The organism is Flavobacterium sp. PL002, from assembly GCF_054165825.1.
Window position 1 is genome coordinate 3,728,530 of record NZ_CM135110.1, and the last position, 461,373, is coordinate 4,189,902.

Below are 461,373 nucleotides of genomic sequence, written 5' to 3' on the forward strand. Positions count from 1 at the left end.
CGTTCTCAAAGCAAAGACACAATATTCAACAATTTGATAGTAAGAATGGTCGAGTCAGAAAAAATATATCAATCTAAAATTATATGTTCGTAACTACTGACCTCAATAAATTAAAATGCCATTATGATTTCCCGCTAAAAAGAAATATAGAAGAAGGTATCCAATTTAATTTATGTGCAAAAGCAATATTTTTATGGAAAAACAAATCAGATACCTTGTCAATTTGCAAATTAGAAGATTATAAAATAGTTACTTTTGAAGAAATAGAAAAATTAGAAGCTATATGGAGAATAAATAATAAAAAAGCAATGATTAAAAAATTTGGTAAAATATACCCAAGATATAATAAAAACGGTATTTTTAAAACCTATCTTATAGAAATAATTAATGATAACCAATTTGTTATTTACCCTGTAGAATGGAGAGGTCTGGATGATATTGTTAACTAAAAAAAAAATAAGATGAACCGTATTTTAATTAATAGTTGTTTTTTACTTTTTATACTCAATATATTTGGACAGAAAATAGAAAAAAAAACGATTTATATACAATTCAAACTTGACAAAAATTGTCCAAGAAATATGAAATGAATAAAAATCAATTCAATCGATTATTTAGTCCAATTGATTTTATTGAGGCAAGATTAGATTTACTGCACGATGGCTATTTGTATTTTAACGAAGTTAAACAATCAGCAATTGTCGAGGATGAAGATATTGAAGTTAAAAGAATCAAAGAAAAGAATGATGATTTAACAGTTTTAAATACTAGACAAAATAAGAAAACAAAAACAGAAACAAATATTTTGGAGGAAGTTTTAATCCTAAATTACAGCAAAAAGTTTACCAATTCAATTATTAAAAAAGCAATAGAAAAACATTAATAAAAATTATCCAACCGATTCTTTTAGTTCCGAACAATACTCAAATATTGATGTAAAAGTTAATAATGAAACGGTAACAAATATAGACATAGTTAACAACCAATACGAACAAGGATATAATCAGCAATCAAATAGAAATACGAAACAAATAGAAGAGATTAGATGGAATGTAAAGAATGATTATGTGCCAACAAGTATTCGTCAATTTAGAAGCTTAACCTATAACAATCCAATAATGTATGGAAGTTGTTTTAATATTAGAAAATCGAAAAAATTTGTTTATAAAATAAATGAAGTTAAAATATATAATGACAAAACGATATATATAATAAGTTATTCTATTCCAAGAAATCACTATACTTATACTAAAAAGCAAATTCCAGGGAATTATTCAGGAACACTTTATATAAATAAAGATGATTATGCAATTGTTAAAATTATAGAGAATTGGGAGTTTATGGAAAACCCTGAATCTTCAAAATATGATATTTATGGATGGAATGAAAAATACGTCAATAAAGAAATAAAATCAGAAAGCGTAGAAACTAATTTTGAGAAAATTAATAATTTGTATTTTTTAACAAGTTCTGAAATTGAAATATTAGGAAAATTGTATGATATAGAAAAAAATACTTATCAATTAAAAATGTACATTGATTCTAATTGGAGAGATTTCAAAACTGAAAATCCAATCAAAATTTCAAACAAAAAAGAAGTACAAATATTTGAAAAAGTAAAATATAATAAAACCTTTTGGGAGAACTATAAAATAACCGAATAAAATACTTCTGCCAATACACGTTTTGCGAGTAAAGTACTAAAAATTATGTTTATCTTCCGCAATAAATTTTATCTTAGCCGCAAATAATCGGTCACGAAGTTCGCCACTTCTGCATAGCCGCGACACGTTGTGCGATATATTATTAAAATCAGAAATAACAATGAAAACCAGAGTTTTAACTTTACTATTTTGTGGAATAACTACATTAATTTTTGCTCAAAAAACAAACTTCAATATAAAATATTCTGAACAATTAGCAGTTTTTACTTTTATTCAAAATTTATCTGAAAACTATCCAGAAAATGTTTTCAAAACCGAATTTCAAAAATCAAAATATAATGTTGATCAGTTTAAAGATGCAATATCAGAATTTGACAAATTATCAATAGAGTATAGTTATAAATTTGAAGAGTTTCCTGACGGTTCTAAAAAACCAATGCAATCAATAGATTTTTTGAAGAAAAATTTAATCGAAACTGAAAATTTAAATGATTTTAAAATTCGCTCAATTGGAATTGTGACAAACAAAACATTGAATGACCTTACAAAAATCGTTACACTTTTTACTCCTATTTATAATGAATTAATATACAACCCTAATAAAGAAAAATTTGAAAAACAAATTGTAGAAATTACAAAATACTCAACTGAAAATAAAATAGAAAATTATTTTGAAACAGGAATAATATTTTATAATTCAACTTGGGATACCTCAATTCCTTTTAATATTGCATTTTATCCATTACCAAATTCTAAGGGTTTTTCAGCCCAATCTTTTTATAATAATTTCATTAGTGGTATTCAAACAGACCTAGAAGGTTATAAAGACTTGTTTAGTGTAATGTTACACGAAACATTTCACATTATTTATTACGAACAATCACTTGAAATTAAAACAGAAATTGATAAGAATTTTAAAGAAAATAAATCAAAATATAGCAATTATGCTTACTTGTTGTTAAATGAAGCCATAGCCACTTCATTAGGTAATGGATATGTATTTGAAAATATTGATGGAAAAATTGACACACGAGATTGGTATAGTCAAAAATATATAAATCTAATGGCAAAAGAAATATATCCATTGATTAACGAATATATTTCCCAAAAGAAACCAATAGATAAAGATTTCATTGATCGTTACATTACTATTTATGAAGTGAATTTTCCCAATTGGATAAACGAACTCGACAACTTAATGCCTTACAGATATGTTATTTCTGAAAATGAAAATGACTTTAACGTAATTAAGAAAAAATATCGTTATCGTTCAAGAACAGAATATGAAACTGAAATTACAAAAAGTACAATTGAAAAAATGAAAAAAACATCACTTACAAAATTGATTATTGTTTCAAAAAACAACAAGGAAAAATTAAACCTAATAAAAAAAGAATTTAAAGAACTTAATAATTGGGAATTCAATTCAGAGAATGAATTTAATTATAAAATCCTTTTAGAAGACAAAAGCCAATTGATTATTATAAACCAAAAGAAGTCAACAACACAAACGCTAATCAAAAAACTGGAAACAGAAACTAAATAAAAAAATACATCACACAACAGCGATTTTGTGAGATTGCGAAATAAGTGCTAAATTCACGTTTGTTTTTCGCAAGAAATTTTATCTTAGTCGAAAATAATCGGTTACGAAGTTCACCACTTCATGAAGCTGCGAAACATTGTAGGTAATTTAAAAACAGAACTATGAAACAAAAAATATTATTAGTATTATTACTGATTTTTTCAATAAAATCATTTTCTCAAGATTCTAAATTTAGCTTCGAATTGAATTATCCGATTCCTATCGATGATAATGTAGTTGGGAGAAATTATAACGGAATCATAGATGCTGGACTTAAATATCGTTTTGTGAATTTAGATTTTATGAATATTGGTGCTTCATTAAACGCTGGTATGTATAAGAACGCAAAAGACGATAGAGTTCAACCTTTCGATGTTACTACTTATATTTTCATTCCTAGAATTTATGGTGAATTTAATATAAAATCTCTACCCAAACTTCATCCTTCTGTAGGATTGGGTTACTCAATATTGAACATTCGAGCTGATGTAGATAGATTTAATAATCAGAATAATCTTTCTGTAAGTTCAAGTGAAAGCGAGAACGGAATTAATCTGAATTTTGGAATAGCATATGACATAACAGAAAAATTGTTTGCCCAAGTTCAATATGATTTTATAAAAATTGGAGTTGACAATGAAGTGCCTGATATAAAATATAATACGAATATTAATATTTTGAAAATTGGATTAGGTTACCGTTTATAATAAAAACTATCTACAACACCGTATAAAAATAATTGCGGTTTAGTGCTTAATCAAAGGTCGTTGGGTGTTTGTAACGTCTGATTTTCCTTCGGAAAATTCTCGCATATAAACCCGCAACTATTCTTATACATAAACGTTGCACGAGACTTATGCCGTAATGACGCAGAAAACACTTTTGTCAACCAGAAATACATTTCCGTAAGATATTTTAATATTGCGTTTAACCGAACTGTGCGTGCCGAACTTTGTCTGAAAAATGGAATCTGAAAACTGAACTTAGTCAAACTTTGAGCGTAGAAAAATAAATAGACAATAAATAAGATTATTCGAGTAGAAAAATTGAAATCTGAGTTTTATATTAAAATAATGAAAAACATCTTAATTACATTATTTATCTAATACTTCTATATCAATTATTGTAAAAAAAATCCCGCTTCCGCTATTAAATAATTTTGGTTATATTTACAATTTTGGTAATTATTATTGCAATAAGTTATTAATTTAAAGAAGCAAACATTACCATGAATCTAAGCATCAGTTTACCGTATCATTTTATTATTCCTACAATAATTTCAGTTTTTGTTTTAATAGCTGTTTTATATCAACGTAAGCGATTATTTACTTCTATAGACCAAAAATGGCTGTGGACAAGTCTAACAGTTTTTTTAATAGTGTATATTTTAATTATAGGAGGAGCTTGGTATACCACTATTAACTCACAACTAGCGTTAGAAAAATTTGATTTGAATCAAGACGGATTCTTTACAGCAAACGAAATTACCGTAGCACAAAAAGAAGCTTTAGAAAAAGTGACAAGAGATACAGGAAGAAGTTTTTCATTCCTAACTGGATTATTTGTAGCAGGAGTAGTGGGGTGCATCGTTTTCGTTTTCGGAAAATTTATTGTATTTATCAAAACAAAAAAATAATAACGTTAATTGCTATACGTTACCAGTTATCTACTTATAAAATCACGCAGATTTCAGAGATTTTCGCAGATTAATCATAACTACTCTACTAAAATATTCAAAATCTGCGTGCCTTTTTTTTTCAGTACTCAAAGCGTAAAGTCATATATAGTAACTAGTGAGATTAGTGTTTATAAGCCAAGCCTAATTCAATTAACTGGAACAGATTGTTTTGTTCCTCACAATGTTAATTTAATGGTGATTTCAAGAAGTCAATTGGTATTAGTCTTATGAAAAGCTATTAATAAAAAACCACAAACCGACTGTGTTTAAATAGTGCTGTTTGTGGAATAATTATGTAGAAAGTTTTATTACTCAGGATTAGAGTCAGTTTCTTCTATTTTTTCAATTGATTCTTCCTCCTTATTTTTCGAAAATAATTTTTTTATCTTATTTTTAAAAGCACCAAAGAAACCCAGTAATGCAAGAATAATAATTTTCCCAAATTTAGCAACTAGTGCAAAAATACCAACTTTAGTTAATATTTTACCCGCAACTAAACCTCCAATTGTCCACGCAGCAACATTATCTATTGAACTATCGAATTCTTCATATTTATAACCATCATTAAATTGAACAATATCCAGTACTTTTTTAATATCTTTTTGAACTAAAGGCAATTCTGTTTCTGTTGCGATGGCATTTAATACAATCACTCCTTTTCTACCTAGAATTCTAATATTATAATTCAGCGTATTTATTGGTTCGTTACCAAATTTTATTTTTTTAGCCCAGTGTAAAATTTTTCTATCTTCATCATAAAACGGTTTTGCTGCCCATCCTACGATACTTATAGATTCATAACCTTCTTTTTTTCTATCTACATTTTCTGTTTCGACATCTTTTCTCATTTGAATCAATAAATCATCATAATCAATATCATCTGCATCATCATCTTTCACATATCCAATTTCATCGTATTGAACGTTAAAAACATAGCCTTTTTGATCTAATACACCTTGGTTTTCAGGAAGTAAAAGTCCTAGTGTCATATTATCAGACTTTGGATTTCCCCACAAATCAAAAAGTACTCGCTCCGCTTGAGTAGAGTTTAGGTACTTAAATCCTTTTGGAATCGTAATACTCCCTACACCATTAGACAATTTTATTATTCCATGTTCATAGGTGAAAGTTTTTTCAATTGAATCAATTTTTGTAGTATAATCATTTTGTGAATAGCTAGAAAATGACATGATAAAAACTAAGCTGAGTAAAATTATTTTCATATTAATTATTTAAGGTTTGGTTGTATTTTTAACTTTTCCTTTACTTCAAAAGTTATTTTAATTTTGCCAAATGTATAATAATAATCTTATTAATGAAAATAAAAAATTCAATTCAAAATTCGCTGTATAAATTGTAAAATAGGACTTTTAAAGCCAATTTATTTGGATAAATAGAGATTGCTTTGTTCCTCACAATGATAAATTAGTGAGATAAGTGTTTAAAAAAACCACAAACAAGACTAAGTATAAAAGTCTTATTTGTAGTAGCTGTATTTTTTAAAACTATTTCAATTCCTTTTTCAAGAATTTCGCCGTATAGCTTTTTTTGTTTTTTGCAACTTCTTCAGGTGTACCTTTTGCAACTAACTGTCCGCCTCCTTTACCACCTTCAGGGCCTATGTCAATGATATAATCAGCGAGTTTGATTACGTCCATATTATGCTCAATAATCAAGATGGTATTTCCTTTATCTACTAACTTGTTAATCACTTCCATCAGTACTCTAATGTCTTCAAAATGCAAGCCTGTGGTAGGTTCATCCAAAATATAAAAAGTGTTTCCAGTATCTTTTTTAGACAATTCACCTGCTAATTTAATACGTTGCGCCTCACCACCAGAAAGCGTGGTGCTTTGTTGTCCTAGTGTAATATAGCCCAAACCAACATCTTGAATCGTTTTTACTTTTCTATAGATTTTCGGAATCATTTCAAAAAAAGGTACTGCCTCATCAACCGTCATATTCAACACATCCGAAATTGATTTTCCTTTGAATCGTATCTCTAATGTCTCTCTATTAAAACGTTTTCCTTGGCAAGTTTCGCATTCAACGTAAACATCTGGTAAAAAGTTCATTTCTATAGTTCGCACACCTGATCCTTGACAAGTTTCACAGCGACCACCTTTTACATTAAAACTAAAACGACCCGCTTTGTAACCGCGTATCATGCTCTCAGATGTTTTGGTAAACAAAGCTCTTATTTCGGTAAAAACCTCAGTGTAAGTGGCAGGGTTAGAACGCGGTGTTCTCCCTATCGGACTCTGGTCTATCGCAATTACTTTGTCAATATGTTCTAAGCCTTCTATTTTTTTGTACGGCTGTGGTTTTTTGACACCATTAAAATAAAAAGCATTCAAAATAGGGTAGAGGGTCTCGTTTATTAAAGTAGATTTACCACTACCAGAAACCCCCGTCACACAAATCATTTTACCAAGAGGCAAATCAATTGTTACATTTTTTAAGTTGTTTCCAGTTGCTCCAGTTAATTTCAAAAATTTTCCGTTTCCTTCACGTCGCTTTTTCGGAATCTCAAATTTCATTTTTCCGTTCAAGTACTGTGCTGTAATTGTATCTGAGGCTAATGTTTCGGCTGGAGTTCCTATACTGATAATCTCTCCACCAAATTTTCCTGCTTTTGGACCTATATCAATTACATAATCTGCTTGCTCAATCATGTCTTTATCGTGCTCCACGACAATGACTGAGTTCCCAAGATCGCGCAATTGCTCTAAAGAATGAATTAGCTTTTCGTTGTCTCTTTGGTGTAAACCTATACTTGGTTCATCTAATATGTATAAAACACCCACTAATTGTGAGCCTATTTGTGTAGCCAATCGAATACGTTGTGCCTCACCACCAGAAAGTGATTTTGAACTTCGGCTTAAAGCCAAATATTCTAAACCTACATTCATCAAGAAGTTCAATCTGTCATTAATTTCTTTTACAACTTCAGTTGCAATTCTTTTTTGCTTATCAGATAAGTGGTTGTCCAAATCCTTGAACCAAACCGTTAAATCAGCAATATCCATATCACATAATTCGGATATGTTTTTCTCGTTTATTTTAAAAAATAAGGCTTCTTTTTTTAATCGTGAACCCTCACAAACCGGACATTTTATTTCGTCCATGAATTCTTTTGCCCATCTTTTAATAGTTGTAGAACCACTTTCGTCGAATTGGTTTTTTATAAAATGGGAGATTCCTTCAAAATCTATTTTATAGTCTCGAGCAACTCCTAAATCTTTAGAGTTGATCGTGAATTTTTCTTTTCCACCATTCAAAATCATTTCCATGGCTTCTTCTGGAATCGTTTCTACGGCATCAGTATTTTTAAAACCATATTTTTCACCTATAATTTCCAATTGCTTAAAAATCCAAGAGGATTTGTACTCGCCCAAAGGTGCAAAACCACCCGCTTTTATAGATAATTTAGGATTCGGAATTATTTTTTTAATATTGATTTCGTTCACCGTTCCTAGTCCGTTACAATGATCACACGCCCCTTTAGGAGAGTTAAATGAAAATAAATTTGGCTCCGGATTTTGGTACGAAATTCCCGTTGTAGGACACATTAAATTTCTACTAAAATAACGCACTTCATTACTGTCTTGATCAAGAATCATCAATACATTTTCTCCATGATGCATGGCAGTATTGATACTTTCTGACAAGCGTTTTTGATTGTCAGCTGTGTCTTCAACCAGCATGCGATCAACTACAATTTCAATATCATGCGTTTTGTAACGGTCCAGTTTCATCCCAGATGTGATTTCGCGAACCTCGCCATTAACACGTACTTTCAAGAAACCCTGTTTGGCAATTTGCTGGAATAATTCGCCATAATGTCCCTTTCTCGCTCTAATAACTGGAGCAAGGATATTGATGCGTTTATTCAAAAAATCGTTGGTAATTAAATCCTTGATTTGCTCATCACTGTAACTCACCATTTTCTCGCCTGTATTGTAACTGTAAGCATCAGCAGCACGAGCAAATAGCAAACGCAAGAAATCGTATATCTCCGTGATTGTACCCACAGTGGAGCGAGGACTCTTACTGGTCGTTTTTTGTTCAATAGCAATCACAGGCGATAGTCCGTCAATTTTATCCACATCAGGACGCTCGAGTCCACCAAGAAACTGCCTCGCATAAGCTGAAAAAGTTTCTACATAGCGGCGCTGTCCTTCGGCATAAATAGTGTCGAAAGCAAGTGATGATTTCCCAGAACCCGAAAGGCCAGTAATAACCACTAGTTTTTCGCGAGGAATGGAGATATCTATGTTTTTAAGGTTGTGCACACGGGCACCTTGAACTTCAATAGTATTGTCTTTGTCTAACATAATTTTTTGCAAAAAAGCAAAGTTAACCTTTTGATTTATTCTTTCAATAGAACAGTTTAGAACTTTGTGTTAAAATAGGACCTATCAATAGAATAGAATAGTAGTTTGTGTTTTTTTAAGAGCATAATAAGTTGGTGTTTCAATTGCGTTCCCTCCCGCTTTTCGTTACAATCTTGTGTGGCAAAACACTTGCCCCACAAGGATTTTTACTGCAATCTGGGCTATTTATAACTATTTGTGGTTTTTATTACGTTTGGGTATTGCGCATAAAAAAACGCTAATTTGTGGTTAGCGTTTTGTATTTATTCAATAGTCATTGCTTTTAACTTACTTCTGTAAGCCTCTAGAGCTACTGATTTAGAGATAAAACCAAAATATTTCTCGTCTTTTATCACTGGTAAGAAAGCCACTTTAGACCTTTCAAACTTATTCATTACAGTTTCCATGCTGTTAAAAGGGTAAATTACTTCCTGTGGCGTGGCCATAATATCTTTCACTAAAGTGTACTTAACACGATAGCTATTAAAAATAATTTCGCGAATATTGTTAAAATGAACAACACCTAATAAATGCTTCTCTTTGTCAACTACAGCAAATATTACTTGATTAGAATGCGAAATTAAATCAACTAGTTTGTCTAAGTTTTCATCAGGTGAAAGCGTTAAATAATCCGTTTGAATGATAGAAGTAGTTTCTAAGGTAGAAAGTACATTAGTATCTTTGTTACTAGTAAAGGCATGTCCTTTTTGAGCCAAATCTTTTACATCCATAGAGTGCTTCTCAAAACGTTTAGAAATAGCAAAACTTATTGAGGCAACAATCATTAAAGGAAGCATTAAACTATAGCCACCTGTAATTTCAGCAATTAAGAATATTGCGGTCAATGGAGCGTGAAATAAACCACTTAAAATACCAGCCATTCCAACCATTGTAAAATTACTTACGGGCAAATGGGTTAAACCGGTTAGATTAATAATTTTCGAAAAAACAAAACCTACGTACGATCCCACAAATAGGGAAGGAGCAAAATTTCCTCCATTACCTCCTGCACCAAGCGTAATTCCCGAAGCAAAAACCTTTAACATCATTGTTAATCCTACAAAGGCAATTAAAACATAGTTGTTGTCGCTGTACTTACTAAATAAGGTGTTTTCTAATATTTTACCAGGATTACTGTCTGACAATACTTTGATGCTTTCATATCCTTCTCCAAAAAGGGTTGGGAATATAAAAATTAACACCGCCAACATACCTGCTCCCAGCAACGCTTTTTTATACGGATTCAGTTTTAACTTGTGAAAAAAGTGCTCAGTTCTTTGAAAATTTCGAGTATAATAAATAGATAAAAAACCAGTGATTATTCCTAAGATAATGTAAAATGGAATTTTATGGTAATCAAAAACTTGTTGTTGTTTAAAGTTCAGTAAGATAGTTTCATCTAAAGCAATTACTGATACAAGGGCTCCTGTTGCAGCAGCGATCATGATGGGTGTAAATGCTGAGATGCTTACATCCACTAATAAAAATTCTATGGCAAAAAGTACTCCCGCTATAGGAGCATTAAAGGCAGCTGCAATACCTGCAGCTACTCCGCAGCCTATTAATAAGGTTCTGTCCTTGTAACTTAATTTATATTTTTGAGCATAATTAGAACCAAAAGCAGCTCCTGTAACCACAATAGGACTCTCTAAACCCGCTGATCCTCCTAAACCTACTGTTAAGGAACTAGTGAAGATTTGGGCATACATTTGTTTTTTCTGAATAATACTGGCCTTTTTTGCTACAGCATATAAAATTTGTGAGGTTCCTTTTTCAATAGATCCACCTAAAAAACGTTTGACAACAAATACTGTCAAAACTAAACCTGCAATAGGTAAAATACTGTTTATAAAACTTAACTTGAGCATTCCGTTGATGTACGTAGCAAATGAAAAAACCCAGTGCGCAAAAGTCTTTAAAACAATTACAGCAAAGGCAGATGTGATACCAACTAAAATACTAGATAAGAAAATAAATTGTTTTTCTGTCAATATGGATTGTGACCAAGCAATGATACTTTCTAGTTTAGAAATATATTTTTTAAACATTTATTTTTTTTTGAAAGTGCTAAATTACTATTATTTTAAGCGCAAGTGAATTTTTTGAGCGCTTCTTTTTAACGAAATAATATAATATTACTAACGAAATCGTATTCTTAAATCTTTATGAGGGCAATTCTCTTGTTTCAAATACGAAATTCTTAAAAACCAACCGCTTTATCGTCTCCTCTAAAATCAGCTCCTCCTTCTAATTTTCCATTTGGTAAAACTAAAACAGCATCTACTTTTCCGATAACAGGAGTAGTTTTCTCATTGATTAAGTATCCTTTTGCTTTCAAAACATTTAGTGTATTGGTACTAAAAGTATTGGGTTCAAAAGTGATTATATCAGGCAACCATTGATGGTGAAAACGAGGGGCGTTTACCGCTTTTTGCATGTTAAAATTATACTCATAAACATTTAAAATAGTTTGTAACACTGATGTGATAATTGTAGAACCACCTGGCGAACCTACCACCATATATAATTTTCCTTTTTTCTCAACAATTGTAGGTGTCATAGAACTCAACATCCTTTTTGCTGGAGCAATACTATTTGCTTCATTTCCTACTAAACCAAACATATTAGGCACACCCGGTTTAGCACTAAAATCATCCATTTCGTTGTTTAGAAAAAAGCCTAATTCCTCACAATAATATTTAGAACCATAACCCGCATTTAGCGTTGTAGTAGCTGATACAGCGTTTCCAAATTGATCTACAATTGAATAATGTGTGGTTTCCATACTTTCATTATAAGTAATATTGCCTTCTTTTATACTACTTGAAAGAGTTGCTTTATCAATATTAAAATCATCCATTCGGCTTTTTAAATAAGCAGGATTCATAAGTCCTTTTAACGGAATCTTGACAAAATCAGGATCCCCTAAAAAGTAACTTCTATCAGCGTAGGCTCTTCGTTCTGCTTCTACAATTACCTGAATGGCTTCAGGAGAATTGTGTCCCATTTGGCTAAGATTAAAAGGTTCAATCATATTGAATATTTGTGCTAAACAAATCCCGCCACTACTAGGTGGAGCCATGGAGATTATATTTAGATCTTTGTATTTAAATGTAAGTGGCGTACGCCATTTAGCTTCGTAATTAGTTAAATCTTCTTTTGTGATTATTGCTCCTTTACTTTGCAGGTAAGCAATTAAAATTGTAGCCGATTCTCCTTTATAGAATTCGTCACGTCCATTTTTTGCAATCCGTTTTAAAGTAGCGGCTAATGCAGGATATTTAATAGTATCTTTTTCTTTATAGGATTGAGATAAAACACTGTTAGCTCCATTGATTTTGTTCAATTGATCACGGTAACTGGTTAGGCGTTCTACTTGTTTTTTAGTAACAATTACTCCTTTTTCTGCTAATCGAATAACGGGTTCTAAAATAGTTTCAATAGGTAAAGAACCTAATTTTTCATGGACAGCAAAAATTCCAGCAATCGTTCCAGGAATACCTATTGCCAGCGCTGATTTAGTGCTTTTTCCGGGAATAACATTTCCGTTTTCATCGAGAAACATGTCTTTTGAAGCTGCTAAAGGTGCCTTTTCTCTATAATCTAAAGTTCCTACTTCGCCATTTGATTTTCGATACACCATAAAACCACCGCCACCCAAATTTCCTGCGTAAGGATAGGCTACCGCTAGAGCCAGTTCAGTGGCTACCATAGCGTCAAAAGCATTTCCGCCTTTTTGCATGATTTCGGTTCCTATTTTAGAAGCTTCTTCTCGCGCAGAAACCACCATCGCTTTATTGGATACTAAACCCATAGGGCGCACCATTTTTTCATTCGACTTGCAACCAATTATAGCAATGAAGAGTAGTAGTGTTATTTTTTTCATGGTTTATGGTTATTGGTAGCAGTTTGTTTAAGACTGATAAGTTTAAGCGTTTAATTGTTCTTTGACATGCGCTCTTAAATCCTCAAAGAAAAGAGTGAATTCCTTTTCGAATTCGGTGTAAAATTCTCGAAGTTCCTCCGTAGCGAAACGCATTTTGGACTCGTTTTTTGTACGGCGATCCATTTGAGTTAATATGTTTTTTATTCCGTCAACTGTTTGATAACTAGATAACCAGTTTTGCTTTATCATGTAAGGCATCATTCCTATTGTTCTTTCGGTCAATAAAGGTTTATTGTCTTTTAGAGATTGATAAAATTGCTGAATGTACTCTTCAAGATTTTCATTGGAGTAAACCGTCCAGTTTTTGGCTAGAAAATGGTCATAAAAAATATCTACAATCACACCCGCATAATGATGGTAGCGGGAGTGTAGTTTTTTGGTACTTTCTCTAAAAATGGGATGGGCATCTGTGTAAGTATCAATTGCGCGATGAAGAGCAATTCCTTTTTGGATATCCACAGGAAAAGTATCAAAGTTTTTGCCTCGAATTCCATCTGCCATGAAATTACCAATTTTAATGTGATCGTTGTCGTCAGAAAGGTATATGTGTGCTAAAAAGTTCATTCGCCTAAATTATGAATTCTAAATGACTTTTTTAAAGCGTCAATTATTATATTTGTGAAAAATATAACGATAATCAACATTTAAAAAAATAAGAATGACTTTAATAAAATCAATATCAGGAATTCGTGGTACTATAGGAGGTAAAGTTGGAGACAACTTAACACCACTTGATGCAGTAAAATTTGCTTCGGCATATGGTACATGGTTAAAAAATAGTGTGGGAGCTACTAATGATGGTGAAAAATTAAAAGTTGTTGTTGGTCGTGACGCACGTATATCCGGACCAATGATTCATAATTTAGTGGTAAACACATTAATAGGTTTAGGAATTGATGTAATTGATTTAGGATTGTCTACAACACCAACAGTAGAAATTGCTGTACCGCTTGAAAAAGCAAATGGAGGAATCATTCTTACGGCTTCTCACAATCCAAAACAATGGAATGCTTTGAAGTTATTGAACGGAAAAGGAGAATTCTTGAACGGAATTGAAGGAGAGAAAATATTAGTAATTGCAGAAAATGAAGATTTTGATTTCTCAGATGTAGATAGTTTAGGCGAAATCACAGAGAACGATGCGTATATGGACATTCATATTGATGAAGTATTGAACCTGCCACTAGTAGATGTAGATGCTGTTAAAGCGGCTAAATTTAAAGTAGTTGTAGATGGAGTAAATTCATCGGGAGGTATCATTATTCCCAAATTGCTAGAATTAATGGGGGTCGAAGTGGTCAAATTATACTGTGAACCAAACGGGCATTTTCCTCACAATCCAGAACCTCTAAAAGAGCACTTAACAGATATCTCTGAGTTGGTGGTTAAAGAATGCGCTCACTTAGGTGTCGTTGTTGATCCAGATGTAGACCGTTTGGCATTTATTTGCGAAGACGGAGAAATGTTTGGAGAAGAATATACCCTTGTAGCTTGTGCTGATTATGTTTTGAGTAAAACCCCTGGTAATACTGTATCTAACATGTCATCTTCACGAGCCTTAGCCGATGTTACTAACAGACACAACGGAACTTACGAAGCTAGTGCAGTAGGGGAAGTGAATGTGGTTGACTTAATGAAAAAAAATAATGCCATTATAGGTGGAGAAGGAAATGGTGGAATCATTTATCCAGAATCGCATTATGGTCGTGATAGTTTAGTGGGTGTGGCTTTGTTTTTAACACACTTAGCAAACAAAAAAATGACTGTCTCGGCTTTGCGTGCTTCGTATCCTGAATATTACATGAGCAAAAACAAAATCGAGTTAACACCGCAAATTGATGTTGATGCAATTCTTGTAGCCATGACCCAAAAGTATAAAGATGAAAACATTACAACAATCGATGGTGTAAAAATTGATTTTGCTAATGAATGGGTTCATTTGAGAAAATCGAATACGGAACCAATTATACGTATTTATACAGAAGCACCTTCACAGGAAAAAGCAGACACACTTGCTTTAAGAATTATCGACGAGATAAAAGCAGTAGCAGCTATCTAATATTTTATTTACTATTAAAATAGAAAACCCTTTCAAATTAATTTTGAAAGGGTTTTTATATGGAGTTTGGTGTTCTTAATTTGTAGATGGACAGCATTCAAATGCTTTTCTTTTATTTTCATACCAAGCATTCATTCCTTGCGGAAAATGCATTAGTTCTTGCATTTCTCTCATTGCCTTTTTGTGTGCTTCATCTGATTTTTCAATCATTTCTAATGCGTGCTTTTTACTTAATTCTGCCATTTCCTCAAAGGTTGTTGCTTGAAACTTGGCTTCACATGCTCCTCCAAGTTCTTTACAGGTCATCGTTTTCATAATTTTTTATTTTATAATTAGAAAGACTAAAAACTTCAATTCGTAAACAATTGTTGTTAAGATCCAAAACGTTTTTAAGCCTTTTTTAAAGGTTATTTCGTAAATATAAGTAAAAAATAACAGAATAATGGTGATTTTATACCGTTTTAAGTAGAAATTGATAAAAAAGCAAAATTAAAATTTGTATTGCATTGGCGTTTTGATTATTCAATATCAATAAGTTTTTCTCTCTAATTAAAAAATAACCTCACTTACAGCCTTAGCCATTGAGTGAGGTAAATTGTATATGGATAAAACTATTTGTAAAATTATTAGTCCCATTTATTGTATGATGAAGCCGCTAATTTTCCACCGCCTGTGAAAAATAATGCAAGCGCTCCTAACAAATATAAACCAAGTAATTCTACTTGCCAACCACCATTATTATTCAACATAAATATTTCATTAGCATGTACTAAAAACAGAATAAATAAAGTTCCAAAAACATAAGCTGCTGCCGCTAATCGCGTTCTAAAACCTATTAAAATTAAGAAAGGAGCAATGAGTTCTGTGATGTAAACTCCGTAGGATAAAAAAGCTGGTAGCCCTTTATCAATAAGCATTCCTTCAATGAAAGAGGTATGACCTATTTTTGCGATTCCGTGTAATAACATCAATAAACCTACTGCAATACGTAGGATTAATAATCCTAAATCCGTGTTTTTCTTCATAGTTTTTGTTTTTTATTAATAGCACTTTAGGTAATTATAAAGCGAAAATCTAAAATACTATTATTTACTTGATAAATAACCTTTACTAACTTAAAAAAGCAGGTTTTATCTGGAGTTGTTCCATTTTTTTACCCACTAAGGTTTTCTTAGTAATTGGTTTAAAACCCAATTTTAAATAAAGTTTTTTAGCGGCTACATTTGCTTCTTCCACAAGTAATCCAAGCGTTTTTTTGTCGTCAACTACATATTTTTCGATTAAAAACTTTAATAATTGTGAGCCTATTCCTTTTCCTTGTTGGTCTGATTTTACTCCAAAAGTATCAATGTAGACCTCTCCTTCCTGAGTTTCATCTTCAATAATAATTGTATTATTATAATTTGTTTTTAAATACGCTAAAATAGGTGCTCTTAACGCTTCTAAATTTTTTCCATCATAGCAATTTATAGCACCTACGACTTTATTATTTTCGACAGCAACCCAACAATTTTCATAGGAATATTGATTATTCTCCTTACTTACAAAGTACATTAAAAATGCTTTTGCAGCAGCATTATCCTTAGTGCCAATAAAGGCATGAATAATAGTGTCCATAGCGAGAAGTAAACAGCTTGCAATTTCAGGAGCGTCGGCTTTTGTAGCTTTTCTAATTTGCATTTTAATACGTTTTAAAAGTAAAAATAATTAATAATAAATGGGATTACCACCAAACTATAAAAAACTGAATAAATTCAGCACCTTGTTTTTGCCAACACAAAGGCGCTTGTTTTTCATGCATATTTATTTTTAAAGTTTCTACAATATTTATGAACTCATGCCAAGTTTCATTTGTATCTGGATCCATTCCCCATTCCTTTTTAGAGGGTAAATAGTAGTTTTTTTCTATATTATGGAGGCTCATAAAAGTAGCCAAGTTTACATAATAACCCTTAACGGCTTTTTGATAAGTAGGAGCTAGACTCTCTTTAAAATTAAAAGGAATAAACAAGGAAGCGAGTAAACACAAAGCTTGAGAGATATTATTTAGGGCAATAGCGTCAAAAGTTGCTGCTGTTGCTTTATGATGTAACAACGGAAATTGTTTTATTCTTAATTTTTCTAATTTCTCGCTTAAAGAGTCATTTCTGTTGGGGCCAATCCAGTTTTTTAAAGGATTTGATGATATGCTAGGATCTAATAAGTAGAATTTATAGGCTAGTTCTAAGTGAATAAGTTGTTTTTCTTTTAAATCTTCTAATATAAAATCAATTTCGCCAATGGTTTTTTGTTCCTCAATTATTTGTACATTTTCATAAACCACTTTATAATTTGTAGCGGTTTTTATCAACTCCGAAACTATTTTTTCGACTATGTGCCCTAACCTAATATTTGTAGGTAATTCAAAATCCAGCTCATTTTGAAGTTTTAATTGGGATAAATTAAACGTTGGGAAACCAGTAACTGAAGTGTCTAAACTAGTAGTTTTTAAAATAGATTTGATTCTTATTTTTGTATCCATGAATAACACATTTTTTTAACATGGGTTATAAAGATACAAAGTTACCAATTTTAATTTTAGAGATGGGTAATTAGGATTAGAAAGCATTACAGTGAATTAATTTGCTTTAGATTATTGTTAATTAATGAATTGTATTTTATGGTTTATTAAAATCACCTAATGTATGTATGATCTTTTTTTACGCAAATAAATAGGTAAAAATGATTTGTCATTTGGTAAAAACTAACTGTATCTAAATAGTCATTTCTTTAAATTTGTTGCTTTTAAAAACTTAATTAAAATAAATGAAAAAAGTAACCTTACTTGCTCTTCTGCACTTTTGTGTTGTTTCTAAAATTAATGCCCAATTTTCTCCTTTTTTAGTAACTCCTAATCCTACTAAAAATTGGGATTTTCAAGCAAATATGTCAGATGAATTTAATAATTCTAACATTAATTGGACTAATAAATGGTATCTTAATAATGAACTTCCTACTATTAAAGCTTGGAAATGGGATAATAATAAAAACATAAAGATTGTAAACAATAGCGCCGAAATAAAAGTGGCACAAAATGATAATAATATTCCAGTAGATGGAACTTATTTTAGTTCAGGAATATTAAAGAGCCAAGGCACATTTACAACAGGTTATATTGAAGCTAGAATAAAAGGAGCTGTTATTGACATTCCAGGAAGGGATAATGGACGTGGTGTATGTCCTTCATTTTGGCTTTATAGCAACTTTTATCGCAATGCTAGTGAGGGACAAACAGTTTATTCTGAAATTGATGTTGTAGAATTACAGCAATTTGATTATTATGATGGCGAGCAAGATGATGTTTATGATATGGATCATAATTTACATTTAGTACGAAAAATTAACGGAAAAGATGTATGGACTAGACCTAAACAAAGTCCACAAACGCAAAAAAATCACTCCACGGCTTCATTTGATCCATCAAAAGGATATCATATTTATGGTTGTGAAGTGAACACAACAGAAATAATATGGTATGTTGATGGAAAAGAAGTTGCTAGAAAGCCAAATACATACTGGAATAGACCCATGAATGTAACATTGTCTTTGGGGTTAAGGGTACCTTTTGTCAAATTTATTGATAACGTATTTGAGGCAGCGAACCCTGCTGTAGATTCACGTGCCAAATCACAGCTACCAGCCATACCTGTTTCGATGTCAGTTGATTATGTTAGAGTCTGGAGGGAAAAAATGAGGGTGCCAACATTAGAAACGCCAACATTAGAAACCACTAAAGGAATAAATGTATATCCAAATCCTGCAACAGATGTTATCACTATAAAATTAAATGAATTTAAAGGTAAAACAAAAATTTATTTAAGCAACTTAAGTGGGGTTAATTTCTTGACACTAGATACCGATACAGTAGAAACAACTGTGCCTATTGATAATATCCCGAGTGGAATTTATTTTTTAACGATTAAAAATAGTACAGAAAATCGTGTTCAAAAGATAATTATCAAATAAGTAATTATTTTAATTTAAAATTTATGAGGCTATCCGTAAAAGGTAGCCTCTTTAAATTTTACAGAATTGATTTTGATTTAATTTGTGAATTTTATTAAAAAATGTAGAGGAGAAGTTGATTTCTTTTCTAATATTAAAAAAATCATTACTCATTTAGTTTGGTAAAAATAATATCTGTTTAAGTGGATACTTTAATTTCTTACTATTATTGTTGTACTCAAACTACTTTAAAATTAATAATCCTTACATAAACTTCAGCTGGCGTGAGGATTTTTATGAATATAATTTATCTTTTGTTCAAACACATGTAATAGTCTTATATTAACAGCTTGGTTGTTTTACCTTGAGCTATTTGTTTGTTACATTACTTTTTTATGTACCTTTTTCTAGTTGGGACAGAGCGACTGCAAGAAGCTCCTGAATCTACATTGAAAAGGTTCTAGTGCAAGATCATTGCAATGAAAGACGGGTATAACTACTAAAAACTGTAGATTTATAACAACTCTTCTACGTGACGCTTAATGTTTTCGCTTATTTTCTTTGTAGGTAAATCATTGGCATCATACCCAAAAGGATCTTCTATTTCTTCGGCAATTAGTTCTAAACTTGCCAATACATAAAAAGTAAAAATTACTACGGGAATAACAAAATAGCCTAAATTAAAAACATACCCAAAAGGCAATGTCATCACATAAAAGAAGATAAATTTTTTAATAAAAGCACTGTAAGAGTAGGGGATAGGCGTATTTTTTATTCGCTCACAAGCGCCACAAATATCAGTGAAGGATTGTATTTCATGATTCAAAATAATCAATTGATCTCCCGTTATTTTCTTACTATTGTACAAGTCATTAATCTTCTGAAATAATATTTTAGCAACTTGATTTGGACGGTGTTTGTGGTGTTCTATAACAACATCATCAAAGAGTTGCTTGCTAGTTTCTTCATTCTTTAAATGTTTGTTTAGAATCGAAGCGTAAGTCGGAATCACTTTTCTAAAAAAAGTACGATCTGACTCTTCCTGTAAAATAACGGCTAGTTTAAGCGCTAGATTCCGACTGTTATTCACTAAACTTCCCCATATTTTTCTTCCTTCCCACCAGCGATCATAGGCAGTATTTGTTCTAAAGACAAGCAGTAACGAAATAACAAATCCTAACATTCCGTGCATGATAGAGATGTTCTTGACGTGGCTGTCCTCAGGTAGTACCCAATATTCTATTTCCAGATAGGCAATTCCGGCAGAATACAAACCAATGAAGATCATCATAGGAATTAACTTGCGAAAAGTTTCGGCTTTGTGAAAACGAAATATAAAGGTGATCCAGTCTTTTGGGTTGTATGAAATCATTTATTAATTATCGGAGGTTAATTGGATTTAAAAGTGTGAAAATTTTCAATAGGATTACAAATCTAATCTAAAAATTGATAATTCCAGCCAATTCTTTCAAAGCAATTTCAGATAATTTTGCTTGAAACTGTGCATCGCTATAACGTACTTTTGCATTGACATAATTCAATTGTGCCGTTCTAAATTCGATTGTGGTAATGGTACCAATTCTAAATTTATCTAAAGTAATGGCTAAATTTTGTTGTGCAATTTCTTGGTTTTTTTCTTCTAAACGAATCAACTCTAGATTAGTTAAATAAGTTTGATAAGCCGTTGCTAATTGGGTATTTAAAGCTTGATTTTGTTGTGCTATTTGGATACCTGCATTTTCAATTTGGATGCCTGCAATCTTTTCATTTCGTTTTTGAGCAAAACCATCAAACAAATTTAGTGAAGCACTAAAACCATAATTCAATCCTCTTGCTGATGATTGTGTAGTAAAACCCAAACTCGATTCATTTTCGGCAAAATTGTAGCCCGTATTTACTTTTAAAGTAGGGTAGCGAGCTGCTTTTATTTGTTTTAGCGCTAACTCAGCCACTCTTTTACTAATTAACAAAGCTTGTATTTGCGGATTTTGTTTCTCAGCTTCGGTTTTTAAAATGGCAAATTCTAGTTTTTCTGAAATTAAAAATTCATCACTAACTCTAAAATCCATAGGTGTATCACGAGCTAATATTTGATTCAATATTAGTTTAGAATTGGCATATAATTCTTGCTGTCTTAACAAAGCAACCTGATCCGTATTGATGTCTACTTGGGCATTTAAAACTTCTAATTTTGAAGCTTTTCCAATTGTAAAACGGTTTTGTGCCAGCGTAAGCCGTTGATTAGAAATCACAATTGTAGTATCAAGAGCGGATAATTGCTGCTGTTGTTGCACGAGATTATAATAAGCTTCTTGAACATCGCTTATTTTTGTAATAATCGTTAACCGCAACTGTGTTTCGCCTAGTTTTTGCAATTCTTTTAATTGGTCTTTTTTTGCAAACATTTTAAAACCGTCAAAAATAGTCCAGTCTAAACCCACACCATAATTCAAACTATTGCTTTTAGCATTATCTAAGCTTGTTGTAGTGCCATCAGTTCTAGTTTGTGAAAGGTTTTGTAGGTTGTTATTTTGCACTACGGTAGCAGTGGCTTTAGGTAACATACCAGCATTTCCTGCAGCAACATTAGTTTCCTCTATTTTTAAATAGTTTTTAGCGATTTTGATTTCGTAATTATTTTCTAATGCAATTTGCATCGCTTGCTCGATGGTTAAAATCTCTTGTGCATTGGTCATGGAAACACAAGAGAAAAATAAGAGCAAAGTTTTGAATAGCGTTGTAGTTTTCATACGTTTATTTACTTTCTTTTTCATATTCATCAATGTGATCAAATTCAGGATAATGTTTACTCGTTTTAGACCACATAAAATAAAGTGCTGGTATAACAAATAAGGTTAGGACCAAAGAGAAAATAGTTCCTCCTACAATAACAACACCCATACCTATTCTACTTGTTGACGCTGCTCCTAATGACATTGCAATAGGTAATGCTCCTAATGAAATTGCTAAACTTGTCATTAATATAGGACGTAAACGTGCTTCTGAAGCTTCTAGTATTGCTTCTAGTTTTGGTTTGCCTTGTTCCCGCAATTGATTCGCAAACTCAACGATTAGGATTCCGTTTTTAGTAACCAAACCAATTAACATTACGGTTCCAATCTGGCTAAAGATATTCCAAGTTTGGTCAAACAACCACAAGGAGAACAATGCTCCCGCAACTGCCATGGGTACCGTCAAAATGATGATAAACGGATCGATAAAGCTTTCAAATTGCGCTGCTAGAATCAAGAAAATCAATAATAAAGCCAGACCAAAAGCAAACGATGTATTCGAACTACTCTCAACAAAATCTCTGGATTCTCCTCCTAAATCTGTAGTGAAAGTATCATCAAGTACCTTGGCTCTAATTCTTTCCATTGCTTCAATTCCATCACTGATACTTTTGCCTGGAGCTAGTGCTGCTGAAACCGTTGCCGCCATAAAACGATTATTATGATATAGCTGTGGCGGTTTACTTTGTTCCTCTGTACTTACTATATTGTCCATCTGGATTAATTCCCCTTTGTTATTTTTAACATACATCGAGGTTAAATCCAATGGTTTTGAACGGTCTTTTTGATCAAATTGGCCAATTACTTCATATTGCTTTCCTTTTTTCATAAAGTAACCAAAACGCTGTCCGCTCAAGGATAACTGCAAGGTTTGTGCAATATCAATAACCGATATTCCTAAACTCTCTGCTTTTTCACGATCAATGGTTACGTTAATTTCGGGCTTATTGAATTTTAAATTTACATCAGTCATAGCAAAGGTGGGATCATTTCCTGCCTCTTCCATGAATTCTGGAATTTTCTCTTCTAGTTTAGCAAAACTCTGTGATTGTATAATGTATTGAATTGGTAAACCGCCACGTCTACTTACGGATATGGTGGGTTGTTGTGTTACTGATGTTTTAGCATCAGGATATTGCTTAGTCCATTTAGTCAATTTATCTGCAATTTGGTCTTGAGATAATGTTCTTTCTCCTTTATCTTTTAGAGAAAGACGCACAAAACCACTATTTACAGATGAAGATCCAAATCCGGGAGACGTAACCACTAAACTTACTTTTTTCTCTGGAATAGAATCATCAACAAGCTTGGATATTTCTTGCATGAATCGGTCGGTATATTCATAGCTTGATCCTTCAGGCGCAGTCATTCTTAGAATTAAAGAACTGCGGTCATCGTAAGGAGCCGTTTCTTTTTGGAGTAAATTATAAAAAACAAAAATCAAACCAAAACAAGCAATTAAAATAGGGAAGCTTAACCATTTTTTAGCCATAAAACGGCTTAATGATTCAGCGTAAGAACTATTTAATTTTTGGAAATAAGGTTCGGTTGCAATGTAAAATTTAGACTTCTTTTGTTCACCACTTTTCATTAAATACGCATTCAACATTGGCGTAAGCGTCAACGATACAAAAGCCGAAATTAAAACGGCAGCACCTATCACAACACCAAATTCCCGAAACAGCCGTCCAACAAATCCTTCTAGAAAGATTACTGGTAAGAAAACTGCGGCAAGCGTTATAGAAATAGAAATTACTGCAAAGAAAATTTCATTAGATCCTTTAATTGCCGCTTCAATAGGCGTCATGCCTTCCTCTACTTTTTTGAAAATATTTTCGGTGACTACGATTCCGTCATCAACAACTAATCCCGTTGCCAATACAATTGCCAATAAAGTCAATACGTTGATTGAAAAACCAAACAGCCACATAATAAAGAAAGTGGCAATTAACGACACTGGAATATCGATTAAAGGCCTAAAAGCAATGGCCCAATCTCTAAAAAATAAATAGATAATTAATATTACTAAGAATATCGAAATCCCTAAGGTTTCGGCTACTTCTAGTACTGATTTCTTTACAAAAATGGTATTGTCAAGAGCAATGTTTAGTTTGATATCTTTAGGTAAATCTTTCTTTAAAGCTTCAAATTGCTCGTAAAAAGCTTTAGAAATATCTAAATAATTAGCACCTGGACGAGGTACAATTGCTAAACCAACTAATGGTAACCCAGATTGACTTAATTTAGTTTCTATATTTTCAGGTCCTAATTCAGCGCGACCTACATCACTTAAACGAACAACTCTTTCGCCTTCTGAGCGAATAATGATTTTATTAAATTCCTCCGCAGTAGCTAAGTTTCCAACCGTTTTTACCGTCAATTCTGTATTGTCTCCAGTTAATTTACCTGATGGTAATTCAACATTTTGTGCGTTCAAAGCAGCACGCACTTCGGATACTGTTAATCCGTATGATGCAAGTTTTATTGGATCAATCCACAAACGCATCGCGTACCTTTTTTGTCCCCAAATTTGAACCCCACTTACTCCAGGAATAGTTTCTAAACGTTGTGAGATTACATTTTCGGCATAATCACTTAATTCTAGAGGGCTTCGGCTATCACTTTGTACCGTCATCGAAATAATCGCATCACTATTGGCATCAGCCTTAGAGACTACTGGTGCTGCATCAATATCTTGTGGTAAGCTACGGATGGCTTGCGAGACCTTATCACGCACATCATTTGCAGCTTCTTCTAAATCTTTGTCTAAGTTAAACTCTACCGTAATGGAGCTACTTCCTTGTGCACTTGTTGAGCTTATATTTTTAATTCCGTCAATAGAGTTAATGGCTTTTTCAAGCGGCTCAGTAATTTGGGATTCAATAATATCACTGTTGGCACCAGTGTAATTTGTACGTATCGAAACCTGAGCGGGATCAATAGATGGAAATTCTCGTACGCCAAGGTAGGTGTACCCAATAATTCCGAAAAGCACTATTGTTAAGTTCATAACAATAGTCATTACTGGTCTTTTTATACTTAATGTAGATAAACTCATTTAGTTTTTATTTATTTTTTGAAAATAAGGCTTTCGCCAAAGAGCTATTTTTTGACAGTGATTTTTACGGGCGCATCATTTTTTAATGCCATTACACCAGTAGTAATTAAAGTATCTCCTGCTTTTAACCCTGATAAAATAAGTAACGAAGCATCTGTTCTTGTAGCGGTTTCTACCATAATTTCTTTGGCTTTCCCCATATTCGATATGAATACTTTTTTTCCGTTTTGTACTGGAATAACTGCTTGACTAGGTACCACAATAGCGTCTTTAATTACATCTAACGGCAATTCAACATTTGCAAAAGTACCAGGTAAAAGTTTTCCATCTTTATTATCAGTAATGGCACGCACTTGTAGCGTTCTAGTAGTAATTTCTACAGTAGGCTCGATGGCGTATACCTTTGCGGCGTAAGTTTTAGATGATCCAGCGACTTTAAAATTCAAAGCACTATTGTTTTTTATTTGGTTTGCATATTTTTCAGGAATCGAAAAAGTGATTTTAAGTTTACCAATGTTTACAAGATTAGCAACTAAAATACTTGGGGTAATATAGGTTCCTTTAGAAATGGAACGCAAACCAATTATTCCCGAAAAAGGAGCTCTTACCGCTGTTTTAGCAATTTGCGCTTTAATTAATTGTCCTTGCGCTTTAGTCGAAGCATATTCGGCTCTTGCTACATCATATTCTTCTTGACTAATGGCTTCTTTTTGCAATAATAGTTTTGCTCTTCGTTCATTTTCAGCAGCTAAACTTTCTTTTGTGTTGGCTTGGCTTAACTGTGCTCTTAATTCAGTGTCATTGACTTTAAAAAGCAATTGTCCTTTACTCACATTACTGCCTTCTTGAAAATTGATACTTTCAACAATACCAGAAACCTCAGAGCGAATTTCTACTTGCTCATTAGCTTCTATCGAACCTGATAAAGACAAATTGTTGTCAAAACTTTCTGGTTGAACCACAATCCCAGATAGTTGCATGGCTTTAGATTTGCCTCCTTTATCTTTTGGTCCTTCGTCTTTAGCACTGTTTTCATTAATTCGGTAGGCTATAAAAGCACCAAAACCAACAATTAATAGGGTGTAAATAATGTATTTGATTTTCATAATGTAGATAAAAAAGGAATGTATGTGTTTTAATAAATGTTCTAATATGCGCACAAATGCCTGCAAAATGAAACGGCAGACGTGATACAATTATACCTCAAAATAAACTGTATTGCTAACAATCAGTTGGTTATAAAAGAGGTGTAATTTCAGTATCAATTACGTCGTTTATGCAAAGCATTCGATAATACTCAAAATTAGACGTTAAAAGAGGGAAATTGTTTCACTTTTAGTGAAAAAAAGATCAAAAAAAATCAAGTGGGCATTAAGAAATGTAATTCCAGATGTTTTTCTTTTTAGTGAGTTCAATATAAACTGCTCTCAGACTGGCGTGTTCCGGTTTTTCAAGAGGGGCATCGTCCTTTAAAATTTTCATGGCATGGTGTCTGGCGAGACCAAGAATATCTCTGTCCTTAACAATATCAGCAATTTGAAGGTTAAGTACACCACTTTGTTGCGTTCCCATCAAGTTTCCTGGACCACGAAGTTTTAAATCAACTTCGGCAATTTCAAAGCCGTCGTTAGTTCCTACCATGGTTTCCATTCGTACTTTACTATCTGCGCTTAATTTGTGGCTGGTCATTAAGATGCAATAACTTTGATCAGCACCACGCCCCACACGACCGCGCAATTGGTGCAGTTGTGAGAGTCCAAAACGTTCCGCACTTTCGATAATCATCACTGATGCATTGGGTACATTTACACCCACTTCAATCACCGTAGTGGCAACCATAATATTGGTTTTCCCGTCTGAAAAGCGCTTCATTTCGGCATCTTTGTCTGCGGGTTTCATTTTTCCGTGCAAAATAGAAATGGAATATTGTGGCAACGGAAAATCACGAGAGATACTCTCATAACCATCCATTAAATCTTTATAATCCATTTTCTCCGACTCTTGAATCAAAGGATAAACAATGTATATTTGGCGGCCTATTGCAATTTGGTCACGAATAAATTTCCACACTTTAAGACGGTTGCTATCAAAACGATGTACGGTTTGAATGGGTTTTCTACCCGGAGGCAACTCATCAATCACTGAAATATCCAGATCGCCGTATAAACTCATCGCTAGTGTTCTAGGAATAGGTGTTGCCGTCATTACTAAAACGTGTGGCGGAATCACATTTTTCTTCCATAATTTAGAGCGTTGCTCCACCCCAAAACGGTGTTGCTCATCAATCACTGCCAATCCTAAATTCTTGAATTTTACTTTGTCTTCCAGCAAAGCATGCGTACCTATCAGGATTTGTAAACTTCCGTTTTCAAGTTCCTCGTGAATGATTCTACGAGCAGCCGTTTTACTCGATCCTGTGAGTATTTTTATATTTAGATGTAGCTTTTCAGCCAGTTCTGATAATCCTATAAAGTGCTGGTTGGCTAAAATCTCTGTTGGAGCCATTAAGCATGCCTGAAAACCATTGTCCAGTGCTAAAAGCATGGTCATAAAAGCAACAATCGTCTTTCCAGAACCTACATCACCTTGAAGCAAACGGTTCATTTGGGCATTACTACCCATATCGGTACGGATTTCTTTAATCACTCTTTTTTGCGCTCCTGTGAGTTCAAAAGGCAGGTAGTTTTTAAAAAAATCATTAAAATTTTCTCCTACAATAGTAAAAGGATGCCCCTTTATCTTATGTTTCTGAATCAGGTTTTTAGTAATTAATTGCAATTGTATAAAGAACAATTCCTCAAATTTTAATCGGAATTGTGCTTTTGCCAAAGCCTCTGGACTTTTAGGAAAATGAATGTTGATTAAGGCGTCTTTTTTAGACATTAAAATCAACTCAGTAATCAAGTAATCAGGCAGGGTTTCTGTAAACAGCGTGTGTGTTTCTAGGAACAACTGCTGCATCATTTTATTAATTGTACGGTTTGTAACCCCACGATTAGTCAGTGTTTCTGTAGAGGGATAAACCGGTTGCATGGCTGAACGCAGACTTGTTTCATGCTCTTTAAGCAGTTCAATCTCTGGATGCGCCATGTTATAATTGCCGTTAAAGGAAGTACATTTTCCAAAAATCACACAAACTTCATTGATCTTCAACGATTCACGTACCCACTTATGGCCTTGAAACCATACGAGTTCCATTTGACCAGTGTCATCGACAAAATTAGCGACCAATCTTTTTCGGCCTTTACCAAATTCTACCGTTTTTACATTGATAATTTTACCTATTATTTGTACCTCGGCAACATTATTCTGCAGTTCATTAATCTTAAAATAACGTGTGCGATCAATGTAGCGATTGGGATAAAAATTGATCAAATCAGCATACTTATGGATCCCCAATTCTTTACGTAGCAACGCACCCCTGTTAGGGCCAACGCCTTTTAAGTATTCAATAGGAGTAAGTAGGAGGTTGTTCATTTGGATTTTTTTGAAAACAGCATAAAGAACAGCATTTATAAACTAAAATTCTTTATTCTTTTAAAAAGACGAAGATAGTTTTTTGTTTGGAATTTAGAAAATTAGGGAAGATGAAATAATTGTTTTTTGGAGTATTAAAAAAGGATACATAATACCAAAAACAAGCACAATATAGTTCAAACTAATTTTTGTCACCTCGAGCGGAGATGCAATAGTGGTTCTCGACTCCGCTCTAACTGTTTTATAAATAGTAATGGTATAACTACAAGAGTTAAATTTAAAATTCTACAAAGAGTTTTTTTATTAGGAGCAACTCTCGCTATCCGTTACAAGCTTTGCAGTTTCAAACCTTTTTTCTAGATTGGGGTAGGAGCTTCCTGCGGTCGCTCTACCACAACCAGAAAAAAATGGTTTTCTCCTCGCAAAGGCTTTTCACTGCTATCAAGGCTAGCCAGTTTGGGTTTCACGATTATTATTAGAATTTAATTACTAAAGATTTTTTCAGCATGACAATTTAGGCGGATGTTTTTAAAAGAAAACAATGCCGCTCTCAACATAACATTTCGTTCCATAAAACAATAGTTAAAATAATATTAATCTTTCGCAATTGAATTGTGTACAATCTAATTGTGTTTTATCTTTGTACCATCAAACAGAAAAGATGAAAGATCAATTACATATTAGCGAGCAGGTTTGTTTTCCGGTTTATGTTTTTGCAAAGGAAATTATAAATCAATACCGTCCTTTGTTAGAAGCGCTGGAACTTACTTATCCGCAATATTTAGTGATGTTGGTTTTGTGGGAACACAAAGAGCAAACGGTTAATCAGCTGGGAGAAAAATTAAAATTAGATAGTGGAACGCTAACTCCGTTACTGAAACGAATGGAACATAAAGAGTTTGTTTCTAGAATTAGAAGTACCGTTGATGAGCGATTAGTTAATATATCGTTGACTGAAAAAGGAAAAGCACTAAAAGAAAAAGCGGCCTTTATTCCTGGTCAATTAATGGAAGCCATGGATGTAACAGACGAAGATTTGTTACTATTAAAAAATATTATTACTAAAATTTCAAAAAAATAAAGATGAAAACATTGTATACCACACAAGCTACCGCAACAGGAGGTAGAAACGGACAAGTAAAAAGTGAAAACGGAGTTTTACAAGTAGAGGTTAGACACCCAAAAGCATTAGGTGGAGCTAACGAAGATTTTGCTAACCCAGAAATGCTTTTTGCAGCAGGATATTCGGCTTGTTTTGATAGCGCTTTGAACTTGGTGATCAAAAGCGAAAAAATAACTACAGGAGAAACTACAGTTACTGCAAAAGTAAGCATTGGTCAAAATGATGCTGGAGGTTTTGGACTAGAAGCAGAATTACATGCTAATATTCCTGGTGTAACCATGGAAGTAGCGCAAGATTTAATCGAAAAAGCACATAATGTTTGTCCGTATTCTAATGCGACAAGAGGAAATATGCCGGTTAAATTAACGGTATCAAACGACTAAGAATAATAATCAATTTTTAAAATAAAAGAATGGCTTTAATAGAAGATTTAAACTGGAGACACGCGGTAAAAGCGTATGATGCTACAAAAAAAGTAAGTAAGGAAGATGTTGATAAAATTGTAGAAGCAGCTCGTTTAGCGCCTACTTCGTCAGGATTACAAGCGTTTCAAGTTCTTGTAGTTGAGAATCAAGAGTTGAAAGAAAAATTAGTAAAAGGTGCTTTGAATCCAGAGTGTATGAGAGACTGTTCACATGTAATTATTTTTGCAGGATGGGATCGTTATACTGAAGAGCGTATTGATAAAGTGTACAATCACACTACAGATGTACGTGGTTTAGAAAGAGGTCGTTTCAGTAGTTATACTGATATGTTGAAAAAAATGTATTTGGCTCAATCTGCCGAAGAGAATTTTGCTCACATCGCACGTCAAACTTACATTGCACTTGGACTTTCATTAGCACAAGCAGCGGAGTTAAAAGTAGACAGCACACCAGTAGAAGGTTTTGATAACAGCGTTGTAGACGAAATATTAGAACTTGACAAATTAGGTTTAAAAAGTGTTTCTCTAATGTACGTAGGATATGCAGATGCTCCAAACGACTGGATTGGACAAATGAAAAAAGTGAGAACTCCAACAGAAGAATTTGTTGTTGAATTTAAATAAGAAATAATACCAACAATTATTTTTTTCGAAATAGTAAAGAGTCCAAATCAAATGTATTTTTGATTTGGGCTTTTTTCGTTTTCACTATTTATCGAAAATCATTTTTTTAAGATTTATCTTTCTAAAGTAAATTATTTAATGCTATATTTGAACACCACGTAAAAACAAAATTAATCCACAACAAAGAGAGAGTACACTTTCCTTTTGTTGTGGATTTTTGTTTTTTGCTGTGGAAAAGAAAATTTTAAATTGGATAACTATATGATAATTGGTACTTTAGATAAAAACAATAACTGAATTAAAAAAATAAAAAAGATGTACTATTACTACTACTATGACTCTTCTGTTCAACTAAATTTTAAGTTTTTAGATGAAGACGAAAATACAATAAACAAAAGTGAGCAAATTTCACTGATTGATTTTGAAAATCTTATTACCTGTATAAATGAATTGAATAAATGTATTATCGAAAATAGTACTGATGGAAAAACATATGATGGAAAAACACACTCATTGATATTAAAAAAAATATCCTATAATTCTCCTTTAGAATTATCTGTAATTGTCTCTTTAAGTGCTAGTATTATTGGAATTCCTCTTTTAATAATAAAATGTATTGAAATAATAAACAATATTATCAAAGGAAATGAAAATCATAAATATAATATCGAGAAACAAAAGCTTGAAATTGAAAAGCAAAAACTTGAAATTGAAAAATTAAAACTTGATAATAAAGAAAAAAGTAAAAATAGAATTGAAATATCAGATGAAAAAATAGAATCAATATTTGCTCAAATTATTTTATCAAAAAGCTTTGATAAAATAGTGAGAAAATGGAAAAATTTACCTTTTAAAAAAATTAAATATGAAGTGCAATTTAGAAAAGATAATGCTGCAGAAAATAGCGACCGTTAACAACGGTGGCTGTTGCACAACTCAAAAATAAGTAATATTACTCAAAAAATGCAATATTAAAAAATTATACTCAATTGATTTGCAATATCATATAAATCACCTGTTTATTAAAAGTAATAAAAACTAAACAAAAAACCACTTGTGCAACAAGCAGAGCCGTTTCAAGATATTTGGGTTTTAGGCTGAATTTGAAGATGGTTTTGTACTTGGAAAACTTGTGCATAATGGAAAAATCTCGCATCTTTAATCCCAAACATCTTGTAGCGCCAAGACGTTAGCAGTAACATAACAGCAGAATCCTAATAAAATGAAAGAACCATATAATGCAATTTTTCAACATACACTTTTACCCGAAGATAAACGTAATGAAAAGGTTTATATGCATAAATGGCTAAAAAGTGACGGTGATTTTATTGATGAAAATGAAGAAATTTATGTGTTAAGAATTGGTGAATATCAAGGTCATTATTATTTACCAACTCAACCAATTAAAAGTTCTAAAGCAGGCACATTAGAAATTAACAAACTAAAAGGCGAAATTATAAATTCAGACGATATAATTTATAGTATTCATTTTGATGACTCCTACAAAAAGAAATTGGAAGCAACTGAAAAGCAAAAAAAAATTGATGATGAAATAAATACTGTGAAAAGTTTAGTAAACAAACCGATAATTGACATTGATGTATTCACCAACCAAAAAAACGTTCTTTGGCAATATATTGGCGGAGATAGAAGTTCCGCAGTAAAAACTCGTTCATTGGATAATAAGATACAATTCTATTTTTCCTTTAATCATATAAATGATAAAAATCACATAGTTTTTCTAACTAAACCGAATCAATTAGTTTTATCAAAGGACGATAAAATATCTTTTCTATTTGAAAATAATGAAATAATTGATTTTGTTGTTAATGAAAACTCATACAGATCAACTAAAGAAATTTCTCTTATAAATACTGATAAAATTTTTGAAAGTAAAGTTCTAATTACAAATGAAGAATTAAAAATTTTTCAAACTGAAAAATTTTTAAATTGGAAAATTCATATTTCAAAAAATAACATTTCACACATAGGTGGAGAATTATATATTGGTAATCAGTATATAGATAATTCTACTTATAAAACCAAAGTTCATCAACAATTAGTAATAAATAAATTAGCTTCAGAGTTTGAAGAAATTCTTTTAAAAGAAAAACCAGAATTTATAGGATTAAATAATAGAGATATTCTATTTGAAAATAATAAAGTAATTCAAAGTGATGAATGCTACGTTTATCTAATGATAGATTTGACAAATAATTTTCATAAAATTGGAATCTCAAATAGTCCAAAATACAGAGAATTTACGTTGCAAAGTGAAAAACCGACAATAGAATTATTAGCAAGTAAAAAGTTCATAAATAGAAAAATTGCAAAAAGCTTTGAAAATGCCTTACATTCTGCATATTCAGATAAAAGATTGAGAGGAGAATGGTTTAATCTTGATGAAGCTGAAATCAATGAAATCGTTTACACACTAAATAACTAACATGCTACCGCTAACCGTCGTTTGCCAATATGGCAGGGTTTGGCTAAACTTAAAGATGGTTTTGTACTTGGGAAATTTGTGCATAATGGAAAAAACTCGCATCTTTAATGCCAAACATCTTGTAGCGCCAAGACGTTAGTGGCAAGTGCTTGTGAAAAACGAAAATTAAAGAATGTTGAAGAAATATTAGTTAGAATTTTAAAAATAATACAAGGTGAAAAATGCATTTAATAAAAAAGACAGTACGGAATTTATAAGCCGAATTGAAAAGTTATCTAGTACATCAAAACCTAATTGGGGAAAGATGAGCATAGAAAAAATGTTAGCGCATTGTAACGTAACTTATGAAAAAATATACGACAATATTCACCCGAAGCCAAATGCTTTTAAGAAACTGCTACTGAAATTATTTGTAAAAAATGCAGTAGTTAATGAAAAACCATATAAAAAGAATGGGCAAACTGCACCTGAATTTATAATTAAAAATAGCAGGAATTTTGACATCGAAAAAAACCGTTTAATTGATTATATCAATAAGACACAACAACTCGGAGAAAATTATTTTGAAGGAAAAGAATCTCATTCATTTGGAATTTTAACTAAACAAGAATGGAATAATATGTTGAGTAAACATCTTGACCACCATTTGACACAATTTGGAGTTTAAAAATGAAATAAATATAAGCCAGCCACTAACAGCCACGACAAGATATTTGGTTTTTAGGCTTAATTTAAAGATGGTTTTGTATTTGGTAAATAAAAGTGGCAAAACCTTTCCTGCAATTATAAAAGCAGCAGAGAATTAAAAACAAAACTATGAAACAAAACTATTTATTCTTAATCTTATTTCTATTATCAATAACTTCTTCTGGACAAACTAAAATTGATGATTTGCTATCAATTAAGTTTCCTTGTGAGCCAGAAAAAAAAGATACCACTATATCTAACATTCGTTTTTTGTCATTTAATTGTGATTCTTATTCTTTGCAACGAATATTAATTGATTCTCTTTCAAATGACTTAAATAAATTACCGTCCGACTTGAATACTTTAAAAGAATTTTATTTAGGAACTGAAAAAGGTTTTACTAAATCAATGCAAGCAAATGGTTATCGATTACAAAATTCTAGCCAATTTAAGGCTGGTAATTACCTTGGTCAAACTGTTAGCTATTATGGAGAGCAATCAAAAGTCATTGAATGTAGATTTCTAGTTTTAAATGAATATTTATATACTTTGACTTACTTGAATCAAATAAGTTTTAATGAAAAAGATAAAAATGAATTTTTCAATTCAATTGTTGTAAATTCTTCAAAAAAGCCGAAACAAATGCTAGGTAATCCCAAAGAGTATAAAAGAGCCTTTATGTTAGGCCAATTCATGGCATATGCATTATTTGCAATTGGTATAATTTATTTAATTAGATATTTTAAACGAAAGTAACTTCTGGAAATAGCTGTTTTGATTCATAGACTAAGACGAATACTAAAATTAATTAACATTTTAAAAATTGAAAAACAACAATCGCTTTTTTTTGCTTATTTCAAGCATATTATTTTTGACTTTAATAAGTTCTTGTGCAACATATAAAGGTAATTATACCACTAATACAATTACTTTACCATTAGATATTGATCGTTTAAAGGGTAAATGGATTATAGACGAGCCTATATTAGAAAAAATTGATGCATCATATAACTCTAAAGTTATTGAAAGTTATAAAAAATTATTAAGTAGTAAAATCAAAATTTTAAAAGAAATTGGAGAATTTAAAAATACGTATTCTTTAAATAAATCGATTGATGCAGATTTAAAATTACTTGATTTTTATAAAGAAAATACTCAATTTGATTATGTGATAACAACAAAAATGAATTTAAATGTTGATGATGATCATTTAACAAAAAGGTTGCATATAAAAATAATTACTTACAATCTAAATAATAAACAAATAGTATTTGAAAAGGAATATCTTTTTAAAGATGATTTTACGGGGTTTAACGATAGTCCTCTTCCGTCAAATTTAAATAGGTTTCTCCGAATATCAATTAAAGATTGTATTAAAGATTTTAGAAAAGATAAATATTGGAAATATAAATCCTAACAACTAGATCGTACAATAACAATTTGGCGAGATTAGGATTTTAGGCTAAAATTATAATCAGAACTAGTTGTATGTAAACTTTTCTCCATAAGGAGAATTCAAGAATCAATTAAATTTTAAATAAAAATGAATAAGAATATATTGATCTTGATTTCAACCGCCTTAGGACTTTTATCCTGCAAAGAAAACAGTAAATCAACATCGAATGAAAATGAAGAAATTCAAATAACAGATGATAAAAATATTTACAGCAAATATAAATATACAGATTTTGACGGTGGTAGCGTAATGATACATAACAGTCTTCCTAAAGGAGGAATGAAATACACTGATGTAAATGGTCAAGTATATAATTATGCTGTATTTTGGACACGAATAATAAATGAAACAGATAATGCTCTAGAATTGAACATTAATATTCCTTTAAATTCTTACGAAGTTCCTTTATTGCCTGGTAAATACTATCAAGTTTTAATTCCTTCTGAGACTATTACCATTCAAAAAGAACCTTTATTTCTTTATGGATTAAATAATTTAAAATCTTTTGTAGATAAAAATATTTTTAAACAATCTTCATTCAAAAGAACTATCAAAGCAGGAGAATCAAATGGATTTTATGTCGTAATACTTTGCTTGAGTGAAGGAGCGAAAGGTGTCTTGAGAAGTGAACTTAATATATATGATAGTTATGAGCAAGCTTGCCGGAACTCAAGAAATAATCATGAAAAATACATATATACTTTTCTTAACTTTAATCACAATGACAACTTTTGCGCAAAAGAAAACAGAATTTGAAGGAGAAAATTTAAAAATTAGTTTTGGCGAGAAAATTGAAAGTGAAAAGATGAATATAAAATTTTCTCAAGGAACTTGGAATATGACTTTATTTCCTTTGTTTGAAAATAACCGAATAGTGGAAAATACTTTCCCAAAAGAATCTGGAATTTATATTTTAACAATAAATTATTCAAGTGAATTGTATTACAGTGAGATCGTACTATACAAAACCACGCCGAATCTTGAAAATTTATCATTTGATTTTTATCAAGATTGCGGAAGAATATTTTGTCGAATAAATTCAGAGTACGCGCCAGAATTAAATAAAGAAATTGTTTTAAATAAATTTAGTGATGAAGTAAGAGAAATTTTAAAGACAATCGAAAAGTAAAAGCCAGCTCATAACAGCGGTTTGCAAAAATGGCGAAATATGTGGTAAATTCAAGTTTATCTTTCGCAATAAATTTTATCTTAGCCGAAAATAATCGGTAACGAAGTTCGCCACTTCTGCAAGCCGCGACACGAAATCTTTTGTATAGAATAAAAATTGATGACTCAAATAGTAACTATAAATTAAGGGATATGCAAATATATATTGGCAATATTAATTTTAAAAAATGATTGTGCAGTAATAAGTAAATTTAAAATAAGTAGACAAATACCGCTTTACACTAGTTAGAAATTTGTAATTTATCGTATCACATAAGGTTAATATGAAGTACAAAACGAAAGTTCTAAGTAAAACAGAGTAGTATCAAAGTCCCAAAAACATCAATTAACTCCAAAACCAACCTACTAATTATAAATACCCAATGAATATAGAAGTTTCTGCTAGTTTTAAAAAAATGACCACTAGAGCCATTTTATCGATTGTTTTGTTTTTAATTGTTTACATTCTCTTATTGCTTTTATCCATTGGGATTACTGTTTTGTGCGTTATAGGTGCTTTTTATTTAATCACTATTCGGCCTTCATTTATAACTTTAGGATTGGGTGTAGGACTTGCTAGTTTGGGGTTTTTTATTCTCGCTTTTCTGTTTAAATTCATGTTCAAACAACACAAAATAGATCGAAGCCATTTAACCGAAATTACCGCAGAAACAGAACCGAAACTTTTTCAATTTATAGCAACAATTGTAAACGAAGTAGGAACTGATTTCCCGAAAAAAATATACCTATCAGCTGATGTTAATGCGAGTGTTTTTTATGACTCTAGTTTTTGGAGTATGTTTTTTCCAGTGAAAAAAAACCTTCAAATTGGTTTGGGATTGGTAAACGGAATAAGCGAGCAAGAATTCAAAGCAATATTAGCACATGAATTTGGACATTTTTCGCAACGAAGTATGAAAGTAGGGAGCTATGTTTATTTTGTGAATCAAGTAATTTTTAATTTGCTTTATGACAACGAATCATTTGATAAAATGGTTCAAAAATGGGGTAATATTAGCAACTATTTTTCAATTTTCTTGATAATATCTTTAAAAATAATAGCAGGAATTCAATGGGTTTTAAAGAAAATGTATGCCTTTATCAATGTTGCTTATTTAGCACTTTCACGAGAAATGGAATTTCACGCTGATGAGGTTGCGGCAAACGTGGCAGGTATTTCTCCTTTACAAGAATCGTTATTGCGCATGGATATTGTAGAGGCTGCTTATAATGCCGTTTTAGGATTTTATGGAGAAAAACTATCTGAGGATTTTAAAAGTAATAATATTTATGAAGAGCAGCAGTTTGTATTGGAGTTTTTAGCCAAAGACAGCCAATTGCAGTTCAGGGATAATTTACCGGTGGTAACTTTATTAGACATCAGTAAATTTAATAAATCTAAATTGGTGATCGAAAACCAGTGGGCTTCACATCCCTCTGTGACGGATAGAAACGCAAGTCTGGCACGATTAGATATTCACAAGCAAATTTCGAACAATCAATTAGCAAATACTGTTTTTAAGGATATTGTGAAAACCCAAGAAAAGCAAACAGCCAAATTGTTTTATAACATTGAAAATATTGCTGCGTTTGCCGTTTTAACTTTGGAGAATTTTAAAAAGGAATACCCCGAAAAATTTAGAGAAAACTCGTTTAATCCTATTTATAATGGCTATTATGATAACAGCAATATTAAATATTTTGATATAGATACGATAGAAAATCCAACAATAATTCCTGTTTTTGAATCCCTTTTTGATAAAGAAAAAATAGAAATGGTTTATGATCATATTGCTTTACAAAATGATGCTTCTATAATTAAAAATATAGCTAATAAGGAATTGAAAATTAAGTCTTTTGATTACGACGGACATAAATTTAAATCAGACGAGGCAAAGGAGTTATTTCCAAAAATAGAGAAAGAAAGCGTTGATTTGCAGTTAAGTATTACTAAAAATGATATAGCAATTTTTAATTATTTTAAGGCTGTCGCCAAAAAAAGCCATCAAGAAGACAAATTAATTTTAAAGTACAAAGCTTTTTTTGATTTCGATCAAGCCTATGATAGCAATATGAAACTGTATTTAGACTTAATAGAGATGTCTCATTTCATGTCTGAAGTTACGCCTGTGCAACAAATTAAATCAAAACTAAATAGCGTATACATTAAAGAAATTGAGATCAAAAAAAAGATCAAAGAAATGCTTGAAAATGAAATGTACGTTTCGATTTTAACGCCACAAATTATAGCAAATTTCGAAATGTATTTAAAAGAAGATTGGCTTTATTTTACAAAAGATACCTACATTAGCTCTGAATTAGAAATTTATTATAACGGCATAAATAATTATAGTTTTGTACTTTCAAGAGGTTATTTTTTACTTAAAAAAGACTTACTTGATTTCCAGAATCAATTGCTGGTAACGCAAAGTATAGCAGTTTTAAATTAAGACAAAATAGAGAAAGAGTTTACTATAAGTGTTGCGTTTTAAACTATATTTGAAACCAACAAATAGTAAAAAAGCACATTATAATGACTGCAACAATAACCACATTAGCCGAGAAAAAAGTGATAGGCATTCCCATGGAAATGTCTTATGCTGATTATAAAGCGCGGGAATTATGGCAACATTTTATGCCAAGACGCAACGAAGTTCAAGATAGAGTAGGTACTGATTATTTTTCAATAGAAGTGTTTAGTGCAAGCTATTGGGATCAGTTTAACCCAACTGCAACTTTCCAGAAATGGGCTGCAGTTACAGTACCCCATTTTGATACTATTCCTGCTGGAATGCAGTCATTAGTGATTCCTGCTGGCTTGTATGCTGTTTTTATTTACAAAGGTGATGAAAATGGTGCTCCAGCTTTTTTTGAAGCTATTTTCACCTCTTGGTTGCCTAGTTCTCTTTACATACTGGATAATCGTCCGCATTTTGAAATCTTAGGAGACAAGTATAAAAGAGGTGATACCAACTCTGAAGAAGAAGTTTGGATTCCGATACAATTAAAATAATCCGGTTTATCAGTTGTTATCATTCATTACTGCGTGACAATTTTCGTATGTTTTTATGATAACGTTGTATATACTTTAATTTAAATATGCGAAAAAGCCTATATTTGGTTTTTAAATTTTTTATCGAAAGCAATACTTACGATTACTTTTCTATTCAATATTACTAAACATACCTTATAAATAATTTTATGGCTATAGGATTTTCCCCAAATCATTCACAGACTTTTGAAGTTAAAAATTTATCTCCAAAAGAGATTTTGTTACTGTTTGTCGAGATTGCTGAAAATAATAATTGGGCAGTGGCTAACTTAGCTTCAAACGGAATAATTGCCTATACTAATAAGGGAATGTTTTCTTGGAATGCTGAAATTAGAATTGTTATACAAAATACCACAGTGGTTATTAAAAGTACTTCAACAGGAAGTGAAATATTTGACTTAGGGAAGAATAAAAAATTGGTAAAAAAGTGCATAGAACAATTTGAAGCGTTAGATAAGGACTTGTTTAAAGAAGAAATAGCCGCTAAGCAATTACTTATTGAAGATAAAATAACCATTGATGAAGCCCAATTAGTAACAGTTGAAGCAACTTCCTTTACTGAAAAGATAGGTGACTTTTTCTCTTTATTCAAACCAGTAGAAGGCTATTTCATCACTCCAATACTTATAAATTTAAACATTTTCATTTTTGCTCTAATGGTTTTTATGGGAGTCAGTTTTATGGCACCCACAACTGATAGTTTGATTCAATGGGGAGCTAACTTTAGACCCGTTACTTTACAAGGCCAATGGTGGCGTTTACTAACTAATTGTTTTTTACACATTGGTTTTTTCCATTTATTGATGAATATGTTTGCCTTGATGTACATTGGGGCTTTGCTTGAACCATATTTAGGTAAAATCAGGTTTCTTTCGGCTTATTTATTGACTGGTTTATTAGCAAGTGTTACAAGTTTATGGTGGCATGATTTAACCGTAAGTGCTGGCGCATCTGGAGCAATATTTGGAATGTATGGGGTATTTTTAATATTATTAACGACTGATTTAATTGAGGAAAACGCTAGAAAACAATTACTAACCAGTATTGCTGTTTTTGTGGGGTATAATTTAATAAGCGGACTCAGTGGAGGCATAGATAATGCAGCACACATAGGAGGTTTAGTAGGAGGATTATTCATAGGTTATGTCTATACCTACAGTTTAGATACCGAAGATACTCTAAAACAAAAATTAAAATATGTAAGCGCTCTAACTGCTTTTTTCCTGGTGATTTCATTGATGGTTTGTAACAGCTTAAATAATGATATTGTCATTTATGAGAACAAAATGAAAGATTTTGTTGAAATGGAGAAATTAGCTATGGAGGTATATAGTAGATCAAAATACGAAGCCAAAGAAGATTTACTATACAATATTAAAGACAGAGGAATTTACTATTGGAATGAAAATATCAATTTATTAAATGAAGCAGATAAATTGAGTTTACCCAACGAAATTCATGTAAGAAATGAAATGATGAGAGAATATTGTGAATTGAGGATTAAAAGTTTTGACTTATTGTACAAATCAGTAAATGAAGATACAGACAAATACAATGTTGAGATACAAGCTTATGATCAGCAAATACTGTCTATAATGGATAAAATAAAGCAGTAATAATTTAAGCTGATCATTATTAACTTTACGTTTAGTTGAAGCATTTATAAAAATAAAACATGATAATAGATAAAATAGAAAATCAAGGTCTTTATACCAACATTAGTAAGCGCTTAGCAAAAGGTTTTGAATTTATCAATAAAAGCAATCTAGAAACTATTGCATCAGGAACGTATGAAATTGACAATAAAGAAGTTTTTGCGATTGTTATGGAGTACGATACTAAAGAGGTAAAAGATTGTGTATTAGAAGGGCATACAAAGTATATTGATATTCAATATATTATTGAAGGTGTCGAATTAATGGGCGTTACAACTAAAAAGGATCAAAAAATAGTGACTAGCGATGTAGCTAAAGATTATACTTTTTATGAAGGAGAAACTTCTTTAGTAAGTATAGGAGCAGGGATGTTTACGGTATTTTTTCCAGATGATTTACACATGCCTTGCATACAAGCAGGCAAAAGTTCAAGAGTAAAAAAGATAGTGGTCAAATTACAGGTTTAAGTTGGCTTAAATTCAGACAGTGTTTTTCACAATCAATTTACCAGAATAATCGAAATAAAGAGTAAATACCTCCATTAAAATTAATGCATCTTAATAGTATTCTAAGCTAAAAATATTCATTCAATCATTACTTAGCTCACTGTTAATCGCAATTAGTGATTAAGTTTAATTTAAACGATGTTTTGCACATGGAAAATTTGCGCATAATGGTAAAACATAGCTTTTTTGTGAAAAAATCTTTAGTTTATGATGTTCTAAATAAAAAGCCATTAAACATTGCTGCTTAATGGCTTTTATCAAATTAAAATTAACTAATTAATTCTGGGTACAAAATTAAGCTATTGCCATCCACCACCAAGGGCTTTGTATAATTGAATAATGGCTTTGTATTGTTGAAACTTGTTGTCTGCAAGACTTAATTCGGCATCAAGAGCTGCATCTTTAGCAGTTAAAACCTCTAAATAATTTGCCAAACCATAGTTTAATAACTCATCAGAGAAAGAACTTGCTTTAGTTAATGCTGCGGCTTGTTTTTCACGAATAGTAATCTTATAGGTTTCATTATTATATTGTGCTAAAGCATTCGAAACTTCTTTTCCTGCTGTTAGCAAAGATTTTTCAAATTGTAAATACGCTTTTTCTTGATTTGCTTGTGCTACTTCATATTTAGTTCTCACTTGTCTTTGATTTAAAAGAGGTCGTGTTAAACCTGTAATTACATTGGCGAAAAGCGAATTAGCACTAAACCATTCTTTTAAATCGATACTTTGTAAACCACCAGTAGCAGTCACTTTTAACGTTGGATAAAAACCACTTTTGGCAACGTTAGTCATCTCAAAGTTGGTAATCAAGTTGTATTCAGCGGCAATAACATCAGGTCGGTTTCTCAATAAGTTTGCAGGAACACCTAAGGTGATTGCAGGTTGCATATTTTGTGATTCAAATGTACTGCGTTCAATTTTACCAGATGCCTCTCCTAAAAGCGCGCTCATAGTATTTTCTAGAACGATAGCGCTATTTTTTAAATCGGCAATAATAATTTCTGTCGCGTATTTTTGCGCCTCTGTTTGTTTAACACCAACTTCAGTTACATTTCCAGCTTTTTTTAGCGCGATAATAGTCTCAACACTTTGATTTCTATTAATCAAGGTTTTCTCAGCCACTTTAATTTGTGCATCTACTGATAACAATTGGTAATAAGTAGTAGCAATACCGGCAATCAATTCAGTTTTAATTGCTTGATTAGCGGCACCAGTTTGTAAAAATGCAGCATTAGCAGCACGTTTATTGCTTCTTATTTTACCCCAAATATCAGCTTCCCAAGAAAGGCTTCCGTACAATTGGTATTGATCAGTATTCAAATCACTCAAGAAAGATCCTGACTGACTGTTTTTAGATATTTTATTGTGCGTCCAGTCTGTACTTGCAGATAGTGTAGGGAAGTAGCCCGCTTTACCTTGCAACATAGTCGATTTTGCGGCAGCTAAATTTTGCATTGCAATGCGAATATCCAAATTGTTTTTCAATCCCTTATTAATGTATTCTTGCAATAATGGATCAGTAAAAAGCTTGTCCCATGAAACATTTGCTAAAGAAGCAGTGTCAGAGGACACCACTTCATTACGATACAAATTTTCTGTTTTAAGCTCAGGACGTTTATAGTCTTTGGCAACAAAACACGATTGCATTACGGTTGCCGTCACGACTAATAAAGTGACTTTATATATTTTATTTTTCATTTTCTTCTTCTAAAAGTGGAACATCAGCCCCCTGAGTTGTAACAGGAAGTGGTTTTGTACTAATTTTTTCTTGCAAGCTTTGGAAAACAATAAACAATACTGGAATTACAAATACTCCAAGAAGTGTTCCTATTAACATCCCTCCAATAGCACCCGTTCCAATTGCTTTATTTCCTACTGCACCAGCACCTTGAGCTAACATTAATGGCAATAACCCGAAGATGAATGCAAATGAAGTCATCAAGATAGGACGTAAACGTGCAACAGCACCTTGAACAGCAGCTTGAGCGATACTGAGTCCTTTTTTCCTTGCTTCAACTGAGAATTCTACGATCAAAATGGCATTTTTAGCCAATAATCCAATCAACATAATCAGTGTAATTTGCAGGTAAATATTATTACTCACATCAAAGATATAGGCAAAAATATACGCCCCAGCTAAACCAATTGGTAACGAAATCAATACTGCAAAAGGAAGCATATAACTTTCATACTGTGCTGCTAATAAAAAGTAAACAAATATTAAACACAATAAGAAAATATACAAGGTTTGTCCCCCTGCGCTAATTTCCTCACGAGTCATTCCTGAGAATTCATATCCATAACCGATAGGTAATTTTTGGCTGGCTACTTCTTCAACTGCTTTAATGGCATCACCAGAACTAAATCCGTCATTAGGTGCACCAGTAACTTTAACAGAAGTAAATAAGTTGAAACGGTCAATTGCTTGCGGTCCAAAAGTTTTAACTAAAGTCATGTATTGTGATATTGGTGCCATTTCTCCTTTATTATTTCTAACAAGAACTTTATTTAATGACTGAGGATCACTTCTAAACTGTGGTTCAGATTGGTAAACAACTCTAAATTGTTTTCCAAATTTATTAAAGTTGGAAGCGTAAACTCCACCATAATACCCTTGCATTGTTCCTAAAACATCAGCAACAGTTAATCCTGATTTTTTAATTGCAGGAACATTCAAATCAATACGGTATTGAGGATAATTAGGAGAGAAAGAAGTTGCTGCATACTTGATTTCAGGACGGCTATTCAAAGCAGCCAAAAATGCAGTATTTACTTCGCTTAATTCTTGAATAGTTCCCCCTTTTTGATCTTGTAATTGAAATTCAAAACCATTGGTAAAACCAAAACCAACAAGAGTAGGACGTGCAAAATACAATACTTTAGCATCTTTTACGGCTGCAGTACGTTTAAACAATTCTTTTACAATCATTGAGATTTCTTGGTTGGCATCTTTACGTTCAGCCCAAGTTTTTAATTTTACAATCACCATTCCGTAGTTACTACCCGTACCACTAATTAAACTACGACCAGAGATACGCAGGACTTCCTTAATTTCAGGAATATCTTTAATTTTATTCTCGATTTCTAATAATACTTTTTCAGTGTTTTCTAATGAAGTTCCTGGCGGAAGTGATACATCAGATAAAATAGCACCAGTGTCTTCTCCCGGTACAAAAGCCTTAGGAGTGATATTCAATAGTAAAACAAATATTCCAGCAAAAAGTGCAATTCCTAGGAAAGCCAACCATTTTCGTTTAACGAAAAACTCAACGGATCTCTTGTATTTTCTAGTTGTAGTATCAAAACCAACATTAAAAGCAGTGTAAAAACGTTTTAAAAATCCTTTTTGTTTTTCCTCTTCATTATGTGGTTTTAAGAAAATAGCACACAAAGCAGGAGATAATGTCAAGGCGTTAATTGCAGATAATACAATTGATACCGCTAATGTTAATCCAAATTGTTTGTAGAATACCCCAGCCGAACCACTAATAAACGAAACCGGAATAAATACCGCCGACATTACTAAGGTGATCGATATGATGGCGCTACTAATATCGCCCATTGCGCTGTGTGTTGCTTTTCTAGGATCGTGTTCTCCCGCTTCCATTTTAGCATGAACTGCCTCGACGACTACAATGGCATCATCGACCACAATTCCTACGGCAAGCACTAAGGCAAATAGCGTTAATAAGTTGATGGTGAAACCAAACATACTTAGGAAAAAGAATGTCCCTAAAATAGCTACTGGAACTGAAATTGCAGGTATTAAGGTCGATCTCCAATCTTGTAAAAAGATAAAAACTACAATAAATACCAATATAAAAGCTTCAATAAGCGTATGAATTACCTTAGTAATCGACTCATCTAAGAAATCATTAGCATTAATTAAGGTTGTATAATTAACACCTTTTGGGAAGTTAACTTTAGATTGATCCAAAACTTTTAAAGCACCTTCAATTACTTCTTGAGCATTAGAACCAGCTGTTTGTGCAACAGCAATTGCAACAGATTGATTTCCGTTAGTTAAAGTATTACTTGCATAATTTACCGCTCCTAACTCAATTTTAGCAACATCACCTAATTTAAGCACTTCTCCATTAGGTGTTGAGCGAACAACGATTTCTTCAAATTCTTTAGTGTCTTGTAAACGTCCTTTATATTTTAAAGTATATTGAAAAGATTGCCCACTATTTTCTCCTAATTGTCCCGGAGCTGCTTCAATATTTTGCTCTGCCAATAAATCACTAATGTCAGATGGAACTAATCCATAAGCACCCATTACATCAGGCTTAAGCCAAATACGCATAGAGTAATCTTTTTGACCAAAAATCACCGCTTCACCAACACCTGGAACCCTCTTAATTTTAGGTAAGATATTAATGTTTGCATAATTTTGAAGAAAAGTCATGTCATAATCAGGGTTTTCACTATATAAAGAGAAAATCAAGATATTATCACTTTGTCTTTTTGAGGTAGTAACACCAGCTTTAGTAACCTCTTGCGGAAGCAAAGGGGTAGCACGTGATACACGATTTTGTACATTCACGGCAGCTAAATCAGGATTTGTACCTAATTTAAAGTAGATACTTATAGAAGCTGAACCATCATTATTAGATGTAGAAGTCATGTAAGACATGTCCTCAACACCATTAATTTGTTCCTCTAACGGAATTACTACCGAGTTCATTACAACTTCGGCACTTGCTCCTTGATAATTTGCAGTAACGGTTACTGTAGGAGGTGCTATTTCAGGGTATTGTGATACGGGAAGGGATATTAATCCTATCAATCCCAATATAACGATGATTATAGAAACCACCGTTGACAATACCGGTCTGTCAATGAATTTTGAAAACATATTTTGCTATTTATTCAATTGTTAGTTTGTCAATTATTTTTTTGCTGGATTGATAACAGAATTGAAATCAACCACTTCTGGCTTGATAGGAGTTCCTTCAGTGATAATACCAACTCCTTCGATAAGCATTTTATCATTAGGATTTAGTCCGCTGTCTACAACAAAAAATCTTCCTCCTGGAATAGGACGCACGGTGATAGGCACTGCTTTTACTTTATTTTCTTTATCAACAATAAGCGCAATACGCTTGTCTTGCATTTCTAAAGTTGCGTTTTGAGGAATGATGATTACATCCTGCAAATCAGTAGGGATTTGGACTACACCACTTCCGCCAGAGCGCAATAATTTGTTGGTATTAGGGAAACTAGCTCTTACATTAAAAGATCCTGTTTGCATATTGGCTTGACCACTAAAAGTTTGAATTTTACCTTTTTGCTCATAAACTTGACCATTACTTAAAACTAAATTTACCGCAGGCATATTATTAACTTTGTCTTGAAAGCTTTTCCCAGCTGAGTTCATCATGATATCCAGTTGTTGTTTTTCATTCACAGAAAAATAAGCATATACTATACTCACATCAGAGATACGTGTTAATGGCTCAACCGTTTGGCTGCTTACATAACTCCCTAATCGCAAAGGCAAATCACCTACAATTCCGTTTACTGGACTTTTAATTGTAGCATAATTAATTCTAGCAATAATACTTTGATACGTACTCTTTACACCTGCAAGATTGGCTTTTGCAGTAGCAAGTTGTACATCACTTATAATATTGCGTTCAACAAGCGGTTTTAAACGATCAACTTCTACTTGAGCAGCAGTAATTTTAGCTTTAGCTGCTGCAGCCTCTTGTGTAGCAGTTTGTGTCTCTAATTTAAAAAGTAATTGTCCTTTTTTAACTTCTTGACCTTCTTGAACATATATTTTTTCAATATAGCCATCAACTTTCGCACGAATATCGATGTCAGTAATACCTTCTAAACTAGCAGGATATTCAGCTAATAAAGTAGTGTTTGATTTTCCAATTTCAACTACTTTATAGGGCATAACAGGCGGAGCAGTTACGGTAGCTTCTTTTTTACAGGATAGCAAGCTCATTGATACTAAGAGCGCACTTATAAAATATTTCTTTTTCATTTGCGAATATTTACTAAAATTGATTAATTATTTATTTGTTGTTGATTCTTATTTTTAATTTCTATTTTCTTAAACTCAGCGATTGTATTTTGAAGTGATTTTTCTACTTCTAGAATATGATGTTTATAGGAAATGATATTCTCTAAATTGCATTTCTCTTCAGCACAAGAGGCTGTTTTATGACGGTAGTCATGCATTCTATTAATGATATAACTTTCGGCTTCAATCATTTTTAAGTAATTGTTTAATCGGTCACTTAATGGTGCTGACTTAAAGTATTTCTTTCGATCACCTGATAGCGTGAAATAATGAACTTTCTCCATATTAAGGAGTAACTTTAAGTTTGTAGAGATAGAACTTTTACTGGCTCCTAATTTTTCTACTAATGCTTCAAAAGTTAATCCTGATTTGCATCCATCAACAATTAAAACTCCTATAATTCTTGCTGCTAAAGGAGGAACTTGATATAAAGACTCAAAATGAATACCGAACATCTCAATGATCTCTTCTCTTTCTTTTTGTATATTGTCCATACTAATTTTTTTGCAAATATATAAATGGTTCGTAAAACACCGAACTAATCGAACTTAATATTGTGTTAAATTTTAAACGCTTGTTTAATTCTAAAAAAAAGGTAGCTAAAATGCGTTTTTTAATACTAAAAGTAGGTTTTAAAAACACTTTTATATGTAAAATGTATTTTGCTTATATTTGTTGACCTAAAAAAAAGTTATAGTGAGTCAAATCAATAAACTGAAAATATTTAATGATCCTATATATGGATTCATTAGCATACCTAATGCTTTAATTTACGATCTAATACAACATCCTTATTTTCAAAGATTAAGGCGTATCTCTCAAATGGGATTGTCTTATCTAGTTTATCCAGGAGCAAATCATACCCGTTTTCATCATGCCTTAGGCTGTATGCATTTAATGCAAAAAGCAGTGGATGTGTTGCGTTTTAAAGGAGTTAACATCTCTGAGGAAGAAGAAAACGCCTTGTATATTGCTATATTATTACATGATATAGGTCACGGTCCTTTTTCACATGCCATGGAAAGAAGCATTGTAGAGGATGTACATCACGAACAAATTTCGTTGCTTTTTATGAATGAATTAAATGTTAAATTTAACGGTCAGTTAGATTTAGCTATTCAAGTATTTAAAGGAGAGTACCACCGTTTATTTATGTTACAGTTGATTTCTAGTCAGCTGGATATGGATCGAATGGATTATTTAAAAAGAGATAGTTTTTATTCTGGTGTAGCCGAAGGAAATGTGAACTCGGAACGATTGATCCAGATGATGAACGTAGAAAACGACATGCTGGTTATTGAAGAAAAAGGAATTTATTCTGTAGAGGAATTCTTAATGTCGCGAAGATTGATGTACTGGCAAGCTTACTTACATAAAACTAGTTTGGTGGCTGAATTGATTTTGACAAAAATATTAAAAAGAGCAAAGGAGCTGACATTAAAAGGAACTCTTTTACCTTGTAGTGATGCACTTCAGTTTTTTTTACAAAACAAAATTACCCTAGACGCATTCGATACTAAAACTTTAGATTTATTCTCAAGATTGGATGATTTTGATATTATAAGTGCCCTAAAAGCATGGCAATATCATGATGATTTTATTTTGTCATCTTTGAGTAAAATGATCATTAATAGGGATTTATTAAAGATTAAAATGACTAATGACAAAGTTGATCTTCAAGATTTACAACCTCTAAAGGAACGTTTTGCATTAGAGAATAACATTAGTTTGCAAGACGCAGCTTATTTTATTTTTAAAGGAAAAATAAAAAACCAAGCATACAGTAAGGAAGCAGAACCTATTAGAATACTGAAAAAAGACCGCACTGTAGAGGACGTAATTGAGTCCTCTGATCAGCTGAATTTAAAATCATTATCTAAAGCGGTGACTAAATATTACATCTGTTATCCAAAACAACTTGCATAAATGGACATTTAAAATCTATTTTTTTATATTTTTGTCCAAATCAAAAGTTAATCATTTTTTTAAATGTTTAAAGCACTGCGATTACAACGCATCTTATACAATTAAAAATACAATACAATAAGATGAAATTTACAGCAGAACAAATAGCGGGGATTTTAGAAGGTGAAATCATTGGTAATCCAAAGGCTGAAGTGCATGAATTAGCAAAAATTGAAGAAGGAAAAGACGGTTCATTGACTTTCCTATCTAACCCAAAATACAATAACTATATCTATACTACAAAGGCGTCAATAACTATTGTAAATAAGACGTTTATAGCAGAAGCAGAAGTAAGTACAACATTAATAAAAGTAGAGGATGCTTACCTGTCATTCTCTAAATTATTAGAATTTTATGACCAAGCAAAAGGAAATAAAAGCGGAATAGAACAACCATCAGTAATTGCAGAAAGTGCAAAATATGGTGATAGTTTGTACCTAGGAAGTTTTAGTTATATAGGAGATAATGTAGTAATTGGTAACAACGTAAAAATTTATCCTAATTGTTTTATAGGAGATAATGTTGCCGTTGGGGATAATGTTACTATTTTTGCTGGTGCTAAAATATATTCAGAATCTAAAATAGGAAATGGATGTACAATACATTCGGGTTCTATAATAGGTGCAGATGGTTTCGGTTTTGCACCTAATTTAGACGGGAGCTATAAAAAAATCCCACAAATTGGGAATGTTATCATAGAGGACAATGTTGATATTGGTTCGTGTACAACGATTGATAGAGCAACAATGGGATCTACTATTATTAGAAAAGGAGTGAAGCTTGATAATCAAATTCAAGTTGCTCATAATGTAGAGATAGGAGAGAATACTGTTATAGCAGCACAAACTGGAATTGCAGGTTCTACTAAAATAGGTAAAAATTGTATGATAGGTGGGCAGGTAGGTATTGCAGGGCATTTAACAATAGGTGATAATGTGCGCATACAAGCACAAGCGGGTGTAGGAAGAAATATAAAGAGTAATGAAACATTGCAAGGTAGTCCGTCATTTGGTTACAATGATTTTAGTAAATCATACGTACATTTTAGGAATTTACCTAAATTAGTTGCTGAAATAGAAGAATTAAAAAAAGAAATATTAAATCAAAAAAATAGAAACAATGGTTAAACAGAAGACCATCAAAACAGAAATCTCACTAACTGGTGTTGGATTACATACAGGTAAAGAAGTTAAAATGACTTTTAAACCAGCTCCTATCAATAATGGGTTTACTTTTATTAGATTAGATTTAGAAGGAAAGCCAGTTGTTGAAGCAGACGCTAATTATGTAGTAAATACACAAAGAGGAACTAATTTAGAGAAATTGGGTGTTAAAATTCAAACTCCTGAACACGTTCTGGCTGCTTTAGTAGGTTGTGATCTTGATAATGTTATCATAGAATTAAATGCATCTGAGCTTCCTATTATGGACGGTTCTTCAAAATATTTTGTTGAAGCACTTGAAAAAGCAGGAATCGAAGAACAAAACGGAAAACGTAATGTATATGTAGTGAAAGAAGTTATTTCTTTTACAGATGAAGCTTCAGGAAGTGAAATCTTAATTATGCCTAGCGATACCTATTCTGTTACTACAATGGTTGATTTTGGTACTAAAATTTTAGGAACTCAAAATGCCAATCTAAAAAGTATTGCTGATTTCAAAACTGAAATTTCTGAATCAAGAACTTTTAGTTTTCTACATGAATTAGAAGCATTATTAGATAATGGGTTAATTAAAGGAGGAGATTTGAATAATGCAATTGTGTATGTTGATAAAGAAATATCAGCAACTACAATGCAAAATTTAAAAATTGCTTTTGGTAAAGACGATATTAACGTAAAACCAAACGGAATATTAGATAACTTAACATTGCACTACCCTAATGAGGCAGCAAGACATAAACTGCTTGATGTATTAGGTGATTTAGCTCTAATTGGAACTAAAATTCAAGGAAAAGTTATTGCAAACAAGCCAGGACATTTTGTAAACACTCAGTTTGCTAAAAAAATGGCTAAAATTATTAAAATAGAGCAACGCAATTATGTTCCTGTTTACGACTTGAACTTAGAGCCTTTGATGGATATCCATAAAATCATGGCAGTATTACCTCATAGACCGCCATTTTTATTGATTGATAGAATCATTGAAATGTCTGAAACTCATGTTGTAGGGATGAAAAATGTTACGATGAATGAGAATTTCTTTGTAGGTCATTTTCCTGAAGCTCCAGTAATGCCAGGAGTTTTAATTGTTGAAGCAATGGCACAGACAGGAGGAATCTTAGTACTAAGTACCGTACCAGATCCTGAGAATTACCTGACTTATTTCATGAAAATAGATAATGTTAAATTCAAACATAAAGTATTGCCAGGAGATACGTTAATCTTTAAATGTGATTTGATTACTCCTATAAGAAGAGGAATTTGTCATATGCAAGCTAATGCTTATGCTAATGGAAAATTAGTTGCTCAAGCAGAATTAATGGCGCAAATAGCCAAAAAATAAGATATATAAGATTGTATTAAAGACTGTTGAATATTTAATAGTCTTTTTATAATTAATACAAACATAAAAAAAAGCAGATGAATCAACCATTAGCATATGTTCATCCTGGTGCCAAAATCGCCAAAAATGTAGTTATTGAGCCTTTTACAACCATTCATAATAATGTAGTTATTGGTGATGGAACTTGGATAGGTTCAAATGTTACCATCATGGAAGGTGCAAGAATTGGTAAAAATTGTAATATTTTTCCAGGTGCTGTAATTTCAGGAGTTCCACAAGATTTAAAATTTGGTGGAGAAGAGTCTTTAGCAATAATAGGAGATAATTGTACTATTAGAGAATGTGTTACTATTAATAGAGGCACAATAGCGTCAGGACAAACAGTGATTGGTAATAATTGCTTGATTATGGCAGCAGCTCACATTGCGCACGATTGTCACGTAGGTAATAATGCAATTATTGTAAATGGTGTTCTTTTAGGAGGTCATGTCACGATAGGAAATCATGCAGTTATTGGTGGTTTAGCGGCAATTCATCAATTTATTAGTGTTGGTGATCACGCTATGGTTTCAGGTGGTTCATTAGTAAGAAAAGATGTTCCTCCGTTTACAAAAGCAGCAAAAGAGCCTTTGTCTTACGTAGGGATCAACTCAGTTGGGTTGCGTAGAAGAGGTTTTACATCTGAAAAAATTAAAGAAATCCAAGAGATTTATAGAATTTTGTATCAAAAAAATTATAATGTTACTCAAGCTTTAGGAATTATTGAAGCAGAGATGGAAGCAACTCCGGAAAGAGATGAAATTATTGATTTCATTAGAAATTCATCACGTGGAGTAATGAAAGGTTATACAGGGAGTACAATATAATTAAATTTTTATACATCTAAAGTCTAAAATACTGTAGATTATAATTGTTGTTAATATATATATTGAATTTAGTAAAGTGAAACGCGGTTAGTTTGATACAGAAAAAACCAATAAATAATTGGAATTAGCTATATATAAACAACTGTAGTATAAAGAAATAAGTAGTAAAAATAAAATTTAAATAAATAAAAATAAAATGGCATCTACATCAGATATTAAAAACGGATTATGTATCAAATACAATAATGACATTTATAAAATAATCGAATTTTTACACGTAAAACCAGGTAAAGGTCCTGCTTTTGTGAGAACAAAATTGAGAAGTTTAACAAATGGAAAAGTGTTAGATAATACATTTTCTGCCGGTCATAAAATTGAAGAAGTTCGTGTTGAAAACCATAAATTTCAATTTTTGTATCCAGAAGGAGATGATTTTCATTTTATGAATACAGAGACTTTTGAGCAAATTTCGTTAAATAAAAATATTTTAGATTCGCCAGGTTTATTAAAAGAAGGTGAAAATGTAATGGTGAGTATTAATACGGAAACTGATTTACCTCTTTCTGTAGATATGCCAGCATCTGTAATATTAGAAGTTACTTATGCAGAACCAGGTGTTAAAGGAAACACAGCAACTAACGCAACTAAATCAGCAACTGTTGAAACGGGAGCATCTGTAAATGTACCTTTGTTCATAAATGAAGGTGATAAAATTAAAATTGATACCACTTCAGGTAATTACATGGAGCGCGTAAAAGAGTAATTATTTTAGTTATATGAAATTTCCAAAAGTTTATTCTTTAGAACAAATTGCTACTATTATCAATTGCGAATATGTAGGTGATTCTCAATTTTCGGTTACAGGTATGAATGAAATACATGTAGTTGAAAGTGGCGATATTGTTTTTGTTGATCATCCTAAATATTATGATAAAGCATTAAATTCTGCAGCTACTATTATTTTGATAAATAAAAAAGTAGCCTGTCCGGAAGGAAAAGCATTGCTTATATCTGACGATCCTTTTAGAGATTTTAATACCTTAACAAGGCATTTTAAACCTTTTCAGTTTGCAAATGTTTCCATAGCCCCAACTGCTGTAATAGGTGATGGGACGGTTATTCAGCCCAATGTTTTTGTAGGCAATCATGTTGTAATAGGTAAAAACTGTTTGATACATGCTAATGTTGCTCTTTATGACCATACGGTTATAGGTGATAATGTTATCATCCATTCAGGTTCTATTTTAGGAGCCGATGCTTTTTATTATAAAAAGAGAGAAGATGGTTTTGATCAATTACTTTCTGGAGGACGTGTAGTTATAGAAAACAATGTAGGTATTGGAGCACTTTGTACGATTGACAAAGGAGTTACAGGTGATACAACTATTGGTGAAGGAACAAAACTAGATAATCAGGTGCATGTAGGTCACGATACGGTTATTGGTAAAAAGTGTTTGATAGCCTCACAAACGGGTATTGCTGGCTGTGTTGTAATTGAAGATGAAGTGACTATTTGGGGACAAGTAGGAACTACTAGCGGGATAACAATAGGTAGTAAAGCAGTTATCTTAGGACAAACTGGTGTTACGAAGTCAGTAGAGGGAGGAAAAAGTTATTTTGGTACTCCTATTGAAGAATCGAGAGAAAAGCTAAAACAGTTAGCTAATATTAAGAAAATACCAGAGATTTTAACCAAATTAAAATAATATGTCTGTAAAAGAATTTATTCAGAGTTTTTACAAATCTGACGCACTAATTAATAATGAAGTGATGAAAGATTTTCTACATCCTGAAATCATTTTAGACTGGAATAGTAGTAAAGGATTCCTACAGTTAGATCATCAAGGAATATTAGATATAGCTACAGAACTTAGTAAAGCATACGTACGTTCTAAGGTTAGAATAAGTCATATTGTTACGGAAGGTGACACGGTATCTGTTCGTTATTCTCATTTTGTAAAAACAATTGAGAACCCAAGAGAAGAGATGCTTTTAGCCAGTTTCATGGCAATTTGGCAAGTTAAAGATGGAAAATTATACCGCGGATATCAAATGAGTCAATTAACTTAAGATATTTTGATAATAAAAGCGCCCAAAATAATTTTCAAAACCTTACTTTTGCAACACAATTTATAAAAATCACATAAAATATATATCATGAGTGTTTTAGTTAATAAAGATTCCAAAATAATTGTCCAAGGATTTACAGGAAGTGAAGGAACTTTCCATGCTTCTCAAATGATTGAGTACGGAACTAACGTTGTTGGTGGTGTAACTCCAGGAAAAGGAGGGACTACACATTTAGACCGTCCTGTTTTTAACACTGTAAAAGACGCTGTAGACCAAGTTGGTGCTGACACGACTATCATTTTTGTACCGCCAGCTTTTGCTGCTGATGCAATTATGGAAGCTGCAGATGCAGGAATAAAAGTAATTATTGCAATTACTGAAGGTATTCCAGTTGCAGACATGATCAAAGCTAATGCTTACGTAAAAGAAAGAAATGCTAGATTAATAGGACCTAACTGTCCAGGAGTTATTACTCCAGGTGAAGCTAAAGTTGGTATTATGCCAGGTTTTGTTTTCAAAAAAGGAACTGTAGGAATTGTTTCTAAATCAGGTACATTAACTTATGAGGCTGCTGATCAAGTAGTAAAACAAGGATTAGGAATCACTACTGCAATTGGTATTGGTGGAGACCCAATCATTGGTACAACTACAAAAGAAGCTGTTGAGTTGTTAATGAATGACCCAGAAACAGAATGTATCGTTATGATAGGTGAAATTGGTGGTCAACTAGAAGCAGATGCTGCTCACTGGATCAAAGCTGATGGTAACCGTAAACCAGTAGTAGGATTTATTGCAGGAGTTACTGCTCCAGCAGGTCGTACAATGGGTCATGCAGGTGCTATTGTAGGTGGAACTGATGATACAGCAGAAGCTAAAAAACAAATCATGAGAGAATGTGGAATACACGTAGTGGATTCTCCAGCTGAAATTGGTAAAAAAGTTAAAGAAGTTTTAGGATAGTCTTACTATTTTAAATAAAAATAGAATAAGCCTCACATTTGTGGGGCTTTTTTATTATTATACAAAATTAAAGAAATACCTTTGCAGCTGATTAAAAATTAATGCTATTTAAGTTCAAAAAGAATATAGTTAAAATAGCTCTACATTTAATCTATAGTTTTTCATTTTAAAATGAAATCCCGAATTACCCAATTGAGAAATAAAATAAAAGAATATGTATAAAGAATTAGAGAAATTTAAAAGTAACGGTCAATTTTCATTTACAGCAGAAGATAGTTTAGAAGAAAAATGCAATGCTTCTCAAGGAAGTGGTGTTTTTTTAGTTTTTGCAGTAGCAGAAGAGAAAGAGTTGATTATGGTAGGTTCTACAGGAACAGTACAAAACAACGGAACTCTAAAGATTAAGAATGGTGGTCTAAAAGAAAAAATTGTTGAAGGACACCAATTCGCAAAAACAGGAAGAAAATATTCTTGGCCAGCACAAATGGCTAAAGAAGATATTAGTACTTTAGAAGTGGTATGGTATGAAACTTTTAATGAGGATACTAAAGGAATTCCTACTGCAGTAGAAGGACAAGTTTTACAAAATTTCTTAGATGAAAACGGAAGATTACCAAGATGGAATGTAGCTTTTTAAGCTTATTTCTTCAAAAATATAATATATTATAAAAAAGCTTTACTACGGTAGGGCTTTTTTTATGCAATATTTTATGCAAGTCCTTGTATAATTGTAGAAATTATAACTACTTTTGCATCCGTTATCACGAATCTCTAAATGAGATAGCAACCTGCAACAACGAGCAAGGTGCTAAAACGATAAGCCAAATCCTTTGGAAAAAATGTTGTTTTACATTCCCATATTTTAGCTTTGTTTATCTTGATAATTTTAATTTTTTAAAATATATCTATGTCTACATTTTCAAAAAACACCGGGAACCCTTATGCTTTGATTCCGTTATTTGTTTTTATTTTTACTTTTCTAGGTGCTGGAATTATTCTTGATGATTTTTATGCCTTTCCGTCACCAGTTGCTGTGATGGTAGGTATCATTGCTGCATTCTTACTTTATAAAACAAGTACAGATGATAAAGTGGCTACTTTAATTGCTGGCTGCGGAGAAAGTAAAATCATGACCATGTGTTTGATTTATTTGTTAGCAGGTGCATTTGCAGTTGTTAGTAAAGCGATGGGTGGTGTTGATGCCGTTGTAAATCTCGGGATCAATACAATTGATGTGGCTTATTTTCCGTTGGGGATATTCTTGATTGCAGCTTTTTTATCTACTGCCACAGGAACCTCAGTAGGTGCAATTGTTGCTATTGGACCAATAGCTATTTCTTTAGCTGATAAAAGTGGCGCTTCATTGCCTTTAATATCAGGTGCTTTATTAGGCGGATCAATGCTAGGAGACAACCTTTCTATGATTTCTGACACTACCATTGCAGCCACACAATCATTGGGATGTGAATTGAAAGACAAATTTAAAGTGAATTTATTTATCGCTTTTCCAGCTGCATTTATTACTGTTTTGGTTTTCTTCTACTTAGGTTTAAATTCGGATATTGTAACTGTGGCTATTGCAAAAAATGATTTTTCATGGATTGCAATTGTGCCTTATGTATTAGTAATCATCCTAGCATTAATAGGTATTAATGTTTTCTCGACTTTAGTAATTGGAACTCTGTTAGCGGGAATTATTGGCTATGTTGGTGGTTCGTTTACTTTAATGGAATTTACTCAAAAAATTTACGAAGGCTTTACCGGAATGACTGATATTTTCTTGTTATCAATGCTTACAGGTGGCTTAGCGGCAATGGTTGATAAGGCTGGCGGAATTACATATTTATTAGTCCAAATAAAAAAACGCATCAAGAATAAAAAATCGGCACAAGCGGGAATTGGGGCTTTAGTAGGTTTTGCTAATTTGGCTATAGCCAATAATACTGTTTCAATTGTAATTACCGGTCCTATTGCAAAAGAAATCAATGATGAGTACAATTTAAGTTCTAAGAAAACGGCTGCTATTTTAGATATTTTCTCTTGTATCGTTCAAGGAATTTTACCTTATGGAGCGCAAGTTTTATTGATTTTAAGTTTTGCTAATGGTAAATTAGACTTCTTTGATTTAATAGGGAATGCTTGGTATCATTTATTTTTATTAGCTTTTACTTTAGTGGCTATCTATAGTTCGTATTGGGATAAATTAGTAAATAAGTTCTTTAAAATATAGAATATTTTTTAAAACTCTTGTAAAGAAGCGTAAAACAGTAACGGCAGATTCACACTTGTAATTGGTGAATTTGCCGTTACTATTTTAGAACTGTTATACCAATACTATTTCTAAAACAGGCCAATTATTAATTCGAGCAGAGTCGAGAACCACTATTGCTTCTCGCTCGATGTGACAAAAATCAGTATCGACTAAATTGTACTCTTGAGTGGTATTACATGGTTTTTTAATAAGCTGATTTTGTTGTTCTTAATGTACTAATGTTACTGAAGTCAAGAATATTGGTCCTACATGGTTGTGGTAAACACTTTGATACTTGTAACGCCGTAAATCTTGCTGTAAAGTACCAGAATTGTATTTGTTACTGTAGTTTTGGTTTTAGATTTAGTTTCTAATGAGCAAATTAATATATTAAAGAGAGTTATTGAGGCTAAGATTATTTTTTTTCCATAAAGAAATGGGTTTTATGTAAAGATTTTAATTTTACGATAGGGACAATTAGTTTTATTTTATAATGATAAATTTGGGCTTTAGTTCTTTATTATTAGTCTTTTAATATTATATTTAATTTTAAGAGCATATAGAATAGAGAATATTTAATTGTGAGTATGCTTTTTTTACAATGTTATTGAAATTGAAATTTTTTTTAAGAAAGGAAATATTATATATTTGACAAGTCGTTTTTAGCCCTGATAGAAATGGAAATCCTTTTATATTTTTTCTTAAAAATATAAAAGATTGCAATGGATAGCAGGAATAGCTCTAAATAAAAAATAAACTAATTTTTGAATATGAAATTACTAGAAGGAAAAGTTGCCATCATAACAGGCGCAAGTCGCGGAATAGGAAAAGGAATAGCAGAAGTTTTTGCAAAACATGGAGCAAATGTTGCTTTTACTTACAGCTCTTCTGTTGAGTCGGCTTTAGCATTAGAAAACGAATTGAATGCTTTAGGTATTAAAGCAAAAGGATACCAGTCTAACGCTGCTGATTTTAATGAAGCGCAAACGATGGTTGATGCTGTAATTGCTGAATTTGGTACGATTGATATCTTGATAAACAACGCTGGAATTACTAAAGACAACTTATTGATGCGCATGTCTGAGGCCGATTTTGACAAAGTAATTGAAGTCAACTTGAAGTCGGTTTTTAACATGACTAAAGCAATTCAAAAAACATTTTTGAAAAAACGCGCTGGATCAATCATTAACATGAGTAGTGTTGTGGGAGTGAAAGGAAATGCGGGACAAACAAATTATGCTGCTTCTAAGGCTGGAGTTATTGGGTTTACTAAGTCAGTTGCTTTAGAATTAGGATCACGTAACATACGTTGTAATGCGATTGCTCCAGGGTTTATTGAAACAGAAATGACAGCAAAATTAAATGACGATGTGGTTCAAGGATGGAGAGACGGAATTCCGTTGAAACGTGGTGGAACTACTGAGGATGTTGCTAATGCTTGTTTATTTCTAGCGTCAGATATGAGTGCGTATATCACTGGTCAAGTTTTGAACGTAGATGGTGGAATGCTTACTTAATATTTAAAAATTTAATGATTAAAAGATTTTAAGATTCTCTAATTTTTCTATTTTTAAATCAAATAAAAATTATATGACTTTAAACACCGTACTATTAGTTATTCTTTCATTATTAGTTGCTGGAGGTTTGTCATTTTTTCAATATTATTACAAGGCCAAAAACAAATCAAAATTGCATTTGTTTTTGGCTTTTTTACGTTTTTTAGCCGTGTTTGGTATTTTAATACTTTTGATAAACCCTACAATAAAAACAAACACAATACAAACTATAAAACCAGTTTTGCCTATTGTTGTTGATAATTCTAGTTCTATTGTAGCGATGGAAGCTGATAAAAGAGCAACAGAAATATACCGTGAATTAGTTTCTAACAAAGATTTACAGGCTAAGTTTGATGTACAGAGTTATCAATTTGATGCTGATTTTCAAGCTTCGGAAAAATTTGATTTTAAAGGCAAGCAAACAAATCTTGCTCTAGTGGCTAAAAATTTACAAAGTAGCAATAGAAACCTAGTGTATCCCACCATTATTATTACGGATGGAAACCAAACTACGGGTAATGATTATGAATATAGTTTTGACGGAACAAATAAAGTATATTCAGTTATTGTAGGTGATACTACACAGGTTTTAGATCTAAAAATTAATCAATTGAATGTTAATAAATATGCTTTTTACAAGAATAAATTTCCTGTAGAAGTATTTTTAGAATATTCAGGAACTAAAGCTATTTCTAGCACTTTTACGATTTCACAAGGAAATACTGTTTTGAATAAACAGCAAATATCGTTTTCACCAAATAAGAAAACGGCAGTGGTAAATGTACTTTTGCCAGCAGATAAAATAGGAACTACGGTTTTTAAAGCAACATTAACTACGAACGAAAAAGAAAAAAACACCTATAATAATACCAAGCAATTTGCAGTAGAGGTAATTGATCAAAAAACAAACGTAGCGATAGTTACAGCAATCAATCATCCAGATATAGCTGCTTTAAAAAGAGCTATTGAAGCTAATGCACAACGTAAAGTAGCTATTTTTAACCCTAATAGTGATATTGATTTACAAAAATATACTGTGCTAGTTTTGTACCAACCTACAACTGCTTTTAAAAAGATTGTTGAGAGAAATAAATTAGCAGGATTGAATGTATTTATCATCACGGGAACCCATACTGATTTTACTTTTCTAAATCAATTACAGCGCAATTTAGAGTTTAAAATGAGTGGACAAAAAGAAGATTATTCGGCTGTTTTTAACAAGCAGTTTAACTCCTTTACCACCGAGGATATTGATTTTGAAAATTTTCCACCATTAGAAAACACCTATGGTAAGGTTACTACTTTAGGAAATGTATCGGTATTGCTTGGCGCCAAAATAAGAAATATTGAAACCAATGCACCTTTGTTAGCTTTCGCTGAGAATCAAGGCAAGCGGGAAGCCTATTTATTAGGGGAAAATAGCTGGAAATGGAGAATGCAAAGCCATATTGGAACTGATTCCTATGAAAAATATGATGTATTTATTGATAAGACTATTCAGTTCTTAGCATCAAATAGTGTCAAAAAATCATTAGTTGTTAATCACGAACGTTTTTATAATTCAGGAGATGCTATCGAAATTTCAGCTCAATACTTTAATAAAAATTACGAGTTTGATGATAAAGCAAGATTAACCATTACAGTTACAAACACGAAGACAAAGCAAACTAAAAATTACGATTTACTTAAAAGTACTACTGATTACAAAGTAAACTTAGATGGTTTAGCTGCTGGAAAGTATCTTTTTACGGTTAAAGAACTGAATTCTAAAACGGTATACAGTAGTCAGTTTGAAATTTTAGATTTTGATATCGAAAAACAATTTGTAAATCCAAATGTTGAAAAACTAAAACGTCTGGCAACAGCAACAAAAGGAGCTGTTTTTTATCCAAATCAAACAGAACAATTAATTGCAAGTTTGTTAAAAGACGAGAGTTATAAAACGATTCAAAAAAGTACTACTTCCCGTTCGCCGTTAATTGATTGGAGCTGGTTGTTGGTATTAATTGCATTAGTTCTGTCAATAGAATGGTTTGTTAGAAAATACAACGGACTTTTATAAAATGATGCTGATATGGATTTTAGACTTAAAGTTTTTTTGACTGTAGCCAATAGGTTGAGTTTTACAAAAGCGGCAACGGAATTATACATTACGCAACCCGCGGTTTCTAAGCACATTCAAGAATTAGAAGAAGAATATAAAATCAAACTTTTTGATCGTAATGGTAGTAAAATATCGCTTACCCAAGCCGGATTACTATTATTGAGTCATGCTAAAAATGTATTCGAAATTTACCGGGAAATAGATTTTGATATGAGTACTTTAATTCAGGAACAACGTGGTTTGTTGAGAATAGGAGCGAGTACGACTATTTCACAATATATAATTCCGCCAGTTTTAGCTCGTTTTCATCAAAAACTACAAGATGTAAAAGTCACTTTGCGAAACGGTAACACCGAGCAAATTGAAAAAGCATTATTAGATAAAGAAATTGAAATAGGAATTGTAGAAGGGCAATCTAAAAATCAAGCGATAAAGTATATTCCGTTTTTAAAAGATGAATTGGTTTTAGTTTGTAAACGAGATCATGTTTTAGGGTTAAAGAGTCAAATCACTAAGAACGATCTTTTAACAATGCATTTCCTGATGCGCGAGCAAGGTTCAGGAACACTAGAAGTTATTGAATATGCTCTCAAACCGTTTGCTATTACTTTAGATCAATTAATTATCGAAATGCAATTGGGTAGTACTGAGAGTATAAAGTCTTATTTAATGAATTCTAATTGTGTTGCTTTTATCTCTATTCATGCCATTGAAAAAGAGCTTAAAAATAACGAGCTCATGATTCTAGATGTGAAAAATTTAATGATTGAGCGTAATTTTTATATTATCAACTTGCAAGGAAAACCAGCAGCGCTACCAGAATTATTTATAAAAAACATTTTAAATCACTATAACTTAAAGTTATGATGGATTATATTTAACGATTGGTGAAATTGGTTTAATCGTTACATCTTTGTAGTATATAATTAAAACAAGATTGTTTTGAAAAAGGCCACTACAACTAACGCTATATTTAGTATTTTATCTCCAAAAACAGCAAAGATATTATCAATAATTATTTTCATCGTATTACTATTAATTTGTCTCTCTGGTGCTATTAGTCCGCCAATTGCTTTATTGTTGGGTTTGGTTGTTGCAAATATATTTGGACATCCCTTTTTGCAAAACAATCATAAAGCGACAACTATTTTATTACAAGTAGCAGTTGTGGGTTTGGGTTTTGGAATGAATGTTACGAGTGCTCTTGACGCAGGAAAAGAAGGTTTTCTATTTACAATCGCTTCTATTTTTAGTACTTTACTATTGGGTTTTTTTATTGGAAAATGGTTTAAAATTGATAGAAAAACAGCCCATTTAATCTCTTGTGGAACTGCAATTTGTGGTGGCAGTGCTATTGCGGCAATTGCTCCGGTTATAAAATCAGATGAAAAACAAACATCTGTAGCTTTAGGGGTTATTTTTATTCTCAATTCAGTTGCTTTATTTTTATTTCCGGTTGTTGGTCATTGGTTGCATTTGTCGCAACAAGAATTTGGTTTATGGTGTGCGATTGCTATTCATGACACCAGTTCAGTCGTTGGTGCAGCAAACAAATACGGGCCTATAGCATTACAAATAGCTACTACAGTAAAACTTGCCAGAGCATTATGGATTATCCCAATAGCACTGCTTACTGCTTCCTTATTTAAAAATAAAAACAGCAAAATAAAAATCCCCTATTTTATTGGTCTTTTTATTGTAGCGATGTTATTGAATACCTTTATTCCGCAAACAGCAATCGTTGCACCAACTATCGTTTTATTGGCAAAAATTGGACTTACCGTGACACTTTTTTTGATAGGAGCAGGTTTGAATTTTAACAGACTAAAATCGGTTGGGATTAAACCTTTTTTGCAAGGTGTTTTACTTTGGGGATTTATTGCTACTGCCGCTTTGATTTCAATAATGTACTTTAATTAATAGCATGCGGAAAGATTTTCCTCTTTATAATATAATACTGCAAACGTATGTAATCATAAAGTAGCGCGATTAAAAGAAAAAAAGCACCTACTAGTAAAGTTTTTATTTGGAGTAAACTATAAAAATAGCCACCAGATATACAACCAATAAAGAAAAAGCTTATTATTGATAGGCGCAAGTAAATACTAGCATTTAGTTTCTTTTTTTCGTTTGACTTTTTATAAAAAAACAATTGTGATAACTCAATTCCTAAATCAGTAAAAAGTCCTGTTAAATGCGTTGTTCTAACTGTTGATTGGGATATTTTTGTGACCAAAGAATTTTGTATTCCCATGGCAAAAAGTAATGAAAAGGCAATGGTTTTGCCTTCAAAAGACGATAGTTCAGCTGAAATACCTAATGTTCCAACTGTAATCAAAATTATTATTTCTAATGTCACGGGAACGATGTGTAGTAAATGAGGTTTTTTGATTGCTACTAATTCCGCTAAGAAATTGGAAGTAAAAGCACCCATTAAAAAGAAAAGAGTAAACACAAAAAAAGTAACGGCAGCGGCATAATCATGTTTATAAACTTCTTCTGCAAAAAAAGCAAAATGACCAGTAACATTTGTAGTTAATGTTTTTACTGCTAGAACCCCAGTAATATTAACGATTCCAGCAACAAAGGAAAGTAAAGTAGCCAATCGTAAATTATGAATGAATGTTCTGTTTTTTCCCTGATGGCGAAACATAATGAGTATTTATTTTGTTAATTATTGTAATCTTAAACTGCTATTATTTTTAATTATGTAAAAATGAAATACATTTGTAATTCATATAAATAAATGTAATGAAAAATATCAAATTTAAGCCTACGGTAGTCATTTTATCTGCAGTAGTTATTTGTTTCCTAACCGTATCTTGGGGAATTGTAGGACATGAGAGAATCAATAAAGCTGCAGTTATGGCTTTACCTAAACCAATGCTTGCGTTCTTTTATAACCATATCGATTTTATCACGCAAGAATCTACAGTTCCAGATTTAAGAAAATACATATTACAAGATAAAGCCGAAGGTCCTAGACATTATCTAGACATGGAAAATTTTGAGGGATCAGAAGATTATCCTAAGACTATGGCTGATGCCAAAAAGAAATACGACGATAAGTTTTTATCAAAAAGTGGGACTTTGCCTTGGCATATTCAAGACATGATGGCAAGATTGACACAAGCATTTAAAGATAAAAGAAAATCAGAAATCCTTTTTATTGCAGCTGAATTAGGTCATTATATTGGGGATGCACACATGCCATTACACACTTCTGACAATCATGATGGTCAATTAACAGATCAAAAAGGAATTCACTCTTTATGGGAAAGTAGGTTACCAGAACTGTTTGTAAAAGATTATAAATTTACGGTAGCTCCAGCACAATATTATGAAGACGTAGACAAAGCAATTTGGGCAATGATCAACGACACACACAGCTTAGTTCCAGCATTATTAGCAGCGGATAAAGGTTTACGCACAAGTTTAGCGCCAAATCAAATATTTGTAACGGATGCAGAAGGAAATATCGTGAAAAATAAATACAACGGAGTGCGTTACACAGATGAATATGCTGGGAAATTCCATGAAGCTTTAAACGGAATGGTAGAAAGCCAAATGAAAAAAGCAGTTACAGCAACAGCAAGTTTTTGGTACACTGCTTGGGTAAATGCAGGAAAACCTAACTTGGATAACCTTGATGCTTCTTCATTAACAAAACGTAATGCTAAGTTTCTTAAAAAGGATAGCAAGCTTTTCAAAAAAGGAGACCTTTTTGGAATAGAAAGTGATAAAGACGCTGAATAGTTCTTTTATATCAGTATAATAAAAAAGCCTGTGATTAATATTTTCACAGGCTTTTTTAGGTTTATTTTTTATTGTATTTCTTTTCTTTTAATACATCAGATGCTGTTTGATAGAAAGATATTGTTTCATTGATTAAATCCTTCCTTTCTGTCTTAAGTGGCTTTTGATCGTAATACAATTGAAAATCATCTTCAATACCTTCTTTAGGAATCAATGTTAATTGAAATTGTTTTACTTCCTGTTTTGGAGAAAGGATAGTTAATACATTATCTCGTATCATTCCTAAATCTTGATAGGTAGCAATTAACGCTCTAGGTTTATAATCGGCTTTTAAAACATCTTGACCAAAGAATTTACTTTGGTAATTAAAATTAAGTATTCCAAAAACCGTTGGCATAAGATCAATTTGTGATACTAGATTAGTATAATGTTGTGGCGCGATAAACCCTGGACTATAGATCATGGCAGGAATTCGGTATTTATCAACAGGTAACTCCGTTTTACCAGCGCTCGAAGCACAATGGTCAGCAACAATAACAAATACAGTGTTAGCAAACCAAGCTTCTTTTTTAGCCATAGTAAAAAACTTATTCAGCGCATAATCAGTGTATTTTACCCCACCATCTCTGGATTTAGCATCTCCAGGAATATCAATTTTATCATTAGGATAGGTGAACGGTCTGTGATTACTAACAGTCATCCAGTGATTAAAGAATGGTTTTCCTGTATTAGCTTCGGTGTTCATTACTTTTATTGCTTTGTCAGCCATATCTTCATCACAAACACCCCACACATTAGAAAATGTAATCTCTTCAGGCGTTAATGTTTTTTTATCGATAATGTCATAGCCGTTTCCTGTAAAGAAATCTTCCATATTGTCAAAGAATGCGTCACCACCATATAGGTATTTTACTGCATATCCTTTTTCTTTAAAAACACTTCCTGTTGTAAATTTGTCTTTATTATCTTTTCTTTTAACGACACTTTCACCAGCAGTAGGAGGTAAACATAAAGTAACTGCTTCAAGTCCTCGCACAGTCCTGTTTCCAGAAGCATAAAAATTTGTAAAAAGCAAACTTTCTGTAGCAAGTTTATCTAAAAATGGCGTAATATTTTGATCATTACCATAGGCTTTCATAAAATCAGCACTATAACTTTCAATAGTAATTAATACAACGTTTTTATGCATTTCAGTCGCCGCACTTTTTATATCTCGTAACGTAGAAAATCCATTAATTCCAGGTATTTGCTTGTTTAATGTAGCATAAGCTTCGTTATTAGGTATGGTTTTGTAGAATTTAAAATAATCTAACTCACTGTTTACAAAAGCCAAATAAAAGCGATAAATTCCGTTTGCCTGTAATTCATTTGTAAAAGTATTTTGAGAATTTTCTAATTGTGCTAGTTTAGGAACTGCAAATAATGAAAATGCAAAAAGGACAAAATAGATTCCTGAAATTTTAAGTTTTTCAACAAAAGAAGGGATGTTTTGTAAATACGCTTTTGATTTTTGAATAACAAAATAAGAAGCTATCCCAGCAATAAGAAATAAGCCAGAAAATAATGGAATGACAGGATAAGATTCCATAATGTTCCCTATTACTTCATTGGTGTAAACCAAATAATTTACAGCTATAAAGTTATATTTTACGCCAAATTCATTCCAAAAGAAATACTCACTAATAGCATTTTGCAAAATTAATAAGACAAATAAAAAGAGTACAAAACTAAATAACCAAAAACGAATTCTATCTCTATATTTTGGAACAAAAAGTAGTAATCCAAATAAAAAGGTTTTGATCCCAACAAATATTAAACCTATTTTAGGTAATGCACCTCCATATTCATTAAGGATTGATTTTCCTGAAGCGATATAAAGGAATAAGCTTACAAGCAGACCTAAAATAATATATCCATAAGGTTTGTAATATTTATTATTGGATATAAAAATTAAATACAACCATAAAAAGCAACTGGCAATAATAAATACAAAGAAATCAGAAACAATTCCTATAGTAAAAATCTTTAGCGCATCAATAGTCGAAAAACTTGCCTGCGTTATAGGATGAAATAATAACACAATTCTCAAAATAAAACTGACTACAATATAACATATGATTAAGTTATAGAAAGGGGATAATTTTTTTAAAAATGACATAATTATATTTTTGAGTAAAATTAATTAAACTACTGTTTTTTTGAACTTTCAATTCTTAAGTTTGCCTTAAGAAAATTAACGTTAACAATTTTAAACTCTTCTTTATGTTTAATTTTGTTGAATCTATATAAAGCGTAATTTCGCCATTTAATTATTTTAGTTTAAATATACATAAATAACCAATGAAAAAAATACTATCACTTTTATTATTATGCATAGCATCCTTAGGATATTCTCAAGATTGGAAAACAAACTTTGATGAAGCTTTAAGTGATGCTACTACTCAAAAAAAGCCTATCATTTTGGTTTTTTCAGGATCAGACTGGTGCGCACCTTGCATTAAATTAGACAAGAATATCTGGCAATCAGAAACTTTTAAAACTTATGCTGCTGCTAATTATATTTTAGAAAGAGCTGATTTTCCAAGAAAAAAACAAAATCAATTAGCTGGAGAAGTAGAAAAACAAAATCAAGGTTTAGCTGAAAAATACAACTTAGATGGAATTTTTCCGTTAGTAGTTGTTTTAGATTCAAAAGGGGCAGTTTTAGGAAAAACAAGTTTTAAAAATATTACCCCTCAAGAGTATATAGACGAATTAAATGCTTTTATAAAATAAAGGAATGAAACTATTTTTAGTACCTATTTTACTTCTTACAACTACTTTAGGATTTACACAAATAACATATAAAAGAACGCTTTCGATGTTAGGAAGTCCGTTTGAGATGACTGTAGTTGCTAAGGATGTTCCAGAGGCTAATTTATATATTGATATGGCTGTTGCCGAAGTGTCCCGACTAGAAAATTTAATTTCTGATTGGATTTCTACAACTCCTATTTCTGAAGTAAATAGAAATGCTGGAGTAAAACCAGTAAAAGTTCCCACAGAAGTATTCGAATTAGTACAGCGCGCCATCAATATTTCAAAACTTACATCGGGCGCTTTTGATATTAGTTACGCTTCAATGGACAAAATCTGGAAGTTTGATGGTAGCATGAAAAAAATGCCCACAGCAGAAGAAATTAAAAATTCGGTAGCCAAAGTAGGTTATCAAAATATTATTCTAGACCCTACCAACCAAACCATTTTTCTCAAAAATGAGGGAATGAAATTAGGTTTAGGCGGAATAGGGCAAGGGTTTATCGCTGATAAAATAAAGGCTATGTTAATTGCAAAAGGGGTAGTGTCTGGAATTGTAAATATCTCGGGTGATATCAACACTTGGGGTAAACAAATTGATGGTAAGCAATGGAAAGTAGGAATTAAAAATCCATTGAACAAAGATAAAATATTTGCTACATTTCCTTTAGAAGACAGTGCTGTAGAAACCTCTGGTAGTTATGAAAAGTATGTCGTTTTTAACGGAAAAAGATATTCTCATATTATAGATACCCGCACAGGTTATCCTGCAACAGGAGTAATAAGTGTTTCGGTATTTGCATCATCTACAGAGTTAGCTGATGCGCTAGCAACCGGAATATTTGTATTAGGAGTAGATATTGGTATCGATCTAATCAACCAGATAGCCGGTGTTGGTTGTATTTATGTAGAAGAAAATGGTAAAATTACCGCCTCAAAAAATATTGATTTAAAAAAGTACTCAAATGAATAAGATAATCTTTTTAGCGATTTTAGTTTTTACAATGCAGTCTTGCGTAGCTGTAAAAGAGTATGACAAACAATACATTAATGATCCCGATATGAAATTAGCAGCAAAGTCTTCGGAACGTTACGAAACCACTTTTCAGGTGTATCGTGAAGCAGCGGCTGGAGCCAATGGAGGAAAAACAGGTGGTGGTTGTGGATGTAATTAATTTTTGATAATGAAAAAAATACTATTTAGTGCAGTTGTACTTTTTAATCTTGCTGCGTTTGCTCAAGATAACGGTGCATCGACAGCGTTTAAAAAAAGAGTTTTAGAAAATAAAGAGGTAGATTTCCTTTTGAGTTATTACAAACAAGATGGGGTTCACTCAGCGGTTGCTGGAGGAACGGGTTCCGAAAAGTTAACTGATATAGCATCAAATATTATTGTAGCATTGCCACTTAATGATGATGATGTACTTACGTTTGATGTAGGAATATCAGCTTATACATCAGCTTCTTCGAGTAATATTAACCCTTTTAACAGCAGTACTGAAGGGAATACTACCAATTCAGGCGCTTCTGGTTCTAGTAATCCTGGAGCTACAAGCAGTCCTTATGGAACACCTTGGCAGGCTTCCTCTGGGGCTTCAGCTAGTGATCAATTAACATCAGTTACTGCAAATTACAGTCACAGTTCTGACAACCGAAATTTTATATGGAATGCTGATGTTTCATTTTCGAATGAATACGACTATACTTCGGTTGGTTTTGGTGGTGGAATAACCAAATTATTCAATCAAAAAAATACAGAAATAAGTATTAAAGCAAATGCCTATTTAGATCAGTGGCGCCCTATTTATCCAACAGAATTGAGTGAGTATGGCAAATACGGAATCAATTTTCAAAACCAAGGTTATTTAAAGGGAGTAGCAATTTTAGATCAAAACGGGAATGCTACTACAGATTATTTGCCTACTGCTTTTGCAACTTATGATAAAACTAATCGAAATTCCTATTCTGCATCGATTTCTTTTTCTCAAATTCTGACTCGAAAAATTCAAATGTCGGTTTTTATGGATATTTTACAGCAGGAAGGTTTGTTAGGAACACCTTATCAAAGGGTTTATTTTGCTGATAAAGCGAATTACTACATCGGACAGTCACAGTACATTCCGGTTTATAATTCTGAGCAAAATGTAGGAGTATACCAATTAGCTGATGACAATGAAAATTTACCAAGTTCGCGTTTTAAAATACCCATTGGTGCCCGCGTTAATTTTTACATTAACGAATATGTGGTTGCTAAAACCTACTACCGTTATTATCAAGACAATTGGGGAATTCAAGCGCATACAGCATCCTTAGAAGTACCAATTAAGTTGAGTGCTAAATTTACTATTTCGCCACTATACCGCTATTACACGCAAACTGCTTCAGATTATTTTGCGCCCTTTGATACCCATTTATCTACCGAAAAATATTATACATCGGATTATGATTTATCAAAATTCAATAGTCAACAATATGGATTTGGTTTAACCTACACCGATATTTTTGCTAAAGCCAAAATTTTTATTTTAGGATTAAAAACAATTGATTTGAGATTGAACCATTATGAAAGAAATGATGGGTTATCATCTAATATTGCTACGTTAGGATTCAAGTTTGAAATTGAATAAATAGATACAAGATGCACATTTTAATAGTTGAAGATGAAGTAGGAATTATACAGTTTCTACAACAAGGATTAGAAGAGGAAGGATACAACGTGAGCTGTGCTACCGATGGAGGAATGGGGTTTGAATTGATTCAAAAAAATCATTTTGATCTAATATTACTAGATTGGATGTTACCTAAAATGAGTGGTTTAGAACTATGTACAGCCATTAGAAAGAAAGATAATACAACACCAATCATCTTTTTAACTGCAAAGGATACGGTGCAAGAAACCATCGAAGGTTTAAAAGCAGGGGCAAATGATTATATCAAAAAACCTTTTAGCTTTGAAGAACTAGTGGAGCGTATTAAAATTCATTTTAGAAATCAAATAGATATTCAATTATTATCTTTAGGTAGTATTGAAATTAATTTGACAAAACACCTTGTTACCGTTAGCAATCGAGAGGTTTTCTTGACACAACGAGAATTTGAACTACTTTCCTATTTAGTACGCAACAAAGGAAAAGTGTGTACGAGAAACCAAATAATTGAGGACGTATGGGACATTCACTTTGATTATGATACAGGAGTAATTGATGTGTTTATTAATGCTATTCGTAAAAAACTTAATTTAAAAATTGAAGAAGACTACATAAAAACCATACGGGGTGTAGGCTATATCGCTAACGATTAAACATGCAACAACTTTCATTCAAAAATAGAATTGCTTCAAACTATATTATCACAACTGCATTATTGATTTTTGTAGTTTTTTGTGTGATATATTCGGTAGTGCGATTAACTTTCTACAACGATATTGACGGCGACATAGCGCTCGAAGTTACTACTCATTTGAATGAAATAAAGATTAATAAAAATGATTTTCACCTTGTTCATGAAGATGAATGGAAGGAAAGAGAACACAATACTGTTGATGTAAACCCTGTGTTTATAGCTTTTTATGATAAGGAGGGTAGCGTTTTGGAAAAATCTCCTAATCTGAAAAATGAAGTTTTACATTTTGATCCCTCAGCAGCAGATAATGAATTGTATGACACTAAATTATTAAAGAATAAAATAAGACAAATTCAAGTGCCTATTTTTTCGAATAATGTTAGCATTGGGCATATTATCATTGCAATGTCACTTGAAGGACCTACGCTAGTATTAAATCGTTTGGCACAAGTACTTATTATTACCTACCCTTTGATTCTGGTACTGCTATTTTTTATTGCTCGTTTCATCGCAGGTCGTAGCATTAAACCTATTAATGCAATTATTAACACCTCAAATAATATCACTAGAGATAATCTTACCGCACGTATTCCTTTACCACAAAATAAGGATGAATTATACACACTTTCTAAGACGATTAATAATTTATTAGATCGAATTGAAAATGCAATCGATAGAGAAAAACAATTCACCTCTGATGCTTCTCATGAGCTGAGAACACCACTTACGGTGCTAAAAGGGACACTGGAAGTATTGGTTAGAAAACCAAGAAATACAGAAGAATATCTTGATAAAATTACTTTTTGCATCACTGAAATTGACCGTCTCAACCAATTAGTAGATCAATTGCTACTATTAGCACGGTTTGAAAACCAAAAGAAGAGTTTGTCTATCGAAAATTTGTATTTAAACGGTACTTTATTAGACGTGATTTCTAGATTTTCTAGCACTATAGAGAATAAGAACATTCAATTACGAGCAAATTTTAATGAAGATTATTACGTACAAACGGATAATTATTTGTTTTCGATAATTATTAGCAACTTACTTTCTAACGCTATTAAATACTCTGCACAAGATGGTGTAATTGTAATAAATATACAGCGTAAAAATAACAAAATAGAATGTAGTATTGTGGATTCAGGAATAGGTATCGCCGCCGAAGATCTGGAGAAAGTATTCAATCCTTTTTTTCGATCTGATGCTAATGAACATCCACAAATTAAAGGAACAGGTTTAGGGCTTTCTATAGTCAAGAAATTATGTTTATTGCTTGCTATTGAAATTCAGTTTACAAGTAAAGTAAATAATGGTACATCAGTAATTTTAAGCTTAGACGAAGCTAAACTTAAGTAGTTCTTAAGTATCTTCTTAGATTCTTGTTGTATTTTTGAAATATAAAAGAAAGTAAAGATGCTTGAAAAAATTATATCCTTTAGTTTAAAAAACAAACTCATTATATTACTATTTACTCTTGGAATATTCGGTTTCGGAGTTTACTCTATATTCCAAATTTCCATTGGCGCAGTCCCTGATGTCACGAATAATCAAGTACAGGTAATCACCACTTCTGGGAACCTTTCTACCCAAGATATCGAACAATACATTACGTATCCTGTCGAAATTGAAATGGCCAATTTGCCTGGTGTAGTAGAAATTCGTTCTATTTCAAAATTTGGATTATCTGTTGTTACTATTGTTTTTGAGGATGATTTGGGAACCTATCTACCAAGACAATTAATTGCCGAAAAAATCAAATCGGCCTCTGAGAAAATTCCTGCTGGCTTTGGAACACCTACCATGGGGCCTATAACTACCGGACTTGGAGAGATTTACCAATACACTTTAGAGGTAAAACCAGAATTTAAAAATAATTATTCCGTTACCGATTTAAGAACCATTCAAGATTGGGTTGTAAAAAGACAATTATCAGGAATCAAAGGGGTGGTTGAGATCAATACCTGGGGAGGTTATTTAAAGCAATACGAAATAGCAATTAATCCGTCGCAGTTAAAAGCGATGCATATTGCAACAACTGATGTGTTTACTGCCTTAGAAAAAAACAATAATATCGCCGGTGGTGCGTATATTGAAAAAGTAAATCAGAGTTATTTTATTCGTGCCGAAGGTAAAGTGAACAACTTAGAAGACATCGAAAAAATAGTCGTTGCAAGTAACAATGGTTTTCCTATTTACATAAAAGATGTTGCCCAAGTCCGTTTTGGTAGTGCTAATCGCTTTGGTGCCATCACAGGTAATGGAGAAGGAGAGAAGGTTTTAGGGCAAGTAATGATGCTGAAAGGAGCCAATTCTAAACAAGTAATTACTGATGTGAAAGCTAGAATCGATCTAATTGAGAAATCATTGCCGGAAGGTGTGTACATCAACGGATTCCTAGAACGTAGTGAATTGGTTGGAAAAACTACTTTGACTGTTGCCGAAAATCTTATTTTAGGTTGCTTGATTGTGATTTTTGTAGTGGTTTTATTGTTAGGAAACTGGCGCTCTGGATTGGTAGTTGCTTCTGTGATTCCTTTATGTTTATTATTTGCTATTTCGTTGATGAATATTTTCGGAATTGATGCCAATTTGATGAGTTTGGGTGCAATTGATTTCGGAATTATAATTGACGGTGCGGTAATTATTGTCGAATTTATCGCTTTCCAGATAGCCAGTAAATCGTCACAATTAGGACCACTTTCGAAAGAAGATAGGCAACTCCAAATAGACCAAATTACGTACAAGAGCGCCTCAAAAATGATGAACTCCGCTATTTTTGGGCAGTTGATTATACTCATTGTTTTTATCCCGATTCTTTCATTGACTGGAATCGAAGGCAAAATGTTTAAACCTATGGCAATGACTTTTAGCTTTGCTTTAGTTGGAGCCATGATTTTTTGCTTTACTTATGTTCCAGTGGTTTCTTCCCTATTTTTAAAACCAACAATCGAAAATCCGAAATCAATTTCTAGCCGATTGATCCGCAAGTTAAATTCATGGTATTTGCCTATTATTACTTGGGCGTTAATCAATACCAAAAAAGTGTTGTACGGTGCGGGTGCTTTACTAGTGGTAGCAATTACCCTATTTATTACCATGGGAGGAGAGTTTATCCCCACACTTGATGAGGGTGATTTTGTTATTCAACCCGTTCTTAAAACAGGAACTACTTTGACAAAAACAATTGCTACAACAACAAAAATTGAGAAAATAGTACTCAAGAATTTTCCAGAAGTGGAACAAGTAGTAAGCCGTATTGGTGCTGCCGAAGTCCCTACAGATCCTATGAGTATGGAGGAAAGTGATGTCATTGTAAAGCTAAAACCAAAATCAGAATGGGTATCTGCAGCTACAAAGGATGAATTAGCCGACAAAATTAAAGCAGCGATAGAAAAGCAAATTCCGAACATGGAAATCGAATTTACACAACCGATTGAGATGCGTTTTAACGAATTAATATCAGGTACGCGCTCTGATGTGGCAGTGAAAATTTTTGGTGAAGATTTAAATGTTTTGGCTCGAAAAGCCAACGAAATCAAGGTAGCGATTGCAAAAGTAGAAGGAGCTTCGGATATTATAATCGAAAAAACCGAAGGCTTACCGCAAATGACAGTTAGATATGATCGAACTAAAATTGCGAGATATGGCTTGAATATTTCAGATCTTAATGACATGATTGCGCTCGGCTTTGCTGGTAAAACAGTAGGAAATGTGTTTGAAGGCGAGAAACGTTTTGATATGGTGATTCGTTTAGATCAAGCTAATAGAAAAAGTATCAATGACTTAAAAGACCTTTATATTACAGCGCCATCAGGAAAGCAAGTGCCCTTGCAAGAATTAGCAAATATTGATTATACAGAGGGTCCTGCTAAAATTTATAGAGACAATACTAATCGCAGAATTGTGGTAGGTATTAATGTTCGAAATCGTGATTTACAAAGCGTAGTTACTGACATTCAGAGAATTGTAGCTACTCAAGTCAAATTGCCTACGGGATATTATGTGCAATATGGTGGTCAGTTTGAAAACTTACAAAGCGCAAAAGCCAGATTAATGGTTGCCGTACCTATTGCATTATTTTTAATATTTATCTTATTGTATTTTGCTTTTGGTTCTGTAAAAGAAGCTTTGATGGTGTATTCAGCGATTCCATTGTCTGCTGTTGGGGGAGTACTGTTTTTATGGATTAGAGGATTGCCTTTTAGTATTTCAGCAGGTGTTGGTTTTATTGCCCTTTTTGGAATTGCTGTACTAAACGGAATTGTATTAATTGAACATTTTAAAGAATTGAAACACCAAGGAATGAAAAATATTGACGAACTAATTTTAAAAGGAACGACTGATAGATTGCGTCCAGTATTGCTAACCGCGGCGGCTGCAGCATTAGGTTTTTTACCTATGGCTATTTCGTCATCGGCAGGAGCAGAGGTACAACGCCCGCTAGCGACTGTGGTTATTGGAGGTTTGTTTACTGCTACTATTTTAACGATGATTGTATTGCCTATTTTATTCAAGTTATTCGATCAAAATGAATTTAAGAAACCACAATTTAAAGCACACAACAGTACTACTTTAATTATTTTGTTGTTTTTATCAACCTCTTTTGCTTTCGCACAAAACAATCAGTCAGAACTTGATAGTCTCATTGCAAAAGGAATTAGTAATAACAAAGGATTAAAGGCCTATCAATTGCAAGTGGAGAAGTACAAAGCCAATATTAACAGTGCTTTTTCTTTCGATAAAACAAATATTTATTACAATTATGATCAAAATAATGTAGCGTACAACAACGAACCCTTAAAAGTATTTGGTGTACAACAACGCTTTGAATTCCCTACGGTTTATGGTGCTCGAAAGAAAGTAAATACAACCGAATTCGAAAAGGAAAAAGCTAGTTTTGAGATTCAGAAAAACAAACTTTCATTAGCTATTGCAAAAGGATACCACCAAATAGTGTACCTGCAACATCAAGAAAAATTGTATGCCTACTTGGATAGTTTGTACCATACTTTCTCTAAAGCAAGTGACAGACGTTTTGAATTAGGGGAGACCAATTACCTAGAAAAAATCACTGCAGAATCTAAATTCAGGCAAATAAAAACGAAGCTGACGCAAATAGGGAATGAGAAGAAACTAGAGTACAGCGCACTCCAAAATCTAGTTCAAACGAATGATAAAATAGTAATCAATAGTAGCAAAGTTCTTCCATTGCAATTTTTAAGTAATGATGCAAGTAGAAAAGTATATACTGCTTATTTAGAAACGGTTAGTAAGAATTATGAAAGCCAAATTAAATTACAAAAACAAAGTTGGTTACCTGATTTACACTTTGATGTTTTTAGGGGTTCAAATAAAGGAATTTCACAATCTTTAAATGGTTTTCAAGTGGGTATAGCAGTTCCTATTTTGTATACAGCTACGGTTTCTAAATCGAAAGTGGCGCAACTCGAATTGCAAAGTTGGGAGCAACAGAAGCAGAATGAAAATCAAAAAATGGAAAGTTATTTAAATCAGAAAAAGGAAGAATTAGCAAAATATCAGGAAGCGATTAACTACTACAATCAATATGGCAAAAAGCTGTCTGACGAAATTATTAAAGTTGGAAGCATGAGTTATAAACATGGCGAGATTGACTTTTTTCAGTACATCCAAAGTTTAGAAAATGCAACGCTAATTCAAGTAGATTATTTAGATAATGTGCTTCAATTTAATAAAACACAGCTCGATATTCAATACTTAAATTACTAAAACGTCAAAAATGAAAAAAATACTATACATATTCACTCTTTCGATGCTTTTTGTATCTTGCAAAGAAGAAAAAAAGGAAGAAGTGTCAACTAAAAACACCGATTTTATAACGGTTACAGCAGCACAATTTAAATCTGGTGCAATGGCAATCGCCGAGCCTATGGAACAAGACTTTGATGTAACGGTCAAAACTTCGGGAAAAGTAGATGTTCCACCACAAAATAGAGCGCAAATCACCTCGTTTATTGGCGGTTATGTAAAAGCTACTTCGCTATTGGTTGGTGATAAAGTAACTAAAGGGCAAGCTTTGTTAACTTTAGAAAACACAGAATTCTTAGATATTCAAAAAGAATATTTGGATGTTGCAGAGCAAATTAAGTACCTAAAGTCCGAATATGAGCGTCAGAAAACGTTATTTGATGAAAAAATAACTTCACAAAAAAATTATTTAAAAGCAGAGAGTGATTACCGCAGAGCCAAAGGAATGTATCAAAGTTTAAGAGCGAAGCTAGTGATGCTTAATATTAGTCCTTCTAATGTTGAAAAAGGGAAATTAACCTCAGTTATTACTATTTATGCACCTATAGCGGGAGATATTGTGGTTATGAATGCTAATGTAGGTAGGCATGTTTCTCCAGCGGATGTGATCCTTGACATTATACAAACATCACATTTACATTTGGAACTAAATGTTTTTGAAAAAGATATTCTGAAAGTTAAAGAAGGACAATTGGTCAAGTTTACCGTTCCTGAAGCATCAAAAGAAACTTTTAATGCCGAAGTGCATTTGGTTGGAAAATCAATTGAAGGAAATGATAGAACGATCAATGTACATGCTCATTTAGAGGAAAAAATGACTCAAAAATTAATCACAGGAATGTTTGTTGAAGCCAATATTATAGTTGATTCTAAAAAAAGTCTGGCTGTACCAATTGAAGCTTTAATTACCGAAAATACCAAAAAGTACGTACTTTTATTAAAAGAAAACAGAGATAATACGTACTACTTCAAAAAAGTAGCAGTGAGCACTGGCGAACAATCAGAGAAGTATGTAGCAATTAGTGCAAACGATCAAATTAATAGCAAGTCTAAGATACTCGTTAAAGGTGTTTTTGATGTAGCAAATTAATTAGTCTGTAGTACCGATAGATTAAAATTTAAAAGACAGAAACCGAAATCCAGATTAAAAAAAAAGATTTCAAAAAGACAATAAAGTAAATCGAATTACATGACAAACGACAACAGCAAACCAACGCTAACAATTGATAATTATTTAGACAACCATTATATCCATCGCAGCAATTGGCTTAGAGCGGCTGTACTTGGAGCAAATGACGGTATCATTTCTATTTCGAGTTTGGCAATTGGGATAGCTGCTGCAAGTACTACCAGAGAGCCAATTATTTTGGCAACCGTTGCTGGGCTTGTTGCGGGTGCTTTATCCATGGCTGCTGGGGAGTATGTATCAGTCAGTTCACAAACCGATACGGAAAAGGCAGACATTGAGCGAGAAAAAGTAGAACTTAGCGAAATGCCTGAGGAAGAATTACATATCTTAGCTCAAATTTATGAAAAGCGAGGATTAAAAAAAGAAACGGCAATGCAAGTGGCGCTTGAACTTACTGAAAAAGATGCATTAGCCGCACATATTAGAGACGAGTTAGGTATTAATGAAATTAGTCAAGCGAATCCAATTCAAGCGGCATTAGCTTCAGGAGCTTCTTTTACTATTGGTGGCGTTTTACCGCTATTGGTAGTACTTTTTGCACCAGTAAAAGGCATGGAATATTGGCTGTATGGATCAACGATTTTGTTTCTTATTCTTTTAGGTGCTATGTCAGCAAAAACGGGCGGTTCAAGTATCTCCAAAGCAATTTTGAGAATTACAATTTGGGGTACAATTGCCATGGGGCTTTCGGCAGGGGTAGGTTATTTATTTGGTGTAAAAGTATAAACAAACAATTTTAAAATAGTAATTATGAACGACGCGCATTGGCACTTAGTAGTCAATCATTTTCCAATAATAGGAACCATCTTTGGTTTAGGAACTTTGATTGTTGGTTTGATTTTAAAAAATAATTCAGTCAAAAACGCCGCTTATATTTTATTTGTTGTGGCTGCAATTTTTGCATTTGCCAGCATGGCCACTGGTGATGGAGCAGAAGAAATGGTCGAGGACATGCCCAACATAGGCCATCAAATCATTCATGAACATGAAGAATTAGCCGAAAAACTCGCGCTTTTGTTGTATGCTACTGCTGTATTTAGCCTACTCTCCATTTATACCAGTGTAAAAAAGCATAGATTTTCTAAAATAGCTTCTTATATTACCTTATTTCTAGGTATTGGTGCAACTGTAGTAGGAACATTTGTAGGCACATCTGGAGGAGAGATTCGTCACACTGAAATTCGAGACAACAGTGCAAAACAAGCTGTTGAGAACACTATTCCCAAAGATGAGGCAGAGGAAGATTGAAAGCATAATTATTTTTTTAACAAAAAAGCAACATTAAGTTAAACTAAAAATTGCTTTTTAATAAAAAAAGCTTTTATATTTGCAAAAGAAAAAAATAACAAGTCATGTTTACAAATAAATTACATCATCATCATTTTCATTATTGCTCTCAAGCGATGTGTTAATGGTATGCATGTAAATCATCATATTAAAAAACCCGTTTGAGTACATCAAACGGGTTTTTTATTGCCTCAAATTGTACTCAGACATAACTATTAAAAATAAAAAAAAATGAGTACCTTAAAAATTGCAATTCAAAAATCAGGACGTTTAAACGAAGACAGTATCCAAATCCTTAAAGACTGCGGAATCTCTATCAACAACGGAATCGATCAGTTAAAAGCCGAAGCGTCTAACTTTCCTCTTGAAGTTTTATACCTTAGAAATTCAGATATTCCTCAATATTTAATTGATGGTGTGGTAGATATTGCTATTGTTGGTGATAATTTATTAGTCGAAAAAGGAAAAGGAATCCAAGTAGTTCAGAAACTAGGATTTTCTAAATGTAAAGTATCGATTGCTGTTCCTAAAACGTTCGAATACAAGTCTATCAAAGACCTAGAAGGAATGCGCATCGCTACTTCTTACCCAAACACGGTTATCGAATATTTCAACTCTTTTGGAGTAAATGTTGATATTCACCAGATTTCAGGTTCTGTTGAAATCGCTCCTAATATTGGTCTTGCCGATGCAATTGTAGATATCGTTTCTAGCGGAAGTACGTTGTTTAAAAACAATTTGAAAGAAGTTGAAATTATCTACAAAAGTGAAGCAGTACTTGCGGTTTCACCAAAAGTAACTCCAGATGTTCAAAAATTAATTGATACTTTAAAATTCAGAATCGAATCTGTTTTAAGAGCGCGTAGATCAAAATACATCTTGATGAACGTACCAAATGACAAAATTGAGGAAGTAGGTAAGATCTTGCCTGTTTTACGTAGTTTAACCGTATTGCCACTAGCGCAAGAAGGATGGAGCAGCGTACACTCTGTTATCGATAAAGATACTTTCTGGGATGTAATCGATCAGTTAAAAGATGCCGGTGCTGAAGGGATTTTGATCTGCCCAATTGAAAAAATGGTACTGTAGTTAAGTAGTAAGTAGTAATTCATAAGTTTTAAGTTAATTGCAGTTTGTCAAACAATGCTAAACTTTAAACCTGAAACTTTAAACTAAAAATCATGAATAAAATATACAACCCAAAACCAGAAATTTGGTCTGCAATTTTAGAGCGACCTACAAAAACGGTTGACGATATAGAACAAACTGTAAAAGAGATTTTTAAGGAAGTTCAAAAGAAAGGAGATGCTGCTGTTGCAAAATATACTTCGATTTTTGACGGAGTAACTTTTGATAATTTAGAAGTTTCAAAACAAGAAATTGAAAAAGCGGTAGCTACAGTTCCTAGTGAATTGAAAGAAGCTATTCAATTGGCTAAAAGCAACATCGAAAAATTTCATACGGCCCAAAAAACAGCCAAAGTAGAAGTTGAAACAGTTGAAGGTGTACAATGCTGGCAAGAAAAAAGACCAATTCAAAAGATTGGTTTGTATATTCCAGGCGGAACAGCACCTTTGTTTTCAACCGTTTTAATGTTGGCTGTTCCTGCAAATATTGCAGGTTGTAAAGAAATTGTTTTATGTTCGCCACCAGACAAACAAGGAAATATAAATCCAGCAATTTTATATGCGGCCAATTTATGTGGCGTTACTAAAATATTAAAAGTAGGAGGGATACAAGCAATTGCAGCAATGACTTTTGGTACAGAAACAATTCCTAAAGTATACAAGATTTTTGGACCAGGAAATCAATTTGTGACTGTCGCAAAACAATTAGCAACACAGTTTGGTGTAGCAATTGACATGCCAGCTGGACCTTCAGAATTGTTAGTTGTTGCTGATGATGCTGCAGTTCCTGCATTTGTAGCTTCCGATTTATTGTCGCAAGCAGAACATGGAGCAGATAGCCAAGTGATTTTGGTTTCAACTTCTAAAAAATTAATCGATGCCGTTGAAGAGGAAATTCAAATTCAATTAGAGCAATTGCCTCGTAAAGCAATTGCTGAGAAAGCGATAGCCAACTCTAAATTGATTTTTGTCGAAAATGATACAATCGCCTTAGACTTGATTAACGAATACGGACCAGAACACTTTATTGTTTGTACCGCTAACGATGAATTTTACATCAACGGAATAGAAAATGCAGGATCCGTTTTTATTGGGAATTATACTCCTGAGAGCGCGGGAGATTATGCCTCAGGGACTAATCATACCTTACCAACAAATGGTTATGCTAAGAATTATAGCGGTGTCAATCTAGATAGTTTTACTAAGTCAATGACTTTCCAGAAAATTTCTGAAAAAGGAATTCAAAATATTGGTTCTGCAATTGAACTTATGGCTGAAGCAGAAGGATTGCAAGCACACAAAAATGCGGTTACACTAAGACTAAATGCGATTAGAGATGGAAAATAATTTCGATATAAATAATTTAGTTCGCGAGAACGTCAAGACTATGAAGCCGTATTCATCGGCGCGTGATGAATTTAAGGATTTTGATGTGGCTCAAATGATATTTTTGGATGCTAATGAAAATCCGTATCAAAATGGCGTAAACCGTTATCCTGATCCACAGCAAAGCAGTGTTAAAGCTGTTTTAGCGAAGCAAAGAAATCTGAAAGTATCCCAAGTTTTATTGGGGAATGGTAGCGATGAAGTTTTGGATTTACTATTTAGAGCTTTTTGCGAACCTCAAGTTGATAACGTAATTACTTTACCTCCAACATACGGAATGTATGGTGTTTTGGCCAACATTAATGCCGTAGAAAATAGAGAAGTTTTACTATCTCAAGATTTTCAACCACAGATCGAATCAATCCTGGCTGCGGTTGATTCAAATACAAAAATGCTATTTTTATGTTCACCTAATAACCCAACAGGAAATTCATTTGATGATGAAAGCATAGTTACCTTGCTGAAGAATTTCAAAGGATTAGTCGTTATTGATGAAGCCTATATTGATTTCTCAAAAAAGCCAAGTTGGTTAAACGAATTAGATGAATATCCAAATTTAGTGATTACACAAACGTTGTCAAAAGCGTATGGTTTGGCTGGAATTCGTTTGGGGATATGTTACGCTTCTGTAGCAATTATTGCGGTTTTAAACAAAATAAAGCCACCTTACAATGTGAATGAGTTGACACAACAAAGAGCATTAGAAAGACTGGCTGATAAAGAGAAAATACAATTAGAAATTGACTCTATTGTAATACAAAGAGATGATTTACTTAAAGTATTAAGTGAAGTAGAATTTGTGTCGAAAATTTATCCTACTGAAGCAAATTTTGTTCTAATAAAAGTGGATGATGCTAATAAAAGATACAATGAATTAATTCAAAAAGGTATCGTGATTCGCAACCGAACAACGCAGCCTTTGTGTGAAAACACCTTACGTTTAACGATAGGTACAGCGGATGAAAATAAGATTTTAATGGAAGCCTTAAAAGCAATTGGCTAATTAGGAATAGAATTAAATTCATAATTTTATCGCCAAACGTTTTGCGTGAGGGATAGTAGTGGAGCTCTTTTTAGGACGGAGGAACGAAGTCCTAAAAAAGCGGGAACGAATAGCCCGACCCGCAGGGTCACGCCCAAATAAGAATATTAAATATAACTAAGCTACAGGCTCAAAGCGTAAATAAATGAAAAAAGTACTTTTTATCGATCGTGATGGAACGATTGTTTTGGAACCAGAAGGATACCAATTAGATAGTTTAAATAAATTAGAATTTTATCCAAAAGCGTTTCAGTATTTGGCTAAAATTGCAACCGAATTAGAATACGAATTAGTGATGGTGACCAACCAAGACGGTCTGGGAACAGGCAGTTTTCCTGAAGATACGTTTTGGCCAACACAGAATTTCATTTTAAGAGCTTTCGAAAATGAAGGCGTTCTTTTTGATGATATTTTTGTAGACCGTTCGTTTCCAGAGGACAATGCGCCGACACGCAAGCCTAGAACGGGGATGTTGACTAAATACATCGATAATCCTGCTTATGATTTGGCGAACTCGTTTGTGTTAGGAGACCGATTGACAGATGTGGAATTGGCTAAAAATCTTGGAGCCAAAGCGATTTTTATGAATGAATCTGAAGGTGCTGGAAGTTCGGAAATTGCTTCTAAACGGGAAGAATTAGATGATGTGATTAGTTTACAATCTACAGATTGGAAAGTGATATACGAGTTTTTGAAACTAGAAGCACGATCAGCTACGATTTCGAGAAAAACAAACGAAACGGATATCTACATTAACTTGAACCTTGATGGAACTGGGAAAAGCAAAATCGAAACCGGAATTGCTTTTTTTGATCACATGCTAGACCAAATTGCACGTCACGGGCAAATGGACTTAGAAATCAATGTAAAAGGAGACCTAGAAGTAGACGAGCACCACACGATTGAAGACACAGCAATTGCCTTAGGAGAAGTTTTTGCAAAAGCTTTAGGAAACAAGCTAGGAATTGAGCGTTATGGTTTTTGTTTACCTATGGACGATTGCTTAGCACAGGTGGCGATTGACTTTGGAGGTAGAAACTGGTTGGTTTGGGAAACGGAATTCAAACGTGAGATGGTAGGGAAAATGCCAACAGAGATGTTCTTGCATTTCTTTAAATCATTCTCTGATGGAGCAAAAGCAAACATCAATATCAAAGCCGAAGGAGACAACGAACACCACAAAATTGAGGCGATTTTTAAGGCTTTCGCCAAAGCGATAAAAGTTGCAGTAAAACGCGATACTGAGAAAATGATTTTGCCGAGTACGAAAGGGATGTTGTAGCCCCCTAACCCCCAAGGGGGAATAACTAAGTTTGAACTAAAATTTATGGAAAAAGATAACACACAATCCACTTCGACTCCCCCTTCGGGGGCTGGGGGGCTTGTAATTATAAATTACGGAGCAGGAAATATTCAAAGCATCATGTTTGCCATTGAAAGATTGGGATACAAAGCGGTTTTGAGTAATAATCCAGCCGAAATTAAGGCAGCGGATAAAGTGATTTTTCCGGGTGTAGGGGAAGCGAGTTCAGCGATGAAAATGCTTTTGGCGAGTGGTTTGGATAAGTTGATTCCAACATTGACGCAGCCTGTATTAGGAATTTGTCTTGGAATGCAGTTGATGTGTAACAAAACCGAAGAAGGAAATACGAAAGGATTGGGGATTTTTGACGTTGATGTGCTTAAATTTTCATCGAAAGTAAAAGTGCCGCAAATGGGTTGGAATACGATTTACAATTTGAAATCAGATTTGTTTAAAGACATTTCAGAAGACGAGTACATGTATTTGGTACACAGTTTCTACGCTCCTAATTGCGCTGAATCGATTGCTACGACAAACTACGAACTAGAATATGCTTCGGCCTTGCAAAAAAACAATTTCTACGGAACCCAATTTCACCCAGAAAAAAGTGGTGATGTAGGGGAGAAAATTCTTGGGAATTTTCTGCAACTTTAAACTTTAAACCTGAAACTAAAAAGAAATCATGCGTATTATACCAGCAATAGATATCATCGACGGAAAATGTGTTCGCTTATCAAAAGGTGATTACAACACCAAAATTATATACAATGAAAACCCACTAGAAGTAGCCAAGGAATTTGAAGCGCACGGAATTGAATATTTGCACTTAGTAGATCTTGACGGAGCAAAATCGAGCAAAATAGTCAACTATAAAATTCTGGAGCAAATTGCGAGTCAAACGAGTTTGAAAATCGATTTTGGTGGTGGCTTAAAGTCGGATGCCGATTTGAAAATTGCGTTTGAAAGTGGTGCGAACCAAATCACAGGTGGAAGTATTGCTGTGAAAAATAGAGCTATTTTCGAAAAATGGATCGCTGAATATGGTGCTGATAAAATTATCCTTGGCGCAGATGCCAACAACGAAAAAGTAGCCGTTTCAGGATGGTTAGAAGAATCCGATCAGGAGTTGGTTCCTTTTATTCAAGGGTATCAAGACAAAGGAATTCAGTATGTGATTTGCACCGATATCGCCAAAGACGGAATGCTGGAAGGACCTAGTTTTGATTTGTACGCTAAGATTTTGGCGAAAGCCGAAGGAATAAAATTAATCGCTTCAGGTGGAATTTCGACCTTTGATGAATTACCTAAATTAGCCGAATTAGGTTGTGAGGGAACCATTATTGGTAAAGCGATTTACGAAGGAAGGATTTCGATGAAACAACTAGAGCAATATATATTAGAATCTAAATAATTTGAAGATGTGAAAATTTGGAAATGAGGTAATGCATTTTCAAATTTTTTAATTTTCAAATTTTCAAATTAAACGAGATGTTAACAAAAAGAATAATACCCTGTTTAGATATAAAAAATGGACGTACCGTTAAAGGCGTAAATTTTGTAGATTTGCGTGATGCTGGTGATCCGGTAGAATTAGCGAAGATCTATTCGAATGAAGGAGCTGATGAATTGGTTTTTTTGGATATATCAGCAACGGAAGAACGCCGAAAAACCTTGGTGAATTTGGTTCGCGAAGTGGCAGCTACAATTAATATTCCGTTTACGGTGGGTGGTGGAATCTCCTCTGTAGCCGATGTGGAAGTACTGTTGCAAAACGGAGCAGATAAAGTTTCGATTAACTCATCTGCGATAAAAAATCCGCAGTTGATTAATGATTTGGCTAGTAAATTTGGAAGCCAATGCGTGGTTGTTGCCATTGATGCCAAACAAATTGACGGGCAATGGATTGTGCATTTAATGGGTGGAAAAGTACCCACAGAGCTGAATTTATTTGACTGGGCCGTTGAAGTAGCCGCGAGAGGCGCAGGAGAAATCTTGTTTACCTCGATGGATAACGACGGAACAAAAAACGGTTTTGCTAATGAAGCTTTGGCTAAATTATCAACTTTAGTTAATATTCCGATAATTGCTTCAGGTGGTGCTGGAAACATGCAACATTTTGTAGATAGTTTCACCGAAGGAAAAGCAGATGCCGCCTTAGCAGCAAGTGTCTTTCACTTTAAAGAAATTGAAATTAAAACGTTGAAACAAGAACTTAGAAATAATAATATAGCAGTAAGACTTTAGGAGTAAGTCATAAGTAGTAATGATTAAGTTATCACTATTTAATTTGAACCACTTTGCCACCGATACTTAATACTTACAATTTAATACTTAATACTTGATAATGAACATAGATTTTTCAAAAAGCGCACACGGATTAATTCCGGCAATTATACAAGACAGCGAAACTAAAGCCGTTTTAATGTTGGGTTACATGAATGCAGAGGCGTACCAAAAAACAATTGATACTCAAAAAGTTACTTTTTTTAGTCGCTCCAAGCAAAGACTTTGGACAAAAGGCGAAGAAAGTGGTAACTTTTTGAATTTGGTTGATATAAAAAACGATTGTGATGGCGACACTTTGTTAATTCAAGTAAAACCTGTTGGTCCAACTTGTCATACAGGTGCAGATACTTGCTGGCAAACAGAAAATAAAGGAGATTATGGATTTATTTCTGACTTGGAACAAACTATTGAAACAAGAAGAGAAAATGCTGATTCTGAGAAAAGTTATGTGGCTTCTTTATTCAAATTAGGAATGAATAAAATCGCTCAAAAAGTAGGTGAGGAAGCAGTAGAAGTGGTTATTGAGGCAAAAGATGATAACGACGATTTATTCTTAGGCGAAAGTGCCGACTTGTTATTTCATTACTTGATTTTGCTTCAAGCAAAAGGATTTAAAATCAATGATGTAGTCAACGTCTTAAAAAGTCGCCAAAAATAAACGATTACTTTTCTTCAAACACAACAGATAAACCCAATAATGAACGGATTCATTATTGGGTTTTCTTTTTTTACAATTTTGAAATTCTTACATTTACTCTAGAATTTGAATTAGTGATAAGTAAACTACATTCATTTAAATGTTAAATAGAATAAAGGAAATCCTTTTTTATAATAATAAGTATGAAAACAAAGAACATTAATGATTTAAAAGACTTTTCAGGAACTGTTTTAGTACCTGTTTTTGAGACTAGTGCAAAGAATTTAATTCCGATACAGTTTGGAACTGTTTCAATTTCGTCTAAAGTTTTTTATGGTAAAAAAGACAGCTATTATTTAGCTGAGGACAATGACAATATCTATCTATTTATAGGATTAGGAAAAAAGGATATTGATTACAAGTCTTTAAAAACAATTTTCCGCAGAGTTGCAGCTAATCAAAAAGAAGCCTTTACTAAATGCGTTGGGGTATCATTTCCAACTGAGTTCAAAGAACAAGAAGTAGAAGCCGCTATTTCGGGACTTTTATTAGGTACGTATAGTTTGGGTCATTATAAAAAAGAAGTCGATCATCCTTTTCTAGATCCAGAATTTGAATTGAAAATTTTAGCCACAGTTGATTTTTCGATTACCATAAATAAAGCTATAAAAATTGCTAGAGCACAATTAGAAACATTGTCGTTAGTTGATTTACCACCTAATAAAGTTACCCCAGGATATTTAGCTAAATGGGCTAAAGATAGAGGAAATAGATATGGTTTTAAAGTGAATGTTTTAGACCGTGAAGCTTGTGAAGTTGAACAACTTGGTGCTTTTTTAGCGGTGGGAAAAGGAAGTAATAATGAGCCTCAGTTTATCATTATGAATTATGAGCCAAATAAGCCAACAGAAAACTTAAAACACATAGGCTTAGTGGGTAAAGGGATCACTTTTGATACAGGTGGAATCAATATTAAAACGGCTGGAATGTTAGACATGAAAAGCGATATGGCTGGTGGTGCTGCTGTTTTTGGTGCAATGCAATTAATAGCCGACTTACAATTGCCTGTAAAAGTTACTGCAATTGTTCCTTGTGCAGAAAATTCAGTGAGTAGTAAATCATTCTTACCTAGTGATGTTATAAAAAGTTATAGTGGGAACTCCATTGAAATAATTGATACAGATGCAGAAGGGCGTTTGATATTAGCAGATGGATTGTCTTATTTGATTAAGAATTTCGATCCAGAATATATTGTAGATATTGCAACACTTACCGGAAGTAGCATAGGTACATTTGGACACGAATGTGGTGCTTTATTTACTGATAATGAAATTATTGCTGATGCTTTACGAAAAACAGGAGATAGTATAGGCGAAAGATTGTGGCCATTACCATTATGGGAGGCTTATACAGAAGACATAGAAAGTGCTATTGCAGATGTTAAAAATTATAGCGGAAAGCCTGTTGCTGGTGCTATTAGCGCTGCAAAATTTTTGCAATTCTTCACTAATAAACATACTGCATGGGCACATCTTGATATAGCAGGAGTTGCTTATGGAAACGATGAATTTTCTAAAAGTAAGCATGCTAGCGGTTATGGGGTGCATTTGTTAACTAAGTTTATCGAGAATTTGTAATTAATATCTAAAACTAGTATAAAATAGTTCAATCTAGTTTTTGTGACATTGACGGGAGTCGAGGGACATTAATAATTCTTGACTCCGCTTAAACTGATAATAGATTTTTCATAAACAGTAGCATTACAACTGGTGTGAAATAATCTTCAGTTTTTAATTTATTTAATATATTCCTTCATGAAAAAAAATAGTTCTCTAGCCTTAATTGCATTTTTAGCTTACACTGGTATAAGTGCACAAGGATTGCTAAATAAGTCGGATGTTGCTTTTACCAGACAAGATTCTTTGCGCGGTAGTATTACTAAAGAGCGCGCTTGGTGGGATGTTAAAAATTACCATTTAGACATTAAAGTAAATCCTGCAGATAGCACTATTTCAGGATCTAACACCATTAAATATCAAGTATTAAAAGAGTACAATAAGATGCAGATAGATTTACAAAATCCAATGCAAATTCTTAAAGTTACTCAAGACGGTAAAGCTTTGCAATTTACTAAAGAAGGCAATGCTTTTTTTATTTCATTACTAGCGCCTCAAGCTGTGGGAAGTACTAAAGAAGTCATTGTTTTTTATAGTGGTAAACCTAAAGTTGCCGTAAATCCACCCTGGGATGGCGGAATTACTTGGAGAAAAGATGCTAATGGAAAATTGTTTATTGCGTCGTCTTGTCAAGGACTAGGTGCAAGTGTGTGGTGGCCTAATAAGGATCACATGTATGACGAGGTTGAAAACATGTTGATTAGTGTAAATGTTCCTGGAGATTTGATGGATGTATCCAATGGTCGTTTGCAAAGTGTGAAAAAGCTGAAAGATGGCACTAAAACTTACAATTGGTATGTTTCAAATCCTATTAATAATTATGGAGTAAACATAAATATTGGTGATTATGTCAACTTCTCTGAGAAATATCAAGGAGAAAAAGGTGTTTTGGATTGTGACTATTATGTTTTGAAAGATAATTTGGCTAAAGCCAAAGAACAATTCAAAGATGTTCCTAGAATGTTAAAGGCATTCGAACACTGGTTTGGTCCTTATCCATTTTATGAAGACAGCTACAAACTTGTAGAAGCACCGTATCTAGGCATGGAACATCAAAGTTCAGTAACCTATGGGAATGGGTATAAAAATGGGTATGGAGGTAGGGATTTAAGCGGAACAGGATGGGGCTTAAAGTTTGATTTTATCATTATTCACGAGTCGGGGCACGAGTGGTTTGCTAATAATATCACTTACAAAGATATTGCCGACATGTGGATTCACGAGAGTTTCACTAATTATTCTGAAAGCCTTTTTGTAGAATATTACTATGGCAAAGACGCTGGAGATGAATATGTACGTGGAATTAGAAAAAACATTGAAAATGACAAACCCATCATAGGGCATTATGATGTGAACAATGAAGGTTCTAGTGACATGTATTACAAAGGTGCGAACATGTTGCATACCATCCGTCAGATTGTGAATAACGATGAAAAATGGAGAACAATTCTAAGAGGTTTAAACAGTACTTTTTACCATCAAACGGTAACTACTAAACAAATTGAAGATTATTTAAGTACAGAAGTGGGTAGTAATTTACAAACGGTTTTTGATCAATATTTAAGAGACGTAAGAATTCCAACTTTAGAGTATTTTTTTCAGGATAATAATTTAGGATACCGCTGGACAAACTGCGTTAGCGGATTTAATATGCCAGTTAGAGTACAAATTGACGGTAAAGATACTTGGTTAAAACCCACCACTAATTGGAACGGAGAAGCTGTTAAAAGCGGAAAAGCAAAATTAGTAATTGATCCTAATTTTTATGTAGCAGGATTTGATATAACAGAATAAATTTAGCTAATTTTACAAAGGAATTCAAAAAAATAAACGGTACTATTTTTAACTATTTTATGAAAAATACAATTAGCCACCTATCTCTTTTTTTTCTTATTGTAAGCGGCATAGGCTTAGCGCAAAATAGTGTGTCAGTTTTAGATAAAAAAATCAAAGCTCCTATAAAAGCTTTAATTATCGAAAAGGATACATTGGTTTTAGAAAAATCAAGTACAATGCTTGACGAAGCAGTTTATTGGGATATTATTGCGACTTCATTAAAAGAAACCAGTAATCAAGAAGACCAAGAGTTGTTTTTAATTTCAGAAATTGAAAAACTGACTCCAAGCGAAATGATTGGTTTTCGTTTAAGAACTGATAAGTTACTCTATGATACCTATGATCAACAATTGTGGTGCGCAGCTTATATAATGAATCATGGCTGTTCTGACGGAGGTTTTGAGTATTTTAGATGTTGGTTAATTTCAAAAGGGAAAGATGTTTTTTATGCTACGAAAGCAAATCCGGATTCGCTACTAAAAGAAGTGGTTAAAGACCAAGAAGTATATGAGTTTGAAGGATTCTGGTATGTTGCTATGAATGCTTTTAAAAACACTACCCAAAAAGAGCTTTTCAGTTATATTGATTATGAAAAGTTTAAGACGAATGACGAAAACTATCCAATTTTAAAATTTACATGGAATGTAGATGAGCCAGAAACAATGGCAAAAATTTGTCCAGTTTTATATAAAAATCTATGGAAGAAATAATTGTCCAATAAATTATCTTAAAAACGGTTTGCTTTAGTATTGTAACTATTGCAAACCGTTTTCTTTTTAAGGCTGTAATTTATTAATCTAAAGTAGTGTTCAAACTCTTGTTTTAGCGTTGTAAAAACTTTATTACAACAAGTTAATTTGATTTAATTAGTGGAGAAGCCATATAATCTTTGAAAATTTAGTTTAAAACAATTGCAATTGGCTTTTTAAACGCTCCTGCAGCATACTCATCATACGTTTGTTTAAGTTGGATGTATTGTTAGCATACGTTCTATATTCTTCAATGGTGAATAATCCTACAACTATTCCTTTGAGTGTATTTCTGTATTTGGTATCTTTTTGAATACTATTTTCTATAAAAGTATTTTTTTTCTCGGTTGTGTAATTAGCAAAATCGCCTTTATTTTTTGCTATATAATTAGAAAAAGAAGCTATAAATAATTCATTTTGTAATTTTAGTATAGGGCGAAGGACTTGATTTTGAAATTGCTCTTCTTGTGAGGACTCAGTACCTACAGATCCTATGGTTTCTGTTCTAAACTCTTTTATAAAAACATCTCTATTGCTCATCTTTTTTTTATAAAATTAAGCATTTTTTGACTTCTAAATCTTATTTTAGCAATACTAAATTATTAAGATGAGATTTCACACTAGAAAATGGGTAAAACCCGAAGACTTAAATCCAAACGGTACATTATTTGGAGGACAATTATTAGCTTGGATAGACGAAGAATTAGCGCTTTACACCATCATACAATTAGAAAACTCTAAAGTGGTTACGAAGCACATGTCTGAAATAAATTTTAGAAGTTCGGCTAGGCAAGGAGATATAATAGAAATAGGTATTGATGTAGTAAAGTTTGGTAATAGCTCGCTAACGCTAAAATGCGAAGCTAGAAACATGATGACTAGAGAAACTATTATTAGTATTGATAGTACTACAATGGTGAACCTAGGTGAAGATGGAAAACCTAAAGCACATGGGAAAAAGGAAATAGAATATGTAAAAAACAGGTTGTAATAAGATAAAAAAGATAGCTTTAGGGCTATCTTTTTTATATATGTTTATTTTTTAAGTAATTCGTAATCAGTTTCTAGTATGGCATATTCATAATTATCAGACCATCCTGATTTTAGAAGTAAAACCTGTCGGCACTTACCTTCTTTAATCATGCCTACTTTTTCAAGCACTTTGATAGATCCAATATTAGCAACAGCACAACCTGCTTGAATCCTGTGTAAGTTTAGTTTATTAAAACCAAAATCTAGAATTGAATTCACTGCCTCAGTAGCGTAACCTTTTCCCCAATGATCTGGTTGTAGTTTGTACCACACTTCAGCTCTTCTGTTTTTTTTAGGCCATAATTTAAGACCTAATAAACCTATGAATACTTTATTACTAATTGTTTCTATAGCAAAGGTGTAGCTTGTTACTTCTTGTTGCTCATTGGCTAAAAGCCAAGATTCAATTAGAGTAGCTGTCTGTTCAATATTTTCAGGAATTCCTAGAGTATTAAATTCATCTACTTCTGGTATAGAATGCAATTGATGAATGGCTTCTAAGTCTGAAAATTCAATTAATCGCAATTTTAATCGGCTGGTATGTAACTCCATATTTTTTAGTTTAACTAACAAAGTTCCCTTTAGATGGCAGTTCGAATATTTCTAAATCAAAATAACCTACTGAAGCAAAGATATGATCAAATACGTCCGACATTACGTATTCATAATTCTCCCATCTTTTATCACTAGAGAATACATAAATTTCGATAGGCACACCATGAGCAGTAGACTGTAACTGGCGGCACATCAAGAGCATGTCTTGATTTAATGATGGATGGTTGCGTAAATACTGTGTAATGTATTTTCTAAACAAACCTAAATTAGTCATGTTACGACCATTAAGGGCTAGTGATTTATCGACAGCATTATCGGTATTGAATTTTTCGATTTCAATTTTTCGAGTATCAATATAGGCGCTAATCAAGTCAATCTTTTTTAGATTGTTCAGCTCCGTATCAGTCAAGAAACGTATGGTACTTGGTTTTATTAAAATATGTCTTTTAATACGCCTACCGTCTGATTTTAACATTCCTCTCCAGTTTTGAAAAGAGTCTGAACTCAAGCTATAAGTAGGAATTGTAGTGGTGGTATTATCAAAATTCTGAACTTTTACCGTAGTTAAGTTGATTTCGATAACATCTCCATCGGCGCCAAACTTTTCCATCGTAATCCAGTCACCAATGCGTATCATGTCATTAATAGACACCTGCACACTAGCAACAAAACCAAGTATAATATCTCTAAAAATCAAGATAATCAATGCCGAAACTGCTCCTAAAGTAGTTAAGAGTTCTTTGATTTCAAAATCAAATAATTTAGAAATAATCACAATAACTCCTACCATCCAGAGCACAATCATAATAACCTGAATGAAGCTATCAATAGGCTTATCGCTGTATCTTGGTTTTTGTTTTAGGTAATCACGTAAAGCGTTAAAAACCGTTCTTACGATCCATAAAACTAAGAATACAATATAAATCCCTACGAGTTTTCCAAAAACACTCTCCCAATATTCAAATTTATCCAGAATTACAGGAACTGATTTATAGATAAAAAGTAGCGGAATTAAATGTGCAATGTATTTGGCTGTTTTATTGGTAACCAAAAAATCATCAAATTGTGTTTTAGTATGTTGCGCTATAAATACAATTATAGTAACCAGAATCAATCTAAAAATGACATAGATACTGTAGGCTAATAAACAAAGCAACGCAATGTTTAAAACCAAACTTAAGTACGAAGAAAAACTATATCCCATTCCCCATTTCCTGAATAAAGGATAGAGGTAAGTGAATATTTTTCCGATCAATTTATACATTTTTTAGGTTTTTTTGATCAGTTTTTAGGTATTTGTATTCTACATAAAAAGTTCCAAAAGGAATTAATGAGGCTGCTAAGATGATTCCAAAAGTTGTTAGCGACCACTGCATTCTTTTTTTCAATAAAAAAGCCAATAATATATACCCAATAAATAATACACCATGACTCATACCAATAGGATATAATAAGGTGTGGTACAATTCAAAATATTTAGGCTTGATAAAAAGCATATTCGAAAATAAAACCAAATAGGATATTCCTTCAAGGATAGCAGTAATCTTAAAAATCTTAAGCATGAATTTTTGTTTAGGTAATAAAGTACAAAATTAAGTATTATGATTCATTATAATGGTATTCCTAGCTAAAGTAATTTACTTTTGTAATGGATATAAAAAGGCTATCATGAGTAAACGCGATTTAAAAAAATACTTAGGTGAACTAAACAAGGAACAACTGGAAGAACAATTAATAGAATTGTACGAAAAATTTAGTCCGGTAAAAGTATATTATGACTTTGTTTTTAATCCAAAAGAAGAAAGCTTGCTGCAAGAGGCCAAACTCAAAATTTCGCAGGAATATTTTCCGCAGCAAACGGGGAGGAAAAAGAAAAAGGCAAAAATGCGTCGCTCAGTAGCTCAAAAAATCATAAAACACTTTGTTTTGTTAGGAGTAGACCCCTTTGTAGTGATTGATGTAATGCTTTACAATATTGAGATCGCCCAAACCTTTGCTTCAGAAAATACCATAAAACAAGAACTTTTTTATAAAAGTATGCTCAATTCCTTTGAACAAGCCTCTCAATATGCGGTTGCAAACGGGGTCTTAAGTGATTTTAAATCAAGACTTCATGGGGTTTATGAAGAAGTGCGCAGCCAAAAATGGAAAAACACACCGCAATTTAAAGCGGTTCTTGAAAGATTATAATCATAAAATGGCCCATAAATCAAATTTATTTAAACTTACTACTATATTTTATCGATTTTACTACACATAAACTGTTTTTTAGGTGTATTTTTGCAAAAACCCAACAAAAACAATGTTTGAAAATACTATAGAAATAGAAAAAGAAGACAAAAAAGAAGCAAAAAAAGAACTTTATTCGTATCAACAACAGGACATCGATGCCATTTTTGAAAGAATAGACAATGCACCTAAGCAACATCACTTACTCTACCAACTTCCTACTGGTGGTGGAAAAACTGTGATTTTCTCAGAAATTGTACGCCGTTATCTGGCTAACAATGATAAAAAAGTGGTGGTATTAACACACCGAATTGAGTTGTGTAAGCAAACCTCAAAAATGTTGAAAGGTTTTGACGTTAAGAATAAAATTATCAACAGTAAAGTAAAGGAGCTTCCAGATCAAAACGAATATTCTTGTTTTGTAGCCATGGTAGAAACCTTAAAAAACCGTATCAATGATGAAAAATTACATCTAGATAATGTAGGTTTAGTTATTATTGATGAGGCGCATTACAACTCTTTTAGAAAATTATTAAGTTCGTTTAAAAACGCTTTTATCTTAGGAGTAACCGCGACTCCTTTGAGCTCAAATATTAAATTACCTATGCATCAAAGCTATGATGAGTTAATAGTAGGAGATACTATTAGTTCATTGATAGACAACGGTTTTTTGGCTAAAGCCATTACCTATAGTTATGACGTAGGACTTACATCATTAAAAGTAGGTATCAACGGAGATTACACCGTAAAATCATCTGATGATTTGTATACTAATATGGCCATGCAAGAGAAATTATTGCATGCTTATACTGAGAAATCATTAAATAAAAAAACCTTGATTTTCAATAACGGGATCAATACGTCTTTGTACGTTTATGAAACTTTTAGAGAAGCAGGATATCCTATTCGCCACTTGGATAATACAAGTAGTACTGAGGAAAGAAAAGAAATTTTACATTGGTTTAAGCACACTTCAGATGCTATTTTAACCTCGGTTGGTATTCTTACCACAGGTTTTGATGAGCCTACAGTGGATACTATTATACTAAATAGAGCAACAAAATCATTGACATTATATTACCAAATGATTGGTCGTGGTTCGCGTAAATTACCTAACAAAGATATGTTTACGGTAATTGACTTAGGGAATAACGCCGCTCGTTTTGGACTATGGAGTGAGCCTGTAAACTGGCAACATATCTTTAAATCACCAGAGTTTTATCTGGAAAATTTACGTGATGATACTGAGATTGAATTGTATTTTAAATATGCAATGCCACCTGAATTAAGAGCAAAATTTAGTAAAACAGCCGTAGTAGATTTTGATGTAGACGAAGAGCATAAATTAGCCATTGCACAAAATTCTCGATCTAAGGTAGTACTTGAAAAATCGCTGGAGCAACACGCGGCAATGTGTGTTGATAATACAGAGACATTGCAAGAAGCGAAATCACTAGGTAAAGAATTAGACGATGATATTGACTGCCGTATCAAGAGGTATTCTAAATGTTTAAGCCAGTGTAGTAAAAATTACCGCGAATGGCTTGTAGACGATTACAAACTTAAAATGGTCTTATTAATTGGGAAAAAGTATCGTGAGAAAATCATGAACGAACCTGATGACGAAGAGTAAAATAAGGAGCTTCCCAATAGTTATCGGGAATGCTACCTAGTTCTGCCTCTCGAGACGGACTATCACGGCTAGAAAGATTGAAAACAAAACAACTATTTTTTATAAAATAACAAATCCAAAAACATGTCAAAACAATTCTCAGATTTAGGAATTTCGGCACCAATTTTAAAAGCGCTTACCGAATTGAAAATTGTTGCGCCAACAGAAATCCAGCAAAAAGCAATTCCGCTATTGTTAACTAATAAAACTGACGTAGTAGGACTTGCCAAAACAGGAACAGGTAAAACAGCTGCTTTTGGATTGCCACTTTTACAATTAATAGATACTAAAAGTAATGTAGTACAAGCAGTAATATTAGTACCAACTAGAGAATTAGGCCACCAGATTTTTAAAAACTTAGAGGAATTTGCTAAATACCTTCCTGAAGTAGCTATTGCAGCCACTTGTGGAGGAATTCCTATAAAACCACAAATAGAACGCCTTACAGCACCTACACATATTGTAGTAGCAACACCAGGTCGTTTAATAGATTTAATTTCGCGTAAAGCAATCAATCTTAAAGAAACTAATTTTCTCGTTCTAGATGAAGCCGATGAAATGGTAAGCATCTTAAAAGAAAGCCTAGACGAGATCGTAGCCGAATTACCTAAAGAGCACAAAACATTATTGTTCTCAGCAACCATGCCAGGAACAATAAAGCAATTAGTACAAAATTACTTGAACAAAAATGTAGTTCAAGTAAGTGCAAATATGGAGACAGTAGGAAATCAAGGAATTGATCACGAATACATTGTGGTGGATCCTATCGAAAAACTAGATGTTTTAATGCATTTCTTGAATTCTAAAGAAGGAGAACGTGGTATCATTTTTTGTAAAACTAAAGCTGCTGTAAACAAACTGGCTAAAAATTTAGCAATAAACCGTTTCTCTTCAGGCGCATTACACGGTAGTTTATCACAAGGAATTAGAGACCGAATCATGGAACAATTTCGTGAAGGACACATCAATATTTTAGTCGCTACAGATCTGGCTGCTAGAGGAATTGATGTAAAAGAAATCTCTTATGTAGTAAATTACCACTTACCAGATGCTTATGAATCGTATGTGCACCGTAGTGGGAGAACAGCAAGAGCAGGAGCAAAGGGACTTTCATTAACGGTTTTACAACCAGAAGAAGAAAAAGAAATAGCTGATTTTGAAAAAGAGCTAGGAATTAAATTTGCAAAATTCAAGAAACCATCTGCTTTAAGTATCGAAGAAAATAATACTTTGCTTTGGGCAAAACAGATTTTTAAAACCAAACCCAATCATGAAGTGGACGCGGAATTAAAAACAAAAATAAAAACTGTTTTTCATCACCTAACCAAGGATGAATTAATTGAAAAATTACTAGCTAATTATTTATTGCAAAATAAAAATGAACCGGTAGAAAAACCAGTTAAAAGACAAAAAATGAAACAGTAAATTTTACTGTTTTAATAAATTATTGAACCATTACACTACTTTAAGAAGTTTGTAATGGTTTTTTTATGCACTTGTCTTAAGTAAATATGAGAAAAGTTGTGTGTATTTAATATTATCGATAAGTTGTGCAATATGCTAAAAATTGAAAATAAAAATATATATTTGACAAAAAATAAACAAGAAATTAAGTACAATATTTTAAAATTTAACAAATAAATATAAAAACAAGTATCAATTAAATAACAAATTAAACAAAACAAATTATGGGATTATTAGACAACAAATTGACAATAAATTACATTCCTGGAAATGTAACAATCGAACAAATTAACGAAGCTATTCAAAGCAAGTTAAAAAACAAGTACAAAGTCGAATTATTAAAAAAAGGAAGTGTAGCTGCTCAAGCATTTGGTGGCAAATCAACTGATGGAGTATTTATCGTAAAAAACGCATACCACAGAACTTTTATTACGTTAAGTTTTATCTCAAAAGAAGAAAGTCAACAACCAGAAGATCAAACAATGGTTTCATTTGACAACGATGGCTTAAAATGGTGGCTTAAAATTTTAAGTAAAGAAGTCGGTTTTATTGGAGGATTCATACTTAAAACAATGTATGGTAAGAGTAACGATTATTATGAAGATATAGAAAATGCGCTAAAAGATAAATTTGAATTAAAACAGCGTGAAGAAAATTTTGGTATTTCTAAACTTTGGAAAAAAGATTAATCATAAAAAAAAACTAAATGACTTTTTTAGAAGCCCAAGAAATAGTTTATAAGGAATGTGATAGAGAAAAACGGATTACCATTCGCAATCTCATCATTATTGCACTACTCGTTATTGTTTTACTAGGAGTACTCTATACCTATGCGTTGCCACAAATAATGGCATATTTTAACAATATCCATCAAGAGGCTACTTCAGGCATTGCAAAAAATTATTTAAAATGGGTTATACCTTTGGTTATCTTTTTAACTATTTTTTATCCAGCTAAAGAGCTATACAAAGTACTTAAAAGAAAGAAAGATGCTGAAGAGGTTTTTGCTAAAATAGAAAATGGAGAAAAGTGTACTATAATTGGAGAAGAAACACGGTATTTAACGACTATTCCATTGTATTATATTAAGTTAAACTTAAACCCAATACACGCTATTTCGCTATATTTTAGTAGTGCAGCAAAAACCTACGATTTGCCAATTATTGAAAGTCTTTCCCCTCAAATAAAAATTATTTTAAGAGGGGGGAATTTAGAAAAATCGAAAGCTATTCTAAACCGTATTTATGGGGAAGATACTAAGCTAGATCCTAATGAAGCAGAAGTTGCTTTACCAAGTTTAACTGCTTTTGAAACCTATTCAGAAACAGCATTTACAGACGAATTAAAAGCTTTGGAAGGTGGTAGAAAAAAGTCAAAATTATTTTTATACGGCAGCATTTTGGTTTCGGTTGCCTTTATGGTTTATATGATTGTTTTTGCTGACATTAAGAATAACCCCAAAACTATTTTTATAGCAATGGGTGCGATTTTTGCATTATCAATTGTATATTATATATACAATATGATTAAAGCAAAAACTCAAGGAAACATAGCTATTGGTTGCGATTTCTCTGATATAAAAAATGCTATACTTGGGCGTGTTGTGTCATTTATCAATCCTAATTTTGAATACAATAGAAACAGCCATATTGGTTATCCTGAATTCATGCATTCTAAGCTTTTTATAGACAAAGACTATAAACTTACTGGTGGCGACCAAGTATATGGTACACACGTAGGTGTACCTTTTCAAATGTGTAATTTATACGTAAGTTATCGTCCGCAATTGCGAAATGAAAAAGAAGCAGACGACAGCGTTTTTGCAGGTAATTATTTTGTAGCGCGCTTCAATAAAAAATTCAAATCGCCTATTTATATCATTCCTAAAAAAAGTTTTTTTGCCAATGTTAAAGACAACGATATTTCGACTTACATAAACGATTATGGTACTAAAATAAGATTAGAAGATCCTGAATTCGAAAAACAATTTACGGTATATTGTGAAGATCAAGTCATGGTTCGTTATGTACTTACACCAGCCATGATGGAGCGTTTAAAAACAGTAAACACCAAGAGCAAAGGCAATTTATATATAGCAATAAACGACCAAAACATAGTATTGGCAAACAACCAAACCAACCAAACTGCCGAATTAGACGCCCCAACAGCAGCAATGTTTACCAAAATGGATCAAAATTTAATCAATACCCTTTTTAAAGACATAGTAAGTAATTTAGAAATGGTAGAAACCTTAAAACTGAATATTAATATTTGGACATAAATAATAAATACTAACAATTAATTCAAAAAAATGAAAAAAAGAGCAATTTTATTGGCAGTAATTTTAACTGTAACAGTCGCATTTCAATCGTGTAAAGATGGTGCAAAAGATAAAGAACAGGACAAAACTGTAGTAACCCCAGAAGCACAAGAACTAAAAGAATTTATGCTAGGTGGTATGTATTTTATAAACGGCTATGGTGGTGTTACTGCTGTAGAAGGCATGATTCCAACAACAGATGATGCGGAAGAAATGATTTCTTCATATCGTGAAATTTTAATCTTCCCATTTGGAACTGACCAAGGTAATGGTATTAAAATTATGTTTAGAAATATGTGGGACATCCATAATAAAGCAGATTTAGAAAAATCGATGACTAAACTATTGACCGTAAAAGATACCGAAAACCCGCACAAAGCTTGGGATTATGCGCGTATTGCAAACAATGCTTGTATGGGCTATGCTGCTGGGTATTTAACTAAAGAAGAAGCTAAAAAATACATAAGCGATGCTTTTGCATTAGCACAAAAAGAATTTAAAACTTGGGAAGAATATATGGTAGATTATAATAAAGGAAGATTTACTTGGGATCCCGAATCTGAAGACAAAGAAGCCTTCGATAAAATTACTGCTGAATTAACTAAAAATCCAAAAGGGATTTATTCAATTTTACCTTTAAATTAATTAAAAAATGACAAATTTATTTATATCATTGGTTGTCTGCATCGTACTTGTTTTGGTGATGCTTATAATCACTTTCAATAAACTTTCGGTTAAAAAAAACCAGATAAGCAATGCTATATCTAGTTTGGATGCTCTGTTTATTAAGAGAACCGATTTAATACCTAATTTAATTTCGGTAGTAAAAAAATACGTAAACTACGAAAAAGAAACCTTGGAAGCTATTACTAAACTACGCACTAGTAATGGAAACGACTATCTAAAAGATGACCAAACCACAAAGCTGATGAAAAGTTTGATGATAAACGTAGAAAACTATCCTGAATTAAAGGCAAATACCCAATTTACAAACCTACAATATAGCTTTAACGAATGTGAAGAGCAAATAGCAGCTGGACGAAGGTTTTTGAGCAGTTCTATTACAGATTATAACGACCAAGTGGTTGTATTTCCTTCCAATATTATAGCAGGTTTATTTGGTTTCAAAATCCACCAATGGGAGTTTGCAACCGAAAAACAAAGAGAAAATGTGGATGCAGAAACATTAATGAATTGAAAATAAAGCATAATCGCACAACATCGGTTTTGCGAGATTGCGAATTATGTGCTAAATTCACATTTATCTTTCGCAAGAAATTTAGTAGTAACAAAAAATACTCGGTTGCGAAGCTCGCAACCTTGCAACCTCGCAAGCGTGGGAACGTCAGGCTGTGAAAAAACTCCGTTTTTCAGTCTTGGTCAACAAATAGTAATGGCTTTTGACTACAATAGAGCCTCTGTACAAGATGATAGTTTTTAGGCAGAAATTGCCAAGTTGATTACGAATACGTCCTTAAAAAGTCTTAAATAAACCCTTTTTAAAACAAAAAAACCTTTGGCTTTATAAGGTGATTTCCAATTCTTTATTTTGGCAATGAGATTGGGTATTCCCAAGATATTTATGGTGCGTTTGATGTTGTACACGAGCATAATTAAACTGTGTTCTCCATTTACTTTCTCGAGTCCCGTTAAATTAGTGTGATTGTATCCCCATTGACGCTTAATAGTACCAAAAATATGCTCGTTTATCTCTTGCCGTTTGCGATATAGTTGCGGATTTTCTCGATAGCGTTGGTTATTTTCTTCGACTGCATCGGCATATTGGCTTCGGTCAATCTCCCGTCCGCCTGCTCTACTGGTGCAAATGTTTTTTATGGGACATTCTTTGCAGGCTGATGTTCGGTATTTCTTAAACTCATAACCACTTTGCTCTGTTCTTCCTGTTTTCTTGTGCCAACGGCCAGTAGTTTTTAGGGTTTCTCCTTGTGGACATTCGTAGGTATCGTCTTCTTTATTGTAGATAAATTTAGCTACCAAATAATCCGGCTGAGTGACACTTTCTTTGCTTATTCCTGGTGTAGGATGCGCGACAATGGTGGTGATGTTATGGTCTTTGCATTGGGTGATTTCTCGTCCGTTGTGATAACCTTTGTCAACCAAAGCAGTATAGGTTGCTACGCCTAGATTTTCTTTTGCTTCCAATGCAATAGCTCCCAAAGCGTTCAAATCGTTGCGATTGATGGTGTGCGTGGCAACGACCAAATTGTGTTTGTTATCTACCGCTGCTTGGATGTTGTAACTCACTTCGACAACTACACCTTGAACCAACAGGGCTCGTGCATCTTCATCGGTGGTACTAATTTGCGGTTCTCCGCTAGCTTTTAGTTTTTCTGCTAAGAGTTCATAACCTATTTTGTTCTTTTGCAAACGGGCTATTTTCTCTTGGACGTTGCTTACTTCGATACCTTTGTCTAGTGAATCATTTTGGGCTAATTGTGTTAAATATTCTTCTGTTTTTTCTTCGATATAAGTTAAATGACGGTCTATTTTCTTTTGTTTGAAATTGGCTTTTTTACTGTTGTGCGCTCTACTTTTGGTACCATCTATGGCGACAACTTCTCCTGCAATCAAGTCGGCATCTTTAAGAAAACTAACAAAAAGCTTGAAAAGTTTTTTTAATCCTGCTGAATTCTCTTTTCTAAAGTCGGATATGCTATGATAATTGGGAACAATACCCGTTAGTAACCAATGCAATTCAATATTTCGAACGCACTCTTTCTCAAGCTTTCGAGAACTCCTAAGCCCGTTAAGATATCCGTATAAATAGAGCTTGAGAAACAATTTAGTGTCAAAACTCGGGCGACCTTCTGCTTTGATTGTTTTTACCTTAAATTCCAAACATTTCAGGTCTAACGCATCTACAAAAGCATCTACAAAACGAACCGGGTTATTGGGTAAAATAGTTTCCTCCAAACTAGAGAAAAACAGCTGATTGCGAGGTATTCCTGTGATATGTTGCATACTTAAATATACAACTTTTCTTTCGATTAAATTAATTATTTACTTATATTTGGGAGAAATAAACGGTGGTTTTTTCACAGACTGACGTTAGCTGCAACCTTAAAAATACCCCGTCATAAAATAACTAAGAAATCAAAAACATGAATTGGAAAAAATTACATTATACCTTTTTTACAATCTTTCGCTACTTTTTAGCAACAATGATACTTTCTTATGCTTTTGCTAAAATTTTAGGCACCCAATTCACGTCTCAACCTTCTACTTATGATCAACCAATAGGCTCACTAAGTGGATTTAATTTAACTTGGTACTATTATGGTTATTCCTTTTGGTATGGCGTAGTTATAGCCACATCTCAAATTGCAAGTTCATTACTCCTATTTTTTAGAAAAACTACAAGAATTGGAATTATACTTTTCCTGTCTTTTATGGTAAATATTTTATTAGTAGACTACGCTTATGACATAAATGGAGCGAAAGGAATGGCTACTATAATGACCTTGATGGCGTTTTTTATTTTCTTTTCAGAATACCCACTATTTATAAAATATTTTTTTACAGAACCATCTTTCGGTCAAGATGCCGAAAAACCTCTTTGGGTTAGTAAATTTCGTAAAGTAAAATGGGTTTACATACCATTAGCTTTTATTGTAATATTCTTTGGGATTTTAGCACTTAAATCAAAATACATGGAAAAAAGCCAGTTTTACGGTACTTGGCAAAATGTTGATAAAGCTGGAAAACTTAAAAATTTCAATTTTGAAATTTTTAATACTTTTCAAGTTAAAGGAGCAAATAATATTGACAAAATTACTGATGGAACATACTCATTTAAAAACGATACAATTATTCTGAAAACTTTTAGTAAAGAATATAAGCAAGTTTTAGAAAATGATAAAACTGGCGCTATTGCAAACCCCGACAGTACCAAAACGATAACATTTTTAAAAGGAAGATTTCAGTTAACCGACAAGCAACTAATTATTAAAAACGATACTATTAAAATTGTATTGAAAAGAATCCGATAAAAAAGGCAGCTAACAGCCATTTTGATATAGCTTGAATTTAGTGGAATTATCGTTCCGAATCAAGTTTTCGTTAAGCCGAAAACTGAGTGATTACGAAATTCAAATCATCTCAAAATGGCTAAACGTTGAGCGATATTGATAATAAAATTGAATAAACGTAAAATTAAAATAAATTGCTTATTAAATTACCATAATTTTACATATGATGTTAAGAAACTACAGGTATTGAGGGCATTTAAAAAACAATAATAAAATACATAAAATTACAATAATGAAATATTTCTTAATTCTAATCTTACTAATTACAACCAATATTTATTCCCAAAAAATTAACGACAAAGTATATAACAATTCGGAAGTCGACGAAAAACCGTATTTTAATGGTGGACTTGAAAAGTTTTATAGGTTCATAGCGAAAAATTTTAAAATGCCAGAAGAAAGAGGCTTAAAAGGAAAAATTATTGTCGAATTTATAATAGAGAAAGATGGTTCAATAACTAGCATAAATGTTATTCAAGATATTGGTTTTGGGTGTGCTGAAGAAACAGTACGTTTATTAAATATAAGTCCAAAATGGCTACCTGGTAAAAAGAATAGTGAAATAGTACGGACATTATACAAACTGCCTATTAGAGTTAGTACGGGCGATTAACGTCGCAGAATAGCGGTTATTGAATTCTCCGATTGTGTAGAGAAGAAAAAAATCCACACAACATTAAAAAAATTAAAATATAATGGAACGGAATACAAATAAAAGCAATACCGCTTGTCTTTTATTCCGCAGTTGTATTATTACCAATTAGTTAACTAGTATTTTGAAAATAAAAAAAATGAGAATTACAATCTATTTAGCATTAATTATATTAACTAATTCTTGTAATGAAAGAAATGCAACAAAAAATACCAATGCAACAATAACTGATACAATTTCTAAAATTAATTTAAGTTCAAGACAAATAGAATTAAAAATAGACAGTTTAAAAAAAGTTACTATTGGTTATAATGACAATTATGAAAAATTAATAAAATTAACTTTTGATACAGTTACTGAAAAAGATTTTTTATTACTTGATCAGGAAAAAAAATATATTCAAACTTCAAAACCAGAACAAAATGATGATTTTTTTTACGTTAAAACAGCGTTAATTAAACATAAATTTAAAAAATATAAGGATTATGGAGGTCAAGATAGTTGGAGCGGATTTGAGTATTTAGGATATTATCCTGGTTCTAAGCTATTTGCAATTACAGAAAATTCAACTTCTGATAATTTAGGTTTTGGAGATTTCTTACTATTGGATAGTTTGAATGATTTTGTTTATAATATTATTTCATTTGGAGACGGAAGCGTAGAATTACCAATTCCTTCTATTAATAATAAATACTTTGTTTATTATTACAATTCGACTTATAAACATAAAAATTGTGACATTGGAATTTTGAAAATTAACGACAAATCAAATCCGAGAACTTATTTAAGCGAATATGCAAGCTACAATTCTACCAACTTTGCTATTGAAAAAATTGTATGGAAAACGGATAACAGTTTTTATGTAAAAGGTTATGAAGAAGTCTATGAAAATGATAAATGGATAAAAAAATATAACTATTATAAGACAGAATTTGAATAAAAATATCAGTTATAATGTATTTTGAGCTACCTAATGTTTAACAGAATTACATTTTTTCAGGATTATAAATAATTGAAGTATTAGATAAATATTTTTTTTTAATATACCATATTGTATATATTTGATTCAATTTTTTTGTTAAAACAACACTTCATTATAGATACTAATTTGAAGTTATACTAATAATTAGAGAATATAGTCTAATCTGTTTTTTTTATATTGAGCGGAACCCAAATGTAACAGTGTTTCTTGACTCCGCTCAATATGACAATTGAATGTTTTATAAATGTATGATATTAGCAACAAAACCACAATAAATATGAATAATGAGCTTTGGAATAGTATTTTAAAATTTGATCTAGACAATCCACCAAGTGAATATGGATTTAGTACGCGGCTTGCAAATGAAAATTATTGGACCAATGACTTTACAGCTGTTGCGATTCTAGAATATAAGAAATTCATGTACTTGGCGGCAACTTCAAATTTTATGGTTTCGCCCTCAGAAATTGTAGATACTGTTTGGCATCAGCATTTAATCTTTACTCAATCCTATCAAGAGTTTTGCACTTTAATAGGAAAGCAGGTGCAGCACATACCGTCTACCCATAATAAAGAAGATTTTGATAAATTTAAACAAGCAAAAGAACGAACAAAAAAGCTGTACTCAGAAAGTTTTGGTGAACAATCAAATATCTTTTGGGAATACAGTGGCATGTACGAAAGCTTGAATTTAAAGAAGGCAACAATCAAGTTAAGAACCTTTTTAGTATTCGGAATTTTGGTTTTTATTGCTTTAATATTACCTTCTTACAGTTTGTTGAAACCCATTTATTTACAAATCCACAATCCCAATTTTGTGCTGTTATTTATAAGTTTAATCATTATTGTATTTATAGGTCTAGAACTTATAAATCGCTATTATATAAAAAAAATACTTCTTTCTTCTGATTCACAATCCTTCATTTATAAATTAGAACCTTATGAGTTAGTTTATCTTAAGACACAAAAACTGACCAATGTAATCAATGGTTTTGTAAACGAATTAATTGACAATAAAGCATTAAAAATTAATGCTGATAATACTATTCGAGTTGTAAATACTTCAAAAACTAAGGTTAAACCCAAAACTATTACGGCGTTAGCTACAAGGAAAAAGACATTATTAAATACTAAAGAAGCTATAGAGACGATTCGTGTTTCAAAAGAAATTGGAAAATCTTTTTATCCTGTTTTAGCTAAGCAGTTAGTTAACAAACCTATTTATGAAAACGTTAGTAATTGCATGGATGCGTTTAAAAAGTACTTCAACAAGTCGGTTAAATTTGGTTATTTATTCTATATAAATTTTGCTGTTTTGGCTTCAATATTATTATTGGGTTTTATAAGATTAGTAATGGGGATTTCTAGAGATAAACCGGTGACTCAAATTTTTATTACAACGGTATTTTTACTAATAGCAATTATTTATTATTTAAATCGTTTGACAAAATTGGTGTGTATTCAAACATTACCAGAAATGTACAAAAAAGATATCTTACCAACTAGAGATATTGAAAATAACTGGCAATGGAATTATTTTTTAATGGGTCCGGCGGTTCTAACGACAGCATTTGTACCATTAGTTAATTATGTTGAAAATAATAATAATAATAGCAGTAGCAATAGTAGTTGTGGAAGCTCCTGTGGAAGTAGCTGTGGTAGTTCTTGTAGCAGCTGTGGTGGTTGTGGGGATTAATGGTATTAAATTTTAAGCTTTATTCTCTTTATTAATCTTGAAATACTATGAAAAAAATTAAACTTAATTTGTTTTAAACTCGGAATTTCAGTAGTAGAAATTAGTGATGATTACAACTCTGGCTTTTGTTCTTGCAGTTGTTGCTGATGGTTTTTTTATAAATTGATACCCCAAAAAGTACCTTTGGATAAAGAACTTTAATAGAGAAGTATTATAGTCAAATCAAAGTTTCCAAAATAGAATTATAATTTAAAAATTGATTACATTATATATGGAACAGAAATTACTCGTACTCTATTTTTAAATTTTGTTTAGGTCGCTTTTGGTAATTTTCGTTCCTATTATAGGTTAAGTTCTAAAGCGGACCATTTAAAAAAGGTATAATTCTAGAATTTTTAAAATTATTGTATTGCTTTTATTTTTTAATAAAAATATAAAAAGTAGTTCCTTTTCCTAGATTACTTTCGGCCCAAATTTTCCCCTCATGTCTTTCAACAAAATCCTTACAAAGCATGAGTCCTAATCCCATGCCGCGATCAACAATAATTTCTTGCGGGGCTGGAGTTGTATTTTGATCAAATAAAGTGCTAAGAGTTGCCTCAGTCATTCCTATACCATTATCTGCAACTTTAAGCGTTGTACCTTTATTATCAATATGTGACGTGATAATAATTTCCCCTTGACTTTCAGTAAATTTTATCGCGTTAGAAACTATATTCCGCAATACTGTCTCCATCATATTTTTATCAGCTACAATGAATTGATTTTCAGGAATAATGACTTCTATTTCGATTTCCTTACTTTTAGCAACTTCTAAAGGCATGGATAAAGCATGGTTTACTAATTGGTTTAAATTAATTTTTTCAGGTGAAAATTGGATTTCATTTGTTTGCGAAAGCGACCATTCTAGTAAGTTTTGCAGTAGATAAAACGTTTTAGTCGAAGTCTCATAAATTGCGTTTACAAAATCCTCTTTTTCAGCTTCGTCTAGTTCATCTTGATTTTCTTTTAGCATTTGGCTCAAGCCAATTAAAGCATTAAATGGCGATCTTAGATCATGCGAAATAATAGAAAATAATTTGTCTTTAGTGGCATTAGCTTTAGCGAGTTCTTCATTCTTTTTATTAGATAAATCTTGCTGCTGGCGGTAGTTAATTTTAAGATAACGTATGGTTAAATAGATCGTCAATAACAAAATCCCTATCGTTAAAGCAGTATCTAGAAACCGAAAAGAGCGTTCTTCATAATGAATAATAATAATGTTAGGATAGTGGTATTCTAAGTAGAGTAGAGCATAGGCAATAAAAAGCTGAAAAAGCATCCAAAACAACAAATGTTTTTTTTGGACAATTGCAGCAAGAATCACAAAAGTTATTGCAAAAATTAATATAACAGGGCCATCGATTCCACAATTAAAGAGGTATCCTACCACTAACACCATCGACATAAAACTAACATAAATGGCAAATGTTGCTTTAGAATGACTTCTATAACGAGAAAAATAAAATAATATTAATAGTAAAATAAGCACTACTAATAATACGTAACCAAAAATGATAAGACCTAGAAAAAAGTTAGCCGGAAATGAGATTAAAAGTACAAGAGAGGTGATTAAACAAACACCATGAAAGACACGTTTCTCAAGTGAGAATTCTTCCTTATTACCAATCAAATTTAGCCATTTTTGTCTAAACATCATAAATATCTTGTTTTATGCAAGTTACAAAAAAAACAGGGCGATTGAAATCAATTAGTAATTGCTTAGTTTTTTTGCAAACTTTTAACCCTTTTTTAATAGTTTTGATTCATTTGATTTTGATAATTGACGTATATTTATCACTAGACTGGTGGTCAACATAATTTTCGATAAAAAAAGTTTCAAAAACAAATTGATTCTTAAAATGATCCTTGGTAATTATGTAGATTAAAAGAAACATTAGTTTTATAAACAACTATTTTATTAGAATAATAAATAAAAAATTATATGGAAATTGTTATCATAGGCGGTGGATTTGCAGGATTAAACTTAGCTAAAGAATTATTGAACCAAAAAGGAATTCACGTTACCTTAGTGGACAAAAACAATTATAATTTTTTTCCACCTTTAATTTATCAAGTTGCAACAGCTTTTTTAGAACCATCAAGTATAAGTTACCCATTTAGAAAATTCTTTGCTGGTAAGAAAAATTTGCAATTCCGCTTAGGGAAATTGCAAAGCGTTGTTCCCGCAGAAAATAAAATTATCCTTCACAACGGCGAGTTGCATTACGATCAGTTGGTTTTTGCTACAGGAGCAGAGACGAGTTATTTTGGAATGGAAAATGTAAAGAAAAATGCCATACCAATGAAGACCCTTAACGACGCCATCGAAATGCGAAATACCATTTTGAAAAATTTAGAAAAAGCCGCAATTTGTAAAGACATTCGCAAGCGTAGAGCCTATATGACAATTGTAGTTGCAGGAGGAGGACCTACAGGAGTAGAGGTTTCTGGAATGTTTGCCGAAATGAAAAAGAGTATTTTTCTAAAAGAATATCCTGAACTAGCAACTGCTGCAAGTAATATCTATTTAGTAGATGGAGGTAATGCTTTGTTAGCTCCTATGAGCAAGGAGTCACAGCAAGACACTTATGACGCATTAACGGGTTTAGGTGTTGTAGTCAAACTTAATGTTCAAGTAGTCGATTATAAGGACGATACGGTTTTTATGTCTAATGGAGATACCATACAAACAAAAAATTTGATTTGGGCAGCAGGAGTTTCAGCCAAAGTTTTTGAAGGAATTCCAACAGAAAGTTATGGTCGTGGTAAGCGTATGGCAACAGATGCTTTTAATAAAGTCAATGCTACTAATAATATTTATGCCATAGGAGATACCTGTATTCAAACTACTGATACTGATTTTCCTAACGGGCATCCACAAGTAGCACAAGTAGCGATTCAACAAGGAATAAACCTTGCAAAGAACTTTAAATTAATGATGGATAAAAAACCTTTTGTTCCTTTTAAATACAATGATAAAGGATCAATGGCAATCATCGGGAAAAATAAAGCCGTAGTTGATTTACCTAAACCCAAAATGCATTTTAAAGGCTTTTTTGCTTGGGCAATTTGGTTGTTTGTGCATTTAATTTCATTGATAACTTATCGAAACCGAATCAAAACGTTCTATAACTGGATGATTGCTTATTTTGCAAGTGATCAGTCTTTACGTATGATTATTAGACCTGATAAAAAAAACAAAAACAACCCTACTGAAACAGCTTGTTAAACCAAAACTGATTTAGTATTTTACTTTTATTTTTCGTTTTCCAATATTTAAAACAATAAAAGCAGCAATAGTAGCTACCGCCATGATTACTACCATAGGCACCATAGAATCTTTCAAGAAAATCCCAACGGCAAAAGAAGCTAATGCACCTAATCCTAATTGAATAGCGCCCATTAAAGCAGAGGCACTTCCTGCGTTTTTAGTAAACGGAGCCAGTGTTAAACCTGCCGTGTTGGGATTAGAGATTCCTATACAGGCTAGAAATAAAAACAGCATGGCAATGGTTCCGTATAATCCTAAAAGATCGTTTTGAGCTGCAATAAAAAAGGCAACAACAACAATTGTTTGTACTAATAAAGCGCCATAAATCATTTGTTCACTAGTAAACCACTTTAGTAAAAGCGAGTTCAATTGGCTAGCCAAAATAAAACTCAAGGACATAAACGCAAAAATCCAACCATAAGTTTTGGGGTCTACTTTATAAACATCCATAAATAAAATAGGAGAGGCCGCCACATAAGTAAACAATCCCGAAAAGGCAATTGCACCTGTAAAGGCATACGTATAAAACTGCGGCTCTTTAAGCACAGTCATAAAATTCAAGATAATTGGTTTTGGTTTTAGCGAAATCGTTTTGTCTGGAGCATAACTGTCTGGTAAACCAAATTGTGCCGCTAGCATAATCAAAATTCCTATACACATCAAGATAAAAAACACGGTATGCCATCCGTAATAATCCGTTACATAACCACCTACAGTAGGCGCTAACATTGGCGAAAGCCCAACAACCAACATTAATAATGAAAATACTTTTGGAATATCACGCACAGGAAATAAATCACGTACCATAGAAACTGATGCCACCGTAGCAGCACAACTGCCCACAGCTTGTATAAATCGCAAACCTATAAAAGTGTCAATGTCTTTGACAAAAACACAACCTAATGATGCCAAAATGTAAACTAAAAGCCCAATAAACAGTGGTTTTTTTCTACCAAAACGATCTAATAGCGGACCGTAAAGCAACTGTCCAGCTGATATTCCAATGAAATAACTAGACAAAGTCATGGCAACTTTAGCCACCGAAGTATTCAAATCTTTAGCAATTCCAGAGAACCCAGGTAAGTACATATCTATTGAAAACGGCCCTAAGGCAGTAAGTGAACCCAGAATTAAGATTAATTTGAAATATTTACCTTTAGTCATGAAATGTAAAATTTAATTTCTGGCAAAGGTAGAATAATAAAACCCTAAAAAGACTCCAAATTTCCTGCTATAAAACCAATATAATTAGCGACTTTTTTTCTTTAGGAGCAACTCTCGCTATGCATTACAAGCTTTGCGGCTTCAAACCTTTTTTCTAGGTTGTGGCAGGAGCTTCCGCTGGTCGCTCTACCACAACCAGAAAAAAATGGTTCTCCGTTCGCAAAGGCTTTTCACTGCTATCAAGGCTAAAAAAAACTACAAAAATTAATCCCGTTTAAGATTAACTACACTATTCACAACTCAAATTATTTTTGATTTAAATAAATACAAAAACAAAATTTTTAATCAGAAGATTCGGTAGAATAGTATATATTTGAAATTAGAAATTAATCGGGTTTCATAGCAATAAATTAGAACATATTTGTTTTGTTTTTGAACATAGAGTAAATACAATAAAGAGGTTATATTACGAGCATGGAGATACTAATAAATTATTTGAATATGACTTGCCCAATGAAAAACTAATTGAATTTAAATAACAAGTAAATTAAATAGAGGTTTAAACGACTATTTAATACCCTACTCTTTATAAAACAGTACAATTGTCAGTTCGAGCGGAGTCGAGAACCACTATTTAGATCTCGAATCCGCTCGATGTAACAAAAACTGAATTGGATCATTGTAAAGCGATAAATGAAAACATATAAAAATGAATAAAACGATTTTAATAACTGGAGCAAGTAGAGGAATTGGATTCGCTTTAGCCGAAAAATTTTTAGAAAATGGTTTCAAAGTAATTGGAACATCAAGATCAGGAAAAGTTAATGGAATACAACATAAGAGTTTTGATGTTTTAAAATTGGACTTATCAGATTTTAAAAATATAGAATTGTTTAAAAAAGAGATTATAGACAAGGGAATAAAAATAGATATTTTAATAAATAACGCGGCCATTGGACCAGATTTAGATTTTAGTAATCCCGAAGAGATAAGTTTTAAACAAACTTTTGATGTTAACGTTATTGGAACAACTTTTTTAACGGAATCATTGATCGAAAATATAAAATTAAAAGGAAAAATCATCAATATATCTTCAGAAATGGGATCTATTGAATTGTGTAATCGTTTTGATTCTGTTGCTTATAGAATGTCTAAAACAGCATTAAATATGTACACTAAAGTTTTGTCAAATAGACTTTTAGAAAATATAAAAGTAGCCTCAATCCATCCGGGTTGGGTAAGAACAACAATTGCAAAAAGTAATATTACTGATGGTCTACTTTCAGCATCTGAATCTGCAAATGAAATTTATAAATTTGTCGTTTCTAACTTTCAAACGGGAATATTTTGGAATATAGAAACACAAAGTGAGTTTAAGTGGTAAAAAAAATAGATCACTTCACAAATTTTTTTTTTTGTTAAACTCATTGTAACAATAAGTTTGCTGCGCTTAAAATTTATTATAAGTGATAAAAAAATGATTTCAATAAAATAAAAAAATGACACATCAAGAAATATTAAAAAAAGTAGAGTGGCAAGATTTAAGGAAATTATCTTTGAAAGAAATGCTTATTGAAAATAATCTAACTATTCCTTGGGCATTATCATCATGGATTCTAGCTTATTTTGAATATTATTGGATTGCACTTCCTTTCTCAGCTTTCTTTTTTTTAACTGGGTTAAGACAAGTACACAACGGATTTCACAATTCCCTTGGAACAAATAAGTTTTTAACTTGGCTATCCTTGTATATAAATAGTGTTTTAATGATGGTTTCAATTCATGCGGTTAAATTTAATCATTTGAGACACCATAAATATTGCTTAACCGACGAAGATCAAGAAGGGAAATCGGCGCACATGACTTGGTATGGAGCAATACTTTATGGACCTATTCACGTTTTTAAAATTCACCAAATTACATGGAAAATAGGAAGTAAAAAGTACCGTAAAAACATGTTGATTGAGCTTTTTTCAATTATGATTCTTATAGCAATTGCATTTTATTTCAATATATATTTGCTATACTATCATATGACAATAATGATTATAGGGGAATTTTTAATGGCATTTTTTGCTGTTTGGACCGTGCATCACGATACTCACGAAAATCCTGGTTTAGCTCGTACTCAAAGAAGTAATTGGAAAAATAAAATAACATTTAGTATGTTTTATCATTTAGAACATCATTTATTTCCTGCAATTCCAACTATAAAACTTCCTGAACTGGCCAGAAGGATTGATCAAGCAATTCCTGAAATAGAGAAGAAACAAATATTTTAATAGCTAATTAAAATGGTCTTTAAATGTTAGGAAGTAACAATAGGTTTTCAAATCCAGTAATAAAGGATGAAATTGAAATTCTTTTTGAGTCAGATGAAAAGTTGATTTTTAGGACTTTTTTAAAACCAAATGGGGGGCAATCTGGGGTTCATTATCATACAAAAATAACGGAAAAATTTACAATTATTGAAGGAGTACTAAATGTAATTGTGAATAACATTGAAAGTGTACTTAAAACCAATAATGAATTAGTTATTAACGCATTAGATCGTCATCAATTTATAAATAAATCTGGAAAGAATGTGATTTTTGAAGTAGAGATAACACCATCAATCCAAATTAAAAATGGATTACAAATAATATACGGCTTAGCTCAAGATGGAAAAGTTTATAAAAACGGACTACCTACAAATATATTTTATATGGCTATCGCTATAAAAATGATGGATGCTTATGTTCCTGATTTGCCACTTTTTATTCAAAAAATAGGAATACTATCTTTGGCATTTATTGGCAAGATTACGGGATTAGAGAAAAAAATAGTCAAGAAATATTGTTATTAAATAACTGTTGTATAAATTATTAAATAAAGAAAATGAAATTTAAATCGTGGAAATACATAGTAATTGGAATCGTTATTTTGAGTTTAATTAGTGTTTGGTCTTTTAAAAAATTCAATTTTAATAACAATTTTACTATTGGTCAAAAACTAGATAGTATCAATGGCGTAGTTGTTTATTATAACGGTGGTGTAAATAATGTTACAGGGAGAAATACAACAAGTGACGGTTATAATTTAGGATTAAAATATCAATGTGTTGAGTTTGTAAAAAGATATTATTATGAACATTTTAATCATAAAATGCCAGACAGTTATGGACATGCTAAAGACTTTTTTGACCATTCAGTTGCTGACGGAAAGAAAAATGAAAAGCGTAGTTTAATACAATATACAAATCCAAGTTTGGCAAAGCCGAAGAATGGTGATCTTGTGATTTTTAGCGGAACTGTTTTTAATAAGTACGGACATGTAGCAATAATTTCAAATGTAAAAGAAAATGAAATTGAAATAATACAACAAAATCCAGGCCCTTTTAGTCCATCAAGAGTTAATTATGGTCTTAAATATAAAGATGGAAAATGGCACATTGAGAATGAGCGCATTTTAGGTTGGTTAAGAAAAGAAAAAGCAGAATAGTAAGACATCATATTGTTTTACAATACAAAATGCGTTGATCTTATAACGGTTAAAATGATTTCAACAATTCTAATTAACCTAAACAACCATCATTTTTATTACTAATACTAAAATCGAACTAATGATATTATCCTTTTCAGTTAGTTTATCAAATACATCTTTACTAAACATATAGAGTTTAGAGGGTTTTTTAGAAATTCCTACTTTACGCTTGTCTTCTAAAGGTACAATATAGGGTTTACTGATTGCTTTTTTTCTAAAGTTCCTGTTGTCGAGTTCAATATTTAATAAGATTTCAAATGCTGATTGTAACTCATTCAAAGTGAATTTGGTTGGAACCAAATCAAACATAATGGGCTCAGTCATAATTTTGGTTTTCAGATCATCGTAAGCATCGTTGATGATGTTTTGATGATCAAATCCTATTTCGGGTAACGTATTTATGGCAAACCATTTAAAATCGCTATTCTTTTCAATAATAATATTTTCTAATGGTAGCGTTAAATAATAAATTACAGTAAGATTGCGGGTTTCGCCACCTTTACTTCTAATCCATAGTAAATCCTTGTCAGTTTGAACTCTTTTGTGGCTTCCGTATGTTCTAAATTGTTTCTTGTTACCGAATTGTTTACTAGTAATGGTTTTTAAAATATTATCAGCAGATTGTGCTAAATTATTGCTTTTAAAAACATTTTGTCCCGGCAAGATCCAATCGTCAATTACAGGGTAGTTATCATCGAATAAGTTTAGGGTTCTTTTTTTTAATAAAACACTGAGGTTATCTGTGTCTAAACCAAATATAACACATTCTACAGATAAGTTATTTATTTTTCTAAAGTCCATAATTCAAAGTTGCATTTGCAATAAAATAGTACACCTTACAAATATAATTATTTTAAGCTTTTGACTGTTATTCTAACGGTTTTGTTTTAGAATATTGTACTCGAGTTTTTCTATTATTATTTGTTTTGAAAATTGATTTAAGAAACTGTAAAAACAAAGCAGAACATTTTTCTCATTAAGACCTAGTTACTATTATACAAATACATTTTCTGAATTCAATTTATTATTTATTGGATTCTAATTACTGACTCAATTCCTTATTTAAAACCATTATGTTTCAATTATAATTGTGTATTTTTAAGCCTTTAAAAAAGCAATCAAAATTAAATTTCTAGTTACGCAATAATATGGCAAAATTCTTTTATCTCAATGCAGAAAATTTAAGTTCATTGCCTGCTAATGTTGCTGTTCCCTCTTATAATCGTGATTTAATTAAAACGAGCATTTTACATATCGGAGTGAGCAATTTTCATCGTTCGCATCAAGCGTATTACATTCACGAATTAATCGATAAATACAAAGAGCTTAATCATGGAATTTGTGGTGTCGATTTATTAGATTCTGACAGAAAAATTTATAATATTCTAAAAGACCAAGACGGTCTTTATACTTTATACACTAAGGAGTCTAATGGTGCGCATAAAGCGAAAGTTATAGGTTCAGTTGTAGAATATTTTTATGGCCCTGAAAATCCATTAGCAGTTATCGAAAAAATGGCTAGCCCTGAAATTAAAATAATATCGTTTACTATTGCTGAGGACGGTTACTTATTAAATGAAATTACTGGTGCTTTTGATATTAATCATCCTGCTGTGAGTGATGATGTTAAAAATCCTTTTAATCCAAAAACTGTTTTTGGTTATCTAACACAATCTTTTAAATTACGAAAAGCGCGAAACCTACCCGGTTGTACTCTTCTTTCCTGCGACAATATAAAGTCTAACGGCGATACAATGAAACAGTCTTTGTTTGATTACGTGAGTAAAACAGCACCAGAACTCTTAGATTGGATTACTAAAAACACTAGTTTTCCCAATACGATGGTTGACCGAATCACACCTATCACAAATTCGAACGACATTAGTATGCTCAAAGATGATTTTGCTATTAGCGATCAATGGCCAGTGGTTTGCGAGCCTTTTTCACAATGGGTTATTGAAGATAAATTTGTTCACGCAAGACCCAATTTAGAGAAGGTAGGAGTGCAGTTTACTAAAGATATAGGTCCCTACGAAAACTTAAAATTAAGGTTACTTAATGCCAGTCACTCTATTTTAGGAATTTTAGGAACTTTACATGGTTATAAAACGGTTTATGAAGCGGCTAGCGACAACGATTTTATGTTTTTTCTAAAATCTTTTCTTGATGATGAAGTTACGCCAACTCTAACTGATTCAAATAATGAACGCATTACTGAATATAAAAATAGTCTAGTTTCTCGATTTTTGAATCCGCATATTAATGACCAATTGTTTCGTATTTGCCAGGAAAGTTCTGCTAAGATTCCGTTGTTTATATTGCCTACCGTTAAACACCAATTACTAAACGATCAAAATATTAAAAGAGCAGCCTTTGTTATTGCAGCATGGGCGAAGTATAATGATGGCGTTGATGATAACGAAAACAGCTATAATATCTTAGATACCATGAGTGGAACATTGATTAGAACAGCAGCACTTTCGATACAAAACCCAATAAAATTTATTGAAATTAAAGCTATTTTTGGAGATTTGAGTCAAAATGAAACCTTTGCTTCTTCATATATAGAGGCACTTATGCAATTGCGTGCAAACGATGTGAAAAGTTGTATAAAAAAAATGATTTTGAACTAGTAATGGATTTAAAATTTTGGATAAAAAAAAACTTCATAAAATGAATTATGAAGTTTAATCAACAATTATTACAAACAAACATAAATAAACAATTGCTATTTTTAATAGAATTAATAATTAGCTGCGTAATTAATTTGTGAAATTATTTAGTTCAAGTTTTTTAATTTAATTAGAAGCTAAAAAAAATAAGATCAGCATTCTTAATTAGATTTTAAGCATATTGTTCTAGGGATAATTTTTATAGTTTAAAAGAGATGTTTACCCTATCAAATTAAGAATTTCTTTTTCCTCTATTTTTGGATTAGCACCTTCGCGGCTTGCTACTAATGCACCTATTGCACAAGCATGATCTATAGCTTCTTGGGGGTTGCTATTTTTCATTAATTTACTAATAATTGTAGCCAAGAATGAATCTCCAGCGCCTACCGTATCTACTACTTCAACATGGTATCCTGAGTTGTAATAAAAAGTATTATCTATATATAATACAGCACCTTGACTCCCTCTAGTTACACAAATACATTTAGCATTAGTTTTCTCAGCAATAAACAAAATGGTATGATCAAAAGACTGATTTGTAGAACCCAGTAATCCGGCAACTTCGTAGATTTCATCATCATTAAACTTGATGAAATCTGCTTGTGTCATCAAGTATTCTAAGACTACAGCAGTGTAATAAGGCTGGCGTAAATTGACGTCAAAAATTTTATATTTAGCTACTTTTAATAGTTCGTACAAAGTCTCTTTTGATGTTATATTTCGTGAAGCCAAACTACCGTAAATAAAAACATCTGAAGCTTTTACTAAGTCTAAAGCCGTTTGTGTAAGTTCAATATAATCCCAAGCTCTAGGTTGCATGATATCATAAGTAGCCGAACCTTTTTCGTCTAAAGTCACTTTTACTTTTCCGGTTTTATATTTGGTGTCAATCTGAATTGCTATAGTATCAACGTTATTCTTATTCAAAAAATCAATTAGTTCCTTTCCTTTTTTTCCTTTGCCTACGCGGCTAATTAAAGCGACTTCATTATTCATAGACGCTAATCTAACCGCAACATTTAGGGGTGCTCCGCCAATTTTTTTATGAGTAGGAAATACATCCCATAATATTTCTCCAAAACAAGTCGCTTTTATCATCTTTTTTATTTTAAAAGTTTACTGTTTAAGGCTATTAGACATTTTTCTATACCAAAAGTAGTAATATCTTGATAAGCTTTAGAATAAGCTTCAGAAAAAACCGCTGATTGGCTTAATTTTCCAAAAACTTCTTCATTTTCAATGAAAATTTTAGGATTGTCTGTAGCTAGTATTGCTTTCGCGAAAAGCGTATCTGACAAAGCGTCTTTGATATTTATTTTTTCGTTTTTTTCATTCACACCTAAGCAATAAATTGCCCATGCAGCAATTATAAAAGCAGCATTAGTAATGGTTCCGTTTAATTTTAGTTGTGCTTGAACGGTTGGTAAAATGAATTTAGGAATCTTAGCAGAAGTTTCAGAACAAATGCGATCAACTTGATCTTTAATATAAATATTACTAAAACGAGCTATTAAAGTTTTTTTGTATTTAGGTAAATCAACACCTTCAAGGTCGTGTAGGGTAGGAGTAACTTCATTATCTAAATAATTAGCTAAAAAAGTGCCAATTTCAGGGTGGCTAATTGCTTCATCAATGGTATTGTAACCCAGTAAACTTCCTAGAATCCCAATAACTGAATGACCAGCATTTAATAAACCCAATTTCATTTTTTCAAAAGGTTCAACATCAGTGACAAACTGTACGCCAACTGACTCTAAATTAGGTCTACCAGCAATAAAGTTATCCTCTACAACCCATTGCTGAAAAGATTCGCAAACCACAGGCCATTGATCTTCAATTCCTGAAACATTTTTAAGTTCAGCTATGTCACTTGCTACAGTAGCAGGTGTGATGCGGTCTACCATACTATTAGGGAATGAAACATTAGCTTCAATCCATGGCAATAAATCTGGCTCAACAAACCTTACGTATGCCGAAAGCATTTTTTTAGCAACAGCTCCATTACCTTCAATATTATCGCAAGAAAGTAGTGTCACTGCGCCACTATTATTTTCTTTACGGAGTTTTAATGCTTGGGTTAAGTACCCAAAAATAGTTTTTGGAGTAGTAGCATTTTTACTATCGTGAATAATTTGTGGATTCTCTAAATTAAATTCGCCCGTAGCTTCATTCAGGTTATAGCCTCCTTCTGTTATTGTCAATGTAATAATTTTCACATCAGGATTTGCCATTTTTTGAATTACTGCTTTTGGGCTATCTGGAGCAAATAAATACTCTGTAATAGACCCAATAACGCGCTTTGTTAAAGTTCCGTCAAGTTCTTTTACGACTAAAGTATATAAACCATCTTGGGCTTTTAATGTGTCGTAAATTTTTTGATCAAAAGATAATAAAGCCACGCCACAAATCCCCCAATTAGCATTTGCTTTGTCGTGTAATAATTGGTCTAAGTACATGGCTTGGTGCGCTCTATGAAAGCCTCCAACACCTACGTGTACGATACCTGTTTTGATATTTTCTCGGTTATAATTGGGTACAGCAACCCTATCAGCAAGTTCTTTCAAACTGCTGTTGCTTAATGTAATATGTTTCATGATTTATTGTTTTTTGCCTTCGAATTTTTGAAATAATACTGCTAAAATGATAATACCCCCTTTTACCACTTGTTGTGGGTAGGATGGTACATTTAATAAGTTCAAGATGTTCCCTATTAATCCTAAAATAAGTACTCCCATTAAGGTGTTTATTGCAGTTCCTTTTCCGCCATTTAAACTTGCACCACCAATAACTACAGCAGCAATAGCATCTAACTCCCAAGAAACGCCCATATTAGGAGAACCTAAATTTGTTCTTGAAGCGGTAATAATAGCCGCTACGGCTGCTAATGAACCTGAAATAGCGTATACTAAAAATTTATATTTGTTTACTTTAATTCCTGATAGGCGAGAAGCTTCCTCATTACTTCCCATTGCGATTACCAACCTTCCAAATACATTGTATTTTAACATTACAGAAGTCATTGCAACAATAATGAAAAATACAATAGCAATATTAGGTATACCAATAGTAGATTTATTAGCAAAGTCAGACATGAAGGCTCCACCAGCAGAATCGAATGTGATAGGAGAACCTTTAGAATAAATAAAACCTAATCCTCTAGCGATAGTCATTAAGGCTAATGTGGCTATAAATGGAGCAATTTTTTGATAAGCGACTAGATATCCTGAGATACTCCCGAGTGCAAACCCTAATAGAATAGTCAATACAATTGCGACAGGTAAAAGCACTGAATTGATTAAAAGCGCAAAAGTGACCGCTAATAAAGCCACTAATGAACCAACTGAAAGATCAATTCCTCCGGTAAGGATTACGATTAGCATACCAATGCTAATAACCCCAATACCAGCTACTTGTTTTAGTAAATTAGAAAGATTTGTTTCTGTAAAAAACACATCAGATATTAATGCTGAAAAAATCATTAGCAATACAAAAATGACAATTGTATTGTGTTTTATTAAAAACTTTAGTATTCCACCAGGAGTACTAAGTTGTTGTTTTATAGTTAAATTCATCTTTTTTATGTTTAATGTTATTTAAAATTTAATATTTTAATTCTTCGCCAATAGAATATCTTAATATATTTTCTTCAGAGAATTTATCTTTAGGCAATTCGCCAAAAATGCTTCCTTTGTGCATTACTAGAATTCGGTCAGCAATTCCCATAATCTCAGGCATATCAGAAGAAATTACAATTACCGCAACTCCTTTTTTTGCTACCTCGTTTATAAGGTTATAAATTTCTACTTTGGCACCAACATCAACTCCTCTTGTAGGTTCATCAATAATTATTAATTTACTATCAATACTCAACCATTTGGCAAGAGCTACTTTTTGTTGATTACCTCCAGATAAATTTTTGACATCAATCTCACAGCTAGGTGTTTTTATATTTAGTTTATCTATTAAGCCCAGAACATTATTAAACTCCTTTTCATTATTTATAAAACCTAGCTTACTAGAAATAGGTTTAAAACTAGTAATACTAATATTTCTTCTTATAGAAAGTGGCAAAAACACGCCTTCTTCTTTCCTATCTTCGGATACAAATCCTATTTCGTGTTTTACAGCATCAACAGGTGTTTTTGTAGTAATTACTTTTCCGTTTAAAATAAGTGTACCTGATTTCTTTTTATCGGCACCAAAAATTAGTTTCGCCATTTCGGTTCTTCCACTGCCTCCTAAACCAGCTATACCAAGTACTTCTCCCGCTCGTACTGAAAAAGAGACGTCTTTTACGAAGTTATCACTTCCAGTAAGATTTTGAACTTCAAAAATGGGTTCATCACTTATAACTACATTTCGAGTAGGAAATAAATCCTCTAATTCTCTACCAATCATCAATCTAATAACACCATCTTTATCAATATCCTTAGTAGCCATGCTACCCGTATCAACACCGTCTTTAAGTACTGTAATGGTATCTGCAATTTTAAAAATTTCTTCTAAATGATGGGAAATATAAATAATAGACATGCCGCCATTTTTAAGTCTGATCAAATTATCAAATAATTTTTTAGCATCATTAGGATCAAAAACGGTGGTAGGTTCATCAAGAATCAACACTTTGGTGTCTTCTGATAAAGCTTTTGCAATTTCGACTACTTGTTTTTGAACAATGCTTAAATCTCTAACTTTGGCTGAAGCATCAATTACAAAACCCAAAGAATCAATTAATTCTTGTGCATCTTTAGTAATTTTTTTCCAGTTCATCCAAAATTTACTCGCACCTAATTTGTGTAAATAAATATTTTCGGCAACAGATAGATCGTTTACCAAAGACAATTCTTGGTAAACAACACTAATACCTAATAATTGACCATAGTGGGTATTTTTAGGATTTATCTCTTTTCCATTAAGCAATACTGTACCACTATCTTTTTGATGTACGCCGCTAAGAATTTTAACTAATGTTGATTTTCCTGCGCCATTTTCGCCTAATAAAGCATGGATTTCCCCATGCTTCACTTTTAAATCAACACCCTCAAGTACAGAAACAACACCAAAACTCTTGGTTATTCCGGTCATTTCAAGTCGGTATTCACTTTCTGAATTTCCCATTTAATTTAGTTTTATAATATTAAAACAATGCTTTTGGATTGTAATACTGAGCTGCATTTTCTTTAGTAATCAATAATGGCGCTGTGTAAGAAGTTTTAGGAAAATCTCTTTTACCATTAATGTATTGAATTGCTGCTTCTACAGCATTTTTTCCAATTTGAACGGGGCTATTCATAGCTGTACAACCGTAAAAATCAGTATCCATAATGTATTTGATAGCTTCTTTTTGACCATCTGCACCAGCTACAATTAAGATATCCTTAGTTTTACCTGCTTGAGCAATTGCTTTGATAGCACCCAATACACACACATCAGATTCTGTAATTACTACATTAACATCCGGATGAGCAACCAATACATCTTCCATGGCTTTTAATCCACCTGCGTAAGTCCATTCTGTGTACATTTGAGTAACTACATTTAGATCAATATATCCTAAAGTTCGTAATTGCTCTTCAGTAATACCTTGTAAAAGTCCTTGTTTACGAGTTGCTCCAACAGGGTTTCCTGCATTTCCACTCAATAAAGCAATTTTCATTTTTTTAGAACCAAACTTTTTAGCAACCCATTCTCCAGCTAATTGTCCGTTAGCCAAGTTATTTGATTGAATAGTTGTCACAAAATAAGCCGATGGATCAATAGAGCTATCGATAATGAATACTGGAATATTAGCCGCTTTAGCTACTTTAGTTACAGCCACTAAAGCCATAGGATCTTTAGGGTTTAACAATAAAGCATCAACACCTTTAGTGATCAAATCTTCAACAGCAGCAATTTGTTTGTTGATATCACCTTGACCATCAGCAGATAAAAACTCCATTCCGTTAACTTCCGTATTTTCTTTAATACTTGTTAAAAGTGCTTGGTAGTAAGGAGCATCAAGTGAAGGTGTACAATACCCTATTTTTAATCCTTTTAAATCTTTAGCACTTTCAGTTTTAGTTATTCCTTCACTAGTTGTTTTGTCTGTAGCTTTTGCATCATTACTTTTGTCAATACAGCCAGTCATACTTACGGCTATTGCCATTACTAAAAATGGTTTAACTGATTTCTTTAAAAAATTTCTCATGGTTATTTGTTTTTTAATCGTTAATAAATTTAAAATATAAATGCTATTAAAATATTCTTAAGTCAACTTGTAAAACTGCTTTTTGTTTTTCAGGATTCCACATTGCAATAACTTCAACAGGCAATTCAAAATTTGCTGCCTTTATTTTTCGGGCATAAACAGCACCTACGTTAATGATATTCCCTTTACCTTCAGTATAAAATGTTTTGTCAGTGATAAAAGACCAAGCACCACCAGCAAATAAGCTTAAACTATTGTTATCTTGTTCCCATACTTTACTTTTTACCTCAAAATAATGGGTATAGGAATCTTTTAACGATCCATCAGTTTGCACTTCGTAATCTCCTGATCTACCAGCTAATATTGTTGCTAAATACAATGAAGTTTTTTTAGTTACTTGATATCCAAAGTTTAAATCTACAAAATTATATCCTTGTTTTTTATCGTAACTCCAGTAATGCAATTTATCACCTCTTTCTTCAACACCAGTATAATTGTTATGAGAGACTGCTTCAACAAAGAATTTGTCTGTAATATGATAGGATGTATAGATTGACAATTCTTTGTAACTCGCGTTTATTTGTTCGCCATTATAATTTGTTGTTGTAGTTGCCGAAAAACCAGCGCCACCCCAAAGTCCAAAAGTAAATTTCTTATTTCTAGAATTGTATTCTAAATTAGTTGCTAGCATAGGTGCAGGCGTAACTACAAATCCATGCCATGTATGCATGTTCTTTAAATGCAAACCTATATTGAATGGTTTGTAATCATCCTCAACAATACTTGCTTGTTCTGTGTCCTCTTTTTTTTCTTGTGCTTTTATTGCATTATACGACAGTAGAAAACCAACAGTTAGTAGTTTGAAAATTAATTTGCCATTAGGTTTGAAATGGCTCGCTGCATATGTAGCGCTTTTTGATTTCAGGATTAATAATTTCATGATCAATATTTTTTGGTTCGGTTTATTTTATAAAACGTATTATTTACGCTTTATAAAAACAAATGTATATTATTTTTTAATATAATAAATACCAAAAGGGAATAAAAAAAATGATTATTTTATTTTAAAGCCTTATTTGTTAAATTATTAATACTAAATCATGTATATTTTTACATATTTATATTACGTTTATTTAACGCTTTATTGAATTATATTAAAAATAATTACTAGAATACTACTTTAAATTACAAATACTTCAAAACGACACTATTTACTCAGACAAGACAAAAAACACCAACTACATCGTTTTTTTAGTAAGTTAAAATTGATAAAATTTACTTTTGAATTCCAATTCTCGTTTATAAACCTTTTAAAAATTTCAAATTTTCGATTGAGGTTCTTTGTTAGGTTAATTAGTAACAGTTTTAGTTTTTTTAATATTTGCGCATTGATCATCATAAAATAATGATTTTCAATATCTAATGAATTTTCACTGCCTATTATGGCTAATCAAGTAACATTAATAAGAAGATTATGGTTTGATTTAAAGCGGTAAATGCTTTTGAAATTTAGCAACGTTGGTTTTTAATCAGAATATTCAGTTATAAATTATATATTTGAAATATGCTTGAGTATACAAGGATTATTGTTTAAGCAATAAATAACTTTATAACTCTTAGTCTTATACGTTTGATACTTATATAATGATTAGAAAATATTCCCAAAAAGACAAATTAGAAGTAATTAAATTGTTACAGCAAAATACTCTTGATTACTTTGATCCAGCAGAGGAAAGTGACTTAGAAAATTATTTAGAAAAGGAAGTAGAAGATTATTTTGTTTATGAAGAAAACGAAAAAATAATAGGAGCGGGCGGAATCAACTATTTTGCACAAGATAGAATTGCCCGAATTTCGTGGGACTTAATAGCTCCAGAAGCACAAGGAATGGGAATAGGAAAAAAACTAACGCATTTCCGATTCAGCCATTTGAATAATAATCCAAATGTAGAATTGATTGTAGTAAGAACCACACAGCTTGTTTATGGATTTTATGAAAAAATGGGATTTAATTTAATAAAAGTCGAAAAAGATTTTTGGGCAAAAGGTTTTGATCTTTACCTAATGCAAATGAAGAATAGAATTGACGCTAAATAACATTAGAAATATAGATTTTAAAACAGCATTATGAAAATAACTTATACATTCTTAATTCCTATTTTGTTTATGTTAATTAATTCTAGTCAAGAAATGATCCGAGATTATGATTTTAATTTAAGAAAGATTGCGGAAATGAAAACTATATTGAATTTCAAAAATAATAACTTGGTTTACCAACAAAGAGTTATTGTTGCTGATACAATTACAAATTGGCAATTTTATAAAGATTCAGAATTATTATTTAAAAGTAATATTTTAGACTCTAATCGTCTAGCAGGTACAGTTAAAACTAATGATAATTATAAGTTTTTAATTTTTAAATTGTTTTATGATTTTAACAATCAAATAATGGATCGAAAAATTGAACTAATTTATAATAACAAAATATTGATAGCTTTTAAAGATAAAAATAGAAGTCACGTTCCATTTTTATTATCCAAAAATGAGATTGATAAAATCATAAAAGCTAATATAGGCAAAGAAATTTACATTAATTATATTGACAGCATTCACAAAAAAGGAATGATAATAGGTGTTTTGAATTTTATCAATTGATTATCAAGATCTCCACAAACAAATAATATCAACCAAAAACCGAATATAACAAATGCAAAACAAACATACTGGATGGCAAAGAATGTTACTAATAATTATTCCCTACTTTATGATAGTAGGAATTTTTCAATATATTGGGGCCATAATTGCTGGATTTAATATTGATGAATTCAATTATGATAAAACATCTTTTCAAAAAGTAATTGTGTCGCTCTTTAGTTGTATGGGAACTCTATTAGTTATTGCGCTTTTTATGCAATATCTTGATAAAGAGAAGTTCATAAAACTAGGTTTTCAAATAAAAAACAAGCTTAAGGACATCAAATTAGGACTTTTAGTTGGCTTTGCCATAATGTCTTTTGGGTTTTTAATATTAATGTTTAGCGGCCAAATTACTTTTATTAGAGTCAATTTTGATCTAAAAGAAATCCTATTGTCTATTTTACTATTCACATTTGTAGCAATAACCGAAGAAACATTATTGAGAGGTTACATCTTAAGGAACCTAATGACCTCCTTCAATAAATACCTCGCATTATTAGTTTCGTCAGTTGTATTCTCTTTAATGCATGCCTTTAATCCTAACATTGATTTATTTGCATTAGTAAATATATTCTTGGCAGGAATACTCCTTGGATTGTCTTATATTCATACTAAAAATTTATGGTTTCCTATTTCGTTACACCTGAGTTGGAATCTATTTCAAAGCTGGTATGGTTTTAAAGTAAGCGGTTTAACGATGTATTCATTAGTTGAATTTACCCTAAATGATAAAAACAGAATCAACGGCGGCGATTTTGGGTTTGAAGGTTCTGTTTTAGCAGTTGTTTTCCAATTTATAGCAATATTAGGAATCGAAATATATTTTAGAAAAAGAAATGTACCAACAACAGTAGCTATAGTTTAAAAAACAATTCATGAAAATAGTAATCTTCAGTTTTATTTTACTTTTTAGCGCATCCCATTCTTGTTTTTCCCAAGAAAAAGTGGCAGCTGGAACAGAACAGCATAGTATTTCAAAAGTAAAATACAAAAAACACACCCTAGAGATCGATACACTGTGGGTTTCACAAAATGATACTACAGTTTTTAAACAAGAAGAAATCTTCATTCACCGTCCTTGTTCTAAACCTCAACTAGTAAAACAATATCAGTTGCTTAATCCCATTGAAGGCGCATATTATTTTATTTACAATGATGAAAAACAGCTAATAAAAGCTGGAAAATATACTATAGAACAGCGTTACGAAGGGCAACAAAATAAACAAGGTAATTTTTACGATTCAAAAAATTACAACTATAAAAACAACGGAAAGTTAGCATTCATACATTATCAAGAAGATGGGAGGAATTTAAAAACAGAATACTTTGACAGTAAAAAACGATTAAAAAGTATAAGATACCTTAATAAAAAATCTGGAGAAATTTCAAAAATCGAAAACTACAAAAAAGGATTACTCCAAGAAACACGAACAATTAAAGCTATACCATAAAAAAAAGCCTGACAGAAAAAGTATCTGTCAGGCTTTTTTTTAATAATGCTGTAAATTACGCAGTAATTTCAACAACTTCAAGATCAAAAATAAGATCCTTACCAGCTAATGGGTGATTTCCATCAAGAACCACAGATTCAGGCTTAACCTCAACCACTAATAAGTTCATTTCTTGTCCTTCTGGAGTTTTAGAAACTAATCCCATTCCAACTTCTGGAGTCATTTCTTGAGGCAATTCGCTTCTAGGTACTTCGATAATCAAATCTTCACGAGGATCTCCGTAAGCATCATCTTTTGCAATGTTTATCGTTTTTTTCTCATTTAATTTCATATCAATTAGGCCCTTTTCAAAACCAGGAATCAAACGTCCTTCTCCTAATGTAAAAGCTAATGGCTCTTTACCTTCAGATGTATCAAATACTTGTCCGTCTGCTAATTTTCCTGTGTAATGTACTTTAACCGTGTTGTTCTCTTTAACTTGAGTCATAACTTTTTTTAATTTTAAAATCTTTAATTTTTGTAAAAAGATTATTATTTAAACTTAATTATCTTATTTAGCACTAAAACTAAGCCAAAAACCCCTTTTTTAAAAGAAATATTCAAAAAACAGTCAAAACTTAATGATTCTTTTACATTTTGGGGTTTTTTAGCTTTCTAAGCTAAAATTATTACAAATAGAAGAGTTGACTTTGCATAATCGGAAATTATGTCAGTAAGAGTAATTTTAGATACTGTTTTAATTAAGCATATCTTTTGGGTGAAATTAATTATACTACTTAAGTACTTATGGAATCTATCTTTTCTAAAATCAATCCAAACTTATTTTTATAGCAATAGTAAATTTCGAATAATAGAAAACCTTTTAAAAATACATATATTTACTTTCATCTTACACGGTTAGGGGTTTATTGTCATGGTTTTTTTGTGTCTAAATAAGTAAAACAACTTTTAAAAGTAAAAATAAACACACCAAACATAGCAAAAACGGCTATAATGAACTTATTTAATTTTAGACATATAAAGAAAGATTTTGATTCACTAAAATTCTTTCAAATGATGAAATGAAATTTATCTTAGAAACCACAAATTGATCACCTGTTCTTTTGGTTTTATATAGAGATTCACAACCTTATTAATTTAAGTTAAATAAATCCTAATTGATCTAGGTCAATGATATTGCTTATAGACTACAGTAAATTTGTAATAATTAACAATGAATCAAACTAGACATGAATAAGCAACAGCTATTAACACCATATAATAAGAACCTTACCTTAAGCAATAGAGTAGTCATGGCGCCTATGACACGTAGTAGAGCAAACAATGAAGGTCATGTACCTACAGATGAATTGCAAGGACTATATTATGAGCAACGTGCATCTGCAGGTTTAATAATTAGCGAAGGTTCTCAAGTATCGACTGCGGCTGTAGGGTATATCAATACACCTGGTATTTATACTGATGAGCAAGTGGAAGGTTGGAAAAAAGTGACCAAAAGAGTGCATGATAAAGACGGAAAAATTTATATTCAGTTATGGCATGTAGGACGTATGTCTCATCCTGATTTTCATAATGGAGCTTTGCCATTATCATCTTCGGCAATAAACCCACATTCTAAGGCATTTACTCCAGAGGGTTTCAAAGATACCGTTACACCCAAAGCAATGACGATTGAAGATATTAAAACTACCGTAAATGATTTTAGAAATGCTGCTGCAAATGCAGTAAAAGCTGGTTTTGATGGAGTAGAAATTCATTCTTCTAATGGGTATTTGTTTCACCAATTTTTTAATGGAACCTCAAATGTAAGAACAGATGAATACGGTGGAAGTATCGAAAACAGATGTCGTTTCTTTTTTGAAGTTCTAGATGCTATTAAAGAAGTGATGCCACAAGAAAATATTGGAGCGCGTTTTAATCCATCATTAGACGGTATGTTTGGGATGACTATGGATGAAGAAACAATCCCAACATTTGAGTACATCATTAAAAAATTAAATGATTACAACTTAGCTTACGTACATTTATCAGAGCCTTTTACTGATGTTTCTAAAATACCATTTGCAGTAAAAGAAATTGCTAAACATTTCCGTCCTTTATACAACGGAACATTAATGATTAATGCTAATTTTGATCAAGAAAAAGGAAATAAAGTAATCGAAGAAGGAAATGCTGATTTAGTAGCTTACGGTAAGTTATACATTTCAAACCCTGATTTAGTGGAACGTTTTGAAAACAACTTAGAATTATCTTCTTGGGATCAAGATACATTTTATACCGCTGGAGCTAAAGGTTTCACGGATTATCCAACCGCTTCAAATTAAAAGACTTTAAATAAGTTTTTATAATAAAGTATTAAAAATAAATTTCAATAAACTTTAAATAAATAAAATGGCTACAACTACAGTAAAAGCATATGGTGCAACGACACCAACAGAAGAATTAAAACCTTTAAATATAGAAAGAAGAGCAGTGGGTAAAGGTGATGTCAAAATAGATATTACTTACTGTGGTGTTTGTCATAGTGATATTCATACTGTTAGAAACGAATGGCATGGATCTACATATCCAGTAGTTCCAGGACACGAAATTGTAGGTCGTGTTGTAGAAGTTGGTGATGGAGTTAGTAGTTATAAAGTAGGAGATTTAGTTGGAGTAGGTTGTTTAGTTGACTCTTGTCAAACATGTTCTTCTTGTCAGAAAGACTTAGAGCAATTTTGTGAAGAAGGAGCAACATTTACTTATAACAGTCCTGACAAACATATTGAAGGTAAAGAAACTTATGGAGGATACTCGACTTCAGTAGTTGTTGATGAAAAATTTGTCTTGCGCATACCTGAAAATCTAGACGAAGCTGCAGCTGCACCACTTTTATGTGCTGGTGTAACAACTTGGTCTCCATTAAGTCACTGGAAAGTAAAAGCAGGCGATAAAGTAGGTATTGTAGGTCTAGGAGGCTTAGGTCATATGGGAGTTAAATTTGCTCATGCTTTAGGTGCGCATGTAGTAATGATTACTACATCTCCAGAAAAAGGAAAAGATGCGAAACGTTTAGGAGCTCACGAAGTTTTAGTATCTAAAGATGCTGAAGAAATGAAAAAACACCAAAACAGCTTCGACTTCATCTTGAATACCATTCCTGTAGGTCATGAGATGGATCCTTATATAGGTTTACTTAAAATTGACGCAACAATGGTTTTAGTTGGAGCAGTAGAGCCATTAAAACCATTCAATGGAGGAAATCTTATTATGGGACGTAAGCGTATCGCTGGTTCATTAATTGGTGGTATAAAAGAAACACAAGAAATGTTAGATTTCTGTGGAAAACATAATATTACGAGTGATATTGAATTAATCAACATTCAAGACATTAATAAAGCTTATGATCGTGTTACAAGTAATGATGTAAAATACCGTTTTGTAATTGATATGAAATCACTTAAATAATATATAATTTTATTTAACGATAGTAAAACAGCATCTAAAGTAAATTTAGATGCTGTTTTTTTTATTTTTAAGTTTAAATGTTTAGATCATGAAAAACACGTTCTAAACATTTTTTTTAATTAATAACAATGCTATTTATACAACAATCCATTTGTCGGTTCAAGCGGAGTAGGAAAAATTATTTCATCTTGATTACGCGCTTATGATAAATAACGAGGTGGATAACATTATACTAGTCATTGGAATGTCTTAAACTAAATATAATTTTATGGAATTTAATTACATCTAGGAATACTTGATAAATTTGGATTACAAAGTTTTGGAGTATTATATTTTACATTTAAAATATAATCACTTGGAAAGCCTTGAACGCGAGAAGTAGTTACATTTACATTATAATTACCTAAACTATTATCTCTTTTAGTGTTGTCAATAGAAACACCTAACGAAGGACCGTTGTATTCAAAACCAGAAGCTCCTGGTTTGCATACTTTTGCTTGTTCTGAACAAGGTAGATAAGGTAAAAATAAGTGTTTTAATTTTGCTCCTGTATTCTTGTAGATAACTTTTACATCCGTTACAGTTGAATTTTCGAATTTCCCAGGTTTAATACCATTTACAGCAGGGTTAGAACTATTATAAGCTAGTTCACTAAAGTCATTATCAATACGTACAGCCCAAGTTCTACCATTATTACGCTTGTATAATTCTGATACTGATCCATTACCAAGAATACCTTCAATATAGTTTTTAAAGTCTTGACCATTCGCTCTATTTTCTTTATCAAAAATTTCAATAAAACCATGTTCAACACGTACTGCATAAGCACATCCAATTGCTGTAACATCATTTATTGTAACTTTTCCGTTTTCCATAAAATGAGGTGAAAACATCACAGGTGTTAAGCCGTTGATATTAGTTACTTTTGTAGCAAAAATGTCTCTAACACCACCTTTATTAGCAGTCTTCATAGCTAAGTTATCTGTTTCTAAACGCAAAGTAACACCACCTGTACATTTTAAGTTCTTAAACAAAATATTGTCAGCAGCATAAGCTTGAATTAATCCATAACCGGTATGTGCATCAATTTGATTTATATTTTGAATTATACCATTATGTGGCCAAGCATCACCTGGTTTATTTGTAAAACTTACTAAAATAGATGCAAAAATGGTTTTTTCATCTTTTATAGTAAAATTAGCTAACTCAAAATTGGTTACATTACCTAAGTCTACAACGATGAGGTTTTGTGAAGAGTTATTTCTCAAATTAACAATAAAATTACCTCCTTTACCTACAATACTTGCGTTCTCAATTTTCCCTTCTGTTAAGCCAGCAAAATCAAAAATTCTATGATTCTTATTTGGAGAAAGACCTATAGTTGGATAAATTTCTGTTCCTTCTTCAATTTCTATGTGTACATTAGAAAGCATTTTAATGTTACTCAAATAATACTTTCCTTTTGGCATAAGTAATTTTCCTCCACTAGCATTAGATAAGCTTAAAATAGCTTCGTTTAATTTGTCGCTATCATCATTTGTATCGGTGTTGTTAGCACCAAAATCGGTAACTAAATTCTTCTTATTAGCGAGGACACTAGTTTTAGGTTTTTTGTAAAATCTTGAAGTGTTTTCCTCAAATTCTAATGGTTTCTCTTTGATTTCAGAATTTTGAATTTCTGATAAGTTTTCATACTCTTTACTGCATTTTACTGATAATAGCGCAATAAAAAAGACGTAAAATAATTTTAATTGTAATTTCATAATAAGGTTTGATTTTTATTAATGTGCAATTTACTACCTCAAGATGTTCCTGAATGAGTATTAATTACCAAATAATAAACCTATTTTACCTATTAAATTTATTTTAAATATAAAAAAATGACTATTAAATTAATAGGATATTTTTTCCAAAATAAGTCTGTGTTGTTCTAATTCAAGTGCTGTTAGTTAACCATTTTATTAGAAATTTTAGGGGCATTTTTATAATTTCCCACAGCGCAAAGCACCGTCTAATAAATGGAATTATAGTAAAGGTTCCTAATTTTGTAGCTATTAAATAAATACATTTAAAATATATATTGTACATCTTAAAATGTTGTTCTTTTAAAAATTAGGAATTAATTATCATTGCCGATGCTTTTATTCGCTGGTGATTTTTTAAATTTATCAGATATAAAAATAAACCAAAATGGAACACTCAATCATAATTAATCCGGCAACGGGAGAAGAAATAGCAAAATACAAAAGACTAACAACAGCAGAAGCAAAAGATAAAATAGCAGTTTCTAACACCGCTTACACAAATTGGAAACTGAAAACCTATGAGGAGCGTGCGGTTTTAATGCACAAGTTAGCAGCTATTCTTGACGAGAATAAAGAAGAATACGCGCAACTCGCCACGCGAGAAATGGGAAAAGTAATTGGTCAGTCGCGTAAAGAAATTGAAAAATGTGCTTTGATATGCAGGTATTATGCTGATAAAACTAAAGAATTATTAGCTGATAAAATGGTAAAAACAGAAGCGACTAAAAGTTACGTTACTTTTCAACCTATTGGAGTAATCTTAGCAGTAATGCCGTGGAATTTTCCTTTTTATCAAGTCATTCGGTTTGCTGTTCCTGCATTGATGGCAGGTAATACAGGCGTTTTAAAACATGCTTCTAATGTTCAAGGTTGTGCCTTAGCGCTAGAGGGAGCTTTTATTAAAGCAGGTTTTCCAGTTGGGGCTTTTAGTAATTTAAATGTAGACTCAAAACACGTTAAGGATATTATTGAAGATAAAAATATTGTTGCTGTAACTTTAACAGGAAGTGATCCTGCAGGTCGTTCTGTGGCTTCAATTGCGGGGCAGAATTTAAAGAAAACTGTAATGGAATTGGGTGGAAGCGATGCGTATATTGTTCTTGATGACGCTAACTTAGAACAAGCTACTGATCTAGCCACCTTAGGGAGATTACAGAATAATGGACAAACCTGTATCGCAGCAAAACGTTTTGTGGTTCTAGATACAATTTATGACGAATTCTTAGCTTTGTATTCTCAAAAAATGAAAGCGGCAATAATGGGCGAGCCCACTGATGAAGCATCTTATTATGGTCCAATGGCACGTGCAGATTTGCGTGATGAATTGCACGAGCAAGTTTTAAAAACGGTAGCACAAGGCGGTAAATTAGTGCTTGGAGGTGAGATTCCTAATAGAAAAGGCGCTTATTATCCAGCCACTATCTTAGCCGATTTAAAACCAGGAATGGAAGGTTTTGATAATGAGTTGTTTGGTCCTGTGGCTTCTGTGATTCGTGCTAAAGATGATGCTGATGCTGTTGCATTGGCCAATAATTCCCAATATGGTTTGGGCTCTGGAGTTTTAACAACAAATAATGAACGTGGTGAAAAAATTGCTTTGCAACTCGAAGCTGGAAGTAGTTTTGTAAATAAACTAGTAGTTTCTGATCCTCGTTTGCCGTTTGGTGGAGTAAAAAATAGCGGTTACGGTAGAGAGTTAGCTGCCTACGGAATCCAGGAATTTGTGAATACTAAAACCATTTGGATAGATTAATTTGTTTTTAAAAGTGTTGCTCAAAGCTGTATTCATAAATTTAAAAAAAGCAAGTGGGTATACTGAAAATAAAATAATTTATTGGGCGTGACATAAACCGCCACTATCGTTCTGGTTAATGTCGGGCTATACGTTGCAATCTTTTTATTTTTAAAGAAAAAATAAAAAGGATTTACACTACTATCCCTCACGCAACTACTTGGATTTAAAAGAGCTGTATTGCTTTAGTTAAAGTTGATTTTTAATAATTTAAAGCATGTAGTTTTAGTAAATAAAACAAGAAAGCCTTAGTGTTTAACTAAGGCTTTCTTGTTTTTGTAACTATTATTATTTATTCGTCTTCGTTGTCGTTTTCAAACAATTCAGGGTCTAATTCTTCATTTTTAGAAGGCAATTCAAAGAAACTGAATATGGAACCGCCATAACTTTTCTTGAACGAAAAATGAATCATGTGGTCTAGCTTGGTGTATTTAGAATGCTCGATTACCATCATTCCGTCTTCATTCAAAGTGTTTTTTTCGAAAATCAACAAAACAATTCTCTCAAAAGTAGCTTGATCTAAAGCGTAAGGAGGATCGGCAAAAACAATATCAAACGAAGCTTTATTTTTTTCTAAAAACTTAAAAACGTCACTCTTAGTGGCTGCAATATTAAAGTCATATTCACTCGCTGTTTGCTTGATGAATTTTACACAACCAAAATCACCATCTACAGCAGTTATAGGTGAACTTCCCCTAGAAGCAAACTCATAACTAATGTTTCCTGTTCCAGCAAATAAGTCGAGAATTTTTAATCCTTCAAAATTAAAGTGATTATTTATAACATTAAATAATGCCTCTTTAGACATGTCTGTCGTAGGACGTACCGGCAATCCCTTTGGTGGAGAAATGCGTCTTCCTTTGTATTTTCCTGAAATGATTCTCATGAGTTGAAAAGTATATAATTTTTCCTGTTTTCGGCCTCCGAAAAATAATTATTCCATCGCAATGCTTCTACATCAACTAGATTGACATTACGAATGTATTTGTATGCTATTTTATAAAATTCACTCTCTTCATTAATGTCTCCCATTAATTCAAGCGGAAAATTTTCGGGATTTAGATTCAGTTGTTCTGCGGTGAATAAAATATAGTAAATAAAGTCTTCAACGGTTTGGTATTCAAAAGAGTTGAAGAGTAGTAATTTTTGGTTTTGGATGACAGTAATTTCAAAATGGTTTTTATTGAAATGCACATACATGGTCTTACTGTCATTGTTTTTAGAACGGTCTAAAAGTTTAGATACTAAAATGCTATTAGCATGTTTATAATCGAAAGCACCAAATTTATCAATGAAAAAATTATTCATATTCACGTACGGAATGTAAACGGCATTGATTTGGTAATTGCTGATTTCGTCAAAAGAGAAAAAATCACTTTCAAAAACTTTAGTATTGTACTGCATGTAACTCGCAATGTATTGCTCATCAAACAAGGCAGCCGGAACAAATGTTGACAGGTTGTTGCTGTGAATAATTAATACATCATCATACTGATCATTTAATTGAGGATACTCGCGAAAAGCACTTGCAAACAAGTCCTCAATTTTTATGCCTTTATCGATGGTGTCAAATTGTACTTCGTGAAAAGAACTAACGGTACCATTGAGTGTATCAAAACAACAAAAAGAAAGTCCAGACAGTGAAACCTGAATGGAGAGTTTTTTATATTTCTTTTCGGTGATATTAATAGCTGTTGTTGACATAAATTAGTTTGTAATCCGTTTTTATGGGTAATGCCACTGGGATTAAATGAGATGACAAACTTACAATTTTTTTTTATTTTTATAGCGTTATCATTCGTTCAATTGGACAGAAAAGGAAGTGTTTTTTATAGTATACTTCCTTTTATTTAAAGCTTGTTTTTAATTGATAAATGTATCTTTGTACTGTAAATCAATCACTATGCAAATCAATTTGAATCCAGAATGGCAGTCTTTTTTATCAGATGAAATTAGCAAACCTTATTTTAGCAACTTACTACAAGAAGTTGATAAAGAATATGCTAGCGGGACTTGTTTTCCTCCAAAGGAGTTGATTTTTGCTGCATTTAATCAATGCAAACCTGATAATGTAAAAGTGGTAATTATAGGGCAGGACCCGTATCATGGAGAGGGAGAGGCAAACGGACTCAGCTTTTCTGTGAATGATGGTGTACGCATTCCGCCATCGTTACGCAATATAAATAGAGAGTTGTGTGAAGATTTAGAAAGTATTTTTATGCCCACATCAGGAAATTTAGAAGCTTGGACGCAGCAAGGCGTTTTGTTACTTAATGCAGGTTTAACAGTAAGGAAAGACAGTGCAAACAGTCACAAACACTTAAAATGGAGCTTGTTTACAGATGCTGTTATCCAGAAACTATCAGATGAAAAAGAGGGAATTGTATTTTTACTCTGGGGTGCTTTTGCACATAAAAAAGGAAGTAAAATTGACCGTAGCAAGCATTTAGTTTTAGAATCAGGTCATCCATCACCCATGAGTGCTAATCAAGGTAAGTGGTTTGGGAACAAGCATTTTAGTAAAGCAAACGCATATTTAAAAAGTACAGGAAAGCAAGTAATAAAATGGATATAAAAAACTCATAATAAGTGCAGTGTTTTGCGTGAGGGGTAGGAGCCAATGTCATTAAGTTAAGGATTAGATCACTCTTTTATAGTTATTTACGGATTTATATTTTCCTGATTGTCTTATTTTCGATTTTCTACGTTCATAATTTCTATTGGTCCTAATAGGCTCAAGATACCTCTCAAATAAATTTTGTAATTCTATTAATACTATTTTGGGTTCCTTTGATAGTAATAAAGCTATTATTTTATTTTTCATGCTTCCAATACTCAATGTCCTGTTAATTTGATAATCATGCTTCCTAATTTTATTTTTGATTTCCAGATAGGGCTCGCATTGCTTCTCTATTATACTTTGCAAATTTGACACCAAAGTTGTGGCATAAAAATCCTGTTCGATACTACAAATCGTATGCCCGCTAAATTGTCCTAACTGCAACACGTTTTTATCATGGCTGTAACTGGTCTCTATCTTCCATCTCATGAAATAAAGCGTTTTAAAAATCTCTTTTTTGTACTTTTTACAGTCGTACAAATTGGTTAGTAAAACTTCTATTTCTCCTGTTTCCAATTCTACCTTAATCATTCGTATAGCTATTGTTGTATGAAGAAAAACACTGAACCCATATTCTTTCATTTTATGGATGGCTCTATAATTTGGTCCAAGATTTACAACTTTATCAACATCTGGACTTAACATAAAAGCACTGACTTCCTTATTAAAACCTTGTTTGCATCGCATCACAAAATGTTTTGTCTTTTCCTGATGAATCAATAAATACATCAATGAAAAACTCGCAAATCCTCTATCATAAATAGACAAACTACCTTCTGGGATGCATTCAATATGCTGTGCAACTATACTTTTTTCACCAATTTTTATTGGATGTATTTTCGAGAATACAGTAATTTTATTCAACACATCATAAAACTTCATTATTCCAGCCATTGGGACTTCCTTAATATGATTTCCATGAGTACCAAAATGATTTTTTACTTCTTGCTTATCTACCAGATTAATAGTAGAACCATCCACTGCTATGAGTAAGAAACCATTCCATTTTTTGACCTTATCACCATAATAATTATAAAAAGAGTTTACTAATAGCTGATTCCAAACTTCAAAAAACAATGGTTTTAGCTTTTTTCTCTGGATACTTAACGCTGATTTTGTGCAGCTTAAATTCTCCGAAAGACAATTCTCAAAAAAATTTTGAATCTCTATAGATAAACTCTTTTTGAGCATGTTAACAATTAGAAACACAGTTCGGTTATAGGTCAATTTTCTATTTCTAGTAAAATCGGAAGCCTTATTTGTAAATAATTTTCTTAAATCATGATCAGTATTAATAATTTTTAAAAATTCTTTTAACTCTTCTATTATTTTTATATTTGCTTCTACCATTGGGATTGTATTTTTGTCAATTACAAAGAACCTAATTTAGGTTCGTAACCCAATGGTTTTTATCTATTTGTGTCTTAACTTAATGACATTGGGGTAGGAGCAAGCTACCGAAGTAGCGCGTATGACCCGACAGCGCAAAAAAAAGGAGCTAATTACCGCAATAGTAATTAGCTCCTTTTTATTTGTGGTGGCACGCCCAAATTAAGAACGTACTAATTTTTTATGATTTCTTCTAGAGTAGCTTTATTTTCTCCGTTGCTAATTTTTAAGGTGATAGGAATATTTTTCATTGTTTTTCCCTCAATAACATACACTTTAGCTTTTCTGAACTCAGTGTTGCTTTTGTCAAAATCTACATCGCCGTATTGTAATGTATTTTTAATGTCAATGGTATCTATCCAAGGTTCTGCAAGCACCTGAGATGCTTTTTCAGAATAATTAAAAGGTTTGTTTCTAATGTCATTTAAGACGCGCGCGTTAGGAAAATAGTTGCAACGGGTATCCTTACCAGTGAATACAAGAGCAACAAAAAAAAGACCTATAACTAATCCCACTAAATAGTAGGCAAAACGATGTGCAAACTTCATGAATTATTTTTTTGGCAAAGGTAAACGAAAGATTCTTTAAAATACAATTAAATTGATGTCGTTATTGGGTAAATCAAACCAATCGCCAATAGCCTTATTGGTCAGGATTCCGTGGTATAAATAGACGCCGTGTTTCAAGCCTTTGTCACAACGTATGGCGCTCTCTATACCGCCATCTTCGGCAATTTTCATAATAAACGGACTGATGATATTGCTGATCGAAAGGGAGGCCGTTTTAGAATATCGTGACGGGATATTAGGTACGCAGTAATGCACTACGTTACTTTTTATAAATGTAGGTTTCTCGTGTGTTGTCACTTCTGAAGTTTCAAAACAACCTCCTGTATCAATACTTACATCAACAATTACTGCTCCGCGTTTCATGTGTTCTACCATGGTCTCAGTAACAATAACAGGACAACGATCTACACCGCGCATACCGCCAATAGCTACATCACAACGACGCAAGGCTTTTAATAAGGCCTTAGATTGTATGGTTGACGTAAAAATCCTTTGGTTTAAACTGTTTTGTAAACGGCGTAGTTTAGTAATTGAATTATCAAATACTTTTACTGTTGCTCCTAGGCCAAGGGCTGTTTTTGCAGCAAACTCACCTACTGTTCCAGCGCCTAGAATAACTACATCAGTAGGAGGGACGCCGGTAATGTTACCAAATAGCAATCCTTTTCCAAATTCGTTTGTAATCATTAATTCGGCTGCAATAAGTACTGATGCCGTTCCTGCAATTTCACTTGAGGAGCGCACTACTGGGTAAGAACCATCTTGATCCTTAATATATTCAAAGGCTAGCGCAGTGATTTTTTTCTTGCTTAGTGCTTCAAAATAGCTTTTGTTTTTTGTTTTTAGTTGGATTGAAGAGATTAAAATCGTTTGATTATTCATCATTTCAATCTCGGCTAGTGTAGGCGTTCCTACTTTTAAGATCATAGGGCAGCCAAATACTTTTTTAGTATCATTAGTTACTTCTGCGCCAGCGTCACTATATTCTTTATCAGTATAACTAGAATTGAGTCCAGCGCCTGCTTCAATCATTACCCTATGACCGTGATAAGTCAAGGAATTTACAGCATCAGGAGTTAGGCAAATGCGGCGCTCTTGGTAACTAGTTTCGTTAGGAATTCCAATAAAAAGTTCGCTTTTGTGACGTGCTACTTCAAGTTTTTCTTCCTGAGGTAATAACTGTTCTTTTGTAAAAGGGGATAATGATATTGACATTTTGGCTACTAATTTTAGAGTAAAAATACGTAAAAAGTTTAAAAAACCGACTTTAGCTAGCACAAATCAATAAAGAAACTACTTTAAGAGTAATTCCATTTTGATATCTGCGCGTTCATAATCAGTGGTTTCTAGTGTTGTCTCCATAAAACCGTGCTTTTTATACAAATGCAGGGCGGGAGTGAGTTTCCTATTCGAGTATAAAACTAGCTTTTTTAAATGCTGCTCCTGAGCAACTTGAATGCTGTGTTGTACTAATTTATTACCTATTCCTAAACCTTGAACGCCATCAGTAACAGCCATTTTGCTCAATTCATATTCGGTTTCATTGATTTTTAATAAAGAGACCGTACCTACAATTTGGTTGTTGTACTGCGCGTAAAATATGTGTCCGCCTTGATCAATAATCTCTTCTTGTGGGTTAGAAAGCATTAACACATCCTTAGGCTCTACTTTAAAATAACGTTCAAGCCACTCTAAATTTAAGGTTTTGATATCCTCTTTTAAGTCAGCAGTAAATGGAATGATAACCACAGTATGATCTGGATTCATAGTGATGAATTAGCTTAAATGTAACAATCGTTTTCCGTCAGGCAATACCTCAATTTTAATGACGCTGTGTTCCTCTGGTATTAAACTAGCCACATTCTCAGCCCATTCTATAAAACACCAATTACCCGAATAAAAATAATCATCGGCACCCATGTCTAGTGCTTCATGCTCATTTTTTAATCTATAAAAATCAAAATGGTAAACCGTTTGATTAGTAGTGGTTTGGTATTCGTTAACTAAAGAAAAGGTTGGGCTGCTAGTAGCCTCCGTTACTCCAAGTGTTTTACACAATTGTTTGATAAAAGTAGTTTTTCCAGCACCCATTTCTCCATGAAATAAAATCACTTTATGTGGGTTCTCTGCAACTACAATTTCGGCCACTGAGGCAATGTCTTCTAATGAAAATATAAATTCCATTTACTAAATATTAATTTTAAATTCTGAATTATAAATTGTCAACTGTACCGCATTTAACTATCTTAAATGTGCAAATCGATAGCAATGTTTTTATAACGCAAATTTATGGATAACTTTTGCTAATTAAACACAAAGATTAAGATAGAAACTGTTTTTAATGTATGCCTAAAACCAGTACACTATAATTCAACCTACTTCATTTAAAATCGAGCGCAGTAGAAATGCAATATTTTTCACGACTGCACTCGAACTATAAATAGATTGTTTTATGAAACGTATTGGTATTACTTTGGGTTAAACACCAAGCAAGGTATAATCATCTCCTCTAGGGAAATTCCGCCATGTTGGTACGTGTTTTTATAATAACTCACATAATGATTGTAGTTGTTGACATACGCCAAGAACAAATCATTTTTTGCAAAAATATAAGAACTACTCATATTAATAGAAGGTAAACCTATTTTTTTAGGATCTTTTACCGCATATACATCTTTATACTCGTATGTCAAGCTACGTCCTGTTTTATAACGTAGATTCAAACTTGTGTTTTTGTCCCCTACAACCTTAGACGGATTTTTAACATTGATGGTTCCGTGGTCTGTGGTAAGGACCATTTTAAAACCTAGTTTTTGTGCTTGCTGAATAATCTCTAATAAAGGCGAATTTTTAAACCAACTCAATGTAAGAGAGCGGTACGCTTTATCATCAGAGGCTAATTCTTTCACTACATCCATTTCAGTTTTAGCATGGGACAACATATCAACAAAATTGTATACAATAGTCACAAGATCATTGTCTTTAAGGCCTTTAAAGTTCTCTACTAGTTTTTTCCCTGAGGAAAGATTAGTGATTTTAAAATAATCCTCTTTAATGTTCAAGCCCAAGCGTTTTAATTGCGCTGTAAGAAACTCAGCTTCATACAAGTTTTTCCCACCTTCCTCAGGATCATTTTTCCAGTACTGCGGAAACTGCTTTTCCATTTCTAAAGGTAATAATCCAGAGAAAATAGCATTACGCGCATATTGTGTTGCTGTAGGTAAAATAGCGTAATAAGGCACCTCTTTTTCTAATTTGTAATAATCAGCTACAACACTCTCAAAAGTTTTCCATTGATCATAGCGTAAATTATCAATTACTATAAAAAGTACCGGTTTGTCTTTCTTTACAATTTCAGGAACCACTAATTCTCTAAACAATTCATGAGATTGGATTGGTTTATCTGCCTTTGGTAAAAACCAATCCTCATAATTGCGCTCAATAAATTTTCCAAACATTGAGTTGGCTTCCGCCTTTTGAGATTCTAGAATCTCAATCATGCCTTGATCGTTAATGTCCTCCAGTTGCAGCTCCCAGAAAATTAGTTTTTTATACAATTCTACCCAATCTTCATAGGTATTGACCATTGCCATTTCCATGGTGATTTTTCTGAATTCTTTTTGGTAATCCAAGGTCGTTTTTTGCGAAATTAAGCGTGAGTGATCCAAGTTTTTCTTCAAACTCAATAAAATTTGGTTGGGATTCACCGGTTTAATCAAGTAATCAGCAATTTTAGAACCTATTGCTTCCTCCATGATGTACTCTTCCTCACTTTTAGTGATCATAATCATGGGAATAGCACTCTTTTTCTCCTTCATTTCTGATAGGGTTTCTAGTCCACTCATTCCCGGCATGTTCTCGTCTAGAAAAACAACATCAAAATTCTCTTTTTCAAAAATATCAATAGCGTCGCGACCGTTATTACAAGTAGTTACAGCGTAGTTTTTTTTCTCCAGAAACAGTATGTGGGGCTTTAGATAATCAATCTCATCATCAACCCATAATATTTTTATTTTGTCCATATATCTAGTCTAAAATTTAGTATCAATGTGCCAAATTACATTTTTTTAAGGCGCTTGGATATTAATATTATTATAAAATTTAATAGTATAACACAGTCTAGGGCATATTATTTCCCATGGGAGCACATAAGTTGTAATTATTTTTGGCGTGCCCTTAGAAACCACGATTGTTATTGGGTCATGTTGGGCAGTTCACTACAAGTCCGCGCCCCGCAAAAAAGCAGTGCTGTGGGCTTTTTGTTGTCGTCCCTCACGCGCGACTCGATTTATAAAGATGAGAATGTAATATTCAAACTTTTTCACAATTAAATTCTCTAATTACGGGAAACCATAAAACAACCCTAATTCTTTATTTTACATTTGGCTATCAAAAAATAAAAACAAATCATTAACATAATAAATCCTATATTTGAAAACCATTAAAAAGACAATTTTAATCCATAGTAAAAAGAAAGGCTGCTTTCCTTTTTATTGTGGTTTTTTGTTTTTTAAGCATATTTTAAATTTGGTAGAATAGGAAAGGATTTATAAGCGTGTTAAATAAAATTAGATAAAAATTAGTGATATGAAACGACTATTTTATATTGTAGTAATTGGGTTATTTGCTTGCGGAAGGCCTTCAGAGGAGAAAAAAAGTACTGCAGATAAAAAAGATAAGACAGAAATAAAGACTTCAACATTGCCCTTAATTGGAGAAGAAATTCAGGGAAATTTCTACGGCGATGGACAAAACTCAATTGCGACTGTTAAGAGAGTAAAAATTGGAAAGGGAAATCCGGTAGAAGACGGAACAGCTGATGAGTATGAGGTTCAATTTTCTGGTAAAAAGTTGAAATCGATTAGCTCAGGTTGTTGTGAAATTCGTTTAATCAATGAAGGAGATCTTAATAACGATGGTGCAGACGAAATTTCAATATTTCAAGCTCCCATGAATGGTTGTACTTATGCAATGACCACCTATTCTTTCACAAAAGGAGCTTGGAAGATAATCATTAAAACATTTCTAATACCAACAGGGTGCGAGTACATGAGTGATGAAGACTTACAAAATAGAATTTTTGTAGATAATAGTATGGTTTATTTTCTAGATACAGACATGGCTGATGAAGAGGTAAAACTGATTAAGAAGATAGCAACAATTGAATGAAACAAAGAATAAAAAAAGTATTAGTACATTAGTCACCAGAGTTATGTTATCATTTTATACCTAAAGTCCGTTATCTGGGAATTTACTTTTTTAAAAATAAAATAGTTGCGTTATAGAAAAGTGTGATATCGATTATTTTGAAAAAATAATATTTTAAATAAGTATTAATTAACAAAATAAAACCTATATTTGAAAACCACGAAAAACAATTTTAATCCACAATAAAAAGAAATACAACTTTCCTTTTTGTTGTGGGTTTTTATTTTTTGTTGGAGTAGGAATGAGTTGCCCCTTCTTAATTAAGAAAATACTTATAAATTTTATATTATAAGTTAGTTAGCAGTAATTTTACAGAAAAATCGTATAAATTTATAATAAATGGAGAAATATGAATTATGTACAAAAGAACTTTATAAAATACTTTCAACCAAAGGTGTGACGAACCTTTATCACGCAAACACAGTAGTTACTTCACTTACTTTTATAAAAAATAATGCTTTATTATCACGTTCATATGTTGAGAAAACAGGACAAAATCAAACAATGCAAAAATCTGATGCTGAAGATAAAAAATATAATGTTTGGGATGATGTATTTGTAGACGCACTTGATTTACATTATAAATATAAAAGACCAAATAAATATGGTCCGATATTATTTGTATTGAAATTAGAGTTATTATTATCTGCCAAATTTCCAATTGTTTATATCACAAAAAAAAATCCTTGGTATTGGAGAGATTTTCATACGATGGATGACAAATATTATTCAAATCTTGATGACGTAAAAAAAGATTATTTGACAAATAAATTAGATTCTCAAATAATGTTTACTTTCAAATCACCTAATAAAGAAGTCAGGTTGAGTGATTACTTACAGTTTATTGGAGTTGATAAACCTAATATTTTTGTGAATCTGAAATTAGGTGGGAATAAAAATGTAGGAGATTATGCTTTTGAAAAAATTAAAAATGAAATGGATTTATATGGTTTAGGTCACATACCAATTAAACATCGGCATCCACAAAATTCAACAGAAATATGTAACTGTAATTTTAATTATACGATACTTTACAACGCTAATTACAAAGAATTTGAAAAACGATTTAAATAAAAAAACTACTGCTAACAGCCGTTACAAGATATTTGGGTATTTGGCTGAATTTAAAGATGGTTTTGTACTTGGGAAATTTGTGCATAATGGAAAAAACTCGCATCTTTAATCCCAAACGTCTTGTAGCGCCAAGACGTTATGCCTCATACTAAAAAAAACCGATATAATTAAATAAAATGGCAGACAGAACAGCAATAGACACTATACGAGGATATTTTTATCAATTTGACTATTCGATAATTTCTCTTTTAAACTTATCAAATGATACAGATTCAATTTTAGTTGAAGGGATAGAAGACGTTGATATTACTACTGCAACTGAAACTTCTGCAATTCAATGTAAATACTACGAGAATACAGAGTATAATCATTCAGTTATTAAAAAGCCAATAATGTTAATGTTGGATCACTTCAAGCAAGTAAAATTAGGTAAACAAGCTCAGATAAAATATAAGTTAAAAGGTTACTATCAGTCAGGACACTTAAAACTGTTACTACCTTTAAGTCTTCAAAATCTTAAGGATGATTTTTTGACATATACTTGCACTGAAAAAGTCAACAATGTAAACACTAAAGTTAAACATTTTCATCACGATGATCTCACGTTGAATGATATAGAATTAAATGAATTTATACAATTACTTGAAATTGATATCAATGCTGTTGAGTTTGAAAAACAGTATAATAATATTATTACTTTATTGAAATCTACTTTCAGTTGCACTGAATTTTCAGCTGAATTCTATTTTTATAATAGTGCATTAAAAGTGATTCGAGATATTTCAAAAGATAAAAATCAATTAAACAGAAATATTACTAAATCAGAATTTCTTAAACGGATAAATAATTCAAATCTATTATTCAACGAGTGGTTTGTTTTGAAAAAAGGTAAGAACATACACTATTCTAATTTAAGAAAAGAATTTTTTGGTGACGTAAATATATTATTTAAAGAACGTTTTTTTCTATTTGAAATTAACCAGGGTTCTTATTCTAGAAGCGAGTTAAAAGAACTTCTATATTTAATAATTAAAAAATATTCTAAAATAAAATTACAAGAAAAACCTTTTTCACCTTATGTGTATATTCATGGAATAAATAATAAAGAATTAATAGAATTAAAAAAAGATTTAATTGAAGATGAACTAGTTATTATCGATGGTTTTGATTATGAAGGAGCCAAATTTAATCCAAAATCTGTTGTAAAAAAACCAACGCTTTCGAATTAAATAAAACTAAAATTTATCAATAATATAGATTTTTTAAATGATACTATTGAATTAACTGGAAGACGTACTGAAATTTTTCAATTTTATCTAAATGACATTTTTTTTGACTATAATTCAAGTTCTATTAAAGAAATAAAAATTCAAATTGACAATATAAATAAAATTAAAAATATACTATAATTATGAGCCTAGAAGATTTAAAAGAGCAAAATGCTCAAGTTATTGCTGTATTTCCAGATAAAGTAAAAATATCTGTTAAAGATTTGGATATATTTAGAAATGTTGATGAAACATTAAAAGTAGGTTCATACCTAAAAATTGAAGATAGTGAAAATGCTAGTTTAATAGCAATCATTGAAAATTTTCAAATATCAATACGAGATGTTAAAGATGCAAATGGAGAAATTATACATATAAGAGAGCATATTATTGAAGCATTTCCTCTTGGTGTTTTGAGAGATGGTAAATTTGAAAGAGGAGGAGATTCTCTCGCTATACCTCCAAAAGACGTCTTTCCTGCTACAATTGATGAAATCAAAAAAATATATGAAGAATCAATAACAACAAATGAAAGTTTTTGCTTCTCTTCACTTTCAACAAATCCTACAGTGAAAGTTCCAGTAAATGGAAATAAGTTTTTTAATAAACATATTGCTGTTGTAGGTTCGACAGGTTCCGGAAAATCACATACTTTATCATCAATTATTCAAAAAGCAGTTTCAGCTAAAGAAGGCAGTTTTTCATTAAATAATTCGCATGTTATTATTTTTGATATTCATTCAGAATATAAAGCTTCTTTTCCAGATGCGAATATAATAGATATTTCGAGTTTGATTTTACCTTATTGGCTTTTAAAAGGAGAAGAATTAGAAGAATTTTTTTTAGATACAGAAGCAAATGACCACAATCAAAGAACGATTTTAAAAGAGGCAATAGTTAATAACCGAAAATTAAAATTTGTTGGAACAGATGAAGAAAAAAATAAAATTCACTTTGATTCTCCAATTCCATTTGATTTAAAAGAAATCTTGCAATATGTTTCGAACAGAAACAATGAAAGAAAAATCACTAACAATGACATTACATGGGAAGATTCAAAAGGTTTTAAATTTGTCTTCAATGAAGAAAATTGCTATAGACTTTTTACTGAAAAACTAACATCAACCGGGACAGCAGCTGTTGGTCATAACGGGAAACTAATAAATTTCATTAATCGCTTAGAAAATAAACTTACTGATAAAAGATTAGACTTTTTGCTAGGCGAAAAGTCTACAAAAATATCTTTTGAGGATACAATAAAAAATTTAATTGGATATTCTGCATCAAATTCAAATGTTACTATACTTGATTTAAGTGGAGTTCCTTTTGATGTATTAAGTATTACCGTTTCTTTAATATCAAGACTTATTTTTGAATATGGTTATATATACAAAAGATTAAGATGTTTAAAAGATGTTGATGAGAAAATAAACAATGACATTCCAATATTATTAGTGTTTGAAGAAGCGCATAAATATGTGCCAAATAGTGACCTAGCTAAGTATAGATCAGCAAAACAATCAATTGAAAGAATAGCAAAAGAAGGTAGGAAATACGGTATAACATTATTACTTGCTAGCCAAAGACCATCTGAAATTTCGGAAACAATTTTTTCACAATGTAATAATTTTATTGCGATGAGATTAACTAATCCAGTAGATCAAAGTTATGTTAAAAAACTATTACCTGATTCATTAGGTTCTTTAGTTGATAAAATGACTTCTTTAAAACAAGGAGACGCATTATTATTAGGTGAATCAATAATTTTGCCTTCTATAGTAACAATTGATAGATGTAATCCTCAACCTTCTTCAAATGATATTCCATATTGGGAACTTTGGAAAAGTGAATGGAAGGATATGGATTTTGATGAATTAAAAAAAGAATGGTATAAATAGTATAGCGTAAAAGTACGAAGGCATAACAGCCGTTACAAGATTTTTGGCATTTGGCTGAATTTAAATATGGTTTTGTACTTGGAAAATTTGTGCATAATGGAAAAATCTCTCATCTTTAATCCAAAACCTCTTGTAGCGCCAAGACGTTGTGCGTCAGTTCACGCGCTGACCGGAAAATCACTATAAAATAATACTATGAAAGAAACAGAATTTAAGAACAAAAATTTCTATAGGATAGTCATTTTAATAGTTGGAGGATTGCTACTTAAAACAATTTTTATAACTTTTTATTATAATCAATCGGTTGGTATTATGCCAATGATAGTACAATTTTTATTGTTAGTTTTTATTTTAACTAAACATAAATACGCAAGAATTGGAATAATAATTTGGACAACTCTCTTTTTGCTCATATTTTCAGTAATTCAATTAGTCCAAGGATTAGTTAAAAATTTCAATTATGGAATTGACATAAATTGGCTAGAATATTATCTATTGATATCTGTAAATTTAATAGTTGGAACACTTGTTCTTTTTTACACAATAAAAACAACAAAAGTTATTATAGTAAATACAAATCAAGAATCTGAATTTTCTGAACTGCCGAAACATGATATAGAGAATTCTGAAAATTGAGCGCTAACAATGAATATACCATCTCAAAACGGTCGATTAATCCCACAGCATAAAAAAAAATGTAATACAACAGCTTATTTACAAGTCACTATTTATTTGAACCTATTTAATCCAAAAATTAAATAATAAAATTTCCAGAAATAAAAATAAAAACAGATGATTAAAAAATTATTGCCTTTTGAAAAATTAGTTTATCATTCTTCATTAACTAAAGAAGAACTTGTAATTCATCTTCAAAATGAAATTGAAGCTGAAAAATCTTTTGGTTTTGGTGCTAATAATTATTCTTATTCTAAGCCTTATATTGGTAAAATAGATAATAATTCATTTGAAATTAAAAGAGCTATAAACTATAGAAACTCATTTCTTCCTAAAATAAATGGCGAAATTCATAATGATAGTAATGGTTCTAGAATAAACGTAACAATGAATGTTGTTGTAATGGTGAAAGTCTTTATGTTAATATGGCTAAGTGTTGTCATAGTAGGTTGTTTAGTTACAACTTATATCATTATTTTCAATAATGGACTAAATTCTGAAGGAGGTTTTTTGATGTTAATTCCTTATTTTATGCTCCTAATTGGTGTTATTATGATTTCATTTGGTTTTAAAATTGAAAGTAAAAAAAGCATAAAAGATTTAGAAGAAATGTTGAAAGCGAAATTAATAGATAAATGAAAAATATTCTAATCCTAATTATTGGAATTCTACTTTTTACAAGCTGTAAAAATTCACAAAAAAAAATAGTCTGGAAAATTTCCTAGAACAAAACCATCTTTAAATTCAGCCAAATACCCAAATCTCTTGTAACGGCTGTTACTGGATGGTTATTTTTGTCGGAATTATGATTTTTAAATCAAAAGTTTATAGGTGGCCCAGCTTGTCCGATTATGTTCCCGCTAAATTTTATCAAATCAAATAGTCGAGTAACAGCTGAACTAATTTCTTCTTGATTACAGTAATATTGGTCAATCTGTCCATAGTTTTTATAATCTGAAATATTGAAACCATCTTCTATATCATTATACCAAATAATTTTTTTTCCACAAATTGCTACAACCCAAAAACCTCCACCTTCGTTTCCGTACTGTTCTTCTGCCCATTTTTCAGGCTCAATTTTTAGTAATTGCCAAAAATTCCATAACTCTCCGTTCAAGTCGTTTTCTGTTTTTTGAATTTCGTCGTAAAGTTCAATTAATGTTATTGGTTTCCATTCCATCATTGTCAGTTGGTTTTTTTAAATGATATTTTTAACCGCAAATTTTCAAGTTTCTGCTACTAAAATCCAACTTTCTGCGGAAAAAAATGTGTATTTTTAAATTGTTTTTATCTGCGTAATTTCGGCATAACTATCCAGTAACATCCAGAAGATAGTAAATTTCAAATTTCGATTATTAAAGTGGAGAATTCTAATAAAGGGTCAAATAGTTATCGGATATTAAATTTTAATTCTTTTAAAACTCAAAATGGAATAAAATTAGGAATGAGTAAAAATCAAATTATTGAAAAGCTCGGAAAATGTTACGCTCCAATTGACAGTACAAATAATTACATTGAAATCTATTACCGCATTCAAGCACCAAAAGATACAAAAGGTAAAATACTAGAAAACTATAATATGCCAGTTTATTATGCGAGTTATAAATTACGGGATGATAAATTAGATAATTATGAATTTGGATTTGAATATCCATAAATAAAGTAAACTAACTGATGACAGCAATTATTGTCTAGTTGGAATTATTGTAATTACAGTTTCTTGATAAGTCAGAACATAGCATAAAATAAGATTTTTTTCTAAATCAGCACTTGACCATCTAAATTAAATGTTTAAAATAATATATTTTATATTTGAACAGCACGAAAAAAAAATTAATCCACAGCAAATGAATGATGACTTTTTTTTTGTTACGGATTTTGTTTTATTGGAGTAGGTAGCTCTAAAACCTTTTTAAGGAGGGAAAAATTTATTAATATAATTATAATATATGTTAGTTAGTAGTAATTTTAATCGGGTATTTGTGGTAAAATTGACATTTATAATTTTAATTGGACTAATTGTATTTACTTCTTGCACAAAAAGTCAAGAAGAAACGGAGTGGATTTTTGTTGAAGGAGGCACTTTTGAGCAAGGTAAAAATCAAATATTAATAAGCCCTAAAGGCGACACCATAAAAGGTTTCACAAGTCCACACAGAATGGTTGAACTTGATGACTTTTATATAAGCAAGTATGAAATTACCGTTAAACAGTTTAAGGAATTTTGTAAAAATACTGCTAGAAAAATGCCAAACGCACCTATAGAAAGTGCAAACGGAATTAAAGTGAATTACAAGTGGATTGATGAAAATCCTATGCTTGCAACTTGGGACGAAGCAAATGATTTTGCAAAATGGGCGGGAGGAAGACTTCCAACAGAAGCAGAATGGGAATATGCAGCAAAGGGTGGCAAACAAACAAAAGGATTTAAATATAGTGGTAGTAATAATCCAATTGAAGTGGGTTGGGTTAAAGAAAACTCAAACAGTACATTTCATAAAGTTGGACTTCTAAAGCCTAATGAACTTGGAATATATGATATGACAGGAAATGTTGGTGAATGGGTTTTTGATTGGTATAATCCTGAAAAAGACAGTTTGGTTAATAATAAAAATCCCCAAGGACCTGCCGAAGGAGAAGGGAATTATAAAATTTCAAAAGGTGTAAGTTGGTTTTACGAAACACAAAACACAAACGGTGAACCATTAGAATACGGCATTCACATGCCAGAAGTTAGGTATCAATCGCCAAAAAATACACGGAATGACGGATTTGGATTTAGAATTGCAAAAAGTAACTAAATACATTCACCAACACCCGTTTTGCCATATTTGGAATTTTAGTAGCTTTAATGTTTCAAAGTGTATTTTTGTTTAGCAAAAAACAATCGGTCTCAAAACTCACAAGTATAAAGCGTGAGACGATACAGTAATAATTTAAAAACCAACTAAATATGTATATTTCGGGAATTCCTGACGAAATTTTTAAATATAATAATTCTGAATTAGATAAATTATCTGGCTTAACTCCAAATCAAACTCATGAATTAATTTATAATCCGCTGGGTGAAAATTCTTGTATTAAGTTTAGTAGTACAATTAATTCTGAGATACTTGATGAAATTCCTTTTTTTAGAATTTCAGAAGAGTTACTGAAAATTATAAAACGAGATGGATTTATAAAACTCACGCCACTAGGGGCACTTCCAAAAAAAATACTTGTTGAATTATATGATTTTAGATTTATTGTTGACGAACACATCGAATCTGGAATTAACAAACTTTATAGAGAAGACGTATGTGTTCCAATAAAGACCGCTAGAATTGTATGTGAATCGACAAATCTTGTCAAAAAGACTAAGGGGAAATTATTGCTTACAAAAAATGGCGAAAGATGTTTAAAAAACGAAAATCGTGTTGAACTTTTTAAAATAATTTTTTTAATTTTTTCAGAAAAATTTAATTGGGCTTACAACGATGGCTACACAAAAGAACCAGTTGGACAATATGGCTATTTATTTTCAATTTACTTATTGAAAAAATTTGGCGATAAAGAAAACTCAACAAACTATTTTGCTAAAAAGTACCTACAAGTTTTTGAAAAATTCATCACCTATTTTAATGAAGACTATTCGACTCCCGAGAAACTATTCAATAGCTGTTACACTTTAAGAACTTTTGAAAGATTTACCGAATGGTTTGGATTAACAAAGTTAAGCGGAAAGAATAGCTATTTTGATCTTGAAAATGCTAAAATTACTAAAACAATATTATTTGAAAAGATATTTATTCTTGAATAAAAATTACTAATGCCAACACTTTTTTCTCTAAGTTAATGTGATCACCTAATTGAGATGGTTACTATAAGAAGAATTAAATAGTTAAAAGAATATAAAAATGCAGAAATTACTAACGGTAATGGCAATTGTAAATACGGTTATTATTGCACTTTTTTCATATTTAACGGTTTTCATGTCTAATAATCAAATAGGTGCAACTGAAAAATTTGCAGGAGCAGTTATTTTAAGTTGTCTTTTAGGAAGTGTAGTTACTAAAATCATAAAACAAAAATTTTGGATTATTATACTGTCCTTACTATTCGATTTTATACTAATTACATTTTTATACAACATAACAGACTATAGTTCAATTTATGAATTTATTCAAAGCTTGTTTAATATAGCAACACATGTAGTACTTTTTATATATTTATATTTAATTTTTTACTACGTTTATAAGTTAAAACAAATACTTAAAAAACGAACCAATTACCTAGTTTAAAAAAACGAACTAATTATGAAGATGTCCAAAAATGTTTATTTAGGCTTAGCCATATTATTTTTAATCTCTTTTATCTATTCCTTATTTGATACAAGAACTAACCACGAACTATTGTTTTGGGAAGTAAATATTTGGGTATATCGTTTTTTTCGCTTGGCTGTTGCTGTATTATTTATGAAAACGTATTTGGACAAGAGAAAAGACGAGAATCTAAACTGGTAATTGATTTAAAAACTATCTACCTCATTAAAAAAATTAGAAATTAAAATACAAATATGAAAAAATGGATCTTATTTACTTTCATGCTACTTAATAGCATATTCTCTTTTTCACAATCTTTAGAAAAAAGAGCGGCAATAGAAACCTGCAATTGTTTGGCGGATTATAATAGGCCTTCTGAAAAAAACTTTAGTGAATGTATTGGGAATTCATTTGCAAAAACTTTTATGGAAGAAAAGGATGATAAAATTAGAGAAAAAGCTAATACAGTGGAAGGGATTACTACAATAATGCGAGAGATTAAGGCTCTTTTACCTGAAACTTGCAACGTTGTAAAAGAAGATAAAATTAAGGCTAAGAGAGAGGTGCATTACGCTGATTCGGATAATCAAAGTGCGGCGAATTATTATACAATGGCCAAAGACATGATGATTAAGGGCAAATACGAGTTGGCTATTGAAGGTTTTCAATTGGCAATTAAAGAAGAGAAAAATTATGTTCTTGCTTATGATGATATGGCTGCTTGTTACCGTAAGCTTGACGATTATGACAATGCTATAAAATATTATAAAAAATCACTAGCAATTTATCCTGAGGGAAACTTTTCATTAATGAATATTGCTGTTGTGTATTCTTTAAAATCCGATTTTAAAAACTCGGTTCGTTATTATGAAAAACTCATCGATTATGAACCGAATAATGCAGAGGGGTATTATGGAGCAGGAAAAGCCTATTTTGGTTTAAAAGAATATGAAAAAGCATTGGATAATATTTTTAAGGCACACCGCATTTACACTAATGAAAATTCAGATTACAAAGCGGACTCTGAAAAAATTATGGCAATGATGTATCAAAAGTTAAAAGCGGAAGATAAAGAAGCTTTATTTATAAAAATAGCAGAAAGTAATAATATAAAATTAAACTAAAATAACTACCGTAAATAAATGAAAACAAGCACGCACATCTCTTGTTATATTACAGTATTACTACTCTTTATCCACTGCAATTTGTTTGCACAAAAAAAGAATAATTACGCAGCTTCTGTAGATAGTTTGATCAAAACTACTGATATTAGAAACTTTAACGGAGTGATCGCTATAGCAGAAAATGGTATCGTGAAATATACTAAAGCATATGGTTTTTCGAATTTAGAAAAGAAAACGCCCTTAAAAATGCAAGATAATTTCGAAATCATGTCTAATTCGAAACAAATAACAGCAGCATTACTTTTAAGAGAAGTTGATAAAGGTAAGGTTGATTTGCAAGCACCTATAAAAACTTATTTGCCTTATTTAACGCAATCTTGGGCTGATACGGTTACAGTGCATCAATTGCTGAACCACACGCACGGAATTGATGCTATAGACAAACCGTTATTATTCAAACCTGGAACTAGTTTTAAATATGGAAATTTCTCTAATGTACTTTTAGGGAAAATTATCGCTTTTTCGAGTAAAAAAACCTACAATCAAATGGCTGATTCATTGTTTAAAGCACTAAAAATGAAACATACTTTTGCTTATGTAAAAGATAAAAACAAACCTATTGTAACGGGTTACAAAAACAAAGACGGTGTTTTCACGAAAGTAGAAACGTCACAAATAAATCCCGATTCTACTCCCGCTGATGGTATCATTACCACCGCAGAAGATTTGGTGATTTGGAATTCTAACTTGCATGAGGGTAAAATTTTAAAACCAGAAACCTATAAATTGATGGTGAGTGAAACCGTTTTAGCACAACACAATTCCTTTGGGAAAGAAAAATGTGGTTACGGCTATGGGATTCGAGTAAATAATAATGGAAAAACAAAATACATAGGACACACTGGCTTGGGTGATGGTTTTGCGTCTTTAAATATTTATTTTCCTAAAAATAAAATTAGTGTCGTAGTTTTGGAAAACCAAATGAACGACAAACTAGAGTTAGCGTATTATTTTGGTAATCAAGTAAAAGAGATTATTTTAAAACTAGAGGATAAAAAATAAAATGATAAGGAAAACTTTTTATACTAATTGCTTGCTGTTCTTATTTCTAAGCATTGTTGCTACTGGACAAACAGTAAAAAACGAATTAAAAATTACGCCAATTACAACTGATTTTTATGTTTACAGCAGCTACAAAATGTTTGGTACTAAAAAACAAGATGCTAATGCCATGTATGTTGTTACTACTGCTGGTGTAGTACTTATTGACTCGCCATGGGATGATTTTCCTTATCAAAATTTACTAGACAGCATTGAATCGCGCCACCATAAAAAAGTAATTATGGCAATAGCCACCCATTCTCACGAAGACAGAACATCAGGATTGGATTTTTATAAACAACACGGAATCAAAACCTACACGACCAATTTGACTGATAAGATTTCGATTAAAAAGAACCAGCCTAGAGCGCAATTTTTGATACAAAAAGATACTGTTTTTACGGTTGGCGATAAAACTTTTGAAACATATTATGCCGGTTCAGGACATACAAAAGATAATATTGTTATTTGGTTCAACGACCAAAAAGTACTTTATGGAGGTTGCCTTGTAAAAAGTATCGATGCAAGAGATTTAGAGTATGTTGGGGAAGCAAATGTCCCGCAATGGCCAAAAACGATAAAAAAAGTGCAAGCTAAATTTCAAGATCCCAAATACATCATAACGGGGCACCACGATTGGACTAGCACAAAAGCTTTAGACCATACTTTATATTTATTAGAGGAAAATAATAAGAAAAGGAAGTAGGAGCAATACCTTTTATTTAAATCTCGATTGTTTCAATTTACATTTAAAGAATAAAGCGGGTATTTAAATTGTGATTTCTATTGTAAAGACAATATCTTTGGAACCAAATAAAAAAAAAGCATACAATGACAACTCATCTCGCCTTATTACGTGGTATCAATGTTTCAGGACACAACATGATTAAAATGGATGCCTTGCAAAAAATGCTAGAAAACATGGGATTTACTAATGTGGCTACCTATATACAATCAGGAAATGTTTTTGTGACTAGTGAAGAACCAGATGCCGCTACGGTGGGTTTTAAAATCAAACAAGAGATTTTTAAGGAATTTGGTTATGATGTACCTGCTATAGTCTTGGGAATGGAGGATTTGCAAAACTGCTTTTCAAATAATCCTTTTTTGAAAGAAAAAGAAGCCGACTTAAAAAAATTATACGTGGCTTTTGTATCAAAAGAGTTACGAAGTGACAACATCAACGACTTAAAAATTAGTCAGTTCAAGCCAGACGAAGCACAAATTGATAAAAACAAAATTTTTATTAAATATGCGGTAGGTGCTGGAAAAACAAGGCTAGATCAAAAATACATAGAGAAAAAATTAAACCTTACAGCTACTATTAGAAACTGGAATACCGTTACTAACTTGTTGAAAATGTATGAAGACAGTAAAGTGAGCTAATAGTAATTATTAATTTATCTGAAAGCGCTTAAGAAATTAACTTAAGTGCTTTTTTATTATTTTTTAAGCAAATCACAATACCAAAACCCATAATCAAATGCATCAGTAGCACTAGTATCACAGGCTGTGTCTGAGCTATCTTCTTTTTCGGGTTTTTCATATTTTCGGTAAACAATTTCACCTATTTCAAAATTTATTGGATATGAAAATAATGGACCATCAAAAGTAAATGTATGGAACTCTCCATTTTCACCACAAACATCAACATTTTCAGGCAAATCATTGAGGAATTCTTGATCAATAATTCTACCAACAAAACTTTTGTCGAGATAACGTTCGTTGACACAAACCACAATGGTTTTGAAACCCAAACTGATAAATTCCTGAATTATATCATGTGTAGGGATTTTCCATAGCGGAAAAATACCTTCAAAATCGAGCGTAGTTAACTTGTCTTCTCGATATTTGCGTAGGTCTTCAAGGAAAATATCTCCAAAAATGGAGTGAGTAATACCTTGTTGTTTAAGTTTACTCAGTGTATTTGACATTACGGTTTCATAAACTTCCATTGTGGGCATTTCAGGAATTTGCATGATTTCGAGAGGCAATCCAATACTTTTTGCCTGTTGCTGTAACAATTCTACGCGAACACCGTGCATAGAAATGCGCTGAAACTGCTCATTAACACTCGTTAGCAGTGTGCAAATTTCAATTTCAGGGTTCTGTAGGGTTTTGTATAATGCTAAAGCGGAATCTTTACCGCTACTCCAATTAAATAAGGCTTTCTTTTTCAATTTATCGTTGTTGAATTTGGTTGTAAACGTACAAAAAAAGTACTGTTTTTATAACAAGCCGTGACTTCTAATACTAAATCTTTGTAACTTTGGCGACAATGAACTGACAATAGCGTTATTACAAAACAACTATAAAATAACCTCTAACCGATTGAAAAATTGGGATTTTTAAAGTGAATAAATTTATTTTTAGCACTTTAAAGACTAAGGAATTATAATTAATTTGATAGCAATCATTGTTATTGTACTAATAATCCTGAAAAAATGGCATTACGATACTATAAAATCCTATAAAATGAAATACCTTTTATTGTTATTATCTACTGTGGCATTTGCACAACAAAGTCAGTCAGTCGATTTTAAGTCGGTTACGGGACAAATTAGAGTAAACGCCAAGGAGAAATCAGTTTCTGGGTCGGTCAATTACATTGTAGAAGTCTTACAACCTATAGACACGATTAAAATTGATGCACAAAACATGACCTTTACTAATGTGGAGTTGAATCAAGCGCAGCTACTTTTTGAAAATAATGAAAAACAATTGCTACTGATTTTTCCGTTCCAAAAAGGAAAATACGAGATTAGTTTTAATTATTTGGCTCAGCCAAAACAAGCTTTGTACTTTGTAGGATCTGAAGAAAAAGACAATTTACAAATCTGGACACAAGGACAAGGGCGTTATACAAGTAATTGGTTTCCAAGTTTTGATGATGTCAATGAAAAATTAGTTTTTGGTCTTGAAGTAGTTGTCGATGAAAAGTATCAGGTAGTTTCTAACGGAGTTTTAGATTCTAAAATTACCAGCGAAGGATTGAATCATTGGAAATATCAAATGAAAAAACCAATGAGCTCTTACTTATTGATGCTTTCCATAGGTAAATTTGATAAACACATTGAAAAATCAAAGTCGGGAATTCCTTTAGAATACTATATTGAACCAAAAGACACAGCTAATTACGAAACGACTTACCGCTACAGTACAGCAATGTTTAATTTTTTAGAAAAAGCAATAGGAGTGAAGTATCCTTGGGAAGTATACCGACAAATTCCGGTTCGAGATTTTTTGTATGCTGGAATGGAGAATACCACAGCAACACTATTTTCAAGCAGGTATGTGGTAGACGCTATAGGATTTGAAGACCGTAGTTATACCAATGTCAATGCACATGAATTAGCACATCAATGGTTTGGTGATTTGATTACTGCACAAAGTGGTAAGGACCACTGGTTGCAAGAAGGATTTGCAACCTACTATGCTTTATTAGCTGAGCGTGAACTATTTGGAGACGATTATTTTTATTACAAATTATACGAGTCAGCCCAACAAATAAAATACGCTTCTCGAACAGATAGTATTCCGGTTTTGAATGCCAAAGCAAGTTCGTTAAGCTTTTATCAAAAAGGGGCTTGGGCACTTTTTGTTTTGAATGAATCATTAGGGGATAAAAAATTTAAAAAAGCAATTTGTAATTATTTAAAAAAGTACCGCTATCAAACAGTAGAAACAGATGATTTTTTTAACGAAATTAAAAAAATAGCTGATTTTGATACTGCAGATTTTAGTAAAGTATGGCTTGAATCAACTACCTTTAATACATCACAAGCCAATGACTTACTATTGTCTAACAAAATGATAAAAACCCTTTTTGAAGTTGAAAAGCTTAAAAAAAATCCATTAGTAGATAAAGAAAAGTTTTTTGCTGAAGTGTTGCAATCTAATGTTTATTTTGAAGTAAAAATAGCCGTCGTTAACCAATTAAGAAACGAGAAATTTAAAGCTAAAAAAGCATTATTACAATTGGCTCTAGCCACAAATAACGTTCAAGTTAGGCAAGCCGTAGCGAGTTCATTGTCTAAAATTCCGGAAGAATTTAGAAAGGCATACGAGACTTTACTAAATGATGAATCGTATCAAACACAAGAATTAGCATTGTATTATTTGTGGAATAATTTTCCTGAAAAACGAGTTGCTTATTTGGAAGCATCTAAAGATTGGTTAGGATTTAATGATTACAATATCAAAACATTATGGCTTTCATTAGCATTGTCAACACAAGAATATGATATAGATAAATCTGTTTTAATAACTGAATTAATCAATTATTCCTCAATTAATTATGAGGCAACGACACGGCAAAACGCGCTAGAAAAACTCCTTGCTTTTAAGTTGCTCAATGATCAAGTTTTAGAAAATTTAGTCAATGCAACAACGCACCATATGTGGCAGTTTTCAAAATTTGGTAGAGACAACATCCGTTTGTTGCTTAAAAATCCCGAAATGGTGGTTTCTTTTCAAAGAATATTACCCAATCTAAACGAAAAGGAACAATTTCAGCTAAACAGATTGCTTCTTGAGTTGAAACCGTAAAAAATAAAATAAAAAGTGCCTTCAATTAATTTTTAAAGTTAATTAAAGGCACTTTTTTATTTACTGATTACCAGAGTTGGTTTACTTCATTTTTTATAAAGGATAAAGCAGCACCACTAGGAGATGTTTTATCAAATAAAGAAGTCAATATCTCTTCACGTAAGGCATCAGCATTAGTAACCGAATCTTTTTTTGTTGCCAAACGAATCATTTGTATGGTTGCATTTTTGGCAGCCAAAATAATCGACCAACATTCTTCGCTAATGTATATTTGTTGGGATAAATTGTGTTCAAATTCTTGTTCAATTTGTGCTACAACATAATTTTGATATTCGTTTTTATCATCAGATATAGGCGTTACGCGCACCATGAGTTGCGAAGGATTTATACGCTCCATGAACAATGTCATGCGCTCGTAAGCTTGCAAACGCAAAGGTAAAGTCGCTGCTTGATTGTCTTTTTGCAACATCCATCGACGTGTGTTTTGTTGGTCTTTAAAATGCGAATCGAATAAAAAATAAGCAACTGCTCCTGTAATTATTGAAGGAATCGTATAAGCAAGTATGTTTGTAATAATAGTAGAATCCATAATTTTTTTTTTAGAGAAACAAAAATATACTTTTTGGTTGAAATTCATAACGTTTATAGTGTTATTTAGATTGTTGAGTTGTATTTTTGTCAATTGTCCTCATTTTCTAATTGCATTTTCAATTTTTTACATTTTCATGGAAAACTATATCCTATTATTTCTTTGCATCGCAGCATTTGTAGCTGGTTTTATAGATGCAATTGTTGGTGGGGGCGGACTTATTCAAACACCAGCGGGTTTGATTTTCTTGCCTAATTTGCCTGTTTCAACAGTTATAGGTACTCTGAAAATCCCTGCTTTTAGCGGAACTTCTTTTGCTGCTTATCAGTATTTAAAGAAGGTAAATATGAACTGGAAATTACTTCTTATCATGATGGCATTAGCCATGCCGTCAGCCTTTTTAGGGTCTACTTTATTGACCTACATGAGCAATGATTTCATGAAGCCGCTGCTGCTTTTTATACTCTCCTTACTAGCGATTTATACGTATGCAAAGAAAAACTTTGGTCAACATGTAGCTAAAAATCTTTCAGATAGAACGTTAGTGCTAAATGCCGTACTAATCAGTTTTATAGTGGGTTTCTATGATGGCTTTATTGGTCCTGGTACGGGAAGTTTTTTTGTAGTTGCTTTTATTGCGTTAATGGGGTTTGATTTTCTTCATGCTTCTGCAAATGCTAAAATGGTCAACTTGGCAACTAATTTTGGTTCCATTTGTCTGTTTGCTTTAAAAGGTAAAATTATTTGGGCTATTGCTTTACCCATGGCTGCTTGCAATGCATTAGGCGGTTGGTTAGGAGCTAAACTGGCGATTAATAAAGGAAACGGTTTTATCCGAATTTTCTTTTTAGTTGTGGTTGTTGGAACGTTAATTCGTTTTGCGTACGATGTTTTTTGGAACAAATAAAAAAATAGTACGAGCTAATAATCTTGAAGTAATAGCATGGATTACTTTCGATACATAAAATAATAATTATTGTATTAAACGAACACTATTATGCCGTTAAAACTTCACAGCTTCCGATTGTATTAATTCTTAAATTCTTATTTTTGCATAAATAGAAAAAACTTCATGCAACAATATATATCCCAACTTAACGAAGCCCAGCGCGAACCCGTATTACAAAAAGAAGGTCCAATGATCATTATTGCTGGTGCTGGCTCCGGAAAAACAAGGGTGCTTACCATACGAATTGCGTACTTAATGCAACAAGGAATTGATGCATTTAACATTTTATCGTTGACTTTTACTAATAAAGCAGCGCGTGAAATGAAAAAACGTATCTCAGATATTGTAGGTTCAGGCGAGGCTAAAAACCTTTGGATGGGAACTTTTCACTCGGTTTTTGCTCGAATTCTACGTTCAGAAGCCGATAAGCTAGGCTATCCTTCTAATTTTACTATCTATGATTCTCAGGATTCGCTTCGTGCCATTTCAGGAATTATTAAAGAAATGCAGTTGGATAGAGATGTGTACAAGCCAAAACAAGTACTAGGACGCATCTCTAATTTTAAAAATAGCTTAATCACCGTAAAAGCTTATTTTAATGACAAAGAGTTGCAAGAGGCTGATGCAATGTCCAAAAAGCCACGTATGGGTGAGCTTTATGAGAAATACGTAGAGAAATGCTTCAAATCAGGTGCAATGGATTTTGATGATTTGTTATTAAAGACCAATGAGTTATTGACACGTTTTCCAGAAGTTTTAGCCAAGTATCAAAACCGTTTTCGTTACATCATGGTAGATGAGTACCAAGATACCAACCACTCCCAATACTTAATTGTACGTGCTTTATCAGATAAATTTCAAAATATTTGTGTTGTAGGTGATGATGCGCAAAGTATTTATGCTTTTAGAGGGGCAAATATTAATAATATTCTGAATTTTCAGAAGGATTATGAAGGCGTAAAAACATTTAAATTAGAGCAAAATTACCGTTCAACGCGTAATATTGTAGAAGCAGCAAATACCATTATTGATAAAAATAAAGTAAAGCTGGATAAGATTGTTTGGACAGCAAATGAATTTGGACCAAAAATAAAAGTGCACCGCAGCATGACTGATGCTGAAGAAGGACGTTTTGTTGCCAGCACCATTTTTGAACAAAAAATGCAACAGCAAATGACAAATGGTCAATTTGCAATTTTGTACCGTACCAATGCACAATCAAGAGCGATGGAGGATGCTTTGCGTAAGCGCGATATTCCGTACCGTATTTATGGTGGTTTGTCTTTTTATCAAAGAAAAGAAATCAAAGATGTCCTATGTTATTTAAGGCTGGTTATCAATCCAAAAGATGAGGAAGCATTGATGCGTGTTATTAACTATCCCGCAAGAGGAATAGGGGATACGACAGTTGAAAAATTAGTCGTTGCTGCAAATCATTACAAGCGTTCTATATTTGAAGTCATGCAGAATATTGATAAGATTGATTTAAAACTAAACAATGGTACGAAACAGAAATTAAAAGATTTTGTCTTGATGATTTTGAGTTTTCAAGCCATTGATCAAAACCATGATGCCTTTTATGTAACAGATCATGTTTCTAAAAAAACAGGATTAGTTCAAGAGCTTAAAAAAGATGCTACTCCAGAGGGAATGGCTAAAATTCAGAATATAGAAGAGTTATTAAACGGTTTAAAAGATTTTACTGAAGGTCAAAAAGAAATTGATGGCGCTCGTGGTGCTTTGGCTGAATTTATGGAAGATGTGGCTTTGGCTACAGATTTAGATAAAGATACTAGTGATGAAGATCGTGTAGCGTTAATGACTATTCATCTTGCAAAAGGGCTAGAATTCCCTCATGTTTTTGTGGTAGGAATGGAAGAAGATTTGTTTCCAAGTGCGATGAGTATGAGTACCCGTAGTGAGTTAGAGGAAGAGCGTCGTTTGTTTTATGTAGCGCTAACACGTGCAGAACATCAGGCGTATTTAACGTACTCGCAGTCAAGATACCGCTGGGGAAAATTGACAGATAGTGAACCATCGCGTTTTATTGAGGAGATTGACGGACAGTTTTTAGAATACCTAACACCAGCCGAATCCAATTACCGATATAATTCGCCTATTGATAAGGATATCTTTGGGGATGTAGATAAATCTAAAATGCGTTTATCAAAACCATCTAATGGTACTCCGCCTCAAAAAGCAGTAGGGAATGATCAAAAATTAGAATCTTCAGTTAGAAAACTAAAACCGATGACCGGTAGCGGGCCTGCATCAGGACCCAATTTATTTGATAATAACCTAGCTATGGGAAATATCGTAATGCACGAACGTTTTGGTAGAGGTCAAATTGTAAATATTGAAGGAGTAGGCGCTGATAAAAAAGCGGAAATAAAATTTGAAGTTGGCGGACTTAAAAAGTTGCTATTGCGTTTTGCAAAACTTGATGTTATTGGGTAGTTAGTGGCTATATTACTGCAAAAAACGAAAATAAACCGAAAATGAAATTGAAAATTATTTTAGTTATTTACTTTTCTACATTTTTAATTTCTTGTAGTTTGAACAGAAACGTTGATGGAAAATATCGTTCAAACTTTGCTGATTTAGGTTTCTTCATAACAGAAATTGAATTGAAACCAAATAATACTTTTCATTATGAATCATCAGGAGATTTACAACATATAGAACTTAATGGAAATTATACAATCCTAAATGACAAACTGTATTTGAGGTTTGAAAAAGAAGATAATGAAACAGAAAAAAGGGCTGTGAAAATTATTGGAAAAGATACTATTGTCGATTTTGAGAAACTAAATAATTCGCACAATTACAAACTAAAAAAGGAAAACGAAATAGAATATCATTTGAAATACAAAATTTCAAAAAACAAATTACAAGTATATAATATTGAAACAGGAAAATTAGTCCGAAAAGGAAAAAAATATTCTAACAGAAGAAAATATCTCATTTTTGGACCGAAAAATTATATGAAAAAAAGTTATTTAAAGAAAATTACTGAATAAAAATACAGCCACTAACAGCCGTTACAAGATATTTGGGTATTTGGCTGAATTTAAAAATGGTTTTGTACTTGGAAAACTTGTGCATAATGGAAAAAACTCGCATCTTTAATCCCAAACATCTTGTAGCGCCAAGACGTTAGCTCTAATGCCAAAAAAGATGCGGATTAACAAAATATTTTCACATAATGAACAAACCAAATATTGAAGATTTTTTAGAAATATGCAAACTAAATATTGTAGAAAAATATGTTTCTGAAATTGAGTATATAATTAGTGAATCTGATTGCATTTATTCATCAGGAATAAATATGCCAATTGAATCTATATTAAATATCTATACCAAAGCAAAAGGATATTCAGTATCATCAAAAAAATACAGTAAAGGAATATTAATTAAAGAATGGTAAAAGGCACTACAGCTAAAAGCCGTTACAAGATATTTGGGTTTTAGGCTGAATTTAAAGATGGTTTTGTATTTGGAAAATTTGTGCATAATGGAAAAAACTCGCTTCTTTAATCCCAAACATCTTGTAGCTCCAAAACGTTGACAATAATTGCGGAAAACTGTGGGTGTATTCAAGAACAGAATCAATAAGAACCGAAAAAATATGGATAAAAATGTAATTGATGCTATTTTAAATGATATTCAAAATAAACCTGAATACATATTAGAAGTATCAGATATAGTGCGTAACGGCGCTACACAAATACAATATCGGGAAATTATAAGTTTTCTATGTGAAAATGATTTCATAAGACAGCCTTTTAAAAATCATGGTAAATTTACTATTTTGGAAAAAGGTAAGGAAGTTTTGAAGTTAGGAGGTTGGAAAAAGTATTTACTTAAAGAAGAGCAAACTAAGAAACAAACTGCGCAAAAGGCAATTTATGACGCACAAATCTCAAAATTTCAGGCAACATACGGAAAATATGCGGTACCGATTTCTGCGATATCACTTTTAGTAGCAATTGGTTCATTGATAACTGGAATATTAATGTATCAATCCAGAATAAAAGAACTTGAGATTAATCAAGAAAAGCTGAAAAATAAAATTGAAAAAATTGACTCTGTGAAAAATATTATTGACCCGAAATAACTAATAGAAACTACTGGTAACAACAGTTACAAGATATTTGGTCATTTGGCTAAATTTAAAAATGGTTTTGTACTTGGAAAATTTGTGCATAAAGGAAAAACCTCGCCTCTTTAATCCCAAATCTCGTGTAGCGCAAAGCCGTTATTAGATATTTGAAAAAAAACGATGAACTGAGAAAAATAGTTTGTACAGAATTTGAATCTAAGTATTATAAAGATAGTTCGAAAGTGATGCATTTATGTCCTGATTCTACTCGTAAATTATTAGTAATGGTGAATTGTAAACACTAATTTAAAAACGGATAATGTCTTAGATCTAGTTCGAATGGGTAGAAATCTGAATACTTAAAAAATAGAGCAGAAAAGAATGGAAATTAAATATTGTTGGAGATGTAAAATGGATATGCCTATGCTTGATAAAGAAGAGTTTGCAATCGCATCTAAATTATATTCCAAAGCATTTTCAATAGCAAAAGGAAATATTCAAGAGAGATTTAAATCATTATTAGATTACTATAATAATATAACTGGATTTGTAGAGACGGAACCGTATGCAATAATGCATCACGCAATCGAACTTATTGGTCCTGATTGTACTAATTGTGGAAGACCTTTTAGAACACCTGAAGCAAAAATGTGTGTTTTGTGCGGAAAGAAAAGAAATATTACGTAAAAAAAACATCTTATATTTTTTGATATAGTTGGATTTTAGTGGAATTATCCTTTCGAAAAATATTTTAGTTAAACCGAAAATTGAGCGGTTACGATTTTACAGCCATTTCAAAGCAGTGACAGGTTAATGGTAGTTTTATAAAAAACCTTATGACAAACCTTGAACCTTTAACGCAGAAACAAAAAAAAAAATGGAATAAAATAATCCTTATTATTTTAGGTACAGTATTAACGGTGCAGTTTCTTTTTATATTCGTGTATCTTTTTGACAATGAAAATAATGATGTTGATTTATACGGGGAAATACTATTTGGTGATTTTACTTTGTACCAAAACAAAATATACGCTAGCGTGCCTAGTAATGGATATTACATGGTAGAGCAAGCGGATATACAAACATTTAAACCCATATCTGATAGTTATTATGACAAACATATGGCTATTGACAAGAAAAACGTTTACTGTGGCAACCAAATAATTCCTACGCTAGACCCATCTACTACTAAATCAATTGGAAATAACTATTATTTTGACGGACAAACAGCTTATTTTTGTGCCCCTAACACTATACAAAATGCCAATTTAGGATGGAGGCAAGGAGTTTGGAAACAAATTCAATATAATTTTTTTGAGGGTAAAAAACCTCAAACCTATTTGCATTCAACCACTTTATTACCTAAAAGTGATAAGCCATATTACGCTATTTTGAAGTCTAATACTGCAACAGATGGCAGTAAAGCGTTTTATGATGGCGAAATAATACCAGATGCAATCGTGCAGTCATTGCATCAGCTTGATAATAAATATGATGATAGTGATGTGAGAAAAAGCCGAAATTATTTTGCAGATGAACAGAGTGTTTACTATAAAACTAACAAACTGCCTATTAAAAGCCACGAAAATTTGTATACATTTTATATTGAAAATTTATTTAATGATGTTTACCTTTTCGATCCAACGTCTGGAAATGTATTTATAGGTAATATAAGTTTTGATAAACAAAACGCACCTTATAAAGTAGTTAGTAAATATGGAAATCATGTTAATCACGCGCTATTTTTGAGTAAGAATGGTGTTTTTTATTATAATAATCAAAACAAAAACATTGAAAAAGCAGGCGAAAACCCATTTTTAAATGGAAATTTCACAGAAATTGCTCCTCTTATTTTTTCAGATGGTAAAAAAACCTTGTATTTAGAATCAGGATCAATCTGGCATAATAGCAGAAGTAACAAAAGCCTAGCTTCTCGTAGCACTTACATTTTTCAACTCGACGAAAATCTACAAGCTAATTGGGTGAAAATTGGCATAGTTAGTAATCATCATTATGCATCGGTTTGGAAGAATGGCGATGCCTATTTTTACTTTGATGAACTCGGAGATACTCAACTCATTTTTCATTCCATCTATAAAATTAAAGACCAAAGCACCTTACAAAAACTTTTGGCTGATGACATAAAAATAGATAAAATAAGACAATTGAAGAGAGACAAAGCCCTTGTTCCAGTAAATAAAACTAAAATATTAGAAGCTAAAACCAAATATTATTAAATCATTAATAACTTAAAAAATGCCTTATAACGAACTTTTATCGCTGCGTATAGAAAAAATTTTGATTGAAATGAATGTTGATTTTAAGCAAAAGAAAATGTTTGGAGGGAACACTTTTATGGTTAATGATAAAATGTGTTTCGGTATTATGCAGGAGGAGATAATGCTGCGGGTTATGGATGAATTTTACGAAACATTACTTGAGGAGAATCATGTTAAACCAATGGATTTTACTAAAAAAATTATAAAAGGGTTTTTATTTATTGAAAAAGAAGCTTTTAAAACGGATAATCAATTGCTGCGATGGATTAATTACGGACTCGATTTTAGCGAACGCGGCATCTTAAAACACAAAAAGAAAAAATAAAGGTTAACTTTGTAGTTAAATTAAAAGAAAATGGCACAATTTTTAAAAATATACGAAGACAAACCTAACGAAGCAGCTATTGCAAAAGTTGTTAAGGTTTTAAAAGATGGGGGATTAGTTATATATCCTACTGATACGGTTTATGGTCTAGGTTGTGATATCACTAATACCAAAGCATTAGAGCGTATTGCAAAAATAAAAGGGATCAAACTAGAGAAAGCTAATTTCTCCTTTGTATGCCACGATTTAAGCAACATATCTGATTATGTGAGGCAAATTGACACCGCTACTTTTAAAATTTTAAAGAGAGCCTTGCCTGGTCCTTATACCTTTATTTTACCTGGTAATAATAATTTACCAAAGGAATTCAAGAAGAAAACAACGGTAGGTATTCGTGTTCCAAATAATGCAATTGCTTTAGAAATAGTACGTCAATTAGGAAATCCTATTGTTTCAACTTCTATTCGCGATGATGATGATGTAATTGAGTATACTACAGATCCAGAGTTAATTTTTGAAAAGTGGCAAAATCAAGTAGACTTGGTTATTGATGGTGGTTATGGAGATAATGTTGGGTCAACTATCATTGATTTGTCTGGAGATGAGCCAGTTGTAGTTAGAGCAGGAAAAGGAGATATTGATATTATATAATTTATTGGCAAAATATTTGATTTTACTCTAATATTTTTTATATTAGCATAAGGATATACAATTTAAAAGTATGTTATTCTTAATTATATTTAATTGGTTATTAGAAAAAGATTAAGGATACATTAAAGCAGGTCGCAAGACCTGCTTTTTCTTTTTGGTGTAAGTCTTATGAAATAGCACTCAATTTTTTTTATCAGTAGTAATGATAAAAACAGTCTAAATTTATTTCAAATGGAGTAGGTAATAATGTTGCTTCTCGAGGTTCGCCCACTGTCAGAAAACGAATTACGACTATATTATATGGTTATTGGTATATTCTATTATTATAATCGATGTTCCGTTAATTACATAAAAAAAGCGCCTCGATATTCGAGGCGCTTTTAATTATTCTAAAAGAATTAAAAACTATTTAGTTTGTTTTTTCATTTCTTTTTCAATCATTTCGTAGAATTGGTCAATTTTAGGTAAAACAACAATACGTGTTCTTCTATTACGTGCTCTGTTTTCAGCAGTATCATTATCAACTAATGGTACGTAAGAACTTCTACCCGCAGCGATAAGTTGTTCTGGTTTAACACCTAATTGGTTTGTTAAAACACGAATAATAGATGTAGAACGTTTCACACTTAAATCCCAGTTGTCAAGTAAAACACCACTTCCGTTATAAGGAACATTATCAGTATGACCTTCAACCATACATTCAAAATCTGGTTTGTCATTTACTACTTTAGCCACTTTAGCTAAAACACCTTTTGCTTTATCAGTTACTTCGTAGCTTCCTGATTTGAATAATAATTTATCAGCGATTGAGATAAAAACAACTCCTTTTTCAACGTTAATTTCGATGTCTGGATCATTTAAACCTACAGCACCTTTTAAACTAGTAACTACAGCAAGTGTAACACTGTCTTTTTTAGTTAATGCATCTTGCATTCTGCTTATTTTTAAATCTTTCTCTTTGATAGATTCTAAAGCTTTTTCGATATTCTCAGCACCTTTAGTAGTCAAAACAGTCATGTCTTTTGAGGAACTAATAAGTGTTTGATTGTGTTCTCTTAATCCTGATACAGTAGCTGTAAGCCCTGCTTTCTCTTCTAAACAAGAATTTAACTTGACAGTAGCAGAATTTAATAAATCTTGAGTTTCTTTATTTTTTGCTTCTAGGTCAGCGTATTTCTTTTTAGAAACGCATGAACTTAAAAGTGCCATAACAGATAAGGCGATTACGATTTTTTTCATAAAATTTAATGTTTAGTTTAATTACAAATTTAGTTTTTAATGATTACATATTGGACATAAAGTTCTGTTAAAATTACTTAACAAATACCTTGCCAGCCTTTATGTAATAACTATAAACGATACTTTTAGTGCTATAGTACTTATGCTGCTGGAAATCCTCTCTTTTTTTATAAGCTTTTGAGAATAAGGCGTAAAAATCAAAATGTGCTTTTAAAATGGCTGTAAAATGTTTCCATTTTCCTTTAAAAATAAATTGTATTCCTGCAACACCGTCTAGAATCATACGGGTAAAAAGTACCAAGTATAACTTTTCTTTGGGTAAATTTTTAGTCAACATTAATAGCGAATTTCTGAAATTGAGGTAGGTTTTCCTTGGATTGCCTTGTTGCAGCGTTGCGCCACCCACATGATATACCACAGATTGGTAATTGTATTTAATAGTATGTCCTTTATTTATAGCTCGCCAACATAAATCTATTTCTTCTTGATGTGCAAAGAAATCAGCATCAAAACCCGCTAATTCTTTATAAACTCGGCTTCTAATAAAAAAGCAAGCTCCTGATGCCCAAAAAATTGTTCTATTATCGTTGTATTGACTTAAATCTTCTTCAAGTGTGTCAAAAATTCGTCCCCGACAATAGGGGTAGCCATATTTATCAATGAAACCGCCAGCAGCTCCAGCGTATTCAAAGTAATTCTTCTTTTTAAAATCTAAGATTTTTGGCTGAATTATTGCAGTTTTAGGTTCCTTTTCAAAAGTTTCCAATATTGGCTGTAACCAATTCTTAGTTACCTCAATATCTGAATTTACTAAGGCATAAATTTGAGCATCAATATGTTGTAACGCTTCATTATAGCCTTGTGCAAAACCGTAATTAGCTTTGTTAATTACAATTTGTACTTCAGGATAAGTATTTTTTATAAACTCAATAGAAGTGTCTGTTGAAGCATTATCAGCGATATAAATAGTTGCTTCTGGTGAATAAGCGATTATAGATGGTAAAAACTGCTCTAAGAGTGAAACACCATTCCAATTAAGTATAACGACTGCGATTTTTTTCAAAATAAATATTTTATGTTTTTATAATCGAAAATGAATTTAAAGTACGGCTTTGGATTGACCAAAATCAGGTAAGTCTCGTAAGAATTCGTATTTTTCATTTTCATAATCCATTTGGCAAAAGTAATGATTCAATCCGTTGGTCACCATTAAATAATCGGCTTTCATAGTCATATTATAACGGGCGATTTGGTCAAAGGTAGCTTGAGCAATTTTAATTTCGGGGGCTTTACATTCAATAAGTACAAAAATAGAACCATCAGGATTAAAAACGACAACGTCATACCTTTTTCGCAAGCCGTTGACTTTTAAAACTTTTTCGACGTTTATCATTGATTTTGGATACTTTTTTTCTTCTAATAAAAAGAGTACAACATGTTGACGTACCCATTCTTCGGGTGTTAGAATGATAAATTTTTTCCTGATTTCATCAAAGATAGCCACTTTATTTTCGCTATTTTTGAATCGAAATGTATAAGAAGGAAAATTTAGTTTTTGCATAGCGCAAAAATAATATTTTTTTTGGGATAGGAACTGCATAATTAGCATACTCGCAGCATTTTTTAAATTTTGCAGTTTTGTATTTATGAGGTTTTTAATCTAAAACGAATTGGTTTACCTAAATTCCCGCGTGAGGGATAGGAATGAGCTACCGAAGTAGCATGGATAGCCCGACAGCAGTGAAGAAAAGGGCTTTATAAGTAGAAAGTGAGTGAAGCCCTTTTTTTTACTGGTGGCACGCCCAAATGGAACTTATAAAAAGATATGATTTTTTTTTTAAATTGAAAGAAGATAAATGGACGAAGTAATAAAAATTGTTAATGATATAAAGGCGGGAAATATAAAACCAATCTATTTTTTGATGGGTGAGGAGTCCTATTATATTGACAAATTATCAGATTATATTGAGAAAAACGTTTTGACTGAAGAGGAAAAAGGTTTTAATCAAACGGTTTTGTACGGTAGAGATGTATCAATTGAAGATATTGTCTCGACTGCAAAACGATATCCTATGATGGCAGATCGTCAAGTGGTTATTGTTAAGGAAGCGCAGGATTTAAGCCGTACTATTGATAAGTTAGAATCCTATGCTGAGAATCCTATGCCTAGCACCGTTCTTGTGTTTTGCTACAAGTACAAAACCTTAGATAAGCGTAAAAAAACAACCAAGCTACTTGCTAAAGCTGGGATTGTTTATGAGAGTAAAAAACTGTATGACAATCAAGTAGGGGACTGGATTAAACGTGTTCTAGCAGGTAAGAAATACAATATTGAACCCAAAGCTTCAGCAATGTTAGTGGAGTTTTTAGGTACTGACTTAAGTAAGATTAACAACGAACTGGAAAAATTACAAATTATTTTACCAAAGGGAAGTACGGTTACTCCAAAGGATATTGAGGAGAACATTGGTTTTAGTAAAGATTTTAATGTTTTTGAGTTACGAAAAGCCATTGGGGAACGCAACCAATTAAAAGCATATACTATTGCGGATAATTTTGCTAACAACCCAAAGGATAATCCTATGGTGGTTACTACGAGTTTGGTTTTTAGTTTTTTTATTCAACTGCTTAAATACCATGGGTTAAAAGATCGAAATCCTAAAAATGTAGCTGCAGTATTAGGTGTTAGTCCGTTTTTCTTAAAAGATTACGATGTTGCTCTAAAGAATTACCCCATGAGAAAAGTAAGCCAAATTGTGGCTACATTACGGGATATAGACGTTAAGAGTAAAGGAGTTGGGGCACAATCGATGTCTAATTATGACCTTTTAAGAGAAATGCTCTACAAAATATTTAATTAACGATTAAAAATTAGCGATATTTGCATATTAAAAATAAAGCAAAATATGGGAATGAATAAGAATACCATTTTAGGATGGGCCACTTTAATTATGATATTGATGGGTTTGTTATTAATAGGTCTCGGTTTTTTTAGATATAGAGATGTATCTGGATGGGGTTTTGCCGCTACTGGAGTAGGGTTCTTAGCAAATGCATGGGTTTTTAGTTCGCTAAAAGGGAGATTGTAAATTATTTTAAATTTTAAATTATAAAAAATGTCAGACGATAAGAAAGTGATTTTCTCAATGTCAAAATTGAGTAAAACCTACACAGGAGCAGACAAACCAGTACTTAAGAATATTTATTTAAGCTTTTTCTATGGAGCTAAAATTGGTATTTTAGGTCTTAACGGATCAGGAAAGTCCTCTTTATTAAAAATTATAGCTGGAGTTGATAAAAATTACCAAGGTGATGTTGTTTTCGCACCAGGCTACACTGTAGGTTATTTAGAGCAAGAACCTATTCTTGACGATAGCAAAACAGTAATCGAAATTGTACGTGAAGGGGTTGCCGAAACAATGCAGGTTCTAGAAGAATACAATAAAATCAATGACTTATTTGGTCTTGAAGAAAACTATTCTGACGCAGATAAGATGGACAAATTAATGGACCGTCAAGCCGCTTTACAAGATAAAATTGATGCATTAGGTGCTTGGGAAATTGACACCAAACTAGAGATTGCTATGGATGCGTTGCGTACGCCAGATGGTGATACGCCTATCAAAAATCTTTCGGGTGGTGAGCGTCGTCGTGTAGCTTTATGTCGTTTGTTATTGCAACAACCGGATGTATTGCTTCTTGATGAACCTACCAATCACTTGGATGCCGAGTCGGTTTTATGGTTAGAACAACATTTAGCACAATATTCAGGAACAGTAATCGCTGTAACGCACGATAGGTATTTCCTTGATAATGTAGCAGGATGGATTTTAGAGTTGGATAGAGGAGAAGGTATTCCTTGGAAAGGGAATTATTCTTCTTGGTTGGACCAAAAATCGAGCAGAATGGCTCTTGAAGAAAAAGTAGCTTCTAAACGTCGTAAAAACTTAGAACGTGAGCTGGACTGGGTTCGTCAAGGTGCCAAAGGACGTCAAACGAAACAAAAAGCGCGTTTACAGAACTATGATAAAATGCTTAATGAAGATCAAAAAGCATTAGATGAGAAATTAGAAATTTACATTCCTAATGGACCACGTTTAGGTACCAATGTAATTGAGGCAAAAGGAGTTTCTAAAGCGTATGGAGATAAATTATTATACGATAATTTGAACTTCACTTTACCACAAGCTGGAATTGTTGGAATAATCGGGCCAAACGGTGCGGGTAAATCAACTATTTTCAGAATGATAATGGGTGAAGAGAAACCAGATGCAGGTGAATTTGAAATTGGTGATACTGTAAAGATTGCCTATGTCGATCAAGCGCATTCTAATATTGATCCTAATAAATCAATCTGGGAAAACTTTTGTGATGGTCAAGAATTAATTATGATGGGTGGCCGTCAAGTGAATTCTCGTGCTTACTTAAGCCGTTTCAACTTTGGAGGAAGTGATCAAAACAAAAAAGTATCCACACTTTCTGGAGGAGAGCGTAACCGTTTGCACCTTGCGATGACTTTAAAAGAGGAAGGTAACGTTTTATTATTGGATGAGCCTACCAATGACTTGGATATTAATACACTACGTGCATTAGAAGAAGGTTTGGATAACTTTGCTGGTTGTGCGGTAGTAATATCTCACGACAGATGGTTCTTAGATAGAATTTGTACGCACATTCTAGCCTTTGAAGGAAACTCTGATGTGTATTATTTTGAAGGTGGTTTTTCTGAATATGAAGAAAATAAGAAAAAACGTTTAGGTGGTGATTTAACTCCAAAACGTTTGAAATACAGAAAATTAATCAGAGGATAATTCCTTTGATTATGAAGCTAAAAAAAGGATATCCGTACTGGATATCCTTTTTTTATTTCTTCTTTTTATCGTTATTCATCATTAAAACTACTGCAGCTACTAAAGCTATAATTACTAACCCAAAGACAAAAACGATAATTATTGAACCATTATCCCAATTTATAAGTACTCCTTTTTTCATAATGTATAGATTTAAGTGTACAAAAGTAAAAATCAAGAGCTATAAAAAATATGATAAAAGTCAGTTTTTAGTGTGTATACAGATAAAAAGCTAATCTAATTACTGAATATCCAAAAATAAACCAGCGCTATAGGTAGGTGCTGCATAGGTAATTTTTCCAGATAGTATTTCAGTGTAATTCAAACTTACACCAAATTTAGTTGAAATATAGTAAGCTGCTTCTAAGCCTAGATTGGTATATTCGACATTATTTGCAAAAATCCCTTGCCCAGTTCCAACTAAGTTACCATTGTTAAACGAACGAACATTACTAGATTTTAGCGCAATAAATACTTTATCATAAAATTTACTTCCAATTTCGCCTCCAAAATGATATTCATCAGAGAATCCGTTATTTCTATTATTAAATCCCGAATATATTTTCCCATACCAATTATGGCCACTAATTTTAAAAGGAACTCCTAAATCTAATTGAAGTAACTGATTAAATTCTCCATCACCAGTTTGCAGACTACCATCAGTTCCTCCAGATTTTTTTCCTGTTGGTAATCCTAATTTTAAGGTTCCTGACAAGGCTATTAGATCATTTTTTAAAATGCCGTAACGAATGCCTAAATCAATATCACCAATTGAATTTACTGCCTCACCGTCCGAAATTGTATTTCCCGTTTTACCAGAAACTTGCTTATTTTGATACACTCTAGCTAAAAGCGGTACATAGGCAATAAGGTCTATTTTATCACTAATTCCGTATTCACCATAAGCACTCACAACAAAATTTCCACGGGTAATATTAGGATCTTTTTCTTTCGCGCTTGTAAAATGCTCGTCAGCTACTAGTGAACTTGCAGCTAGTTTATAATAGCCATTTCCTTTTCCTTTGTTCCATTGACCGTATGACATTTGCGTGATCATCACTAGTACAATTGCTATTTTTGTAAATTTATTGGTCATCATTATTTGTTTTTGATTATTGCTTCTCCCACTTTTATTTTAAAAGGCTCACACCAATGTGTCAAATAGCCATAATCATTAATTCCTACACCCATCACATCAAGCGTAAAAGCTCCATTGTAAGTAACTCCATCGGCATCACCTTGCGAATCAATTTTGAGTGCTCCGTTAATCACATTAGGATTGTTAGTTAAATACATTGCAAAACCGGGTAAGGACTGGTCTGCACGATAATTACTTGCAAACTTAATTCGGATACCTCCTGGAATTTCAGTGATTTCAAAGTCACCTGCAGAAGCGTAAGAGCTCGTTTTAGTAATACTTCCAATTTGTACATTGGCTACTGGAGTAGGAGTAACGCTGTTTTCAATAACTGTAACTGCAATAGTCGTTTCAATTGATTTACCCTCATAAAATGTCGAAATTACAATTTCAGCATCACCTTTGCTTATTGCATTAATCTTTTTGGTTGTATTATCTACGGTGATAACAGCCGTATTATTTGATTTTAAGCTAAAATCTACAGTTTGCTTTATACCTTGACTGTCAAAAAATAAGGCATCTAATACTAAAGATTGCCCAACAGCAAAATTTGAAAAATTAGTATTAATCCGGATGCTTTCGTCTATTTCATCATTAACAATATCTTCGCTAATACAGGAGCTCAGGCCTAAAAACAGACTAATTATCCAAAATATTTTCATAACTTTCATAGTATATAATTTTTATGGTACACTATAATAGTCGCCGCCCGATCCTTTTCCTGACAAATAAATTAGATTTTTTTGGTAATAGCAGGAAATTTAGTGCCTAATTAACAGCTTTTATGTGTTATATTCTTAGTTGAGCCTAATCCTGCTTTCCGCTATAGCCCTCTATCATAAAGTTTTTTTTTACTAAGTCATAGCAGGAGCTTCCGCTGGTCGCTCTGCTATTCCTGTAAAAAATAACTTTTTTCAATCGGGGCTGTCGCTACAATCAGGGGCAGAGGAAGTGCAATTCAAGAAGAGGAGATTAAATTAATTACTTTTCTACTATTTGTAGCATCCCAAAGTTTGGGGAGTAGAATTATAATTTTAAAAGTGGATTAAAACCAAAGTAGTTTTAATCTAAAAATTTTGATTTTAAATCAGCTGTCGGAACCATGCAGCTTTCTTTCTTGCCATACCACTTATAGCGGTTGCGCGCAATAAAATCATAAACTACATTACTAAAACCAGAAGGCAGCACTTTAAAAACCGACAAAAGACTAATCGCACCACCCAGATCACTAGCAATATTCAAAGCTGCTTCCGACTTGTAATAATAAGCAATTCCAGGCTCATACAATATAATACTATCCATTTTTGAAACATCAATACCGATATGTTTGCAGATTTCCTGTCCAATTTCTGATTGCAACGAAGCAAATCTAAAAATGTCGTTTTTGTCGTTTTTAATAATAAACTGCACCGCCGAATCACACAAATTGCAAACGCCGTCAAAGAGTACTATTTTTTTGTTTTCAGGTAGTTTTTGCATTTTTATTTTTTTTGTCATTGCGAGGAACGAAGCGATCCCCCTCGCTGCATCCGTTGTGGTCTGTTTGAAGTTCTTTGTGTGATTGCTTATTTCGTCTCAATGACCGTAGATTATCTATTTCTTTTTCATTGATTCTACGAGTTCCAGTTCATCCATGCTTACTTTTGAAGTAAACATACCGTAATTTACGGTAGCTTTATTTTTTTCAATCGCATCAATTGTCCCCACAGCTTTACCATCAAGCATGCGCACGCGATCGCCTAAACGAATGATTGCTTTTGGCTTTTCGATGACTGGTTTGAGTTTTTTTTCTTTTTTCTCTTTTCGAATTTCCTCTACAATGACTTCAGCTTCTTTGATGATTTCTTTTTTCTTCTCAACGATCGCTTTTACCTCTTTAGGAGTTGCTTTTTTACGTTTAGAATTTTCAATTTCGATAATTTTTAAAAATTCTCCTATTAGGTCTTTTTTGTTTTTGTTATTGAAGTACTTCTCAGAGATATCTTCAATTTTTTGACCTATATATATTGTTTTTTGATTGCTGTCGTACAATTCTTGATAGCTTTCTAATTTTTGTTTTATCTTGGTATTGATGTTTTCCATCTTTTTACCTTCTTCACGCGCTTTGGTTTCTTCTTCTTTTAATGTCTGTGAAGTTTTTTCCATTTTAGAACGTTCTTTTTGAAGCGTAGCAATTGTTTTGTCAAAACGTACTTTTCCCACTTCAATTTTCTTCTTGGCGCGATTGATTAAACTAAAAGGGATTCCGTTTTTTAAAGCGACCTCAAAAGTAAACGAACTTCCGGCTTGGCCTAGTACTAATTTGTACATGGGCTCTAAGGTTTTCTCATCAAAAAGCATGTTGGCATTTGTGGCAAAAGGCAACTCATTTGCTAAAATTTTCAAATTAGAATAATGAGTAGTAATAATTCCAAACGCTTCTCGATGATAAAACTCTTCCAAGAAAATCTCGGCAAGAGCTCCACCCAATTCGGGATCAGAACCCGTACCAAATTCGTCAATTAAGAACATTGTTTTATCATTACACTTCTTTAAAAAGTAGTTCATGTTCTTCAATCGGTAACTGTAGGTACTTAGATGATTTTCAATAGATTGATTATCTCCAATATCTGTAAGTATTCTATCAAATAAAAAAGTTTCGGAACGTTCGTGTACTGGAATCAACATTCCTGATTGTAACATTAATTGCAGTAAACCAACTGTTTTTAATGAGATGGTTTTACCACCAGCATTAGGTCCTGATATTACAATAATTCGGTTTTCTTGTTGTAATTCAATTGTTTGTGGATGCGTGATTTCCTTTTTTTGCTTGTTGTTCAAGTACAAAATAGGGTGGTAGGCATCTCTAAAATAAAGTCGTCTGTTGTTGGTAATTGCAGGTAAAATTCCGTTAATTTTATTAGCATATTTTGCTTTTGCAGCAAGAACATCAATATCACTTAAAAAGTCTTGGTACTGAATTAATAACGGCAAATAAGGGCGAATTACATTCGATAAATTCTTTAAAATACGGGTAATTTCCTCAGCTTCCTCGTATTCTAAATTACTTAGTTCACGAGAATATCTCAAAGTCGCTTCGGGTTCAATATAGGCAATACTACCTGTTTTAGAACTTCCTAAAATAGACCCCTTTACTTTACGGCGGTACATGGCTAAAACAGCTAAAACACGACGGTTTTGAACAAAACTTTCTTTAATATCATCCAAATAGCCTAGGCTGTTATACTGCGTTAAAGCAGAACCGAAGCTTTGATTCACTTTCCCTCGTACGGTATTCATATTTCTACGAATATCCAGTAATAGGGGCGAAGCGCTGTCTTTAATTTCGCCATATTTATCAACTATAACATCTATTTGAGTGATGATGTCCTTAGTAAATTCGACTTGTTTGGCTCTGTTGTTTAAATGAGGGTAGTAATCTTCGAATTTTTTGAAATAATTCAATAAAAAATTCACTGTAGCAGATAGCGTAGCAATTTTTCTAAAACTACCTACTTCAAGAAAACTGTCCTCAATGGCTAGAAATTTTATTTCGTGCGTTATGGCATCAAATCCATGATTGGGAATCGCGTTATTATTCTGAAAAGAAGAAACATATTCAGATGTTTGCATCAAAGATTCCATCAAACTTTCTTTGTCTCTAAATGGAATAATTTCTAATGCTTTTTGTTTCCCTAAATCAGTATTACATATTGCCGAAATAGTTTCGAGAACCGTAGGAAATTGTAAATCTTGTAATGTTTTTTCTGTAATGGATATCATTCTTTATTGTAAAAGGTAAAGAAGCAAAGTTACAAAGAATGCGTGTTAAATTCGTTATTAGTTTGAGGGTAATTTAGAGGATGATTTATGGTCAATTTATATGGTTGCTCCAAAATTCATCCTTATATTTGAGGTTCACTTTGCCTTAACAACATCACAATGAATTCCTCCCTGTTTTATAGTCTTTTACGTAAAAAATTTCCTTTTAGCCCAACCTATAATCAGGATATCTTCTTTCAAAAGATTGCTATTTTTTTGACTGATACTCATAACGACACTATTTTTGTACTTAAAGGATACGCAGGAACCGGAAAAACTACAGTGATTTCAACTATTGTAAATAATTTGCTGGAACTTAATAAAAAGTATGTTTTGTTAGCGCCCACTGGTCGTGCTGCAAAAGTAATTGCTAATTATTCTGAAAAACCAGCGTTTACAATTCATAAAAAAATATATTTCCCCAAGAAATCTTCTGGCGGTGGGGTATCTTTCACCTTGCAACAAAACAAGCATAAAAACACGATTTTTATTGTGGATGAAGCTTCGATGATTTCTGATTCCAATTCAGACTCTAAATTATATGAGAATGGCTCCCTTTTAGATGACTTGATTTCGTATGTGTATTCTGGAACTAACTGTAAAATGATTCTGTTAGGAGATACCGCACAGTTGCCTCCTGTGAATTTAGACATTAGTCCGGCGCTGGATATTCATACTTTGGGTTTGCATTATAATAAAGAAATTGAACATATTGAGTTAGACGAAGTGATGCGTCAAGAAGGGGATTCCGGAATCTTATTCAATGCTACAGAGTTGCGGGAATTATTGAAAGACTCCTTCATAACCGATTTCAAATTCGATGTAAAAAAATTCAAAGATATTGTACGATTAACTGATGGTTATGATATTCAAGATGCTATAAATTCGGCTTATAGCAATTATAGTATTGAAGATACTGCATTTATTGTGCGATCTAATAAAAGAGCCAATCAATATAATGAGCAAATTAGAACTAAAATTTTGGATAAAGAAAGTGAGCTTTCTACAGGCGATTTTTTAATGGTGGTAAAGAACAATTATTTCTGGTTGAAAGATGCTGATGAAGCCGGTTTTATTGCCAATGGTGATATTATAGAAATACTCGAGATTTTTAAAATTCAAGAATTGTACGGTTTTAAATTTGCCAATGTAAAAATACGCATGGTAGATTATCCCAATCAAAAACCTTTAGAAACAGTTTTATTATTAGATACCATAAAAAGTGAATCACCATCACTTACGTATGAAGAATCAAACAGATTGTATGAAGAAGTGATGAAAGATTATGAGAGCGAAACGACCAAATATAAGAAATTCCAAAAAGTAAAAGCCAACGAGTATTTTAATGGATTGCAAGTAAAATTCTCCTATGCAATCACTTGTCATAAATCTCAAGGAGGGCAGTGGAACACCGTTTTTGTTGAGCAACCTTATTTGCCTAACGGTATTGACCGTGACTATATAAGATGGTTGTATACCGCTATGACGAGAGCAAAAAACAAATTATACTTGATTGGTTTTAAAGATGATAGTTTTGTGGAGTGATCTTATAGTTTACTTAATACCAAATTAATAATATTTATTAATAATCAAAATTAAAATAAACGGTTTATTAATTATTCTTATGAATAGCTATTTATTTTATCAAAATTTCCAATTACTTTAGCGCTATAGCAAACAATAATAATATGAAAATAATAGCAGTCATTCCAGCACGTTACGCTTCTACACGATTTCCAGCAAAACTGATGCAGGATTTGGGAGGAAAAACAGTCATTTTAAGAACCTATGAAGCGGCTGTAGAAACAGCCTTATTTGATGATGTTTTTGTTGTGACGGACTCTGATTTAATTTATAACGAAATTGTTTCGAAAGGAGGGAAAGCAATCATGAGCGTGAAAGAACACGAATCTGGGAGCGACCGAATTGCTGAAGCAATAGCCAATCTTGATGTAGATATCGTCGTAAATGTGCAGGGTGACGAACCTTTTATAGACGCTGAACCTTTGAAAAAAGTGATTGAAGTATTCAGGAATGATGCCGATAGAAAAGTTGATTTAGCTTCACTAATGCGCCAAATCACTGATGAAGAAGACATTAGTAACCCTAATAATGTAAAGGTAGTTACTGATCAGAATAACTTTGCTCTGTATTTCTCGCGTTCTGTTATTCCGTTTCCTAGAGAGAGAAATGTGGGTGTGCGTTACATGCAGCATATAGGAATTTACGCCTTTAGAAAACAAGCATTACTTGATTTTTATAGTTTACCAATGAAATCTTTGGAAGCATCCGAAAAATTAGAGCAACTACGCTATTTAGAATTTGGAAAACGCATCAAAATGGTAGAAACTACACATGTAGGAATTGGGATTGACACGATAGAAGATTTAGAAAAGGCCAGAAAAATGCTTTAATTAATCAGTGCCATCTTGTTCAAAATAACCTTTAGACTTAACCTTGGTAGAGAAAAAATTCAAGAACAATACAACATACATTAAAACCAAAAGTGCTTGCATACTTACTAGAAACTTACCAAAAGCTTTGACGGGATAATATTCCCCAAAACCAATGGTAGAGGAGGTTACAGTGCTAAAATAAATAGGATCGTACCAATGATCAAATGGTTTATTTAGATAATTATCACATGAATATAAAACGCCAAAAGCAAATACCATTTCTAGATAATTTAAAAACAACAGTAGCATTGATCTTTTATAAGAACGTGGTTTTGAGAATAAGTCTGATGCAAAAATTAAAGTAGGAATGTATAATACGGTTTCCAGCATTAAGTAAACCATAATTGCTAAGATGAATTTATTATCCTGCCACTGATTTACTATAATCATTAAAGGAAGCGCTACTTTAAATAAAACATAAAAATCTACTGTTAAATCCTCATATTCAGATCCTTTTTTAGAAACTAAATATTTAATGTAAATCCCAGGAAAAAATAATTGAGAAGAAGCCAGAAACAAGCGTACAATTTTTTCGATTCCGTTGTCATCTTGATGATCGTTATTCCAAATCGCTTTTATATTTTGAATCCTTCTTTCAATAGGATTAAATTTAGGTTTCCCCATTTTAGCAACGTTTCCTAAAAGTAGTTTTCGGATTATTTTTTTCATGTTTGACGCTTAATGATTTTGGAAAACGATACAACTCTTTAATCTTGCTTTTCAATCAAAATTAATTCATTGTGAACTTCCACTCTCGGAATAGTTCTAATCTTATAATTTGCTACATTATAATCAGTTACATATTTCTTATTTCTTATGTTGTCTTGCTCAGTCAATAACATTGTGTTGAATAACACTACGCCTGATTTATTCAATAAAAAACAAACTCGGTTTACAAAGTACTCTTCGAACAGAAAATTAGGCATTTTAGTATCTTGAAATACATCGATGATTATTAAATCATATTTATCTTTGGTTTTTAAAACAAACTCAAAAGCATCATCAATAACAATCTCTAATTGGTCGATTTGGTTTAAATTGAAGTAATTATTTGCAACTTCAATAATATCAGGATCAATCTCAACACCTGTAATTTTACCTTTAAATTTAACTTCATCAACTAGCGTTTTAATTACGCTACCACCTGCAACACCTAAGATCAGAATATGATTCATATTTAAGATCTTAGTAAAACCAATTTTTTTTAAACCAAGACGTAAAATTAGTTGTAAACTTCCGTAAGAATAATTTGTATTTTCAGAATCTAATACTAGTTTTCCGTTGTACCAAGTTACTTCAATTGATTTACTTAAGGCTGATTTTAAGGTATATATTTTTATTGGAATGAGATAACTCATTATTTTTTTTAACATCAATATAACTTTTTCGCAAAAATAAGCTTTAAATTATATATTTTGCATAAAAAATCATAAGAATGAAGGAAGTAATTTACAAATGGATATTTTTTCGCTTAATGGGTTGGAAAATAGTGGGAACTATTGCACCCGAAGTAAAAAAATGCGTGATGATGGTGATGCCACATACTAGTGCGCACGATTTTTATTTAGGAATTTTTACAAGAGGAATTACAGGATTAGAAATGAATTGGGTTGGAAAAAAAGAATTGTTTAAATTCCCACTGAATTATTATTTCAAATATATGGGCGGAGAACCTCTGGATAGGTCGGGAGGATTAAATAAAGTTGATTCGATTGCGGCTATTTTTGATCGAAAAGAAGTTTTTAGACTTGCCGTACTACCTGAGGGAACACGTAGAAAAGTAGATACTATAAAAACAGGCTTTTATTTTATAGCCTTAAAGGCCAATGTGCCTATTATTCCAGTAACATTTGATTTTGGAAGAAAACAAGTTAGTTTAGGTAAACCATTAATGCCAACAGGAAATCTCGAAGAAGATTTGGCCATCCTAAGCAAACATTTTATAGGAGTGAAAGGCAAAATTCCTAAAAACGGTTTTGAGTTTAAATAATTATTTTGAGGTAAGTAGATAATTTCATATCTTAGAGATCAATAAAACAAGGGAAACATGGATTTATTTACAGGGCAAAACCTTTTAGAGTTCGCTGAACGGTTTAAAACAGATGAACACTGCAAAGAATATTTAGCAAATTATAAATGGGAACGAGGATTTATTTGTTTAAAATGTAAGCATACAAAGAGTCAAATCCGCAAAGATTTTTCCAGAACTTGTAATATCTGCAGCCATACAGAAACCGCGGCGGCAAACACTTTATTTCATAAGGTTAAGTTTGGTTTACGCAAAGCCTTTTTTATATGTTTTGAGATGTCAACCACCACTAAAAGTTTATCTGCCAGTTACATGGGAGTTCGCTATGGAGTTACAGAAAAAACAGCACGTTTATTTATGCACAAAATTAGAGAAGCGATGAAATCTAGTGAGAATCATCCAATGGACGGAACTGTTCATGTTGATGAATTCGTTATTGGAGGAAAGGAAAAAGGTAAAGTAGGCAGGAGTTATGATAGCAAGAAAAAAAAGGTTGTAACAGCAGTGGAACTAACAGATGAAGGAAAAATTAAAAGAATGTATGCCTTGAAAATTGATAATTATTCAGCCAAAGAATTAGAGACAATATTTGAAAAGCACATTAATAAAAATGCAAAAATAACCACAGATAAATGGAAAGGTTATCGTCCTTTATTTGGAGATTATAATATCACACAAATAGAAAGCAACAAAGGGATGAATTTTATGGCATTGCACACAATGATTCATCAAGTAAAATCATGGATTAGAACAACATATTCATCGGTAAGTGACTTTAATATAAACAGGTATCTTGATGAATTTTGTTATCGAATTAACCGTTCTCAAAGCAAAGACACAATATTCAACAATTTGATAGTAAGAATGGTCGAGTCAGAAAAAATATATCAATCTAAAATTATATGTTCGTAACTACTGACCTCAATAATTATTTTTTGATAATAAATTGTAAAACTATAATTATAGTTGATTAAGCTTAACCTCAATTCATAAACTGAATGGAGGTTTTTTTATGGAACATAACTTTTGAAAGTACCGTCTTTATAGAAAATTACAATTTTATCAATTTCGGCTTCATTAGTTTTTTTTATCGTTTTCATTTCCGTTTCTCTTTTATCTTGAATTGGCACCACACTTTCATTTTTTTCTTCATCAAATAAGCCATTCGGGATGGTATGATTAATAGGAGCGTGGGGTATTGTTTTTTCGTTATCTGAAATAGCATTTTTTGGAAAACTACCTTTGCCGTTTAAAATCCAATATAAATCTACTTCAGGATAAACATCTAAAATTTTCAATACAAAATCAAGACTTGGTTTATTTCTACCAGATAATAGATGGGATAAACTAGAGCGCTGTACACCAATTTTATCAGCAAAAGCAGAGGCATTTATGCCATAATAATCCAAAATAATTTCTAGACGTTTTATAAAATCTTCGATGTTTACCATTGTAAATTGTATTTTAAAGAATACTATTTACAAATGTAACAAAAAGAAGTTGATTAAACAATATTACATAAGTAAACAGTGTTTTAAATCCATATAAAGCTACATTAATACTTTAGCTTACATAAATCAATCTACTGAAAAATAGTGTTTTAGTGTGTTTATTTAACATTAGTAACAATTGTTATTTTATTAAGCGCTAATACTACTATAATAGTAAACTAGGCTGTTTACAATTATAAAAAACAACTTAAATTAGTTGTTTACAATTGTAAAAATAAAGATGTTTACTTTTGTAAACCAAATAAGAAGCTATGAATTTAGAACAACTATACACTGAGAATAAAGAACAATCAATTTCAGGAAGATACATTACATTAGAAAATATTGAACCAATATTAAACCGATTAAACACTAATAACCAACTTTCAATTATTGGAAAATCAGTACTAGAAAGGCCTATTTATAAATATCAAATTGGAAATGGGAAAACTAAAATATTTCTCTGGTCGCAAATGCACGGTAATGAAAGTACTACTACAAAAGCATTGTTTGATTTTGTAAATCTATTGCACAGTGGTACTGATTTAGCTAAACAATTCTTAAATACATTTACATTTTGCGCAATTCCCATGTTGAATCCAGATGGCGCTACCTTATATACACGTGCAAATGCAAATAAAGTAGACCTAAATAGGGATTCACAAGACTTAACACAACCAGAAAGCAAGTTACTTAGAGCTGTTTTTGAAGAATTCCAGCCTGATTACTGCTTTAACCTTCATGATCAGCGAACAATATTTGGTGTAGCTGATTCTGGTAAACCAGCTACATTATCGTTCTTAGCACCGGCTTATAATGAGGCGCGTGAGGTTAATGAATCAAGATTAAAGGCAATAAATTTAATTGCGGGTATCAATACCGTTTTGCAACAATATATCCCCAATCAAGTAGGTAGATTTGATGATTCCTTTAATATTGACTGTATTGGGGATACTTTTCAATTCCTTGGTGCTGCCACGATTTTGTTTGAAGCGGGGCATTTTCAAGAAGATTATCAAAGAGAGGAAACACGTAAATATGTATATATGGCATTAATTACAAGTTTTACTACACTTTGCGAAAACGATATAGTTAGCAATGGATATGACAAATATTTGAGTATTCCTCAGAATAAAGTCGTTTTTTATGATTTTATATATAAAAATGTCAAAATAAATTATGATGGTATAGAAAAAATAACGAATTTTGCTGCGCAATACAAAGAAGAGTTAATTGATAATAATGTATCATTTAATGCTTATATATCAGAAATCGGCAATATAGACGGTTATTTTGCTCACACTGAATATGATGCCCAAGGGGCAAAGTATAGTGACGAGCAAGGGAGTTTTCCGAAATTAAATCAAAAAGCCAATTTTTCATTAGATAATAACATGAAAAGTGTTAACGGATTGATAAAAAAATAATATTTTACATCCTTTTCATGTTTTTATATATATTTTTACACTTTGTTTGAGCAAATAATAATATTAATTAAAAGAATATGAGTAAGTTCCGTTTAGATGAAGTAGATCATCAAATTTTAGATATGTTGATTGACAACACAAGGGTTCCTTTTACAGATATAGCAAAGAAATTATTAATTTCTGCTGGTACTGTACACGTTAGGGTTAAAAAAATGGAAGATGCAGGAATCATTATGGGATCTTCACTAGTACTTGACTATGATAAATTAGGATACTCTTTTATCGCTTATGTTGGTGTTTTTCTTAACAATACTTCACAAACTAAATTTGTTTTAGAAAGAATCAACGAGATTCCTTTTGTAACAGTAGCTTCTGTGACAACTGGTAAATTTAATATTTTTTGTAAAATTAGAGCAAAAGATACAAAGCATGCAAAAGATGTTATTTTTATGATTGATGATATTGATGGTGTTTATAGAACAGAAACTATGATCTCACTTGAAGAAAGCATCAATGATAAGAAGCGTTTAATGCATACTATTTTTAAAAATATGTAATACAAACTTGAATGCTATATTTAAAATATAACCTCAAGTTAGTTCTTGGGGTTATTTTTTTATAACTATTTTCCACTACAACCAACCAACTATAACAAAATTATGTATACACTACCTAAAATTGAACGTTTTAATCAAAACGTGCTTTCAAAATACAACATTTACAACAGTGTATTTATCACGCTACCCTTTGACTCCATTGATAACACAGGTGTTTTATTGCCTTTATTTACAGAGGTTTGCGAGTCAGGATTTAAAAAGCAAGAAACTCCAAAAGAGATTATTGATTTTTTCTCTGAAAAATACCTACACAGCACAGTTGAAGCAGATCAAATTGACTTGATGTTTCGTTTTATACAATATATAGAACGTCAAATTGTGCTTTTTGACGCCGTAGAAGACGCTGCTTTTCCTATTGTAAATAACATGGAAGGTAGAGGTTCGTTAAGAGATATTAAAGAAAAGGCTGATGCCAAAGGTAAAAAAGAGGAGTTAATTAGCTTTTTAGAAACATTCAACGTTAGAACGGTTTTAACTGCTCATCCTACACAGTTTTATCCTGGATCTGTACTTGGAATTATCAATGATTTAACAGATGCAATTCGAGATAATAAGCTATTGAAAATCAAACATTTATTGGCACAATTAGGAAAAACACCATTTATAAAAAATGAAAAACCTAATCCGTTTGATGAAGCAGTAAGTTTGATCTGGTATCTTGAAAATGTATTTTATAATACATCTGGTGATATGGTGCATTATTTACAAAAAAATGTTTTTAAAGACGTAGAAATTCAAAATTCATTAATTAAATTAGGTTTCTGGCCAGGTGGTGATCGTGATGGAAATCCTTTTGTAACTACCGAGATTACCCTGAATGTAGCTGACCGATTAAGAACATCAATTTTAAAGTGTTATTATATTGAAATAAGAAACTTAAAAAGAAAGCTAACCTTCTTTAATGTAGATGTTTTGGTAGCGGAACTTGAATATAAACTTTATCGTTCTGTTTTTTATTCCAAAGGAGAAATATACATCACTCTAGAAGAGTTTAAGTCGCAATTACATAAAATTAAAACGATTGTAATTGAGCAACATCAATCACTATATTTAGACGAGTTAGATGCGTTACTTATTAAAGTAAACTTATTTGGTTTCCATTTTGCTACACTTGATATTCGTCAGAATAGCAGAATTCATGATGGTGTTTTTAGAAATATTTTTGATTTTTATCAAAAGAGCGGTAGCAGTATATTTCCTAAAAACTATTATGAATTAGATGAAACAGCAAAATTTGAAATCCTTTCTAAAGTTCAAGGTGATTTAAATCCAGCTGATTTTGAAAACGAAATTACCCGCTCTACAATTGAATCAATTCAAGCTATAAAAATTATTCAAGAGCAAAACGGAGAAGAAGGTGCTAATAGATATATTATTAGTAACAATGAAAGTGCATTGAATGTATTGGAAACTTTTGCAATGATTCGCCTGTCAAATTGGGAAAAACCTACTGTAGACGTTATTCCATTGTTTGAGTCTGTAGAGGATTTATTGAAAGCACACACCATAATGGAGCAATTGTATACTAATCCTATGTATGCAAAGCACCTTGAAGATAGAGAAATGAAGCAAACAATCATGCTTGGTTTTTCTGATGGAACAAAAGACGGTGGTTATTTAATGGCAAACTGGAGTATTTTTAAAGCAAAAGAAGCTTTGACCGAGATGTCTAGAAAATATGGAATTAAAGTAATTTTCTTCGATGGTCGTGGTGGTCCTCCTGCTAGAGGTGGTGGAAAAACACATAAGTTTTATGCTTCTTTAGGACCAACAATCGAAAATAACGAAATTCAAATTACAGTTCAAGGACAAACTATTAGTTCTAATTTTGGAACTTTAGATTCATGCCGTTACAATTTGGAGAATCTATTAAGCGCTGGAGTAACCAACCAAGTTTTTAGCAAAAATAAAAACGAGTTGTCCACGGATGAAAAAGTGGTAATGGATCAGTTAGCTGATTTAGGGTATAAAAAATATTTAAGCTTTAAAAACCACCCAAAATTTATTCCGTATTTAGAGCAAATGAGTACGTTGAAATATTATGCAAAAACTAATATAGGTAGTCGACCATCTAAAAGAAGCAAGTCGGATCAATTAGATTTTGCTGATTTAAGAGCAATACCTTTTGTGGGTTCTTGGAGCCAGCTGAAGCAAAATGTACCTGGATTTTTTGGAGTAGGTGCTGCTTTAAAACATTTTGAAGAAACAAATCAATGGGAGAAAGTTCAGGATTTATATGATAACTCCTTATTTTTCAAAACACTTTTGGAGAACAGTATGATGTCATTAGCAAAGTCTTTCTTTCCTTTAACTGCATATATGAAAAAGGATCCTGAATTTGGAGAATTTTGGCAAATTATTTACGATGAGTTTTTGGATACAAAACGATTATTATTAAAAATAGCGGGGCATACTGAGTTAATGGAGAACTATCCTGATGGTAAAGCTTCTATTCAAATAAGAGAGCGTATTGTATTACCACTGTTAACAATACAACAATATTCATTATTACGAATTAACGAATTAAATAAAGCTGCTGTTCCTGATGAGAACCTAATTAAGGTATATGAGAAATTAGTAATGCGTTCGTTATTTGGAAATACAAATGCAAGTAGAAATTCTGCTTAAAAAAATATTATGACATCAAGTGAATTAAACAAAACAGAATATGCCCCTTATTTTGAGGGGTATGTTCAAGCAGCTAAACAGGCAGATTTGATTGAAGAATTAGAAATTTGTCTTCATGATTTTATTCGATTTGTTCAAAATATTCCCATGGATAAATTTGACTACCGTTATGCAGAAGGGAAATGGACTATAAAAGAAATCATTCAACATTTAATAGATACTGAACGTATTTTTGCTTATCGAGCTTTACGAATTTCTAGAAACGATCAAACACCATTACCAGGTTTTGAAGAAAATGATTATGTAGCAAATTCAAATGCTAATGAAAGAAATCTTCAAGGATTATTGACAGAAATGGCTGTGGTTAGACAAGCAACTTTGTCTCTTTTTAAAAGTTTTTCTAAAGAGCAGTTATTGAGAACAGGAATTGCATCTAACAATGCCGTTTCGGTAAGAGCGATTGGTTTTATTACCATAGGTCATCAAAAACACCATCAACAAATTTATCAAGAAAGGTATTTATAGGTCTTTTTTATTTTAAAAAACCAGACCAATATTCTAATTTTTTATCAAAAGACATGGTATTAGCGGGACTTGTAGAAGGCATCACATAATAAGTGATGCCTTTTATTTGACCAAATTTTTTAAAAAAGTATTTATGACTTTCTTTACCATTGAATACTATTTTTTTAATGCCTGGATACTTCTCGAGTAATGATTCAAAATCATTTTCTTTTTGATTTTTTATATTTACATCGAGACTGCCTTTTCTTTCGCAATTTTCAAGGACATCCCACAATCCAATATGATGATTTTGCAATAGTTTTATTTTATTTTCAAATTTTTCATCTACGGGAATCTCGCTTAATAAAGTATACATGATTTTCCAGAAATGGTTTCTGGGATGTGCATAATATTCTTGCTTTTCTATAGAAGCAATTCCAGGCATAGTTCCTAAAACTAAGATTTTTGTCTCTGAATTTATGTAAGGAGTAAAAGAATTAATCATACTAAAGCTAATTATAGATTTTCTTTTTCGATAATTGATAATGCCATTCGTATTTTATCATAAGCTAGTTTTTCTTCAAAGTAATCAAAATAGGGTTTTAAAGTCGTTGGAGTCTCTAATTTTGTTTTTGCTTTAGCAACTAATTTTATTTCTTCTTCTGTTATAAATTCGCGTAAATCAATTTCGGATCCATCCAAATATAATTTAGCAAAATGCGACATTATAGTACCAAGTCCTAATTTTCTTTTTTCAGCAATTTCTTCAGCAGTCAAGCCACTTTGAAATAAGCTTAAAGTTTCTTTATAAGTAGAAGCTTCTTTTTTAGTTTTTACACTTTTATTTTTCTGAAAATTTATAATTGCTTTTATAAACGCATCACCATATTTTTCTAGCTTCACTTTTCCAACACCGTCAATAGCGAGTAATTCTTCGTCACTCATTGGTCTTATGGTTTCCATTTGGCGTAAAGCCGCATCACTAAAAATAACATAAGCTGGTACTTCATCCTCTTTTGAAATTTCATAACGTAATTTTCTCAAAACTTCAAATAACGAGTTGGCATCTGCTTTGGTTTTTGGCTCTTTTACTGTTGTTTTTTGAATAACGACTTTTTGTGGTTCAATTAACTGTACTTTTTCTCCAGCAAATAAAACCTCATGTGCTAATGCTGTGAGCTTAATTTTGTTTTGTTGGTCAAAAGCCACTTCACAAAATCCTTGATTCATTAACTGAATAATATATTGATTCCAATCTTGCCATGAAATATCACTCCCAACGGCATAAGTTTTTAAGTCTTGGTAGTTTTTCTCATAGATATACGCATTTTTGGATCCTCTTAAAAAATCAATAATTACTGGTAACGGTTCAAATTCTTTCAACCGAATTATTGCTGATAATGCTTTTTGAGCAATAATAGTTCCGTCAAAAAAAGCGGGTGGTTTTTTGCAAATATCGCAATTGCCACAATTTTCGGTTACAAGCTCTCCAAAATAAGAAAGTAAAATTTTCCTACGACAACTCAAGGCATCTGCATATTGTTTCATGCGCTCTAGTTTAGCTAATTGTACTTCAGCATTTAGTCCTTGAGATGCGAATTTTTGTAACTGAATCACATCACCATAACTTTCAAATAAAATAGTTTCAGATGGTAATCCGTCACGACCAGCACGACCAATTTCTTGGTAATAGCCTTCAATGTTTTTAGGTAAATTATAATGAATTACCCAACGCACATTTGATTTATCAATCCCCATTCCAAAAGCAATCGTTGCACAAACCACTTGACAATCATCATTAATAAAAGCATCTTGAGTTTTAGAACGAACATTAGCATCAAGTCCCGCATGATAAGCTTTAGCATTTATTCCGTCTTTTAATAATTTTTGAGCTAATTCCTCAGTTGTTTTTCTACTTAAACAATAAATTATTCCTGATTCATTAGGCTTTTTATGTATAAAATCGATGATTTGTTTAACTCGATCTAATGCTGGTCGTACTTCTAAACTTAAATTTTTCCTATCGAATGAAGAAATAAAAACCTTAGGATTTGTTAAGTTTAATTGATCGCTAATATCCTTACGTGTAGCCTTATCAGCAGTTGCAGTTAAAGCTAAGATTGGAGTAGAAGGGAAGCGTTTTTTTAAATAACCTAGATTGGTATATGCAGGTCTAAAGTCATGTCCCCAAGAAGAAATACAATGTGCTTCATCAATTGCAATAAGACTTACTGTTAGTATATTAAACAAATTCTCTAAGTAGGATAAACTCTCTGGAGCTAAGTAAACAATTTTAATTTTGTTGCTTTTTAAATCTTCAATATGCTCTTGTTGTTCGGCAGCAGTTTGACTACTGTTGATGTAACAAGCTTGGATTCCGTTTGTTTTTAAACTATCTACTTGATCTTTCATCAAGGCAATTAATGGCGAAATCACGATCGTAATTCCCGGCAAAACTAGGGCTGGTAATTGAAAGCAAATTGATTTTCCGCCTCCAGTAGGCATAATCGCTAAGCTATCTTGCTTAGACAATACTGTATTTATAATCGCTTCTTGATTAACGCGGAATTTTTCAAAACCAAAATTTTCCTTAAGTGTTTGATGTAATAATTGAGATGTAATCATTTATAGTTTTATACTGGAGTAGCTTAAAAATAGTTCTAAAAGACAAAGATAATTTATTAGTATAAAAAAAGGAACTCCATTTTAGAGTTCCTTTTTTTATTTATATGCTTTTTTAATCTTCGTCATCGTCATCATCATCGTCAGAATCTTCACTATCATTATCTGGTCTGTCCAAATTATCGTCATCTTCATCGTCATCTTCATCGTCATCTTCGTCATCATCTAAATCAAGCCCTTTAATTGGCATGATTGGTTCGATAACATCATCGATTTCATCATCTTCATCGTGGTTTTCGATACGGTCTGCTAGTTTCATACTTACTTTAACTAAGTAAATAGTGTCTTCAGTTCGTACTTCAACAGCTTCAATTAATTCGTTTTTAGCATTTCTAAAACGAACGATATCTGAGTCATCATAACCGTCAGGAAATTTCTCCACTAATAGGTTTAAAATTTCGTTGGTAAGTTTTGCGTAATCAACAATTACTCTTTTCATAATGATATTCTATAGGTCTAATATATAAGCAAAAATAAGCGGTGCTACAATTGTAGCATCAGATTCGATAATAAACTTAGGAGTTTTAATATCTAGTTTACCCCAAGTTATTTTTTCATTTGGTACTGCTCCAGAATACGAACCATAACTTGTTGTAGAGTCTGAAATCTGGCAGAAATAACTCCAAAAAGGAGTTTCAGGCATTTCCATATCTTGGTACAACATTGGAACCACGCAAATTGGGAAATCTCCAGCGATACCACCACCAATTTGGAAAAAACCAACTCCATTAGCAGAATTTTTAGGATACCAATCTGCTAAAAATGTCATGTATTCTATTCCAGATTTCATCGTAGAGACTTTTAAATCTCCTTTAATGACATACGAAGCAAAAATATTTCCCATAGTACTATCTTCCCATCCTGGGCAGATAATTGGTAAGTTTTTTTCTGCTGCTGCATACATCCAGCTGTCTTTTAAATCAATTTCGTAATATTCTTCTAAAACGCCTGATAAAAGCATTTTATACATAAATTCATGTGGTAAAAAACGTTCTCCTTTGTCATCAGCGTCTTTCCAAATCTTGTAAATATGTTTTTGTAAACGACGGAATGCTTCATGCTCAGGAATACAAGTATCTGTAACTCGATTTAATCCTCTTTCAAGTAAATCCCATTCTTGTTCTGGAGTCAAATCACGGTAGTTAGGTACTCTTTCGTAATGTGAATGCGCTACCAAGTTCATGATATCTTCTTCTAAATTTGCACCTGTACAAGATATGATTTGTACTTTGTCTTGACGGATCATCTCTGCAAAAATCTTTCCAATTTCGGCAGTACTCATTGCTCCAGCAAGAGTTACCATCATTTTAGCTCCATTTGCTAGCTGTTGTTCATAACCTTTTGCTGCATCTACTAAAGCCGCAGAATTGAAATGCAAGTAATGCTTTTCGATAAACTGACTGATTGGTCCTTTACTCATTTTATTGGATTTTAATTTTTAAAAAATCGGTTGCATTGAATAGTGTCACAATCCAAATATACTAATTTTTTAATTTGACTAATTATGTAATTATTTATTTTTTATTGTAACCTAGAATTTTTAGCACATCATCAGAAGTTTGTTGTTCTGAGAAAACTTCTGTTGCAATAATTCCGTTTTCATCCCTATCTATTAAGATATGTTTAGGTTGCGGAATCAAGCAATGATGTAAACCTCCATAACCTCCTATGGTTTCTTGGTAAGCTCCAGTGTTGAAAAAACCAATGTACAATGGTTTTTCTTTATTGTACTTGGGTAAATAAATGGCATTCATGTTTTGCTCAGAGTTGTAGTAATCATCGCTATCACATGTTAGTCCACCTAGTAAAACGCGTTCATAGGTTTCATTCCATCTATTAATTGCAAGCATAATAAAACGCTTGTTTATTGCCCATGTATCCGGTAATGTGGTAATGAAAGAGGAATCAATCATGTTCCATTTTTCTCTATCATTTTGTTGTTTTTGATACAAAATCTGATAAATAGCTCCACCACTTTCTCCTACAGTAAATGAACCAAATTCTGTAAAAATATTAGGTACATCAACTTCTGCCTCGTCACAAGCAATTTTAATTTGATTGATAATTTCATCAATCATGTATTGATAATCATATTCAAATGCTAATGAATTTTTGATAGGGAAACCACCACCAATATTCAATCCATCAAGCGTAGGACATTCTTTCTTTAAGGCAATGTATACTTTAATACATTTAACTAATTCATTCCAGTAATACGCTGTATCATTGATACCAGTATTAATAAAAAAGTGCAACATTTTAAGTTCTAAATTGTCGTTCTCTTGAATTTGTTTTTTGTAAAAGTTTACAATGTTTTTGTACCCAATACCCAATCTTGAAGTATAAAATTCAAATTTAGGTTCTTCTTCTGCAGCAATACGAATTCCTATTTTGAATTTCCCTTTGATCTCTGCTTGTAGTAAGTCTAACTCTTCGTAGTTATCAATGATTGGAATGGTATTTTTATGTCCGTTATTAATTAAACGAGCAATATTTTCTATGTATTGGTCTCTTTTAAAACCATTGCAAATTACATAAGTACTTTTATTAATCTTCCCATTTGCCATTAAATTCTCAACAATATTAATGTCAAAAGCCGAAGAGGTTTCTACATGAATATTATTTTTAAAAGCTTCGTTCATTATAAATTCAAAATGAGAACTTTTAGTACAATAACAGTAAAAATATTTACCATCGTACTTATTTTTCTCCATTGATTTTCTGAACCAACTTTTAGCTTTATTTATATTGTTTGAAATTTGTGGTAAATAAGTAAATTTTAATGGCGTACCATATTTTTCTACTAATTTCATCAAATCAATATTGTGAAACTGAAGGTTGTCTTTGTTTAATGTAAATTCTTCTTGTGGGAAATAGTATGTTTGATTTATTAAGTCGGAATATTTAGTATTCATTGAATTTTGAGTATAAAAGATTATTGAAATAAAACGGAATTAATCGAGTATTCAAACCCTAATATTCGCATATATAATTTGTAGTTTTTTATTCTCAAGTTTTAAATACTGAAAAATATCAAAAGTAAAACTTCCTTTAATAGAATAGAAGTGTTTCAATACTCTTGAAAAAGAACTATTGTTTTCCATTCGATTCGACCGATAATTACCTTTGTTTTTTGTGTTTTTCATTGCTACAAATGTAAAAAATAAAATATACCCAATGCAATCCTTTTGCCTAAAAATAAATTAAGATTTATAATCCCTAAAAGCATTAAGAATTAATTCATTTTCAACCAATTGATTTATTTTTATTTTACCGATGCTTTCAATTAGTGCAAACTGAATGCTACCGTACTCATTTTTTTTATCGTGAATTAGCAATTCAAGTATCGGATCGATGTCTTTTTCGTCAAAAGAAATATCATCAAATATTGCTTTTATCGCAGTTTTTATCTCATTATATTCTGCAATGGTGATTAAATTTTTCTCTAATGAAATATAACTTTCTAAAATCATCCCCACCGCAATTGCTTCTCCATGCAGTAAGGTTGTTTTATCATCACTTTCTAAAAAGTAACTTTCAATAGCATGGCCTAAGGTATGTCCAAAATTCAATGACTTACGAATATTTTTCTCAGTGGGATCTAGTGTGACAATTTCGTTTTTAATAGCTACAGAACGATGAATTAAGAGATCAAAATCAGCAAAATCAATTGCATCTAAATCTAAGAATTGTTCCCAGTAGTTTTTATCGAAAATTAAACCGTGTTTCAACATTTCGGCAAGACCAGAACGCATTTCGTTTTTTGGGACTGTTTCTAAATAATCGGTATCAACTAATACCATTACGGGTAAATTAAAAACACCTATTTGGTTTTTTAAATTTCCTAAGTCTACACCGTTTTTACCTCCTACAGAAGCGTCAACCATAGAAAGTAGGGTAGTAGGTATGTTTATAAAATCGATTCCTCTCTTAAAAGTAGAAGCCACAAAACCACCTAAATCAGTAACAACACCACCACCTAGATTGATCACTAAACTTTTTCTATCTGCTCCTAGTTCTGTTAGAACATTCCATATTTGAACGCAAGTTTCAATATTTTTATTGATTTCGCCATTTTCAAATTCAATGATTTCAATCGTTAAATCGGTTTCTAAAACTGGTAATAATTTAGGTAAACAAAACTCATTTGTATTACTATCAACAATGATAAATAAGTTAGAGTATTTATTTTCTTTTAGATGTATGTTTAATGCTTCGTACCCTTTTTCATTAAAATAAATAGGATGATTACTCGCTTGTATTGTGGTTAGATGTGTTGACATAATGAATTAATTACAGTATTGGGCTACTATTTTTGCAGCTCCAGGATAGTTTTTATTTTCGGCCGCAATCATATTTTTACAGCCTTTTTCTTTATTATTTGTATTCAAATAGCTGGCTCCAAGTATAAACTCAGTCTTACCATCTATAAGTAGTGGCGAATTTAAGGTTTTTTCTAAATAAACGATAGCTGATTTAAACTGATTCGTCTTAAAATAACAAATTCCTATATTCTGTGTTATTATGATGTTATTTGGATCTTCTTTTGAAGCTTTTTTGTAATATTCTAATGCTTTATTAAAATATATTTGAGCCAAATTTATATATTATTTTCTCCTGGAGTCTTTTTTTTACTAAAAATTATCATAAAAAAGAATTTGGATATTTTTTTTGAGAAATTAGCAATCATAAAATCAAACTATAGCTATATTTGCGTAAAAAACCACCCTATGGACAAAATATTTAATAATACGCAAGTAGCCTTTTCATTAAAGAGCGATACGGAACTGGATCGTGCTTATTTTTTATTCAAAATGATTGCTAATCAGCCTTTGGTTCGCATTGGTACAGCAGTAACAAACTTTGCTTTAAAAGCACATTTACCTGTTGAAGGATTGATTCGTGCTACAGTATTTGATCACTTTTGTGGTGGTATCAATGAGCAAGACTGCCTCTCTGTAGTTGATAAAATGTATACCAAAGGAGTTTCTTCGGTTTTGGATTATTCTGTTGAAGGAAAAGAAGAAGAGGATCAGTTTGATGCAGCTTTAAAAATGACTCTTAAAACAATTGAATTTGCTAAAGAGCGTTTGGCGATTCCGTTTGCGGTTTTTAAACCTACAGGACTTGGACGTTTTGAATTGTATGAAAAAATAGGACGCAATGAATTATTAAATCCTACTGAACAAGCTGAATGGGATCGAGTAGTAACTCGTTTTGATTTAGTGTGTAGTGAAGGTCATAAAAAAGATGTTGCTTTATTGATTGATGGTGAAGAGAGCTGGATGCAAGATGCTGCCGATGATTTAGTCACTAATATGATGCGCAAGTACAATAAGGATAAAGCAATTGTATTTAATACACTGCAATTGTACCGTTGGGATCGATTGGATTATTTAAAAAAGCTGCACGAAACAGCAAAAAATGAAGGTTTTTATATCGGAATGAAATTAGTTCGTGGTGCTTACATGGAAAAAGAAAATGTACGTGCTACCGAAATAGGATATCCAACACCTATTTGTGCTTCAAAAAATGATACCGATATAAATTATGATACTACTGTAAAATACATGTTGGAACACTTAGACCAAATGTCAATTTTTGCAGGTACACATAATGAATCAAGTACTTATACTTTAATGAAATTAATGAAAAGTAAAGGAATTGAGTCGAATGATAACCGTATATGGTTTGGACAATTATATGGTATGAGTGATAATATCAGTTACAACTTAGCCGAAAATGGTTATAATGTAGCTAAATATTTGCCATTTGGACCAGTTAAGGATGTGATGCCTTACTTAATTCGTCGTGCGGAAGAAAATACTTCAGTAGCGGGGCAAACAAGCCGTGAATTAGAAATGATAAAAGCAGAAAGAAAAAGAAGAAAAGAAGATTAATGCTCACTTCTAAATAAAAAAGGTTTCGCCATTATAGCGAAACCTTTTTTATTACAATTATTTAGAAATTTAGAAAGATACCTGAAATTGCAATACAAACATGTCTTTACGGTCACTTTGAGAATACTTTATATCAGCTGTTTTATCAAATATAGCTCTGCTTTGATATCCTAAACTTAACTTAGGACCTAATGATCCTGTTAAGTAATAATTAGCACCAAATTCATACATACTCATTGGGCTGTTTAGTACTTCTAAGTCGGCTATTTGACCTGCTGCATAAGCCTGAATACGGCCTTTTACATTGGCATCTTTTGCTTTAGCAAATAAATAACCTACTTGGCTATAATAAATATTCCCGGTTCCAACACCAATGAATCCGTTACCAGAACCATTAATAAGGGATCCATCAGCAACTGCAGGATTAGGAGTTGAGATACTACGAATATAGTTTTTCCCGAAATTACAATTATTGTAAGCAGCATAAACGGTCAAAGCATCTCCTTTTGCACTCAGAGGTTTATCATAAAAAATATCTAATCCTAGAATATTCATGTCCTCATATAATGTAGCCGTAGCATCATTAGGATCTACTCTCCACATTGATTTTGATTGCGTTAGATAGCCCGCAGCAATATTAAATATTTTTTTAGTTCCTAAATAAGTTCCTTTATTGTACGGTTCGTTATTAGATTCTTTATCTGCAAAAGCATAGGTCAACATACCTGAATATTGCGCTTTTGGAGTGTGTGTACTAATTGTAGAATTAAGATTCAAAGTACTTGTTGCGTTGCGATACGGATTTGTGATCGCTACACGATAGCTTAATTTATCAAACATTCCTTTGGCATAAATACTTAAATTTCTGTTTCCAAAAGTAGATGAGATATTAATATTCTGTTGGTATATAGGTGCATCCAGTGTCATTTGTGAAGAAGAACTATTTGCAGAATAGCGTGTAGTTCCAGCTCCCCAAGCCGTTAGACCTCCACCTAAATTAAACTTTTCATTAAAACGGTATTCACCAATAGCGTCTAAAAGAGATAGTGGTGCATTAGATGGTCCAGAATTTTGTGTAAAATTGATATTGTTTTGCCCTAATTGAATATGGAAAAAAACATTATCAGTAAGCATACCGCTTGCTTGTAAACGTAATCTCCTAATTAAAACATCAGTAGATTGTGAAACTACATTATCACCAATTTTACTATTCGGATTGAGCTCCGTGTAGCGGCCCCATATTTGTAGGTTGGCACCAAATTTAATGTATTTTTTTCCGTCTTCAGAAAGGTTTACTACAAACGGATTTTTCTTCTCTTGTGCTTGAATAGCAACAGATTTTAAAAAAAATAAAAATAATAGAACAGCTGCTTTATTTAGCTTTGTTTTCATTGGTTGTTAATTAGAATTCGGTAAATTGTAGGTTACTTAAGTTTTTATATTTTCCATTTTCTAAAGCCATTAGTTCTTGATGTGTTCCTTTTTCAGAAATAACACCGTGGTCTAAAACTAAAATTTGGTCAGCACTACGAATGGTTGAAAGACGGTGGGCAATGATAATACTAGTTCTTCCTTGCATCAAAATTTCTAATGCTTCTTGAACTAATTTTTCACTTTCACTATCTAAAGAAGAAGTCGCTTCATCTAAAATCAAAATACTTGGATTTTTAAGTAACGCTCTAGCAATGGCAATACGTTGTCGTTGCCCTCCAGAAAGTTTAATTCCTCTTTCTCCCACAACGGTTTCAAATTGCTCAGGAAAACTTTCGATAAAATTCAATGCATTGGCTTGTTTAGCTGCAGTGTAAATCTCCTCATCACTAGCGTCAGGTTTACCGTAAGCAATATTTTCTTTAATTGTACCTCCAAAAAGGATTACATCTTGGGGAACAATACTCATGTTTCCACGTAATGTTTCAAGATCGTAATCGTAGATATTTTTATCATCAATAGTAATAGTACCACTTTCAATATCGTAAAAACGAAGTAATAATGACGCAATAGTAGATTTACCAGCACCACTAGGACCTACAATGGCAATTTTTTGGCCAAAAGCCACATCAAAATTCACATCATTTAAAACTTTAATTTCTTTACGCGAAGGATAGCTAAAAGCAACGTTTTTAAAACGTACTGTTCCTTTTAATTTTTCAATATTTGCTGTGTTAGGAGTTGTAGATATTACCTCTGGCACTTCATCAAGAAGTTCAAAAACACGCTCAGTAGCACCCACCGCTTTTTGAATTTGTGCATACATTTCAGCAATTCCACCAAAAGAAGCTCCAATAAAAGTAGTATACAATATAAATGAGATCAAATCTCCAACACCTTCTACTTCACCTTTAATTGTTAATGTGATTCCGTACCAAACTACAGCTACAACACATCCAAAAAGACACAATATGATAAAGGAGGCAAAATACCCTCTATATTGTCCCCCTTTGATAGCGATTTTTACTATTTCGTTAATCTTATTTTTATAACGTTGCAATTCATACCACTCATTGGCAAAAGCCTTAACATTAGTGATTCCTTGCAGTGTTTCTTCAACGATAACTTGACTTTCGGCTACTTTGTCTTGAGTTTTCTTTCCGTATTTACGAATAAAACGACCAAAAAGGACTGCTCCAACCGCTACAATAGGAACAATACAAAGCATCATTAAAGTCAATTTAGGAGAAATGCTTCCTAAAATAATGAATCCACCAACAATTAATATAAATTGACGTAGAAATTCAGCTATAGTAGTAGTAAATGTGTCTTGTAATTGCGAAATATCAGCACTAATGCGACTATTTAATTCTCCAACACGCTTTTGAGAGAAAAAAGTCATTGGTAACTTGATTAAATTCTCATAAAGTGCAAAACGAATGTTTGATAACGAATTTTCAGTAAAATTTACAAAGAGTGATATTCTAAAGAAAGAGAAGATTGCCTGCAAGACTAAAATTCCCATTAAGGCTAGAGCAATTTCGTTAGCTTTATCTAAGTCTTTATTAGTAACACAGTCAACTAACATTCCCATTAATTTAGGAAAGGCTAGGGCAGTAGCACTAGTTAATAATAAGAAAACCAATCCAACGAAGAATTTCCATTTGTGGTTTTTAGCATATTTAAAAATCCTTAATGCTTTGTGAAGTGAATTCGAATTTAATTTCGCTTTCGGTAAATCATTTTCTTTGTACCTTGCCATTATAATTTGTTTATGATGCAAATGTACCACTATAGGGATTCATTACAAAAAAATAATAATCACAATATTTTTTAGTAAGTTATTGTATTTGAGGATAAAAGAAAAAAGAGGTGAAATTTTATTAAAATATTTTTAAAAAACGCTTGTAAATACCAATTCTAGGTGTATCTTTGCACCAGCAATAACGAACAACACGCTTCGTGAAAAGCTAAGAATAGGGCGATTAGCTCAGCTGGTTCAGAGCACCTCGTTTACACCGAGGGGGTCGGGGGTTCGAACCCCTCATCGCCCACAAACTACAAACCTCATAAATCAAACGATTTATGAGGTTTTTTATTTATAAGCTATTTTTTATATAAAACTCGTTTCATGAATTTACAGGTACTTCCTTATTCATTACAGAAAACCAAAGTGGTGGTACAAGCGCCATAACCATTGAGCAAGGGTAGCCGTAAGGTAGTTGCGGACTTTGATCTTTATGCTCTAATATCTGGTATTTTTTTGTGACTTTAAAATGATGATCACTGTGTCTTGTTAATTCATATAAAATGATTCTTCCTGCGCTGTGATTCGAATTCCAGCTGTGTAATTCCGATACTCTTTCATAACGTCCTGATGCGAGCTTTTTACGTTCTAAACCATAATGCTCAATGTAATTTATAGTTTCGAGCAATAAAAGCCCAACAAAACCAGCAAAAACAGCAAATAACAATCCTTGTATACTAAAAAGTATAAAAGTTAGCAGTAAATACAACGCATGCATCAGTTGAAACCATAACATATCATTATTTATACTCCAAAAAGAGGTGTTATTTCTTTTATTTAAATTGTTTTGTATTTGCCAAGCTTGTATATAGGTTCCTGATACTGTTTGGACCCAAAAAGCATATATATTCTGATTTTTTCTTGCCGTTGATGGATCTTCGGGTGTGGCAACATTTAAATGGTGACCATGATTGTGCTCTATAAAAAAATGTGTATAAAAGGACGGAAGAAGTAGTATTTTTGCTAATATTCTTTCGAATTTTTTATTGCGATGTCCTAATTCATGTGCTACATTAATTCCGTTGCTACCTAGAACGATCCCGACGGAGAATACTAATCCGATCCATTGCCAAAGCGGTATGTTTTTAGTTAACAATGTGAGCTGCGCAAAATACAGTAATGAAAAGATAAAAAGCACGTTTACGTACAACATGATGTCGTACAATACTTTTTTACTTCTACTTATTTTTTCCTCTTCATCATAATTTTGACTGTCTTTTGGCAAATATTGCTCTAAAATTGGCAGTAATCCAAAAGTAAATACAGGTGTGAGCCAAGTATAAAAACCAAGTAAATAGATTCCTAATGCTGCTAGTAATGGTAAAATATAGGCGCCAAGATATTTCATGCTTTTTTATTTAGGGATCATAAAATTAGGTATTTAAATTTATTTGTAGAAGTTTTCCGAAAATTAATTTTAATGAGTATTTTACAAACAAATTTAATAGCAGACAAAAGAATATGACATTCTAGCCCATCAAGAAAATTTGAAATAATTTAGTGGTTGATGAAAAGTTAGCGTTTGCAATAAATTGCTCTCGTTTTGTCAGTAAACGAATAGAAAAAATGAATTTATATCTCGCCTTTTACTATAAAATAAACCACTAATAAAGCTGTCGCTAAAGTTAAAATGTAACCTATCCATAAGTTTCTGTTTTTATATTTTTCAGAAATGATATCATGATATGAGCCTTTAAAAATCCAAAAGAAAAAACTGATCTTAATTTTGATATCGAGCAGGTATTTACCTGCGATCACTACAATTGTCATCTAAAAGAAATCTAATAAAACTACCTCTAATTCAGCACCTAAAGCCGCATAATTTCGTGTGGAACTAAAATAATTGTCTTCTGGTAAAGTAACAATTTTATCTTTTACAGGATTTGCATGAATTTTATCTAACTTTTGACGTATAAATTTTTAACCGTTACTTAGTTTTATAAAACTATTATAATACCTAAAAAAAAACCGACTCAATATTAATTTGAGTCGGTTTTTTTTATTGATACAATTAATGAAACAGCATTACTGTATTAATTTTATTTTTGGGGTAATTCACGCGTTAACCAACCACTTTTTCCTGCTGTTGCAATGGCATAAGGTGCAATCCAAAATAAACCAAAAGTGTACAAAACACTGTAAGCATAAGCCCATAATGATTCAGCAGCGCTGTATTTTTTAGCATAGAAAAGTACTGGAAAACTTGAGAAAATTAATATTCCTAATAACGTTGAGCTTAAAAATAATAATGGATGTATTATTATAAAAAACAATGTAAATAATAAAAAAGGGTACGTCATTGCTATTGTTAGAAACTGATTGATGAACAATAATCGTGTTCCAACTTTAGACTCTTCTTTAAAATTTGTAAAAACATATTTAGCCATAGCTAAATTTTCACGAACATTACTACGTCCCCAACGGATGAACATTTTGTACAACCCTTTATATTGTTCTGGTACATCAGTCAATACAATTGCATTGCGTTGAAAAAGTACTTTTTTTCCTTGTTTCAATATCATATTCGTCATTGCGCGGTCTTCACCAATATCTGATGCAGTTCCCATAAATTTTTGGTTGATCCAATCAGGAAGACATTTAAATACAGCTGAACTTCTATAAGCTGCTAAAGCTCCAGGTGTGCACAATACACTACCTAATTGACTTTCAGCAGATCTAACAAATTCAAAACTCATTACGAAACTTACGTTTAACATTTTAGGTAAAATAGCATTTTTGTTATTCAAAACACGCACATTTCCTGCTACAGCACCACAACTTTTGTCAACTATAAATGGACTAACCAAGTTTCTTAAAGTATCTGTTTTTATGATTGAATCACTATCAATTGTTACAAAAATCTCTCCTGTTCCCATATTGAAACCACGGTAAAGGGCATGCCTTTTACCCATGTTTTTTGGTTGTTGAAAAATAACAATTTGGTCACCCAATTCTTGCTTAGCTTTCTTCATCCAATCCCATGTATTGTCTTTACTACCATCATCAATGGCTAGAATTTGAAGCTTATGTTTTGGAAAATCACTATTAGCAATACTTAATAAAGTTTGATACACTAGATTTCCTTCATTATAAGCAGGAACAATCACGGTACAAGTAGGTAATAATTCATCAGTAACTGACTCGATAGGTTTGTATTTAAAATATAAAAAAACATTATAAAGTAAAAACGAAATTTTAAATAAAAGCAAAGCAAGCGTTACTCCTAAAAAAGCTAATCCAAGTGGTGAATTGATTCTACTTTGATTAAAGTTATAAAATTCAGGCTGTAGGATATACACAACAGATGCACCACCAATTAGTAACAACATTGTTGCCGTTAAAATAATGCGATTGGTTAGCATACTTTTAGACGGTTTCGTTTTATTTATAGTAACAGTATCTTCACTAGTAAAGAAAATGCTGTTTGCGTTTAGAGTTTGTGTTTTCATATTGTGTACTTATTTGATTGAGTATTTGTTTTAATCAATTAAGCAACTCTTGTTCCAAAACCTCTAAACACTACAATACAGTGGCTTAAGCTACGGTGCCAATTTTAATAGTGTATACATATTACCCAAAAAGTATCCATTACTCAACATTGTTCCCTGGAAATATTCTTATTCCAGATCGTTATACTACAATTACTATTTGTTTTATTGCTATTGAATAATGAAATACTACCTTATAATAGAGCGAAACGATCGCATTTTGAAATCAACTATTATTTTTAATTTTTATCGAAATCTATAATTTTAATCAAGAATTAGTATTTTTACGATATGATTACAAAGAAAAAAACCAACTGGTTTAGTATGCTGTTTGAATGGAACGGATCAGTGCTACCACAATTATTACCTCGCTTAACAATACTCTTCATTTACACTACTGTAATTGTTTATTTTAGAGATTTTCTACATGAAAATAATTTCTATATCAATCCAGCAATATTTACACTCTTCGGAATCGCATTAGCTATATTTTTAGGTTTTAGAAATACGGTTAGTTACGATCGATTCTGGGAAGGCAGGAAGCTTTGGGGTTCGCTTTTAAATGATACTCGTTCTCTAGCGCGTCAATCACATACGTTAATAGATAGCGATGATTATCAAGAACAGCAAACCCAATTCGTTTTACTCTTATCTGCTTTAGTACATGCTTTAAAACATCAATTAAGAGAGACAAATCCCGACAATGATATGCAGCGTTTACTAGGAAATGGATACGATAGCAAGTTGCAAGCAGCAGTTTTTAAACCTATAATGATTTTGAAAGAACTTGGAATCTGGGTTAAAAATGCAAAAAGAGACGGTAAACTAGACAGTATTACTCAAATTGCTTTTGATGAAAATCTTAATAAATTATCTGCTATAATAGGAGGCTGTGAAAGGATTTCTAGCACACCCATTCCGTATACTTATAGCATTTTGCTACATCGTACAGTTTATATCTATTGCTTTTTATTGCCTTTTGGTTTTGGAGAAAATATGTTGTGGATGATGCCTTTTGTACTTGTTTTTATTGCTTACACATTTGTAGCGCTTGAAGCCATTGCTGATGAACTAGAAGATCCTTTTGGTACGCAGCCAAATGATTTGGCTTTAGATGCCATGTCTAAAATGATTGAAAATACCTTATCAGAAATCAATAATGAAAAAATTGAAGCTATTGTTCCTTCTAATGATTACTATATTACTTAGTTAAGCGTTAAAGCTCCCAGAATTTCTTCGGATAAAAAGGGTCCGCCTGGATATCTCGCGGTGTAGTCTAAGTTTAACCAAACTTGGTCACGTTCATCAATATGATAATGCAGTTGTTTGCCGTAACTTTCTTTAACAAATAATACATTTTTTATCAAATAGTTGACTGTTTCAAGATCATTCATGGTACCAATTAATATTTCCGGATAAATATGCCCTTTAGTATGAATCAGTCGCGGTGTACCGCCAATAGCACGTACTGCAGCCGCCATCAAGATGGAATGATCATCACAATCTCCTGAAAAATAATCTAATGATTCACTTGCCGTAGCAATATAATCTCCGTCTTTAGGATCGTTTACATAATTCCAACGGCCGTTTATTTCTTTAAAAACAGCAAAGCATTGAATAATGGTCCTGTAATCAGAATACCCTTTGACATCTTTGAAATTTTTTGAAGTGGCCATTATAGCAAAATTTCTAACCTTTGGGTTTTTATACTCAATGGCATTCAATATCTTTGACTTATTAGGAAAAGGCAGTAATTTAGAAATAATAATATCCTGCGGAAACGGATTGTCAGACATCGTGTAAATCATCGAGTCGTAATCCTCATATACGCTATTAAAACCGTAATTTCCAAATACGGTTCCATAGAATAATACTAAGACATATATTAAAATACAAATTATAATTATTGTTCTCAACATTCTTAAAATCAACTGTATTACTACAATTAATAATAAAAAAAGCAAAATTCGATCTAGATTGAAAGGCCAATTTAGTTCTATTAAATTTTGATGGGCAACTATAAAAACTGGAATAGCAATAAGAATATTCAAAACAAATATAATCACATCATCCCACGGTTTTTTAACCTGCAGTTTTTGCTTTATATCCTGAAAAGAAATATTTTTAAAGTTTATCATTGTTTACCAAAAAGTGTAAGAACTATAATGTTTTTACAATTTCCTCAAAAGTACCTATTTTATCAATGATTTTAAGCTGAAATAACTGATTTTGGACATTGTTTAACAAATTTTTAGATAATGGATTTTGTGACCAAGTCGTCAAAGCCATCCATTCCTGAATATCAACTGTTTTTTGGTGGTATTTTGTAGCCAAAGCTTCTTCAATATTTGGAATATTTTTAAAACTGTTTGTTTTTTTATTAATGGTATCCAAAATTGTTTTGATGACCTCTGGATGTTGTTCTAAAATTTCCTCACGAACAGCAATTACAAAGCAAGGCCATGGAGTTGGGCAGTCACCAACACGTCTAAAAACACCTTTATCAACTAGAGGTTTAGTCATGAAACGTTCCCACATAAAATAATCTGCAGTTCCCGCAGTCAAAGCTTCGACAGCGCCATCGATGGTATTGATAATTTCAAATTGCAAATCATCTGTATTCCAATTTTGATTTCCAGCATTAACGTAAGCCATTAATTGCGAGCCAGAACCTACTCTTGAAATGGCACATTTCTTATTTTCTAAGTCAGAGATTGTTTTATAAGGCGACTTTTCAGCTACGTGAATTCCCCATATTAAAGGAGAATCAACATAAACTTGCACAATTTTAGAAGGATTGCCAGCAACAATATCCTTAACAATACCTTCAGTTAAGATTACAGCAATATCTGTTTCTCCTGAACGTAACATTTGGCACATTTTACCCGTTCCTTCTGGAACATCTGTCCATTGTAAATTGATGTTTTGCTGTTCAAATTCGTTATTGTCTATGGCTAAATGCCAAGGTAAATTGAAGTGTTCTGGTACTCCAGCTATTTTAATTGTAGTCATGTTAAATCGTTTTATTTTCTAATTCGAACCAAATACACGGAATTTTATTCCACTCAAACTCGTTTTTTGTTTGCATCCCTAATTTTCCCAGAATGTGGCGCGAACCTTTATTATCAATATGTGCCGAAGCATAGATGGTTTTAATATTCATGGTATTGAAACCGTAATCAAGCCAAGCTTTCGCCGATTCATAACCGTAGCCTTTTCCCCAATAGTCTTCGATAAAACGATAGCCTATTTCGTGAAAATTCACATGTCCGTTCTCGGGTTCTGTGATGTACTTTATACCGCACCAGCCTATAAATTGTTTGGTATCTTTAAGAATAACCGCATAGCGACCAATACCGTGCACTACATATTGTTTCCGGATTTTGTTAATATAATCCTGACTTTTATCAATAGTCAGTATAGGGTTTTTGCCCAAATATGTGTGCACATTTGGATTATTGTCTAACGCAAACATTCCTTCGAGATCAGTATCTAGTATTTCTCTTAAAAGAAGCCTTTCGGTTTCGATGATGATCCTCATGGTTATTCATTTTTAGCCCTGATAGGAGCGGCATCTCCCGATAAATAAAAACAAGGCTTTTTTAAGCCGTAGTTTTTATTTATCGGGAATACAGCGGATAGCAGGAAACAGCTCCTAAATAAATTAATTAGTAGCTAATTTGTCTAATGTATAAGCAATTAAGGCGTCGACTGCTTTGTACGGATCAGCACTAAAAGTCCCATTAGCACGATTAGCAATAATTGCGTTTAGTGATAGCGCATGGTGTCCTAAAAGCGCCGAAAGACCATATATTGCTGCCGTTTCCATTTCGAGATTCGTAATGCGATTATTTTCAAATGTGAAGTTGTCCATTTTAGAATTTAAACTTTCATCCTGAATATTAAGACGCAATACACGCCCTTGTGGTCCGTAAAAACCTCCAGCTGTAGCCGTGATTCCTTTGTGCATTTTATCGCTTTCGATTACTTTTTCTAATTTCTCTGAACAAGCAATAACATACGGTTTCCCTTTGCGTAAATCCCAATTGGTATGGCTCACAAAAGCATCTTCGATCGCAACATTGGAGACTTCGTCGATCAAGTAGGAGCGGAGCATGTTGTCAAGTCCTAAACCGAATTTTGACATTACAAAACTATCCACAGGAATATCAGCTTGCAAAGAACCCGACGTCCCAATACGGATGATATTAAGCGAAGTTAAGTTTTCTTTTGGTTTGCGAGTTTCTAGATCAATATTCACTAAGGCATCTAGTTCGTTAATTACAATATCAATGTTGTCAGGGCCTATACCGGTTGACATAACAGTAATTCTTTTGCCTTTAAAAATTCCCGTTTGGGTTTTAAACTCTCTTTTTTGAGTCGAAAATTCTACGCTGTCAAAAAATTGTGTGATTTTTTCCACACGGTTTTGATCGCCCACAAAGATGATGTCGTGTGCAATATTTTCTGGTTTAAGGTTTAAGTGATAAACACTTCCGTCTGGATTTAATATTAATTCTGATGATTGTATCATTTGTTTTTTTTTGTTTTTTCCTCACCCCAGCCCTCTCCAAAGGAGAGGGAGTCAGTGCCGGATTTAGATTTCAATTTTTATTTATATTGTTTTAGTTCCTTCCCTTCGGGAGGCAAGGAGGGGATTATCCACCCACACGTTTAACTTTGAAACCTTTTAGTTTCAATATTTCCATTATTTTATCGCGATAATCGCCTTGTATGATAATAGAATCGTCTTTAAAGGTACCACCAACGCTTAGTTTGGTTTTGATTTCTTTGGCTAAGATTTTAAAATCTTCGTCGGATCCTTCATAGCCTTCGATAATCGTGGTTGCTTTGCCTTTTCTTTTTTCGAATTTACAAATCATAGGTTCTTTTTGAACGTATAATTCATGAGGTACTTCCTCTGGTTGCTCTTCGGGAAGTGGTTCGTGATCTGGGAAAAGATTTTTTAATTGGTCTGCTAAGTCCATAATATGTTTATTTTTGCTTGCTCATGCTTTTATGTCAATGCCAATTATCCGTTAAATGGAACGCGGATGACGCGGATTAAACAGATTGTCACGGATTTTTTTGTTTCTTCTCTGTTTTTTATCTTCTTAATCATACAATTAGATACTGCAATTTAACTATTTTGTCTTCAATAAATTAAATGGAACGCGGATTAAACGGATGGTCATGGCTTTTTTTGTTTTTTATCTGTTTTTTATCTTCTTAATCATATAATTAGATAGGGCAATTCAATTATTTTGTCTTGCTATAACTCAAATGGAACGCGGATGACGCGGATTAAACGGATGGTCACGGATTTTTTTGTTTATTTTCTGTTTTATATCTACTTCTTAATCTTATAACTAGATAGTATATTTTAACTATTTTGTCTATCAATGACTTAAATGGAACGCGAATGATACGGACTTTTCTCTATGATATTATGTCCAGTTTTATTTATAATTGTTTTGATATACTTTTCTAATAAATTCAGGTTTTTTGCCAAAATTTAAAAGTAAGCCAACCTCGCAATCTGTGGATTTTAAATAATTTAATAATTGAAATTCATTTTCTTCAACTAAATAATCTTGTGCTTTCAACTCTAAAATCACCAAATCATCTACGATGATATCTGCGTAATATTCTCCTACTTCAACTTTTTTATAATACACCTTTATCTTTTTTTGAGCTTCTACTTTAAACCCGTTATTTTTAAGTTCATAATACAATGCATTTTGATATACTCTTTCCAGAAATCCATATCCTAATTCGTTGTAAACATCATAAAAATGTTTCAAAACTGACTGAGTTAACTCGCGATGTAAAATACTACTCATAAAATATACTAATGAATTAATAAAAAACTTCACTAAATAATTAATCAGCGAAAATCGGTTTAAATCCGTGTCATCCGCGTTCAATTTTTATATTTCAGTGCTTATTAGCAATAGTAATCAAAAAGAAAAAAGACATCAAGTAAACTCAATGTCTTTTATTACTAGAAGTAAAATTAGGAATTATTTTTTGATTAAACCTAAATCTACTAAACGTTCATATAAATAATCACCAGCGGTAATGTCTTCAAATTGTTTAGGATTTTCTGAATCGATACAGTTTTCTAAACAGTTTAACGGCATATCACTAACAGGATGCATAAAAAATGGAACTGAATATCTTGAAGTACCCCATAATTCTCTTGGTGGATTAACCACTTGGTGAATTGTAGATTTCAATCTATTATTAGTGTGACGCGATAACATGTCTCCCACATTAATAACTAGTTCATCTGGCTCAGCAATGGCATCGATCCAGTCGCCTTCGTGGTTTTGAACTTGTAATCCTTTTCCTTGCGCTCCCATTAACAAAGTGATCAAATTGATGTCACCATGAGCAGCTGCACGAATTGCATTTGCAGGTTCAGATGTAATAGGAGGGTAGTGAATAGGTCTTAGAATAGAATTTCCATCTTTAGCATAATTGTCAAAGTAGAATTCGTCTAATCCTAAACGCAAAGCTAGCGCTCTTAAAACATAAACTCCTGTTTTTTCAAGCATTTGATACGCTTCCTTACCTACAGCATTGAATTTAGGCAGTTCTTTTACCTGCACATTTTCAGGATATTCTGAAGCGTATTTTGAATTTTCGCTCACATACTGACCGAAATGCCAAAATTCTTTCAAATCACCTTCTTTTCTTCCTTTTGCATGTTCTGTCCCAAAAGATACATAACCGCGTTGTCCTCCAATTCCTGGAATCTCATAACTGCGTTTTGTTTCTAATGGTAAAGAGAAAAAATTTCTAATTTCACCATACAGTTCCTCTACTAATTGATCATTTAAAAAATGACCTTTTAGTGCTACGAAGCCAATTTCTTCAAATGCACTTCCGATTTCATTTACAAATTTTTGTTTACGTGCCGGATCATCCGACAGGAAATCACGTAAGTCAACACTAGGAATTTGTTGCATACTTATAAATTTATTTATTAATATAATAGCTATATTAATTTCATTGCCGTAAATGTAATAATTTAATTTGTATTACTTTTTTTATCCAATAACAATTTTTAGTATTCATTAACAGCTATACACTGTATTTATCTGTACCAATAGTTTACTTTTGGCATCTATAATCTTAAAAAAACATCCTTGTTAGATCATTTAAAAATTGCCACAAAAATAAACCACAGTAGCGTTGAGAAGGTATTAGTTCAAAAACTGAAAAACCTCTCTTCACAGGAGCAATATGCTAATTTACTTTTTCAGCTGTACGGATTCTATTTTGAGTTAGAGAAAAAAGTGCACAGCATTATAGATAAAACGCTACTACCTGATATGAGTAAGCGGGTTCATGTTGCCAATTTACATACTGATTTGGTAAACTTAAATCACAGCGTAGCCATTAAAAGTGTAAATAATTATCCTGAAACCATTAGAACTGTTTCTGAGGCTTTAGGTGTTCTATATGTAATAGAAGGTTCTACCTTAGGTGGTCAGTTTATTGCAGGGATGCTAAAAAAGCAATTACCTTCATTAGACGATTCTCAAATAAATTATTTTCTTTCCTACGGTGAAAACACCATGGAAATGTGGAAGCAGTTTAAAAATTCGATACAAGAAACCAAAGTCGAGTTTGATGAAAAAAGCACTTTAAATGCGGCGCAAAACACCTTTAAAGCGTTAGAAAATTGGCTACTACTTAATTAACAGGAAAGTAGAGGTGAATTTTCACTCCTTTCCCTAAAGCCCCATCAGCTGTGATAAAACCATCGTGTTTACTCATTATTTTTTTACATAAAGCGAGACCAATGCCTGATCCATCATAATCTTCCTTGCTATTTAATCTTGAAAATATTTTAAAAATCTTTTCTTTATATTCATTTTCAAAACCTATTCCATTATCTTCAATTTCTATAATATGATAGTGTCTTGGGTGTGAATTTAGAGTAGTAGATTTGTCGCTTATTTTTATAAATAAACTCTCATCTAAACTTTTAAATTTAATTGAGTTATTGATAATATTTGAAAAAAGCTGCTTTAATAAAAAAGGAACTCCGTTAATATTAGGCAATTTTTCTATAACTAAAGTAGCTTTATTAGTTGTAAAACTATCTACTAACTCTTCTTCATTTAACTCTACAAACAAAGCATTTAAGTCTATTATTTCAAAATTAGAATTTTGAGCACCAGTTTTAGTATATTTAAGAATATCAGTAATTAAGTTTTGCATGCGCTCAGCCGAATTCTGCATTTTTAAAATTTTATTTTGGACATCTTCGGGAAGAACTTGTAATTCATTCCCACCTATTAATACGGATGCCATCATTCGTATTTTACGAAGAGGCTCTTGTAGATCGTGTGTACTAATCCAATTGATGTTCTCTAGCTCTGCATTAGTATCTTTAAGAATTTCAGTTAATTTTCGCTGATTTTCTTTATCTTCCTGCATTACAATTGAGCGCAATTGCATTTGTAAAAAATTATAAAAGTTTTCGCAAGCACTCAGTTCTGAGTTTAGCCAAATGCGGCTATGATCTTTAACATTCTCTATGAATTTTGCAAATGATTTTCTAGGAGTCAATTTATCAACAATATTTTCAGTTCCTTTTGTAGGGTTTCCAGCCCAATTAATTTCTTTTATAGTTTGATTGCGGTACCAAATAATACAATCAAAATCGTTATTCAACGAATAATAATTGATACCCGGAAAATGAGAAGAAATAAACGATAAATCGTTACTAATCGAAAACAAAGAATCGGTATAAAAATTATCTTCTTTAACAAATTCAGATAAAAAAAGTGCCAATCTTTTACTGTTTTCATCAGCAGGTGTTTCACCAAATTGATATACTTCATTACCAATAACTGCAGTAAAACCATCACTGTTACAAAGTTCTAAAATAGCTTTATTCTCAATTAACTCTTTAATACCATCTCTACTAATGTCTGACTTTCTTGATGTTAAATTGCGTAATGCTGCATTTGCTTTTTTTGCAACTTCATATTCTTCATTCAATAATCTCACATCAATTTGCGAGGTAATAAAATGACCGTGCAATTTAACTGCTGACTTAATTTCATCACTTAAAAATTTAGGCAAAGAATGATGGCAAGTGATCAAACCCCAAAGCTTATTTTTATGAATCAATGAAATTGTTAGCGTGCTACCCACATGCATGTTTTTCAAGTATTCAATATGAATAGGAGAGACGCTCCTAAGAATTGACATACTTAGATCAAGAGTCTCAAATTTGGCTTCATTTAATTTATATAAAGGAACCGGAATGTAGTTTACATCACCTATAATTCTCAGATGATTTTTAATATACAATTCTCTTGCTTGCGCTGGGATATCAGTATGAGGATAATGTAACCCTAAATATGGTTCTAAAAACGATTCTTTACTTTCAGCAATGACTTCTCCATTGTACTCTTTATCAAAACGATAAACCATTACTCGATCATATTGGGTTATGTTTTTTACTGCAGTTGTAACTACTTGTGCTAAATCAATTAATGTATGTGTATTCTCTATATAACTTAACAATTGTTTAGAGGAATTAAACAAATCATTTCGTTCATCAAACTGTTCATTAAGAGGTTCAAATTCTAAAATTATTTGATCATTGGCAGCATGCATACTAACCAAAAAAATAGTGTTATTAAGTTTGTAGTTAAAGGTTTTTACTTGATTACTGCAATCTATTTTAAAGTCTTGCAGTGAAGCAATCATTTCATTATTAAATAATAAGGAAACTTTTTGTCCTAAAACTTTTTCGTAATTTAAACCTATAAAATTAGAACTATTTTCACTACAAACAGTGATAATAGTTGTTTGTGAATCGATAGAAAGTAAAAATCCATGTGGCTGAATTGCTCCGGGAATATGTATGGGCTCGTCCTCACAATTATTTAAATCAACAAGGCTATTATTAAGAATATTTTTAAAACTCATTACTCTATTTTAATTTATGTAGGCATTTATTTAAAATTATACGTAAAAAAAATTATTAAAATCTACTTGATGATTTTCCCAATCGGTGTTTATAAATGAGGTGATTAACGCAACCAAATCAGTAAAATCAGCTGGTTTTATTACGTAATGATTTGCTCCAAGATTTTGACATTTATTTATAATATATTCTTCTGAACTTGTAGAATACATAACTATTGGGAAATGATTCAATTCAGGATCTTGTCTTATTTCTTCTAATAAATCAAAACCAGATTTAAATGGCATGTTAATATCTAATAAGAGCATTGAATTTTTTACATCATTCTTTTTAATATTTTCAATTAAATTTATTCCGTTTTTAAAAGTATCTAAGTTAATAGGGGTATTTATAGCTTGAGATATTTGTTCAACAGCATCATTGAAAAACATTAAATCATCCTCATCGTCATCTGCATAAAATATTTTAATTTTGTCCATGTACTTTGAAGATTTTTAAAGTGATTAACATAATTTTAAGAATCGTTGACAAAAATAAAAAAATCAAATAAACTATTAGCATAATTTTTTGGTAAAATTAGGAATGTACTAGCTGAAGTAATTATGATTAAATTATTTATAAAAATATAACAATTTTAACGTAAAGTGTTATATTTTTTTATCTTTGAGATGCGAATTAAAGCCATACTAATGAAATTTGAAAGAAAAAATCTCAGTGATGAAATCCTATTGGATTTATATAAAAGAATTCTGAAACCAAGGTTAATAGAAGAAAAAATGCTGATCTTGATTCGTCAAGGAAAGGTTTCTAAATGGTTTTCAGGAATTGGGCAAGAAGCCATATCTGTAGGAGTGACCGCTGTCTTGGACAATGATGAATACATCTTACCTATGCACCGTAACTTAGGGGTATTCACTGGTAGGGATATTCCTTTGTACCGCTTATTCTCGCAATGGCAAGGAAAAGCCAATGGTTTTACCAAAGGTCGTGATCGAAGTTTTCACTTTGGAACACAACAATACAAGATTATAGGAATGATTTCGCATTTAGGACCGCAATTAGGGGTTGCTGACGGAATCGCTTTAGCAAATAAATTAAAGAAAAACGGAAAAATCACTGCTGTATTCACTGGGGAAGGCGCTACATCCGAAGGCGATTTTCATGAAGCGTTGAATATTGCTTCGGTTTGGGAACTGCCTGTATTATTTGTTATAGAAAACAATGGTTACGGACTTTCAACTCCTACAAACGAGCAATACCGCTGTGAAAACCTTGCAGACAAAGGCAAAGGATACGGCATGGAAAGCCATATTGTAGATGGAAATAATCTTTTAGAAGTTTATACTCTTTTGTCTGAATTGAAAGCTTCTATGAAAATTAATCCACGTCCTGTTTTATTAGAATTTAAAACTTTTAGAATGCGTGGTCATGAAGAGGCCAGTGGTACTAAATATGTTCCGAAAGAATTAATGGACCACTGGGCAATAAAAGATCCCGTTGAAAATTACAGAAAATTTCTAAAAGAAAATAAAATATTAACAGAAGAATTTGACGAAAGTCTTCGCGCCGAAATCAAGAAAGAAATTGATGATAGTTTGGCTATAGCCAATGCAGAACCTGAAATTGAAGCTACATTAACTGAAGAGTTAAATGATATTTACAAACCGTTTGTATATGAAGAAGTTAAGCCTAAAACAGAAAAAGTAAATATTCGTTTTATAGATGCTATTTCTACTAGTTTAAGACAATCTATGGAACGCCACGACAACTTAGTGATTATGGGCCAAGACATAGCCGAATATGGTGGAGCTTTTAAAATCACGGACGGATTTGTTGCACAATTTGGTAAAGAACGGGTAATCAATACGCCTATTTGCGAGAGTGCTGTAGTATCTGCAGGAATGGGATTATCAATCAATGGATATAAAGCAATTGTAGAAATGCAGTTTGCCGACTTTGTTTCGACTGGATTCAATCCTATTGTGAATTTATTGGCTAAGTCGCATTACCGCTGGTTAGAAAAAGCAGATGTCGTGGTGCGTATGCCTTGCGGCGGAGGGACTCAGGCAGGACCGTTTCATTCCCAAACAAATGAGGCTTGGTTTACTAAAACGCCAGGTTTAAAGGTGGTTTACCCAGCTTTTCCTTATGACGCCAAAGGTTTATTGAACGAGGCTATCAATGACCCAAATCCAGTTTTATTTTTTGAACACAAACAATTGTACCGTTCTGTTTATCAAGAAGTGCCAAAAGACTATTATACTTTGCCTTTAGGAAAAGCAGCTTTATTAAAAGAAGGTAATGAGGTAACTATCATTGCTTTTGGTGCTGCTGTACATTGGGCATTAGATACTTTAGATAAAAATCAGGAAATCTCAGCTGATTTATTAGACCTAAGAACATTACAACCGCTTGATACTACTGCTATTTTTGCTTCTGTAAAGAAAACAGGAAGAGTGATTATCTATCAAGAAGATTCCTTATTTGGTGGTATTGCCAGCGATATTTCGGCAATGATCATGGAAGAATGTTTCCAGTATCTAGACGCTCCCGTAAAACGAGTTGCCAGTTTAGATTCGCCTATTCCGTTTACAAAAGCCTTGGAGGATCAATATTTGCCGAAAGGCCGATTTGAAAAAGAATTACTAACGCTTTTAACATATTAAAACAATCAAAATAAAAACTAATTTCCCTTATTGATTCCGTATCAAATAAGGGATTTTTTTTTCATTTAAAAAGGATACTAGAATAGTGCTTGCTACAAAGCATTTTTTTCTATCTTTATTTTTTTTAAAATATACCACTATGAAAAAAATAATATTCTCTTTTATATTCCTTAGTGTACTTGTTTCTTGCAAAAAGAAAGAAGAAGTCATTAAGGCTGAAAATCTAGATTTAAAATTCGAAAAATATAAGGAAAGTTTCATCACAAACCTCTGGGATGTCTATCCTGATTGGGCTGCTAACCAAGGATATCATAATGGAGATAGTATTTTAGTTGTACCTGATTCTGCTTACGCAAAAAGGCAACTGGATTTTGCTCACATACAATTAGATTCATTGCGTGCTTATCCTTTAGAGAAACTTTCGGATAATAATAAAACCGACTTACATCTAATTCAAAATCAGTTACAGAATACTATTTTTAGAATTGATAAATTAAAATCAGACGAGTGGAATCCTTCTGAATATAATGTCTGTGGCTCTTTTGCCGAAATATTAAATGGAAAATACGACTCTTTAGAAGCACGTTTACATAGTTTTAATATAAAAATGAACAGCATTCCTGCTTATTATGAAGCAGCCAAAAAGAAAATTAAAAATCCTACTTTAGAGCACACTTCATTGGCTATAGCCCAAAATTTAGGTGGTATTTCCGTTTTTGAAAAAGAATTGATTGCTGCTTTAAGCAAAAGTAAATTAAGCGTTACTGAAAAAGACGAAATTAAAGCAAAAGCGAAACTTGCAGTAGCAGCAGTAAAAGAATATGTTGACTGGTTGAAAGAATTAGACAATACCACACCGCGTTCTTTTAGATTAGGAGCTGATTTGTATGCAAAGAAATTTGATTTAGACATTCAGTCGAGTTATGAAGTCGATTCTATTTATAAAAAAGCGGTACATCATAAAAAAGAATTGCACCAAAAAATGTTTATAATTGCTGACCGTTTATGGGAAAAATACAATAAAAAAGAAGTTAAACCTCTAGATAGTTTAACGTTAATAAAACTAGTAATTGATAAAATATCAGTTCAACATACAACACCAGCTAAATTTCAATCGGAAATTGAAAAACAAATTCCAGAGTTAGTTGCTTATGTCAAAGAGAAAGATTTGTTGTATATCGACCCTTCAAAACCTTTAGTTGTTAGAAAAGAACCTAGTTATATGGCTGGTGTTGCTGGTGCGTCAATCTCAGCGCCCGGACCGTATGATAAAAATGCAAATACCTATTATAATGTAGGAAGCATGTCAGGATGGTCATCAGAAAAGTCAGAAAGTTACTTAAGAGAATACAACGATTACATTTTACAAATTCTAAATATTCACGAAGCAATTCCAGGTCATTATACACAATTAGTTTACAGCAATCAATCACCAAGTATCATTAAGGCTATTCTAGGAAATGGCGCTATGATAGAAGGTTGGGCAGTTTATACTGAGTTGATGATGCTTGAAAGCGGATACAAAAACTCTGATGAAATGTGGTTGATGTATTACAAGTGGAATTTAAGAACAACGTGTAATATGATTTTGGATTACAGCGTACATACTAAAAACATGAGTCAGGAAGATGCTATGCATTTGTTAATTAATGAAGCATTCCAACAACAAGCTGAAGCAGAAGGAAAATGGAACCGTGTTACTTTATCACAAGTACAACTTAGTTCTTACTTTACAGGATATACTGAGATTTATGATTTTAGAGAAAAACTAAAAAAAGAGCAAGGTGAACAATTTAATTTGAAACAATTTCACGAGAAATTCTTGAGCTATGGTAGCGCTCCAGTCAAATATATAAAAGGATTGATGCTGCAGGAAGTAAAAAATAAAAAGAAGTAAAAATTAAAAGACCCAATTAATAACGCTAATTGGGTCTTTATCTTTACTCTAAAAATAGCCTAATATCCAGTAAATAATTATAAATAGGAGGATAGTACCAAAGCATCCACCACCTAATTTTTTGGCTCCCCAGCCTGCGAGTATTGTTTTAAAGAATCCGTTCATGGTTTAAATTTTTGGTTAGTATTTCTATTTTTTGTTAAAACTACCCCAATTAAATGCAGAAATCTTCATTACAGTATAATGTTGAAATAAAATCTATTAATTTTGAAAAAAAATGAAACAGTTCTATAAAGTGATACCAATTTTAATTTGATTATGAAAATACATTTTACAGCAACATAATGACCCAAAACATTTAAAAGATTTTGCAGCTATTGCAAAAGATTTACTTACTGAGCCTTTTAAAGTATATAAAACAACTCAAATTGCTTAAATTATACTATTTCAGAATTAAGATTGTATAATATAAATTCATCAAAAATTAATTTGTTTACCATAATGAAGCCTTTAAATGAAAAGAATATTCTCAAAGATGCCACTATAAATAAAGTGCAATTTGATAAAGAATGGTTTTATAAATTTGACGATATTGCTTTTTATCTAAAAGAAGATTTAACTGAAGTCGATTGCATTTATTTACCAATGATGATTGATGGCCAGCAAGAATTTGTTAAATGCTGCACTTATGAAGATATTATAAGAGGACGCAAAGAGTTTAAATAATACCAATTTAATTTTAAAAATTTATGTAAACCAATAATGAGATTCAATTCTTGTTATTGGTTTTTACTATTTAGTGATGTACTGAGAATCGCTTAAATTATTATTTTACACACATTGGTTCAAATATGCGATTTTGAGTATCATTATATTTCCACGAAAGGGAAAAGTAAAAACTTTTTTCAATTATACAAAAATGGCAAAGAAGTATTTAGTGAAAATCCATATGAGGGATTAAATTAAAATAAGTATTTTTAATCCTTAATCAACAAACTATGAAAGAAGAGGCAATAAAATTTATTACTGAAATAATAAAACCGTGGGAAGAACTAAATATAAAATTTTCAACAATTGTTTCAATGAATCCTAATATAAATGATTTTATAACTTCCGCAAATGGGCTAACGATATCAATTAAACATATGCCTGAGAATGTTTTACAAGCTGACCCAAATCAGTTAGCGAAAGAAAATAAAGCGTATGAAATAATTCATGACTTAGGCGATTCCATTAAACATGGACAATTAAGGAAACAAGCTAGACAATGTTCAATAAGCGTATCAACTATGTTTGAAAGAAGTCCAGATGCAACGTATAGATTTTTGCGAAATAGAATTACAATTATACATAATACTTACGGTAAAATTGATTTTATGGAGTGTGCTATTGAAGCTTCAAAATTTGTCGCAGAAAAACTTGATGTTCGAACAAATTGGAATCCTCAAATAATTAACCGTAACGGAGAATTTTCTAATGAAATCAATATTCATGCTAGTTGTGAAAATCAAGTATATTGGACTGGTAATGCTTTAGAATTTGTTGAATATGATGCAGATGGAAATTATAAAAATGTTGATATGAATGGACAAGTATTATTTAGTCTGACTATTGATGATAACTTAAGTATTGGTGAAATAACAAAATAGATAAAATAAATAAGCCCCAATAAAACGGGGGTTTTTTATGTTCAAAATTTTTCTGTTGTAAGATTTGTATAATTAGAATAAAAGTGTACATCATTACAAAACGAAAGTTCTATGATAGAAAGGAATGACAAAGCGTTGAAAACCAATATATTAAAGTTTTTAAAGCATGTATAATGTGAACTATAATTTATATTATGTAAAATAGAAAATGATAAAACCTCCCTACTGTTAACATTTAAGTCAATAATCAATTTTTTAAACAAAATCCTAAAACACTTTAAAAACATTGAAAAAAAATCACTGAATAACTGCTACAATAAATTATAGCGTAGAATTTATATTAAAAAACGTTTTATCGATAAATTATAATCATACAACAGATTCTACAGTAAAAACCATAAAATATTTACTAATTTTGTTTTTATTAAACAACTAATGTCTATGAATACAATTGCGAATAATATTGCTGATTTTTTAAAAGAATATGCGCCATTCAATCATTTAACTTTTGAAGAGTTAGCAACTATTGCTACAAACATTCGTGTTGTTAATTTAGAAGTAAATAAAACGCTTTTTCAAATAAACGATTCTTTACATGATAGTTTTTATGTTGTAGCGTCAGGTTTGGTTAATTTATCTGTAATTGCTGATGCTGAAGAAAACATTTTAAATAAATGTCATGAGGGCGCTATTTTTGGACTAAGACCTTTTTTTGCTAAAAATAATTATACAATGACAGCAAAAGCACGCGAAGAAAGTGTTGTTTATGCCATTCCAATAGCCGTATTTAGACCTTTTATAGCTGAAAATACAGATGTTTTGAATTTTCTACTTGAAAATTTTGCTATAAATACTCGCAATTCAAAAGATAAAGAAAGCATGCACAACAATCAGATTTCGGATTCTGTTTTTTATACGGGTCAAACTTCTGAAATGCAGTATTTTCAAACACTATCTTATAATAACAGCCCACTTATTGTTGCGCCATTGACATTGGTTCAGGAAGTTGCACAATTAATGGCCGAATCAAAAATTACTAGTGCTATTATTTGTAAAAATGATTTACCTATAGGGATTGTAACTGATAATGACTTGTCGGCTAAAATAGCTACGGGACGTTTCCCTATTTCGGCTTTAATTGACAAAATAATGGTTTCTCCGGTAATCACCGTTTTAGAAAATGTTTCTTTGGCAGAAGCTCAACTTCTAATGCTTAAAAATAACGTTTCTCATTTGTGTGTTACCCAAGACGGATCAGATAAATCTATTGTTAAAGGCGTAATTTCTGAACATGATTTAGTTGTTGCTCAAGCAAATAATCCTGGCGTTTTAGTCAAAGAAATTAAACGTTCACAAACGGCTAAAGAATTAAAACAAATTCGATTAAGATTAGCCGATTTGATTCAACACTCGATTCAAAAAAACATACCGCTCACACATGTTAATAATATTGCTAGCGAAATTACCTTTGCGTTACTAAAACGTGCAATTGAATTGTCTATTTTAGAATTAGGCTCCCCTCCTGCTCGATTTGCATGGTTAAGCATTGGTAGTCAAGGGCGTAAGGAACAATTATTACCCACAGATCAAGATAGTATATTAATTTTTGAGGATGTAATACCTGAAAAATATAGAGAAGTAAAAGATTATTTCTTGAATTTAGCTAAGAAAGCAACTGAAATTCTTGAAAAAGTAGGTTATGAATATTGTCCAAACGGGCACATGGCCAGTAATACTTTATGGTGTAAATCATTAACTGATTGGATTAAACAATACCATAACTGGATCAATACTCCCGGAGAAAACAGTAATGATTTAGCGAGTATTTTCTTTGATTACGAAATTGTTTATGGAGAACAAAAAATTGAAGATGCTATTAATAATGAGGTTTTTAAAAATGTAGAAAATAATACCTTATTTTATGACTTTTTAGGTAATGATGCTTTAAGAAAAAATGCGCCACTTAGTTTCTTTAAAAATTTCAACGTAGAAGAAGAAGGTCCTAATAAAGATAAATTTGATATTAAAACACTCGCTCTTATGCCACTAATTGATGGTGCACGTTTGTTTACTTTGAGTTTTAATATTAAAGGAATCAACAACACCTACATACGCTTTAAGCAATTAGCGATGACTGATCCTAAGCATGCTGAAACATATTTAGAATGTGCTGAAGCCTTCTTAGTTTTATCAAAAATTAGAGCTCTTGAAGGTCTTAAAAATGATACATCTGGACAGTATATTAATCTTGAAGAATTATCAAAAATTGATAAAGACAAATTAAAAAATGCTTTGGCTCCAATGCGTGATTTAGAGGATTTGATAAAAGATAAATTTCAACTAACACAATTTTCATAATTATGCTAGACTGGCTTAAAAATATTAATAAAGAGTATCCTGAATTTTACAAGAATTACTTGGCTAAATTTGGTAAAAAGTCCAATAGGTATGTAATCCTTTCTATAGAAACTTCTGGATTGAATCCAAAAGAAGATGTTATTCTTACAATTTCTGCTTTTGCTGTGGTAGATGATAGTATACTGATTGGCGATAGTTTTGAAAACATATTGTTGCAGTATAAATATTTTCATGATAATAAACTTTCAAATGAATTTATTATTGAAAGTAAAATGGAAAAATTAAGCGAACCAGTAGCTATTCAAAATTTGATTGAATACTTAGGAAACGCTGTAATCGTAGGACATCATGTTGATTTTGATGTTGAAATGATTAATGCTGCGTTAGAAAAATTAGAATGTGGAAGATTAAAAAATGAAGCTCTTGACATTGATATTATGTATCGCAAACTTCAGGATATAACTGACAAAGAGTTTTCATTGGATGAATTATCAGAAGCATTCAAAATGCCTATTAGAGATCGTAATTCCTCTGCTGAAGATGCCTACCGAATTTCATTATTGTTTTTAAAGCTAAAATCTAGATTGGGATTAAAATAGTCATAATGCTAATGAAATAATCGCTTTAAATCTGCCATGATGACTTATTGAAACAGGATTTTTTTCTTTAGTTATTGGGTTTGTTAAATAAGGTATTCCCTTAATTTTTAAAACTAAGTTTCTATTTGACAAATCAATTATTTGATTAAAATATTCCTTATTTGTTACAGCAATTGTATGAATTTCATCATTTTTAATTGTCGTTTTTGTACAATAAACAGTACCATTACAGTGAACTTCTCCACTTTTTATATCTTGATAATTACAGCTCAATTGTAACGGAATATAAGCTCGTATTCCAGTTTCTCGATTATAAATTTTATAAGCTGCTTCCTTCCTACTCCAAAGATTCCAAACCATAATCTCTGGATTTTCAGCTTTTAAAATTAAAGACTGTTCATAATCTGTGAATATTTTTTGTAAAAATCGAGGACGATTCCAATTACTCTCTTTTTTGGCCAAAGCCAAATCTATAATATCATTTCCTATCATAAATAATTATTAAAAATCAATATAATAATAACTTAACATACTTTACTTTAATAATTAGTTAATCTTTATTTAGTCGCTAATTTTTCTTCAATAATCGATAATGTTGCTTTAACATCGATCATTTTCTCCATTGATTCATTATCAATTGTAATATTATAAAGATCTTCTATATCTAAAATAACATCAACAAGATTAGCCGAATTGATACTTAAATCATTGATAAAATCTGTATCTTCATTCATTGTGTCAAACGCTTCCATGTTATTTACATACGGCTTGACAATGTCTTTCAACTCTTCGATTATAATAGCTCTATTCATGTTTAATAATTTAAGTTGTATATTTTTTAAAAATCACGCAGCCATTAACATCTCCAAAACCAAAACTAGCTTTAGCAATAATCGTCAAGGGTGTTTCAATCATTTGTTGCGGAATTCGGCTTTTGTCTATAATAGCACTAATTTCAGGATGTAAATCAGCACCATTTATATTTGGAAAAATAAAACCCTCATATAATTGCAAAACCGTAGCTACACTTTCTATACTTCCTGCACCTGATAAACAATGTCCAACCAATGATTTCAAGGAGTTAATATAGGGAAAATCATTTCCTTTTCGATTTAATGCTTCGGTCCAATTCTTAATTTCTAAACTGTCTTTTGATGTAGCTGTCAAATGTCCGTTTATAGCATCAATTTCATTCGCTTCAATACCAGCATTGTGCATTGCATCTACAATACATTTTTTTACAGCAATAGGATTTGGCGCAGTCATAGAACCTAAACCACGCTGCCCTCCTGAATTAATATTTCCTCCTAGAACTTCTGCATAAATCCTTGCTCCTCTTTCAATTGCCACTTCTAGATCCTCTAAAACTAATGCGCCAGCACCACTGCCAGGCACAAAACCAGATGCCGACTCACTCATGGGACGAGAACCTTGTTCAGGACTATCGTTATGTTTAAACGTACAGACACGCATGGCATCAAATCCGCCCCAAATATAAGGCCCTGAATCACTTGTGCTTCCGGCTAAAATTCGTTTTGCTTGCCCAGATTTTATTCGATCAAAAGCCATCATGATGCTTTCTGTTCCTGTGGTACACGCAGATGAATTTGTTGTGACTTGGTTTCCTAATCCTAATTTTCCAGCAAGATAGGCACTAATACCACTATTCATTGTTTGTGCGACCGCAGTACTTCCCAAGCGTCTTGTTTGAAAATCATCAATTTTATAAATGCTTTCGCGAAATTTATCAATTCCTGAAGTACCAGTGCCAAAAATAGTTCCGCTCTCCCAATCTGGATCTTCATTGTTTTCAATAGTGAGCCCAGCGTCTTTCCAAGCATCTATTCCTGCAATTACTCCATATAAAATTCCCGTCGCATTAAAATTGCGCATTTCTAATTCAGTGAAATATTCAAGTGCTTTTTCATCAGAGACTTCAGGCTTTCCAGAAATCTGACACGAAAACTGCAATCTTTTTAATTCAGCGTCCTTCTTAATTCCCGAAATACCATTCTTTATTGCATGAGTAAAATTTTTCAATCCTACACCATTAGGAGCAACAACTCCAAGTCCTGTTATAACTACTCTTCTATTCATTTTTTTTAGAATTTTGAATGAGCATCCCCGCAATATCTCCAGTACAAACTGCAACTCCTTCTTGATTTACCATGCAAACTTTACATTTTAGTTTACCAAATCGAAAGTAGATTTTCTCAGAAGTTACGATCACTTTTTCATTAGGATAAACTGCTTTTAAAAACTCAATATTTGTTGATGTTAATGCAATTGAACTAGATGAATTAAAACCATCATTTAATAGATAAATTCCCAAACATACTAACCCTATTTGTGCCATAACTTCCGTAAGAATAACTCCTGGCGTTACAGGATGGTCTTTAAAATGTCCTTTATAAAAAAAGGAATCTTCATGCAGTGTATATGAACCAATCACTCCATTCTCATCTATTTTACTAATTTCATCAACAAATAAAAAAGGTTTTGAATAAGGTAATTTATTTAATATTTCTTGTGAATTCATCTTCAATAACTTTTAAAATTGCAATAAAACACGCTGCGCCGAAAATCCTGGACCAAAACTTAACATAAGCCCTATATCTCCTTTATTGGGTTGGTTATCCATAATTCTTTCTAAAACATATAAAATAGTAGCGCTAGACATGTTGCCATACAAACGCAAAACTTCTTTAGTATCATCAATATTCTTACCTAAATCAGAAAATAGTGCTTCTACAGTTTGTACAATTTTTTTGCCGCCAGGGTGGAAAATTAAATGATCTATATCCTCAATTATTTTATTGTTTTTAGCGAGAAAAGGATGCACTATCGCTGGAAAATGCGATGCAATAGTATCAGGAACTTCAATATCTAAAACCATTTGTAATCCTGAATTAGTGAGTTTAAAACCCATCATGTGTTCGTTGTTATAAAAATGATACATGGCTTCATCTAAAATTTCTGGTCCCTCATCATTTTGGTGAGAAGACAATAAAACACACGCAGCACCATCGCCAAAAATGGCTGCACTTACAATATTTGCCATAGAAAAATCATCAAGCTGAAACGTTGCAGTGGGACTTTCTACAGCAATCACTGCGGCGCGTTTATTTGGATTTGCTTTCAAAAAATTCTTGGCATATATAATTCCTGAAACTCCGGCAGCACATCCCATTTCAGTAACGGGAAGTCGGATGATATCTTGTCTTAATTTTAATTTATTTATTAAATAGGCATCAAGTGACGGAATCATGATTCCAGTACAACTTACTGTAATAATATAATCTAAGTCCTCAGGTTTCCAGTTTGATTTTTTTAACGCTTTAGTAAGTACTTTTTCGCCTAGATCGATAACTTCACGAGTATAAATATCGTTGCGCTCTTCAAAAGAGGTTTTTGTAAAAACTTCAATAGGATCCATAATGGAATATCTTTTATCAACAGCGGCTCCTTCAAATATTTTTTTTACTTTCCGTATGAAACGCTCTTCCTGACCCATTAACCAATTGTCCAGAAATGGCATTATTTCATCGGTGGTCCTTGAATATTTAGGCAATTGTTTGCAAACGGAATTTATTTTTACACTCATATTTTTGATATTATCCATTGGTATCTAAAAGCCCATTTCCAGCTAATTTGATACTTTTTAAATTTTAATTTTCTTGAAAAAGCTACTAATTCAACTTTCTTAAACCCTCTCAAAATAGATACTAAACCATCTTCTCTTGACATGTCATTCAACCGAAAAACATAACATACAGCTTGAAATAAGCGGTATGCAACAAGGCTACGTTGCAAATCATTAATAACAATTCCAACCGTTGCATTTTGATTAAATATACTCATTAATTCTATAATTGCCTCCTCTTTAAAATGATGTAAAGTTAAAGTACATAAAACAATATCATATTTTAAATTCTTAAAATCAGTTTCAAAAACATCTTCACATCGATAGGAAATATTGGAGTAACTTTCTGAAAGTTGTTTTGCGTGATTAGCAGTGAAATTATTCGCATCAATACCTATTAAATTAAAGTTTAAGCTGTTTTTCTTACCATAGTCGGCCAATAAGCGCAACATATCTCCATTACCGCAACCTACATCAACAATTGTGATTATATTATTTTCAGCTATTTTTTTTAATAATTTTTTCACTCCTGAAAGCGTTAATTTATTACCGCCTAAAAATTGATTTATTTGGGCGATTTTATCCAAAGTAGCTCTTAAAACTTCACCCTCTAAAGCAAAGTCATCCATAATCTCTTCTTGATCAGTTCTAAATTTTGTATTTATGCCCATTTATTTTTGAATAAGAATAGGTTTTCCATGTGTACTTTTTATAATTTTAGGTAATAAAAAAGGAAAAACAATTAGTATGCGTAATAACACATTAGCTAGTTTTTGCTTTTGCAAAATAGTTGCTAGAAACCGACCCATTTTTAATCTCTTTTTGAAATTTGTATTCCAACTTTTTTCATATTCTTTTTCTAAAATAGACCTACTAGTTGTATTACTCTTATAAAAATAAATAATAAGTTCTGATGCTATTTTAGCACTATGTATGGCCATTGCCATTCCGTTTCCACACAAAGGGTGAATTAAACCTGCTGTATCTCCGATCATTAAAATATGATTATCAACTATTTTTTTTTTCTCAAATGATATTTGGCTAATTGTTAGAGGTTTTTCAAATAATAAGGTACTGTTTAAAAATATCTTTTTTAAGTGTGGATTCAACATGATGTTTTTATCTTGGTAATCCTGTATGTTCTTATATTTTTTGAATGTCTTATAATCTGCTAAATAGCAAATATTAATACTGTTATTTTCAACTTTAGAAACCCCACAGTAACCACCATTAAAATTATGCAAACCCACAAGATCATCATGGAAATCACCAGAATAGTGTGCCTTTACAGCTAGCCAATTCGATTTTTTTTGAATAAAATCCCGATTCAAATTAACATCAATATTAGCGCGTTTTCCAAAAGCTCCCAATACAATTTCGGACTTAAAAACAGTGTTTTTTGATGTTGTAATAGTAAACTCATTTTCTAAAAAAGTACAACTCTCGACAGTGTCTTGAATTATTTTACAACCATTTGCAATTGCTTTTTTATATAAAATAGCATCCAATAAATACCTACTGATTCCGAAACCCCCCAAAGGCAATTGGCAGTTAATCAAACTTCCATTTGCTGTTGAGAATTGCAATTTATCAATTATCGTTGGCTTGTATTTTAGAATATCAATACCCAACCAATTGAAATACGGTATCACTTCATTCGATATGTACTCGCCACAAACCTTATGCTTAGGATATTCGTTTTTTTCGATCAAAACAACATCTAATCGAGCTTTAGTTAAATGAATGGCAGCAGTAAGACCTGCTAATCCACCACCTACAATTACGATAGCATTAGTTTGTTTCATAAGGCCTAATTTAAGTTATTTCATTCATACTTATTGACCAAAAACAAAAAAACTGCTTCGGTTAGGAAGCAGTTTAACATTTGGTAAAATTAAAAGCCAAAAATTATTTTCTTTCGTTCTTTATTTCCTCAATAATTTCAGGGTTTAATAAAGTAGACGTGTCTCCAAAATTAGAAAAATCTCCTTCGGCTATTTTACGAAGAATTCTACGCATAATTTTTCCCGAGCGCGTTTTAGGCAAACCTGAAACAAATTGAATTTTATCTAATTTAGCGATAGGTCCTACGTGGTCAGAAATATGCTGGTTAATCTCTTTAAAAAGATTTTCTTTATTTCTTATTTCTCCTGTTTCTTTCAATATTACGTAACCGTATAATGCTTTTCCTTTTACATCATGTGGGAAACCTACAATAGCACTCTCAGCAACTGCTGGGTGTTCATTAATAGCGTCTTCAATAGGAGCGGTTCCTAAATTATGTCCAGAAACTATTACTACGTCATCTACACGACCAGTAATTCTATAATAGCCCACCTCATCGCGTAAAGCACCGTCACCAGTAAAAAATTTCCCAGGGAACTCTGTAAAATAAGTGTCTTTATAGCGTTGATGGTCTCCCCAAATTGTTCTTGCAATTCCAGGCCAAGGAAACTTAATGCACAAACTTCCTACTACTTGATTCCCTTCAATTTCAATACGTCTGTCATCCATTAAAACAGGTTGGATCCCTGGTAAAGGTAGCGTTGCATACGTAGGCTTCGTAGGTGTAACAAAAGCAATTGGAGAAATCATTATTCCGCCGGTTTCTGTTTGCCACCATGTATCAACTACAGGACATTTTTTGGCTCCCACATGGTCGTTAAACCAGTGCCAAGCTTCTTCATTAATAGGCTCGCCTACTGACCCAATCACTTTTAATGATTTAAGAGCATACTTATTTACGTACTCTAAGTTTTCTTTGGCCAAAGCTCTAATAGCAGTAGGTGCCGTATAAAATTGCGTTATTTTATGTTTTTCGATAATTTGCCAAAAACGACTAAAATCAGGATAAGATGGAACTCCTTCAAATAAAACGGTGGTAGCTCCATTCAATAATGGTCCGTATACAATGTAGGAGTGTCCTGTGATCCAACCAATATCAGCAGTACACCAGAAAATATCATTTTCTTCGTAATTAAATACGTTTTTAAAAGTATAAGCTGTTTGCACCATATAACCAGCCGTAGTGTGCACCATTCCTTTAGGTTTACCGGTAGAACCAGAAGTATAAAGTATAAATAATGGGTCTTCGGCGTCCATAATTTCAGCAACAGAATTATCAGAAGCTTCCTCTAATAATGGTTGTAACCATTGGTCTCTGCCATCAATCATATTGATCTTATTGTTAGTTCTTTTAACAACTAAAACCTTTTCGACAGAAGGACATTTTTCTAATGCTTCGTCAATTATTTCTTTTAATTCGATTGTTTTATTTCCGCGGAAACCACCATCTGCGGTGATTACCATTTTACATTCGCTATCTACTATTCTATTGGCTACAGCCGAAGCAGAAAAACCTGCAAAAACTACAGAATGTATTGCTCCAATTCTTGCACATGCTAAAATTGAAACGGCTAATTCAGGAATCATAGGCAAGTAAATACAAACTCTATCTCCTTTATTAATGCCTTGCTCACGCAACACATTAGCCATTTTACAAACCCTTTGATGCAATTCATTGTATGTTATATGCAATGCCGCTTCCTCTGGATTATTTGGTTCAAAAATGATTGCCGTTTTTTCGCCTCTCTTATTTAGGTGGCGATCAATAGCATTTTTTGTAATATTCAATTTTGCTTCAGTAAACCATTTTATATCTGCTTCAGCCATATTAAAATCGACAACTTTATCCCACTGTTGGTACCAAGTAAAATTTTCTTCGGCGATCTTACCCCAAAATTTTCTAGGTTCTCTAACAGATTTGTTATAATGTTTGAAATATTGTTCTAAATTATCGACTTTATAGTAACTCATGCTTTTTAATTTTTTATAAATATATTAAAACTCTCCCGATTCTTAAAATTATTTAAATTATAAATTCCTATGAAAAAATACATTTTTAATAGCGAAATCCAGCTTAAAATGAAAATTTAATAAAATGAATTATTTTCTTAACGAATGCTTGTAAAAAAGGCGAAATAGAATATCTATTTCGCCTTTTAAATTTAACAATTATTCTAACAATTAATTTAGCCTTTAAAGAAAAACACCCCTTTTATCCGCAATATTGGGGATTATGAATTTCCTTTATAACTATTATTTTAACGACATAGGGAACTCTGCCTTTTTTATAATTTTTAACGGAAACAAATTATAGACAACCTTTAATAAAGGAATTACTTCACTTAGCTTACTAATAAACTAAGTGAATGTAATGAGCAACCCTATGCATTTTTTAAATTTATGTTGTTTTACTAATTCAAAATATTGAAATCAATGCATGGTGTCATTTCAACACACCTCATGTGTGGCAATTCCTATTTCTACTTAATTTATCCTATTTTTTTCATAGCAGTCATTGACGCTCTTAACCACTCACCTACTTCTTCAATTGGATGTACTCTAATGCTTCTATTTACTGCAATTAAAACGGCATTATCAACGCTGTTTGAGTTTGAAAAAGGTTTACCAATAATATTTGTTTCTACTGTTTTCATAAAATCAGTTAACAAAGGCTTACAAGCATGATCAAATAAGTAACAACCGTATTCAGCCGTATCCGATATGATTCTGTTCATTTCGTATAGTTTCTTTCTCGCTACTGTATTTGCAATCAAAGGCAATTCGTGTAATGATTCGTAGTAAGCAGATTCTGCAATGATTCCTGATTCGGTCATTGTTTCAAAAGCTAATTCAACACCTGCTTTTACCATAGCAATCATCAATACACCATTATCAAAATACTCTTGTTCAGAGATTGGGGCTTCTTGTGCTGGAGTTTTTTCGAAATTAGTTTCGGCTGTTGCGGCTCTCCAAGTCAATAAATTAACATCATCATTATCCCAGTCAATCATCATGTTTTTTGAAAATTCGCCAGAGATAATATCATCCATGTGTTTATGAAACAACGGACGCATAATGTCTTTTAATTCTTCAGAAAGTCTGTAAGCCTCAATTTTAGCAGGATTAGACAAACGATCCATCATGTTTGTGATTCCACCATGTTTCAAGGCTTCTGTTACTGTTTCCCATCCGTACTGAATTAATTTTGAAGCATATCCAGGTTCGATTCCTTTTTCTACCATTTTATCAAAACATAAAATAGAACCTGTTTGTAACATCCCACAAAGAATAGTTTGCTCACCCATTAAATCCGATTTTACCTCGGCAACAAAAGAAGAATTTAAAACACCTGCTTTATGACCTCCAGTTGCCACTGCATACGCTTTTGCTTGCGCAAAACCGTCTCCATTAGGATCATTTTCTGGGTGAACGGCAATTAATGTTGGCACACCAAAACCTCTTTTATATTCTTCACGAACTTCAGATCCTGGGCATTTAGGGGCACACATAATAACGGTGATGTCTTTACGAATTTGCATTCCTTCTTCTACGATATTAAAACCATGAGAATACGCTAATGTAGCTCCTTGTTTCATTAGTGGCATGATTGCGGTTACGACTGCCGTATGTTGTTTGTCTGGCGTAAGGTTACAAACTAGATCAGCTGTAGGAATCAATTCTTGATAAGTTCCTACTTTGAAACCGTTATCTGCAGCATTCATATAAGAAGCTCTTTTTTGATCAATTGCTTCTTTTCGTAATGCATAAGAAATGTCCAACCCAGAGTCTCTCATGTTTAATCCTTGGTTCAAACCTTGAGCTCCACAACCAACAATTACTACTTTTTTACCTTTTAATGCTGCTATTCCATCAACAAATTCTGATTGATCCATGAATTCGCAAACGCCTAATTGTTCTAATTGTAATCTTAGTGGTAATGAATTGAAATAATTTGCCATTTTTTTTATTTTTATCTTTGTTTTAATTCTTCTAATAATGCTGAAATTTCCATTTTTTCTTTGGAAATAGATATTCTTCCGGAACGTACAAACTGCATAATTCCATAGGGTTTTAACCTACTGTACAACTCCTCAATCTCTGAACGTTTTCCTGATTTTGAAATCACAAAAAAGTCTCTTGCAACAGTAACAATCTCTGAGTTACTCTCCTTAATGATATTCTGGATTTGTCTTTCATCAAATAATAAACTCGACTCTATTTTAAATAAAGCATTTTCTAAGAAAATAGTTTCATCATCTATATGATAAAATGCTTTAATGACTTCAATTTGTTTTTCTATTTGACCTACAATGTTTTGCACCCATTTTTCAGTTGTATTGACAACAATAATAAAACGAGAAACAGTCTCAATCTCTGATTCTGAAACATTTAGACTTAATATATTAATGTGACGCTTTAAGAATATTCCTGATATTCTATTCAGCAATCCAACGTTGTTTTCTGAATAAACAGAAATAGTGAATGTTTGATTTTCCATATTATTAACTTAATCTGATATCCGAAACTGACGCTCCTGTAGGTATCATTGGGAATACATTATTTTCTTTTTCAACCATAACCTCTAGAAAGTAAGACTCTTTTGACGCCATCATTTCGGCGACAGCAGCATCAAGATCTTCTCGCTTTGTAACTTTTTTAGCTTTAATATAATAACCTTCAGCAATGGCTACAAAATTAGGATTGGTCATTTCGGTAGATGCATATCTTCTATCAAAAAATAACTGTTGCCACTGGCGTACCATTCCTAAAAACTCATTGTTAAGTACCACAATTTTCACAGGAACTTTAGTTTGAAAAATAGTTCCTAATTCTTGTATTGTCATCTGGAAACCACCGTCACCTATTATAGCGACTACTTCGCGATCAGGTCTTCCCATTTTTGCACCAATAGCTGCTGGTAAAGCAAATCCCATCGTTCCTAATCCTCCAGATGTTACATTGCTCTTAGATTGATTGAACTTCGAGTAGCGACAAGTAAACATTTGGTGTTGCCCAACATCAGATACCATAATAGCATCTCCTTTTGAATGTTTGTTAATCATTTCTATCGTTTCACCCATAGAAATTCCTTTACCATTTGTAGGTGCAAGTTCTTCGTTAATTACCTTCTCACATTCAATTTTATATAATCTCTTGAATTCGTCATGCCAAACTGCATGTGATTTACTTTCGATTAAAGGTAGCAAGGCTGCTAATGATTCTTTTACATCTCCTAAAACTGCAACCTCAGTTTTTACATTTTTATCAATTTCTGATGGATCAATATCAAAGTGAATTACTTTTGCTTGCTTAGCATACGTTTCTAAATTTCCAGTTACGCGGTCATCAAAACGCATTCCTAGCGCAATAAGTACATCGCATTCATTAGTTAACATATTAGGAGCATAATTTCCGTGCATTCCTAACATTCCCACATTCAAAGGATGATCAGTAGGCAAAGCAGAAAGGCCTAAAATTGTCCACGCTGCAGGAATACCTGATTTTTCAATAAATTCCTTGAATAATGCTTCGGCTTGACCCAAAATAATTCCTTGTCCAAAAACGATCAATGGTTTTTTAGCATTATTAATTAAAGTGGCAGCTTCTTTTACTTTATCCAATTTTAATTTGGGTACCGCAACATAACTCCTAATTCCTGTACATTTTTTATAACTAAAATCAAGTAAATCAAACTGAGCATTTTTAGTAATATCTACTAATACTGGACCTGGACGACCTGATCTAGCAATATAAAAAGCTTTTGCCATAATCTCTGGAATTTCAGAAGCTTCTGTAATTTGGTAATTCCATTTGGTTACCGGAGTCGAAATGCCAATAATATCTGTTTCTTGAAAAGCATCTGATCCTAGCAAATGTTTACCCACTTGACCTGTAATGCACACCATAGGCGTTGAGTCAATTTGCGCATCAGCAATACCGGTAACTAGATTAGTTGCCCCAGGACCTGAAGTAGCGATGGCTACACCTACCTTACCTGTTGCTCTAGCAAATCCTTGAGCAGCATGCGTTGCACCTTGCTCATGGCGCACAAGCACATGATGCAATTCATCTTTAAACTTATATAATTCGTCATAAACTGGCATGATTGCACCACCTGGGTAACCATAAACCAAATCTACTCCTTCTGCTAATAGACATCTAATAACGGCTTCTGCGCCTGATATTTTATTTGTTTCCATCGGTTATAATTTATTCGCGCTGAGACTATTGCTCTTTGCTTTATTTGTCAGTTACACATCCTGTAGATGCACTTGATACTGAACGAATGTATTTTAGTAAAACTCCTTTTTTGATACTCGATACGGGTTGTACCCATTTTGCTTTTCTTGCAGCAAACTCATCGTCAGAAATTTTTAGATTGATTGTGTTTTTTACGGCATCAATAGTAATTATATCACCATTTTGAACTAGTGCAATTCCACCTCCATCAAAAGCTTCAGGCGTTACGTGACCTACAACAAAGCCATGTGAACCACCAGAGAATCTACCATCAGTAATCAAAGCGACACTTTTTCCTAAACCCGCACCCATAATTGCTGATGTTGGTTTTAGCATTTCAGGCATTCCTGGCCCACCTTTAGGTCCACAGTACCTAATGACGACCACATTACCTGGTTTTACCTCTCCCGCTCGAACTCCTGTAATTACATCATGCTCATTCTCATAAACAATAGCGTCACCTTCAAAATATTCTCCTTCATTACCACTAATTTTAGCAACACATCCTTCTTCGGCTAGATTACCATATAGGATTTGAATATTTCCTGTTGCTTTTAAAGCTTTTTGTATTTCGTGTATAACTTCTTGTCCGTCATTTAAATCTGGAACAGCTGCTAAGTTTTCAGCTAATGTTTTTCCGGTTACAGTCAAGCAATTTCCGTGAAGCAATCCTTCTTTTAATAAGTATTTCATTACAGCTGGAACACCACCTACTTCGTGTAAATCTTCCATTAGGTATTTTCCGCTGGGTTTTAAATCAGCAAGCAAAGGTGTTTTATCACTAATATCTTGAAAATCTTTTAATGTGATTTCGATATCAACAGAATGCGCCATTGCAATTAAGTGCATTACTGCATTTGTAGAACCACCTAGAACTGCCACCATCGTAATCGCATTTTCAAATGCTTCACGAGTCATAATGTCTCTAGGTTTGATATCTTTTTCTAATAATATTCTGATTGCTTTACCAGCATCAATACATTCTTGCTTTTTTTCTTGGCTTAAAGCCGGATTAGAAGAGCTATAAGGCAAACTCATTCCTAAGGCTTCAATTGCTGATGACATGGTGTTTGCCGTGTACATTCCGCCACAAGCACCAGCACCTGGACAAGCATTTTTAATTACTCCTTTAAAGTCTTCTGGTTCGATTGTATTGCTGAATTTTTTCCCTAAAGCTTCAAAAGCGGAAACAATATTTAGTGATTCACCTTTCCATTTTCCAGAGTGAATGGTACCCCCATAAACCATAATCGATGGGCGATTTACACGCCCCATTGCAATTACCGATCCAGGCATGTTTTTATCACAACCGGGAACAGCTATTAAACCGTCGTACCATTGTGCTCCCATTACTGTCTCGATAGAATCAGCAATTACATCTCTTGATACTAGTGAAAAACGCATTCCGTCAGTACCATTTGAGATTCCGTCACTCACACCAATAGTATTAAAAATTAGACCAACAAGGTCTTCTTTCCATACTCCTTTTTTAATGTCTTTAGCTAAATCATTTAAGTGCATGTTACAAGTATTTCCCTCGTACCCCATACTTACAATTCCAACCTGTGCTTTCTTTAAATCATCTTCGGTTAAACCAATTCCGTACAACATAGCTTGAGCAGCTGGTTGCGTTTCGTCTTGTGTGATGGTTTTACTGTATTTATTTAATTCCATTATCTATATGTTGTGTATCTGTATTTTTAATTTAATTTTCGTTTTTAAACGATTGTCGATTGCCCGATGTGTACGTTGTCATTATTGAAGTACATTAAGTCGTCTTTATTCAAAATAAAATTAGAAACAAACTCTCCTACTTCATTAGTTCCAAAACTAGTTCCTGGATTCAAATCAATAGTTACTACATTGTATTCAATTGCTTTTTCGATCGCTTCGTGAACAAGTTTTGCTTCTTCGGTCAAGCCAAAATGTTCTAACAACATTGCCGCTGAAACGATTGATGCAATAGGATTTGCAATATTTTTATCTTTAGCTTGTGGAAACGATTTATGAATAGGTTCAAACAATGCTTTTGTAGTTCCAAAAGAAGCTGAAGCTAACAACCCAATCGATCCCGTAATAGCACTTGCTTCATCTGAAAGAATATCTCCAAAAAGATTCTCTGTTAAAATAACATCAAACTGTTTGGGGTTCAATACTAATTGCATTGCTGCTGTATCTACAAACAAAAAGTTTAATTCCACATCAGGATAATCATGCGCCACTTTTTGTACTACATTTCTCCATAAACGAGAAGTTTCTAGCACATTCGCTTTATCCACCATAGTGACTTTATTTCTTCTTTTTTGTGCCGATTTGAACGCTAAGTGTGTGATCCTAGTAATTTCTTCTTCGGAATATTCACATACATCTGACGCTTTAGTTTTTGCTTCATTTAAGGTTTTATCACTAAAATAAATTCCACCAGTCAATTCTCTGAAAACGATAAAATCAGTTCCTTCAATAATTTCTCTCTTTAAAGGAGAAGAATGCATCAAAGTCGAATACGTTCTAATTGGCCTTTTATTGGCAAAAAGCCCCAATTCTTTTCTTAATTTTAAAACAGCCTGCGAAGGACGTTTTTGGGCATCTGGATTATTATCATGTTTAGGGTTACCATCTCCTACGGTTCCTAATAATACTGCATCTGTATTTAAACATAAGTTTAAGGTTTGCTCTGGCAATGCTACCCCTGCTTTATCAATAGCGACAGCGCCTATAAGAGCATCCTCAAAAATAAACTCGTGATCAAACATTACGCTAATGACATACAATGCTTTTTTTGCTTGTAAAACTACTTCAGGACCTATACCGTCTCCTGATAATACTGCTATTTTTAAATTCATATCTCTCGCTATTAATGGTAATTAGAAAAAATAATTAGTTGTGTTATTTGGTCTAATAAAACAGTTATACAGTAACGCTTTTACAAGCTTCTATTATTTGATGAATATCTTCATCTATGACTTCTTTTTTAATATCTGCAAATTTTAAGAACTCTACATATACAATGTCTAATTGCACTTTTGTCAATTCGTAACCCACTTTTTTAGCTCTATACGCTAGTGCCGCTCTACCACTTCTAGCTGTAAGTACTATTGAAGATTCATTGACACCTACATCTAAAGGATCCATGATTTCATAAGTAGCTCTGTTTTTAATAACACCATCTTGGTGAATTCCAGAACTATGTGCAAATGCATTAGCGCCTACAATTGCTTTATTAGGCTGTACCACCATTCCCATACTTTCGGATACTAAACGACTCATTTCGTTCAATTGTTTGGTATCAATGTCAGTATATAAATTAAGGTAAGGATGTTGTTTAAAAATCATTACCACTTCTTCAAGGGCTGTATTTCCTGCTCGCTCTCCTATTCCGTTGATTGTGCATTCTATTTGTCTTGCGCCGTTTACTGCTCCAGAAATTGAATTTGCTGTTGCCATTCCAAGATCATTATGACAGTGGCAAGACAAAATCACGTTTTCAATTCCTTTTACGTTTTCTCGCAAGTATTTAATTTTATTCCCGTATTCTTCTGGTAAACAATATCCAGTAGTATCTGGAATATTAAGCACAGTTGCTCCTGATTTAATGACTTCTTCACAGACTCGAGCAAGGAATTCATTATCAGTTCTTCCAGCATCTTCGGCATAAAACTCTACATCTTCAACATATGATTTTGCATGCGCTACAGCAGCTTTTGCTCTAGCAAGAACATCTTCGCGAGTGGTATTTAATTTATGAACTATATGAGATTCTGATGTTCCTATTCCGGTATGAATTCTTGGTCGTTTAGCGTATTTTAAAGCCGCTGCTGCAACGTCAATATCATTTTTTACTGCTCTAGTTAACCCACAAACAGTTGCGTTTTTTACAATTTTACTAATTTCAGAAACAGATAAAAAATCACCAGGACTCGATACAGGGAAACCAGCTTCTATAATATCAACACCCATCTCATCCAGTCGGTTTGCAATAACTAGTTTTTGTTTGGTATCTAATTTACATCCTGGAACTTGTTCTCCGTCTCTTAAAGTGGTGTCAAAAATTTGAACTTTCTCTCTATTCATATTCATTTATTTAATGTAATTTCACATTTCAATAACAAAGTTAGATTTGATTCCCTCATAATAAAACCAAATACTAGCAAATATACTGCTCATAAAGCAAACTATAAACATACAAGTTATTGATTTACAACAATTTAAGCTTTATTATTTTACAATGGCTAACCATCAAAAAGATTTTTTATTTGTATTAATTAAATCACTTTCTAAGTCGGAGAAAAGGCAATTCAAGATTTTTGCCAGCCGATTAGAAACAAGTTCACATACTAAGTTCATTGAATTATTTAATATTTTAGATAAATCTGAAGCGTATGACGAGAAAATAATTTTAAAAAGTGGTGCAATTAAAAAAGTACAACTATCTAATTTGAAATCATATTTGTACAAACAGATATTAGTAAGTATCCGTTTGAATATTCCAAGTCAGAATATTAGATACCAATTAAGAGAGCAAATTGACTTTGCAAGCATACTTTATAATAAAGGACTGTATAAGCAAAGTCTAAAAATATTGGACAAAACTAAAATTCAAGCGCTAGAGAATGACGAAAAGTATATGGCCTTTGAAATTGTAGAGTTCGAAAAATTAATCGAATCACAATACATTACCCGAAGTATACAAGGTCGCGCAGACGAGTTAGTTATTCAAGCCAAAGAATTAAATTACCAAAATACTATTTCTAGTAAATTATCTAATTTATCACTTCAACTGTATGGCATCATGCTTAAAACAGGCTACGTAAAAACGGATGAAGAGTTTCAATATATAGATGACTATTTTACAAAGCACATCTCAAAATTTGATGAGACTAAGTTTGGCTTTCGCGAAAAATACTGGTTTTACAATGCTAATTTATGGCACAGTTTTTTAGTACAAGATTTTTTAGGCAGTTATAAATATGCTTATAAATGGGTTACCTTATTTTATGACAACCCCAATATGATTTATCTAAATCCGGTATTTTTCTTAAAAGGAAACCATTATTTATTAGAATCATTGTTCATGTTAAAGTACAAGTCTAATTTTAAAAAATATTTATTAAAATTAGAAGAGACGATTAACAACCCCAAATTTCCAGTTAATGATAATGTAGCGTCATTGTCTTTCTTGTATTTGTATAATAATAAACTAAATTATCATATTCTCGAGGGTACTTTTAGCGAAAGCGAATATTTAATTCCGGAAATATTACATAAAATAAACTTGCATAGTGAACATCTAGATGAGCATCACGAGATGTTATTTTATTATAAAATTGCGTGTATTTATTTTGGAACAGAAAAGTATGCCGAATCTATTTTTTACTTAGAGAAAATTATAAACAACAAAAATCTAAGCATGCGTGAGGATTTGATGTGTTTTGCACGATTGCTTTATTTAATTGAACATTATGAAATGGGTAAAGATTTTAATCTAGAGGCACAACTTAAAAGTACCTATAAGTTTTTATTAAAAATGAATGACTTGCATGAAGTTCAAAAAGAGATTATTCGGTTTTTGAAAAACTTAAATTCATTATACCCTGCAGATATTAAAAAGGAGTTCATAAAAATGCGTGTCCGCTTTATTGAGTTAGAGAAAAATACCTATGAAAAAAGAGCTTTTTTATACCTAGATATTATCTCTTGGTTAGAGAGTAAAATTGAAAATAGAAAAATAGCTGATATCATGCGTGAAAAAGCACAACTGATCAATCGTTAAAACAAAAAAGCCCGTCATAGCAGTATTCTAGACGGGCTTTATTATGAATCTAACTTTATAATAGATTACTATAATCTATTAATATTCTGGAATAGTACATTATTCAGAAGGCATTTTCAAAGCCAATGCATCCAGTACTTTTTGATAGGTAGGCATGTCTACTTCATATTTCAACCCCTCATTTACTACAAAAGCTGTTAGCGATTCTAATTCAAATTTATGTCCTGCAATCACATCACGGTGCATTGAGGAAGTAGCCTCATGAGGCATTTTCTCTAATTTTTGAATAGTTTTCATTGTAATGTCATTAGGTAATTCCAACCCTTTGACAGCTGCGAGCATCGTGATTTCTTGTAATAAGTTCACAAAAACAGCTCTACTAGTATTAGAACCTATAATTTCTCCAATATTTTGATTCAAATAAGATGTTGCTGAAGCTAAACTAGAGATAAAAATAAATTTCTCCCAGACCGTTTCTTCAATTTGATCAACTAGAGTGCTTTGAATCCCAGCATTTTCAAAAATAGTTTGCAGCGCTTTCAATTTAGAAATGGAAACCGAATGGGAACCAAAGAATAATTTTTCAAAAGGGCCTACTTTTTTAATCACACCAGGACTTTCGATCAAAGCAACAATATACACACAACCTTGTAATACTTCATTATCAGGAAAAATGGCACTGATACGCTCAGGAGCATCAACACCATTATATAAAGGTAGAAAAATGGTGTTTTTAGTAATACATTTTTTATATGATAACAAACTCTCCTCGATGTCATACGTTTTAGTAGCACATATTAGGTAATCTAATTTACCTATTACTTCAGGGTCATTAGAAACTACAGTGGGAAAAACATAGGTTTCATCATTATCTGTGATTAGTTTAAGTCCTGATTTTGCAACTATTTCTTGCGTTTTTCCGCGTGCAATAAAAACAATTTCAATGGTATTTGATTGGCTATAGGCTTTCGCCAAAAGTCCACCAAAATACCCTCCTACTCCACCTAATCCTAAAATTCCAATTCTTGTTTTCATGCTTACCGTTTTTATATAAAAATAAAACCACTAAAAAATTAAGTCATCAAGCCAATAAACTTGAAGAAACATAATTTTTTAATGGGTTACTTTAGAATTAACATTCCTTACTTCATTAAATTTTAATAAAAAGAAAAAAAACAGACCTATAAGCCGGATTCTGTCTCCAATAAATTGGAGCCTTATCATTTATCTAGATCTCAAATTACTCTGAGACTCAAGCTACCTACCCTTCAACAACGAGCGAGAAGCCCTTAAATGCTGATATACTTGATATTTCACCGTATAGAGTTTACCTGGTTTCACTACAGCATTACCTGTACATACTTTCTGTTGCACTTGTCCTAGCCCTAATAAATTAGAACTGACGGGTGTTACCCGCTATACTTCTCTATGGTGTCCGGACTTTCCTCTCTTTTGTCCCAATAGCTATCAGAAGCAAAACAGCGATAAGGCGGTCTGTGTCGCAAATCTACACTATTTATTGCTGTTTTACTACTTTCTATTATTTACTTTAACAACACTTTTACAATCTATTAATTATAAAATAGTTATCTTTAGTACATAACTAACACCAGCCGTATTTATGAAAATTAAAATGTACCATTACGCCACTGTTTCTAAAGCATTAGACGATTTACATGAAAAAGGATTCACTTATGATTTTAATCTAAATGAACAAGATATTGTTAAATGTCCAGAAAAATATGAAATAGAACACATCTATCGCTATGAAGGCAATTCAGATCCCGGTGACGAAGCTATTGTTTATGGTATAAAGTGCACCACGGGACGAAGAGGTGTTTTTGTTACAGGATTTGCAGCAAACTCGGTTAGTGAAGCTGGACAAATACTGATCAATATCACTACCAAAGACGGCCGTAACCGATAAAAAACTTCTATTTGCTTTTCAATTAAAATTCAACAACTTATTACAATACCATTTAATTTACATTATGAAAAATATTTATCACTACGCTTCAGTTTCAAAAGCATTAGAAGAGTTAAAACAAAAAGGATTTAGTTATGATTTTAATATACACGAAGATCATATCGTAGCAAATCCTACTGATTATGAAATTATGCATGTCTACCGCTACGAAGGAGACTCTAATCCTGATGATGAAGCAGTGGTGTACGGAATTCAATCAAAAAGTGGCGAAAAAGGTGTTTTTGTAGCAGGATTTGCAGCAAATTCTATCACCGAAGCCACTCAAGTATTAATTAATATAGAAATAGAAGGACATAAAAACAAGTCATAACTAGTTGCAGTTAGTATAGCAAAGAGTTTAAGAATAGTTTTTTCTTTTTAATTTTATTAAAATAATAAACTATGAAAAATACCTACCGTTATGCTTCTGTTTCTATAGCACTTGAAGAGTTAGCACAAATGGGATTTGTTTACAATTACAATCTTCACGAAGATACCATTGTAAATGATTCAACTGATCTAGAAATAATTCACATTTACCGCTATGAAGGAAATTCTAATCCAGCTGATGAATCAGTAGTATATGGCATCCAATCTAAAGATGGTACTAAAGGCGTCTTTGTAGCTGGTTTTGCAGCAAATTCAATTAGTGCGGCAACAAGAGCATTAATTGCTATTGAAATAAAAGGCCGTAATTAAATACCATTAATATAATTATGGCCTTTTATAAAAAGAGGTCCCTTAGTGTATTATAGGTTTAAAAAATGCTATTATTTTGAATTTCAAAGCTTTGATTAACTTGATTAAAAAACATTTTACATTTACCTATTTTATTCTATTGTTAATTTTAGAATTAACCAAATTATCATTTTCATAATATAAAGGCAATGACTATATTTGCTATCGAATAAAAATCTATGGAACAATTTATTGTATCGGCACGTAAATATCGTCCTCAAACATTTAATGATGTTGTAGGACAAAAAGCTATTACCAATACTTTATTGAATGCTATAGAAAGCAATCACTTGGCTTCAGCATTGCTGTTTACTGGACCTCGTGGTGTAGGAAAGACGACTTGCGCGCGTATTTTAGCACGTAAAATTAACCAACCAGGTTATGATGATCCAACTGAAGATTTTGCTTTTAATGTATTCGAATTAGATGCGGCTTCAAACAACTCTGTTGATGATATTAGAAGCCTAATTGATCAAGTTCGTATCCCGCCACAAACCGGAAAATATAAAGTGTACATTATAGATGAAGTACACATGCTGTCTTCTGCGGCATTTAATGCTTTTTTGAAAACGCTAGAAGAACCGCCTAAGCACGCTATTTTTATTTTGGCTACGACCGAAAAACATAAAATTATTCCAACAATATTATCCCGTTGTCAAATATTTGATTTTAAAAGAATCACTGTAAAAGACGCCAAAGAACATCTTGCCGAAGTAGCAACTAGTCAAGGAATTTCTTTTGAAGACGATGCTTTGCATATTATTGCTCAAAAAGCTGATGGCGCTATGCGTGATGCTTTGTCAATTTTTGATAGAGTGGTTTCTTATTGTGGTACTAATTTAACACGTCTTGCCGTAACCGAAAACTTAAATGTGCTGGATTACGAGACTTACATTAATATAACCGACTTATTACTAGAAAATAAGATACCTGATTTATTAATGGCCTTCAATGATATTCTTTCTAAAGGATTTGATGCGCACCATTTTGTTTCAGGATTAGCATCTCATTTCAGAGATTTATTAGTGAGTAAAACGCCTGCTACCTTGACTTTATTAGAAGTTGGTGAACAAGCGCAGAAAATGTACGGCGTTCAAGCACAAAAATGCAGCACCGATTTTTTACTTAAAGGAATCGAAATAGCGAATGATTGTGATTTAAAATACAAATTAAGTCAAAACCAGCGATTACTAGTAGAGCTTTGTTTAATGCAACTAGCCTCTATCAACTATGATGGAGAAAAAAAAAAGCTGAGTCCTTTATAATTCCGCCTACGTATTTTAGAAAACAAGATTACTCCATTGCTGAAGTTGCAAAACCAACTGCAGTAGCAACTAATGAAACTAAAGCTCCTACTCCAACAGCTACGGTTACTCCTGTAAATACACCGCCTCCAGTAGTTAAAAAGGAAACTCCGTTACATGATGGTCCTAAAGTTTCGGCATTTTCATTAGCGAGTATCCGAGCTAAAAAAGCATTAGAAGAAAGCAATAAAAACTTTGTAAAACCTACCGAGAACTTACCTACCGAGGATTTTACTGAAACAGACATGATGATTCAATGGACGAACTATGCTAAGAAATTAGGTTCGAAAGGGTTTAAAATCATGGAGTCATTATTACTGATCAACGATCCTGTATTAAATGGAACCGTAGTAAGTATTGAATTGCCTAATGAAGGTTCTAAGTTGGATTTTGAAAGTCAAAAAAATGGATTAGTTGGCCATTTACGCGGCCACTTACACAATCATGATATTACGATTGAAGTTATTGTAAATGAAAGTATTGAGAGTAAACGTAGTTTTAATGATCAAGACAGGTACAATCGTTTGCACGAAATAAATCCAAACATTGATCTTTTAAGAACAACATTTGGATTAGATATTACCTAGTAACTACGTAGATTTATAATTGGCAATCCTTTTTTAAATTACCCCCATTTTTTTCATCAAGAAAGTAGCACTTTTATTTTTACAAATTCCATCGCGAAGTTTGTAATCAAAATGCAATTCATTATCAACGATTTCTACTTCAAAACATTTGTTTATAAGCGTCTCTGGGTAGTCATTTGTAGTTAAACACACTTCAATATCATGGGTTGCAATTGCTCCAACGGCATTTTTAGCAATTACTTTTTTAACGACTTCGATAGTTCCGTTTCGTTTATCGTCAGAATTTGTTCCTCTTAATATTTCATCTAGTAAAACAAAAGCAGGTTGATCTTCTAGAGCATCCATAATTTGTTTCAAACGCTTAATTTCAGCAAAGAAATATGATTCACTGTCAGACAAAGAGTCTGATAATCGCATCGAAACTAAAATAGGCAACGGATGCACATTCGCCTCATTAGCACAGACCACAGATCCCATTCCAGACAAAACCATATTAACACCAAGGCTTCGTAAAAAAGTACTTTTACCAGACATATTAGAACCCGTCAAAATCATAAAGCTTTGTGGATGAAAAGAGACGTCGTTTCCTTTTCTCTTTTCTGAATTTAATAACGGATGGCTTAAATTTTTAAAATCAATTTTAGCCTCTGAGTTTAATTTTGGATATACAAATTCCGGATTGTTATAAGCTAAATTAGCCAAACTATTCAGCATTTCGAATTCTCCAATTACCTCCAGCCAATTTTCTAAAACTGAAGCATGTTCCTCTTTCCAAGCCAATAATTTTTTCAAAACATGAAGATTAAAAAGGAAGGTACCATTAAATAACGATGCCGCTACAAGATTTCCAATCGTGTCCATATTGGCAAACAATCCCGATAATTTCTTGAGGTGCAAACTAGCCGTTGTGGTTTTAAAAATTAGCTTTTGCTGTAAAGCGATTAATTTAGTCGATTCAAATTTTTCGTCTTCAATCTTTTTTAGCAACAAACTATATTGACTAATGACCTTATCAATATCTTCGGCATTAGCAATTTCTATCTGGATGCGTTTAAAAAATTTCCCTAAAATCCCTAAATTGATTAAAAAGATATAGATCAAGTAGTTTAAAAACGTAGCATTATCTGTAACAAAATAGGTTATCAAAACACCAAAAAACAAAATAGGCATGATGTATGAAACAACATCAGTCCATTTTGGCAAGGACGAACTTGGGAATTTACTCCATGTCAATAAAGCTTCATAACTCGTTTTGTTGTCCTTACTTACTTTGGCGAAAGCCAAAAATTCCTGACGCCAATCTATTTTTTTAGTCAACTCGCTAACTGCCTCTTGGTTTTGCACAATCGCATCATTTGGCAAAAGCGTTAATAACTGATTGGCAAGTGTTTTTTTACCCACATAAGTTGCGGTTCTATTTAGATTTTGGAATAAAGAATGGTCACCAAAAACATCTAAATCATAAGCATAAGGATGCTGAAAATCATTAAAAACCGCACCATTTGCAAATGGCAAACTGTTCTTACTACAATAATCATCTTCATTTTTATTGATTGCTACAAGCGCTTCGGTAATTTTTCTTTTCAGTAATAATTTTGAATGGTAACGCATTAAAAATATAAAAACTGCGAATGAAACCACTGCTAAACCTACATAAAGCAGATCACTTTCTTTAAGGTATAAGTAGGAGAATCCTATGAAAAACAAGATACTTAAAAGCCTTAAAACGCTTATACTTGTGTATTTTTTATTAATTAACGCTAACTCTTGAGCGTATTTTTCTTGGTTGGTTTGGTATATATTCATTATTTGATTTATGAAAAACAAATATAGGATTCCATTGTAAAAAGTTCACTAATAAAATCTTAAATTGTTGCTGGAATTAATAAAAAAAGCAGTCAAAACTCAAAAGAGTATCGCTGCTTTCTTTCACAATAAATATTCCTCCTTAATTATAGTAAAATAAGGGACTACAAGAATACTATTAAATTTATTTTTAGAATAAACCGTTAAAAAAATTACGGCTTAATAGTAATCGACAAAATAGGAATTTCAAAATTCTTAGTTAATTTTTTAGTCAAACTAGGATTCATAATACCTTCAAAGAAACCTCTTTTATAGGTTAGCATGGTCAAGATATCGATCTCTTTATACATAATAAAGTCAACAATAGTTTCCTTAACTTCATCACTGTTTACTATATAAAATTCTACGGGTTCGTTTTCAAATTTTGTTTCCCATTTTTTTATTGTTTTTTCATCAACGTCAGCATCGCTTGTTTTTACATACAAACATTTCACTCTTGCTCCAGCCAGTTTAGCAATTTTTATTACTTGCTTCAATGCCTTTTTATCTTTAGATCTAAAACGCGTAGTGAAGCCTATATTATGAATTTTTTGGTATTTTGCTTCAGCAGGAACACTCAATAATGGTACGTCAATATCCGTAAGCACATTAGCGGTGTTAGTACCCGTAAAAAATGAAGTCCAGCTCGTGGCGCCTGCTGTACCCATAACCACGTAATCAATTTTGTCTTCCTTAATCGATTTTTCAATATTAAAAAGCAAACTACCATCCATTAAACGGTGCGTCATTTTAATTTTATCCAAATGATGTTGCTCAGCAATAGCACGTAATTTAGGAATTTCATCCTTAAACATATCAAATTGTGATAACTGCATAGAATCGTAAATCACCATATAATTCTCAGGAAAATACTGATTATCAAACACAGGCATTTCAAAAGTATGTAGTAAAATAAGCTCACCTTGAACTAATTTTGCAAATTCTAGCGCATGAACAAAGGCATTGTTTGCCGTTTCAGAAAAATCGGTTGGAAAAAGGATTCGTTTCATTTTCTAATGTTTTAATAGATTGATAAATCAAAATTACGTTTAAAATTACGCTAATAATATGATAAACATCAGTTCTTTATAACTATTTTAAGATAAATTAGGGCGTGCCACCAGCTAGAAAAAAGGGTAATATAGTTTGCAGCCATCCCCCTTTTTGCTAGCTGCTGTCGGGTCATACGCGTTACTGCGGTAACTTGCTTCTACCCCTCACGCGATCCCTACAAACAATCAACTTAAATCCTTTCCATCACTTCTTTTGTTTTAGTACCTTTGCAACCAATACAATAAAAAATGCTAAACAACGACGCCATAGTAGCACTAGCAACCCCATCAGGAGCTGGAGCCATCGCCATCATAAGAATCTCAGGACAAGAAGCCATTACCATTGGTAATTCGGTTTTTAAATCCATTAAAAATAAAAATTTATTAAATCAAAAAACACATACCCTACATCTAGGGCATATTGTTGATGATGCTAAAACCTTAGACGAAGTTTTAGTATCAATCTTCAAAGGACCTAACTCCTATAGTGGCGAAAACACTATCGAAATATCCTGTCACGGCTCTACTTACATTCAGCAACAAATCATTCAATTGTTACTTCGCAAAGGTTGTCGAATGGCAGATCCTGGTGAATTTACCTTACGTGCCTTCCTGAACGGAAAACTCGATTTATCACAAGCAGAAGCCGTTGCCGATTTGATTTCGTCAGACAATGAAGCGTCGCACCAAATCGCTATGCAGCAAATGCGTGGTGGATTCTCTAACGAAATTGCCAAACTGCGTGAAGAATTATTGAATTTTGCTTCCCTAATCGAGTTAGAATTAGACTTTGCCGAAGAGGACGTAGAATTTGCCGATAGAACGCAGTTTCACGAATTATTAAACCGAATCGAGTTTGTTTTAAAACGTTTGATCGACTCTTTTGCCGTAGGAAACGTAATTAAAAACGGAATCCCAGTTGCTATTGTAGGCGAACCCAACGTAGGAAAATCGACTTTATTAAACGCTTTATTAAATGAGGAACGTGCTATAGTTTCAGAGATTGCTGGTACTACCCGTGACACAATTGAAGATGAATTAACGATTGGCGGTATCGGTTTTAGATTTATTGACACCGCCGGAATCAGAGAAACTAAAGACGTAGTAGAAAGCATTGGAATCAAGAAAACATTCGAAAAAATTGAGCAAGCACAGGTTGTTTTATACTTGTTTGATAGTTTGAAGTTTAAAGTTCAAAGTTCAGAATACATTGTCGAAATTGAAAAAATTAAGAACCAGTTTCCTTTAAAACCTTTGGTAGTTGTAATCAACAAACTGGATTTATTGTCAGATCTTGAAATCAATACTATTCAAAAAGAAATTGCAACCTTAAACATTAAATTAATTTTTCTGAGTGCTAAAGAGAAAATTGGTGTTGACGAACTTAAAAATCAGCTACTCTCTTTTGTAAACACAGGAGCCTTACGAAACAATGAAACAATAATCACCAATACAAGACATTACGACTCATTACTGAAAGCATTAGACGAAGTAACTAAAGTGAAATACGGATTAGAAACTAACTTATCAAGCGACCTTATGGCTCTAGATATTCGTGAAGCTTTGTATCATTTTGGGATGATTACAGGTCAAGTTACCAATGATGAATTGTTGGGAAATATTTTTGCTAACTTTTGTATCGGGAAGTAAAAGTGCTTTCTTTAAAAAAGAAGTTTAATATCTCAATTGCGTTTCATAAATATGAAATTATCGTGCCTGTAATCAGTAAAAATTCATGCAGGACCTTCTAACTACAATTTAGAACTTCTATTTATATGCAGCATAATCCCTCTTAAGAAAAGTATTTAAACAAAAAAATAAATGATAAGCAAATAGAAAGGCAGTTTATAAAATTTTCAGTTAAAATGCAGAATTAAAATATTTGTGACATCTTTTATTTTTAAAATAAAATGTACTGCTCCCACTATTTAAACCAGTAATGTAAGTTACTGGTTTATTTGTTTTTACAACATTACATGATTATACATAATCAAAATCAAACCATCAAAAGAAACTAAAAGAAACTAAAAGAAAGAAAAAACATAGTACTTTGTGGTTTCCCGTATCCGTAACCTTTATTTTTTCAATATCTTAGCTGATATTTTATAACAGATGGAAAAGATTTAGTATTACTTCTATCCTAAAATTACATTTTAAATCATCTCATCTTTTAGCTAATAGTTTATTCTTGAAAAACGAAAAACATACCCGTAAAGAAATAATTGACCTTCGCTTACAGCAAGCGGGATGGAATGTCAATGATGCTATGCAAGTAGTTCAGGAGTTTGATATTATAGTTAATTCAGATTTAGTGAAGGAAGCACCTACATCTTATGCTGGACATCAATACAGCGATTATGTTTTATTAGGGAAAGATGGTAAGCCTTTAGCAGTTATAGAAGCCAAAAAGTCTCTAGTAGATGCTAATATCGGAAAAGAACAAGCAAAACAATATTGCCATAATATTCAAAACGAAAAAGGAGGCGAACTGCCATTCTGTTTTTTTACTAATGGACATGATATTTACTTTTGGGATTTAGGAAATTATCCACCTAAAAAAGTTCATGGATTTCCTACTCGAGACGATTTAGAACGCTACCAATACATTCGAAAAAATAGAAAAGCATTAGCAAGTGAATTAATCAATACGGCTATTGCGGGTCGTGATTATCAAATTGCTTCTATTCGTGCTGTAATGGAAGCGATTGAAAAGAAAAAAAGAAAATTTCTCTTAGTAATGGCAACAGGAACTGGTAAAACCAGAACTTGTATTGCATTAGTAGATGCATTAATGAGAGCGGGTTGGGCAGAAAGAGTTTTATTTTTAGTAGATAGAATCGCTTTACGAGATCAGACCTTAGAAGCTTTTAAAGAATTTTTACCAAATGAGCCAAGATGGCCCAAAATTGGTGAAAAGTCAATTGCAAAAGACAGAAGGATTTATGTTTCTACTTATCCAACTATGCTAAATGTTATTCGCGATGAAGAATATTCATTAAGTCCACATTTCTTTGATTTGATAGTGGTTGATGAAAGCCACCGTTCTATTTACAACACTTATGGCGAAATATTAGATTATTTTAATACCATAACATTAGGTTTGACCGCCACGCCTACAGATGTTATAGACCACAATACCTTTAAGTTATTTGAATGTGAAGAAGGAGTGCCTACTTTTGCCTATTCGTATGAAGAGGCAGTAAATAACATCCCTCCGTACTTGAGTAATTTTCAGGTAATGAAAATTAAAACCAAATTTCAAGAAGAAGGAATCAGCAAAAGAACCATTTCTTTAGAAGACCAAAAAAACCTGATTTTAGAAGGTAAAGAAGTTGCTGAAATCAATTTTGAAGGAACTGACATTGAAAAATCAGTGACCAACAAAGGGACAAATGCTTTGATTATAAGGGAGTTTATGGAAGAATCTATAAAAGACCCCAACGGTGTTTTACCTGGTAAAACTATTTTCTTTTGTACGACTATAAAACATGCTCGACGCATGGAAGAATTGTTTGATGCTTTTTATCCAGAATACAATGGTGAATTGGCAAAAGTGCTGGTTAGTGATGATCCTCGTGTCTACGGAAAAGGTGGATTATTAAATCAATTTACCAACAATGATATGCCTCGCATAGCTATTAGTGTGGGAATGCTAGACACTGGTGTAGATGTTCGGGAGTTGGTTAACTTGGTGTTTGCCAAACCTGTTTTCTCCTACACAAGATTTTGGCAAATGATTGGTCGTGGAACTCGTTTACTAGAACCCACCAAAATGAAACCTTGGTGTACCGTTAAAGATAACTTCTTGATTTTGGACTGTTGGGACAATTTTGAGTATTTCAAACTGAATCCTCGTGGTAAAGAAATCAATACTTCAATCCCTTTGCCAGTCCGTTTGTTTGGTATTCGATTGGATAAAATAGAAAAGGCACAAGAATTAGCTTCAGATTCTATTGTAAGTAATGAAGTAGAAAAACTACGAAAGCAAATAAGTTCTTTACCAAAAAACTCCATTGTAATTCTGGATGCGCAATCGGAATTGCAACGTTTGGAAGAAGACAATTTTTGGAATGTTTTGACTGATGATAAATTAGATTTTTTACGTTTGGTGGTAAAACCATTACTACGAACTGTCTCAGATGTTGACTTCAAAGCCATGCGTTTTGAAAAGGACATTCTCGAAGTTTCTTTGGCACAGTTATGTGAAGAAAAAGAAAAGTTTGAGGCTCTAAAAGACAGCATCATTGAAGAAATTAGTGAATTACCGCTCACAGTAAGTACGATTGCCAAAGAAGCGGTTTTAATACGAAAAGCGCAAACTAATAATTTTTGGGCAACCGCTACAGAAGATCTATTTGATGAATTGATTCTAAAACTAGCACCTCTAATGAAGTTTAGAGAAGCAATTATGCCGCTAGGAACGGCTAAATACAATTTTAAAGATGAAGTATATGCTAAAGAATATGTGGAGTTTGGTCCACAACATGAAGCCTTAAGCATTGCAAAATACCGTGAATTGGTGGAACAAACCGTGAATGACTTAGTTTCTGAAAATCCTATTTTGCAAAAACTAAAACAAGGGCAAGAAATATCTTCGGATGAAGCTGCCAGTCTTGCCGAAGTCTTGCATGACGAACACCCGCACATAACCGTTGATTTATTGCGTAGAGTCTATTCCCATCGAAAAGCACAATTGGTGCAGTTCATCAAACATATTTTAGGAATTCAGATTTTAGAATCTTTTCCAGAAACGGTTTCCAATGCTTTTTCCGAATTTGTAAAAGCACATACGTATCTCACAGCAAGACAATTGCAATTTTTAGATTTACTAAAAAAATTCATCATAGATAAAGGTGAACTAAATAAACGAAACTTGATTGAATCTCCTTTTACCATGTTACACCCAGAGGGAATTCGTGGGGTTTTTAAACCTAGTGAAATAGAAGAAATAATAAAATTGACTGAAAAATTGTTAGCGGCATAAACAGCATTACTATGGCAAAAAAAAGCACTCTTACGGTACAAAATCTATCTATTTCGATGCTAAAAATCGGAAAAGAAGATTACATTTCTTTAACAGATATTGCTCGAAATAAAAATGCTACAGAACCCAAAGATGTGGTCAAAAACTGGATGCGTTCGCGTGCAACGATTGAATTTCTAGGACTTTGGGAACAATTATACAATGCCGATTTCAAAGGGGTCGAATTCGACCCCTTACTATTTGAAGCAGGAAGCAACAGTTTTACCCTTTCACCTTCAAAATGGATTGAAACAACAAATGCAAAAGGAATTATTTCTAAATCAGGTTATAATGGTGGAACTTTTGCCCACAAAGACATTGCTTTTGAATTTGCATCTTGGGTAAATGCGGGTTTCAAACTCTACCTTATCAAAGAATTTCAACGCCTTAAAGACGATGAAAACGACCGATTACAACTCGAATGGAATTTACAGCGTACCTTATCCAAAATAAATTATAAAATTCATACGGATGCCATTAAAGAAAATTTAATTCCAAAAGAACTACACAAAAATCAAATCAATTTAATCTATGCCAATGAAGCCGATTTGCTCAATATGGCTTTGTTTGGCACCACCGCCAAAGAATGGAGAGAAACCAATCCAAATGCCGAAGGAAATATCAGAGATCAAGCTACAATAGAGCAATTGGTTGTATTGTCTAATATGGAAAGCATCAATTCGGTTTTAATCCATCAGGAATTAAACCAACAAGAACGCTTGTTACAATTGAATAAAATGGCCATTTCGCAAATGAATTCCTTACTGGGAAACAAAAACTTAAAAAATTTAAAATAATAATGTTACAAAACAACTCCGCTTTAAAATCACTTATAGACCGCCTTTGGAACAACTTCTGGAGTGGTGGTATCAGCAACCCACTAACTGCGATTGAACAAATTACCTATTTGCTTTTTATGAAACAAATGGACGATTTAGAAGCCAAACGCGAACGTGATGCCGAATTTACTGGAGAAACATACACTTCTAAATTTGTGGGAATGTATAAAGTTCCAGGAAGTATGGAAGAAGTGGATAAGCAAGATTTGCGTTGGAGAAACTTCAAGCGCATGCCTGCCGAAGCCATGTTGTTGCATGTACAAACCAAAGTTTTTCCGTTTTTGAAAGCCTTTGAAGGGGGTTCTAAGTTTACACATGCCATGAGCAATGCTGTTTTCATTATGCCAAAACCTTCTTTGTTGGTAGAAGCCATTAAAATTATAGAAGAAATTTTTGTTGAAATTGAAAAAGATGCCGTAGAGGGTGGCCATGCTTTTCAAGACATACAAGGAGATGTGTACGAAATGTTGTTGGGTGCTATTGCTAGTGCGGGTAAAAACGGACAGTTTAGAACACCAAGACACATTATTAAATTAATGAATGATTTGGTACAACCGCAATTAGGGCAACGCATTGCCGACCCTGCTTGTGGAACAGCAGGTTTCTTGTTGGGTGCTTACCAATACATTTTGACCGATTTGGTTAGGAAAGAAAACCCAACAGCATTACAACCAGATGAAGATGGTTTTATGCGTGCTACGGTTTCGGCTACTTTGAACGAAAATTTAAAGCATATTGTAGAAGACTCCTTATTTGGCTATGACATTGATACCACTATGGTGCGTTTGGGTTTAATGAACTTGATGATGCACGGTATTGACCAACCCAATATTGATTATAAAGATACTTTGAGTAAGTCTTACAACGAAGATGCACAGTTTGATATTATCCTTGCCAACCCACCTTTTACAGGAAATATTGACAAAGGCGACATTAACGAAAGTTTAAAACTAGGCACAACCAAAACCGAATTACTTTTTATAGAACGCATCTTTACCATGTTAAAAATGGGAGGAACAGCCGCAGTAGTAGTACCACAAGGGGTTTTGTTTGGAAGCGGAAAAGCTTTTGTGGAAGCCCGAAAAATAATGGTAGAAAAAAGCGAACTGAAAGCCGTGATTACCATGCCAAGTGGTGTTTTTAAACCCTACGCAGGTGTAAGTACCGCCATATTGTTGTTTACCAAAGGGAGCGAAACCGAAAACGTATGGTTTTACGAAATGCAAAACGACGGCTACACCCTAGACGACAAACGCAACAAAATTGACAAAAGCGACTTACAAGATATAATTACGCAATACCAAAATCGACCTAGAACCGCCAGTACCGAAGCCCAAAGAGAAGGTTTTTACTTTGCTATACCCAAACAAGAAATTGTGGATAATGGCTATGATTTAAGCTTAAGCAAATACAAAAAAGAGGTCTATGAAGAAGTAACCTATGAAAATCCTAAAGTTATTTTTGAGAAATTAGAAGGGATTGAAACTACGATTTTGAAAGGGATTAGTGAACTTAAAAAATTAGTGTAATGAGTTTTAAAACGGTCAAGCTTTTAGATATTTCCAAACCTAAACAATGGAAAAACTTACCTTCTTCAGAATTGACACAGGAGGGCTATTTTGTTTATGGTGCAAATGGTATTATTGGAAAATATACTGAATATAATCATGAGTTTCCAACACTAGTAATTACTTGTCGTGGTGCAACTTGTGGTAGTTTACATATTACTAAACCAAAATCATATATTAATTCTAATGCTATGGCATTAGATAATTTGAGTGATGATGTTAATATAAAATATTTATATTATTCCTTGTTTAATAGAGGATTTAAAGATGTAATAACAGGATCTGCACAACCACAAATCACGCGAGAAGGATTAAGTAAAATTAAAATACCACTTCCTCCATTACAAGATCAAATTCGTATTGCCGAAATACTTACCCAAGCCGAAAACTTAATAACACAACGCAAAGAAAGTATTTTGCTTTTGGATGAATTGTTGAAGAGTACTTTTTTGGAGATGTTTGGGGATAAATTAGAAGAAACGTCACAATTAGAACATTTAGGAGATAATATTTCTTATTTAACTAGTGGTTCAAGAGGTTGGGCTAAACATTATTCTGATAGTGGAGCTAAATTTTTAAGGATACAAAATATTGGTGGTGGAATTATACGAACAGATAATTTGATTTTTGTTAACCCTCCAAATTCAGCAGAAACAGGAAGAACGAGAGTAAAAGAAGGCGATTTAATAATCTCAATTACAGCAGATTTGGGAAGAACATCTGTAGTTCCTAAAAACTTTGGAGAAGCATATATAAATCAACATTTGGCTCTGATAAGACTTAATGAAAATATTAATCCGATATATGCCGCATATTTTTACAATATGCCTTTTGGGAACAATGCAATTCAAAAGAAGAACAGATCAGCCGTGAAAGCAGGATTAAATTTTAATGATATTAGATCATTTCCAATTATTATTCCTAAAATGATTCGCCAAAACCAATTTGCATTAATAGTTGAAAAAATAGAAACTTTAAAAACTGACTATCAAGCAAGTTTGAAAGAATTAGAGAATATGTATGGGGTTTTGAGTCAAAAGGCTTTTAAATATGAATTACAGATTGATATAAAAAAAAGTGATAAAATAACTAAAGAACTGAATAGTGAAGATTTTAATATTGAAAAATATATAATAGAAGTGGAAGAATTAAAAAACAATAAAGATAAAAGAGATGTTACAAATATGACTTTTGCTGAATATGTTGATTTTCCTGAAGAATACCAAGAAAAAGATGAAAAGTGGATTTTTATGTTTTTAGGTCAAGATGAGTTCTATCAGTTTTTATTAAAAGATAGTTTTAAGAACATTCCGTTTAACCTTGAAGATTTAGAAAATAGATTTCATAATTTCTTTTACCATGGAGGCGATATGGATTTTGACAATGAAAAATGGAAACAAATTATCTTTAAATTTTTAGAAGCTAATCCTCCTTTAATAGAGCAAATATTTGACCAAGACGAAAAAATCATTAAACTAAAACTTACAGATGAAGCTTTTAAGGCTTAAAATAACTGACGAAAACCGTTTCAAGTCTTTAAATAAAGATTTTGAAATTAAATTTCAGAATGGTTTTAACGATTATGAACCTAGTGATTTTTACCCTTATGTTTTGGCAGGTCAAAACGGAAGTGGTAAGTCAAATGTATTAGAAGCGTTGGCAGAAATATTCTATCATTTAGATTGTATTTACGTACGTTATAAACCTGAGAATTTTGATCAGAGTTATGAAAACCCTGATGGATTTAATCCTTCAATATCCAGAATAAATGAATATGAGTTAGAGTATTATACTTATTTAGATAATGACGCATTTCCTAATGAAGACAAAACCAAGAAAGCACATATATCTATAACTAAAATAAAAGATAATAGACCCGTCATTAAATGGGAAAATGAAGATGAATTTAGAGAGAATACTCAATTATCGCAACAACAGGCAAAAAGTTTATTACCAAAATATGTTGTAGGTTATGCTTCAGGAAATAATGAAACTCTAAGTTTCCCATTTATTAAAAGTCGATTTTTACAGTTTGATGAATACTTAAGTACATTATTATCAAAAGAGTTTGTAAGCCCCACTGCAGAAACCTCATTGGTTTATTTAGATGAAGTATATAGTCAAGCAATCTTACTTACTAATCTTTTAATGCTTGATAACATCAATGAGGATGAAGAAAATAATTTATTAGATCCATTTAAAGAAAATGTAGGAGTACAAGATATAGATAAATTTAGATTAATCATTCGTACTGACATTAGAATTAATCCACCTAAAAATTTTAATTCTAGTGAGGATGAAAAAGATATGTATTTAATTCAGAATTTAGACTTAAAAATACCAAAGCAAAGAACAAATTTAACATCTTACATTGAAAAATTAAAAAGCTGTGCCACTACATGGTATACTGATTATGATCAAGAATATTATGAAGTGTTTCAAAGTAATAATGCAAACTATTTGTATTTGGATTTTAAAGTAAACAAAGCAACTAAAGAAGCGTTTCAATTTCATTTTGATAAAGATCCTTTAAAATTATTTGAGCTATTCCAGCTCTTAATGTTGCAAGACGCTTACAAAGTATCAACAGAAAGGAAAAAGAAAATATATACAACACAAAATGTTTTTTTAAATCAAGATATAAATTTCATACCTGAGGAAGAAGAACGAATATTGCGCTTTAAAGACTTTAAAATAAAAAAGAAAGGAATTGATAAAACGATATATACAAAAGAACTCTCCGACGGTGAACATCAATTATTACACACTCTGGGATTATGTTTATTATATAAAGAGCAAAGATGCTTATTCCTTTTTGATGAACCCGAAACCCATTTTAATCCAGACTGGAAAGCAAAGTTTATCACAAATATTCGAAATTGTTTTAAAGAAATAGCACCAAAATGCGAAATGCTGATTACTACCCATTCACCTTTTGTTATTTCAGATAGCTCAACGCAAAATGTTTTCAAATTTAGAAAGGATGATAACCCAATAAATCCAGAGTTTAACACTTTTGGGGCATCCGTAAATCAAATAACTATGGAGGTATTTGAAAGAGTAGATACTATTGGAGACTATTCAAATTCAGAAATCGAAAAGTATTTAGGAAAACTTAATGTAAATAATGTAGATTATTTGATCAAAGAAATTAATCTCAAATTTGGAGACTCTATAGAAAAAACCATTATTATTAATAAATTAAAAGGCTTCATTAAATAATATGTTATTCACTTATAATTACATAAATCATAATATTGAAAAGTTTCAATATTATTCCGATTTTTTATTCCTTGATGTATGGTGTAATGCCAAAGGTAGCTTTAATTCGAAAAAATTAAGGAATTGCAAGGAATTAATGAAAATTTATGAGGGTTTTCATACTGATGATGGAAAAGGGGCTACTTTTTTTAACAGTCATATTGAATTAATATACGCAGAATTTTTAAAACTTGATAAGTATTCAAAGGATAGATTAAAAAGGTGGTATAAACTAAATAATAAAATATCATTCATTTACAGAAAAAAAAATGTCGATCCAATTACTTATGAAAGATTAAAAAAAAAGCATCCTGAATTAAGTAAATTATTAAAAAGCTTTTATTCGAAATTATATGGTAGGGAGTCTCCATTTATTCTTGTCGCATTTGGTGACATAAGATTAATTAAGAAAGATCATTATGAAAAGTTTATAAATAAAAATTTTGGTGGACATGAAGGGATCTGTCCTTTTTGTGGCCTTAATTCGATTAAAGGTAATGACCATACAAAACTAGAAGCTTATGACCATTTTATTTCAAAAGGAAAATTTCCTTTCAATTCGATAAATTTCAGAAATCTTGCTCCAATGTGTCATGAATGTAATTCATCTTATAAACTTGAAAAGGAACCATTATTTAATATTGATTCTATAATTAATGATAGAATTCGCAGAAAAGCATATTATCCTTATGGTAAACAAACATGGAAAATAGAAGTTGATATAACACTCAATAATGAAATAAATCTTTTAAACATTGAGGATGTTGATATAAATATAAAATCAAATGTAAAAAAAGAAGAATTAGAAAGTTGGAAAGAAGTCTATTCTATTGAAGAAAGGTACAAAGCAAAAATTGTTTCTGATTTTTATGGAAAGTTATGGTATAAAAAAATTGAAGAAGGATACATTAATGCAAAAAAGAAACTGAATCCTAACTTAACGAAAGAAGAATGGTATAGTTTCAACATTAATGAGTGTAATATATCGGAAATTGCGGATTGTAATTTTATTAAAAAACCTTTTTTAGAGGAGTGCAAAAGGAAAGAACTGTTTAAATAATTAAAAATGAGTCGAATTTTTTTTAGAATGCAAATGAAGGCCGGTTCTAATGGTGATACTATAACGGATGAGGTGCTTTCTCAAAATAAAATAACTTCAGATATTGAGTATGCAGGTGAACGCTTTTTGCATCTAAAGTGTGGTTCTGTCGTATTAATTCATAAAGGCTCTATACCAATTGCATTAGTGAAAATAGTTGATAAAATTCCAAAAGATAAAATAAAAGAACCTTCATTTGGTATTGATTATTACGTTGAAATAATAAGTGATTATAGTTCAGCAATAGTAGATTTTCCAGAATTGAATGAGTTGTATAAAAATATTCCCTTCCAAGGAACTTTTGCTCAAGTTGAAAATGGAAATGCCACATTTAATAGAATAAATAAATGGTATAAATTAGTTACAAAGCAAAAAAAAATGCAAGATAAAATAGATTTACTCGAATATAAAAAACAAATCATTCTTCAAGGTCCTCCAGGAACAGGTAAAACTAGATTGGCAAAGATGATGGCAGAGGAAATGACTAAAGTCAATAAATTAGAAAGACCTATTGATGTAATTAGTAATCATTTTAAAACATATAAACCAGACGAATCAAGCATAGCACTCCGCGAAAAGATTAACGAGTTAGTCAAAAATTTTCAAGAAAAATTTAAAAAAGAAGATTTAAAAAATTTACCATTAGAAAACTATGCTTTAGGTACAGATGACAAAGATGGTTTCTGTTATTGGCAGGAATATATATTAACTGATACTGGTAAATATAACGGTCAAGCTGATAAAGGTAAAATATACTGGAAAAATGATGAACAAAGGTATGTGAAAAGTGGTTTTTTACAAAATATAGTTAACGATGATGAAGCCATGACTAAAATGGCGGAGTTATTAGATAATATTGTAAATGAAAAGCACAATATAGGAATTGATTATCCTATTGGAAAAGGTTTTATTTTAAAAATGCTAAATAGTTACTATCCTGAAAAATACTTCCCAATCAGCAATGAGAAATGTTTAACAAATGCTTTAAAGCTAGTAGGAGAAAATACCGCTGGACTAAATTACATTCAAAAAAACACGAGGTTACAGGAGATATTTGAAGAAAAAAAGGCAAATTATAAAACTGACATTACCAATAATGAATTCATGTACTTCCTATTTGGTAATTTCAATTTAAAGAAGGAAGTCAAATTGGAAAATGATGAACTTTTAGTTGAAGGAGATTATAAAATCATTCAATTCCACCCAGCGTACAGTTATGAAGACTTTGTTAGAGGAATTTCAGCAAAAACAAACGACAAAGGTGATGTAAACTATAAAGTTGAAAATAGAATACTGATTGAATTTGCTAATGAAGCCCTTGACAATCCGAAAGCAAAATATGTCTTAATCATTGATGAAATAAATAGGGCAAACTTACCATCGGTTTTGGGTGAGTTAATTTATGCTTTAGAATACAGATACAGTCATAAAAAAAATAATTTCAAAGAAGCAGCTGTTGAAAGTTTGTATGACATATCAGAAGATGATGGAGAATCAAACAGAGTTTTATTACTACCTGACAATCTATATATTATTGGCACCATGAACACTGCCGACAGAAGTGTAGGTCATATTGATTATGCAATAAAAAGACGTTTTGCATTTGTTAATGTTCCACCAACTGCTGACGCAATAGATGATGTTGTAAAAGATCCAATTTTGAAAGCTAAGGCAAAAGTTTTATACCATAAAGTAGCCGACTTGTTCAATGAAGATAAATCGAAAAACGTTTATCTACAATCTGATTTTAAAGCCAAAGACGTTCAATTAGGACATAGTTATTTCTTAGTAGAAAATGAAAAGCAACTAGAGTTAAAGTTGGAGTTCGAAATAAAACCATTATTAAACGAATATGTGAGAGATGGAATATTAGAGGAAAGTGCCTTAGCCCAAATTGACGCACTATGATTTCAATCATTCATGAACATTACAATGGTTTTAATGCAAAAGTACCCTTTGATTTTGAAGGGAAGTTAACTTTTGAAAAAGACTATTTTTATCAGTTTACAAAAAAGTCGAGAAATGAAAAAGTAGATTGCTATAGGATTTTCTCTGACGAAGTAAAAGAAACACACGCAATTGCTAATTCCTATTTTATTGGAGTGGATTGGATTGTGGAAAGCGAAAGAGCAATCTATATAGAGCCTAAGCTCAACAAAGATTGTACGCATCAAACGGATTACCTTAAAATGTTGTTTTCGGCATTAAAACATTCCGATATTGCGAAACACACAGAAGATCTATTTGAAATAAGATGGGATAAACCTACGATTCCAATTACTCAAGAGCAAGATTTATTAACACCTTTGTTAGTTGTTCAGTTTTTAAGAATTGTAAAGGAAATTGTGCGTAAAGGTTTGAAGAAATCCTATTATAAAGTAGAGGATAATTTATATGCAAAAGTAAAAGGTAAAGTTTTGGTTAGTAAAACCATCAAACACAATCTTGTTAAAAACAAACCGTTGCATACCTATTGTAGTTATGACGAATTTGGTTTGAATGGCTTAGAAAACAGATTGTTAAAAAAAGCCTTGGTTTTTGTACAGCGTTTTTTACCTAGTATTAAAAATCTGCAAACAGAGAGATATACTTCAGAAATTTTCAACTATATCAATCCAGCTTTTGAATTTGTGTCTGCTGAAGTAAGTCTTTACGATGTGAAAAACACGAAAACAAATGTCTTTTATAAAGAATATGAAGAAGCGATAAAATTAGCAAAATTAATCTTGAAACGTTTTGGATACAACATTTCCAATACACAAGAAAAAACCATTCATACTCCCCCATTTTGGATTGATATGAGTAATTTATTTGAGCTTTATGTATTGGGTTTGCTGAAAGATACGTACGGAAAAGAAGTCCTCTATGGTAAAAAAGAAGCTGGACTAACTTATGGATTACCCGATTATTTAATTACAAAATCTGATTCAAAATGCATTGCAGATGCTAAATACAAGCCTTTGTATAATAGCTCAGGTAAATATGATATCGAGAACATCCGCCAATTAAGTGGCTATGCTAGGGATGAAAAAGTATTCGATAAATTGGATACAAAACCTACTGAAATCATTAACTGCCTACTAATTTATCCGTTACCGATAAGCAGTAATTCTTCAGTCGAATTCAAGATTGATATAGATAAAGCAGAAGATTTAGGCACTTTTGTTCAGTTTAAAAAGTTAGGAGTTCCTATTCCTGTGATTGAGAAATGAAGAAAATAGTATTTTAATCAAACAATACAATCCTACTTTCCAATAACTCCAAATATTTCTCTTTCATTTCATTAGTAAGAAAAGAAATTTCAAGCAGCTCCTTCAATTTAAGAGTTGCTTTTTTCATTTGATCTAAATTGTAGCTACTGTTTTTTCGTTGGGTTGTAATCTTTCTTTGGCATAATATTCTATGAAATCAGTTGCTTTGAAATTGCTCTTTTTCCTTTTAATGTTAATACAATTTCTTAATCAGGATTTTTAATCGTTATAGTAGAATTTATATAATCCTAAATAGGTGCTAGGGTTGTTTTTCCATTATTGGTGATTAACAAGAAGTTTTTCAAATGCATGTCTTACTTACCATTTACCAAGAATAATCAATTTGCTTATCGTATTAAATATTCCTATTGAAAATAAGCGTATTTTACTGTTATTGAGGTAAAAAAAATTATAAATGGTGTTTTTGCTAATGAAAAAATAAAAAAGCTTCAAATTACTGTTAAAGCAGTACTATATATAAGATGACTAGAGATAATTACCACCGCATTATTTTAATGTAAACAAAATTGTTTATATTTGTACTATGAATACATTAATAGAAAAATACAAAGGCATACACCCTGGAATAATATTGGAACGCTTACTGAACAAAAAAGCGATTTCACAACGTCCATTTGCCCTTTCTATTGGAGAACATCCACAAACCTTAAACACTATAATAAAAGGCAAAAGAAGGCTTAATACTGCTTTAGCATTGAAAATTGAGGAGAAATTAAACTTAGAAGAAGGCTCGCTTGCTTTACTACAAACGTATTATGACATTAAAGAAGAGAAGAGCAAATCAAAACAAAGCACGCCTGATTTATCTCTTTTAAGAAAATCATTATTTTGGGATACTGATATTTCTAAAATAGATTGGCAAAAACAAAGAGAAGCGGTAATTAGACGAATATTTGAACGTGGTAATGATATCGAAAAAGAAGAAATTAAACACTTCTATAAAAGTGCCATCGTTAAAGGTACACTTGCAAAAAGTAGTCGTAAACCTTACACCATTTACAGCAATAATGAAAACGCATAATGCTATACTACTCTACTGTAAATGATTTACTGAAAAACAGTTTATTACAATTAATGCAATCTGAAATTTTTAATGATTTTAGACTTGTAGGAGGTACTGCATTGAGTTTACAAATAGGTCACAGAGAATCTATCGATATTGATTTGTTTAGTGATGCCGACTATGGAACATTAGATTTTGGAAGCATCGAGAACTATCTAAAAGAAAATTTTAAAATTGTTGATTATTTAGATACAATTCCAGCAATGGGAAAGTCTTATTTTATTGGAGAAGACAAAGAAAACACGATAAAATTAGACCTATATTACACAGATAGTTATATACAACCTTATATCGAAGTAAACGGAGTCAGAATGGCAACTATTGAAGAAATTATTGCAATGAAAATAGATGTTGTGCAACGAGGTGGGAGAAAAAAAGACTTTTGGGATCTACATGATTTGCTTCAATTATACAATATCAGCCAAATGTTAGATTTACATGAGCAAAGATATCCTTATACTCATGACAGAGATTTAATAATTCAAAACTTCACTTCCTTCGATCAAGCTGATGAAGATTTTAATCCAATTTGTTTTAAAGGAAAATATTGGGGATTTATAAAGGAAGATTTTGAAGAGGTAATTCTAAAATTTAAAAAATTATAGGATTAAAAAAAAATGAACTGGAAAGTAATAAAAACCGAAGCTGAACATAAAATAGCTGTAAAGCGTGCAATGGAAATTTTTCAAGCAGAACCCGAAACTCCCGAAGATGACGAGCTGGGTGTTTTACTTATTTTGATAAAAGATTTTGAAGATAAAAATTATCCTATGCCTGAACTGGATGCTTTAGAAGTCATCAAAATAAAAATGGAAGAAATAGGTATAAAAAACAAAGATTTAGAACCTATCATTGGGAGTAAAGGACACGTATCTGCAATATTATCTGGCAAGCGTGAAATTACACTAAAGATGGCTCAAAAGCTTAAAAACTTTTTTGGTATTCCAGCAAATGTCTTCTTACATGGCGCATAAATTCGTTTTATGCTTGCACTAATCGCATTTATAAACTAAACAACTATAGACTATAAGTCCATAGATTTGGTTTGGCATCCTGATAGTCTGCATGATTGGATTTCAGAAAAAATTAAAATTAGCCATAGATTAAATTGATTTTCAAAGGTTAAATCCTTTTAATCGTATTGATCTGTGGCTAAAATTTTGAGAAGAAAAAAAAAGATGCATTTTAAGCTAATAGTTTTAAACTCTATTTGAGACCTCTAATTCTCATACACTCCATATATAATATTATAACTATTGTAAAAAGTAGCATAACCCATTCCCTTATTAAGAACCTTAATTTTACTGTACTAAAATAATTTTAATACAAGCAAAATGAAGAAGCAAACAATATTTATCACAGGAGCAGGATCAGGATTAGGGAAAGGAACAGCAATAGGACTAGCACAACAAGGGCACAAAGTAATTGCTGCCGTGCATACATGGGAACAAATGTCTCGATTTAAAGAAGAATTAGCAGACACCGATTATAAAGAACAAATTGAATTGATAAAAATAGACATTTTAGATCCTATTGACCGCAAAAGAGCGTGGCAATACGATATTGATATTCTAGTAAACAATGCTGGTAGAGCCGAAACCGGACCTATGGCAGAGATTCCAGTAAATTATCTTAGAGAAGTAATGGAGGTCAACACCTTTGGAACACTTGAATTCTCACAGCCTTTTATTAAAAAAATGGTTGAAAAGAAAAAAGGGAAAGTTATTTTTCTTTCATCGATTGCTGGATTAGTGACTAATCCGTTTTTAGGAGCTTATAACGCATCAAAGCACGCGCTTGAGGCCGTTGTTCAATGTTTACGTGATGAGTTACAACCTTTTGGAGTGACGGTAGCGACTATCAATCCAGGGCCATTCGAAACTGGTTTTAACGATCGCGCTTATGATTCTTACAAACAATGGTTTGATGAAGACGTACACTTTACTCCTAAAAAAGATATTGAGAAAGCAGCGGAACAAATGGGTAAAAAGCAACTTGATCCCCAAATAATGATTGATAAAATGGTTGAAATCATTCCGCAAGAAAATCACAATTTTAGAACCATACACACTGAAGAATTTGTAGCAATGTGTAAGGAATATCAAGACCGTCAATACGATATTCAAACAAACCAAATTGACCCATCTAAGCAATAAAATCACTTAAAAAATTAAGTAATACGCGTCGCTTTTCTACTTTTGTTGGTGGAATAATTCCTTTTTTATCAAAAGAAATACAATAAAAACGGCTTTTTTTTTCAAACCGAAATTCAATTAAACAGTCCAAACCTCGTTTTTGCCCAGTAATTGAGGAAAAAAAGTCCGTTTTGAAATATTTTTAACATAATATTGCTAGGCTATCCACCGCAAAATTCTATTTTTGCGACCTTAACTATAATATAACAATCATGAAAGAATTAGTAGCAAAGATTAACGCTGAATTTGAAACATTTACTGCAGAAACAGAATCTCTAATTGATAAAGGAGTTAAAGCGGCTGGTGCAAGAGCACGTAAGTCAACTTTAGAAATGGAAAAAATGTTAAAAGAATTTAGAAAGCTTTCTATCGAAGAGTCTAAAAAATAATAGCTTATTATTACAAAAGTCCTTAGTTCACGCTAAGGACTTTTTTTATGCATAAAAATTACCGCTTCCCTCCTATTTATCATTAAAACGATAATCCTATAATCTTAAATACTTTAAGGATTATGCCTTGTTTTATTTAAATATGTTTATTTTTGGTAAACCAATTTGGAAAACCAAAAACATACTATATGATTTCTAAAGATACCTTTCAAGCTATAAACCCAGTAGACAACACAATTTTAGCGGACACATTTGCTAATGCTACACCAAAAGAAATTGATGAAGTTGTTGAAAAAGCTACCAATGCTTTTACTGCTTATCGCAAAAAAACTAATGCTGAAAAAGCCCATTTTTTAGAACAAATAGGAATTGAAATTGCTAATTTAGGTGACGCACTTATCAACCGTTGTCATTTAGAAACAGCTTTGCCCATAGCGCGTCTACTAGGAGAACGAGGCAGAACGATCAATCAACTGAATTTGTTTGCAAGTTACTTACGCGAGGGTTCCTGGGTTGATGCCCGCATAGATACCGCTATTCCTGACCGAGCGCCACTACCTAGACCTGATATTAGACATATTTTAATTCCGCTAGGGCCTGTGGCAGTTTTTGGAGCTAGTAATTTTCCGTTAGCGTTTTCTACTGCTGGTGGTGACACTGCATCAGCCCTTGCAGCAGGCTGTCCTGTTATTGTAAAAACGCATGAAGCACATCCTGGAACATCACAAATGATGTCTAATGCAATTTACAAAGCCATAAAAACTTGTAATATGCCCGAAGGGACTTTTGCATTAATTCAAGGAAATTCAAAGAAAATAGGTGCTGCTTTAGTACAGCATTCCGGAATAAAAGCGGTAGGTTTTACGGGATCATTTGCTGGTGGTAAAGCCTTGTTTGATTATGCAAATGCCCGCCCAGAGCCCATTCCTGTCTTTGCCGAAATGGGAAGCACCAATCCAGTTTTTATATTGCCAGAAATGCTTAAAAACGATGCTGCTGTAATTGCCGCTGGTTTAGCACAATCGATCACCATGGGTGTAGGCCAATTTTGTACTAATCCTGGTCTTGTTTTCCTTCATGAGAATATCGATAATATCCCTTTTTATGAGGAATTACAAGCTAAATTCAGTGTGATAGCAGCTGGAACAATGTTAACTCCTAACATCAAGAAAATGTATGATAAGGGCGCATTAGAGACACAAGAAACGAACCAAATTGAAGTGCTTGCTAAAGGAGAAACGAGTACGCTTATAAATAATGCCACTGCCCAATTATTCAAAACAACAAGTCAGCATTTTAATGCAAATCCATCTCTAGCTGAGGAAAACTTTGGCCCGTCGAGTATTATTGTTGAAGCCAGTTCTAAAGAAGCAATTTTAAAACATGCCAGCGACTTACAAGGTCATTTAACGGCGACCGTTTTTGGAACATCAAATGATCTTTTGGCTTACAAAGAACTTTTTGATATATTAGAGTTAAAAGTAGGCCGAATCCTTATCAACAACTACCCTACTGGTGTTGAGGTTTGCCACGCAATGGTACACGGAGGCCCATTTCCTGCTACAACAGCACCTAATTCTACCTCAGTAGGAACAGGCGCTATAGAGCGATTTGTACGTCCGGTTTGCTATCAAAACTATCCGGAAGCTTTATTGCCTGATGCTTTAAAAAATGCCAATCCATTACATATTTTCAGGTTGGTAAATGGCGAAATCACAACTGCAAAATGCTAAAATAATAAGGCTGTCCGGGCTGGCTATTCACTACAAGTCCGCAGGAACCAGTCTATAAAACTAAAACCCCAAAATGAGCTTCCTACGGTCGCTATTTTGGGGTTTGTTTTATAAAAAGACTGTTACCTTTGCGGGCTTTCCGTTGCTATCCTTGACAGTAATTCATTTTTTTAAGAACTTTATTTCTTGTAAGGACGGTACCATTTATTTCACCATTTAAAAAAAAGTAGCAAGAATTAGGTTAAAGTAGTACTTTAATTAAAATTTGTTTTAATCATTAAATCATTGGTAGTTGCATCAGTAAAATCTATAATTACAATCCCAAAATGACCTGCATTATTAGTCGTGAAATAATTCTTAACTTTTGGGTTTATAGCGTTTGAAACTGTTGGAATACTCGGAATTCCAAAAAGACCTGACTTGTAACCGCTGCAGTAGTTTAAATACAATTTAGCATCATTACCTAGTTTTGCTTCATTTGCTAAAGCAGTAATAGCTGTCCATTTTGCACTATTATCAGCTACTTTGTACACATCTTGTACTTTAATAGCCTGTGTAGCATTAATTTCAAAAACGGTATTATCTGTCCAGTTTGTAGCATCAATACCTTTTGTATTAACAGCAGCAAAACGTCTTAACAATACAATTTTTCCTTTTACTGATTTTAGAGTTGGAATTGTATTTCCTAATGAAAACAGTTCTGGAAACTGTTGCACATAAGAATCAAAAGTAGCCTCATACGTACGGTTATTTCCTGATGCTGTATGCTCCTCTTTTAAAGACATGATTATAGTCTCTGATGGATTTTGAGTCAAAAAACTTTTACAACTGTTCAATACATTAGTGAAATTTATTTTTTGGTACACTACTCCGTGATGAATTTCAAAAGTATTATTGTAATGACGCCCACGAATATCCAGGTAACGAACACCCGCCTTTAATTGATCGTCAATAGATAAGTTTTGACATTTTGCTGTGCCAGAAAAAGTTTCATAACGAGCCCCTGAATCGTGTGTTCCTGGAATGGTGAAAGCAGTTAACTTTTGGTTTTCATCTAAGGCACCCATCCAGTTTGATAAAGTGTAGGAAGCTGCTTTAGCCGTTAGCAATTTACTTTGTGGGACACTAACCTTAGTTTCCTGAATACTTGCATTTACAGTGCCTTCAATAGAAGGTGCAGAACAAGAAACTAAAAATGTAGCTGCAATAAACATTTTTAGACCGAATTTTAAAACATGATTTTTCATAAAATATGATTTGAGTTTATACTACTACTATGTCTCAAAAATCAGTTTTAAGTTGGGTAATAAGCATTTAACAAATAGTTAAGTAATTGTAAATCAATATAAAAAAAAAAGCTATTCTACTTTTTAAAAGTAAAACAGCTATTACTAATAAACAAAAAAAGCTTTTATTTTTAGAGCAAAATAGATTGTATTTTATCAAAAATAGCGGTGTTTTGATAGGTGCCTTTAAAAATTTCGGCACCTGGACCATAAGCAAAAACAGGAACGGTAACTGCCGTATGATCATTAGTACTAAAATCACCATGAACATATCCTTTTTCAATACTACCATCAATTAATGATAAACCGCCTGTTTCGTGATCAGCAGTAACGATTAGCAAGGTTTCTTTATTATTGTCAACATATTCCATGGCTAAACCTACTAATTGATCAAAATCTAAAAGCTCTCTTACCACATAATCCAATTCGTTTTTATGTCCTCCATAATCAATTTGAGCTCCCTCTTCCATTATAAAAAATGGCTTTTTAGATCTGGAAAAAGTCTTAATTGTTTTTGTAAAAGCTTTAGATAAAAAATCCCCTCTTCCTTCTTTTTTAGAAACAACGGCTTCATTATCTACTAGTACAAATTTGCTGTTTTTAATAGTATCTAGCGCGCTAAATTTATCCGAAAAGGTATATCCTTTTTCTTGTAGTTGTTTGCCTAAGTTTTTACCATCTTTTCTATGTATAAATTCGTTTGTTCCTCCTCCTATTAAAATATCTGTAGGATAGCTTAAAAAATCCAAAGCAATGGCTTCATTAAAACTTCGATCGCTTTGTTTTGCATAAAATGCAGCTGGAGTTGCGTCGGTGACATTTCCAGAAGAAATTAGGGCCGTTTGAAAATTGTTTTTAGTTACTATTTGTATGATGGATTCTAGAGGTTTTCCAGTTTCATCAACACCTATAAAGCGGTTATTAGTTTTATGTCCAGTTGCCATAGCTGTAGCTGCCGCAGCAGAATCTGTAATATAACTATCGGAGGCATTGGTAATCGAAAATCCTTGCACTGGCATGTTAAACATATTCAATTGCCCTTTATTTGTAGTGTAACCAGCATAAATTTGGGTTAATCCCATTCCGTCACCTATCAACAATATAATATTTTTAGGCTTTTTAACTTTGGCGAAAGCCAAAGAATTTTCAGGAATATAAGCGGTATGAAATTCAGTGTTTTGATAGTAATTCCTTTTTAAATCACCTATGAATTGTGATAACTTAGTCGTATTGTCTGTGGCGATATAATCTACGTCTAAATTCATTAAAGCAATCCAAGTATTCACATTATCTTGCGTTGACCAAAATCTAATTTTTTTATGTTGCTCGTGCACTTTGGCAATAATGGCTTTTATTTTATTAGCATCCACTTCAGTTAAAACACCTTTACCGTTCCAATGCGTGTGGTTTTTTAGGTCTTCACTAATCATTTCAATTCGTGCCAATTGCTCTGTTGTATAAACTTCATTTATTCGTCCGTCAAAAGAAATATAAGAAGGATAATTTTTCCATAAAGATGGATCTGGTCTGTTCCCTGAAATGATAATTTTTAGTGCTTTGTTTTCAATAATTTCAGGGTAATTGATTAATTGTTGAACGATCAGTTTTAAAGTAGCAACTGCATCCGACTTTACATCAATCATCAAGATTAAGGCTTTATTGTTTGGGTACACTTTACCCTGCAAAGCTTTTATTTTATTGGTAAGCGGTTCTAAATATTGTTTCTTTAAAGTGTTATCTGGATTACTATCTGCTACTGAATGTGCTACAAATAAATCGTTATTTACTAGAAATACATCGGCTTCAATGACTCCAACTTCATTACTATAGGCAGCTGTAAAAGGAAGTGCGTTAGCGTAATCATTGTGTGAATGGATGTTTGAAGAGGTGTACTCTTGAACTTGCGCAAACAAGAAAACAGGAAAACAAATGAGGATAATTATTTTTTTCATTAGAATATTGTTTGTCTATTAATTATGCTGCTAGAAGTGTAAATAGTACTACTGTTTAATAATAAAACCAACCTTTTAGAGCTAAAAGACTGGTTTTTAAGTTAGAAATCATGTCTTTTTTTTGCTTTACACCTGCGAGATCACAACAAACCCACAGGGTAAAGACTAAAAAAAACAAAATTGAAATTATAGATTACCAACCTTGATTTTGCGTAAGCGTTCCTTTACTTACTGCGATTTCATCTGGTGGTATTGGCCATACGTTATGTATTACTGGATTAAAATTACGAGCTGGGTAAATTACTACTCCGTTATAATCATGTAACGGTTGTGCGTAGGTTGCTTGCGCATCACCCCAACGTACAAGGTCAAAATGACGGTCTGTCCACTCCCCTGCTAGCTCACAACGTCTTTCTCTTTTTAAGTCGGTCATTGTTGCTCCCGAAAGACTTGGCAAACCAGCACGATTGCGAATCATATTAATTTCGGTATCGGCATTTTGACCTTTCATTAATTTGGCTTCAGCCATCATCAAAATCACATCTGCATAACGCAATAAGGGCACATTTAAAGCCGTTGAAGGTTTGTCCCCGTTTGCATTTACGTAACGCGTATCAACGCTACCCGAAGTTGTTTTAGGAAAACTAAAAGGATCCATATATTTCTTAAATTGCATACCTGTACGGTTGCTAGAACTTACTTGGTAAGCGCCTTCGTTAAAAGTCACTTCGTTACCAAAATAAGTGAACTTATCACCTTTTTTCAATATTGTAGCCGCAAGTCTTTTATCATTTGCAACATAAGTATCTAATAATTCTTTTGTAGGATAAAAATTTCCCCATCCATTGTATGCGCCCCAACCTTTATCTTCAAGACAAACACCTGGAAAAATAGATCCTAATGTAGTTGTTCCCGCACTTGAAGTTGCAGACCAGATATATTCTGAAGACCAATTGTTACTCACTTTGAACACATCTTCAAAATTTGGCAACAAAGCTTGTTTACCGCTTTTCATGATTAAGTCAGCATATTTTATTGCATTATCATAATCCTTTGCGTACAAATAAGTACGAACTAAATATCCCCAGGCAGCAGTTTTATGCGCTCGCCCATAATTATCAGTACTTAACTCACTAAAATAAGGAAGTAAATCTGCTGCTTTAACTAAGTCAGCTGCGATGTAAGCGTAATTTTCTGCTACATTTTTTGTACGCGGAATATAAATATTTGTAGGATCTTCTCTATCTTGAATTGGAATTCCGGCGCGGTCATCTCCATAACGATAAGCCAATTCTAAATGCATTACTGCATGATTAAAATACGCTTCGCCTAACATTCTATTTTTTGTAGGCTCGTCAATAGTAATGTTTGGAATATTTCGAATCACATCATTACAACGTTTCATAATTTCGTAATGTACTTTCCAGATATCTTTAGTATCAGACTCAGAGCCATCAACAATAAAGTTCTTTATACGTTCGGCATTTTGTCTTGGTTTAGTTCCAATATCATCACTGGCATTATTAAGCCAAAAGAACCCTCGCCCGTACATATTATCGTCATTATAAAGTGCATATATGGAGTTTACGCCTGCTTTTGCATCAGCAGCAGTTTTCCAGAAATTACCAGTTGAAGGCGCTCCTTGCGGTATTTGATCCAGCTCATTCTCACAACTTAATGTTGCAAAAAGAAGTCCTAAACCGATGAATAAAAAACTTATTTTTTTCATTTTGCTTTAATTTTATTGTTTCTTTAAAAAGATAAATTGATTCCTGACATGTAAATTCTAGATAGTGGATAACGCCCTAAGTCCATTCCGAAATTGTTTAACCCCACCTCTGGATCCATTCCAGAATATTTAGTAATGGTAAATAAATTTTGAGCAGAGACATACACTCTTAATTTTACTTTATCTTTAAATAATTGGTTGTTAAAAGTATATCCTAAAGACACATTTCTCAATCGTAAGAATGAACCATCTTCAATATAAAAATCTGAAATTCGACCAAAATTATTATTGTTATCCTTAGCCGATAGAATAGGAATTGAAGTATCAGTATTAGTTGGCGACCAAGCGTTTTTAGAGTCAGATAATAAGTTATAACCTGGGAAAGAAGCATTAAGTCCCGTATGTTTTACGGCATTAAAAACACTATTTCCAGCAACACCTTGCAAGAAGATATTCATATCAAACCCTTTGTAATTAAAATTTGCATTGAAGCTATACGTTGTTTTAGGAAAAGGATTTCCTAATACAATACGGTCACTATTATTAATTACGCCATCACCATTGACATCCTTAAACTTGATGTCTCCCGCTACGGCATTGGGTTGGTATTTAACCCCCGTAGTATTTACATAAGTGTTCACTTCGTCTACAGATTGAAACAATCCATCTGTTGAAAAACCATAAAAAGAATTCAGGGCGCTCCCTACTTCATATACATTGGCAATAGGTAAACTACGCACACGCGCTCTACCTTGAGGTTCAAAGTTTGTCAAATCATCTTTGATTGAAACCACCTTGTTTTTTAGCATCGAGGCATTTACTGTAAAGTCCATTTTAAAATCACCAATAGACTCTTTATAATTCAAACTTAACTCGATCCCTTTGTTTTCTACCTTTCCAGCGTTTACCGTTTGCCCTTCATTTGCACCAGCAAGACCCGGTAATTGATTGTTAACCAACATATCCTTATTTGTTTTCACAAAAACGTCAACAGTACCACTTAATTTATTGTTTAACAAACCAAAATCCAGACCTAAGTTCGTTTGCTCAGAACTTTCCCAAATCAAGTTAGCGTTAGATAATTTTCTTTCGGCATACCCATAATTGATAATTGGAGTATCTCCCAATAAAGACAATGTTTGTGTTAACGGCACACTAAATTCATAAGGTTGCAGACTTCCTAGGTTACCTATTTGTCCCCAGCTAGCACGTAATTTTAGATTAGAAATTATGGACTTAGTGTTTGCCATGAATCCCTCTTTAGAAATTAACCATCCCGCTGATAGCGATGGATAAACTTCCCAACGGTTAGCAGAAGTAAGTTTAGAAGTTCCGTCACGGCGTACAATTCCAGAGAATAAATACTTATCAGCATACGAGTAATTTAACCTCCCTACATAAGAGATTAGTAACTGACGGTTTCCGTTTGCACCTAACTGTCTAAAATCTTTTCCATTTACAAAATAGCGTTGTGAAGGATCTTCATTATCAAAGCCCGTAGCCGATATTTGGAAATATTCTTGTTTCGTATCTTGGTAGGTATATCCTCCTAAAACCGTAAAGCTATGGTCTCCTATTTTTTTATCTAATGTTAAAGTTTGTTCCCCTAATATATCCGTTAGCGTAGTCGAAGATTGAATTAGTTGGTTAAAATCAAATATTTTTCCAGGCTCCGTAACTTTAGAAACAAATTGTTTGCTATTATTTTCAATGCGAGTAATACCCCAGTTAGATTTAAAAGTTAATCCCTTAACTATTTCCCATTGTGCATAAGGATTAATCAAAATGGTAGAGATAGGATTACTGTTATCTAATCTTTTTAAATAGGCAACAGGATTAATAACGTCACCGTAAGAACCAATGTATTTACTAGGGACACCACCAAATTGTCCTGAGCCATCTTGTTTATAAATAGTGGCGTTAGGAGGATAAAAAATAGCCGACAGAATAGCTCCAACATAGCCATCATTAGTATTGGCCGTTTGTCCGTTTTTTAACGAATAAGTAATGTTCTCACCAATAGTAAATTTAGGTGTTATTTTAAAAGAAGAGTTGGCTCTAGCCGTATATCTTTCAGAAAAGGTATTCAACAAAATCCCTTCATTTTTACGGTATCCTCCAGAAATAAAGAAGTTTGATTTTTCGCTACCGCCATCAATAGAAAGGGTTAGGTCTTGAATATTACCTTTTCGAAATATTTCATCCATCCATACGGTATTTGTGGTTCTAGCACTTGGTTCTTGATTTACATCAAAAGCCGCAACTCTAGGCAAACCAGCATTATCGGTTGCTGTGTTCATAGCATCAGCATATTCAGCTGCATTTAAAGCTTCTAATTTTTTGGCTACATTTTGATACCCGCCTTGATAATTTACGTTTACACGAACACGATCAGCAGATCCTTTTTTAGAAGTAACTAAAATCACCCCACCCGAAGCACGAGCACCGTAAATGGCTGCAGAAGCCGCATCTTTTAGCACACTTATCGAAGCAATATCATTAGGATTTATATCATTAAAAGAACCGCTGTAAACAATCCCGTCCAAAACGATTAATGGTGATTCTGCATTAATAGAACCCACTCCCCTAATATTTATTGTAGGTGGCGCCATTGGGTCTCCCCCATTATTGATGACCGTAACTCCAGCAACCGTTCCTTGTAATAATTCAGCTGTTGAATTGTAAGTTCTGCTTGAAGACTCTTTCATTGACACACTAGAGACTGCGCCTACAACTTGAGATTTTTTTACACTTCCGTATCCCATAACCACAACTTCGTTGAGTTGCTTCATATCGGCCAATAGCCTAACATTTAAAACTTTATTAGCATCATTTACGGCTACTTCTTGCGTAACATATCCAATATAAGAAAATAGTAGTGTAGCTTCTGCTGTATTAACAACGAGGCTGAATGTTCCGTCAAAATCAGTAACGGTGGCAATAGTGGAACCTTTTACTTTTATCCCTACTCCAGGTAATGGCATTCCGTCATCATCTCCATAAACAATTCCAGAAATAGTGATTTTATCTAGATCTATGGTACTTACTTTTAAACTTTTTTTTATGACGATGTTATTGTTATTGACAATTTCGTAACGAAGAAAAAGGTTTGTACAAATTTTATTAAGCGCTTGTTCTAAAGGAACATCGTTAAATTTTAAAGTGATTTTTTGATTGGCATTGATTTGATTCGTTTCGTACATAAAATGTACATCAACTTGATTTTCTATCTTCTGAAAAATATTTTTTATAGTTTCATTTTCTACTTTTAATGTCACTCTTTTATTGCCATCAATCCCAGCTGCTTTTGCTGTTATTCCGATGAAAAATAAACTAACAAAGAGGAGTAGTTTTGCCAACGCAGATTTTTTAATGCCCTGATAATTTTTGACATACCGCATTTGTTTTTCATTCATAATCGTCATTTTTAAATTTAAGTTAGGTTGTTCTTGATTTTATATAATTATTCTACGTAGCATTCTTTAGTATTCTATTTACCCATTTGTAAATTATCTAGTATGGATTTCAATTTTTCAAGTAAAAAATTACTTTATAGTATAAACTCCTTTTTCTAATTTATAAGTAGCATTGACAATATTGCACGCTAAATCAATAACTTGATCAACGGGAAGCGCTTTGAAATAGGCACTTATTTTTAGATTATTCAAATTTTTATTTTCAACTTTTATAACCACATTATAATTGCGATTTAGTGTAGCGATCACTTCTGGAAAAGGAGTTTCTTCGAAAACCAGAATGTTTTTTCGCCATGGCGATACTGTATTTTTTGCCACACCGTTATATGCATGAAGTTTATTATTTTGAGTTTTAAAAACTACTTTTTGACCTGGAGTTACATACACATTCTTATCAGTAACAGTCGATTTTACATTTACTTTTCCGGTTAATACCGAAACTTCTTGTTTTAGTTGATCAGGATAAGCTTGCACATTAAAACTAGTTCCTACTACTTTTGTATCCATCTTATCAGTGTGTATTATAAATGGATGCACTTTATCTTTGGCAACATCAAAAAAAGCCTCGCCTATTAAAGTAACCTCTCGAGTACCACCTTTAAACTCGGCTGGGTATTTTAACGTACTCGCTGCATTGAGCCATATTTGGGTACCATCACTCAAAACAATCTTAGAGCGCTCCCCCTTATTTGTGACATATTCTCTATTATTGAAAAGTGAGGTAGAAAAATAAAAAAAAGAAGAAAGTCCCATTAGTACTAAAAAAGAAGCGGCAATAGCCCAATTTTTTCTCGATATAAAAAACATATTATTTGTCTTTTTGATTACTGCGATTTCCCTTTTTATTTTAGCATCACTAGAAGTAATCATCTTTAAGTTCTCTGCTGTAAATTTGGGGTTAGTAAACCAATTGTTCCATAGTTCTTGTCCTTTTAAAGATGTCTTTCCTTCTAAGAAAAGTTTTATATGTTGCTGTAATTGTTCTGGCATTATAATTTGATTATTGCTTTAATATTATGTCTTTGAAATTGTTTTTTTAGGTAGGTTTGTAAGGTTACGCTTGTGTTAAGAAAAAAAAACACCATTTAATAATAGCAGTCTTTTAATTGAACTCACCTAAATAGGAACGCATAAACTTAAGCGCATACGAAATGTGGTATTTGACTGTTTCCAGCGAAATATTAAGCTCTTCAGCAATTTCTTTATTGGTGTATTGTTTGAATCTGCTTAATACAAAAACTTCTTTGGCTTTTTTAGGAAGTAACGAAGTGGCTTTGTCTACTGCTTCTTGCAATTCGTCATGATAGATAGACTCTATCGTATTGTTACTATTAGATGTTACTATATTATTACCAGCAACTTCCCTAATATATTGATCCGTTATGGTATGCGCTTTTATATAATCTAAGGTTACGTAGCGTACGGAGGTGTAGATATAAGCCGAAAATTTCTTTTGAATGACTAAGACTTTGCGTCGTTCCCAAATTGTGGTAAAAACTTCTTGAACAATCTCCTCAGCAATAGGAATAGATTTCATCCTTACGTAGACAAATCGAACCAATAAGTCTCGATACCGAAAATACAATTCGTCAAACGCTTTGTCTTTGCCTTGCTGTAACAAATCGACAAGTTCTTCATCCGTATGTTTTTTATACATGACTGTTCGCTTTTTTATTATTTATCAAAAAGTAAACTTGTCTTGTAAGACTTAATGGGATTAATTTGTTGTGATGTATTCGTGATTTTAAAAATGACATATAATACAGTATTTGGTTTTATTATATGTCTTCAAAAATAACCTCAAGGGTAGGTTTTCAAGGTTACGCTTACATTAATAAAAAGAGTTATTAATGAAACATTGTGTTAACATTCATTGTAATAGCATTAATATATCCGGTCTTTAAATACTAAGGGATAGAAATTAATCTAAAATTAATTTGATTGTTTAGAAACAAAAAAGAGAGACAGTCTACATTATAGACTATCTCTCTTTATTATGAAAAAATTATAAAACTCTGTTACGAAATAAATTCTATTTGATGAGTAACAAGTATAGAAAACAATTATTAATTGTGTGAAACACTAAGGTTTTTAATCGCTACTAAACCGTATGAACCATCATAGCTTGTACCTTTAACTGATTGTAAATAATTACCCGTTTTAAAATAATTAGCTTCAGTACTTGTATTCATTTTTTGAGAGAATACTAGTGATGAACCATTATATAGGTAAACTGTACTTCCAGTATATTTAATTGTAAAAGTATAAGTCGTTCCTAAAGAATATCCTGTAAATGATTTACTACCTCCAAGTACTTTTTCAGTAATATAACCACTTACTTTTAACTTTACGGCTCCTGTAGATTGATTAGCTGCGCCATCAAATTGAACACGGATAATATCATCAACTGCTACACCACTTTTATTTTTCTCAGGACCATGAATTTGTCCAAAACATAAAGTCCCAGAAGTTCCATTCTCCCCTTTAGGTAATTTGTCTACTTTAACTGTCCAAGTCATAGTATGTGTTCCGGTAGAGCCATCCCAACTTGCTTCGTTTCCACTAATTAATTCTCTTAATTCAACTCTAGGATTAGAAGAATTTGAAGATGTTCCTAAACCTCTGTAACATTTAAAATAAGTCCAAGAACCGTCAGTATAAAAATAATTAGGGTCATTGTAAGTATTATATGATACTCCGCTTGCAGTAGTAATATCATCATAATAAACTGCTGATGATCCAGGAGTACCTTTGAAGCTATTAATTTTCCAAGTGTTTGCTGTAATTCCTAAAATAGATGTAGGATAAGTAGTTCCAGTAGGAGGAGTTACTGTTCCACTATCGCTATCACTTTGACTATAAATTTCAGTGTCAATAATACTATTCCAGCTATTAACTGAATTTCCAAAACAAGAAATCCTTACATATCTTGCGCTCGTAGGTACAGTCAATGAATACGTCTCTAAGGAGGAAGTACTACCACTACTTCCTGATGTTTTAGCATCATAAACAGTTGTTAAGTCACTCAATGAGTTTCCTACTCTAATTTGGAAATACGTTTTTCTTTCATTTCCATTATACCAAGCAATTTTCAAACTTGAAATGGTTTTACTACTTCCTAAATCATAAGTAATGTACTTTCCTGAAGCTCCATTAGAAGACCATCTAGTAGAAGATTTACCATCAATTGTGTTTGCAGCTACATTTCCGTCATCTCCATTAGCAGATACAGTTAAAGAAGTGATTTTACTTATAGTCGTTTTTGCAGTCAAACCACTAGTAACATTTTCAGTGATCACACTATTAGCATCTAATTGAGTGGCATCATCAGATGAGCAACTACAAAATAAAGCGAAACTCAAAGGAGTTAACAACAAAGCATTTTTGAACTTTAAAAAGTTCGTAGGTTTCTTTAAAATCAAATTTTTTTTCATAAAATAATATTTAATATTAATAATTAATTGGGGTACTTAATTTGGTTCACCAAATTGGATTACCAAATTAACGTGTTTATTTCTAAAATATTATAATTATAATTGAAAATATAATCTGATTAAATAAAATAGCCCGTGGTTATTGATTAGATGGTAGAAAAAAAAAATTGAATAAAAAAAAACACCAATTATATAATTGATGCCTTTATAATTTAAACATTTAATTTACCTTGATCCATTAGATCAGGTTCGTCGCCAGTTAATGCTCCCATTCCCATTTTTAATAAAGTAACAAGAGTATTATTTTTTGGATCCCAATAAAATACTTCTGCAGGAATTACAGCAATTGCAGTAATATTTGGATCATTTACACCTTCAAACCATGCATCGTCTGAACTTTTATATAACTCCTTAATAATATCAATATCTGTTGAAACTTTGGCTTGACCAAAAACATTTAAAAATTTCATTTTACTAGGATCAGAATATATTAAATGCATCGCACTATTTTGAATAATGTTTTTATTATGTTGACTATTTTTATTACTTAGAAACCATATTTGTCCTGAATCGTCAACTTTTTTTGTACTCATTGGTACCATATGTAAGGGATTATCCTTTAATCCAGTAGCAAACATAGCAAAATCAATATCAGTTGCTAGGTCTTTAATTTTCTGTTTAGCCTCTTCGCTAAATAAGTTTTTAGTACTCATAATGCTTTATTTATAGGTTTTTAAATTTATTTGATATTAAAGATATAACTAAACTTTTATAAGGATCAGATCTCATTGTAATCTTGAAAATGTTTCATAAAATAGTACAAATAGTTAATTAGATTAATTTTAGTTCTACGTTGAGTTGTAAACGCAAAGCACAATAAATTAAAGTGGTCTTTTAGTATCTATCAAAATAATAAACTGAATACGTAATTCTTAAAGTCTTGTTAATACAAATCAACCGAAAATACCTACCTTTGAAAGTTAAAAGTTGAAAAAACGACATGTTTGTTGTATTTTAACGAAAAATTATGATTTACAATTTATAAACAATATAATTAATACTCTCTATATGATAAACAAATACTCCTTACTAACCCTATTATTATTTCTCTTTGCGCACACTTCTTACTCACAGTTAAGTGATTTGCATTATTTGCCCCCCTTAAAACAAAGCTCTGATAGTCAAGCTGTTGTACAACAAGCATTTTATTTATCAACACCAGAGACAGCTCCTTTTACGGTGCAAGTTTTTCAAGGTACAGGGACAACTGCTGTGGCCACTTTAACAGTTTCTAATGGAAGCCCTGTAAAATATGATGTTGCAGACGGTGATAATGATATTACACTGGTTTCAAATATGAATACTGGAGTAAAATTAAGTAATAGTGGATTACGATTTGTAGCAGCTGGTGGTCAAAAATTCTATGTGAATTATCGTGGTAGATCAGGTGCTCAAGCCACTTCCTTAACTTCAAAAGGAAGACAAGCTCTTGGTAAAAAATTTAAGTGGGGTGGTATTCCAAACAGGGCTAATAATGCTTCCTTGACCAATACCTTAGGGATAATGGCTACCACTGATGGTACAATAGTAACTATTAGTGGATACGATCCTAATTGTCAATTTAGACAAGGAAATTTTTTAGGTGGTATCTCAGGTACTACTACTTTAACAATTGAGCTTAGTGCTGGACAATCGTACGTTTTAGAAGCATCTCCAAATCAAACAGAAGCCAATAGAGATGGTTGGTTAGGCGCTACGATTAGCGCTACAGAAAATATTGCAATTAGTAACGGAGGATTAAATGTAGGAATCAGAGCAGGCTCAGGCTCACGAGATGCCGCTATTGACCAACCTGTACCTCAAAATATTGTAGGTCGTGATTATGTATTCGTACGTGGTAACGGAACTGACGAAACTGAATTTCCTATAATCATAGGAACTCAAAACGGAACCGATATTTTTGTTAACGGATCAGCTACTCCTATTGCAACGATCAATGATGGTGAGTATTTTGAAATTCCAGGTAGTAATTATTCCTCAGGAAGTATCGGTGCTAATATGACCGTAATTACTTCAAAGGAAGCATATGCCTATCAATGTTTAGCTGGTTCTAATGGTATACAAACCATTGGACTTAATTTTATTGCTCCTGTTAACTGCTTACTTCCTGATAATTTAAGTAACATTCCAGATATTAGAGATGTAGCAAATTTAAATTTTACGGGCGGGATTACTATTCTTGCCACTACTTCTACTCCAAATGCTAATATAACTGTTACTGATGGTTCAGGAGTCGTTGCATTACCAGCACCTACAAATGCTGCGGGATTACCTTGGAAGTCCTTTTTTGTCTCCAACTTAACAGGGAATGTGTCCGTTCAATCAACAGGTCCTATTGCCGTTGGATTTATTGGAGTTAATAATAATGCAGGTATCGCAGGTTATTTTTCAGGTTTTGATACTGTACCTGTTGTTGATTTAGAAATCACAGGGGGAGGCTGTTTACCCGGATCAGATCTAAAAGAGCTATCGGGAAGTTTTGATGCCTACCAATGGTTTAAAGACAATACTATAATTCCAGGTGCAACCTCTAGTTCCTATACTCCCTCATCTCCTGGTGATTTTTTTGTAAGAGTAACCAAAGGAGGATGTACTTATGATTCCTCTATATTATCCGCTTATAATTGTGACCCTGAAATTATTTTGACTAAAACAGTCGATAAAAGTAATGTACTTGAAGGTGACACTGTAATTTTTAAAGTGAGTGTAAAAAGTTTAGGTGTAAATCCTGTAACAAATCTTGTCATAAACGATTTGCTACCGGCAGAACTTTCATTTGTTTCTGCGACAGCTGTACACGGAACTTGGACTGCACCTAATTGGAATATAGGAACAATGACTAGCGGTCAAGTTTTTAACATTTTTATTACTGCTAAAGTTAACGATGTTACTAGCAGTTCGACGGTTATAAATTCTGTTTCTAATTCCGAAGATATACCTGAGGCAGATGTGCAGTTAGATGATGATACTGAACCAATAAAGATCACCAATAGTCAAATAGAAGTTACAAAGACTTCATTAGCAGCGTCAGATGGAAGTTATGATACTGTTGGTGAACTCATCAATTATACTATTACTGTAAAAAACACTGGTGACACTAACTTGACCAATATCATATTAACGGACCCAAAGGCTGATACAGGAAGTATTTCGCCTTCATCAGTAGCTACTTTGCCAATAGGTGCTTCAACAACATTTACTGCAACTCATAAAATTACACAAGCAGATATTGAAGCTGGGAAAGTAATTAATTCGGCTACAGCCAAAGCTACGCTATCAAACGGTTATGTGATTTCAGATGTATCGGATGATCCTACCAATGCAACTAGCACAACTAATGATCCTACGGTAACTCCAATTATTCAGAAAGGAAAATTAGTTTTAGAAAAAATAGCACAACCTGCAGCTGATGGATTATACGATACACCAGGAGACATAATCAATTACGAACTAAGAGTTATCAATACGGGTAATGTTAGTCTAAATAATATTACCGTAACCGATCCAAATGCAGATACAGGAACTATTCTGCCCACTGTTTTGGCTAACTTACCAGCTGGGGAATCTACAGTTTTCTCAGCAAAACGCCTAATTACCCAAGCTGATTTTGATAGTGGTAAAGGTAATATATCCAACGTAGCCACTGTTACGGGTACAGAACCAGTAGGCGGAGCTACAATTACAGACCAATCTGATGATCCAACAACAGCTGCTCAAAATGATGCTACAGTAGTTTCTATACCTGAAGTAGGTAGACTTGAAGTTACTAAAAGAGATGCTGCTCCTGCAGATGGTAGTTTTGATACTGTGGGCGAAATTATTACCTACACTATCTTTGTAAAAAATACAGGAACGGTCACGTTAAAGAATCTAAATATTATTGATTCGAATGCAACAGGGATTATAGTGAGTTCTACTACAGGTGACAACGGTGACCCGAATGACAAATTTGTAGATAAAATCGAACCAGGAGAAACAGCTACATTTATAGCTACTCATGTCATCAAGCAAATTGATTTAGACAATGGAAAAGTGCAAAATACAGCTACGGCTGGAGCGCAAGATCCCGGTTTAGGGAGTGTAACAGATTTATCTGATGATCCAGATAATCCAAACAATGCGATTGACGACCCAACTATTACCTTGACGACTTCAAAACCTGCTTTATCAATAACTAAATCGGTAAGTGATGAATTTAATGTTGCTTCAGGACAAACTCTTACTTATACTTATGTAGTAACAAATAATGGTAATATTACTATTGACAATGTTTCTATAAGTGATGTACATGTTGGTAATGGGACTTTATCACTACCTGCTATTCAAAGTACAACAGGTACTGATACTGATACTTCAGACAACAAAATAGAAATTTTGGCACCTGGTCAAACAGCTATATGGACGGCTACTTATTTGGTAAATCAAACTGATATCACCAACCAACAAAATATTACGAATACTGTAACTGCTACTGGAACTCCTAGAATTGGAACGATAACAAATCCAACAGCTAACAAAATAGTGACGGTACATCCTATAGAAACCATCTGTAGTAATGCTGTGCTAAACCATAATTTAGCTACTGACGGTCCATTTTCAGGAGCTTCATTTACTTGGGTTGCTGTTGCAAATGACGAAATTACGGGAATATCAACTACTGCAAAAACTACTTCCGTAATTAATGACGCACCTACTAATCAATCTACATTTGATCAAATTGTTCAATATAATATTACTGTTAAAAATGCATCTGGAACAACGATAGATACTTATAAATATTTAGTAACTATTCATTCTGAATTAGAAGTTCCAGATGATGAAAGTGTCACTGTTCAATGTCTAGCGCAAGCAACTCAACCTGCCACTCCAGTGGTGAAAGATTACAAAGGAAGCACTATAACTCCTGTAATAACTCAAAATGCAAACCCAACTTGCGAAGGGACAAAAACATACACTTTTAAATATACCGATTGCGGCGGAAATGTATCCACTTATGTTAGAACGTACACTATTGATAGAACAACTCCTCCCGCTACAATTCCAGTAGACGGATCTAGTACTGTTGAATGTTTGACTAATGCTATAACACCTACTCCACCAACGGGAATAAAAGATATTTGTGGAACTGCTATCACTGCTTTTTTGGTATCCACTGTTGACAATCCAACTTCATTAACCTGTGAAGGAACTAGAACTTATAACTACACCTATACGGATTGTTCTGGTTTGGTTTCAAATTGGAAATACGTTTATACCATTGACAAAACTACCAAACCGGTGGTACCAGCAGATGGTGGTTCGACGGTGGAATGTTTGACTAATGCTACAACTCCAACTCCTCCAACTGGTATTACAGATGTTTGTGGAACTACAATTACAGCTTTTTTAGCTTCTACAGTAGATTCGGCAAGTACTTCAACATGTGAAGGTTCTAGAACTTACAATTACACCTATACGGATTGTTCTGGTTTAGTTTCTAATTGGAAATACATATATACTATTGACATGACCATTAATCCAGTGGTTCCTGTAAGTGCTGGTACAACCGTGAATGATATTTCAAAAGCAGTACAACCTATTGCTCCAACAGTGACAGACAACTGCGGTAAAAACATTACCCCTGTAATTACTCAAAATGCTAGTCCGGTCTGTGACGGTACTAAAGTGTATACGTTTACCTATACCGATTGTGCTGGAAATAGTGCAGTGTATACGTATACCTATACCATTGATGTAACGTCTACATTAATTATTTCAAATAAAACAAGGACAGCTTGTAGTAATGTAGCTTTAAATTATGATCTAAAAACGGCTACAACATTAGTCAACCCAACATTTAGCTGGGTAGCAACAGACAATCCAAATGTAACTGGTGAAAAAAATGGCACTGGAACTACTATTTCTGATGCTATTTTAAATATCAGTGGTACATCACAAACTGTTAAATACACAGTTACCCCTTTTAATAATAAGGGATGTCAAGGACCAACATTTGAACTGGTAGTTACAGTAAGACCAGAACCATCTGTAAGCACAAACCCAACTGCAACTAGTTGTAGCGGAATTGCATTAAACCATAACTTAAGTACCGATACTAATTTAGCCGGAACTACTTTTACATGGGCTGCTGCAAACAACCCAAATGTTTCGGGTGAAACGACAACTAATTCGATTAGTACAAGTATTAAAGACAAATTAATTAATACATCAGGGTCTGTTCAAACAGTTATTTACACGATAACTCCTGAATCGGCAGCAGGATGTACAGGGAAACCATACACTTACACCGTAACAGTAAGCCCAGAAGCAGCATTAGTAGTAACAAAAATTACGCTGCCTGCAACTGATGGCCAATACGATACGGTAGGAGAAGTGATTAAATATCAAATTACTGTTGAGAACGCAAATCAAGTTTCGGTAAGTAACTTAACATTAGCAGATCTAAATGCGGATGCCAACAGCATTAGCCCAACTTCATTTGCCAATGTTGCAGCATTTCAAAAAGTAATTTTTACTGCTTCGCATACTATTACACAAAATGATTTGAACGCTGGTCTAGTTACCAATAGTGCAACTGGAACTGCTTTTGACCCTTGCGGAACAATAGTAACAGATCTTTCCGACGATCCAAATACTGCAACTCCAAATGACAATACCGTAACCAATTTGGTTCAAAAACCGGTTTTAGCACTAGAGAAAACATTTAAATTTAATGATGAAAATGGAGATGGTTTGGTTCAAAATAAAGAAACAATCACCTATAACTTTAAAGTGACCAATACTGGAAATGTTACAATAAGTAACATCAGTATTACAGATCCATTAATGACTGTTAACGGAGGCCCAATCAATCTGACTCCTAATGCAGTTGATGCCACTAGTTTTTCTGGTACCTACGTTATTACGCAAGGGACAATCGATTCTGAAAGTTTAACAAATTCGGCTACCGTAAAAGGTACAGATCCAAAAGGAAAATCTGTAACAGACATTTCTGATGACCCATCAAATTTGACAAATACAGATACCAATGGAAATGGAAATCCAGATGACAATACGGTTTTTGCCATCACGGCGAAACCTGAATTAACCGTAGAGAAAACAGGTGTTTTCATAGACGCTAATGGTGATGGTCTTGCGCAAGTGGGCGAAACGATTCAATATAGTTTTGAGGTATCGAATACTGGAAACGTAACAATAACAGGAATCACAATTAATGATCCCTTGTCTCCTGTTCTTGGAGGTCCTATTACTTTAATTCCAGGAAAAACGGATAGCACTACTTTTGCTACTATTTATACGTTAACACAAAGTGATATTAACAAAGGCAATGTGACCAATGCAGCTACAGCGTCTGGTAAATCCCCAAGTGGAAAAACAATTACCGATGACTCTGATGATCCTACAACAGCAACGAACAATGATGCAACTGTAACCAAATTAACGCAAAATGCCTTAATAACATTATTGAAAAGAGCTGTATTTAACGATGAAAACGGGAACGGTTTCCCAGACACTGGAGAGACAATCTCCTATAATTTCACTGTTAAAAACAACGGAAATGTAACGGTATCTGGAATTACAATTACAGATCCTTTGACAACGGTTTCGGGTGGACCAATAACATTGGCCCCAAACAAATCTGACACCACGACTTTTAAAGCGACGTATACAATTAAATTAACAGATATTAATGCAGGAAATGTAACTAATACTGCAACAGCTACTGGAAAAGATCCTGATGGTAAAGTAGTCGCTACATTGTCTGACGACCCGACCAATCCTACCAACGTAGATAGCGATAATGACGGACATCCTGATGACGCTACCTTAACTAAACTAGGAGCTAATGCTAAATTAAGCGTGACCAAAACAGGGGTTTTCAAAGATGAAAACAACGATGGAATAGCACAAGTGGGTGAAACTATTACTTATACTTTTGAAGTAAGTAACATTGGGAACGTAAGTGTAACTGGAATCAAAATTACAGATGCAATAGTCACTGTAAGCGGCGGCCCAATAGCTTTAGATCCAAATCAAAAAAATACTACTACGTTCAATGCTACTTATACATTAACACAAACAGATATTGATGCTGCCAAAGTAACAAATACGGCTATCGCTTCTGGATTAACTCCAAAAGGGATTACGGTTTCGGATACTTCTGATGACCCTAACAATCCAACTAATGTAGATAGTAACGGAAATGGAGAACCAGACGATGCAACCGTTACAACTATTCCCGGAAAAGGAAAAATTAGTTTAATCAAAACAACCCTAGCTCCTACTGATGGCAGTTATGATACCGTTGGTGAGAAAATCAATTATCTTTTAACCATTACCAATACGGGTAACCTAACACTTACCAATATTGTAGTAGCAGATGCTAATGCAGACACAGGAAGCATTTTACCAGCTGTAATTACAACTCTTGCTCCTGGAAATAGTGCAACGGTAAACGCTTCACATTCGATTACTCAAAGCGAAATCGACTTGGGTTCTGTAACTAACAGCGCAACCGTATCAGCTACTGATTCTGCTGGTCAAAACAATAGCGATACTTCTGATGATCCAAACAACCCAACCAACGCAGATGCAAATGGAGACGGTGAACCAGATGATGCTACAATTACTGCGATTTCACAAAAACCAGCTATTTCATTAGAAAAAACATTTACTTTCAATGATGAAAATAAAGATGGTTTCCCACAAGTAAACGAAACAATTACGTATAATTTTACTGTTAAAAATAGCGGAAAAGTAACCTTGAGTAACATTTTAGTAACAGATGCTTTGGTAGCTGTAAATGGTGGACCAATAACATTGGCTCCTGCAGAGGTAGATGCGCATACTTTTTATGCAACCTACAAAATTACACAAGCAAATATTGATTCGGGCGCTATTACCAATTCAGCTTCCGTAAAAAGTACAGACACCAATGGTAATCCTGTAACAGATGTATCGGATGACCCGAACAACCCAACCAATACCGACACGAATGGCGATGGAAATCCAGATGACCCAACGGTAACCACATTGGCTCGCAAGCCAGAATTAACCGTAACCAAAACAGGGACATTTATAGACACAAATAAAGATGGCCTACCTCAGGCGGGGGAAACAGTTAAATATCATTTTGAGATCACCAATACTGGAAATGTAACTATTTCGAATATTACAATCGCAGATGCTTTAGTAGTGGTTACTGGCGCACCTATTACACTGGCTCCAAAAGCAAAAAACACAACCACTTTTCAAGCAACCTATGTATTGACACAAGATGATGTGAATGCTGGTTTTGTAATTAATTCTGCTACAGCAAATGGTCAAGATCCTTTTGGAGGAATTGTCAGTGACACTTCTGATGATCCAACAACTGCTGTTAAAAATGATGACACCAACACAACTTTAGCAAGAAAATCACAATTGTCATTGTTTAAAACAGCAGTTTTTAACGACGAAAATGGAGATGGTTTGCCACAACCTAATGAAACCATCAAATACAATTTTGACATAAGAAATAACGGAAACGTTACAATCTTTGGTATTCAAATTACAGATCCATTGGTAGCTATTACTGGCGGGCCTATTGATTTAGACCCTGCTGACATTGACGTAACTACTTTTACTGCTTTATATACTATTAAACAGTCAGATATTGATTCGGGTTCCATTACCAATACTGCATTGGCAGTGGGTCAAGATAAAGATGGAACTACTGTTACAGATGTAAGCGATTTCTCTGATGATCCTGATAATCCAACAGATGAAGATTTGAATGGTGATGGAGACCCAGATGATCCAACAGTAAGTTCATTGACCGGTAAGGCAGCGTTGAGTATTACCAAAACTGCTACATTCAACGATACAAACAGTAATGGCTTTGCAAACGTAGGCGAAACAATATCCTATGTTTTTGAAGTTAACAATATTGGAAACTTAACATTGACAAACGTTATTGTTACCGATCCAATTGTAACTGTAAATGGAGCAGCCATAAGCTTGGCTCCTGGTCAAAAAAACAAGACTACTTTTACCGCTGTTTATAGCCTTACCCAAGAAGATTTAGACACTGGAAAAGTAACTAACACTGCTGTTGCTTCGGGTGAAGACCCTAATGGAATTGTAGTCAAAGATTTCTCTGATGACCCTAATAACCTTACGAACGCAGACATTAATAATGATGGAAATCCTGATGATGTTACGATAACTAATTTCCCTGTTGAAGGAAAAATTAGTATTATAAAGACAGCATTGGCTGCTGCTGACGGTGCATATGATACGATTGGCGAAAAAATAACCTATACTATCATAGTTACAAATACTGGAAGTACAACCCTTTCGAATATAAAAATAACAGATCTCAATGCTGATCTTGGATCAGTTGTACCAAGTGCAATAACAGTGTTAAATCCCGGAAAATCGGTAACAATTACTGCTTTGCACACCGTTACACAAGCAGACCTAAATTCTGGTTCGGTAAGTAACTCGGCTACGGTAACGAGTAAAGACGCACTAGGAAACACGGTTTCTGACATCTCTGATGATCCAAACAACCCTACAAATGTGGATGCAAATGCTGATGGTGACCCAGACGACGCAACAGTTTCTGCCATGGTGCAAAAACCTCAAATGCAACTGACCAAAGCATCTACACTAGCTCCTGACGGACTTTGGGATACGGTTGGCGAAGTGATTTTGTATAATTTAGAATTGACAAATACAGGAAACGTAACCTTAACTAATATTACAATAACCGACACCAATGCAGATGCAGGAAGTGTTATTCCAGCCAATTTTGTAACACTCCTCCCAGGTCAAAAAGTGACGTTAAAAGCGCAACACACCATTACTCAAATTGATTTGGACAAAGGTGCGGTTACCAATACGGCAGTCGCTACGGCTAAGGATCCAAAAGGCGGAAATGTAACCGATGATTCTGATGATCCAAACAATGATACCAATACAGATACCAATGGCGATGGAGAACCAGATGACGCTACTGTAACCGTAACTCCTCAATTGGCTATTTTAAACGTAACCAAGGTTACTAGTAACGACACTTTCACTCATGTTGGAGATCCTATAAACTACACGATTGTGGTGACTAATATTGGAAATATTAATTTACTGAATGTTAATGTGAGAGACAACAACGGAACTTTCACTAGTCAATCATCAATTAATGTATTGGCTCCTGGGAAATCGTTTACTATTACAGCGCAACATCTTGTAACCGCAGATGATATTCTCTTTGGTTATATTGACAACACCGCAGTAGTTCATGCTTTGATTCCAAACTCAACTGTTACTATTGAAGAAGATTCTGATGATCCAACCAATGCAACCAATGTTGATATTGATAATGATGGTGATTTTGAAGACCCAACCACTAGTTTCTTAGATACTGACAGCGACGGAATTGCAGATATTACTGATATTGACGATGATAATGATGGTATCCTTGACACCGTTGAAGGAACAGTTGATAGCGATGGCGACGGAATACCAAATTACCTAGACATTGACTCTGATAATGACGGAATCCCTGATAATCTTGAAGCGCAAACTACCGCTGGTTACAAAGCACCAAGCAAAATCGACGCCAACAAAAATGGCCTAGATGATACTTATGAAACAGCATCCTCTATTGGTCTTGTTCCTGTAAATACAGATGGAACCGACACTCCTGATTACTTGGATACTGACTCCGACAATGACGGCGTTGCAGATATCATCGAAGCTTTCGATAAAAATAAAGATGGAATTCCAGATATTTTTATCTCGGGTAATGATGCCGATAAAGATGGACTTGACGATAGTTTTGAAGGCGCCAATACCATGGATGGATTTGTAGTTAACAATGAATTCAAAAATGGAAGCAGCGATACAAATAATACTGATGGAGCAGATGAGCCTGATTATCGAGATACAGATGATGATAACGACGGCGTGTTTACCAAATACGAAATAGATCCAAACGGTGATAAAAATGGTCCAGACGACACTGATAAAGATGGAATTCCAGATTACCTAGATACAGATGATGATGGTGACGGTTTATCGACTAGAAAAGAAGGTGCTGATCCTAATGGAGATGGAAATCCAGATGACGCTATTGATGCCAACGCTAATGGATTTCCAGATTATCTTGAAGTTGGGAATTTTAACCCTAATATTCCAGATGATGAAATCGAGGTTTACAACTTTATATCTGCAAATACAGATGGTAAAAACGATGCTCTTGTATTGGGTAGGATTTTTGAATATCCAGAGAACACGGTGCAAATTTACAACCGTTGGGGAGTTTTAGTTTATGAAACCACTGGTTATGGAACACGTAACAACTATTTTAGAGGATACTCTGAAGGTCGTGTAACTATCAGTAAAGACAATAAATTACCTACAGGTACCTACTTCTATGTGATTAAATATAGATCTGGCCAAAATAATAAGCAAAAAGCAGGTTTCTTATATCTGCAACAATAACACAATACTAAAGAGACTATCTAATAAAACGGATAGTCTTTTTTTTTGACTTTTATTTAGTAGCTATTTCCTAGCTTCCATTGCATTCTTATAAAATAGCTTGTTTTTTTCAAAGGCATAAAAGGAGCTTCCTCTGTCGCTCGGTAGTGTATTAAAAAGTGTGTAAAAGTTATTATTATTATTTCAATAGAAAAAGAAGAAGTTTAGTGAAGCGTAGCGGAACTAGACTTCTTCTTTTTCTATTATTCTTTTTAATTCTTCAATCTCTCTAAAAACTGATACGGGATAAACATAGGATTTATATTCTTTTTCTATAGCCACTGATCCCATTAAAAAAAGTACCGATTCTGAGCTTGGCATTGCTCCTCTCATTTTCAATACCCGTTTGTAATCTCGATTTAAACGTTCTATCCAGTTGGTTGAATAAATCATTCTCTGAATCGAAATTGGATAATTTAAATAGGTGAAATATGCTATATTTCGCTGGTTTGAAAATGATTTTAAACTAGGATAACTTTTTTTATACTTTTCTACGAATTTACATAAATTTTCAAATGCTTCTACTACGGTAATGTTTTTTGTTTCTATTGCAAATATTTCAAGAAGTTCCTTACCTATTTCTAAACGTTTTGTTCTAGGAAAAACTGCTAAAATATTACGTTTGAGATGCACTACACATAACTGATGCTGAGCATTAACAAAAGACCTTGCAATGGCATTTTCTATTGACGTTAAGCCGTCTGAGACAACTAGGCCAACACTCTGAACACCCCGTTCTTTTAATGATTCTAATTCTTGTTGCCACAACAAAGCTCCTTCTGTAGGATGATTTACAATACTAAGGACTTCTCTAGAACCATCTTCTTTAATGCCTAATATAGTATAATATCCCTCTTTGCTGACCGATTTTTCTCTTCGAGTATGAACAAAAGTTGCATCTATATAAAACACTAAATAGTGAGAATCTAATTTGCGCTTAAGCCAAATTGAAACTTCCTCGCGACTATCTTTCATTAAATAACTGATCTGCTGCTTACTGTACTCTTTTCCGTAAATTTCTTCGTAAACATCACTAACTTGCTCGGTTGTTAAGCCTCGGCGATATAAACTAAAAATCAACTTGCGATGTTCTTCATCTTCATTGCGAAGCACATTTAAAAGCACTGGATAAAATGTTCCATTTCTTGTTCTAGGTACTTTTAAAACCATTTCTTTACCAAATCCTCGTGCTTTCCTTGTACGATATCCATTTGCAGAATCTCCTGGATGCTCTAGTTGATGTAGATGTCGTTCACTTTTCATAAAAGCATCTAATGTCATTTGCATCAGTAAGTTTGTTCCATTTTCAGAATTTGCTATATTCAACAATAATTCCGAAATTTGAGCGTGTGTAAGGTTCATAGTATGTAAGTTTATTTGTCATAATTTAAAATTACAACTTTTTTACTTTACACACTTTTTTAGTACAGTATCGGTCGCTCTTTTATACTAAGAAAAACATACAAGCTATTTTTATAAGGAATTATACCAAACGAAAATATATTATAGACCAATTTTTATAATTGGTTTTTTAATGTTATATTTGGGCTATATTATAACAGTGGTATTATGGCACATTCAAAAATTTTGATTATCAAGGAAACCGAAATAGAAATTAAAAGTCTACTTAAACAATCTATCCCATTCATTGGACAACGTTTAAGAGTTCTACTGATTTTAAAGCAAAACGAAAAAACAGGGATTTCCAAACGAGAGGTTGCCAAATTAGCTGTGGTCGATCCAAATAGCGTTCATAAATGGAGAACATTATATATTAACGAAGGAATTGAGGGTTTGATGAAACATCAAAAAACAGGCTTCAAACCTTCGGTTTTCTCTGTTACTGAACACAATATGTTGGAAACAAAACTCAATGATTCTCAAAATGGCCTTCAAGGTTATGTTGAGCTTCAAGATTGGATTGAAAAAGAAACAGGGAAAACTTTCAATTACAACACCTTACTTTATTACTGCATTAGAAATTTTAAATCAAGCGTAAAAGTAGCCCGAAAAAGTCACGTTAAAAAAGATGAAAACCAAGGAATCTCTTTTAAAAAGACTTCGGAAGAATCTGCCAAGAAATAGCACTGAATGCTGTGGGGAATTTTGAATCTATAAATCTATTTTTTCAAGACGAATCGCGTTATGGTTTATTTACACGCAATGGCAAATCAGTTACTGCTATTGGTGTGAAACCAATTTGCACTTTCCAACAAGTCTTCAAATCAACTTGGCTTTCTGGAGCATTTTCTCCCATAACAGGAGACCATTTTCAACTAATACTCCCGCATTGTAATGCTGATAATTTTCAAGTTTTTCTAAATAACTTCACAAAAGAAAAACCCAAGGAACTTAAAATAGTCGTGCTGGATAATGGAAGATTTCATAAGTCTAAAAAATTAATCATTCCTGAAAATATTGTTCTTGTTTTTTTACCACCATATAGTCCAGAACTTAATCCCGCTGAAAAAATGTGGGCAAAATATAAACGACAGTTCTCTAATAAATTTTACAAATCATTGGAGGATGTTGAAGATTTTATTACTGATGTGGTAAAAAATACAACTAAAAAAGAGGTAATGAGTATCTGTGGGTATAGCTATGTGTTTTTAGATAAAATTTGGACTATATAATATGTGTGTTTGGTATTACATTGCAGTTAGGGCTAAAAATAGTACAACGTTAAAAAGTTTATACATTAATTAGCAATTTTAAAACCTAATAAAATACTTTTTTTTGTAATATTACGGTACACTATTGCTCTTAAAACATTAGTATACAATGAGAACTTACTATATCAATAACGGAAAAGAAAATGGAGGCCCCTTTACCCTATCCGAATTAAAAAATCAACTCATAGATAAATCCACATTGATCTGGTTTGAAGGAATGGATGAATGGAAATATGCTACAGAAATACCTGAATTACAACCATTAATTATCCCAATTTCACCCACTATAAAAACCGAAACTACTCCTAAAATAACAACTCAAGAAGAAGCTTCAAAAAAAAGATTCAGAATTAAGAAAAGCTATTACTATCTTGGTTTATTATTTTTAGCGATTTTTGGAGCTGTTTTAATTTTGAATACTATTCAAACAAATAAACAAAAAGAATTAGAACTTCTAAATAAAGAAACCCAATTCAGTAACGTAAAAATAGAGATTCAACAAAAAGAATCTAATGAAGACAAAATTCAAAGAGAAATTCAAAAAAGAATTCAATCTCAAAATGATGCTAAAAGAAAAAGAGACTCGATTACCTTAAGAATAGAAGAAGTCAAAACTTTGATAACTCAAAACAAGGCAACTTTAGCAACAATAAATAAGGATCTAGAAAACGCTAAGGAATATAAAATACTCCGTAGTGAAGACAGTAAGGAAGAGCAAATTTATACCATACAAGAAAAAATAAATAACAGTAATAAAACAATTGATAAACTAGACAACGAGTTAAACAGACTCTTTCTGCTACTAGAGACTATTCATTAATACTAATATAAAAGTAGAATTAGTCGCTTTTTAACCAGCCCGTAATACTCATGCGCGTAGCATTTGTAAGCAATACTTCATGTAACAATTCGTCACTTTTAAAGAAAACTGTTTTACCTGCTGTAGGTGCTATTTTTTGATTCTTATCTAATTGATGAATCAATAATTCCCCTCCATCACTTTCTTGCCAATCTGGGTTTAAATAGCTAATTATCGAATATTTTCGGCTTGGGTTGCTTTTAAATTGATCTAAGTGTTGTAAATAAAAATCACCCTTTTCATATAATGCATAATGAAACTCATACCCTGTGATTCCAGCGTAACAGCTTTCATTCAAATAAAGTATAAATGCTTCCATTTGAGCAAAAAACTCATTTTCAAAAGGATCATTGTGTTTTTTATCTAGCCAGTAAATAGAATCACTCCTAATCTCAGCATCGTAAGATATTAAATTAGAATTCCCTATTCCTGCAGCAGTAAGCAAACTTTTTTGCTGTAGATTAAATAAATTTTGTCTTAAATTATTTGATAAATCGGTATTCAAAAAATTTTCAGAGATACCTACTTTATTTTCAATATAGGTGGTAATCAAAGCTTCAAAGCTATTTTCCATTTGGTTTTCATTGATCGCAAGTACGGCCAACGTTGTAAGGTAGTATATATTACCTCACATTGTACATCTTTAAAAAAAATAGCGCTTAAATAAATTAAGCGCTATTTCTATAATAATAGTTTATAATATCTAATTATCGTAATTACAATTTACTAATATAGCTTCCGTAAATGTCTTTAAATTGATAACCTATAGCAATACGGTCTTTACTTAATTTATTGTATTCAACCATTGCCCAAAGAATAAATTCTTTCATAAAGAACTTGTCTTCATTAGCTAATTCAGGTTGGTATTTTTTAACTAAAATTTCAAGAGGTACAATCGCACCAAGAATTCTTTGGTATTCTTCATCTGTAGCATCGTCTAATAATTCAAATCCACTTTCAGCAAAAAACCATTCGATAAGATCAGTGTAAGCCGTTTTCTCATCCGGTTTTTCTAATTTTTCAATCTTAGGGAAATAGCCTGGTAAAAAAGTATGAATTGCAGCTCCTAATAAATTTTGTGCAACTGCAGCGGCTCCCTCCTGCTCTCCTTCATAAACCAACTCTACTTTACCCGTGATTGCAGGAATTATTCCCATAAAATCAGATAAACGTACCGTTGTTTTATCAGCTCCAGATAGTAAAGCGCGGCGTTCAGCTGTACTTAGTAAGTTTTCATAAGCAGTAATACTCATACGAGCACTAACTCCACTTTTATTGTCTATATATTCGCTTTCACGAGCTTCAAAACTTATTTGTTCTAATAAATCTTTGGCTAATGAAGGTACATAGACCATATCACTTTGCGCTTTATTTAGTTTTGCTTCTTGCTCCGTAATTGTTCTTGCAATTTTTACTGTCTCAGGATAATGTGTTAAAATTTGAGAACCTATTCTGTCTTTTAATGGGGTTACAATACTTCCACGGTTGGTGTAATCCTCTGGGTTTGCAGTAAACACAAATTGCATGTCTAAGGGCATTCTTAGTTTAAACCCACGAATTTGAATGTCTCCTTCTTGTAAAATATTAAATAAAGCTACTTGAATTCTAGCTTGTAAATCAGGGAGTTCATTGATTACAAAAATACAACGATTTGCTCTCGGAATCATTCCAAAATGAATCACACGATCATCTGCGTATGACAATTTTAAATTAGCCGCTTTTATAGGGTCAATATCACCAATTAAATCAGCTACAGTTACATCAGGAGTTGCTAATTTTTCATAAAAACGATCACTTCTATGCAACCAAGTAATAGGAGTTTCATCCCCTTTTTCAGCTAAGGTGTTTTTTGCAAAACGTGAAATAGGATGAAACGGATCATCGTTAATTTCTGACCCAGTCACAAACGGAATGTACTCGTCTAGCAATTCAGTCATTTTACGTGCTAATCTAGTTTTGGCTTGACCACGAAGACCTAATAAATTGATATTATGACGGGATAAAATAGCACGCTCTAACTCTGGAATAACGGTGTTTTCAAAACCATGAACACCTTCAAAAGCAGCTTGCCCAGACTTAATTTTTAGTACTAAATTTGCTCTTAATTCTTCTTTTATACTTTTACTCTCGTATCCTGCAGCTTTTAATTCTCCAAGATTTTTTATACTTTCTATTTTCATATTTTTATTTAATTAACAGCTCTGCGTGTTAAGTTTATTATTCCACATTTAAAATTAAAAGAACATTAAATTATTTCTCTCTTTTTTCCAAATGCTATTTTTGACTCTTTATTCTAAAATAGTAAATCACAACTTACTTAATTCTTTTTTTACGATTAGTTTCATAATCTTCAAAGATCATTTCCCCGAGTCCTTTTAGTCCCGTATAAAAGGCTTTACCTTGATTTGCTTCGGTAAATTTATTTACAAATTTTTGCAAGTAAGGATCATTAGCAATCATAAAGGTAGTTATAGGAATGTGAAGTTTTCTTGCTTGCTGCGCTTGACTATAACACTTGTCTACAATGTATTCATCAAGTCCGTTACTGTTCATATAATAACTACCGTCTTTCTCTCGAACGCAGCTTGGTTTACCATCAGTAATCATAAAAATTTGCTTGTTGGTGTTGCGCTTTCTACGCAACATATCCATTGCAAGTTGCAATCCTGCAACCGTATTTGTATGAAAAGGGCCCACTTTTAAATACGGCAAATCTTTGATTGCAATAGGCCAGGCATCATTCCCAAAAACTAGAATTTCCAAGGTATCTTTAGGATATCTTGTGGTGATTAATTCAGCCAGAGCCATCGCTACTTTCTTGGCCGGAGTAATTCTATCCTCACCATAAAGAATCATACTGTGACTAATATCAATCATCAATACAGTACTCATTTGGGATTTATGCTGAGTGTCTTCAACAACTAGATCATTCTCGGTTAACATAAAATCGGCAACTCCATTATTGATTTGAGCATTTCTTAAACTTTCGGTCAGAGAAATGCGTTCTAAACCATCTCCAAAATGAAATTCTCTAAATTCCCCCGTATGCTCATCACCATTTCCAGAATGTTTGGTTTTATGATTCCCACCAGTAGAGCGTTTTAAATTACCAAAAATTTGGTCCAAAGCTTGCTGCCTAATTGCGCGCTCAGTTTTTGCAGTAATACCTATACCACCGCTTCCATCTTCTTTAATCTCGTCTCTTATGTAACCTTTTTTCTTTAAATCTTCTATAAAATCATCAATAGTATAGTGTTCATCAGTGAGTTTATATTCCTTATCTAATTCTCGCAACCAGTCAATTGCTTCGTCAAAATCCCCTGCAGTATGGGTGATTAATTCTTTGAAGATTCCAAAGAGTTTATCAAACGGAGATTGACTTGCCGCTGTGTATTGCTTGAAATAAAATCCTTTTTTATTTACATTTTCCATAGACATTAAAATTACATCTTTTGAATCAGTCTTAGGACAAACGGATATTAATTTTTAGTTAAAAATAACTTTATTGTGACATTCTCTACTAATCACTTTATCTTAAAATAAATAAGTTTAATTTTAGCATTTTTAAAATAAAAAGTATGGACATACGAGCACATTGGGGAATATTCTTGTCAAATCAAGTTGATAAAAATGGTTTTGTAGCAACCATTCTTTCGGGAGAAAACAGTAATGAACTGAGTATTTTTAATGGTAAAAAAGGAATCCTTTTTTCAGATATTGCGATTGCTAATTTCATCAAGAAAGAGTACCAATACGATACCGTAGCGACTGGTATTAACGATACTAGAAAACTGCGCACTTTTTCATCTGGAGAAAGAAAAAAAGTATTTTTAAACTACTGTATCAATCAAAAACCTGATTATATTATAATCGATAATCCGTTAGACCATTTGGATCAAAACTCCAGAAAGGAAATAACAGTTACATTAACACAATTAGCTCAGACAACACCATTAATTTTATTGGTAAACAGGCAAACTGACATGCTTTCTTTTATTACAAATAAAGCTCATATTAAAGACAACTCATTTTACTTACACCCAATAAACACTGAAAATAAAGAGACCACTTTCTTCAAATCAAATAATATTCCTGCTCCTATTGAAGCAAGAATTTATACTGAAGAAGTGCTCGTAAAAATGCGGAATCTTTGCGTAAGTTATCACGAAAAACCTATCCTAGACACTATAAATTGGACAATTAAAAAAGGGGATTTCTGGCATTTATTAGGACCTAATGGTTCTGGAAAAAGTACTTTATTATCATTAATTACTGGAGAAAATACTAAAGGTTACGGACAAGATTTAACTCTTTTTGGAATAAAAAAAGGCAGTGGCGAGAACATTTGGGATATTAAAAAAAATATTGGGTATTTCTCAACAGCCATGACCGATTTGTTTCAAAAAAATGACAGTCTAGAACACATGGTTTTATCGGGTTTCTTTGACTCTATAGGTCTGTATGTGCAACCCACTAATTTACAAGTAAAAATAGTTTTAGAATGGCTTGATTTAATTGGTTTAAGTGAACTAAAAAACACTCCTTTTAAAAACCTTTCAATAGGTCAGCAAAGGCTTGCGCTTATTGTGCGCGCTGTTCTTAAACACCCTCCTTTGCTTATTCTAGACGAAGCTGTAGAAGGTTTAGACGATGAAAATGTGGCTATTGTTGCAGCATTAATCACCCTTTTATCGCAACAAAAAACTATGGCAATAATCTATGTTTCTCATAGAATTGAAGCTAATATAAACCCAAATCTTATTCTTGAATTAACACCCAATAAAACAGGTTCAACGGCCAAGATAAAAATTTAAAAAACTATTTTTGGCGTGACCACAAGGGTCGTGCTTTATGCTCCCAATCTCCCTAAAAAACGGGAGGATTTCCGCTGCAATCACTCACGCGATTTAGTGGTAAAATTAATATTGTATTTTTAATGAAAATCACCATCAACATAAAACCAACTCCCCTCTTCGAGTTTAAAGATAGAATGTTCATGATGTATTTGTGAGTTTCCTTCGCTATCAAGATAAAAAGCCTTAAAACTCACGGTATTTATTGTAGCACTCAAAATCAATAATTTAATCCATTGATTGCTTATGGCCCAATCTAGAATATCTTCTTTATTGTGGTGTTTTCTAGTAGAGAAATGCGTGGTTGCCATTAAATAATCAGCATGATGAGTTGCAAAAGCGGAGTAACGAGAACGCATTAAAGTTTCGGCTGTTGGTGGTTTTAAATCCCCTTTAATATAAGGTAAGCAACATTTTTCAAAAGCTATACCAGAGCCACAATAACAATTTATCATAGTATTAAATTATGATTGGCCGTTTAAAGCAACAATTTTTTGCTGCAATTGATTCAATAGTACTTGGTATTTACTAATCTCAATTAAATCGTCATCATCTTCAGAAAAATCTAACAAATCATCTAATTGTTCACTTACGTCAACTAATTTATTAGTTGCTTCTTTAGCATTTTTTGCTGTAATTAGGTCAATAATTACTTGAACATTCTGTTTCAAAAGAGCATATTTACTTTCTTCCATAATTGATAAATTAATTTCCTTCAGTTGTTTTAGTTTCGTTAAACTTTTTAGTTATTTGTTTTAATTTCTCTGCTCTAAGGATTTTGGCTGCCTTGGCTTTATCCTGAGATTTGTGAAGTTTATCATTGTGTTTCTTAATATTTCTATCATTATTTCTACCCATAATAGCTTATTTATTGTTTAACAGCGTTGTTTATTAATGTCATTTATCTTTTTTTAGATAAAATTTAGTGTGCAAAGTTCGGTATTTTTAATTTAGCATTGTAACAAATTGAAATTTCAATAGACAAATTAATTTATTTAGCAAAAGTGTTCTTATAAGATATCAAAAAATATAGGAAACACTCAATATTTCATAGCTTTGTCAATTAAATCAGGATTTAACATAAATTATAATTTTATACCTATCATAATGCAAAATATATTTTCTATTTTTAGTTAATCAAATTACTGCAACAGCTTTATATACAATATGACAAAAATAAAAACAAATTGGCCAAGGTTTATAAATTGGTATTTAACTCATCCTAAGACTTCTGGTCTTATTGTTTTTATATTACTAGCCGCTATTTTTTCTTATGTATCAACAAAGCAATATTACGCAGATATAGCGATTAAAAAAACAGAACGAATTAAAACCCTTGAAGAAGTTCAAGAAAGCATTGAGCAATCTTTAAAAAACTGTTACATATCAGCATTGACCTTAGCACTAACTATAAATGACAATGGTGATCCTGAACATTTTGAAGAAATTGGACAAAAACTACTTCAGTCTAATTCTGAAATAAGCGCAGTTCAATTAGTCCCTAATGGTATTATAAAGTTTACCTACCCTTCAAAAGGAAATGAAGAGGCAATGAATTTGAATATTTTTAAAGCTGAGCACACAAAAAAAGAAGCTTTAAAATCCATACATGCTCAGAAAATGTATTTTGCTGGTCCACTCGAATTAAAACAAGGAGGTCAAGCAATCGTAGGCCGGTTGCCCATTTATATTAAAAAGAAATTCTGGGGATTTTCTGCAGTTATTGTTAAGTTGGATAAATTTATTGCTTCCTCCGGTATCAATCAAATAGACCATTCCAAATATCAATTTCAGCTATCGAAGAAAAATGTAAATACCGGTAAAGAAGAGTATTTTTTGCCACAAAAAATCAAATTAACAGACAGTAATTTTCTCAAAAGTACTATTCCTGATGGTAATTGGGAAATTTATATTATAGATGCTAAAGAAAGTCATTTACTAATCAGTTATATAGTCAATATTATTTTAGGTGTTTTGCTTGCATTAACATTTGCTATTTTAACCTTTATCCTTTTAAAAAAACCCGCACAATTACATGAAATAGTAAAAGAACAAGCAGCAAGCTTAATTGAAGGTGAGATAAAATTCAAAACAATTTTTGATCAAGCTGCAGTTGGTATCGCTAATGTAAATGGTAAAACTGGTGGGTTTATTGAAATCAATAATTATTTTTGTAAGATGCTTGGTTATAGTGCGATTGAATTGAAATTAAAAAACTTTCAATCCATCACTCATCCTGATGATTTAAAAGAAGATTTACAAAATGTAAAAAAAATGAAAAATGGAGTAATCAATGAATACTCTATGGAAAAAAGATATTTTACAAAACAGGGAAAAATAATTTGGGTAAATCTAAATGTAACTCCACTATTAAACCATCACAACGAACAAATTAGCTCCATTGCCATTGTTGAAGACATTACTTTAAGAAAAGAAACTGAAGCATTAATCAAAAAAAGCGAAAATCATTTTAAGAGTCTTTTTGAAGACTCGCCTTTACCATTAAGAGAAGAAGATTTCTCTAACGTTAAATTGTATCTTAGTAAACTCAATTTAATGAATAAAAACAGTGATTATGTTGAAGATTACTTGCTGAACAATCCAAAAGTAACTTACAAACTACACTCCTTAGTAGAAGTTGTAAACGTAAATAAAGCTTATTTAAACCTTTATAAAGTAAGCACTAAGGAAGAATTATTAAATACCCAAAACTCTTTATTAAGTCCTGCGTCATATTTTGATTTTACACAGCAAGTCATAGCGATAACTAAAAACCAAGAAGAAATCGTTTTAGATACAATCATCAAAAACTCCGAAGAACAATCTCGTTTTATTAATTTAAAGTGGAATGTTTTAAGAGGATATGAAAAAACTTTAGGTCGCATTATAGTTTCAAGTGAGGATATAACGGAACGTAAAAGAGCTGAAAAAATAATCACTACATCACAACTAAAAATTGAATCCTTAATTAATACAATAGATGGGATTGTATGGGAGTGTACTCCTAACAACTTTAATTTTACTTTTATTAGTAAAAAAGTAGAAGAAATACTAGGTTATACAGCTGAAGAATGGCTGTCGAATCCTAATTTCTGGAAGGAGCATATTTATATTGATGACAAAAGCAGTACCATTGCGTTTTGTGTAGAAAAAACTGCAAATAAAGAAGACCACGATTTTGAATACCGCATGATAGCAAAAGATGGTCGCATTGTTTGGCTTAGAGACATTATCAGTATTATTATCGAAAACGGCAAGGTAGTCAGTTTAAGAGGAATCATGATCGATATTAGTAAAACTAAAGAAGTAGAAAAAGATCTAAAAAAATCTTTTGATTTAGTAAATGAACAAAATAAACGTTTATTGAATTTTTCGTATATTGTATCTCATAATTTAAGGTCACATACAAGTAACATAAGTTCCTTAACTAATCTTATTGAAACTTCTGATGATGAAGATGAAAAGAAAGAAATGGTGCAGTTATTAAAATCTGTTTCTAATAACTTAAACGATACTTTATACAATCTAAATGAAGTAGTTAATATTCAAACTAACATAGGCATTGTTACTGAAAAATTAAATTTAAAAAACTATTTAGACACCACTTTAGTATTACTAGCAGATCAAATTAAATTAAAAAAAGTCCTTGTAAATACCAATATTACTAACGACATTGAACTAATATATAATCCTGCATATTTAGAAAGTATCTTGCATAATATAATATCTAACGCCATTCGTTATAGTGACACTAATAAAAGTGCTACTGTGACTATAAATTATAAGCTCGAAAATAACAAAAACCTTATTGAAATAACAGATAACGGAATTGGAATTGATTTAGATCGAAATGGAAATAAAATTTTCGGAATGTATAAAACCTTTAGTAACAACACTGACTCTAAAGGAATAGGTTTATTCATAACTAAAAATCAAATTGAAGCAATGGGCGGAACAATAACTATTGAAAGTAAGCCTGATTTAGGAACAAAATTTAAAATATACCTATAATGAAAGAAAGAATAATTTGGGTAGTTGATGATGATATTATTTACAAAACCATCATGAAAAAAATTATTAATAAATCTGAAATTTTCGCATCAACTGTTACTTTTTGTAACGGTCTAGATGCAATTAATTGTTTAAAAGAAACCATTGATAATAACAATGATTTACCGGACATCATTCTATTAGATATTGAAATGCCTATAATGGACGGTTGGGCGTTTATGGAAGAAATGGTTGCTATAAAGCCAACACTAGCTAATGCTATAAATATTTACATATCAAGTTCATCAATAGCTGTTGAAGACAAATTAAGAGCTAAAAACAATCCAGATATTTTAGGGTATATGTCTAAACCTATTAGCCTTGATGACCTTAAATTAATCGCTTCATTTGATTAAAAACACCTTACATTGCCGCTTTTATTGCTTCTAAAGTTAGTTCTGTAAATACCAATTGATCAATAATTATTTTTCTTAAAACAGCTAAGTCTTCATAGTCATAATATTTAGCCCAAGAAGTCAATTCAAATAAGTTTCTAATTTGTTTGATTTTTTTAGTGGTATCAAAGCTAGTTCTCAAAATCGCTTTATTATCATAAAGAGGATTATTTTTATGTTGATAATTGACTGTATTATTTGTGTAATCAACTTCTAAATAATACAATTTTTCGATAGCATTATCAGGGTAAAAGTTATCCCATGAAGCAAATCCTACCTTAAACTTAGAGGGACTAGGTTCATCAAGAGCTATTAGTCGCCATTTACTATTTGCTAGCCGCCCCCAATGATTAGATAATCGATACATTCCTAGCGTGGTATAATAATAACTGCTTCCTGCTTTGCTTTCGTATTGCAATTTCAAGTTTTCTACTTTTGATAGCGGAACTTCTTGAAATACACAAAAAGTATTTTTGAATGCTTTAGGACCCGGTTTAAAATTTTTTTCCATGCGCAAATATAATCAGAAAGTACAGAATAGAAAACAACGAATAAATGATTAACTTTGCCACTTCAAAATCTAAAAATAAATATCATGACAAAGACTTCAGACGAAAAAATGTTGCAGAAAGGGGTTTACACAGGAGTAATTGAAAAAGATGAAAACAATAATTTCTTTTGCGGAATGTACTTGTTAGATTATAAAATGGTGCAAGCTAAACATGCTTTAGGTGACTTGATTACAATAAAATCAATCATTGAAAACCCTAGCGATATTAGTCATAACAAGTATCCAAAAAAATCAAAAAACTTTGACAAAGCAAATCACAAACCACAGCAATAACAACAAATTATTCTGTTCTATTTTTATACGCTAGAACAGAATACTTTATTTTTTTTTTCTGATAAACTAAAAACATAAAAAAAAGTGTACCTTTGCAAAAAATTGTTGTTTTTTAAAATTAAATTGAATTAATTTCTAATTAGAAGACAAGTAGTTACCTTATTTATGAAAAAAATAGTTGAATACCGCAAGTTACTTAATGTAGACAAAACTGCAGAATTAAAAGATTTAAAAACCATTTATCGTAATGCGATGAAAGAATCACATCCTGATAAATTTCAAGGTGATGAAGCTGGTTTGAAAGCTGCAGAAGAAAATAGTAAAAAAATTATTGAAGCTTACCATTTTTTAGTAAGTATCAATCCTGAAACTATCAAAGTAAACTTACCTGAATATACTGAAACAATCAGTACTGCTACCATTTCAGATTACAAATTTGTTGAAGGTAGATTGATTATCAATTTCTCTAACGGAAGTGTATATGAATACATTAGTGTTCCTAAAGCTACTTACGTGAAAATGGTAAATGCTGATTCACCAGGTAGATTCGCAAAAAGACATATCTTAAACGCATTCACATGGAGAAAAACAATCAATCAAGATTAATTTGATGTTGTTTTTTTAACCCTGCGTTAAAATTTAAAAAGTCCAATTATTAAATATAATTGGGCTTTTTTTTATAAAAAATTAATAGCTTACAATTGACAGATTTTTAATACTTTAGCGATCACAAAAACCAAAACATTAACCAACCGTGAAAAACTATTATCAATTGTACAAAGCCCAACACAAGCGGGCGAAGGAAATACTCCATGTACTAGAGTTCCAAAAAACTGTAATTACCAAGCAATTAAAGAAAAACCCCATTTGTCCTAACTTAAATAAAGACTTAAAAACTGTTGAGTTAGAAATAAAAATTACTCTTAATGAAATAGAACAAGCTGAAGCTGATATTGAATTAGCACAATCCTCTATTTTAAAAATAGTAAGTTAATGCAACTTAAGAATTGCATTATTTTATACATAATTTAAAAAACCTTTAGTTTACTATCCATTTTAACAATTTACTCTTAACTTTTTATTATAAAACGTACTTAAGTATACTTACATTACGTTAGTTTTTTTTTAATAGAAAGTTCTCATTATAAACCGAAAACGTAACATTTTCACTTTATGAGTGATTTTATCTTAAAATTATAAGACAAAAAAATTAAAATATAACAAAAATTTAGCGCAGAAAATTATTTAAACTTTGATTATTTTAAATACTTTTGCATACTTAACTCAATTAACTAATTTATAATGAAAAAAATAATTTTATTCCTTTCTGCTGCAGTTGTATTCGCTTCATGTAGCAAAGACAAGTACACTATTTCAGGAACTGCTAAAGGAATTGAAAATGGTAAAACTATTATCGTTGAAACTCAAGACGCAAATGGTATGGGATTAATTGCTGTAGATACAGTAAAGGTTGAAAACGAAAAATTTGAAATTAAAGGAAAAGCATTAGAGCCTATCTTCCATACACTTCAAGTAGAAGGTGTTCAAGGTAAAGTTCCATTCATCCTTGAAAATGGAGATATTACAGTTGTTATTGATAAAGACAGTATCCAAAAATCTAAAGTTTCTGGGACTTATAACAATGACGAATATGTTAAATTCAATGAAGAAATCAAAGTAGTTCAAAAGAAACTAATGGATTTTCAAACGAAAAACATGGTAGCTATGAATACTGCACAACAAGCAAAAGATACTGCAGTAATCAATAACTTAATGCAAGAATTCTCTAAATTACAAGAAGAGGTTTCTGTTACTTCTAAAGCAAAATACATTAGCTATGCTGAAACACACCCAAAATCATTAATTAGTGCCTTAATTATTCAAGGTATGTCTAGTGACCCAAGTGCTGATATTAAAAAAACAGAAGCTATTTACAACAGTTTTGATGAGTCTTTAAAAAACACAAAACCTGGTAAAGCGATTAAAAAGAAATTAGATGAAACAAAATCGCCTACAACTGGAGCTCCTGCACCTGCTGTTGGTGACGCTAAATGAAGTGCAGATTTTTCTGCACCTAATCCGGATGGAAAAGTAATTTCGCTTAAAGAAAGCTTAGGTAAAGTAACTATAGTAGATTTCTGGGCTTCTTGGTGTGCTCCATGTAGACAAGAAAACCCTAATGTAGTTGCTCTTTATAAAGAATTACATAGCAAAGGTCTTAATATTATAGGTGTGTCTTTAGATAAAGATGCTGCAAAATGGAAAGAAGCTATTGCAAAGGATAAATTAACTTGGAATCAAGTTTCTAATCTTAAATTTTGGGATGAACCTATCGCTGCACAATACAAGGTAGAAGCAATACCAGCAACTTTCATTCTTGATGCTTCAGGAAAGATAGTTGCAAGAGATCTAAGAGGAGCAGAATTAAAAGCAAAGGTATTAGAGCTTTTAGCAAAATAATAGCTTTAAAAGACTAAATAAAAATCTCCCTCGTGGAGATTTTTTTTTGCTTAAAATTAAATTAAATTTTTTGAGGTAAGTAGATAATTTCATATCTTAGAGATCAATAAAACAAGGGAAACATGGATTTATTTACAGGGCAAAACCTTTTAGAGTTCGCTGAACGGTTTAAAACAGATGAACACTGCAAAGAATATTTAGCAAATTATAAATGGGAACGAGGATTTATTTGTTTAAAATGTAAGCATACAAAGAGTCAAATCCGCAAAGATTTTTCCAGAACTTGTAATATCTGCAGCCATACAGAAACCGCGGCGGCAAACACTTTATTTCATAAGGTTAAGTTTGGTTTACGCAAAGCCTTTTTTATATGTTTTGAGATGTCAACCACCACTAAAAGTTTATCTGCCAGTTACATGGGAGTTCGCTATGGAGTTACAGAAAAAACAGCACGTTTATTTATGCACAAAATTAGAGAAGCGATGAAATCTAGTGAGAATCATCCAATGGACGGAACTGTTCATGTTGATGAATTCGTTATTGGAGGAAAGGAAAAAGGTAAAGTAGGCAGGAGTTATGATAGCAAGAAAAAAAAGGTTGTAACAGCAGTGGAACTAACAGATGAAGGAAAAATTAAAAGAATGTATGCCTTGAAAATTGATAATTATTCAGCCAAAGAATTAGAGACAATATTTGAAAAGCACATTAATAAAAATGCAAAAATAACCACAGATAAATGGAAAGGTTATCGTCCTTTATTTGGAGATTATAATATCACACAAATAGAAAGCAACAAAGGGATGAATTTTATGGCATTGCACACAATGATTCATCAAGTAAAATCATGGATTAGAACAACATATTCATCGGTAAGTGACTTTAATATAAACAGGTATCTTGATGAATTTTGTTATCGAATTAACCGTTCTCAAAGCAAAGACACAATATTCAACAATTTGATAGTAAGAATGGTCGAGTCAGAAAAAATATATCAATCTAAAATTATATGTTCGTAACTACTGACCTCAATAAATATTAATTCAAAAAACACCTCCTAGTCCTGAAATTTATTTGACTTAATTTATGCCACAAAAGGGTTAAAATATAGTTAGACGTAATTTTATCAAATTGAATGAAATCGAGATAGAATAATAGTCTTTCACTCTACTCCATCGGACAATTAGACTGTTTTATAAATAGTATTGGTATTATTTTTATTAACTTTAATTAAATGCACAGAAAAAAACAACTTTTGAATAGCCAAAACAAGAAGAAGTGTACGAGGAATTATTTAAAAACTGAGTTAGATTTGATTGATTTCATTGGTAAATAAAAAAAAACTAGTATTTATTTTGTTTTTATTTTATTCAATACCAACACATTAAAAAATAATCAAAAATTAAGTGCTTTTTTTGTTTGTAGAAACGAAAAGTGTTCCTATATTTGCCACCGCTAACAACAACAACAAACGTTGTTATCAAAGGCCTCGGGGAGATACTCAAGCGGCCAACGAGGGCAGACTGTAAATCTGCTGACTACGTCTTCGTAGGTTCGAATCCTACTCTCCCCACTATAAGGGATAAAGTGAAGAAAGTGAAAGCTTTTCAATCTTTTCAAAAGTCCTCAAAAAAGTATTAAGCCTGCAAATCCAACGATTTGCAGGCTTTTTTATTTTCTGCAACTAATCAAAATTTATAAAAGCGCTCAAAGTTTCTATGGCAGAATCGTGGCAGTTTATCACTTGCATCAAAACTGCCACAGAATATGTACAAAACCTAATAGCTAAAGGTGTTAACGAGCTTAACGACTTGATTTTAATAACTTATAATTGTCATTTATTAACTTAAAAATGGAATTATGTTAGAGAGTAGTTTTGGACTGGTTTTCTTTTTGAAAATCCCCCGCAATGAAAGTAAAATTAGAACTATCTATCTTCGAATCACCGTAGACGGAATTCCAAAAGAAACATCTACAAAACTGAAGTGGGATATCTCTTGTTGGGATCAAAATCAGAGAGAGCAACTGGCTCGAAAGAAGAGGCCAAATTTATTAACTTTTTCTTGTATATCAGATCTCAAATGCACTATTTGAAATTTAAAATATCACACCCAACTTATTAGAGGCTTAATTATACATAATGATTCTTTATTAATTAGTGAATCTCGCTATTCAAATAAAAAAATAATCAGTCTAATGTTAAAACATATTTGATCTATAAAAGCGCCAAAATTTATTTAAAGTGATTTAAAATACATTTAGGGTAAAAAAACACATACACAAGGTAATATTAAGGAAGTTTAACTCTTAATATAGTAGTTCATTTGTTACAATAAATTATTATATATATTTTTTATCTACATATTAAATAACAATAACATAATAATTCCTTCATTTACTAACAATCACAAGAAAATTACAATTATGAAGCAAACTTAAAAAGTAAACTAAACTGCGTATTAAAAAAGCAGGGTATAGAAATCAGTTATTATCTATAGCATTTTTTAAATAATAATTATAAAACATTTTTTTTAACCAAAAATTCATAACCAACAAATGAAACATCCCAATTATATAAATGGTCAGTCTCATATATTATTCAAATTTGATTTAAAAAAGAAATTTACAGTACTTTTGTCTGTATTTTCCCTCTTTCAAGTACAAGCGAATGCTCCTATAGAGAGCAAGCCTATTTTTATCGCTACAAGTAGTGTAGCGGTTATCAATCAAGTGGACAAACAAATTACTGGCCAAGTAAGCGATGGTACAGGACCATTACCAGGAGTAAATGTAAATATTAAAGGTTCTACAGTAGGAACGATTACTGACATGGATGGTAAATTTACTTTATCTGTTAAAGATAATAGTGCTATACTTGTCTTTAGTTATATCGGTTTTGACTCTAAAGAAGTAGCTGTAAAAAACCAAACATCACTTAAAGTTGTTATGACTGAAACATCATCAAGTCTAGATGAAGTGGTAGTTGTAGGGTATACTTCTAAGAAAAAAGGAGAAGTGACGGGTTCCATAAGTACAATTAGTTCTAAAGAAATTCAAAACACTAGTAATAATGATGTAGCCAAATCTCTTGCAGGTAAAGTTCCTGGTTTAATCGTTGTTGATAGAGGTGGTTACCCTGGTGCAACGGGTAATATGACATTATTAATTAGAGGTAAAGCAACGCTTGGAAACAATTCTCCTTTAATTATAATTGACGGAATTTACTCCTCAGACTTTTCTTATTTGTCACCACAAGATATTGAATCTATGTCTATCTTGAAAGATGGAGCAGCTGCAATTTATGGTGCACGTGCTGCAAATGGTGTAATCTTAATCACTACAAAAAGAGGAAAAACTGGAAAAACTAAAATTAACTTATCTTCAACATATAGTTTATCTTCTTTTTCAGTAAAAAACAAATTTACATCTTCTGAGCAATATGCGATTTATAACAATGAAATAGCGGAAAGAAATGGTACTGCCCTGCCCTACACTCAGGATGATATAAACAAATATGCAGCAGGAACAGATCCTTTAAATTATCCAAATACAAATTTTGCTGACCTAGCTTTTGCTAAAAATTCTCCTTTAAGAAGAACATCATTAAATATTTCTGGTGGTACCGAAAAAATAAATTATTTTGTTAGTGCTGATAATATGGATCAAGTAGGAATGTTCAAATCTGGTAGTTTAAACTTTAAACAAAATCAAATTCGCTCTAATATAGATATAAAAATTGGAAAAGACTTTAAATTAGGTGTAGATTTAAACGCTCGTTTTGGTGTAAATAACCAACCTGGTGTTGACTTAGGGTACATCTATAAACATATTTACACTAATGAACCTACACAAGTTGGGATCTATCCAAATGGTCTTGTAGGTTGGGGTGGAGAAAATGGCTCAAATCCTGCAATAATGGCTACGAATGCCTCTGGTTTTCAAAAACAAAATGACACCAACTTAAGAGGTAGATTTTCATACGATTGGGACTTACATAAAATAACAAAAGGACTTTCAATAAAAGGTTTTGTGGGAATTAGAAAAATGAATAATGATATAAAAAGCTGGTACACTCCTTGGACTGTTAATCAATATGTTGCTTCAAGTGGAGAGTACGTGCCTTCAACAGGTTATTCGCAACAAGGTAATGAAAGTATTTTACGTGAAAGCTTCTGGAAAAATGATCAAGTAATGGTTAATTCTACATTGCACTACAACACTAAAATAGGTGATAAACATTCTATTACTACTTTTATAGGTGCAGAGCAAACTACTGAAAGTTCTAGGAATTTCTATGCCCAACGTACTGGTTTCCCTAGTAAAGATCATCCGGAATTATTTGCTGGTAGTGATAACGGACAAATATCTGGTGGTTCCTCAAGTGAATGGGGAAGAGTGAATTATTTTGGTTCTCTTTCTTATGATTATGCTAAAAAATACTACGTAGATTTCACTTTGCGTCGTGATGGTTCTAGTAATTTTGGACCTGGAAAACAGTTTGGTACCTTCCCTGGTATTGCTTTATCATGGGCAATTAATAAAGAATCGTTTCTAGAAAACGTAGCTTGGATTAACTCAATACGTTTAAGGGCTTCATCAGCGGTGATGGGTAACGACCAAATTGCAGGTTTCCAATACCAAACAAGTTATAATTATGGAGGTAATACTAATGCTGCGCAACCTAACTACTATATTTTTGGTACGAATGGTACAAGAGAAAATGGCTATGTTAGTTCTAATGTTCCTAATCCTGACGTTACTTGGGAAACGGCTTATATTAAAAACTTAGGAGTCAATTTTACTTTATTCAATAACAGATTAACAGCTGATGCCAATTATTTTTATCAAAAAAGAACAGACATTCTAATAACAAAAGAAGCAGCAATCCCAGATGCAGTAGGACTTAACCTACCGCAACAAAATTTAGGAAAAGTAGATAATTACGGTTGGGAATTTCAATTAGGATGGAGTGATAAAATAGGAGAACTAACCTATAATATAGGTGGTAACTTTACTCAAGCCAAAAACAAAGTTGTTTATATGGCTGAAGCTGCAAACGTTCCTGATGTATTAAAAAGAGAAGGGCATTCGTTAGATTCATATATTGTGTACCCTACAAACGGAATATTTAAAAATCAAAAGGAAATTGATGATGCTCCCGCAAAATTAGCAGGTACAGTACCTGGTGAGCCTAATTATATTGATACAAATAATGATGGTAAAATAAATGCAAATGATAGAATACGCCTTTATTCGTCAAATGTTCCTGAAATTCAATTTGGTTTCAGCGGTGGATTAAATTACAAAGGTTTTGATTTTAATTTCTTATTTCAAGGTCAAGCCAAAGCAAAAACATTAGTATTCTTTGATCAATCTGGCGCTAAACCTGAATTTACATATTCAGATAGATGGACACCTCAAAACCCAAATGCTTCTTACCCGAGAGCTTTTGCTCAAGGAGACAAATACAGTAGCCAACAAAACGCAATTGACTATACTTTAAATGGTGGTTTTCAAGGTGCAGATTTATATTATAAAGATGCCACTTTTGTTCGCTTAAAAGAAGTAGAACTAGGTTATACTTTTAGCAAAGAAAAAATGAAGTTTGGTGATCTAAAACTATTTGTAAGAGGATTTAATTTACTTACTATGTTTTCTGACATCTATAAATTAGGTTTAGATCCAGAAGCTGCTGGTTACAATAACTTTAGAGAAAGTACATACCCTTCCTTAAAATCGGTTTCAATGGGTTTCAATGTTAGTTTCTAATTATAAAACGAATCGCATTATCTTAAAATTTAAATTAAATATTTTAATAAAATGAAAAAAATAAAATTAATATATATAGGTGCTTTCATTAGCTTTTTTATGGCTACAGGATGTAGTGACGTTTTAGAAACAGAAGCCTCAAACGCATTTGGTGAAGACTTAATTTATTCTGATCCCGCACAAGTAGAAAAATTACTTTACAATGTTTACAACAGCACCGAAAGTTGGTCAGTTAATAGAAGCGATTGGTGGGGAATTCGTTTTAATATTGAAAACGCTTCATTTGAATCTAAATTTAATTTTAAAAACTTAGATTTATTTAAAGAGCAAGCTGGATGGACCTCAAGCAATGTAGGGGTTTTAGGGAACAAATGGAGTAACTACTTTCATTATATCCGTTTGTCTAATGAATTTTTAGATCGTATAGATGATAGCGAAGCAATGCAAAAAGACCCTGCAAAAGTGGCTGTCTTAAAAGCCGAAATGCGTTTTTTAAGAGCTAATTGTTATAGCAAATTAATAAAATATTTTGGTGGTGTACCAATAATGGAACATGCTCTCGGCTTGGATGATGATTTTAATATTAAACGAAATAGCTATGAGGAATGCGTTGCTTTTATCGTAAAAGAATTAGATGAAGCTGCAGCAGTTTTACCTAGTACCCGTTCTGACGCTGAGTTTGGTCGTGTTACCAAAATGGCTGCACTAGCAGTTAAATCTCGTACACTTTTATATGCTGCAAGTAAACTACATGATCCATCATCAGCTCCTGTTAATGATCCTTTATTTGTTTATACTAAAACTACTAAATGGCAAGATGCCGCAAATGCCGCAAAAGCAGTTGTAGATCTAGCAGGTAGTCGCGACTTAATTGCCGTAAATAATGCTACAGAATATCAAAAACTATATTTGTCTCCTAATGCTGATATTATTTTTGCTAGACCATACAGTTCGCAATATTATGAATTAGGTACAGATGCTAATTCATTAAGTGACTTAACACAGTCGCCAAGTGGTTATGGAGGTTGGGGACTCTCCTCTCCTACTTACAATTTTACTTTGCAGTTTAATATGGCTGATGGTAGAAATACTGATGGTACAACTTTTGACGCTACAAAGCCTAATGACAATCGAGAGATGAGATATTACGCCGACTTGTTGTATAACGGAGCGCAGTTTAGAGGTCGTGATGTACAGTATTTCCTATCTGATAATCCAACAGATTTTCCTGATGGTTTAGATTCTTCAAAAGGACTTGGCAACACACAACACTCCTCTAAAACAGGGTACAATATTCGCAAATTTCAGGATGAGTCAGTTGACGTTGCTGGAGGTATTTCTTCAAAAAGACCTTACGTATTGTATGGTTTAGCCGAAATTTATTTAAATTATGCCGAAGCTTTATACCATTTAGGAGATGAAGGAACGGCTCGCATCTACTTAAATAAAGTTTCTACCAGGGCTTTACAGCCTATTATAACAGCATCTGGAACTACTTTATTAGAAGCTATTAAAAGAGAGCGTCGCGTAGAACTTTGCTTTGAGGGACACAGTTTCTTTGATGAAAGAAGATGGATGGATGAATCTCACCTAGCCTTCCCTGTTAAAGGGCTTAACTGGAGAAAAGATGCTAGTGGTAAAGTTTCTTTCACTCAAGTTACAGTAATTACTAAAGCATTTGATACAAAAATGTATTACTTACCTATTCCATTTACTGAAATCCAAAAAGCTCCGGCCTTAATTCAAAATACAGGATACTAATTTTTAATTTATACGTCATAAATTACCGTATACAACAAAGCCAAGAACACATTGTTCTTGGCATTGTTGCTTTTACTACCCGCTTAAAGTAGCTAGCATTATTTATTAATCTATAAAAAAATAGTAGCCAAAACTCCTTTAATTAACACAAAGGGTCTTGATATAGAAATAAGTAAAGCAATCAAATAGTACAGTTAATCTGTATCATCCTTAAGATTTCATGCTACTACCCTACTTTAACATAGAGTGAATTACTATTTCACGCATCTAAAACCGATATGATTTGCTGCAGATTTTACTTCGCCATTTCCTCGAGTACCTAACATATAACGTGTACAATATTGCTCCGTACATAAAAAAGAACCACCACGATGCACTCTTTTTGGTAAACCCGGTTCAGCAGGATCATTAAAAGTGGCTGGTCCTTGCGGATTTTTACTAACTTTATTTTCACTTGCTAATTGAGCATAATAATTAGCGTCATACCAATCATTTACCCACTCCCAGACATTCCCAGACATGTCATATAAACCGTATGCATTTGCCTTGTACTGAGCTGTTGGAGCTATTCCGGCAAAGCCATCTTCAGCAGCATCTGCACCATCAACTGGAAATTTCCCTTGATAGATATTAGCCTGAAATTTACCATCTACTGTTAGTGTATTTCCCCAGGCATATAATTCCCCTGATTTCCCACCACGCGCTGCAAATTCCCATTCGGCTTCAGTAGCTAATCTTTTACCAGCCCACTTGGCGTAAGCGATTGCATCTTCATAACATACTTGTACCACAGGGTAATTATCTTTTCCTTCTATCGAACTATCTGGTCCTAGTGGATGTCTCCAGTTTGCTCCACCTACATAGCCCCACCAACGTAAGTAATCATTAAGCGGAACTTCTTGTTTAGTTGGCATAAAAACAGCCGTACCAGCAATAAGTTTGTCGGCAGGAACTCCTGGAAATTCTTCTGCAGTGGGTTTGATTTCGGCTACAGTAACATATCCTGTGGCTTTTACAAAAGCGGCAAATTGTTTGTTAGTTACTTCAGTTTTATCCATCCAAAAGCCATCAACATAGACTCTATGAACTGGGTTAGCATCATTTGTAATCCCTTTTACACCGCACAAACTTTCGTTACTAACACTGCATCCCATAGAAAATTCTCCACCCGGAATCCACACCATACCTTCTGGAGCATCTATCGGTTTATTGTTTTTATTTTCGATGGTAGAACCAAAGCGTACTTCCTTATTTGAATCATCAGTATTTATCGATGCATCAGCACTCTTACTATCTGAATTCTTAAAAAAATCAGACGAAGTAACGATATAACCAATCAGTAATAGCGCTACTAATGGTGCTAAAACATAAAGTATTTTCTTTTTAGAAATCATAAAATTATATTTTAAAATATTTCAATAAATTGCAACGGCAATACTACAACAAATTTATTTTTGAATCATAGCAGTTTTTCCTTAACGTAAAAAATAAGGTTAGAATTTATTTAAAAACTCTAACCTTATTTCTTTTAGTGTTATTTCAAACTTCGATTAATCAATTTTAAATGTATTAGGAAACTGAGCCATATTTTTGTCTTTCCAAACTTGCTTTAATTCTACTGGATCAAACCATAATGGCTCTTCGTGACCTTCACTCCATTTTTTAGCTCCAGCTACCATAATTTTTAGTTGCTCAGGATGTTGCTTACTTATGTCATTCTTTTCACTTATATCCTCATTAATATTGTACAATTTCCAAGGACCGTTGTAGGCTTTTGTAGCTTTCCATTGGTCTAATCTAACCCCTACATCTGAGAAACCTGAACGGTGACGCATAGCAAATATCATTTGTCCTTTTCTAGGATTATTTCCTGTAATAACATCGTTCCAAATGTCTTTCCCATCTAGTTGTTTTTCTTTTGGAATAGCAGCATGTGCTAAACCAGCAAACGTAGGATAGAAATCTAAAGATGAAACTGGGTAGTCAAAATGCTTTCCTGCTGGAACATGATTAGGCCAATGGAAAAACATTGGAACTCTAAATCCTCCTTCATAAGTATCCCCTTTAGCACCTTGAAGCGGGTAGTTATTAGCCCCATGATCTACTCTACCGCCATTATCACTCAAGAAAACAATTAAGGTATTATCAAATTGATTCGTCTCCTTCAAGGCTTTTACTAATTCTCCCACACCTCTATCAACGGCATATACCATGGCAGCAAAGGTGCGTCTGTTTTTATCTTTAATATCCTTGAATTTCTCTAAATCTTCCGCTTTAGCTTGCAACGGAGTATGCGGAGCATTGTAGGCTAAATAAAGAAAAAATGGCGTTTCTTTTTTAGATGCATCTTTTACAAATCTAACGGCATCATGAGAAAACGCATCAGTTATGTATTCTGTTTCTTTCGTTTCTTTCCCATTTCGAAGCAAAGGAAATAAATATTCGAAAATATTTTTATTGCCTGCCTTCACTAAATTCTCATATTTAGGTTGGTACTCATTTGGAAAATAATCATGACCTCCTCCTAAGAAACCAAAAAACTCATCAAAACCTCTATTTTGTGGTTCGTATCCAGGAACAGCGCCAAGATGCCACTTTCCTATGATTCCCGTATGATATCCTGAATCTTTCAAAACGCTACTAATAAATTTCTCTGATAACGGAATTCCAGTTCCTACAGTTCTCTCACTGTTTGCAGGCAGGTTAAACTGAGAACCAAATTCATGTGGATACTTACCCGCTAACAATCCGGCTCTACTAGGGCCACAAAATGGATGTGCAACGTACGCCGAGGTAAAAATTGTTCCTTCTTTAGCTAATTGATCAATTTCTGGAGTGGTAATATCCTTAGAGCCGTTAAAACCTACATCAGAATACCCCATATCATCCGTCATCACGATAATAATATTCGGTCTCGAAGACTTCGTTTCTGCCGTCTGTCCTTTTGCTCCTGTGCATGACGCTAATGTTGCAGCAAATAACACAACTAATACTTTATTCATATCTCTTTCTTTTTATTCGAAATTAAATTTGACAACAAGAAGTTGCACTGTCTTTCAAAATTATACTTTTTACATCGCGATTCGTACTTGTTTTTTATCCCGTTACTAATAGAAATTACCCTCAATTACTAGTAACGTCAACACTATCTAATAAATAGAGATCACCAGCTGCTTTGATATAAATAGCAATAGTAGCCACTGCTTTTTCCTCTTTTAAATAGGCATCAAAAGTAAACGCTTTTAACGGACTTACATTTCCTAATGTTCTTTTTTTAATGATTTCACCTTGATTGTTTTTTGCAATTACGATAGCTTTACCTTGGATAAAAACACCATAAGCACCATGAGCTATTCCGTCTTTTGTTAGATGGAGTTTTTGTGTAATTATACCTGTTTTATTCACATCAAGAATGGGTGTACTTGCTATTTTTGCTGCAGCTTGGATTTCGTTATAATCAAAACGCTGTCCAGGTTTTAAGGTGTGAATCGCTGTTTTAATTTCTGTTTCTAAGTACCCTGTTTCTAAGCCACTGTTGTAAATCTCAGCATTGGCACCATACTCATAATTTAGCTTTTTATTATAGGGTTCAAACATAGTGACAAAAGCGGTCTTTTTTAATTTGTCTACAAAGCCTATCCATGATTTTGCAGCTATAAAATGTACGCCACCCATCAAATCGTAATCATAATGCAACTCATATACCCCTGGAGCAACCTCCCCTTTCCAGTTTGTACCACTATTGAAATATTTAGCTACATCCTCTGCATTATTTTTATCTAATGGTTTCCTGTTTTTATTTACAAAATTCCATCTTGCTTGCGGTGTCAACATGATTTCAAATGATTTACCATTTGGCAATACATCCTTGTTAGAAATGGGAATATAAGCTAAAAAATTCTGTCCGTCTTCTAGTTGAGGTTCGCTTCTAGTAGGATGCTGACTGGTAATTTTAAGCCCTCTTTCAATTGTGGTTGTTCCCTTATTTAGCAAGCTATGGGTAATAAAAACCAGACTTTTCCCTTTCTCGATATACATACTACGCTTGTACTGCAGTTGCTCATCGTAATTAAGAACAGTACTAAATGTATTTGTAGTGCGATCAAATACTGGTACGGGAAGATTTTGAATTCCTGAACTCACATTAATCAGCTGGTGAGCGACTGCATCAGTAGATACAAAAGCGTCATACGGACTATCGCCCATTATAACCGGTGGCGGCCAGCGCTTCGTTTTTTCTCCATTACTGTTGACAGCAAAATTATCTACTGGTATGGGCACAAGGCGGTACCCACCAAAGTTGCGCCAGTCTTGCATTTTAACTTTATCGTCAGCAGCAAATTTGCGTCCTAGCAGTTTAGGATTTACCCATAATGAAGCTGTTTTACCCAAATCAAATTGGAGCATTCTCCCTGCAGCGTCTGGTACTACAGCAACAGTAATAAACTTGTTTTTAGCAACTAATACATTGTTCCAACCCCAATTGTTGTAATTATCAACAACAGAAACGGTTTTGTAAGACTGCGCAAACATGCCACAACTTAGTAACAGCAAACTGTATTTTATGGGTAGTTTCATTCCTAAATTATTTTAATAGTTTCAAAAGAGACCTCTTTTTCAAAGGCATTATATTCTCAAACTAAATGTTTCAACGGTAAGCGTGCGCTTTTTTACTTTTGCTCAGAGACCGATACAAAGTACACTTCGTACGGTTTTAATAGTGGTGTTGCAGCAACTGCTACTCCATTAATCAAATCAGTACATACAACTCCATGTGTTGAATTAGTCATTTTAAATTTTATCTGTATCGCTTCCTTTCCCAAATTAATAACCGATAAGACCTGACGGCCGTCCTTAGCTGTAACGCTTCTCCAAGTACATTTTTTCTTAGCTCCTATAACAACTTCTTCAACAGTTACCTTAGGCATATGGTCAAGATTTTGTACTATTTCGAGTGCTGACTTTTTCATATTCTCTAAAACAGAAACAATTTGTAACATACCTGCCGCCTTCACTAGTGGCTTTAAAGGACGCCCATATTCATCTGATTTAAAACTTACATCGTCAATAAGTACTTTCCCTCCCTTGTTCAAATAGCTTTGTACTGCATCAAACTCCGCTTGAGTCACTTTCTCTGTTTTATAAATTGCGATAACATCCCAATTTTTACTATCAATTCGCTGGATACTGTTACTTGTAGCAAAACCTAAAGGCAAGCCTTCAAAATTTAAACTCTCGTACAGCTTAAAAAGATCATCCATATAAGTGGCCTTTTGATTTGCTGTAGTTTTAGAATAAAAAACTCTAATTGGTTTGCGTTGCTCCTGCATTGCCGTGATCTCTTCACTAAAAGTATTCAAATCAATCATCGTGCTCTCTAGCTCTTGCGTCACTCTAGGCTGTTGATTAAGTGAACCCGCATAAGCATTTGTCAATTTCTTCTTGAAAGAACCATCCTCTGCTCTGGGCCAGTACCAAGTTTGCGTAGCATTTAATCCTAATGTATGTGCCGCCCAAGTTACCGCTCTAACATATTTGGGATTCATGTATAAATCCCTAGCGTGGTTTGTTGTTATTAAGTGACTTTCTGAATTAAAATTAATTTGGTCAGGCTGTATTGATTTTAGAAAGTCATACCCCATAAACAGTTCTCGCCAACCTAATACGTAATCAGCTTGCCAGTCGGCAGTTTCTCTTGTATTATTGTAATGCGCTGCAACATCATTACCGTTGATACCACTTAAGGTAGTCAAAGCCTCAAAATCGATACCACTATCAGCATCATTATTCGTAAAAATAGAAGGCATTATTTTCAAATGTACTTTTGCTGCCGGGTCATATTTAATAATTTCAGCTTTTAAAAACGCGATCCATTGTGTAACACGCTCTTGATTAAAGGTGGTCCAATCGTACCATTTTGCTGTTCCCATTGTCGAAATATCAATTGGTACAGCAGTGGCAACTGCATCAAAGTTTGAAAAATTGGTTCCCCATAGTGCATTTAACGCTGCAATAGAATCATGTTTGTCTTTAAGCCAGGTGATGAATTTATCAATAGTGTATTTAGACACATCTGATCTAAAATATACTTTCTTCTTTCCGTTTGTATAATTTGCCCAGCGCGGCTCGTTTACCAGCATGTAGCCTAGTTGCGAGTAGTTTTTAGCTGCTATAAACGGAACCGTCTTTGCAAACAAATCACTCATCATGTTTCTAGCGCCAGGATTATCAATGTCATAAGCTGTAAATGGTTTTCCTATGATTTTATTAAATTGATCCCCGTAAGCTTTTGCCGTCCATTGCGGCACATTATTGTTTGCAATAAAAATAAATCCTGCATTTCCAGAAGCTTTTTCTTGTAACTCTTTCTTTGTTTTAGCTACTAATTCTCCTGTTTGATCGGCTAATTGCATCGGACTTAAAAGGTAGCCGTCTAGCTGTCCAAAATAGTCTGTTAGTTCCTTCGTTTCTGGTTTCCATGTGTAATCAGATAGAAACACAGGTCTATCATTATATAGTAATTGATCTTGCTTAACGACAATTTTAGACCAATCTATTTCCTGATATGGCTTTCTACTAATTTTTCCTTCTTTAAGCTGTGTTGCGGTATTTATTGATGCATCAAGCATTGTTAGGATGTCTTTCCTTTCAAATTCAGGTAGTTCTTGAGCTAGTTTCCCAGCTTGATCCTTGTACATGTTAACCATCTTAAAGGCATCTTGATTAAAAGCAACGTTTTTCTCATCCCAGCGAGCATATTTTAAAAATACTTCGGCAACACGTACCGTCATCTTTTCTTTGTAAGAATCAATTTTTCTATCCTCTAGGTCGTGAATCAGCGTTTGTAAATTTGCTATTTTAGAAGTTACATTTATTTCTGACGTTTGCGCTTGTACATTGGTTGCTAAAACCATCAAAACGCCAAAAAGTACATTTTTTTTATTTGTCTTCATTTATATTAAACTAGTTTTACTTTTTAAATTGGTACTACTGTAATTCGCTAAGTAAAAACATTTATGCTATTAAAGAGTTCTTAAATTTACCTCTCATTACTATCATATTATCTATTTTAAAATGCTTTTTTTTTGGATATGTTAAATTTTAAAGTAATTTTCGGGTAAAATCTTTATAGCAAAGGGTAATCTTAATGATTAAAATAACTGACATATTTTCCTTATTTGTAATTCGATCTATTAAACTAAAAACGTAATTTACTTTAGCTAACTTTTATTCGATGAAAACAAAACAACTACTCCCACTTTTACTACTAGCAGTACTTAGTTCCTACAGTGCTTTTTCGCAGAAAAAGAAACAACCCAATATCTTATTCATTGCAGTTGATGACCTGCGCGCAGAGTTAGGAACCTATGGCTCAGAAATTGTAAAATCTCCTAATATCGATGCTTTGTCTCAAAACGGAGTACAATTTAACCGTGCGTATTGTCAAGAGGCTATTTGTGGTCCTTCACGTGCTAGTGTCATGACTGGAGCACGCAATGAGACTATAAATGTAATTGACTTGTTTCAAGATTTTAGAGAAAATGTACCAAGCATTGTGACGATCCCACAGCACTTTAAGGAAAACGGTTATGAAACTGTCTTTACAGGAAAAGTATTTCACCCTGGGTTTACAGATGATGAAATGTCTTGGAGTAGAAAACCGGTGAAGGTACAAGTGGGTGATAATGTACCTAAGATATCTGGAGGATATGCGCTTGCGGCAAGCCAAGAGATGTATGCAAAAAATAAAGAAGAATTAGAAGCTAAATATGGCGCCAAACTTATTCGTGAGAATTGGCTAGATAAAGGTCCTGCCTTAGAATCTGCTGATGTACCAGACGAAACCTATGATGATGGATACAACACCTTGTCTGCAATTGCAACGTTAAATGAAATGGTTAAGAAAGGGGACAAACCTTGGTTTCTTGCACTAGGATTTAAAAAACCACACCTTGATTGGATTGCTCCAAAAAAATACTGGGACCTGTATGACGAATCAAAAATTCCAATTGCGACTCAAGTTAGCCCTCCTATTGATGGTGCAAGTATGGCGCTATCAGAATCCTTAGAGCTACGCGTTTCAGCAGACATGCCTAAAACGGGTGAATTTAGCCCTGAATTACAGAGGAAACTAAAACATGGTTACTATGCGTGTATCAGTTATATAGACGCTCAATTAGGAAAAATGATCCAAGCCTTGAAAGATTCTGGCGAGTATGACAATACTGTGATCGTATTATGGTCTGACCACGGATTTAATTTGGGAGAAATGGGATATTGGGGGAAAGCAACCAACTATGAGATTGCCACTCGCGTACCGTTTATAATTTCTGCACCTGGTGTAACGAGCAAATCCAAAGGCCATCAATCAGATGCTACCGTTGAGCTAATTGATTTATATCCTACTTTATGTGAATTAGCGGGCATCAATAAACCGGCACATTTAGAGGGTCAAAGTTTAGTTCCGTTTTTGAAAAATCCTGCTGCAAAATCATCAAAACCTGCATTTAGCGTATTTCCAACACCAGCTTTGCGTGAATGGGCAGCGCGTCCATTTACACCGCCGTTTAGAACTACTTTCTTCATGCCGCTAATCGAAAAAATAGAAGCAAAAATAGAGGCTCAAATGGGTGACAAGTGGGATCGAAAAACCTTTGAACAATTTGTAATGGGCTACGCAATGCGAACAGATAATTATAGAATTGTTGTTTGGAAAGATAGAAGAAAACCCAACGATACGCCATTATACGTAGAATTATACGATCACGTAAAAGATCCAAATGAAACGGTAAATATCGCAAAGCAAAATCCAAAAATTGTAAAAGAATTAATAGCTTTATCTAATAAAAAGCAGTCGTAATTTATTAAGATAGTATTGAAGAATCCAGCGTAGAAAGACTTTCTATTGCTGGATTTTTTTTTGGGTAGATTACTGATTTAATTTTATAATAGGTACGGCTGAATTCACTGATAAACGGTAGTGTAATACTGCTAGCTAGTTATCTCAACTAAACTAGTATCAATTAAACATTTTTCTGTGAAGCGAATACATTCAAGCATAACAGCAGCAATAATCAATAACGACACTTTCTTGACACTATTAAAACTTAATTCTTAGCTTGAATCATAGCGCTACCTCTACCTTATTAAAATAGCGCGTTATTACTCATTTCGAAAACAAAAAAACAGCCAAATGGTTGTTGAAAATTCAAGCCGATTAATTGTAATTATTCTATGCAAATCTAGATAACCTGAACATCTTTGATAATAAAAAGCCGTAAAAACAGAAACAAAACATAGTTTAAATAGAAAAATCCAGTACAGTAGCGAACTACTAATACTGGATTTTTACTAACTAATAAAAAAAAACCAACTTAATTAATGGGTTTTTCCAAAATACGAAGGATCACTCATTAACTTCATTTCCTTTTTAACTAACTCTGGACTTCTATAACGGTCCATTCGATCAATATCATACTTTTCAAATTTTCTTTTAAGCATCCACAAAGGTCGCTCTAAGGTCAATTCCCAACTAAAAAGTTGTTTGTACATCTTTCTAACTCGTTCAGGATATTTTGTAGCTAAATCGTTTTGCTCAGAGATATCTTTTGTCAAGTCATACAGCTCTGCTGGTCTATCAGGAAAACGAATTAGTTTCCAATCGTTCTCTCTATAAACAGCACGATTTTCTTTTTTCCAAAACATTGTTTCATGTGGTCTTTGTGTTTCCTCTCCTTTTAAATACGGTACAAGATTTACCCCATCAATGTCTTTCAAATCTGCGCTATTTCCTCCTCCTGCAACGTAAAAAGTAGGCAATAAATCTAACGTGCTTACCGGGTAGTTATATACTTGGTTTGCCTTTAATTGCGCTGGCCAACTCACTAAAAACGGCACTCTCAAACCGCCTTCTAAATGATTGGATTTTGTACCACTCAATGGTAAATTTATAGAAGCATTATTATCTGTAGGTCCGCCATTATCATTTGAGAAAACTACAATCGTATTTTCATCTAAGCCTAATTCTTTTAATTTATCTAGCACTTTACCACACGCTCTATCTAAAGCTAGGGTCATCGCAGCAACTTCTTGACGTACCCCTACTAGCTCTGGAAATTGTTTTAAATCTTCAGCAGTTGCTTCAACAGGCGTATGCACCGCGTTAAAAGCTAAGTAAAGAAAAAATGGCTTGTCTTGATTTCTTTCGATAAAAGAAACTGCTTTCTCTCCAAAAACATCTGTGGCATAACCATCAGGTTCTTCAAAATTCCCAAAACCATTCTCCATTCTCTTATCTAAGTTGTTCCCTTTTAAGTCTCCTTTGTAAGCATAGTAGCTACGGTCACCACCTCTAAAACCATAAAATTCATCAAAACCTCTTTTTAATGGATGAAAGCGATCTGCATCCCCTAAATGCCATTTTCCAATCATAGCACTAGTGTAACCTAGCTTTTTAAGATAATCAGCCATTGTTACTTGATCTAATGGTAACCCCATATCATCACCAAGAAACTTTGAACTTTCACTCATATAACCTGGTACATTGATTTCTTCATAACCAAAACGTTGCTGGTATTTACCCGTTATAAGTCCTGCTCTTGAAGGCGCACAAGTGGCATCAGTAACATAACCTTGCGTGAATTTTACCCCACGCTTTGCCAGTTTATCTAAGTTGGGTGTTTTCATAATCTTACTGCCTTGAAAACCAAAATCAGCATAACCAGCATCATCACAAAATAAGAATACAATATTGGGTTTCTTTTGAGCATTGACAGTCATTTGGAAACCAACAATTGTAAGTAGTAGTACTATTTTTTTCATAGCATTGTTTTTATTTATTTTTAGTAACACCAGCCTAACTAACATTATTTAACTACTGTTGCTTTACAAATTGACGCAAAAACATTTGATTTAATAAAGGTCATTTTATCATATAAGTATTCGATTTTAACCTTATTTGGCAAATAAAAAATTAAAATGTGTTTTTTTTAGCCTGAATTATTTTGAAATCGTTAATAATCAGTAAGTCTTGGATAATTTCTACCGCAAAATATTAGCCATTTTGCAGTTTCTTTATAACTCATTCTAATACTAACATAAACGACCAATTATGCTTAAATCTAAACTACTATTTTCGATTGCCATTCCTTTAATTCTATTGCCCGTTTCATGTAAACTAAAGCAAACTGATAGTGTATACAAGAAAAAAACAAATAGCTATCCTAACCAAATAACATTTAATGCAGCTGGTCAAAATCCAGAGGGAATTGCATTTGACTATAGTAAAAACAACTTTTATCTAAGTGCGATAAACAAAGAGCCAAAAATTGTAGCAGTAAGTTTAAATGGTATTGCTACGGTATTTTCGAATACTAGTACGGGTTCAAGTATGTCCAGTTTTGGTCTGGAAGTAGATTTTAAGAACAACCGTTTACTAGCCTGTGAAAACGATAAATTATCAGGAAATCTAGCCATATATAATCTCATTAGTGGAAACTTGCAGCATTCTATTGCACTAACTCCTTTATTAACTAACAAGAAGAGCCATCAAGTAAATGATGTAGCTGTAAGTTTATCGAGTGATATTTATGTAACAGGTCGCTTAGAGGATGTGATCTATAAAGTTAATAGTAATCTCCAACCCACTATTTTTTTCGAAAAAGAAGGCTTTTCAAAACCTAACGGAATTGTAGCGCATCCAGATGGCTATTTACTGGTAAGTTATAGCAATGCTCATTCACAACTAGTAAAAATACCGTTATCAAATCCAGAAGAAGCTACGATTATCGAACTAAAAGAATTTGAATTTGAAGGATTTGATGGTATGCTATTAAATGAAAAAAACAACATTGTAGGAGTATCATTTGCTGCAGATCAAAACAAAGACTATTATGTCAGAGAGTTAATTAGTACTGATAATTGGATTTCGGCGACAGTTGTCCATTCGAAAAAAATAAATAAAAGTACCACAATTGCCCAAGTTGCTCCCAACACGTACTATGCAATAAATCAAGATTGGTCCAATAAAAAAGCCGAAAACTGGACGTTAGAAAAAGTAACGTTTTAGTTTTCGGCTTTGTTAATTTGCTTTATTATTACCAAACAACAGGTAGAAAAACAGTCATCTCTGCCTGTCCTCTATTGCTCCAAGCATAGTAAGGAACTAGTTGCGCCTTATACGATTGAAATGCTGGCTTATTAACTGTTTGATACATATCATCTGTCTTTGCTGCTCTAATTAAGAGTGGCGCTTCGACGACAGTTATGCCACCAAGAAAATCCTCTTTATGTACAGCCTCTTTAGGACCGTTACCATCAAAATACACATCTAATATTGAAACGCCTCCAGGTAAATCTGGTGTTTCTAAACAGTATACAATAGGGCCTCTTTTAACCGCTACTTGATTTCTAACTTCTTCAATTCTATTGTGACCTTCGATTAAAGTAACCTCCATAGGCATGTCTAAAATGATAACATCACCCGCTTTCCAGGCTCTAGTAATCGTAGCAAAATTACCTGGATTGATGGTCGTAGTAACCGCTTCTCCGTTAACAGTCAAACTACTACCAATAGCCCAATTAGGAATTCTAACTTTAATATCAAAAGCATCATTCTTACATTCTTCAACGGTAATTTTAACGATACCTTTCCAAGGATAGTCTGTGTCTTGTGATAATTTAATTGCCGAACCATCTAGCAAATTAGTATCTAAGGTATTCCCACCAAACAACACTACTGCCACACCATTTTCAGATAAATTATAAGCCCATCCTGAACTTTTACAAATGGTCCTTACTAAGTTAGGAGGACAACAAAAACACTCAATATAAGGTTGTCGTACTGGGCTCTCAGTAACATCAGCATGAGATTCATAATCCCTAGAATTGTTGACCATACGCAACGGATTAGAATAAAAATAATCTTTTCCTTCAATACTAATTCCAGATAATCCACTGTTGTACAGTACAAGTTCTATAATATCTGCATATTTAGATTCCTCTTTTATAGCCATCATTCTACTGCTAAACATAGCATTGCACAAGTTAGCACAAGTCTCATTATAGGCAGTCATATTAGGCATCATGTAAGCGTCTATAAAACCTTCTTGAATCATATCTAAATTAGTCGAAGCACCAAAATGGGCTTGACCAACTGCTCCTGTTACGTACATCTTTTTGCCTGTAACATTCTCCCACAAGCCGTCTAATGCATCTATCAAGGCTTGTTCACCTGTTTCGGCATAAACATCAGCAGCACCTGCGTAATAGTACAAAGCTAAAACTGCATGCCCTACTGCTTCTTTAGATTCTCTCAGAGGCGTTCTTTCTTGCACCATATCCCCTATAGGATATCCCTCAGTCGTTGAATCGTGTTTTATTTCATAAGTCCCTCGACGGTTTATAAACTTTTCTGCTAGCTTTAAGTATTTTTCATCTCGTGTCGTTCTAAACAATTCCACCAGACCCATTATTTGCGTTTGGTTGAAACCAAAACGTTGATAATGCTTTGTATCAGGCATAAAATACGCACATAGTAAGTTGGCCATTTTCACCGCTATATCAAGAAAATTGCGTTGTCCTGTAATGCGATAGTGCACTGTACCTGCTATAAATAAATGCCCACAATTATACATCTCGTGGTATTTTCTATTTTCAAAACGGTCTGCTCCTTCTGTGATTTGGATATGAGTATGTATGTAACCATCCTCCTCTTGAGCTCTACCTATAACAGCAATGTACTCATCTAATTCTTTTAAAATAGACTCGTTTTTTGTTAAGCCATAGATATAGGTTTTGGCCTCCATAAATTTATAAAAATCACCATCATGCCAGTAGAACCCTTTATGCTCTCCCTCTTTTTCACCTGCAGCAATTTTAAAATTATTTAAACCATGACCAATATCTCCACACAATAAATCGCCCATGTAAGGAAGCATGTGATCTTCGGCCGTTTTTACTTTATCAGCCCAGAATCCGGTATCCCATTTACAGTCACCAAAATTGATACTTTTCAGTTTTACAAAAGGACTTTCAGAGTTATTTGTAATTGCGTTGTTATGATTGTTTGAACTTGTGCTCATAATGTGTGTTTTATATTCTAATCTTCTCTTTTATCTATTTTACTTTGTGCACTGCTATATCGTCAATATATAGTTTGGCCGCTTTTGTTTTGGGTAGGTCTGCTTTGCGAATTTCAATCTCCATTCCGTCATTAATTGCAGAAGCTTGTGCTCTAGAAATTTTTGCTTCAACGGTTACCCATTGTCTTCTCGCTAATTTTTCTAAATCTTTAAACTCGACTTCTAACTTCGGGTTTTGCAAAGTCACATGAATTGTATTTGCAATACGTCCTTGATCTAGCCACAGCTTCATAGATAAAGTAAAATCACCCGCCGGTAGTTTTAAAGATCCATCTGGCGTTTTAGCAATTACTTTTTCTGCTTCTAATTTTTCGTTTTTACCAAATCCTGTAAATTTGAGACTGTTCACTCCCGAAGCATAATCTCCTTCGACAATTTCTAAATATTTCGATGAAGGCGCATCAATCAACCAAAATTTTTGATACTCATTTGGTGTTGAATCTTCCGGTACCATTTTAAGTGGTCTTTTATTATTTTCGAATAAAATAGGGCCTTCAAAACCATAAAATGCACGGTCTTTAGCGAGTAAATTATCTGATGGCTTTTGCCAAACACGCATGTATTCGATTTCAAAATCAACCGGTAGTTCTTCTTTATGAGGCAAACCTAACCATTTAAAAATTTCAGAATCCAACCAAACTTCCATAGGATTATTTAGTACCCAGTCTGTCCCTACTTCGTCTTGTGAAAATTGATGCACTAATTTACCATCTATGAACAATTTTAAGTAATCCTCACCCCACTCTGCTCCATACACATGAAAAGCATCTGCGGTTCTATAAGGCAAATTTTCTGTGTGTTGAAAAACGTTTGTGGGTCTCGTTGCCGGAGGACTCCAGTCGTGTGCCGTTGCTAAATATGAATTTTCTTTAATGTTTCCCGTTTTAACTTTTGGGTTCCCCATTAATTCATAAACATCTAATTCTTGCTCGTAACCAATGGCCCAAAAAGCGCCAGTAATTGCAGCGTTACCTACTTTAGATTTTACTTCCATATAACCGTTTAAAAAACGTTTTTTAGAAATAACACCTGCCGTTGTGATAGGCAATGGTTTTCCGTCAATCATTCCATATACAGACGCTCCCATATTTCCATCGGCATACTCTTCTTTAGCAAATGGATATTTAGGTTCCCATGCTGTTCTTAATTTTAATTTACCATCTTTAACAGTCACATTATGAGGTGCAAATTGTGAGGGCGCTCTTCCTTTCCAGATGTAATAATCGCCGTTTTGCCCTTCTACAAACCATTTTGTAGTGTCAATTTTAGTACCTTCAAATTCGTCACTAATTTCTTCATTAAGTACCCAACCTTCCGTATTTTTTGGATCAGAATAAGGATTGTATTTAGCAGCAGCTGATTCTGTCTTTTGCGTCCTTTCTGTGCTTTGTGCCTTTGTACTGCTACAACCTATTCCCATTAATACGGTCAAAGGAAGTAAGAACAATGGTTTAACTTTTGTGGTTTTTAACATGGTAATTATATTTTTGTAATTTGTATATCGTCAATAAATAACTTAGCTGATTTAGTCTCTGGTAAATCTTCTTTTTTGATTTCGATTAGCATTCCATCATTCAGCTCTGATGGTTGATTTCTTGTAAATAAAGCTTCAACCGTCACCCATTGTCTCCTTGCTAATTTTGTAAGATCGGCAAAAACTACAGTTACTTTAGGGTTATTTAACTGCACGTGTATTTTATCTGCGATTCTACCTTCATCCAGCCATACTTTCATGCTAATTTTAAAAGACCCTGAAGCCAATTTCAAAGCTCCTTCTGGAGTGATCGCTTGCACTTTATCTGCTTCTAATTTTTCGTTTTTACCATAACCTGAAAAGGCTAAACTGTTGACACCAGAAGCATAATCACCTTCTACTATTTTCAAATATTTTGCAGATGTGCTGTCTATTGACCAAAACTTTTGATAATCATTAGGCGTTGAATCCTCAGGAACCATAGTAAGCGGTCTTGGATTATTTTCGAATAAAATAGGTCCTTCAAAACCATAAAATGCACGGTCTCTTGCTAATAAATTATCTGATGGTTTTTGCCATACACGCATGTATTCTACCTCAAAATCTACCGGAAGCTCTTCTTTGTGAGGAACACCTAACCATTTGAAAATTTCAGAATCTAACCATACTTCCATCGGATTGTTTAGCACCCAGTCTGTACCTAATTCTTTTTGATGTGCTTCATAAGTTAGCTTTCCGTCTCTAAAAACTTTTAAGAAATCCGCACCCCATTCTACTCCATAAACGTGAAAAGAATCGGCGGTTTTATAATTTACTAATTCGTCATTTCCAAACGCTTTTGTAGGACGTATTGCAGGCGGACTCCAATCATGAATCGCTGTTCTAACGGTATTAGATAAGATGGTTCCGTCAATTTTAGGGTTCCCCATTTGTTCGTACACATCTAACTCTTGTTCGTACCCAATAGCCCAGAAAGCGGCAGTAATAGCAGCATTACCTGCTTTTGACTTTACTTCCATATAGCCATTTAAAAATCTTTTTTTGCTAACAATACCTGCCGTCGTCACTGGCAGTGGCTTTCCTTCATGCATACCATAAACATCAGTGTTTGCACCATCTGCATAATTTTCTTTAGCAAAGTTAAAATTGGGCTCCCATTGTGTTCTTAATTTTAATTTACCGCCTTCTACAATTACATTGTGTGGCGCAAACTGTGAAGGTGCTCGCCCTTTCCAGATGTAATAATCTCCATTTTGACCTTCAACAAACCATTTTGTAGTATCGATTGTATCACCATCAAACTCATCACTTACTTCCTCGTTTAATACCCAACCACCAGCATTTTCTTGATCAGAAAACGGATATACCTTTTGGTGGATTGCTTTACTTTTGATAGCCGATTTACTTTGCTTTTTCTGCGCACAACCTATATTCGAAAATACTATTGCACTAACAAGTAATAGCAAATTAACACTGACATATCTCATCTCTTTTTGTTTTAATATTCGTTTAATAATAAAATTTTATTGACTTTAAACAGCTTGCAAAACCATGCTATTCAACAACATCTCGCTCTGACTTCTACTAATTTTAGCAACAGATTACTATGCTTATAACTATTTAATCTGTGGCTAATAATATTATTTCCTACAATACAACCCCACATACTTAAAGTCTGTAGTGCTTTAAATTCTAAATTATTTGTTCTGGAGTTTCAATTGAATTTCCTCAATAGTCATGTTTTTTGTCTCTACTAAATAGCGGTACAAAATCACTAAGCCTATAGCTACAGTCACTGCATAAAATAGCAAAGTGTAACTTATTCCCATAGTGGCGAGCTGCTTAGGAAAAAATACCTGAACTAGCATACTCACTAAGCTTGTTATCAATGTAAAAAATGGGATTGCAATCCCTCTAATAGAATTTGGGAAAATCTCTGAGAACAATACCCACATTACTGGCCCTACAGAAAAATGAAATGCAGCAATAAAACTAAGTATTCCTACTAGTATCAAAATTGAATTAATAGTTGCTGCTTTTTGAATCAAAATACTCTCATAGTTACGTGCATCTACCGCGCCTAAATTATCTTCTAATGCTTTTTTAAATTCGATATCGCTACCATACTCCACACCCACAATAGGTTGCAGTCTTTGTACATTATCAACTGATGATAATGCTGTAATCGCTTCGGTAGTTATGGTATATCTCGCAGTTTGAAATCCGTAAAAACAAATCCCTAAACTTAGAATTATCCAGGCCATTCCCCATATAATTAATGGTCTACGTCCTAGTTTATCTACTAACAATAAACCTAAAATCGTAAAAACCACACTAGTTAATCCTACCCAAATAGATTGCATAAAAGCAGTATCTGATCCACCTCCAATTTGTTCAAAAACTGTAGGAGCATAAAATAATATTGCGTTGATTCCCGTAGCTTGTTGCGCAATGGCAATGGTGGTTGCAATAATTAAAATGACACGCATTTTTTTACTAAAGATTTCCTTTAATTGAGATACAAGAGAATGATCTTGAGAACCAGTAGTGATCTCATTTTCCATTTCTGAAATTAGAATGGTTACTTCCTCCTCTGCTTGAATTTTTCTAAGCGTGTTAATTGCTTCTTCTTTTTTACCATTAAGCATCAACCAAGCTGGACTTCTAGGAATAAAGAACAAAGCTACTAACCAGGCAAACGCAGGAATGATTTCAGATCCTAACATCCATCGCCATACATTGTTTTTTAAACCAGTACTCACTACCCAAGCAGCATCTGAGTTTGCATAATTTAGAATAAGATAATTAATAAAGTAAGCAGCTGATAACCCTAAAACAATATTTATTTGAGTCATCGATACTAATTTACCGCGCCATTTAGGTGGTGCAATTTCACCAATGTACATTGACGCAACAGAAATAGAACTAAAAGCCAATCCTCCTAAGAAACGAGAAGCGACTAGTGTCCAATATGTAGGTGCAATTGTTGCTCCTACCGCCGAAATTAAATACAATAAAGCAATGATTTTTAAGGTTGTTCTTCTACCTAAAGCGTTACAGGCACTACCTGCAAAAAACAGAGCCAACAAGACACCTATACTAGGAGCACCAACGACAATCCCTAATTGCATAGGATTTAAAGAAAATTCCTCAGTAATAAACTTTACTGTTCCTGATATTACCGCTGCATCTAAGCCAAAAACAAAGCCTCCAAAGGCTACAATTGTGGCATAAGTAAATGCGTTTCTTTTATATGAACTCATAACTAAATGATGTATTAAAAATTGGTTATTGGTTAGTTTTTGGTTCCGATTAAAATTTTATTATTGATCGAATTAATAGTTTGTTCGCTAGTTTCTCCATTTGACCAGGTCACTTTAACTTTAATTGCTTTATCACAAGAATCGAGTCCAAAATGGATAAATTTATTGAAGCTAAGTGAGTAAGATGCTCCAGTGGATCCTACACGTTGTATTTGTTTTTTGTTACAAGACTGCAATTCGACCACTGCTCCTAAAGCTGTCGCTTTTCCCGACTTAGAGTTGCCTATTTCGATAGTAACCGATTTATTTTTAGCAGCATTTTCCAACTCATTTTTGAACAAGTGCCATTTTCCTCTTTCGTTCCCAATGACTACATCTATTTTTCCATCTAAATCATAATCGATGGTTTCAACCGCCATCCCTATCGCTCCTAATTCATTAGAAACAATTGCTAAATCTTGGATAGGTTCAAATGAGGCGTTTCCAGAATTAAGATACAATACTGATTTATTGGGATGAATTAAATCGCCTCGTTTTACCATTAAAATATCTGCAAAACCATTGTTATCAAAATCAGCCACTGTTGCTCCTTCGATAAACTCATTCAAGAATATTTTTGACTTCTCGGTAACATCAGTAAATTTCCCTCCTTTATTTTCTAACAATAAGGTGCTTGGAGCTTTAGGGTGCTTGTAATCAGGATAGTCTACTACACCATGTACCACACCTGTTGCCGGAGCATTAAGAGATCCTGCGATTCTCCATTTATCATTTCCTACATAGCCTATGTAAAAACCAGATTTGTCTTTATAATTATCAGGAAACCCAAGAGAATTGCTGTTTACTAATCTAATGTTTTTACCAGAGTGCGTCTCTGCTGGGAATTTATAATCATACCCAGATTCTCCAATAAAATAAGTATCGGCATTAGGCCATTGTGACTGAAAATTTTCCATGTTCAATACATCGCCTACTTCAAGATCTGCAAACTTAAAAGCGCCCCTTTTTGTAAAAAAGCCCCATGTTTTACTTTCTTTATCAAAGAATGTTTCCCCTATTTCAAAATCTTTTGAGCGTGTAAAGAACAAATCGAAATCGCCATCATTGTCAAAATCTATTTCGTTAATACTCGTAACATCATCTATTTTAAATGGGAATATTTTATCTGTAACTTCTTTAAAAGTAAGATCGCCTAAACCTTGAAAAGCTTTCACAATGCCATTACCATACATAATGATATCTACAATAGCATCCCCATTAAAATCTGTTACTAGCGTTTTTTGACCGTCTGCTTTTATAGCAGGTAATTTAGATTTAAGAACTAGTTCCCCTTTACCTATATTTTCATAGATATAATTTTCACTTTCTCCTTTTTTATCTGCGTCAGGGAAAGCAAAATTTAATAGATCTAAATCACCGTCATTATCTAAATCTACAAACTTAACGGTACGACCGCGCATCATTTCTAGTGGTACATTAAATTCAGGAAGCTCAATAAATTCACGCTTTTTATTTACAGTGAACAATTTAGAATTTCGAGCATTACCACCAGAGCCACCGCCGCGAGCCATTATAATCTCTAAATTTCCGTCGCCATCAAGATCACCCACAGAAACTCCGTGAACGTCTCCTATTAATATGTCGTATGGTTTTTCAAATTTCCCTTTATTATTCCAGCAAACTTGTACGCCATAACCATGATCATTAATTAGCAAATCAAGATAGCCATCGTTATCTAAATCGACTACAACAGGCGCGTCCCACTTTCTAAGATTTTTATCTTTAATGGAAAACTCCTTACCCACTTCGGTAAAGTTGCGATTTGCAGTAGCAAGCGCTGACTCTTGACCATTACTTACATTAGCTAGAATGCAACTTACGGTAAAGGCGTAAAGTGCAACCTTTAAAGGTTTATTTATTATCTCCATTTTAAATATTTCAAAAATTAGATTGCAGTAGACACTCTTTTCTTCACCAAATAATCATCAAGTGCTAAATGTGAACAGTCATGCCCGATACCACTATTTTTAATTCCACCATGAGGCAGGTAGATGGCATATTTCACTCCATTAATTTGAATTTCTCCAAAATCTAAATCCTCTGTAAAACGTTGAATTCTTTTGTGATTGTTTGTAAAAAGGTACGATGCCAATCCATACTCTGTGTCATTTGCCATTTCTAGCACTTCGTCATCTGTATCAAAAGACATGATTCCGGCAACAGGTCCAAAAGTTTCTTCTCTAAACAAACGAGAATCTGTTGTGATTCCTGACACTACAGTTGGTTCCATCCAGTTTCCATTTTCTGGGAAACCCGCAGGGATTTTTCCACCGTACTCTAATTTTGCTCCTTTGCTTACAGCATCGGCCACTAAATCAAACATTCTGTTTCTAGCTTTTCTGTCCACTACAGGTCCCATATCAACTGTTTCATTAGGATCAATACTAAACCCTAATTTAATTTTTGAAGCCCTATCGATATAAGCAGCTAAGAATTTATCGTAGATGTTTTTATGTACAAAAATTCTATTTGCTGCCACACAAATTTGTCCTGAGTTACCAAATTTTAATCCAATTGCTAAGTTCAAAGCGGTATCAAAATCAGCATCTTCAAAAACAATAAAAGGTGCATTTCCACCCAATTCCATTCCTAATTTTTTGATTGATGTAGTACTATCTGCAATGATTCTTTTTCCTGTCGCTGTAGAACCAATCATGGTTAATACCGCTGGAATTGTGCTTGTTGTCATTGTTGTAGCCACTTCTGCAGAAGGACCTGCAAGAATATTAACAACTCCTGCTGGAAAATCAATGCTGTGCAAAATTTCGCCAATAATATAAGACGACAAAGGCGACATTTCAGAAGGTTTGATAATCAATGAACATCCGGCTGCCAATGCAGGTCCGATTTTGAAACCAACATTCAATAACGGAAAATTCCAAGCCAAGTAAGCCACGGCTACACCTGCAGCCTGCTCGACCATCTTGTGTGTATGCGTGTGCTCGTAATCAGGAATTTGCTCTTCTCTACGGTTTTTCATTGCTGCAGGATACCATTCTAATGCATTGGTAATGGCTTCGATATCTTCTGCAGATCCAGCATAGGTTTTACCCATTTCGTGCACCATTGCCGACCGTAATTCTGCTTCTCTTTCGATAATAGCCGTTCTCAATTTTGTCATCCAAACGGTACGTTCAGCCAAAGATAATTTCGACCAAAATTTAAATCCTTTTTGAGCTGCGATCAATGCTTTTTCGGCATCTGCTTTTCCTGCTAAGGCAACTTGAGCGATAGCTTCTCCAGTAGCTGGACAAATTACTGCTGCTTTTTCACCACTCACTGCATCAACTAATTGACCGTCTATATATAATTTTTTATATCCAAAATCTTGTGTTTTCATCGTGTTTTTAATTTGGTAATTAAAGTTTTAATTTAATAGTATCTTTTGAGATTGCATACTGTTTCAATATGTCCTCGTCAACATCTATCCCTAAACCGGGACGATTTGGGACTTCAAGATAACCATCTTTCATTACTATCGAAGGGAAAGTTAACTTTTCTCGAAGACCATTTTCTGTTTGATCGTATTCTATTAAAAAATTTGAATTGTACATTCTTCCTGGTATGCACTCCATATTAGCAATAAAATGCAACGCCACATGGATTCCTATTGCCGTTCCCCAAGTATGCGGAACGATATCTACTCCATTTGCCGTAGCTAATGCCGAAATACGTTTGGCTTCTGTGAGCCCTCCACTACTGCAAATGTCTGGCTGTAAAATATCAACTGATTTATTTTGAATTAATTGTTGGAATCCAAAACGCAAATATTCGCATTCACCTCCCGCAATTGGGATTGTCGTTTTTTGCCTTAACTCATTATATTGCCCATAAAACTCTGGCGAAATAGGCTCTTCAAACCAAGCAATATCATATGGCTCAATCAATCGACTCAATTCTATTGCTTCCCTCAAAGTATAGGCATGATTAGAATCGACCATTAACTGAATATCAGGTCCTAAAATTTCGCGCATTTTCTTCACGTTAGCAACATCAGCTTTGATCCCTAAACCCACCTTCATTTTCATGGCTCTAAAACCTTGAGAAACATATAGTCTCGCTTCTTCTTCAAAATCCTTAGACGGATTATCGTGACATGAAAAGTACAAACCAGTTGCATAAGGTTGGATTTTTGTGCGATGCGCACCACCAAGTAAAGTCGCAATTGATTGCCCTAAAATTTTACCTTTTAAATCCCATACCGCAATATCAATTGCACTCATAGACGCCACTAAGATTCCTCTACGAGCATAATCTAGGGTTCTACGGTACATTCTATTCCAGATTACCTCATTGTCTAATGGGTTTTGACCTATAACCATAGGTTTCAAAAATTCGATTCCAGCCTCAAGTATACTTGCAGGTCCGTAGCCTTCTCCCCAACCGTAAGTACCGTCAGAGCAAGTTATTTTCACTACACAAATACATCTTTCAGCATATTCCCATTGCGAAAAGAAAAAACTTTTAGACAGCGTATCTTTGAGTACATAGGTTTCAATTTTTTCAATAACCATAACAAATAATTTAGTTTTAAGGATTCATATATAATTCAGCTTCCTAGAGGTATAGGCATTAAAATGAATGTTGAATTATTTTTTACTAAATTATATGTATTACAAGCTTTTTTAAGTCAATAAATTACCTAAGAAGTAGCCTATTTTATCTCTTTATTATGAGAAAACAATAAAAAAATGGGTAATTTTTTTACTTATATAGATTATTTGTCTAATAAAAAACTGAATTACACAAAGTCAATTTACTTTGCATAACTCAGTTCTTTTATAGTAATAAGCAACTATAGCGCTGCATGTTAAGTGCTTTCAGATTGTGTTTAAGAGTAAAATCTGATTCTTATAATTTAAAGTAACTGTCAAGCTAGCTAACAGTTGTTGCATTATTTATTTATTTTGGCTGTTGCCAAAGTAGCTCTAATTTTAATAATAACTTTTGTAGTGCATAATAGCATTCGAATACAATTACTAATTTCCTAGTCTAGCCTGAGCACATTTATTATTCGAATAAAGACAGCTTTGTATTACTCGTTATCAATCCTACCCCATTATATCGAAACAAAATTAAGCTCTTTTTTTATTCTTATTTGCACCCTTAGACTTTGTGTCTTTTTTATTGTTTTCCGTTGCTGTTTTCTCTAAACAATCTGCATTTCGTTCCACTTTCGTTTTATCACAGCCATTAACCGCCATTGATTTGTAAATAAAATTATCTGGTAATAAAAAATCAGAATTGGTTTTTGTAATTTTTCCAATATTGATTTCGTAACAACCACCATCACTCCCATTTTTACAACCGCTTTCTAAAGTTGAGTTGGCTCTAAAAACACCAATTGAACGTCCTGAAGTACTCTCAAAATCAGGATTCTGACATTTACTTACCATTTCTTTACGCTCAGCGCAATCAAAAAACATAAAATCCTTAGACTTTACTTGCGCTCCTTTACCACCAGTGACAGTAATATCACCCACATAAGAGCGACTATCAAAAGTTCCAATATTATCGACTCCAGTTTCTTTTCTATCCTTAAAACCTGCGGCTAGTTGTACCGCAAAAGTGGAATTAATTGCAGTAATCCCTTCGACATCTACTCTACCTTGATCGACTCTATGCGGAGAAATTGTTAGCGCAGCATCTCCTTCTTTTATCGTAATATTTCTACCTACAATATCATCTACGGTTTGCACATTTAATTTTCCAGTTTCGCCACTTCCCGTTTCTACTCGCAAAGTTACGCCACCCACTCCTTCTAAGTTTTTACACAAAATAGATTTACCAGCCTGAATTTGAATCACTCCATATCCCACATGACTATTAGTTAACAAAACATTCTTAACAATGCCTTGTCTTGCAACTTCATCGCGGTTGCTATTGTCAGGTAAATTCAAAGCAATAGCCGAAAATGGTGTGTAAGAATCAATCACTTTAAAACCAGAGAACTTAAAATTTCGCACATTACAAGCTGTAATTATTTTCATTCGGTAATCTCCTTTTGGAAACCTAGCGGTAAACCAGTTTTCTTTATCTTCTTCATCTTCTTCTGCATTAGTTATCGCTACATTTTCAACAAGAAACTTTCTACCCACTTCAAAAATAGAATTCCCCATTTTTTTTGCTGTTGCATCTAGAAAAGGTTCGATAACCACCTCTTTATCTATCTTTAACTGAATATTAGAACGCAGTAGCACATCAATTAAATAGTAGTTCCCTTTTCTCAAATGAATGATTCCTCCGCCACTTTTTGATAAAGAGGCAATCTTGGCGTTTAGCAAAGCGCTATCTGTTCCATCATTCTTTCCTGTTAATTTGATTTCGATTTCTTTATTCGGAATTTTATTGGTGTAAAACCTATTTTCATTATCCGTTAATCGGTCTTGAGCCAAGGCTGTAATTGTCGTTAAGAACAGCATGATTGCAATTGCTTTTTTCATTATAGTTTTTATTTATTTTTTAGTAATACCAGATTAAATGCAATCACAACAGTGCTAAATTATAGGTCGCATCTACTATATATTAGACCTTAAATAACGGCAATAGTTTAAGCAGCTCGTATCACAATTTATACATTTAACGTTAGTTTACGATTTATACTTAGCAAACAAAAAGTCTGAATTAAAATGATTGTTCCCTCCTTTCTCAAAAAAAAATCCCGAAGGAAATTCCATCGGGATTAATTACTAATAAACTAATAATTCAATTCTTTAATTACTAAAATACTTCCTGATAAGGATCTAGCATTAATTCTAAAATTAGCAAGATCATCATAGAATCAGTAGTTAAATTTACTTTGCTCTAGCAGTATTTACTGCATCGCAAATAGCTTTGAAATGCTGATAAAGCAACTCATAATTTTTAGCTTCAATTAATTTTTTATCGAATAAAGAGCCGCCCATACCCACACCTATAGCGCCAGCTTGAAAAAACGACTGAATATTATTAACATCTACACCTCCTGTGGGTAGTAATTTTATGGTGTCTAATGGCCCCAAAATATCTTTTACATAGCCAGGCCCCATTTGCGTAGCTGGAAAAATTTTAACTGCCGTAGCGCCTAGCTTGTTTGCATTATAAATCTCTAGAGGAGTGAAAGCACCAGGAAATATAGGAATGTTATTTTCATTACAATACTTCATTACAGCTACGTCCATTATTGGAGTGACAATAAATGTTGCGCCTGCCTCTAGGGCTTGCATTAGATCATCCATGGTGCAAACTGTTCCTGCACCCACATTTATCTCTGGATGATTTGCAGCTACCGCTTTAATAATGGCACAAACATTATCAGAGTTCATCGTGATCTCTAGTGTCGTCAAGCCTGCTTTTTTATAATAAGGTAATATTTCTTCAATTGTTTCTAATGATACATTGCGGATAATCCCCACAACGGGCATTTGCTCAAAAAGTTCTGGTTTATAATTTGTTCCCATAATCAAGTGTTTTTAAAGTTTGTTTTTTAAAATATTCCATTGCCCTTTTACTACTGAAAGATCTACTAAATGGGCTTCTATAATTTCTGTTTTTGACTCTAAGCCTAGCACACAAATCGCTTTGTGGTACAGTTCAAACAATTTTCCTCCAGCGCATAATTTTATCGAATCACAATCAAATTGGCGTAAACTTTGCAGTTCCTCACCAATTAGTAAGCCACTGAGGTAATAGTAATTTTCTACATTCGATTTTTCTTTGAACAACGTATTTGTTCGAATAGTAAAAAGCGTATTCAAGAGTGATTTTCCTTCCATAGCCTTAGCAACACCTTGTTCAAATGCGCTTAAAACTGCTGTATTATAATCTGTTCGTTCTAGCGAAGCTTTCAAAATAGTATGCTCTGCGATTACGCTAAAAATTTCTCCTGTCATAAAAGTGAAAAAATTGATTATCTCACCATTTACACATACCACATGCTTGCTGTGCGTTCCAGGAGTTACAAAAACAATCGATTGCTTCTTGTCTTGCTCATTTACTAAACCTATAATTTCGACTTCTTCCCCTCTTATAACATCTGACTGTGACTTTACACCCGAAATTAAGTGTATTGTATTTGGGATGATATCTGAATTTATTTGTTCGATAAAAAGTGATTTACCATCTGTTTTAAAAGGCAAGTTTGCATAAGGTAATTCCCTTAATCCAATGCTAGATGAAGCCATTCCAGAAATAACGATAGCCACATCTGAAGTGATTTCATTTGAAAAAAGAGCCAATTGATTTTTTAAGAAATTCAAAAAGTAGGTTTCTTTATCACCGCCAAAGTCCAACCATTCATTATAAATAGTTTTAATCCCTTTTGAAGAGACTACTTCTTCAATTATTTCCAAACTTGGAACTGCTGCCAACCTTAATCGTAGGTTTGTAGTTCCCCAATCAACACTTACAAAAGTTTTAATGTCTGTCATTTTTAAACCAATTAATAGATTCTAACAAATTTAGCAGAAGCTTCTAGTTATTTACCTTTGTAAATTACCATCTACTACATCATAATTACCTTAAATGAACCATTACATAATAGTAGTAATAACTGTAGTAAAACGCAGTAATAAAAGCCAGTACTGTCATTATAAAAGCACTAGCTTTTATAAAATCAATTTGATATTCTATTCTATAATTTTTTCTTTTGCCAAACACGCACGTATTCAATTTCGAAGTCTACAATACCGTCCTCTTTTTTATCATCAGGGCTATTTAATTCTAGATCTTCCTTACTATCTGGAACACCATGCCAAGGAAAAGTTTCTTGATCTAACCATATCGAAATTGGTTTTGTTGCAACATATCCTTTTTGGAATCCTTTGCTAATCGCCCATAAATCTATTTTTTCCTTAAAAGCTTCGGTGAATAATTTCCCGTCTATATAATATTTGATACCGTTTTGATCCCACTCTACACCATAAGTATGAAAAGCGTCAGCTACTCTAAAATCTAAAATATGATGCTCTGTGTAGACACTATTATTTCCTTTGACAGTCCAGTCATGAATAGACCACCATAATTCTTTATCTAATGCTAACTTACTTGGCTGCCTGTGATCACCAAAATGTTCAAACATATCGACCTCTAAACCCTGACCCATCGCCCAGAAAGCACTGGTAATCTCAGCATCAGCAGCTTTGCTTTTAATCTCCATATAGCCGTATTGAAAAAATTTTCTCCCAATAAGACAGGCGGTTGTAAGATTTTCAAATTTGCTTCTGGTGTTGTCTTTACCCCATGGTTTGTCCAAGTCTTTACTGAAGGGGAAATCAGGTTCCCATTTAGTCTCTAAGATTAGTTTGCCATTCTCTAAGCGGTAATTATCCCCAGAGAATTGCGATGGAGCACGACCTGTCCATACTTTCTTATTAGGTAAATCAGGATGTTTATACTCTGGTTTTCCATCTTTAAATTTCCCTACGACATACCATTTATTCTCATCTAATATAGGAGCATCAAACTCATCACTAACAGTGGTATTTAATATCCAATGGCCTTTATTTGTAGGGTCAGATAACGGCAGTAATGCTTTACCACTTGTTTCATTGAAATTGTTCTGGCTTACACATTTTACAAAAAATAAAGACAGTACTGCTGTACAAAAAACAGAAGTGTTTCTAGTAGTAATCATCATTTAAAATACTTTTATATTATTCAATCATAAACAAACTTATACCAAAGATATTTCATCAATTTACAGTCTGTACCTATGTAAAAAAAACGAAGAAATACTTGTAATATACAGTCAAAAATTACCTCATAACAGCGTTATTTTACCTGTTACCGCAAGTACTGCAAGTACAAATGCAAGCATGCGATAAAGTACCGCATAGGCAGTGCAAGTTCATACTGAAATAAATACTATGCTTTTTTGAGAAAAGTCGCTTTACAGCATTGAAAGGTATCTATTAAATGGGCTGCTATAAGTTATAGCGATAGCCCTTAGGTGTTTCACCCATAATAGCTTTGAACTGTTTATTGAAATTGGGAATTGATTTATAGCCTACATTATAACAAACTTCTGATATAGGAGTACTTTCTTGAATAAGCATTCGAGAAGCATTTCGTATTCTGATTTCGTTTAAAAATTCAGTAAATGATTTGTTAGTCATCTTCTTAAAAAAACGACAAAAGGAGTTAGTAGTCATACAAGCAACATCAGCAACATCTCCTAAAGATATGTCTGACTTATAATTCTCAGAGATGTATCTTATCACACTATCCAAACGATCAGGACTTTCGGTAGAAAATTGCCTCATATCACTTGATGATAATACAATTCTATCTTCGGGACTTGTTAAAGACAAGCGGTATAAGATATTTAAAAGACTCATCGATTGTTCTGCCGGTGAAACAGCCGTAATATCCATGAGTTCAGCATTTAATTGGTTAGCAATTGCGGCACTAAAACTAACGCCAAATTTAGATTGCTCCAGTAAGTTTTTAATACTATTAAATTCAGGATTGTCAAAGGTGTCTGTACCCATGAAATTGCTGGTAAATTTCATGATGATTGTTTCGACCATTAAATTCCCCTCTGACTCATAATAGGTTTCCTCATTGCGCCACAAGTGTGGTAAGTAAGAACCCACTAAGACTAAATCTCCGGCAGAAAAATGAGCCACACTGTCTCCTACAAAACGAATACCTGAGCTTCTTGATATGTATATTAATTCAAATTCTGCATGATAATGCCAGGCTGTATCTAAACAAGGCACTTCCTTTTTAAAAATACTAATTTTTTGACCTACAAAATTTTCGGGATTTTTTAAAACAAGTTTCATAGCAGTGATATTATAGATAGTTGTAGTTAGAGATAATATTTTACTATTACCTAATTAAAATTACCTCATCATGAACAATATTTAATTAAATTATGCATGATTAACATTACGAAGATAACAATTATATAACTATAAATTAATGAATCACGGAAAAACTGCTTAACAAAAATTCCATATCATCATTTAAGACCTTACAATTCAATAAAATCAATTATAGGCAGTATGATGCTCCTTATTAATTAAGCTGTCCAATATAAAAACAAAAAAAAGACATTAGATACTAATGATCTAATGTCTTTTACAATAAATGGTCACCTACCTACCATTTATATTTTTTATAAATGACTTCGTTTTAAATTACAGTCACAGTAAATGTTTGTTCAAACACCCAAACACCATCAACTAAAACCGATTCTACTTCTGGATCTCCTTTATAGATCACCTTATCCTTGAACGTATTTTTTAAAGTAATCGTGTAAGTACCTACCGTGGGGTACAAGATGTAAACCGTTTTATCAGTTGTCATTAGACCTTTATCTGCATCAATAAAAGCAGTAAGATCTGGCGGTATTCCAGTACCATCCCCATTTTTAAAACCTGTTTTTAAAAAGTTGCTACCTTCAGAAATTTTCCACTCATGAGATAGTGCACCTTGCGATAAATCAAATATCGAAATTGCTTTTCCTACACCTATAACCGCATTTTCAGTCGTTTTAAGCGGTGTACTAGCATACCAAGTTACATCAGAATAATTTGGAGCCTCAGTAACAGAATCATTTGAACACCCTGTAAGTAGCGCTCCTAAAAACAACATGCTGAATACTATTTTATTTTTCATCTTAGATATATTAATTATTTAGGTTAGGATTTCTTCCTACTTCATTACTAGGTAACGGCAAATACTCGCTCACACCCACTTGGAAATTTTGTGCAGGAATAGTAAATTCGTTTGGTACAGTATGATTTGCTAAGTTGTCATTAGAAGGCCTAACGATCACCTTTGCCACATCGTCTACTACTATTGCTTTAAATTTAGTATTAGGAGTTCCTATGTTAGGGTTTGTAGTTTTTTGATATGTAAAATCATTTAAATAGAAAGTCTTAGCAGCAAGATCATCAAAACGATTTTTTAAAATTCCCCATCTACGTAAATCAGCAAAACGAGTAGCATGCCCTTCTGCAGCAGTTTCTAATGCTTTGTCTACAAACATAAGTTGGTCTAACAACGTTTTTGCAGTGTACGATACTCCGTTATACGTGCGTGCCCCACTAAATTCTCCAGAAGTACCTAATAATACTAGTCCCCATCTCGCTCTCACCTTATTAATCAAAGCAAGCGCTCCATTAATATCGCCTGTTTTTATCAAGCACTCAGCTTGCATTAAATACACTTCAGACAAACGGTGAACAATAAAGTTTTTAGAAGATTTTTGAGCACCAAGTGGATTTCCAGCTTCTCCTGTATAAATATCTACATTCAAATACTTTTTATAATACGCAAATACTCTAGCTTGCGCAGTAGGATTTGCTGCAGATAATGTTAATCCTGCTGTAAGCACATCTATCGCTGCTGGTTGTCCATAAGTAGGTGTATCTAAATCGTCTGGTAAAATCACCATAGCCGATGCTCTCAAAGGAACTGATCTCAATGGATTAGATAATGCACCCCCTTTGTGATTTCTAACATCTTTTACATCCATAGGCTCTGATTTGTAAGCATAAGCTACCCAAGCTGGAGCGCTAAAAAGTAAATTTTGAGAGAAACTTAAAAAAGCGTTACGGGTTGTAGTACTTTCTTCATCAAATAGTCCAAGTTCTGGTCTGAAATTACCATCAAAGTTAACTTCAAAAATAGATTCACTATTGAATTCATTAGCTGTGTAAAACATGGTAATAGGATCCTGACTTGCTGTGAGTCCGAATAGTTTGTATGCTGGATTGTCAATTACATTTTTAAAGTAAGGAATCGCTAAGTCGTTTTCTCCTTGATACAAATGACTCATTCCTAAAACAGTCGCTGCAGCTGCTTTTGAGGCTCTTGCTTTCTCAGCTGTAGGAGTTGCAGGCAAATTATCATAAGCGTACATTAAGTCTTTTCGAAAAAAAGCAATCACATCAGCAGAGCTAGACACTGTTTTAAAAAAGTCTTCGTTAGTTATAGGCGTATGATCTTCAATAACCACACGACCTTCATTAAATGAAGTATGCAGGTAAAAATGAAACAACCCTCTCAAGAATCGAGCTTGCGCCATTTGATACGTCCATTTATCAGTATCTGTTACTTGTGGTTTGATTTTTTCTAAAGCCTCAATAACTTGGTTGGCTCTAAAAATTCCTCTATAACAAGCTGCCCAATGGCGGTCTATCGACTGATTATTGTTAGTATAATTTTGAAACCAAAAAGTATAAGCTAAATCATTAGAAGCAAATGGCGTAGGACGTACATTAGAAAAATACCCCATATCTGACCTTACCATTTCTTCACGTAAATTAAATGTGTACGGAGATAGCAATGTGGCATAGGCTGCCGTAAGTCCAGAGTTAGTATCGTCTAGATCTTTCCAGAAGCTGCTTGCATCAGTAAAATTAGGGTTTGTTTCAGTTAAATCAGGACTGCAAGAAACGATAAGTCCAGCAGTGAAAATAAGCGCAATATATTTATTTATAGATTTTTTCATAATCAGATACATTAAAAATTAAATTGTAAACCAGCTACATACATTTTAGTCATAGGGTAACTTCCCTTGTCTAAACCTCTTGAACTTACATTCCCTCCTACCTCTGGGTTATACCCTGTGTACTTTGTAAAAGTGAATAAATTTTGTCCAGTAAAGAAGAAACGTAATTTTTCGAATCCTATTGATGATGCTATTTTTGTAGGCACATTATACCCTAATGTTATGTTTCTTATTCTTAAGTAAGAACCATCTTCAATGAACAAATCAGTGTTCGGTTGGTAATTTGGGTGTGCCGAGAAAATTCCTCTGTAAGCTGGCAATGTTCCATTAGGATTGACATCTGAATACGAATTTAAAATTTCGCTACTTCTTCCAAAACCTACTGCTGTTGCTCTAGCCCCATTTACAATTTCGTGACCTATTGCAGCATACATATTTACGTACAAATCAAAATTATTATAATCAAAGCTTACATTATAACCCAACTCGTATTTTGGCAATCCGCTTCCTGCATATACACGATCTCCTACTGATTGAAAAACACCATCTCCATCAACATCTTTATAAATTAAATCTCCCATTTTTGCCGAAGGTCTAATTTTCTGAAATTCAGCTAGTTTCTCAGGTGTGTTAGCGATACCATCTGTAGCAAAAACAAAGTAAGCACCTGCTTCATATCCTTTTGCAATAGCAGTAATCTGGCTTGTACTAGCATTACCTCCTGGTACAATACCTGTATCATTAGTTAAGATAGGACCATCAAAACCATCAGCAATTTTAGTCACTTTGTTTTGGTTTGTTGTGAATGTCCCATTCATTTTAAATTTTAACTTACCAATATTGTCGCGGTACCCTATTGCTAGTTCGTATCCGCTGTTTGTCATGTTACCAATGTTTAAAACGACCTGATTGTTGTTATTTAAATTTCTAATAGAGTTAGGCGCTCCAAAACCTGAAGAAGAATCATCAAGACCTACACTAGGCGGCACAGTCAAGTTAAACAACATATCCTTTTTATCAGTTCTATAATACTCTGCAGTAACACTTACCTTATTTTTAAACAACCCAATATCAACACCTATGTTTCTTTGAGTCGAACTTTCCCATTTTACATCACTGTTCCCTATTGTTGTTTGAATAGTACCATTAGACGCATTACCATCACCAAAAGCGTATACATGATCTCTATAAATAGAAGTACTGTAGAAGTAATCTTGAAAATTTTGATTTCCTACGGTACCGTTACTCACTCTTAATTTCAGGTTGTTTACAACAGATAGCATTGATTTAAAAAACGCTTCATCAGATACATTCCAAGCGGCTGAAACACTAGGGAAAATTCCGAAGCGATTTTGTTTTGCAAATCTCGACGATCCATCTCGACGCACACTTGAACTTATTAAGTAACGCCCTTTGTAATCATATTGTACTCTGGCAAGCATACCAAATAATCTTGTAGTATAATCAAATCCTGACGTAGCAGATGCATTACCTGTTGCACTATTTAATACCGGGATATCGTTATCTTGAACATTGTCTTTTGTAACGCCAAATTCTTCATTCACATATTTTTCACCTGAAACAGCAGTCGTTAAAGTAAAATTATGATTTTCGAATAATTGCGCTTTATAATTTAGGGCTGCATCCCAAGTAATAGCTGTATTTCTAGAAGCATCTTGTCTAATAAAACTAGGCTGAACAACTTCTAATCCTCTTTGAACATCAAAAGTAGATTGTGATGGTCTGAATCTTTTTCTAGTAGTATAGGTATCTGTGATCCCTGCTCTAGTAGTGATAGATAATGATTTTAAAATATCATAATTTACAGATACGTTAGTAAAAGATTTATTTAATCTTGTTTGATCTTTAGAATTTAAACTTTGAATTAACGAAACATTTGTATTAAAATCGTCTCCACCAAAAAGATCTAATGAGTTCCCGCTTGCCGCTAATACGGGCTGCGTAGGTTGGTAACGTAATAATTGACTAATTGTATTTGACGCACCGCGATCAGTATATTCTCTTGCAATACCTACACCTAAATCTACCGTCAACTTATCTCTCTTATAATTTACATTTGATCTAGAATTGAATCTTTGATAATGAGTACCTATTACAACACCTTTCCGTTCAAAAATAGTTCCTACAAATGAATACTTAAGGTCTTTACTACCACCACTTACGTTGATGTTATAATTTTGAGTATTGGCATTATCTGTAAATAGTAATCTAGAGATATCATTGTCATATTGATATCTATCTGGAGCATTAGTCAAGTAAGCTAAATTGATAGCATCATCTGAACTCCCTGTTAAGTTTCTAGCTAAAAGCACATCTGAATACGTTTGATCTACTGAACTTAGTAATCGTTGCCCTCTCCCTAGACTTTCAAAACTTTTTGATGCATCTATTCTAACTTTCATTGGTCCTTCTTCACCTCTTTTAGTAGTGATCAAAATTACACCTGCTGCACCTCTAGTTCCATATATAGCTGCAGAAGAAGCATCTTTTAATACGTCGATAGATTGAATTTCGCTAGGATTGATTCTTGGATCGCCTTCTTGAGGTATTCCATCTACAACATATAATGGCGTATTTGAACCTGATATAGACGTTATTCCTCTAATTAATATTTCTGAACTACTTCCGGGCTCTCCTGAAGTAACAACATTTACTCCTGAAATTTGTCCTTGAAGTGAGCTACCCAAATCTGAAGTGATTTGTTTTGCTAAATCATCTGCTTTCAATGTTGCCACCGCACCTGTTAATTCTTTTTTCTTAACAGCACCGTAACCTATTACTACTACTTCGTCAAGTCCCTCAACATTTGCTTTTAAGGTGACGTTCATAGATTTACTTTTTACCATTATAGATTGCTTAACCAAACCCAAATAGCTAATTTCTAAAACATCCCCAATTTGAGCATCTATTTTAAAAACACCATCAAAGTCAGTTATAACTCCTAATTTACTTCCTTTTTTCAATACTGATGCTCCCGGAACCGGTAAACCGTCCTCAGCACTAGTTACCACACCTACAACTACAATTTTACTCTCCTGAGCAAAAGTTAAGGATCCAGTAATTAAAAATAAAGTGAGCAAACAAGCGCTCAATAATTTTCTACATTTTAAGTCCATACTTATTTTCATTTAATTTGGTTTAAGTTCTGTTAGAATAATTGGTTCCGCAAATTTTCAAAAATATCGATCTGCTGTCATCAGGAGTTCTGAATACGACTATCCAATCCTTCTAAGACTTTGGTAAAATTATATCCTTTATCTAAAAACATACTGAAAAAGATTACCCTTAACTTGTTAAATTTTACCATAATTTTAAGATATGTGGAAAAAAACATGTTTTAATTTATATTAAAACATATATTTCAAGACGAAAATTTAATAATATACAATTGAAGAGATTGCTGTGCATCTTTAATAAGCATATCAAAATATAATATGGGTTGTGCATACTAAGTATGTATTCTCAAAATGTTTCAATTAACTGTAGGCTACGATTGCAGAAAAGATAGACAAACTACCTTAGTCATCTTTACCTATATATATTAAGGAGTACTTTTGATTAGTTAAAACACTATTGCAATATGAATAGACATTCTCAATTACCGTGGTACAAACAATTAAATTACTTTTATCTTGCAAATAGTTACTGTTGCAATGAAATAGTAGTATACGTGAAACAATGCATAATCCATGATTCAACTTCTAGCAGTTCAAAAATACACTCATTCAAATAAAAATTACTCGAATGCAGTATTATAATCGTTTGCTATTATTTCAAACCTTATCGTTAGATCAATTTTAAAAGACATATAACGCAATCAAAAAATAGCTCGCATAATAGACAAAATTTTAGTTACTTCAATTATGAATACAATCACATCAAAAACATTTACGGCTACAGCAACAGTAGGACTGTACAAGGCATACTCTAAGGAACTTATTTCTATAAATACATTTAAAAAGGCACTATATAAAGCTCAAGAAGAAATTAAAAAAGAATTTGATGTTGCCCCTTTTTCAGTAACATGTCTGCATCTTGGGCAAGTACATCAATGGCTTAATTATGAAAGCATCGAAGGCTATGTTTTGGTATTCGAAAGTGACTTTTTTGCTTTAAGATATCAGAATTATCAACTTAGTGAATTTTCATTTTTAAGCTATCGACATACTCAGCCATACCTAACCATTTCTGAAGAAAAATTCAATCATATTGAGTCCATTGCCGTTTGGATGTTAAGGGAGTTCAATAGTATTGAAGTCAATTTCGAAAAATCCTTGCGTTCATTACTTAATATTATGTTGATCGATCTTAATAGATTATTTGAACCTGTGAACAAAAACGCAGAATTTAGTCAATCACTGCAACTTATTCACCACTTTGAAGAGCTAATTGACAAGTATTACAAAGAGAAGCATTTCGTCAAAGATTATGCTTCTCTTTTACATGTTAGACCTAACTACCTAAATGCTATTTGCAACGAGGTAACTAGCAATTCTGCTGGTGATTTAATTCGCAACCGAATTTTAATTGAAGCGAAACGTTTGCTCATTCACGAAAAAAAGACAGCCTCTTAAATTGCCTACGAATTAGGTTTTGTAGACAATTCTTATTTTGGACGCTTTTTTAAAAAATATGAAAATTATACTCCAGACGGTTTCAAGAAAAAGTATTTAAAAAATTAGCCTTTTGATCTAAGAAAGAACCACAATTAAAGAGCTGCACTGTAACAAATGTCACAGTACAATCTATCTTAACGATCTATCTTTACAATATATTAGCGATATCGATTTATAAGTAAAACAAACTATTGTTTTTACTCAAAAGAATCTGATTTTAGCAATATATACTCCTTTCATGTTGCTTATATTAAAGAGCAAAACAACCTTGAAAATCGCATAACTTTCAACAGGAATGAACAAATTAATTCAAAATAGTCTTCTTTTTTTAATTCTAATTAGCATTGCATGTTTTAATTTGAAAACGACTATTTTACAATTTGAATATTCGTTTTTTAATGAAAGTTTTACAGAGCAATTTTGTCAAAATAAGGCAAAACCAGAACTGAAATGCAACGGTAAATGTCATTTGAAAAAGATTAGTAAAGAACAAGACAGTCAGGACTCTTCAAAAAAATCATTGGTAGATCGTGACGTTTTATTTTTTAACGACTCCGTTCAATACCCTATTTCCTATCTAATTCCTTCACAAAAGAAAAAGATCTATTCTAAAAAAGATTTATTCCAGGTTCACATAAACTATCCGCCAGAACATCCTCCTCAAAATTTGGTTTAACAATGCAACAGCTTAATAGCTAGAATGTTTAATCAAATTTATTAAAATGAAAAAAATTATCTGTGCCTTAACGATATTAGGCGCGCTAAACGGTTATGCTCAAAAAGCACCACAGAAAATAGACTCTATCAAGGTGACGCTGCTTAACGAGGTCCTAGTTACCGGTTCGTCTATAAAAAATCCCGCTCAAGTTATTGTAAAACAAGACTTCTCTGAAAAAGTCGTACAACCTAAAAATTCAGGTGAATTATTTGAAGATATCAATGGTTTTCATCTCATAAAAAGAGGAAATTATGCAGTAGACCCTGCTTTTAGAGCGTCACAATACGAGCAGCTCAATGTTCAGATCGATGGCGGAACCAAAGTGTTTCATGCTTGTCCCAACCGAATGGATCCTGTGACTACCTTGGTTAATCCTGAGGAAATTACTAAAATCGAAATCATAAAAGGCCCATTTTCTGTTCGCTACGGAAACACCTTTGCAGGACTTATTAATTTAGTTTCAAAATCTCCAGCTAACAACACTAAGCTGCTTAGTGGGAGTCTTTCATCAGGCTATGAAAGTAATGGGAACTCTATGGTAAACATGTTTACATTAGACAGTAAAATTAAAAAGTTTGACTTTTCTGGAAACTTCAGTTATCGCGATTATGGAAACTATGAAGACGGAAATCAAAACGAAATTCCGTCCTCGTTTAGAAGTCTTAGTTATGGCTTAAAAACGGGTTATCAAATCACCGACAACCAACGTCTACAAGCAACATTACGTCAAAATTTTGGTCGTGATGTGCTACATGCGGGCTTACCAATGGATACAGATGAGGACAATAGTACGATGGTTAATTTAGATTACAAATTAGAAACTAACAAGACCTACTTCAAAGGATTAACTTCTAAGGTGTACTACTCCTATGTCGATCACATTATGAGCAATTCAAGAAGAGCTAGTTTTGCAAATTCAGAAGCAGTCGCAAAGGTGAATGCTTTAACTTATGGCGGGAAAATTGAAACAGAATGGAATTTTGGTTCCAAAGTGCAATTATTTACTGGTATCGATATGGTTAATTTGTCTCGAGAAGGCGGTAGAGATCGATTGGTCAAAGTTAATATGATGGGAAATATCCTTCCTACACCTATAACTTTCTATGATAAAGTTTGGCAAGACAGTTACTCGAATGACTTTGGTTATTTTGCAGAAACAAAAATTAAAGCTTCTGATAAATCTTGGTTGACTATTGGTTCTCGCTTGGATTTTATTACTTCAGATGCTAATGATTTAGACCCAACTTTTGCTGCTTTGTATCCATCTTTAGAAAAAAGAAATGAGACCATTTATAGCGGAACAGTTTCGTACCAATACCTTTTTAATCCCAATTATAAAGTAGAAGCTTCTTTTGGTCGAGGAACTAGAGCTGCCAATATAGAAGAACGCTTTATTTCCTTTTTTAACATTGGGAGAGATGCTTATGAATACGTAGGGAATCCAAATTTAAAACCTGAAGTCAACAATCAATTTGAACTGAGTTTTGACGGAAAAACAAACTTAAAAGGTTTCTTTAATGCTGTTCAATATGGAACATCAGTATTTTATTCTATTTACGAAAACTACATTCTAGGCGTTGTTGATACCTCTTTAACTCGAAAATACAACTCGACTACGCCACCTGTAAATCCTAAGGTTTTCAGGAATATAGACAAGGCTTTAAAGACGGGGTTTGAAGCCTACGGAAATATTACATTCTACGAGCATTTTAATTTTGGAACAGAGGTCTCATATACCTATACCGAAAATAAAGATTTTAATGAGAGCTTGCCACTAACTCCACCATTAGTAACGCGATTAAAATTGAGTTATGAATACAAGAAGTTTTGGGCCAAAGCGTTGTACACCTTGACAGCCAAACAAAACAAAATTTCGACTAGTTACGATGAAATTACTACCGCAGGATATGAAGTGATGGATTTAAACATTGGTTACAAACCAATAAAATCAGTTTCTATTGGAATGGGACTTTTAAATGTATTTGATCAATATTACAACAACCATTTAACCTTTGCTTTCAACAATGTAGCCGGTTTTGGAAGAGTTCCTATTACGGAACCTGGTAGAAACTTTACACTCTTTGTAAACTATAAATTTTAAAACTCAAAAAAGCCTCAAGTTATTCTTGAGGCTTTTTGATTTTAGGAAAAAATCGGTTTACTTTTTTCTGGTACTCTTTATAATCAGAAAATTTTTGAAGCAATTGTTGCTCTTCATATTTTGTTTTGAAATAAAATAAAAGCAATAGAACGAAAGCAATAACTAATTTTAAAAATGAAACTTTATAAAAGGCATATCCAAACGTAAACAAGATAAGTCCTGTGTAAATAGGATGTCGACTAAGTTTATACATTCCAAAAGTGATTAACTCAGAATCGGTTTTAGGCGTTGGAAAAACGGTTAGATTTTTGTTGAGCTGCAAGACCGAAAGTGCTGAGATAATAAAACCTATAATGGCAACTACCAATCCTAGTATTTTTAATGATTGTGGAAGTTCAAAAGAGGGTAAAAAATCAAAAGCATACAATCCAAATAGCAGGAATTGTATGCTTACAAATAAATAATCTTTCCAAGTTTTCATCATTTTTTCTTGCCTATAAATCGAACAACTGATCCTTTACCTTGATGAAAAGGTCCTTCACTTAATTCGATAATTTCTGTTTTTAAGAAATCGAAATCAACGTTTTTAAATTCGGCTTTTATCTCCTCTTCAGAAAATAACATCTCAAGATCTTTTGGCCCGCCAGAAGTATATTGCAATTGTTCCTTACTAAATGCCTCAAAAATTACAACCCCATTCGGTTTTAGTAATTGTTCAATTTGATGGTGAATGGTTGCACGAATAGCCTTTGGAAAATGAGCATAAATAAAAACCGCTCCATCAAAAGAAGCGGGTTCAAAATCTAATTCTTCTAGTATCCCAGTGCGATAATCAATCTTTACACCTTGATCATTAGCTAGCTTGTCTGCCTTTTTTTTACCTTCGATACTCGTATCAAAAGCAAAAACTTCGAATCCGTTTTTTGCTGCAAAAACTGCATTGCGACCTTCACCTTCCGCAGGAAATACTATTTTTCCTTTTTTAGGCAATTTAGCAATCATTTCGACTAAAAATTGATTGGGCTGAATCCCGTACACATACTCTTTTTCAGCATATCGTTCGTTCCAAAAATCACTCATTGTTTTCTTTCTTTTTTGGTGAAGTTACAAACATATTAAATAACAAACCACCCATTAAACCACCATATAGAGTACTATTTATCGGCTTTGAGGTAATGGCACAAGTTCCTGTCGCGCAGCCTACAAAATAATAATAGACATAGCCCGCAATCAGACCTACCACTACTCCAACTCCTGTATAAATATATTGTTTTTTCGTCATTTTAATTGCATTTTGATTCGCCTCCACAGCAGGACTTTTTTTCAATTGTAGTTTCCCCTTTTATAGGATAACCTTTTTGAGCCCATTTTGAAAGGCCCTTTTTCATTTGTAACAAATTGGTAAAGCCATAATCACTTAACATAGTTACTGCTTGCAAGCTACGCTCACCTAATAAAGACGCCACAATTACTTTCTCCTCTTTTGGAATTTCGTTCATTCTTAAAGCCAATTGACTCATTGGAATGTGCAAAACACGCGGAACATCAAACGAGAACTGATTAAATTCCTTTTCTTCACGAACATCAAGTAATAGATAATTTCGCTTAATTAATTCTAATGTGCTTGTTGGGCAAACCTCTTTTATTCTTAACTCTTCCATAACTTATTTTTTATCGAATACAATACTCCAAATTCCTCTTACTTCATTCTCGCTATACCCTGTTGCCAAATCATTTGGATACAACCCTTTTATTTTCATTTGTACCTCTGGTCTAATATTTTCAGCTGTACCATGACATTGCAAACACATGGCATTAGTTGGTATTGGGTAATAAAAATGTACTTTATCGCCTTTTTCTACTATGACCGGTTTAGAGTCAATATTAGCTACCAAATCTTTCTTGAATTTCTTGATATAAATCAATTCTTCGGCATTTGCTTTATTGTTTGGATTCCTGTTTTTATCAGAAACTCTTTTAATTGTCGCGTGGTAATTCACAGACATACTATCTGTTAAGGGTATCGCTTGTACGTTACAAAAAGCCATTGCTTCTATAGTTCCTTTCTTTTGGATGGTTCCCATCAGGTTTTTGCCTAATATTTTTTTGGTTCCTAGAGCATGTTCTAAACCTATATCTTCATAAGTTTTATCTTTTGCTACAGCAACAAACTCTTTACCTGATTGTTCCCAACCGCTGTTTCCGTGACCTTGCCAATGCTCTTGAAACCACGTTGGCGCTTGCACTTTATAATCATACATAAATGCTGCAATTTTTACGGTAGCACTATCAGGGAAAACTTGCTTTGGCATCACACCAAATTTTCTCACTGCTCCATATAGTAACGCATTATCATCTGTGGGATTTGCTACAAATTCAGAAATTGCTTTTATAAATTCTGCTCTATTATATCCTTCTTTATCAATATATCTCGCTTTGATTGCAACAAAGGGCGGTGCGATTCTACCTTCCTCCTCGGCTGCAGTAGGACTATGACAGGTGTAACAGTGCTTCTCCATTAAATCTTTGGCCTCTTGGGGTTGATAAACAAAACTAGTAGTGTTGTCAATATCTTGATAAGGGCGAATCTTTTTATTACAAGAAAAAAGTAAAATTGCTGATAAAAGTAGAAGTATGCTTTTCATGATTCGTTTTTAAGTTCATGTAAAATTATTTATAAATCATCAAAAGAAGTGTAACATTTATCACATGAGGCTTTTAAATTAAAATAACTAAAAGTAATCGAAATATATAAATACGATAAACAAAACTAATGAAGTGTAACTCTTGTCACATAAAATTCATTGCGTCTGTACTAAGTTTGTAGTATAAAATAATCAATAAAATATATAGTAAAATGGAAGATCAAATAATTTCAATGCCGAGAATTGGTGATATGGCTCCAGATTTTGAAGCGGTAACCACTACAGGAAAAATAAAATTTTCAGAATATAATAAAGGAAGTTGGGTGGTGTTTTTTTCACATCCTGCTGATTTTACTCCAGTTTGTACCACCGAAATGAGTGGGTTTGCTCTTGAAAAAGAGTTCTTTGCAAAAAACAATACCAAATTAATGGGATTAAGTATCGATAGTATTCACTCGCACATTGCTTGGGTAAATGCTGTGAACGAAAAAACAGGCGTTTTATTCGAATTTCCGATTGTTGCAGATATTAGTATGGAAGTTTCAAAAAAATACGGAATGCTGCAACCAGGTGAAAGTGAAACAGCAGCAGTAAGAGCTGTTTTTATCATGGATCCAAAAGGTAAAGTGCGTTTAATGATGTATTATCCCTTAAATGTGGGTCGAAATATGGCGGAGATCAAGCGTTCTCTACTTGCATTACAAGCATCAGATGAGTATAAAGTTGCAATGCCTCTCGACTGGCAACCTGGCGACAAAGTAATTGTACCCGCTCCAAAATCTGTAGAGGAACTAGCAGAAAGAAAAAACAGTGATTTAGAAATGGTAGATTGGTATCTAGCCAAAAAATCTATTTAATAGTAGTAAATAAACAATTTGAATAAACCGTCTCAATAGTATTTTGAGACGGTTTTTTTTTTCGTCCTAAGTATTACTATTCTACATCGCCATTGAAAAACATAGCTATTGGGTTAACTAATAATTTACATAATTCATGAGGGATTTTTATAATTTATTTTACGATTGTTAACGATCTTGTCATTATATAGATTGATCTTTTTTGTTTTTTATAATTTAAAAAAAAACGTGTAATTGGAAGAAAAATAATCAATAAAGCAAACTTATCAAAACGCTATAAAAAGTTGATAATAACAGATATCGAAAGCTTTAAGGAATGAAATTTCAAACGGATAATCTATATTTTTTCCAAAAGCAGTCGATGAGTTATAGTTTTATTTTATAGGTTAAATAACTAGAATCTAATTCGAATAGATATTCACAATTTCGAAAAACAAACTTTTAACCCACGCCTACCTACACATCATCTCATTTGAAATTCTGAATTTTCGTGTTGTACTACTTTTTAATGATTTTAGACAAATGACTCGAATCGGTAAAGCCCAGTTACAACAAGGATATTCTACTCCATTAACTATATGCATAGTGATTATCACTTTACTGTTTTTATAACGTGCAAAGTTTATCCACTATAATTAATTATCTAACTATACTTTTTATAGTAAATTTTATTAACTTAAAAAACTATATATCAGTATATTAGAAATCAGTAAACATACTATCCTTTTTGACCGTTATTGTGTGTTTTGAATACTATGCTTACTTTTGTCCCTATAAAAATGATAGTATAATAAAATAATAACAAAATGAATTTACAAGAAACATTAAACTGGAGATACACCACGAAAGAATTTGATACTACCAAAAAAATATCTGAAACAGATATGGCACAGGTTAAAAATTTATTACGAATGAGTCCTTCAAGTGTAAACCTGCAACCTTGGCACTTTATAGTTGCTGAAACAACTGAAGGAAAAGCACGTATGACAAAAGGAACCCAAGGTTTTTTTCATTTTAATGAACCAAAAATAACGAATGCATCAGCAGTTGTATTGTTTTGTTCAAAAACAAGTGAAAGTGCAGATGACGCCTATTTTAATCACCTTTTAGAGGTACAAGATAAAGACGGAAGATTCCCAAATGATGACATAAAGAAAGGAATGCAAGGAGGAATGAACGCTTTTGCTGACATTCATAAATATGACTTAAAAGATTATCAGCATTGGATGGAGAAGCAAGTATACCTTAACATTGGTAACTTTTTGTTAGGAGTTGCCACTTTAGGTATCGATGCAACGCCAATGGAAGGTATTGATATAAAAGCTTTAGATGAAGAATTCGGATTAAGAGCAAAAGGATTCACCTCTTTAGTGGCTGTTTCAATTGGTTACAGAACCGCATCTGATTTTAATTCAACAGAAAAAACACCAAAATCTAGATTACCACAAAGTGAAATTATCACTGTAATATAATACATAAAAAATAAAATTATGAAAGCAATTGGATATAAAGAAAATTTACCTGTAGATAATGTAAAATCACTACAAGATGTAACCGTAGAAACGCCTAAAGCAACTGGAAGAGATATTCTTGTCGAAATCAAAGCCATCTCTGTAAACCCTGCTGATTATAAAGTACGTGCCAATATGCCTGCAGATGGTGACAACTGGAAAATCATTGGTTGGGATGCTACCGGAATCGTGAAAGAAGTGGGTGAAAACGTGACTTTGTTCAAAGTTGGAGACGAAGTAATGTACGCAGGTGACATCACACGCCAAGGAAGTTATGCCGAATATCAAGTGGTAGACGAGCGCATTGTGGGTAAAAAACCAACAAGTTTATCGTATGCCGAAGCTGCTGCTTTGCCATTGACCTCTCTTACCGCATACGAAATGTTGTTTGATAGATTAGAAGTGGCTAAGGATGACGCTAACAAATCAATTTTGGTGATTGGTGCTGCTGGTGGTGTGGGATCAATTTTGGTGCAATTAGCTAAGAAATTGACAAAACTAAAAATTGTCGGAACCGCTTCACGCGAAGAAACGACAGATTGGTTGAAAGAACTAGGTGCAGATACCGTAATCAACCACCAAAATAAATTGAGCGAAGAATTCGAAAAATACAAACTTGCCGCTCCAGATTATATTGTAAGCTTAAATGCTACAGAACAACATGCTGAAGAGATTGTAAAGGTAATCAAACCACAAGGGAAATTTGGTTTTATTGATGATCCGAAATCGTTCAACATCATGCCTTTCAAAGCGAAATCAGTTTCTACGCACTGGGAATTTATGTTTACGCGTTCGATGTTTCAAACAGAAGACATGATTGGTCAACACAATATCTTGAACGAAGTAGCCACTTTGATTGACAACGGAACTATTAAAACAACCCTAGGTGAGAATTTCGGAACCATCAACGCCGAAAACTTGCGTAAAGCCCATGCCTTCTTGGAAACAGGAAAAGCAAAAGGTAAAATTGTTCTAGAAGGTTTTAACAACTAATACAAAATAATGAAATTAAAAATAGCGATCGCAACTGCGATTTTGATAAGCGCATTTAGCGTTCAAAACACAGCGGCACAAGTAAACACCATAGATTCTGTTGCAACTTCAAAAGTGCAACACTTCAATTTCGACAAAATGAAGTCGCAAACTATTGGTGACGGAATTCAGCGCAAGTGGTTTCATGGAGAAAAGGGACAAATGACGCTTTTTAATCTCGAAAAAGGAGCTCATATTGCGTGGCACAAACACCCAAACGAGCAAATTACCTACATCATGTCGGGTAAGGTCAAAATTAAAACGATCATCGATGGCAAAGAACAATTTGTAGAAGTTGGTGCTGGTGAAGTAATTGTTTTCCCCGAAAATGTACCGCATGAATTCTGGGCTTTGGAGCAAACCGTGGATCTAGATGTGCATGTACCCGTGCGCGAAGATTGGCTTTCAAAAGAAGTTCCAGATTACTTGAACAAAGCAAAATCTAACAAATAGCGATAAAAATTCAGTAGATTGGTTGTTTTTGCTATCCAAATTTAACTGAGAAGAGAACGTTAAATTACACAGTAAAACCATCCGAAAGCTGTAATTTTGTTACCATAAAAATAAACAAATCATGAGTAAAATAACTGTTGTGGCCAAAATTGTAGCCAAAGAAGAAAATAGAGAATTGGTTAAAACCGAATTACTAAAATTAGTTGCCAGTAGTGTTAAAGAAACGGGTTGCATCAACTACAACTGCCTTCAAGACAATGACGACGCCAATACATTTACAATGTATGAGAACTGGAAAGATGCTGAGGCACTTACTTTACACGCTGCAACGCCTCATTACGTAGCGTTCCAAACTGCAGCCAAAGATGCTATTGCCGAATTTGCGGTCAACAAAATGACTATGCTTGCATAACTAATACACCATTTAATTTGAAAATGGAGCTTTTGCGACCAATGTGAATACATGGTGCAAAAGCTCTTTTTTTTTTGGAGCTATTTCCAGCTATCCGTTACAATCTTTTGGGAAGGCTGAAAAACGCCTTCCCAAAAGGATTTTCACTTCTATCTGGGCTAGGGGTTTTGGGGGTGTAGACAATTATTTTCTAAATTCAAATTTCAATCTTTCTTGTCGTAATTTTAATAAATATTAAAAGTTTTAAACAAAAAAGACAATTCCCATCTGTTGTAATAAAATATTAGTTTTATATTTGACGTAATCATGCTTCTAGCATTGGATATACACATGAAACTGGGTCTATTGTCGTTACTTGTAACGGGTATGTAGTAGTTGTAGGCTGTACTAAGGAGACTAATTTTCACAAGAACTTTTGAATATTCTCATCAATTTTATTTTATAAAACTCAAAGAATGAGATTTAATTAATTAATACTATTTTTGTATTGAAAATATTTAATAAATGGACAAAGAATTAATTACTGATAATTACGACGAAATTGAAGGAGAAGAAACTTTAAGTAATGAAGCTAAAGAAAAGTCAGATAAACCAGAAACTGCTGAAGACAATCCATACCCTTATGAAAATATAAATATAGGTAGAGATAATTTTTCTGCTTTTCAATTGTATAGAAAATATAAAGAAAATATAATAAAATTAGATCCCGATTTCCAAAGAGAAAGCAATGTTTGGAATCCAAAACAAAAATCCGAATTAATTGAATCTATATTAATTGGTATTCCATTGCCAATCTTCTATGTAAAACAAGATAAAAAAGGAAATTTAATTCTAATTGATGGGAGACAAAGATTATCAACAATTTTTGACTATATGGATAATAAATTTTCATTATCTGGCTTAAAAATTTTATCAAAATTTAATGGTTTTTTATTTACTGGAAATGATGAAGACGAAGAAAAAACTTTAAAAAGTATTTACCGAGGAAAAATTGAAGATGTAAACCTAACGCTTCATATCATTAAAGAACCAACACCTGAAAAGCTGACTTATGACTTATTTGATAGAGTTAATCGTGGAGGAACACGATTAAATAATCAAGAAATGAGAAATGCTATTTACCAAGGTAGTTCAACTTTATTTTTAAAAACTTTAAGCAAATTAGAAACTTTTAAAAATGTAACAGAGACTATTTCTTCATCAAGAATGAAAGATAGATACTTAATATTGCGTTTTATTGCATTCTATTTATGGAGAAAGAAGATATCAATTGATTTTAACACTAAAAACTCCTTAGATTATAAAAGTGATTTAGAGGATTTTCTTGCAAAAACAATGGAATATCTTAATTCAAAAAAATATGAAGTAAAGCAATTAGATTTACAGAAGGAGGAAATATTAACATTAATTGTAAAAGATAATGATATTTGTTTGAAAAAAAACAATGAAATATTTGTAACACAATCAGATCTAATTTACTCTAACATTCAATTTTCTTTCGAAAAAGCAATGAAAAATATCTATAATTTGTTTGGAAATAATAGCTTTAGATTACCCAAAAAAGATGGTGGAACATTAAGACCTATTAATATGGCATTGTTTGAAGTTATTACTTATTTTTTTATTGAACTTGAAGATGAATTTATAGAAAAAAAAGAATTTATTTTAGATGAATATTGGAAATTAATTAATAACGATTTATTTAAAATTTCTAACAAAGAAGAAGATGATTTTGTTGGGAGTCTAACGTATACTGTTGATAGTAACAAGTCAGTAATAAAAAGATTTACAATAATTGAGAAGAAAATTAAATTTATAAAAGAGCAATGCTAAAGAAACTAAATATATCAAATTTCAAATGTTTTAGTGAAATATCCATTCCATTTGGAAAAATTACCCTTTTTAGTGGAACAAATTCTTCTGGAAAGTCTTCGGCTATTCAAGCATTATTATTAATTGAAAATTCATCTCAAAACACAAATTCACAATTAAATAGTAATTGGTTAGATTTAGGTTCTTTTGAAGAAGCAAGAAATTTTATTACTAGAGCTGAATCTTTTTCAATAGAACTTGAAACAAACGACAATGCAAAAAGTAGCTTTACTTACAGTGAAAAAGAAAAAATAGGCTTACCTATTACAAACTTTAATCACATAGAGTTAAATTTAAATTACTTATCAGCACATAGAGTTGGCCCACAAAATTTTTACTCTAAAAACTTTGACTCTAAAAACATCATCGGAAAAAAAGGAGAGTTTTTAATTGATTTATTAAATCAAAACAAAACATTTAATGTTGAAAAATCAAGAATTATAACTGAGGATAGTTATACGCTTGAATACCAAGTAAATTATTGGCTAAAAAAAATATTAAATGTTAAATTAGAAGTTCAGGATTTAGGAATTACAAATTTAGTTTCAGCGAGTTATTCATTTAATGATAATAAAATGGTTAGACCATATCACGTTGGTGCTGGTATTAGTTATATTGTTGGTATTATTATTTTAGGATTATATATTGAAAAAGGGAGTGTATTAATAATTGAGAACCCCGAAATACATCTACACCCAAAAGCACAATCTGATTTAGCTGACTTCTTTTGTTTTATTGCAAATGCTGGAATTCAAGTTATTATAGAAAGTCATAGCGACCATATTTTTAATGGTATAAGAAAATCTGTCTTTAACAATACCATTTCCAATGAAGATGTGAAAATCAATTTTTTCAGCATGGATAATGAGAACTTATCACAAAATCATTTAATTGAACTTTCGGAAAAAGGTAAAATTATGAATTATCAAAAAGGATTATTTGATCAATTCGACAATGATTTGGATATATTATTAGGACTTTAATATGGAAATATTAATCAACGAATTGTCGTTACATGGTCAATTTAATAATATTGAAGAATTTATTAATATCTCCTTAAATAAATTCATTAAAATTTATTCATTGCTTGATATTCACAATATTCAACCACTAAAGAAATATAATTTTTATAGTGCAAATATCACTCCAAACGAGACCTTTAGTTTACTACTAACATTGAAAGATAAAAATGGCGTTTCTGATGAAGTTAGAAAATTTAAGCGGATTGCAGACAAATGTATAAACGAGCCTTATTGGGAAATTGACATAAAACACAACCCAGATGATGAATTTAAATGGGGTGATAAAATTGTCTCTAACACCTCATTAGCGGAAGCATATGCTCGAAATTCTTCGTTAATATCTTTTATTCCATCGTCATTTAACACTGATTTTATTGACATTACAAGTTGTAATATTTCAAAAAAAATCAGCAATTTTTATAACAGTTTAGAATTAGCAAAACACTTATATGATAACAAAAAGATAACTTTTCAAAAATATTGCAATCTTATATTTAAAGATTCGAAATTATGTTTTGACAAAACAAATAAATCACAATCCTTTGATTTAATAAATGATATAAATGATGAAAACGAGTTTTTAAATTCATTTCATTTATTTAATGACATGACTTGGAGCAACATATTATCACAAAGTGGTAAAGGAAAAAACAAGGTCGGATTAGCTTTTGAAAAATATCATAATCAAAATTATTTTAAAAATTACTTTCCTCTAACTGAAGTTTATAAGTTTAGGTGTTCACAAAAATTTAGAGCTTACGGGTACAGAATTGGCGATATTTTCCATATTTTAGAGTTTGACTTAACACATAAATTAAGTGATTAAAGCACAGCCTACAACAGTGGTTTTAAGATAGTCGGAATTTAGTGGAATTCCAACTCCCCCGCTCCGCAAAGTATAATTCCTAATTCAATTTTCAAACGGCAATTTCATCGTGAACGCTGCGCAAACGTCTCCGACTTTTCGCCGATTCCTATTGACAATTGCAGTAGCTAAATCCATTGCTAGACAACAAAAATCACTAATAATAATCGTTTAAAATCAAATTTGCAACTCAATAAAAAGTGATGTACTGTACGTGATTGCCGCGTTCCTCGCAATGACCTTGATTGCGGATGCTCGTTGTGTATGTGTGTGTGAGATTCTTTCAGAATGACAAACTAGGTAGGTTTGCTTTGCGCTTCGTTGGGTGCTTTAAAGCGCCACAACTTATATGTTCTTATATTTCTTAAATGGTTTAAAAGTCTCAAAGAAGGTAAAAACTTAAATGGCTTATATGGTTAAAAAAGCCAACCTAGAGTAAGCACTAATATTATTCCCTTAAAATCAAATCTACACCTCAATAAAAAGTAACATACTGTACGTGATTGCCACGTTCCTCGCAATGACGCTGATTGCGGATGCTCGTTGTGAATGCATGTGTGAGATTCTTGCAGAATGACAAACTGGGTAGATTAGCTTTGCGTTCCCTTGGCTGCTTTTAAGTACTAAAACTAAAATGTTTTTCTATATCTTACAGGATTTAAAAAATACAACAAAGTAAAATTCTACTATGAAAGAAATACTTTCCCTATCAGAAGCACAAAAGATAGTGTTGCTTTTTCAACGTGTTTTGCCAAATACAGTAAACGGAACTGCGATAGATACTACGCTGGCCAGTATTGAACATCTTGGTTATGTGCAAATAGATACCATATCTGCGATTCAGCGTGCTCATCATCATACGTTATGGAATAGAAATCCTGAATACGAACTATCTCATATTGATACCTTAATTGAATCTAAACAACTATTCGAATATTGGTCGCATGCTGCAGCATATCTGCCCATGCGCGATTATAAGTATTCGCTTCCCCGTAAAGAGGCTATTCTAAAAAACGAACAAAGCCACTGGTTTCAGAAAGATGTCAAACTAATGGATGCTATACTAAAGCGCATAGAAAACGAAGGACTTTTAATGGCAAAAGACTTTGAACACAAGGCTAAACTGGGAGAATGGCAAAGCAAACCCGCAAAACAAGCTCTAGAGAATTTGTTTATGCAAGGCGATTTGATGATTTCGAGTCGGAAGAATTTTCATAAAGTGTATGACCTAACGGAACGCGTCCTACCCAACAACATTGATACTACTTGTCCTAGTCAGCAACAACATATCCGGTTTTTAATTAGTAGCTATTTAAGGTCCAATGGGATTGGTCAAGCGAGTGAAATCGCCTATTTACTTAAAAACACCAAAACAGTTATCGCTTTCGAACTAAAGGAGATGCATTCAAACAATGAATTAGTGCAACTAAGTGTAAACGGACAAACATATTACGCCTTCCCTGATACTTTGCATTTGGTAAACAAGCCTATTAATAGTAAACTGAAAATTCTTTCTCCTTTTGATAATTTATTGATTCAGCGTAAACGCATGCAGCACTTATTTGATTTTGAATACAAAATTGAATGTTACACTCCCGAATCGAAACGTAAATACGGCTATTTTTCATTACCCATTCTTTGGGAAGGTAAATTAGTGGCCAGAATGGATTGTAAGGCCGATAAAAAGAGTGCAACGCTTCATATACATCATTTGTTTTTTGAAGAAAATTTTTCTTTTAATGATGCGTTTAAAGTTGCCTTTTCAAAAGAGATAGCAGCATTCAAAAGTTTTAATGATTGCTCAGAGGTAAAAATTCACAAAATGACACCAAGCGCGTTACTTGATTCGCTGCAATAAATTACCCGCTCTACTTTCGCTAATATGGGATATCAATAAACAAGTTTAGGTAATTCAAGAGGACGAAGAGCCTTCTTTTTTGTAAGATTAGTAAGCTAGGTTTCATCGTGGTTTCCTCTTTTCAAAGTTTTAATAGAGAAAATTGCTATATATAGGAAAATTGCAATAAAATATAACTTTTCTTTGTAATAGTCCAATATTTTATCAAATTTGATTCCAAAAACAACTTAATATTCTTTCGGAGATTGAAATTAGCAATGATGAAATAAAAAAAGTAAATGAAAATGAAAGAAAAATGAAAAACCTTATAAACCATGCTATTCAATACGGTCTATCAGAAGATTTAATTCAAGAGATCAATTTGAACGGTAAGCAAATTGAAATCAAAAAAAATGAAAATCTTCTAAATGTTGGAGAATATAGTAAATATATCTACATAGTAATCAAAGGTGGATTTGTATGTCAGTACTTTGATGATAATGAATCAAATTTTAGAACAACGTCGTTCCATATTGACAATTATCATCCTTTTATTACTCAACCAGAAAGTTATTTTTTAAAAGAGCCTTCTGATACGCAAATAAAAGCATTCAAAAACTCTCAAGTAATTGCATTTCATAGAAATACAATAGAAAGATTGAGTTCAAAACATAACGCTTTTGATAAATTTTGCAATACGCATATTATAGAAGCTCTCATTTTTATAAATCAAATAAAGTCCAAACTAATAGGTCTACCAAAAGATAAATTATACAGCTACCTTCTAGAAAAACACAATCCAATTACTAAAAATGTTCCATCTAAATATATAGCGGAATTTATGGGGGTTACGCCCCAATGGCTAAGTAAAATAAAACGTACTAGTTAAAACATGAAATTAGTTTCATAAAACTCGAATCAGTAATATTTATTTTTGTGGTATACAAGAACTATAAATTACAACTTGATTCAAATGGATATGAAAATCAAAATTAGCCTTACACTTATAATACTTTTTTTTTCTACTATTTTATTCAGTCAAAAATTAGCAAAAATTAGTGACGACTATAATAAACGAAACTTAATAAAAGGTAATATTCCTGAAAAATGGGAAGACGGAATGAGAACTTCTGGCGATAAAGGAAGCTACGAATGGTGGTATTTTGATGCTCATTTACAAGATGGCAGTACTGTTGTCATAACGTTTTACACCAAGTTTATGACCGACATAAAAAAACCTTTTAATCCATACTTAACAGTTAGTATAGATAAAGCTGACGGCAGTAAAATATCAGAAAAATTTTACTGTGACCCCGAAGATTTCTTTGCTTCAAAAGATTCGTGCAATGTTAAGATGGGTAATAATTATGTAGTAGGAAACTTAAAGGAATATAAAATTCATATAGAAAATGAAGATATAAACTTAACAGCCGTTATAAAAAGAACTACGCAAAGCTGGAGACCAAAAACAGGACATATGGTATTTGGTGCCGACGAAAGCAAAGAATTCAATTGGGTAGTGCCTGTACCTCAAGGTGAAATGGAAATGGAATACAATTACAAAGGTGTAACAACAAAAACAGCTGGTTCTGCCTACCACGACCATAATTGGGGAAATGTCTCTATGATGGAAATTTTCAACCATTGGTATTGGTCCAGAGCTGAAGTTGGCCCTTATACCGTAATTGCTTCAGAAATGATATCTGAAAAAGAATTTAATAATGACAATATAATTACTTTTAATATTTCTAAGGATGGCGAAACAGTTGTTGATGATGGTGAATTAGTAACCCTATATAGAACGTATGGTAAGGAGCATTCAACATTAAAAAAAGATGTAAGTGACGATTTAATTTTTATTTATGAGGACCCTCAAAGTGAATATAGATATGAATATTCACTTTATAGAAAAAACACTATTGTTGAAGTAGATTTAATTGCGGCATCAGTTGGTCATGGGCTTAAATATAGACTTGCAAAAATGCTTACAAGTATCGATCCTGCATACTTTAGGTTTACTGGAAAAGCAGAAATAAGAGTTTTCAAATCAGGTAATTTAATAGAGAAGTACACCAGTAATAAAGCAGTTTGGGAATTAATGTATTTTGGGAATCCTGTTGGAAAATAATAGACTGCAAACCGTGTATAAAAACCATAGGACTTTTACTTCTATTCAATAACTTAACACAATAAATCTAAAAATTAATATCTTAAACAAGATAAAACTATAACAACCATTTAAAAGCTAGATATTATGGAAAAAAAAGAAATTAATTACACAAAAGCAGACGCAACACATATTGCTTTTCCAGTAACAAACAGAGAAGAATCTTTTGATTGGTGGTACTTTGATGCACATTTTGACAATGGAGATCATTTTGTAGTCATGTATTCTCTTAACGATACTCGATTAAACCCAAGACAACCGTCTGTTAGATTAAATATATATCCGCACGGGCAACCAGAAATCAGCAAAATAAAATTATACCAAGAGGAGGATGTATCCACTAGTTATGAAAAGTGTGATGTTACCCTTGGTGAAGAGTATTGTAAAGATTGTGGCGATTATTATGAGCTTTATACTATGATTGATGGGTATGGTGCTAAATTAAAATTAAAGAAAAAGAATCACCCATTTACAACAGAAGGATATCCGGTTCCAATGGGATGGACAGTAGCTGTTCCTTCCGGACCAATAGAAGGAGAATTATACAAAGGAGGAGACGCTATTAAAGTTAAGGGTATTGGCTATCATGACCATAACTGGGGTGAGAAAAGTTTAGCAGGTGCGTTTAAGAATTGGTATTGGGGAAAAATTCATACGCCAGCCATCTCAATTGATTATTCAATGATGATAGGTTTAGATGGTGAAATTGCTAATTCTGTGGCCTTAGTTACGGATGAAAAGAGTTTAATAATGTCACCTACAGATGCATTTGATGGCCCAAACCATATAAGCAAAACTGAGGGTGTTATTAATGCGACTATGACCGAAGAAACTATGGGATATACCTTTGCTAAAGACTTTACATTAAAAGGATCTAAAGGGGATTTTAGCTTTATTGCAAATGTTAAACTAGAAAAGATTGTAATGATAGAGAAATCTGAAATCGCTAAAGGTGAAGATGCTTATAGATATACTGCAAAAGAAGAGTTAATTGTAACAAGAAATGGTGAAACAAAAACGTATCATACAGATGGCCTACACGAAATAGTCTATTTAAATTAAAAGAAGTAGATTATTATAATGAAACAATTACGATCATAATCCTTTCATTTTTTATGAAAGGATTATTTTTTTTAATTCTAAAAAAATAAAATCATAAACAAAAGTATATTTGAAAGAAAGGCCTAATAGAAATAATAATTAGAAAAATAGAAACTGCGGCCAACACCATGTATATATAATTCCAGGGTTCTCGTGTATTTGGAAAATTCTTTCAGGTTTTTTCTGGCCCCGACTGCATAGATATGATAGCAGTTTCAACAATTTGTTAGCGCAGAATTACATTCTGTGCCCGCAAACTAAATCCGTTACTAGACTACATTAAATACTAATAACAATTGTTCAAAACCAAATTTGTAAATCAATAAAAAGTAATGCAGCGTACGTGATTGCCGCGTTCCTCGCAATGACCTAAATTGCTTATGCTCGTTGTGCATGCGTGTGTGAGATTCTTTCAGAATGACAAACTAGGTAGATTTGCTTTGCGTACCGTAGGGTGCTTTTAAGCGCCAAAACTTATATGTTATTTAATTTCTTATATGTTTAAAAGTCTCAAAGAAGGTAAAAACTTAAATGGCTTATATGGTTAAAAAAGCCAACCAAACCAAGCAGTATTAATAAAAGTTTTAAAGTCCAATTTATAGCTCAATAAAAATTGACGCACTGTAAGTGATTGCCGCATTCCTCGCAATAACCCTGATTGCAGATGCTCACTGTACATGCGTGTGTGAGATTCTTGCAGAATGACAAACTAGGTAGATTTGCTTTGCATTCTGTTGTGTGCTTTTAAGTGCCAAAACTTAAATGTTTTTCTATATCTTACCGGATTTAAAAAATACAAACAAAGTACAATCTTAGATGAAAGAAATACTTTCCCTATCAGAAGCACAAAAGATAGTGTTGCTTTCTCAACGTGTTTTGCCAAATACAGTAAATGGAACTGCGATAGATACTACGCTGGCCAGTATTGAACATCTTGGTTATGTGCAAATAGATACTATTTCTGCGATTCAGCGTGCCCATCATCATACGTTGTGGAATAGAAATCCTGAATACGAACTATCTCATATTGATACCTTAATTGAATCTAAACAAATATTCGAATATTGGTCGCATGCTGCAGCGTATCTGCCCATGAGCGATTATAAGTATTCGCTTCCCCGTAAAGAGGCTATTTTAAAAAACGAACAAAGTCATTGGTTTCAGAAAGATGTCAAACTAATGGATTCTATACTAAAACGCATAGAAAACGAAGGACCTTTGATGGCAAAAGACTTTGAACACGGGGCTAAACTGGGAGAATGGCAAAGCAAACCCGCAAAACAAGCTTTAGAGAATTTGTTTATGCAAGGAGATTTGATGATTTCGAGTCGGAAGAATTTTCATAAAGTGTATGACCTAACGGAACGCGTCCTACCCAACAACATTGATACTACTTGCCCTAGTCAGCAACAACATATCCGTTTTTTAATTACAAGCTATCTAAGAGCCAATGGTATTGGTCAAGCGAGTGAAATGGCCTATTTACTTAAAAACACCAAAACAGTTGTCGCTTCCGAATTAAAGGAGATGCATTCAAACAATGAATTAGTGCAACTAAGTGTAAACGGACAACTATATTACGCCTTTCCTGATACTTTGAATTTGGTAAATACCCCTATCAAAAGTCAGCTGAAAATTCTATCTCCTTTTGATAATTTACTGATTCAGCGTAAGCGGATGCAGCACTTATTTGATTTTGAATACAAAATTGAATGTTATACTCCCGAAGCGAAACGTAAATACGGCTATTTTTCATTACCCGTATTATGGGACGGTAAATTAGTGGCCAGAATGGATTGCAAGGCCGATAAAAAGAGTGCAACGCTTCATATACATCATTTGTTTTTTGAAGAAAATTTTTCTTTTAATGATGCGTTTAAAGTTGCCTTTTCAAAAGAGATAGCAGCATTCAAACGTTTTAATGATTGCTTAGAGGTAAAAATTCACAAAACGACACCAAGCGCGTTACTTCAAACGATGCAATCCATTTCTTAGCAAATAGCAACGTTTATTTTCCTTCATTTTATCTAACTTTGTGTGCTATGTAAATACAGCATCACCATGGAAAATAAGGTTTTTAATTTGAAACAATTTGTTATTATTACTCTAATAACCAGCATTTGGATACATATTGCAGAAGTAGCAAGAGCTATGTTTGTTGCCTTCCCCTTGATGGAAAAATTCTTTGCAGGCAGAATACCAATTGGCGCAATGGAAGTGAGTAATGCCTTGATTTGGGGAATTTGGGATACTTTATTGTCTGCAGTTTTAGTATTTATATTTTGGCTTTGTTCCGTTGCTTTTGGGAATAACTTAAAATCAATTATTATTTCAGGTACAACTACTGCTTTTGCAACCATTGGTATTTTCTGGATTGCCAGTGTCAATACAGGTTTGGGGGTGTGGAGTACGGCTGCAATTTTATTTCCCATCGCTTGGGCTGAGATGATTATTGGAGCTTTTATAGCGTCAAAACTGTATTCGAAAAACAAATAAAAATGGCTGTTTCAAAGGATTTTACACAATTTGTTCTGGACCAATTATCGGGTTGGAGTAATGTGCATATCAATAAAATGTTTGGTTGTGTTGCATTGTATCAGGATGATTTAGCTTTTGGAATTATTGCAAACGATATGGTTTATCTGAAAGTAGATGATACCAATAAGGCTAAATTTATTGAATCAGGTTCAGTTCCATTGAAACCTTTTAAAAGTAATGCAACCGTGCTTTCATTTTACAGTATTCCAGCTATTATATTAGAAGATTCTGAGGCGTTTATTAGATGGGCAAGAGAATCATTGGAAATACAAAAAAAACGAAACAAATAAAGTCGAATAATAGGGAAAATTAAACCTATTGTGGCTTAGTAAGGATAAGGATAGCTTTATTTTTGTTGTGGCATTGTACGTGATTATTCAGTGGTTTGAATTGTAAACTAAAAAAAATCCTAGGATTCCCAGAATTTCTTTATATACTTCGCTGTAGCGCTTGTGTTTTTTTCTATTCAAAAATTCGCCCGTTAATTAAATTACCAAGGCAAACTTTTAAGGAACTATGCTTTTATGATCTGTTCAGCTTTCAGTTGATAGTCTAAATATAAAGTTTTGTTCATTTCGAACATATCAATAAAGCCACCAACTTCAATCATTTTTAGTAAGCTAAGATTGCATTTTTGAATACGTGGAAACGCTTCGCCATTGTCAATACAAGTAATTTCATAATGACCTTTTGCGTGTAAAACGATTTTACCGTCTTGCACATGCTGATAGATGTAGTTAAAACTTAATGAGGCTGTTGTATCATCAATGAGGGTAACTGTCATTTCAAATGGTCGGTGCGAATGTCCCCAATCTTTATTCAATTCGTTAAAGCTGTTTTCAAATGCTGCCACGCCTTCTAGGTTTCCACTCGGACTCAACCATTCAAAACCATCTTTATAAAGTAATTCACTTACCAAAGAAAAATCGGTATTCTTGCTTTCATACAATGAAAAGAAACGGTGCATCATTGCTTTGACTCTATAAATTCGCTGTTGTTCTAAAGCTTCCATATATTTTTGTATTAATTTATATTCGCAAAGGAACCGTTTTTTTAAGTTAACGGACTTGTCATTTGGCAATTAATACTAAATGATGGAAATTGATTTTCGAATTCTACTCAAAGAGAAGGGTGTTATTCCTAAAAAGGAAGCCACATGATTTAAAGGTACTCTTTGTAAGATAGACGGATAGGTTTTTAAAAATTTTAAGTAAGAATCCTTGGCATCAAGATTAAGTAAGCCTCGTTGAAAATTGATTTTATTTACTAATGTTTCATTCACTATTTTTTGAAAAGAATTCTCCCATTCTGGTATTTCCGCACAAAATAAATCCCAAGAGGCTCTGGAAAACTGAATAACCTCGCAATTTGTTTCTGCTTGTATCGAACCCGAACTTACAGAAAATTCAAAAAAGCTGGTGATATTACTAACAAAATCGTGCTCTTTCATAAAATACGAGGTTATTTCATTTCCTTTATAATCCATAAAACAAAAACGAAAAACGCCACTTATTAAAAATGCCATTTGGTCGCATTTATCACCACTTTCAATAAAAAAATCCGAAGCTTTATAGTGCTGCACTTCGGTATGATTAATTATCAATGCTGCGTCTTCATCAGATAACTTGATGTAATTACTCAGATGTTGGATTAGGTCGTTTTTCATAGTTAGCAACAAATCTTTTTAGGTGGTATAAAATCGTATGCAACCCTAAATATATTCTTTTTTGTTTAGAATAGTTAGGCAAGCGCTTATTTAAACGCTTCCTAGATCGTTATTCTTCAAAAATAAACTCCCCTCTGGTTTCTGCAGCCATAAGTCCCCATTCCACAATTGAATTTAAAATTGGACATAACGTTAAACCAAATTCGGTTAAGGTATATTCTACTCGCAAAGGTGGTTTTTTGGTGAATACTTTTCTAACTACTAAACCGTCTTCTTCCAATTGTTTGAGTTGCAAACTCAAGGTTCGCTCCGTGATTCCTGGAATTTCTTTGCGTAATTCGTTGTAGCGTTTCGTGCCACTAATTAAATGAGTAAGGATTACACTTTTCCATTTCCCACCTATTAATTCCATTGCGGCACTAGTAGGACACCACGATATTTTGTCGTTGATCTTTATTTTTGGCTTTTTTTCGAAAAGTTCTTTCCTGTCCATAACTGCTTATTTATATATGTTATAATGTGCAAAGATATAACGCTATTTATTAGTGTGCAACTATATTTTTTATAGTTTATTTTTATTTTACAAATAATTGATTTACATTTAGTTACAAATTTATTTCATACTATACTTCTTGACCGTTATTGCACAGTATATAAACTATATATACTTTTGCCACTATAAAAATGATAGTATAAATAATCCACTAAATATAAAAACATGAACTTAACTACAATTTTAAACAACCGTTACTCTGTAAAAGAATTTGATGCAACTAAAAAGATCTCAGAGGCAGATTTCCAACAAGTAAAAGATGTATTGCGTTTGAGCCCTTCAAGTGTAAACTTACAACCTTGGCATTTTTTAATTGCAGACACTGCTGCAGGAAAAGAACGTATTGCAAAAGGAACACAAGGTTTCTTTCATTTTAATACACCAAAGGTTTTAGATGCCTCTCATGTAATTGTTATTGCAGCGCGAACAAATGCCGATGATGCCTATATGAATAGCATTTTAGAGCAAGAAGATAAAGACGGTCGTTTTGCGGCTCAACAATTTAAAGACCAAATGCACGGTGGGCGTATGTTGTTTGCAGATATTCATAAATACGACCTTAAAGATTTACCACATTGGATGGAAAAACAAGTTTATTTAAATATGGGGTCACTTTTGTTAGGTGTTGCTGCATTAGGAATTGACGCTTGCCCAATGGAAGGTGTAGATGTAAAAGCTTTAGACGAAGAGTTTGGTTTACGTGAAAAAGGATATACTGCTTTAGCTGTAGTGTCTTTGGGATATAGAAAAGATACTGATTTTAATGCAAGCCTTCCAAAATCTAGATTTTCAGAGGAAGAAGTAATCACCATCTTATAAGTAATTTTTAAATCAAAAAAAAAAACATCATGAAAAGCACCATAGTAAAATTCACCGCAAAACCAGAACACGCAACTAGTTTTGCAGCAACTTTAAAAGAAGCGCAAGCGGCAACACAAAAAGAAGCTGGAAATCACGAAATTAAAGTTTTTGTATCGAAAGCTGATTCCAATGTGTTTTTTGTGTACGAACGTTGGGCAGACAAAGCAGCCATCGAATCTCACGATAAAGAGCCTCATACGCAAAAGTTAATGCAAATAGGCCAAACAGCCTTGGCAACGGCACCCGATTTTTATTTTTTAGGAGATACAAACCCGTTACCAGATCGTTCTAAATCTGCAAATGCAGATGACGAACTGTTCATCATTTTCTTCATCTTTAAGTTCGATCCAACTTATAGAAAGCAAATTCTAGCCCAATTTGAAGATCATGTTACCAACACTCGAAAAGAAGAGAAAGGAAACATTCTTTTTGATTTATACACTGTTGACGGGCACGAAGATACTTTGGCCGTTTATGAACATTGGAGAAAAGAATCTGATGTTTGGGACATTCATTTTAATCAACCGTACGCCATGAAAACAGGAAAATTGTTGGAAGACACTGTAGATGGAGATTTAAAACAATACATGAATTTTGTAACAGAAATATAATTTAGTTAAAGATGAAAAATATAATTACAGCAATAGTTTACGGATTTATAGTATCATTTGGAATTCAGAATGTTTCAGCTCAAGAACCAAGTATGCGAACTTTTAATGAAAATATAAAAGCAGTGCAATTGAAAAAGGGTACTATGCAAATTTTTGATTACGGAGAAACGAAAGTTCACGTTTATGAAACGAAAGGCTTTTTTAATACTCACGCTTTTTTTATCGAAAAGAAGGGAAAAGGGGTATTAATAGAGACTCCTCCAATGAAAGATAATTACAAGGAACTAGTGGATTATATTGTTGGCTTGGGTTACAAAGATATTGATGTAATGGTTTCGTATCATTTAATTGGAAAGCACTTTTTTGATACTGACAAGCTAAAATTCAATCATATCTATTCTAATCAAGAATCTTTGGATTATATGAAGAATTCCGGAAATGAATCGCTATCTGTCTTGAAAAAAGTCTCAGGACAAGATCTTGACGAAACTACAATTGTACCAACCGATTTATTAAAGGCGGGAGCTCAAGAGATTTCAGGGATTCCTTTTATTATTACGCCTACCGGTTTTGGTTTTGATGTAGAAATGCCAGATATAAAGGCGGTTCACTTACATATGGTTGGGCACGACAACCATACTATGATTTTCAATACTGAATTTATAGATACGGTAATTAAAGAGCTTACTGCTTTTCAAGAAAAAGGCTATACCACCTATTTTTCTTCACACAGTGCACCGGAAACTTCGGGAGATGTGACCCTTAAAATTAACTATCTTAAAGAAATGAAAGGACTACTTTCTGCGGCTAAGAATGAAGAAGAATTCATTCAGAAAATGGATAAAGCCTATCCTAATTTCGGATGGAGAAATTACCTGTTAGGAAGTGCAAAAATGTTGTTTACTGAAAACTAATCAACTTAATAGCCCAATCCCTAAAGTATAATTCCGAATTCGATTTTCAAAATTCAATTACATCGTGAGCACTGAGATTATTACAAAAATAGTCTCAGCTTTTTTATTATCGGTAAATGATGAATTACTATTATACAGTAACTAACTCGTAGTGAATTAAATACGATCTATATTGCAGCGTTGCAACTGCGTTCCTTAAAAAGTATACAACATTCAAGAATTAGTATAAATTTTGAGTCTATAGTGTTGCTTATCTTTGTGCTAGACAAATTGTTAGCGTTTGTTTATAGATTTAAATTATAAAATCCGCAAAGAAATAACCATTTACATTAAATAAAAATACCATGGAAAACAAAATAAACACTCAAATACCTGATCCGGTAATTTTCAATAGAGATAGAAACAACAAAAAGCAGCGACCTTTTATAGTGGATAAAACGGAATATCCTTTTCAAAGTAATTGGTTCGAAAGAGACGGAGTTTCTATGCATTATATTGAAGAAGGCGAAGGAATTCCGATTGTATTGACGCACGGAAACCCAGATTGGTCTTTTTTGAATCGAAATATTATTAAAGAACTTTCTGGTGAAGCTAGAGTAATCGCTTATGATTTACCTGGTTTTGGTTTTTCGGACACACCAGCAAATTATGGTTTTACGCCACAAGAGCATGCACAATGGATTAGTGCTCTTCTTTTTGAACATTTAAAACTAGATAAGTTTATTATTGTTGTTCAAGATTGGGGAGGTCCAACAGGTTTATCTGTTGCTACTAGTAATCCTGATAAAGTGTTGGGAGTTGTGATAAGCAATACTTGGGCTTGGAAAGCGGAAGGTAAAATGGTCGAATTCTCCATGTACATGAGAACGCCAGAAATGCAAGCAAAAATTATAGACGAAAACTTTTTTGCAACTACATTAATGCAAGGCTCGATTAATTCCAAATCAAGCAGTAACAAAGCCATTACAGATGCATATTCAATGGCTTTTCCAACCAAAGAGTCTAGAAAAGGAACCGCTGTTTTTCCGGCAGAAATTACCTTGGCAGCAGATTGGCTTGAAGAATTAGAAGGGAAATTAAGCACACTTCAAGAAAAGCCTGTTGAACTTATTTTCGGATTAAAAGATGACGTTGTTGCTTCTAAAGAAATTCAAGATAAATGGCGTTCTATTTTTCATACAGCACCAGTACAATTGCTTCCTGAAGCAGGACATTTTACACAAGAAGATAGCCCAGAGAGTTTTGTTTTTTCATTGAGGAGAATTCTAAAAAATATAAACTAAATTAAATGGCTGCTTCAACTGATTATTTAGACTTTATTTTGGATCAATTGTCCAATTGGAAAACGATTCATTACAAACGAATGTTCGGTTGTATAGGTCTGTATGCAGACGACTTGATGTTCGGAATTGTTTCAAAAGAACTACTCTATTTCAAAGTAGATGAAAACAATAAAGCGGACTATCTAGCAGCTGGTTCTGAAGCTTTAAAACTTTTTAAAAATAACAGTGTGGTCGCTTCTTTTTATGAAGTTCCTATCGAAATTCTGGAAGATGCTAACCAAGTTATTGCTTGGGCTAAAGTCTCTTTAGAAATTCAAAAAAATAAAAATAATAAATGAAAGTAATTATAACAGGAACCACGGGTATGGTGGGACGAGGCGTTTTAATAGAATGTTTAGAATCTCCAAATGTTCAAGAAGTATTGGTCATAAACCGAAGCTCTTTGCAAATGCAGCATCCAAAATTGAAAGAAGTTATTCATAAAAATTTCTTCGATTTCAAAGCTATTAAGGATCAATTGCAAGGATATGATGCTTGTTTTCATTGCATGGGCGTTTCCTCAATTGGAAAGAAAGAGGAAGATTACTATCAATTTACTTATGGAATTACCCAAGCATTGGCTAAAACGCTTTATGCTAATAATCCACAAATGGTATTCAATTATGTTTCTGGTGAAGGAACCGATAGTACCGAAAAAGGTAAACTGATGTGGGCCCGTGTAAAAGGTAAAACCGAGAATATGATTCTGAATACGGGCTTTAAAGATGCTTATATGTTTCGACTTCAAGTAATTCTTCCTTTGAAAGGCATAAAATCAAAAACATCTTGGGTAAATGCATTCTATTTTATCGCTCGTCCGTTTTTTGGACTTTTAGAAAAAAAGAAAAATAACACCACTAGTGTTAACGTTGGTCTGGCTATGATTAATAGCGTTCTTTTTGGAACCGACAACAAACTTTTAGAAAATGAACAGGTTAATAAATTAGCAAAAAATTAAATCAATCAAAATGAATAAAATATTTAAAACAATAGTTCTAATAGCAGGTGTCTTAAACTTCCCAATAGGTATTATGATGATTGTACAAGCAATCTCTAGTAAAACGGGCGAAGCCTTAATAACCAATTCGGTAGCAGGTGCTTTTATAATCTTCGCGGGAGCATCACTAATTTGGGCGATACAAGAAGTAAACACAAGAGCACCCATAATCCTTTGGAATGGTTTTGTGCGCTTATTTAACGTATTTCTAGTATCCTATGCCACAACGGTTGGGGATGTGCCACAAGAAATGATATACACTACGGGAATGGATTTAGTATTAGCAATTGTCTTCATAATTGGAAGTGTAAAAGTTACTGGAATACCATTTTCAAAATTAATAGTAGGAAGAACTAATTAATAAAATTTTAAAAATCAAATACAATGAAAAATAATATAGAAGGTAAAGTAGTAGTAATTACAGGCGGAAGTAGTGGATTAGGAGAAGCTACAGCACGTTATTTAGCTGAAAAAGGAGCCCAAATAGTTTTAGGCGCTCGAAGAATTGAAAAATTAGAAAAGATAGCGAAGGATATCAGAAAAAGTGGAGGAGCAATTGAAGTTTTAAAAACAGACGTTACCAAAGCAAATGATGTAAAGGCATTGGTTAAAAAGGCAATTGACAGTTTTGGTAAAATTGATGTAATGATAAATAATGCGGGCATTATGCCATTAGCACCATTAGCTGCACTTAAAGTAGACGAATGGGATAGCATGATTGACGTAAATATCAAAGGAGTATTATACGGAATTGCTGCAGCATTACCAGAATTTCAGAAACAAAAATCAGGTCATTTTATAAATCTTGCTTCCGTAGCCGGATTAAATGTGAGCCCAGGTGGAGCCGTATATAGTGGGACTAAATTTGCCGTAAGAGCGATTAGTGAAGGCTTACGAAAAGAAGTAGGTAAGGACATTAGAACCACTATACTTACACCAGGTCTAATAGATTCTGAATTGCAACTAGGAAGCTCAGACGAGGCTACTTCTCAGTTTTTACAACAAGTATATAAAGATGCTATTCCTGCTATTTCTATTGCTAAAGCAGTGGCTTATGCTATTGAGCAACCTGATGATGTAGATATTAATGAGTTGGTAATTCGTCCAACAGTACAGGAATTTTAATGATATAAAATCTATTATGAAAAAAACCTTAGTTATAGGAGCAAGTGGGCAAATAGGCAAAATGCTTGTTGAAAAATTGCTCAAAGAAGAAAATCCTGTAGTTGCCTTGGTTCGTAATGAACAGAAGGGGCAAGAACTTGAAAAACTAGGTGCAGAAATTGTAGTTGGAGACCTTGAAAACGATTTTGAACACGCTTTTAAAGATTGCGATAAAGTAGTATTTAGTGCTGGTTCTGGAGGTAATACAGGTTACGATAAAACACTTTTAATAGATCTATGGGCAGCCAAAAAGGCTGTTGATTATGCTATAAAAAATGATATACAGCATTTTATTATGGTAAGTGGTCTGGGTGCTGGTGATCCTAACGAGTTTGTATCTGACTTAAAACCATATTTAGTAGCGAAGTATTTTGCCGATTATTATTTATTAGAAAGTGGTTTAGCGTATACGATTTTACAACCTGGTAGTTTAATCAATGAAAAAGCAACGGGTTTAATTAGAACTACAAGATCTGAAAATTTTAAAGAGCTAGTCATTCCTAGAGAAGATGTCGCTAATGTAATTGCGTATTGTCTAGAAAATAACGCTACAAAAGGCAAAACAGTTGAGTTATTTAGCGGAGAAGAATCTATTAGAGAATCTCTAAGTTAATGAACTAGTATTTCCTTGGGTACAAAACAAGAGTTTAGTACCTGTGGAATTCATAAAAAAATACAATAATGGAAAATACATTAGAACAAAGAATTCAAAAATTAGAAGATTTAGAAGCTATAAGAACACTACAGGCTACCTACGGTCATTATGTAGATAAAGGTTGGAATGGAAAGGAAATGTATATTGAGAAGCTTGCTGAAATATTTACGGAAGATGCTTTATGGGAAGCCCCAGAAGCTGGAGTGCTAGCTAATGGACACAAAGAAATAATGGAATCCTTTACATCTTTTGATGCAGAAAATAAATTTTTCATTCATAGTTTTACGAACCCCATTATTGAAATTAATGAAGATAAAGCTACTGCAAAATGGATACTTTTTTCTCCAGCTATTGATGGTGAAAAAGTAATTTGTATGCTTGCTAGTTATGATAATGACTATGTTAGAACAAAAAATGGATGGCGTATTAAAAGTTTAAGACTCAACGTGGCTAATGTACTTGGAGCTTAATAATAAGAATTAAAAATAATAAAAAATTATGACTCAAAATAAAACAATACACCTTAATAAAGTACTTGAAAAACATGCTCAAGATATGACAAATAAGGTGGTTGCCATTACAGGCACAACAAGTGGTACCGGATTTGTATTCGCAAGAGAAGTTGCTAAAAAAGGGGCTACAGTCCTATTGCTTAATCGTACAAGTGCAAGATCAGAAAATGCGTATAAGCAGTTAACCGAAGCAGTTCCAAACGGTAAATTTGAAGCTATAGCTTGCGATTTGCAAGATTTAGAAAGTGTGAAACAAGCAGCAGAAAAAATTAAATCGGAATATAATGTTCTTGATGTTTTAGTCAATAATGCAGGTATTATGGCTGTAAAAGATGAAGCGACTAAAGATGGGTATGATGTTCAGATGCAAACAAATGCCATATCACACTTTCTTTTAACCAAAGAATTATACCCTTTGCTTAAAAACAGTAGTGAAGCTAGAGTCATAAACCAAACGTCGTTATCTAGATTAGGTGGACCATTAGAATCTGCCTATTTTGAGAAAAATGGAAGTAATTTAGGAGGTAATGGCACACCTGAAGAAACCGCAAATTTTCAAGGCGCTAGATGGGAGCGTTATCACCAAACTAAATTGGCAAATGCCACTTTTACTTATGGTTTAAAAAAGAAACTTTCAGAAGCTAACGTTAAAAATATTATTTCATTATTAGCGCATCCTGGAGTAGCAATAACCAACCTTCAATCAACTTCATCTAAAACAGGTGGAATGGATGTTAACGGAGGAGTTATGAGCCAAGCACAGTCTGCAGAAGATGGTGCGGCTGGAATTATTAGAGCGGCTATGGATAAAGAGGCAAAATCTGGTGATTTTTATGGGCCTACTGAAGGGATAAGTGGTTTTCCTAATTTGTTAGCACCAGAAGAACTACTTTTTGATGAATCTAATGTAGCTATCAATTGGAATGGTTGTGAAAAAGCTGTTGGTGAATTTAAAATATAAAAACACAAACGGTTGGTGATTTCGGTAAATCTACATTAGCGAAAGAAGCCATTCCTACAAGAATTTTATAATAATATGCAAAACTATCTTCAAGAAATAGAAACAATCACTTCTAAAGCAGGTGAAACCGTTCCTTTACAAAGGAAAGCTTTTAATGCCGGCTTTAGTTTTAGCCTTTTAACTTTTAGTGAACAACTAGAGATATGGGATTTTATTTGGAAAAATACTCAAGAGTACAGAACAGAAATGTTTTGTTTGTATTTCTTGGAGGAGCATATTAGAAACAAAGAAGAAATGTTTGCTTCTTGGTCGACGATTAAAGTATGGCAAGACAAAATTAATCGTTGGGAAACAAGTGATAGTATTTCAAAAATATACGCGCAATTAGTAGAATATGATGCAGAACTAATTTTGCCAACGTATAAAAAATGGAATACTTCTAAAAACCCATGGCATAGAAGACAAAGCATAGTAGGTTTACTTTATTATAGCGCACATAGAAAACACTATTTACCTTTTCAAGTACTTATAGATTTGGTAGTACCTTTAATTTCTGACAAAGCTTATTATGTAGAGAAAGGAGTAGGTTGGACACTTAGAGAAATAGGAAATATATACCCTAAAAAGCAGGAAGGATTTCTATTTGAAAACGCAACTAAAATATGTGCTTATGGATATAGTGCAGGTACAGAAAAATGGGATAAAACAAAACGGGAAAAACTGAAGCAAATTAGAAAAGTGGGAAGAGTTTTAAACCGCAAAAGTTCAATTTAAAAAGTAAAAAAGTAAAAAAATATGACAAACAAAAAACAGATATCAGCAGCGTTTCCTTTTGAGTCTAAATTTCAAGAAGTATTAGATTCTAAAATGCATTATGTAGATGAAGGAGATAAAAATTCAGAACATACTTTTTTACTAATACACGGTAATCCTACATCAAGTTATTTATGGCGTAATATTATTCCGTATGTAAGTGCCTTAGGTCGTGTAGTTGTTCCAGATCTTATTGGAATGGGTAAATCTGACAAGCCAGATATAGACTATACATTAAAAGATCATATTGCTTATTTAGATGCATTTGTTGAAAAGTTAGGGCTAAAAAACGTCATTCTAGTAATACAAGATTGGGGTTCTGGTTTAGGTTTCAATTATGCCAATCAGCATAGAGAAAATGTAAAAGGAATTGTGTTTTTTGAAGCTATGGTTCAAGTTTCTTATTGGAAAAACACGACTAAAGAGACCGAAGCACTATTCAAAAAATTTCGTGACCCTGTAGAAGGACATGATATGATCGTTAAAAACAACTTCTTTATTGAAGCTATGCTACCCATGATGGCGGGCAGAGAATTAACTCAAGAAGAAATGGACCATTATCGAGCGCCTTATTTGGAAGAAAAGAGCCGTAAACCACTGTTTATGTGGCCTAGTCAAATTTCGTTTGATGGTGTTCCAAAATTCACTACAGACATTATTAATTCATACAATGAATACCACAAAAATTCTGACGTTCCTAAGTTGTTATTCTATGCAGAACCAGGTCTCATAATTAATCGAGAATTAGGTGAGCATATAGCTGCAACTTGGAAAAATATTACTGCAGTAGATTTAGGTGAAGGAAAGCATTATCTACAAGAATCGCATCCACACGAAATTGGAGAAGGTATTCTAGATTGGTACAAAAAAATATTAAATAAATAAAAAGATAAATCTAGATTTTAGTTTAAGCTTTTCTGTTATAATTGAAAATAACAGCTTACAACTACATATGAAAATAGCAGTTTAGAGCAAGTTTTACAATTTTGTTCTTTTCTTCTATATTTGTTTATAAACCGAGAATCATTAATTGCTGTTAACGCAAATACCTTATAGCCCCAAAGGCTGTAACTTTATACATTGGAAAAATGGAAAACAAAAAGGAAGAAAGTAAAAGCACATTTTTTAAGATTAAAACGATTAGTCAATTGCATGATGTTTTTGAATATGTAAAACCATGTCATCCTTTAATTACTGTTTTAGATTTGTCCAAAGTTGCTTTTACTGATGAAGTGGTGCATAAAAAAGTGAGTGTCCCTTTTTATAATATTACTTTAAAGACAAAAACATCGAACGCATTTAAGTACGGTCGAGACTTTTTTGACTTTACCGAAGGAGCACTATTTGGAGTAGGACCAGATCAAGTAATTGAGATCGATTATACATCCGAGAAAGGCGAAATGGAAGGCTGGTCACTTTATTTTCATCCGGATATAATACGTGGTTCTGGATTAATGGAAAAATTGACAGACTATGGTTTTTTTGGCTATGACACCAACGAAGCGCTTCATATTTCGGATAAAGAAAAGCAAACGCTAAATGGTATTGTTCTAAAAATCCAAGAAGAGTATAGCGCAAACCTAGATGAGTTTAGTCAAGATGTTTTGGTTTCGAATATCGAACTGTTATTCAATTATATAAAACGTTTTTACAACAGGCAGTTTTTGACTCGAAAGTCCCAAAACACAACGGTTCTTAGTCAGTTCAATGGTTTACTAAAGAGCTATTTTGAGTCGGAAGACATTCGTTTGAATGGCTTGCCTAAGGTGCATTATTTTGCTAAAAAATTGCATCTTTCGGACAGTTATTTGAGTGATTTATTGAAAAAGGAAACTGGTAAAAATACCCAAGACCATATTCATTTTTATATGATCGAAAAGGCTAAAAATTTATTGATTAATACGAATAATTCCGTTTCGGAGATAGCATTTAATTTAGGTTTCGAATATCCGCAATACTTTAGCCGATTATTCAAAAGCAAAACAGGACAAACTCCTGTGGCGTATCGCAAGCAGTTGAATTGATCCTAAAATTTAAAATAAACAAAAAAAAGGCGTTTGATTAAAATATCAAACGCCTTTTTCTATTTTCAATATTGATTAATAAGCATCAACAAAAAGTACTTGACCAGTGATGAAACCATCAACTGAACGCTCAAAAGCTTTCCCTACTAATCTACCAGGAACAGGTTCAAATCCAGGCATCATTTCACCATAAACATCCCAAGCTTCTTCTAAAACCGTTGGATTTATAGAGTTGATACGAATACCGCGAGGCATTTCAAAAGCCACACATTTAACAAACGTATCTATTGCGCCACTTGTAGTTGCATCGGCAATTGCAAACGGAATTGGTTTTGTATTTAAAATCCCTGTAATTAACGTGAACGAACCTTTATCAGCAATGTATTCTTGACCAATACGTACAAGATTAATTTCCCCATCATTTTGCTCATAATGGTAGTCATCCATTGTTCTTCGGTCATTTCAGTGAAATTAGCATATTCACAAACTCCAACAGTATTTACTACGGCGTCAAAATGGCCTACATCTTTGTATAACTTTCTTAATGATTCCTCACTTGTGATGTCTACTTGAAAATCGTAATCAGCAGCCGAACGTCCTGCAGTGATTACTTTATGTTTTCCTAAGCCGCTTAATGCTGCTTGACCCATTTTTCCGTTTGCTCCAATTAAGATTATCGTTTTCATATATTTTTTGTTTTAAAATTATATGCAAATTTATGAAGGACGTAAAGAGTAGGACTAGGACATTTGTCTAATAAGTGATATTGGCCCTAATGCGGCTTAGATGTCTTTGCGTAATTCCTAAATAGGAAGCAATGTGTTGCAAAGGTATTTCTTGTATAAATTTGGGTTGCTTGTTCAATAAATCTAAGTAACGTTGCTGTGCCTTATCTTTTTGATGGTTGAAAATCCAACTCTCAAGATCAACATACTCTTTTTCTGCAATGATTCTTAAAAATTCCAACCATTTGGTATTTGACTTGGCTAACTCTTCCAACTTCTTTTTTGGGATCGAAATAATCTCAGAATCGGAAATAGCTTGCAAGTTTTCCTGAGATTTGTTTCCAGATATAAATGACGAGTACGCCATTAATAAACTATTTTGAAAAGTAAAACAATAGGTAATTTGGTCGTCAGCATTCGAATAATAAAAAGACCGAAAAATCCCCGACACCACATAAGATAGATTGTCGCAAATTTCGTCTTGTTGCAAGAAAAAATCATTCTTTTTTATCGTTCTGTATTCACAAAGAGCTAAGAAATGGGTGATTTCTTGACTGGTAAATAGATTAAATTTTTGTAGATACTCTTCCATTTTAAGCCTTGTTTTTATGTTTCTCCCAATCGAATGTAACAATGCTGTTAATTCTCTTTTCAATTTGGGCACAATTTAGCAAAATCCATCAAACCATCTCCTTTTAATTCATTTTATGGGATCGAAAAGGCCCAAAATCTATTGTTGATATAGGAAGTAGTCAATTATCTTTTCGAATAGCAACTTTCAAAACCTTTTATGGTATCTTCTTTTTCCAATATTCCACAACGCCAAAATTTTTAGTAATTTGCAAAAAAAATAGCGGTTAAAAAATATTCCCAATATATCATTTCAAAGTGTAGAGAAATCAAAGGATTTTGAGTTTTTGAATCTATCCGATTTATTTGCCAGAATGCCCGATATTGTCGATCACAATCCTACACAACCACACCGCATATCTTTTTTTGCTTTATTATTAGTAACTAAAGGATTGGGTACCCACCAAATAGATTTACAAGCAGGCACAGTGCTTAAAATTGCCAAAGGACAAGTACATGCTTTTCAGAAAAACGCAAAATATGAGGGCTATTTGATCATTTTTACCGAAAATTTTGTGGTGAGTCACTTTTCGAAATCTTCGATAAATATGATTTCGCATTTGTACAATTACCATATTTCGTCGCCTATATTTAGTAATGAAGCGGGAAATAGAATCTTTTTGGACGAATTAATCGTAGAGGTAAAAAACGAAAATAAGTACGCCAAAGAAAACATAGTTGCTGCTTTACTCAACTTATACTTATTGCGATTGGAACGGGAGTTTAATAACACCTTAGAAAACAACAATTCGAACCATTACACTATTTTTATTCAGTTCAAAAACTTGGTTGAAGACCATTATACAAGCACTCGCAACGTAAAAGACTACGCCAATAAATTGTTTATTTCGACCAAACATCTCAACCAAGTAGTTAAAGAATTTACTCTGAACACCGCCAAACATTTCATAGACGATTTTGTGATTCTCGAAACCAAAAGAGCAATGGTGAGTTCCAATACTAGTCTTAAAGAAATCGCCTTTGCAGTTGGTTTTGATGAGGTAACCAATTTTACTAAATTCTTCAAAAAACATACAGATCTCACTCCTAAAGAATTCAAAACTTTATCATAGCCCAATTTCACCAATTTGTGTGTCGTTTGCTTAAAAATTAGCCCGTAGATTTTACTGATTTCAGCAAATCAGTCCCCCCCACCCTATTCTACTGCAATTTTAAAAATCTTCCTGCCTATTTTTAGTCTGAGGGGTCTTTCCTGATAAATAGAAATTATTACAGTAAAAAAAGTAAAGGCTTATATTTACCATTTTTAACCGAGGATTTACCTTTATAAAATGATTATATAGATGCAATTTTGTATAAAATAAATTAAAAATTATGAGTCAAGTAGCAGTTTGCCCAACATGTGGAGGAAATTCAAAAATTAAAGAAGCCAACGGAGAAATAACTTATCAAGCTATTCAAAATGATGAATTACTAAAAAAAGTTGGTCAATTAAAAAATGCGATGGAAAAATTCAAATTAAAAGCAGAAGCTTTAGAAAAAGAATTAGCAGCTTTTAAATCAAAATAGCAAATGAGTTTTATTAAAAAAAATTACGGTTGGATGCTAGTCGCATTAATTGCTGTCTTGCCGATCATTCCACTTTTAAATTTGGTTACCCTAAATTTTTCCAATGGTTTTTCGATTAGTTTGTCAGAAGGAACTGCTGGCGAAGGCAAGTCTTCCCTAGAAATGCTGTACCATATCTCGGGCGAGTTTGCCATAAGGTGGATGACAGCTGTGCTTAGCTGTACGCCCTTTTTTATACTGTTTGGGGTCAACAACTTATTTGTGCGTCAAGCCATGGGTATCGCAGCAGCCGTGTGGAGTTTTGTTCATTATATAATCTTTATTGCTGCCGAAGGATTTGCAGAAACCTTTACCGAAGCCAATTATATTGCAGGTTTTATAGCTGTATTAATTTTAATTCCGTTGTTTTTTACTTCAAATAGAAAAGCAATGAAGAAATTAAAAAAGAACTGGAAAAAAATTCAAACTTATGCTTACGGAGCTATTGTTTTGAGTTTGTTACACGTACTACTTCTCAAAAAAACTTGGCTTATTTATGGAATAATAGTAGGTATTGGATTTATTCTTCGTTTGCCATTCGTGAAAAATAAAATTATGCATTTTAGAACTAACAGAAATTAAATTTTAAATTTATCGGATAAACAAGATATGTATTTTACCTAAATAATAACGGTACTACATCTTAAATAAATAAAAAAAATGAGCAAAGCAACCGTTGGACTATTGGGATTGGGCAGTCACTCTACTTTGTACTACATCAAGGAGTTAAACCGATTGTATAATCAAAAAAAAGGCGGATACAGCACTTTTCCGTTTGTGATGATTAATGCCGATTTTGATACAATCAATCCGCTTTTGCCCAATACTTCGGAGGCTTTGGATGTCGTTTTGAAAGCGTATATAGATGAGCTCGAAAAGTTAGCCATTACTACTATTTTGATTCCGAATATAACGCTGCATGAAACCATTGACCGCTTAGCTATTCAGAAAAAAATTCTTCACCCACTAACTTTAGCAGTGGAAAAAATCCAGCAAAACCATTGGAGCACCATCGTTTTATTTGGTTCACTCCATTCTATGGAATCGAATTACATACGTTCGTATTTCAACGCCAAAGGAATAGAAATCCAACTTCCGTCAAAAGAAGACCGTTTGTTTATAGACGAAGTTCGAAAACTAACCTATGCCGAAACTGAAACCCCAGATTTGATAGCGTCCTACCATTCGATACTAAACAAATACACCAAAAATTTCCCCGTAATACTCGCCTGTACAGAATTGTCGATATTAAAACCAACCGACAATAACCGAATCATAGACATGGCACAACTTCAAATAGAACAAGCCATTTCACAAACAGAATAACAGTCTCAGATTTACCATTATTAGCCAAAGATTGATATAAACCACTAAGTAGAAAACTGTCATCTTTGTAATAGAATTTTGAATTCGATTAGTCAAATAAAATCAACGGAAAAATTCGTGCAATTAAATTAAGTACTGATAATTCGTGACAATTAGTGTAATTCGTGTCTAACTTTTTCAGCACAATCAAAGTAATAACAATATGTGTCCCCCTTTTTCAGCACAATACAATATAAAAACCGTGTCTCTTTTTGACAATAAATACAATATAATATGAAAATAGCAGTAACATCAGCAAGTGGACATTTAGGCGCTTCCATCGTCAAACACCTCAGTAACTTAATCGGAAAAGAAAACGTCATCGCCATTGCCCGAACAGTCGAAAAAGCAACCCACCTAGGCGTCGAAGTTCGAAAAGGCGATTACAACAATCGCTCTGAATTTGATGCAGCCTTACAAGGCATAACTACCGTTTTACTCGTTTCGGGCATGGACGAACCACAAAAAAGAATCGAGCAACACCGCAATGTGATTGAAGCCGCAAAAAGCGCAGGAGTCAAAAAAATCGTGTACACCAGTATCGTAGGTGCCGAAGAAAACAACGCTTTTAGCCCAATTGTTCAAACCAACAGACAATCCGAAAGAGACGTGCAAGAATCTAGATTATCTTGGGTTATTGGTCGCAACGGAATCTATATTGAGCCCGATTTGGAATATATAGACACCTATAAAAAAGACGGCGAAATTCGCAATTGTGCAAGCGACGGCAAATGCACCTATACGAGTAGGCAAGAGCTGGGTTACGCTTACGCGAAAATGCTAGTGGAAGACCAACATAACGGACACGTATATAATTTGGTTGGCAACGGCATCAACCAAGCCCAATTGGCAACCGACATAAATACGGTTTTTGGAACTGATTTGGTTTACAATTCCGTTTCTGTAGCAGACTATGCAACCGAAAGAAAAGCCGAGTTAGGCGATTTTATGGGAACCGTGATCGCAGGAATCTATGAAGGGATAAAAATGGGTGCCAACGATGTTCCTTCGGATTATGAGAAAGCAGCAGGAAGACCCCATATTTCTGCTTTAGAAATGATGACGAATTTTAAAAATAAAAAGTAAGCCTGTCTAATTTACAGTCTTTTGAATAAAAAGATGAAGGTTTAAAATTGGCTGTTTTTTCAATTAACGATAGTTACCAAGTTACTTAGAGTGATCTTCCTCCATAAGGTATTTGTATCAGTTAGTAAGGTAGAAACTCAGATGATGTCTGTTTCGCTAATTTAGTGATTTATCAACTCCTTCATTTCATTTCAATTCTATTCGGTCAATAGTAAAGCAATAATTGATTTTTCGATAGAAATAGTTCTATAGATAAATGTATTATCTTTGTAACCATCAAAAAAAACAAAATACCATATGCATCCATCTACAATAAAACACCATTCAACCAATGATATTGTTGGGCTTTTTGGGGACTTACCTCAAGAATCTGAAGGGCTGCATGTGTATATTTCGAAAAACGAATTCAACGAAATTCCGGTTAGTTATCCCTTTCGAACAGACAATCATACCTTCATGTTAATCCTTAAAGGCGAAGTTCACATTCAGCTGAATCTGATTCACTATGTGTTGGGTGCGAATGAAATGGTGGTTATAAAACCGCACACTGTAATGCATATCTTAAAAATGAGCATTGACTTAAAGTTGGTAGGCTTTTGTTTTTCGAATGAATTCATTCTTCAAAATAATTTTAAAAAGACAGATTATGATGCTTTGAATTTCTTCACAGCAAGCAACATTCCAAAATTGAAATTATCTAAGGAAGAAAGAGTGGCTACCCTTTCGTTGGCTAAACTATTGGCAAAAAATAACCAAACAACAGAGATTGCTATGCCTTTTCGAAAAGAAATAATTCGACATGGATTTATTACCTTAATGTATCATTTAGCAGCAATATTCAGAACCGCTCATCCTAATCTTGAAGCCGAGTTTTCTCGACAAGAAGATCTTACACTACGTTTTCTATCTATTTTGAATCTTAATTTCAAAAAAGAACGCACCGTGCAATTTTATGCCGATGAACTTGCAGTGACTACTGGTCATTTATCCAAAGTATTGAAAGATGTTTCTGGAAAAACAGCAAGCCAATTAATTGAGGATTCCGTAATCATGGAAGCCAGACTTTTGTTGGAAAACTCTTCTTTAACGATTGCTCAAGTCGCAGACGAATTGAAGTTTAGCGATCAGTCGTTTTTTGGAAAATATTTCAAAAAGCAAACCGGTTTTTCTCCTTCTAAATATAAAAACATCTCGTAACACGGTATTTAGACCAATAAACCAAGTGTAGAAACCTATTTATGGTAAATAAGTTACTATCATTATTTTTTAAATAATCGATATTGACCAAAACTCCCCTTTTTTAGACCTTTTGTAACAGCTAGTATTGTAGCAATTTTGCAGAGTAAATTTTTTTAAAATAAATACTCACATAATTGCCACTATGAAACAATTAGCTCTCTTAGCCACTTTTATTTTTTTACTAAATAGTTGTGCCGATAAAAAAGAAACAAAACAAGAAGAAATCGCTGCAAAGGTTAGCGTAAAAGAAATCACTACTACATCTGAAAATGAAACGCTTAACTACAGCGGAACAATCGAAGCAGACAATACTGTTTCGATAGGCTTTGCCGTTGCAGGACGAATCTCAAGCGTAGTTGTCGATGAAGGACAAAGAGTTCAAAAAGGACAGTTACTAGCATCAATCGATGCAACTACTTACCAAAATGCCTTTTATATCGCCAAAGCAAGCGCAGAACAAGATAATGATAATTATAAAAGATTGAACGGTTTGTACCAAAAAGGAAGCTTACCAGAACGTGATTTTATTGCCGTAAAAGTAGCTGTTGCTCAAGCAAATGCTAACAAAAGTATGGCTGCCAAAAATCTTTCTGATACCAAATTGTACGCTCCTTTCACAGGAATCATCACAACAAAATCAGCTGAAGTTGGTGCCACTGCTGCACCAAGTATTCCTGCATTTACCATCATGAAAACGGATAAAGTGTATGCAAAAGCTTCGATAACCGAGTCAGAAATCGCGAAATTAAAAATTGGTAAAGCAGCAACAGTAAGCATTGCTTCACTAGACAAAACTTTCAACGGTAAAGTAGATATTTTAAATCCAAGCGCTGACGAATTAACGAGAACCTTTAATGTAAAAGTGCGTTTGAACAACAGCGACAACCAACTTTTGCCTGGTATGATTAGTACCATCAAAATCGAAACAGGAAATGTTGTGGATGTGATTAGCATTCCTTCTGTAGCTATAGTTAGAAATGCAGACAATATCCTATTTGTTTATGTAGCAGAAAACGGAAAAGCGATTAAAAAAAGAGTCACTGTTGGTGATTTTAAAAACAATGATATCATCATTACTTCCGGATTAAAAATAGGCGATAAAGTGCTAATTGAAGGCCAAAAGAATGTAAAAGAAGGTCAGGCCATTAGCCTTTAATTTAACTGAAAGATAAGATAAAAATGAAAAAAGTAAAAATAAATTTCATAGAAGCCTCTATGAAATACCATCAGGTAACGCTTGTAATTACGGCACTTCTTATGATTTTGGGAATTTATTCACTAGCTACAATGGCGCGTAGTGAAGATCCTCAAATTACAGTACGTAAAGGGTTGGTTATCGCTGCTTTTCCTGGTGCAGACGAGGAACAAGTAGAAAAACAGTTGACCGATCAATTAGAACAATACTTATTTAGTTTTGAAGAAATTAGAAAAGAAAAAACATTTTCTGATACCAAAGAAGGTCAGGTTGTTGTTACTGTAGAATTAAACGAAAACGTAAAAGATACTGATCGATTTTGGTCTACTTTACAACGCGGTTTAAGTACTACTTTTCCACAAAATTTCCCAACACCTCCGGGGATGATTGGGCCGATGGTGAATAGTGATTTTGGAGATGTTGTTTCTCAAATGATTACGGTTTCTGCTCCTGGAAGAAGTTATGCAGAATTAGAAACGTATTTAGACCAGCTAGAAGACGGACTAAAAACCATTCCGGAAACGTCTAAAATTAAACGATATGGAGGACAAAAAGAACAAATATATGTTACTGTAAAAGATGAAAAATTAAGACAGTATGGATTTGATTTTTCTACGATTGCACAGGTTATTCAAAGTCAAAATAACACTGGTTTTGCGGGTGGAATAACATTAAAAAACTCGGAGGTTTCGGTATTTGCAAAAAATCATTATAAAAATGCAGCTGATTTAAGCAATCAAATTGTTTACAGCACAGCCGGAGGAAAAGTAGTGCGTTTAAAAGATGTTGCCACTATAGAACGCCGTTATGAAGAAACAGCCAGCTATATAAAAGTAGGTGACGATAAAGTGACCATGATTGCAATAGAAATGCAACCAGGAAACAATATTGTACAATTTGGTGAAAAGGTAGAACTAGCTTTAGACAAAATAAAAAAAGAGTTACCTCCAGATGTACAAGTGCAAACGATTGTAAATCAGCCAGAAGTGGTGAAAGAAAGTATAAGTCACTTTATGCTAGAATTTGCCATTGCCATTTTAGCGGTAATTTCAGTAGTAATCCTATTGCTTCCATTTCGATTTGCAATAGTATCGGCGGTTGCGGCTCCGGTATCTATTTTTATCACTTTTGGAATACTTAATATGATGGGTATCGAAATCCATCAAGTAACGCTAGCGGCCTTAATTATTGTATTAGGAATGGTGGTTGATGATGCCATTGTTGTAGTTGATAATTATATCGAAAAATTAGACGAAGGCGAAGATCCGTGGACGGCAGGCTGGCAAAGTGCGACACAATTAATGGTGCCTGTTTTTACAGCAACTATGGCTATTATTTGTTCGTTTTTACCTTTGGCTTTTTTCTTAAACGGAATTTCGAAAGAATTTATTCAAGCCTTACCTATTGCGGTGGCTGTCGCTTTATTTGCTTCCTTATTAGTAGCACTTTTATTAACACCTTATTTGTGTTACATCTTCATTAAAAAAGGATTAAAGGACAAAGAAAAAGATCCTAATAAGAAAGAAAGCATGTTGGATCGCTTGCAAAATGTATTCAACCGCATATTAGATATTTGTTTCGAAAGACCAAATGTAACCATGCTAATGGGGCTTTTGTCTATTTTCTTAGGATTTGGAGTCGCTTCACAATTAGAACAAGAATTATTCCCTATAGCCGAGAGAAACCAATTTAACATAGAGGTTTGGTTGCCAAATGGAGGAACTTTAGAACAAACAGAAGCCGTTGTAAAACGTGTGGAAGAAAAAATTAAGGGAGACGACAGAGTGGTAAATGTAGCCAGTTTTGTAGGGACAAGTTCTCCTCGTTTTCACTCCACATATGCACCAGAATTTCCACGAAAAAACTTTGCTCAAATATTCATTACCACAACAGGTAAAGATGCTACGACTGAACTAGCCGCAGAATATATGGATAAGTTTAAAAACTTTGTACCAGATGGTTACATAAGAGTGCGTCAATTATCTTTGAACGAAGCGCCTTCACCAATTGAAGTGAGAATCGTTGGCGATGACATGATTAAACAAAAAGAGGTAGCAGCGCAAATAAAAGAAATTCTTGGGGGTACCAAAGGGCTTAATTGGATTAGAACCACTTATCAAGACGATTATTTGGGTGCCAAAGTAGCATTAAAAGACGATGTTGCCAATAGATTAGGAGTTACCAATACTGCTGTTTCTCAAACTTTAGGTGCAGGATTAAAAGGATATCCGGTGAGCACTATTTATGAAGGTGATAAACCGATTGATATTGTAATGCGTTATGATGAAAATGATCGAAAAAATGTTGGTGAACTTGGGGCTTTAAATATTTCAACCGCTTTGGGGACTAAAGTTCCGCTAAGAGAAGTCGCTACTATTACTCCAGAATGGCATACGGGAGTTATTGCGCACAGAAACGGTTTACGTACACTAGCAGTACGAGCAGAAGCGCAATTGGGTGTGAAAGCAGCAACTATTCAAGCTGAAATTATGCCGAAAATAGAGGCCCTTAAATTGCCTGACGGAATCAGTATTAATTACGGTGGTGAATTTGAAAACATCAATGAAACAGGTCCTGGAATGGCTTCCTCAATGGGAATAAGTTTGATCCTTATTTTCTTAGTGCTCTTATTTCAATTCAAAAACTTCACAAAGGTATTAATCGTTCTTGCTACATTTCCTTTGAGTTTACTAGGTGCTTTTTTAGGGTTGTATCTTACAGGAAACCCTTTTGGATTTACAGCGTTTATGGGAGTGATTAGTTTGATTGGTATTGTGGTTCGTAACGGAATCATACTAGTTGATTATGCCGATGAACTAATCTTAGAACATGGCTATTCTAAATTTGAAGCCGCCAAAGCCGCCGGAAAAAGACGTATGCGTCCTATTTTCTTGACTTCTGTTGCAGCAGCGATAGGTGTAGTGCCTATGATTGCCGGAAAATCACCGCTATGGGCACCTTTGGGTAGTGTTTTAGCCGTTGGATTACTAGTTTCTATGGTAATGACCTTGTTTATTGTTCCTGTACTTTATTACAAATATGTAACTATTGAGGTGTCACCAGAAAAACATCCGCATCCTAATGCTGAAACTTTTGAACCCATTCTATACAAACCAAAACCTAAGAAAAACTATTTAGTACGTAGAATAAACGTCTTTAAATACAAATTAAAAAAAAGGAAATAATCATGTCTGCAAAAAATATAAAGATGGCAATAGTAGCTTTCACACTATTGGCTGCCAGCCTTACCACAAACAGCTTTGCTCAGGGGAGAAATCTCTCCCTTGACACTGCTAAAAAAGAGGCTTTATCGAACAATAAAAAAATCAAAAAAGCTACTGCTTCAATCGATGCAGCCACTGCCGCTGAAGTAGGTGCTTTTACAGTTAACAAACCAAGTGTAGAAGCGAGTGCGACTGGCCTAAATGTGGGTAAACCGTTGAGTACTTTGTTACCAGAGTACAATGCTAGTGTAACCTTGGGTGTGACACAAGTGATTTACGCAGGTGGCAAAATTAATACCGCCAAACAAATTAGTACTGCCGCAGTGGCGCTTTATACGTCACAAAAAACATTGACCAATAACGAAGTGCTTCTTGATGTAGAGACCACTTATTGGCAAATTATCAACGTCAAAGGTAAAATTGATTTGGCCACCAAGTCCAATGCAATGTTGAGTCAATTATTGAAGGATTTAAGTAACTCGTACAATGCCGGAATCATCTACAAAAATGATGTTTTGCGTGTACAAGTACAACTCAATCAAGCACAATTAAATTTATCGAAAGCTAAAGATGCTTTGACCATTTTAAATTTAAAAATGGCGCAATTAATTGGTTCGAAAGAAACTGAATTTACCATCGAAGATGCTGATATCGAGATTGATGCTATCGAAAGTCAGCTTTCGCAGGAAAACGCGATCGCAAATCGTCCTGAAATTAAAATAATTGAAAAAGCGGTTTCTATCGAAGAATTAAAATCAAAACTACTTGAAGCAGACAGAAAACCAACAGTAGCAATGAACGTAAGCGGATTATACGGTCTGGGCAAAGGAATTAATTTTGCTACAGGCGACAATAACTTTAGTTCGTACTATGCCATGTTGAGCGTGAAAGTTCCCGTTTTTGATTGGGGAGGTCGCAAACAAAAAGTAAAAGAACAAGATTTTAAAGTAGAAGCACAAAAATTTGAATTGGAACAAACTCAAGAATTAGTAGCTATCGAAATTGCAAATGCAAAACTTGACATGCTTCGTGCCAAAGAGCGTATAGAAATCACTCAAAAATCATTAGCGCAAGCAGATGAAAACTTACGATTAAATAATGACCGTTTTGATGCCGGAACGGTGATAGGAAAAGATGTTCTAGAAGCACAAGTGATGTGGCAAACCGCTTTCTCTGATGTGATTGATGCCAAAGCAGTTTTCAAAATTAGCGAAGCCAATTACAAAAAAGCGACTTCAAGTTTAGAATAACATAAAAATAATTGGAATGAAAAACCAAACCAAAAATCTAATATTGAAAAACGCTGCTGTACTTTTTTACAGCAGCGCAATCAATCACGTAACCCTAGATGATATTGCTTCAAAATGTGGGATTTCGAAAAAAACAATTTATAAGTATTTCGAAAACAAAGAAGATTTAGTCATTAAAACGATCCAAAAACAAGCCAAAATACTCAAGAAAAATATCAGTAGAATTCAGCAGAAAGGGCACAACGCCTTAGAAGAATTGATGCATTTTATTACCTATATCAACAAAAAAATGCATCGGGTTTATCCAATGGTCAAAAACGAAATTAAAAAAGGACCTGCCAATAGCTTTTTTAATGCCATCAATTATAACGACACTATCATTTTGCAGTTTATTGTCGATAATATCGAACACGGCAAACAACAAGGGTTGTACAAAGAACAAATTGATGCCCAAGAATTTTGTGAGTCTTATGATGTGCTTTCAAAAAGCATTTACTTCAACTATTATTTCACGGACCTAAACGTAAAAAAGAAATCATTTGAGTTTGTAAGTTCCTTATTTCTATATGGATTGGTAACACAATTGGGATTGGATTATTTGCAGATGACGTTATAAAATGAAAAAATCAAACGGATTCATAACCGGAACTATTGCAATATTTGTGTTAATTTTTGGGTTGTTAACGCTTACGGAGCCTTTGCAAACTACATTTAAAAAGCAATTGGAAGTAGCAAAATTACCTTCCCCAGAACTAACCTTATTCATGGCACAATCTACTTTAATTATGACGGCAGTGTTAACTCTGGCGTTCCTTATTTTATGGAATAAACTTTCTAAAGTAGTTGCCAATACACTGTTTTATTAAGCAAACGAAGTTGTTATTCGTGTACTGTTGACTATTTCAGAATTGCAATTCGGGTGCATTCTAATTGTTGAAGGCACAGAAAAATTTCCAAACTATAATTTCTTGCAAATCTGCGCAATCGAGTTGTTAATAATCAATTTTATTTCCTGTAAGGTTGTTTAGAGTGAATTAAACCATCATAATTCCTCATGCTATGAGAATTCAAGCCAAGGTTTATCTCAACTTTGTTTCTTTTTTAGACAGGTAAAATCCATGTAAGCAAAGTTATTTTTGCGATCAACTCCTTTACTTCAATTCTATTCGGTCAATGACGAGTTTGAATTGTTCCTTCTTTTTGTTGCCAATCAAAAAAGCAATTTCTTCAAAATGCGCATCCGAAAAATTGGGTTGTTCCAATGTTCTACCTCTAAAGGCAGGATACATATCTTGGAGCGAAATTTCGATTTCTTCCCACTCTCCCGAAGTCGAAAAAGGAGCAATGAACGAATGTGAATCTCCAGAATTAGTTTTTATCCTAAATTGATATTTTTTGCCATCACCTTTGAGTTTGATAACGATAGTGTTGTATCCTTCTGTTTTTACCTTTGGAAATCGATAGCGAACAGACGAAAAACCACCATTGTTTTCCAGTGAAATAGCACCTTCAAACACACCAAATCCATCCGAATCTAATGTAAAACTACCCGCCGAAACGCCTCCCATCACCACATCATCGACAACGCGCCAATCTTGAATGTTTGATTTTTTTGTAAAATCAAAAAGTAGCTGTGGAGGCATAGTAGAAAATAATGTCATCATACAAAGAAAGCTTTTCATAGTAATTAGTTTGGTGAAACAATTGTTTTAGCGATTGACTGGTTTTTACTCCATTGGTCGCTAATTTACAGCATTGCAACTGTTAGAGGTGCGGAAAAAATTTCGACAAATAGTTGCAAATATATCCTAGCCATCTGACTCTTTTGGCAATTACTACAAAATTAGGGCTACTTTAAGATAAATCCAATTCGAAATTGGTATTCATTTTGACATTATTTAATGAGAATCGCTAGTTATTTTTTGGAGCTATTTACTTCGTCAGTTCGCTTCTTTCGTTTCCTGCTATCCACTGTATCTTTATGGCTTTAAAAGCAGTCATAAAGGGTACCGTTGCTATCAGGGCTAAAATATAACATCTTGTTTTTTAGTATTACGATTTGTAGGAATAATTTAATATATTTGAAAAACAAATTGGTTTTGGCCAGCTCTCAAAACCAAAATTGAAAAAAACGAAAGATCAATTTCTTGCCACCGCCCTCAAATGTATAAGAATGACAAAAATAAATATCATATTTTCAACAAAAAGTGAAGAAAATACAAACAACATAATTGAAAGTATTGTAAAATCAAATTCTTTTGACAAGAACAAAAATTACATATTATCGATTGTAATATTTGACAAGACTATTAAACAAATTATTGAGAGTAAATTAGAGCGTTTTGCATTAAATATAAAAGTAATTGACCTTACTGCAATTAAGAAATTAGAGAAAAAGTATTCTCATTTTTTTAGTACAGCAAATTGTTCTACCAAAATCGACAGCATACAACGAGCAAGAATTCAACAACAAATTTATATTATTGACAATTTTGAAATATTTAAATACTCAGTTATCTGGCAAGTAGATGATGATATGCTTTTTGGCAGAAGTGAATTCAAAAACAATAACCATACTGTGAATTACACCACCAATTATTTTTCTGAAATTGTAAATATGTATCATAAAAATGAAAATATTGATGCAATTATTTCTCCTTCAACTTATGTGCCACCGATACCTTCACTACTCTATTGTCAAAGCCAATTAAATGCTTTCTTTAATGGAAAACACATACCTGAAGCAAAAATAATACAATCTGAATATCACGATTATTATAATCAAGCCAATCATGATACAAACTATTCAGTTCTTTTGTCGAACACAAAAGATAAAAAGACAATAGTTAAAAATATACTTATAGGAAAACCTATTACCAAAATTTCTTTTGTAAACAACATAAATGTTTCTCCAGAATTCACAATGTCCAAACTTTTAAGAGGTGGAAATTTTATCGTTTTCAATTCTGAAATTTTTCGCATACCACATTTAGGATTTTCAGAAAGTAATAACATCCCAGCTAGAAGAAGCGATATGATACATTCGCATTTATTAACCGAAATTGGATTTCAAATAAGAGATATTTCCTTTTTTAGTCTTGTACATAACTGCACTTTTAGCACTTCATCAATTGAAAATAGTTCTGAAAAATATTTTTCAGATATGATTGGTGCATTACTTGTTTCGTATTTGTATAAGGGAGAAACTGAATTTACAAATCGTTTACTCTTCTATCAGAAACACATTAAAAATATCTTAGAATTATTACATAAAAATATTAACAAGGATGAATTTAAAAACGAAATAGATCGATTAATAGAATTAGACATTCAAATCAATTCTTTTGATAGAAATCACTTTATTAATGAGTTTGAAAAGTTTATAATAACACAAGAAAAATTAAAATCACAGTTATGCAAATTGGCATCATAGGATCAAATAAAAGTCAATGCTCAAATGAGTTATATGAGTTTGCATATAACCTTGGCTTGCTCTTGGGTAAAAAAGGGAATACAATTGTTAATGGTGGAATGCAAGGAACTATGGAAGCCGTATCAAAAGGTGTTAAGGATAGTAAGAACATACTTAGTAAAACTGTTGGCATTCTTCCTTTTGATAATAAAGAAGCGGCAAATGAGTATTTAGATATCATCATTCCAACTGGAATTGGTTTTGCTAGAAACTCTGTAATTGTTTTGTCATCAGATATTTTAATTGCTTTAGGTGGTGGAGCTGGTACCTTAAATGAAATTAGTTATGCTTGGCAATTTGGAAAAAAAGTATTTTGCTATACAGGAACAGAAGGATGGAGTAAAAAGCTTGCAAATCAAAACTTAGACAATAGAAAAGACGGTTTACTCATTGGTTTTAATTCACTAGAAGAACTCTCTAAATTGATATTTAATGATTGAGATATTAATGTTCCATAGAGTTTTACCTAAATCAAAAATAGATTTAAATGATGCTTATTTTATTAGAGGCACGTTAATTTCGCAAGAAAGATTAGAACAGATTATACTTGAATATTTAAAAAAAGATTTCTATTTCAAAACTATATCAAGCCTGAATTATGACTCCAAAACAAATCAAGTAGCACTAACTTTTGATGATGGGTATACAGATAATTATTTGTATGCAAAACCTATTTTAGAGAAATACAATATCAAAGCTACTTTTTATCCTGTAATTGGTTATTGCAAAGAAAATACAATTGCGCCTTTAGATTATTATTACCATTATGTCAATGAAAATATAACGATAGACAACAAAGAAAATTGGATTATAGGTAATCAAAAAAAGACGTTCTTAAATTACTCAATCACGCAACAAAAAGAGTTTGTAAAAACTCTAAAAAAAATAAATAATTCAAAAAACAGAGTGTCTTATATGTCAACACAACAATTAATAGAATTAGATAGTTTAAATCACGAAATTGGTGGCCATTCTCTATATCACGATATATATACAAAACTTGACGAAAATGAAATTAGAGAAGATATTAGAGAAACAAAACAAATGCTATCTAATATAGGAATTGAAATAGAATCTTATGCTTATACAGATGGTCAATACAGCTCTACTATAATTGAAATTTTGAATAATGAGAATATAAAATTTGCGTGTGCTATAAAATCAAAAAAACTTACAAATGATGGTCACTATGAATTAGAAAGAAAATTTATAACCGAGAATGAAATTATCTAAAAAAGAAATTAGTACATTTTTTGACATTATTCAGGTCAATAATAATTTAAGAGATACTTCACTAGATTTTTTAAACCTTATTATTGAAGGTGTTGCAAAGTTTATTCCTTGGCAAAACATTTCTATGATTGAAAATGGTTTGGGTAAAATTCCAACCTTTGAAGATATTAAAGGAAATATGCTTTTAGGAAATGGTGGTATTTGTTTAGATATAAATAGATTTATGTTTTACCTTTTGACTGAAATTGGTTATGATGTTCAATACATTTTATGTGGCAGAATAAATGCTGAAAAACGGCATATCGCAATTATTACTTATTTTAACGGAAACCCTTATTTTATCGATTTTGGAGATGCTCAACCCTATTATAAAGCGCTTAATGTTCACGATAACAGAATTATCACAAGAGGTACGACTGAATATCAATTTCAAAACAAAGAAAATGAATATCAATTATTGATAAAAAAAAATAATGAATGGAATGTAAGTTATGTCTTTAACTTCCAACGATACAACGAGATCGATTTTGCTTCCTTTATTCAAAAATATTATACCGACATTAATTATGGTCCTTTCTGGAAAGCAGTTCATTTTGCATATTATCCAAATAAGAAGCTAAGAGCTATAAAAGGAATGACGATTTTGGTAGAAAAAGAAAATGGAGTAATATGCACACTTAAACATTCCAATTTTGAACAATTTAATATAAGTTTAAAAAAATATTTTGATAAAGATATTTTAGTCAAATTTAGATTTTATGAGAATTTCATTAAATTAGAAGAAATAACACAAAAAAATAACATGATAAACACACTTAAACAATTTATTGCATTTGAAACAATTGCAAATGATGAAAAAGCTAACAGTCAAGGAATTGAATTAGTTAGCGATTTATTAAAATCTATAGGATTCAGTATCTCGATTGAGGGAGATAGTCCATTCAAGCAACCAGTTATTATTGCAAAGCATACCAATAAAAATTCTACCAAAAAAGTAACCCTATATTCACATTACGATGTAGAAAAAATACACAAAGAAGAAAAATGGAATACGGATCCTTTTGTATTGGTAGAGAAAGACGGCAGGTATTATGCAAGAGGAATTGCTGATAATAAAGGCGTCTTGTTAAGTCGTATATTCTCATTGATTGAACTAAAAAAGAATGATGAAGAATTACCAAATATTCTGTGGATAATTCAAGGAGAGGAAGAAGTAGCCGGACAAACAACTTTTGAAGTAATCCCAAAACATATTGAAGAATTCAACTCGAAAATTTATGTTGAAGAAACAGGTGTATATCAAGACAATGTTCCCGTAATATTCCATTTACCTGAAACTAAAAGTAGGCCAGATTTTATTGATGATATGAATAATGCTATTTACGACGGTACAGCAATCTATGCGAATAGACATCTAAATAAATTTACTAAATGTCCATTTATAACTAACATTCCTAAAGATGCTTATTATGTTGGATTTGGTCCAAATGACAGTTTATGTAATATTCATAGAGATAACGAAAGTTTGAGTATTGAAAAGCTAGTGAAGCATAATGATGTCTTTAAAAAATTTATAAAATGGATAAATAAAACTGAAATATAAATGTGTGGCATAGTTGCAATCATTGGTCATCATACAGAAACGGACTGTTCAAATGCTTTATCTAGAATTAAACACAGAGGATTAGATAATACAAAAATTTATAATTCTGAAAATATTTCAATAGGTTTTAACCGTTTAGCAATAAATGACAAAACAAACAACGGAATGCAACCCTTTAAATATAAAAATTTAATAGGAGCATTTAATGGTGAAATTTTCAATTCAATTGAGCTAGCAGATAAATACGGAATAACAGTACATTCTAAATCTGATATCGAAATCATTTTACCGTTATTCGCTGCCATTGGTGTCGATATTATAGATGTTATAGATGGCTTTTATTCTGGAATAATATACAATAATGAAACAAGTGAAATTTTTACGATAAGGGATTATATAGGTAAAAAGCCATTATTTTATGGTAAAACCACAAAAATAGAATTTGTTAGTAGCGAACTCAAATCCTTTAACAAAATACAATCCTTTGAATTTATACCTAAAGGATTTTCTGAGATTATAAATCATAAAATTATTTCATTAAAAAAACATTCGTTTCCTGTTTTAGAAAGGTCAGTATTAAAAAAAACAATTGATGAATCTGTAAGGAAGAGAATTCCTCTCAATCGTGAAAAATTTGGCGTTTTTCTAAGTGGTGGTTTAGATAGTTCAATTATTGCTTCAATCGTTTCAAAGTATTCTACAAATACAATTTATTATACGTTAGGGAATGAGGGAAATGAAGATATTGCTTTTGTTAAAAGATTAGGTAAATATTTAAAAATAGAAAACCAAATTAAATACATTTCATTACCTAAAGAAGAGGAAATAGGAAAATTAATTGAACAAGTAGTTTATCATACAGAAAGTTACAATCCTTCAATTATAAGTAATGGTTTAGCAACTTACTTATTATCAAAATCTGCGAAAAATGATGAGCTAAAAGTTTTGATTTCTGGTGAAGGAGCAGATGAATTATTTTGTGGTTACAAGATATCCGAAAACATTATCGAAACGCGAGAAATGAGTAATATTCTAATAGAAAATCTACATTATACAGAATTACGACGACTAGATTTATCATCAATGGCAAATACTATAGAAATTAGATGTCCTTTTTTAGATAAAAAAGTGTACTCTATTTCAAAAAAATTACCAACTGCAGATTTGAAAGACAAACAAATTTTAAGAAATATATTTGGTTCTGATCTGCCTAAAGAAATTATTGAAAGAACAAAAACATCTTTTGATGTTGGTTCAGGCGTTAGAAAATTAGTTGTCGAATATCTAACGAAAGATAACAAAACAGAAAGGGAAACATTAAAAGAAATTTGGAGTAAGTTTTTTGACTTAAACATATCTAATAATGAATACTATCACCAATATCCTGTTTTTGATAAATCAATAACCAAAAGAAGCATCAGTCACAAATGAATTTAATTAATAAAATAGAATCACTATTGTTCGAAGAGTTTAAAAGTGTACCTTTTCATAACCTTTTTATGCTCAATAATATTGAAAATAAAGATTTATCTTTAGGTGGAACTTGCTCTGACAAGGTGCTTCATTTTAGAGAAATTCTTAAAAATAATGGAATTGAAACAAAGTTACACTCATCATTTATTAATAATATAGAGTGTCATAGGATGCTTTCCGTATCGATTGAAAATCAAAATTACTTTATTGACATTGGCTCGGGTTGGCCATCATTAAAATTATTTCCTGAATTTAAACCCGTTGAATATTCTGTTTACGGTATGAGTTTCAAAACTGAAATATTTGAAAGTAAACTTATTATTTACCATAAAATTATGGGGGATTATAAACAAATGATTGAAGTTCCTTTTTTTACTAAATCAGAATCTAAAATTCTAAGTGATATAGAAAACCGATATAAAGATAATTCCATTTATCCATTTCATAATAGTTTGAGATTTTCAATAATTAAAGATGATTCATTTTACTTTATCAAAGAAAATGTATTAAGAACATATAATGACGTAAAGATCATTGATAGAATACTTAGCAAAAGCGAAATTAATAACTTATTGAGAAATGAATTTGGAATTAAGGATATAAAATGTCCATGCTAAAGTCATACATAATGAATGTTCATATATGATAATAGTTTCATCAGTTCGTCAACGCAGAATTACATTCTGTACCCGTAAACTAAAGACACTACTCGACCATAGGAAGTACCAACAATAGCCATTTAAATTCAAAAACTATAAAATTCAGCAATACGCATACAACGAAAAGTAATTAGTATACAGCTACAAGATATAATTCGTCTAATTTTGTCCTATAATAATGAAGAACAAAATATTGAAACGAATTATAACAAAAATCATGATAGCAATCCTTGCACTTATTAGTCTTTTGGTGGTGGTATATTTGGCTTTTACGAATTTCTATCCCAATTTTGGAGGAGATGTTTCGAAAGAAAAACAGCTCGTGTACCAAAAATCGGCACAATACAAAAACGGAAAATTTAATAATACCAAGGCCGTTCCCAAAGAACTTAGCTTTTCGGAAAAGTTAGATGTGGCTTATTATTTTTTTACTACCAAAGTAGAAAATGGCCGCCCAAAAGAAGATTTGAAAGTCCAAAAAATCGATTCGATTGATGTAGCCGATTACAAAGGCAAAGCACGATTGGTGTGGTTTGGACATTCGGCTTTCTTACTGCAAATAGATGGCAAAACGATTTTGCTAGACCCGATGTTTGGTAAAGTAGCCGCACCGCACCCAATGCTTGGAGCGGACCGTTTTAATGCCGAATTACCTATCGCTATCGAAAAATTACCGCACATAGACGCCGTGATCTTCTCACACGACCATTACGACCATCTCGATTATGAAACGGTCATGAAGATAAAAGACAAAACGAAACACTTTTACACACCGCTAGGCGTTGGAGAACACTTAAAAGCCTGGGGAATTCCCGCTTCTAATATATCCGAACTCGATTGGTGGCAAGATATTCAATTTGATAGCTTAACTTTGAGTTGTACACCAGCCCAACATTTTTCGGGTCGAAAGTTAAACAATGGGCAGAGTACGCTATGGTGTTCGTGGGTGATTCAGTCCAAAGAGGAGAAATTATTTTTTAGTGGTGACAGCGGCTACGCATCGCATTTCAAAGAAATTGGTGATAAATATGGCCCTTTCGATTTGGCTTTAATGGAATGTGGGCAGTACAACGACAAATGGTCCGACATACACATGATGCCCGAAGAAACCGCTCAAGCAGGAGTTGATGTTCAAGCTAAAAAAATCATGCCGATACATTGGGCAGGTTTTAAACTAGCAATGCACGACTGGAAAGACCCAATTAACCGAGTGCAAGCCAAAGCCAAACAGCTAAATCTAGAAGTAATCACGCCCAAAATTGGACAAGAAATTCTAGTACAAGGAAACAGTACCTACAGCAATTGGTGGCAAAACTTATAACACGCAAGGAAAATAGGTACGAAGATGACGCAGATTCGCTATCGCGAAGACACAGATAAAGACAGATTTCTAATCAATAGTATTATGCTTTTAAACAGTCCTATTGTCAGTTCGAGCGAAGTCGAGAACCACGTCTTGCATCTCGACTGCGCTCGATTTGACAAAATCATAGTGCATTTGTTAAAAAATCCGTTTTTATCAACGTTTGAAAATCCGTTTAATCCGCGTTCCATTTTTGCTCAATGTTGCTACAAAGAAACAGTCATTTAATTTTATTCGAAAGCTATGAAGGAAATCATCAACATAAACACCATCTCTGAACTGCATGACTTTTTTGGTTTAGAAAAGCCAAAGCATCCCTTGGTTTCGGTGGTTCGTTTGGCCAAAGAGTTAAAGGATTTAGATATCGAAAAATTCAAATATTCTGTAGGCTTGTACCAAATTAGCCTAAAAGACAATTGCCCTTTTACCATCACCAATTACGGCAGAAACTCCTATGACTACCAAGAAGGGTCAATGGTTTTTATGGGACCGAATCAAGTTTTGGAAGTCGAAAAACAAAATGTAAATCGCGATGATACCGGCTGGAGTATCGTTTTTCACCCGGATCTAATTCGAAAATCAACTTTAGGAAAGCAAATAGAAAAGTATTCTTTTTTTGAGTATTCATCGAATGAAGCATTGCATCTTTCAGACGAAGAACGAAGAACGGTAACTGAAATAGCCTTGAAAATCGAACGAGAATTCAATAGTAATATTGATGCACACAGTCAAACCTTAATTATTTCGAACCTCGAACTGTTGCTTAACTATTGCGTGCGCTTTTATGACCGTCAGTTTTTTACGAGAACCAATTTGAATCAAGATTTTGTGAGTCAGTTTGAGAATGTTTTAAAGGAATATTACAGAGCCAATAAACAAATCGAATTAGGGATTCCAACAGTACAATACTGCGGGCAAGCGATGAACATGTCCTCTAAATATTTAAGTGATTTGTTACGAAAAGAAACGGGTCAAAGTACGCAAGACCACATTCATCAATATATCATAGAAAAGGCCAAAAACCAATTGCTTAATTCTAATGAAAGTGCTAGCGAAATCGCCCATGCATTGGGATTTGAATACCCGCAATACTTTAGTAAAATGTTCAAAAAGAAAACTGCAATGAGCCCAAACGAGTACAGACAAAGCTTGAATTAAGCAACGTTCTGTTTGGATACATCCAAATAATCCGGTTTTTACTGTAATTAATTTATGCTTTTGCCTTTTACAATTTGGCATCAGTATAGCTGACTATTGCCAAATAAGAACCACAAATCCTTAGCAATTAAAACAAAAAATAAAATAATAGTAGTATGAAAAAAACAATTTTTATAACCGGAGCTTCTTCTGGTTTAGGAAAAGCTGCGGCTTTACTTTTTGCAAAAAACAACTGGAATGTTATCGCTACCATGAGAAAACCAGAAAACGAAACAGCACTTGCTGAAGTAGCAAACATAACCCTCTTACCCTTGGATGTTACCAATGTAGAGCAAATCGAGGAAACGGTAAAAAAGACCTTAGAACTTGGTAAAATAGATGTCGTTTTTAACAATGCAGGCTACGGACTGGCAGGTCCTTTTGAAGGAGCAACAGATGACCAATTAACGAATCAATTGAACACCAATCTTTTGGGTGTAATGAGAGTAACACAGCAGTTTCTACCTCATTTTAGAGAAAACAAAGCGGGTACATTTATAACTACAACTTCTATTGGCGGTTTGATTACGTTACCTTTCAACTCGGTTTATCACGCTACAAAATGGGCGTTGGAAGGTTGGAGTGAAAGTTTAGCATTCGAACTAAAAGAATTTGGAATCACAGTAAAAACAGTTTCACCAGGCGGAATTGCTACCGATTTTGCAGGTCGTTCCTTAGTGATGACACAACATCCTGCTTACCAAGAACAGATGAACAAAGTCCTATCGGTTTTTATGGATCCAGAAAGAGCCAAAGATTATTCGACACCGGAACAAATTGCAGCTGTCGTTTATGAAGCCGCAACTGACGGAAAATCAACCTTACGCTATGTTGCTGGCGCTGATGCTAAAGCAATGTACGCACAGCGAAACGAAGTGGGTGACGAAGCTTTCCGACAAGGAATTGAAAATGTTTTTTATAAAAAATAAAAAAGGGAAATGCCACCAAGAACAACATTCTTCTTCGGTGGTGTTTTTATAAAAACCCATTTCTTTGCTTTTAATCGGCTTGGTAGATATTAGTTGTTTTGTTTACCCGTTACTAACTGAAAATTATCAATCCTATGACATACCCTACCGATGGCTTGGTTTTTGAGTAGTTTTTACTATAAATGAAAAATTAAATTAAAAACGCATTAGAGTATGAAAAAATATATCGCAGGAATGGCCGTTGCCGCTTTTATGTTGTTTAGTTTCAGTTCGGTACCTACTTACCAAGATATTAAAATAAGTCCAGAGCAAGCAAACAACGGAAAATCGATTTACAACAAAGTCTGTATGGCGTGCCATCAAATGAATGGTGCCGGAATCACAGGTGCTTTTCCACCTTTGGCAAAGTCAGATTACTTAAATGCCGATGTCAACAGAGCGATTAAACAAATTTTGAATGGTTCGAATGGTCCCATAACTGTCAACGGTAAAAAATACACTACGCCAATGCCAAAGCAAGAGTTGTCAGACCAACAAGTCGCAGATGTGCTTACGTATGTATACGCGAGCTGGGGTAATAACAAATCAGTGGTAACGCCAGAAATGGTAAAAAAATTAAGATAGTTATTATATAGAAGCTTCTACATTTTGAGTATAATTTTCCCAATCTGCAGGCGTATTGAGATTACGAATTATAGAAGAATCCTGAACAGCAACTACGGTACACTGTTCAGGATTCTTTTTTTTTATTTGAAAATCCAATCGAGAATGTTCATCTGTTGTATTTAATTGCAACAACGGATTCCAAAACAGAGCTGATAACTGAATGGGATGCCCATTTTTTCCTTCGAATTGTGGTTGCACAATCGTATTGGTAGTACTAATTATTTGTTCTAGCTCTGCGATGTTCAAAATAGGAACATCAATCGGCTGAATTAAAACAGTTTGATTTTCGGGAATTTGTACCAAAACGGCTTGTAAAGTCGAAAAAGAGCCTTTTTCTGGAGTAATGTTTACGATAATTTTGACTTTTAAATTATTGTATTTTACAAAACGGTGTTGTGCCTCTTTGAACCAAGGAACTAAGCTAAAATAATCTTCGTGATAATAACCTAGACCAATATAAACATTGGTAATAGACGAATTGGCGATTCTATTAAGCTGTTCTAAAATCCAAATCGTTTTATTATACACCAATAAACCTTTGGGGAAACCCATTCTTTCTGACTTCCCTCCTGCCAACAGTATATAAGCAGTTTCATTTTCCATAATAAACTTTCAATAATTCAGAAGCAATGCTGATAGCAATTTCTTTGGGGGTATTTCCCCCCAAGTCTAGTCCAATTGGACAATGTACTGGCGCAATTCCTTCTGCCATTCCCAATTCTTTTATCAACATAGCATTGAATCTATTTTTCTTGGTCTTGCTGCCAATCAAACCAATGTATTTAGTTTGGGAAGCCAAAGCCAAAGCGGTTATTTCAAAATCCAATTTGTGGTCGTGGGTCATAATTACCGCATAGCAGTTATCGCCCCAGCCCACGGTTTGTTTGTATAAATCAAACGGTTCATTGTGGTATGCTATTGAAGAATCAATGGCAATGATTTCTTGCCAGTTTTCTCTAGTATCATACAGATGAATCCCAAAAGGGGTGTCTTTCATAATGTCACAAAGGGCAACACCAATGTGGCCTGCGCCAAATAAATGCAACTGAGGAGATTGATTCATAGGTTCAATTAATAAGGCTACTTTTCCGCCACAACATTGTTCAAATTCGGGGCCTAAAGTATAACTAAAATATTTTGTTTTGTTCTCTTTTACCGCTGTTACAGCTTCAGCTATAACTTGAAACTCTAGTTTTCCGCCGCCTATAGTGCCGTAAAATTCTTTATGATTTACGACAATCATCTTTGCACCTAATCTACAAGGTGCTGAACCCAAAATATGAGTGACCGTTACCAAAGCTACTGGAGTATTTTTGGTTTTAAAATCTTGTAATAAGGCAAGCCAATTGTTCATTTATAAAGCATTAAAGTAGCTGATGTTCCAGCGCAAAGGAATTAGATGTTTTTTGAAACGAATTGCACAAATTTTCACTAATTATGGGGTTTTAAAAATCCAATTTCACCTATTTTTCAACTATTGTCAAATTCGTGGAATTCGTGTTTTTTTTATTTGTTTAAATTAAACCAATTCATAATCACTCAATGGTAAATTTCGGTAGCGTTTTCCGGTCAATTTGAAAATGGCATTTACAATTGCAGGAGCAATCACAGGAACACCCGGCTCTCCCACTCCTGTTGGTGGTGCAGTACTTTCTACAATTTCGACCTCGATTTTAGGAGCTTCATTCATTCGAACCATTCGATAATCACCAAAATTACTTTGCTCAATCGCACCGTCTTTGGCGGTTATTTTTCCGTAAAAAGCGAGTGACATACCAAAAATAGCAGCACCTTCCATTTGTGCGATAACCGTGTTTTTGTTGACTACTATTCCGCAATCAATGACGGTATTCACTTTGTGAATTTTTACTATACCCTCTACCATAGAAACTTCAACAACTGAGGCTACATAAGACATGAAACTATAATGAACTGCCAATCCTTGCGCGTGCCCTTCTGGAAGCGGCTTGCCCCAACCCGCATTTTCTGCTGCTTTTTTCAACACATTCTTCAATCGACTAGCACTGAATTTATTGCTTTTATCGTTTTCTGGAGTGTTGTCTTCGCCTAATAATTTTAGATTAAAAGCCAAAGGATCTTGTTTGGCAGCATGCGCCAATTCGTCTGTAAAAACATTGATCGAAAATCCGTGCGGAATGTTAATTACTGAGCGCAACCATCCAATTCGTACCATGGCAGGCGCTTGACCTACTTCGATTTGAAAGTTTTTAATACCGAAAGGAACTTCAGAAGCCGATTCGATTTCCCAACCATTTGGATAATCTGCCGTAGGATCAAAAGTTGATTTGATAGGTGGAAAAGCAAAACGATGCAACCAACCGGTTACATTTCCTTTTTCGTCCAGCGATGCTTTCATATATTGTGCACTTACGGTATGGTAGTAACCGTGTTGCGTTTCATCTTCTCTAGTCCAAACTACTTGAACGGGTGCTTTTATGGCTTTGGATATTATAGCTGCTTCAACCACATAATCAGGTTTTGATTTTCGGCCAAAACCACCACCTAGTAAGGTAACGTTGATGATTACTTTTTCATCATCAAATCCCAAATAGTTTTTTACTTCTTCATGTGCTGCTTGTGGGTTTTGTGTTGGACACCATACTTCACAACTATCTTCTTTCACCCAAGCCACAGTGTTGGGCACTTCCATGGGTGCGTGTGACAAATGCGGCAATTGGTAGGTACTCTCGATCACTTTCGCGGAAGCGGTAAAAGCGGCTTCGATATTACCTCTGGTTTTGCTCACCACACCAGGTTTGTGGACATTTTCGGTTAACATTTCCATGTATTTAACCGAATCATAACTGCCATTTTTACCGTTATCCCATTCGATAATCAAAGCTTCTTTTCCTTTAAACGCAGCCCAAGTGTTGGTTGCTACAACTGCAACACCGCCAAGTGCGCCAAAAGGAGTCTTAATGCGTTCAATTTCAAAAACAGCTTCGACACCCGGAATTTTCATGGCTTCGGTTTTGTCAAAAGACTTTACCGTTCCAAAAGTTACGGGACATCTTGCAATGGCAGCAAATTTCATATTAGGCAAACGGAAATCTAGCCCGAAAACAGCACTTCCTGTTACGTATTTTTCGACATCGATACTTTTTAGGTTTTTACCAATGTATTTAAAGTCTTTTGGATCTTTTAGAATAATATCTTTTGGTGCTTCGATTGTTTTGGCTATTTCGACTAAATCTCCAAAGCCAATTTTTTTACCGTTTTTATGGACTATAAAATGGTTTTCTGCATGACATTCTGATACTGGAACCTTCCATTTTTGAGCGGCTGCCGAGATCAAAATCATTCGAGTCGTCGCTCCCATTTTTCGCATGGCTTCGTATAAATAACGCACAGAACGAGACCCATCAGTATTTTGATCACCGTATTTTTTGTGACCAATAGCTTGCTCAACACTCACTCTATTCCAATCTGCTTCCATTTCGTCAGCAATGACAGAGGTTAGGGAAGTACGAATTCCATTTCCCATTTCAGAACGAGAAGCAACTAAAATTAAGTCCCCGTTGGGTAGTAGTTCAACAAATAAATTGGGTTGAAAAGCACCAGCCAAAACGGATTCTGTTTCACTAGCAAACAAGGACAAATGAGAGCCAATGATCAATGCGCCCGAAGTTAATCCTATATTTTTGATAAATGATCTCCTGCTTATGTTTTGAATATCGCTCATTATTTTTGTTGTTTTTTAAGTTCAACCGTATGATGAATGGCTTTTTTGATGCGTTGGTAGGTTCCGCAACGGCAAATATTTCCACTCATTGCGTCATCGATTTCTTCGTCAGTAGGGTTGCTATTGGAATTTAATAAGGAAGTAGCGGCGATTAATTGACCCGGCTGACAAAATCCGCATTGAGGAACATTAAATTCGATCCATGCTTTTTGGAGTAATTGTAAATTAGGTGTAGCCCCTTCTACCGTGGTTATTTCTTTGCCAACGGCAGCCGAAACTGGTGTCAAACAAGAGTAGGTAACTTCGTCATTGACTAAGATTTTACATGCACCGCAAGCTCCTACTCCACAGCCATATTTAGTTCCTGTAAGTCCCAATGTATCGCGTAATGCCCATAATAAGGGCATGTCTGGCGATGCGTCTAGACTGTGTTTCTTTTTGTTAACTACTAATGTGATCATACCAAATTCTTTTAAATTTTAAGAAAGGTACAATTTAATCCTTTTTTGAATCCTTTTATGAAGCTATTTTACCTTATTTTAAGATTAATTTATCATAAAGTCGCTTTCAAAGCTGTTTTTCATCTAAAAAATTGCATCCATAAATTAAGTCAATACAATTTATAAAAAATCCAATGATTAGTTCGTTCTAAGCTAAGCCCCTCCTATTACAGCTCGGCTTCGTTCCATGTACCAAAAACTAAATTGAGACTAGTTATTGGTAATAAAAATAATTAATTTAAAATATTTGTTAAAATTTACTTTCGTTTCTGATCAATTGATTAGTTTTTTACTCTAATTTAGTTTTATGCCTAGATAAAAGCAATATAATGAAGTTGAAGTAATAGAAAGTGCTATGGGCGCATTCTGGAAGGATGGCTATAAAAGAACGCCTTATAAATATTACCTAAATAATTAAAAATCAATCTATTTTATATAAATTCTAGTTTTGGTAATAAGCAAAATCTAATTTTGGAAAGTTTAAAATTGTACAGAACTAAGCTGCAAAAATTATTAAAATACTTTGAAGAGAATTCTAATGGTAATGATAGTATCAAGAACTTCTTTTATGCATATGCGGCATTTTCAATTCCAAAGAATAATTAGGAAATAATAAAAATAAGTTGACTTTAATATTACCCTAAAATAATGGATATTCTAAAAATCGGAATTATTATAGCAAGCGTACTTTTGTTAGCTGTTATATTATTTATAATCTTCACCCAACCACTTGTATATGATATAAAGCCAGATCCAATAGTGTATAATGCGAATCAAGGGTTAAAAATTAAATTTAATCACATTCCTATTCTCCCCACTAAAACGTTTCAAGAAATTGAAACGTTTTTTTTATGCCTTATTTTTCCAAAACAGTCTCAAAGTCATTCACAAAAAAAAAGCTACTCACATCTTATAACAAAGTGAGTAGCTTTTTTTAAAACTTACTATGGTAATACTTACTCTAAAATAAAACTAACATTTACATTTGCTGTGATTTCAATTTCTCCTACAGCAAGTGTTTCCCTAGTAGATACTGAGTCACTCATTTCTGCTTTCATCATGCGAGCATAAACAGGTTGTGGAGAATAGGTTTGAGAATTATCTGATATTGTAATTGCACGACCTACTTTTTGCCCCAATACAGACACGTAATCCTCTGCTTTAAGCTTGGCGTCTTTCATTGCTAACTTTCTTGCCTCAGCCTCATGTTTCGCTAAATCCGAAGATTGAAACATTACATTATCAATTCGGTTTACTCCTTCAGAAACTAATCCTTCCATCAATTCATCATATTGATTCAGGTTTCTTACAATTATTTCTATTGTTTGTGTCGCATTATAATTGGTTTTCTTCTTAGCATAATCATACTGAGGATTCAAGGCTACACGCTGCGTTCTATAATCTGCAGTGGCGATATTATTTTTCTTGATTAACTTTAAAACAGCATCAATTTGCTTGTCGTTTTCTCTCTTAACCTCTTTTGAATTGCTTCCTTTTGTCTCTACTGTAGCAGTAATCGTCGCTTGATCTGGTGCCACTTTTACTTTGGCTTGACCATTGACACTTATTTGTGGTACTTGTTTAATTTCCTGTGCATACGAAGTTGAAATAAAAGCGAGAGCTAAAATTATTATTGCTTTTTTCATAATATGTTATTTTGATTGTTTTTTATATTGTTATAACTATTATTTCAAAAGCCGTGCCATCATAACTTACCCATCTTTGCCATAACAAAAAGAATAACAATTGGAATAGCCAATAAAACAACCATTAAACTATGTTGCGCTATTAGAGCCGGATTTGTCGCTAAAGTGATTAAATAGCCACCTATAGCGCCACCAAAATGGGCTGTATGTCCTATATTATCATTTTTAGCACGCATACCGTAAATTGAATATAGCAAGTATAATATTCCGAATAAATACGCTGGAACTGGAATAATAAAAAACAGTTCCAACATCATATCTGGTCGCAATAATATAGCCGAATATAAAACTCCTGTTACCGCTCCAGATGCTCCAACTGCACGATAATTATAATCATTTTTATGAAAAACAATGGTGAGTAAACTACCAAATAACAAACTCCCTAAATATATAATAACAAAGGATAGACTTCCTAAGTAAGCAATAACTACAGGAGCAAAAAAATAAAGTGTAAGCATATTAAAAGCCAAATGCCCAATATCAGCATGTAAAAATCCGGATGAAAACAATCTAATTTGCTCTCCTGATCGCACACTCCCCATGTGAAATTCATATTTTCTAAAAAAGGCAGTGTCTTCAAATCCTTTTAAACTAAAGATAACGTTTGCTGCAATAATTATAATTAAAATGGTATTCATAAATTGATTTTATATTAAATGTAAATATAGTGATTCTCTAATAGCCAACTTTACCACTTTATATTTTTTTAACGCTAGCCATTTTTGACTTACCTTTGCAAAAAAAACTGCATGCAATTTCTAGTTTATATAGTAACTTATCCTCTACTTTGGTTGGTGTCTATTCTTCCGTTTCCTATATTTTATGCTTTGTCTGATGCTATTTATGTTTTAGTTTATCATATTATTGGTTATAGAAAAAAAACAGTTCGTGCTAACCTAGCGCTAGCTTTACCTAATCTAAGCGATAGAGAACGTTTAATTATTGAAAAAAAATTCTACCACCATTTATGTGATATGTTTTTAGAAATGACAAAAACAATGACCATGTCACCTGAAGAAATGAGCAAGCGTTTTGTTGTTACTAATCCAGAACTAATAAAAGAATATGAAGCCAAAGGCAAAAGCATTATGCTCTTAGCGTCTCATTACGCGAGCTGGGAATGGTTATTGACGTTAAATACAAAAATTGCTTTTCAGGGAATTGGAGTTTATAAAAAAATCAAAAATAAATATTTTGATAAATTAGTAAGAGATATTCGTTCCAAATACAATACCCAACTTGTGGTAACTAGAGATACAATTCCGCTGATTTCAAATAACCAGCGCAAGGGAGTGCTTTGCATGTATGGTTTGGCTAGTGATCAATCACCAAAAATAACACGTGTTACACATTGGGATACTTTTATGGGAATTGAAGTTCCTGTGCATACAGGTGCCGAAGTTTTGGCTAAAAAGTATGATCTTCCAATATTATTTGCTAAAATAGAAAAGGTAAAGAGAGGCTATTATAAAGCCACTTTTATTCCATTAAGTAATGATCCTAAGTCTGTTCCTAATTTTGAAATTACGCATCAATTTATCCAAGAAGTAGAAAAACAAATCTACGAAGCACCTGAATATTACTTTTGGACACATAAAAGATGGAAGCACAAACGCTAATTATTTGGACATTTTAGTTTTAATTAACTAGTGTTTCCGCTAAATTTCGTTAATTTTGGTTGTAATATACCTTATGATGAAATTAAAAATAAACAATAGATTTAGTACTGAATTACCAGCTGACCTTGATGAAACTAATGTTACTCGTCAAGTTCGCAACGCTTGTTTTTCTTATGTAAATCCTAGAGTACCATCCAACCCTCAATTAATTCATTACTCTAAAGATGCTGCGAAGCTCATTGGTTTAACCAAAGTTGATGCAGAAACACCTTACTTCACCAATATATTTTCGGGTAAAGAGGTTTTACCGGAAACTCGTCCTTATGCTATGAGTTATGCCGGACATCAGTTTGGGAACTGGGCTGGACAGTTGGGTGACGGAAGAGCAATTATCCTAACAGAAATTGAATATGAAAATAAAAATTTCACACTGCAGTTAAAAGGCGCTGGAATGACACCTTATTCTCGACGTGCTGATGGTCTAGCGGTATTGCGTTCCTCAATTAGAGAACATTTATGTAGCGAAGCCATGTTTCACCTTGGTGTACCCACTACTCGATCGCTTTCTTTAACGCTTACTGGCGATCAAGTTTTACGTGACGTAATGTATGACGGTCACGCCGAATATGAAAAAGGAGCTGTGGTTTGTAGAATTGCGCCTTCATTTATTCGTTTTGGGAATTTTGAATTATTTTCTTCTCAAAATGATTTGACAACTTTAAAATCACTTACCAACTTTACTATAAAAAATCATTTCCCAGAAATTAAAGGGAACTCAAAACTAGATTATATTGCTTTTTTTAAGGCTGTCGCCAATAAAACACGTGCCATGATTGTACATTGGCAGCGTGTGGGTTTTGTGCATGGTGTAATGAATACTGATAACATGTCGATCCTTGGGTTGACCATCGATTATGGACCCTACGGCTGGCTAGAAGATTATAATCCTGACTGGACTCCTAATACCACTGATCGTGAAAACAGAAGGTACCGCTTTGGAAACCAACCACAAATTGCATTGTGGAATTTATACCAATTAGCAAATGCCTTATTTCCTTTAATTAAAGAGGCAGCGCCATTAGAAACCATTCTACACAGTTTTCAAGAACTTTATGAGGAAGATTACACAAGTATGATGCGTGATAAACTAGGATTAGCAATTCCAACAGAAACAGATACCGAATTGCTAGGGCTGCTTTCGCAAAATTTACTCTTACATGAAACTGATATGACTATTTTCTTTAGGAAATTAAGTGAAGTTAAAAAATCCGACTCCGAAGAAATTGCTTTTGCAACTATTGCCGAATCATTTTATAATCCCGAAAAAGTAAGTGAGCAAACAAAAGCGATTTGGTTGTATTGGTTCACACAATATAGTACGCGTTTACAAATAGAAACAGCAACCGATCAAAAAAGAAAACTAGCCATGGATAAAGTAAATCCTAAATATGTTTTACGAAATTATATGGCACAATTAGCCATAGAAGCTGCTGAAAATGAAGATTATTCCTTGATTGAAGAATTACATATTTTGCTAAAAAAACCGTACGATGAGCAAGAATCTGCTCAAAAATGGTTTGCAAAAAGACCTGATTGGGCGAGAGAGAAAATAGGAAGTTCTATGTTGTCTTGTAGTTCTTAAAAAAATAAGAAGCCAATTTTTAAATAATTTTCTCAGCTTAATTCTTTTTCGATAAAAACTAAGCTGAGAAAAAAATTATATAGAAAACCATTTATCCACTAAGCCGTCTTCTAAATTTTTAGCCTTCTGGTGGATAAATTCATTAGTGTTTTTATTGTATTCATAATCTAAAGCCCAAATTTTATGGTTTTCAGCCAATGATTTAATACTGTTACAAACAAATTCTATTTCGGTATTTGTTGTTGTTGGATGAATAGACATTCTAATCCATCCTGGTTTTCTAATTAAATCCCCAAGTGTGATTTCATCAATTAATTGATTAGATGTTTCTTGATCTACATGCAATAAAAAGTGTCCATAAGTTCCAGCGCAACTACAACCACCACGAGTTTGAATTCCGAATTTATCATTCAATAACTTCACTCCTAGATTAAAATGCAAATCATCAACGTAAAATGATATTACTCCTAGCCTATCTTTTTGCTGTGCTGCTAGAATTTTGATATTAGGAACTAACTCCAGTGATTCAAAAATAGAATCTACCAGTTCATGTTCTCTTTCTAACATGTTATCCACACCCATTTTTTCTTTTAATTGAATAGCGAGAGCGGTTTTAATTACCTGTAAAAAACCAGGTGTTCCACCATCTTCTCTATCTTCAATATTATCGATAAATTTGTGTTTCCCCCAAGGATTTGTCCAAGAAACAGTTCCTCCACCGGGATTGTCAGGAACTAAATTTTGGTATAATTTTTTATTAAAAACTAAAACTCCAGGAGTTCCAGGTCCGCCTAAAAATTTGTGGGGAGAAAAGAAAATCGCATCTAAATAACTTTCGGGATCATTAGCTGGATGCATATCGATAGTTACATAAGGTCCAGAGCAAGCAAAATCTACAAAACAAAGTCCATTATTTTCATGCATTATCTTAGCTACGTCATGGTATGGCGTTCTAATTCCTGTAACATTTGATCCAGCAGTTAGCGAGGCAATCTTAAAGCTTCTATCTTTATATTGATCTAATAAAATTTTAAAATTTTTCATGCAAAATAATCCGTCTTCATTAGACGGAATTACCACCACATCTGCAATAGTCTCTAACCATGTTGTTTGATTAGAATGGTGTTCCATGTGCGAAATAAAAACAATTGGCTTTTTATCGGCTGGAATGGTAATAAAATCTTTCAAATTCTCAGGAACTCTTAATCCTAAAATACGTTGAAATTTATTTACCACACCCGTCATTCCGGTTCCATCAGTGATTAAAACATCATTTTCATCAGCACGAACATGGTCTTTTATAATATGACGCGCTTTATGGTAAGCTTTAGTCATTGCCGTTCCTGAAATAGTGGTTTCGGTATGCGTATTAGCTACAAAAGGACCAAATTCATTCATCAACTTCTCTTCAATTGGTCGGTACAAACGACCACTAGCAGTCCAATCAGTATAGATGATTTTTTGCTTCCCATAAGGAGAAACAAATTCTTGATTAATACCTATGATGTTGTCTCTAAATTGTTGAAAATAGTGTTCTAATGTTGTTGATTTTTTTGTTGCAATCATGTGGTTCCTTATTTTGCTCCAAATATACAGAATTTTGAGGGTTTAAAGATTTTGAAAATTACAATTTATAAGTATGAAACTGCAAATGGTAGTTATACGAATAAAGGAGTGGAATTTTTGATTAATAAAACTACTCAAAAATACAGTACTTGGTTGAGTTACACCTTTAGCCGTAATGATTATGAGTTTGCTAGTTTCACACCGTCAGAATTCCCAAATAATGTTGATATTAGACATTCCTTTTCTGTTGGTTATAATTATTCAATCACCAATAACTTTAAAGCATCAATAGGTGCAAACTGGCGTAATGGTCAGCCTTATACTACTCCAGTTACTGGAAACGAAACCATAAAAAAAGGCAATACTACAAGAGTAAATTATGACGCTCCCAATAGTCAAAATCTAGATAATTTCATGCGTTTGGATGCCTCTTTGAGTTATAGTTTCCAACTTTCAAAAAAGATTAAAGCCAACCTTAATGCGGGTGTAATTAACTTTACAAATGAAAAAAATACTATTAACCGCTATTATAAAGTAGATCCTACTACAACTGATAAAACCATTCAAGTAGACAATAAATCACTTGGAATCACACCCAATGCTAGTTTGAGAATAAATTTTTAGACACATTATTTTTCTGATAATATTATTTTATGAACTTCTTAGTTTGATTAAATCGCTATTTTAAAATTTAAAAGCATCGATTACATATCCTAATGTCGTTTTTTTTATTACATTTATTTTTTAGAGAAAAACGATACTATTTAGCGCTTGTTTATTCAAGAACTCAAGCATTTTTTCAAATAGTACCTAGTTAGCCCGATTAAATTTTAAGGACGGAAATTAAAATTTTTGTTTTCTAAAGGCAAAACTAAACCAATAAAATGAGTTAAAATGAAGAATGATACTGTTACTAATAATGCGTCAATAATTGCTGATAGCTTACCTGATTCCAGAATAAAAGCGGCTGGTTTTTTACCAGATGTATTATCTCGCCTAGATTCTACCAAGATGAAATACAAACCCATTAGTGACGCCAGTATTCCTTTTAGAGATGAAACGAATGCAGCTACTAAAAAAGAAAGTATTGCAAAGCTTATTGAAAAACTAGATGTAACAGGAAATATTCGATATAAAAGAACAGTTGAAGACACGTACTGCAACGTATACTCCTTTGATTACTGCTATTTTACCAATGTTTATCTCCCTACCGTTTGGTGGACAGATGAATCCATAGAAAAAATCCTTAACGGAGAAGAAGTGGAAGCAATCTATGGCGAAACCGTACAAACTATTTACTCCAGTGCTATTCACGATTGGTTTTTGAAATGGGGAAGCAGTTTTGGATGGAAAAGAATTTTAAGCATTGACAAAATGCAAGAAAAAGTAAATACTAACGGCGGCGTAGGTATTATTTGTGCCAAAAGAAGACAAAGAGGACTCTCAGGACATATTGTACCCGTAGTTCCAGAAACTAAGCAACACAAAGCGTATCGTGAAAACGAAAAGGTAATTTACCCATTACAATCGCAAGCTGGAAAGGTGAATTACAAGTATTTTACTACTATTAAAAAGGATTGGTGGAATAACGAATTGTACTCTTCATCTGTATTTTATTATCATGATTAATTGAGGTTTAATTTAAGTACTAAAAACAAAGGCTAAATTACTTTTTTAGCCAATAAATAAAACTAAGAAAAATAGTATCAATAAATGGGTATTATAAACCGAAGTGTTTTTTATTTCGACAATAACATAAAGTAATAAAAATCAAGTGATTAACTGTTATTATTTACTTATAAAGCGACTCTTTTTATCAAAAAATAAACTTAAAATAAACTTCTTAAATATTACTTCCTTTCAATAGCATTCTGTTGTTGGAAAAACCAAAATAAAAAAGTACTTTTGCACTCTGGAAAAATACAAGAATAGCAAAAATAAAAACGGTGCTATTCGTCTACTTAAAACATTGAAATAAAAGAAATTAGAATCATCTGTAATTTTGTAAATACATTATAAAATTTTTCTTTTTATCAATCGTTTCGTCGATACAAAACTAAATTTCTAAGACTGAAATTAAATTTCTATAATTTAAAAGTAAAAAAACTTTTTTGACAGCAGTCAGTTAATTCTGAAACACTATTATTAAATGGGTTTCGATGAATTCCTGCTAGAAAATCAGTATACCACAACAATAAAATGAATAGCTAATAACATCAAAAAAAGAACTCGTATAAATGAAAGAAAATCACACAGCAAAATATTATTGGGGTATTGGATTAGAAAACGAAACCTACCTACAATTTGAAGAATCCTTAATAGTTACTGGTGAGTTTATACAAGAGAAAATTGGTTTTGAGAAATATAGTATTGATTACACAAAAAACTACAAGACGGAAAGCATTGCTCCTTTATTAGCAAAAGGGTTTGATCCCAATAGAAATTATAAAGTAAGTAGAATGATGAACAGTCATTCTTTAGAAAAACTGGATATTAATTTCCAACACAAAACGATAGCTGTAAAAACAGATGAAACTATTGATGTAAAACCGCAACCTATAGACAATCCTGAATATTTAGGACAGTCAATCATGGAATCTTTTTTAAACAATCAGCCTTACAATATTCAAAGTATGATTACCCAAAGAGAGAAAACTATGGGATCAGTACATTTTGATGGCGATTCTATTGAATTTGTTACTAAATATTTTGAAAATAGAACCGTAGTTGATTCCTGCAAAGAATTAAAAGCAACCAAAAAATTATTTCTGGATAAACTAAACGGAGCAGCTGTTTTGAACGAAAAACTAAGCTATCCAGATTACAATTCAGGTATTAATATGTTTATGACCAATCAAGAAAATCTTGTATTGTTCAATAACGGAACCTATCATTTTCACATCACCCTACCTACGCTTACCGAAGATAGCCGTATCGTAGATTACACTGCTTTTGAAAAGACACACAGCAACGCAATCTATCTACTGCAATGGTTTGAGCCGTTTTTTATCGCTACTCTAGGAAGCCCTGATATTATGGGTGTTATTAGTAACAAGCATAATTTAGACAAGCAATTCACTTTGGGTTCAATGCGCAGTGCTATGTCTCGCTACATAGGTGTGGGAACATACAACAAAGCGATGCCAAAAGGGAAAATTCTAACGTATAAAGTGGATGATTTTAGAAAATTACTACAATTCGAAAAAGAAGACAACATCTGGTGGAGAGATCGAATTGAGCAAGAGATGGAATATGAATTACTTCCAGAGGTTGGTCTTGATTTCAACCAAGAAAAAATGTACCAAAGCGGATTTGAATTTAGAAGTCTTGATGAATTCCCTGCTGAATATTTAAACGATGTACTTTTTGCTATTATTTTAATATGTGAACATGCGCTGAACCTCACAGATGTAAAATGGGGACATGATAGCATTGCATGGAATAATTTGGTTTTCAAAACATTAAAATATGGTTATTTAACTGAAATTGATGCGTTAGAAAAAGCAGAAGTATTGGATTTACTACAATTACTTGACCATTCAAACGATAATTACAGTACTTTAAAAGCCGAATTTGATACTATAGTTTTACTTGATGAATTCTTCTTTAAGATTGTAGCTGTTTTACACGACAAATACAAAGACAATAATGTATGTGTAGATGCTATGTTTGGTCAAAAATTAAACGCAGCTCCTCAATGGGATAACTTTAATAAATACCAAGTAGCACAACATCAATTACAAATTAGCCCTTTAGAAACTATTGTGGTAGCACCTGAATTCTCAAAAAAACACAAAGACAGTGAATTAGTTGCAGCCTGTTAATTGGTAAAACGTATAACAAGTTGTTTTCTAAAGGGTATGAAAGAATTATCAAAAATTGATCATTATTCTAAATCAATACGCTTAGAAATATGAATAAAATTCTCTAATTTTGAAATTACTATTGACTATTTCAGTAGTAGTTTCAAAAACCCCATAGAATGACATCATATACAAAACAATTATCTTTACGTTGGTCAGATTTAGACCCTAATTTTCACGTTCGCCACAGCGCTTATTATGATTTTGGTGCACAACATCGTATTGAGATCCTAGAAAGTCTTGGCTTGACCATGAAAGTATTACAAATAAATCATTTTGGGCCTATTTTATTTAGAGAAGAGTGTGTTTTCAGAAAAGAAATCAAACTTTCTGATGTAGTTATCATGCATACTAAAATTTCTAAAATGAAACCGGATGCTTCAAGATGGACTATTGTTCATGAATTTAAAAATCCCGAAGGGCAATTGTATGCTACAATTACAGTAGACGGTGCTTGGATGGATACTCAGTTAAGAAAAATTGCTAATCCTACACCTGAAATTGCGGTAGAAGCATTAACAAATTTCCCTAAAACAGAAGATTTTATTTCGTTATAATAAACTACCTTTAGATAGTAAAAAAGCTGATAATCATACCATTTTATTGATTATCAGCTTTTTTTATGAATAGTTTACTAGTTTTGTTTCGTAACCTTAAAAAACAATACAAGAATGAAAAAGAAAGTGGGAATTGTTTTATCTGGTGGAGGCGCACGTGGAATGGCACATTTGGGTATTTTAAAAGCATTAGAGGAATTTGGTATAGAATTCTCACATATTTCTGGAACTAGCGCAGGCGCTATTGCTGGTGCTTTCTATGCTGCTAATTACTCGGTTGATGAAATCGTAACTATTTTAAAGAAAAGCCAAATCTTTAATTTTTCTAATTTCCTGATAAAAAGACAAGGTTTATTTGCAATGAGAGGTTTTCAAGGAATTTATAATGAATTTTTACCAACAAATACCTTTGAAGATTTAAAGATTCCGCTATACGTTGCCGCTACAGATATTTTAAAAGGGGAGTTGGTTTATTTCTCCTCTGGTAATCTTTCCCAAGCTTTAATGGCTTCTTCCTGCATTCCTTTAGTTTTCCAACCAATACAATACAATGATTCACTTTATGTTGATGGTGGTGTAATGAACAATTTCCCTATTGAACCTTTGATTGGGCAATGCGATGTAATTATAGGTAGCTACGTAAATTCTATCAAGAAAGAGGTTGATCAAGTGCATATGAATAACATTGTAGACCGTTGTTTTCATCTGGCAATGAAGAGTTCAGTACAAGAGCAAACAAACTTGTGCTCCTTATATATTGAACCACCTAATATGAGTCAATTTAGTCTTTTTAATCTAAAAAAAGCAGATGAAATCTTTGAGTACGGCTACAATTATGCGCGCTCTTTAGAAAAGCAAATTAAAGAACTGGACCTATAAATCACTATTAATAATTGTTTTTTTACAGTAGTGAATTACTTCTTGAAGAGTACTAAAATAGCTGCCTCAACAATCATTTTTGTTTATAATTTTATAATATTAAATGTTATGGTTGTAATATATATCAGATTAATTTTTTCATCTTTGTGAATCGTTTTAATTAAGTTGAAATTCAATCATTTTGATAAGAACAACTTACACCTAAAATTATTTGCTTTTGAAAAAATACTTTAAGATAAGTTTAAAAATATTCCTCTGGTTTGTAGGAATAATTTTTGCATTACTACTTTTGGTTCTAATTGCTATTCAAGTTCCCTCCGTGCAAAATTTAGCGAAGCAAAAAGTCGTTGCCTATATCCAAGAAAAAGTAAAAACAAAAGTTGCAATTGATACACTACAAATAGGTTTTCCTAAAAAAGTAATCTTAAAAGGGGTTTATTTTGAAGGGCAAAATAAAGACACTTTATTAGCAGGTAAAGAACTTGCCGTTGACCTTGATATGTTTGATTTAATAGACAATAAAATCACTATTAATTCTATTGATTTAAAAGGCATAACGGCTAATGTGAGTCGAGATGAAAATGCCATTTTTAACTTTGATTACCTCATTAAAGCTTTTGCTTCAGCAGATACTTTAGAGCCTAAAGCAGCCTCTACTCCTATGCAGTTTTCGCTTGATAAAATTAATTTAAATAATATAAAAATCAGGTATAATGATGCCTACACTAAAAATGATTTAGCATTTAACTTGAAGCATTTAGATACCAGAATCAAAAGTTTTGATTTGGATAAAATGGATTTTGAAATTCCTAAAATCACCATCAAAGGCTTACAATTAAAACTGTCACAAGGGCTTGCTGAAAAGATAAATGAGGTAGCCGCTTCCGCAAAAGAAACAACTGCCGAAGAAAATTTGAATATTGTACTTGGAGAAGTAGATTTATCAAAATTTGACATTAGCTATTTTGATGAAAAAAGTAATCTAGCCACTGCCATTAAATTTAGAAAGCTTGGCGCAAAATTTACAAAAACAGACATCAGTAACCAGTTCTATATTATTGATGCTATTGTATTCGAAAATGCCACAGGAAATTTACTAATTGGAAAAACTAATAATAAAAAAACAGAACTTGCTACTACTCCATCAGAAACAAGCAAATTAGAAATAAAAATCAAACAAACTGCATTTAAAAATATCAATTTCAAATTTGATAATGATAATGCTGTAGCTGTTAAAAAAGGAATAGATTACCAACATTTAGCTATCAAATCACTTGCATTAGACTTAGAAAACTTGCATTATAGTCCGTTGAGTATTGACGGGAACCTAAATTCCTTAAAAGTTAAAGAAAAAAGCGGCTTAGTAATTAACTCCTTCACAACTGACTTTTTCTACGGAAGAAAAAATGCTTACTTGAAAAACCTAAGTCTGAAAACGCCACAAACAACATTAAAGGACAATATTGAAATTGGTTATCCTTCTATTGAAACGGTTAGTAAAAACTTAGCGGAATTAAGTGTAAACGCCAACTTAAAAAATAGTGAATTAGGATTTCAAGATGTACTGATATTTGTTCCTACACTTTCGAGTACAGTCCCTTTTAAAGACAATCCTAATGCTATTTTACTAATCAACAGTAAAGTAACAGGAAAACTAAAAAAACTACAAATTCCGAAACTGGAAATCAGCGGTATTGGAACCACAAAGATTGCTGCCAGCGGAACAATTACGGGATTACCTGATGTAGACAAAGCTTTTTTTGACTTAGATATAAAAGAATTAAAATCAAGTGCTAAAGACATTAAATCATTTACTCCCAAAGGGACCATTCCTAGTACGATACAACTACCCGCGCAATTGAACGTAAATGGAACTTTTAAAGGAACAATCACCAACTTTAATACTAATCTTGTTTTAGGAAGTTCCTACGGAGGCGCAAAAATTAATGCGTTATTTGATCAAAGAATAAAAAACAAAGAAGCTTATAAAGCGCAAGTGAACCTTAACAATTTTGATTTAGGAAAATTATTAAAAGACAAAACTATTGGTAAAATCAGCTTAAAAGCCAATGCTAAAGGAACAGGTTTAGATCCAAAAACTGCCAAAGCCAAGATTGAAGGAACTTTGCTAAAACTTACCTATAACAAATATACGTATCAAAATCTAGCCCTTAACGGAAACATCAACAACGGATTATTTGCTATAGCAGCAGATATGAATAATCCCAATTTAACTTTTGATTTAATCAGTAGCGGAAGTTTTAAAGACAAATATCCTGCTGTAAAAGCAAAGCTAAATGTAGATATTGCCGACTTAGAAAAACTAAATCTTCATGCAGGTCCTTTAAAAATTAGAGGCGCTATTGATGCTGATATTCAATCGTCTAATTTAGATTACTTAAATGGTAGATTGACTGTCATGAATTTGACTATTGCTGATGCTGAACAACAAATTGTTACGGACTCTATTAGCTTATTGGCTACAGCAAAACCTGACACGACGGCAATTGTTATAAATTCCCCTTTTTTAAATGCAGAGATTATAGGAAAATATAAATTGTCTAAAATTGCCAACGCATTACAAAACTCACTTGCTACATACTATGATATTAATCCTGAAGTCAAAAAGCAAGAAAGTGAAAAACAAAATTTCGATTTTAAACTTAATGTAACTAGCAGCCCGTTATTATTGAAGATTGTTCCTGAAATTCAAAGTATGGAACCCATAGTAATTTCAGGTAAATACAATACGGTTAATGATTCTATTGTAATTAATGGTCAGATTCCAAAGTTAGTTTACGGTCAAAATACAATTACTAATGCGGTCGTAAATGTAAACACTGCAGATAAAGCATTAAATTATGAATTTATAGTTGATGACATTCAAAACAACCAGTTCCAGTTACCCTACACCGCAATCACAGGGCAATTAAAAGACAATGTTGCTGCCTACCAATTGCAATTAAAAGATTTAAAAGATCAAGAACGCTATTTAATTACTGGTAATGTAAAATCGAATAAAGGAAATACGGAGTTACACCTTGATCCTGCAAATTTAGTTTTGAATTATGAATCATGGCAAGTAGCCGCAGACAATCTAATTCGTTTTGGTACTACCGGAATATACGCTAATCAATTTGAGTTAAGCAATTCAGGCAGTAATATTCAATTACAATCGCAATCAGAAAAAGCAAATGCTCCTTTGGCAGTGAATTTTAAAGATTTCAAGATTGAAACAATCAGTAGTTTTGTTGAAAAAAGTGATTTACAAATCAACGGAAATATCAATGGTGATGCTTTAATCAAAAACCTAAGCACCACTCCCCTATTTACTGCTGATTTAAAAGTTGATAACTTTGCTTTCAAACAAGACACACTAGGAACGGTAGCAATTCATGTAGACAATAATGTAGCCGATACTTACAATACGCAAGTAGGTATTACTGGGCAAGGAAACCAGCTTGATTTAGCAGGAACTTATGCTGCTACTGCGGGAGTTTTAAACATGAATCTGGATGTTGCTAAATTAAATTTAAAAAGTATACAAGGATTCACCTTAGGGAACCTAAAAGAAAGTACCGGTTTTATAAACGGAAAGCTAAACATTACAGGAAAAGCCAGTCAACCACAAGTTGTAGGAAATTTAAAATTTAATGAAATAGGGTTCAATGTTACGCCTCTTAACGCGACCTTTAAAGGCATGAATGATAACATTCAATTTAATGCGAATAATGTTGTCTTAAACAAATTTACCATTAAAGACGAGAAAGACAATGACATGGTAATTGATGGTACAATAAGTACACAGGATTTTACAAATCCTGGATTTGACCTTACTCTTGTAGCAAAAAACTTTAAAGCAGTCAATTCTAAAGAAAAAGACAATGACGCCTATTATGGCGAAATGTACCTTAACAATAATCTACGTATCAAGGGAGACTTAAACAATCCTACAGTTGACGGTAGCATCAAAGTAAATGGCGATACTGATTTTACAATTGTTTTACCGCAAAGTGACCCATCAATTGCAGATCGTGAAGGAATTGTTGAATTTATAGATCAAGACAATCCGCCTTTGATTACTAAAATAGCTGTAGATGAATCATTAAGTAGTACAGAGATAAAAGGTATCAATGCCTCCGTAAATATTGAAGTTGATAAAGATGCCGCATTGTCTATTGTAATTGACAAGGCCAATGGAGATTATTTAAAATTAAAAGGTGAGGCAGAACTTACAGGTGGTATTGATCCTTCTGGAAAAACTACACTTACGGGACGTTACGAGTTAAATGAAGGCGCTTATGAAATGAATTTTAATTTCATAAAACGAAAATTTGATATTAAAAACGGTAGTTATATTTTATGGACAGGTGAACCAACATCTGCTGATATTAATATTACTGCGGTGTATAAAAACGAAGCTGCTCCACTTGATTTAGTTGACGACCAATTAGGAAGCGTTACCGCTGACGTTAGAAATACTTATAAGCAAAAAATTCCTTTTGAAACCGAATTAAAAATGAACGGTGAGTTGCTTAAACCTACCATTACTTTTGACATTGTTTTACCTGACGGTAACAACAGTGTGTCAACAGAAATAATCAATACTACCCAAGCCAAATTAGCACAATTGCGTCAGCAACCAGATGAGCTTAACAAACAAGTATTTGCACTATTATTATTAAATCGTTTTATAGGCGAAAATCCTTTTGCTAGTGAGGCTGGAGGAGCATCTGTATCGTCATTAGCAAGAGAGAGTGCTAGTAAAATATTATCACAGCAATTAAACAATTTAGCGGGTGATTTAATTAATGGTGTCGAACTAAATTTTGACTTAAATTCAACTGAAGATTATACTACTGGACAATTAGAAAACAGAACTGATTTAAGTGTTGGCCTTTCTAAAAAGCTATTGAACGACCGCTTAACAGTCACTGTAGGAAGTAGTTTTGGGTTAGAAGGACCACAACAAAAAAACGAAGAAGCTAATAATATTGCTGGTGATGTTTCAATAGAATACCAATTATCTAAAGACGGTCGTTATAAATTAAAGGCGTATCGTGTAAACAAATACCAAGTGGCATTACAAGGACAAGTAGTAGAAACTGGCGTTTCCTTTATCCTAACCATTGATTACAACAAATTCAAAGAACTGTTTCAATCGAAAAAAAGAAAAGAGACTAAAAACTAGTTCATAAAAACACATTATAATGAGTAAATATACCCTAAGTTGCTTGCTACTATCTGCTTTATTTTTAGCAGCATGTACAGGTACTCGCAATTTACCCGAAGGAGAATTATTATATACTGGAGCGACCATAAAAGTAGAAAGTAAAACCACTCCTAAAAAAGAAAGGAAAGCTTTAAAAACGGCTTTGACACCACTATTACGACCAAAACCTAATTCTTCTATTTTAGGATTGAAACCCAAATTATTCTTTTACAATTTGGCCGGAGAGCCCAAAAAAGACAAAGGTTTTAGATATTGGCTGCGCACAAAAGTAGGTGAACCACCTGTTTTATACAGCAAAGTAGATCTAGAATACAATAAAAAAGTGCTGCAAAATTATGCTGAAAACAGTGGCTATTTTAATACAACTGCAGTTGCAGATTCTACTCGGAAAGGGAAGAAAGCTACAGCAACTTATACTTTAGATCCAAAGAGACAATACAAAATTAGAACCGTAAAATTCCCCGATGATTCCTCGGCAGTGTCGATTGCTGTGCGTAAAACGCAACGCAGAACGTTGTTGAAAAAAGATCAAGCATACAACCTAGACATTATTAAATTAGAACGGGAGCGAATTGATGTGCGACTTAAAGAAAAAGGATTTTATTATTTTAATGAAGATTATTTATTAATACAGGTAGATAGCACGGTAGCTGATCATCAGGTAGATTTAATTATGAAAGTAAAAAAAGAAATCCCTGCGCTTGCTCAAAATCAATATGAAATCAACAAAATTATTGTTTATCCAAATTATAAGTTGGCAAAAGACAGTATTGTTAATGATCCTAAAGCAACTGTACAGTACAATGATTTCACTATAATTGACAAAAACAATTTGTTTAAACCTCGAATTTTTGATCGTACTTTATATTTCAAAAAAGGAGATTTATACAATAGAACAAATCATAATTTATCATTGAATCGACTTGTGAATTTAGGGACTTTTAAATTTGTAAAAAACCAATTTAAAGTAGCGGATACCACTGGCAATTTTCTAGATGCTTATTATTACCTTACTCCATTGCCTAAAAAATCAATTCGATTAGAACTTTTAGCCAAAACAAATTCGGCTAATTATACGGGAACCGAATTAAATTTAAACTGGAGTAATCGTAATTTATTCAAAGGAGCTGAACAGTTAACTATATCCGCTTTTGGAGGTTTAGAAGTTCAGGTTTCAGGACAAAACAATGGCTTTAATGTCTATCGTTTTGGTACCGAAGCAAATTTAATTTGGCCAAGAATTATTTCACCTTTTAAATTCCATTCAGCTAGTGGTTATGTTCCGAAGACAAAAGCGACTTTAGGATACGAATTTCAAAACCGTACTAAATTATATTCTTTACAAACATTCAAAGGTTCGTTTGGGTATTTATGGAAAGAAAACGAGCGTAAAGAGCATTTGTTTAACTTAACTGAAATCACGTACGCTAGTCCGCAGAATGTGACCGCTTTGTACCAATCGCAAATAGATTCGCTTCCTTCTTTAGGGAAAGTAATCGAAAAGCAATTAATTTTTGGGCCTACCTACTCCTACACGTATACCAATACAATGGAAAAGCGAAAAAAGAATACTTTTTACTACAACGGTAAAATTGATTTATCAGGAAATATTACTGGTTTAGCAACGGGAGCAAATATTAAAGATGGGAATACAAAGAAAATATTTGATGTCCCTTTTAGCCAATTTATAAAAATAGAAAACGAGTTTAGACATTATTTAAAACTGAGTGAAGATTCTCAAATAGCGTCGCGTTTAATTGTAGGCGCAGGATTTGCTTATGGAAACTCAGATCAAATGCCGTTTATCAAACAATTTTTTAATGGGGGAACCAATAGTATTCGTGCTTTTAGAGCCCGTTCTATAGGACCAGGAACTTTTGACGGCAGCAAAACGACCAATACTTTTTTACCAGATCAGTCCGGAGATGTAAAGTTAGAATTCAGTACTGAATATCGTGCTAAAATTTACGGTTTAGTAAAAGGAGCAGTATTTTTAGACGCAGGAAATATTTGGTTGTTAAAAGATGATCCAGACAAACCGGGAGGAAAATTTTCTAAAGATTTTTTAAACGAACTTGCTGTAGGTGTAGGTGCTGGATTGCGATTTGACTTTTCATTTTTGGTTTTAAGAACTGATTTGGCTTTTCCTATAAGAAAACCCTATCTAGCTGATGGTAATCGCTGGGTACTGGACAAAGTGAGTTTTGGTAATGGATCCTGGCGAAATGAGAATTTGGTTTTCAACCTAGCAATAGGGTATCCATTTTAATCATATTGAGATAAATACGCTTTTATTTTTTTGGAAAACAAAAAAAATAGCTGTTTCCAAATTATTAAATAATCAGTTCTAGTTTCTAAATCACAATTAAAATTTCATATTTAAAAGTTTTTGGTACTGTTCATTGCTAAATTCAATTATATTTGTCTCATAAAACAAAAATTATATGGAAGAGTGCATTTCGGTTTTTGACATGCTTAAAATTGGTGTAGGTCCTTCAAGTTCCCACACGCTAGGACCATGGCGTGCAGGAGAACGCTTTTTAGAAGAGCTAAAAGAGGAGAATATCATACATACAATTACAAGAGTAAAAATAGATCTTTACGGCTCTTTGTCCCTTACGGGTAGAGGTCACGCTACTGATCTTGCCGTAATGCTAGGTTTAAGTGGGCAAGATCCAGAGTATATTCCGGTTGAAAATATTGATGGTATCATAAAAACAATCGAGTCTACAAACCAAATCCTTTTGGGTAACCAGCACCCAATTGCCTTTCATATAAAAGAAGATATTGTATTTAATAAAGACTTCTTGCCTTTTCATTCTAACGGAATGATGTTTACAGCTTTTGATGCTTTGGGAACACCTTTTACAGCTACCTACTACTCTATTGGAGGTGGATTTGTGGTTAAAGAAGAACGTACCAATGCCAAGGAAAAAATCAAGATAAAATGCGCTTTTCCGTACCTTGTCAATAATGCTGCGGAGTTGTTAAGTTTTTGCGTAAGCGAAAATAAAAGCATCTCAGAGATTGTTTATGAGAATGAAAAATCGATGCGAACAGAAGAAGTTATCGATCATGAATTAATGCGCATCTGGAACACCATGCTCGAGTGTATGTACATAGGTTGCCACTCTGAAGGGATTTTACCTGGTGGTCTTAACGTACGCCGAAGAGCATTTGATATGCACCAAGGATTAATAGGATTATCTAATTATAGTGATCCACAAAGTTGGCTAGAAGAAATACGCAAAACCGAGGTTAAATTTCGCCAAATCCTGAAATGGGTTAGTTGTTTTGCACTTGCTGTAAACGAAGTTAATGCAGCTTTGGGACGCATTGTAACCGCACCTACAAACGGAAGTGCCGGTGTAATCCCATCTGTCTTGATGTATTATTTGGTTATTGAAAACCATAATGCAGGACCTAAAGAAATCAAACAATTCTTGTTAGTTGCGGGAGAAATAGGCAGTATTTTCAAAAAAGGGTCCACCATATCAGCCGCTATGGGAGGTTGCCAAGCAGAGATAGGCGTATCGTCATCAATGGCTGCTGCAGCGCTGTGTGAATTAATGGGCGGAACACCAGAACAAGTCTTAATGGCTGCCGAAATTGCCATGGAACACCACCTGGGATTGACCTGCGACCCCATAGGCGGATTAGTCCAAATTCCGTGTATTGAGCGCAATACTATGGGCGCTATAAAAGCAATCAATGCCGCCGAATTAGCCTTATCTACCGATGCTAAAAATGCAAAAGTACCCTTAGACAAAGTAGTGAGTACCATGTGGGAAACCGCCAAGGATATGAATAACAAATACAAAGAAACCTCAGAAGGAGGCTTAGCAATAGCGGTAAACATGGCCGATTGCTAAACGCGCTCCATCTTAAATTATAAACCTAGTAACCCGCAAAATAGCAGCAGTTACTAGGTTTTTTTTTACAATTGCAATTTCACAATAAAGATCATTTGGGCGTGCCCCTGCTTCCACTACGTTGCAGCAGCGTCAGGCTATCCGTTACAATCTCCCGAAGAAAAATCGGGAGGATTTTCACTGCTATCCTTCACGCAACTATAAACAACGATGATGTTTATAAGAAAAACATCAAACAAAATAATCTCGACTCCGATTGATCTGACATACGGATACAAGAAATTTTTTGATTAAATTAATGATTAACAACAGTATAACTAATATCGACACCGCTCGATTTTACATAAGGATTCAATAGTTTTTTTGCTTCAATTGATAAGTAGTAACAGCATAACTAATCTTCACTACATTCGATTTGACAACTAAAATTGGTTTATTCCTTTACAATTTGCCTTATTATCCATACACTACTTCTGTCAAATTACTTTCTAAACAAAAAAAGGACGTAGATAATTAAAAATCAACAATTTAATATTCGATTATTAAAAACAAAGTTGTATTTTAGTTGCTTATAACCTTTATATGCAAATAATTGTAAAAAAGATATGGCATCGTGATGCAGACCGAATCGGACTTTTCTTTAAGTATGATAGTACTACTATTGATCAATTAAAACAATTGGGAGGTATTTATAGTCAGTCACTTCGATGCTGGTATTTTGATTATAATGTTGTGAGCTATAAGTTGATTAGTCAAAATTTTAGCGATTTGGTTATTGATAACCCAAAAAAGACAAAAACGCAACCGCTGGCCGGCCTTACCCTAAGCCGTGACCTTCCAGCCATAGCCAAAAGCGACCTTCAGTTAGATTCGGCCCCTGTGCTGCATAACCCTGAACATATAACGACCGTAAAATCGTTAGCACCCAACATGCGTTTAGAATTATTACCAAATTTAGGTAAATACTGGGTTTTCAAGATGCACTATTATCAGCATATTAGTAAACAATTATTAGCTACCAAAGGAGTGTATTGGAATGCCAATTACAAGGTGTATATGGTATTAAGACATAGTAACGTACAAACACAAGTTGAAAAAATATTAGGAGTAGTCTCTTTTTTTCCGGAAAATGATTATTATAAAAAAGAAACCGTCTTTGTATCAGAATCTATTGTAATAAAACCACATCCTGAAGACATAAAATGGATGGAAGTATATGTACCTCCATTTCTTGTATTAAGAGAAAAAATAAAACGGTTCTCAATGGCGCGTTACAGTACCATTAAAGATTGTTATTTATTACCCGCTGCACCTAGTGTATATGAAGCAATGGGAATGCAGTTTGAACCACATAAAGTACTTATTAACAACAGACTGCCAAAAGGGTATTTGTTAAAACAAAATTTACCCAATAGAAAGCAGCTAGATTTGAGAAAAACCAAAGAGCAATTATTTAATCAAGTTCCGGCTGCAGCACATGAATACATCACTATGATGGTAGATACTATTCTAGCATTAAATTATAGTAGTTCTACAATGCGTACCTATACGAGTTCGTTTCTTAAATTTTTACGTGATCATCATTTTAAAGACCCACATTCCATAACACAAAAAGAAGTTACAAAATATTTAGCTTCGCTAATGGAAAGAGGACTATCTGCATCATCAGGACATAGTATGGTAAATGCATTATTGTTTTATTACCAACAAATTGACCATCAAAAAGGTTTTGATCTTAAACTACCGAGACCAAAATCAGAAAAAAAATTACCATCGGTACTAACCATGGAAGAGTGTTTAGAAATATTTAGAGCAGTAGACAACCCTAAACATAAGTTATTACTATTAATAGGTTATGGTGCAGGTTTACGGGTTAGTGAGATTGTAACTTTAGAATGGCGTGACATATTATTTTCGGAACATAAAATACATATTAAAAATGCCAAAGGAAAAAAAGATCGTATTGTGATGCTACCCTACTCGATTGTCAACTCACTAGAGATTTACAAGAAACTTTACGAACCAAATAAATACGTTTTTGAAGGTCAATATGCAGGCGAACCCTACAGTACTGGTAGTGCTCAAGCAGTGATGCGTGCCGCCTTAAAAAAGTCAGGATTAGATAAAAAAGCCACTGTACACACTTTGAGGCATAGTTTTGCCACACATTTGCTAGAAAGCGGCACAGATATACGATACATACAAAAGTTTCTTGGTCATGCTAGTATTAAAACCACAACAATTTACACACATGTATCAAAAACAGCTACAGATAAGATTCTAAGTCCACTTGATCGTTTAGTTGAAGAAAATAATAAGAAAAAACTGAGTGACAACTAAAAAACATCAAAAAAGATGTATATATTTGATGTTATATACAAGTTGTAATATATTTTAGCGCCGAATTTTGCGGTGAAAAATTCCTTGCTTCTCTCCTACTAAGAAAATAATCTGAAATCCAAAAAGTTGTCGTTTATCAAAAAAAAAAGAACAGTTTTATGTGAAATAGATTCTGGCGAAATCGTTAAGCAGAAAGTAATTTGGATAAATTAAAGTGATGCAGTTTGTGTCGAAATAGATTTTAGTAAAATCGTTAAGCCGAAAGTATTTTGGTTAAATTAAGGTGATGCAGTTTGTGTCGAAACAAATTTTATTAAAATCGTTACGCAGAAAGTAATTTGGATTAATGAGAATGATGCAGTTTGTGGTGAAAAATAGAGTAACGATAAATATTTGTGCTGATAAAAACATATTACAACACTGGTTTAGCATGATGGGGAATTTAGTGGAATTTCCGTTTTTTTTCATATATTCGTATAGCCAAAAATAATCTGCTTATAAGTTCCCCACCAAGCTAAGCCAGGAACCGTTGGCAGTAATACTTCCGCAGAGTCATGAATCTATCGCAACTTAAAATAAATAATGAAAAATACTGAAATAAATATAACAGATTTGAAAGAATTTTTAAAACTGAAATTCTCAAAATTAATTCCTGATTTTATATATGAAGGTTTTGGAGATTATGATTCTAATGAAATTGACATTTTATATGAATTAGAAAAATATGGAATTACAAACATTTCTGAATTAGAAAAAATTATTCCAGATAACTATATGGAAGCTGTAACTGAACTAGGAATCAAATTCAATTATTTAGGAACGTTGAGAGTAATACTGATAATAAATGATTACAAAAAATATATTAGTAACTATAATGAATACGAATACAGGAATTTTTGGGAAATAGCTAATATTAAAAGTGTCGAATCTATTTTTAGCTTTTATAACATATCGGTTGACGAAATTACAAATGAAACAAGAGAACGTAATTAGTACTACTGCCAACAGCGGTTTGCAAAAATGGCGAAATATGTGGTAAATTCACGTTTATCTTTCGCAAGAAATTTTATCTTAGCCGAAAATAATCGGTCACGAAGTTCGCCACTTCTGCAAGCCGCGACACGTTGCAGTAAATAATCTTGCCGAATTTTGCGCATAAAAATAAGAAAGGAATTGTTAAGCGGAAAATTATCTAGTTCTATTTAAGTAATGCTGTTTGCGCTTAAGAATCAAGAAGATAATGTTAAGCGGAAAATTATTCGATTTTATTTAAGTGATTCTGTTTGCGCTTAAAAATAAGAAAGTGATTGTTAAGCGGAAAAATATTTAATTCTACTTAAGTGACGCTGTTTGCGCTTAAAATCAAAAATAAATTGTTAAGTGGAAAATATTTGGTTCTATTTAAGCGATGCAGTTTACGTTGAATAATTAAGAAAGAAATTGTTAAGCGGAAAACTATTTTATTCAATTTAAGTGCTGCGGAATTGATCAAATTAGATTGTAATAATACAATTTTGAACAAAATAGGATTTTGAACAATTACTTACTGCAACAACCATTTGCCATGATTGGGGCTTCGGTGGAATTATCGTTTTTATTCGTATATTCGTTTCGGTGGAAAATAATCTGGTTCTATTTCCCCAACCAAGGCAAGTGGTGAACCGTTATAGCCAATTTACAGAAAAATGGAAATCCTGAAAAAATACACCGAACTGCAATATAGCAATTTAACAATAATTAAAAGTTATACTTGTATGCTTTTAACGATTAATCCAGAATATAAAGTTTATGGTTCAGGTGTGTTCATACAAGTCAAAAATCATTTTTTTCTTGTTTCTGCTTCACATGTTCTTGATAATTTTGAAAACCTAGTTATTCCATTAGAAAAAGGAAAAAACTTATTTAAACCAGGAGGAATAACATATATTAATGAGTTTTTTATAAGCAGGGAAAAGGATTCTGTTGACATCGGATTTTTGGAATTAGATAAAGAAAGTGTAGAAGAATTATTAACTACTTATAAATTCTTAAAAGACGATGATTTAGCAATTAATCATAAATTTGAAAATCAACCATATTATACTTTTCTTGGATATCCTACCACACTTTCAAAGATTTCACAAAGCAAAAACTCTTTTCATAGTTATCCATTTTTTCAATTTTCAACTCCAGCCAAGGAATGTGAATATATGAAATACAATAGAAACATAAATTCTAATATTGTAACATCTTATGAAAGGAAAAAATCATATAATTTAAAAATTAATAAATTTGCTGTAGGTCCAGATTTACATGGAATCAGCGGTTGTGGATTATGGTTTACTGATCCTATGGATATATTTACTCAAAATAAAAGACCGAAATTAACTGCAATAATGACAGATTGGCCAATTAAAGATAGAACAAAAGTTATAGGTACGAGAATAGATATATTAACAGAATTTCTTAGAAAAAAATTAAATTTACAACTTCCTGAATCTAATATCATTTCGGTAAAATAAACTGGCTATAACAGCGGTTTGCAAAAATGGCGAAATATGTGGTAAATTCACGTTTATCTTTCGCAAGAAATTTTATCTTAGCCGAAAATAATCGGTCACGAAGTTCGCCACTTCTGCAAGCCGCGACACGTTGTAATAAATAATTTTGCCGAGCTTTTCGCATAAAAAAACAGAAAGTAATTGTTTAGTAGAAAGTATTTTGGTTCTATTGATGTGATGCAGTTTGCGCTGAAAATCAGAAATAAAACGTTAAGAAGAAAATATTTTGGTTCTATTGATGTGATGCAGTTTGCGAAAAAATGAATCAGGAAACATAGTTTGCCGAAAATACTTTAATTCTATTTAAATGAAGAATTTTGTGGTGAATTAGATTGCGGAAAATAAATCTGCGAAAAGGATGATGATCAATATAATTACTTATTACAACACACGTTTGTAGCTATTGCGGAATTTAGTGGAATTATCGTTTTTAATTTGTATTTTCGTATAGCCAAAAATTCTCGTCTTCGAAGTCCGCAACAGACTACAAGCGCGGGAACGTTGCAATAAATAATCTTGCCGAGCTTTGCGTTTAAAAAATCAAAAAATAAATCGTTAAGCAGAAAGTATTTTGATTCGATTTAAGTGATGTAGTTTGCGCTGAAAAATTAAAAAGTAAATTGTTAAGCGGAAAATTATTTGGTTAAATTTATGTGATGCAGTTTGCGTATAAAAACTTAGCCGAATTTATTAAGCAGAAAACATTTTTCCGAAATTGAAGCGATGCAGTTTTTGTATAAAAAGAATCATGAAAAATCGTTTAGCCGAAAAAACTTTGGTACTATTTAAGTGATGCAGATTGTAGCGAACTAGATTGCGGAAAAGTCAATTGCGAAAAGAATGATTATTCATAAAATTACTTATTGCAACACACGTTTTGCCGTATTTGGGGATTTAGTGGAATTATCATTTTAATTCGTATATTCGTTAAGCCAAAAATAATCGTTTTCAAAGCCCCAAAACACGGCAAAGCGCGGGAACGTTAGTGGCAAGCTTAAGAAAAAATTGATAAATAAGAAAATAAAATGAAAGTATACTCAATAAATTTTGATAATGTAATTAAAAGTAGCTTTATAACCGCTTCTACAAATTATAAATTTGCGATAGATAATCTAGTTCCATTAATTGATAGATTAGATATACAGAGAAATATTCAAGACAGTAAATTTTATAGCAGACTTGAGACAGATTTAGTCAAAGGATGCATAATGCCAGCGCTCACTTTAGCTTTCATTGATAGTAATGCCATAAATATTGAAGATATTACTCACTTAGAAACTTATGTAACTGCTAACATTCAAGAAGGATTTATTCTTGATGGAATACAAAGGTTAAATACTTTACAAAGAACCTTTAAAAAGAATGAAAATTTAGATTTGGATAGGATTTTATTTATAAACATTCTTATATGTTCTTCTATGGACAATTTATTGTACAGAATGATTACTTTGAATAATGGACAAAAACCTATGTCGGCAAGACACCAAATAGAAATATTGACGACAAATTTATTTGAATTCGAAAGTGAAAAAACTCCAATAATTACTGAAAGAGATTCAAAAAGAGAAAAAATTAAAGTTTCATTTAATAAAGCAGATTTTATAAAAGGATATTTAGCATTTTTAGCTAATTCAACAAACATTGAAAATCAAAAAATAATTGAAGAAAAACTTGATGCATTAATTGCAGATAAGATTTTAGAATCAAATATTACCGAAGATGATTTAGAATTTTCACTTGTAGTTGAAGAAATAAAAAGGCTTTCAGAAAATGAAAAAAGTCTTAAATGGTTCAGAAATGCAAATAATTTAATTGGATTCTGTGTTGGAATAAAAAAATCGTTTGAAACAATAAAAAATACAAGCATTAATGATTTTGAAAAAAGCTTGGAGAATTTCGAAAAAGCATTTACATCTTTTAATATTTCAAAAATTAAAGTAAGTAGACAAAGAAGAGCAAACGGAAATTATTTTATTCAAAATTATGATGAATTAAAAAATGCAAGTGAAAATGATTTAATTGACATTTTATCTCAAATAGACTAATGGCAAATTTTCAGCAATTTACATATTCTGAATGCTTAAATGCTAAATCATTTAATGCTTTGCCTGGCTATCTTGCTGTAAAGAGAAATCAATCTGCTGAAGTAATTCTACTACGATTACTTACTGGTACATTAGATTTTGAAAATACAGTTAATAGAACTAAAATATCGCAAAGGAAAAATTTCACAGAAGTAGATTTTAGTGTTAATTCAAGAATATCATCGAAATTAATTAATGAAGTATTTACAATTGATTCTAAAAAAATAAGAAAAGCAAAAATAGAAGGATATTATCAACATTGTTTAACAAGAGGTAATAAAATATTTTTCGAGAATTTACTTTTAGAATTTTGTAACTATTTTTATCAAACCAAAAAGGAAAGTCACGCTACCGCATTTTTACATTTATACAGAGCAACTGAATTAATTTCTTATAGTTTTCCTCTACACTTCGCTAGCAAATCAAAAAGTTATAAATCAACATATAATAGTCTAAAAGATTTTTTTACAAAAACGGATGGAGAATTAAGTTTTTTTAAAAAATTTGTAAATGAACATTTGTTCAAAGATAATCCAATATTAGATTTAGACTTGAGTATAAAAATCGAAGAGCCAAATCAAAATTTAAAAGAGCAATACTATAAAGCAATTAAGAAATTATGTGATAACAACAAAAATATCACCATTAAATCACAAACATTAAATACAGAAATTGTAATTACGAGAAAAGGCTTAACAAGTTTAATTATTGATTTGCGAAATAGATATTTTCATTTATTATCAGGAGATTATAGTGATAATTTTACCTCCTCGGATTTATCTGAAATTGACCTTTTTTACAAAAATGTGAATGACATAATAATAAATTGGTTAAGTTTAATTTATATTGAAATTTTAATTAATACAATTGAATAAAAGCCAGCCACTAACAGCCGTTTGTAGCAATTGGGGTTTTAGGCTTAATTTAAAGATGGTTTTGTATTTGGAAAATTGGTGTTTAATGGAAAAAACTCGCGTCTTTATTCCCCAACTGCTACAAGCGCCAAGACGTTGTGCGACACTTTCGAGCGACGGAAAACGAAACTGAAAATTAAAAAATAAACAGAAAAATGAATACGAGAATTGAAACTGAAAGATTCACTTTACGAGAATTTATTCAAACAGATGAAAATGGTTTATTCGAATTAGATAGTAATCCTGCGGTTCATAAATATTTGGGAAATAAACCGGTAAAAAAATTAGAAGAAGTACAAGAATATATTCTAAACTTAAAAAATCAATACGCTGAAAACGGAATTGGACGTTGGGCAGTAATCGAAAAAGTTAGTGGAGATTTTGTTGGTTGGTCAGGAATTAAACTGATAACTGAGCCGATGAATAATCATAATAATTTTTATGAAATTGGATATAGATTAATAGAAAAATATTGGGGAAAAGGAATTGCAACGGAAACAACTGTTGCGCTAATAGATTATGCTTTTGAAAACTTAAAAACGGAAAAAGTTTATGCAATTTGTAACGTTGAAAATGAAGGTTCAAAAAACGTATTACTAAAAAGTGGTTTTAAAATAATTGAAAAGTTTGAACATTGTGAAATCGAACACTTTTGGTTTGAACTGCATAAAGATAAATGGAATAATAGAATTGAAGCAGAAAAAAATGAATAAAAAAGCGATCGCACAACAGCGGTTTCAAGAAATGGCGAGAAATGTGGTAAATTCACGTTTATCTTTCGCAAGAAAAACTATCTTAGTGGAAAATATGCGGTTACGAAGTTCGCCACTTCTTGAAGCCGCGAAACGTTGTACGAGACTTATGCCGAAATTACGCAGAAAAAACGTTGCCAACCAAAAATATATTTCCGCAGGAACTTTTGAGTATTGTGTTTAGCCGAACTGTGCGCGTAGAATCTAATCAGAAGAAAAACTCGTGGAAATTGAACTTATCGGAACTGTGCGCGTAGAATTGAATTGGAAAGTGAAACGGAAAATTATATTTTAGCGAAAAATGCGTGAAGAATTTTGTCTGTAAAGCAGAAACTGAAAACTGGACTTAGCCGAACTTTGCGCATAGAAAAATAAATAGAAGAAAATAAGATTATTCGAGCAAAAAAAATTGAATATTGCGGTTAAAATTGTAATTTCGACTAAAAATAAGCCTCGTACAACAGCGGTTTTGATATAGTGGGGTTTTAGTGGAATTATCGTTTCGCTTCAAGTTTTCGTTAAGCCGAAAATTTATCGTTTACGATTTCCCCACCATTTCAAAGCCGCGACACGTTATGCACAATTTAAAACCAACAAGATAACAATATGAAACTAAACATGAAGATCAAGAAAATAAAGTCTATTGAGACTTTAGAAATTGATTTACCAATACAAAAAGGACTTTACGCTATAACTGGTCAGAATGGTTCTGGAAAAAGTACTGTGGTTACTTGTGCATCAAGCGTGTTTTTCCGACTTCCGATGCATGACTATTTTGGCAAAACTTCCGATGATGCGAGCATAGATTTTACTTTAAATGGAGCGACAAGGTCGTGGAAAAAAATTGAGGGAAAATGGAAAGCTGATTATTCTGGTAATATGGAAATAAAAGGTTTCTATGAAGGAAGTATAATTTTTGGAAATAGGTTTAAGAATACAAGCTACGATTTATTAAAAAAGCTTGACAGAATTACTGATAGTGTTCTAAAACCAGCACCTGATTTTATTAGAGAAAACCTAGGTATAATTTTACATAACAATAAGAATTTTTACGAAAAATTGTTCTTTTTGAATGCAAAAGACTCTGGTCAAAATGTGAAATTTACTGGAGATATTTTTTATTATCAAAAAGGTGATAAACGTGTTAGTCAATTTCATATGTCTACTGGTGAAAACCTTTTAGTAAGTGTACTGAATTCTATCAACATAAGAAATATTGATAGAGCCAGTTTAAATAAACCATGTTTATTGTTTTTAGATGAAATTGAATTAGCATTGCATCCATCATCATTAAAGCGTCTAGTCACATTTCTAAAAGAAATCTCAAATCAATTTAATTATGCGATATATTTTTCTACACATTCTATTGAGTTAATTAGCTCAATAGATCCTATAAATATATTTTTCCTTAATAGATACTCTGACAACACTTTAGAGGTTATAAACCCTTGTTATCCAGCTTATGCTACAAGGATGCTTTATGACCATTCTGGGTATGATTATATCATTTTAGTCGAGGATGATCTTGCTAAAGAAATTGTTACTAGAATATTAAGAAAGTATTCGTTATTAGGAAATAAACTTGTTCATGTACTTCCTTGTGGTGGTTATACAAATGTTATTGAATTAGCGAGAGAAGTTGTAAGTAGTAATTTGGTTGGTAAAATATCTAATATTTCAATAATATTAGATGCTGATATTAAGGGTGATGCCGAGGCTTATTTATCTAGAAATTCAATTAATAATAATATACCTTTAAATTATTTACCAATAGAAAGTTTAGAAAAATATTTAAAAACGAATTTGTTTGATACAGTTGACCATAAACTTTTCCGCTTACTAAATGATTTTGTATTTCATCAAGTAAGTTTAAAAGAGATAGTTGAAAAATATAAAAATGATGAGGCAAATGTTAGTGATAATAATGGAAAAAAACTATACATCAGAATTGATAATGAATTGAGAGCCAGAAATAAAAGTAGAAATGAAATTGTAGAACTTATAGTTGATTATTTAATCGAAAATAAACCTACCCAAATTCAAAAAATAGTTACTTTCTTGCAAAAACGTTTCGAATAAAACTGTGCATAACCGCCATTTTGAGCTAGCTGGAATTTAGTGGGATTATCGTTTCGCATCAAGTTTTCGTTAAGCCGAAAACTGAAAGGTTACGAACTTCCAGCCATCTCAAAGTGGCATAACGTTGTGCAACATTTACAAAAAAAATATGAACAAAGAAGAAGAATTCGAAGATCAAATGAAAATCTCAATCCTAAAAAACTTGAATGATTTAAAAACCGACCCAAAATTAGCCGATTTAAAAAAATGTTATTCAGAAAATTTTAATAAAATTGAGTCGTTAATATCAAGTTCTAATTCAAAAATTGCCATTGAGGATATTAACGATATTTGTGGACTAAATTATAATAAAATGGATAGTTTCTTAATGCAGGAAATCAACAATGGGATTATGAAAAATATTATTTCTATTAATGACTTAAAATAATTGTATGGTCTATATACCACTATCTGATGATTTTGATCCAGGAATGAGATACGAAGGTTTAGCAAGATATGCTTTTGATTGCCAGCGTTGGGAAGGACCAAATAATATTGCACATCAAGGTGCATATAATTCATTATTTATTCCAGAAACCAACGAAGAAGGTATTTTAGTCATTAATCAAATATTAGACGCTTTAATATTAAAAGAAGAAAAAAATAAAGTTGTCGAATTAACTCAAATTAAAAACTCTCTAACAGAAAGAATGAAACAAGAAACAGCGATTGACCTATTCGATTATGTCATTAACATATTACAGAATTAATAGATAACATTAAATAAAATATATTGGAAAAATATTTAAAAGCAATATTTGATTTAAATAAACTACCGACAAAATTCTTTTTTCTTTTGTCGGCTGTCTCTGGATTTGTTTTATTCATCGACGAAGGATTTCTAAATAAAAAACTATTTATTGATAATTTAAAAGATAAGTATGGTTGGGTTTTAGGTATTATTTTTATTATTTCAACGGGATTAGTTTTAGTGAATTTTGTAATCTGGATTTTCAAAACAATTCAACGAAAGATATTAATGACAAAATGGAAAAAGAAATTTGCAGAAAGAGTAAAAAACTTTGATCGAATAGAAAAATCAATACTGAGAGAATTTATTCTAAATGGACAAAAATCAATTGAAATGCCAATAGATAACCCTTCAGTATCTGGACTTTTAGATAAAAACATTTTAGTAATGAACAGACAATTTGGAAATACTTCCATAATGACAGGATTCAAAACATCTTTGAGTATCAATGAAACTGTTCTTGAAATACTTGAACTTAAAGACATTGATTTAAGCGAACAACCAACCGAATTAGAAATTCGATTCGCGAAGGACAACCGACCAGAATGGACAAATAGATATTATTAACGAATATAATTAAAACGTTGCACAACAGCTGTTTTGAGCTAGCTGGAATTTAGTGGAATTATCGTTTCGCATCAAGTTTTCGTTAAGCCGAAAATTGAGCGGTTTCGAACTTCCAGCCATCTCAAAGCAGCAAAACGTTATGCGTCAGTTTGGTAAAACGTAGAAAAACAGAATCCGAATGAAAACATATTTATTTGATACTGATGATTTTGTTTTAATCAGTTACTTAAAATCTGAAACACCGAAAAAAATTTGGTGGTCACCAATTCAATATATTTTTGAATATGAAGATTTTTATATTGAGGCAGAAATTTATTGTTGTGAAAAAAATCCTGTTTCATTCAATGATTATGGATTCATTATGTCCGTCAATTTTGAAAAAGTAAGCGGAAAGTATTCAAACGTTAATGGTTGCATTGTTTTATCTGAAAATAGAAGAATATCAAATATTTATATTGTACGAACACTAATTTATTTTCACGATTATAGAAATAGACAATATGTTGAAAATAAAAACTATAACTGTATTGGAGGTTTTCTAACTCATCCAAAAGAGGAATTGGAAAAAGAAATACAAACAGAAAGCACTAACGTGGTAGACGTTGGATTACTAATAGATATAGAAAATGATTTTATTGATGCTTTTGTAAAAGATAATGACGAGGATTTTTACAAAGTTGGAGAAAACTATTTATTAGAAAACATTGATTTTAACGATCTGCCAAAAGAATACGAATACATAAAATTTGAATAAAAAACCGAACGCATAACAGCTGTTTTGAGCTAGCTGGAATTTAGTGGAATTACCGTTTCGCATCAAGTTTTCGTTAAGCCGAAAATTGATCGGTTACGAACTTCCAGCCATCTCAAAGCAGCAACACGTTAGCAGTAAGCTTAAACCAAAAAATATGAAAATAACATCTAAAATAATTTTATCGCTTTCATTTATACTAATATGTTTGAATGCGAAAGCTCAAGAAACTGAAAATGTTGAAACATTGCTTGTGAATGAATGGACATTGAAATCATTTGAAGTAAATGGACAGATATTTCCTCCGCGTGAAAGAAATAAGAATGATAAAATGATATTTAATTCTGATAAAAGCGCAGAATCAATTAGTACTAATCAAGTTCAAAAAGGAACTTGGTCTTATGACAAAACATCACAAATAATACTTGTTGTTGATGAAAAAAATAAATTTGATATGCAACTCAAACTAATAACAATAACGAAATCTGAATGTACTTTAGAGTTGGAAAATCCGAAAGGAACTTTTGTAAAGCTAAATATGACAAGTAAAATTGAATAAAGCCTACTGCTAACAGCGGTTTGCAAAAATGGCGAAATATGTGGTAAATTCACGTTTATTTTTCGCAAGATATTTTATCTTAGCCGAAAATAATCGGTTACGAAGTTCGCCACTTCTGCAAGCCGCGAGACGTTGTGCGACATTTTGGCGCAGACGGGTAGAAAACGAAAGTCGATAATCAAATGAAAATCAGAATTAAAGAATTTTAAGTTTAAAAAAAGCTTTGAAATATTGTCGAAATATTCTGAACTCACATGAAATAAAATTGGGAACTGTACCACAATCTTTATACAAACTTTTCGTCGCATTTATTTATGCTTTATTTAACGAGTCGTTTATGAGTAAGTTAACATTTTAAAAAGAAAATCAATGTAGGTTTGTCAGAAATTAATTAAATAAAAAAACTTATGAAAAAAATCTTTTTAGCAGTTACAATACTGTTTTCGTTTTTCGTTGCTAAAGCACAAAATAAAAATGAAACCATCCTAAATCCTTACGAAAAAAAAAATGAAGTTCTTCTTGATTTAATTGCACCAGCTTTTTCGGGAGGAATTAATGCAAGTTATGAAAGGTATTTCAACAAAAAATCATCATTAGGGATTACTTTTATTTATATATTCGACAATACCAAGGAAAAAGATATGAACTATTCTATCTCTCCATACTACAGAAGGTATTTTGGTAAAAAATATGCTTCAGGTTTTTTTGTTGAAGGATTTGGAATGGTTATGTCAATTGATGGAAAAAAAGTATATGACACACCAGAGAAATTAACATTTACTGAAAATCCAAATGTTATTAATCTTTCTATTGGTGCAGGTTTTGGGTGGAAAGGAGTTACAAAAAGTGGACTTACATATGGTGCAAACCTTGGTTGGGGAAAAATGTTATTTAATGCTGACAAAACTGACCATACCCAAGTTGCTAAAATTTCATTGAATGTAGGCTATAGATTTTAATCCAATTACTGAAGAAAAACGTCGCACAACAGCGGTTTGCAAAAATGGCGAGATATGTGGTAAATTCACGTTTATCTATCGCAAGAAATATTATCTTAGCGGAAAATAATCGGTCACGAAGTTCGCCACTTCTGCAAGCCGCGACACGTTAGGCACAATTTTACCGCATGACAAATCCTGAAATAGGTTGACTAAAAATTAAACACTTTTAGTAAACTATGGAACCCACAAAAAACGGACACTGTCCAAAAATTGAGTACAAAAAAATTGGTTTTGACCTAAAACTTTCCATCATTGACCAAATTTCAAACGGTCAAATTTCGGTAAATCACGCTTCCAAATTACATGGAATTTCTCGCTCTTCAATAACCTATTGGATGAAAAAATTGCGTTCCTTTGAACAAAATTCTAAAGCCATGAGTAAAAACGAGGAAATCAAAAAACTCAAAGAACGAATCGAAGAACTTGAGTTCATCAAAGACTTTCAACAAATGATAATTGCTGATTTTGAAGTAAGCACTAATCTTGATTTTGCAAAAAAGTCATTACCCGAAGCATTACTAAAAGAAGTGGAGAAAAAAAAGAAAGACCTTTTAAAATAAAATGGTTCTCCCAATGCTTCGGAATAAGCAAACAGGCTTATTACAAACGAATGAACAAACAAAAAACAGAAGATTTACAGGCTGTAAAGATCAAAGAACTCATAACACCTATCCGTCAAAAAATGGTACGATATGGAGGTAAAAAACTACACTTGGATATCAAAGATGACTTTCTAAAAAATGATATAAAAATGGGTAGAGATAAGTTTATTCACTTTTTAAAATATCATAATTTATTAATCAAAAAAACAAAGCTTTATCATATAACAACTGACTCTAAACATGGGTTTTACAAGTCAGACGACTTACTTAAAGACCTTGAAATAAAACACGCAGAACAAGTCTTTGTTAGCGATATAACCTATATTAAATTAGCTTCACAACATGCCTATTTAGCCCTGGTTACTGACGTTTATTCCAAGAAAATAATGGGATACAAAATTGATACAAATATGAAAGTTCAACTTGTCAAAGACGCAATGCAAATGGCTGTTAAAAACAGACTTTATAAAAATGAAAATCTAATCCATCATTCCGACAGAGGTATACAATATTGCTGTCCGGACTTTGCTGAATTTGCCAAATCAAAGAACATTATTTTAAGTACAACTCAAAATTCAAGCCCTTACGAAAATGCAGTAGCCGAAAGAATAAACGGAATTTTAAAACATGAATTTGGACTAAATAAAACAATTCCAAATTTAAAAACAGCACAAAAAATGGTGAAACAAGCTATAGAAATTTACAATAATGAGCGTAGACATTGCTCTCTTGAAATGAAAACACCACAATATGCACATAAAAATCAAACCCATCAATACAAGCCTTATAAAAAGAAAAAAAATACTAATTTAGTTGCGTAGGAATGTTGACAAGTTTGGAAAAAAATCCTTTCAAAGATTTTTTCTAAACTTATCAATATTCCGACTACAATCACCTATTTTTGAAATTATACATTAACAAAAAAAGGTCAACCTATATCAGGACAAGACAGCAGAATCGGATATATAACACTAAAAAACAGAAAATGATATTTATTAGTCATAATCACGCAGACAAAATAATAATTGAGCCAATTGCAGTAAAACTTGCAGATATATTTGGAAAAGAAAAAGTTTTTTATGATTCTTGGTCAATGCAACCAGGAGATGGTCTTATTGACAAAATGAATGAGGGACTAGAAAAATGTACTCATTTTTTTTATTTTGTATCTAAAAATAGTATAGGCAGTAATATGGTAAAAATGGAATGGCAAAATGCAGTTTATAAAGCATCTAAAGGTAATTGTAAAGTTATACCAATAAGACTTGATGCTACTTCAATGCCTCCAATTCTATCGCAAAGTCTATATATTGATTTATATTCAAATGGACTAGATGCAACTGTAGGTCAAATGGTAAATGTCATTCAAGGAAATTCTAATTTTAATGCAAGTACTAATTCTTTTTCAAATCTTTCTTTTAAAATAGAAAGTCAAACTGAAACTGATATTACTTTCAAAATTTATGCTAGCCATTATCTTGAACCAATTTCAAATTTTCTTATTTTAGTTAAAAATGCTGAAGGAGAATTGAATTTTTCTTTGCCAACCGAAGGAATGTTCAATGGAGGATTTAACAAAGACGTGAAACTTTCAAATGGAAATATAGTTAATGCAGAGCTAATGAAAGCTTCTAGAGGAATTACACCAACAATGCCAATGACAATTTTAATTACGAAAGATAAAAAAATCGAACTTAAGTTTGTGGGCATATTGCATCAGACATCTGAAAGTGATTATACCCCAATACCTCAAAGAACGTAATAAAAACTGTGCCTAACAGCGGTTTGCAAAAATGGCGAGATATGTGGTAAATTCAGGTTTATCTTTCGCAAGAAATTTTATCTTAGCCGAAAATAATCGGTTACGAAGTTCGCCACTTCTGCAAGCCGCGACACGTTGTACGAGACTTATGCCGAAATTACGCAGAAAATACTTTTGCCACAAAAAATATATTACCGCAAGAACTTTTGAGTATTGTGTTTAGCCGAACTGTATGTGCCGAATTTTATCTGAAAAGTGGAATCTGAAAACCGAACTTAGCCGAACTTTGAGAGTAGAAAAATAAATAGAAGAAAATAACATTATTCGATCAAAAAAATTGAATATTGCGGTTAAAATTGTAATTTCGACTAAAAATAAGCCTCGTACAACAGCGGTTTTGACATAGTGGGGTTTTAGTGGAATTATCGTTTCGCTTCAAGTTTTCGTTAAGCCGAAAATTTATCATTTACGAATTCCCCACCATTTCAAAGCCGCGAGACGTTGTAATATATTTTAACGCCGAATTTTGCGGTGAAAAATTCCTTGCTTCACTCCTACTAAGAAAATAATCTGCAATCCAAAAAGTTGTCGTTTATAAAAGAAAATTAGAACAGTTTTATGTGAAATAGATTCTGGCGAAATCGTCAAGCCGAAAATAATTTGCTTGAATTAAAGTGATGCAGTTTGCGTCGAAATAGATTGTGGCGAAATCGTTAAGCCGAAAGTAATTTGCTTCAATTAATGCGATGCAGTTTGTGGTGAAAAATATTGTACCGAAATCATTAAGCCGAAAGTAATTTGGATTAATGAAAATGATGCAGTTTGTGGCGAAAAGTATTGTGCCGAAAAATTGAATAACGAGAAATCCTTGTGTTGATAAAAACATATTACAACAGCGGTTTGCATAAATGGCGAAATATGTGGTAAATTCACGTTTATCTTTCGCAAGAAATTTTATCTTAGCCGAAAATAATCGGTTACGAAGTTCGCCACTTCTGCAAGCCGCGACACGTTGCAATAAATAATCTTGCCGAGCTTTGCGTTTAAAAAATCAAAAAATAAATCGTTAAGCAGAAAGTATTTTGATTCGATTTAAGTGATGTAGTTTGCGCTGAAAAATTAAAAAGTAAATTGTTAAGCGGAAAATTATTTGGTTAAATTTATGTGATGCAGTTTGCGTATAAAAACTTAGCCGAATTTATTAAGCAGAAAACATTTTTCCGAAATTGAAGCGATGCAGTTTTTGTATAAAAAGAATCATGAAAAATCGTTTAGCCGAAAAAACTTTGGTACTATTTAAGTGATGCAGATTGTAGCGAACTAGATTGCGGAAAAGTCAATTGCGAAAAGAATGATTATTCATAAAATTACTTATTGCAACACACGTTTTGCCGTATTTGGGGATTTAGTGGAATTATCATTTTAATTCGTATATTCGTTAAGCCAAAAATAATCGTTTTCAAAGCCCCAAAACACGGCAAAGCGCGGGAACGTTGTACGAGACTTATGCCGAAATCACGCAGAAAATACTTTTGCCACAAAAAATATATTACCGCAAGAACTTTTGAGTACTGTGTTTAGCCGAACTGTGCGCGTAG

Annotated in this window: 396 protein-coding genes, 2 tRNA genes, 1 other RNA gene, 1 pseudogene and 1 riboswitch (1 of these 401 only partly in view); of the genes and pseudogenes, 248 read left to right on the plus strand and 152 right to left on the minus strand. The window is 32.7% G+C overall.

The window, feature by feature from the left end:
* From ACVEGE_RS16325 to ACVEGE_RS16355, 7 genes are all read left to right on the plus strand, one after another.
* A protein-coding gene (locus ACVEGE_RS16325; RefSeq protein ID WP_192501064.1) for an IS1595 family transposase crosses the window boundary here: on the plus strand, nucleotides 1-93 show its 3' end. Its footprint begins 801 nt before the window's first position; only the last 93 of its 894 coding nucleotides appear in the window; its start codon lies off the left edge, out of view; it ends in the stop codon at nucleotides 91-93.
* The gene (locus ACVEGE_RS16330) at nucleotides 84-449 is read left to right on the plus strand and encodes a hypothetical protein (RefSeq protein WP_458008576.1); all 366 of its coding nucleotides are present in this window, start codon (nucleotides 84-86) and stop codon (nucleotides 447-449) included. Before ACVEGE_RS16325 ends, ACVEGE_RS16330 begins: the two co-directional genes overlap by 10 nt.
* A 137-nt stretch (nucleotides 450-586) precedes the next feature.
* Nucleotides 587-883 carry a hypothetical protein gene (locus tag ACVEGE_RS16335; RefSeq protein ID WP_192501640.1) on the plus strand — a complete coding sequence of 99 codons (297 nt, stop codon included), beginning with the start codon at nucleotides 587-589 and terminating at the stop codon, nucleotides 881-883.
* Between the two features lie 184 nt (nucleotides 884-1,067).
* Nucleotides 1,068-1,664, plus strand: a complete 597-nt coding sequence (locus ACVEGE_RS16340; RefSeq protein WP_192501639.1) for a hypothetical protein — start codon at nucleotides 1,068-1,070, stop codon at nucleotides 1,662-1,664.
* Between the two features lie 160 nt (nucleotides 1,665-1,824).
* On the plus strand, nucleotides 1,825-3,210 hold the full coding sequence (locus tag ACVEGE_RS16345) for a hypothetical protein (protein ID WP_192501638.1): 1,386 nt from the start codon (nucleotides 1,825-1,827) through the stop codon (nucleotides 3,208-3,210).
* Nucleotides 3,211-3,371: 161 nt separating this feature from the next.
* A complete protein-coding gene (locus ACVEGE_RS16350) occupies nucleotides 3,372-3,956 on the plus strand; it encodes an outer membrane beta-barrel protein (protein ID WP_192501637.1) in 585 nt (194 codons plus the stop codon).
* 521 nt (nucleotides 3,957-4,477) lie between these two features.
* Nucleotides 4,478-4,885: a hypothetical protein gene (locus tag ACVEGE_RS16355; protein WP_192501636.1), complete on the plus strand. Its 408-nt coding sequence runs from the start codon at nucleotides 4,478-4,480 to the stop codon at nucleotides 4,883-4,885.
* A gap of 350 nt (nucleotides 4,886-5,235) precedes the next feature.
* Here ACVEGE_RS16355 and ACVEGE_RS16360 read toward each other — a convergent pair whose 3' ends face one another.
* The 5 genes from ACVEGE_RS16360 to ACVEGE_RS16380 all read right to left on the minus strand — a co-directional run bounded on the left by ACVEGE_RS16360 (nucleotide 5,236) and on the right by ACVEGE_RS16380 (nucleotide 13,813).
* Nucleotides 5,236-6,150: a DUF2167 domain-containing protein gene (locus tag ACVEGE_RS16360; protein ID WP_192501635.1), complete on the minus strand. Its 915-nt coding sequence runs from the start codon at nucleotides 6,148-6,150 to the stop codon at nucleotides 5,236-5,238.
* A gap of 282 nt (nucleotides 6,151-6,432) precedes the next feature.
* The gene (uvrA, locus tag ACVEGE_RS16365; RefSeq protein ID WP_192501634.1) at nucleotides 6,433-9,264 is read right to left on the minus strand and encodes an excinuclease ABC subunit UvrA; all 2,832 of its coding nucleotides are present in this window, start codon (nucleotides 9,262-9,264) and stop codon (nucleotides 6,433-6,435) included.
* A gap of 302 nt (nucleotides 9,265-9,566) precedes the next feature.
* Nucleotides 9,567-11,351: a chloride channel protein gene (locus ACVEGE_RS16370; RefSeq protein WP_192501633.1), complete on the minus strand. Its 1,785-nt coding sequence runs from the start codon at nucleotides 11,349-11,351 to the stop codon at nucleotides 9,567-9,569.
* 152 nt (nucleotides 11,352-11,503) lie between these two features.
* Nucleotides 11,504-13,189, minus strand: coding sequence for a gamma-glutamyltransferase (ggt, locus tag ACVEGE_RS16375; protein WP_192501632.1), 1,686 nt, complete (start codon nucleotides 13,187-13,189; stop codon nucleotides 11,504-11,506).
* A gap of 42 nt (nucleotides 13,190-13,231) precedes the next feature.
* Nucleotides 13,232-13,813 (minus strand): acyl carrier protein phosphodiesterase, encoded by a 582-nt coding sequence (locus tag ACVEGE_RS16380; RefSeq protein WP_192501631.1) that lies wholly within the window; start codon nucleotides 13,811-13,813, stop codon nucleotides 13,232-13,234.
* A gap of 94 nt (nucleotides 13,814-13,907) precedes the next feature.
* Between ACVEGE_RS16380 and glmM the strand changes: the two genes are divergently transcribed.
* The gene (gene glmM, locus ACVEGE_RS16385; protein ID WP_192501630.1) at nucleotides 13,908-15,308 is read left to right on the plus strand and encodes a phosphoglucosamine mutase; all 1,401 of its coding nucleotides are present in this window, start codon (nucleotides 13,908-13,910) and stop codon (nucleotides 15,306-15,308) included.
* 75 nt (nucleotides 15,309-15,383) lie between these two features.
* On the opposite strand, the gene ACVEGE_RS16390 is transcribed toward glmM, so the two are convergent.
* From ACVEGE_RS16390 to ACVEGE_RS16405, 4 genes are all read right to left on the minus strand, one after another.
* Complete coding sequence (locus ACVEGE_RS16390; RefSeq protein WP_192501629.1) at nucleotides 15,384-15,623, minus strand: DUF1059 domain-containing protein; 240 nt, start codon at nucleotides 15,621-15,623, stop codon at nucleotides 15,384-15,386.
* Between the two features lie 311 nt (nucleotides 15,624-15,934).
* Entirely contained in the window at nucleotides 15,935-16,333 is a 399-nt protein-coding gene (locus tag ACVEGE_RS16395; RefSeq protein ID WP_173851957.1) for a DoxX family protein, read from the minus strand.
* An 85-nt stretch (nucleotides 16,334-16,418) separates the two neighbouring features.
* Nucleotides 16,419-16,988 (minus strand): GNAT family N-acetyltransferase, encoded by a 570-nt coding sequence (locus ACVEGE_RS16400; protein WP_192501628.1) that lies wholly within the window; start codon nucleotides 16,986-16,988, stop codon nucleotides 16,419-16,421.
* A 43-nt stretch (nucleotides 16,989-17,031) separates the two neighbouring features.
* On the minus strand, nucleotides 17,032-17,829 hold the full coding sequence (locus ACVEGE_RS16405; protein ID WP_192501627.1) for a DUF1853 family protein: 798 nt from the start codon (nucleotides 17,827-17,829) through the stop codon (nucleotides 17,032-17,034).
* Nucleotides 17,830-18,113: 284 nt separating this feature from the next.
* Between ACVEGE_RS16405 and ACVEGE_RS16410 the strand changes: the two genes are divergently transcribed.
* Nucleotides 18,114-19,313, plus strand: a complete 1,200-nt coding sequence (locus ACVEGE_RS16410) for a T9SS type A sorting domain-containing protein (protein ID WP_458008577.1) — start codon at nucleotides 18,114-18,116, stop codon at nucleotides 19,311-19,313.
* A gap of 493 nt (nucleotides 19,314-19,806) precedes the next feature.
* Here ACVEGE_RS16410 and ACVEGE_RS16415 read toward each other — a convergent pair whose 3' ends face one another.
* The 5 genes from ACVEGE_RS16415 to recG all read right to left on the minus strand — a co-directional run bounded on the left by ACVEGE_RS16415 (nucleotide 19,807) and on the right by recG (nucleotide 28,619).
* Nucleotides 19,807-20,664, minus strand: coding sequence for a bestrophin family protein (locus ACVEGE_RS16415; protein ID WP_192501626.1), 858 nt, complete (start codon nucleotides 20,662-20,664; stop codon nucleotides 19,807-19,809).
* A gap of 67 nt (nucleotides 20,665-20,731) precedes the next feature.
* Nucleotides 20,732-22,042: a TolC family protein gene (locus ACVEGE_RS16420; RefSeq protein WP_192501641.1), complete on the minus strand. Its 1,311-nt coding sequence runs from the start codon at nucleotides 22,040-22,042 to the stop codon at nucleotides 20,732-20,734.
* Nucleotides 22,043-22,046: 4 nt separating this feature from the next.
* A complete protein-coding gene (locus ACVEGE_RS16425) occupies nucleotides 22,047-25,142 on the minus strand; it encodes an efflux RND transporter permease subunit (RefSeq protein WP_192501625.1) in 3,096 nt (1,031 codons plus the stop codon).
* Nucleotides 25,143-25,186: 44 nt separating this feature from the next.
* Entirely contained in the window at nucleotides 25,187-26,248 is a 1,062-nt protein-coding gene (locus tag ACVEGE_RS16430) for an efflux RND transporter periplasmic adaptor subunit (protein WP_192501624.1), read from the minus strand.
* A 265-nt stretch (nucleotides 26,249-26,513) separates the two neighbouring features.
* Nucleotides 26,514-28,619, minus strand: a complete 2,106-nt coding sequence (gene recG / locus ACVEGE_RS16435) for an ATP-dependent DNA helicase RecG (RefSeq protein WP_173857261.1) — start codon at nucleotides 28,617-28,619, stop codon at nucleotides 26,514-26,516.
* A gap of 661 nt (nucleotides 28,620-29,280) precedes the next feature.
* On the opposite strand from recG, the gene ACVEGE_RS16440 reads away from it, so the two are divergent.
* From ACVEGE_RS16440 to ACVEGE_RS16505, 14 genes are all read left to right on the plus strand, one after another.
* Nucleotides 29,281-29,700: a MarR family winged helix-turn-helix transcriptional regulator gene (locus ACVEGE_RS16440; protein ID WP_192501623.1), complete on the plus strand. Its 420-nt coding sequence runs from the start codon at nucleotides 29,281-29,283 to the stop codon at nucleotides 29,698-29,700.
* A gap of 2 nt (nucleotides 29,701-29,702) precedes the next feature.
* A complete protein-coding gene (locus ACVEGE_RS16445; RefSeq protein WP_173851973.1) occupies nucleotides 29,703-30,125 on the plus strand; it encodes an organic hydroperoxide resistance protein in 423 nt (140 codons plus the stop codon).
* 29 nt (nucleotides 30,126-30,154) lie between these two features.
* Entirely contained in the window at nucleotides 30,155-30,790 is a 636-nt protein-coding gene (locus ACVEGE_RS16450) for an NAD(P)H-dependent oxidoreductase (protein WP_173851975.1), read from the plus strand.
* Between the two features lie 315 nt (nucleotides 30,791-31,105).
* A complete protein-coding gene (locus tag ACVEGE_RS16455) occupies nucleotides 31,106-31,705 on the plus strand; it encodes a hypothetical protein (RefSeq protein ID WP_192501622.1) in 600 nt (199 codons plus the stop codon).
* 307 nt (nucleotides 31,706-32,012) lie between these two features.
* Nucleotides 32,013-33,236 carry a GIY-YIG nuclease family protein gene (locus tag ACVEGE_RS16460; RefSeq protein ID WP_458008578.1) on the plus strand — a complete coding sequence of 408 codons (1,224 nt, stop codon included), beginning with the start codon at nucleotides 32,013-32,015 and terminating at the stop codon, nucleotides 33,234-33,236.
* A gap of 214 nt (nucleotides 33,237-33,450) precedes the next feature.
* Nucleotides 33,451-33,903 (plus strand): DUF1569 domain-containing protein, encoded by a 453-nt coding sequence (locus ACVEGE_RS16465; RefSeq protein ID WP_192501836.1) that lies wholly within the window; start codon nucleotides 33,451-33,453, stop codon nucleotides 33,901-33,903.
* A 149-nt stretch (nucleotides 33,904-34,052) separates the two neighbouring features.
* Entirely contained in the window at nucleotides 34,053-34,679 is a 627-nt protein-coding gene (locus ACVEGE_RS16470; protein WP_173857265.1) for a hypothetical protein, read from the plus strand.
* 67 nt (nucleotides 34,680-34,746) lie between these two features.
* Entirely contained in the window at nucleotides 34,747-35,340 is a 594-nt protein-coding gene (locus tag ACVEGE_RS16475; protein WP_173857266.1) for a hypothetical protein, read from the plus strand.
* Between the two features lie 126 nt (nucleotides 35,341-35,466).
* Entirely contained in the window at nucleotides 35,467-36,135 is a 669-nt protein-coding gene (locus tag ACVEGE_RS16480) for a hypothetical protein (RefSeq protein ID WP_192500067.1), read from the plus strand.
* Nucleotides 36,101-36,508 (plus strand): hypothetical protein, encoded by a 408-nt coding sequence (locus ACVEGE_RS16485; protein ID WP_192500066.1) that lies wholly within the window; start codon nucleotides 36,101-36,103, stop codon nucleotides 36,506-36,508. The genes ACVEGE_RS16480 and ACVEGE_RS16485 overlap by 35 nt, the downstream gene beginning before the upstream one ends.
* A gap of 421 nt (nucleotides 36,509-36,929) precedes the next feature.
* Nucleotides 36,930-38,996, plus strand: coding sequence for a M48 family metallopeptidase (locus ACVEGE_RS16490; protein WP_192500065.1), 2,067 nt, complete (start codon nucleotides 36,930-36,932; stop codon nucleotides 38,994-38,996).
* Between the two features lie 83 nt (nucleotides 38,997-39,079).
* Nucleotides 39,080-39,559, plus strand: a complete 480-nt coding sequence (locus tag ACVEGE_RS16495) for a GyrI-like domain-containing protein (protein WP_192500064.1) — start codon at nucleotides 39,080-39,082, stop codon at nucleotides 39,557-39,559.
* A 188-nt stretch (nucleotides 39,560-39,747) separates the two neighbouring features.
* Nucleotides 39,748-41,214 carry a rhomboid family intramembrane serine protease gene (locus ACVEGE_RS16500; RefSeq protein WP_192500063.1) on the plus strand — a complete coding sequence of 489 codons (1,467 nt, stop codon included), beginning with the start codon at nucleotides 39,748-39,750 and terminating at the stop codon, nucleotides 41,212-41,214.
* A gap of 59 nt (nucleotides 41,215-41,273) precedes the next feature.
* Nucleotides 41,274-41,720, plus strand: coding sequence for a YhcH/YjgK/YiaL family protein (locus tag ACVEGE_RS16505; RefSeq protein ID WP_192500062.1), 447 nt, complete (start codon nucleotides 41,274-41,276; stop codon nucleotides 41,718-41,720).
* Between the two features lie 338 nt (nucleotides 41,721-42,058).
* On the opposite strand, the gene ACVEGE_RS16510 is transcribed toward ACVEGE_RS16505, so the two are convergent.
* Genes ACVEGE_RS16510 through ACVEGE_RS16525 form a run of 4 tightly spaced genes read right to left on the minus strand, consistent with a single transcriptional unit; the run spans nucleotide 42,059 to nucleotide 48,292 of the window.
* A complete protein-coding gene (locus tag ACVEGE_RS16510; RefSeq protein ID WP_192500061.1) occupies nucleotides 42,059-43,459 on the minus strand; it encodes an efflux transporter outer membrane subunit in 1,401 nt (466 codons plus the stop codon).
* Entirely contained in the window at nucleotides 43,449-46,619 is a 3,171-nt protein-coding gene (locus ACVEGE_RS16515) for an efflux RND transporter permease subunit (protein ID WP_192500060.1), read from the minus strand. The genes ACVEGE_RS16510 and ACVEGE_RS16515 overlap by 11 nt, the downstream gene beginning before the upstream one ends.
* A 33-nt stretch (nucleotides 46,620-46,652) precedes the next feature.
* Nucleotides 46,653-47,759 carry an efflux RND transporter periplasmic adaptor subunit gene (locus tag ACVEGE_RS16520; RefSeq protein ID WP_192500059.1) on the minus strand — a complete coding sequence of 369 codons (1,107 nt, stop codon included), beginning with the start codon at nucleotides 47,757-47,759 and terminating at the stop codon, nucleotides 46,653-46,655.
* 23 nt (nucleotides 47,760-47,782) lie between these two features.
* Complete coding sequence (locus tag ACVEGE_RS16525; protein WP_173852003.1) at nucleotides 47,783-48,292, minus strand: GbsR/MarR family transcriptional regulator; 510 nt, start codon at nucleotides 48,290-48,292, stop codon at nucleotides 47,783-47,785.
* 202 nt (nucleotides 48,293-48,494) lie between these two features.
* Between ACVEGE_RS16525 and ACVEGE_RS16530 the strand changes: the two genes are divergently transcribed.
* From ACVEGE_RS16530 to ACVEGE_RS16595, 14 genes are all read left to right on the plus strand, one after another.
* Entirely contained in the window at nucleotides 48,495-49,724 is a 1,230-nt protein-coding gene (locus ACVEGE_RS16530) for an HD domain-containing protein (protein WP_192500058.1), read from the plus strand.
* A 122-nt stretch (nucleotides 49,725-49,846) separates the two neighbouring features.
* On the plus strand, nucleotides 49,847-50,890 hold the full coding sequence (gene lpxD, locus ACVEGE_RS16535) for a UDP-3-O-(3-hydroxymyristoyl)glucosamine N-acyltransferase (protein ID WP_173855020.1): 1,044 nt from the start codon (nucleotides 49,847-49,849) through the stop codon (nucleotides 50,888-50,890).
* Nucleotides 50,883-52,268 (plus strand): bifunctional UDP-3-O-[3-hydroxymyristoyl] N-acetylglucosamine deacetylase/3-hydroxyacyl-ACP dehydratase, encoded by a 1,386-nt coding sequence (locus tag ACVEGE_RS16540; protein WP_173855021.1) that lies wholly within the window; start codon nucleotides 50,883-50,885, stop codon nucleotides 52,266-52,268. The genes lpxD and ACVEGE_RS16540 overlap by 8 nt, the downstream gene beginning before the upstream one ends.
* Before the next feature lie 77 nt (nucleotides 52,269-52,345).
* Nucleotides 52,346-53,134, plus strand: coding sequence for an acyl-ACP--UDP-N-acetylglucosamine O-acyltransferase (lpxA, locus tag ACVEGE_RS16545; RefSeq protein ID WP_173852011.1), 789 nt, complete (start codon nucleotides 52,346-52,348; stop codon nucleotides 53,132-53,134).
* Between the two features lie 196 nt (nucleotides 53,135-53,330).
* A complete protein-coding gene (gene efp, locus ACVEGE_RS16550) occupies nucleotides 53,331-53,897 on the plus strand; it encodes an elongation factor P (RefSeq protein ID WP_173852012.1) in 567 nt (188 codons plus the stop codon).
* A 13-nt stretch (nucleotides 53,898-53,910) separates the two neighbouring features.
* Nucleotides 53,911-54,840: a UDP-3-O-(3-hydroxymyristoyl)glucosamine N-acyltransferase gene (locus tag ACVEGE_RS16555; protein WP_192500057.1), complete on the plus strand. Its 930-nt coding sequence runs from the start codon at nucleotides 53,911-53,913 to the stop codon at nucleotides 54,838-54,840.
* Nucleotide 54,841: 1 nt separating this feature from the next.
* Nucleotides 54,842-55,204, plus strand: coding sequence for a nuclear transport factor 2 family protein (locus ACVEGE_RS16560; RefSeq protein ID WP_173852016.1), 363 nt, complete (start codon nucleotides 54,842-54,844; stop codon nucleotides 55,202-55,204).
* A gap of 87 nt (nucleotides 55,205-55,291) precedes the next feature.
* Nucleotides 55,292-56,164, plus strand: a complete 873-nt coding sequence (gene sucD / locus ACVEGE_RS16565; RefSeq protein ID WP_173855022.1) for a succinate--CoA ligase subunit alpha — start codon at nucleotides 55,292-55,294, stop codon at nucleotides 56,162-56,164.
* Between the two features lie 214 nt (nucleotides 56,165-56,378).
* Nucleotides 56,379-56,801 (plus strand): hypothetical protein, encoded by a 423-nt coding sequence (locus tag ACVEGE_RS16570; protein WP_192500056.1) that lies wholly within the window; start codon nucleotides 56,379-56,381, stop codon nucleotides 56,799-56,801.
* Between the two features lie 116 nt (nucleotides 56,802-56,917).
* A riboswitch (SAM-I-IV-variant riboswitch) is annotated at nucleotides 56,918-57,014 on the plus strand.
* Nucleotides 57,015-57,071: 57 nt separating this feature from the next.
* Nucleotides 57,072-58,394, plus strand: a complete 1,323-nt coding sequence (locus ACVEGE_RS16575; RefSeq protein WP_192500055.1) for a Na+/H+ antiporter NhaC family protein — start codon at nucleotides 57,072-57,074, stop codon at nucleotides 58,392-58,394.
* Between the two features lie 791 nt (nucleotides 58,395-59,185).
* On the plus strand, nucleotides 59,186-59,932 hold the full coding sequence (fabG, locus tag ACVEGE_RS16580; protein ID WP_173855025.1) for a 3-oxoacyl-[acyl-carrier-protein] reductase: 747 nt from the start codon (nucleotides 59,186-59,188) through the stop codon (nucleotides 59,930-59,932).
* A gap of 73 nt (nucleotides 59,933-60,005) precedes the next feature.
* Nucleotides 60,006-62,033 (plus strand): hypothetical protein, encoded by a 2,028-nt coding sequence (locus tag ACVEGE_RS16585; protein ID WP_192500054.1) that lies wholly within the window; start codon nucleotides 60,006-60,008, stop codon nucleotides 62,031-62,033.
* A 12-nt stretch (nucleotides 62,034-62,045) separates the two neighbouring features.
* Nucleotides 62,046-62,942, plus strand: coding sequence for a LysR family transcriptional regulator (locus ACVEGE_RS16590; RefSeq protein WP_192500053.1), 897 nt, complete (start codon nucleotides 62,046-62,048; stop codon nucleotides 62,940-62,942).
* Between the two features lie 135 nt (nucleotides 62,943-63,077).
* Entirely contained in the window at nucleotides 63,078-63,995 is a 918-nt protein-coding gene (locus ACVEGE_RS16595) for a YeiH family protein (RefSeq protein ID WP_370566941.1), read from the plus strand.
* On the opposite strand, the gene ACVEGE_RS16600 is transcribed toward ACVEGE_RS16595, so the two are convergent.
* A complete protein-coding gene (locus tag ACVEGE_RS16600) occupies nucleotides 63,988-64,728 on the minus strand; it encodes a YoaK family protein (protein WP_192500052.1) in 741 nt (246 codons plus the stop codon). The genes ACVEGE_RS16595 and ACVEGE_RS16600 overlap by 8 nt on opposite strands.
* A 98-nt stretch (nucleotides 64,729-64,826) precedes the next feature.
* Between ACVEGE_RS16600 and ACVEGE_RS16605 the strand changes: the two genes are divergently transcribed.
* Complete coding sequence (locus tag ACVEGE_RS16605; protein WP_192500051.1) at nucleotides 64,827-65,831, plus strand: zinc dependent phospholipase C family protein; 1,005 nt, start codon at nucleotides 64,827-64,829, stop codon at nucleotides 65,829-65,831.
* 61 nt (nucleotides 65,832-65,892) lie between these two features.
* Here the strand turns inward: ACVEGE_RS16605 and ACVEGE_RS16610 are convergent, their stop codons facing one another.
* Complete coding sequence (locus ACVEGE_RS16610; protein WP_192500050.1) at nucleotides 65,893-67,989, minus strand: LTA synthase family protein; 2,097 nt, start codon at nucleotides 67,987-67,989, stop codon at nucleotides 65,893-65,895.
* Between the two features lie 182 nt (nucleotides 67,990-68,171).
* Here ACVEGE_RS16610 and ACVEGE_RS16615 point away from each other — a divergent pair, with 182 nt between their 5' ends.
* The 21 genes from ACVEGE_RS16615 to ACVEGE_RS16715 all read left to right on the plus strand — a co-directional run bounded on the left by ACVEGE_RS16615 (nucleotide 68,172) and on the right by ACVEGE_RS16715 (nucleotide 92,235).
* The gene (locus ACVEGE_RS16615) at nucleotides 68,172-68,606 is read left to right on the plus strand and encodes a thioredoxin family protein (RefSeq protein ID WP_173855031.1); all 435 of its coding nucleotides are present in this window, start codon (nucleotides 68,172-68,174) and stop codon (nucleotides 68,604-68,606) included.
* 4 nt (nucleotides 68,607-68,610) lie between these two features.
* On the plus strand, nucleotides 68,611-69,600 hold the full coding sequence (locus ACVEGE_RS16620) for an FAD:protein FMN transferase (protein WP_192500049.1): 990 nt from the start codon (nucleotides 68,611-68,613) through the stop codon (nucleotides 69,598-69,600).
* The gene (locus ACVEGE_RS16625; protein ID WP_173852042.1) at nucleotides 69,593-69,802 is read left to right on the plus strand and encodes a DUF4266 domain-containing protein; all 210 of its coding nucleotides are present in this window, start codon (nucleotides 69,593-69,595) and stop codon (nucleotides 69,800-69,802) included. Before ACVEGE_RS16620 ends, ACVEGE_RS16625 begins: the two co-directional genes overlap by 8 nt.
* A 9-nt stretch (nucleotides 69,803-69,811) precedes the next feature.
* Nucleotides 69,812-71,254 (plus strand): DUF3570 domain-containing protein, encoded by a 1,443-nt coding sequence (locus tag ACVEGE_RS16630; RefSeq protein ID WP_192500048.1) that lies wholly within the window; start codon nucleotides 69,812-69,814, stop codon nucleotides 71,252-71,254.
* 11 nt (nucleotides 71,255-71,265) lie between these two features.
* Complete coding sequence (locus ACVEGE_RS16635; protein ID WP_192500047.1) at nucleotides 71,266-71,928, plus strand: response regulator transcription factor; 663 nt, start codon at nucleotides 71,266-71,268, stop codon at nucleotides 71,926-71,928.
* 2 nt (nucleotides 71,929-71,930) lie between these two features.
* A complete protein-coding gene (locus ACVEGE_RS16640) occupies nucleotides 71,931-73,325 on the plus strand; it encodes a sensor histidine kinase (protein ID WP_192500046.1) in 1,395 nt (464 codons plus the stop codon).
* Nucleotides 73,326-73,382: 57 nt separating this feature from the next.
* On the plus strand, nucleotides 73,383-77,717 hold the full coding sequence (locus ACVEGE_RS16645) for a CusA/CzcA family heavy metal efflux RND transporter (protein WP_192500045.1): 4,335 nt from the start codon (nucleotides 73,383-73,385) through the stop codon (nucleotides 77,715-77,717).
* Between the two features lie 10 nt (nucleotides 77,718-77,727).
* Nucleotides 77,728-78,846: an efflux RND transporter periplasmic adaptor subunit gene (locus ACVEGE_RS16650; RefSeq protein ID WP_192500044.1), complete on the plus strand. Its 1,119-nt coding sequence runs from the start codon at nucleotides 77,728-77,730 to the stop codon at nucleotides 78,844-78,846.
* Nucleotides 78,847-78,945: 99 nt separating this feature from the next.
* The gene (locus ACVEGE_RS16655) at nucleotides 78,946-79,671 is read left to right on the plus strand and encodes a VIT1/CCC1 transporter family protein (RefSeq protein ID WP_192500043.1); all 726 of its coding nucleotides are present in this window, start codon (nucleotides 78,946-78,948) and stop codon (nucleotides 79,669-79,671) included.
* A 24-nt stretch (nucleotides 79,672-79,695) separates the two neighbouring features.
* Entirely contained in the window at nucleotides 79,696-80,193 is a 498-nt protein-coding gene (locus tag ACVEGE_RS16660) for a DUF2231 domain-containing protein (RefSeq protein WP_192500042.1), read from the plus strand.
* A 270-nt stretch (nucleotides 80,194-80,463) separates the two neighbouring features.
* Complete coding sequence (gene hisG, locus ACVEGE_RS16665; RefSeq protein WP_192500041.1) at nucleotides 80,464-81,321, plus strand: ATP phosphoribosyltransferase; 858 nt, start codon at nucleotides 80,464-80,466, stop codon at nucleotides 81,319-81,321.
* A gap of 92 nt (nucleotides 81,322-81,413) precedes the next feature.
* On the plus strand, nucleotides 81,414-82,706 hold the full coding sequence (gene hisD / locus ACVEGE_RS16670) for a histidinol dehydrogenase (RefSeq protein ID WP_192500040.1): 1,293 nt from the start codon (nucleotides 81,414-81,416) through the stop codon (nucleotides 82,704-82,706).
* The gene (hisC, locus tag ACVEGE_RS16675; protein WP_192500039.1) at nucleotides 82,696-83,748 is read left to right on the plus strand and encodes a histidinol-phosphate transaminase; all 1,053 of its coding nucleotides are present in this window, start codon (nucleotides 82,696-82,698) and stop codon (nucleotides 83,746-83,748) included. Before hisD ends, hisC begins: the two co-directional genes overlap by 11 nt.
* A gap of 184 nt (nucleotides 83,749-83,932) precedes the next feature.
* On the plus strand, nucleotides 83,933-85,069 hold the full coding sequence (hisB, locus tag ACVEGE_RS16680; RefSeq protein WP_192500038.1) for a bifunctional histidinol-phosphatase/imidazoleglycerol-phosphate dehydratase HisB: 1,137 nt from the start codon (nucleotides 83,933-83,935) through the stop codon (nucleotides 85,067-85,069).
* A 45-nt stretch (nucleotides 85,070-85,114) separates the two neighbouring features.
* The gene (gene hisH / locus ACVEGE_RS16685) at nucleotides 85,115-85,744 is read left to right on the plus strand and encodes an imidazole glycerol phosphate synthase subunit HisH (protein WP_192500037.1); all 630 of its coding nucleotides are present in this window, start codon (nucleotides 85,115-85,117) and stop codon (nucleotides 85,742-85,744) included.
* A gap of 28 nt (nucleotides 85,745-85,772) precedes the next feature.
* A complete protein-coding gene (gene hisA / locus ACVEGE_RS16690) occupies nucleotides 85,773-86,501 on the plus strand; it encodes a 1-(5-phosphoribosyl)-5-[(5-phosphoribosylamino)methylideneamino]imidazole-4-carboxamide isomerase (protein ID WP_192500036.1) in 729 nt (242 codons plus the stop codon).
* A 77-nt stretch (nucleotides 86,502-86,578) separates the two neighbouring features.
* Nucleotides 86,579-87,334, plus strand: a complete 756-nt coding sequence (hisF, locus tag ACVEGE_RS16695) for an imidazole glycerol phosphate synthase subunit HisF (protein ID WP_192500035.1) — start codon at nucleotides 86,579-86,581, stop codon at nucleotides 87,332-87,334.
* Between the two features lie 100 nt (nucleotides 87,335-87,434).
* Nucleotides 87,435-88,034, plus strand: coding sequence for a bifunctional phosphoribosyl-AMP cyclohydrolase/phosphoribosyl-ATP diphosphatase HisIE (gene hisIE / locus ACVEGE_RS16700; RefSeq protein WP_192500034.1), 600 nt, complete (start codon nucleotides 87,435-87,437; stop codon nucleotides 88,032-88,034).
* Between the two features lie 182 nt (nucleotides 88,035-88,216).
* Nucleotides 88,217-89,650 carry a leucyl aminopeptidase family protein gene (locus tag ACVEGE_RS16705; protein WP_192500033.1) on the plus strand — a complete coding sequence of 478 codons (1,434 nt, stop codon included), beginning with the start codon at nucleotides 88,217-88,219 and terminating at the stop codon, nucleotides 89,648-89,650.
* Nucleotides 89,651-89,827: 177 nt separating this feature from the next.
* Nucleotides 89,828-91,483, plus strand: a complete 1,656-nt coding sequence (locus ACVEGE_RS16710) for a M1 family metallopeptidase (RefSeq protein WP_192500032.1) — start codon at nucleotides 89,828-89,830, stop codon at nucleotides 91,481-91,483.
* Between the two features lie 59 nt (nucleotides 91,484-91,542).
* Complete coding sequence (locus ACVEGE_RS16715; protein ID WP_192500031.1) at nucleotides 91,543-92,235, plus strand: DUF4240 domain-containing protein; 693 nt, start codon at nucleotides 91,543-91,545, stop codon at nucleotides 92,233-92,235.
* Nucleotides 92,236-92,427: 192 nt separating this feature from the next.
* On the opposite strand, the gene ACVEGE_RS16720 is transcribed toward ACVEGE_RS16715, so the two are convergent.
* Nucleotides 92,428-92,814 carry a glyoxalase gene (locus ACVEGE_RS16720; RefSeq protein WP_192500030.1) on the minus strand — a complete coding sequence of 129 codons (387 nt, stop codon included), beginning with the start codon at nucleotides 92,812-92,814 and terminating at the stop codon, nucleotides 92,428-92,430.
* Nucleotides 92,815-92,881: 67 nt separating this feature from the next.
* Here ACVEGE_RS16720 and ACVEGE_RS16725 point away from each other — a divergent pair, with 67 nt between their 5' ends.
* A complete protein-coding gene (locus ACVEGE_RS16725; protein WP_173852083.1) occupies nucleotides 92,882-93,265 on the plus strand; it encodes an acyl-CoA thioesterase in 384 nt (127 codons plus the stop codon).
* 44 nt (nucleotides 93,266-93,309) lie between these two features.
* Here the strand turns inward: ACVEGE_RS16725 and ACVEGE_RS16730 are convergent, their stop codons facing one another.
* The 3 genes from ACVEGE_RS16730 to ACVEGE_RS16740 are packed head-to-tail and all read right to left on the minus strand — an operon-like array spanning nucleotide 93,310 to nucleotide 95,423.
* Complete coding sequence (locus ACVEGE_RS16730; RefSeq protein WP_192500029.1) at nucleotides 93,310-93,858, minus strand: GNAT family N-acetyltransferase; 549 nt, start codon at nucleotides 93,856-93,858, stop codon at nucleotides 93,310-93,312.
* Nucleotides 93,859-93,868: 10 nt separating this feature from the next.
* Complete coding sequence (locus tag ACVEGE_RS16735) at nucleotides 93,869-95,125, minus strand: mechanosensitive ion channel family protein (protein WP_173852087.1); 1,257 nt, start codon at nucleotides 95,123-95,125, stop codon at nucleotides 93,869-93,871.
* Nucleotides 95,118-95,423, minus strand: coding sequence for a DUF3817 domain-containing protein (locus tag ACVEGE_RS16740; protein WP_173852089.1), 306 nt, complete (start codon nucleotides 95,421-95,423; stop codon nucleotides 95,118-95,120). Before ACVEGE_RS16740 ends, ACVEGE_RS16735 begins: the two co-directional genes overlap by 8 nt.
* A 106-nt stretch (nucleotides 95,424-95,529) precedes the next feature.
* Here ACVEGE_RS16740 and ACVEGE_RS16745 point away from each other — a divergent pair, with 106 nt between their 5' ends.
* From ACVEGE_RS16745 to ACVEGE_RS16775, 7 genes are all read left to right on the plus strand, one after another.
* Nucleotides 95,530-96,051 carry a DUF6155 family protein gene (locus tag ACVEGE_RS16745; RefSeq protein ID WP_192500028.1) on the plus strand — a complete coding sequence of 174 codons (522 nt, stop codon included), beginning with the start codon at nucleotides 95,530-95,532 and terminating at the stop codon, nucleotides 96,049-96,051.
* Nucleotides 96,052-96,163: 112 nt separating this feature from the next.
* Nucleotides 96,164-97,723, plus strand: coding sequence for a DEAD/DEAH box helicase (locus tag ACVEGE_RS16750; protein WP_173852093.1), 1,560 nt, complete (start codon nucleotides 96,164-96,166; stop codon nucleotides 97,721-97,723).
* A 123-nt stretch (nucleotides 97,724-97,846) separates the two neighbouring features.
* The gene (locus ACVEGE_RS16755; protein WP_192500027.1) at nucleotides 97,847-99,187 is read left to right on the plus strand and encodes a DEAD/DEAH box helicase; all 1,341 of its coding nucleotides are present in this window, start codon (nucleotides 97,847-97,849) and stop codon (nucleotides 99,185-99,187) included.
* A 263-nt stretch (nucleotides 99,188-99,450) separates the two neighbouring features.
* The gene (locus ACVEGE_RS16760) at nucleotides 99,451-99,915 is read left to right on the plus strand and encodes a hypothetical protein (RefSeq protein WP_192500026.1); all 465 of its coding nucleotides are present in this window, start codon (nucleotides 99,451-99,453) and stop codon (nucleotides 99,913-99,915) included.
* 17 nt (nucleotides 99,916-99,932) lie between these two features.
* Nucleotides 99,933-101,507, plus strand: coding sequence for a DUF3137 domain-containing protein (locus ACVEGE_RS16765; protein WP_192500025.1), 1,575 nt, complete (start codon nucleotides 99,933-99,935; stop codon nucleotides 101,505-101,507).
* A gap of 30 nt (nucleotides 101,508-101,537) precedes the next feature.
* On the plus strand, nucleotides 101,538-102,191 hold the full coding sequence (locus ACVEGE_RS16770) for a DUF1266 domain-containing protein (RefSeq protein ID WP_192500024.1): 654 nt from the start codon (nucleotides 101,538-101,540) through the stop codon (nucleotides 102,189-102,191).
* Between the two features lie 7 nt (nucleotides 102,192-102,198).
* On the plus strand, nucleotides 102,199-102,744 hold the full coding sequence (locus tag ACVEGE_RS16775; protein ID WP_173855056.1) for a LemA family protein: 546 nt from the start codon (nucleotides 102,199-102,201) through the stop codon (nucleotides 102,742-102,744).
* Between the two features lie 239 nt (nucleotides 102,745-102,983).
* Here the strand turns inward: ACVEGE_RS16775 and ACVEGE_RS16780 are convergent, their stop codons facing one another.
* The gene (locus ACVEGE_RS16780; protein ID WP_225738061.1) at nucleotides 102,984-104,528 is read right to left on the minus strand and encodes an IS1182 family transposase; all 1,545 of its coding nucleotides are present in this window, start codon (nucleotides 104,526-104,528) and stop codon (nucleotides 102,984-102,986) included.
* Nucleotides 104,529-104,668: 140 nt separating this feature from the next.
* On the opposite strand from ACVEGE_RS16780, the gene ACVEGE_RS16785 reads away from it, so the two are divergent.
* The 4 genes from ACVEGE_RS16785 (at nucleotide 104,669) to ACVEGE_RS16800 (ending at nucleotide 108,925) form a co-directional block, all read left to right on the plus strand.
* Nucleotides 104,669-105,556: a hypothetical protein gene (locus ACVEGE_RS16785; protein WP_192500023.1), complete on the plus strand. Its 888-nt coding sequence runs from the start codon at nucleotides 104,669-104,671 to the stop codon at nucleotides 105,554-105,556.
* A gap of 271 nt (nucleotides 105,557-105,827) precedes the next feature.
* Complete coding sequence (locus tag ACVEGE_RS16790; protein ID WP_192500022.1) at nucleotides 105,828-106,208, plus strand: energy transducer TonB; 381 nt, start codon at nucleotides 105,828-105,830, stop codon at nucleotides 106,206-106,208.
* A 178-nt stretch (nucleotides 106,209-106,386) separates the two neighbouring features.
* The gene (locus ACVEGE_RS16795) at nucleotides 106,387-107,187 is read left to right on the plus strand and encodes a hypothetical protein (protein ID WP_192500021.1); all 801 of its coding nucleotides are present in this window, start codon (nucleotides 106,387-106,389) and stop codon (nucleotides 107,185-107,187) included.
* Nucleotides 107,188-107,506: 319 nt separating this feature from the next.
* On the plus strand, nucleotides 107,507-108,925 hold the full coding sequence (locus ACVEGE_RS16800) for a DUF1399 domain-containing protein (protein ID WP_192500020.1): 1,419 nt from the start codon (nucleotides 107,507-107,509) through the stop codon (nucleotides 108,923-108,925).
* A 415-nt stretch (nucleotides 108,926-109,340) separates the two neighbouring features.
* Here ACVEGE_RS16800 and ACVEGE_RS16805 read toward each other — a convergent pair whose 3' ends face one another.
* On the minus strand, nucleotides 109,341-110,624 hold the full coding sequence (locus tag ACVEGE_RS16805; RefSeq protein WP_192500019.1) for a sensor histidine kinase: 1,284 nt from the start codon (nucleotides 110,622-110,624) through the stop codon (nucleotides 109,341-109,343).
* 285 nt (nucleotides 110,625-110,909) lie between these two features.
* On the opposite strand from ACVEGE_RS16805, the gene ACVEGE_RS16810 reads away from it, so the two are divergent.
* Entirely contained in the window at nucleotides 110,910-112,196 is a 1,287-nt protein-coding gene (locus tag ACVEGE_RS16810; protein WP_192500018.1) for an NAD(P)/FAD-dependent oxidoreductase, read from the plus strand.
* 12 nt (nucleotides 112,197-112,208) lie between these two features.
* Here ACVEGE_RS16810 and ACVEGE_RS16815 read toward each other — a convergent pair whose 3' ends face one another.
* Nucleotides 112,209-113,402, minus strand: coding sequence for a multidrug effflux MFS transporter (locus tag ACVEGE_RS16815; RefSeq protein WP_192500017.1), 1,194 nt, complete (start codon nucleotides 113,400-113,402; stop codon nucleotides 112,209-112,211).
* Nucleotides 113,403-114,111: 709 nt separating this feature from the next.
* On the opposite strand from ACVEGE_RS16815, the gene ACVEGE_RS16820 reads away from it, so the two are divergent.
* From ACVEGE_RS16820 to ACVEGE_RS16835, 4 genes are all read left to right on the plus strand, one after another.
* Entirely contained in the window at nucleotides 114,112-114,786 is a 675-nt protein-coding gene (locus ACVEGE_RS16820; RefSeq protein WP_192500016.1) for an SDR family NAD(P)-dependent oxidoreductase, read from the plus strand.
* A gap of 115 nt (nucleotides 114,787-114,901) precedes the next feature.
* On the plus strand, nucleotides 114,902-115,684 hold the full coding sequence (locus ACVEGE_RS16825; RefSeq protein ID WP_192500015.1) for a fatty acid desaturase family protein: 783 nt from the start codon (nucleotides 114,902-114,904) through the stop codon (nucleotides 115,682-115,684).
* Between the two features lie 23 nt (nucleotides 115,685-115,707).
* Nucleotides 115,708-116,247 (plus strand): cupin domain-containing protein, encoded by a 540-nt coding sequence (locus ACVEGE_RS16830; RefSeq protein WP_192500014.1) that lies wholly within the window; start codon nucleotides 115,708-115,710, stop codon nucleotides 116,245-116,247.
* A 32-nt stretch (nucleotides 116,248-116,279) separates the two neighbouring features.
* Entirely contained in the window at nucleotides 116,280-116,882 is a 603-nt protein-coding gene (locus tag ACVEGE_RS16835) for a CHAP domain-containing protein (RefSeq protein WP_192500013.1), read from the plus strand.
* Between the two features lie 78 nt (nucleotides 116,883-116,960).
* Here ACVEGE_RS16835 and ACVEGE_RS16840 read toward each other — a convergent pair whose 3' ends face one another.
* On the minus strand, nucleotides 116,961-117,725 hold the full coding sequence (locus tag ACVEGE_RS16840; RefSeq protein ID WP_192500012.1) for an NUDIX hydrolase: 765 nt from the start codon (nucleotides 117,723-117,725) through the stop codon (nucleotides 116,961-116,963).
* 347 nt (nucleotides 117,726-118,072) lie between these two features.
* On the opposite strand from ACVEGE_RS16840, the gene ACVEGE_RS16845 reads away from it, so the two are divergent.
* Entirely contained in the window at nucleotides 118,073-119,557 is a 1,485-nt protein-coding gene (locus ACVEGE_RS16845; RefSeq protein WP_192500011.1) for a mannitol dehydrogenase family protein, read from the plus strand.
* A gap of 258 nt (nucleotides 119,558-119,815) precedes the next feature.
* Here ACVEGE_RS16845 and ACVEGE_RS16850 read toward each other — a convergent pair whose 3' ends face one another.
* The 6 genes from ACVEGE_RS16850 to ACVEGE_RS16875 are packed head-to-tail and all read right to left on the minus strand — an operon-like array spanning nucleotide 119,816 to nucleotide 126,723.
* Nucleotides 119,816-120,694: a carbohydrate kinase family protein gene (locus tag ACVEGE_RS16850; RefSeq protein WP_173855067.1), complete on the minus strand. Its 879-nt coding sequence runs from the start codon at nucleotides 120,692-120,694 to the stop codon at nucleotides 119,816-119,818.
* A 5-nt stretch (nucleotides 120,695-120,699) separates the two neighbouring features.
* A complete protein-coding gene (locus ACVEGE_RS16855) occupies nucleotides 120,700-122,190 on the minus strand; it encodes a mannitol dehydrogenase family protein (RefSeq protein WP_192500010.1) in 1,491 nt (496 codons plus the stop codon).
* A gap of 3 nt (nucleotides 122,191-122,193) precedes the next feature.
* Complete coding sequence (locus ACVEGE_RS16860; RefSeq protein ID WP_173852131.1) at nucleotides 122,194-123,168, minus strand: ABC transporter permease; 975 nt, start codon at nucleotides 123,166-123,168, stop codon at nucleotides 122,194-122,196.
* A 28-nt stretch (nucleotides 123,169-123,196) separates the two neighbouring features.
* Nucleotides 123,197-124,714 (minus strand): sugar ABC transporter ATP-binding protein, encoded by a 1,518-nt coding sequence (locus ACVEGE_RS16865; RefSeq protein ID WP_192500009.1) that lies wholly within the window; start codon nucleotides 124,712-124,714, stop codon nucleotides 123,197-123,199.
* Nucleotides 124,715-124,733: 19 nt separating this feature from the next.
* Nucleotides 124,734-125,783, minus strand: coding sequence for a substrate-binding domain-containing protein (locus ACVEGE_RS16870; protein ID WP_192500008.1), 1,050 nt, complete (start codon nucleotides 125,781-125,783; stop codon nucleotides 124,734-124,736).
* A gap of 46 nt (nucleotides 125,784-125,829) precedes the next feature.
* Entirely contained in the window at nucleotides 125,830-126,723 is an 894-nt protein-coding gene (locus ACVEGE_RS16875; RefSeq protein WP_192500007.1) for a hypothetical protein, read from the minus strand.
* 704 nt (nucleotides 126,724-127,427) lie between these two features.
* Between ACVEGE_RS16875 and ACVEGE_RS16880 the strand changes: the two genes are divergently transcribed.
* Genes ACVEGE_RS16880 through ACVEGE_RS16895 form a run of 4 tightly spaced genes read left to right on the plus strand, consistent with a single transcriptional unit; the run spans nucleotide 127,428 to nucleotide 129,931 of the window.
* Nucleotides 127,428-127,880: a GNAT family N-acetyltransferase gene (locus ACVEGE_RS16880; protein ID WP_192500006.1), complete on the plus strand. Its 453-nt coding sequence runs from the start codon at nucleotides 127,428-127,430 to the stop codon at nucleotides 127,878-127,880.
* A 30-nt stretch (nucleotides 127,881-127,910) separates the two neighbouring features.
* Entirely contained in the window at nucleotides 127,911-128,438 is a 528-nt protein-coding gene (locus ACVEGE_RS16885; protein ID WP_458008579.1) for a hypothetical protein, read from the plus strand.
* A gap of 52 nt (nucleotides 128,439-128,490) precedes the next feature.
* On the plus strand, nucleotides 128,491-129,345 hold the full coding sequence (locus tag ACVEGE_RS16890) for a CPBP family intramembrane glutamic endopeptidase (RefSeq protein ID WP_192500870.1): 855 nt from the start codon (nucleotides 128,491-128,493) through the stop codon (nucleotides 129,343-129,345).
* Between the two features lie 10 nt (nucleotides 129,346-129,355).
* Complete coding sequence (locus ACVEGE_RS16895; RefSeq protein ID WP_192500871.1) at nucleotides 129,356-129,931, plus strand: hypothetical protein; 576 nt, start codon at nucleotides 129,356-129,358, stop codon at nucleotides 129,929-129,931.
* A 55-nt stretch (nucleotides 129,932-129,986) separates the two neighbouring features.
* On the opposite strand, the gene ACVEGE_RS16900 is transcribed toward ACVEGE_RS16895, so the two are convergent.
* Nucleotides 129,987-130,418 carry an FKBP-type peptidyl-prolyl cis-trans isomerase gene (locus tag ACVEGE_RS16900; protein ID WP_173852146.1) on the minus strand — a complete coding sequence of 144 codons (432 nt, stop codon included), beginning with the start codon at nucleotides 130,416-130,418 and terminating at the stop codon, nucleotides 129,987-129,989.
* A gap of 742 nt (nucleotides 130,419-131,160) precedes the next feature.
* Between ACVEGE_RS16900 and ACVEGE_RS16905 the strand changes: the two genes are divergently transcribed.
* The gene (locus tag ACVEGE_RS16905; protein ID WP_192500585.1) at nucleotides 131,161-132,255 is read left to right on the plus strand and encodes an alkene reductase; all 1,095 of its coding nucleotides are present in this window, start codon (nucleotides 131,161-131,163) and stop codon (nucleotides 132,253-132,255) included.
* 67 nt (nucleotides 132,256-132,322) lie between these two features.
* Complete coding sequence (locus tag ACVEGE_RS16910) at nucleotides 132,323-133,378, plus strand: NAD(P)-dependent alcohol dehydrogenase (RefSeq protein ID WP_173855076.1); 1,056 nt, start codon at nucleotides 132,323-132,325, stop codon at nucleotides 133,376-133,378.
* Between the two features lie 275 nt (nucleotides 133,379-133,653).
* Here ACVEGE_RS16910 and ACVEGE_RS16915 read toward each other — a convergent pair whose 3' ends face one another.
* On the minus strand, nucleotides 133,654-135,141 hold the full coding sequence (locus tag ACVEGE_RS16915; RefSeq protein ID WP_192500586.1) for a glycoside hydrolase family protein: 1,488 nt from the start codon (nucleotides 135,139-135,141) through the stop codon (nucleotides 133,654-133,656).
* 427 nt (nucleotides 135,142-135,568) lie between these two features.
* Between ACVEGE_RS16915 and ACVEGE_RS16920 the strand changes: the two genes are divergently transcribed.
* Nucleotides 135,569-136,936, plus strand: a complete 1,368-nt coding sequence (locus ACVEGE_RS16920; RefSeq protein ID WP_192500587.1) for an NAD-dependent succinate-semialdehyde dehydrogenase — start codon at nucleotides 135,569-135,571, stop codon at nucleotides 136,934-136,936.
* A 331-nt stretch (nucleotides 136,937-137,267) separates the two neighbouring features.
* Here ACVEGE_RS16920 and ACVEGE_RS16925 read toward each other — a convergent pair whose 3' ends face one another.
* Together ACVEGE_RS16925 and ACVEGE_RS16930 are read right to left on the minus strand one after the other, a co-directional pair.
* Nucleotides 137,268-137,861, minus strand: coding sequence for an RsmD family RNA methyltransferase (locus ACVEGE_RS16925; protein WP_192500588.1), 594 nt, complete (start codon nucleotides 137,859-137,861; stop codon nucleotides 137,268-137,270).
* Nucleotides 137,858-138,679 carry a DUF3822 family protein gene (locus tag ACVEGE_RS16930; RefSeq protein WP_173855078.1) on the minus strand — a complete coding sequence of 274 codons (822 nt, stop codon included), beginning with the start codon at nucleotides 138,677-138,679 and terminating at the stop codon, nucleotides 137,858-137,860. The genes ACVEGE_RS16925 and ACVEGE_RS16930 overlap by 4 nt, the downstream gene beginning before the upstream one ends.
* Before the next feature lie 199 nt (nucleotides 138,680-138,878).
* Between ACVEGE_RS16930 and ung the strand changes: the two genes are divergently transcribed.
* Nucleotides 138,879-139,550, plus strand: coding sequence for a uracil-DNA glycosylase (gene ung / locus ACVEGE_RS16935; protein WP_192500589.1), 672 nt, complete (start codon nucleotides 138,879-138,881; stop codon nucleotides 139,548-139,550).
* 63 nt (nucleotides 139,551-139,613) lie between these two features.
* On the opposite strand, the gene ACVEGE_RS16940 is transcribed toward ung, so the two are convergent.
* The 6 genes from ACVEGE_RS16940 to porX form a co-directional block, all read right to left on the minus strand.
* A complete protein-coding gene (locus tag ACVEGE_RS16940) occupies nucleotides 139,614-140,945 on the minus strand; it encodes an IS4 family transposase (RefSeq protein ID WP_192500590.1) in 1,332 nt (443 codons plus the stop codon).
* Between the two features lie 212 nt (nucleotides 140,946-141,157).
* The gene (locus tag ACVEGE_RS16945; protein ID WP_173852161.1) at nucleotides 141,158-141,532 is read right to left on the minus strand and encodes a DUF4258 domain-containing protein; all 375 of its coding nucleotides are present in this window, start codon (nucleotides 141,530-141,532) and stop codon (nucleotides 141,158-141,160) included.
* A gap of 36 nt (nucleotides 141,533-141,568) precedes the next feature.
* Nucleotides 141,569-142,768, minus strand: coding sequence for an alanine dehydrogenase (locus ACVEGE_RS16950; protein WP_173852163.1), 1,200 nt, complete (start codon nucleotides 142,766-142,768; stop codon nucleotides 141,569-141,571).
* A 78-nt stretch (nucleotides 142,769-142,846) separates the two neighbouring features.
* Complete coding sequence (locus ACVEGE_RS16955; protein WP_192500591.1) at nucleotides 142,847-143,320, minus strand: GNAT family N-acetyltransferase; 474 nt, start codon at nucleotides 143,318-143,320, stop codon at nucleotides 142,847-142,849.
* A 9-nt stretch (nucleotides 143,321-143,329) separates the two neighbouring features.
* Nucleotides 143,330-143,737, minus strand: coding sequence for a tRNA (adenosine(37)-N6)-threonylcarbamoyltransferase complex ATPase subunit type 1 TsaE (tsaE, locus tag ACVEGE_RS16960; RefSeq protein WP_192500592.1), 408 nt, complete (start codon nucleotides 143,735-143,737; stop codon nucleotides 143,330-143,332).
* Between the two features lie 284 nt (nucleotides 143,738-144,021).
* Entirely contained in the window at nucleotides 144,022-145,575 is a 1,554-nt protein-coding gene (gene porX, locus ACVEGE_RS16965; protein WP_192500593.1) for a T9SS response regulator signal transducer PorX, read from the minus strand.
* Between the two features lie 565 nt (nucleotides 145,576-146,140).
* Between porX and ACVEGE_RS16970 the strand changes: the two genes are divergently transcribed.
* The 6 genes from ACVEGE_RS16970 to ACVEGE_RS16995 all read left to right on the plus strand — a co-directional run bounded on the left by ACVEGE_RS16970 (nucleotide 146,141) and on the right by ACVEGE_RS16995 (nucleotide 152,315).
* Complete coding sequence (locus ACVEGE_RS16970) at nucleotides 146,141-146,722, plus strand: hypothetical protein (RefSeq protein WP_192500594.1); 582 nt, start codon at nucleotides 146,141-146,143, stop codon at nucleotides 146,720-146,722.
* A gap of 378 nt (nucleotides 146,723-147,100) precedes the next feature.
* Nucleotides 147,101-147,835 (plus strand): hypothetical protein, encoded by a 735-nt coding sequence (locus tag ACVEGE_RS16975; protein WP_192500595.1) that lies wholly within the window; start codon nucleotides 147,101-147,103, stop codon nucleotides 147,833-147,835.
* A gap of 176 nt (nucleotides 147,836-148,011) precedes the next feature.
* Nucleotides 148,012-149,064 carry a DUF4297 family anti-phage-associated protein gene (locus ACVEGE_RS16980; RefSeq protein ID WP_458008580.1) on the plus strand — a complete coding sequence of 351 codons (1,053 nt, stop codon included), beginning with the start codon at nucleotides 148,012-148,014 and terminating at the stop codon, nucleotides 149,062-149,064.
* 182 nt (nucleotides 149,065-149,246) lie between these two features.
* Nucleotides 149,247-151,001 (plus strand): anti-phage-associated helicase HerA, encoded by a 1,755-nt coding sequence (gene herA / locus ACVEGE_RS16985; RefSeq protein WP_192501347.1) that lies wholly within the window; start codon nucleotides 149,247-149,249, stop codon nucleotides 150,999-151,001.
* A 195-nt stretch (nucleotides 151,002-151,196) separates the two neighbouring features.
* Complete coding sequence (locus tag ACVEGE_RS16990) at nucleotides 151,197-151,637, plus strand: hypothetical protein (protein WP_192501346.1); 441 nt, start codon at nucleotides 151,197-151,199, stop codon at nucleotides 151,635-151,637.
* A gap of 156 nt (nucleotides 151,638-151,793) precedes the next feature.
* Nucleotides 151,794-152,315, plus strand: coding sequence for a hypothetical protein (locus ACVEGE_RS16995; protein WP_192501345.1), 522 nt, complete (start codon nucleotides 151,794-151,796; stop codon nucleotides 152,313-152,315).
* Between the two features lie 178 nt (nucleotides 152,316-152,493).
* Here the strand turns inward: ACVEGE_RS16995 and ACVEGE_RS17000 are convergent, their stop codons facing one another.
* Nucleotides 152,494-152,859 (minus strand): hypothetical protein, encoded by a 366-nt coding sequence (locus ACVEGE_RS17000; protein ID WP_225738152.1) that lies wholly within the window; start codon nucleotides 152,857-152,859, stop codon nucleotides 152,494-152,496.
* Nucleotides 152,860-153,120: 261 nt separating this feature from the next.
* Between ACVEGE_RS17000 and ACVEGE_RS17005 the strand changes: the two genes are divergently transcribed.
* The 8 genes from ACVEGE_RS17005 (at nucleotide 153,121) to ACVEGE_RS17040 (ending at nucleotide 159,588) form a co-directional block, all read left to right on the plus strand.
* A complete protein-coding gene (locus ACVEGE_RS17005) occupies nucleotides 153,121-153,333 on the plus strand; it encodes a hypothetical protein (protein ID WP_192501344.1) in 213 nt (70 codons plus the stop codon).
* Between the two features lie 334 nt (nucleotides 153,334-153,667).
* On the plus strand, nucleotides 153,668-154,477 hold the full coding sequence (locus tag ACVEGE_RS17010; RefSeq protein ID WP_192501343.1) for a formylglycine-generating enzyme family protein: 810 nt from the start codon (nucleotides 153,668-153,670) through the stop codon (nucleotides 154,475-154,477).
* A gap of 152 nt (nucleotides 154,478-154,629) precedes the next feature.
* Nucleotides 154,630-155,475, plus strand: coding sequence for a hypothetical protein (locus ACVEGE_RS17015; protein WP_192501342.1), 846 nt, complete (start codon nucleotides 154,630-154,632; stop codon nucleotides 155,473-155,475).
* Nucleotides 155,476-155,572: 97 nt separating this feature from the next.
* Nucleotides 155,573-155,956: a hypothetical protein gene (locus tag ACVEGE_RS17020; protein ID WP_192501341.1), complete on the plus strand. Its 384-nt coding sequence runs from the start codon at nucleotides 155,573-155,575 to the stop codon at nucleotides 155,954-155,956.
* Between the two features lie 275 nt (nucleotides 155,957-156,231).
* Nucleotides 156,232-157,101: a tetratricopeptide repeat protein gene (locus ACVEGE_RS17025; RefSeq protein ID WP_192501340.1), complete on the plus strand. Its 870-nt coding sequence runs from the start codon at nucleotides 156,232-156,234 to the stop codon at nucleotides 157,099-157,101.
* 18 nt (nucleotides 157,102-157,119) lie between these two features.
* Nucleotides 157,120-158,163, plus strand: a complete 1,044-nt coding sequence (locus tag ACVEGE_RS17030; RefSeq protein ID WP_192501339.1) for a serine hydrolase domain-containing protein — start codon at nucleotides 157,120-157,122, stop codon at nucleotides 158,161-158,163.
* A gap of 1 nt (nucleotide 158,164) precedes the next feature.
* Nucleotides 158,165-158,908, plus strand: coding sequence for a BlaB/IND/MUS family subclass B1 metallo-beta-lactamase (gene bla / locus ACVEGE_RS17035; protein WP_192501338.1), 744 nt, complete (start codon nucleotides 158,165-158,167; stop codon nucleotides 158,906-158,908).
* A gap of 125 nt (nucleotides 158,909-159,033) precedes the next feature.
* Nucleotides 159,034-159,588, plus strand: a complete 555-nt coding sequence (locus tag ACVEGE_RS17040; protein WP_173852190.1) for a DUF1697 domain-containing protein — start codon at nucleotides 159,034-159,036, stop codon at nucleotides 159,586-159,588.
* Between the two features lie 56 nt (nucleotides 159,589-159,644).
* On the opposite strand, the gene ACVEGE_RS17045 is transcribed toward ACVEGE_RS17040, so the two are convergent.
* Nucleotides 159,645-160,382, minus strand: a complete 738-nt coding sequence (locus tag ACVEGE_RS17045; RefSeq protein WP_192501337.1) for a Dph6-related ATP pyrophosphatase — start codon at nucleotides 160,380-160,382, stop codon at nucleotides 159,645-159,647.
* 295 nt (nucleotides 160,383-160,677) lie between these two features.
* On the opposite strand from ACVEGE_RS17045, the gene ACVEGE_RS17050 reads away from it, so the two are divergent.
* Nucleotides 160,678-162,750, plus strand: coding sequence for a M1 family metallopeptidase (locus tag ACVEGE_RS17050; RefSeq protein WP_192501336.1), 2,073 nt, complete (start codon nucleotides 160,678-160,680; stop codon nucleotides 162,748-162,750).
* 67 nt (nucleotides 162,751-162,817) lie between these two features.
* Here ACVEGE_RS17050 and ACVEGE_RS17055 read toward each other — a convergent pair whose 3' ends face one another.
* Nucleotides 162,818-163,339, minus strand: a complete 522-nt coding sequence (locus ACVEGE_RS17055) for a DUF7935 family protein (protein ID WP_173852196.1) — start codon at nucleotides 163,337-163,339, stop codon at nucleotides 162,818-162,820.
* A 136-nt stretch (nucleotides 163,340-163,475) separates the two neighbouring features.
* Between ACVEGE_RS17055 and ACVEGE_RS17060 the strand changes: the two genes are divergently transcribed.
* The 9 genes from ACVEGE_RS17060 to ACVEGE_RS17100 all read left to right on the plus strand — a co-directional run bounded on the left by ACVEGE_RS17060 (nucleotide 163,476) and on the right by ACVEGE_RS17100 (nucleotide 171,645).
* Nucleotides 163,476-164,246: a sulfite exporter TauE/SafE family protein gene (locus tag ACVEGE_RS17060; RefSeq protein ID WP_173855108.1), complete on the plus strand. Its 771-nt coding sequence runs from the start codon at nucleotides 163,476-163,478 to the stop codon at nucleotides 164,244-164,246.
* A 165-nt stretch (nucleotides 164,247-164,411) separates the two neighbouring features.
* Entirely contained in the window at nucleotides 164,412-166,745 is a 2,334-nt protein-coding gene (locus ACVEGE_RS17065; RefSeq protein WP_192501335.1) for an ATP-dependent helicase, read from the plus strand.
* A gap of 41 nt (nucleotides 166,746-166,786) precedes the next feature.
* On the plus strand, nucleotides 166,787-167,308 hold the full coding sequence (locus tag ACVEGE_RS17070) for a hypothetical protein (protein WP_458008581.1): 522 nt from the start codon (nucleotides 166,787-166,789) through the stop codon (nucleotides 167,306-167,308).
* 185 nt (nucleotides 167,309-167,493) lie between these two features.
* Nucleotides 167,494-167,715: a hypothetical protein gene (locus tag ACVEGE_RS17075; protein ID WP_192500596.1), complete on the plus strand. Its 222-nt coding sequence runs from the start codon at nucleotides 167,494-167,496 to the stop codon at nucleotides 167,713-167,715.
* Between the two features lie 201 nt (nucleotides 167,716-167,916).
* On the plus strand, nucleotides 167,917-168,405 hold the full coding sequence (locus ACVEGE_RS17080) for a hypothetical protein (protein WP_192500597.1): 489 nt from the start codon (nucleotides 167,917-167,919) through the stop codon (nucleotides 168,403-168,405).
* 402 nt (nucleotides 168,406-168,807) lie between these two features.
* A complete protein-coding gene (locus tag ACVEGE_RS17085) occupies nucleotides 168,808-169,077 on the plus strand; it encodes a hypothetical protein (RefSeq protein WP_225738096.1) in 270 nt (89 codons plus the stop codon).
* Between the two features lie 149 nt (nucleotides 169,078-169,226).
* Nucleotides 169,227-170,627, plus strand: a complete 1,401-nt coding sequence (locus ACVEGE_RS17090; RefSeq protein ID WP_192500599.1) for a DKNYY domain-containing protein — start codon at nucleotides 169,227-169,229, stop codon at nucleotides 170,625-170,627.
* A 19-nt stretch (nucleotides 170,628-170,646) separates the two neighbouring features.
* The gene (locus ACVEGE_RS17095) at nucleotides 170,647-170,994 is read left to right on the plus strand and encodes a TfoX/Sxy family protein (RefSeq protein WP_173852212.1); all 348 of its coding nucleotides are present in this window, start codon (nucleotides 170,647-170,649) and stop codon (nucleotides 170,992-170,994) included.
* A 30-nt stretch (nucleotides 170,995-171,024) separates the two neighbouring features.
* A complete protein-coding gene (locus ACVEGE_RS17100; RefSeq protein ID WP_173852214.1) occupies nucleotides 171,025-171,645 on the plus strand; it encodes an L-threonylcarbamoyladenylate synthase in 621 nt (206 codons plus the stop codon).
* Nucleotides 171,646-172,050: 405 nt separating this feature from the next.
* On the opposite strand, the gene ACVEGE_RS17105 is transcribed toward ACVEGE_RS17100, so the two are convergent.
* From ACVEGE_RS17105 to ACVEGE_RS17115, 3 genes are all read right to left on the minus strand, one after another.
* Nucleotides 172,051-172,884, minus strand: a complete 834-nt coding sequence (locus ACVEGE_RS17105; RefSeq protein WP_192500600.1) for an OmpA/MotB family protein — start codon at nucleotides 172,882-172,884, stop codon at nucleotides 172,051-172,053.
* 73 nt (nucleotides 172,885-172,957) lie between these two features.
* On the minus strand, nucleotides 172,958-173,947 hold the full coding sequence (locus ACVEGE_RS17110) for a glycosyltransferase family 2 protein (protein ID WP_192500601.1): 990 nt from the start codon (nucleotides 173,945-173,947) through the stop codon (nucleotides 172,958-172,960).
* A gap of 36 nt (nucleotides 173,948-173,983) precedes the next feature.
* Nucleotides 173,984-174,445: a type I restriction enzyme HsdR N-terminal domain-containing protein gene (locus tag ACVEGE_RS17115; protein ID WP_173852220.1), complete on the minus strand. Its 462-nt coding sequence runs from the start codon at nucleotides 174,443-174,445 to the stop codon at nucleotides 173,984-173,986.
* A gap of 295 nt (nucleotides 174,446-174,740) precedes the next feature.
* Between ACVEGE_RS17115 and holA the strand changes: the two genes are divergently transcribed.
* Genes holA through ettA form a run of 3 tightly spaced genes read left to right on the plus strand, consistent with a single transcriptional unit; the run spans nucleotide 174,741 to nucleotide 177,695 of the window.
* Nucleotides 174,741-175,745, plus strand: coding sequence for a DNA polymerase III subunit delta (gene holA, locus ACVEGE_RS17120; protein ID WP_173855125.1), 1,005 nt, complete (start codon nucleotides 174,741-174,743; stop codon nucleotides 175,743-175,745).
* 45 nt (nucleotides 175,746-175,790) lie between these two features.
* Nucleotides 175,791-175,973, plus strand: coding sequence for a CAL67264 family membrane protein (locus tag ACVEGE_RS17125; RefSeq protein WP_173852224.1), 183 nt, complete (start codon nucleotides 175,791-175,793; stop codon nucleotides 175,971-175,973).
* 27 nt (nucleotides 175,974-176,000) lie between these two features.
* Complete coding sequence (gene ettA, locus ACVEGE_RS17130; RefSeq protein ID WP_173852226.1) at nucleotides 176,001-177,695, plus strand: energy-dependent translational throttle protein EttA; 1,695 nt, start codon at nucleotides 176,001-176,003, stop codon at nucleotides 177,693-177,695.
* A 52-nt stretch (nucleotides 177,696-177,747) separates the two neighbouring features.
* Here the strand turns inward: ettA and ACVEGE_RS17135 are convergent, their stop codons facing one another.
* The 5 genes from ACVEGE_RS17135 to ACVEGE_RS17155 all read right to left on the minus strand — a co-directional run bounded on the left by ACVEGE_RS17135 (nucleotide 177,748) and on the right by ACVEGE_RS17155 (nucleotide 182,634).
* Entirely contained in the window at nucleotides 177,748-177,876 is a 129-nt protein-coding gene (locus tag ACVEGE_RS17135; RefSeq protein WP_255505328.1) for a hypothetical protein, read from the minus strand.
* A 99-nt stretch (nucleotides 177,877-177,975) separates the two neighbouring features.
* Nucleotides 177,976-178,833 (minus strand): hypothetical protein, encoded by an 858-nt coding sequence (locus ACVEGE_RS17140; protein WP_192500602.1) that lies wholly within the window; start codon nucleotides 178,831-178,833, stop codon nucleotides 177,976-177,978.
* Nucleotides 178,833-179,543 carry a hypothetical protein gene (locus ACVEGE_RS17145; RefSeq protein ID WP_192500603.1) on the minus strand — a complete coding sequence of 237 codons (711 nt, stop codon included), beginning with the start codon at nucleotides 179,541-179,543 and terminating at the stop codon, nucleotides 178,833-178,835. The genes ACVEGE_RS17140 and ACVEGE_RS17145 overlap by 1 nt, the downstream gene beginning before the upstream one ends.
* A gap of 391 nt (nucleotides 179,544-179,934) precedes the next feature.
* The gene (locus tag ACVEGE_RS17150) at nucleotides 179,935-180,351 is read right to left on the minus strand and encodes a thiol-disulfide oxidoreductase DCC family protein (RefSeq protein WP_192500604.1); all 417 of its coding nucleotides are present in this window, start codon (nucleotides 180,349-180,351) and stop codon (nucleotides 179,935-179,937) included.
* Nucleotides 180,352-180,465: 114 nt separating this feature from the next.
* Nucleotides 180,466-182,634 carry an endonuclease MutS2 gene (locus tag ACVEGE_RS17155; RefSeq protein ID WP_173855129.1) on the minus strand — a complete coding sequence of 723 codons (2,169 nt, stop codon included), beginning with the start codon at nucleotides 182,632-182,634 and terminating at the stop codon, nucleotides 180,466-180,468.
* Between the two features lie 159 nt (nucleotides 182,635-182,793).
* Between ACVEGE_RS17155 and ACVEGE_RS17160 the strand changes: the two genes are divergently transcribed.
* Together ACVEGE_RS17160 and kdsB are read left to right on the plus strand one after the other, a co-directional pair.
* Nucleotides 182,794-184,218: an ATP-dependent DNA helicase gene (locus tag ACVEGE_RS17160; protein WP_173852236.1), complete on the plus strand. Its 1,425-nt coding sequence runs from the start codon at nucleotides 182,794-182,796 to the stop codon at nucleotides 184,216-184,218.
* A 143-nt stretch (nucleotides 184,219-184,361) separates the two neighbouring features.
* Complete coding sequence (gene kdsB, locus ACVEGE_RS17165) at nucleotides 184,362-185,087, plus strand: 3-deoxy-manno-octulosonate cytidylyltransferase (protein ID WP_192500605.1); 726 nt, start codon at nucleotides 184,362-184,364, stop codon at nucleotides 185,085-185,087.
* Here the strand turns inward: kdsB and ACVEGE_RS17170 are convergent, their stop codons facing one another.
* On the minus strand, nucleotides 185,088-185,798 hold the full coding sequence (locus tag ACVEGE_RS17170) for a potassium channel family protein (RefSeq protein WP_173855132.1): 711 nt from the start codon (nucleotides 185,796-185,798) through the stop codon (nucleotides 185,088-185,090). It lies immediately after the preceding gene.
* Between the two features lie 38 nt (nucleotides 185,799-185,836).
* Nucleotides 185,837-186,502, minus strand: a complete 666-nt coding sequence (locus tag ACVEGE_RS17175; RefSeq protein ID WP_192500606.1) for a spermidine synthase — start codon at nucleotides 186,500-186,502, stop codon at nucleotides 185,837-185,839.
* 62 nt (nucleotides 186,503-186,564) lie between these two features.
* On the opposite strand from ACVEGE_RS17175, the gene ACVEGE_RS17180 reads away from it, so the two are divergent.
* On the plus strand, nucleotides 186,565-187,119 hold the full coding sequence (locus ACVEGE_RS17180; RefSeq protein ID WP_173855133.1) for a 1-acyl-sn-glycerol-3-phosphate acyltransferase: 555 nt from the start codon (nucleotides 186,565-186,567) through the stop codon (nucleotides 187,117-187,119).
* A gap of 57 nt (nucleotides 187,120-187,176) precedes the next feature.
* The gene (locus ACVEGE_RS17185; protein WP_192501064.1) at nucleotides 187,177-188,070 is read left to right on the plus strand and encodes an IS1595 family transposase; all 894 of its coding nucleotides are present in this window, start codon (nucleotides 187,177-187,179) and stop codon (nucleotides 188,068-188,070) included.
* Between the two features lie 98 nt (nucleotides 188,071-188,168).
* Here ACVEGE_RS17185 and ACVEGE_RS17190 read toward each other — a convergent pair whose 3' ends face one another.
* Complete coding sequence (locus ACVEGE_RS17190; RefSeq protein WP_192501811.1) at nucleotides 188,169-188,609, minus strand: helix-turn-helix domain-containing protein; 441 nt, start codon at nucleotides 188,607-188,609, stop codon at nucleotides 188,169-188,171.
* A gap of 311 nt (nucleotides 188,610-188,920) precedes the next feature.
* Between ACVEGE_RS17190 and ACVEGE_RS17195 the strand changes: the two genes are divergently transcribed.
* The 4 genes from ACVEGE_RS17195 to ACVEGE_RS17210 all read left to right on the plus strand — a co-directional run bounded on the left by ACVEGE_RS17195 (nucleotide 188,921) and on the right by ACVEGE_RS17210 (nucleotide 193,845).
* Nucleotides 188,921-190,075, plus strand: a complete 1,155-nt coding sequence (locus ACVEGE_RS17195) for a M14 family metallopeptidase (protein ID WP_192501810.1) — start codon at nucleotides 188,921-188,923, stop codon at nucleotides 190,073-190,075.
* A gap of 77 nt (nucleotides 190,076-190,152) precedes the next feature.
* Complete coding sequence (locus tag ACVEGE_RS17200; protein WP_072943262.1) at nucleotides 190,153-190,632, plus strand: Lrp/AsnC family transcriptional regulator; 480 nt, start codon at nucleotides 190,153-190,155, stop codon at nucleotides 190,630-190,632.
* Nucleotides 190,633-190,734: 102 nt separating this feature from the next.
* Nucleotides 190,735-193,320: a phosphoenolpyruvate carboxylase gene (locus tag ACVEGE_RS17205; protein ID WP_192501809.1), complete on the plus strand. Its 2,586-nt coding sequence runs from the start codon at nucleotides 190,735-190,737 to the stop codon at nucleotides 193,318-193,320.
* A gap of 9 nt (nucleotides 193,321-193,329) precedes the next feature.
* A complete protein-coding gene (locus tag ACVEGE_RS17210; RefSeq protein WP_192501808.1) occupies nucleotides 193,330-193,845 on the plus strand; it encodes a DinB family protein in 516 nt (171 codons plus the stop codon).
* 7 nt (nucleotides 193,846-193,852) lie between these two features.
* Here the strand turns inward: ACVEGE_RS17210 and ACVEGE_RS17215 are convergent, their stop codons facing one another.
* The 7 genes from ACVEGE_RS17215 to ACVEGE_RS17245 all read right to left on the minus strand — a co-directional run bounded on the left by ACVEGE_RS17215 (nucleotide 193,853) and on the right by ACVEGE_RS17245 (nucleotide 201,104).
* Entirely contained in the window at nucleotides 193,853-194,329 is a 477-nt protein-coding gene (locus tag ACVEGE_RS17215) for a DNA-deoxyinosine glycosylase (RefSeq protein ID WP_192501807.1), read from the minus strand.
* Between the two features lie 11 nt (nucleotides 194,330-194,340).
* The gene (recQ, locus tag ACVEGE_RS17220; protein ID WP_192501806.1) at nucleotides 194,341-196,449 is read right to left on the minus strand and encodes a DNA helicase RecQ; all 2,109 of its coding nucleotides are present in this window, start codon (nucleotides 196,447-196,449) and stop codon (nucleotides 194,341-194,343) included.
* A gap of 112 nt (nucleotides 196,450-196,561) precedes the next feature.
* Nucleotides 196,562-196,945 (minus strand): DNA primase, encoded by a 384-nt coding sequence (locus tag ACVEGE_RS17225; RefSeq protein ID WP_192501805.1) that lies wholly within the window; start codon nucleotides 196,943-196,945, stop codon nucleotides 196,562-196,564.
* A gap of 9 nt (nucleotides 196,946-196,954) precedes the next feature.
* Complete coding sequence (locus tag ACVEGE_RS17230; protein WP_173855140.1) at nucleotides 196,955-197,926, minus strand: deoxyhypusine synthase family protein; 972 nt, start codon at nucleotides 197,924-197,926, stop codon at nucleotides 196,955-196,957.
* Between the two features lie 94 nt (nucleotides 197,927-198,020).
* Complete coding sequence (locus tag ACVEGE_RS17235; RefSeq protein ID WP_173852260.1) at nucleotides 198,021-199,421, minus strand: type III PLP-dependent enzyme domain-containing protein; 1,401 nt, start codon at nucleotides 199,419-199,421, stop codon at nucleotides 198,021-198,023.
* Nucleotides 199,422-199,709: 288 nt separating this feature from the next.
* The gene (gene aroB, locus ACVEGE_RS17240) at nucleotides 199,710-200,789 is read right to left on the minus strand and encodes a 3-dehydroquinate synthase (RefSeq protein ID WP_192501804.1); all 1,080 of its coding nucleotides are present in this window, start codon (nucleotides 200,787-200,789) and stop codon (nucleotides 199,710-199,712) included.
* A gap of 6 nt (nucleotides 200,790-200,795) precedes the next feature.
* The gene (locus ACVEGE_RS17245; protein WP_192501803.1) at nucleotides 200,796-201,104 is read right to left on the minus strand and encodes a tetratricopeptide repeat protein; all 309 of its coding nucleotides are present in this window, start codon (nucleotides 201,102-201,104) and stop codon (nucleotides 200,796-200,798) included.
* A gap of 132 nt (nucleotides 201,105-201,236) precedes the next feature.
* Here ACVEGE_RS17245 and ACVEGE_RS17250 point away from each other — a divergent pair, with 132 nt between their 5' ends.
* The gene (locus ACVEGE_RS17250; protein ID WP_173852266.1) at nucleotides 201,237-202,406 is read left to right on the plus strand and encodes a proline dehydrogenase family protein; all 1,170 of its coding nucleotides are present in this window, start codon (nucleotides 201,237-201,239) and stop codon (nucleotides 202,404-202,406) included.
* Between the two features lie 69 nt (nucleotides 202,407-202,475).
* On the opposite strand, the gene ACVEGE_RS17255 is transcribed toward ACVEGE_RS17250, so the two are convergent.
* Both ACVEGE_RS17255 and ACVEGE_RS17260 read right to left on the minus strand, forming a co-directional pair.
* The gene (locus ACVEGE_RS17255) at nucleotides 202,476-203,798 is read right to left on the minus strand and encodes a porin (RefSeq protein WP_192501802.1); all 1,323 of its coding nucleotides are present in this window, start codon (nucleotides 203,796-203,798) and stop codon (nucleotides 202,476-202,478) included.
* Nucleotides 203,799-203,808: 10 nt separating this feature from the next.
* Complete coding sequence (locus ACVEGE_RS17260) at nucleotides 203,809-205,599, minus strand: ABC transporter ATP-binding protein (RefSeq protein ID WP_192501801.1); 1,791 nt, start codon at nucleotides 205,597-205,599, stop codon at nucleotides 203,809-203,811.
* 217 nt (nucleotides 205,600-205,816) lie between these two features.
* On the opposite strand from ACVEGE_RS17260, the gene ACVEGE_RS17265 reads away from it, so the two are divergent.
* Nucleotides 205,817-205,891, plus strand: a tRNA-Val gene (locus ACVEGE_RS17265).
* 75 nt (nucleotides 205,892-205,966) lie between these two features.
* On the opposite strand, the gene ACVEGE_RS17270 is transcribed toward ACVEGE_RS17265, so the two are convergent.
* Nucleotides 205,967-206,992: an alkane 1-monooxygenase gene (locus tag ACVEGE_RS17270; RefSeq protein ID WP_192501800.1), complete on the minus strand. Its 1,026-nt coding sequence runs from the start codon at nucleotides 206,990-206,992 to the stop codon at nucleotides 205,967-205,969.
* Nucleotides 206,993-207,683: 691 nt separating this feature from the next.
* Nucleotides 207,684-209,093, minus strand: a complete 1,410-nt coding sequence (locus tag ACVEGE_RS17275; protein ID WP_192501799.1) for a glycosyltransferase family 2 protein — start codon at nucleotides 209,091-209,093, stop codon at nucleotides 207,684-207,686.
* A 330-nt stretch (nucleotides 209,094-209,423) separates the two neighbouring features.
* Here ACVEGE_RS17275 and ACVEGE_RS17280 point away from each other — a divergent pair, with 330 nt between their 5' ends.
* Nucleotides 209,424-210,341 (plus strand): bestrophin family protein, encoded by a 918-nt coding sequence (locus ACVEGE_RS17280; RefSeq protein ID WP_192501798.1) that lies wholly within the window; start codon nucleotides 209,424-209,426, stop codon nucleotides 210,339-210,341.
* Here the strand turns inward: ACVEGE_RS17280 and ACVEGE_RS17285 are convergent.
* From ACVEGE_RS17285 to ACVEGE_RS17315, 7 genes are all read right to left on the minus strand, one after another.
* Nucleotides 210,338-211,270, minus strand: coding sequence for a transglutaminase (locus ACVEGE_RS17285; protein ID WP_173852282.1), 933 nt, complete (start codon nucleotides 211,268-211,270; stop codon nucleotides 210,338-210,340). The two genes, ACVEGE_RS17280 and ACVEGE_RS17285, sit on opposite strands and share 4 nt — an antisense overlap.
* 22 nt (nucleotides 211,271-211,292) lie before the next feature.
* Complete coding sequence (locus ACVEGE_RS17290; protein ID WP_192501797.1) at nucleotides 211,293-212,144, minus strand: substrate-binding domain-containing protein; 852 nt, start codon at nucleotides 212,142-212,144, stop codon at nucleotides 211,293-211,295.
* Between the two features lies 1 nt (nucleotide 212,145).
* Complete coding sequence (locus tag ACVEGE_RS17295) at nucleotides 212,146-212,673, minus strand: GNAT family N-acetyltransferase (protein WP_192501796.1); 528 nt, start codon at nucleotides 212,671-212,673, stop codon at nucleotides 212,146-212,148.
* Between the two features lie 123 nt (nucleotides 212,674-212,796).
* Nucleotides 212,797-213,666: a nucleoside phosphorylase gene (locus ACVEGE_RS17300; RefSeq protein ID WP_192501795.1), complete on the minus strand. Its 870-nt coding sequence runs from the start codon at nucleotides 213,664-213,666 to the stop codon at nucleotides 212,797-212,799.
* A 124-nt stretch (nucleotides 213,667-213,790) separates the two neighbouring features.
* Nucleotides 213,791-214,120, minus strand: coding sequence for a translation initiation factor (locus ACVEGE_RS17305; RefSeq protein WP_192501794.1), 330 nt, complete (start codon nucleotides 214,118-214,120; stop codon nucleotides 213,791-213,793).
* Between the two features lie 471 nt (nucleotides 214,121-214,591).
* The gene (locus tag ACVEGE_RS17310) at nucleotides 214,592-214,975 is read right to left on the minus strand and encodes a GxxExxY protein (RefSeq protein ID WP_173852292.1); all 384 of its coding nucleotides are present in this window, start codon (nucleotides 214,973-214,975) and stop codon (nucleotides 214,592-214,594) included.
* A 180-nt stretch (nucleotides 214,976-215,155) separates the two neighbouring features.
* Entirely contained in the window at nucleotides 215,156-216,106 is a 951-nt protein-coding gene (locus tag ACVEGE_RS17315) for an isopenicillin N synthase family dioxygenase (RefSeq protein WP_192501793.1), read from the minus strand.
* Nucleotides 216,107-216,286: 180 nt separating this feature from the next.
* Here ACVEGE_RS17315 and ACVEGE_RS17320 point away from each other — a divergent pair, with 180 nt between their 5' ends.
* Nucleotides 216,287-216,844, plus strand: a complete 558-nt coding sequence (locus tag ACVEGE_RS17320; RefSeq protein WP_192501792.1) for a biliverdin-producing heme oxygenase — start codon at nucleotides 216,287-216,289, stop codon at nucleotides 216,842-216,844.
* Here ACVEGE_RS17320 and ACVEGE_RS17325 read toward each other — a convergent pair.
* Nucleotides 216,837-219,092, minus strand: coding sequence for an ATP-binding protein (locus ACVEGE_RS17325; RefSeq protein WP_192501791.1), 2,256 nt, complete (start codon nucleotides 219,090-219,092; stop codon nucleotides 216,837-216,839). The two genes, ACVEGE_RS17320 and ACVEGE_RS17325, sit on opposite strands and share 8 nt — an antisense overlap.
* Nucleotides 219,093-219,128: 36 nt before the next feature.
* The gene (locus ACVEGE_RS17330) at nucleotides 219,129-219,569 is read right to left on the minus strand and encodes a response regulator (RefSeq protein ID WP_192501790.1); all 441 of its coding nucleotides are present in this window, start codon (nucleotides 219,567-219,569) and stop codon (nucleotides 219,129-219,131) included.
* A 210-nt stretch (nucleotides 219,570-219,779) separates the two neighbouring features.
* Here ACVEGE_RS17330 and ACVEGE_RS17335 point away from each other — a divergent pair, with 210 nt between their 5' ends.
* From ACVEGE_RS17335 to ACVEGE_RS17360, 6 genes are all read left to right on the plus strand, one after another.
* Nucleotides 219,780-221,756: an alpha-ketoacid dehydrogenase subunit alpha/beta gene (locus ACVEGE_RS17335; protein ID WP_192501789.1), complete on the plus strand. Its 1,977-nt coding sequence runs from the start codon at nucleotides 219,780-219,782 to the stop codon at nucleotides 221,754-221,756.
* A 139-nt stretch (nucleotides 221,757-221,895) separates the two neighbouring features.
* Nucleotides 221,896-223,653, plus strand: coding sequence for a DUF885 domain-containing protein (locus ACVEGE_RS17340; protein ID WP_192501788.1), 1,758 nt, complete (start codon nucleotides 221,896-221,898; stop codon nucleotides 223,651-223,653).
* Between the two features lie 501 nt (nucleotides 223,654-224,154).
* Nucleotides 224,155-224,379 (plus strand): hypothetical protein, encoded by a 225-nt coding sequence (locus tag ACVEGE_RS17345; RefSeq protein WP_192501787.1) that lies wholly within the window; start codon nucleotides 224,155-224,157, stop codon nucleotides 224,377-224,379.
* Between the two features lie 272 nt (nucleotides 224,380-224,651).
* On the plus strand, nucleotides 224,652-225,302 hold the full coding sequence (locus ACVEGE_RS17350) for a hypothetical protein (protein ID WP_192501786.1): 651 nt from the start codon (nucleotides 224,652-224,654) through the stop codon (nucleotides 225,300-225,302).
* 441 nt (nucleotides 225,303-225,743) lie between these two features.
* Nucleotides 225,744-227,660, plus strand: a complete 1,917-nt coding sequence (locus ACVEGE_RS17355; RefSeq protein WP_192501558.1) for a DUF294 nucleotidyltransferase-like domain-containing protein — start codon at nucleotides 225,744-225,746, stop codon at nucleotides 227,658-227,660.
* Nucleotides 227,661-227,662: 2 nt separating this feature from the next.
* Nucleotides 227,663-228,259, plus strand: a complete 597-nt coding sequence (locus tag ACVEGE_RS17360; RefSeq protein WP_173852310.1) for a 3'-5' exonuclease — start codon at nucleotides 227,663-227,665, stop codon at nucleotides 228,257-228,259.
* Here the strand turns inward: ACVEGE_RS17360 and ACVEGE_RS17365 are convergent, their stop codons facing one another.
* The 14 genes from ACVEGE_RS17365 to ACVEGE_RS17430 all read right to left on the minus strand — a co-directional run bounded on the left by ACVEGE_RS17365 (nucleotide 228,260) and on the right by ACVEGE_RS17430 (nucleotide 244,058).
* The gene (locus ACVEGE_RS17365; RefSeq protein WP_192501557.1) at nucleotides 228,260-228,751 is read right to left on the minus strand and encodes a 4'-phosphopantetheinyl transferase family protein; all 492 of its coding nucleotides are present in this window, start codon (nucleotides 228,749-228,751) and stop codon (nucleotides 228,260-228,262) included. It lies immediately after the preceding gene.
* A 65-nt stretch (nucleotides 228,752-228,816) separates the two neighbouring features.
* Nucleotides 228,817-229,071: an acyl carrier protein gene (locus ACVEGE_RS17370; RefSeq protein WP_173855156.1), complete on the minus strand. Its 255-nt coding sequence runs from the start codon at nucleotides 229,069-229,071 to the stop codon at nucleotides 228,817-228,819.
* 10 nt (nucleotides 229,072-229,081) lie between these two features.
* A complete protein-coding gene (locus ACVEGE_RS17375) occupies nucleotides 229,082-230,356 on the minus strand; it encodes a beta-ketoacyl-[acyl-carrier-protein] synthase family protein (RefSeq protein ID WP_192501556.1) in 1,275 nt (424 codons plus the stop codon).
* Complete coding sequence (locus tag ACVEGE_RS17380) at nucleotides 230,349-230,798, minus strand: 3-hydroxyacyl-ACP dehydratase FabZ family protein (RefSeq protein WP_192501555.1); 450 nt, start codon at nucleotides 230,796-230,798, stop codon at nucleotides 230,349-230,351. The genes ACVEGE_RS17375 and ACVEGE_RS17380 overlap by 8 nt, the downstream gene beginning before the upstream one ends.
* 12 nt (nucleotides 230,799-230,810) lie before the next feature.
* Nucleotides 230,811-231,863 (minus strand): type III polyketide synthase, encoded by a 1,053-nt coding sequence (locus ACVEGE_RS17385; protein WP_173852319.1) that lies wholly within the window; start codon nucleotides 231,861-231,863, stop codon nucleotides 230,811-230,813.
* The gene (locus ACVEGE_RS17390; protein WP_173852321.1) at nucleotides 231,860-232,573 is read right to left on the minus strand and encodes a methyltransferase domain-containing protein; all 714 of its coding nucleotides are present in this window, start codon (nucleotides 232,571-232,573) and stop codon (nucleotides 231,860-231,862) included. The genes ACVEGE_RS17385 and ACVEGE_RS17390 overlap by 4 nt, the downstream gene beginning before the upstream one ends.
* Entirely contained in the window at nucleotides 232,574-233,707 is a 1,134-nt protein-coding gene (locus tag ACVEGE_RS17395) for an NAD(P)/FAD-dependent oxidoreductase (protein WP_192501554.1), read from the minus strand.
* A 103-nt stretch (nucleotides 233,708-233,810) separates the two neighbouring features.
* Nucleotides 233,811-235,718 (minus strand): acetate--CoA ligase, encoded by a 1,908-nt coding sequence (acs, locus tag ACVEGE_RS17400; protein WP_192501553.1) that lies wholly within the window; start codon nucleotides 235,716-235,718, stop codon nucleotides 233,811-233,813.
* A 518-nt stretch (nucleotides 235,719-236,236) separates the two neighbouring features.
* Nucleotides 236,237-237,706 (minus strand): ketol-acid reductoisomerase, encoded by a 1,470-nt coding sequence (gene ilvC / locus ACVEGE_RS17405; protein WP_173852326.1) that lies wholly within the window; start codon nucleotides 237,704-237,706, stop codon nucleotides 236,237-236,239.
* Between the two features lie 11 nt (nucleotides 237,707-237,717).
* Complete coding sequence (ilvN, locus tag ACVEGE_RS17410) at nucleotides 237,718-238,245, minus strand: acetolactate synthase small subunit (protein WP_173855163.1); 528 nt, start codon at nucleotides 238,243-238,245, stop codon at nucleotides 237,718-237,720.
* 4 nt (nucleotides 238,246-238,249) lie between these two features.
* Nucleotides 238,250-239,947, minus strand: a complete 1,698-nt coding sequence (gene ilvB, locus ACVEGE_RS17415) for a biosynthetic-type acetolactate synthase large subunit (RefSeq protein WP_192501552.1) — start codon at nucleotides 239,945-239,947, stop codon at nucleotides 238,250-238,252.
* Between the two features lie 40 nt (nucleotides 239,948-239,987).
* A complete protein-coding gene (gene ilvD / locus ACVEGE_RS17420; protein ID WP_192501551.1) occupies nucleotides 239,988-241,661 on the minus strand; it encodes a dihydroxy-acid dehydratase in 1,674 nt (557 codons plus the stop codon).
* A 44-nt stretch (nucleotides 241,662-241,705) separates the two neighbouring features.
* Nucleotides 241,706-242,830 (minus strand): 3-isopropylmalate dehydrogenase, encoded by a 1,125-nt coding sequence (gene leuB, locus ACVEGE_RS17425; protein ID WP_192501550.1) that lies wholly within the window; start codon nucleotides 242,828-242,830, stop codon nucleotides 241,706-241,708.
* Between the two features lie 64 nt (nucleotides 242,831-242,894).
* Nucleotides 242,895-244,058, minus strand: coding sequence for a 2-isopropylmalate synthase (locus ACVEGE_RS17430; protein WP_173855166.1), 1,164 nt, complete (start codon nucleotides 244,056-244,058; stop codon nucleotides 242,895-242,897).
* Between the two features lie 154 nt (nucleotides 244,059-244,212).
* Between ACVEGE_RS17430 and ACVEGE_RS17435 the strand changes: the two genes are divergently transcribed.
* Complete coding sequence (locus ACVEGE_RS17435) at nucleotides 244,213-245,757, plus strand: hypothetical protein (protein WP_192501549.1); 1,545 nt, start codon at nucleotides 244,213-244,215, stop codon at nucleotides 245,755-245,757.
* Nucleotides 245,758-245,856: 99 nt separating this feature from the next.
* Here the strand turns inward: ACVEGE_RS17435 and ACVEGE_RS17440 are convergent, their stop codons facing one another.
* Entirely contained in the window at nucleotides 245,857-246,792 is a 936-nt protein-coding gene (locus tag ACVEGE_RS17440; RefSeq protein WP_192501548.1) for a ketopantoate reductase family protein, read from the minus strand.
* 133 nt (nucleotides 246,793-246,925) lie between these two features.
* An RNA gene (rnpB, locus tag ACVEGE_RS17445) (RNase P RNA component class A) lies at nucleotides 246,926-247,258 on the minus strand.
* A 120-nt stretch (nucleotides 247,259-247,378) separates the two neighbouring features.
* Here rnpB and ACVEGE_RS17450 point away from each other — a divergent pair.
* The 4 genes from ACVEGE_RS17450 (at nucleotide 247,379) to dnaX (ending at nucleotide 249,726) form a co-directional block, all read left to right on the plus strand.
* Complete coding sequence (locus ACVEGE_RS17450; protein ID WP_173855169.1) at nucleotides 247,379-247,684, plus strand: hypothetical protein; 306 nt, start codon at nucleotides 247,379-247,381, stop codon at nucleotides 247,682-247,684.
* Between the two features lie 64 nt (nucleotides 247,685-247,748).
* A complete protein-coding gene (locus ACVEGE_RS17455; protein WP_173855170.1) occupies nucleotides 247,749-248,054 on the plus strand; it encodes a hypothetical protein in 306 nt (101 codons plus the stop codon).
* A gap of 71 nt (nucleotides 248,055-248,125) precedes the next feature.
* Nucleotides 248,126-248,422: a hypothetical protein gene (locus ACVEGE_RS17460; RefSeq protein ID WP_192501547.1), complete on the plus strand. Its 297-nt coding sequence runs from the start codon at nucleotides 248,126-248,128 to the stop codon at nucleotides 248,420-248,422.
* A 218-nt stretch (nucleotides 248,423-248,640) separates the two neighbouring features.
* Complete coding sequence (gene dnaX / locus ACVEGE_RS17465; protein ID WP_192501546.1) at nucleotides 248,641-249,726, plus strand: DNA polymerase III subunit gamma/tau; 1,086 nt, start codon at nucleotides 248,641-248,643, stop codon at nucleotides 249,724-249,726.
* Between the two features lie 28 nt (nucleotides 249,727-249,754).
* On the opposite strand, the gene ACVEGE_RS17470 is transcribed toward dnaX, so the two are convergent.
* Nucleotides 249,755-250,012 (minus strand): hypothetical protein, encoded by a 258-nt coding sequence (locus ACVEGE_RS17470; RefSeq protein ID WP_192501545.1) that lies wholly within the window; start codon nucleotides 250,010-250,012, stop codon nucleotides 249,755-249,757.
* A 1-nt stretch (nucleotide 250,013) separates the two neighbouring features.
* Between ACVEGE_RS17470 and ACVEGE_RS17475 the strand changes: the two genes are divergently transcribed.
* Nucleotides 250,014-250,352 (plus strand): DNA polymerase III, encoded by a 339-nt coding sequence (locus ACVEGE_RS17475; RefSeq protein ID WP_225738164.1) that lies wholly within the window; start codon nucleotides 250,014-250,016, stop codon nucleotides 250,350-250,352.
* Between the two features lie 33 nt (nucleotides 250,353-250,385).
* On the opposite strand, the gene ACVEGE_RS17480 is transcribed toward ACVEGE_RS17475, so the two are convergent.
* Both ACVEGE_RS17480 and ACVEGE_RS17485 read right to left on the minus strand, forming a co-directional pair.
* Nucleotides 250,386-252,158: a MutS-related protein gene (locus tag ACVEGE_RS17480; RefSeq protein ID WP_192501544.1), complete on the minus strand. Its 1,773-nt coding sequence runs from the start codon at nucleotides 252,156-252,158 to the stop codon at nucleotides 250,386-250,388.
* Between the two features lie 212 nt (nucleotides 252,159-252,370).
* Nucleotides 252,371-253,207, minus strand: coding sequence for a universal stress protein (locus ACVEGE_RS17485; protein WP_173855175.1), 837 nt, complete (start codon nucleotides 253,205-253,207; stop codon nucleotides 252,371-252,373).
* Between the two features lie 291 nt (nucleotides 253,208-253,498).
* Between ACVEGE_RS17485 and mnmE the strand changes: the two genes are divergently transcribed.
* The 15 genes from mnmE (at nucleotide 253,499) to ACVEGE_RS17560 (ending at nucleotide 273,691) form a co-directional block, all read left to right on the plus strand.
* A complete protein-coding gene (gene mnmE / locus ACVEGE_RS17490; RefSeq protein ID WP_192501543.1) occupies nucleotides 253,499-254,899 on the plus strand; it encodes a tRNA uridine-5-carboxymethylaminomethyl(34) synthesis GTPase MnmE in 1,401 nt (466 codons plus the stop codon).
* A gap of 538 nt (nucleotides 254,900-255,437) precedes the next feature.
* A complete protein-coding gene (locus ACVEGE_RS17495; RefSeq protein WP_192501542.1) occupies nucleotides 255,438-258,233 on the plus strand; it encodes a type I restriction endonuclease subunit R in 2,796 nt (931 codons plus the stop codon).
* Nucleotides 258,234-258,244: 11 nt separating this feature from the next.
* A complete protein-coding gene (locus tag ACVEGE_RS17500; RefSeq protein WP_192501541.1) occupies nucleotides 258,245-259,069 on the plus strand; it encodes a KilA-N domain-containing protein in 825 nt (274 codons plus the stop codon).
* Nucleotides 259,070-259,071: 2 nt separating this feature from the next.
* Nucleotides 259,072-260,640 (plus strand): type I restriction-modification system subunit M, encoded by a 1,569-nt coding sequence (locus tag ACVEGE_RS17505; RefSeq protein ID WP_192501540.1) that lies wholly within the window; start codon nucleotides 259,072-259,074, stop codon nucleotides 260,638-260,640.
* Nucleotides 260,640-262,187 carry a restriction endonuclease subunit S gene (locus tag ACVEGE_RS17510; RefSeq protein WP_458008582.1) on the plus strand — a complete coding sequence of 516 codons (1,548 nt, stop codon included), beginning with the start codon at nucleotides 260,640-260,642 and terminating at the stop codon, nucleotides 262,185-262,187. The genes ACVEGE_RS17505 and ACVEGE_RS17510 overlap by 1 nt, the downstream gene beginning before the upstream one ends.
* The gene (locus ACVEGE_RS17515) at nucleotides 262,168-263,901 is read left to right on the plus strand and encodes a restriction system-associated AAA family ATPase (protein ID WP_225738138.1); all 1,734 of its coding nucleotides are present in this window, start codon (nucleotides 262,168-262,170) and stop codon (nucleotides 263,899-263,901) included. Before ACVEGE_RS17510 ends, ACVEGE_RS17515 begins: the two co-directional genes overlap by 20 nt.
* A gap of 1 nt (nucleotide 263,902) precedes the next feature.
* Nucleotides 263,903-265,000, plus strand: coding sequence for a hypothetical protein (locus ACVEGE_RS17520; protein WP_458008583.1), 1,098 nt, complete (start codon nucleotides 263,903-263,905; stop codon nucleotides 264,998-265,000).
* Between the two features lie 6 nt (nucleotides 265,001-265,006).
* Complete coding sequence (locus ACVEGE_RS17525; protein ID WP_225738139.1) at nucleotides 265,007-266,947, plus strand: AAA family ATPase; 1,941 nt, start codon at nucleotides 265,007-265,009, stop codon at nucleotides 266,945-266,947.
* Entirely contained in the window at nucleotides 266,944-268,251 is a 1,308-nt protein-coding gene (locus tag ACVEGE_RS17530) for a 5-methylcytosine restriction system specificity protein McrC (protein ID WP_192501186.1), read from the plus strand. The genes ACVEGE_RS17525 and ACVEGE_RS17530 overlap by 4 nt, the downstream gene beginning before the upstream one ends.
* A gap of 583 nt (nucleotides 268,252-268,834) precedes the next feature.
* Nucleotides 268,835-269,332: a helix-turn-helix transcriptional regulator gene (locus ACVEGE_RS17535; RefSeq protein ID WP_192501187.1), complete on the plus strand. Its 498-nt coding sequence runs from the start codon at nucleotides 268,835-268,837 to the stop codon at nucleotides 269,330-269,332.
* On the plus strand, nucleotides 269,332-269,979 hold the full coding sequence (locus ACVEGE_RS17540) for a nucleotidyl transferase AbiEii/AbiGii toxin family protein (RefSeq protein WP_192501188.1): 648 nt from the start codon (nucleotides 269,332-269,334) through the stop codon (nucleotides 269,977-269,979). Before ACVEGE_RS17535 ends, ACVEGE_RS17540 begins: the two co-directional genes overlap by 1 nt.
* Nucleotides 269,980-269,991: 12 nt before the next feature.
* The gene (locus ACVEGE_RS17545) at nucleotides 269,992-270,348 is read left to right on the plus strand and encodes a helix-turn-helix domain-containing protein (RefSeq protein ID WP_192501189.1); all 357 of its coding nucleotides are present in this window, start codon (nucleotides 269,992-269,994) and stop codon (nucleotides 270,346-270,348) included.
* Nucleotides 270,349-270,708: 360 nt separating this feature from the next.
* The gene (locus ACVEGE_RS17550; protein WP_173852388.1) at nucleotides 270,709-271,530 is read left to right on the plus strand and encodes an SDR family oxidoreductase; all 822 of its coding nucleotides are present in this window, start codon (nucleotides 270,709-270,711) and stop codon (nucleotides 271,528-271,530) included.
* A 251-nt stretch (nucleotides 271,531-271,781) separates the two neighbouring features.
* A complete protein-coding gene (locus ACVEGE_RS17555; protein ID WP_173852390.1) occupies nucleotides 271,782-271,958 on the plus strand; it encodes a histone H1 in 177 nt (58 codons plus the stop codon).
* Nucleotides 271,959-272,146: 188 nt separating this feature from the next.
* Complete coding sequence (locus tag ACVEGE_RS17560; protein WP_192501190.1) at nucleotides 272,147-273,691, plus strand: aldehyde dehydrogenase (NADP(+)); 1,545 nt, start codon at nucleotides 272,147-272,149, stop codon at nucleotides 273,689-273,691.
* A gap of 254 nt (nucleotides 273,692-273,945) precedes the next feature.
* Here ACVEGE_RS17560 and ACVEGE_RS17565 read toward each other — a convergent pair whose 3' ends face one another.
* The 8 genes from ACVEGE_RS17565 to ACVEGE_RS17600 form a co-directional block, all read right to left on the minus strand.
* On the minus strand, nucleotides 273,946-274,938 hold the full coding sequence (locus ACVEGE_RS17565; protein WP_225738140.1) for a phosphatidylinositol-specific phospholipase C: 993 nt from the start codon (nucleotides 274,936-274,938) through the stop codon (nucleotides 273,946-273,948).
* 170 nt (nucleotides 274,939-275,108) lie between these two features.
* Nucleotides 275,109-276,929, minus strand: coding sequence for an alkaline phosphatase (locus ACVEGE_RS17570; RefSeq protein WP_192501191.1), 1,821 nt, complete (start codon nucleotides 276,927-276,929; stop codon nucleotides 275,109-275,111).
* 193 nt (nucleotides 276,930-277,122) lie between these two features.
* A complete protein-coding gene (locus tag ACVEGE_RS17575) occupies nucleotides 277,123-278,658 on the minus strand; it encodes a RagB/SusD family nutrient uptake outer membrane protein (protein ID WP_192501192.1) in 1,536 nt (511 codons plus the stop codon).
* A gap of 23 nt (nucleotides 278,659-278,681) precedes the next feature.
* Complete coding sequence (locus ACVEGE_RS17580; protein WP_192501193.1) at nucleotides 278,682-282,074, minus strand: TonB-dependent receptor; 3,393 nt, start codon at nucleotides 282,072-282,074, stop codon at nucleotides 278,682-278,684.
* Nucleotides 282,075-282,203: 129 nt separating this feature from the next.
* Nucleotides 282,204-283,124: a FecR family protein gene (locus tag ACVEGE_RS17585; RefSeq protein ID WP_192501194.1), complete on the minus strand. Its 921-nt coding sequence runs from the start codon at nucleotides 283,122-283,124 to the stop codon at nucleotides 282,204-282,206.
* Between the two features lie 112 nt (nucleotides 283,125-283,236).
* Nucleotides 283,237-283,791, minus strand: coding sequence for an RNA polymerase sigma-70 factor (locus ACVEGE_RS17590; protein ID WP_192501195.1), 555 nt, complete (start codon nucleotides 283,789-283,791; stop codon nucleotides 283,237-283,239).
* A 409-nt stretch (nucleotides 283,792-284,200) separates the two neighbouring features.
* Nucleotides 284,201-285,568, minus strand: coding sequence for a polysaccharide lyase family 7 protein (locus ACVEGE_RS17595; protein WP_192501196.1), 1,368 nt, complete (start codon nucleotides 285,566-285,568; stop codon nucleotides 284,201-284,203).
* A 212-nt stretch (nucleotides 285,569-285,780) separates the two neighbouring features.
* Nucleotides 285,781-286,281, minus strand: coding sequence for a pyridoxamine 5'-phosphate oxidase family protein (locus ACVEGE_RS17600; RefSeq protein ID WP_192501197.1), 501 nt, complete (start codon nucleotides 286,279-286,281; stop codon nucleotides 285,781-285,783).
* 355 nt (nucleotides 286,282-286,636) lie between these two features.
* Here ACVEGE_RS17600 and ACVEGE_RS17605 point away from each other — a divergent pair, with 355 nt between their 5' ends.
* A complete protein-coding gene (locus tag ACVEGE_RS17605) occupies nucleotides 286,637-298,114 on the plus strand; it encodes a DUF7507 domain-containing protein (protein ID WP_192501198.1) in 11,478 nt (3,825 codons plus the stop codon).
* 222 nt (nucleotides 298,115-298,336) lie between these two features.
* Here ACVEGE_RS17605 and ACVEGE_RS17610 read toward each other — a convergent pair whose 3' ends face one another.
* Complete coding sequence (locus ACVEGE_RS17610) at nucleotides 298,337-299,515, minus strand: IS256 family transposase (protein ID WP_458008584.1); 1,179 nt, start codon at nucleotides 299,513-299,515, stop codon at nucleotides 298,337-298,339.
* 207 nt (nucleotides 299,516-299,722) lie between these two features.
* Between ACVEGE_RS17610 and ACVEGE_RS17615 the strand changes: the two genes are divergently transcribed.
* The 3 genes from ACVEGE_RS17615 (at nucleotide 299,723) to ACVEGE_RS17625 (ending at nucleotide 301,645) form a co-directional block, all read left to right on the plus strand.
* The gene (locus tag ACVEGE_RS17615) at nucleotides 299,723-300,238 is read left to right on the plus strand and encodes a helix-turn-helix domain-containing protein (RefSeq protein ID WP_458008585.1); all 516 of its coding nucleotides are present in this window, start codon (nucleotides 299,723-299,725) and stop codon (nucleotides 300,236-300,238) included.
* Between the two features lie 11 nt (nucleotides 300,239-300,249).
* On the plus strand, nucleotides 300,250-300,786 hold the full coding sequence (locus ACVEGE_RS17620) for an IS630 family transposase (RefSeq protein WP_458008586.1): 537 nt from the start codon (nucleotides 300,250-300,252) through the stop codon (nucleotides 300,784-300,786).
* 148 nt (nucleotides 300,787-300,934) lie between these two features.
* Nucleotides 300,935-301,645: a DUF4339 domain-containing protein gene (locus ACVEGE_RS17625; RefSeq protein ID WP_192501953.1), complete on the plus strand. Its 711-nt coding sequence runs from the start codon at nucleotides 300,935-300,937 to the stop codon at nucleotides 301,643-301,645.
* A gap of 19 nt (nucleotides 301,646-301,664) precedes the next feature.
* On the opposite strand, the gene ACVEGE_RS17630 is transcribed toward ACVEGE_RS17625, so the two are convergent.
* The 3 genes from ACVEGE_RS17630 to ACVEGE_RS17640 form a co-directional block, all read right to left on the minus strand.
* Nucleotides 301,665-302,258 carry a 2OG-Fe(II) oxygenase gene (locus ACVEGE_RS17630; RefSeq protein ID WP_173852412.1) on the minus strand — a complete coding sequence of 198 codons (594 nt, stop codon included), beginning with the start codon at nucleotides 302,256-302,258 and terminating at the stop codon, nucleotides 301,665-301,667.
* 142 nt (nucleotides 302,259-302,400) lie between these two features.
* The gene (locus tag ACVEGE_RS17635; protein ID WP_192501952.1) at nucleotides 302,401-303,864 is read right to left on the minus strand and encodes a magnesium chelatase; all 1,464 of its coding nucleotides are present in this window, start codon (nucleotides 303,862-303,864) and stop codon (nucleotides 302,401-302,403) included.
* Between the two features lie 133 nt (nucleotides 303,865-303,997).
* On the minus strand, nucleotides 303,998-305,116 hold the full coding sequence (locus ACVEGE_RS17640; RefSeq protein ID WP_173852416.1) for a vWA domain-containing protein: 1,119 nt from the start codon (nucleotides 305,114-305,116) through the stop codon (nucleotides 303,998-304,000).
* A 146-nt stretch (nucleotides 305,117-305,262) separates the two neighbouring features.
* On the opposite strand from ACVEGE_RS17640, the gene ACVEGE_RS17645 reads away from it, so the two are divergent.
* Nucleotides 305,263-306,498, plus strand: a complete 1,236-nt coding sequence (locus ACVEGE_RS17645) for an ATP-binding cassette domain-containing protein (protein WP_173852417.1) — start codon at nucleotides 305,263-305,265, stop codon at nucleotides 306,496-306,498.
* Nucleotides 306,499-306,617: 119 nt separating this feature from the next.
* Here ACVEGE_RS17645 and ACVEGE_RS17650 read toward each other — a convergent pair whose 3' ends face one another.
* Genes ACVEGE_RS17650 through ACVEGE_RS17660 form a run of 3 tightly spaced genes read right to left on the minus strand, consistent with a single transcriptional unit; the run spans nucleotide 306,618 to nucleotide 307,395 of the window.
* The gene (locus tag ACVEGE_RS17650) at nucleotides 306,618-306,992 is read right to left on the minus strand and encodes a YchJ family protein (protein WP_173852420.1); all 375 of its coding nucleotides are present in this window, start codon (nucleotides 306,990-306,992) and stop codon (nucleotides 306,618-306,620) included.
* 9 nt (nucleotides 306,993-307,001) lie between these two features.
* Entirely contained in the window at nucleotides 307,002-307,232 is a 231-nt protein-coding gene (locus ACVEGE_RS17655; RefSeq protein WP_173852422.1) for a hypothetical protein, read from the minus strand.
* A 10-nt stretch (nucleotides 307,233-307,242) separates the two neighbouring features.
* Nucleotides 307,243-307,395, minus strand: coding sequence for a hypothetical protein (locus ACVEGE_RS17660; protein ID WP_173852424.1), 153 nt, complete (start codon nucleotides 307,393-307,395; stop codon nucleotides 307,243-307,245).
* 309 nt (nucleotides 307,396-307,704) lie between these two features.
* Between ACVEGE_RS17660 and ACVEGE_RS17665 the strand changes: the two genes are divergently transcribed.
* Both ACVEGE_RS17665 and ACVEGE_RS17670 read left to right on the plus strand, forming a co-directional pair.
* Nucleotides 307,705-310,548, plus strand: a complete 2,844-nt coding sequence (locus tag ACVEGE_RS17665) for a PAS domain S-box protein (protein ID WP_192501951.1) — start codon at nucleotides 307,705-307,707, stop codon at nucleotides 310,546-310,548.
* Nucleotides 310,548-310,943, plus strand: coding sequence for a response regulator (locus ACVEGE_RS17670; RefSeq protein WP_173855200.1), 396 nt, complete (start codon nucleotides 310,548-310,550; stop codon nucleotides 310,941-310,943). Before ACVEGE_RS17665 ends, ACVEGE_RS17670 begins: the two co-directional genes overlap by 1 nt.
* A gap of 7 nt (nucleotides 310,944-310,950) precedes the next feature.
* Here ACVEGE_RS17670 and ACVEGE_RS17675 read toward each other — a convergent pair whose 3' ends face one another.
* On the minus strand, nucleotides 310,951-311,493 hold the full coding sequence (locus ACVEGE_RS17675) for a hypothetical protein (protein ID WP_192501950.1): 543 nt from the start codon (nucleotides 311,491-311,493) through the stop codon (nucleotides 310,951-310,953).
* Between the two features lie 84 nt (nucleotides 311,494-311,577).
* On the opposite strand from ACVEGE_RS17675, the gene ACVEGE_RS17680 reads away from it, so the two are divergent.
* From ACVEGE_RS17680 to ACVEGE_RS17720, 9 genes and pseudogenes are all read left to right on the plus strand, one after another.
* On the plus strand, nucleotides 311,578-311,826 hold the full coding sequence (locus ACVEGE_RS17680) for a hypothetical protein (protein WP_173852432.1): 249 nt from the start codon (nucleotides 311,578-311,580) through the stop codon (nucleotides 311,824-311,826).
* A 165-nt stretch (nucleotides 311,827-311,991) separates the two neighbouring features.
* Complete coding sequence (locus tag ACVEGE_RS17685) at nucleotides 311,992-312,432, plus strand: KTSC domain-containing protein (RefSeq protein WP_173852434.1); 441 nt, start codon at nucleotides 311,992-311,994, stop codon at nucleotides 312,430-312,432.
* A gap of 148 nt (nucleotides 312,433-312,580) precedes the next feature.
* Nucleotides 312,581-312,820 (plus strand): hypothetical protein, encoded by a 240-nt coding sequence (locus ACVEGE_RS17690; RefSeq protein WP_192501949.1) that lies wholly within the window; start codon nucleotides 312,581-312,583, stop codon nucleotides 312,818-312,820.
* Between the two features lie 308 nt (nucleotides 312,821-313,128).
* Nucleotides 313,129-313,881 (plus strand): DUF4369 domain-containing protein, encoded by a 753-nt coding sequence (locus tag ACVEGE_RS17695; protein WP_192501948.1) that lies wholly within the window; start codon nucleotides 313,129-313,131, stop codon nucleotides 313,879-313,881.
* Between the two features lie 18 nt (nucleotides 313,882-313,899).
* Nucleotides 313,900-314,286 (plus strand): annotated as a pseudogene (locus ACVEGE_RS17700) (TlpA family protein disulfide reductase); the annotation flags it as partial.
* A 122-nt stretch (nucleotides 314,287-314,408) separates the two neighbouring features.
* Nucleotides 314,409-315,302, plus strand: coding sequence for an IS1595 family transposase (locus ACVEGE_RS17705; protein ID WP_192501064.1), 894 nt, complete (start codon nucleotides 314,409-314,411; stop codon nucleotides 315,300-315,302).
* Nucleotides 315,303-315,774: 472 nt separating this feature from the next.
* A tRNA-Tyr gene (locus ACVEGE_RS17710) sits at nucleotides 315,775-315,856 on the plus strand.
* A gap of 983 nt (nucleotides 315,857-316,839) precedes the next feature.
* Nucleotides 316,840-320,052 (plus strand): SusC/RagA family TonB-linked outer membrane protein, encoded by a 3,213-nt coding sequence (locus ACVEGE_RS17715; protein ID WP_192500384.1) that lies wholly within the window; start codon nucleotides 316,840-316,842, stop codon nucleotides 320,050-320,052.
* 51 nt (nucleotides 320,053-320,103) lie between these two features.
* Nucleotides 320,104-321,813, plus strand: a complete 1,710-nt coding sequence (locus ACVEGE_RS17720) for a RagB/SusD family nutrient uptake outer membrane protein (protein WP_192500385.1) — start codon at nucleotides 320,104-320,106, stop codon at nucleotides 321,811-321,813.
* A gap of 254 nt (nucleotides 321,814-322,067) precedes the next feature.
* Here ACVEGE_RS17720 and ACVEGE_RS17725 read toward each other — a convergent pair whose 3' ends face one another.
* The 4 genes from ACVEGE_RS17725 to ACVEGE_RS17740 form a co-directional block, all read right to left on the minus strand.
* Nucleotides 322,068-323,207 carry a formylglycine-generating enzyme family protein gene (locus ACVEGE_RS17725; RefSeq protein WP_192500386.1) on the minus strand — a complete coding sequence of 380 codons (1,140 nt, stop codon included), beginning with the start codon at nucleotides 323,205-323,207 and terminating at the stop codon, nucleotides 322,068-322,070.
* Between the two features lie 156 nt (nucleotides 323,208-323,363).
* Nucleotides 323,364-324,815, minus strand: coding sequence for a sulfatase family protein (locus ACVEGE_RS17730; RefSeq protein WP_192500387.1), 1,452 nt, complete (start codon nucleotides 324,813-324,815; stop codon nucleotides 323,364-323,366).
* Between the two features lie 121 nt (nucleotides 324,816-324,936).
* Nucleotides 324,937-326,391, minus strand: a complete 1,455-nt coding sequence (locus tag ACVEGE_RS17735; protein ID WP_192500388.1) for a hypothetical protein — start codon at nucleotides 326,389-326,391, stop codon at nucleotides 324,937-324,939.
* A gap of 92 nt (nucleotides 326,392-326,483) precedes the next feature.
* Nucleotides 326,484-328,766 (minus strand): beta-galactosidase, encoded by a 2,283-nt coding sequence (locus ACVEGE_RS17740; RefSeq protein WP_192500389.1) that lies wholly within the window; start codon nucleotides 328,764-328,766, stop codon nucleotides 326,484-326,486.
* A gap of 281 nt (nucleotides 328,767-329,047) precedes the next feature.
* Between ACVEGE_RS17740 and ACVEGE_RS17745 the strand changes: the two genes are divergently transcribed.
* Nucleotides 329,048-330,673: a sulfatase gene (locus tag ACVEGE_RS17745; protein WP_173852483.1), complete on the plus strand. Its 1,626-nt coding sequence runs from the start codon at nucleotides 329,048-329,050 to the stop codon at nucleotides 330,671-330,673.
* Nucleotides 330,674-331,191: 518 nt separating this feature from the next.
* Here the strand turns inward: ACVEGE_RS17745 and ACVEGE_RS17750 are convergent.
* Nucleotides 331,192-332,634: a sulfatase gene (locus tag ACVEGE_RS17750; RefSeq protein WP_173837961.1), complete on the minus strand. Its 1,443-nt coding sequence runs from the start codon at nucleotides 332,632-332,634 to the stop codon at nucleotides 331,192-331,194.
* 289 nt (nucleotides 332,635-332,923) lie between these two features.
* On the opposite strand from ACVEGE_RS17750, the gene ACVEGE_RS17755 reads away from it, so the two are divergent.
* Entirely contained in the window at nucleotides 332,924-333,880 is a 957-nt protein-coding gene (locus tag ACVEGE_RS17755; RefSeq protein ID WP_192500390.1) for a hypothetical protein, read from the plus strand.
* Nucleotides 333,881-333,908: 28 nt separating this feature from the next.
* On the opposite strand, the gene ACVEGE_RS17760 is transcribed toward ACVEGE_RS17755, so the two are convergent.
* The 15 genes from ACVEGE_RS17760 to ACVEGE_RS17830 all read right to left on the minus strand — a co-directional run bounded on the left by ACVEGE_RS17760 (nucleotide 333,909) and on the right by ACVEGE_RS17830 (nucleotide 357,344).
* Nucleotides 333,909-335,894 (minus strand): glycoside hydrolase family 127 protein, encoded by a 1,986-nt coding sequence (locus ACVEGE_RS17760; protein ID WP_173837959.1) that lies wholly within the window; start codon nucleotides 335,892-335,894, stop codon nucleotides 333,909-333,911.
* A 34-nt stretch (nucleotides 335,895-335,928) separates the two neighbouring features.
* Nucleotides 335,929-337,428: a family 16 glycosylhydrolase gene (locus ACVEGE_RS17765; protein ID WP_458008587.1), complete on the minus strand. Its 1,500-nt coding sequence runs from the start codon at nucleotides 337,426-337,428 to the stop codon at nucleotides 335,929-335,931.
* A gap of 5 nt (nucleotides 337,429-337,433) precedes the next feature.
* A complete protein-coding gene (locus ACVEGE_RS17770; RefSeq protein ID WP_458008588.1) occupies nucleotides 337,434-338,915 on the minus strand; it encodes a family 16 glycosylhydrolase in 1,482 nt (493 codons plus the stop codon).
* Between the two features lie 210 nt (nucleotides 338,916-339,125).
* Complete coding sequence (locus ACVEGE_RS17775; RefSeq protein ID WP_173857174.1) at nucleotides 339,126-340,691, minus strand: MFS transporter; 1,566 nt, start codon at nucleotides 340,689-340,691, stop codon at nucleotides 339,126-339,128.
* A 32-nt stretch (nucleotides 340,692-340,723) separates the two neighbouring features.
* Complete coding sequence (locus ACVEGE_RS17780; protein ID WP_192500391.1) at nucleotides 340,724-342,619, minus strand: CRTAC1 family protein; 1,896 nt, start codon at nucleotides 342,617-342,619, stop codon at nucleotides 340,724-340,726.
* Between the two features lie 17 nt (nucleotides 342,620-342,636).
* Nucleotides 342,637-344,091, minus strand: a complete 1,455-nt coding sequence (locus ACVEGE_RS17785; RefSeq protein WP_192500392.1) for an NAD-dependent succinate-semialdehyde dehydrogenase — start codon at nucleotides 344,089-344,091, stop codon at nucleotides 342,637-342,639.
* A gap of 19 nt (nucleotides 344,092-344,110) precedes the next feature.
* Entirely contained in the window at nucleotides 344,111-345,265 is a 1,155-nt protein-coding gene (locus ACVEGE_RS17790; RefSeq protein WP_173852499.1) for a mandelate racemase/muconate lactonizing enzyme family protein, read from the minus strand.
* A gap of 561 nt (nucleotides 345,266-345,826) precedes the next feature.
* On the minus strand, nucleotides 345,827-347,194 hold the full coding sequence (locus ACVEGE_RS17795; RefSeq protein WP_192501277.1) for a glycoside hydrolase family protein: 1,368 nt from the start codon (nucleotides 347,192-347,194) through the stop codon (nucleotides 345,827-345,829).
* Between the two features lie 351 nt (nucleotides 347,195-347,545).
* The gene (locus ACVEGE_RS17800; protein ID WP_173852503.1) at nucleotides 347,546-348,190 is read right to left on the minus strand and encodes a bifunctional 4-hydroxy-2-oxoglutarate aldolase/2-dehydro-3-deoxy-phosphogluconate aldolase; all 645 of its coding nucleotides are present in this window, start codon (nucleotides 348,188-348,190) and stop codon (nucleotides 347,546-347,548) included.
* A 12-nt stretch (nucleotides 348,191-348,202) separates the two neighbouring features.
* The gene (locus ACVEGE_RS17805; RefSeq protein ID WP_192501278.1) at nucleotides 348,203-349,159 is read right to left on the minus strand and encodes a 2-dehydro-3-deoxygalactonokinase; all 957 of its coding nucleotides are present in this window, start codon (nucleotides 349,157-349,159) and stop codon (nucleotides 348,203-348,205) included.
* Nucleotides 349,160-349,362: 203 nt separating this feature from the next.
* On the minus strand, nucleotides 349,363-350,367 hold the full coding sequence (locus tag ACVEGE_RS17810; RefSeq protein WP_458008589.1) for a family 16 glycosylhydrolase: 1,005 nt from the start codon (nucleotides 350,365-350,367) through the stop codon (nucleotides 349,363-349,365).
* 286 nt (nucleotides 350,368-350,653) lie between these two features.
* The gene (locus ACVEGE_RS17815; protein ID WP_192501279.1) at nucleotides 350,654-351,517 is read right to left on the minus strand and encodes an AraC family transcriptional regulator; all 864 of its coding nucleotides are present in this window, start codon (nucleotides 351,515-351,517) and stop codon (nucleotides 350,654-350,656) included.
* A gap of 352 nt (nucleotides 351,518-351,869) precedes the next feature.
* Entirely contained in the window at nucleotides 351,870-352,355 is a 486-nt protein-coding gene (locus ACVEGE_RS17820) for a hypothetical protein (RefSeq protein ID WP_173852512.1), read from the minus strand.
* 10 nt (nucleotides 352,356-352,365) lie between these two features.
* Nucleotides 352,366-354,195, minus strand: a complete 1,830-nt coding sequence (locus tag ACVEGE_RS17825) for a RagB/SusD family nutrient uptake outer membrane protein (RefSeq protein ID WP_192501280.1) — start codon at nucleotides 354,193-354,195, stop codon at nucleotides 352,366-352,368.
* A gap of 11 nt (nucleotides 354,196-354,206) precedes the next feature.
* A complete protein-coding gene (locus tag ACVEGE_RS17830; RefSeq protein WP_173857425.1) occupies nucleotides 354,207-357,344 on the minus strand; it encodes a SusC/RagA family TonB-linked outer membrane protein in 3,138 nt (1,045 codons plus the stop codon).
* A 735-nt stretch (nucleotides 357,345-358,079) separates the two neighbouring features.
* Here ACVEGE_RS17830 and ACVEGE_RS17835 point away from each other — a divergent pair.
* The 3 genes from ACVEGE_RS17835 to ACVEGE_RS17845 all read left to right on the plus strand — a co-directional run bounded on the left by ACVEGE_RS17835 (nucleotide 358,080) and on the right by ACVEGE_RS17845 (nucleotide 361,651).
* Nucleotides 358,080-358,790, plus strand: coding sequence for a helix-turn-helix domain-containing protein (locus tag ACVEGE_RS17835; protein ID WP_192501281.1), 711 nt, complete (start codon nucleotides 358,080-358,082; stop codon nucleotides 358,788-358,790).
* A 337-nt stretch (nucleotides 358,791-359,127) separates the two neighbouring features.
* Nucleotides 359,128-359,508, plus strand: coding sequence for a hypothetical protein (locus ACVEGE_RS17840; RefSeq protein WP_192501282.1), 381 nt, complete (start codon nucleotides 359,128-359,130; stop codon nucleotides 359,506-359,508).
* 46 nt (nucleotides 359,509-359,554) lie between these two features.
* A complete protein-coding gene (locus tag ACVEGE_RS17845; protein WP_192501283.1) occupies nucleotides 359,555-361,651 on the plus strand; it encodes a TonB-dependent receptor domain-containing protein in 2,097 nt (698 codons plus the stop codon).
* 19 nt (nucleotides 361,652-361,670) lie between these two features.
* On the opposite strand, the gene ACVEGE_RS17850 is transcribed toward ACVEGE_RS17845, so the two are convergent.
* From ACVEGE_RS17850 to ACVEGE_RS17870, 5 genes are read right to left on the minus strand one after another with little or no spacing between them, the layout of a single operon-like run.
* Complete coding sequence (locus ACVEGE_RS17850; RefSeq protein WP_173857429.1) at nucleotides 361,671-362,135, minus strand: methyltransferase family protein; 465 nt, start codon at nucleotides 362,133-362,135, stop codon at nucleotides 361,671-361,673.
* Nucleotides 362,132-362,731 carry a class I SAM-dependent methyltransferase gene (locus ACVEGE_RS17855; RefSeq protein ID WP_173857430.1) on the minus strand — a complete coding sequence of 200 codons (600 nt, stop codon included), beginning with the start codon at nucleotides 362,729-362,731 and terminating at the stop codon, nucleotides 362,132-362,134. The genes ACVEGE_RS17850 and ACVEGE_RS17855 overlap by 4 nt, the downstream gene beginning before the upstream one ends.
* Nucleotides 362,724-362,933, minus strand: coding sequence for a DUF6132 family protein (locus tag ACVEGE_RS17860; RefSeq protein WP_173857431.1), 210 nt, complete (start codon nucleotides 362,931-362,933; stop codon nucleotides 362,724-362,726). The genes ACVEGE_RS17855 and ACVEGE_RS17860 overlap by 8 nt, the downstream gene beginning before the upstream one ends.
* Before the next feature lies 1 nt (nucleotide 362,934).
* On the minus strand, nucleotides 362,935-363,312 hold the full coding sequence (locus ACVEGE_RS17865) for a rhodanese-like domain-containing protein (protein WP_173854678.1): 378 nt from the start codon (nucleotides 363,310-363,312) through the stop codon (nucleotides 362,935-362,937).
* Between the two features lie 3 nt (nucleotides 363,313-363,315).
* Nucleotides 363,316-364,296, minus strand: coding sequence for a Tll0287-like domain-containing protein (locus ACVEGE_RS17870; protein WP_173857432.1), 981 nt, complete (start codon nucleotides 364,294-364,296; stop codon nucleotides 363,316-363,318).
* A 212-nt stretch (nucleotides 364,297-364,508) separates the two neighbouring features.
* On the opposite strand from ACVEGE_RS17870, the gene ACVEGE_RS17875 reads away from it, so the two are divergent.
* From ACVEGE_RS17875 to ACVEGE_RS17945, 15 genes are all read left to right on the plus strand, one after another.
* Complete coding sequence (locus ACVEGE_RS17875) at nucleotides 364,509-365,153, plus strand: peroxiredoxin (protein ID WP_192501284.1); 645 nt, start codon at nucleotides 364,509-364,511, stop codon at nucleotides 365,151-365,153.
* Between the two features lie 806 nt (nucleotides 365,154-365,959).
* Nucleotides 365,960-366,625 carry an oxygen-insensitive NAD(P)H nitroreductase gene (gene nfsB / locus ACVEGE_RS17880; protein WP_173854681.1) on the plus strand — a complete coding sequence of 222 codons (666 nt, stop codon included), beginning with the start codon at nucleotides 365,960-365,962 and terminating at the stop codon, nucleotides 366,623-366,625.
* A gap of 18 nt (nucleotides 366,626-366,643) precedes the next feature.
* On the plus strand, nucleotides 366,644-367,657 hold the full coding sequence (locus ACVEGE_RS17885; protein ID WP_192501285.1) for a zinc-binding alcohol dehydrogenase family protein: 1,014 nt from the start codon (nucleotides 366,644-366,646) through the stop codon (nucleotides 367,655-367,657).
* A gap of 9 nt (nucleotides 367,658-367,666) precedes the next feature.
* Nucleotides 367,667-368,149, plus strand: a complete 483-nt coding sequence (locus ACVEGE_RS17890; RefSeq protein WP_458008590.1) for a cupin domain-containing protein — start codon at nucleotides 367,667-367,669, stop codon at nucleotides 368,147-368,149.
* Nucleotides 368,150-368,270: 121 nt separating this feature from the next.
* On the plus strand, nucleotides 368,271-368,561 hold the full coding sequence (locus ACVEGE_RS17895) for a putative quinol monooxygenase (protein WP_192501286.1): 291 nt from the start codon (nucleotides 368,271-368,273) through the stop codon (nucleotides 368,559-368,561).
* A gap of 504 nt (nucleotides 368,562-369,065) precedes the next feature.
* Nucleotides 369,066-370,394 (plus strand): DUF262 domain-containing protein, encoded by a 1,329-nt coding sequence (locus ACVEGE_RS17900; RefSeq protein ID WP_192501287.1) that lies wholly within the window; start codon nucleotides 369,066-369,068, stop codon nucleotides 370,392-370,394.
* The gene (locus tag ACVEGE_RS17905; protein WP_192501288.1) at nucleotides 370,388-371,416 is read left to right on the plus strand and encodes an AAA family ATPase; all 1,029 of its coding nucleotides are present in this window, start codon (nucleotides 370,388-370,390) and stop codon (nucleotides 371,414-371,416) included. The genes ACVEGE_RS17900 and ACVEGE_RS17905 overlap by 7 nt, the downstream gene beginning before the upstream one ends.
* A 1-nt stretch (nucleotide 371,417) precedes the next feature.
* Nucleotides 371,418-372,281, plus strand: a complete 864-nt coding sequence (locus ACVEGE_RS17910; protein ID WP_192501289.1) for a hypothetical protein — start codon at nucleotides 371,418-371,420, stop codon at nucleotides 372,279-372,281.
* A gap of 727 nt (nucleotides 372,282-373,008) precedes the next feature.
* Nucleotides 373,009-374,178, plus strand: a complete 1,170-nt coding sequence (locus tag ACVEGE_RS17915; protein ID WP_192501290.1) for a winged helix-turn-helix domain-containing protein — start codon at nucleotides 373,009-373,011, stop codon at nucleotides 374,176-374,178.
* Between the two features lie 295 nt (nucleotides 374,179-374,473).
* Nucleotides 374,474-375,046: a Crp/Fnr family transcriptional regulator gene (locus tag ACVEGE_RS17920; protein WP_173857012.1), complete on the plus strand. Its 573-nt coding sequence runs from the start codon at nucleotides 374,474-374,476 to the stop codon at nucleotides 375,044-375,046.
* 90 nt (nucleotides 375,047-375,136) lie between these two features.
* Nucleotides 375,137-376,285: a hypothetical protein gene (locus ACVEGE_RS17925; RefSeq protein ID WP_254596870.1), complete on the plus strand. Its 1,149-nt coding sequence runs from the start codon at nucleotides 375,137-375,139 to the stop codon at nucleotides 376,283-376,285.
* A 126-nt stretch (nucleotides 376,286-376,411) separates the two neighbouring features.
* Nucleotides 376,412-377,386 carry a hypothetical protein gene (locus tag ACVEGE_RS17930; protein ID WP_173857013.1) on the plus strand — a complete coding sequence of 325 codons (975 nt, stop codon included), beginning with the start codon at nucleotides 376,412-376,414 and terminating at the stop codon, nucleotides 377,384-377,386.
* Nucleotides 377,387-378,241: 855 nt separating this feature from the next.
* Nucleotides 378,242-379,420 (plus strand): winged helix-turn-helix domain-containing protein, encoded by a 1,179-nt coding sequence (locus ACVEGE_RS17935; RefSeq protein ID WP_192501291.1) that lies wholly within the window; start codon nucleotides 378,242-378,244, stop codon nucleotides 379,418-379,420.
* 66 nt (nucleotides 379,421-379,486) lie between these two features.
* Nucleotides 379,487-379,921: a hypothetical protein gene (locus tag ACVEGE_RS17940; protein WP_192501292.1), complete on the plus strand. Its 435-nt coding sequence runs from the start codon at nucleotides 379,487-379,489 to the stop codon at nucleotides 379,919-379,921.
* A gap of 2 nt (nucleotides 379,922-379,923) precedes the next feature.
* Nucleotides 379,924-380,253: a TfoX/Sxy family protein gene (locus tag ACVEGE_RS17945; RefSeq protein WP_192501293.1), complete on the plus strand. Its 330-nt coding sequence runs from the start codon at nucleotides 379,924-379,926 to the stop codon at nucleotides 380,251-380,253.
* A 224-nt stretch (nucleotides 380,254-380,477) separates the two neighbouring features.
* Here the strand turns inward: ACVEGE_RS17945 and ACVEGE_RS17950 are convergent, their stop codons facing one another.
* The 3 genes from ACVEGE_RS17950 to ACVEGE_RS17960 all read right to left on the minus strand — a co-directional run bounded on the left by ACVEGE_RS17950 (nucleotide 380,478) and on the right by ACVEGE_RS17960 (nucleotide 382,122).
* On the minus strand, nucleotides 380,478-380,975 hold the full coding sequence (locus tag ACVEGE_RS17950) for a nuclear transport factor 2 family protein (protein WP_192501294.1): 498 nt from the start codon (nucleotides 380,973-380,975) through the stop codon (nucleotides 380,478-380,480).
* A gap of 75 nt (nucleotides 380,976-381,050) precedes the next feature.
* Nucleotides 381,051-381,629 carry a Crp/Fnr family transcriptional regulator gene (locus ACVEGE_RS17955; protein ID WP_192501295.1) on the minus strand — a complete coding sequence of 193 codons (579 nt, stop codon included), beginning with the start codon at nucleotides 381,627-381,629 and terminating at the stop codon, nucleotides 381,051-381,053.
* A 109-nt stretch (nucleotides 381,630-381,738) separates the two neighbouring features.
* Nucleotides 381,739-382,122 carry a winged helix-turn-helix transcriptional regulator gene (locus tag ACVEGE_RS17960; protein ID WP_305038491.1) on the minus strand — a complete coding sequence of 128 codons (384 nt, stop codon included), beginning with the start codon at nucleotides 382,120-382,122 and terminating at the stop codon, nucleotides 381,739-381,741.
* Between the two features lie 225 nt (nucleotides 382,123-382,347).
* Here ACVEGE_RS17960 and nfsB (ACVEGE_RS17965) point away from each other — a divergent pair, with 225 nt between their 5' ends.
* From nfsB (ACVEGE_RS17965) to ACVEGE_RS18030, 14 genes are all read left to right on the plus strand, one after another.
* Nucleotides 382,348-383,001 carry an oxygen-insensitive NAD(P)H nitroreductase gene (gene nfsB, locus ACVEGE_RS17965; RefSeq protein WP_108739732.1) on the plus strand — a complete coding sequence of 218 codons (654 nt, stop codon included), beginning with the start codon at nucleotides 382,348-382,350 and terminating at the stop codon, nucleotides 382,999-383,001.
* 29 nt (nucleotides 383,002-383,030) lie between these two features.
* Nucleotides 383,031-383,654, plus strand: coding sequence for a putative quinol monooxygenase (locus ACVEGE_RS17970; protein ID WP_192501296.1), 624 nt, complete (start codon nucleotides 383,031-383,033; stop codon nucleotides 383,652-383,654).
* Nucleotides 383,655-383,665: 11 nt separating this feature from the next.
* Nucleotides 383,666-384,568 (plus strand): hypothetical protein, encoded by a 903-nt coding sequence (locus ACVEGE_RS17975; RefSeq protein ID WP_192501297.1) that lies wholly within the window; start codon nucleotides 383,666-383,668, stop codon nucleotides 384,566-384,568.
* Nucleotides 384,569-384,912: 344 nt separating this feature from the next.
* Entirely contained in the window at nucleotides 384,913-385,851 is a 939-nt protein-coding gene (locus ACVEGE_RS17980; RefSeq protein WP_173857021.1) for an alpha/beta fold hydrolase, read from the plus strand.
* Nucleotides 385,852-385,856: 5 nt separating this feature from the next.
* Nucleotides 385,857-386,189: a TfoX/Sxy family protein gene (locus ACVEGE_RS17985; RefSeq protein WP_192501298.1), complete on the plus strand. Its 333-nt coding sequence runs from the start codon at nucleotides 385,857-385,859 to the stop codon at nucleotides 386,187-386,189.
* Complete coding sequence (locus ACVEGE_RS17990; RefSeq protein WP_192501299.1) at nucleotides 386,186-386,848, plus strand: NAD-dependent epimerase/dehydratase family protein; 663 nt, start codon at nucleotides 386,186-386,188, stop codon at nucleotides 386,846-386,848. Before ACVEGE_RS17985 ends, ACVEGE_RS17990 begins: the two co-directional genes overlap by 4 nt.
* Nucleotides 386,849-386,858: 10 nt before the next feature.
* On the plus strand, nucleotides 386,859-387,248 hold the full coding sequence (locus tag ACVEGE_RS17995; RefSeq protein ID WP_192501300.1) for a hypothetical protein: 390 nt from the start codon (nucleotides 386,859-386,861) through the stop codon (nucleotides 387,246-387,248).
* A gap of 23 nt (nucleotides 387,249-387,271) precedes the next feature.
* A complete protein-coding gene (locus tag ACVEGE_RS18000; protein WP_192501301.1) occupies nucleotides 387,272-388,012 on the plus strand; it encodes an SDR family oxidoreductase in 741 nt (246 codons plus the stop codon).
* A 16-nt stretch (nucleotides 388,013-388,028) separates the two neighbouring features.
* Nucleotides 388,029-388,664: an SDR family oxidoreductase gene (locus ACVEGE_RS18005; protein WP_173854025.1), complete on the plus strand. Its 636-nt coding sequence runs from the start codon at nucleotides 388,029-388,031 to the stop codon at nucleotides 388,662-388,664.
* Nucleotides 388,665-388,732: 68 nt separating this feature from the next.
* A complete protein-coding gene (locus tag ACVEGE_RS18010) occupies nucleotides 388,733-389,176 on the plus strand; it encodes a nuclear transport factor 2 family protein (protein ID WP_173854024.1) in 444 nt (147 codons plus the stop codon).
* A 28-nt stretch (nucleotides 389,177-389,204) separates the two neighbouring features.
* The gene (locus ACVEGE_RS18015) at nucleotides 389,205-390,179 is read left to right on the plus strand and encodes an SDR family NAD(P)-dependent oxidoreductase (protein ID WP_225738144.1); all 975 of its coding nucleotides are present in this window, start codon (nucleotides 389,205-389,207) and stop codon (nucleotides 390,177-390,179) included.
* 75 nt (nucleotides 390,180-390,254) lie between these two features.
* Nucleotides 390,255-390,953, plus strand: coding sequence for a DNA alkylation repair protein (locus tag ACVEGE_RS18020; RefSeq protein WP_173857025.1), 699 nt, complete (start codon nucleotides 390,255-390,257; stop codon nucleotides 390,951-390,953).
* Nucleotides 390,954-390,974: 21 nt separating this feature from the next.
* Complete coding sequence (locus tag ACVEGE_RS18025) at nucleotides 390,975-391,877, plus strand: haloalkane dehalogenase (RefSeq protein WP_192501302.1); 903 nt, start codon at nucleotides 390,975-390,977, stop codon at nucleotides 391,875-391,877.
* A 203-nt stretch (nucleotides 391,878-392,080) separates the two neighbouring features.
* A complete protein-coding gene (locus tag ACVEGE_RS18030; protein WP_192501303.1) occupies nucleotides 392,081-393,016 on the plus strand; it encodes a helix-turn-helix domain-containing protein in 936 nt (311 codons plus the stop codon).
* A 75-nt stretch (nucleotides 393,017-393,091) separates the two neighbouring features.
* Here ACVEGE_RS18030 and ACVEGE_RS18035 read toward each other — a convergent pair whose 3' ends face one another.
* The 3 genes from ACVEGE_RS18035 to ACVEGE_RS18045 form a co-directional block, all read right to left on the minus strand.
* Nucleotides 393,092-393,463 carry a Rossmann-fold NAD(P)-binding domain-containing protein gene (locus ACVEGE_RS18035; RefSeq protein WP_225738145.1) on the minus strand — a complete coding sequence of 124 codons (372 nt, stop codon included), beginning with the start codon at nucleotides 393,461-393,463 and terminating at the stop codon, nucleotides 393,092-393,094.
* The gene (locus tag ACVEGE_RS18040; protein ID WP_225738146.1) at nucleotides 393,370-393,702 is read right to left on the minus strand and encodes a KR domain-containing protein; all 333 of its coding nucleotides are present in this window, start codon (nucleotides 393,700-393,702) and stop codon (nucleotides 393,370-393,372) included. Before ACVEGE_RS18040 ends, ACVEGE_RS18035 begins: the two co-directional genes overlap by 94 nt.
* Before the next feature lie 67 nt (nucleotides 393,703-393,769).
* A complete protein-coding gene (locus tag ACVEGE_RS18045) occupies nucleotides 393,770-394,333 on the minus strand; it encodes a Crp/Fnr family transcriptional regulator (RefSeq protein WP_192501304.1) in 564 nt (187 codons plus the stop codon).
* 325 nt (nucleotides 394,334-394,658) lie between these two features.
* Between ACVEGE_RS18045 and ACVEGE_RS18050 the strand changes: the two genes are divergently transcribed.
* From ACVEGE_RS18050 to ACVEGE_RS18100, 11 genes are all read left to right on the plus strand, one after another.
* Nucleotides 394,659-395,444: a helix-turn-helix domain-containing protein gene (locus ACVEGE_RS18050; protein WP_458008591.1), complete on the plus strand. Its 786-nt coding sequence runs from the start codon at nucleotides 394,659-394,661 to the stop codon at nucleotides 395,442-395,444.
* A gap of 262 nt (nucleotides 395,445-395,706) precedes the next feature.
* Nucleotides 395,707-395,901: a hypothetical protein gene (locus tag ACVEGE_RS18055; RefSeq protein ID WP_173854018.1), complete on the plus strand. Its 195-nt coding sequence runs from the start codon at nucleotides 395,707-395,709 to the stop codon at nucleotides 395,899-395,901.
* 3 nt (nucleotides 395,902-395,904) lie between these two features.
* Nucleotides 395,905-396,522: a ferric reductase-like transmembrane domain-containing protein gene (locus tag ACVEGE_RS18060; RefSeq protein WP_173854017.1), complete on the plus strand. Its 618-nt coding sequence runs from the start codon at nucleotides 395,905-395,907 to the stop codon at nucleotides 396,520-396,522.
* 78 nt (nucleotides 396,523-396,600) lie between these two features.
* Nucleotides 396,601-397,266 carry an aspartate/glutamate racemase family protein gene (locus tag ACVEGE_RS18065; protein ID WP_173854016.1) on the plus strand — a complete coding sequence of 222 codons (666 nt, stop codon included), beginning with the start codon at nucleotides 396,601-396,603 and terminating at the stop codon, nucleotides 397,264-397,266.
* Between the two features lie 273 nt (nucleotides 397,267-397,539).
* Nucleotides 397,540-398,391, plus strand: coding sequence for an SDR family oxidoreductase (locus tag ACVEGE_RS18070; RefSeq protein WP_192501305.1), 852 nt, complete (start codon nucleotides 397,540-397,542; stop codon nucleotides 398,389-398,391).
* 297 nt (nucleotides 398,392-398,688) lie between these two features.
* Nucleotides 398,689-399,588 carry a helix-turn-helix domain-containing protein gene (locus ACVEGE_RS18075; protein ID WP_173854014.1) on the plus strand — a complete coding sequence of 300 codons (900 nt, stop codon included), beginning with the start codon at nucleotides 398,689-398,691 and terminating at the stop codon, nucleotides 399,586-399,588.
* A 184-nt stretch (nucleotides 399,589-399,772) separates the two neighbouring features.
* Entirely contained in the window at nucleotides 399,773-400,786 is a 1,014-nt protein-coding gene (locus tag ACVEGE_RS18080; RefSeq protein ID WP_108739709.1) for an efflux RND transporter periplasmic adaptor subunit, read from the plus strand.
* A 23-nt stretch (nucleotides 400,787-400,809) separates the two neighbouring features.
* Entirely contained in the window at nucleotides 400,810-404,010 is a 3,201-nt protein-coding gene (locus tag ACVEGE_RS18085) for an efflux RND transporter permease subunit (RefSeq protein WP_225738148.1), read from the plus strand.
* A 23-nt stretch (nucleotides 404,011-404,033) separates the two neighbouring features.
* On the plus strand, nucleotides 404,034-405,299 hold the full coding sequence (locus ACVEGE_RS18090; RefSeq protein ID WP_192501306.1) for a TolC family protein: 1,266 nt from the start codon (nucleotides 404,034-404,036) through the stop codon (nucleotides 405,297-405,299).
* Nucleotides 405,300-405,315: 16 nt separating this feature from the next.
* Nucleotides 405,316-405,915 carry a TetR/AcrR family transcriptional regulator gene (locus ACVEGE_RS18095; protein WP_192501307.1) on the plus strand — a complete coding sequence of 200 codons (600 nt, stop codon included), beginning with the start codon at nucleotides 405,316-405,318 and terminating at the stop codon, nucleotides 405,913-405,915.
* A gap of 1 nt (nucleotide 405,916) precedes the next feature.
* Nucleotides 405,917-406,165: a hypothetical protein gene (locus ACVEGE_RS18100; RefSeq protein WP_192501308.1), complete on the plus strand. Its 249-nt coding sequence runs from the start codon at nucleotides 405,917-405,919 to the stop codon at nucleotides 406,163-406,165.
* Between the two features lie 285 nt (nucleotides 406,166-406,450).
* Here ACVEGE_RS18100 and ACVEGE_RS18105 read toward each other — a convergent pair whose 3' ends face one another.
* A complete protein-coding gene (locus ACVEGE_RS18105) occupies nucleotides 406,451-406,963 on the minus strand; it encodes a CIA30 family protein (protein WP_458008592.1) in 513 nt (170 codons plus the stop codon).
* 509 nt (nucleotides 406,964-407,472) lie between these two features.
* Between ACVEGE_RS18105 and ACVEGE_RS18110 the strand changes: the two genes are divergently transcribed.
* From ACVEGE_RS18110 to ACVEGE_RS18155, 10 genes are all read left to right on the plus strand, one after another.
* Nucleotides 407,473-408,732, plus strand: a complete 1,260-nt coding sequence (locus tag ACVEGE_RS18110; RefSeq protein ID WP_458008593.1) for a hypothetical protein — start codon at nucleotides 407,473-407,475, stop codon at nucleotides 408,730-408,732.
* Nucleotides 408,714-409,211: a TIGR00725 family protein gene (locus ACVEGE_RS18115; protein WP_192501310.1), complete on the plus strand. Its 498-nt coding sequence runs from the start codon at nucleotides 408,714-408,716 to the stop codon at nucleotides 409,209-409,211. Before ACVEGE_RS18110 ends, ACVEGE_RS18115 begins: the two co-directional genes overlap by 19 nt.
* Nucleotides 409,204-410,004, plus strand: a complete 801-nt coding sequence (locus ACVEGE_RS18120; protein ID WP_192501311.1) for a polysaccharide deacetylase family protein — start codon at nucleotides 409,204-409,206, stop codon at nucleotides 410,002-410,004. Before ACVEGE_RS18115 ends, ACVEGE_RS18120 begins: the two co-directional genes overlap by 8 nt.
* Nucleotides 409,991-411,607 carry a M20/M25/M40 family metallo-hydrolase gene (locus ACVEGE_RS18125; RefSeq protein ID WP_192501312.1) on the plus strand — a complete coding sequence of 539 codons (1,617 nt, stop codon included), beginning with the start codon at nucleotides 409,991-409,993 and terminating at the stop codon, nucleotides 411,605-411,607. The genes ACVEGE_RS18120 and ACVEGE_RS18125 overlap by 14 nt, the downstream gene beginning before the upstream one ends.
* Complete coding sequence (locus tag ACVEGE_RS18130; RefSeq protein ID WP_192501313.1) at nucleotides 411,608-413,038, plus strand: asparagine synthetase B family protein; 1,431 nt, start codon at nucleotides 411,608-411,610, stop codon at nucleotides 413,036-413,038.
* Nucleotides 413,035-413,697: a hypothetical protein gene (locus ACVEGE_RS18135; RefSeq protein ID WP_192501314.1), complete on the plus strand. Its 663-nt coding sequence runs from the start codon at nucleotides 413,035-413,037 to the stop codon at nucleotides 413,695-413,697. Before ACVEGE_RS18130 ends, ACVEGE_RS18135 begins: the two co-directional genes overlap by 4 nt.
* 259 nt (nucleotides 413,698-413,956) lie before the next feature.
* On the plus strand, nucleotides 413,957-415,060 hold the full coding sequence (locus tag ACVEGE_RS18140) for an MBL fold metallo-hydrolase (RefSeq protein WP_192501315.1): 1,104 nt from the start codon (nucleotides 413,957-413,959) through the stop codon (nucleotides 415,058-415,060).
* Nucleotides 415,061-415,345: 285 nt separating this feature from the next.
* Nucleotides 415,346-416,260: a helix-turn-helix domain-containing protein gene (locus ACVEGE_RS18145; RefSeq protein ID WP_173857288.1), complete on the plus strand. Its 915-nt coding sequence runs from the start codon at nucleotides 415,346-415,348 to the stop codon at nucleotides 416,258-416,260.
* 155 nt (nucleotides 416,261-416,415) lie between these two features.
* Nucleotides 416,416-417,228: an SDR family oxidoreductase gene (locus ACVEGE_RS18150; protein ID WP_192501316.1), complete on the plus strand. Its 813-nt coding sequence runs from the start codon at nucleotides 416,416-416,418 to the stop codon at nucleotides 417,226-417,228.
* A 213-nt stretch (nucleotides 417,229-417,441) separates the two neighbouring features.
* Nucleotides 417,442-417,852 carry a c-type cytochrome gene (locus ACVEGE_RS18155; RefSeq protein ID WP_173857286.1) on the plus strand — a complete coding sequence of 137 codons (411 nt, stop codon included), beginning with the start codon at nucleotides 417,442-417,444 and terminating at the stop codon, nucleotides 417,850-417,852.
* A 3-nt stretch (nucleotides 417,853-417,855) separates the two neighbouring features.
* Here the strand turns inward: ACVEGE_RS18155 and ACVEGE_RS18160 are convergent, their stop codons facing one another.
* From ACVEGE_RS18160 to ACVEGE_RS18185, 6 genes are all read right to left on the minus strand, one after another.
* Entirely contained in the window at nucleotides 417,856-418,497 is a 642-nt protein-coding gene (locus tag ACVEGE_RS18160; protein WP_192501317.1) for a nucleotidyltransferase family protein, read from the minus strand.
* Nucleotides 418,487-419,248 carry a xanthine dehydrogenase accessory protein XdhC gene (gene xdhC, locus ACVEGE_RS18165; protein ID WP_192501318.1) on the minus strand — a complete coding sequence of 254 codons (762 nt, stop codon included), beginning with the start codon at nucleotides 419,246-419,248 and terminating at the stop codon, nucleotides 418,487-418,489. The genes ACVEGE_RS18160 and xdhC overlap by 11 nt, the downstream gene beginning before the upstream one ends.
* Nucleotides 419,249-419,413: 165 nt before the next feature.
* Complete coding sequence (locus ACVEGE_RS18170) at nucleotides 419,414-421,597, minus strand: xanthine dehydrogenase family protein molybdopterin-binding subunit (RefSeq protein WP_192501319.1); 2,184 nt, start codon at nucleotides 421,595-421,597, stop codon at nucleotides 419,414-419,416.
* Nucleotides 421,597-422,058 (minus strand): (2Fe-2S)-binding protein, encoded by a 462-nt coding sequence (locus ACVEGE_RS18175; RefSeq protein WP_192501320.1) that lies wholly within the window; start codon nucleotides 422,056-422,058, stop codon nucleotides 421,597-421,599. The genes ACVEGE_RS18170 and ACVEGE_RS18175 overlap by 1 nt, the downstream gene beginning before the upstream one ends.
* A 995-nt stretch (nucleotides 422,059-423,053) precedes the next feature.
* Nucleotides 423,054-423,743 (minus strand): SIMPL domain-containing protein, encoded by a 690-nt coding sequence (locus tag ACVEGE_RS18180; protein WP_173854537.1) that lies wholly within the window; start codon nucleotides 423,741-423,743, stop codon nucleotides 423,054-423,056.
* 59 nt (nucleotides 423,744-423,802) lie between these two features.
* Entirely contained in the window at nucleotides 423,803-424,441 is a 639-nt protein-coding gene (locus ACVEGE_RS18185) for a rhomboid family intramembrane serine protease (protein WP_192501321.1), read from the minus strand.
* Between the two features lie 111 nt (nucleotides 424,442-424,552).
* Here ACVEGE_RS18185 and ACVEGE_RS18190 point away from each other — a divergent pair, with 111 nt between their 5' ends.
* Together ACVEGE_RS18190 and ACVEGE_RS18195 are read left to right on the plus strand one after the other, a co-directional pair.
* Nucleotides 424,553-425,422 carry a lysophospholipid acyltransferase family protein gene (locus tag ACVEGE_RS18190; RefSeq protein WP_192501322.1) on the plus strand — a complete coding sequence of 290 codons (870 nt, stop codon included), beginning with the start codon at nucleotides 424,553-424,555 and terminating at the stop codon, nucleotides 425,420-425,422.
* A gap of 73 nt (nucleotides 425,423-425,495) precedes the next feature.
* Nucleotides 425,496-427,064, plus strand: a complete 1,569-nt coding sequence (locus ACVEGE_RS18195; protein WP_192501323.1) for a protein adenylyltransferase SelO — start codon at nucleotides 425,496-425,498, stop codon at nucleotides 427,062-427,064.
* Nucleotides 427,065-427,139: 75 nt separating this feature from the next.
* Here the strand turns inward: ACVEGE_RS18195 and ACVEGE_RS18200 are convergent, their stop codons facing one another.
* Nucleotides 427,140-428,630 (minus strand): aminotransferase class V-fold PLP-dependent enzyme, encoded by a 1,491-nt coding sequence (locus ACVEGE_RS18200; RefSeq protein WP_192501324.1) that lies wholly within the window; start codon nucleotides 428,628-428,630, stop codon nucleotides 427,140-427,142.
* Between the two features lie 51 nt (nucleotides 428,631-428,681).
* On the opposite strand from ACVEGE_RS18200, the gene ACVEGE_RS18205 reads away from it, so the two are divergent.
* The 24 genes from ACVEGE_RS18205 to ACVEGE_RS18320 all read left to right on the plus strand — a co-directional run bounded on the left by ACVEGE_RS18205 (nucleotide 428,682) and on the right by ACVEGE_RS18320 (nucleotide 459,775).
* Nucleotides 428,682-429,254 (plus strand): hypothetical protein, encoded by a 573-nt coding sequence (locus tag ACVEGE_RS18205; protein ID WP_192501325.1) that lies wholly within the window; start codon nucleotides 428,682-428,684, stop codon nucleotides 429,252-429,254.
* 270 nt (nucleotides 429,255-429,524) lie between these two features.
* Complete coding sequence (locus tag ACVEGE_RS18210; protein WP_173857272.1) at nucleotides 429,525-430,259, plus strand: hypothetical protein; 735 nt, start codon at nucleotides 429,525-429,527, stop codon at nucleotides 430,257-430,259.
* A 608-nt stretch (nucleotides 430,260-430,867) separates the two neighbouring features.
* The gene (locus ACVEGE_RS18215) at nucleotides 430,868-432,454 is read left to right on the plus strand and encodes a hypothetical protein (protein ID WP_225738150.1); all 1,587 of its coding nucleotides are present in this window, start codon (nucleotides 430,868-430,870) and stop codon (nucleotides 432,452-432,454) included.
* Between the two features lie 158 nt (nucleotides 432,455-432,612).
* Nucleotides 432,613-433,050, plus strand: coding sequence for an acyl-CoA thioesterase (locus ACVEGE_RS18220; RefSeq protein WP_173854525.1), 438 nt, complete (start codon nucleotides 432,613-432,615; stop codon nucleotides 433,048-433,050).
* Between the two features lie 114 nt (nucleotides 433,051-433,164).
* The gene (locus ACVEGE_RS18225) at nucleotides 433,165-433,929 is read left to right on the plus strand and encodes a patatin-like phospholipase family protein (RefSeq protein WP_192501326.1); all 765 of its coding nucleotides are present in this window, start codon (nucleotides 433,165-433,167) and stop codon (nucleotides 433,927-433,929) included.
* A 217-nt stretch (nucleotides 433,930-434,146) separates the two neighbouring features.
* Nucleotides 434,147-439,120, plus strand: a complete 4,974-nt coding sequence (locus tag ACVEGE_RS18230) for a translocation/assembly module TamB domain-containing protein (protein WP_192501327.1) — start codon at nucleotides 434,147-434,149, stop codon at nucleotides 439,118-439,120.
* A 19-nt stretch (nucleotides 439,121-439,139) separates the two neighbouring features.
* On the plus strand, nucleotides 439,140-441,431 hold the full coding sequence (gene tamL / locus ACVEGE_RS18235; protein WP_192501328.1) for a translocation and assembly module lipoprotein TamL: 2,292 nt from the start codon (nucleotides 439,140-439,142) through the stop codon (nucleotides 441,429-441,431).
* A 175-nt stretch (nucleotides 441,432-441,606) separates the two neighbouring features.
* Nucleotides 441,607-443,034, plus strand: coding sequence for an L-serine ammonia-lyase (locus ACVEGE_RS18240; protein WP_192501329.1), 1,428 nt, complete (start codon nucleotides 441,607-441,609; stop codon nucleotides 443,032-443,034).
* A gap of 582 nt (nucleotides 443,035-443,616) precedes the next feature.
* Complete coding sequence (locus ACVEGE_RS18245; protein ID WP_173857623.1) at nucleotides 443,617-445,374, plus strand: tyrosine-type recombinase/integrase; 1,758 nt, start codon at nucleotides 443,617-443,619, stop codon at nucleotides 445,372-445,374.
* A 612-nt stretch (nucleotides 445,375-445,986) separates the two neighbouring features.
* Nucleotides 445,987-446,367, plus strand: coding sequence for a hypothetical protein (locus ACVEGE_RS18250; protein ID WP_192502050.1), 381 nt, complete (start codon nucleotides 445,987-445,989; stop codon nucleotides 446,365-446,367).
* 692 nt (nucleotides 446,368-447,059) lie between these two features.
* On the plus strand, nucleotides 447,060-447,875 hold the full coding sequence (locus ACVEGE_RS18255) for a hypothetical protein (RefSeq protein ID WP_173839503.1): 816 nt from the start codon (nucleotides 447,060-447,062) through the stop codon (nucleotides 447,873-447,875).
* Nucleotides 447,876-448,939: 1,064 nt separating this feature from the next.
* Nucleotides 448,940-449,959 carry a hypothetical protein gene (locus ACVEGE_RS18260; RefSeq protein WP_192502021.1) on the plus strand — a complete coding sequence of 340 codons (1,020 nt, stop codon included), beginning with the start codon at nucleotides 448,940-448,942 and terminating at the stop codon, nucleotides 449,957-449,959.
* Nucleotides 449,959-450,873: a hypothetical protein gene (locus ACVEGE_RS18265; protein ID WP_192502020.1), complete on the plus strand. Its 915-nt coding sequence runs from the start codon at nucleotides 449,959-449,961 to the stop codon at nucleotides 450,871-450,873. The genes ACVEGE_RS18260 and ACVEGE_RS18265 overlap by 1 nt, the downstream gene beginning before the upstream one ends.
* Before the next feature lie 194 nt (nucleotides 450,874-451,067).
* A complete protein-coding gene (locus ACVEGE_RS18270; RefSeq protein ID WP_192502019.1) occupies nucleotides 451,068-451,625 on the plus strand; it encodes a GNAT family N-acetyltransferase in 558 nt (185 codons plus the stop codon).
* Nucleotides 451,626-452,282: 657 nt separating this feature from the next.
* The gene (locus ACVEGE_RS18275) at nucleotides 452,283-453,743 is read left to right on the plus strand and encodes an ATP-dependent nuclease (protein ID WP_225738203.1); all 1,461 of its coding nucleotides are present in this window, start codon (nucleotides 452,283-452,285) and stop codon (nucleotides 453,741-453,743) included.
* Between the two features lie 148 nt (nucleotides 453,744-453,891).
* Nucleotides 453,892-454,170 carry a hypothetical protein gene (locus ACVEGE_RS18280; RefSeq protein WP_192502012.1) on the plus strand — a complete coding sequence of 93 codons (279 nt, stop codon included), beginning with the start codon at nucleotides 453,892-453,894 and terminating at the stop codon, nucleotides 454,168-454,170.
* 4 nt (nucleotides 454,171-454,174) lie between these two features.
* Nucleotides 454,175-454,492, plus strand: a complete 318-nt coding sequence (locus ACVEGE_RS18285) for a hypothetical protein (RefSeq protein WP_192502013.1) — start codon at nucleotides 454,175-454,177, stop codon at nucleotides 454,490-454,492.
* 23 nt (nucleotides 454,493-454,515) lie between these two features.
* Entirely contained in the window at nucleotides 454,516-455,100 is a 585-nt protein-coding gene (locus tag ACVEGE_RS18290; RefSeq protein ID WP_192502014.1) for a super-infection exclusion protein B, read from the plus strand.
* Between the two features lie 178 nt (nucleotides 455,101-455,278).
* On the plus strand, nucleotides 455,279-455,854 hold the full coding sequence (locus ACVEGE_RS18295; RefSeq protein ID WP_192502015.1) for a hypothetical protein: 576 nt from the start codon (nucleotides 455,279-455,281) through the stop codon (nucleotides 455,852-455,854).
* A 154-nt stretch (nucleotides 455,855-456,008) separates the two neighbouring features.
* Nucleotides 456,009-456,410 (plus strand): lipocalin family protein, encoded by a 402-nt coding sequence (locus tag ACVEGE_RS18300; RefSeq protein ID WP_192502016.1) that lies wholly within the window; start codon nucleotides 456,009-456,011, stop codon nucleotides 456,408-456,410.
* Nucleotides 456,411-456,817: 407 nt separating this feature from the next.
* Entirely contained in the window at nucleotides 456,818-457,369 is a 552-nt protein-coding gene (locus tag ACVEGE_RS18305) for a DUF3575 domain-containing protein (protein WP_192502017.1), read from the plus strand.
* A 218-nt stretch (nucleotides 457,370-457,587) separates the two neighbouring features.
* Nucleotides 457,588-457,971 carry a helix-turn-helix domain-containing protein gene (locus ACVEGE_RS18310; RefSeq protein WP_192502009.1) on the plus strand — a complete coding sequence of 128 codons (384 nt, stop codon included), beginning with the start codon at nucleotides 457,588-457,590 and terminating at the stop codon, nucleotides 457,969-457,971.
* Nucleotides 457,972-457,994: 23 nt separating this feature from the next.
* Nucleotides 457,995-458,834 (plus strand): IS3 family transposase, encoded by an 840-nt coding sequence (locus ACVEGE_RS18315; RefSeq protein WP_458008648.1) that lies wholly within the window; start codon nucleotides 457,995-457,997, stop codon nucleotides 458,832-458,834.
* Nucleotides 458,835-458,998: 164 nt separating this feature from the next.
* Nucleotides 458,999-459,775: a toll/interleukin-1 receptor domain-containing protein gene (locus ACVEGE_RS18320; protein WP_458008594.1), complete on the plus strand. Its 777-nt coding sequence runs from the start codon at nucleotides 458,999-459,001 to the stop codon at nucleotides 459,773-459,775.
* Nucleotides 459,776-461,373: the final 1,598 nt, after the last annotated feature.

Coding starts and splice junctions, on each gene's coding strand:
- ACVEGE_RS16330 (WP_458008576.1), top strand. CDS start 84: ATGTTCGTAACTACTGACCTCAATAAATTAAAATGCCATTATGATTTC.
- ACVEGE_RS16335 (WP_192501640.1), top strand. CDS start 587: ATGAATAAAAATCAATTCAATCGATTATTTAGTCCAATTGATTTTATT.
- ACVEGE_RS16345 (WP_192501638.1), top strand. CDS start 1,825: ATGAAAACCAGAGTTTTAACTTTACTATTTTGTGGAATAACTACATTA.
- ACVEGE_RS16350 (WP_192501637.1), top strand. CDS start 3,372: ATGAAACAAAAAATATTATTAGTATTATTACTGATTTTTTCAATAAAA.
- ACVEGE_RS16355 (WP_192501636.1), top strand. CDS start 4,478: ATGAATCTAAGCATCAGTTTACCGTATCATTTTATTATTCCTACAATA.
- ACVEGE_RS16360 (WP_192501635.1), bottom strand. CDS start 6,150: ATGAAAATAATTTTACTCAGCTTAGTTTTTATCATGTCATTTTCTAGC.
- uvrA (WP_192501634.1), bottom strand. CDS start 9,264: ATGTTAGACAAAGACAATACTATTGAAGTTCAAGGTGCCCGTGTGCAC.
- ACVEGE_RS16370 (WP_192501633.1), bottom strand. CDS start 11,351: ATGTTTAAAAAATATATTTCTAAACTAGAAAGTATCATTGCTTGGTCA.
- ggt (WP_192501632.1), bottom strand. CDS start 13,189: ATGAAAAAAATAACACTACTACTCTTCATTGCTATAATTGGTTGCAAG.
- ACVEGE_RS16380 (WP_192501631.1), bottom strand. CDS start 13,813: ATGAACTTTTTAGCACACATATACCTTTCTGACGACAACGATCACATT.
- glmM (WP_192501630.1), top strand. CDS start 13,908: ATGACTTTAATAAAATCAATATCAGGAATTCGTGGTACTATAGGAGGT.
- ACVEGE_RS16390 (WP_192501629.1), bottom strand. CDS start 15,623: ATGAAAACGATGACCTGTAAAGAACTTGGAGGAGCATGTGAAGCCAAG.
- ACVEGE_RS16395 (WP_173851957.1), bottom strand. CDS start 16,333: ATGAAGAAAAACACGGATTTAGGATTATTAATCCTACGTATTGCAGTA.
- ACVEGE_RS16400 (WP_192501628.1), bottom strand. CDS start 16,988: ATGCAAATTAGAAAAGCTACAAAAGCCGACGCTCCTGAAATTGCAAGC.
- ACVEGE_RS16405 (WP_192501627.1), bottom strand. CDS start 17,829: ATGGATACAAAAATAAGAATCAAATCTATTTTAAAAACTACTAGTTTA.
- ACVEGE_RS16410 (WP_458008577.1), top strand. CDS start 18,114: ATGAAAAAAGTAACCTTACTTGCTCTTCTGCACTTTTGTGTTGTTTCT.
- ACVEGE_RS16415 (WP_192501626.1), bottom strand. CDS start 20,664: ATGATTTCATACAACCCAAAAGACTGGATCACCTTTATATTTCGTTTT.
- ACVEGE_RS16420 (WP_192501641.1), bottom strand. CDS start 22,042: ATGAAAACTACAACGCTATTCAAAACTTTGCTCTTATTTTTCTCTTGT.
- ACVEGE_RS16425 (WP_192501625.1), bottom strand. CDS start 25,142: ATGAGTTTATCTACATTAAGTATAAAAAGACCAGTAATGACTATTGTT.
- ACVEGE_RS16430 (WP_192501624.1), bottom strand. CDS start 26,248: ATGAAAATCAAATACATTATTTACACCCTATTAATTGTTGGTTTTGGT.
- recG (WP_173857261.1), bottom strand. CDS start 28,619: ATGAACAACCTCCTACTTACTCCTATTGAATACTTAAAAGGCGTTGGC.
- ACVEGE_RS16440 (WP_192501623.1), top strand. CDS start 29,281: ATGAAAGATCAATTACATATTAGCGAGCAGGTTTGTTTTCCGGTTTAT.
- ACVEGE_RS16445 (WP_173851973.1), top strand. CDS start 29,703: ATGAAAACATTGTATACCACACAAGCTACCGCAACAGGAGGTAGAAAC.
- ACVEGE_RS16450 (WP_173851975.1), top strand. CDS start 30,155: ATGGCTTTAATAGAAGATTTAAACTGGAGACACGCGGTAAAAGCGTAT.
- ACVEGE_RS16455 (WP_192501622.1), top strand. CDS start 31,106: ATGTACTATTACTACTACTATGACTCTTCTGTTCAACTAAATTTTAAG.
- ACVEGE_RS16460 (WP_458008578.1), top strand. CDS start 32,013: ATGAAAGAACCATATAATGCAATTTTTCAACATACACTTTTACCCGAA.
- ACVEGE_RS16470 (WP_173857265.1), top strand. CDS start 34,053: ATGAAACAAAACTATTTATTCTTAATCTTATTTCTATTATCAATAACT.
- ACVEGE_RS16480 (WP_192500067.1), top strand. CDS start 35,467: ATGAATAAGAATATATTGATCTTGATTTCAACCGCCTTAGGACTTTTA.
- ACVEGE_RS16485 (WP_192500066.1), top strand. CDS start 36,101: ATGACAACTTTTGCGCAAAAGAAAACAGAATTTGAAGGAGAAAATTTA.
- ACVEGE_RS16490 (WP_192500065.1), top strand. CDS start 36,930: ATGAATATAGAAGTTTCTGCTAGTTTTAAAAAAATGACCACTAGAGCC.
- ACVEGE_RS16495 (WP_192500064.1), top strand. CDS start 39,080: ATGACTGCAACAATAACCACATTAGCCGAGAAAAAAGTGATAGGCATT.
- ACVEGE_RS16500 (WP_192500063.1), top strand. CDS start 39,748: ATGGCTATAGGATTTTCCCCAAATCATTCACAGACTTTTGAAGTTAAA.
- ACVEGE_RS16505 (WP_192500062.1), top strand. CDS start 41,274: ATGATAATAGATAAAATAGAAAATCAAGGTCTTTATACCAACATTAGT.
- ACVEGE_RS16510 (WP_192500061.1), bottom strand. CDS start 43,459: ATGAAAAATAAAATATATAAAGTCACTTTATTAGTCGTGACGGCAACC.
- ACVEGE_RS16515 (WP_192500060.1), bottom strand. CDS start 46,619: ATGTTTTCAAAATTCATTGACAGACCGGTATTGTCAACGGTGGTTTCT.
- ACVEGE_RS16520 (WP_192500059.1), bottom strand. CDS start 47,759: ATGAAAAAGAAATATTTTATAAGTGCGCTCTTAGTATCAATGAGCTTG.
- ACVEGE_RS16525 (WP_173852003.1), bottom strand. CDS start 48,292: ATGGACAATATACAAAAAGAAAGAGAAGAGATCATTGAGATGTTCGGT.
- lpxD (WP_173855020.1), top strand. CDS start 49,847: ATGAAATTTACAGCAGAACAAATAGCGGGGATTTTAGAAGGTGAAATC.
- ACVEGE_RS16540 (WP_173855021.1), top strand. CDS start 50,883: ATGGTTAAACAGAAGACCATCAAAACAGAAATCTCACTAACTGGTGTT.
- lpxA (WP_173852011.1), top strand. CDS start 52,346: ATGAATCAACCATTAGCATATGTTCATCCTGGTGCCAAAATCGCCAAA.
- efp (WP_173852012.1), top strand. CDS start 53,331: ATGGCATCTACATCAGATATTAAAAACGGATTATGTATCAAATACAAT.
- ACVEGE_RS16555 (WP_192500057.1), top strand. CDS start 53,911: ATGAAATTTCCAAAAGTTTATTCTTTAGAACAAATTGCTACTATTATC.
- ACVEGE_RS16560 (WP_173852016.1), top strand. CDS start 54,842: ATGTCTGTAAAAGAATTTATTCAGAGTTTTTACAAATCTGACGCACTA.
- sucD (WP_173855022.1), top strand. CDS start 55,292: ATGAGTGTTTTAGTTAATAAAGATTCCAAAATAATTGTCCAAGGATTT.
- ACVEGE_RS16570 (WP_192500056.1), top strand. CDS start 56,379: ATGTATAAAGAATTAGAGAAATTTAAAAGTAACGGTCAATTTTCATTT.
- ACVEGE_RS16575 (WP_192500055.1), top strand. CDS start 57,072: ATGTCTACATTTTCAAAAAACACCGGGAACCCTTATGCTTTGATTCCG.
- fabG (WP_173855025.1), top strand. CDS start 59,186: ATGAAATTACTAGAAGGAAAAGTTGCCATCATAACAGGCGCAAGTCGC.
- ACVEGE_RS16585 (WP_192500054.1), top strand. CDS start 60,006: ATGACTTTAAACACCGTACTATTAGTTATTCTTTCATTATTAGTTGCT.
- ACVEGE_RS16590 (WP_192500053.1), top strand. CDS start 62,046: ATGGATTTTAGACTTAAAGTTTTTTTGACTGTAGCCAATAGGTTGAGT.
- ACVEGE_RS16600 (WP_192500052.1), bottom strand. CDS start 64,728: ATGTTTCGCCATCAGGGAAAAAACAGAACATTCATTCATAATTTACGA.
- ACVEGE_RS16605 (WP_192500051.1), top strand. CDS start 64,827: ATGAAAAATATCAAATTTAAGCCTACGGTAGTCATTTTATCTGCAGTA.
- ACVEGE_RS16610 (WP_192500050.1), bottom strand. CDS start 67,989: ATGTCATTTTTAAAAAAATTATCCCCTTTCTATAACTTAATCATATGT.
- ACVEGE_RS16615 (WP_173855031.1), top strand. CDS start 68,172: ATGAAAAAAATACTATCACTTTTATTATTATGCATAGCATCCTTAGGA.
- ACVEGE_RS16620 (WP_192500049.1), top strand. CDS start 68,611: ATGAAACTATTTTTAGTACCTATTTTACTTCTTACAACTACTTTAGGA.
- ACVEGE_RS16625 (WP_173852042.1), top strand. CDS start 69,593: ATGAATAAGATAATCTTTTTAGCGATTTTAGTTTTTACAATGCAGTCT.
- ACVEGE_RS16630 (WP_192500048.1), top strand. CDS start 69,812: ATGAAAAAAATACTATTTAGTGCAGTTGTACTTTTTAATCTTGCTGCG.
- ACVEGE_RS16635 (WP_192500047.1), top strand. CDS start 71,266: ATGCACATTTTAATAGTTGAAGATGAAGTAGGAATTATACAGTTTCTA.
- ACVEGE_RS16640 (WP_192500046.1), top strand. CDS start 71,931: ATGCAACAACTTTCATTCAAAAATAGAATTGCTTCAAACTATATTATC.
- ACVEGE_RS16645 (WP_192500045.1), top strand. CDS start 73,383: ATGCTTGAAAAAATTATATCCTTTAGTTTAAAAAACAAACTCATTATA.
- ACVEGE_RS16650 (WP_192500044.1), top strand. CDS start 77,728: ATGAAAAAAATACTATACATATTCACTCTTTCGATGCTTTTTGTATCT.
- ACVEGE_RS16655 (WP_192500043.1), top strand. CDS start 78,946: ATGACAAACGACAACAGCAAACCAACGCTAACAATTGATAATTATTTA.
- ACVEGE_RS16660 (WP_192500042.1), top strand. CDS start 79,696: ATGAACGACGCGCATTGGCACTTAGTAGTCAATCATTTTCCAATAATA.
- hisG (WP_192500041.1), top strand. CDS start 80,464: ATGAGTACCTTAAAAATTGCAATTCAAAAATCAGGACGTTTAAACGAA.
- hisD (WP_192500040.1), top strand. CDS start 81,414: ATGAATAAAATATACAACCCAAAACCAGAAATTTGGTCTGCAATTTTA.
- hisC (WP_192500039.1), top strand. CDS start 82,696: ATGGAAAATAATTTCGATATAAATAATTTAGTTCGCGAGAACGTCAAG.
- hisB (WP_192500038.1), top strand. CDS start 83,933: ATGAAAAAAGTACTTTTTATCGATCGTGATGGAACGATTGTTTTGGAA.
- hisH (WP_192500037.1), top strand. CDS start 85,115: ATGGAAAAAGATAACACACAATCCACTTCGACTCCCCCTTCGGGGGCT.
- hisA (WP_192500036.1), top strand. CDS start 85,773: ATGCGTATTATACCAGCAATAGATATCATCGACGGAAAATGTGTTCGC.
- hisF (WP_192500035.1), top strand. CDS start 86,579: ATGTTAACAAAAAGAATAATACCCTGTTTAGATATAAAAAATGGACGT.
- hisIE (WP_192500034.1), top strand. CDS start 87,435: ATGAACATAGATTTTTCAAAAAGCGCACACGGATTAATTCCGGCAATT.
- ACVEGE_RS16705 (WP_192500033.1), top strand. CDS start 88,217: ATGAAAACAAAGAACATTAATGATTTAAAAGACTTTTCAGGAACTGTT.
- ACVEGE_RS16710 (WP_192500032.1), top strand. CDS start 89,828: ATGAAAAAAAATAGTTCTCTAGCCTTAATTGCATTTTTAGCTTACACT.
- ACVEGE_RS16715 (WP_192500031.1), top strand. CDS start 91,543: ATGAAAAATACAATTAGCCACCTATCTCTTTTTTTTCTTATTGTAAGC.
- ACVEGE_RS16720 (WP_192500030.1), bottom strand. CDS start 92,814: ATGAGCAATAGAGATGTTTTTATAAAAGAGTTTAGAACAGAAACCATA.
- ACVEGE_RS16725 (WP_173852083.1), top strand. CDS start 92,882: ATGAGATTTCACACTAGAAAATGGGTAAAACCCGAAGACTTAAATCCA.
- ACVEGE_RS16730 (WP_192500029.1), bottom strand. CDS start 93,858: ATGGAGTTACATACCAGCCGATTAAAATTGCGATTAATTGAATTTTCA.
- ACVEGE_RS16735 (WP_173852087.1), bottom strand. CDS start 95,125: ATGTATAAATTGATCGGAAAAATATTCACTTACCTCTATCCTTTATTC.
- ACVEGE_RS16740 (WP_173852089.1), bottom strand. CDS start 95,423: ATGCTTAAGATTTTTAAGATTACTGCTATCCTTGAAGGAATATCCTAT.
- ACVEGE_RS16745 (WP_192500028.1), top strand. CDS start 95,530: ATGAGTAAACGCGATTTAAAAAAATACTTAGGTGAACTAAACAAGGAA.
- ACVEGE_RS16750 (WP_173852093.1), top strand. CDS start 96,164: ATGTTTGAAAATACTATAGAAATAGAAAAAGAAGACAAAAAAGAAGCA.
- ACVEGE_RS16755 (WP_192500027.1), top strand. CDS start 97,847: ATGTCAAAACAATTCTCAGATTTAGGAATTTCGGCACCAATTTTAAAA.
- ACVEGE_RS16760 (WP_192500026.1), top strand. CDS start 99,451: ATGGGATTATTAGACAACAAATTGACAATAAATTACATTCCTGGAAAT.
- ACVEGE_RS16765 (WP_192500025.1), top strand. CDS start 99,933: ATGACTTTTTTAGAAGCCCAAGAAATAGTTTATAAGGAATGTGATAGA.
- ACVEGE_RS16770 (WP_192500024.1), top strand. CDS start 101,538: ATGAAAAAAAGAGCAATTTTATTGGCAGTAATTTTAACTGTAACAGTC.
- ACVEGE_RS16775 (WP_173855056.1), top strand. CDS start 102,199: ATGACAAATTTATTTATATCATTGGTTGTCTGCATCGTACTTGTTTTG.
- ACVEGE_RS16780 (WP_225738061.1), bottom strand. CDS start 104,528: ATGCAACATATCACAGGAATACCTCGCAATCAGCTGTTTTTCTCTAGT.
- ACVEGE_RS16785 (WP_192500023.1), top strand. CDS start 104,669: ATGAATTGGAAAAAATTACATTATACCTTTTTTACAATCTTTCGCTAC.
- ACVEGE_RS16790 (WP_192500022.1), top strand. CDS start 105,828: ATGAAATATTTCTTAATTCTAATCTTACTAATTACAACCAATATTTAT.
- ACVEGE_RS16795 (WP_192500021.1), top strand. CDS start 106,387: ATGAGAATTACAATCTATTTAGCATTAATTATATTAACTAATTCTTGT.
- ACVEGE_RS16800 (WP_192500020.1), top strand. CDS start 107,507: ATGAATAATGAGCTTTGGAATAGTATTTTAAAATTTGATCTAGACAAT.
- ACVEGE_RS16805 (WP_192500019.1), bottom strand. CDS start 110,624: ATGATGTTTAGACAAAAATGGCTAAATTTGATTGGTAATAAGGAAGAA.
- ACVEGE_RS16810 (WP_192500018.1), top strand. CDS start 110,910: ATGGAAATTGTTATCATAGGCGGTGGATTTGCAGGATTAAACTTAGCT.
- ACVEGE_RS16815 (WP_192500017.1), bottom strand. CDS start 113,402: ATGACTAAAGGTAAATATTTCAAATTAATCTTAATTCTGGGTTCACTT.
- ACVEGE_RS16820 (WP_192500016.1), top strand. CDS start 114,112: ATGAATAAAACGATTTTAATAACTGGAGCAAGTAGAGGAATTGGATTC.
- ACVEGE_RS16825 (WP_192500015.1), top strand. CDS start 114,902: ATGACACATCAAGAAATATTAAAAAAAGTAGAGTGGCAAGATTTAAGG.
- ACVEGE_RS16830 (WP_192500014.1), top strand. CDS start 115,708: ATGTTAGGAAGTAACAATAGGTTTTCAAATCCAGTAATAAAGGATGAA.
- ACVEGE_RS16835 (WP_192500013.1), top strand. CDS start 116,280: ATGAAATTTAAATCGTGGAAATACATAGTAATTGGAATCGTTATTTTG.
- ACVEGE_RS16840 (WP_192500012.1), bottom strand. CDS start 117,725: ATGGACTTTAGAAAAATAAATAACTTATCTGTAGAATGTGTTATATTT.
- ACVEGE_RS16845 (WP_192500011.1), top strand. CDS start 118,073: ATGGCAAAATTCTTTTATCTCAATGCAGAAAATTTAAGTTCATTGCCT.
- ACVEGE_RS16850 (WP_173855067.1), bottom strand. CDS start 120,694: ATGATAAAAGCGACTTGTTTTGGAGAAATATTATGGGATGTATTTCCT.
- ACVEGE_RS16855 (WP_192500010.1), bottom strand. CDS start 122,190: ATGAAACATATTACATTAAGCAACAGCAGTTTGAAAGAACTTGCTGAT.
- ACVEGE_RS16860 (WP_173852131.1), bottom strand. CDS start 123,168: ATGAATTTAACTATAAAACAACAACTTAGTACTCCTGGTGGAATACTA.
- ACVEGE_RS16865 (WP_192500009.1), bottom strand. CDS start 124,714: ATGGGAAATTCAGAAAGTGAATACCGACTTGAAATGACCGGAATAACC.
- ACVEGE_RS16870 (WP_192500008.1), bottom strand. CDS start 125,783: ATGAGAAATTTTTTAAAGAAATCAGTTAAACCATTTTTAGTAATGGCA.
- ACVEGE_RS16875 (WP_192500007.1), bottom strand. CDS start 126,723: ATGAAATTATTAATCCTGAAATCAAAAAGCGCTACATATGCAGCGAGC.
- ACVEGE_RS16880 (WP_192500006.1), top strand. CDS start 127,428: ATGATTAGAAAATATTCCCAAAAAGACAAATTAGAAGTAATTAAATTG.
- ACVEGE_RS16885 (WP_458008579.1), top strand. CDS start 127,911: ATGAAAATAACTTATACATTCTTAATTCCTATTTTGTTTATGTTAATT.
- ACVEGE_RS16890 (WP_192500870.1), top strand. CDS start 128,491: ATGCAAAACAAACATACTGGATGGCAAAGAATGTTACTAATAATTATT.
- ACVEGE_RS16895 (WP_192500871.1), top strand. CDS start 129,356: ATGAAAATAGTAATCTTCAGTTTTATTTTACTTTTTAGCGCATCCCAT.
- ACVEGE_RS16900 (WP_173852146.1), bottom strand. CDS start 130,418: ATGACTCAAGTTAAAGAGAACAACACGGTTAAAGTACATTACACAGGA.
- ACVEGE_RS16905 (WP_192500585.1), top strand. CDS start 131,161: ATGAATAAGCAACAGCTATTAACACCATATAATAAGAACCTTACCTTA.
- ACVEGE_RS16910 (WP_173855076.1), top strand. CDS start 132,323: ATGGCTACAACTACAGTAAAAGCATATGGTGCAACGACACCAACAGAA.
- ACVEGE_RS16915 (WP_192500586.1), bottom strand. CDS start 135,141: ATGAAATTACAATTAAAATTATTTTACGTCTTTTTTATTGCGCTATTA.
- ACVEGE_RS16920 (WP_192500587.1), top strand. CDS start 135,569: ATGGAACACTCAATCATAATTAATCCGGCAACGGGAGAAGAAATAGCA.
- ACVEGE_RS16925 (WP_192500588.1), bottom strand. CDS start 137,861: ATGAGAATCATTTCAGGAAAATACAAAGGAAGACGCATTTCTCCACCA.
- ACVEGE_RS16930 (WP_173855078.1), bottom strand. CDS start 138,679: ATGTCAACAACAGCTATTAATATCACCGAAAAGAAATATAAAAAACTC.
- ung (WP_192500589.1), top strand. CDS start 138,879: ATGCAAATCAATTTGAATCCAGAATGGCAGTCTTTTTTATCAGATGAA.
- ACVEGE_RS16940 (WP_192500590.1), bottom strand. CDS start 140,945: ATGGTAGAAGCAAATATAAAAATAATAGAAGAGTTAAAAGAATTTTTA.
- ACVEGE_RS16945 (WP_173852161.1), bottom strand. CDS start 141,532: ATGAAGTTTGCACATCGTTTTGCCTACTATTTAGTGGGATTAGTTATA.
- ACVEGE_RS16950 (WP_173852163.1), bottom strand. CDS start 142,768: ATGTCAATATCATTATCCCCTTTTACAAAAGAACAGTTATTACCTCAG.
- ACVEGE_RS16955 (WP_192500591.1), bottom strand. CDS start 143,320: ATGAATCCAGATCATACTGTGGTTATCATTCCATTTACTGCTGACTTA.
- tsaE (WP_192500592.1), bottom strand. CDS start 143,737: ATGGAATTTATATTTTCATTAGAAGACATTGCCTCAGTGGCCGAAATT.
- porX (WP_192500593.1), bottom strand. CDS start 145,575: ATGGACAAAATAAAAATATTATGGGTTGATGATGAGATTGATTATCTA.
- ACVEGE_RS16970 (WP_192500594.1), top strand. CDS start 146,141: ATGAAACGACTATTTTATATTGTAGTAATTGGGTTATTTGCTTGCGGA.
- ACVEGE_RS16975 (WP_192500595.1), top strand. CDS start 147,101: ATGGAGAAATATGAATTATGTACAAAAGAACTTTATAAAATACTTTCA.
- ACVEGE_RS16980 (WP_458008580.1), top strand. CDS start 148,012: ATGGCAGACAGAACAGCAATAGACACTATACGAGGATATTTTTATCAA.
- herA (WP_192501347.1), top strand. CDS start 149,247: ATGAGCCTAGAAGATTTAAAAGAGCAAAATGCTCAAGTTATTGCTGTA.
- ACVEGE_RS16990 (WP_192501346.1), top strand. CDS start 151,197: ATGAAAGAAACAGAATTTAAGAACAAAAATTTCTATAGGATAGTCATT.
- ACVEGE_RS16995 (WP_192501345.1), top strand. CDS start 151,794: ATGATTAAAAAATTATTGCCTTTTGAAAAATTAGTTTATCATTCTTCA.
- ACVEGE_RS17000 (WP_225738152.1), bottom strand. CDS start 152,859: ATGATGGAATGGAAACCAATAACATTAATTGAACTTTACGACGAAATT.
- ACVEGE_RS17005 (WP_192501344.1), top strand. CDS start 153,121: ATGAGTAAAAATCAAATTATTGAAAAGCTCGGAAAATGTTACGCTCCA.
- ACVEGE_RS17015 (WP_192501342.1), top strand. CDS start 154,630: ATGTATATTTCGGGAATTCCTGACGAAATTTTTAAATATAATAATTCT.
- ACVEGE_RS17020 (WP_192501341.1), top strand. CDS start 155,573: ATGCAGAAATTACTAACGGTAATGGCAATTGTAAATACGGTTATTATT.
- ACVEGE_RS17025 (WP_192501340.1), top strand. CDS start 156,232: ATGAAAAAATGGATCTTATTTACTTTCATGCTACTTAATAGCATATTC.
- ACVEGE_RS17030 (WP_192501339.1), top strand. CDS start 157,120: ATGAAAACAAGCACGCACATCTCTTGTTATATTACAGTATTACTACTC.
- bla (WP_192501338.1), top strand. CDS start 158,165: ATGATAAGGAAAACTTTTTATACTAATTGCTTGCTGTTCTTATTTCTA.
- ACVEGE_RS17040 (WP_173852190.1), top strand. CDS start 159,034: ATGACAACTCATCTCGCCTTATTACGTGGTATCAATGTTTCAGGACAC.
- ACVEGE_RS17050 (WP_192501336.1), top strand. CDS start 160,678: ATGAAATACCTTTTATTGTTATTATCTACTGTGGCATTTGCACAACAA.
- ACVEGE_RS17055 (WP_173852196.1), bottom strand. CDS start 163,339: ATGGATTCTACTATTATTACAAACATACTTGCTTATACGATTCCTTCA.
- ACVEGE_RS17060 (WP_173855108.1), top strand. CDS start 163,476: ATGGAAAACTATATCCTATTATTTCTTTGCATCGCAGCATTTGTAGCT.
- ACVEGE_RS17065 (WP_192501335.1), top strand. CDS start 164,412: ATGCAACAATATATATCCCAACTTAACGAAGCCCAGCGCGAACCCGTA.
- ACVEGE_RS17070 (WP_458008581.1), top strand. CDS start 166,787: ATGAAATTGAAAATTATTTTAGTTATTTACTTTTCTACATTTTTAATT.
- ACVEGE_RS17075 (WP_192500596.1), top strand. CDS start 167,494: ATGAACAAACCAAATATTGAAGATTTTTTAGAAATATGCAAACTAAAT.
- ACVEGE_RS17080 (WP_192500597.1), top strand. CDS start 167,917: ATGGATAAAAATGTAATTGATGCTATTTTAAATGATATTCAAAATAAA.
- ACVEGE_RS17085 (WP_225738096.1), top strand. CDS start 168,808: ATGCCTATGCTTGATAAAGAAGAGTTTGCAATCGCATCTAAATTATAT.
- ACVEGE_RS17090 (WP_192500599.1), top strand. CDS start 169,227: ATGACAAACCTTGAACCTTTAACGCAGAAACAAAAAAAAAAATGGAAT.
- ACVEGE_RS17095 (WP_173852212.1), top strand. CDS start 170,647: ATGCCTTATAACGAACTTTTATCGCTGCGTATAGAAAAAATTTTGATT.
- ACVEGE_RS17100 (WP_173852214.1), top strand. CDS start 171,025: ATGGCACAATTTTTAAAAATATACGAAGACAAACCTAACGAAGCAGCT.
- ACVEGE_RS17105 (WP_192500600.1), bottom strand. CDS start 172,884: ATGAAAAAAATCGTAATCGCCTTATCTGTTATGGCACTTTTAAGTTCA.
- ACVEGE_RS17115 (WP_173852220.1), bottom strand. CDS start 174,445: ATGCAAAAACTAAATTTTCCTTCTTATACATTTCGATTCAAAAATAGC.
- holA (WP_173855125.1), top strand. CDS start 174,741: ATGGACGAAGTAATAAAAATTGTTAATGATATAAAGGCGGGAAATATA.
- ACVEGE_RS17125 (WP_173852224.1), top strand. CDS start 175,791: ATGGGAATGAATAAGAATACCATTTTAGGATGGGCCACTTTAATTATG.
- ettA (WP_173852226.1), top strand. CDS start 176,001: ATGTCAGACGATAAGAAAGTGATTTTCTCAATGTCAAAATTGAGTAAA.
- ACVEGE_RS17135 (WP_255505328.1), bottom strand. CDS start 177,876: ATGAAAAAAGGAGTACTTATAAATTGGGATAATGGTTCAATAATTATC.
- ACVEGE_RS17140 (WP_192500602.1), bottom strand. CDS start 178,833: ATGATGACCAATAAATTTACAAAAATAGCAATTGTACTAGTGATGATC.
- ACVEGE_RS17145 (WP_192500603.1), bottom strand. CDS start 179,543: ATGAAAGTTATGAAAATATTTTGGATAATTAGTCTGTTTTTAGGCCTG.
- ACVEGE_RS17150 (WP_192500604.1), bottom strand. CDS start 180,351: ATGCAAAAACTACCTGAAAACAAAAAAATAGTACTCTTTGACGGCGTT.
- ACVEGE_RS17155 (WP_173855129.1), bottom strand. CDS start 182,634: ATGATATCCATTACAGAAAAAACATTACAAGATTTACAATTTCCTACG.
- ACVEGE_RS17160 (WP_173852236.1), top strand. CDS start 182,794: ATGAATTCCTCCCTGTTTTATAGTCTTTTACGTAAAAAATTTCCTTTT.
- kdsB (WP_192500605.1), top strand. CDS start 184,362: ATGAAAATAATAGCAGTCATTCCAGCACGTTACGCTTCTACACGATTT.
- ACVEGE_RS17170 (WP_173855132.1), bottom strand. CDS start 185,798: ATGAAAAAAATAATCCGAAAACTACTTTTAGGAAACGTTGCTAAAATG.
- ACVEGE_RS17175 (WP_192500606.1), bottom strand. CDS start 186,502: ATGTTAAAAAAAATAATGAGTTATCTCATTCCAATAAAAATATATACC.
- ACVEGE_RS17180 (WP_173855133.1), top strand. CDS start 186,565: ATGAAGGAAGTAATTTACAAATGGATATTTTTTCGCTTAATGGGTTGG.
- ACVEGE_RS17185 (WP_192501064.1), top strand. CDS start 187,177: ATGGATTTATTTACAGGGCAAAACCTTTTAGAGTTCGCTGAACGGTTT.
- ACVEGE_RS17190 (WP_192501811.1), bottom strand. CDS start 188,609: ATGGTAAACATCGAAGATTTTATAAAACGTCTAGAAATTATTTTGGAT.
- ACVEGE_RS17195 (WP_192501810.1), top strand. CDS start 188,921: ATGAATTTAGAACAACTATACACTGAGAATAAAGAACAATCAATTTCA.
- ACVEGE_RS17200 (WP_072943262.1), top strand. CDS start 190,153: ATGAGTAAGTTCCGTTTAGATGAAGTAGATCATCAAATTTTAGATATG.
- ACVEGE_RS17205 (WP_192501809.1), top strand. CDS start 190,735: ATGTATACACTACCTAAAATTGAACGTTTTAATCAAAACGTGCTTTCA.
- ACVEGE_RS17210 (WP_192501808.1), top strand. CDS start 193,330: ATGACATCAAGTGAATTAAACAAAACAGAATATGCCCCTTATTTTGAG.
- ACVEGE_RS17215 (WP_192501807.1), bottom strand. CDS start 194,329: ATGATTAATTCTTTTACTCCTTACATAAATTCAGAGACAAAAATCTTA.
- recQ (WP_192501806.1), bottom strand. CDS start 196,449: ATGATTACATCTCAATTATTACATCAAACACTTAAGGAAAATTTTGGT.
- ACVEGE_RS17225 (WP_192501805.1), bottom strand. CDS start 196,945: ATGAAAAGAGTAATTGTTGATTACGCAAAACTTACCAACGAAATTTTA.
- ACVEGE_RS17230 (WP_173855140.1), bottom strand. CDS start 197,926: ATGAGTAAAGGACCAATCAGTCAGTTTATCGAAAAGCATTACTTGCAT.
- ACVEGE_RS17235 (WP_173852260.1), bottom strand. CDS start 199,421: ATGAATACTAAATATTCCGACTTAATAAATCAAACATACTATTTCCCA.
- aroB (WP_192501804.1), bottom strand. CDS start 200,789: ATGTCAACACATCTAACCACAATACAAGCGAGTAATCATCCTATTTAT.
- ACVEGE_RS17250 (WP_173852266.1), top strand. CDS start 201,237: ATGGACAAAATATTTAATAATACGCAAGTAGCCTTTTCATTAAAGAGC.
- ACVEGE_RS17255 (WP_192501802.1), bottom strand. CDS start 203,798: ATGAAAACAAAGCTAAATAAAGCAGCTGTTCTATTATTTTTATTTTTT.
- ACVEGE_RS17260 (WP_192501801.1), bottom strand. CDS start 205,599: ATGGCAAGGTACAAAGAAAATGATTTACCGAAAGCGAAATTAAATTCG.
- ACVEGE_RS17270 (WP_192501800.1), bottom strand. CDS start 206,992: ATGAAATATCTTGGCGCCTATATTTTACCATTACTAGCAGCATTAGGA.
- ACVEGE_RS17275 (WP_192501799.1), bottom strand. CDS start 209,093: ATGAAAACACAAACTCTAAACGCAAACAGCATTTTCTTTACTAGTGAA.
- ACVEGE_RS17280 (WP_192501798.1), top strand. CDS start 209,424: ATGATTACAAAGAAAAAAACCAACTGGTTTAGTATGCTGTTTGAATGG.
- ACVEGE_RS17285 (WP_173852282.1), bottom strand. CDS start 211,270: ATGATAAACTTTAAAAATATTTCTTTTCAGGATATAAAGCAAAAACTG.
- ACVEGE_RS17290 (WP_192501797.1), bottom strand. CDS start 212,144: ATGACTACAATTAAAATAGCTGGAGTACCAGAACACTTCAATTTACCT.
- ACVEGE_RS17295 (WP_192501796.1), bottom strand. CDS start 212,673: ATGAGGATCATCATCGAAACCGAAAGGCTTCTTTTAAGAGAAATACTA.
- ACVEGE_RS17300 (WP_192501795.1), bottom strand. CDS start 213,666: ATGATACAATCATCAGAATTAATATTAAATCCAGACGGAAGTGTTTAT.
- ACVEGE_RS17305 (WP_192501794.1), bottom strand. CDS start 214,120: ATGGACTTAGCAGACCAATTAAAAAATCTTTTCCCAGATCACGAACCA.
- ACVEGE_RS17310 (WP_173852292.1), bottom strand. CDS start 214,975: ATGAGTAGTATTTTACATCGCGAGTTAACTCAGTCAGTTTTGAAACAT.
- ACVEGE_RS17315 (WP_192501793.1), bottom strand. CDS start 216,106: ATGCAACAAATTCCTAGTGTTGACTTACGTGATTTCCTGTCGGATGAT.
- ACVEGE_RS17325 (WP_192501791.1), bottom strand. CDS start 219,092: ATGAGTTTTAAAAATATTCTTAATAATAGCCTTGTTGATTTAAATAAT.
- ACVEGE_RS17330 (WP_192501790.1), bottom strand. CDS start 219,569: ATGGACAAAATTAAAATATTTTATGCAGATGACGATGAGGATGATTTA.
- ACVEGE_RS17335 (WP_192501789.1), top strand. CDS start 219,780: ATGAAATTTGAAAGAAAAAATCTCAGTGATGAAATCCTATTGGATTTA.
- ACVEGE_RS17340 (WP_192501788.1), top strand. CDS start 221,896: ATGAAAAAAATAATATTCTCTTTTATATTCCTTAGTGTACTTGTTTCT.
- ACVEGE_RS17345 (WP_192501787.1), top strand. CDS start 224,155: ATGAAGCCTTTAAATGAAAAGAATATTCTCAAAGATGCCACTATAAAT.
- ACVEGE_RS17350 (WP_192501786.1), top strand. CDS start 224,652: ATGAAAGAAGAGGCAATAAAATTTATTACTGAAATAATAAAACCGTGG.
- ACVEGE_RS17355 (WP_192501558.1), top strand. CDS start 225,744: ATGAATACAATTGCGAATAATATTGCTGATTTTTTAAAAGAATATGCG.
- ACVEGE_RS17360 (WP_173852310.1), top strand. CDS start 227,663: ATGCTAGACTGGCTTAAAAATATTAATAAAGAGTATCCTGAATTTTAC.
- ACVEGE_RS17365 (WP_192501557.1), bottom strand. CDS start 228,751: ATGATAGGAAATGATATTATAGATTTGGCTTTGGCCAAAAAAGAGAGT.
- ACVEGE_RS17370 (WP_173855156.1), bottom strand. CDS start 229,071: ATGAATAGAGCTATTATAATCGAAGAGTTGAAAGACATTGTCAAGCCG.
- ACVEGE_RS17375 (WP_192501556.1), bottom strand. CDS start 230,356: ATGAATAGAAGAGTAGTTATAACAGGACTTGGAGTTGTTGCTCCTAAT.
- ACVEGE_RS17380 (WP_192501555.1), bottom strand. CDS start 230,798: ATGAATTCACAAGAAATATTAAATAAATTACCTTATTCAAAACCTTTT.
- ACVEGE_RS17385 (WP_173852319.1), bottom strand. CDS start 231,863: ATGAGTGTAAAAATAAATTCCGTTTGCAAACAATTGCCTAAATATTCA.
- ACVEGE_RS17390 (WP_173852321.1), bottom strand. CDS start 232,573: ATGGGCATAAATACAAAATTTAGAACTGATCAAGAAGAGATTATGGAT.
- ACVEGE_RS17395 (WP_192501554.1), bottom strand. CDS start 233,707: ATGAAACAAACTAATGCTATCGTAATTGTAGGTGGTGGATTAGCAGGT.
- acs (WP_192501553.1), bottom strand. CDS start 235,718: ATGAGTTACTATAAAGTCGATAATTTAGAACAATATTTCAAACATTAT.
- ilvC (WP_173852326.1), bottom strand. CDS start 237,706: ATGGCAAATTATTTCAATTCATTACCACTAAGATTACAATTAGAACAA.
- ilvN (WP_173855163.1), bottom strand. CDS start 238,245: ATGGAAAATCAAACATTCACTATTTCTGTTTATTCAGAAAACAACGTT.
- ilvB (WP_192501552.1), bottom strand. CDS start 239,947: ATGGAAACAAATAAAATATCAGGCGCAGAAGCCGTTATTAGATGTCTA.
- ilvD (WP_192501551.1), bottom strand. CDS start 241,661: ATGGAATTAAATAAATACAGTAAAACCATCACACAAGACGAAACGCAA.
- leuB (WP_192501550.1), bottom strand. CDS start 242,830: ATGAATTTAAAAATAGCAGTATTATCAGGAGACGGTATAGGTCCTGAA.
- ACVEGE_RS17430 (WP_173855166.1), bottom strand. CDS start 244,058: ATGAATAGAGAGAAAGTTCAAATTTTTGACACCACTTTAAGAGACGGA.
- ACVEGE_RS17435 (WP_192501549.1), top strand. CDS start 244,213: ATGGCTAACCATCAAAAAGATTTTTTATTTGTATTAATTAAATCACTT.
- ACVEGE_RS17440 (WP_192501548.1), bottom strand. CDS start 246,792: ATGAAAACAAGAATTGGAATTTTAGGATTAGGTGGAGTAGGAGGGTAT.
- ACVEGE_RS17450 (WP_173855169.1), top strand. CDS start 247,379: ATGAAAATTAAAATGTACCATTACGCCACTGTTTCTAAAGCATTAGAC.
- ACVEGE_RS17455 (WP_173855170.1), top strand. CDS start 247,749: ATGAAAAATATTTATCACTACGCTTCAGTTTCAAAAGCATTAGAAGAG.
- ACVEGE_RS17460 (WP_192501547.1), top strand. CDS start 248,126: ATGAAAAATACCTACCGTTATGCTTCTGTTTCTATAGCACTTGAAGAG.
- dnaX (WP_192501546.1), top strand. CDS start 248,641: ATGGAACAATTTATTGTATCGGCACGTAAATATCGTCCTCAAACATTT.
- ACVEGE_RS17470 (WP_192501545.1), bottom strand. CDS start 250,012: ATGTCTGTTTCAGTAAAATCCTCGGTAGGTAAGTTCTCGGTAGGTTTT.
- ACVEGE_RS17475 (WP_225738164.1), top strand. CDS start 250,014: ATGATTCAATGGACGAACTATGCTAAGAAATTAGGTTCGAAAGGGTTT.
- ACVEGE_RS17480 (WP_192501544.1), bottom strand. CDS start 252,158: ATGAATATATACCAAACCAACCAAGAAAAATACGCTCAAGAGTTAGCG.
- ACVEGE_RS17485 (WP_173855175.1), bottom strand. CDS start 253,207: ATGAAACGAATCCTTTTTCCAACCGATTTTTCTGAAACGGCAAACAAT.
- mnmE (WP_192501543.1), top strand. CDS start 253,499: ATGCTAAACAACGACGCCATAGTAGCACTAGCAACCCCATCAGGAGCT.
- ACVEGE_RS17500 (WP_192501541.1), top strand. CDS start 258,245: ATGGCAAAAAAAAGCACTCTTACGGTACAAAATCTATCTATTTCGATG.
- ACVEGE_RS17505 (WP_192501540.1), top strand. CDS start 259,072: ATGTTACAAAACAACTCCGCTTTAAAATCACTTATAGACCGCCTTTGG.
- ACVEGE_RS17510 (WP_458008582.1), top strand. CDS start 260,640: ATGAGTTTTAAAACGGTCAAGCTTTTAGATATTTCCAAACCTAAACAA.
- ACVEGE_RS17515 (WP_225738138.1), top strand. CDS start 262,168: ATGAAGCTTTTAAGGCTTAAAATAACTGACGAAAACCGTTTCAAGTCT.
- ACVEGE_RS17520 (WP_458008583.1), top strand. CDS start 263,903: ATGTTATTCACTTATAATTACATAAATCATAATATTGAAAAGTTTCAA.
- ACVEGE_RS17525 (WP_225738139.1), top strand. CDS start 265,007: ATGAGTCGAATTTTTTTTAGAATGCAAATGAAGGCCGGTTCTAATGGT.
- ACVEGE_RS17530 (WP_192501186.1), top strand. CDS start 266,944: ATGATTTCAATCATTCATGAACATTACAATGGTTTTAATGCAAAAGTA.
- ACVEGE_RS17535 (WP_192501187.1), top strand. CDS start 268,835: ATGAATACATTAATAGAAAAATACAAAGGCATACACCCTGGAATAATA.
- ACVEGE_RS17540 (WP_192501188.1), top strand. CDS start 269,332: ATGCTATACTACTCTACTGTAAATGATTTACTGAAAAACAGTTTATTA.
- ACVEGE_RS17545 (WP_192501189.1), top strand. CDS start 269,992: ATGAACTGGAAAGTAATAAAAACCGAAGCTGAACATAAAATAGCTGTA.
- ACVEGE_RS17550 (WP_173852388.1), top strand. CDS start 270,709: ATGAAGAAGCAAACAATATTTATCACAGGAGCAGGATCAGGATTAGGG.
- ACVEGE_RS17555 (WP_173852390.1), top strand. CDS start 271,782: ATGAAAGAATTAGTAGCAAAGATTAACGCTGAATTTGAAACATTTACT.
- ACVEGE_RS17560 (WP_192501190.1), top strand. CDS start 272,147: ATGATTTCTAAAGATACCTTTCAAGCTATAAACCCAGTAGACAACACA.
- ACVEGE_RS17565 (WP_225738140.1), bottom strand. CDS start 274,938: ATGAAAAATCATGTTTTAAAATTCGGTCTAAAAATGTTTATTGCAGCT.
- ACVEGE_RS17570 (WP_192501191.1), bottom strand. CDS start 276,929: ATGAAAAAAATAATTATCCTCATTTGTTTTCCTGTTTTCTTGTTTGCG.
- ACVEGE_RS17575 (WP_192501192.1), bottom strand. CDS start 278,658: ATGAAAAAAATAAGTTTTTTATTCATCGGTTTAGGACTTCTTTTTGCA.
- ACVEGE_RS17580 (WP_192501193.1), bottom strand. CDS start 282,074: ATGAATGAAAAACAAATGCGGTATGTCAAAAATTATCAGGGCATTAAA.
- ACVEGE_RS17585 (WP_192501194.1), bottom strand. CDS start 283,124: ATGCCAGAACAATTACAGCAACATATAAAACTTTTCTTAGAAGGAAAG.
- ACVEGE_RS17590 (WP_192501195.1), bottom strand. CDS start 283,791: ATGTATAAAAAACATACGGATGAAGAACTTGTCGATTTGTTACAGCAA.
- ACVEGE_RS17595 (WP_192501196.1), bottom strand. CDS start 285,568: ATGAAAAAAAATTTGATTTTAAAGAAACCTACGAACTTTTTAAAGTTC.
- ACVEGE_RS17600 (WP_192501197.1), bottom strand. CDS start 286,281: ATGAGTACTAAAAACTTATTTAGCGAAGAGGCTAAACAGAAAATTAAA.
- ACVEGE_RS17605 (WP_192501198.1), top strand. CDS start 286,637: ATGATAAACAAATACTCCTTACTAACCCTATTATTATTTCTCTTTGCG.
- ACVEGE_RS17610 (WP_458008584.1), bottom strand. CDS start 299,515: ATGAACCTTACACACGCTCAAATTTCGGAATTATTGTTGAATATAGCA.
- ACVEGE_RS17615 (WP_458008585.1), top strand. CDS start 299,723: ATGGCACATTCAAAAATTTTGATTATCAAGGAAACCGAAATAGAAATT.
- ACVEGE_RS17625 (WP_192501953.1), top strand. CDS start 300,935: ATGAGAACTTACTATATCAATAACGGAAAAGAAAATGGAGGCCCCTTT.
- ACVEGE_RS17630 (WP_173852412.1), bottom strand. CDS start 302,258: ATGGAAAATAGCTTTGAAGCTTTGATTACCACCTATATTGAAAATAAA.
- ACVEGE_RS17635 (WP_192501952.1), bottom strand. CDS start 303,864: ATGAAAATAGAAAGTATAAAAAATCTTGGAGAATTAAAAGCTGCAGGA.
- ACVEGE_RS17640 (WP_173852416.1), bottom strand. CDS start 305,116: ATGGAAAATGTAAATAAAAAAGGATTTTATTTCAAGCAATACACAGCG.
- ACVEGE_RS17645 (WP_173852417.1), top strand. CDS start 305,263: ATGGACATACGAGCACATTGGGGAATATTCTTGTCAAATCAAGTTGAT.
- ACVEGE_RS17650 (WP_173852420.1), bottom strand. CDS start 306,992: ATGATAAATTGTTATTGTGGCTCTGGTATAGCTTTTGAAAAATGTTGC.
- ACVEGE_RS17655 (WP_173852422.1), bottom strand. CDS start 307,232: ATGGAAGAAAGTAAATATGCTCTTTTGAAACAGAATGTTCAAGTAATT.
- ACVEGE_RS17660 (WP_173852424.1), bottom strand. CDS start 307,395: ATGGGTAGAAATAATGATAGAAATATTAAGAAACACAATGATAAACTT.
- ACVEGE_RS17665 (WP_192501951.1), top strand. CDS start 307,705: ATGACAAAAATAAAAACAAATTGGCCAAGGTTTATAAATTGGTATTTA.
- ACVEGE_RS17670 (WP_173855200.1), top strand. CDS start 310,548: ATGAAAGAAAGAATAATTTGGGTAGTTGATGATGATATTATTTACAAA.
- ACVEGE_RS17675 (WP_192501950.1), bottom strand. CDS start 311,493: ATGGAAAAAAATTTTAAACCGGGTCCTAAAGCATTCAAAAATACTTTT.
- ACVEGE_RS17680 (WP_173852432.1), top strand. CDS start 311,578: ATGACAAAGACTTCAGACGAAAAAATGTTGCAGAAAGGGGTTTACACA.
- ACVEGE_RS17685 (WP_173852434.1), top strand. CDS start 311,992: ATGAAAAAAATAGTTGAATACCGCAAGTTACTTAATGTAGACAAAACT.
- ACVEGE_RS17695 (WP_192501948.1), top strand. CDS start 313,129: ATGAAAAAAATAATTTTATTCCTTTCTGCTGCAGTTGTATTCGCTTCA.
- ACVEGE_RS17705 (WP_192501064.1), top strand. CDS start 314,409: ATGGATTTATTTACAGGGCAAAACCTTTTAGAGTTCGCTGAACGGTTT.
- ACVEGE_RS17715 (WP_192500384.1), top strand. CDS start 316,840: ATGAAACATCCCAATTATATAAATGGTCAGTCTCATATATTATTCAAA.
- ACVEGE_RS17720 (WP_192500385.1), top strand. CDS start 320,104: ATGAAAAAAATAAAATTAATATATATAGGTGCTTTCATTAGCTTTTTT.
- ACVEGE_RS17725 (WP_192500386.1), bottom strand. CDS start 323,207: ATGATTTCTAAAAAGAAAATACTTTATGTTTTAGCACCATTAGTAGCG.
- ACVEGE_RS17730 (WP_192500387.1), bottom strand. CDS start 324,815: ATGAATAAAGTATTAGTTGTGTTATTTGCTGCAACATTAGCGTCATGC.
- ACVEGE_RS17735 (WP_192500388.1), bottom strand. CDS start 326,391: ATGAAACTACCCATAAAATACAGTTTGCTGTTACTAAGTTGTGGCATG.
- ACVEGE_RS17740 (WP_192500389.1), bottom strand. CDS start 328,766: ATGAAGACAAATAAAAAAAATGTACTTTTTGGCGTTTTGATGGTTTTA.
- ACVEGE_RS17745 (WP_173852483.1), top strand. CDS start 329,048: ATGAAAACAAAACAACTACTCCCACTTTTACTACTAGCAGTACTTAGT.
- ACVEGE_RS17750 (WP_173837961.1), bottom strand. CDS start 332,634: ATGAAAAAAATAGTACTACTACTTACAATTGTTGGTTTCCAAATGACT.
- ACVEGE_RS17755 (WP_192500390.1), top strand. CDS start 332,924: ATGCTTAAATCTAAACTACTATTTTCGATTGCCATTCCTTTAATTCTA.
- ACVEGE_RS17760 (WP_173837959.1), bottom strand. CDS start 335,894: ATGAGCACAAGTTCAAACAATCATAACAACGCAATTACAAATAACTCT.
- ACVEGE_RS17765 (WP_458008587.1), bottom strand. CDS start 337,428: ATGTTAAAAACCACAAAAGTTAAACCATTGTTCTTACTTCCTTTGACC.
- ACVEGE_RS17770 (WP_458008588.1), bottom strand. CDS start 338,915: ATGAGATATGTCAGTGTTAATTTGCTATTACTTGTTAGTGCAATAGTA.
- ACVEGE_RS17775 (WP_173857174.1), bottom strand. CDS start 340,691: ATGAGTTCATATAAAAGAAACGCATTTACTTATGCCACAATTGTAGCC.
- ACVEGE_RS17780 (WP_192500391.1), bottom strand. CDS start 342,619: ATGGAGATAATAAATAAACCTTTAAAGGTTGCACTTTACGCCTTTACC.
- ACVEGE_RS17785 (WP_192500392.1), bottom strand. CDS start 344,091: ATGAAAACACAAGATTTTGGATATAAAAAATTATATATAGACGGTCAA.
- ACVEGE_RS17790 (WP_173852499.1), bottom strand. CDS start 345,265: ATGGTTATTGAAAAAATTGAAACCTATGTACTCAAAGATACGCTGTCT.
- ACVEGE_RS17795 (WP_192501277.1), bottom strand. CDS start 347,194: ATGAAAAAAGCAATTGCAATCATGCTGTTCTTAACGACAATTACAGCC.
- ACVEGE_RS17800 (WP_173852503.1), bottom strand. CDS start 348,190: ATGGGAACAAATTATAAACCAGAACTTTTTGAGCAAATGCCCGTTGTG.
- ACVEGE_RS17805 (WP_192501278.1), bottom strand. CDS start 349,159: ATGACAGACATTAAAACTTTTGTAAGTGTTGATTGGGGAACTACAAAC.
- ACVEGE_RS17810 (WP_458008589.1), bottom strand. CDS start 350,367: ATGATGATTACTACTAGAAACACTTCTGTTTTTTGTACAGCAGTACTG.
- ACVEGE_RS17815 (WP_192501279.1), bottom strand. CDS start 351,517: ATGAAACTTGTTTTAAAAAATCCCGAAAATTTTGTAGGTCAAAAAATT.
- ACVEGE_RS17820 (WP_173852512.1), bottom strand. CDS start 352,355: ATGAAAAATAAAATAGTATTCAGCATGTTGTTTTTAGGAGCGCTACTT.
- ACVEGE_RS17825 (WP_192501280.1), bottom strand. CDS start 354,195: ATGAAAAAATCTATAAATAAATATATTGCGCTTATTTTCACTGCTGGA.
- ACVEGE_RS17830 (WP_173857425.1), bottom strand. CDS start 357,344: ATGAAAATAAGTATGGACTTAAAATGTAGAAAATTATTGAGCGCTTGT.
- ACVEGE_RS17835 (WP_192501281.1), top strand. CDS start 358,080: ATGAATACAATCACATCAAAAACATTTACGGCTACAGCAACAGTAGGA.
- ACVEGE_RS17840 (WP_192501282.1), top strand. CDS start 359,128: ATGAACAAATTAATTCAAAATAGTCTTCTTTTTTTAATTCTAATTAGC.
- ACVEGE_RS17845 (WP_192501283.1), top strand. CDS start 359,555: ATGAAAAAAATTATCTGTGCCTTAACGATATTAGGCGCGCTAAACGGT.
- ACVEGE_RS17850 (WP_173857429.1), bottom strand. CDS start 362,135: ATGATGAAAACTTGGAAAGATTATTTATTTGTAAGCATACAATTCCTG.
- ACVEGE_RS17855 (WP_173857430.1), bottom strand. CDS start 362,731: ATGAGTGATTTTTGGAACGAACGATATGCTGAAAAAGAGTATGTGTAC.
- ACVEGE_RS17860 (WP_173857431.1), bottom strand. CDS start 362,933: ATGACGAAAAAACAATATATTTATACAGGAGTTGGAGTAGTGGTAGGT.
- ACVEGE_RS17865 (WP_173854678.1), bottom strand. CDS start 363,312: ATGGAAGAGTTAAGAATAAAAGAGGTTTGCCCAACAAGCACATTAGAA.
- ACVEGE_RS17870 (WP_173857432.1), bottom strand. CDS start 364,296: ATGAAAAGCATACTTCTACTTTTATCAGCAATTTTACTTTTTTCTTGT.
- ACVEGE_RS17875 (WP_192501284.1), top strand. CDS start 364,509: ATGGAAGATCAAATAATTTCAATGCCGAGAATTGGTGATATGGCTCCA.
- nfsB (WP_173854681.1), top strand. CDS start 365,960: ATGAATTTACAAGAAACATTAAACTGGAGATACACCACGAAAGAATTT.
- ACVEGE_RS17885 (WP_192501285.1), top strand. CDS start 366,644: ATGAAAGCAATTGGATATAAAGAAAATTTACCTGTAGATAATGTAAAA.
- ACVEGE_RS17890 (WP_458008590.1), top strand. CDS start 367,667: ATGAAATTAAAAATAGCGATCGCAACTGCGATTTTGATAAGCGCATTT.
- ACVEGE_RS17895 (WP_192501286.1), top strand. CDS start 368,271: ATGAGTAAAATAACTGTTGTGGCCAAAATTGTAGCCAAAGAAGAAAAT.
- ACVEGE_RS17900 (WP_192501287.1), top strand. CDS start 369,066: ATGGACAAAGAATTAATTACTGATAATTACGACGAAATTGAAGGAGAA.
- ACVEGE_RS17905 (WP_192501288.1), top strand. CDS start 370,388: ATGCTAAAGAAACTAAATATATCAAATTTCAAATGTTTTAGTGAAATA.
- ACVEGE_RS17910 (WP_192501289.1), top strand. CDS start 371,418: ATGGAAATATTAATCAACGAATTGTCGTTACATGGTCAATTTAATAAT.
- ACVEGE_RS17915 (WP_192501290.1), top strand. CDS start 373,009: ATGAAAGAAATACTTTCCCTATCAGAAGCACAAAAGATAGTGTTGCTT.
- ACVEGE_RS17920 (WP_173857012.1), top strand. CDS start 374,474: ATGAAAAACCTTATAAACCATGCTATTCAATACGGTCTATCAGAAGAT.
- ACVEGE_RS17925 (WP_254596870.1), top strand. CDS start 375,137: ATGAAAATCAAAATTAGCCTTACACTTATAATACTTTTTTTTTCTACT.
- ACVEGE_RS17930 (WP_173857013.1), top strand. CDS start 376,412: ATGGAAAAAAAAGAAATTAATTACACAAAAGCAGACGCAACACATATT.
- ACVEGE_RS17935 (WP_192501291.1), top strand. CDS start 378,242: ATGAAAGAAATACTTTCCCTATCAGAAGCACAAAAGATAGTGTTGCTT.
- ACVEGE_RS17940 (WP_192501292.1), top strand. CDS start 379,487: ATGGAAAATAAGGTTTTTAATTTGAAACAATTTGTTATTATTACTCTA.
- ACVEGE_RS17945 (WP_192501293.1), top strand. CDS start 379,924: ATGGCTGTTTCAAAGGATTTTACACAATTTGTTCTGGACCAATTATCG.
- ACVEGE_RS17950 (WP_192501294.1), bottom strand. CDS start 380,975: ATGGAAGCTTTAGAACAACAGCGAATTTATAGAGTCAAAGCAATGATG.
- ACVEGE_RS17955 (WP_192501295.1), bottom strand. CDS start 381,629: ATGAAAAACGACCTAATCCAACATCTGAGTAATTACATCAAGTTATCT.
- ACVEGE_RS17960 (WP_305038491.1), bottom strand. CDS start 382,122: ATGGACAGGAAAGAACTTTTCGAAAAAAAGCCAAAAATAAAGATCAAC.
- nfsB (WP_108739732.1), top strand. CDS start 382,348: ATGAACTTAACTACAATTTTAAACAACCGTTACTCTGTAAAAGAATTT.
- ACVEGE_RS17970 (WP_192501296.1), top strand. CDS start 383,031: ATGAAAAGCACCATAGTAAAATTCACCGCAAAACCAGAACACGCAACT.
- ACVEGE_RS17975 (WP_192501297.1), top strand. CDS start 383,666: ATGAAAAATATAATTACAGCAATAGTTTACGGATTTATAGTATCATTT.
- ACVEGE_RS17980 (WP_173857021.1), top strand. CDS start 384,913: ATGGAAAACAAAATAAACACTCAAATACCTGATCCGGTAATTTTCAAT.
- ACVEGE_RS17985 (WP_192501298.1), top strand. CDS start 385,857: ATGGCTGCTTCAACTGATTATTTAGACTTTATTTTGGATCAATTGTCC.
- ACVEGE_RS17990 (WP_192501299.1), top strand. CDS start 386,186: ATGAAAGTAATTATAACAGGAACCACGGGTATGGTGGGACGAGGCGTT.
- ACVEGE_RS17995 (WP_192501300.1), top strand. CDS start 386,859: ATGAATAAAATATTTAAAACAATAGTTCTAATAGCAGGTGTCTTAAAC.
- ACVEGE_RS18000 (WP_192501301.1), top strand. CDS start 387,272: ATGAAAAATAATATAGAAGGTAAAGTAGTAGTAATTACAGGCGGAAGT.
- ACVEGE_RS18005 (WP_173854025.1), top strand. CDS start 388,029: ATGAAAAAAACCTTAGTTATAGGAGCAAGTGGGCAAATAGGCAAAATG.
- ACVEGE_RS18010 (WP_173854024.1), top strand. CDS start 388,733: ATGGAAAATACATTAGAACAAAGAATTCAAAAATTAGAAGATTTAGAA.
- ACVEGE_RS18015 (WP_225738144.1), top strand. CDS start 389,205: ATGACTCAAAATAAAACAATACACCTTAATAAAGTACTTGAAAAACAT.
- ACVEGE_RS18020 (WP_173857025.1), top strand. CDS start 390,255: ATGCAAAACTATCTTCAAGAAATAGAAACAATCACTTCTAAAGCAGGT.
- ACVEGE_RS18025 (WP_192501302.1), top strand. CDS start 390,975: ATGACAAACAAAAAACAGATATCAGCAGCGTTTCCTTTTGAGTCTAAA.
- ACVEGE_RS18030 (WP_192501303.1), top strand. CDS start 392,081: ATGGAAAACAAAAAGGAAGAAAGTAAAAGCACATTTTTTAAGATTAAA.
- ACVEGE_RS18035 (WP_225738145.1), bottom strand. CDS start 393,463: ATGGATGACTACCATTATGAGCAAAATGATGGGGAAATTAATCTTGTA.
- ACVEGE_RS18040 (WP_225738146.1), bottom strand. CDS start 393,702: ATGAAAACGATAATCTTAATTGGAGCAAACGGAAAAATGGGTCAAGCA.
- ACVEGE_RS18045 (WP_192501304.1), bottom strand. CDS start 394,333: ATGGAAGAGTATCTACAAAAATTTAATCTATTTACCAGTCAAGAAATC.
- ACVEGE_RS18055 (WP_173854018.1), top strand. CDS start 395,707: ATGAGTCAAGTAGCAGTTTGCCCAACATGTGGAGGAAATTCAAAAATT.
- ACVEGE_RS18060 (WP_173854017.1), top strand. CDS start 395,905: ATGAGTTTTATTAAAAAAAATTACGGTTGGATGCTAGTCGCATTAATT.
- ACVEGE_RS18065 (WP_173854016.1), top strand. CDS start 396,601: ATGAGCAAAGCAACCGTTGGACTATTGGGATTGGGCAGTCACTCTACT.
- ACVEGE_RS18070 (WP_192501305.1), top strand. CDS start 397,540: ATGAAAATAGCAGTAACATCAGCAAGTGGACATTTAGGCGCTTCCATC.
- ACVEGE_RS18075 (WP_173854014.1), top strand. CDS start 398,689: ATGCATCCATCTACAATAAAACACCATTCAACCAATGATATTGTTGGG.
- ACVEGE_RS18080 (WP_108739709.1), top strand. CDS start 399,773: ATGAAACAATTAGCTCTCTTAGCCACTTTTATTTTTTTACTAAATAGT.
- ACVEGE_RS18085 (WP_225738148.1), top strand. CDS start 400,810: ATGAAAAAAGTAAAAATAAATTTCATAGAAGCCTCTATGAAATACCAT.
- ACVEGE_RS18090 (WP_192501306.1), top strand. CDS start 404,034: ATGGCAATAGTAGCTTTCACACTATTGGCTGCCAGCCTTACCACAAAC.
- ACVEGE_RS18095 (WP_192501307.1), top strand. CDS start 405,316: ATGAAAAACCAAACCAAAAATCTAATATTGAAAAACGCTGCTGTACTT.
- ACVEGE_RS18100 (WP_192501308.1), top strand. CDS start 405,917: ATGAAAAAATCAAACGGATTCATAACCGGAACTATTGCAATATTTGTG.
- ACVEGE_RS18105 (WP_458008592.1), bottom strand. CDS start 406,963: ATGATGACATTATTTTCTACTATGCCTCCACAGCTACTTTTTGATTTT.
- ACVEGE_RS18110 (WP_458008593.1), top strand. CDS start 407,473: ATGACAAAAATAAATATCATATTTTCAACAAAAAGTGAAGAAAATACA.
- ACVEGE_RS18115 (WP_192501310.1), top strand. CDS start 408,714: ATGCAAATTGGCATCATAGGATCAAATAAAAGTCAATGCTCAAATGAG.
- ACVEGE_RS18120 (WP_192501311.1), top strand. CDS start 409,204: ATGATTGAGATATTAATGTTCCATAGAGTTTTACCTAAATCAAAAATA.
- ACVEGE_RS18125 (WP_192501312.1), top strand. CDS start 409,991: ATGAAATTATCTAAAAAAGAAATTAGTACATTTTTTGACATTATTCAG.
- ACVEGE_RS18130 (WP_192501313.1), top strand. CDS start 411,608: ATGTGTGGCATAGTTGCAATCATTGGTCATCATACAGAAACGGACTGT.
- ACVEGE_RS18135 (WP_192501314.1), top strand. CDS start 413,035: ATGAATTTAATTAATAAAATAGAATCACTATTGTTCGAAGAGTTTAAA.
- ACVEGE_RS18140 (WP_192501315.1), top strand. CDS start 413,957: ATGATAGCAATCCTTGCACTTATTAGTCTTTTGGTGGTGGTATATTTG.
- ACVEGE_RS18145 (WP_173857288.1), top strand. CDS start 415,346: ATGAAGGAAATCATCAACATAAACACCATCTCTGAACTGCATGACTTT.
- ACVEGE_RS18150 (WP_192501316.1), top strand. CDS start 416,416: ATGAAAAAAACAATTTTTATAACCGGAGCTTCTTCTGGTTTAGGAAAA.
- ACVEGE_RS18155 (WP_173857286.1), top strand. CDS start 417,442: ATGAAAAAATATATCGCAGGAATGGCCGTTGCCGCTTTTATGTTGTTT.
- ACVEGE_RS18160 (WP_192501317.1), bottom strand. CDS start 418,497: ATGGAAAATGAAACTGCTTATATACTGTTGGCAGGAGGGAAGTCAGAA.
- xdhC (WP_192501318.1), bottom strand. CDS start 419,248: ATGAACAATTGGCTTGCCTTATTACAAGATTTTAAAACCAAAAATACT.
- ACVEGE_RS18170 (WP_192501319.1), bottom strand. CDS start 421,597: ATGAGCGATATTCAAAACATAAGCAGGAGATCATTTATCAAAAATATA.
- ACVEGE_RS18175 (WP_192501320.1), bottom strand. CDS start 422,058: ATGATCACATTAGTAGTTAACAAAAAGAAACACAGTCTAGACGCATCG.
- ACVEGE_RS18180 (WP_173854537.1), bottom strand. CDS start 423,743: ATGAAAAAAGCAATAATAATTTTAGCTCTCGCTTTTATTTCAACTTCG.
- ACVEGE_RS18185 (WP_192501321.1), bottom strand. CDS start 424,441: ATGAATACCATTTTAATTATAATTATTGCAGCAAACGTTATCTTTAGT.
- ACVEGE_RS18190 (WP_192501322.1), top strand. CDS start 424,553: ATGCAATTTCTAGTTTATATAGTAACTTATCCTCTACTTTGGTTGGTG.
- ACVEGE_RS18195 (WP_192501323.1), top strand. CDS start 425,496: ATGATGAAATTAAAAATAAACAATAGATTTAGTACTGAATTACCAGCT.
- ACVEGE_RS18200 (WP_192501324.1), bottom strand. CDS start 428,630: ATGATTGCAACAAAAAAATCAACAACATTAGAACACTATTTTCAACAA.
- ACVEGE_RS18210 (WP_173857272.1), top strand. CDS start 429,525: ATGAAGAATGATACTGTTACTAATAATGCGTCAATAATTGCTGATAGC.
- ACVEGE_RS18215 (WP_225738150.1), top strand. CDS start 430,868: ATGAAAGAAAATCACACAGCAAAATATTATTGGGGTATTGGATTAGAA.
- ACVEGE_RS18220 (WP_173854525.1), top strand. CDS start 432,613: ATGACATCATATACAAAACAATTATCTTTACGTTGGTCAGATTTAGAC.
- ACVEGE_RS18225 (WP_192501326.1), top strand. CDS start 433,165: ATGAAAAAGAAAGTGGGAATTGTTTTATCTGGTGGAGGCGCACGTGGA.
- tamL (WP_192501328.1), top strand. CDS start 439,140: ATGAGTAAATATACCCTAAGTTGCTTGCTACTATCTGCTTTATTTTTA.
- ACVEGE_RS18240 (WP_192501329.1), top strand. CDS start 441,607: ATGGAAGAGTGCATTTCGGTTTTTGACATGCTTAAAATTGGTGTAGGT.
- ACVEGE_RS18245 (WP_173857623.1), top strand. CDS start 443,617: ATGCAAATAATTGTAAAAAAGATATGGCATCGTGATGCAGACCGAATC.
- ACVEGE_RS18255 (WP_173839503.1), top strand. CDS start 447,060: ATGGAAATCCTGAAAAAATACACCGAACTGCAATATAGCAATTTAACA.
- ACVEGE_RS18260 (WP_192502021.1), top strand. CDS start 448,940: ATGAAAGTATACTCAATAAATTTTGATAATGTAATTAAAAGTAGCTTT.
- ACVEGE_RS18265 (WP_192502020.1), top strand. CDS start 449,959: ATGGCAAATTTTCAGCAATTTACATATTCTGAATGCTTAAATGCTAAA.
- ACVEGE_RS18270 (WP_192502019.1), top strand. CDS start 451,068: ATGAATACGAGAATTGAAACTGAAAGATTCACTTTACGAGAATTTATT.
- ACVEGE_RS18275 (WP_225738203.1), top strand. CDS start 452,283: ATGAAGATCAAGAAAATAAAGTCTATTGAGACTTTAGAAATTGATTTA.
- ACVEGE_RS18280 (WP_192502012.1), top strand. CDS start 453,892: ATGAACAAAGAAGAAGAATTCGAAGATCAAATGAAAATCTCAATCCTA.
- ACVEGE_RS18285 (WP_192502013.1), top strand. CDS start 454,175: ATGGTCTATATACCACTATCTGATGATTTTGATCCAGGAATGAGATAC.
- ACVEGE_RS18295 (WP_192502015.1), top strand. CDS start 455,279: ATGAAAACATATTTATTTGATACTGATGATTTTGTTTTAATCAGTTAC.
- ACVEGE_RS18300 (WP_192502016.1), top strand. CDS start 456,009: ATGAAAATAACATCTAAAATAATTTTATCGCTTTCATTTATACTAATA.
- ACVEGE_RS18305 (WP_192502017.1), top strand. CDS start 456,818: ATGAAAAAAATCTTTTTAGCAGTTACAATACTGTTTTCGTTTTTCGTT.
- ACVEGE_RS18310 (WP_192502009.1), top strand. CDS start 457,588: ATGGAACCCACAAAAAACGGACACTGTCCAAAAATTGAGTACAAAAAA.
- ACVEGE_RS18320 (WP_458008594.1), top strand. CDS start 458,999: ATGATATTTATTAGTCATAATCACGCAGACAAAATAATAATTGAGCCA.